Consider the following 446,066-nt stretch of genomic DNA (forward strand, 5'->3'; position numbering starts at 1 on the left):
CTGCTCCGCAACATTTTCAGCGGTCTGCGGCATGGTTTCTACACCATACATTTCCTTTAGTTTAGGGTTAATGAAACGCCAGCCCATGGTGGTGTCTTCAATCTTTTGGCTGCGGCCATATGCGCTGTCAGATTTACCCATTACAAAGGGTGCGCGTGACATGCTTTCTACGCCGCCTGCAATAATTAGTTCAGCTTCACCTGCTTTAATTGCGCGAGCTGCCATAGCAACCGCATCAAGGGATGATCCGCATAAACGGTTCACTGTGGTTGCAGGCACTTGATATGGTAAACCTGCCAACAGCGCAGACATACGTCCGACATTACGGTTGTCTTCACCGGCTTGGTTGGCGCAGCCGTAAATGACGTCATCCACCTGTTCCCAATTCACAGTTGGGTTACGTTCCATTAAAGCTTTAATTGGCAATGCGCCTAAGTCATCTGCACGTACAGGTGCAAGTCCACCTGCATAGCGGCCGAAAGGTGTACGGATGGCATCGATGATGTATGCGTTTTTCATATTGTTTCTTTCCAAATCTTTTAACCTCCCTTAATCCCTCCTAAAAGGAGGGAGACTTTCCAATCTGACTTAAATGTCGAGGGCTTAAAGTCCCCCTTTGAAAAAGGGGGATTTAGGGGGATTAATCATTCATTCTGTATTAACTTGATGTACCGTCCACTAGCTTGGCGCCGGTCATTGACTGTAATTCTTCAAAGCTCAAGCCCTCAACTTTTTCAATCACGGTCATACCATTTTGAGTTACATCAATGACGCATAGATCGGTGTAAATACGGTCTACGCATTTCAAACCAGTTGCGGGGTAAGCCAGTTCAGCGACAATTTTCGGTTCGCCTTTTTTGGTTACATGATCTGTGGTGATAAAAACTTTCTTTGCGCCTACGGCCAAATCCATTGCGCCGCCCACAGCTGGGATTGCATCTGGCGCGCCCGTATGCCAGTTGGCCAAATCACCATTTTCAGCCACTTGGAAAGCGCCTAAAACGGCGATGTCTAGGTGACCGCCGCGCATCATGGCAAAAGAGTCGCCATGGTGGAAGAAAGCTCCGCCAGTCAGCATCGTTACAAATTCTTTGCCGGCATTGATCAGCTCTGGGTCACGGTCTTCTTCTGCAGGCGGCGGGCCAAAAGCCAGCAGACCATTTTCAGAATGCAGAAACACATCTTTATCTGAAGGCAAATAGCTGGCGATTTTAGTCGGCAATCCAATGCCGAGATTGACATAAGCGCCATCTGGAATATCTTGCGCAACGCGTTCTGCAATCTGGTCACGTGTTAATTTGGTATAGCTCATGGTTTCATCCTCACGTGATTAAGCAGATTGCTCAAGTTGTTTATGACCGACAGCCACCACGTGCTGTACAAAGATGCCTGGGGTAATAATATGCTCTGGGTCTAATGCGCCTAATTCAACCACCTCGGCAACTTGCGCAATGGTCACGTCTGCTGCCATGGCCATAATCGGGCCAAAGTTGCGTGCAGATTTGTTGTAGACCAAGTTGCCCCAGCGGTCGCCTTGATGGGCTTTAATCAGGGCAAAATCCGCTTTAATTGGATTTTCTAAGACGAAGTCTTTGCCTTCGTAATTCAATGTGGGTTTGCCTTCAGCCAGCAAGGTGCCAAAACCTGTAGGCGTATAGATTGGTCCTAAACCCATACCTGCAGCCTGAATGCGGCAAGCCAAATTGCCCTGAGGCACCAGTTCGAGTTCAATTTTTCCAGCGCGGTAAAGTTCATCAAACACCCACGAGTCGGATTGGCGCGGGAAAGAGCAGATGATTTTACGCACAGCGCCTGCTTTCAGCAGTTTGGCAAGTCCGTAATCGCCATTGCCTGCGTTATTGTTGACGATGACGAGGTCTTTAATGCCCAGCTCAATCAGTCCGTCAATCAGCTCTGCTGGCTGGCCAGCAGTACCAAAACCGCCAATCATGATGGTTGAGCCATCTTTAATCTGGGAGAGTGCTTCTGTTAAAGAAGCTGTGCTTTTATCAATCATAATCGTTCCTAAGGCCAAATAATGTGGCGATATGCATAACAAAAATTATTTAGAATCTGGTCGCGCAGCAGGGGCCACAACTGCCGAAATGTCCTGCTTAGGTTTAGTCAATAAAAGATGGGCAATAATGCCGATACAAATACCCCAAAATACTGAACTTAGTCCTAAGAAATGCATGCCTGATGCCGTTGCTAAAAACGTGATGAGCGCAGCATCCCGTTCAGCTTCATCTTTCATGGCAACAGAAATATTGGTGGAAATTGCGCCAAGTAAAGCGAGTCCTGCAAGAGCAGCCACCAGTTCTTTCGGTAGCAAACTGAACAGCATGACAATACTGCCTGCAAATAAGCCGCCTAAAATGTAGAACAAGCCATTTGCAATACCCGCGATATAGCGCTTTTCTTTCAACTCATGCGCATCTTTACCCATGCACAGCGCAGCAGTGATCGAAGCTAAAACAATGGTAATACCGCCCACACAAGCTACCGCTAAAGAGGCAATACTGGTTGCGGTAATAATGGGTTTGGCAGGAGTGTCATAACCGCTGAGCTTCATAATGGCCATGCCGGGCAAAAATTGTCCTGTCAGACTGACTAAAATCAGCGGCAGGGCAAGATTCAGCATGCTGTTCATGGTCCATTCAGGGCTGATCCACTGTGGAATAGCTAGACTAAAATCGACAGAAACAGGATTCATTTTTCCAAAAAATAAACTCAGCAGCACGCCTGCCAGCAACACCCAAACCATGCTGTAGCGCGGGTTTAATCGTTTTGAAACTAAAAAGACCAACAGCATGCCAAAGACAATCAGCGGCATGCTGTCGGTTGAGGTAAATAAACCGAGGCCGAACTGAAACAAAATACCTGCCATCATGGCTGCAGCAATTGACTGTGGTATCCATTTCAAAAGCTTGTCGAAGTAGCCGCTGAGTCCAATGAATAAAATCACTAAAGCTGCCGTAATATAGGCAGCAACAGCTTCATTTAATGAAATATTTGGAAACAGTGTAACCAGCAGCGCAGTACCTGGGGCAGACCAAGCTGTAATCACTGGCACTTTATATTTAATGGATAAAAAGATACCTGCTGCAGCTGCGCCAATTGAGATGCCCCAAATCCATGAAATCATCATTTCTGGAGCAACTTGTGCTTTTTGCGCAGCTTGGAAAAAGATGATCAGCGGTCCTGAATATGAAATCAAAACCGCTAAGAATCCTGCCACTGTAGCGGAGAGTGACCAATCCTCTTTCAGCGTGTTTAACAGGGTCGCCATTGTTCGTGCCTCCATGCTGATAAATCAATGATCCTGTACTATGGCAGTTCAGGCTTAACCCTGATCACCGCCGCCAACGGGCACAACCGTGCCTGTCATATATGAAGACTCATCAGAAGCAAGGAATAGAATTGCGTTCACTTGTTCCTGAATAGTGCCGTAACGTCCTAAGAATGTCCGGTCAATGGTTTGGTCTACAACTTCCTGCATCCACTGTTTTTCAGACGCTGTTAATGGGTTGGCATTGCGCGGAATTTTGCGCGGCGGCGCTTCTGTACCGCCAGTGGCCACAGCATTAACACGAATGCCATCTTTCGAATGGCAAAAAGCTAAAGATTTGGTTAAAGCATTTACACCGCCTTTAGAGGCAGAATAAGGAATACGGTTAATGCCGCATGTTGCAATTGACGAAACATTGACAATCACGCCTGCCTGATTTTTTAACATTTCAGGCAACACAGCATGGCAGCACCACATGGTTGGAAACAGTGAACGGCTGACTTCTTTTTCAATTTCTTCAGGGCTAAATTCGGTGAAAGGCTTCATCCAAATTGCACCGCCAACGTTGTTAATCAGTACATCAATGCGGCCGTAGGTTTCTATGGCTTTGGCGACAACTTCAGCTGCACCTGCATAAGTTTCTAAGTTGGCTTTAACGATGATGGCATCACCATTTTGCGCTTCAATTTCAGCAAGTGTCTCTTCTACAAAATCTGAATAATCAGCTAAGATCACTTGTGCGCCTTCACGTGCAGCTTGAAGCGCTACACCGCGGCCGATACCTTGAGCAGCACCAGTCACAATGATGACTTTATTTAAAAATCTTTGACGATCCGACATAGAAAAATTTCCTTTCAATTAGTTTGCAGAGAATTTTTCAAACAGGAAGTTTGCAGGTTTTACGCCTTCAGCGTCTAACCAGCCGCGAACCGCTTCGACCATTGGCACAGGACCGCATAAATAGACATCCACATCGCCGCCATTCAGCCATTCGTTTTCAATATGGCCAGTGACATAACCTTTACGCGCATGTGCAGATTCTGGGTTCGCAATGACAGTGCGGTATTCGAACCAAGGGAATTTGTCTTGCAGTTCATTCAGTTTTTCTATTGCCACCAAGTCAAAGTCATTGGTCACACCAAAAACAAGGCGAACAGGCTGTTCTGAGCCTTTTTCTTCCAGTACTTGCAGCATAGACATAAATGGGGCAATGCCTGTACCGCCAGCCAGCATTACAACTGGACGCACCACATTGCGCAGGTAGAAACTGCCGAATGGACCTTTGAATGTCATTGAAACGCCAGCTTTGGCATCGGCGCTCAGGAATGAACTCATTTTGCCTTCAGGCACATTGCGCACGACAAAGCCTGTTAAGCGGTTGCCTGGTTTTGAGCTGAAAGAGTAAGAACGGGTTTCATCTGTACCAGGAATACTCACATTCACATATTGGCCAGCTAAGAAGTTAATCTCTGGCTGTCCATCATCCAGCTGAATATCAAAGGTGATCGTCGAATCAGATAAATTTTCTACGCGGGCTAATGTGCCTTTAAATTCATGAATTTCTGTTTTGCAGACATCTGATGATGCTTGAATTTGGAATACTGCATCTGAAGTTGGTTTGCATTGGCAAGCTAAAATATAGCCTTCAGCTGCTTCTTCTGGTGTCAGAGCATCTTCAATATACGTTTCTTCAGGCATGTCAAACGAACCTGATTCACAAAATGCGCGGCATGTACCGCAAGCACCGTCTCGGCAGTCCAGAGGAATATTGATCTTTTGGCGATATGCCGCATCCGATAAGGTTTCACCTTGTGCAACAGAAATAAAACGTGTTACGCCATCTTCAAATTGAAGCGCTACATTGTGGTTTGACATGGCTGAATATCCTATATAAATCTTTGAAACTAATCCTTTCAGCCAAATGTCCTTCTGGCTGAAAGGTTTTACCTTGCTGTATAAACAGTCTTAGAGGTGATAAATATCAATTACTTGGTTGATATAATCATTTTTGAGCACAACATACTTGCTTAGAATTTGTGGCTGATCACCTGAAAAATCAATTTCATAGCGCGACATGCCAAAATAGCTGTAGTTGGTTTTGTAGCGGAAGCTCAATGTATTCCAGTTAAAGCGGACAGTCACTTTGTCACCGTCCTGCGCCACAACTTCAATATTGCTGATGTTATGGCTGGTGCGAGTATCTGGCATAGTTGCAGATGAACGCTCTGTTTTAATACGGAATACACGGTCTTCCAAACCTTGACGGTCTGGGTAGTAGATCAATGAAATTTCAGACTGAGGGTCTTCGGTGAGTTTGTCATCATCGTCCCAAGCCGGCATCCAAAATGAGGCAGTAGGGGCATAGCAGCTCAGCCAATCATCCCACTGTTCATCATCCAAAAAACGCGCTTCGCTATATAGAAACTGGGCAATTTTTTCATGCGTTACGGCATTTTGCTGAACGGCTGTATTCATGCGCTTTCTCCCATAGCAGAGGCTTCTAAATCAGCCAATTCTTTTTCTGACTGAATCGCTTGTTTCATCATTTTCAGCCAGTATTGGTGCTGCGCTAAATACAGGCCTTCATCTTCAGTTTTAATACCGCTCAGTACTGGTTTTAAACCAATTTCATCTGCTGCTTCGTCAGGGCCTTGTATCCAGTGTTTTGAACCGCGGCACATGTCATTCCATTCCAGTTCAATGCCTGCATAGCCAGCTTGGCATGCGCGGAATTCTTCAAGGTCATCTGGTGTAGCCATGCCTGAAGCATTGAAAAAGTCTTCATACTGGCGGATACGGCGGGTACGCGCTTCCGGCTCTTCGCCTACAGGTGCAATACAGTAAATCGTCACTTCAGTTTTGTTGACTGACAGAGGGCGCAATACACGAATTTGTGAACCGAACTGATCCATCAAATAGACATTTGGATACAGGCACAGATTGCGTGAACGCTCAATCATCCATTTCGACATTGGCGCGCCAAATTTCTCGGTATATTCATCCGCTTTGACAAAGTTTGGACGGTCTTCCGGGTTTGCCCATTGTGTCCACAGCAGCATATGACCATTTTCAAAGCCGTATGAACCGCCGCCTTGCTTACCCCAAGAACCAGCGCTCATTGCGCGGATGTTGTCAGCAGCTTGAGCTTCTTTACGGTGCTGAGTGGTCGCTGCGTAGTTCCAATGCACTGCAGAAACGTGATAGCCGTCTGCGCCATTTTCAGCAGTCAGTTTCCAGTTGCCTTCATAGGTATAGGTAGACGAGCCGCGAAGCACTTCTAAGCCTTGGTCTGACTGGCCTACAATCATGTCGATGATTTTTGCGGTTTCACCCAAGAAGTCTTCTAAAGACGGTACATCTGGGTTTAAGCTGCCGAATAAGAAGCCTTTATAGCTTTCAAAACGCGCAACTTTCTTCAAGTCATGTGAACCGTCTTGGTTAAAGCAGTCTGAATAGCCCGCTTCTGAAGGATCTTTCACTTTCAGCAGTTTGCCTGAGTTATTGAAAGTCCAGCCGTGAAATGGGCAGGTATATGTTGCTTTGTTGCCTTTTTTATGACGGCACAGCTGTGCGCCGCGGTGTGAACAGGCATTGATCATGGCATTCAGTTCACCTTGGCGGTTACGCGCAATGATGATGGGCTGACGGCCAATATGCGTGGTGTAGAAATCATTGTTATTTGGAATTTGGCTTTCGTGTGCCAAGTAAACCCAGTTGCCTTCAAAGATGTATTTCATCTCTAAATCAAAAAGGGCTTGATCTGTAAATACAGAACGATGAAGCTTAAATTCACCGCTTTCAAAATCGTCAACTAAAAGTTCGTCAATACGATCAAGATGGCTGGTGTTAATAACTGGGATACGAGGCATGTCCGTTCTCCGACTTTCCAATTCTTTTGGGGAAGTCACCCAGATGTCATAAAACTGACATCTGGGTTTCCTATGATGGTCTTAAGCGCTAGCGCGGCGGCGTTCAACTTCAGTTGAAGGCGCTGCAGTTTGGTCTTTAACCAGTTCAACATTAAAAGTAATGTGTTTGAATGCTTCTGTTTGTCCGCGGCGCGCAATTTCAGCAGCATCGGTCACATCAACAGCAGTAGCAACTAAACCGTCACGCGTTGCAAATGCAAAGTCGTCCCAAAGGTATTTATCGCCTTCAATATTAAATTGAGTGGTCAGTTTTCGGTAGCCTGGTGCAGAGATGAAATAATGCACATGAGACGGGCGGTTGCCGTGACGGCCAAGTTTGTTCAGAACAAACTGAGTTGTGCCTTCTGGAGGACAGCCATAACCTACAGGCATAGTGGTTTGAGCAACATATTGACCTTTCGCATCGCTTAAAATTGTACGGCGCAGGTTAAAGTCAGACTGAGATTTATCAAAGAAAGAATAGTTGCCTAAGCTGTTTGCATGCCAGATTTCAACTTTAGCGCCTTCAATGATATTGCCATCGGTATCTGTTACAGTGCCTTCAATGAATAAAGTCGGAATTTTTCCAGCTTCAGAGCCATCGTCCATACGGGCAAAACCTACAGTTTCAGGCGCGCCAGCAACATAAAGCGGACCTTCAATCGTACGCGGCGTACCGCCAGTAATGCCTGCTTTGGCATCTGCTTCATCAGCGCGTAAATCTAAATAGTGCTCCAATCCTAAACCTGCAGCCAAAAGGCCTAATTCGTTGGCTTGGCCTGCATCTGTAAAATACTCTAAACCTTTCCAAAGCTCAGATTGAGTAATATCTAAATCTTCAATCGCTTGGAATAAATCACCTAATAAACGAACAGTAATCTGCTGTACACGAGCGTCTACAGGACCTGTTGCTGTATCAACGTTCATTTGTTTTACGAGTGCATCTATTGCTTGACGGTTCATACTAAATCTCCTTAAGTATGCAATATATTTGGTGGCTGAGGTGATGCTTCATTGCTTCACGTAGCTGCCACAATCCTTGTTTAATTTTCCATTAAATGCCCAAAAGGCATTTGATCTTTCAATCAGCTGTCGTCATTACGAATTGAAGACGGGTGGCGGTTTAGCGCCATGACTTCAATGTTCATGTACGGATAAAGCGGAAGCCCTTGCAAAATGCTATGCAGTTCTTCATTGCTCTCAACATCAAAAATACTGATGTTTGAATATTGACCAGTGATACGCCAAATGTGGCGCCACTTGCCTAGGCTTTGCAATTCTTGTGAATAGGCTTTTTCGACTGCCTTAATCTCATTGGCTGTTTCCGCTGGCATATCCAGTGGAATCTTCACGTCCATACGTACTTGAAAAAGCATGTGAAACTCCTGTCAATTCTTGAGGCTTATTTACGGCGCAAGTTGTCAATTTTGTCTTCGTCCAGTTCAATGCCTAAACCTGCTGTTTTTGGTACAGCCAATTCAAAGTTTTGGTATTGAAGCGGTGTTTTTAGAATTTCTTCAGTCAGCAGCAGCGGGCCAAAAAGCTCGGTGCCGTATGCAAGGCTTTCAAAAGTGGAAAACGCATGCGCAGAAGCGATGGTGCCTACAGAGCCTTCAAGCATAGTGCCGCCATACAGGTCAATGCCCGCCAATTTAGCAATTTTGGCAACTTCACAGCCTTCGCTTAGGCCGCCAGACTGGGCAACTTTAACTGCAAATACAGATGCAGCATTGCGTTTAGCCAAGTGATAAGCACTGTGCGGGCCCATCAGTGATTCATCTGCCATAATGGCAATATCGAATTTGCGGGTTAAACGTTCCATTGCATCTATGTTGTCAATGGCGCACGGCTGTTCAATCAGATCAACTCCGCCGTCTTGCAAGAGCTGAATGCCTTTGATCGCTTCTAATTCGGTCCAAGCGCGGTTGACATCTACACGGATAGAAATACAGTCACCCAAAGCTTTTTTGATGGCGAGCACATGCTCAACATCTGCTTCGACTGGACGTGAGCCAATTTTAAGTTTGAAAATGTTGTGGCGTTTTGCCTCAATCATTTTCTGCGCTTCCGCAATATCTTTTTCGGTATTGCCTGATGCCAGAACCCAAAGTACAGGCACGCTGTCACGCAGACGGCCGCCAAGCAGTTCACTGACTGGCAGGCCTACACGCTGTGCTTGAATGTCCAATAACGCGGTTTGAATAGCGCATTTTGCAAAGCGGTTGCCATTAATATTCCGTTTGATGATTTGCATGGTTTTCGCTACATTCAAACCCTGCAGCGATTTCATCAGTGGCGCAAAATAAGTTTCAATATTGGTTTTTATGCTTTCCGGACTTTCTTCACCGTAGCCCAATCCGCCAATAGTGGTCGCTTCGCCCCAACCGATAAATCCATCTTCTGTTGTGACTTTAATCAAAACGAGGGTTTGTGTTTGCATTGTCGCAACCGCCATCTTATGAGGGCGAATGGTAGGTATCTCGACAAGCAGTGTTTCAATGGATTTATACATCTTTGACTCTTCGCAACCTTGCGTTGTGTACTTGATGTGATATACCTTAAAAGAATAATATTTGACTGTCGAAGATCAAATTTGCATTTTTTTATATTTAAAAGGTATGGATTGAAATGGAACTCAGGCACCTTCGTTATTATGTTGCAGTGGTAGAAGAGCAAAGTTTTACCAAAGCGGCAGAGAAACTCTTTATTGCTCAGCCGCCTTTAAGCCGTCAGATACAGAACTTAGAAGCGGAGCTGGGTATCCAGCTGTTTGAGCGCGGCAGCCGTCCGCTTAAGACTACGGAAGCAGGACAATTTTTTTACCAGCATGCTGTTAAACTTTTGTCTAATGCTGAAGAGATAAAAACCATGACGCAGCGTATCGGCTTAGTTGAAAAAACCATTACCATGGGCTTCGTTGGTTCATTACTGTATGGCTTTTTGCCTAAAATTGTGTATTTATTCCGTCAGCAGCATCCTAATCTCAAGATTGAATTGATCGAAATGAGCACCAAAGATCAAATTTTAGCGCTGAAAGAAGGGCGGATTGATGTCGGATTTGGCCGTTTGCGCATTTCAGATCCTGCCATACGTCGAGTGCTGTTGCGTGAAGAGCCTCTCTTGCTGGCGGCACATGCCAGCCATCCTTTTGCACAGCAAAAAGAAGGCATTTATTTAGCAGATATTGTGGATGAAAACCTGTTTCTATATCCAAGCATGCCTAAACCGAATTTTTCTACTCAAGTTCGGCAGTTATTTTCTGAATACGGGCTAGATCCAAAGCATCTGAAAGAAGTGCGTGAAATTCAGCTGGCATTGGGTTTAGTGGCGGCCGGAGAAGGAATTTGTATCGTGCCGGCCAGCGCGCGCACAATTCAATTTTCACATTTGAACTATATTCCTATATTAGATGACGCTGCTATTAGCCCTATTTTCTTGGCGATACGTTCTATGGATGAAAGCGAACATATCCGTTCACTCTTTGATAGTATTTATCAAGTGTATGATTTAGAAGCTATAAAATATGATCGGGCAGTAATATAGCGGCTTGAGCCCATTAAATTCAGTTCCAGAGACATTCATTATTAAAGTAAAATAAAACTAGAAATATCATGTAAATAGTATTGTTGTGGCGAGTTTAAGCGAAAGTCTTAAATTCGTTTTTTTATGCTTAAAATTAGATCAAAAATAACTAATTTTAGCTGTTTTAGGCATGTTTTAAATACATCTTTTTTCTTTAAGTGTCTGCTCTATATCAATTATTTATGAACTCCGACTAAAAAGGTATAAATTTAGAGCTAATCGGTTTTGGACATGAAAAACCCTTTGCTTCATTGTTTGCGCTAGCAAGGAACATCGCAAGCAGGAGGCGAGCATGAATATACAACCTATAAATATCAACCATGTAATTGATGAAGCTAAATTTACGCCATTTCATTGGGGCGTGCTGATTTGGTGTTTATTGATTATTATTTTTGACGGCTATGATCTGGTCATTTACGGCGTTGCATTGCCGCTTTTAATGCAGGAATGGTCGCTTTCCGCGGTACAGGCTGGTATGCTGGCCAGCACGGCTTTATTTGGCATGATGTTTGGCGCTATGTCATTTGGCACATTGTCAGACAAGTTGGGCCGTAAAAAGACCATTATGATTTGCGTGGCAATTTTCAGCGGATTTACATTCTTAGGCGCTTTTGCCAGCAATCCGATTGAATTTGGCATTTTACGCTTTCTTGCAGGCTTAGGGATTGGCGGCGTGATGCCAAATGTCGTTGCATTAATGACCGAATATGCGCCTAAGCGTATCCGCAGCACTTTGGTTGCGCTGATGTTCAGCGGCTATGCGATTGGCGGTATGACATCCGCATTATTAGGCGCATGGCTGATTACCGATTATGGCTGGAAAATCATGTTTTTTATCGCAGGTATTCCATTTTTAGCATTGCCCATTATTTGGAAGTTTTTACCTGAATCGCTGATGTTTTTAACCAAGAAAGGCGAAACTGAAAAGGTTCGTGCAATTGTGCAAAAAATTGCTCCCGAACAAAATGTTACAGCTCAAACTATATTTACTCAGAATGAAGCTTCAGTCGGTGACGAAGCGCCTTTAAAAGCGCTCTTTCAGCAAGGCCGTACATTTAGTACAGTCATGTTTTGGGTTGCTTTCTTCATGTGCTTGCTGATGGTATATGCTTTAGGCAGCTGGCTGCCAAAACTGATGATCCAAGCAGGCTATTCACTGGGCGCAAGTATGCTGTTCTTATTCGCGCTGAATATTGGCGGTATGATTGGCGCTATTGGCGGCGGAGTATTGGCCGATAAATTCCACTTAAAGCCTGTGCTGAGCATTATGTTTGCGGTGGGCGCTATTGCACTGATTCTGCTTGGCTTTAACAGTCCGCAAGCAGTACTGTATACCTTAATTGCAGTTGCTGGTGCAGCCACTATTGGCTCGCAAATTTTACTCTATACTTTCGTCGCACAGTTTTATCCAGCCGCAGTCCGTTCTACAGGTATGGGATGGGCTTCAGGCATAGGTCGAATTGGCGCAATTGTTGGGCCAGTCCTTACAGGCGCACTGCTCACTTTTGAACTGCCGCACCAAATCAATTTTCTGGCGATTGCCATTCCAGGCGCCATTGCAGCTATTGCAGTATTCTTGGTGAATCTTAACGCTTCAGTAGAAGGCTCTAAAGCTCAGGAATCTCTACAGATCAAAAACACCGCCATTAAAAGTGCTGCAAATACATAACATTTAATTTTTTAAAACAAAAAATCTCAACACCCTTATGCCCATGCATAGGGGCTAGAGGATCGCTGTATCAAAAAAACTGTAAAAAGGAATGGGCTTTGCCCAAAGAGGTCAGGATGAATACTCAATTTTTAAATTTTATGCTTAAACCGATCACATTGGCCTGTGCCATTGCATTGCCAGCTGTAACACAGGCTGCGCCAGCATCAGAGGCAGAAGTAGAACAGATGAGGGCAGAGCTGAAAGCGCTTAAAACCATGATGCAGCAATATGTGCAGCAGCAAAATTCCTTATCTGCGAATTTGGCAGAGGTTAAAGCAAAATCTGAATCTGTTGCTGTGCAAGCTTCCACACCTGCAATGAAAGCAGAAGGACTCAGCCTCAAAACCAAAGGCGGCGCAGAGTTGAATGTTTATGGCAACGTTCGAGCAGATGCGCTTTATCAATCTGAAGGCGGCAGTGCTGCACGTTTATATAACCAAATCAGCTCAGTGCCTTTGGAAGGCAACGGTGAAAGTTCAGACCGTTTAAAAGCCTCTCTTGCGGCTACACGTTTGGGACTGGATTTTAAAACACCAACACAGGCAGGCGATGTAGGCGGTAAAATTGAAGTAGATTTCTTAGGCGCAAATGATACCCTGCGTATTCGTCATGCTTATTTGACTTATGGTGACTGGCTGATCGGACAAACATGGTCAAACTTTGCCGTGCCGGATTATATGCCTGAAACGATTGATGCCTTGGGTTATGTCGGCGGCGCGGTAAAACGCACCCCGCAAGTACGCTATACCTATAAGTTCGATCCTGCGACCAATTTAGTTGTAGCAGCTGAAGATTCGAAAGATGACAGTTCCAATATGCGCTTACCTGCTTTAACAGCACGTTTAAATCATAAATTCAGCGATACTTTCGCAGTCAGCGCACGCGCAATGGGCACAGAAAAGAAAACGGATGCAGATACAGAAACTGCATGGGGTGTGGGGCTAGGCGCTAAATTGGATCTCACAGAGCGCACTGTTGTGAAAGCAGATTACTACCATGTTAAAGGCGACAGCAGTTTTGTATCTTGGGCGAACCTAGGGTTTGTAGTCAATGCCAATAAAGACATTATAGATACCAATGAATTTGATTCCATCAGCTTAGGCATTACTCAGCAGTTTAGCCCGCAATGGCGCGGCACATTAGGCTATGGTTATATGAAAGCAGATGAAAATAATAGCTATATCAATGCTTTTTCGGATAAAACCAAGATTAATAAAGAACTATGGCAAGCTTGGGCCAATGTATTCTATAGCCCAACAAAGCCTATCAGCCTTGGGCTTGAATATGTATACGGTGAACGTGAGGCTTTTGGCGCCGCGCCAAACGGCAGCACCAAAGGTGAAGATAACCGTTTAAATGCGGTAGCGATGTATAATTTCTAAGACAGATTGCTTAGAACTTTATAAAAAGCCTGAGTAAAGCTCAGGCTTTTTTGTTGTATTCGCAGCTACATTAAGATTATGCACTTTAAATGCTATGAGCTTCTATGGTCTTACAGATGAGCCATAAGGCTTGTTCAATTTCATCACTCAAGGCATAGGAGCAGTTCAGCCTTAAAAAGTTTTGTGAACTGTTTTCAGGCATAAACAGTAGGCTGGGTGCAATGCCGATATGAGATTCTAATAATGCTTCATAAATTTTAAAACTATCACAATGCTTAGGGAGTTGAATCCAAAGAAAATAACCGCTGGGGTAATAAAAGGTATCGCAGTCTTTGGGCAGATTCTGTTTCAGAAATTGCCAATACGCCTTTTTAGATTTTTCGAGTTGTTTACGCAGCTGTCTTAAATGCTTCTCATAATGATGGTGTGATAGAAAATCGACCAAAGCATTTTGAATTAATGCGCTGGCGGACAAGGTGCTCATCAGCTGTAAATGCTGAATAGCATCAGAAAATTGGCCTGTGTGCACCCAGCCGATACGAGTGCCCATGCCTAAAGTTTTTGAAAAAGACGAGCAATGCAGTACGCGCTGATAAGGGTCAAAATAGCTCATGGGCAAAGGTTTATGGTGGTCATAATGCAGTTCTGCATAGACATCATCTTCAATCAAATAAACTTGATACTCATGCAAGAGTTCAGCAATACGCTGTTTTATGCTGTCCGATACTGTACAGCCAATGGGGTTTTGCACATTCAGCATGAGCCAGCACACTTTGATGGGGTATTGTTTGAGCGCTTGTTCAAATGCAGCCAAATCGAAACCATGTTTGGGATGTTCTGGAATCGTAATGACATGCAGCCCTAAGCGTTCAGCTGCTTGCCATGCGCCGTAAAATACACTTTGCTGCAGCAGAATATAATCGCCAGCTTTGGTCAGTGCCTGTAAGGATAGATTTAAAGCTTCCAGTGCGCCAGATGTAATGACAATGTCATCAGGAGAGCATGACATCCCTTGTAAAATATAACGTTGAGCAATCAGCTTTCTTAAACTGAGATTGCCTGGCGGCATACTGGCACTGTTTAAATAGCTGCTTTTACGTTTTGCATGCTGTGCCAGCAGCTGCATAAATTTCTGGTTATAGAGCAATTCCGAATTTGGAAAGGCAGAACCGAAAGGCAATATTTCGTCAGATTGAATAGATTTTAAAAAGTGAAAAACCACGGAGTTGATCTGGACATTTTTCTTAAAACTGACTTCATTGCTGTTGATAGGCTGTAACTGCTCATCATGCTGTGGTGCAACATAGAATCCTGATTTATTTTTAGCATAGACCAGCCCTTGAGCCTCTAGGGTCTGATAAGCGTTCAGCACAGTAATGAGGCTTAAGCCAGACAGCTGCGTTTGCTCACGTATAGAGGGCAATTTTTCATGCGCCTGCCAGACACCATTTTCAATCATTTGCCTTAAACGCAGGCTCAGCTGTTCAGATTTATACATTGCGTCTCGGCCATTACCAAAAATTCATCTGTATTGATTATTGTCTAAAAAATTAATCAAAAATCAAAGGTTTTATAACAGTATTTGTGCCTTTCTTTTAATCTGTTATATTTTTTTTATAATTATTTGTGTCTATACAGCAATCTATATCTTTTTCATAATGCAAACAGATCAAAAAAGCATACAGGAGACTGTGATGAAAGATTCGATGAAACACAATGAGCCAGTTCGCAAAGTGCAGCAATATGCAGAAAGTGAGCTTTCAGACAAAGCATTTAAAAATATGCTGATCTGGTTTTCGGTCTACGCAGGGCTGTTCTGTATTGGTGTGATCATTGCCATTAACGCAGATAAAATTAATATGGGTTGAGCATGGCTGAATAACACTCAGTATACATAGCAAATCTCTGGAATCACTCAGCAATACTGGGTGATTTTTTTATTGCTGAAAAGCGGATTTTCAGTTCAAAGAAAACAGTAGTCAAAATTTAGATTCTAGGTTAAAACAAATGTACAGATTTGATGCGTATAAATTTAGCGCATCAGTGAAATAGCACGCGCAGAGGATTGCCGTGTAAAAGCCAGTTTGGCATATAAATGAATAAAAGCATAAGGAGTCCAGGATGCTTGGCAATATGATGTTTCAGCCTTTATTAATCAGCAGTATGATTGAACATGCAGGTCGCTATCACGCTGACACATTGATTATTTCTAAAAACACCGATTTAAGCATTACTGAAACGACTTGGGGCAATATACGCGAAAATTCAAAACGTTTTGCCAATGCATTAGAAGCTTTGGGCGCAAAATTGGGCGACCGCGTAGCGACAATCGCATGGAATAACCACCGCCATTTAGAATCATGGTATGCCATTTCGGGCAGCGGCATGGTCTGCCATACCATCAATCCACGCTTATTCCCAGAACAGCTGGTATTTATTATTAATGATGCTGCTGACAAAGTCATTTTATTTGATAAGACTTTTCTGCCGCTGATTAAAGCTGTAAAGCCAATGCTGAAAAGTGTAGAGCATTTTATTTGTCTAGATGCGCCAGATGCTGCAGTTTCTGAACAGCTGCCTGACATAAAATTTTATGATGATTTAATTGCAGAGCATTCAGAACAATTTGCATGGCCAGAATTTGATGAACTGACAGCCAGTTCGCTTTGCTATACCTCTGGTACAACAGGCAACCCAAAAGGCGTGCTGTATAGCCACCGTTCAACTGTTTTACATAGCTATGGCATTTGTATGCCAGACTCTTTAAATATCTCTGCACGTGACATTATGCTGCCTGTAGTGCCTATGTTTCATGTGAATGCTTGGGGTACGCCATACGCAGCAGCAATGGTGGGCTGTACCTTGGTACTTCCGGGCCCAGGCTTGGATGGCGCTAGCTTAGCCAATATGATTGATACCTATAAAGTCTCTGTAGCGTTGGGTGTGCCGACCATTTGGCAAGGTTTAATTAATGCTGCAGTTCAGTCAGGCTCTACGCTGGACAGCCTGAAACGCAATGTTGTAGGCGGCTCTGCGTGTCCTCCTGCTATGATGAAGGTGTTTAAAGAGCAGTTTAACTGTGAAACTATTCATGCATGGGGCATGACTGAAACCAGTCCGCTGGGCACATCATGTCAGTACAAGGCGAAGCATGCATCGCTCAGTGACGAAGAGAAAATGCAAATCCGCCTGTCACAAGGCCGTCCGCCATTTGGTGTAGATTTACGAATTACCGATGAAGAGAAAGGCACGCATGAACTGGAGCGTGATGGACAGACTTCAGGTAATTTGCAAATTAAAGGCCACTGGATTCTGAATAATTACTTTGGCAAAGCAGAATCTGCACTGACTTCAGATGGCTGGTTTGACACAGGTGATATTGCGACTTTAAATGAAGACGGTTATTTGAAAATCAGTGACCGTTCCAAAGATCTGATTAAATCTGGCGGCGAATGGATTTCTTCAGTTGAGCTGGAAAACTTAGCGATGGGGCATTCTAAAATTGCTATGGCCGCTGTCATTGCAGCAGTTCATCCAAAATGGGATGAGCGTCCAGTTTTAATTGCCATTAAAAAACCTGATGCTGATGTATCTGAAACTGAAATTTTAGATTACTTTGCTGACAAAGTGGCTAAATGGCAAATTCCAGACAAGGTGGTTTTTGTAGACAGCATTCCACTCAGTGGCACAGGTAAAATGCTGAAAAAAGATCTGCGTGAATTGTATGGCAATGTTTTGCTTGCAAGTTAATATGGCTGAGCAATTATTTATTTAATCATAAAAAAGCCTAATCAATGATTGGGCTTTTTTGTTTATATAGAGTGCCGAATGGTATGGCTTAAAGCATTATTTGACCTTTGCAATAATCAGAGAATGATAAAAAATCCTTTAGGGAAATATAACAAAGTTCAATCATTCAAAGCCGCTGTTTGGCTCGTAATACAGCATAAAAGGGAGTACATTGCAGCCTTATCCATTCGTCACAAGCACTGCAATTTAGGCTTTTCATGATTTCCAGCTGGATTCTATTTACTTTGATGGCTGCATTTATGCAGTCGTGGCGCAATGCCTTTCAAAAGCAATTAAGTACGACAGTCGATGTATATGGAGTCACATTGGCGCGCTTTCTGTTTGGGTTTCCTTTTGCCGCAGCATATATTTTCTGGCTGTATCAGTCACATCCAATTAGTCAGCATGTCAGTTTTACGCCTAAGTTTTGGCTGTACATCTTTATTGCAGGCTGCAGTCAAATTTTAGCAACCATTCTTATGGTTCTGCTATTTAAACAAAAGAACTATGCCATAGGTGTTGGGCTTGCAAAAAGCGAAGCCATTCTAGCAGCGTTGATTGCGGTTATGTTTCTGCAAGATCATTTAAGCGCTTTGGGCTGGGTTGGTGTAGCGATTGGCGGCGGTGCGGTGTTTTTACTCAGTAAAGGCAGTCAATTACAGCAGCTTTCGGTCAAAACTTTAGTGATTGGGGTAGGCAGTGGCCTATGTTTTGCCATCACTTCATTGTTAGTGCGTGAAGCGAGCCTAGAACTTCAGAGTCTGCCTTTTCTGCATCGGGCTTCGTGGGTATTGCTTTGTATCATTGGCTTTCAATGCTTGAGCATGCTGCTGTATTTAGTGCTTTTTAGCCGGCATACCCTAAAAGCGATGGGACAGCGCATAGGAATGACTTTTAAAGTCAGTGTCTGCAGCTTTTTGGCTTCATTGGGCTGGTTTACTGCTATGAGCATGCAGTCGGTCGCTATTGTGAAAACGCTTGGACAAATTGAGATCCTGTTCAGTTTGCTGATTTCAGCATATTTCTTTAAAGAAAAGCTCGCGCGAACTGATCATTGGGGCTTAGGGCTGGTAGTTATCGCTGCCATTATGGTCATTTGGGCTTAATGCTATGCTGGCATCCAAGCAAGCGCGTAAGTTCTTGATGCAAGCATTAAATAAATTCATCGCTTACTGGAAGTCTCAGCATCCAGTAAATGGTGCTCTTCATCGGTTCAAATCATAAAGAACACAATATAGATAAATAATTTATCTCCAATTTTGTATCGCCACGTTGTATTATTTCCAGCAGATTATACCTTTATAGAAGAACTGCTGAGTCTCATATGGCAACGAATCCTTATCAAAATTTTTATAGAAAATTCACCAAGAAAATTTTAGATAAAATTGTCAGCCCGCAAGTCTTGGGTGATACACAAGTTCTGGAAAACAAAATCAATATTGATAATCCTGAACAATTTCCAGTGTGTTATGTCATTCAGGATGATTCGACTTCGAATCAGGTCCTGATTGATAATGAAACAGAAAAGCGCCAACTATCTTCAGCTTTCGCGCCTTTAAAATTGGACGAGTATGAAGAAAATGATTCATTTTTAACGCTGGAAGCCAGTAAAAAAAATGCATCTTCGTTTTATCCAGATAAACTGATCCGCATGGTTGAGTACTTGTTAAAGCATCCTGAAAGCGATGTTTTGCTTGTGCCTGTAACGGTTCTTTGGGGGCGTTCGCCCGAAAATGAAGACAGCTGGTATAAAGCGCTTATGGCAGATGCTTGGACTAAGCCAACGGGTATTAAGCAGGCGCTGAATATTACCTTATATGGCCGTGAGAACTATATAGAATTCCATTCTCCTGTATCGCTGCGCGGTTTAATTCAAAAAGGTTTGGAAATTAGTCCAAACTTTTCGCCGGCACATTACGCCGTGACTGAATTAAATACGCTGTTTAATCAATACAAAGAAGCAATCTTAGGACCTGACTTATCAGACCGACGCAATGTTATAAATAAATTGATGATGACAGATGCGGTAAAAGAAGCCATCTTGACCGAAAGCATCCATAAGAAAATCAGTGTGGTGCAAGCAGAAGGCTTAGCAAAAAAATATTTAGATGAAATTGTTTCTGACTATTCATATTCGACCATCCGTTTTGCAGATATTGCACTCACCAAATTGTGGACTCAGCTCTACGACGGTATTGAAGTACATAATTTTGATATGGTGCGTGAGCTGTCTAAAGACTATGAATTAGTCTATGCGCCGTGTCACCGCAGTCATATCGACTATTTGCTGCTGTCTTTTGTGATCCATAAGCGCGGTTTAATGGTACCGCATATTGCTGCAGGCATTAACTTAAACATGCCAGTTGTGGGCCAAATTATGCGCGGTGCTGGCGCTTACTTCATTCGCAGAAGCTTTAGCGGCAACGCACTGTATACCGCCGTATTTAAAGAATATGTACATAGCTTACTCAGCCGTAACACGCCTTTGGAATATTTCATTGAGGGTGGCCGATCTCGTACAGGCTTATTGCTTCCTGCGAAAAAGGGCATGCTGGCCATGACCATTCAAAGCCATTTACGCGGCAACAGTAAACCCATCGTTTTTATTCCAACTTACTTTGGTTATGAAAAATTGCTGGAAGGCTCTACATATATTAAAGAATTAGGCGGACAGAAAAAACAAGCCGAGTCTTTATTTGGGCTACTAAAATCAATTCAGAAAATTGAAAAAGTCTTTGGCAAGGTTCATGTGAATTTTGGCGAACCTGTGTTTTTAAATGACTTGCTGCAGCAAAACAATGCGCCAAAACATGTGGCTTTGGAAGAAGAATTGCCGGATAGCGTAAAAGGCGTAGTCAATGCTGCCGCGGAAGATATTTTGGAAAATATCAATAAAGCCGTGGTAATTAACCCGGTTAGTTTAATTTCGCTAGTTTTACTCAATGCACCAACACATTCATTAGCAGAGCACGATGTACTGCTTCGTTTAGAACAGTTCCGTCATTATTTAAAAGCCAACCGCTATGATGAGCGTATGCAAATCACGGAGCTTTCAAATCACGAAATTATTCAATATGCCATTCAGTTAAAGCAAATTGAATTAATTGAGCATGATAATGAACGCTGGGTAAAAGTATGTGATAAGCAAGATGCTTTATTAAAATACTTCAGCAACAATATTATGCATACCTTTGCACTGGCTGGCTTAACCGCACATATGCTAAAAGCGCTATCTGCAGATCAGCAGTCGGTTGCTGTAGAAGAGTTGCTTAGCCACATTCATGCAGTCTATCCGGACCTTAAAAAGCAGTTCTTCTTAAAATGGGAAGCTGATGCTGTGCCAGCCCAAATTGCGCAAGTTTTGGCGTATTTTGAGACAGAGCGTTTAATTCAACAGTCAGAGAGTCATATTGAAATAAGCGCTTCGGATGAAGCACTGCGCTTCTTGTCTGCTTTTGCGCATTTATATGAAATGAATCTTCCGCAAGAAGAAATTCAAAAAACTTAAGAGCAATGAGCGAGTGAACAGGCTTAAGTAGGCTATTAATTTAATGCTCCATAAAAACCAAACTTTAAGCGTTTGGTTTTTTTTAATCATAGTGTGTTGTGCGGCAATAAAATGTTAAGCCATTGGATTAGGCCGCCATCAAGTAAATACTGCAAAAGCTAAAAATGGGCGAGTGGCCCAACGATTAACATTAAATGTCCAGCAAATGCAGACAAAAGTTATCAATTTAGTCAAATCCATCTATAATAATGCCCATCTTTAAAAATCAGCTTTCTGCAATTGAAAAATAGCCTTAGAAAGTTCAGATTTTTGCCATTTTATATTGTTCTTTAGTCAATTATTGTTCCGTGATCCGGCTAATTGATTCAAATTTTAAATTTTATGCGGTATGCAAACGTATAAAAAACTTAGGTGCCTGCATGGAAATCAAAGTCAATTATCTCGACAATCTTCGTCAAGAAGCGAAGTTTGATGACTTCTCGGTAATCGCCGATCAGCCCATCCGCTATAAGGGTGATGGTTCTGCGCCAGGCCCATTCGATTATTTTTTAGCATCCTCAGCGCTCTGCGCCGCGTACTTTGTAAAGGTGTACTGCTTAGCGCGCGATATTCCAACAGATAATATCCGACTATCTCAAAATAATATTGTAGATCCCGAAAACCGCTATAAGCAGATCTTCAAAATTCAGGTAGAACTGCCAGCTGATATTTCAGAAAAAGACCGTCAAGGTATTTTACGTTCGATTGACCGCTGTACTGTTAAAAAAGTGATTCAAACAGGCCCTGAGTTCATTATTGAAGAAGTTGAAAGCATTGATGCTGATGCACAAGCTTTGCTGATGCCAACGTTGACTTCTGAAAGCAGTACCTTTATTCCGGGTAAAGATCTGCCATTAGAAGAAACCATCGCCAATATGTCAGGCATTTTGGCTAATTTGGGCATGAAAATTGAAATTGCGTCATGGCGCAACATTGTTCCAAATGTTTGGTCATTGCATATCCGCGATGCTCAGTCACCAATGTGTTTTACCAATGGTAAAGGTTCTACCAAAGAAAGCGCTTTAGCTTCTGCCTTAGGTGAATTCATTGAACGTCTAAACTGTAACTTCTTCTACAATGACCAATTTTGGGGTGAAGAAATTGCCAACGCGGCATTTGTACACTATCCAGATGAAAAATGGTTCCAGCCGGGGCCAAATGGCGAGTTGCCAGTCGAGATTTTAGATGAATATACGCGTGAAATTTATGACCCTGAAAATGAACTTTTAGGCACACATTTATACGATACCAACTCAGGCAATACTGCTCGTGGTATTTGCTCATTGCCATTTGTACGTCAATCAGATGGCGAAACGGTTTATTTCCCTTCAAATTTGATTGAAAACCTATACTTAAGCAATGGTATGAGTGCGGGTAATACTTTAGCAGAAGCGCAAGTACAATGCTTATCTGAAATTTTTGAGCGCGCGGTTAAGCGTGAAATTTTGGAAGGTGAAATCGTGCTTCCAGATGTTCCTGCAGAGGTATTAGCGCAGTACCCAAGCATTGTAGAAGGCATTAAGGGCTTAGAGGAACAAGGTTTTCCTGTTCTCGTTAAAGATGCTTCATTGGGCGGACAGTATCCAGTGATGTGTGTAACTTTAATGAACCCGCGTACTGGTGGTGTTTTTGCTTCTTTTGGCGCACATCCAAAATTAGAAGTTGCATTGGAGCGCAGTTTAACTGAGCTATTGCAAGGCCGTAGTTTTGAAGGTTTAAATGATTTGCCTAAACCGACATTCAGCAGCAATGCAGTGACTGAGCCAAATAACTTTGTTGAGCACTTTATTGATTCGAGCGGTTTAGTGTCTTGGAAATTCTTCAGCGCTAAGTCTGAATATGACTTTGTAGAATGGGACTTCACCAGCGAAGGCGAGCATGCCAATGCTGAAGAAGCTCAAACGATGTTTGAAATTCTGGAAGAAATGGGCAAAGAAGTCTATATGGCGGTTTATCAGCATCTTGGTGCTACAGCTTGCCGCATCTTAGTTCCTGATTATTCAGAAATTTATTTAGTTGAAGATTTAATTTTGGATAATACCAATAAAGCATTGGCGTTCCGTGAAGACATATTAAACCTTCATCGCTTAGATGAAGAGCAGCTTGAAGCATTGGCTGAACGCTTAGAAGAAGTGGAATCGGATGATTACACTGAAATTACGACGCTCATTGGTATTGAATTTGATGACAATACCGTATGGGGTCAATTGACTATTCTGGAACTTAAACTTCAGATTTATATTGCTTTACAAGAGTTCGAAGAAGCAAAAGAATTGGTTGAGCAATATCTGCAATTTAATACCAATACGGTTGAACGCGGATTATTCTATCAATGCTTAGATGCAGTTCTAGAGGTAGAATTGGATGATGAGCTTGATTTAGATGATTATGAGTTTAATTTCCGCCGTATGTTTGGTGATGAGCGTATGGATGCGGTCATTGGTTCTATGGAAGGAAGCATACGATTCTATGGTTTAACAGAAACCAGTATGAAGCTTGAAGGTTTAGACCGTCATATACGCCTTATCGACAGCTATAAGAAATTGCATGCAGCGCGTGCACGAGCAGTAAATGTAACGCTTTAATGAATACATTTTGATGGATTCTTAACACGTTTCAAAAAAGGCTTTTCTATTTAGAAAAGCCTTTTTTATTGTTTACGGTTCTGATCAATACTGCGTGCTAGCAAATTAACAGCAGCCGATATTCATTGTTTTCTACAGGTGCTCTGTGTACGCAAGGTAAAACAGACTGTTCAGGATGATCAACCGCTAAACGCCATAAATGACCAACGCCTAAATTCACAGGTTGTGCATTCGCTATAGGTTGATAATGCAGATCAAAATAATATTCTTCTAGAAAACTTTCAAAATCAGCTTCAGTTCCCTCATGCAGTTCTAGAAGCTGTTGTCTAATTTCAGGAATTAAAATTTTTTGCTGAACTTGGTCATTGGGCAAAATATCACTTGCAGCGCCGTAATAGGTGCATAAAAAAGTATCTGTACCAATGGGTGAACGGTCAACATGAAAGGAATAGACATCTGTGGAAATAAAATCCAGTTCGTCATCCCGTTCATAACTTTTAAGCAAATTGAGGGAAGGAGAAGCGCCAAAGTCTGCAAGTAATTGCATATCTCTTATGATGGTCTCTCTGGCTAGAGAGCCATCATCTGATAGCTGAAGCGCTAAAAGATCATCAATTGAAATTTCTGTAATATTTTCTTTTAATTCGAGTTTATTTACGATTTCTTGAAAGTCGCCCAATAAATTTCTATGCCAGCACAGGGCATTCATTTCACCCTGAAAAAGTGAATGGATCAGTTCTGAAAAGCTAGCAACCACACCAATTTGGCTGTTGTTGGAAAAAGCATTGAGCATAGATGAATTAAATAAATCAAAAACTATGAAGCATCATACACGCAGCTTGATAGAAATACAGGTTGTATTGTATGAAGCAACAGAGATTGAATTTTGAATTCAGTGTAACTTGAAAAAATGCTGATCTAAAATTGATTATTCACTTTATGATATCTGTATATAAGTTGTTAAATGCGTATTTTGCAACCATGAATTCAGTTATAAATATAATGAAAATAAAAAATTAAGTATGACGTAATAGAAAGATATGAATCAATCACTTAATGATATTAGGAGTTGATATGAATACTTTTGTAAGCAATGAGGACGGTCATTTAAGAGCTATTGTTAAGAATTTATTGGATCAGGCAGATATCGTGATTAATGGGGATCGGCCGCATGATATCAAAGTCCATCATCCTCAGCTTTATAGCAGAATCATGCAGGAAGGCTCCCTAGGATTAGGCGAAAGCTATATGGACGGCTGGTGGGATTGTGAAAGATTAGATATTTTTTTTTATAAAATACTTCGTGCGCAACTCGATAAAAAATTGCCAAATAATTTAAAAAATATCATTCGGATTGCAATTGCTCGTTTTAGGAATTTTCAATCTAAAAAAAGAGCATGGATGGTTGGTGAAGAGCATTATGATTTGGGAAATGATTTATTTTCTTTAATGCTTGATCCCTATATGCAATATTCCTGTGGGTATTGGAAAGACGCAGATCATTTAGAACAGGCGCAAGAACATAAACTCGATTTGATTTGCCGTAAATTAGATCTGAAACCTAGAATGAAAGTGCTTGATATTGGCTGCGGTTGGGGTGGCCTTGCTGAATATGCCGCCAAAAACTATCAAGTTTCTGTTACAGGCATAACGATTTCAAAAGAACAGCAAAAGCTGGCACAAGAGCGCTGTAAATCATTAGACGTAAAAATACTGCTGACGGATTATCGTGATATTGATGATGAGTTTGACCGTGTAGTTTCTATTGGAATGTTTGAACATGTCGGTCCAAAAAATTATGAAACCTATTTTAAAGTGGTTAGAAGGAATCTCCATTCAGACGGATTATTTTTGCTGCATACAATTGGTTCTAATTCTACGATGCTGAACGCTGACGCTTGGACCAGCAAGTATATTTTTCCTAATGGCTGCTTACCATCCGTAGAGAACATTGCGCATCATAGCAGCGGCAAATTCATCATGGAAGATTGGCATAATTTTGGCGCTGACTATGATTTAACATTATCTGCATGGCATGAGCGGTTTATTCAGATATGGCCTCAAATAGAAGCAAATTATAGTCAGCGTTTTAAACGCATGTTCAGCTATTATCTAAACGCCTGTGCAGGCGCTTTCCGTGCGAGGGATTTGCAATTATGGCAAATTGTACTCACCCCAGAAGGCCGGGATGGCGGCATATCTGTTCCAAGATAGATCATTCAAAGTAAGTAGATAAAGGTTCAGCCTTGACCTGAATCCCGTTGCAAGCCTTAACAGGCATGGCGCAGAAGATTATCAGTGCCAATCTGATGAGTTTAGGTGCACTGGATTTTGGTATCATTGTTGATGGAGCGGTGGTGATTGTTGAAAACGGTATTCGACGTTTAGCACATGCGCATTAAGCTTTAAAACGGCCATTAAATCAAAATGAGCGTTTTAAAGAAGTCTTTTTGGCTTCCCGCCAGGCAAGACGATCGCTTATTGTGGCATCACTAGGTTTGATCCCTATAGCGCTTGCAACAGGAACCGAAGTGCAGCGGCCTTTAGCAACGGTAGTCATTGGCTGCATTATGTCATTTACTTTCCTGACTTTAGTGTTATTGCCTGTGCTGTATAGATGGGTAAATTCACGTTAATTTTACGCAATCCTAGTTCTTAAGAAAAGAACTAGGATTGCCATTTGTCAGGGAAGAGCTCTAAAATTACACTAAGATATGCAGATATGGCTTCCGATACAGCGTGGTTTTGAGAATCCAATTTAAAATGGGCAGGCTGATTTGCTTCGTGTACAGTATTTGATACGAATATTAAATCTTCCATAATTTATGACGCCTTATTGATTACGCCGTGCTGATGCCGTCATACTTTTAGTTTTTTCTAAAGGTGTATAAAAAACTAGCCTACTGGCCTCAGTAGGCTAGATAAACTGTTAAATAATGCCGTCTTCCGCTAATTTTTGAATAGCTTCAGTACTGTAATTTAATTCACCTAAAATGCTCTGTGTATGCTGTCCTAAGCTAGGAACAGCTTGAATTGCATAGTCATCTGCATGAGTTAAACCTACAGGTTTTAAAGTTGGAATTTTTCCAACAGGGGAATCTACTTCAATCCAGCGCTGTCGTGCTTTTAGCTGAGGGTGCTGCCACAAATCTTGAACATCATTCACACGTGCATTGGCAATTTTTGCATTTTCAAGACGTTGGCAAATTTCGGATTGAGTCCATAACTCAAATTTCTGTTCAATTATATTTTGAAGCTTGTTTCTATTTTGAGAACGCATGCTGTTGTTGCTAAAGCAAGGATCTTGATAAAGTTCAGGTTGTTTTAAAACAATTTCACAAAATGCCTGCCATTCACGGTCGTTTTGTACGCCAAGAATCACCTGCTTTTGATCGCCTGTAGGAAATGGCCCATAAGGATAAATGGTAGCATGGGCAGCGCCTGTTCTGGGGGGAGATGATTCACCATTTAGGGTGTAGTAGAGCGGATAACCCATCCATTCCGCCATGCTCTCAAGCATAGATACATCAATGCGTTTGCCTTTGCCCGTTATGCCACGTTCAATGAGTGCCGCTAAAATGTTGCTGTAGGCGTACATACCCGCGGAAATATCTGCAATAGAACAGCCTGCTTTCACACTCTGCTCATCTGTGCCTGTAATAGACAGAAAGCCAGATTCACTCTGAATCAGTAAATCGTAAGCCTTTTTATCACGATAAGGTCCCGGATGCTCTGCATCATCACCATAACCAGAAATATCACAGACAATAATTCGCGGGTTAATTTCAGCAAGTTCTTCGTATGAAAAACCTAAACGTGATGCCGCACCAGGCGCTAAGTTTTGCACGAGTACATCCGCTTTCAGCAAAAGTTCTCTGACGATCGCTTTAGCATGATCAGTTTTTAAATTTAAGGTTAAACTTTCTTTGGAACGGTTGGTCCATACAAAATGCGATGACATGCCATCAACACGTTCATCATAATTCCTTGCAAAATCACCAATTTCTGGACGTTCAATTTTAATAACACGAGCGCCTAAATCGGCCAATTGCCGTGTGCAAAATGGTGCAGCGATAGCATGCTCTAAAGAGATTACCGTAATTCCATCTAATGCTGGCATTTTTAAACCTCAGTAAATTCTACTTTGCCCTTCATCGCAATTTGCCCATCAGATTTTTCAATCCATAATTCAGCTTGGTCAGTTTGAACATCACCGCAGATAAAAAAATCATTGAAATCAAATACAGGATTCACCGCACGAAATTCAAAGCGGGACACTTTTTTATTCGGAGTCTCTTGCTGAAATGAATGTAAAAGCAGTGTTGCCAGTAAAGGGCCATGTACTACAAGCCCTGGATAGCCTTCTGCTTCCATAGCGTATGGTCGGTCATAATGAATTTTATGACCATTAAACGTCAGTGCAGAATAGCGGAATAAGGTCACCGTATTCACTGGAAACGATTTTTTATAGCTGAAGGGCTTTTCATCATGAAGAATAGGTGTTAAAGGTTGACTGATTGAAGGCTGATTTGAGACATCGCGGTAGACAATATCTTGTTCTTCAATAATGGCGGGAGAGTGATCTGCATAAATGCTATGTTTGACGGTCACAAAATACATATTGCCGCTTTTGCCCGCTTTGAATTGAATATTAATGATTTCAGATTCTCTGCGGATGTTCTGGTTCAATAGAACGGGTGCTATAAACTCAATCCGGCTGCCGGCCCACATGCGCTTAGGATAGGGAATAGGCGGCAAAAATGCGCCTTTTTGAGGATGTCCATCTTCTGCAAGATTCTCCCCATTTACGATAGGCAGGAAATAAAACCATTGATACAAATGAGGGAGTTTATTGTTTTTGATGTCCGGCTGATTTAGCAAAGCCTGCATCATCGATACAGATCGCGGATGCGTATAGTCCGTCAAAACTTCTTTTTTACCAATCCAAGCGTCAAAATTTTCCATATTTATAACCTCTAATTTCCCTTACTTATTATTTATGATGCTTGCGATAAGATTTTTTTTGCTTTTAAAATCACAGGTAAATCAATCATCTTACCATTAAAACTCACAGCTTGACCTTGCGCGGCATCAACTGTTTGCATCACTTGATTTGCCCAATCCACTTCCTGCTGAGTTGGTTTGAAGGTTTGATTGACAATATTCACTTGGTTGGGATGGATGCATAATTTTCCAGCAAAACCTAAGTTTTTTGCTTGCTGAGTTTCCAAGCGGACTAAGTCTTCATCTTTAAAATCGACCGTTACACCATCTACAGGCGCCTGAATGCTTGCAAGCTGTGAAGCGAGAACAATCTCATTTCTAAAAGATAGAAGTTCCAAATAACCGCCATTCATGTTCATTTCAAGCTGAAAATCAATAGAACCGAACATCAGCGCGACAACGTGCTTTGCCGCGGCAATATTACGAACATTGGCGAAGCCTAATGGTGTTTCAATTAAAGGGAAGATGTCGATGGCCCGAATTTTCAATACAGCATCAATTTGAACATTTGATTCAGTTTTAGGTAAAACAATGGCGCTGACATTTGGATATTTTGCTAATTCGATATCAGCTTGAAACCATTCAGTCTGACTTGCATTTACTCTGATCATGATCTGACATTCAGGATGATCGTTGAGCCACTGTGCTAATTCGTGTCTCGCACTCACTTTAAGCTCTACAGGTACGGCATCTTCCAAGTCTATGATCACAGCATCGGCATCTGTAGCGAGCGCTTTTTCAAAGCGCTCCGGACGATTGGCTGGAACAAAGAGATAAGAACGTGCAGGCTTATTCACTTTATTCATGTTAATTTCCTATTAAAAAGAACGAGGAAGACCAAGTAAGTGTTCAGCGACAAAGCTGTAAATTAAATTAGTTGAAATTGGCGCAACTTGATATAAGCGCGTTTCACGGAATTTACGTTCAATATCATACTCATTGGCAAAACCAAAACCGCCATGGAATTGCAGGCAGTTATTGGCTGCTTCCCAGCTTGATTTTGCCGCTAAGTATTTAGCCATGTTGGCTTCAGCACCGCATTTTTCGCCGCGGTCAAACATTTCACACGCGCGGAAACGCATGAGATTGGCCGCTTCAATTTCAATGAAATTTTCTGCTAATGGGAATTGTACACCTTGATTTTGACCGATAGGACGGCCAAAAACCACACGGTCTTTGACATATTGGGTAGCGCGGTCCATAAACCAGTAGCCATCCCCAATACATTCAGCAGCGATTAATGTACGCTCTGCATTTAAGCCATCTAAAATATATTTAAAACCTTTGCCTTCTTCACCAATCAGGTTTTCTTCTGGAATTTCAAGATTATCAAAGAAAATTTCATTGGTTTCATGATTCACCATATTGGGAATAGGGCGGACGATCATGCCATTTTTTTCAGCTTCACGCAGATCAACCATAAAGATCGACATACCTTCTGATTTTTTCGTGACTTCGGCAAGCGGAGTAGTGCGCGCTAACAAAATCATCCAGTCGCTGTGCTGTACGCGGGAAATAAATACCTTTTGACCGTTAATCACATAGCGGTCGCCTTTTTTTACTGCAGTGGTCTTAATTTTAGTGGTGTCTGTACCAGTTGTTGGCTCAGTTACCCCCATTGTCTGCAAGCGCCATTCGCCCGTAGCAATTTTAGGTAAATATAATTCTTTTTGCGCTTTAGAACCATGTCGAAGCAAAGTCCCCATATTGTACATTTGACCGTGGCAAGAGCCAGCATTGCCGCCGCTGCGGTTTACTTCTTCCATAATAATAGAAGCTTCTGTTAAACCTAGACCTGAACCGCCGTATTCTTCAGGAATCATGGCCGCCATCCAGCCGGCTTTAGTCAAAGCATCAACGAATTCTTCAGGATATCCACGTTCTTCATCTATTTTACGATGGTATTCAGCAGGAAACTCTGCGCATAGGGCTTTGACTGCTTCACGAATCTCTTGATAATTATTGATTGTGCTTTTCATAAAAAAGATTTCCATATCACATATTGTTTAACTTGTTTTGGATCATATATTGTTATTGTTTGAATAATAAAATAGAATTATTTGATAGTTAGGATGCTAAAAGAATATTGAAATGGATATCAAACAACTCAGATCATTTATCACGATTTCAGAAACTAAAAATATTACTAAAGCCGCTACATTGCTGAATATTGTGCAGCCTGCAGTTTCTAGACAAATCCATCTCTTAGAAGATGAACTGGGTATTGAACTCTTTGAGCGCAGCCGACACGGCATGCATTTGACCAATGAAGGAAAAATACTTGAGGTATATGCTCGACGTGTTCTAAAAGAAATTGAAACTGCTAAAATCGAACTGACATCATCAGATGGAGCACTTCGCGGCACAGTGAATATTGGTATTTTGGCCAGTTTGAGTGAGTTGCTATCTATTGCGCTGATGCGCATTATTAAAGCCAAATATCCGCATGTGAATCTTAAAATTACAGTAGGGTATTCGGGTCATTTAAAAGAGTGGCTAGAAAGCGGTGAAATTGACGTAGCATTAATTTATGGCTCGGTTTCTTCTAAATTTTTAGATTTACAGCCTTTAGTAAAAGAGCAGTTATGGTTAATTGGCGCCTATAGTGAGAGGTTATCAAAGGATGAAAGTGTCGAGTTAAAGCAAATGGCAAACTATGATTTAATTTTGCCTTATTCCCCGCATAGACTTCGCACATTGATTGAGCAGGGATTTCATAAAGCGAAATATGAGTTGAAAATCAGTGCTGAGGTAAATGATTTAAATGTTCAAAAGCAATTGGTTAAGGAAGGGTTAGGGTTTACTATTTTACCTCTGGTATCAATTAAAAATGAACTTGAGCAACAAGCATTTTCGGCTTCGCCAATAGATCATCCAGATTTTACCCGTGAGATAGCCTTAGCATTGCCGAATACCCGCCATATTACAAAACTTGTGCATACTATTGCTCAAGAGATCATTCTATCTTCAAAAAGCGCAGTAAAAAGTAAATCGTGGCTAGGCTGTGAATGGATTGGAAAATAAAAAATGCTCCTAAAGGAGCATTTTAAAATCTTAAATTAACGAGCGTGGTTAAGCAGTTTTAACATTAGCTTTTGAAGCTGTTTTAGGATCAGTGTCAGAGTCAATATTTGATGCATTAGCTTGAGGATCATACATTTTTTCTTTAATAAATAATGTAGGCAATGCACAGATTAAATAGGCGATACCCATTACCATAAAGCCTAGACCGATTGAACCTTCAGTTGCGATAAAGCCAATCGTTGCTGGAGCAATAGTCGAGCCGATACGGCCTATGTTATGTGCAGTACCAATGGCAGTTCCACGAATATGTGTAGGAAAACTCTCAGACATATAAGTTGTATATACACCTAAAGGCATGCCGTATAAGAAACCGAAGATCACTAATAAATACAGAATATTACTTGGGTTATGGAACATTACAATAATGATTAGGAAGACTGCTGTCGAAATAGCTCCAAACATGAATGTGAATTTTCGACCTAACTTATCCCCCATATAACCCGCTAGAATTTTACCGCCGATCATCGCTGTATAACTACCAATTAAATAGTTAGTCATTGATTTGAAATTCATACCTAATTCTTGTTCAAGGTATAAAGGCATCCAGTTATTTACACCGTAGTAACCGAATTGCATAAAGCCTGCGACAATCATCCAAAAAATTAGCGTACGGAAAATGAGTTTATCTTGTACAAGTGCTTTAAATACTGAACGGTCACCTTTAACCATTTTAGCATCATTTTGAGTGCGATTTAATCGTGCTGTTTTCCATGATTCTGATTCTTTTACAAAGAAGGGCATAAGAATACCGATAATTGCTGCTGAACCACTGACCATGAATAACATACGCCACCCATGTTCTGGAATAATAGCACCTGCAAGTAGAGAAGCTACAATATAGCCAAATGTCCATCCTGTAAAAATTGTCGCAATAATAGTTGTGCGATATTTTGTAGGAACCAGTTCTGACATTAAACCTGCACATACCATATATACTGCACCTAATCCTAGAGCAGATAGGAAGCGAATAGCGGCAAATTCATATACGTTTGATACAAAACCTAATATTGCTGTAAGTAATGAAAATTTAATAATACTTAATGAAATAATGCGGACACGTCCGAATTTATCACTCGCCCATCCACCAAAAATACCACCAATTGCCATGCCTGCAAGCGTTACACTACCGAGCATACCTGCTTGAAAAGAAGATAAACCAAATTCCACTTTCAAGCTTGATAAACTATAAGATAGGAGCAACATATCTGCGCCATCGACTAAAAGTACTAAAAAGCAAAAAATAAAGGCAGCAATCCATTTTTGCTTTGGTGGAGAGTTCACCGTGTTTTCAACTTGCATATAATTCATCCTTTAATGCTTATTGTTATATGCTCAATAATGTGTAAATCAATTTAAAATAATAATATTCCAATGAAGGTTTTGGGCTATATCATTAATCTAAATTAAAAACATTAAAGCTGCTTAAACCCATTTATATGTTTATGCACATAAATGAGTTTTAAAAATATATTCCTGAATTTTTTGCAACTATTTTGAGATTAAAATTGATTGATTTTTGTATCTGATTTAAAGCAGATACTTATTCAAAAATAATATGTATTTTTGAATATTAATTAAACCAAACTTTCATTTGGCTATAATGAAAATATAGAGCTGCTTTGTATAAAATAAAAGCATTTTAAGCATGTTATGTTTTGATCTGTTTAATACTTAAAATTGATAATTAATTACTGAGCAATAAATAAAAACCATCAATGTAAGATGGCTTTTATTTATGCTTCCATTAAATAATTGGACTATACTTTTTCAAATAATGCAGCTAGACCTTGACCACCGCCAATGCACATCGTTTCAAGTCCATAGCGAGCGTCTCGCCGCTGCATCTCATGCACTAAACTCGTCATGATCCGCATTCCTGTTGCGCCAATCGGGTGCCCTAGGGAAATACCTGAACCATTAACATTCACATTAGAATAATCTTGAATATTTAAGCCTTTTAAAACGGCAAGTGCTTGTGCTGCAAATGCTTCATTGACTTCAATTAAATTAATATCTCCAATTTTCATATCCAGTTTTGTAAGCAGTTTTTCAACAGCAGGAACTGGCCCAATTCCCATACGGCTAGGTTCACAGCCCACCGCAGCCCAACCAACAATTTTAGCCAGCGGCTTTAAGCCATGTTTTTTTGCATATTCGGCACTAACCACTAAACAACCTGATGCTGCATCATTTTGCTGACTTGAATTACCTGCAGTAGATACGCCATTTTCGCGAATTGAGCGCAATTTAGCTAAGCTTTCTACAGTTGTACCAGCACGAATGCCTTCATCTCGCTCAACTATTGTTGTCGTTTTCTTGGTTGTAATTTCTACTGGAATGACTTCATTGGCAAAGTATCCCTTATTCCAAGCATCTTCTGCTTTTTGGTGGCTTGCTGCTGCAAATGCATCGCATTCTTCACGTGAGATATTATAATCATTCGCTAAGTTATCTGCCGTTTCAGGCATTCCTGAAATATAGCCAAAGCGCTCAACTGGCTGAGATCTTTCACGGCCGCGCTCTAGACGGTCATAAAATGTGACATTGCCTGCACGGCTGCCCCAGCGCATATTGGTAGAGTAATATTCAATATTAGACATACTTTCAACCCCAATCACCATGACTGCTTCTGCTTGTCCTGTTTGCACATTCATGGCAGCATTTAACAATGCTTGTAAGCCCGAGCCACAGCGGCGATCAAGCGTATAGCCAGGCACTTCGATTGGCAATCCTGCAGCAAGGGCCGCATATCGTCCAAGGCACGGGGCTTCGCTTGAGGAATAAGACTGTGAAGCAATCACTTCATCCAGCGTTGCTGGATCAATTTGTGTTTTTTCTAAAATGCTTTGAATGATTTTTACAGATAAATCTACAGCTGTTAGTGATGCTAAACCGCCGCCAAATTTACCGATTGGGGTGCGTAAAGGACTGACAATATAAGCTTCTTTCATGATTAAACTCCATTTTAAATAAGTGAAAGTGATTTGGCTTCAGCAGTGAGTTGTTCACGAAAATCTGGATGGGCAATACTGATCATTTTGTTTGCCCGCGCTGATAGGCTTAAACCGCGTAAATCGGCTATGCCATACTCAGTCACAAAAAATCCTGCATCACTTCTTGGTGTGGACACTGGCCCGCTTAACTGGGATACAATCCGAGTGAAATTTTTGCCTGCAGAGGGCAGCGCAATGATTGAACGGCCATGTGCTGATTGATTGGCGGCTCGAATAAAATCTAAAGCGCCGCCAACAGCTCCTACATAAGTACCATTGGCTATTTCAGCATTTACCTGGCCTGTGAGATCTACTTCAATCGCAGAATTTACAGCAATTAAATTATCCAATTGCGATAGAACTTGCGGATTGTGGGTATATGAACTCGCACGTAATTGAATATTGGAATTTAAATTCACAAAATCATGAAGCTGTTCTGATCCATTGATTAATCCTGTAATTGTGATACCTGAATCAATTGCTTTTTGCGAATTATTAATGACACCTGATTGCATTAACTTTGCGACACCATCACTGATAATTCCACTATGGATGCCAAGATTTTGGTGATGGCTTAAAGCATTCAGCACCGTTTCAGGCAGTGTGCCAATTCCAATTTGCAGCGTAGCGCCATTCGGAATTAATGAAGCTACATGAGCGGCAATTTGCGTATTCATGCTGTTTGGTTCTGCTGCAGTCTCGGCTGTAAATTTTCGATTTGACTCATAGACCAGATCTAAATCTTGCTCTGTTAAATAATCGGAAGCATAGGTCCACGGTAAATTTGCATTTACTTCTGCAATTACAGTCCGCGCATGCCGGATTGCATCTGCGGGGTAATCTTGACCTAAGGCAAAACTGTACTGTCCACGTTCATTTGGTGCAGATAGTTGAATGATAACAACATCTGGCCACAGTATTTTGCAAAATGCAGAGTAATGTGAAGGGATGATTTCCAGCTGTTTAGATTTAGCCAGCAGGCGGTTAGAACCCGCACCGCAATAGCTGCTAAAATCGATATAAGCTGCGTGCTCAGGGGAGCATGTTGCAAAATTACTAATTCCTAGAAATACGCTAAAATTACTGATTTTATGACAGTTTTGCATTAAATTCTGGGTCAGGGTTAAAGGTTCAGCCTGTGCCTGCCCCCAAAGGACTAAATCATCTTCTTGTATATATCGCTCCCAATCCAATTGGGACAGATCATGAATTCTTTGCATCAAAATGTACCAAAGAAAGTGAGCTTAAAGTGCTGATCTGCAAACATCACAGCACACGTTTAATTGATTTATAAGGATGCTTCACGAATCATGTTGCGGGCAATAATGACTTGTTGAATCTGCGTTGTGCCTTCATACAAACGGAATAATCGAACATCTCGGTAAAAGCGTTCGATAGGATATTCGCTGATGTAGCCGGAACCCCCTAAGATTTGTACTCCACGATCTGCAACTCTTCCGCACATTTCTGTAGCAAACATTTTTGCGCAAGAAGATTCTGTATTGACGTTTTGTCCTGCATCGCGTTTTTTAGCGGCATCTAAGACCATGCATTTTGCTGCATAGATTTCAGCCTTTGAATCTGCAAGCATGGCTTGAATCAGCTGAAAATTGGCAATAGGTTGACCAAACTGTTTGCGCTCCATGGCATAACCTAAAGCATCATCTAAAATACGTGTTGCTGCGCCAACGCTTAGCGCAGCAATGTGCAAACGGCCTTTATCCAAAACCTTCATGGCTGTTTTAAATCCGACACCTTCAACACCGCCAATCAGGCTTGAAGCAGGAATTCGGCAGTTTTCAAAAATCACATCGCAGGTATGTGCGCCTTTTTGGCCCATTTTTTTGTCGCGTTTACCCAGTGCTATTCCGGGTAATTGGCTGTCAATAATAAAGGCTGAAATACCGCCAGCGCCTTTAATTTCAGGATTAGTGCGCGCCATAACAGTAAATACACCTGCATGTGGCGCATTGGTAATGAAGCGTTTGGTGCCATTTAAAATATATTCATCGCCATCTTTAACAGCTGTTGTTTTTAAAGACGCTGCATCTGAGCCAGAATCAGGCTCTGTTAAGCAGAAGGAGCCAATAATTTCACCTGAAGCAAACTTAGGTAAAAACTGCTTTTTTTGTTCTTCTGTACCATCAATAATTAGTCCCGCTGCTCCAATGCCATTATTGGTGCCAATGTATGAGCGGAAAGCAGGAGAGGTGCGGCCCAGTTCAAAAGCAACACTCACTTCTTCTTCCATGGTTAGACCTAAACCATCGTATTGATCTGGAATGGTAAGACCAAAGAGTCCGAGTTCTTTCATTTGCTGAACCACATGAGGCGGCATTTCATCCGTTTCAGCCATGAGTTCTTCATTTGGAATTAATACACCATCCACAAATTGGCGCAGCATATCAAGCAACTGGTTGAGTGTTTCTTGATCTCGAATCATCTTTGATACTCCATTTTTTTCTATTGGCAATTGCCGCTAGAACATCCATTTAAAAATAATTATTGCTATATTTGTGTCGTACTAAATATGAGCTTTTAATCAATATAATGTATCGTAATCTTAAATGTGATACTTTTTTATGATGGATTTAATCAAAATATAATATCTGCTTTTGACTGATGGAGGGATATCATTTTTTACACTTCGAAGGTATGTTCGTTATAGCAGAAAGGTGTTTGAGATAATAACGAGTCTAGATATGGATATTCTGAAATTAACCATAATGGAAGATGGCGTTGCCGTTGTTCAACTAAATCGTCCCGAAGCAAAAAATGCTTTGAACATTGAATTACGTCAGAAGTTAGCCAAAACATTTGATGAACTTTCAAGCAACAATCATGTGAAAGCTATCGTCTTAACAGGCGGTGAAAAAATCTTTGCTGCAGGTGCAGATGTGAATGATTTTTTAACTGCTTCCACAAGCCAAATGTACTTAAGACATACCGAAGCCTATTGGCAAAGCATAAGTAATTGCCCTAAACCCATCATTGCAGCTGTGAATGGCTATGCGCTGGGCGGGGGCTGTGAACTTGCTATGCATGCAGACATAATTATTGCTAATCAGACCGCAAAATTTGGGCAGCCAGAGGTGAGATTGGGCTTGATGCCAGGTGCTGGCGGTACTCAGCGTTTATTGCGAGCTATAGGCAAATTTAAAACGATGCTGTTGGTGCTGACTGGAAAAATGTTCAATGCAGATGAAGCATCTCAAATGGGCTTGGTTTCAGAGGTCATTGAAGGTGATGCCACACCGCATGCCATTGAAATCGCAAAAACAATTGCAAGTTTTTCTGCAATATCTGTTCAGCAGATTAAAGAAGTCACCAATCTCGGACAGGACATGTCATTAGACGGTGCATTGGCTTTGGAGCGTAAAGCCTTACAGATTTTATTTGATACGAAAGATCAAAAAGAAGGCGCTAAAGCATTTTTGGAAAAACGCACACCAAATTATCAGGGAGAGTAAACAAATGAAAATCGAGAAAATGACACTTGTCGGTACTGGTGTTATGGGGATGGGAATTGCCCAAATCGCTGCTCAAGCTGGTTTAGAAGTACGTTTATTTGATGTACAGGAAGGCGCTGCACAAGCAGGACTGGATAAATTAAAAATTGTACTGGGAAAGTTGGCGGCTAAGGGCAAAATCACCCCGTCTGAATTAGATGCTACTCTTGCACGCTTTATTGTTATCGATCAGCTTGATCAAGCTGCAGATGCAGATTTAGTGGTTGAAGCCATTATCGAAAATCTTGAAATTAAACAAAAACTGTTTAAGCAATTGGAAGACGTCGTTTCAGAACAAGCCATTTTAGTTTCCAATACCTCGTCATTGGTCGTGACTGAAATCGCGGCAGGCTGTAAGCATAAATCACGCGTTGCAGGCTTCCACTTCTTTAATCCTGTGCCGCTGATGAAAATTGTAGAAGTGGTAAAAGGCCTTTTTACATCAGATGAAGTGGTTGATGCTTTATTGGAATTGGCCGAACGCATGGGGCATTTCGGTGTAAAAACCAAAGATACGCCTGGATTCTTGGTAAACCATGCAGGCCGTGCTTTTGGTACAGAATCACTCAAAATTTTGGGTGAAGGTGTCGCGAGCGTCAGCGAGATGGACCGAATTTTACGGGAGTCCGCAGGCTTTAAAATGGGTCCGTTTGAACTGTATGACTTAACAGGTTTAGATGTATCTCATCGTGTTATGGAATCCATTTTTAATCAGTATTATCAGGAAGATCGTTACCGTCCAAATACTTTAACCCGCTTAATGCTTTCGGCAAATACAGTCGGGAAAAAGGTTGGAGAAGGCTTCTACAAATACGAACAAGATATCCGTTTAAATCAAGAACCGCCACAGACAGTACCGCAAGTATCAGCATTTAAGCCTGTTTGGATTGCTGCTGATTATCAAAATGATGCAGTGATATTGCATCAATACATTGTGTCACGAGGTATTGATATTGATGACTCAGAACAGCCAAATGCAGACAGCCTGATTCTGTTAGCGACTTATGGCGAAGATACAACAACGGCTTCACAGCGTTTTAATGTGGATGCGACTCGGGCTGTAAGTATTGATATGTTGACCGACTTTAGTCAGCGCCGAGTGCTCATGCCATCAATTATCACAGATCAAAATTATATTGATCAGGCGCATGCTTTATTTGCAGCCAATGATCATGCCGTGAGTGTGATTGAAGAAAGTGTCGGTTTTGTCAGCCAGCGTGTTATTTCCATGATTATTAATTTGGCCTGCGATATCGCCCAGCAAGGTATTGCTTCAGCGGCAGATATTGATAAAGCCGTGCGTTTAGGACTGGGCTATCCATATGGTCCAATTACTTGGGGCAATGTGCTAGGCGCTGAGCGAATCTTACTGATTTTAAGCCGAATCTATGCAATTACGGGCGATCAGCGTTATCGTCCAAGCCCTTGGCTGCAGCGCCGCGCCAAACTCAATATTGATTTACTGCATTCGGTACAGAAAGCTGCATCTGCTAAACCAGCAGCATAAGACAATAAATTTAAGTTGTTCTGCTTGTTAAGTTTGGAATTACAAGCAGAAACTCATAAAAGGAATGAAATATGGGTACTTTAGAAGGCATTCGTGTTCTGGATTTAAGCCGGATTTTAGCTGGTCCATGGTGCGGTCAGATTTTAGCGGATCTAGGCGCTGAAGTGATTAAAGTGGAACGGCCTAAAGTCGGTGATGACACACGCATGTGGGGGCCGCCTTGGATGAAAAATAATGATGATGAAGAAACATCTGAAGGCGCATATTTCCAAGCTGCGAACCGCAATAAACATTCTATTTCTGTAGACATTTCAACTGCAGAAGGGCAAGCAATCGTGCGTAAATTAGCACAAGATTCTGATGTACTGATTGAAAATTACAAAGCAGGTTCATTGAAAAACTATGGCTTGGACTATGAAAGCCTGAAGGAAATCAATCCCAAGCTAGTTTACTGTTCTATTACTGGATTTGGCCAGGATGGGCCGCGAGCGGAAGAACCTGGCTATGATTATATCATTCAGGGAATTGGCGGTTTAATGTCTGTCACTGGCGATAAAGAGCCAATGAAAACCAGTGTTGCTTTTGCAGATTTAAATACAGGACTTTATTCTGCTATTGCAATTCAAGCCGCTATTATCAATCGTTTTATGACAGGTCAAGGTCAGCATATTGATATGGCTTTGCTCGATGTGCAAGTCGCATGTTTGGCAAATATTGGGATGAATTACATCAGCTCAGGTGAAATTCCTAAACGCTATGGCAATGCACATGCCAATGTTGTTCCTTATCAAGTTTTTAGGGCATATGATCAAGATTTTATTGTCGCATGCGGTAATGATAAACAATTTGTTGCACTGTGTTCTGCAATTGAATTGCCAGATTTATCGAAAGACTCTCGATTTATCACCAATGCACTTCGATTGAAAAATCGTGACGATATTGTGGAAATTCTCAGCACACATTTTCTGACTCAAACAGCCAAACATTGGGTAGATGTGATTCAATCTGTGAAAGTTCCCGTCGGTGTCATCAATAACCTACAGCAGACTTTTGAAGAGCCTCAGGTTAAGCATCGTAAGATGCTGGTTGAAATGAAGCACCCATTAAAAGATAAGCTGCAGGTGATTGCATCTCCAATGAAGTTTTCCCGTACACCAGTACAGTACCGTAAAGCGCCGCCAATGCTCGGGGAAGACACCAATTCAATTTTATCTCGTTACTTGGGTAAGGATGAAATTGAAAACTTACGGGTTAATGGCATTGTAGGATAACAATCTAATAAGCAAAGATTCTAAGCAGGATCTTTGCTTATTCATATGTGTAATTAATAGAGCGTAGGGACTGTTAACTTTATTAAGAATGAGCACTACAGCGTACTTAATATTATAAGTAATTTTTTAGGAAAACCTGTTACGCTTAAACATTAAATGCATTGCTAAACTGTGATTTAGCATGGTATAGCTAATAGTGACTTAGAAAACTTCAACATCCTAATCTTTGTGCAATAAAGTCTATCCAGTGGATAGATGGCTTTTTTAACTGATGCGCTTGCTACTTGAATTTATCATTTCTACTTTCTTTATTTCAAAATATTTTAAAGATAAAAAATCATTATTACATTGTTTAAATGACATTCCTAAGCTCCCTCGCTGTTTCTTGAAGAAGTGGTAATATTTGTTGAATTAAATATTCTTTAGTTGACTTGGCAGTGGGTGAAACAATATTTAGTGCAGCAACAATATTTCCTTTCGGTCCATATATTGGAACAGCCAATGCGTGGACACCTAGTTCATGCTCCTCACTTGAGTAGCACCAATCCTGTTCTTTAATTTCTTCTAGTAAAGATAAAAATGAAGTGTTATCCGTGATGCTATATTTAGTTAAACGCTTTAAGGGATATTTTTCGAGCCATTTAATTTGTTCTGCAACGTCTAAATGGGCAAGTAGTATTTTACCCGCGGATGTTGCATGGGCCGGTAGACGATTTCCTAGGTGTAAACCATACGGATTGACCCGATCTGTTTGTTGATGTGATGCACTTCGTGCAATAGTGATTGCTTCAAATCCATCCAGTACCATGACTGAAAAAATAAGTGATGTTTGTGTGGTTAATAGATTTAACAATGGCTGACAAATTTTAGGTAATTGTGAACCACTTAAATAAGCCCCTGAAAACTTTAAAACTTTGGGTGTCAAATAATAATAATGACCATCAAAATCTAAATATCCTAAATATTCAAGTGTTAATAAATGACGTCTTGTTGCGGCACGGGTTAAACCAGTTTTTTCAGCAGCCATGGTGACATTTAAGCGTTGTCTTTCTGGACCAAAACATTCAAGTATAGCCATTCCTTTGCTAATTCCTGCGACAAAGTCTTCATGACGAATCTTTTTTTGATTATCCATATTAATTAGGATTTTTTTCCCTTCGTTTAACATGCTTTACTCCTTAAAGAGTTTGATCCAATTCACTACTGAAGGTAGTTTCAGCCTAATATAAAATATGTTTAATATAATCTAAATTTGGAATAACTGTTCGATGATCGAACATAATATTTGCTCATCGAACAAAACTCATATTTTTAGCTAGAACAATAAGAAAAAAACAACAAAAATGAGGAATAGGAATTCTAATGAAATTACTCGGGATTGAGTAAAGCTCTTTTTACTGATTCAGTGTCGTTTTGAGTTCCGTTTTTAAGATGTATGGCTAGACGGAGTTGTCCCCCTAATGATCAATAAAAGTTCGGCTTCACTTACCGAAGCACTTTCACAAATTAAAGATGGTTCAACCATCATGATTGGCGGTTTTGGAACCGCAGGGCAACCCGCAGAATTGATTGATGGTTTAATCGAGCTTGGTATCAAAGACCTTGTCATTGTCAACAATAATGCAGGCAATGGTGACTATGGCTTAGCGAAACTTCTTAAATCAGGTGCTGTCCGTAAAATTATTTGTTCTTTCCCCCGTCAGTCAGATTCTTATATTTTTGATGAACTCTATCGTGCAGGCAAAATTGAGTTAGAACTGGTTCCTCAAGGCAACCTAGCGTGTCGCATTCAAGCAGCAGGTATGGGCTTAGGACCAATCTATACACTAACAGGTTTTGGGACTTTGCTTGCTGAAGGCAAACCGACTATGAGTTACGAAGGTAAAGATTACGTTTTAGAAAATCCAATCAAAGCAGACTTTGCTTTAATTAAAGCATCTCAAGGTGACCGTTGGGGCAACTTGGTCTACCGCAAGTCGGCACGCAACTTCGGCCCGATTATGGCAATGGCCGCCGATGTGACGATTGCACAAGTCTCTGAAGTGGTAGAGCTTGGAGCTTTGGATCCTGAACACGTCATCACCCCAGGTATTTTTGTTCAACACGTTATACAAGTGCAACCAGCACAGTAATCGGATACGGAGAATTAAAAATGAGTTATACCAAATTGAGCCGTGATCAAATTGCTGAACGTGTTGCTCAAGATATTCCTGATGGGGCTTATGTCAACTTGGGTATTGGCTTACCTACCAAGATTTCAAGCTATTTACCAAGCGACAAAGATGTATTTTTACACTCTGAAAATGGTCTTTTGGCTTTCGGTCCGCCGCCTGCTGAAGAAGACCGTGATCCTGAACTGATCAATGCGGGTAAAGAGTTTGTGACTTTACTCGATGGCGGTGCTTTCTTCCATCACGGTGATTCATTTGCCATGATGCGGGGTGGTCACTTAGATATAGCCGTCTTGGGCGCCTTTCAAGTGGCAGCCAATGGTGACTTAGCCAATTGGCATACAGGCGCACCGGATGCGATTCCTGCTGTAGGAGGTGCAATGGATTTGGCGGTGGGTGCTAAAAAAGTATTCATCACTACAGACCATGTGACCAAACAAGGTGAACCGAAGATCGTGGCTGAACTGAGCTACCCAGCGACAGGTTTGAAGTGTGTAGACCGCATTTACACCGATCTTTGTGTAATTGATGTCACCGCAGACGGCTTAAAAGTGATTGAAAAAGTCGACGGCCTAAGCTTTGCAGAATTACAGGCAATGACGGGTGCCACTTTGGTGGATGCGACACAACAGAATTAATGATTTGAATCCCCCTAAGTCCCCCTTTGCTAAAGGGGGGACTTCTCTAGCATCAAGTGCGGTGAGTCTCCCTCCTTTTTAAAGGATGAGAAGCATTGCTTCACAAGGGGGAGGTAGAAAATGGAAAGATTAAAAATGAAAAACGCATATATTATCGATGCCATTCGTACACCATTCGGCCGTTATGCAGGTGGACTCGCTCCAATGCGTGCCGATGATTTGGGTGCCGTACCGATTCAAGCACTGATGCAACGTAATCCAAGCGTGGATTGGAAACAAGTCGATGACGTGATCTACGGCTGTGCCAACCAAGCTGGTGAAGACAACCGTAATGTGGGGCGTATGTCAGCACTCCTTGCAGGTTTACCCGTTGAAGTCCCAGCCACGACTGTAAACCGTTTATGTGGCTCATCACTCGATGCGATTGCTATGGCCGCCCGTGCCATTAAAGCGGGTGAAGCAGATTTAATCATCGCAGGTGGCGTAGAAAGCATGTCTCGTGCACCCTTTGTGATGGGTAAATCAGAAACGGCATATGGCCGTAGCCAAAAGATTGAAGACACCACCATGGGCTGGCGTTTTATCAATCCAAAGCTTAAAGCGATGTATGGTGTCGAGACCATGCCACAAACTGCGGAAAACGTGGCTGAGCAATTCAACATTAATCGCGCTGATCAAGATCAATTTGCTTTTAATAGTCAACAACGTACTGCGGTGGCACAAGCAAAAGGCTTCTTTGAAAAAGAAATCATTGCGGTGACGATTCCACAACGTAAAGGCGATCCGATCATTGTCGACACGGATGAACATCCACGTGCATCGACCACCTTAGAAGGTTTGGCGAAACTCAAGCCTGTGGTGACAGCAGAGGGCAGCGTCACAGCAGGCAATGCTTCAGGAATTAATGACGGTGCCGCTGCTGTATTGATTGCTTCAGAACAAGCAGTTGAACTGTACCAGCTTAAACCGCGTGCCAAAATCATTGCTTCAACAGCAGTGGGTGTAGAACCGCGCATTATGGGCTTTGCACCTGCGCCTGCCATCAAAAAATTATTGAAACAAGCAAATCTCAGTATTGAGCAGATGGATGTGATTGAACTTAATGAAGCTTTTGCAGCACAGGCACTGGCGGTAACGCGTGACCTGGGTTTAGCCGATGACAGCACACAAGTGAATCCAAATGGTGGTGCGATTGCGATTGGTCATCCACTGGGTGCATCGGGTGCACGTTTAGTGACAACGGCTTTAAATCAGTTGGAGCAGACAGGTGGCATCTATGCCTTGTGTTCAATGTGTATTGGTGTCGGTCAAGGCATTGCCCTGATTATTCAGCGCGTTTAAAGCAGATTTAAGGATAGCGATCATGAGCCAGTTATATGCCAGCTTATTTTACCAAAACGAGGTGACTGAAATTTTCAGTGATCGCGCGTTGGTGTCTTACATGATTGAGGCTGAAGTTGCCTTGGCACAAGCGCAGGCTCAGGTCGGCGTGATTCCAGAATCTGCGGCAACAGCAATTTTAAACATTGCAGCAACTGCACTCAATCAGATTGATTTTGATGCTTTGGCTCTTGCTACAGGCTTAGCGGGCAATATCGCGATTCCTTTTGTGAAGCAATTAACTGCGATTGTGAAACAAAGTGATGAAGATGCTGCGCGTTATGTGCATTGGGGCGCAACCAGTCAAGACATTTTAGACACTGCCTGTATTTTGCAATGTCGTGCAGCAATGACACATGTTGAAGCCTTAATTCACCAATGTTACCGCACTGCATTGACCCAAGCTGAACAGTATCGCTCACAAGTGATGATTGGACGCACATGGTTGCAGCAAGGGTTGCCGATTACTTTGGGGCATAAATTCGCGCGTTGGGCTTCGGCCTTTCGTCGTGATTTGGTCCGTATTGAAGCCATGAAATCACGCGTGTTGACTGCTCAGTTGGGCGGTGCTGCGGGCTCATTGGCATCTTTACAGCATCAAGGCACAGCAGTTGTTCAAGCCTTTGCGACGCATTTACAACTTTCTGTTCCAAGCTGTACTTGGCATGGTGAGCGCGACCGTATTGTTGAAGTGGCGAGTGTTCTCGCAATAGTGATGGGCAGTTTGGGCAAAATGGCACGTGACTGGTCGTTGATGATGCAAACCGAAATTGCAGAAATCTTTGAGCCTACTTCAAAAGGTCGTGGTGGTTCATCCACTATGCCGCATAAGCGTAATCCTGTTGCTGCGGCATCCGTTTTGGCAGCAGCCAATCGTGTGCCTGTACTGATGTCGAGTTTGTACCAAAGCATGGTGCAGGAACATGAGCGCAGTCTAGGTGGATGGCATGCGGAATGGTTGGCATTGCCTGAAATTTTCCAACTCTGTGCAGGCGCATTGGAGCGGACTTTGGACGTGTTACAAGGCATGCAAGTCAATGCTGAAAATATGCAACGCAATTTAGATTGCACGCAGGGTTTGATCATGGCGGAAGCGGTGATGATGGCTTTGGCACCCCACATGGGACGTTTACAGGCCCATCATGTGGTTGAAGCAGCATGCAAAATAGCAGTAGAAAAAGGCGTTCATTTAAGAGAGGTCATCACTGAACTTGATCAAGTCAAAGCCTACTTTAACGCAGCTCAGATTTCAGAAATTTTTAAACCCGCGTCATATCTCGGCAATATTCAAGACCAGATTGATGCGGTGTTGCAAGAAGCAAAAGGAGAGGCAAAGTGAATATCACGATGACCAATCGTCAAGGCAAGACTTTATCCGTGGCAATCAGTGGGAAAGACCATGCACCTGTGATTGTATTTTCAAACTCATTGGGTACAGATAAAGGCATGTGGCAGCCGCAAGTTGCTGCTTTTGAACAGCAGTTCAAAGTGGTGACTTATGACACGCGTGGTCATGGGCAAAGTGATGTGATTGAGCAGACCACTGTACAAAATCTTGCAGAAGATGTGATTGATATTCTGAACGGTTTAAATATTGAAAAAGCGCATTTCTGCGGGATTTCGATGGGGGGAATGACGGCTTTGTGGCTCGGTATTCACCATGCGGATCGTTTTCATAGCATTACTGTGGCGAATTCAGCAGCCAAAATTTGGACTGAAGAAGGTTGGAATGCTCGTGCAGATGCTGTGGCAGCCAAAGGCTTAGCAGATTTGGTCGCGACTACGCATACACGCTGGTTTAGTGAGCAGTTTGATTATCAACACGATGCTTTGGCGCAGCGCACCATTCAATCTTTAGCCACTACGCCGGCATTGGGTTATGCAGAATCTTGCCGAGCGCTCGCGCAAGCAGATCTATCTGCTCAAATTCAACAGATTCAGATTCCAACTTTAGTGATTGCAGGCGCGTTTGACCCTGTCACGACCGTGGCAGACGGCGTCTTTATGCAGCAACAGATTCAAAAGAGTGAATTAGAGGTGATTGATGCATCGCATCTTTCCAATATTGAGCAACCAGAGCTGTTTAACCAAACCCTCAGTCAGTTTGTTGGATCGATTCAATAATTTAAGGATTTTTAAAAGGACTTTCAGCCCAAGGAGGCAGATATGGCGTCTCAGGAATACGCTACTCAAAAAACGAGTATAGACGCACAGGCACTGATTAATGATGCACCAATTAGCAAATATCAGTGGTTGATCGCAATTGTATGTTTTCTTATTGTTTTTGTTGACGGTATTGATACTGCGGCAATGGGTTTTATTGCTCCAGCCTTGGCACAAGACTGGGGGATAGACCGCTCGCAACTGGGTCCAGTCATGAGTGCGGCTTTAGGCGGCATGATTATTGGTGCTTTGGTGTCTGGTCCAACCGCTGACCGCTTTGGGCGAAAGATTGTTTTAAGTGTTTCGATGCTGATTTTTGGTGGCTTTACTTTGGCATCGGCATATGCGGCTGACTTAAATACCTTAGTAATACTGCGCTTTTTAACCGGTATTGGTTTGGGTGCAGCGATGCCGAATGCAACCACACTATTTTCTGAATATTGCCCGCAGCGCTCACGCTCGTTACTCGTGACCTGTATGTTCTGCGGCTACAACTTGGGGATGGCGACAGGCGGTTTCATCAGCAGTTGGTTGATCCCAACCTTTGGTTGGCACAGCTTATTTTTACTGGGCGGCTGGTCGCCATTGATCTTGATGATCTTGGTGATTTTCTTCTTACCTGAATCCTATCGTTTCTTGATTGTGAAAGGCCGTGACCCCGAAAAAGTCCGCAAAATTCTAACGCGTATTGCGCCGACGCAAGTACAGGGTGTTACTGAGTTTCATGTGCCTGAAGAAAAAACCGAAGGTGCAGAGAAGAAAGGTGTGTTTGGCATGCTGTTCTCTCAGAAATATGTCAAAGGTACAGTTTTACTGTGGCTGACCTATTTCATGGGTTTGGTGATGATTTATCTGCTTACCAGTTGGTTACCAACCTTAATGCGTGAAACTGGCGCAACGATGGAACGTGCCGCATTTATCGGTGGTCTATTCCAGTTTGGCGGTGTCCTCAGTGCTTTATTTATTGGCTGGGCAATGGACCGTTTCAACCCGAACCGCATTATTGCAGGCTTCTACTTTGTCGCTGGAATCTTTGCCTTTGCCGTAGGTCAGAGCTTAGCAAATCCAACCTTACTTGCCATTTTAGTACTTTGCGCAGGTGTTGCAATTAATGGTGCGCAGTCGGCAATGCCAGCACTGAGTGCTCGTTTTTATCCAACCCAATGCCGTGCAACAGGTGTGGCATGGATGTCTGGGATTGGGCGTTTCGGTGCAGTATTTGGTGCATGGATCGGCGCAGTTTTACTGGGCAATGACTGGTCGTTTACTGCCATTTTAAGTCTGCTGTTAATTCCAGCAACAGCAGCAGCTGTGGCTATTTTTGTTAAATCATTGGTCGCACATACCGATGCGACTTAATTGAGGTTTCTCCCATGAATGATGAACAACGTTATGAACAAGGAATCACCGTACGCACTGAAGTGCTGGGTGAAAAGCATGTCGGTCGTTCACTTGAGAACTTAAATGATTTCAATGCCGACTTCCAAAACTTTATTAGCCGTTTTGCGTGGGGCGAAGTCTGGTCTAGACCGGGCATGCCGCGCCACACCCGCAGTTTAGTCACGATTGCCGTGTTATTGGCATTGGGCCGTGAAGACGAATTGCGTATGCATTTACGTGCTTGTTTTAACAATGGTGTGACCAAGGATGACTTAAAAGAGTTGATTTTGCACTGTTCATTGTATGCCGGTTTGCCTGCAGCCAATGCAGCCATGCACATGGCAGAAGAGGTTTTTGCAGATTTGGGAATTGCTCCGCAAAAGCTGAGCGAACAGCAGCTTAGCCAAGAAGAAACGAATCAAGAGTAATGGAACACGATTAAGAGGGACGTCACATGTCACAACTTATTTTAGGTGCTTATGCACAACGTAATACCGAAGATCACCCGCCAGCATATGCACCCGGCTATAAAACCAGTGTATTGCGCTCGCCAAAAAATGCGTTAATTTCGATTGCCGAAACTTTAACTGAAGTGACTTCACCGCAGTTTAGTGCGGAGCAGTTTGGGCCTAAAGATAACGATTTGATTTTGAACAATGCCAAAGAAGGTTTGCCGATTGGTGAGCGCATTATTGTGCATGGTTATGTCCGTGATCAGTTTGGGCGTCCAGTTAAAAATGCTTTGATCGAAGTGTGGCAAGCCAATGCTTCAGGTCGTTACCGCCATCCAAATGATCAGTTTATTGGTGCGATGGACCCGAACTTTTGCGGCTGTGGCCGCATGATGACGGATGCCAATGGCTATTTTGTGTTCCGTACCATTAAGCCAGGTCCATACCCTTGGCGTAACCGTATTAATGAATGGCGTCCAGCGCATATCCATTTCTCTTTACTTGCAGATGGTTGGGCGCAGCGTCTCATTTCGCAGTTCTATTTTGAAGGCGATACGCTGATTGATTCGTGTCCAATTATTAAAACCATTCCTTCGGAAGAACAACGTCGTGCATTGATTGCCTTGGAAGACAAGAGCAACTTCATTGAAGCAGACAGCCGTTGTTACCGCTTTGACATCACTTTACGCGGTCGTCGTGCGACTTATTTCGAAAATGATTTGACTTAATTCAGGGAGAACAACATGAACAATTGGAACTTTCAAGAATTGCATGAAACGCCATCTCAAACAGGTGGACCATACGTACACATTGGTTTGTTACCACAACAAGCCAACATTGAAGTCTTTAAAAATAACTTTAATAATCAGTTAGTTAAAGAAAATACTTTAGGCGAACGTATTCGCTTAGAAGGTCAAGTATTTGATGGTCTAGGTTTACCACTACGCGATGTATTGATTGAAATTTGGCAAGCCGATGCCAACGGTGTCTATCCAAGTGCAGCTGATATTCAAGGCAAAGCGGTCGATCCAAACTTTCTCGGTTGGGGACGTACAGGCGCAGACTTTGAAACTGGTTTTTGGAGTTTTAATACCATTAAACCGGGTGCGGTTCCAGGACGTAAAGGCACAATTCAAGCACCGCATATTGCACTGATCATCTTTGCTCGCGGAATTAACATTGGCTTGAATACCCGTGTCTATTTTGATGATGAAGCTGAAGCGAATGCGCAAGATCCTGTACTAAGAGGTATTGAGTGGGCGCCTCGTCGTCAAACTCTTATTGCCAAGCGTGAAGAACGTGATGGTGAAGTGGTCTATCGCTTTGACATTCGTGTGCAAGGTGAAGACGAAACGGTCTTTTTAGATATCTAAGTTGATTAAGTTCGGTGCAGAACACTTTGCACTGGCTCGATAGATAAAAGTTTATGCGTGGTGATGGCATGACCCATTTCGTTCATCCCACGTATATTTGCCGTTGATGCTAGAAGTCAGGTAATAGTTTGAAAATACAAGGAAATGTAATGATGGAAATCAAAAAAATTGCGATGCAACTTTGCTTAAGCAGTGCTGTTTTAGCAGCAATGCCAGCATTTGCAGCGGAAGTGGCTCAATCAAGCGCACAACACTATATGGTGAAAAACCTTAATATTGGTGACTTACCTGTCAAAACAATTGTGCCGATTACTGCAAAAACTGCTGAACAAGCGATTGCCCAAGCAAAAGTGATTGCCAGCAATCCAAACGCTGATGTCGCTGAGTTTCGCATCGACTTACTTGAGTTTTCTGCCGACACAAAAAAAGTGATGGTACTGGGTCAGCAGCTGAATCAAATTTTAAAAAACAAACCCTTAATTGCCACCATTCGTACCCACAATGAAGGCGGAAAAATGACGGTGTCTGACCAAGACTATGAAAAGATTTATCGTGAATACCTGAAAAAGCCATTTATGCAATTGCTGGATATCGAAATGTTCCGTGATGCAGGCAGTGTAGGGAAATTAACTAAGTTGGCACATGACAAGAAAGTGTTGGTGATCATGTCAAATCATGATTTTGCCAAAACGCCAGAACAACAAGAAATTGAAAACCGCCTGCTAAAACAAGATCAGATGGGTGCCGATATTCTGAAAATTGCGGTGATGCCAAAGTCAAAACAAGACGTCTTTACCCTCATGAATGCCACATTGGCTGTGAGTCAAAAAAGTCAGAAACCCTTATTGACTATGTCAATGGGGCAGTTTGGCACCATTTCTCGTGTCGCGACTGCCAATATGGGCAGCAGTTTAAGTTTTGGCATGATTGGTGAAGCCTCCGCGCCGGGTCAAATTGATGTGACTAAACTCAAACAGTTGCTCAAAACAGTACAACCGACCCCTTAATGCACTGTGTTATTCATCTTCAAGGATAGAAAAGGATTTAAAAAATGAAACCATCAACCTTACGTTTGACCACATTGGTTTTGAGTTTAGCAGCCTCAGGTTTTGCCAGTGCAGAAACTTATATTGTGGATCGTTATCAGGATGATAGTGCAAAAGGCTCACTGCGTTGGGCAATTGAACAATCCAATGCCAATGCGACGCAAGAAAATGAAATTCAAATCCAAGCTGTAGGCACAGCTCCCTATGTAATTAAACTGAATCAGCCTTTACCGCCAATTAAGTCTTCAGTGAAGATCATTGGGACGCAATGGGATAAAACAGGCGAGTTTATTGCGATTGATGGTTCAAACTATATTAAAGGTGAAGGCGCGAAAGCCTGCCCAGGGGCAAACCCTGAACAGTACGGCACCAATGTCCGTACCACGACTTTACCGGGTCTGGTTCTACAAGATGTGAATGGTGTGACCTTAAAAGGTCTGGATATTCACCGTTTTTGTATTGGCGTTTTGGTGAATCGTTCAAGCAACAACTTGATTCAGCACAACCGTATCAGTAATAACTATGGTGGTTCAGGCGTGATGCTGACAGGTGATGACGGTAAGGGCAATCCGACCTCAACCACCACCAATAACAACAAAGTCTTGAACAACTTGTTTGTTGATAATGGTGACGGTTTAGAGCTTACCCGCGGAGCGGCATTTAACCTTGTGGCCAATAACCTGTTCACTTCAACCAAAGCCAACCCAGAGCCATCTCAGGGCATTGAGATTCTTTGGGGTAATGATAATGCCGTGGTCGGCAACAAATTTGAAAACTACTCTGATGGTTTGCAAATCAACTGGGGTAAGCGCAATTACATCGCTTATAACGAACTGACCAACAACTCGATAGGTTTTAACCTCACGGGTGATGGCAACATTTTTGACAGTAACAAAGTTCATGCTAACCGTCTTGGCATTGCCATTCGTTCAGAAAAAGATGCCAATGCCCGTACAACTTTGACCAAAAACCTAATTTGGGACAATGGCAAAGATATTAAACGCTGTGAAGCGGGTGGTTCGTGTGTACCCAATCAGCGTTTAGGCGCAATTGTTTTTGCTGTGCCTGCGCTTGAACATGCTGGCTTTGTCGGTTCTCGTGGTGGTGGTGTGGTCATTGAAGATGCGAAACTGCAAAAAACCTGTACACAGCCGAATGAACAAGGCTGTAACGCTATTCCCAACCAAAACATTCAAGCACCGCGTTTAAGTTATAGCAAAGGTCAAATCATGGCTGAAGTGCAAGCGCAACCAAATCAACGCTATCAGGTTGAGTTCTTTGCCAATCGCCAAGCGAAGAGTCAAGAAGCTGAACAGTATTTAGGGACGCAAGTTGTGACAACCAATGCACAAGGTCAGGGTCAAGCAACATGGAAAGTGTTAAGTGGTGTGGCCAATGTCACCGCCAATGTTACAGACCGTTTGGGGGCAACTTCTGAACTGAGTCCAGCCGTTCGCATTAAATAATAAAAACCGCATGGAAAGCTCATGTGAGTTGAGCTTTCCTCACAAAAAAGGATGTTTGGGATGCAACAACTATTAAAGCTAGGCGCATTATCTTTGGCGCTTTTAACTTGCCAATTGGCTTCAGCCAATGAATTTTATTCAGCAGACCGTCAATGGTTATTCGGTGATTGGAACAGTGAACGGAAGCAACTGGAAGATCAAGGTTATAAATTTACCGCTGCAATTATGAGTCAAGCAGCGACCAATTTGGCTGGTGGTTATAACGATGACAGAAGTTTTGATAATGCCGCGCAGTTGACCTTAGGTGCCAATTTTGATTTAAACAAAATTGCAGGTTGGGAAAATACCACAGCAGGCTTGATGATTACCAAACGTGATGGTAATGCCTTAACGCTTGAACGTATTAAAGACCCACGTGCCAGCACCTTGGGCAACAGCCAAGAAATTTATGGCCGCGGCAAAATTTGGCGCTTAACCCAAGCATGGATCAAAACAGGATTTGACGACAACCGCCTCCAATTTAAGATTGGTCGTATGGGTATGTCCGATGACTTTAACAGCTCGCAATGTGAATTTCAGAACTTACTTTTGTGTGGTGGACAGTTAGGTAAGTCCATCGGTTCAATTTGGTATAACTGGCCTGTCAGCTTATGGGGAACCAATGTTAAATACCAATTTGCACCAGACTGGTCACTTGGCGTTGGCGTCTATGAAGTCAACCCAGACAATGTCAAAACAGATTCAGACAGTGATGGTTTTAACCTCGATATGGACAATGTCGAAGGGGCGACCATTCCAGTTGAACTGGCATGGAAACCAAAACTTGCCACATTTAATAGTTTACCGGGCGAATATAAACTCGGTGCACTGTACTCCACAGCAGAAGCAAAAGATGTGGGCACATCAGGAGAAATTCACGATGGCAAATATAGTTTTTGGTTGAATGCTCAACAACAACTGACCCAACACGGGGCTGATCCTAAACGCGGTTTATATATCAGTTTTAATGGGGTCATCAATGACCGAGACACGACCGCTGTAGAAAGTACGCAGCAGTTGGCACTTTGGTACAAAGGTCCTTTTGACAGCCGCCCTAATGATTCTATCGGTTTTGGTTTGGCCAACTATGTGGTGAATGACCGTGTGACGGACAAGCAAATCGCCACTAACGAAGGCCGTGGTTATTACAGTTATGACGCGCTCGCCAGCGATTATGTCCCAATTCAACATGACGAACTCAATGTTGAGTTGAACTATACCTATCAGTGGTCACCAGCGGTGATGCTCAGACCCAACCTACAATATATCTATCAACCTTCTGGTGTGAAAGAATTGGATGATGCTTGGGTGGCGGGTCTTAGCGTTAAGGTGAATTTTTAATCGTATTTAAAGTGAAATGGTGTTTAAAATGCAAGCAATACTGTTGCTGAATTTAAATGCTCTTTTTTCATTGTTGAAGCAAGTTAATTGTGGATGCTCAAAGTTTGGATGTGGTGTGAATGATGCTCAAAACAAAGTAGCAGAGATCATTGAAAACACAGCATTTGGAGTAAAAAGTATGTCTGAAGCGCAATCTCAACCCATATTTAAAATATGGTGCTTTATATTAGGCTTAGCTTTATTGCTGACTGGCTTATTTTATTTAATCGGTGGTGGAAAACTGATTAGTTTAGGTGGTTCATCGTACTTCCTCATTGCAGGTTTATTGACCACCATTTCCGCAATATTTATTTTTAGAAGAAAAGCATTGGGTGTCTGGATTTTTGCACTGGTTTTTCTTGGAACCGTGGTCTGGGCACTGTTTGATGCAGGTTGGGATTTTTGGGCACTCCATTCACGGTTAATGTTTCCGGCGGGTTTATTTGCTGCACTGTGTTTTACCTTACCTGCTATTCGTAAGTACCAATTTCAAATTGCGTCTTCATCACCCGCTTATGCCTTAGGTGGTTTAACGGTGTTAGGTATGCTCGGTGGTTTGTATGGCATGTTTATTCCACATCCAACGGTGAAAGCCACTGGTGAAGAGCTGCCACTGGTTCCTGTGAATGCACAAACGCAGCAAGTGAATTGGTCGCACTATGGTAATGATGCCGGCGGGAGTCGTTTTGCTGCGTTGGATCAGATCAACCGAAATAATGTGTCTAAGTTAAAGGAGGCATGGCGCTTTCAAACAGGCGATATGACCACAGGTACGGGTAATGGTGCAGAAGACCAGCTCACGCCTTTACAGGTGGGCGATAAAGTCTTTTTATGTACACCGCATAACAACATCATTGCTTTAGATGCGGACACAGGTAAACAAATCTGGAAGGCCGAAGTGAACTCTAAAGCCGATGCTTGGGAGCGTTGTCGTGGTGTGGGTTACTTTGACTCGACTCAAGCCTTGGTACAACCGACTTTAGCAGGTGCAAGTGCGGTGACAGCGGTGGCAAATAATACCGCATGTCCACGTCGTGTTTATACCGATACACCTGATGGTCGTTTAATTGCAGTCAATGCCGATACAGGCGAACGCTGTAAAGACTTTGGTATCGATGGAACGGTGAACTTACTGGAAGGTCTAGGTGCGGGCACGCAAGCGCCTCGTTTTGAAGTAACCTCGGCGCCAACCATTGCGGGAACCAGCATCATTGTCGGGAGTCGTATTGCTGACAACTTTGCAGCGGATATGCCCGGTGGTGTGATTCGTGCTTATGATGTGATTACTGGGCAGCTACGCTGGGCTTTTGATCCACGTAACCCAAATCCAAATTATGTCCTGAAACCGGGTGAAATCTATAAACGTAGCTCGGCAAACTCTTGGGCGGCAATGTCCTACGACCCACAAATGAACACGGTGTTCTTACCGATGGGAAGTTCGTCGGTCGATGTCTGGGGTGGGAACCGTCAACCTGTCGATCATAAGTATAATTCTTCCGTTTTGGCTTTAGATGCAACCACAGGTCAAGAGAAGTGGGTTTATCAAACTGTTCACAATGACCTCTGGGACTTCGATTTACCCATGCAGCCTAGCTTGGTCGATTTTCCAATGCAAAATGGGCAAACCAAACCTGCTGTTGTCATTGGCACCAAGTCAGGGCAGTTCTTTGTACTCGACCGTGTGACAGGCAAGCCTTTAACCAAAGTCATTGAACAGCCTGTAAAAGCTGCAGATATTCCTGATGAGCAATACAGTGCAACCCAACCACGTTCAGTTGAAATGCCACAAATTGGCAATCAAACTTTGACTGAATCGGACATGTGGGGTGCAACGCCATTTGACCAGTTGATGTGTCGCATTAACTTTAAATCGATGCGTTATGACGGTCTCTTTACAGCACCGGGTTCTGATATATCTTTAAGTTTTCCGGGTTCGCTGGGTGGGATGAACTGGGGCAGTATCGCATTTGACCCAACGCATCGTTATATGTTTGTCAACGACATGCGCCTAGGTCTGTGGATTCAGCTGATTAAACAAACGCCTGAAGACTTAAAACTTGAAGCCAGTGGCGGAGAGAAGGTCAACACAGGTATGGGTGCAGTGCCAATGAAAGGAACGCCGTATAAAGTGAATAAAAACCGCTTTATGTCGGTATTGGGCATTCCATGTCAAAAACCGCCTTTTGGAACTATGACGGCGATTGATATGAAAACCCATCAAGTGGCTTGGCAGGTGCCTTTAGGTACGGTTGAAGACACTGGTCCAATGGGCATTAAAATGGGCTTAAAAGCGCCGATTGGTATGCCAACCATTGGAGGTCCAATGGCGACGCAAGGCGGTTTGGTGTTCTTTGCTGCAACGCAAGATTACTACTTACGTGCCTTCAATTCATCTAATGGTGAAGAGTTATGGAAAGCGCGCTTACCCGTGGGTAGCCAAGGCACACCGATGAGCTACATTTCTCCAAAAACAGGCAAGCAATATGTGGTTATTTCTGCAGGTGGAGCACGTCAGTCGCCTGATCATGGTGATTATGTGATTGCTTATACACTAGAGAAATAGAACAAATAAAAACAGACTGATTTTGTCAGTCTGTTTTTTAAGTGAGTTATAAATTAGAGATGTGCAAGGTGAACAATTTCACCCAATTTTTCAGCAGTTGCAATCAATGCTGGACTCAGTTCTTCAACTCGCTTTTCATTTAGGCGAAAAGATGGTCCAGCAATACTAACAGTACCAAAAGGTTTCTGCGTATGCGGATTGATAATGGTTTTCGCCATGGCTGTCATGCCCAATTCATAAGTATCTGAAATGAGACCATAACCACGTTCGCGTGAAGCCTCAACCATTTGTGACAATTGATCTAAGTTCTTCGGTGAGTTTGGCCCTAATTGATCTGCTTTTTCAAAGCCTTCACGTTCTACAATTCTTGAAAAATCGTCAGCTGAAATATTAGATAAATAGGCAAGACCACAGGCTGAAGCAGGTAAGTAGGCAATACTTCCCGAATCAGGATCATATTTTAAACCTGATTTAGAACCTTGTGCTTTGGCAATCCAAATGATTCTTTCATCTTCAATCATACCTAAACGGACAAGCTCAGCAGATTGGTCTGCAAGTTCGTTGAGTAAGGGCTGAAAGGTTTCGGTTATTGAACGAGAAGACAAATAAGTTAGTCCCATAGAGGCTAACTTCAGGCTGAGTTTATAGTGCTGGGTCATTTCATCTTGATAGATATATCCCATGTCTTTCATTGACTTATGTTTATCTGAAGTTTAGTTCATAGTTATATATAAATATTTTTCTATTTAAAACATATAGATATAACTAAAGTTATAGAATATAAAAAATTTCAGGTCATTAACCTATAAGTTTTGAAGACAATATTCCCTCCTTAACATTTCTCAAATTTTCAATAATGAAATGAAAATTATTAAAACTTTAGTAAAAGTTCTGAAACAACAAAGCTAACTGCAACACTAATGATCAAAATCACTAAAACTTCCTGTTTAAAATTCACGTCCATATCCTTATCCATTTATTTTAAATGCAGTTTTTCAAAATTTTCGCCCATCTGAATTAAAGCATTTTTAAGCCATTCAATCTCTTGATCTGAAAACGAAGCTGTACCTACAGATTCAAACTCTGCGGCAACAGGCATCAACTTTTCAATCATCTCACGGCCATGTTCAGTCAAATCGATATGCACCATGCGGGCATTATCTTCAAGGCGTATACGTGAGACTAAGCCCTTATTTTTCATTGATGTAATTAAGCGCGATAGGGTAGATAGCTCTACCGAAACCATCTGGCTTAAATCCCCCAGACTCTGTTTTCCTTCCTGCTTCAGTACAGCCATTACGCGGTACATGGGCAAGGTCAGTTCATATTCGTGCAAGCGTTCTAAAAAAATTTCCCCCATCCGCACACCAACACGGTTCAGTAAATATGGCAATGACGTGGTGAATCTGTAGCTCATGATTTTCATTCAAATTAGTTTTCTATTTTTTAGCACAGCATACAAGTGTTTCAAATGAAATAATTGCAAATAAAAGTTTTAAAATGCATTTTTTTTATTAGTTACTGATTTTTAACATTATGTCTATTTCGTGAAATTCTGAATTTCATTATAGAAAGTATGTTGCATTGACAATATTTGCAAACGCAAATATTGTCAATGCAACTATATGTCGAAAGAACAGTTCGATGAGCGAGATCACTATGGAAGATATAGGCACAAATTTCCGCGCTGTTATGCGCAGATTTCCAGCTGCAGTGAATGTCATTGTCAGCAATAAAGACGGTGTAGATCACGGCATGACCGCAACTGCAGTCATGTCCGTATCGATGGATCCTCCATCACTTGTGATTTGCATTAACAACAATACTTTTCTGCATGAAATCTTGCTGAATCAGCCAAATTTTTCAGTCAATGTGCTGAGTGCTGAACAACAGCACATATCCAATGCATTTTCAGGGCAAGTATTGCCGCAGGAACGTTTCAAGATTGGTCAATGGGAGCGTCATGCCAGTGGCGTTTTGGCGCTAGAAGGTGCCTTGGCCAAAGTAGTGTGCAAACGCATGGCGGCAATCCCTTACAGCACACATACCTTATTTATTGGCAAAGTCATTGAGGCAGGTGTGGCTGAAGAGCAAAGCCCGCTGCTGTATGAAAACACCCAATACTGCATTACTCAATCACAAGACAATTTGAATAAATAATTCAAGGATGAAGCTATGAACACGGCAAATACACAGTTCAATCTACAGGCTTTAACGCTCAAAGATAAAGTCAAAAGCTTAAAAGACACATTTAAAGAACGCGCACTGCAAACAGAAAAAGACCGCAGAGTACCAAATGACAATATGCAGGCACTATTTGATATTGGCTATTTTGATGCGGTCAAGCCAAAGGTATATGGCGGTGCAGAGCTGCAATTTGCTGAACTCGTTGATGCCAATATTGAACTGGCTGCCAGCTGTGCATCAACAGCGTGGATTTCAGGCTTACTTTCAGCACACCAATGGCTTTTGGCAATGTTTCCAAAACAAGCACAGGACGATGTTTGGCTAGAAAACCCTAAAGCATTGCTTTGCGGTTCGTATGCACCAGTGTCTCGCGCAGAAGAAACGGAAGATGCTTATGTACTCAATGGCAAATGGTCTTTTGCCAGCGGTTGTGACCATACGCAGTGGTCTTTATGTGCAGCGCTTGTACCTGAAGGTGAGGGTTATACACCTGCATTTTTACTTGTTCCAGCAACGCAGTATGAAATTGAAGATACGTGGAATGTTGTAGGCTTGGCGGGTACAGGTTCTAAAACATTGGTACTGAATAATGTTCATGTACCGAAATACCGTATTTTGAAATTTAAAGATGCTGTTAGCGGTCAAACCCCAGGCGCAGAAGTTTACAGCGATAAAGGCTTGTTCAAAATTCCACTATTAATGGGTGTTCCTTCTTGCTTGGCTTCTGTAGGTGTGGGTGCGGCGCAAGGCGCATTGGAAAGCTATTTAGACTCGGTTGCTACCCGTGTAACACGTGGAGCTGTTGCTGGTAATAACAACAAAATGGCGGAATTTCCAACCATTCAACTCCGTGTAGCGGAAGCAGTATCTAGCATTGATGCAGCGCGTGAAATTTTATTACGTGATGTGGCCTTGGCAGAAACCTTAGCAGGTCAAAAGAACGAACTTTCGATTGATGAGCGTCTTCTGAGCCGCCGCGGTCAAGGTTTCTCTGTCAATTTGGCACTACGCGCTGTAGAAGCCTTGAATGCATCTACAGGTGGTTTAGGTCTAAATCTGGATAACCCTGTACAACGTGCATGGCGTGATACCAATGCTGTAGGCCGCCACATCAGCATGAACTGGGATGCAGTCGGCACCATGATTGGCCAGCAAATGTTAGGACTAGAGCCTAAAGGCCAATTCTAATCACAGCTTTAAAAGCCATCAAAATTCACTTTATTCAAACGAAGCGGCGGATCAATCCACCGCTCGAACTGAAAACTTACATTAAACATCACACTGAAATATCACAAGGAAAGTCTATATGAACGGTAAAATTGCGCTTGAAGAACACTTTGCAATTCCAGAAACAGTCATGGATTCGGCAGGTTTTGTACCAGATAATTACTGGATTGAACTCAAAGCGCGTCTATTGGACATTCAAGATACCCGTTTAAAGTTAATGGATGAGCACGGCATTGATCAAATGATCTTGTCTTTAAATGCGCCAGCTGTTCAAGCCATTCCAAACCATGCTAAAGCCATTGAAATTGCTAAAAAAGCCAATGATTATTTGGCAGAAGAATGTGCAAAAAATCCAGAGCGTTTCAAAGCATTTGCTGCTTTGCCAATGCAAGATCCTGAAGCAGCAGCGCAAGAGCTTGAACGTTGTGTGAAAGAACTAGGTTTTGTTGGCGCTTTAGTCAATGGCTTTAGCCAAAGTGAAACCACAGAAGAGCCGCTGTATTACGATTTGCCGCAATACCGTAGCTTCTGGGCAAAAGTTGAAGAATTAGATGTACCATTCTATTTACACCCACGCAATCCACTGCCGCAAGACAGCTGCATTTACCAAGGTCACCCTTGGCTAATGGGCCCAACATGGGCCTTTGCACAAGAAACAGCGGTACATGCACTGCGTTTAATGGGCTCAGGCTTATTTGATGAACATCCAAAGCTTAAAATTATTTTGGGTCATATGGGTGAAGGCCTGCCATATATGATGTGGCGTATTGATAACCGCAACGCATGGGTTGAAGTGGAGCCTAATTATCCTGCGAAAAAGAAAATTTGCGAATACTTCAATGAAAACTTCTACATCACGACTTCTGGAAACTTTAGAACCCAGACTTTGATTGATGCCATGCTGGAAATTGGATCAGATAAGATTCTGTTCTCAACTGACTGGCCATTTGAAAATATTGATCATGCCTCAAACTGGTTTGATCAGGCTTCAATTTCTGAAGCAGACCGTCAGAAAATTGGTCATCTCAACGCAAGAAAATTATTTAACCTGTAATTTTACAACAAGCAGAAAGAATTATCTTTCTGCTTGTTTTAGCTCAGGCAAAAAGGATGATTTGCATGAAAAAAATGAATATAGCTGAAAAATTAGACCAAAGCGCATTTTCTAAAACCCACTTTTTTATTTTACTTATTTGCACTTTGTGCATGATTATTGATGGTTTTGATGTACAGGCCATCAGCTTTGTAGCGCCTACCTTAATTGCAGAATGGGGTGTAGATAAACAGGCTTTTGGCAGTGTATTTGGCGCAGGCCTCTTGGGTATGGCTATTGGTGCATTTACCTTAGCGCCATTGGCTGACAAATATGGCCGTAAACCAATTTTGATTATTTCTATGATCATCTTATCCGCCAGTATGGCGGCAACGGTATTTGCGGACAATATTCAGTATTTACGTATTGTCCGGTTTATTGCGGGCTTCAGTTTGGGCGCAATTGTGCCCAATGCTGTGGCATTGGCTGGTGAATTCAGTCCCGTAAAAATCCGTGTGACGTCTATGATGATTATTTCATCTGGCTTTATCCTCGGCGGGGTATTGGGTGGTGCTTTTGCCTCCTATTTAATTCCACATTTTGGCTGGCACATGGTATTTATCATTGGTGCAATCGCGCCATTGATTATGGTTTTTGTGATGTGGACCGCTTTGCCTGAATCACTGCTGTTTTTAACAGTTAAACAAATCAAACTGAACAACATCAATCATTGGCTAAAGAAATTGAAGATTGAAGGCAGTTCAGAGACCAATGAATTTCCTTACCATACGCACAGTACTAACATCGTAAAAGCAGGCGTTAAACAGCTATTTGGCAATGGTTTAGCTTTTGGCACAGTGCTTTTATGGGTCATTTTGTTCATGAATTTACTGGCAACATTCTTCTTAGCCAATTGGTTGCCTATTTTAATATCTCAGTCTGGCTATGATGCACAGCATGCCGTATGGGCAGGCGCAACTTTTTGGTTTGGCGGGTTAATTGGCAATCTCGTCCTTGGCCGTTATATCGATAAATATGGTTTTGGCATTACTTTAGTGCTCACCTTTTTAGGCGGGATTATATTTATTAGCGCAATTGGATTTTCTATCCAAATCAAATCTTTAGTCTTTTCCTTTATTGCACTTACAGGTTTTTGCATATTGGGTGCTCAGACTGCATTAAATGCTTTAGCAGCAGTGTACTACCCAACAGAATACCGTTCTACGGGTGCAGGATGGGCGCTAGGTGTTGGTCGATTAGGCTCAATTTTTGGCCCAGTCATTGGTGGTGTGCTTATCAGCATGGGGCTGCCCATTACATCATTATTCTTTATCTTTGCTGTTCCAATTTTAATTGCAGCAATGGCTATTTTTATGTTTTGGAAAATTGATAAATTACCAACTAAAGCATCGGATCCCATCATTTCAGATCAATCAGCTTAAGCTTCATTGTCTGTATCAAGGCACGGAAACAACCGTGCCTTGATTATTTCTATACAGAAAAATTGTATTTCAGGCCAGATTTAAAATTTATATTTAAACAGTGAAAGTTATCTGTTTAATTTCTATGCACTTATTCCGGGATTGGAACTAAGCCATTCAATTTTATAGGACGTTATTTCATGAATTTACGCTTAATATTCTCTTTTTTTGCGGTATTTTTCTTTCAAACAGCAAGTCATGGGGCAGATCTTTCAGGCAATTGGAAAATTATTGATGATAAGAGCGGTGCTGTTCTCGCTAAACTCAAAGTCGTGAAACAAGCCAATAACACATATGAGGGCCGAGCTGTAGATGTTACCAATGTAAAAGGGAGCGATAGTCAAGGCTTTAAAAACTTTTTGATGCTGTCCAATTTAAAAGAAGATCCTAATAAACCGGGCTATTTTGTTGACGGTATTGTGATAGATCCTGTAAAAAATGAAGCGCACAAAAATATTAATGGAAAACTCAATTCTAAAGGTAATGTATTGATATTAAGAGGAAAAACAGATAGTTCATCTGTGAGCCGTAGAGTCTCTTGGGTCAAGATAGATTAATAGATTTCAAGATAATATTATTATTTCATATATGGAATAAACAATTTCTTTTTAGATATTTTATTTCAAAATAAACATCTATAGCCTAGGGCTAAATAAGTCAAATAAGCTTTTTGTTATGCAAACTCAAATGATGCAAACCAATGATCAAGACATTCGTCAGCAGATTACTGAATTAGAAAATTTACGCTATCAATATTTGCTGAATGAGCAATATGATCAATTTGAAGCGTTATGCCATCCGCAGCTGATGTATGTGCATACCAGCGGAAAGGTTGATGATTTTGCTGGGTATACAAGCAAATGCAATCAAGGTTTTTATAAGTACAGTAAAGCGGATTTAAGCATTGAGCGTATCAATATTTTTGAATCCGTAGCGACGGTATTCGGAGAGCTGAAATCTGAGTTTTTAGCAGGCACAGATACCAAAAAACTGCATAACAAAATTCTGTCGGTTTGGGTGCTGACCGATGGTGAATGGAAATTTTTTGCTTATCAGCCTACGGCAATTATTTAAAGGACAAACAAAATGAATTTAGAGAGTTTTGTATATCAGTATCAGCCAAATCGAGTGGTTTTTGGCTATGGCGCAATTCAAAAACTCATGGAAGAAATCCAAAAATTGGGCTGCTCAAAAGCACTGATTCTATGTACGCCTGAGCAAGTTGCGCAAGCGCAATTGGTCAATGATATTTTAGGTGACAACGCCGTTGGTGTATTTGATAAAGCCGTGATGCACGTACCAGTAGAAACTGCGCGTGAAGCGTCAAAAGTAGCCAATGAGCTAGGAGCAGACTGTGCTGTTGCGATTGGCGGCGGTTCAACCATTGGTTTAGGCAAAGCCATTGCATTGGAATACTCTTTACCAATTATTGCCATTCCAACCACTTATGCGGGTTCGGAAATGACGCCAATTTATGGCCTGACTGAAAATAACGTGAAAAAAACCGGTAAAGATTTCCGTGTGCTTCCAAAGACCGTAATCTATGACCCAGAACTGACTTTAACCTTGCCGCTAGAAGTTTCATTGACCAGCGGTATGAATGCCATTGCGCATGCGGCTGAAGGCTTATACGCTCAAGATGGCAACCCAATCATGACACTATTGGCTGAAGAAGGTATCCGTGCTTTGGCTGAGGGTTTAAAAGCATTAAAGGCAAATGATCAAGACAAAGATGCACGGAGTCAGTGTCTTTATGGCGCGTGGTTATGCGGTACAGTTTTAGGCAATGTCGGCATGGCGCTTCATCATAAACTTTGCCATACCTTAGGGGGAACATTTAATTTACCGCATGCACCGACGCATACTGTGGTATTGCCGCAAGCGATCGCTTATAACGAAGTCGCACGTCCAGAAGTGACTAAAATTATTACCCGCGCATTAAAGGTAGAAAATGTGACTGCAGGGCAAGCATTGTTTGATTTGGAACTAAGTTTAGGTCTGAGCACTAAACTGAGTGATTTAAACTTCACTGAAGCAGACATTCAGAAGGCGAAGGATATCGCGATGTCTAACCCTTATTGGAACCCGCGCCCATTTGGTCATGAAGATATTCAAGAAATTCTCAAAAAAGCATGTTTAGGCATTCGCCCTTAACGATGTTTAAAAAAATCCCTCTGTTCATTGAGGGATTTTTTTTGATGATTGTTTGATTTTTTGCTTAGAGTAAACGCATATTCCAGTAGCGCTCATATTCTTCTTTTTGAAAATGTTCGATTAAGAAATCTATAAACAGCCGTGTTTTGGTTGGCATATAGCGTCTGTTTTGAAAGGCAATATTAATGGTCAATAAAGGCAAATCCCAGTCCGATAAAATTGGCACTAAGCGACCAGAAACAATATCTTTATAAATGATGTACATGGGTTGAATGAGGATACCTGCACCAGCCAATGCAGCGGCACGGACAATCTGACCATCATTGGTTTCCATTAAAGGATTACATTTAAAAGAAATATCTTTTTCATGCGGTTTTTTGAAATTCAGTTCATTGGGATTATTGGCATGACTGTAAATAAGAATGTCATGATTAGATAAATCTTCAACTTTGGCAGGAGTACCTTTTTTAGCTAAATAAGAAGGAGAAGCGGCTAAGATCCGTTTGGTATTGGCCAATTTACGGATGGTGATATTTGAGTCTGGCTCAAATTCTCGGGTACGAATCGCGATATCGACATTGCTGTTTAAAATGTCGTAATAGCGGTTATCGCCCATTATATTAATTTTGATTTTGGGATAGCGCTGATGAAATTCTGGAATCAGCGGAGCCAGATAAAGTTTAGCAAAAGAAATAGAAGAGGTCAGGTTAATGGTGCCTTCGGGTTCAACTGAAGACGCTGAAATTTTCGCCTCGGCTTCATTTAATTCATTAATAAAGGTTTTACACTGCTGATAATACTCATAACCCGCAGAAGTCAACGCATTACGCCGTGTACTACGCTCAATCAGCTTAACATTTAAATGTGATTCTAAAGATGCCAGCAGGCGTGTTGCTGCTGCAGTTGAGATTTTTAAATCTTCTGAAGCTTCTCTTAAGGTGCCCAGTTCATGAATTTTTGTGAACAGTTCCATAGCCAATAATCTATCCATTACATCCTTTCTCATTATTTCTGTAGTGAAATAAACAATTTCCTATTGAGTGTTTAATAACGTTTTATGAAATATTAGGATAACCCTTAATGAATGGTAATGAAAACAAATTTTGCTGAAAAGACGGAATTAAATATAGGAAATTGCATGAAAAATCTGAATGAAAAAACCATTACTCAGGCGGTCATTGATCGCAACAAAAATACGGACAATCCGCGTCTAAAAACGGTGATGACCAGTTTGGTTCAGCATCTTCATTCTTTTGCCCGTGAAGTTGAATTAACGGAAGAAGAATGGGAATACGGTATTAAATTTTTAACTGATGTCGGTCAAATTTGCAGTGATTCGCGTCAGGAATTTATTTTACTTTCTGACACTTTAGGGCTGTCTACATTGGTGATTGCACAAAATCACCGTAAACCTGAAGGCTGCACGGAAGCGACCGTTTTTGGCCCGTTCTATGTCTCGGATAGTCCTGAGCTAGAACTGGGTGAAAATATGAGTGTTGGGGTCAAAGGTACACCTTGGTTCGTAAAAGGCAATGTCCGTTCAATTTCAGGTGAGGCTGTTGCAAATGCTAAAGTTGAAGTGTGGCAGTCAGATGAAGACGGCTCTTATGACGTGCAAAAAGAACACTTAGACCATTTGGAAGGCCGTGCCATATTTAGAACCAATGCGCAGGGTGAATATCATTTTGAAACGATCGTGCCTGAAGCTTATCCAATTCCACACGATGGCCCAGTCGGCAAAATGCTGCAACAGTTGAATCGTCACCCATGGCGCCCAGCGCATTTGCATTTCATGATTACCGCAGATGGTTACGAACGTTTAGTCACACACGTGTTTAGAGAGGGCGGTGAATACTTAGAGTCAGACGCCGTATTTGGCGTACGTTCATCTTTAATTTCAAATTGGGTAAAGCATGAAAATGGCCTAGATCCATACGGTAAACAGCATGACAAACCATTCTATACTTTGGAATTTGATTTTATTTTAAATAAAACAGGTGCTGCATCATGATCGATAAAAGCACGGCTTCATTAAAAGAGGCACTCTCCCAAATTAAAGATGGTTCGACCATCATGGTTGGCGGTTTTGGTACTGCGGGCCAGCCAGCAGAACTGATTGACGGATTGATTGAACTGGGTATTAAAGACCTCGTTATCGTCAACAATAATGCAGGCAATGGCGATTATGGCCTTGCCAAACTGCTCAAAGCAGGCGCTGTGCGTAAAATCATCTGCTCTTTCCCGCGCCAGTCTGACTCGTGGGTGTTTGATGAACTTTACCGCGTTGGCAAAATTGAACTCGAACTGGTGCCTCAAGGCAATTTGGCTTGCCGCATTCAGGCTGCAGGTATGGGTTTAGGACCAATCTATACGCCTACAGGATTTGGCACATTGCTGGCTGAAGGCAAGCCCACATTGAATTACGAAGGCAAAGACTTTGTCTTAGAAAATCCCATCAAAGCGGACTTTGCCTTAATCAAAGCACATAAGGGCGACCGCTGGGGTAACTTGGTTTATAACAAATCTGCGCGTAACTTTGGCCCGATTATGGCCATGGCTGCAGATGTCACCATTGCACAAGTTACAGAAGTAGTAGACCTTGGCACTTTAGATCCTGAGCATATTATTACCTCAGGCATCTTTGTACAGCATGTTGTACAAGTCCAGCCAGTACAGTAATCGAGGAGATCATGATGAGCTATACCAAATTAAGCCGCGATCAAATCGCTGAACGTGTGGCGCAAGATATTCCAGATGGTGCTTATGTCAATTTAGGTATTGGCCTGCCAACCAAAATTGCCAGCTATTTACCATCAGACAAAGAAGTTTTTTTGCATTCTGAAAATGGCTTGCTTGCTTTCGGTCCACCACCAGAAAAAGGTCAAGAAGACTCTGAACTGATTAATGCCGGCAAAGAATTTGTCACCATGCTGACTGGCGGAGCTTTCTTCCACCATGGCGACTCTTTTGCCATGATGCGCGGCGGTCACTTAGATATTGCAGTCCTCGGCGCTTTCCAAGTGGCTGAAAATGGTGATTTGGCCAACTGGCATACGGGCGCGCCAGATGCAATCCCAGCTGTGGGCGGCGCAATGGATTTGGCCGTAGGCGCAAAGAAAGTTTTTATCACCACAGATCATGTGACCAAAAAAGGCGAACCGAAAATTGTCGCTGAACTGGCTTACCCAGCAACTGGTTTGAAATGTGTAGACCGTATTTACACCGATCTATGCGTCATTGATGTGACAGCTGCAGGCTTGACAGTGATTGAAAAAGTTGAGGGCTTGAGCTTTGAAGAATTGCAGTCAATGACCGGCGCGAAGCTGCTGGATGGGACAATCTAAATAAAATGGAAGTCCCCCTTTATAAAGGGGGATTTAGGGGGATTTTTTAGGAATAAATCATCTTTTTAAAATCCCTCCCAACCTCCCTTTAAAAAGGGAGGAGCTTTCAGATAAGGATTTAAAAATGAAAAACGCATATATCATCGATGCTATACGTACCCCATTCGGCCGCTATGCAGGCGGACTTGCATCTGTGCGTGCTGACGACTTAGGCGCATTGCCAATTAAAGCCCTGATGGAACGCAATCCCTCTGTGAATTGGGAACAGGTGGATGACGTGATTTATGGCTGCGCCAACCAAGCCGGCGAAGACAACCGCAATGTGGGCCGTATGTCAGCGCTACTTGCAGGCTTGCCTTACCAAGTGCCTGCAACGACAGTGAACCGACTATGCGGATCATCTCTTGATGCGGTTGCTATGGCAGCCCGCGCAATTAAAGCAGGTGAAGCTGAACTAATTATTGCAGGCGGCGTAGAAAGCATGTCGCGTGCGCCCTTTGTGATGGGCAAATCTGATAGCGCATATGGCCGCAGTCAAAAGATTGAAGACACCACTATGGGCTGGCGTTTTATCAATCCAAAACTGAAAAAACTGTACGGCGTAGAAACCATGCCGCAAACCGCGGAAAATGTTGCGGAACAGTTCAATATTAACCGTGAAGACCAAGACCGGTTTGCGCTAGTCAGTCAGTTACGCACAGCCGATGCACAGCACCGTGGCTTTTTTTATAAAGAAATTGTTCCCGTAGCTATTCCACAGCGTAAGGGTGAGCCAAAGATCATCAGTCAAGATGAACACCCGCGTGCTGACACTACTATGGAAGCTTTAGTCAAACTGAAGCCAGTGGTAAAAGCAGAAGGTACTGTAACGGCTGGAAATGCATCAGGTATTAATGATGGCGCTGCAGCAGTACTCATTGCATCAGATGAAGCTGTACAAAAGTACGGACTTAAAGCGCGTGCCAAAATTATTGGTGCAACGGTAGTTGGTGTAGAACCGCGCATCATGGGCTTTGGGCCAGCGCCTGCAATTAAAAAATTACTCGCTCAAACAGGTTTAACACTAGATCAGATGGATGTGATTGAACTGAACGAAGCCTTTGCTGCACAGGCTTTGGCGGTGACACGTGATCTTGGCCTAGAAGATGGATTAGCTAAAGTTAATCCTAACGGAGGTGCGATTGCTTTGGGGCATCCACTCGGCGCATCAGGTGCACGTTTAGTGACTACAGCACTCAACCAACTAGAACAAACTGGTGGTCAATTTGCGCTATGTTCAATGTGTATTGGTGTTGGACAAGGGATAGCTTTAATTATTGAGCGTGTCTAAAATTTAAAAATTCACAGTTTTAACCATTCTTAATAAATGCAAACGACAAGCTGGCCATTTATTTTGAATGGTTAATTTATTTCTTATGAAAATCATTTCAAATTCCAGTATCGAATATGAACGTGTCAAAACTGATATTTCATATCTCAATCAAATTCCGCAACAAAGTTATGAGTTGTGTTTGAGTGCAGTTCAGATCAATCCTAAAGCTATTTTATATATGCGGCATCCTTATGAAGATATTTATATTTATGCTGTCTCTAAACACGGAGATTTGCTAAAGCATATCACGCAGCCTACAGAAGCAATTTGCTTAAGCGCAGTGAAAAAAGAAGGCCTAGCTTTAAAATATGTGGAGTATCAAACACCAGAAATTTGCAAGGAAGCAGTACTAAACAATGGCTTTGCTATTAAATATGCACATGAACAAAACGATAATCTTTGCATGCTTGCAATTGCATCCCATCCATTAGCAATTAAGCATATACGGCAACCAACAGATAGAATGTGGCAATACGCTCTGAAAAAAAATGGCTTAGCGCTTCAATATCTAAAACAACAGTCTGAAAATCTAATTCAAATTGCAATTAATAATAATGCCAATGCAATTCAATTTGTTGAAAAGCCATCAGAAGAGTTATGTTTGCGAGTCATTAAACGTAAGCCGCATGCAATTCAATATATTGAGAATCCTTCTGAAGAAGTATGTAAAACGGCTCTGAAAAAGAATCCCAATTTAATACGTCATATAGCAAGCCCTAATATGGAGATGTGTCAATTAGCACTCTCACAGAATCCATTTTTATTAAAATACATGGCTCAGCAGAGTTTTGAAGTTTGCCAATATGCTGTTTCAAAAGATCCTGAAGCGTTGACATTTGTCCGTGACATATCCTTTAAACAAAAAATTAAAGACCTGCTATTAACGGTGTAATAGCAGGTCTTTAACAACAGTTTCATCTTAATATTTCAATCTAAAACGCTGGTTAGATTGAAATATTTGATATTGCCAAAATGCTAATTAAAATGTATGGGTCAGGAAAATATTAAAAAAGTCTCCAGTGACACCTTCTTTCGATGATAAGCCTTTAGTATATTTCATATGGACCATATTAAAGCTTTTTTTGGTCGGGATCATCACGGAAACAACAGGGCCAATTCCAGCAGTTCTTTGTCTTTGGCCTTCAACATCCTCTCCGCTAATTGTGTCTTTGCTTAACTGTTCAATCCAATAGCCTGAAATACCGGCAGATATAAGACCAAAACTTTTACCAACCGCAGTGTTTACCGTCAGCATATCACCATTTTGATATTTACCGTCTGGACCTACAACTTGCGGATGTTTGTTGTGCATATTTTTGAAGTTGTATTGATATGAAATACCAGTAGACCAATCCCATGTCGGGGCAAAATTATAAGTGTTCTGGTAAGCTGCTTCTACAGAAAAGTAATCTCGTGATACATTGGCTGGATTGTCGTCATCATATTTTGCAACAGGCATACCTAGATTGATACGAAAATTTTGATGTAAAGGGTTGGTTTCATTACCGCGCCAAGCAAGCATAATTGGAGAAACAAAAAGCCCGACAACATCTTTATGTTCACCATAAATAGGGATATCCCCATAAGGTGTATTTAATTCATGGTCAATGGTTACATCAAAATAGGGCACAACAAATGAATAGCCATAATCCGCACCAAACAATTGTTTTTCAGTCATATGTAGGTAACCTATAGACATTCCGCGTGATTTAGAACTGACTTTGTTAAATCCTGGACGGTCGTCACCAGAGCCATCTGTAAGTTCATCCCAATCATTGTAAATATAATTGGCCAATAATGTGTCGGAATTAGGTTTAGGTAAATGACCTGCACCCAAGGTGAAAAAAGCAACACGGCTTCGATCTGCAGGCTGTTCTGCTGCCTGTGCCATCCCTGAAAATAATGTTAAGCTGCATAATGCAAGTGTTGATAATTGAAATTTTGTCATGTGATTAATCCTTTAATAAATATCCAAATCATTTGCGAGTTTGAAAGGTCCTTTGTACATTTCCCCCATTTCTTGAATTAAGCTGTCATCGCTATGTGTAATTGCATGATTCAGAATTAGCAATTTAGGCTTAACCTGATTGGCAATGTCAGCGAGTTGAGCAGTTGTGGTGTGGGCATCCAACATGTATGGACGCCACTGTGCAGGCATTTGATCGATTGTTTTGTTGCTGATCACTTCATGAATCAGCACATCGGCATCCTTGAAGTTAGCCAAAATGTCATCCTGCTTTTTAGTATCACCACTAATCACAATCGTTTTATCTGGTGTTTCTACGCGGTAGCCAAAAGTCTTGGCTCGATCCCAAGTACCATGTTGAACTTTGAATGACTTAATGGTGACTTTTGCAGACTGATAGACAATTTGATTGCCGCTAATTTCTTGAACATTGGCTTGATGGCCATATTTTGTTGTAGGTTGTGGGCTATTTAAGCGGTGCTGAATATCATCCTTAAACGCGAGCAAGGTATTGTTGACCAATGAGGCAGTACCTTTGGGCCCAACAATAGAAAGTTTGTCTTCACGGCCTAACACCCATGGACGTAAAAGCAATTCAGGCAGGCCCAGCACATGGTCTGAATCTAAATGGGTGATAAATAATTTATTTAACTTTTTATAAGCCGTGTCTTGATTCAACTGAAAAGGATTAACCGATGGCATGAAATCATAATTCAAGGCATTTATATTTTTGAGTGCACCAGGTCCCGCATCAAATAGAAAAAGTTCCTTATCTACAACGACTAAAATACCTTGACCAGCACGATGTGCATTGACTCCCGGATTTGCTGTGCCCAGCATAATAACTTTAGTCCCAGCAGATGGGTTCGCTAAGATTGCATTACTCGATAGATTTGCTTTCTCAGCAAAAGTAGCTGTTGAGGCGCTGCAAATCATCGCGCACAATAAGGCGATGTGATGTTTTTTTATTGCTTTCATCAATGAAATCCTTTCATTTGAGCAAAAGTGTCCTAAGCCTTTAATAAATCCTTATTAAAGGCGCAATAACATGAAACTTATTGAGCTTTAGGTGGGACAGCCTGCAAAAATGTCTGTCACCCATTCAACAGCTTTAACTTCAGGTTCATCGTCCTTGCGACAGTCATGAAATAAAGCTTCGCTGAACTCGTTGGCTTTGGCTTGCTGTAATGCCGCTTGGAACTTTTTAGCCGCACCGCAGAAGGTATGTACATAACTGCCATCACCAATGCCGCATACAGCAAAATCAATACTAGATAAGTCCAGCTGAGCCTCAGTCAATGCTTTGTAAAATTTCGCACCATTGGATGGCACATCGCCAGCGCCATAGCTCGATGAACAGATAATGACTTTGTCAAAAGCTTTGATCTGTTCAATATCTAAATCGCCCATGTCGAGGAGGGTAGAGCTTAAGCCCATACCCTCCAGCTGATCATGAAGCTCCTCAGATACAAATTCTGCAGTGCCAGTCATGGATGCATATGTAACGAGAATATTCATAAATCACCTTATAGTTCAGGAATTTCTAAACGTGAAATAGGGAAGCCTAGCGTGTTGTAGCCTTGTTTCCAGCCCAATTCAATTGGGTGTGAAATTTCCATGAAAGCCAATGCTAAATTTTTCAGATTTTCCTGTTCTTCAGGTAAAGGTTGATCAAAGGTGAAAGTATCCAAATGCGCCATCATATTTTCAACTTCTGGAAGCAAAGCGTCATAAACCACTTTCAATTCTTCAATCGGAGTAGCAGCGCGTTTTGAGTTGCGCAGAACTTGAGTTGGCAAAGCCCATGCCGCAAAGCGCTGCAATTCGCTGAATTGAGCAGGCAGTGCCGGTAAAGTTTCGATCAAATTGTCTTTTTTAAATGCATTTACAGTTTGGTTCATGGTCTTAACCCTCAATCATTTCACGAGAAACACGGTAGTGATGCGCTAACATAAATTCTTGATCTGATAGCGGAAACTCATCAACAATGCCTGTTTTCAACATTTTGTGCTGTTTTTCTAAAGTACTTAAATCTTCTGCGCCCACTTCACGTACCAGCGTGTGTGCAAACTCTTGCGCAATGCGCTGGCTATGAGATGTTGCTGGATCTAAAAGCAAGCCAATTTCAAAGATTGATTTGTCAGGACTCACTGGCCAAAACCAAATTTCAACCGCCCAATCACGGCCTGTAAGGAACACGAAGTTCGGGAACAGTTCTACAACGTCAAATGCCCAGCCTTCAACTTGATCATAGTTGATACCAGAAGGTAATCCCGTTGTATCTGAAACAAACGTTGGAATTGACGGTGGTATTTTTGAGTAAGCAATCTTTTCTGATGGACGCTGTTCATGGAATGGGTTGTTTGGCGTAGAGTAACGGCCATGACGCTGTAATATTTCCATTGCAGGCAAATGGCGAAGCGGGTTTACAGGACTACCTTGATAGTCAGGCACTGTGCCAGCATGCAGGTAAAGCGTATGGTAGTTTTCAGTGAATGCGTTGATGCCTAAGTTCCAGTTGCAATCTACTTCACTACGAACAAGTGGTGATGCTCCGAAACGGTCGAAGAAACCTGTATATACACCAGCCAATTCACCTAAAGCTTCATGCAAAGTTTCTTTAGGATTTTCATCTAAGTTAATGAAAATAAAAGTTTCCCAAACTTCAGCATTAATTTCTTTTAGGCTATGGCAATCTTTGTCTAAGTTGTCAAAGTTATCTTCATCTGTAACGCCTTTTAGCTTGCCTTGAGCATCGTAAACCCAGCCGTGGAATTCACAGGTAAATGCACGCTTATTGCCTTTCTCAGCGCATTCCACTTGGAAACCGCGGTGACGACAAAGGTTATGGAATACACGAACTTTCTTGTCTTTGCCGCGCACGACCAGCATTGACAAATTCAAGCCTGGGATTTCTTTGGTAAAAAAGTCACCTGGGTTAGGAATTTGTGTGTCATGACCAATTGGGAGCCAAGATTTTTTAAAGATCTGATCAATTTCTTTTTGATAATATTCTTCAGAGAGAATTTCTTTAAAGTTTGCTTTCCAATTTAGCCCGTCTGTACGGCCCTTGATTGAAGAATCCATATTCGCTTACTCCTTTTTAAAAATTCAGAGTAAAAGCTCTTTAAAGAAAACTCAAAGCCTAGAACTGCGTAAATATATAGAAAACTGCTAAAAGCTATATGAACTTGCTACTGATTTAATATTTTAATACATATCAATAACTTAATAAATTTATATAAATATAAACATTCTTGCTGCCTTATATAAAAACCTGCTGTTATTTCAGAATGGCCCGTATTTTTAGTACATATCCTGATTACTCTAAGAGGGAAGTAATACATGGCTGTACTCAGGAAATATAGAATTATGGATGATCTCAAAACCCGTTTTGTTGTGGTTGGTGCAGGGCCAGCAGGCTGTAGCGCAGCAAAAGTTTTAATTGAAATGAATCATGCCGATGACGTTTTGCTGATTGGCCGTGAAGCAACATTAGCTTATGAGCGACCACCGCTGTCTAAAAAATCATTGCTAGAAGAGCAGGAGGCACCGCAGTTTCTGAGCGAAGCGCTATGGTTGGAAGAGCATCAGGCGAAAACTTTGTTGGATACCACGATTATTGAAGTTAATGCAGATGAACAGTTTGTTTTAACAGAAAAAAATCAAAAAATTTATTATGAAAAATTGTTATTAACCGTAGGTGCAGATCCGCGAAAATTAAATATAGCAGGTGAGCATCTAGATTCGGTTATTACTATTCGTGATTTTGCAGATGCGCAAAAACTTAAACCGCAATTGATTTCAGGTAAAAAATTGATTGTAGTCGGAAATGGTTTTATTGGTTTAGAAGTAGCGGCAACAGCAAGTCAATTGGGTCTAGATGTCACAGTAATTGGTCTGACTGAGCGTGTCATGTCGCGCACAATGCCAGTAGAAGTCAGTCAAGCTTTTGAACACAAGTTTGAAGATCATGGCGTTAAATTTCTATTTAACAGTACTTTGCAAAGTATTCAAGGTACAGAACAAGTTGAGTCAGTTGTGTTGCAAAATGGCGAAACTCTGGACGCAGATATTGTGGTCATTGGTATTGGTGCTTATCCAAATTCAGAAGGAATCTCTGGCATTGGTCATTTGCTTAGCAACGGTATAGCTGTAGACCAAAACGGGCAAACATTGGATGCCAATATTTTTGCTGCCGGTGACGTCGCCAACCGTGCAACAGACTTTGCCAATGAGCAATTTAATATGCGTTTGGAAGCATGGGAGCCTGCACGTGATCAAGGGCGCGCAGTTGCAGAATTTATGTCGAATCAGGCCAATGTCGATTTAACAGCACCTTGGATGTGGTCTGATCAATTTGACTGGAATTTACAGGCTATTGGCTACGGTCATTTGGCATCGAAGCAAGTTTTGCTAGGCAGTCAGGCTGATGCCAAATTTACCATTTTACAGCTTAAAGACAATGGTCAACTGGTTGGTGCAATTACTGTAAATAACGGTAAAGACATGACTTTGTGCCGTAGAGCCATAAAAAACGGTTTGAGTTTTGATCTTGCAGAGCTTCAAGAAAATACAGATTTGAACTTAAAACAAGTGCTGGCTTTAGCAAAAGCTTAAGCAGTAACAATCAGTAATGGGCAGTGACTTAATATTGATTTTTGGATAAGAAATTTAGAGATTACATGGAAAAAGGAATTGAAATGAAAACAGCAAAAGCCTTAGAAATTGCAGAACAGGGATATTTTTGGGTTGGTGTAGAAAAAAAAACATTGGGCAGTAATACGTTTGCGCATAATGCGATGGGCGTATTTTATCAAAAACCTGTTAACAGCCTTGGTCAGTCTGTAGTTATGGTACATGGCGGCGGCGGTCAAGGTTTAGATTTTATGACCACGCCAGATGGCCGTCCAGGTTGGGCGCAGTATTTCTTACAGCAAGGTTATGATGTCTATGTCGTTGACCGTCCGGGCATGGGGCGTTCGCCATATAATCCATTGGCAGATGGTGATTTCTTGCCATCTCCAACCTATGAAATGATGCAAAGCATGATGCTAGAGCCCGAAAAGCGCAACGACTATCCGCAAGCAAAATTGCATACACAGTGGCCTGCAGGTCAAGACACCCTGGATCAGTTTATGGCGAGCCAAGGACCAATGCCATCGACATTAGCACGAGCGCAAGAAGATATGGCGCGCTGCGGTGTAGAATTGTTAAAGAAAATTGGCCCTGCATATTTAATTACCCACTCAATGGGCGGACCATTTGGCTGGCTGGTGGCAGACCGTTGTCCTAAACTGGTTAAAGCCATTATGGCGGTGGAACCTTTTGGCCCGCCATTTGCCAAAGGTCCAGCAAATACTGGCGAGCTAGAGTGGGGCGTTACGGCCATTCCAATGACCTATGCACCAGAAGCGAAGTCTGCCAGTGATATTGCAAAAGTGCTGAAAAAATCAGCAGAAAAAGACACCGTTGATTGCTATGTACAGCAAGAACCAGCTCGACAGCTGGTTAATCTGAAAAATATACCTGTGTCGATTATGACGGGTGAAGCATCTTGGATGGCGCAGCACAATCACGGTATGACTGAATATTTACAGCAAGCAGGTGTGACAGCAGAACATTTACGCTTGGAAAACTATGGCATACATGGCAATGGGCACATGCTGCTGATTGAAAAAAATAGCAATGAGATTGCCAACTTTATTCATAATTGGTTTCAAGAAAAGTAGATTGTTAGTTTGTGTTTAAATGGAAGCATGTTATTTTAGTCATTGAAATAATATGCTTTTCCTATATTAAAAAGAGGAAAAGTTTCGCTGAGATAGCGCACAGATCATGAAGATCTGATCAATAAATGTAAGGATATAGCCATGTATATTAGCCAATCCTCAGAAACCGTACCGACGCTGGTTAATGTTTCAAATAGTCTTGCAGGACATATTAAGCCATTTGCTGATCGAGTAGATGTTCAGGCATCTTCAATTCAATCGCCATGGCGGGATATTCTAGATTTGGAATACAGTATTGTGCAGCCTGGCGAATTTAATAATTGCTATTTAACTCGCGCAGCACTAGTTTTTCATTTGGAAAAGCATAGCTGTCCTGTAGAGCGCATTACACAAAGCGGTACTTTTGAACAGCTGCTGATTAACGAAGGTTCAATGCATTTTGATCCTTTAGGTGAAGCTGTGGGTGCACGTTGGGCAGAACCGCGTCAGCTGCTTATTGTTATGCCATCTCAGTTGTGTCTGCAAAAAGCGCTTGGTGATGCACAATCTATTGATCAGATTGAATTTTTACGTAATACCAATACGCAAGATCCACAATTATTCAATCTGAGTATGGCTTTGCTTGAGGAATGCAAAAATGGCTTTGCAACGGGTCAGCTGTATGGTGAATCTATATCTTTAGCGCTTGCGGCTCGCATCATTTCTAAATTTTCCAATAATTCTGCCATTCCAAACCGTTATGACGGAAAAATTCCGCTATGGCGTTTAAATAAGCTAAAAAACTTTATCCATGAAAATTTGCATCAGGATTTATCCATTGCAGATTTGGCCAAAGAAGCAAATTTGAGCGAATTTCATTTTTCACGCATGTTTAAGCAAAGTACGGGCATGACACCGCACGCGTTTATGACCAAAAAGAAAATTGATCGGGCTTGTGAATTGCTTAAAAAAGGGCAACTTTCAGTAAACGATATTAGCGCTGCTTTGGGGTTTAAAAACCAAACACATTTTTCCATGCTGTTTAAACGTGTATTGGGCATGTCGCCAAGAGAATTCAAGAATAAAAGTTAAACTTACTTTGATAACATAGTAGATTGACTGTTGGTCAGGATAAAACTTACTCTATATCAATATTAATGAAGTAAATGACATGTGTTGTTTATTTAACTTATGTTCACCTAAAATCCAGTTCATATTTATTTTATTTAAAACAAATTAAATTTCAAAAGATAACTAACTTTTTAAAAATCTTAAAATTTCACTTCATGAACCTGGTTCTGCTACTGGGTTTTCCAAATTAGAGCTCAATATTATTTTTACGAAGGACGTAATAAACACCTCTCTTCCTATAAATATATTTAGTTTAAAAACAAATATTTAAATTGACTTACAATTTTTAATTTTAAAATTACTTGAACGACCAACTAAGAGTGTGTATATTTTGTAAACAGATGAATGCAGGTTGTTTAATAGCCGAAAAATCATTCGAGAATTTAAAAATGATTTAAAGGAATTAGGTCATTTTAGCTGAATAAAAAATAAGTTTGATTGCAGGCCCTCATAAGGCTTGGAGAAAAATATGGACGATTATTCAAAGATTTTAGAACTCAATGCGCGTTTTTCATGGCTTATTGATCATCATGATGGAAATGGTGTCGCTGAGTTATTTACAGAAGATGGTCTCTATGCCATGGGGCCTATGCAAGCCAAAGGCCAATCGCAAATCCAAGGTTTTTATGACATGCGTAAAGCACGTGGTGTGCGTAAATCACGTCATTTATTTTCAAATCCAGTGATTTTAAAACAAACAGAAAATTCGATTTCTGCTGTTTCTGTGCTTACATTGTTCGCTTTTGATGGTGAAGGACCACATCCAGCTGAAATTCACATGATTGCTGATTATCAGGATGAATATGTACGAGCAGAAGATGGAGTATGGCGCTACCAATCACGTGTGATCACACCTGTATTTGGACATGTGCCTAATTTAACTCAAAAGTAAAAATTAAAACGCTCGTTAATGGATAACGATGTTTAAAGGAATAGAACATGGATAATGTTTCAGATTCATATTTTTTAGTAAAAGTATTGCTTTCAATTTCAGTATTTGGCTGCTCAATCGTACCGCTTTTTGCTGATTTTAATAAAACCCATGCAACTAATCCAACTTGGGTAGGGCATGCCCGTTTTCATGTGGTTTGGCAATGTTTATCTTATGGTGCAATCGGTTTCTTTAGTTACTATTTACTGTGGTTTTATCAAGCAAGCTCAGTAGACCATTTCTATGTGGTTGCTCTCTTGAATGCATTTATTTATGCAGGTTTCTTTGGTGCATATCTTTCAATGCCAGTCTATGGCGGAGAAGCATTTGATGAAAATGGCTATCCTCCAATTAAAACCAAATATCTTACTTTTGAACTCAATGTATGGGCTTTTTCAGTATTTAGTTTGATTCTACTGAGTGCATTTTTACAGTTGCATTTTGGAATTTTTAAATAAGATTCGTTATTAATCCCAAAGTAAACCGATGAAATAGAACAGTAAAAATTAAGCAAAGGAAATGTATATGTCTATGAGCAATGGTATTCGTTCAATACAAGATATAGTTGAAATTGAAAAACGTCACTGGAAAGCAGAATGTGCATTTAATAGCACTTATGAAGTTTTGCAAAACAGTGCACAACTTTATCCAAACAATCATGCGATTGAATATTTAGTCAAAGGCGATGCAGAAGAAGAGCCTGTCATTACAACCTATTCAACATTATTGGAGCGTGTAACGCAGGCAGCAAATTTATTTCATACACTTGGTGTTTCAAGCACTGATGTCGTGACCTATATTTTGCCTAACTTGCCTGAAACACATGAAGTGATTTGGGGAGCTGAAGCGACAGGAATCGTTAATGCGCTGAATCCATTATCAAATGGTGAAACCATTACAAAGCTGATGATCGCAGCCAAAACCAAAGTGATCGTAACTTTAGCACCTAGCCCTACTGCGGACTTACTAACACCTTTGATCGCTGTTGCAGATTTAGTGGATAGTGTTGAAGCAATCGTTGTGGTAGACCCTTTACATTATTATGGTATCGCTGCATCGACTCTGCCACAAGAAACGCCTAAAGCGAAGAAAATTATTGCGTATCAAAAATTACGTGATCAACAGCCTAAAGGTAATTTATTGTCAAAACGTGTGTTCAATGCTTCAGATATTGCATCAATTTTTCATACGGGTGGCACGACAGGTATTCCTAAGCTCGCCCCACATACGCATGAAAATGAAATTTATACGGCATATTGTTTAAGCCTGATTACGAGTACAAATCCAGAAACTAAATTCTTTGTGGGCCTACCGCTATTTCACGTCAATGCCGTGATTGGTACTGGGTTGAGTACTTTTTTTGCAGGTGGAACAGTTTTACAAGTGACGGCTGCAGGTTATCGCACGCCGACAGTGATTCCGAATATTTGGAAAATTGTAGATCGATATAAAGTGACTGCAATCAGCGGTGTACCCACTGTTTATGGCTCTATGATCCAAGTGCCAAAAGATGGCTGTGATATTTCGAGTTTAAAACTCGCCATTTGCGGTGCTGCACCATTGGCTCCTGATCTATTTAAACGTGTATTGGCTTATACAGGTGTTGAATTGTTAGAAGCCTACGGTTTAACAGAAGGCACTGTGGTTTCAACCATGAATCCTGTTGCTGGTGAAAGACGGATTGGCTCTATTGGAATGAGAATTCCATTTCAACAATTAAAGTGTGCTGAAGTGAGAGCCGAAGGTAAATTGATTCGTGAGTGTGAGCCGAATGAAGTCGGTCAATTGTTGATTCACGGACCAAATGTATTCCCAGGCTATCTTGGCGGTTCAGGAGATGAATTTGTTGAGGGTTGGTTGAATACAGGCGATCTTGCAAAAATTGATGCAGATGGTTACGTCTGGTTAACAGGTCGAAGTAAGGATTTGATTATTCGTGGTGGGCATAATATTGATCCATCTATTATCGAAAATGCTTTGGCACAACATCCTGCAGTCAAAAATGTCGCAGCCATTGGGCAACCTGATGCTTATGCAGGTGAGGTTCCGTGTGCTTATGTTGATTTAGTCGAAGGGACATCTATTACAGGTGATGCGCTCAAAGATTGGGTGCGTGATCATATTGCTGAAAAAGGTGCAGCACCGAGCTATGTAGAAGTGATGGATACTCTACCTGTGACGCCAATTGGCAAACTCTTCAAGCCACCACTACGTCAGAAAGCCATTCACCGTGTATTCAAAGAAGCACTTGAAAATGCAGGTTTAGAAGCTGATTTAGAGGTATTGGATAAAGGGAAAGAAGGATTCTTTGTGGAAATACAGAGCCCTACACCTGAATTAATACAACAAATTCTAGGTACATTTACCATTCCATTCCGAATTAATGGAAATGTTTAATTAAATCAGTAGGTTTTAAAAGTCATTTAAGAAATCAAAATGGAAGATTGAAAGTCGCTATTTTTTGATGAATCTCTTACTTAAATGACCAAGTAATAAAATTTAAAGACAAACAAGGAAAGAAAAATGACTCAAATTAGACAACGTATATTTCAAGCAACAGAGGATTTCGTTCCTGAAATTGCAGCACAACGTCAACGTGGCTTAGAAATGCGTGAACGTGTTGCTAAAATTTTACCCATCATTGCTGCCAATGCGGAAAAAACTGAGCAAGAACGTAAAGTTCCTGATGAGAACATTAAACTACTGATTGAATGTGGTTTTACTCGTTCATTGCAACCTGCGGTATATGGCGGTTATGAACTCAGTCCAGAAGAATACTGTCCAATTATTACCGATATTGCAGGTGCATGTGCATCTACGGCATGGGTGAGTGGCTTATTGGCACAGCACAATCACGGCTTAGCATTGATGTCTAAGCAAGTACAAGATGAAGTGTGGGGAGAAGATCCGACGACACTGATTTCGTCTTCCGTAGCGCCGATCCATCAAGCGGAAAATGTCGAAGGTGGTATCAAAATTTCAGGTCGCTTTAGTTTCTCAAGCGGTTGTGATCATGGGCAATGGGCGGTTCTAGGTATTAAAAGATATGATATCCATATAGGGATGGAAGATTCACCTTGCTTCATATTAGTTCCACGTAAAGACTATGAAATTTTTGATGATTGGCATGTTGCAGGCTTATGCGGAACAGGTTCTAAAACCATTGTATTAAAAGATGTTTTTGTACCTGAGTATCGAATTGAATCTATCTTTGCAATGAATTTTGGTCAGTCATCAGGCTATGGACTACATGATGGTGGCATTTTCAAAGCACCATTTATGACTTATTTCTCATTTGGTTTTTCTGCTGTCGCTATTGGCATTGCAATGCGTGCCTTGGATGTTTATCAAGCTCGTTTGGCAGGTCGTGTACGTGCTTATACAGGGACTAAAGTTTCCGATAATGCACCATCATATATGCGACTTGCCGAATCTGCACATCAAGTTCGTGCTGCTTATCAAAGCCTTGCGACAGATTGGAAAGAAATTGCATCACGCAGCCGTTCAGGTGAGATTCCTGAAAGTGATGAATCAGGTTTGTGGCGTACCAATCAGGCGTACGTGACCAAAATGGCAATCGAAGCCGTGAGTCGCTTATTAGAAGCTTCAGGCGGTGGTGCATGGCAAACTTCAAATGAAATGCAACGCTTATGGCGTGATGCCAATGCCGCAGGTTCACATGCCTATTCCGACTATGATGTTGCAGCGCAGCTGTTTGGTCGTCAGTTGTTGGAACTCGATTTAGCCGAAGGCTTGATTTAATTCAAGGGATTTCTTTTTAAGGATAATGAAATGAAATTATGTAGTTATATCTACAAGAATCTTCGATCATACGGCTTGTATCAAGAAGATGGCATGATCTTGGATTTGAAAGCTCAATTAGGTCATCAAGCACCTTATGACCTTTCTGTTTTATTGGAAGAGCTAGAAGAAAAGGGAATAACCGTACAGCAGTTATTGGCTGATCTTGGTGATGCCCAACTGATCTTGAATACGGATGAAATACAGTGGCTACCGCCATTACGTAAACCGGGTAAGGTCGTGGGTGTGGCATTGAACAATACACTGGCGCAAATGATTGCATATCGTCCATCGACAACACCTGCATTTTTCTTAAAGCCGACAACATCATTGCTCGGTCATCATGCTGTAGTCACCGTAAATACAGATTTTGGAGTGACTCATCCTGAGCCTGAACTGGCGATAATTATCGGGAAAAAAGCTCGTCATATTGCTGAAGAAAATGCTTTGGATTATGTCTTTGGATATTCGATTATCAATGACATTACATCCCCAGGGCTTAAAGAGCGTGACAGTTTAGAACTTGTTATGCCTAAAGAGTTTTCTGGTGCTTATGTAGATTTACAGACTTGGCGAGAAAACCGTGATGAGGAGCATAAACGCTCAATTTATCTTACGTATCATGCGCTTTCAAAAGGGGCTGATGGATTTGGACCAATGGGGCCTTGGATCGTGACCAAAGACGAAATTGATGATCCAAATAACTTGACCATTGATTCATACATTGGTGATGAGCTGGTTTTCCAAGATTCCACTGCAAAACTGACCTTTAGTATAGAAAAAGTGCTTGCACATCTTTCTAAATATATGACACTAGAGCTGGGTGATGTGGTGCATATGGGTACGTCAATGAAAGCCATTGATGGCGGTAAATTTCCTTTATTGACCAATTGGGATATTACCAAGCATCCGCAGCCCATGAAAATTGAGATTCAAAAAATAGGAACATTGGTGAATCCCGTCGTTGTGGAGGGGACACTGCATTAATAAAGAAATGAGGAGTATTTAAATGGCTAATCAAGCTAAAGAAAAAACAATCAACAGCGGTACACGTGAGAAAATTTTGCAGGCTGCTTACAGTTGTTTTTCTGAAGAAGGTTACGCTAGCTCCTCTATTTCAAAAATAGCGAAACGTGCCAAGGTCTTATCCGGATCTATTTATTGGGCTTTTGAAACCAAAGAAAAGTTATTTTCGGAAGTGTTGCGAATCGCAGGAGATGAGTTTCTTGCGTCGTTGAAAGTTACAGTACGGTTTGAGCACGGCAAGCTTATTAATGCAGATGAAATCATTGCAAGATTATTAGAAAACTTTGGGACAGGACCTGAATTTCTAAGATTATTTTTAGCAGTCGCTGTAGAACCGAATGCAGGAAGTAATGAGGTTATTGCTGTTGCGAAAGATATTCGAATGCAATGTCGAAACATCATTGAAGAACCTATTTTAGAGGCTTTCTCTGAATATGACCAACAATACATTTCTCAAAATGCCCAGAGAATCAGTACGATGGTGATACAGCTTCTTGATGGTCTATATGTGGCAACAAAAATTGAAGGCAATGAAGTCAACATTCAGAGCTATATTTCGAATATTGTGCGTTTCATTGAGAATGAAATTCAGTTGTTGTCTCAACAAACAAAAAATGCAGTATCAATATAAAAACATATAGTGATATTAAGTTTTTTTAATGAAAATTAAAAACTAACAAAGAGATTTTGTCGGGCATTCGAAATCTCAATCAATTAACAAAAAATATTCTATACGTAGAATGATGGAGTAAGAAAATGTCCAATTTTGATCCACGAGATTTTCGTAATGCTCTCGGCTCATTTGCAACAGGTGTCACGATTGTCACGACCTTAAATGATGAACAATCGCCTATAGGCATTACAGCGAGTAGCTTTAACTCGGTTTCTCTAGACCCACCACTGGTACTGTGGTCATTGGGTAAAAAATCAAATGCTTTAAAATCTTTTCAAGAATCAGGGCACTTTGCTGTCCATGTTCTGTGTAATCGGCAGTCTGATTTATCTAATCAATTCTCACGTTCAGGCAGTGATAAATTTGCTGGCGTGGAGTGGGAAAGTGGTGTGTTAGGTTCACCCATACTGCCTGACTGTATGGCACGTTTCCAATGCAAAACACAGTACCAATATGAAGGTGGTGATCACATCATCTTTGTAGGTGAAGTATTAGAGTTTGAAAATACTCCTAAATCACCATTGCTATTTCATGCTGGCTCTTATGCAGATTCTAGACCTAAACCTAAGATCATTGAGCAAGAAGAAATTATAAATGAGCATACAGGAAGAGTTTCAGATTCATTTTTCTCATTTTTGTTGGCTCGAGCGCATTTCCAATGTGCATATCAAGCTCAGGAAGTGATGCAAGCTAAAGAGATTGACGAAAAAAGTATGTTTATACTCGGTTTGTTAAGTATGAATGGTGCAATGAGTATCGATGAATTAAATGAAAAAATTAAATTTATGAAGCATGAGGTTTTCATTTCTGATTTAGAAAACTTACAACATAAGTCATTCATCGAATTAGAAAATGATAACAATCGATATATTTTGACCCGTTTAGGGCGTCAAACATTTATCGAATTGGCTTCAAATATTGCATCTCTAGAAAGAACGATTTTGGCACAACTGTCAGAAACAGAAGTCATAGATTTTAAGTTGCTTTTGCAACGTGTAATCAATGCAACCTCTGTGAATATTCCACAACTTTGGAACTAAACACTTTTATTTAAAAAAAATCACAAAAGTGATAAAGGAGTTATATATGACAATTAACGGCAAATGGAACATGATCATTAAAACGCCAATGGGTGACCAAAAACCAGTACTCACGATGAAACAAGAAGGTGATGTTCTCATTGGTGGATTTGATGGTGAACATGGGCCAATGGAATTGGTAAATGGCAAAATTGAAGGCAATAAGCTGACATGGACGGGGAAGATGAAAAAGCCAGTCCCGATGTCATTGGTTTTTGAAGCAGAAATGGATGCTGAGGGTAATTTATCTGGTAAATGTAAATTAGGACCGTTTGGTAAATCGAATTTTACTGGTACGCCTGTTTAAATTATTACTTTTACGAATTAGTATTGAATGAAATAATTTGGTACTAATTCTAAAAATCTACAGATAAAATTTGACAGCACTTAAGGTATAAACTACTGTATATCAATATTAATGAACTAAAAAACAGGTTATATCTATTTAACTTATGTTCACCTAAAGCCTAGTTCATAAACGTATTTATGTTTATTTTATAATTAATTTAATGGCTTACAGCAAGAAAATTATAAATTTAGAAATTCTTAGTTCATGAACTTAGCTGAGAATACTTTTTTTCTACTAAAAATATCTTAAATGCGGAATTAATAAGATGGCTTCATTGTTCCTTTAAGTTCTGCTTAGATGAGTTTTCTGAAATTTCATGAATCAGCATCTCTCTATACTTATCAATATTGGTAATTGATTAGTTTTAGGTAGCTAGCGGATGTTTCCAGAAGCAGAAATTGATAGAGAGTCAATGGAGTTTGACGTAGTCATCGTTGGTGCAGGCCCTGCGGGTCTTTCTGCAGCGATTAAAATCCGTCAACTTGCAATTGAAAATAACCTGAACGATTTGTCCGTTTGTGTCGTGGAAAAGGGCTCCGAAGTGGGTGCACACATTCTTTCTGGCGCTGTGCTTGAACCGCGCGCGATGAATGAACTCTTCCCTGACTGGAAAGAACAAGCCGCACCTTTAGATGTACCTGTCACTGAAGACAAAACCTATATCTTATTGTCTGATGAAAAGTCTCAGGAAATGCCGCATTGGATGGTGCCAAAAACTATGCACAATGACGGCAACTATGTCATTTCATTGGGCAACTTGGTTCGCTGGTTAGGTACGAAAGCAGAAGAACTCGAAGTATCAATCTTCCCAGGCTTTGCCGCTTCTGAAATTCTGTATCATGAAGATGGTACGGTTAAAGGCATCCAAACTAGTGACATGGGTATTGGTAAAGATGGCGAACCGACGCACAACTTTACCGCTGGCTATGAGCTTCATGCCAAATACACGATTTTTGCAGAAGGCTGTCGTGGCCACTTAGGCAAACGCCTCATTTCTAGATTTGATTTAGATAAAGATGCTGATCCGCAGCACTACGGTATTGGTATTAAAGAGCTTTGGGAAATCGACCCTGCAAAACATAAAGCAGGTACGGTCATGCACGGTGCTGGCTGGCCTTTAACTGAAACAGGCTCTTCAGGTGGCTGGTGGTTATACCATGCAGAAAATAACCAAGTTACTTTGGGTATAATCGTAGACTTGTCATACACCAATCCACACATGTACCCATTTATGGAAATGCAACGCTGGAAAACACATCCACTCATCAAGCAATTCCTTGAAGGTGGTAAGCGAATTTCTTATGGCGCACGTGCAGTTGTGAAAGGCGGTTTCAACTCGCTGCCTAAGTTCACTTTTCCAGGCGGTAGCTTAATTGGTGATGACGCAGGCTTTTTAAACTTTGCAAAAATAAAAGGCTCTCACACTGCCATGAAATCAGGCATGCTGTGCGGTGAAGCTGTATTTGAAGCAATTGCTGCCGGAGTGAAAAAAGGCGGAGACCTTGCCATTGCACGTGTAACTGAAGGTGAAGACTTCTTCGTTAAAGAAGTTACTGCATACACTGAGAAATTCAACAGCAGCTGGTTAAAAGAAGAGTTATACAACGCGCGTAACTTTGGCCCTGCAATGCATAAGTTCGGCACATTCGGCGGCGGTGCATTCAACTTTATCGATCAAAACATCCTTAAAGTGCCATTTACGCTGCATGACTTACAGCCAGACTACAGCGTGTTAAAATCTATTGAAGCAAACAATGTGAAACCGAACTATCCAAAACCGGATGGCAAGATCACATTTGACCGTTTATCTTCGGTATTCGTGTCGAATACCGTTCACGAAGAGAACCAGCCTGCTCACTTGAAACTGACTGATGCTTCTATTCCTGTAAACGTCAACTTGCCAAAATGGAATGAGCCTGCTCAGCGCTACTGTCCGGCGGGTGTATATGAAATCATGGAAAATGACGACGGTGATAAGCTTTTCCAAATCAACGCGGCGAACTGTGTGCACTGTAAGACGTGTGACATCAAAGATCCATCTCAAAATATCACCTGGGTAACGCCTGAAGGCGGTGGTGGTCCGAATTATCCGAATATGTAATTTAGATAGTTCTTATGAGGATATCCTCATATACCCATACATGTAGGGTTATTACTAACTCTTCATTTTAATTTTTTAGGTAAAAACAGCCCTTTAGAGGGCTGTTTTTTTATAAGTCATTAGCATATGAGTTTTAATCAATTTGGTCATACCATAAAAATGTATGCTGATGTGCAAAACAGCCTATAAGGGTTATGTTCTTTCTAAGACTTATTGTTAACTCAAATTTTTCATCGTGCTTAGCATTTCTTTATATAATGTGCAAAACAGGAGGTTGATGTGCGAGATATACCACCATTAAATGCCTTGAGAACCTTTGAATGTGTTGCAAGACATAAAAGCTTTACCAAAGCTGCTGATGAATTATATGTAAGTCAATCTGCTGTAAGCCGGCAAATTACATTAATAGAAGAATACTTAGGGATAGAATTTTTCAAGCGAGAACGATCTGGTATCAGTTTGACCGATGCTGGCGAGAAATACTTTGCAGAAATTGGCCCCGCATTTAATAAAATTGCTATTGCTACGCGGGGGATGAGCTCTTACCGACGCAATAACGATATCGCATTAAGGGTATATTCAACTTTTGCCGCGAAATGGCTCGTTCGCCGTTTACAGAAATTGCATGCAGAAAATCCAAAATTACGCGTTAATATTAAGACCGCCGTTGCTCCAGTGGATTTTGCTACTGAAACTGTAGATGCCTCAATTCAATTTGGAGATGGCAACTGGTCCGATGTTGATAGCTATTTTTTATGCAGTGATGAAATACGCCCAGTTTGCAGTCCCTCTTTAATCAGCCACCTAACACGTCCACCAGCACCACAGGATGTAAACAAATATAAGCTTATACATTCAAACTATAGAAGGTTAGATTGGACTGATTGGTTAGCTGCTCAAGATTTAGAAAATGCCGAAACTGATCAATTTATATTACCTAATTCACTTCTTGCATATCAGGCCGCAATAGATGGAATCGGTATTGCCATGGCTCAAACAAAATTGATTGAGCAGGAAATCGCTACAGGCAGTCTAGTCTATTTTTCAGATTATGTTTTAAAACGTGAGATGGGATATTACCTAGTAGTTCCTCAAAACTCTCCAAAGCAAGACAAAATAAATGAATTGCGTGATTGGTTGGTCGAAGAACTCAATTAATTTTCATACCCAAAAATAATTAAAAAACCGGAACTGATGTAGTTCCGGTTTTTTTGTTTAACCTAATGTAATTTAAAAAGTTCAGCTTGCGATACGCAATGTCTTAATCTTTAAGAATTCATGAATACCTTCAGCACCGCCTTCTGTACCTAATCCGCTGTCTTTTACTCCGCCAAAAGGTGTTTCAGGCAACGAAGCTTGCCAATCATTGATACTAATTACACCGCTTTCAATTTCGTTGCTAATACGCTCAATATAGCTAAAATTATTAGTAAAAGCATAAGATGCTAGGCCAAACGGTAGGCGGTTGGCTTCCTCTAATGCATCATCTAAATCATTAAAAGATTTTAATATCGCAATTGGACCAAAAGGTTCTATATGATTCACTTGCGCTTCGAATGGAGGCTGAACAATGACAGTAGGCGCGTAATAGCACTCAGACAAATTTTCAAATTTACTGCCGCCTGCTGTAATCTCAGCACCTAAGGCGCGTGCATTTTGTACTAAGCTATCAATGGCATGTAAGCGACGCAGATTTTTAAGCGGCCCCATTTGTGTTGAGCCATCAAACGGCGATCCAACTTTTATCTGGCGAGCATAATTTGTAAATTTTTCACTGAATTTATTAAATATAGATTGCTGAATCAAGAAACGGGTAGGTGATGTACACACTTGCCCTGCATTGCGAAATTTGGCGGCAACCGCAGCTTTAGCAACTTTTTCTACATCAACATCTTCGCAGATAATCACTGGTGCATGACCGCCCAATTCGAGCGTGAGTTTTTTCAAATGCTTTGATGCTTTAGCCGCTAAAGATTGTCCAATTGATGTAGCACCAGTAAAGGTAATCATGGAAATTTCAGGGGACTCACAAAGAATATTGGAAATTTCTTCAGGATTGCCAAACACCATATTGACTAAACCTTGAGGAAAGTCCAGTTCATCAATAATCTGAGCAATTTTTAATGCAATGCCTGCTGTTTCTTCAGAGGGTTTAATCACGATGGAGCAACCTGCTGCCAAAGCTGCGCTGATTTTACGTGCTGGCGTAATGGCAGGAGCATTCCAACCTGAGAAAGCAGCGACTACGCCAACTGGTTCGTAAACAACGGTTTGTTTGATATTCGCAGTGCGCGGGGCAATAGTTTTGCCGTAAATCCGCCGCGCTTCTTCGCTAGCCCATTCAAACATCTCAGCAGCAGTTTGAACTTCTTTTTTTGCTTCGACCAAAGGCTTGCCTAGTTCTAAAGAAATCTGCTGTGCTAAATCGTCAGTCCGTTCATACATGAGCTTGGCAATTTGGCGAATTTTTACAGAACGGTCATATGCTGTTGTTTTACGCCATACTTTAAAGGCTTGATGTGCCGATTGAATCGCATCTGCTATATCTTGTGCAGACGTAAATTGAAGTGTTCCCAAAATTTCGGCTGTAGCAGGATTGATCACTTCATAATTGATTTCAGATGAACCTTGACGGAATTCCCCTGAAATATACTGACTATATTGCATGATTTATGGCTCTATAAAATAAGTATTTCAAAGGATTACAGTCGAATCTTTTCAATGTTATTGGCTTCAGCCCAAAAATCTGTCATTGAAGAAGTGTCTTGGCCATCTTTACCTGCATGGCGAGCCAACTGGAACATATTCCGGACTAAATTTCCGACAGGCAATGAAATACCTGATGATTGCGCCGCTTGGCATGCCAGCGTTAAGTCTTTAAAACCTAAAGCAATATCAAATCCAGGTGTTAAATCATTTTTGAGGACTTTTTGCGGCCATTTTTCTTTTAACTGACCATTAGAAGCAGTCGTACCCGTTAGCACTTCAAAGGTTTTTTTAGCATCAAGTCCTAAGCCTTGAGCAAGTACAAGCGCTTCAGAGTTTAATTGGCAATAGCATAAAACCATCAAGTTATTGATTAATTTCATTCGTGTACCAGCACCTGGCTCACCGCAATGCAGCACCGTGGTACCCATATTCAATAAGAAATCTTGTAAAAAAGCAAAATCTGACTCATTAGCACCTAACATAAACAAAGATTGCCCCAAATCTGCATGCGCAGCTAAACGCCCAACAGGCGCATCAGCGAATTTCACATTCTTCTCTTTTGCATGCTTATAGAGTAAATCGACAGTATCAGTATCAATGGTGCTCAGCTCGATTAAATATTTGCCTTCAGAAAGATGGGCTAAAATACCATTATCTCCAAGAATAACGTCTATGGATTGCTTTGGACCTGGTAGCATAGTAATCACAACATCAGAATCTGCGGCAATTTCTTGAATATTTGATGCATTTCTTCCGCCAAGCTGAATAAACTTTTCAATTTGAGCTGGATTTAAATCAAAAGCCGTCACGTCTAAACCGTTTTTGACTAAATGTGATGCTAGTGGAAAACCCATGCGCCCTAAGCCGATAAATCCAATTTTCATAATTCGTCCTTACATTTGTGAAATATAGCTTTCCTATGCCAGCAAATTTCGCATACAACACCTGAAAAGTGTAATAACTATTTGGAATGCATCGATGAGTTTAGGGAAAGGTAAGTATTCGCAAAAGTGATCTCTATGTGAGTTTTTAGAAATTGAATCTGAGATGAATAGTTTATGTTGAGATTAAATCAATACTAAGGGGATAGGGATGATTCCTGAATATGAAGTCTTTGCAATCAAATATGCAGGGGTCACAAAAAAAGAATCTGATAATTTTATCTATAATGATCAGCACGATGTTGATATGGATTTAGATTTTTATATTTGGGTGATTAAGCATGAAGAGCAAGTTTGGCTAGTCGATTTAGGCTTTGGAGAAGAGGAAGCTCAGCGCAGAAATCGTAAGTTAAATTATAAAATTGATGATGCTTTGAGATTAATTGGTATAGATCATACAACTGTAAAAAATGTCATCATAACCCATATGCACTTTGATCACGTTGGAAACCTAGAATACTTCCCAAATGCAAAATTTTATCTGCAAGATGCAGAAATGAATTTTGCGACGGGCAGAAACATGTGTCATGCCTGTCTGTCACATCCATTTAATGTGAATGATGTGATGAAAATGGTACAGAATGTCTATAAAAATAAGGTGATTTTTGTAAATGGTAGCAAAGAAATTGCTCCCGGTATTAGTTTGCATAAGGTCGGAGGGCATACTGGAGGATTGCAGGTTGTACGTGTACACACGCAGCGTGGATGGGTGGTTTTGGCCTCTGATGCGTCTCATTTTTACCGCAATAAATTAGAAAAAAATCCATATCCAATTGTTTTTAATATTGGAGAAATGATGCAAGGCTTTGATTTACTGGATGAGCTGGCCTCATCCGAACAGCATATTATTCCTGGGCATGATCCAGATGTTTTAAAGCACTACCCGCATTCAAACCCACAACTTGCATCTGATGTGGCTATTCTGCATAAGCCGCCAGTTTTTTAGCATCATTTCATCGTGATTATTAAGCCACCTAAATAGCGTGGCTTTTTTTATTGGCAATAGCTGTTTAACTAAAAGTAATTGAACGATGAGTTTCTCGTCACTTGCCTAATTTAGCTTTCCTCTATATTGCCAAAGAAGTTTTGGCTTAAAGGCCATAAAGCATATTTCAAAAGGATTTTGTATGGAAAAGCAGGCAGCTTTGCGTTCTCATTTGGCTGAAATCAGTGAAATTGAAAAGCAAAAAATATTTAATAAAATTTTGTGGAAAATTATGCCAATTCTATTCTTGGCATATATGTTTTCATTTTTAGACCGCGTCAACATTGGTTATGCCAAATTGCAAATGCAGGACTATCTTGGTTTTACAGATATTCAATACGCATATGCGGCAGGTATATTTTTTATTGGATATGCCTTATTTGAAATTCCAAGCAATTTGCTGATGGATAAAATTGGCGCAAGAAAAACGTTAGCCCGCATTATGATTCTTTGGGGCCTAGCTTCAGCAGCCACAATGTACGTATCAAGCATCAATCAATTTTATATCATCCGATTTTTACTGGGTATATTTGAAGCTGGTTTTTATCCAGGTGTATTTTTATATTTCAGTTATTGGTTTCCAGGCTACTTACGCGGGCGCGTAGCAGCCATTATTCTTGCGGGTTCACTTGTCGCTCCAATTATTGGTGGGCCAATTTCAGGTTTAATCATGACTGAAATGAATGGCTTCATGGGCATGTTTGGATGGCAATGGATGTTTTTGTTAGAAGCTTTGCCTATTATTTTTATTGGTATTTTTTGCTTTTTTTATCTTTCAGATAAGCCTCAGACTGCGAAATGGCTTAATGCACGTGAAAAACAAGTTCATCAACATATTATGAATGGAGATAATGCTAATAAAGCAGATGCAAAAGAAAAACAATCAGCCCATTCAATGGGCGAAGTATTTAAAGCCTTAGGTGATCCGCGTGTATATCTGCTGGCATTTTTAGCGTTTGCAACATATTGCGGCAATTACGGGTTTAGTTTCTGGCTTCCAACCATGATTAAAGATATGGGGGTGACAAACATTGCACATATTTCATACTACAGTGTCATTCCTTTTTCTTTAGGCGCCTTAGGACTTTACTTGATTACAAGAAGTTCTGATAAACGCCGCGAGCGCCGCTGGCATTATGCTTTATCCATGATTTTAGCAAGCTCTATGTTAGTAATCGCTTCTTATGTTGATGTAGGCTTAGTTCCGAGACTAATTCTTTTAGGTTTTGCTAGCTTTGGATTTATGGGCGGTATGGCGCTAGCTTGGACCTTGCCGGCAGGCTATTTGCAAGGTTCGACTGCACCTGTGGGCATTGCTTTAGTAAGTACTTTAGCAACCACAGCAGGCTATTTTTCTCCTTGGCTGATGGGTGTCATGAGGGAAAATTTTGGTACAAATCAAGCTGCCCTAGTCAGTATTGCAGCAGTAATGTTTTTAGCATCATTATTAATGATGTTTGTTGTACCTGCTAAAGCAGTTTATGTCAGCGAAAAATAAAATATTAAATGGCTGATGAATTATTAAAAGAGTCTTAGGACTCTTTTTTTAGATTTGAATATTTGTGAAATATTCATGGGCAGATGATTTATTTGAAAACTTGAACAGAAAATCCTCCTTATTATTTTTAAAGGTTAAAACACATGGAAATAAAGGATGAATTTTAATTTAACGGAAGAACAGAATGCATTTGCAGAATCGGTACGCAAATTTGCCCAAAAGGAATTGTTAGATGGCGCATTAGAACGTGCCCATTCACATGATTATCCTTGGGAAATAGCGGCTAAACTTTCAGAAATGGGTTTGCTGGGTATTACGCTGAAAGAAGAAGACGGTGGTATTGGTGGCACGCTGATGGATGCCGTGATTGCTATTCAAGAATTGGCTCTCATTTGCCCAAAAAGCGCTGACGTCGTTCAGGCGGGTAACTTTGGTGCTATTCGTACCTTTGCAGAATACGCTTCTCCATATCTGAAAGAAAAATATCTTCCAGACCTATTGGCTGGTAAAAAACTACTTTCACTAGGTATGAGTGAGCCGGGTGCTGGTTCATCTGTGACTGAGCTGAAAACCTCTGCAGTAGAAGATGGCGATCATTACATTATCAATGGTTCTAAAGTCTTCTCAACTCACAGCCCACATGCTGATAGCTTCCTAATCTATGTCCGTTTTGGTGAAGGCCTAGATGGTATTGGTTCAGTCATGGTTGATCGTGGTACACCAGGTTTTGAAGTAGGTCAGCCTTCAGCATTTATGAGTGGTGAAGAGTGGTGTCAACTGTACTTTGATAACTGCCGTATCCCTAAAGAAAATGTGCTGCTAGGCCCAGGCGGTTTTAAAAAACAAATCTCAGGCTTTAATGTCGAACGTATTGGTAATGCTTCACGTGCATTGGCTTTGGGCCGGCATGCGTTTAATGTTGCACGTCAGCACTGTTTAGACCGCGAACAGTTTGGAAAGGCGCTATGTGAATTCCAAGGCTTGCAATGGAAGTTCTCGGAAATGGCACTGAAGCTTGAATCTGCACAGTTGCTGCTTTACCGTGCAGCAGTGAATGCAGATGGTGGATTGCCGTCTGCTTATGAAACCAGTGTTGCAAAACTGTCTTGCAACTTAGCTGGTTGGGAAGTTTCTAATGAAGCATTGCAGGCAATGGGTGGTTATGGTTATTCCACAGAGTCTTTGGTTGAGTACTGTGTGAAGCGCACCCGTGGCTGGATGATTGCAGGTGGCTCGATTGAAGTATTGAAAAACCGTATTGCAGAAGATGTATTTGGCCGTCGCTTTAATCAGCGCGCTAAGTGACCGACAACACACATATTTAAAGGATGAAAAATATGTATAGCAAATCAGAACAAATGGTTTCAGAACAAAAACCTAAATGGATTATGGCATTTATTTTTTGTTTTCTAGTGTTGCTGGTAGATGGCGCTGATATGTTGTTGCTGTCTTATAGTCTTTCAAGTATTAAAGCGGAATTTGATCTAACATCATTTCAAGCAGGAATGCTCGGAAGCGTAACGCTTGCAGGTATGGCTGTCGGCGGTGTATTTGGCGGTTGGGCAAGTGATAAAATTGGCCGAGTCAAAGCAATTGCCTATAGCGTTATTATGTTTTCTGTTTTGACTGGGCTATTAGCTTTTGTAAATAATGTCTATGAATTTGCTTTTGTACGTTTTATTTCAGCTCTTGGACTAGGTACTGTTTACATGGTCTGTGCAGGTCTAATTGCTGAATTAGTTCCAACTAAAAGCCGAAATACAATTATTGCTACCTTGATGGCAGGATGGACTTTTGGCTACATTGTGGCTTCAATCCTTGCAGGTATTATTATTCCTAGCTATGGATGGAGAATGCTATTCCTCGTCAGCGGTTCGGCGGCGATCATTGGTATTATTATGCCATTTTGTGTCAAAGAATCAGAATCTTGGTTAAAGGAGCGTCAAGAGCGATTAGCCAATAAGAAAAATATGATAAAAACAGATAACTCTGTTTTTAAAGCAATGATTAAAGACAAAGTAGTATTCAGAACTTTATTATTTTGGATTGCTGCCGCATCATTTCTGAACTTTGGATACTATGGTGTCAACAACTGGATGCCAATGTATTTAGAACAAGAATTAGGAATGAATTTTAAATCGCTCACCAACTTTTTGATTGGCAGTTATGCCGCAATGATTGGCGGGAAAATTATTGCTGGCATGATGAGTGATAAAATTGGACGTAAACCTACGTTTATTATCGGTTCTGTCGCTACATCAATTTTTCTCATTATTATTGTAACACTGCATAACGAAACGAATATTCTTTGGCTCTTGGTTATCTTTGGTTTCGTATACGGCATGCCAATGGGTGTTTATAGCACTTATATGTCAGAAAGTTTTCCGACCCGTTTGCGCGGTACAGCCTTAGGTACTGCCCATAATGTCGGTCGTATAGGTTCCACAATTGCACCTGCTACAATTGGCTATATTGCTACAAATGGATCAATTGGTATGGGGTTCATGGTCATGGGAGCCGCATATCTGATATGCACGATACCTACATTCTTCATTAAAGAGAAAATGTATGATCCTCATTCAAAAGACACTGAGGTCAATGTTGATAACAATGCTATAAAATCTGCTTAAATCAACTAAAAAAGCGCTCTATTCAGGGCGCTTTTTTTATTTTACATTTTCTCAAATAAGTCATAGCGTGATGATTTATTTGAAAACACAAAATATATAAAGTCCGTATTCTAATTCTATGAAATTGATTTGAAATAGAGTTAGAAACATGAATTTTAATTTAACAGAAGAACAGAATGCATTTGCAGAATCGGTACGTAAATTTGCCCAAAAGGAATTGGCAAACGGGGCATTGGAACGTGCACATTCGCATGATTATCCTTGGGAAATAGCAGCTAAGCTTTCAGAAATGGGTTTGCTGGGTATTACGCTGAAAGAAGAAGACGGCGGTATAGGTGGCACACTAATGGATGCCGTAATTGCCATTCAGGAACTAGCTTTGGTTTGTCCGAAAAGCGCTGATGTCGTTCAAGCAGGTAACTTTGGTGCAATCCGTACATTTGCCGAATACGCATCGCCATATTTGAAAGAAAAATTTCTACCCGATCTTTTAGCAGGAAAAACTTTATTAGCATTAGGCATGAGTGAACCGGGTGCTGGTTCGTCAGTAACTGAACTGAAAACTTCAGCAGTTGAAGATGGCGATCACTACATTATCAATGGTTCAAAAGTCTTTTCTACACATAGCCCGCATGCAGACACCTTTTTAATTTATGTACGTTTCGGTGCAGGTTTGGATGGCATTGGATCTGTGATTGTGGAACGCGGTACACCAGGCTTTGATGTGGGTCAGCCGTCTGCATTTATGAGCGGAGAAGAGTGGTGTCAGCTGTATTTTGAAAACTGCCGAATCCCTAAAGAAAATGTGCTGCTAGGCCCAGGCGGTTTTAAAAAGCAAATCTCAGGCTTTAATGTCGAACGTATTGGTAATGCTTCACGTGCCTTGGCTTTGGGCCGTCATGCGTTTAATGTTGCACGTCAGCACTGCTTAGACCGTGAACAATTTGGCAAAGCATTGTGCGAATTCCAAGGCTTGCAATGGAAGTTCTCTGAAATGGCACTGAAGCTTGAATCTGCACAGTTGCTGCTTTACCGTGCAGCAGTGAATGCAGATGGTGGATTGCCGTCTGCTTATGAAACCAGTGTAGCAAAATTGTCTTGCAACTTAGCAGGTTGGGAGGTTTCTAATGAAGCATTGCAGGCAATGGGGGGTTATGGCTATTCCACAGAGTCTTTGGTTGAATACTGTGTGAAGCGTACCCGCGGTTGGATGATTGCAGGTGGCTCGATTGAAGTATTAAAAAACCGTATTGCAGAAGATGTATTTGGCCGTCGCTTTAATCAGCGTGCTAAGTAAACTATCAGGGATTAAAAAGAAATGAATTCAATGCTGAAAGAAGACGTGAAATTATCTGATGCTTTACTGAAGCCTAAAACAGTTGCTTTAGTGGGCATCTCTGATGATCAAAGTAAAACTGCAGGGCGCCCTTTACATTTTTTAAGAAATGCAGGCTATAAAGGTACAATTTATTGTATTAACCCGCGCAGAGAAACTGTACAGGGTGAAAAAGCGTATACCTCACTTACAAATTTGCCTGAAGTTCCAGATCATGTCTACGTGCTGACAGGTGCAGAACTAGCCTTAGAAGCTGTAGAGGAATGCGGAAAATTAGGTGTTCCTGTTGTGACACTCATTGCGAGTGGTTTTAGTGAGGCTGGCCATGAAGGCATTGAACGCGAAAATAAATTGCGCGAATTGAAGGCTAAGTATCAAACACGCATTCTGGGCCCTTCAAGTTTGGGGATTGTAAATCTTTATGAAGATTTATTCCTAACCGCAAATGCTGCATTTGCAGAACCCGGCTTGCCAAAAGGCGATATTTTCTGTGCTTCTCATAGTGGCAGTATGATTGGCTCTTTGACATCACGTGGACGTAATCATCACACGGGCTTTTACGGTTTAGTATCTGTAGGTGGCGAGGTTGATTTAAGTGTTGGTGAAATTTGCTTAGCTACTTTAGACAACCCCGATATTCATGGCTATATGTTGTTTTTAGAGTCCATGCGCCATGCAGATAAATTGCGTGAATTTGCTGTAAAAGCTGCTGAGCTGAATCGTCCAGTTGTGGTGTTCAAACTAGGGCGTTCACAAGTTGCTGCAGATCTGGCTGTTTCTCACACAGGGTCTATGGCTGGTGAGGATGCTGTAGCTGAAGCATTCTTTAAAGATTGCGGTATTGCACGTGTAGAAACTCTAGATGGCTTCTTGAATGCGATTCCGCTGCTCAACAAAGTGCCATCACAAACTGCCAATAAAAAACAAATTAATGTAGGTGTTTTGACGACTACTGGCGGTGGTGCTGCAATGGTCGTTGATCAGCTCGGTATCCGTAATGTTTCAGTTGTATCACCTACTGACGAGACGATTGCCAAACTCAATGCACGCGGGGTAGAGGTTCATGCAGGCGGTATCATCGATTTAACACTAGCTGGTACCAAGTATGAAGTGATGAAAGCTGCGCTAGAAGTGCTTGAAGAAGCACCTGAATTTGATCTGATACTAGTCGCTTCAGGTTCTTCAGCCCGTTATCATCCAGACCTTGCAGTTAAACCGATTGTTGACAGTATTTCGACTTACAAGAAGCCATTGGTAAGTTTCTTGGTTCCTGATGCACCAGAAGCTTTAAAGCAATTAAAACAGGCCGGCGTCCCTGCATTCCAATCCCCAGAAGCTTGCGCTGATGTAATTAATGCAGCATTTTCTCGTCGTCAACCGATGCCAATCCCTGCGCAAGTTTCTCAGCCTACAAAATCGACTACGGTCACTTTAGATGAAGATTCTGCTTATCAATTGCTAAGACCATTAGGCATTCAAAATGCTCCATATCAAGTGTTGAATGTTTCACAACCTAAAGCGTTGGACATCTCGTATCCAGTTGTTGTGAAAGTTTTGCATGATCAAATCAGTCATAAAACTGAAGTTGGGGGAGTTATTTTGCACGTACAAAATGACTCAGAGCTTCAAGCCGCGATTAATCAAATTAAGTCCAACGTTGAGAAACACTGCCCAAATCTGACTGTTGAAAAAGTTTTAGTCCAGTCGATGGTGAAAGGTCTTGGTGAAGTCTTAGTTGGTTTTAAACGTGACAAAGACGTGGGTCCGATTGTTATGCTGGCCGCAGGTGGCGTGCTAACTGAACTTTATAAAGACAGTTCAATGCGTTTAGCACCTGTAACGCTTGATTCAGCTTATGAAATGATTGCTGAAGTAAAAGGCTTAAAAGCTCTCGATGGTTTCCGTGGTAAGCAGAAAGGCGATTTAAAAGCGATTGCCGAAACTGTAGTGGCTTTCTCTCAGCTAGCAGAATCTAAGGAATACTACATTGAAGAAGCTGAAATGAATCCACTTATCGTAAACCCACAAGGACAAGGCGTTACAGCTGTGGATGCACTCGTACATATTGCCAAGGAAGGTTAAGTCATGACAGAAACGATTCATTATGAAATAGACGGTTCAATTGCGGTTATTGTGATCGATAATCCGCCTGTAAATACAGGGTCTTGGTCAGTACGTAAAGGACTGCTTGATGCCGTTGAAAAATTTACTCAAGATGACACACTAACAGCCGCTGTCATTATTGGTAAAGACAAAAACTTTATCTCTGGTTCAGACCTTAAGGAGTTTGGCAAACCAATTACTCCGCCAGAGTTGCCTCAAGTGATCAAGGCAATTGAGGAATGTCCAAAACCGGTGATTGCAGCCATTAGCGGTGCAACTTTGGGTGGTGGATATGAACTGGCCTTGGGCTGTGATGCACGCTTAGCATCAGAAAACACAATTGTTGGCTTGCCTGAAGTGACTTTAGGTATGCTGCCGGGTGCAGGTGGAACACAGCGCTTACCACGTTTAATTGGAATGGCTAAAAGCATCCAAGTCATCTGTTCAGGGAAGCGCTATAAATCACAAGAAGCGTTAAAGCTAGGGATGATAGATGTAATTGCAGAAGGTGAATTACGCCAATTTGCAGTAGAATTTGCGAAAACAGCGCAAAAAAATCCATTATCAAATAAAACTGTTGAAAAAGATGAATCCGCTGAATTTGATGCCATTGTAAAAAAAGCATTGAGGGTTGGAAAACACCGACCGCCTGTTCAAGAATCAATCCGTTTGATTAAGGGAACTGCTGATGTTGAGTTCTATGAAAGTTTGGCTGAAGAACGACGCGTCTTTCAGCAATTGCGTATAGGTGAAGAGGCTTTTGCGCGCAGGCATTTATTCTTTGCTGAAACAAATGCTAAAAAAGTCATTAATTTGAAAGAAGCTCCGCTTAAACCGCTTAAAAATATTGTTGTGGTAGGTGCAGGCACTATGGGAACTGGCATAGCTGTATCGGCTTTAAAAGCAGGGTTTCATGTCACTGTTTATGACCAATCAAAATCCATATTAGTGCAATGCAAATCGCGGATTGATTCCATTTATGAAGCAGATATAACATCCGCACGTATTAAAACCGGACTAAGAGATGTTCAGCTTGCACAGCTTGAACTTAGCGATCATGAATCCGCATTTGAACATGCGGACTTAGTGATTGAAGCCGTTTTTGAAAATTTAGCGGTAAAACAAGATTTAATTCGAAAAGTTGAAAGTATTGCATCTGCAAACACCATTATTGCTAGCAATACTTCATATATTGATTTGGATGAAATTGCAGAAGTCAGCCTTCGACCAGAAAACATTGTGGGGATTCATTTCTTTAACCCAGCGCATATCATGCGTTTAGTTGAAGTGATCCACGGAAATAATACGTCTCAAGAAGTCATCGCTACAGCATTTTCACTGGTTCAAAAATTAGGAAAACTCCCTATTATTTGTAAAAATTCCTTTGGATTTATTGGAAATCGTATATATGCGGCTTATCGATATCAATGTGAATTAATGCTGGAAGAGGGTGCATTACCACACCAAATTGATGAAGCAATTGAGCGTTATGGCTTTAATATAGGGCCGTTTGCGGTAGGTGATTTATCGGGCTTGGATATCGCATGGAATATGCGAAAAGCCAATGCGCATAAACGTAATCCTGAGGCGCGTTATGTTTCAATTCCAGATCAGATATGTGAATTAGGCCGTTTTGGTGTAAAAACTCAAGCAGGTTATTATAGCTACGCTGACGGAAAAAAGCAGATAGATCCCGTTATCACAGAGCTAATTATTCATGCCTCTGAACAGAAAAAAATTGTACGTAAAGAATTTAGTTCTGAGCAGATTGTAGAACGCATATTACTCACTATGGCCAATGAAGCAGCCTTGCTTTTGGCTGAGGGTGTGACAGCAAGAATGAATGATATTGATCTGGTGATGATCAATGGCTTTGGTTTTCCTAAATGGGAAGGTGGACCTGCGTATTGGGCGTCAAGACAGAATCTAGATGAACTCTATGAAAAACAAAAAGCTTTGGCTGAAGTTTCAGGCTCTGGTTTTATTGCTGGAGATATTTCAATTTTTCAAAAACTTGCTAAAACAGCTTAATCGGTTCTGTTTAAGTAAGAGTTGCCTATTCGCCTGACTTCGGTCAGGCTTTTTTTTACTTGAAAGAAAGACATGAGGTCGTGATTTTTTGGAAATTTTTATTAATTTCAATTCAATATAATCCAAATCAACAAATACTGACTTACATATTGAACATGAGTGATCAAAGCAGTTTAACGATGAGTGTATTGATGACACCGGATATGGCTAATTTTTCTGGCAATGTTCATGGGGGAACAATACTGAAGTTACTCGATCAGGTTGCTTATGCATGTGCCAGTCGTTATTCAGGAACCTACGTCGTTACTTTATCGGTCGATCAGGTTTTATTTAAGGAACCTATCAAAGTAGGAGAAATGGTTTCATTTCTGGCAAATGTAAATTATGTCGGGCGAAGTTCTATGGAAATAGGTATTCGTGTTGAAGCTCAAAATATCCAAAGTCGCCAAATACGGCATACCAACAGTTGCTATTTCACAATGGTGGCAGTTGATAATAATGGTAAACCGTCTGCGATCGCTCCATTAAATGTTGATTCAGAACTTAAGAAATGCCGTTATGAAGCAACTTTAAGACGTAAAAAAATACGCCTCCAAAATAATTGAATTTAATCAACGACACATATCTATAAAAAGGATTTATGATGAAAAACGCATACATCATCGATGCCATCCGTACACCTTTCGGCCGCTATGCAGGCGGACTTGCACCTGTACGTGCAGATGACTTAGGCGCATTGCCAATTAAAGCTTTAATGGAACGTAACCCAACTGTGAATTGGGAACAGGTGGATGACGTCATTTACGGCTGCGCCAACCAAGCCGGTGAAGACAACCGCAACGTGGGTCGTATGTCTGCGCTGTTGGCAGGTTTACCATATCAAGTGCCTGCAACCACAGTAAACCGTTTATGCGGATCATCCCTTGATGCGCTTGCTATGGCAGCTCGCGCAATTAAAGCAGGTGAAGCTGAACTAATTATTGCAGGCGGCGTAGAAAGCATGTCACGCGCACCCTTTGTGATGGGTAAATCTGACAGCGCATATGGTCGCAGCCAAAAGATTGAAGACACCACCATGGGCTGGCGTTTCATTAACCCTAAACTAAAGGAAATGTATGGTGTAGAAACCATGCCGCAGACCGCCGAAAATGTTGCGGAGCAGTTCAATATTAACCGTGAAGATCAGGATAAATTTGCTTTAGAAAGCCAACTACGCACGGCAGCTGCACAAGGCAAAGGCTTCTTTAAAAACGAAATTATACCAGTCAGTATTCCACAGCGTAAAGGTGAAGCGATTGTGGTGGATACCGATGAGCATCCACGCGCGTCGACCACAGCGGAAGGCTTAGCCAAGCTTAAACCTGTAGTAAAAGCCGATGGTACTGTGACAGCAGGCAATGCATCAGGTATCAATGACGGTGCAGCAGCAGTTCTGATTGCATCCGATGATGCTGTAGCAAAGTATGRCCTAAAAGCCCGCGCTAAAATTATTGGCGCAACTGTGGTCGGTGTAGAACCACGCATTATGGGTTTTGGGCCAGCGCCTGCAATTAAGAAATTACTTGCTCAAACAGGTTTAACATTAGATCAGATGGATGTGATTGAGCTAAATGAAGCCTTTGCAGCACAGGCTTTAGCCGTAACGCGTGATCTTGGCCTAAAAGATGGCTTAGCCAAAGTGAATCCTAACGGGGGTGCAATTGCTATTGGTCATCCACTGGGAGCATCAGGTGCGCGCTTGGTCACTACTGCACTGAATCAATTGGAACAAACAGGCGGCACATACGCACTTTGCTCAATGTGTATTGGTGTAGGGCAAGGAATTGCATTAATTATCGAACGGGTTATAAATGAAAATTAGAGATATAAAATAAAACTAAGATTAATTAGAAGTGAGTTATATAAAAACTCACTTCAAGAATCACAATTAAACAACGATGAAGAAATTACAAAGTTAAAATTATTGTTTATTAGATTGGATGCGCGTAGATTTCGGCATAACGTATATTATGTTCATTAGGATACTTCACTGGAGAGATTCAGCGCAATGTTAATCTCTCCAGTGAAGTTGCGGCTGCAGGCAGTGTTGTGTAGGCCGCAATCTCAGATATACCATTTAACATAAAATTACGTTATGCGACATCAAGCGCAAAAAGAGAAGGGCCTTAAGTGGCCCTTTTTTAGTATTCAATATCAATGGTCAAAAACAGAAGTTTATTTTTTTGTCTCAACTTTAATAGTGCCGTCTCTAGTTACTTCTATAAAACCTTCCAGTAGCGTTTGCTTAATTATCTCGTGAAATATTTCAGTATCTCTAAGAGGCTTTTTTCCTGCTTTTACAAGGTCTCTATTTAGCTTCAGAGCTGTTTCATTTAGAGCTTGTTCTTCCTGATCTGTAAATCTAAATGTCTTAGCCATCAATTTGAATCCTACAATAAATTGCAAAATTATAAATGAACTTGTGATTTATTCTTGTATTCATATGTGATTTCTGTATTATTGGCTGAAAGTGATTTATGCATTTGTGATTTTACTATGATCGAAAAAGAACAAGCCTTCGAAATCGTCTCAAAAATTATCTTTGACAATGCAGTACAGCTGATTGTTGGGGGCAATCCTGCTTTTGAATCAGAGCGGGTTCTTTTTCATATTGAAATGGTGATGGGTGAGTGGGGTTATCGCTCTGCAAAAGTTGCAGGGTATTGCGATTCCATAAAACAAGAAAACGACATCATGCGTGAAATGGGGATCGAAGAATAATGTTTATTGATGATGATCCGTTTTTCAAGATTGCTTTAATTTTTATTGCCTTAGTTTCGCTTGTTTGGGGTATTTCTGCTTTATTGGGTGGTGGTTTTAAAAATGATAAATAATTCGATCAAAAAACAATCAATAGTCCAGTCTGGGCCGTGGGGATTGGAAGAATTTATAGCCCCCCTTAATAAGATGCCGGTAAAGATTGAGGGACAACAATGATTTTATTAATTATCGCAATAGCAGCTTTTGCAGGATTATTTTTATTGCTTGCATTAGACCTAAGAAAAACTTTATTAGACTGATTTAATGATCAATAGACATATCTATAAAACTACCAGTTACGATAGAAAAAAGGGCTCATTAAACAAAGATGATTATTTGTATATGCGCGATCTACTGGAGACAGTGCTGCAGCAGCTTCAAGAATCAGATTTGGATAACGATAAAGAAATAGATCAGCTCAAACAGTTTTTTATCAAGTTAGATCATCACATAGATCGGATGCGCGCGTAGATTTCGGCATAACGTATATTATGTTCATTAGGATACTCGGCATCGTGAATAACAATTCCTAAGATTCACGATGTCGAGCTGTGGCAACGAATGCGTTGTGCAGGCCACAGTCTTGGATATTCTATTTAACATAATATACATTATACGAAATGTTATAAATTAAGCATTTGATAATTCAAGCTTTTGTTCTGTAATCTGCAACAGCTTGCCATCACCAGTAGTTTTAAAATAGATATTTCGATCCATTGTTGACTGGTCAATTGCCTAATAAATCTTAAAACTTTTGCATGAATTTGATATTTGATGAGCGCGAAACGATTATCTCTTAGTATGAAATTTATACTGTTAATTTCTGCTGGCAATAATATCAAACAACGCCGATATATTATTATTTGCCACTTTGTGGCCTTTTTCTATTAACAACGCGCTGGCTTTAAACATGTCTTTTAAAATCTTTATTTTCTTAGCATTAAAAATGCCTAAAGCTTGCATATCAGCCTATTTCTTTACCATTTTTAAGTTTAATTCTTAAATTAATTATTCAATTTAACTTATCCTTAAATATAACCTTGAGGATTTAAATCAGATGGCTATGGTGGTAATACTGTCGATATTTATATAAATAATGTAAAAACAATCATTTACATCAATCCATAAGACTTAAAAACCAAGTCCGTACGATGCCAGTTGTCACTGACATAAATTTAGAATCAATAGCTAAGCAATATTTCTCTGTTTAAACTTCTGAAGAAACAAAAGCATTCGTCAGATTTAAAAATCTCCCTTGAATCGGGAGATTTGTGCATTTAAAAACTCTGCTAAGCTTTCTGCAGCTCATTGACAATGGACTGTTGATGCTGAGACAACCAAGCAGTTCTGCGTTCAAACAACAAAGGCGCAGCCGTATTAACGCCATCGATTAGCGCCTGTAAGTCTGCATTTTTTAATCTCCCATGCTCCACAACAACTTCCCCATTCACCATGGTCATCATCACATCACTGCCTTGAACTGCATGCACTAGATTTGTATGTAAATTAAATAATGCGCCCTGATCAATCAGTGGAGTCATTCTAGGCGTTGCTGTATTGACCACAATTAAATCCGCCAGTTTTCCTACTTCAATCGAACCGATTTGATTTTGCATACCGAGTGCTTTAGCTCCCAGTTTAGTTGCCATTTGACACACAGACCATGAGTCCAGCGCCGCTGCATCTAAATTTGAGAATTTAGCCAATAATGACGCTGTTTTCATTTCTTCAAACATGTCTAGATTATTGTTTTCTTTCTCACCATCTGTACCTAAACCAACAGCAATCCCTTTTGCCAGCATCTCTGTAATGAGTGCTGCACCGGAAGCCAGCTTCATATTCGAAATTGGGTTATGCGCCACACCAACTTGATATTGTTTTAAAATATCAATTTCTGCTGAATTAGCCCAAACACAATGCGCCAGCAAAGTTTTAGGCACATCAAACATGCCTAAGCGTTCAAGGGTCTGAATCGGCCTTTGCCCATAACGCCGTAAGTTTTCTTCTACATCAAACTTACTTTCATTACTGTGTGTATGAAAACCTGTTTGGTACGTATTGCACATCTGCTGAATGCGAGCTAATGCTTTTTCTTCTGCATAGAATAAATGTTCTAGTCCGACCCAGACATTAATACGACCATTGGCGTGCTGATGCCATTTTTTGATTAAAGCTTCATTACTATTCAGCGTTTCAAAATAATCATGATCAGGATGTTCTGCCACATAAGGAACCAGTACGGCACGTATCCCCAGCTGTTCTGCGGCTTCCGCGCTGCCATCCATATAACGCCACATATCTACGATGGTTGTGGTGCCTGATAATAATGCTTCTGCATAGCAAAGGTACGATGCTAATTTGGCATCATGCGCGGTCAATACCCGATGCATAGGATCAATAAACTGCTGCAGCCAATCCCAAACAGGCAACCCTTCTGCTGTGCCGCGCAGCAAGCCTGAGTGGCAATGTGTGTTGATCAGTCCTGGCATCAGCAAGCCATTTTCATAATGCTGAATGTCATGTGCTGGGTACTGCTTTTGAATTTCTTCACGTGTCGCAACCTGTACAATAGTCGCACCGTCAATCACTACTGTGCCATTATGAATGCAACGCTGCTTATCATCCATGGTCAGTACATAATCTGCTGAAATAATTTTCATCTTAAATTTCCAAGAAAATATTTATTAATTTTGGAATAAAGCTCCCTTAAACACTAAGCCAGTAAAGGCTTAGCGCGTGAGAGCATTCACATATTTAGGAAGGTTTTTTTAAGGCGTAAATGTTTTGCCTAATGATGCTGGCAGATTCATTTTCAGCAGCTTTTTATCACGTGAAATAATCACTAGAACCACAATCGTTGCAACATAAGGCAAAGCCGAAAGCGCTTCATTTGGCACATTAATGCCAAGCGCCTGCGCATGGAATTGCAGAATGGTCACACCGCCAAACAGGTACGCACCCAGCATTAAGCGTGTTGGTTTCCATACAGCAAATACAACTAATGCAATGGCAATCCAGCCACGGCCTGCGACCATATTTTCAATCCACATCGGTGTATAAACTGTAGATAAAAATGCGCCGCCAATGCCTGCCATCAGTCCGCCAAAAAGCACCGCGCCATAGCGAATGGCCAAAACGTTGTAGCCCATAGCATGCGCGCTTTCCGGCGACTCCCCGACCGCTTTAAGCAATAAGCCCAAACGTGTTTTAGCAAGCACCCACCATACAATCAAAAATGCCAAAATAGACAGGTACACCACATAGTTTTGCTGAAACAAAATAGGGCCAATGAATGGAATATCAGCCAGTACTGGAATATCTAAATTTTGCAGTCCTGGCAAAGCTGTACTGACGTAGTTCTGACCAATAAATGCAGAAATGCCAATACCGAAAATGGTCAATGCCAAACCGCAAGCAGACTGATTGGTACTCATGGATAAGGTAAAAAATGCAAAAATCAGCGCCATCAATAACCCCGCTACGCCGCCAACCAGCAAAGCGCTGAATACACTGGCGTCATATGTTGCAGCAAAAGCAAAACCTGCGATGGCCCCCACCAGCATCATACCTTCTACACCTAGGTTAATGACTCCTGTGCGCTCTGCAACCAATTCACCTAGACCTGCAAAAATTAAAGGCGTGGCCGCTGCAATTGTTCCCGCTAGAATCGCTGTAATTTCAATACTCATGTTAATTCTCCTGACTCATCGTTGGCAGCTTTAAGCCAAGTTTTCATGTGGTGCTGCAGGAATCACTTTTATTTTCTTTTTGGCAAAACGGTATCGTTTTTCAATTAAGGCATCAGAAGCCAGTAAAAAGAACAGTAGTAAACCTTGGAAAATACCGGTAATCGCGACTGGCAGCTGCATTTGCATTTGCGCCATTTCACCGCCAAGGTAAATCAGTGCCATTAAAAACCCTGAAAGAACAATACCTAATGGATTTAAACGGCCTAAGTACGCCACAATAATAGCGGCGTAGCCATAACCCGGAGAGATATTTGGATTGAGCTGGCCAATCGGTCCTGCTACTTCACAAATACCTGCAATACCCGCCATTAATCCTGAAATGCCCAGACTCAGCCAAACCGCTTTGGCAGATGAAAAGCCTGCATATTTAGCCGCCAGCGGCGCTTGACCGCTAACTTCCAGCTTAAACGCAGTCATGCTTTTACGGATAAAAAACCAAAATAGCGCCACAGCTGCTATCGTAATAAAAATGGATGCATTAACCCGTGTTCCTTCAATAATTAAAGGCAGAGTTGTACTTTCACTGAACATTACGGATTGCGGAAAATTCATCCCCTCTGGATCACGCCATGGGCCATTAACCAAATACAGTAAAAGAAACACGGCTACATAATTCATCATCAGCGTAGTCAAAGTTTCTTCCGCATTAAAATGTGTCTTCAGTAAAGCTGGAATAAGCCCCCACAATGCTCCGCCAATTGCGCCCATAATGACCATCAGCGGTAAAATCCACCAGCCGATTTGATTGTGAAATAAAATGGCGATACCGCCGCCAAATATAGCGCCCATCGTGAGCTGACCTTCCGCGCCAATATTGAATAATTTGGCACGAAAACCGACTGCAAGACCCAAAGCAATAAGAATTAATGGGCTGGCTTTAATGGCCAGTTCACTTAAGCTATAAGCTGTAGTCAGCGGTTCAATAAAGAAAATATACAAGGCTTGAGCAGGACTCACGCCTAAAGCTAAAAAGAGCAGACTTCCCACAATGAGCATGGCTACCAGCGCAATGACTGGAGAAAGCCACTTCATGAGTTGAGAAGGATGTTCTCTCGGTTCTAATAAATGCATCATGTCACCTTAATTCATTGCTTCTCTATGCATGCGCATGGGAGTGTTGGGTTTCTGAGGTTGCTGCTGCAACACCTTGAATGCCAGACATCAATAAACCAATTTGCTCGGCATTGGTGTCTTTGGTCAGCATGGGTTCGGACAGTTTTCCTGCCGCTAACACACAAATTTTGTCACTAATTTCAAACAGTTCTTCAAGTTCTTCTGAGATCACTAAAATGGCTACACCTTGCCTTGATAAATCGATCAAGGTCTGACGGATAAACATCGATGCGCCGACATCTACCCCCCAAGTAGGCTGTGAAATAATCAAAACTTTGGGTTGCTGTAAAATTTCACGGCCCACAATAAACTTTTGTAAATTTCCGCCAGAAAGTGAGCGTGCTTCTGCATGCGGACCTGCTGCCTTTACGCCAAATTTTTCAATACATTGCGCTGCAAATGCTTTGGTTTTATCAAAATTAATTAGGCCAAATTGAGTTAAGCCCTGACGAAAAGCAGTAAGCAATCCGTTTTGATAGAGCGTCATATTTGGCACAGCACCACGGCCTAAGCGTTCTTCAGGTACAAAACCCAATCCTAAATCTCTGCGTTCACCGGCAGTAATTTTGGAAATATCTTTTCCATTGAGAATAATCTGGCCTTGCTTTGTCTGATTTTCTCCAGATAGAAATGAAAGTAATTCTGCTTGGCCATTCCCTGAGATCCCTGCAATACCCATAATTTCACCCGAATAAATATTCAGATTGATATTGTCTAAATTCACGCCAAAAGGATCGTCAGACACGTAGCTGATGTGGCTAATTTCAAAATTCTTTTCCTCAACGCCTGAGTAAGCTTTATGCAAATAAGTTGGCAATTCACGGCCAATCATTAATCGCGCTAGATCACTGGTGCTGTTTTCACTCGGCAGTACATAACCTGTGACTTTGCCGTTGCGTAAAATAGTCGCCACATCACACAGGGCTTTAATTTCATGCAATTTATGACTGATATACAGAATGGAAACACCTTGCGATGCCAGCAGTTTCAGGGTCTTAAATAATTGTTTAACCGCTTGTGGAGTCAGCACCGAAGTTGGTTCATCTAAAATTAGCAGGCTTGGGTTTTGCAATAAACAGCGGATAATTTCTACACGCTGACGTTCACCGACAGACAGCGAATGCACTTCTCTACGCGGATCGACGGTCAGTCCATATTGTTCTGAAACTTGAATAATTTTTTCATGCAGCGCTTTAATATCTATTTTTTCATCTAACCCAAGCAAAATATTTTCAGCAACAGTCAGTGTTTCAAATAAAGAAAAATGCTGATATACCATGCCTATACCTAATTTACGGGCCGCTGCAGGACTATCGATGACGACTTCTTTGCCATTCCATAGAATTTGGCCTGTATCAGCTTTGGCAGCGCCATAAATGATTTTCATCAAAGTACTCTTGCCTGCGCCATTTTCACCTAAAATGGCGTGAATCTGCCCTGCCTGTACTTTTAAATGGATACTGTCATTGGCTTTAAGCGAATTGTAGCTTTTACTGATATTTAGCAATTCAAGCCGAGAATTCAGATGCAGCCCTTCACTTTGCGAAGCCGCATGATCAAGTTCTGGTGTTGCATGTTGTACATTCATAACATTGGCTCTGTACGCAATTTTGATTATTTTTAAATGATTCCTGCACAGTCGCTACTGTGCAGGAACAGTAAATTGAGATAGAAAATTACTTCGGCAAAGCGCCATCAACACCTTTTACGTAATAATTCATTTTCCCTAATGTCGCGTCATTCAGCACCACACCTTTAGCTGCCGCAACAGAACCGTCTTGTTTGTATATTGGCCCTGTAAATGGATGCATAGTTCCTTTAAGAATTGCACTTTGAACAGCTAAAGCTTTAGCTTTCGCAGGCGCAGGAACGGATGGTCCAAAGTTTTCAATCTCTACAGCACCCTGTTTTACGCCGTACCAAATTGCACTTGGCTTCCATGTTTTATTGGCAGCTTGCTGCAATGCTGGGGTGTAGACTTTTTCCCAATGTAAAACTGAGGCGGCAAGATGCGCTTTAGGACCAAATTTGCTCATGTTTGAGTCCCAGCCAAAGGCATAAACGCCTTTTTGTTCAGCTGCTTGAACCACTGCTGGAGAGTCTGTATTTTGCATAAGAACATCTGCACCTTGAGCAATTAGCGCTAATGCTGCATCACGTTCTTTACCCGGGTTAAACCAAGAATTGACCCAAATCACTTTGGTTTTAATTTTAGGATTTACACTTTGTGCACCTAAGGTATAGGCATTAATGTTGCGAACCACTTCAGGAATTGGGAATGACGCCACTACACCTAATGTGTTGGATTTGGTTTTATGACCAGCCACTACTCCTAATAAATACGCCCCTTCATAAGTACGCACATCATAAACACCTAAGTTTTTACCCTGCTTATAGCCTGTTGCATGCATAAATACTGTGTTTGGAAATTGCTTGGATACTTTTTCTATTTGGTTCATGTAGCCAAATGAGGTCGCAAAAATGACTTTATTGCCCTGCTGCGCTAAATTGCGGATGACACGTTCTGCATCGGCAGTTTCTGGTACATTTTCAATAAAAGTCGTTTTGTATTTTCCAGCAAGAGCCTTTTCCGCTTTAATACGGCCTTGATCATGTGAATAAGTCCAGCCATGGTCACTGGTCGGGCCAATATATACAAATGCAGCCTTATCTTGTGCATGAATTTGACTCATTGCCAAACCACTAAGGGTTAAACCAGTCAAAAGCTGTAAAGTTCGCTTTTTGAGATTAAAACTTTTTTTTGCAGGATTTGATTCAAAGGTTTTTAGCATTTTAATTCCCCATAGGAAGTTGATTTTAAATTTCCACTGATTTTTATTTCGTTTGGAAACTTAGTGATGCAGCACTTAGGCTCTTTCTAATAATTTGCAAGTTCTGTTCCAACTCTTCAAAAAAATTAGAACAATCACGTCATTTTGTTATTCATATTTTTAGAAAGGCTTATTCTTTTTTTTATTCTTTTACAAACAATAAGATAAGATTAACCATCAAAAGCCACACCACATCTTTTACTGTTCAAATTTAGCTATTTAAATATTTGTACTGTGATGAATACACAACCGTTATGAATTAATTTTTTAATTTCTCAAATAGAACCGCATAATTATGTATGCATCTTTTTAATCCAAAAAATATTTTTGTTATGCACTATTTTTACACACTGACATATATGCAGAAAAGATATATCCAAGAGATAAATTATGAAAGAAAATAATGATGATATTAAAATATCTGTATAAACCTAAAAGAATATTGTCGATTTATTTAAAATTAATTATTATTTTTATTCATTAAGCACTAGTGCTTAATGAATATTTTAAACATACTGCAATAGATTAACGCTTTTGCCAAAAATGCTGCTGCATCGCGATGGTTTCAGCATCAATTTCTGCGATCGGGCCAATTAATTCAATCTGCTTTTGACCATGAGAAAATACATACTCTGCAGACACACTCATAGTTGGATTTTCACTATGATTGCCAGTACATTCCAGCAAACGGTTTTCAGTCATACCGTAAACAACACGGCCTATATTGGCCCAATAAATAGTTCCTGCACACATGCAGCAAGGCTCTACTGCCGTATATAGTGTGCACTGCCAAAGGTATTCTTGAGTGTAATTACTGGCTGCATTTCGAGCCAGAGTTGATTCTGCATGATTGACTGTATCTATATTGCATTGGGTCATTAAAATTGTTTCATGATCTGGCCCAACTAATACAGCGCCAAATGGATGATTGCCTAAGGCAACAGCACGTTCAGCCACTGTATTAGAAAGCCTTAAAAATTTTAAAATTTGTTCCGGAGCTGGACTTTTCATTTTCTTTACCAGTTAATTTAAACGCACAGAAATGGAATATATCTAGATAAATGCACCTCAAAACTGAGGTGCTACGTAGGGATAAAGCAATGAATTTAAATAATATAGCGCTTGCTTAAGCCCCACTCTGCCAGTATGCGGCGGTATGTTGTCGATGATCGGTCTGCTTCAAAATGCGCTTCCATCGAAACATCTAAAGGCAACTCTTCAGGCTTTTGACTTTCGACCATCTCCTGATCTTCTGCAAAAATTTGCGCATTAAAATCATAGACCGCCTGTAAATCACCTGTGGTATCAAAGTTTCGAGTTAAAGGTACAAATAAGCGGGTTTTGTTGTGCGATACAGGACAGCACGCATTTAGGATTTTCAGCACGCCATCATTTGGAAATTCAACTTTTAAAATTGCAGAAAATGGCGGATAAACATCAAAAATACGTTTCCACAAAAAACCCTCCGGCGCTAAATGCTGCAGCCCATGCGGATAGTTGCTCACACTGCTCACGTATTCTGTATGCAGGCCGTAATCTGTACGTACTGTAGAATATTTAGGCACGGCTTGATTTTCAGAGTCCGCAAAAGAACTGTTATGCACAAACGCAAAATGCGCGACATCAATAAAGCCTTCCAGCTGACGGCCGCTTGAACCGCCAATATCAACATAAGGCGGTAAGATAGATTGGTGTTCTGGATGATCCCATGTATCGAGATCTGGAAAATTCCCTTCTCTTTCATCACGGCTGAATAAGCTTGTCCAGACTAATCCGTATTTTAAAACCACAGGAAATTTGGTCAATTTAAAGCGGTCTGAAATATTGGTCAGTTCAGGCTGCGCAGGAATTTTGGTGCATTTTCCATCTGTGTTGTAATGCAGGCCATGATATGGGCAGACAATTTCTTCTCCATCCACCCAGCCTTTGGTTAATGGCACCCCGCGATGCGGGCAAATATCCCGCACCAACTGAATTGCGCCGCTTTGCGTTTTATACAGCGCCATTTTTACATCCAAAAGCTGTACTTGCTGCGGCTCAATACTGACATCTTCAATACGGGCAACGGGATACCAGTGCTGTGCAAGTATCTCCCAATCTTTAGGATCAAATCCGCTGCAATGCGGCTGACTAAATAAATTGAGAACAGGAATTGCATTCATACTCGGCTCACAGAACTTATCAATAATTTTAAAATCGGTCGCAGTACGCTCATGCCATGTATTGGCGCTGCGTCACTGCTTTTTTTTAAATTACGAATATCGACAAATTCTGTCTATTAGAATGTTTTGTAAATATCATTCTAAAAATTAGAACAGCAATAACAAAAGACTTCATTTTTATGTCCAGCAGCTGACTATTTCAAGTTCATTTCTATTTCTCGTATTTCCATCTAGGTGTTCAGGACTTTGGCATAGAAATCGCTTATCTAATGTAAATTCACCGCTTAATATGTTTGAATCATGATTTTTATTTCTGAGAAATAAGTCCGTGAAAAACAATAAAATGGACTCCCCGATATCCTATGAATATGACCTTTTCCAGATTTTCTGATTATTTTATTGCAGTCGCCAAAACAGGCAGCCTGCGTAAAGCAGCAGATCAGCTTTATATTTCAGTTTCTGCAGTACATCGCCAGATTGCTTTGGCTGAAGAAGAATTTGGCATAAACCTGTTTGAACGCCTGCCCAATGGCTTAAAGCTGACTTTAGCTGGTGAAATGCTCTATGCAGACCTCATTAAATGGCAGAAAGAATTTCAGCAAACCCGCAACCGTTTTGATGAAATTCAAGGACTTTCACGCGGCACCATTGACTGCGGCATGATCTCAGCCTTGAGTGACGGATTTGTTTTAAATTCAATACAGTACATGTATGACAATTACCCGTGGATTAACTTTAACTTCCACGTTCAAGATAGTGAAACTGTGTCCAATTTAATTATGGATGCTGAAATTGATTTCGGTATTTTACTTAATCCTAAAGGCCATCATCAGCTGGATGTGCTTTCTTTTGTAGAAATTCCAATCGGTTTTGTTTTGCCTCAAGAACACCCTTTGGCTCAGATGGATAAAATATATTTGTCTGATACGCTGAGCTATAAACACCTCATTCCGGGTGCACCATTAATTATCCATGATTATGCGCAAACCTTATATAAGCACCATAAGTTTGCACCGCAGCATCATCTTGGATGTAATGACATTCGAATGATGATGTCACTCATTCAAAAAAATCTTGGAATTGGCCTACTGTCCTATATTGATGCCTATCCATATTTAGCCAAAGAACAAGTGGTGTTTAAACCGATACGTGAAAAAGGCTTGTATCCGCTTACTTTAGCCCTATGTGTTGCACCAAAAAGGCAAATTTCACGGGTGTCTCAAATTATGATTAAGCACATTATTGAACAAATGGAGCAGTTAAAATTGGAAGTTTCCCAGTTTCATCAATAGATTATTTCTAAGCGTTTGCGCATAAATTTTTTGGTGCGCATCTTTCCAAATTTCGTCCTTTTAATGTACATAGCATCAATAGTGCCTCCATCTAAGTTCCATTACCTCGCTTTAAATTTCCTTTTGATTAACTGGATTATTGCTTTAAAAGTATTGTGAATTTTTCTGGTTCAATCATTCAGTATTGATCCACTTTTGGTATGTAACTTGCTAAAACCAGTAGGTATCTCAATAAAATCAATGAATCAGGTTTATTATGTCGACCATTTGGTTAAAAAATCCTTTATCAATTTATACAGCAAATGACTCAGATGCCCGCGGCGGTATTGTTATATCATATGGAAAAATTGTCGAGCTGGTTGCTTTGGGCCAACAGCCTAAAACAGCCTTCGATGATACTTTTGACGCAAAAAACTATGTTGTCTTACCCGGTTTAATTAATAGTCATCATCATTTTTATCAGACATTGACGCGTGCTTGGGCACCTGTAGTCAATGTGCCCTTATTTCCATGGTTAAAAACCCTATATCCTGTTTGGGCAAAGCTGACACCTGAACAGCTGCATGCAGCAACGCAAGTTGCTTTGTCTGAACTGATGCTATCTGGCTGCACATTTGCCGCAGATCATCATTATTTATTTCCGCAGCAGCTAACTGATGCAATTGATATTCAAGTTCAGGCTTCTAAGCAATTAGGCATGCGCGTGATGCTGACGCGCGGCTCTATGAGCTTAGGTGAAGATGCTGGCGGCCTACCGCCACAGCATACTGTGCAAGACATAGACACTATTTTGCAAGATTCAGAGCGCCTGATTCAGACATATCATGATGCTTCTTCCGAGGCTATGGTCAACATTGCCCTTGCACCCTGTTCGCCATTTTCCGTGACACGAGAAATTATGCACGAAAGTGCAAAAATGGCGGAAAAATATAATGTGCGTTTGCATACCCATCTGGCTGAAACCTTAGATGAAGAAGACTTTTGCCTAGAAAAATTTGGCATGCGCACCGTAGACTATTTAGAAAGTGTGGGTTGGCTAAATTCACGTACATGGCTGGCGCATGGCATTCACTTTAATGCTGAAGAAATTCAGCGCTTAGGACAAGCTCAAGTCGGCATTTGCCATTGTCCGCACTCCAATATGCGTCTTGCATCGGGTATTTGCCCAACTATGGATTTACTTGATGCTGGTGCAATCATTGGTTTGGGTGTAGATGGTTCTGCTTCTGGCGACGCTTCCAATTTAATTTTAGAAGCACGTCAAGCCATGTACTTACAGCGCCTCAAATACGGAGCAGAAAAAATCACGCCAGAATTGGCATTGAACTGGACAACGCATGGCTCTGCAAAAATTTTAGGCCGCGGCACCAATCTTGGTCAAATTGCAGAAGATTACCAAGCAGATTTAGCACTGTATAAACTGGATGATATTCGTTTCTCTGGCAGCCATGATCCGCTAGCGGCGCTTTTACTCTGCGGTGCAGACCGAGCTGAACACGTCATGGTGGGCGGTAAATGGACTGTTAAACATGGGGAAGTTCAAACACTAGATTTAGACAAGCTGCAGGCAGACCACCGTCAGGCAGCCAAACGCTTGCTGCAAGCTTAATACTTATTTCATTAAAAAAAATCCCGCTTCTTATTAAGCGGGATTTTTTTCTTTGATATTTTAAATCACTTGAAATCCAACGTAATATTCAAGAATTAAGCGGCGATACATCCTCATCGCTTTAAACTCATTAATCTAAAGGGTTGCCAACAATATTGCTGATAATTCCACGCATAATGTGCGGGCCTTGTTCCTTACGCAAATCTTCATACCATTCTTTGGTCACGGCTTCATCTTTCATATGGGTAACATCACAGCGCTTACGCGCGCGCAGTACCAATTCATTGGCGCGTTCATTACGTTTATTTTGATAGCGCTTTAATGAATCTTCTAGGCCTAAGGTATTAATTTGCAAAGCGCGGGCTAAATAGATCGCATCTTCCATAGCCTGACAGCCACCTTGACCAATATCAGGAGTTGTGCTATGCGCAGCATCGCCCATAATCACGACACGGCTTTTGTAGAACTGGGTAAAAGGTTCAATATCATGAATTTCTACACGGTTGGTTGTTTGCGCATCAATGGCATCAATCAAGTTTTGGACAGGCTTACACCAGCCTTTAAAGTACTCTTTAAACAATGCTTTGTACTGCGCACGATCGTTTTCCAAACCCACAGGCAGCGGCACATCAAAGAAAAAGTAGAAACGGTGATCTGCAACTGGCATGAGTGACACGCGCTTGCCTTCCCCCACAAAAGTTGTCCATTGGTCTGCCTGAGCAAGATCTTCCGAAATATCGACTAAACCGTTCCAATTCACATAACCTGCATAGCGCCGTTCGACCTGTTCACCCAAAACGTATTGGCGTGTTAAGGAGTGCGTACCGTCCGCGCCAATCAACAAATCTGCTTTAATTTCTGTGCCATCTGCGCATTTTGCATAAACATGCTCATCATGTTCTTCCAGCGCAATCATTTTTTTGCCTAAATGAATATTTTCACGGCCAAATTCATCCATCAGCATATTTTGCAAATCTGCACGTGAAACTGGATATGGTCGCTGCCCCACTTCTTCAATTAAAGGCAGCAGACTGAACTGCGTCATTTTATCGCCAGTCAAGCCATCTATATACGCAAGGTTGTCCATTTGGCCGCCAAGCTTAGCCACTTGATCCGTTAATCCTAGATAATTTAAGCATTTAACGCCATTTGACCATAAAGAAATTGCCGCACCGACAGGTAATATTTTTTCAGTTTGCTCATAGATGGTGACGGTATGTCCGAATTTTTTGAGTGCAATCCCTGTGGTCAAACCGCCCATACCTGCACCAATAATTGCAATTTCCATCTATTCCTCCGTTGTATATTACTTAATGCTTTCTCCTAAAATGCTAAAAACGTGCCATTTATTTAACGAACGATACATTTTTTATAAAAGTTGGCACACGGTGTGCATAAACAGGTAGCTAAGATATTGTTTTTACGAACGCTGTTAAAAAAATAAGCGTAGATATCTGCACATACAATGATGTAAACAGAAATATGAATGGTAAATAATTATGGCAACATTACTTGCACCAGATTTTGAAATTCCTGCACATTTACAGCAATATACCAATTTGGCAGATACCCGAATTGGTGCAAAAGTACTTGAATGTTCAGATGATTTTTTTGCTGAAGCCAGCCGTATGCTGCAATTTGATGCGCCAATTTTTGTAGAAGATAAATTTGATGATCATGGTAAATGGATGGACGGCTGGGAAACTCGCCGTAAGCGCCATACTGGACATGATTGGGCCATTTTAAAGCTAGGCGTTGCTGGAAAAATTAAAGCATTTGATATTGATACCACATTCTTTACAGGCAATTACCCTGCTTCTGCCTCAGTAGAAGCATGCTATGCACCAAATGGTGACACCGACAATGCACTATGGCTAAGCATTCTAGACAATTCCGTTTTAGGGCCAAGCCAACATCACATTTTTAATGTTAAAAGTGACGAGGTATATACTCATATCCGCCTTAATATTTTCCCAGATGGCGGCGTGGCTCGATTTAAAGTCTATGGCGAAGTCCAAATTCAGATTCAAGACAGTCGGCAGACCATAGATTTACTTGCACTTGAAAATGGCGGTCGTGTCATTGCTTATAGTGACGCTCATTTTGGTCATCCTCGCAACTTAATTAACCCTGGCCGCGGCATTAATATGGGGGATGGCTGGGAAACCAAACGTCGTCGTGCACCTGGTTTTGACTGGTGTATTTTGGCGCTTGGGCAAAGCGGTTCTATTGAAAAAATTGAAATAGACACAGCACATTTTAAAGGCAACTATCCTGCGCAAGTCTCTATCCAAGCAACATATATTGAAAATGCAACTGATCCCCAGCTAATTCCGCAAAGTATGTTCTGGCCTTTCCTGCTAGAAGCGCAAGATATGCAGATGGATCACATTCATGACTATGTCAGCGAAATTTTAAAGCATCAAAAAATCTCTCATATTCGCGTGAACATGATTCCAGATGGCGGAATTAGCCGTGTTCGTCTCTGGGGTAAAATTTCAGGATAAGTCATGACTCAAGACATTCAGCAGATACGCATTCAGCCACTGACTGTAGAAGCTTTTGCACCTTTTGGTGAGGTTATCGTATGTGAAGGCAACGATTTCTTTCACATTAATGATGCGCATACGGAACGTTACCATGCTTTAAGTATTGCAGAAGCTCTGGATGCTACTATTGGGATCAGTATTTTCCGCAATATTAAAAAAACTGATGTTCCTTGCAGCATTCAAATGCTGGAGCGCCATCCCATAGGTTCACAAGCGTTCATTCCTATGCAGGGACAGTCTTTTTTGGTGGTGGTTGCGCCAAATTTAAATGCCGATCAGCCTGATCTGGATCAGATTCATGCATTTATCAGCAATGGTCAACAAGGTGTCAATTACCGAGCTGGCACTTGGCATCATCCCTTACTTACATTAGAAGCGCCGAGTGATTTTGCCGTGATTGATCGAATTGGCACAGGTCATAACTGTGATGTTTACAGTTTTACTGAAAAAATCAGTATTCAGCCTTAATTTTTCAGTACAGCATAAGGCTTGATTCATCAGGCCCTATGTGCGTTTCAAGAAAAATAAGTAGAAGCAATGCTTAGCTCACACGAACGCATGAGGTTGCATCTAATCGCTTTAAATAGAATATTATGTAAATTACCTACTCACATGCTGTTTATGATGTGCAATAACTACCTAATGATTAGAACGAACTCAGGTTATAATGATGACCTCCCAAAATATGATTGATCTATTATGAACCCCTCCAACGACCCTCTACACGGTAAAAAACTTGCTGACATTTTGGATGAATTATTGGATTACTACGGTGGCTTTGAGGGATTAAGTCGTAAAATTGAAATTAGATGTTTTTGTATAGATCCAAGTATTAAATCATCATTGCGATTCTTGCGTACTACTCCATGGGCACGTGAAAAAGTAGAAAGCTTGTATTTGTATGTCTTACGCCAAAAAGCCAAACAGAAATCGTAGATGCTATAAAAAATGAAAAATCATATAAAAAAACCAGCCATCTTGGCTGGTTTTTTACTGTACTGCTTAAATTCTAATAATAAGTTAATGCGGCTGTTTGAGCGTTTGCACAGCCGGCGTTTTTACGCGTGAAAAGCTTAAATGATTAAATACGATGTTCAATAAGATGGCCATCACACATGTAGAGCTGATGCCTGAGTGAAACAAGGTCTGCACCCATTTCGGGAAATTGGCATAGAATGAATGGTCAATGATTGGAATCATGCCTGCTGCGATTGCAGTCGCCACAATGATCAGATTTTTTTGCTCGTTATAATCAATTTTAGCCAAAGTACGAATGCCGCTGGCAGCCACTGTACCAAATAGCACCAATCCAGCACCGCCCAATACAGGCACTGGAATTGCCGCGACTAAACGTCCCATAATTGGCAATAAGCCGAGTACAACAAGAATCATGCCACCTGCGGCAACGACAAAGCGGCTTTTGACGCCGGTAATCGCAACAAGACCTACATTTTGCGCAAATGCGCTTTGCATGAACGATCCAAAAATTGGCGCAACAGCACTTGAAAGCATATCTGCGCGCAGCCCATCAGTGATGCGGTCTGAATCAACTTTAGTACCGACAATCTCGCCAATCGCAATCACATCTGCCGTTGTTTCAGTCATAATCACCAAAGTAACAATCAACATGGCCAAGATTGCACTGACTTCAAACGTCGGCATGCCAAAGGCAAAGAAGCTTGGAAATTGGATCCATTGTCCACTAGCAACTTTAGAGAAATCTCCAAAACCCAATAAATAAGCCATGACCGTTCCAAGCACAATCGCCAAAAGAATAGAGAGTCGGCGAACTGTCGCATTTCTGCTTAGATTCAAAGCAATCACAATGGCTAAGGTCGCTAGCGCTAAACAGATATTTTCCGCACTGCCCCAGTCAGGTGCTTTACTGTTACCGCCCATCATCCAGCGTACAGCTACAGGCAACAGCGACAAACCAATGACTGTAATAACACAGCCCGTCACAATAGGTGGAAAGAAACGGATGATTTTAGAAAAATATGGCGCCAAGAAAAAACCAATTAAAGATGCAACAATCACCGCACCATAAACCGCCTGCAAACCGCCGCCTGATGTAACAATGGCAATCATTGTCGCGACGCCGGCAAAAGATACACCTTGTACTAAAGGCAGCTTTGCGCCGACATATTTAACGCCAATCGTTTGCAAAATTGTCGCGAGACCACCAACAAATAATGCCGCAGCAATCAATAAACCAATTTCTGCTGGAGATAAGCCAGCAGCCGTTCCGACAATGAGCGGCGGCGCGATAATACCGCCATACATGGTTAAAACATGCTGCAAACCATATGCTAAGCTTTTGCCTGCGCCTAAATATTCATGTTCTGGTGATACTGCATTTTTTGGATCAGTCATTTTTCAATTTCCCCCTAGATTTTTAAAATTAATTTATTAACTGCCGCGATACGTTGAATACGCGTACGGGCTAATTAACAGCGGGATGTGGTAATGCTGATCAGGCTGACTGACCGAAAAATAAATCACCGCTTTAGGGAAAAAAGTCTCTGTATTTAATTTTGCAAAATAAGGCTGAATGGCAAATTCAATTGAATATGAACCAGCAGCTAATGCGCCAATGTTAAAATCTGAAACGCGACCATCTGAGTTGGTCACTGCATCTGCCAATAATATTCCATCTTCAGAAAATAATTTTACACATACATCTTGCGCAGGTTTTCCAAGAGCTGTATCGAGAATGTGGGTACTGATCATGCTTGAATCTCCTGAGATAATCTTAATAATGCAATTTCGCCTAACTGCTGTTTAACAATACGCTGTTCCGTTTCTTTATCATTTAATAAGCGGTATTTGAGCGCTTGCAGCACATCTTGGCTATTTAGGCCTGCTGCTTTAATTAAGAAGATATAACCAAATTTTTTTTCATAATCGTTATTGCCTTTAAGCAAAGCATCTTGAGTTTCTTGATTTACGGTTATTGTTGCCTGCTCACGGTCTGAAAAAGCTTGTTCAGTTTTGTTTAATTCTGCTTGCGCTTTTTTTTCGCCAATGCGCGGATGGTTGGCTAAAGCATCTGCCACTTCTGGCCATGTCCAAGTTCCGACTTGCTGTTTTGCCGCAGCCATTAAAGCTTCTGCACTATCAAAGGGCCGCTGCGCTAAAAGCTCCTCTGCCCAGCTCTCAATTTGCACACAGTTCTTAAGAAATTTTTGAGCGTCATCCTTGCTGGATAAGTTAAATTCATTCAATTGCATGGTTTTAAATCACAAATTTATTTATCGTTCATTCAAAATGTAAATTGCAATAACAGTGCCAATCTCACTATGTATATATAATTTATAAAATCAAAAATAAAAAAAAGAGAAGCTAAACTTCTCTTTTATATGATATTAATTTTATTCAGGAAGATGATTTTTATACCAATATTCGGCTATATCATTGCGCTTACAAATCCAAACCTGCTCATGTGACTGTACATAATCAAGGAACCTTTGCAGTGCTTTGAACCGCCCTGGGCGCCCTAAAATACGGCAATGCATACCAATAGACAGCATTTTTGGTTCAGTCTCGCCTTCTGCATATAAAACATTAAAGCTGTCTTTTAAGTATTGGAAGTATTGTTCCCCGCTATTAAAGCCTGCAGGCGCACAAAATTTCATATCGTTGCTTTCAAGTGTATAGGGAATGATTAAATGAGGGCGTTTTTGACCCTCTGCATTGGTCAATGTGCTCCAAAATGGCAAGTCATCACCATAGTAATCACAGTCATATTTAATTTGCGGAAATTCTGCCAAAAGCTTTCGCGTATTTGGGCTGTCACGGCCTGTGTACCAACCGATTGGCGTTTGATCAAACAATGTTTCTAATACACTTATTGCTTGATCCATATATTGACGTTCAAGCTCTATAGGCATGTCTTGATAATGAATCCAGCGCTGACCATGTGACACGACATCGTAATTTGCGTCTTTAATCGCTTGAACGATATAGGGATTTCGTGCCAATGCCATGCCTACACCAAATATAGTCATGGGTAAATTACGCTTTTGGAACTCTTTATGTATACGCCAAAACCCTGCACGTGAGCCATATTCATACATAGAGTCCATAGACATATGCAGGTTTGGATAGCGGGCTGCCCCGACAATATCGGATAGAAATTGTTCCGAACCTGCATCACCATGTTCGATGTGGTTTTCGCCGCCTTCCTCATAATTCAGTACAAACTGAACGGCAACACGTGCTTTGTTTGGCCATTCTACTTTGGGTGGCTGACCATGGTAGCCAATCAAATCTCTAGAATAGTCTTGCTGCTGTATTTGGTTGATGAGGTCTTGCCCACGTAAATAGCTAGTCGTCACTTCTACTCCCTAAATTTGTTATATCAAACAGTAAAATTAGGAAGGATTAAGCAATTAATGCGCCAAAGTATGGCGCATAATTAATTAAAATGCTTATTTATAGTTCAAAACTTATTTTCTAAATTCACTAACAAGTTTTGCAAGCTGTTCCATGCCATAAAATGTCGTTGGAATTTTATCATCAGATGATACCAACGGTGAGAAGATAATATTTTCAAACTTTTCAAAACCTGCTGAATTCTTTTTATGTAATTTTTCAGAATCATCTGCATAGTTATGTATAAATTGACAAAGCGCTATACGCAGTTCGAGCTGCATCATTTGGGATTGAATTGAGCGCTTGTCTTGTAATGAAATTTTTACAAGGTACAAAGTAATTAAAATCAAAGTTAAAAATGGAATTAAAATAAGCCACATAGCTGAAGGTATGTTTCCATTAAAATAAAAAAATCCAAATACAAGGAATGCAAACTCTATAAATGGGATAAAAAACATAGTCGCAGCGACAATGGAATACGTATCCTTTACTTTTTCCAATTCTTCTCGTTTTTGTTCATAAAGTTGCTGAAAACCTTTGTTTAGTAATACGAAATCGTAAGTAATTTTATACTTATCCAACTTCTGCTCTAATTCAATAATAGTTTCTTTTTTTTGTTCAAATGCAACTTCGTACTGTTGAATTTTAGAATCCATTTCTTTTAGTTGATCAGTTAAATCATTCTTAAAACTAATTAATTCATTTAGGTTGCGAATGTCATTCGAATAAAATATTTTTTTAAGAATATTGAATGGAAGATCACGATCTCCAAAATCAATTAAACGCCAATATTCACTATTTTTTAGCTCTAACCCAATCGTTACTAAAAAATCTCCTACTTCAAAAGCACTATTATTATTAAATCCACCAACATTAAACTCATATTCTCTAAGATAGATATAAATTAAGGCTGACGATTGAAAAACTACAGCGATATAATCATTAAGACTTTTAGTTTCTTGATAGTTGTCTAATTTTTCTTTTATAAAATTAATAAAGTTAAATCTATCTTGTGTTCTTGAATAATTTATATGTTCATCGAGCAAAGATAAATCTGTTTCAATTCTAAAAAAGCATTCAACACTATGAAATGCACTTGCTATTTTAACTACTTGCTCAGGCAGTTCGAGCTTTGGATCTTCCCGTTTATTTGTAAGCTCAAGAACTTGTGCAAATGTATTCTTAAATTCGGCGCTCTCAAACTTAAATTGCATCTTATACTCAAATATTATTCTAAATTATCAATATATTCTTATAAATCAAATATTAAATCAATATTTGATTCCTTTAATCTGCCGAAATGCAAAAGAAATGTACTGAACATTAATTTAGTTAGAAATTCCCTCTCCTTTAAGGAGAGGGCTAGAGAGGTAAATTAAAAAAGGAAATACCGCTGCGCCATTGGCAACACTTCCGCTGGCTCACACGTTAAATGAACACCATCTGCACGGACTTCATAAATCTCAGGATCAACCTCCATTACAGGACAATAAGTATTTAACTTCATATCTGCTTTAGAAATATTACGCGTATTCTTGCAAGGTGAAATTAACTTATTCAATTTCAGTTTTTCTGCAACGCCATCATCAATAGCGGCTTGCGACAAAAAGGTAATGCAGGTGTTATGTACACCTCTAGGATGCGCGCCAAACATAGGACGATAATGCACTGGCTGCGGCGTTGGAATTGAAGCATTAATATCCCCCATAGGCGCAGCAGCAATCATTCCACCCTTAATAATCATAGATGGCTTAACGCCAAAAAATGCTGGCTTCCAGAGCACTAAATCTGCCAATTTACCTTCTTCAATAGAACCAATTTCATGACTTAAACCATGCGTAATGGCTGGGTTAATCGTATATTTTGCAATATAGCGCTTTACTCGATTATTGTCAGAATGCGGCGTATCGCCTTCTAAAGGTCCACGCTGAACTTTCATCTTATGCGCTGTTTGCCATGTGCGCAAAATCACTTCCCCTACACGCCCCATCGCTTGTGAGTCAGATGACATCATGGCAATAGCACCCATATCCTGCAAAATGTCTTCCGCTGCAATGGTTTCGCGGCGAATGCGGCTTTCTGCAAATGCTACATCTTCAGAAATTGCTGGGTCCAAATGGTGACAGACCATCAGCATATCTAAATGTTCATCAATGGTGTTGATGGTATAAGGGCGCGTCGGGTTGGTCGACGATGGAAGTACGTTTGGCTGCCCAATTGCTTTTAAAATATCGGGAGCATGTCCACCACCTGCACCTTCTGTATGATAGGTATGGATGGTACGGTTTTTAAAAGCTCCTAAAGTTTCTTCTAGAAAGCCACTTTCATTTAGTGTGTCTGTATGAATAGCAACTTGTACATCAAACTGATCTGCAACCGTTAAACAATTGTCGATGGCAGCTGGTGTTGATCCCCAATCCTCATGCAGTTTTAAACCCACTACACCTGCTTTAATTTGCTCGGCAATGGGTTCAGGCTGACTTAAATTGCCTTTACCCAATAAACCAATATTCATAGGCAAGTCATCTATAGCTTGCAGCATGGTCGCAATATGCCAAGGGCCTGGGGTCACGGTGGTAGCAGATGTACCTGCTGCTGGCCCCGTACCGCCGCCCACCATGGTCGTTGTACCAGACATAAGTGCAGTTTCAACTTGCTGCGGGCAAATCCAGTGAATATGCGTATCAATACCGCCTGCTGTTAAAATCTGTCCTTCACCCGCAATGACTTCCGTGGCTGCACCTAAAGGAATGGTAATGTTGGGTTGAATATCAGGATTTCCAGCTTTACCTATTTTCCAAATACGGCCATTTTTCAAGCCTACATCTGCTTTAACAATGCCCCACCAATCTACAATTAAAGCGTTGGTAATGACGGTATCTGCAACATCTGCCGCCAAAAGCTGTGATTGGCCCATGCCATCACGTATCACTTTTCCGCCGCCAAATTTTACTTCTTCGCCGTAGGTGGTCAGGTCTTGCTCGACTTGAATAAATAACTCTGTATCCGCTAGTCGGACACGGTCACCCGTAGTCGGGCCAAACATTTCCGCATAGGCGCGTCGAGACATTTTCATTTTATATATCCTTTAATCCAGCTTGCCCATCACACGGCCTGAAAAGCCATATACTTCACGCTTACCAGACAATGCGACCAGTTCCACATCACGGCTTTGTCCTGGTTCAAAACGTACAGCTGTTCCTGCGGCAATATTTAATCGGTAACCTTTTGATGCTTCACGATCAAACTGCAAAGCATCATTGGCTTCATAAAAGTGAAAGTGTGAGCCAATTTGAATCGGTCTGTCGCCGATATTTGCCACCGTCATTTTTAAAAACTGGCGGCCTACATTCATTTCTATATCGCCATCTGGCGTAATAATTTCACCGGGTATCATCTATATTCCCCAATTATTTATGTTTAACTTTATTCATGTTTTAAATAATAGGCTGATGCACGGTGACCAGCTTCGATCCATCAGGAAAAGTCGCTTCCACTTGAACTTCTGCAATCATTTCCGCTACGCCATCCATAACATCTGCACGGCTTAACAGCGTCGTTCCATAGTGCATAAGTTCGCTGACGGTCATGCCATCACGTGCACCTTCAAGCAAAGCCGCAGAAATGAATGCAATAGATTCTGGATAATTCAATTTTAAGCCACGCGCTTTACGTCGTTCTGCAACTAAACCCGCAGTGAAAATCAGGAGTTTGTCTTTTTCTGTGGGATTAAGTTCCATATCTTTGTCCTAAAATTCTGTTATTTGTAATGCAAAAATTGTGCTTAAAATCCTCCCTTTTTAAAGGGAGGTTTGGAGGGATTGATCATCTTTCAAATAAGCGCTTTCACTCACTTTTTGGAAAAAAACTGTTGAATAATCAAGTCCGCCAAATTCGTGGAAACTCTTCATCTAAATCAAACCAATAGCGTCTTAATCTGGCACGGATTGCAGCAAAAGCATCATGGCAATGCCTTACATCGTTTCCTAAATAACGTGCGCAGATGACATCTCCTAAAAGCGTCAGCGTTACAGGTACATTCATTCGCATCATTAATTCACGAATTAAATCAATGTGTTCTTCTAATACGCTGCTCGTTCTAAAATGTTCTGGCGGCACAGCCCAAAAGCTGCCCATAACTGCCCTGCCATGCATGCCTAAACATGAACTCAGCCAGCGGTCATTGCCATTAAAACTCAATGTATCTGCAACCAAAAGCTGCTGATCGCGACAAAGCTTAAATTGGTTTTTATAAGCGCCTGTACTAAAGGTTTCTTGTCTGGCTTGACGGCCAATGACCAGCATGTCCCAGCCAATAAAACTTGCGCTTTGATCCAAATGAATTTGGGTTTCTGAACTTGCATTCGCACCATCAAACAGCATGGTTTCTTGCGGCAGCCATTCAAAAACTGCTTTCTGTTTCACCTGAATATAAATGTGCTGATACGCCTGCTTGCCATTGGTTCTGTACCATTTTCCAGCACCGGGCGTGGTGACCAAGGCATGAGCATTATCTTCAGCCCACATATCAAATGTCAGGTGATCCCCACCTGCAATTCCTGCAGGCGGATGGACAATAATGGCATGACAAATAGCTGTTTTTTCAGGCCAAAGCATTTTCTGCACACGCACTGGTCCAGAGTGTTTTCGGTGCTGCAGCACTGTACGGCTGTCGTGTTTGGCAAATCCAAGCTCAAGCTTGGCATACCATAGCTGCGGTAGAATCTGAGATTCTGATGGTTTAGGTACGGCTAAATTTGTCATCGCTGTCTTTGATTAATATGCATGAATAAGCAATTAAAATTGAGCTTTAAGCCAGACCAATCACAGCAACTACAGCGGCCAAAGCACCAATAATTTTCTTGCCATAAGGCACATTTTTTTGAACAAAAGCACCGATGCCTAAACCTGCAGCATAAATCAGCGCCATAGCAGAGACCATACCTAAAATAAGCAAAGCAGCAGAACCTGAATGTCCTAATTCGGTGCCATGAGCAATGCCGTGGAAGCTCGCAAGAAGCACAGCGGCTACTGGCAATACACGGTTAGATTTACTCCAAAGCGCAACAGCCAATAAGGCTAAAGATGCAATAATGCCGTATTCAGCAGCAGCTGTAGGCAATATTGCTTGAGTACCAAGTGTGAAACCCGCAGCAAGTGCGGCAGCTAATCCCACTAGTCCTGCCAATTTCCAGCGCTGATTCGCCGTCCACATTAAAACGCCAAAGGCGATGGCCATTATTAAATGATCTAAGCCAGTAAAGGGATGAACGAAGCCTGACCAAAAACCGCTGTGATGATCATGACCTGCATGCGCAAAAGCCAAAACAGGTAAACTTGCGGCAGCAGCGATAAAAGCTTGATATAGTAAGCGCATAATAATTTCCAGATTTCTTCAATTTTTTTGATAAAAATTAAGCTTTGAATAGCCCTTGTTTTTCAATGAATTCGATAATTTGATTAAGTCCATCTTGCGTTTTCATATTTGAAAATAAAAACGGCTTTTCACCGCGCATGCGTTTTGCATCCTGATCCATCACATCCAAATTTGCACCAACCATAGGCGCTAAGTCAGTTTTGTTAATAATCAGCAAATCTGACTTGGTAATCCCTGGTCCACCTTTGCGCGGAATCTTTTCACCGCCGGCTACATCAATGACGTACAGTGTTAAATCGGACAATTCAGGACTGAAAGTCGCGGCTAAATTATCCCCGCCGCTTTCAATAATAATCAGCTCAAGGCCATCAAATTTTTCACATAAATCATCAATGGCCGCCAAGTTAATAGACGCATCTTCGCGGATAGCCGTATGCGGGCAGCCGCCTGTTTCTACTCCGACAATGCGGTCTGGCGACATGGCTTCATTGCGGGTTAAGAAGTTGGAATCTTCTTTGGTGTAAATGTCGTTGGTCACTACAGCCATATTGTATTTATTGCGCAGCGCATGGCATAAATTTAAAGTTAGGGCTGTTTTACCCGAGCCAACTGGCCCGCCTATTCCAACACGTAAAGGACTGCGTTCTGACATGATTCTTTCCTTCAATGCTTCATTCTTCGTTTTCTACGTGAATAAAGTCAGTAGTGATTTATGTTTAAAATTTTAAGACGCTCAACTCAAAATGCTTTTCTTTTAAGATCTGAACAATCTGGAATATAAAGTTTCATGCGACATGCTGAGCATTGCGTATTGCGGCAATGCACTGCTCAGTTCATCGTCTTGCAGCGTTAAAGCGCTTTCTACTGCTTGCGGAATTAAGCCATGCAAATGCCAAACAATCCGCTGACCGCTCATTTGCCCTAACGGCACGGTTTTTACGGCAGCCAATACTTGGTTTTCCAACACAGTAAAGCTATATGCCGTTAAAACATCCGTTGGGTTAAGCGCCAAAGTGCCGCACAAATGCGCATATACAGGAACAAAGCCAAACTGCTTCTTCACTTCGACTTTTTGTTTCAGCACATCTCTAATCCAAGCATTCAAAGAAAATGCCAACTGCTGCGATTCTGCGAGTAATTCTTTCGATTCACGGCTGGCTTTGTAAAAATTTGCCCAATATAAAAATTGCTGTTCATCTGCATGGTGCTGCATTAGGCGCTGTAAAATAGGCAATTCAAAACGCACTAAAAGCATCTCCAATACTTCTTCAAAGTAGGCAATGCTGGAGGCTTCATCATGAATAAGCCCTTGATCTATGGCGCTTTCAACACCTTGTGAATAACAGTACGCGCCTATCGGCAACGCCGTAGAAGATAAGGTCAGCAGGCTTAATAGCTGTGAAGCATTAGTGACTGACATGATGCAAAGCTTTAATTGGGCTTAGACGGTGATCATGCTGGTGCTGTGCATATGCACCGCTTTCAGGTTCAAAAGGATGTTCAACTTCATTTACGGCTAAACCCAACCCTACAATCATTTCTGCAAGTACATGATCGGGTTCAAAATATAATGCCTCTGGCGTTAGCATTAATGGTACATGGCGGTTGCCTAAATGGTAGGCAGCTTTTAGTAAATCGAAACTGTTATGAGAAGATACTTGCATTAATTTTTCTGCTTTGGCATCTACACGTAGAATTTCACCCGCATCAGTCGCTATATATGAACCGCTGCGTAAAATTCCTGTGCGCGGCAAATCTGCACCAATATCGTGCCCATTTTTTAAAGTTGCACGAAAACGGCTCTTTTGGCGGGTATCAAAACTAAGTTCTATCGATTCTGCTTCAATGTCTTTAGTTGTAAGCTCTAATCGCTGAGTATAAATTTTCATGCTCTTCCATTTTTTAAAGCATTACAGGAAAAGTGTTCCATTTTGATGCTTGAATTTCATTTATAAACAAATGTTTGCTTTAAAATATTGCATTTATCGTGCCAATTTTTAGAATAAAAGTTAGATTGGGTGTACTAATTATTAGAATAGATTGTTAAATAGACTGATTAGATTTATGCATAATCTTAAGGATAAACGCTGTTTTAACCGCGATCAGGCCTTCTGCTGAAATTTAAAAAATGCCCCCATGAGCAAGCTGCGGGAATGTCTCAGCTTTGCATATTCTTATTAATTTTTTTTTGAGATTTTGCTGAAAGAAATCAACTGCAGCAAAGCAGTTGATTGGTTTAGAAAACAATTTACATCTCAAATAAAGCAGTCAGCTCTATCAATAGGATGCTCAAGACAGCCGATTTCTAAACAGCCAAGCCGCCAGCGGCAAAGTCAATACTACTAAAACAGCCATAGGAACAAAATTCCATTTCACTTGTGAAATAGTTGCGCCTTCCAGATACACGCGCTGAATCAGATCTAAGCCAAATCTTAAAGGATTGGCATAGGTCAATATTTCTAAAAGATGCGGAATGTTCTGTACTGGGGTCAGCAAACCCGACAGCAGCATCATAGGCATAATCAAGAAAAAGGTATACAGCATTGCCTGCTGCATATTTAAAGACACTGCAGATATCGACAGTCCAACGCCGACAACTGCAATATTGAAACACAATAAGCCAAAATACAGTAAAGCCAATGAACCGTTCATTGGGATCTGGAACCAAAACATGATGATCAGCAGAATGATGGTCGACTGCATCAATCCAACAAAAATTGGCGGCAATGCCTTGCCAATCATAATGTGCAATGGCGTATACGGTGTAACCAAAAGCTGGTCAAATGTGCCCTGTTCCCGCTCACGGGCCACGGATAAGGCAGACAGCAGCAAGGTTTGCATCATGCTTAAGGCAGCAATTAATGATGGCATTAAGCCCCAGCGTGATTCTGCATTGGGGTTATACCAAACACGTGTTTGAATATTGACACTGGAAACAGCGCCAGTTCGCTCTTGATTGACTTGCGCCACCACATTATTGATATAGGAACCCGCCATACTGGCCGTTGACGAGTTTCGTCCATCTAAAATAACCTGTATGGCCGAGCTTTGCCCCTGATTCAGCTTATTTTCAAAATCGCTAGGAATAGTGATAACAGCCAAAGCCTGCCGGTCATCAATGACTTGCTGAATCTGACTGTTATTTTGCAAGGTTGCTGTACGCTTGAAGATGCCGGAACCATCCAAATGCTGCAACAATTGCGCTGATGCCTGACCATGGCTCTGATCTAATACCGCATATTCCACATGATTCACGTCATAGCTGGCAGCATAGCCAAACAGTAATGCCTGAATCAGTGCTGGCGCAATTAAAATCGTTCGATTGGCTGGATCACTGAAAATTGTTAAAAATTCTTTTTTAACCAAAACCATCAAGTAATTCAGCCATGCAAAAATAGATGTCATTTTGAATCACCTCAAGCGCTTTTTCAGTGAAATGCAGGATGCAGCCGTCAGAACAACAATATAAATCATCAAAATACTGCATTCTTTAAACCACAGCTGCCAGTCATCCCCGCCTAAAAACAGTGTTTTAATTAGAGTCATAAAATGTGTAGCCGGCAGTATTTGACTGATGATTTGTACAGCAAGCGGCAGATTTCGAGTATCAAAGACAAAACCAGAAAGCATCATTGCAGGCATAAAACTGGCCAATAAAGCCATTTGGCTGGCCTGAAACTGGCTTTGCGAAAGACCTGAAATAGTTAAACCCAGCAGTAAAGACACCAGTAAATATAAAAAAGAAGCGCTGACGATGGACAGCAAAGAACCGCGGATAGGCACATCAAAAATCAGCGATGCAGCCAAAAGGCACACTGCAATATCAATAACACCGATAACGATATAGGGTGTAAGTTTGGCTAAGACCATTTCTAAAGGCCGAACTGGGGTAACAAATAATGCTTCCAGCGTACCTCGCTCACGTTCCCGCGCGATTAAAAGCCCTGTCAGAAATGCGCCAACTAAAGTCAAAATCAGTACAATTAAGCCTGGTACTAAAAACCAAGTACTGTTCGCAGACTCATTAAACCAAATGCGCTGTTCAACATTGATGGTTCCCACTGTGCTGACAGCATTGCTGCGGTCTGTCTGAATAGCTTGCGCCGAGGCGAACGCGCCAGAAATATAGCCCTGTAAAGCGGAAGCGATGCTGGTAGAGCGCCCATTGGTAATAATTTGGATATCTGCTGAGCCATTTTCACGCTGTGCTGCAAAATCTGATGGCACATTAACAATGGCATCAATCTCAGCGCGTCCCATAGCGTCTTGTGCATCATGAAAATTGCTGAAAGGCGTTACGGATAAATAACTGCTGCCATTTAAACCTGAAATCAGCTGATCACTTTGCGGCGTACTATTTTGCACCACCACACCCATGCGGCCATTGCTTAAATCGAAAGACAAGCCGTATCCAAACAGTAAAATCAGAATCATCGGCAAAATGAGGCCAATCGCCATACTGCTTTTATCACGCAGCAGCTGATTGCTTTCTTTACCGATTAAAGCTTTTAAACGTCGGAAAAAAGCGTTAACACTCATGCTTAAGCCCTCCGCGCCTGTTCAACAATCGCAATAAAGGCGCTATTCATATCCTGCGCCTGCGCCAATCCAGCCTGTAATCGAACTTGCTTTGGCGTGCCTAAAGCCAATAGCTTTCCTGCATCCTGAATTGCGATTCGGTCGCAGTATTCCGCTTCTTCCATAAAGTGAGTGGTGATGATAATCGTGATGCCTTGATTGGCCAGTTCTCCAATGGTGTACCAAAATGATCGGCGCGCTAAAGGATCAATCCCGCTGGTGGGTTCATCTAAAAATACAATTTCAGGCTGATGCAGCAAAGCGGCCGCCATAGACAGCCGCTGTTTAAAACCGTTTGGTAAGTCACCACTTTTGACATGGGGCTTCAGTTCAAACTGATGCAATGCCTGATCTATTTGCTGCGTTAATTTTTTTCCGGACAAGCCGTAGGCGCCGCCAAAAAACTTCAGGTTATCCAGCATGGTCAGATTGCTGTATAAAGCAAATTTTTGCGACACATAGCCAATCTTTTTTCTTGCTTCTGCTCGGGCGTAACGCAGGTTCATGCCCGCAACTTCCAAAGTGCCGCCACTGGCTGGCAGCAGTCCGCACAGCATTCGAAAAGTGGTGGTTTTCCCTGCGCCATTTGGCCCTAATAAGCCAAAAATTTCTCCACGCTGCACATCAAAAGTCGTATTAGCAACTGCTGTAAAATCGCCAAATTTACGCACTAAATCTTTAACCTTAATGACTGGCGCTTGATCTGCATTCGACGCAATTGTCTGAGTTTGTATGGATTGCTCAAGTTGCATTGGCTGCTGATCTTTAGGGCTGGCAGCTTTGCCTGATAAAGAAGCTTTGCTTTGCTGCTGCGCCTGATGCAAAAAAAGCATAAATGCATCTTCAAGTTCAGGTTCACGCGCAGTTACTTGTGCAAGTGCGGGCAGATATTCTGCTGGCAATTGCGGATGCTGCACCGTGCTGATAAAACGCACCATGTCGCCTTTGGGTACAGCATCGGTAATATATTCAGGCAGATCCAAAAGGTGCGATTGTAAAATACGGGCTTTCATCCCATCAGGCGGTTGAGCCTGCCACGTCAGCCCGCGCACTTGTTCACTCAGTTCATTCGGCTTGCCTTGTTTCAGCACTTTGCCTTCATACATGACATACACTTCGGCACAGCGTTCTGCTTCGTCCATATAGGCTGTGCTGATCATCACACTCAGATTTTCTTCGGCAACCAGCTGCTGAATAATTTCCCATAGATCACGCCGTGATAAAGGATCTACCCCGACACTGGGTTCATCTAGCAGCAATAATTCTGGCGAACGCACTAAGGTGCAGGCTAAACCTAACTTTTGCTTCATGCCCCCTGATAGTTTGCCCGCTGGACGCTGTGTAAATTGGGTTAAATCGGTAATCGCCAATAGTCGCGCAAAACGTTCTTTGCGCACATCGGGCGGCACGCCATGCAAGTCTGCGTAGAGATTTAAATTTTCTTGAATACTGAGATCTTCATACAGTCCAAACCGCTGCGGCATATAGCTGATGCGGTCTTGAATTTTCTGAGGATGCTTGGCTGCATCAATACCCAATACTTCCAATGATCCTGCACTGGGTTTATATAGACCTGCTATCAAACGCATTAAAGTGGTTTTGCCTGCACCATCTGGGCCAACCAAAGCGGTTAATTGGCCAGATGGAATGGCAATATTCAAATCCTGAATGGCGCAAATATCGGGATTATTTTTGGCGGGTGCAGGAAAGACTTGGCGTAAATTCCTTGCTGTGACCACATGCGAAATTGATGCATCATTCATGAGTTTTACTCTCGGCCTGCTAGACTGAATAATCCTATGTCAATGTACTGAAGCAGGCTGCGCAGAAGCGCGCTGACTTTTAGCAATTTTGACAGTGACAGGCTGCCCCATTTTCAGCATATCTTTAGGGTCTTGCACATAAACTCGCACCTCATATACCAAAGTGGTCCGAATATCTTCTGTTTGCACGGTTTTGGGCGTGAATTCTGCAACCGAAGAGATATAGCCTATTTTTCCTTGAATCGGCTGGTCTGGCTGAGCATCACGGATCACTTGCGCTGCAGCGCCCATATGAATTTCACTCAAGTCTTTTTCATTCGCATATACGCGCACCCATTTCGGATCGCTCAGCGCCAGTGTATATACTGGTTTTTGTGCAGTCGTCATGTCGCCAGCTTCCTGCAAGCGTGCCCGCACGACTGCATTCACAGGTGCAGTTAATACGCTTTGCTGAATTTGATAATGAATTAAATCTAAATTCGCTTTAGAAACATCCACCTGCGCTTTAGCTGCTTCACGGTCTTCTTTCCGGGCGCCATTTTTCAGTAAGTTTAAATTGGCGGCTGCTTCATTGACTGAGGCGGAAGCTGTTGCTTGGCTGCTTTTTGCTGAATCCAGCTCCTGTTTGCTAATCGCTTGTCCTGCGGTATCTTGAAATAAAACCTGCATGCGTTTTAAATCTTTATCCGCTTTGTCCAACTTTACCTGCGCTGATACCAGCTGCGCTTCTGCTTGGGTAATTTGTTCCGGGCGCGTGCCAGCATCTTGCTCAATGACGGCCTGCTCCTGCACTTTAAGCTGCGCTTCCGCCTGCTTTTGCTGAATATTCAGCGCATCGGTATTCAATTGCGCCAGCACATCGCCTTTTTTGACATGGTCGCCTTCCTGCACATTCAGTTGCTGGATTCTGCCGCTTTGTTCAAATGCCAAAGACACCTGACGGATATCAACATTTCCGTACAGGGTTAAATCGTCAGAAGCTTCTTGATCTTTATTGAAATACCACACTGCTGCAGCAACGACGATCAGCGCTAACGCTGCTATGGCAACAAGTACACCCTTTTTCATAAGCCACCCGAACTGTCCGTCGTGATTATTAGTTTAAATTAGATTTAAACTATCATAAAAAATCTAAAAAAAGATATACTTCTGCATATTAAATATCGTTTAGTTTGATGAAAATATGCATCGTTTAGGACGCAGTGACGGTGATGTCACCAAACAGAAAATTTTGCAAAGCGCCTCAGAGCTCATTGCACAGCATGGTTTTGCCAAAACCAGCAATAAGGCCATAGCTCAAGCTGCCGAAGTTGATCTCGCTTCAATTAACTATCATTTTAAAGGCCGTGACGGTTTATATCATGCAGTTTTAGTAGAAGCTCATCGTCAATATGTGGATGAACAGGAACTGATGCAGCTGGCTGAATCCAGCCTCAGTGCTGAAGATAAGCTGGGTATATTTTTTGAAGCGCTGGTGTCTAAATTATTGTCAGGAAATACCTGTTATAGCCAAGTGCTGATGCGTGAACTGCTCAGCTCTTCTGCACATTTAAACCAATTTATTGAACAGGATGGAACACGCAAATTTGTTTTGGTCAGAAAAATTATCAGTGAAGCTTCGGGTTTACCTATAGATCATCCGCAGCTTTTACCTTGCGTACTAAGTGTATTAGCGCCGTGTTTTATGCTGATTTTGGCGGGTTCAAATGCTGCCAGCCCTTTGCATGATGTATCGACAATGAATGCACATGCTTTAGCCATGCATTTAAAGACTTTTTCTCTTGCTGGTTTAAAAGCCATTGCAGAACAAACGCAACTCTAACACCTACTTTATTTTACGCGGTAAATATCAAAAAACCTGCAGTCAAATCGCTAAGATGGCTGCAGGTTTTTTTAATTAAGATGGATATTAATTGATAGCCATTCTTCTGCTTTTAGTACTGCGCTTGCGTGTAACCACTAGGCTGCAAGCGACTACTGCTAAAGTCACCCCTAAAGAAAGCGTGGTTTCATAACTATAAGCTGGCGATAGGAACATATAGCCCAATACACTCATAATTACGATGATGACAAACCAAGTCAGCCAAGGAAATAGCCACATTTTAAAGGGTACGGCAGCGCCTTCTTTTTCAAGTTTTGAGCGCAAGCGCAACTGTGAAAATGCAATCACAAGGTACACCAGCAGCGCAATTGCGCCAGTTGTCGATAATAAAAAGCCAAAGACTTGCCCTGGAAACATATAGTTAACAGCACAGCAAATCAAACCAATCACAGTAGATGCAAAAACGGCAATTGCTGGAACGCCGGAACGGTTGATTTTAGTCACAGATTTTGGCGCTTCTTGGCGTGAACCCAACGAAAATAGCATGCGGGATGATGTATAAACCGCCGCATTCATACAGCTGGCAACGGCAATAAACACCACACAATCAACAATCAATTTTGTTTGCGGGATATTTAAACTCGCCAAAACATATTGGAATGTGCCTAATTTTTGTAAATCTGGAGAACGCCAATCGACCAGCGCAACTGCAAGAAAAATAGAAACTACAAAGAACAAGATGATGCGGTATAAAACTAAATTGGTTGCGCGTTTAATTTTTTCTTCAGGATTTTTAGATTCAGCGGCGGCGATGGATAAAATTTCAATACCAAAAAATGAAAATGCAGAAATTAAGATGGCCGAGAGCACCCCGCCCATGCCATTTGGCATAAAGCCGCCATTAGAAAATAAATTGCCGACACCGCTGACATCTTTAGCCAAAGGCCATAAGCCAAAGACCGCCATTGCGCCAATACCGATAAAAGCCACAATTGCGAGGACTTTGATTAAAGAAAACCAAAACTCAAATTCACCAAAACTTTTGGTACTGAAAAAATTGGCAAAGCTTAATAAGATAATAAAGGCAACAGCAAAAACTGCACTGGAAACGTCTGGGAACCATGCATGTAAAATTTCTGCGCCCGCAATTGCTTCAATCGGTATCACTAGCACCCAAAACCACCAATACAGCCAGCCAATGGTAAATCCAGCCCATGGACCAATCGCTTTACGCGCATAAGTTGAAAATGAGCCCGTATCTGGCTGTGCAACCGCCATTTCCCCGAGCATGCGCATCACTAAAAAAACAATGACACTGGTAATTATATAAGCCAATACAGCGGCTGGTCCCGCTTTTGCAATCGCTGCCGATGACCCTACAAATAGACCTGCGCCAATCACACCGCCAATACTGATCATGGTGATATGCCGATTTGAAAGTCCTTCACCTAATTTTGCTGTTTTCTCAATATTCATCTCATTCATTCCTTTTTATGACTCTAAATCTAAAAAATAAACATCTCCAACACCACCAAAATAAAAAGGGAAAACGTCGTGTTTTCCCTTTGAGCACATCAATTTAATGTAGGCATAGCAAATTGTTTTGCTTCACGGACTTCCGCAGACGGCCAGCGCTGCGTAATTGTTTTGCGGCGTGTGTAAAAACGCGCGCCGTCTGGGCCATAAGCATATAGATCACCAAACAGCGAGCGTTTCCATCCGCCAAAGCTATGATACGCCACTGGAACAGGAAGCGGTACATTTACCCCCACCATTCCAACTTGAATATTATGGGTAAAATAGCGCGCCGCCTCGCCATCGCGGGTATAAATGCAGGTGCCATTGCCATATTCATGGTCATTAATCAGCTGCATGGCTTCTTGCATTGTTTCTACACGAAGCACTTGCAATACAGGTCCAAAAATTTCCTGCTGATAGCTGGTCATGTCTGGCTTTACTTGATCAATCAATGTTGGACCAACAAAAAATCCTGTTTCATAACCGAGAGGTTTTGCATCTCGTCCATCGACCACAATTTTTGCGCCTTGCTGTTCAGCGCTTTGAATATATCCCTGCACTTTGTCTTTGTGCGCTTGACTGATCAACGGGCCAAAATCGTTGCTGTTATCTGCATAATGGCCAAATTTCAGCTTCTGCATTTCAATTTTAAGCTTTTCAATCACGGTATCTGCAATGTCATCGCCAATAGCGATTGCAACCGAAAGCGCCATGCAGCGCTCGCCAGATGAGCCAAAAGCTGCGCCCAGCAAGGATGTAACTACATTATCAATATCGGCATCAGGTAAAATAATGGCGTGATTTTTTGCACCGCCTAGTGCCTGACAGCGTTTGCCTTTAGATGTTGCTGTACTGTAGATATATTCTGCAATGGGCGTAGAGCCGACAAAGCTGACGGCCTGAATTTTAGGATGATGAAGCAAGGCATCTACCGCTTGTTTATCGCCATTGACGACGTTAAATACGCCGTCAGGCAAACCTGCCTGTTTTAAAAGTTCTGCCAAATATAAAGCTGCTGATGGCGCTTTTTCTGATGGTTTTAAAATAAAGCAGTTGCCGCAAACAATCGCCATCGGGAACATCCAAAGCGGTACCATGGCTGGAAAGTTGAATGGCGTAATGCCTGCGACTACGCCCAGCGGCTGGAACTCACTCCAAGAATCAATATCCGGTCCCGCATTTTTAGAATATTCGCCTTTTAAAAATTCAGGCGCACCGCAGGCATACTCAACATTTTCTATGCCGCGCTGCAGTTCACCTTTGGCATCATGTCCAATTTTTCCGTGTTCCTGCCCAATCAAACTGCAAATATGATCTGCATGATCTTCCAACAGCTGTTTAAACTTAAACATAACCCGTGCCCGCTTAATCACTGGCGTATCTCGCCAAGCAGGAAAAGCATCATGCGCAATTTGGATTGCATCATTTACAGTTTGCGCATCTGCAAGTAAAACCGCTTTGGACTGCTCCCCTGTAGCAGGATTATATACAGGCTGTGTCCGTGTGCCTTGTAGCACTAAATTGCCTTGAATAAAATGGCCTAAAACAGGCATTGACGGTTCAGCCGATTTCGCATTTTCGCCTTGACTGAAATTTTCTAAATTATTCATGTGTCTATCCTTTTAAGATGTCATCAAATCAATTTGAATTAAAATTACGCTTTATTGCACTTGGTAGAGCGCATCGCCCACAGCATTCATCAAACGCTCTAAATCGGCTTCAGTGCTGTTGAACATTGGGCCAAACTGCAAGGTATCGCCGCCAAACCGTGTGTAAAATCCAGCTTTCCAGAGCTTCATGCCTGCCTCAAAACCGCGTATAGAGGCATCACTATCTCTTGGGTCCAGCTGAATTGCGCCAATAAGCCCGCAATTGCGGATATCTAAAATATGCGGTGCGCCTTTAAGGCCATGCAGCAATTTTTCAAAGCTCGGCGCCAGTGCTGCAGACTGCTCAATCAGCTGATTGTTTTCCAATACATCTAAGGTTGCTAAGGCCGCAGCGCATGCCACAGGATGCGCAGAATAGGTATAGCCATGGGTGAACTCAACAGCATGCTCAGGTAAATCTTGATGCATAAAGGCTTGATAAATTTCACTGCTGGCAACAACGCCACCAAGCGGAATTGCGCCATTGGTAATTTGTTTGGCAAAGTTCAAAATATCAGGAGTTACATCAAAATATTCAGCGGCCGTCCATTTCCCCATGCGGCCAAAGCCTGTAATGACTTCATCAAAAATCAGCAAAATATCATGCTGGTCGCAAATTTCACGTAAGCGCTTTAAATAGCCTGCTGGCGGAACAATACAGCCTGCCGAACCTGATACCGGCTCGACAATGACGGCCGCAATATTGGATGCATCATGCAGTTCAATCAGTTTCAGCATTTCATTGGCCAGCTCTACACCGCCTGTTTCTGCAATACCTTGTGTAAAGCGAAGACTGGGCTGCAAAGTATGCGGCAGATGATCAACATCCATCAATTGACCAAACATTTTACGGTTGCCGCCAATACCGCCTAAGCTGGTTCCCGCAACGTTTACGCCGTGATAGCCGCGGGCACGGCCAATTAATTTGGTCTTGCTGGGTTTGCCTTTTAACCGCCAGTAAGCGCGCGCCATCTTAATTGCCGTATCTGCAGACTCCGAACCAGAATCTGTAAAAAATACGTGCTGTAGCTTTTCAGGCATATGCTGCACAATTTTTTCAGCCAGCTGAAATGAAAGCGGGTGCCCAAACTGGAAGGCAGGCGCATAGTCCAATTTTGACAATTGCTGACTCACAGCTTGCTGAATTTCTGACAAGGTATGACCTGCACCACACGTCCATAAGCCAGAAAGTGAGTCATATATTTCACGCCCTGCACTGTCAATTAAGTATGAGCCTTTGGCCCCAACGATGATGCGCGGATCTTTCTGAAAGTTGCGGTTTGAAGAAAATGGCATCCAATGCGCTTGATAATTCAGATTTAAATCTGCATTTGATGATTCTGTTTCTGATGCATATTCAGCATCATTTATAGTGTCTGTATCAAACATAATTAGCCTTCTTGTTTTGAGCTTATAATTCGAGTGTACAGAGCAGTATAGTTTTGATAAATTCAAATTAACTTTATTTTAGTTTTAAAAAATCAAATCTAATGAAACCTAGTAAATTAAATCAAGTCACTGATTTTGATATAAAACTTTTAAAAATATTTAAGACAGTATGTGACTGTCACAGCTTTAGTTCTGCAGAAAGTATTTTAGGTATTAGCCGTTCTGCCATTAGCCTGCACATGAGTGATTTAGAAAATCGGCTCGGAATTCGGCTGTGCCAGCGCGGGCGTGCTGGGTTCGCATTGACTAATGAGGGACGCGAAGTCTTAGAATATATTGAAGTGCTCACCGCATCGATTGAAGATTTCAAATCTAAAATAAATCAAATGCATAATCATTTAAAAGGTGAGTTCAATATTGGCATTATTAATAACTTAGTGACCATGCCCAGCGGTTATATCACTAACACTTTGGGACAACTGGCTGAAGAAAATGCAGAAGTGGTGATTAATATCAGTATGAGTACATTGTCAGATATTGAATGCCGTGTGCTGGATAACCGCTTGCATGCGGGTGCTATTCCGCAGGTTACGCCTTTGTCTGGCTTAGACTATTATCATCTTTATAATGAAAATTCTTTTTTATATTGCGGTCAGAACCATCCCCTGTTTGAACAGCTCAGTGATATTCATTTAAAAGATTTAAAAAAGTGGAATGCCGTACAGCCCAATTATGCCATGACTTCAAAAGCGGTAAAATTGCATCAGCTGCTGAATTGTACTGCCACAGCCAGCGACCGCGAAGGCATTGCGTTCTTAATTTTGACAGGAAAGTATCTTGGTTTCCTGCCCGACCACTATGCAAAAAAATGGGTGAGTGAAGGCATTATGCGCTCTATTTTTCAAGAAAATTTGCAATACAGCACGCCTATTTGCCTAATTACCCGCAAAGGCAAAAACACAAACAGTATCTTAAAGGCCTTTATTCACATGCTGGATCAGCGAGTGAGTGATGCTTAAGATTAAGTTAATTTAAATGATTTTTCCATTTTCAATGTGCAAGACGTTGCCCTCTAAATACGCCAGCTCATCTGCATGATGTGTGACATAAATCATGGGCAAAGCCGTCTGCTCTTTAACAGTCTTTAAAAACGGTAAGATTTGATCTTTCAGCCTGCGGTCCAATCCTGTCAGAGGTTCATCTAAAAGCAGCAAATCCGGCGAAGACAATAATGCACGGCCAATGGACACCCGCTGCGCTTCACCACCTGACAGCTGATGCGCTTTGCGCTGCAATAAGGGCTTTAATTCCAGCAGATCAGCAATCTGCTGAAATTTAAACTTCTGACTTTTTCTATCACAGAGCTTTTCTGCATAGCGCAAATTTTGCTCAATATTCATATGTGGAAACAGCCATGCTTTTTGAAAAATCAGGGCAATACGCCGCTGATGCATCGGTATATTTATGTTCTGAGCCGCATCAAATAAACTGTGTTGATTGAGGACAATCGAGCCGTATTCAGGTTGCAGCAGCCCAGCAATATTCTTCAGCAAAGTCGATTTTCCGCTGCCAGATGCGCCCATAATACCCAGCAGCTGTTCTTGCATTTGCAGTTCAGCGCTTAAATGAAAATCATCGTATTGAAATTGGAAATTACATTGCAGCATCTTTGCCTCCCAATTTGCGCTGATATTTCTGCAAAATATATGAATTGGCAATCAATGCGCCAAAAGCGAGAATGAGTGAAAGTATCACCAGCCGCATGGCTGCATGTTCCCCATCTGGCTGCTGGATCAGTGAATAAATCGCTATAGGTATGGTGCGGGTTTCATCTGGGATGTTGCCAACAAAGGTAATCGTAGCGCCAAATTCACCTAGGCTACGGCTAAAACATAAAATACTGCCAATGAGTATGCCAGGTAATGCTAATGGCAAGCTGATGCTGTAAAACACCCGCTGCGGACTTGCCCCCAAAGAACCTGCGACTTGTTCTAGCTGGCGGTTAATCATTTGAAAAGATAAGCGAATGGGCTGAACCATCAAAGGAAATGCCACAATCATGGAAGCCAAAACGGCCCCTTTCCAATTAAAAGCCAGTTGAATGCCAAACTGATTCAACATCTGCCCAATCCAGCCATTGGCGCCAAATAAAATCAACAATAGATAGCCCAATACGACTGGCGGCAGCACCATTGGCATTTGCAGCAAGGCCTCTGCGACGAACTTTCCTTTAAATTCATAACGCGCCAGCAGCCATGCCAAAGCAATGGCAAAAGGCAGGCAAAACAGCGTCGCGCAAACAGCGACTTTGGCTGATAGATACAAGGCGCTCCATTCTTCAGGGCTGAGCACTGTATGTAATCCTATAAACCAAAACCATATTGGCTAAAGACTTTTTTAGCCTGCGGGCTTTGTTTTAAATATAGATTAAATTTTACCGCAGAAGGATTTTTTTCCCCTTGAATGGTCAGCGCAATTGGATAGCTAATCGGGCTGTGGCTATTGCTGGGGAATGTGCCAGAAATTTTAACTTTTTTGCTAATCAACGCATCCGTTTTATACACGATACCGACCTGACATTCACCACGCTCCACAAACGCCAGCGCTGATCGCACATCATCCGTTCCGACAATTCGACCATTCAGGCTATTGAGCCAATTTAACTTAATCAGGCTTTGCTTGGCGTATTTTCCTGCTGGTACAGATTCCATTTGGCCCGTGCATAAATGCCCTTGAAAGGATTGCGCAAAATTAAACTGCGGCAGCATTTTAAACTGCTGCTTGCTGGCACTAGACGTAATTAAAACCAGCTCATTGTGCAGTAAAGTTTTCACTTGATTGCTTTGAATTTTCTGCTTTTGCACCAAATAATTCATCCAATCCTGATCTGCAGAAAAATAAATATCGCTGGGTGCACCCGCTTCTACTTGTTTAGCCAAAGCACTAGATGCACCAAATACTGGGACAATCTCAGTACTTGGATTTTGCTTTTTGTATTGCTTGGCAATGTCAGTGATGGCATTGGTTAAACTAGCTGCGGCATAAATTTTTACCGTTTCAGCATGCAATATAGGAGAACACAAACCAGCAGCAAGCAAAAATTTTAAAGAAAAGTGCATTGGGTGTCCTCCTAGTGCTGAATGAATAAAACTTGCAGAATATCACCCGCTTGTATGTTCTCAGCAGCAGGCACTCTCACAATACAATTGGCGTGCATTAGATTACTGAGCATATGCGATTGCTGTTTGGCTAAACTGTTTAGTTTTAAAATGCCTTGTTCAAATACTGCATGCATTCTTAAAAAGCGTTCACGAGCATCTGCTTTTAAATCGTGCTGCAAGATGCCATTTGCCCATTGCTCAGGCTGTATCTGGCTTTGTAATGCTTGCAGCAGCGCTTTTACATAAATTTGCAGGCCGATATACACCGCAGCAGGATTGCCCGGAAGGCCCAATAAAGCACAATTGCTTTGATCGTCACGCGGATATTGCGCAAACAGCATCGGTTTTCCAGGCTTTTGCTTGACCTTCCAAAAAATCTGTTCAAAGCCATGCTGCAAAGCTACAGGACGAACAAAGTCATAATCGCCAACCGAAACTCCGCCTGTGCTGATGATCAAATCATAGTTTTTCTTAAGGCTTTCAAAACATTTAGAAACATCTTCTGCAGTATCTGCAACATGCACAATTTCTACGGTTTGATTTTGTGATTGAAACCAAGCCTCGATCATGGGCGCATTGGCATCAAAAATTTTTCCTGAGTTTAGATCTTCAACCGTATCCGCAACTTCATCCCCTGTAATGACCACGGCTATTTTAGGGAACTGCTGCACTTTGATATGTTTAATACCCGCCATGCTAAGCGATGCCATTGCGCCAACATTCAGCTTTTGACCTGCCGATGCCAACAATTGCCCAACCGCAAGTTCTTCACCGATGTCACGAATATCGGCATGCAGAGCTAAGTCTTCAGTGACGCAAATGTATGTATCTTCAAGCTTTACGATTTCCTGACGCGCAACAATTGTAGTGCCGGCTGGAATTTTTGCACCGGTAAAAATCCGTAAAGCCTGTCCTTCAGATAATTCAGTCTCTGTGTTTTGACCTGCGCGAATTTCCCCGACCAATTCAAAACGGCATTGTGCTGAAAGGTTGGTCTGAGTGCACAGTGCATAACCATCTACAGCACTTTGAGAAAATAACGGCAAATTGATGGCTGAATAAATATCTTCTGAAAGGTAGCGATTGAGCGCTAAGCTCAAAGCTAAAGTTTCAACGGCTAAGGGACGAGTCTTTTCAACAATCAGCGCTAAAGCCTGATCTACAGTAATCAAGCCTTTTTCTGCACCACAGCCGCCATGTTGACTATTTATATGTTTAGCATCTAAGACTTGATTCATTGATAGCCTCCCGCATGCGGAATATTTTTCTTCACATCAAATAAATGCACCAAAGCTGGCAGCACAGCGATTAAAGATTCTTTCGCGCCTTGGCGGCTGCCTGGTAAAGTCATTACTAAACTGGTGTCAATATAGCCTGCAACACCGCGGCTGAGCGCGGCATATGGGGTGCGTTTTTGACCAAAACTGCGAGAGGCCTCCATCAAGCCAGGAATTTCACGTTTTAATAAAGGCTGAATGGTTTCTACAGTTAAATCTTTCGGGCCAAGGCCTGTGCCGCCTACGGTTAAAATTAACGGATATTGATTTTTTTGCTGCTCAATCAAGGCCAAAAGCTGCTCAGGACTGTCTGGAATGACTTGGTAATTAATATTGCTAAAATTGGCTTCCTGTAAAATCTCCAGCACATTTTGCCCCGCCGTATCAGGCTTTTTGCCTGCCGCGACTGTGTCTGACAGTACAATAACAGATGCCACCAAAGGCTCTTTTAATACGCGGGTAAAATGTGATTTTCCACCTTTTTTCTTTTGCAATTTTACTTGATCCAGACACAAATCTTCCGGTTCACAGTGCGGTTTAAGCATATCGTACAACGTCAATCCAGCTAGGCTCACTGCTGTGAGCGCTTCCATCTCCACCCCAGTCGGGCCAATGGTTTCAACTACTGCTGTAATGACAACGTGTGCATCAAATAATTGATATTCCACATCTGCGCGGTAAATTGGCAGTGGATGGCATAATGGAATCAGTTCATCAGTACGTTTTGCGCCTAAAATCCCAGCAATACGTGCAGTCTTTAGTGCATCACCTTTTTCAGTATTTCCATTTCGCAGCAATTCAATGCAATGAGGCGGTGCATGCAATATGCCATCTGCAATTGCAGTACGGTAGCTTTCCGCTTTCATTCCTACATTTTTCATTCCATTGTTCCTGCATAATTTGATGATGGATTAAGAATCATTTTGAGCTGTGTCATTTAAAGATGCCATTGATAGATATTGGCATTCTGCTGAATTGTCTTTTGAACAAGATGATCGTCGGCTGCATGTTCATGACGGCACTGCTGATCGTGATGATGCGTGTGGCTATGACCATGTGAATGCGCATCAATGTCTTTACGAATGCAGCAGCCCTCAACATATTGGCTGGAACCATCCATATAGAATTCTTCTTTCCAGACAGGCACTTCATGCTTTACACGTTCTACTGCTTCTTCACAGGCGGCAAATGCTTCGCGGCGGTGCGGCGCATAGGCCATGGCAATGATGGCCGTATCACCAATATCTAAAGCGCCAATCCGATGCACAACCCGTACATAGGAAACACCGTGTTTGTGCTGAATTTCCTGTTCAATCTGCCGAATCATTTTTTCAGCGACGGGTGCGTATGAGGTATATTTAAGCGCCTTTACTGCTCTCCCTTCATGATGATTGCGTATTGTACCCACAAAAATGCCTATGCCGCCACACTCCGGAAAGCTGTGAATATCATCAAAAATATCTGGTCCAAAAGCATTGTTTTGAATACGTGAAAATGTCTTGAGCTCCATTTCAGCCTCCTGCGACTGGAGATAGCAGCACCAATTGCGTATCCTGAAACAGTCTTTTATTGCGTAAAACAATATCTTCGCCTATGGCACAGGCACAGCGCTCAATTGCCTGCTCAGCCTCTGGATAATCTTGCTGCACTTGTGCCAGTACATCCGCTATTGGACTGCTAACTTCGCAAAATATGCTTAAATCTTGCGGCAAAGTCCGCTCTACAGCACCAAAACCTTGAACTTTGATTTCAATTTGCGGCATCTTAACCTCCAATCATATACATGCTGATTTTTCGCGTTTTATTGCTCGAATTCAGACTGCTGTTTTGTTTTGCTTGAATGGCATGAAAGCCTGGTTCTTTATGCCAAATATAAGTGTTTAATGCAGTTTCTAGTTCTAAATTGGCAACACAGTCATTGCTCATATACGCTTGAATGTATGGTTTTAATTGAAGACCTTGAGTTGAGAAAAGACAGTTAAAAAACTCACCTTGCGCATTCAAACGCAAACGGTCACAGCTGCTGCAAAAAGAATTGCTAATGGTTGAAATAATACCGAATGGCATACCATCTGCTGTATAGCTTCGTGCGGGATTTGCACCTTGCCCCTGCTGTATTTGCACAGAAAATGCGGTCTTTAATACGTCTAAAATTTCTTGCTCAGTCACGACGGAAGATGCTGACCAATTTTGATCACCATCCAGCGGCATAAACTCAATAAAGCGCAGTTCTGCACCGACTTTGCTGGCCCAGCGGGTCAAAGGTAAAATTTGATTATCATTGCATCCCTTAATCAGTACGGCATTGATTTTTATTTGAAAACCAGCTTGCTGAGCAGCATGGATACCCTCTAAGACAGGCTGCAGCGGCTTTTGGGTCAAGGTATAAAATTGTTCTGGATCTAAACTGTCTAAACTGATATTTAAATCATCAAGCCCTGATTTTTTCAAATCGGTCGCGTACAGCTTTAAATAATGACCATTGGTTGTCATAGAAATACGCTTTAAACCATATTGACGTAAGTCCTGTAATTGCGCGATAAAATGTACTACGCCTTGACGCATAAGCGGTTCGCCGCCGGTAATACGGATTTGCTCAATGCCATGTTTAACCATCAATTTGCAAAAACTGTATAAGGCTTCAAAACTCAGCAAATCATGCTTTTTCATCCATTCAGGATGCTCAGGCATACAGTAGGCACATTTAAAATTGCATCGGTCTGTTACTGAAATACGCAGCTTACGCTTTACCCGTCCAAATTGATCTTGAAAAACGGGGAACAGATTTTCTCGCTCTAAATGTGCCATGCTGTTCATAGTTAGTGTTCCATTCACGTTGAATACGCCGTCTTTGTTAGACAAAGTCTTAATCGAAATTCACGCCCTATTTGTTTGCAGATTATTTATAGATAAAATTGCAATAAGTGTTCCAACTTTGCGCATTCACATTTATTTTTTAGATTTTTTGGGCTATTTAGGTCTGTAAATTCAAAATTTAGCTTATAAAAAGTGCAAACTCAGTTACAGCTATAATAAAAGCGCCAAACATTACCAAATCTAAAGATAGTGCAATTGTTGATGCTGCTGCAGTTCAGCAAATGAATTAATACTGTGAAAAAATAGTGCGTTATTTTTAAAATTTGCCACTTGCATGTGCATTTGTGAAAAACAGTCTTTTAAACTGCGCTTATTTTGTTCAAGCTGTTCAATCAGTACGGGGAAACTGCTCCTTTTGAGCAAACAAAATGGATACAACGCTTTGCCATTGATCTCCACCACAGCCACTTCGCAACGTGGATGGCGCTGCATTGCCTGATGCAGCCGCGAAATGACTTTTTGAGGAATGTAAGTCACGTCACAGGGCACAAAAAGTACATAATCGGATTGCACATGTGACCAAGCGCTTTTCATCCCCATTAAAGGGCCATGAAACCCAGACTCATCATCTTGATAAAACTGAATTGATGGAATAAGCCTTTGATAAATTGAATGATCCCGATGGCTGTTGATCCAGACTTGATCTACACGCGGTTTTAATTGCTGATGAATTTTCAATAATTGAATTTCATCATCAAATTTTTGCAGCAGTTTATTGATTCCATTCATACGCCTTGCTTGACCGCCAGCAAGGATCACCAAGTCAGTTTTAGGATACGTTACAGTTTTACGATTTGTTCTCACTCTGTACACTCCGTTTGACACGCTTTAATTAAACCTCGAATTTCAGGTAAGCATGAACCGCAGTTTCCGCCCGCTTTTAGGCAAGCTGTGACTTGCTTTTCATGGCTAATATTTTTTTCTTTAATCGTTGCTATAATTCGGTTTTTTCCAACTTTAAAACAGCTGCAGACCAATGGGCCATCGCTATTACTCATCGACATTGCTTGTCCTGCAAGCAAAGCTTTACGGTGCATGGCGCTGAGCCGTTCGCGCTTAAATAAGCTTGCCACCCAATCTCGATCTGGCAATAAAGCCTTTGGCGCAATATATAAGCTTGCAATTAACACGCCATTTTTCAGTACGACAGTGTGAGATATTTGTGCTGACTGATCTTCCAAATTCAGCCATTCAAAACTTTCATCATTAAAAGGCAATAGGCTTTTTAACTGCTGCGTAGTGGTGCTGAATTTTTGGCGCTCGGCCAGCTCATAACGCACCGCTTTGGCTTGCATGACTTTGGTCCACCACACCGTCTGTTGAATGGATGGCTGAATAAGGTGTTCAAATTCTTGACGTACATACAGCACGCCCTGCCATTGGGTATAAAATGGCTGAATCATCACGGGTGTATGCTTAAACTCAGGTTCTCCTGAAATGGCATCTACGACAGGATTGGCTACCTTGCCAATACGCGCATCAGACGCAACTTGATCATTCCAATGAATTGGCGCGAAGATTTGACCGCGGCGGATATTGTCACTGACTTGCGCACGCAGCACACATAATCCCCACTTCGAGCGTACTTCAATAAGCTCGCCATCTTTAATACCATATTTTAGCGCATCATTTGGGTGCAGCTCACAATAAGGCTCTGCACGGTGCGTGGCTAAATTTACAGATAATCCTGTGCGGCTCATTGTATGCCATTGATCCCGAATACGGCCTGTATTTAATATCAGCGGATATTCACTGTCCGTTTGATTGACTGGATCAATCGCAGTGGTGGCGATAAATTTTGCTTTGCCATTGGCATGACTGAATTCACCTGATTGAAATAGCCTCGCAGCTTCGCCCTCTTGTTGTTTTTTCTGCAGCATTGGCCATTGAACAGGTTTTAGCTCATCATATTCTTGTGCAGATAAATTGCTTAAACCCTGTATATTAAAAAAGCGGAAACTGCTGACTTCGCTACGCTGATCTAAAGATGTATTTTGGTAAGCTGAAAGCTGAGCATGTTCAGTAAAAATCTCATGACTATTTTGATAATCAAAACCTGTAAAACCCATCTTTTTTGCGACTTGTGCAATGGCCCACCAGTCTGCTTTCGTTTCATTGGGCGCATCTAAAAAAGCATTTTGCCGTGAAATTCTGCGCTCAGAATTGGTTACTGTGCCGTCTTTTTCGCCCCAGCCTAATGCTGGCAACAAAACATCTGCATACGCTGTGGTGTCTGTATCTAGACAAATATCAGATACTACGACTAGTTCACATTTTTCTAATGCACGTTTGACTTGATCAGCATCGGGCAAACTCACCACTGGATTGGTTGCCATAATCCAAATGGCTTTAATCTTGCCACTTTCCACAGCGTGAAATAGATCAACTGCTTTTAGGCCAGCTGTATCGGCAATGCGTGGACTTTGCCAAAACTGCTGTACCAACTCGCGATGGTATGGATTATCCAAATCCATATGGCTCGCCAGCATATTTGCCAGACCGCCCACTTCGCGTCCCCCCATGGCATTTGGCTGACCGGTCATTGAAAATGGTGCTGCGCCTAATTTTCCTATTTTGCCTGTGAGCAAATGACAATTGATAATACTGTTGGCTTTATCAACACCGCGTGAAGACTGATTCACACCCATTGAAAATAGCGTCATCACTTTTTCATTTTGCGCAAATTTTTGAAAAAACAGCTGTAATTTTTCGATAGAAATGCCTGTTCGCAATGCAACAGATTCAAGATCCGATTCTGATGCGCTGCTTGCCAAAGCCTGCGCCAAACCATCAGTACGTTTTTCAATAAATGCCTCATCGGCATAGTTATTTTTAGACAGATATTGCAGCAGTCCATTAAATAGCGCCACGTCTTGCCCCGGTAAAATGGGTAGATGCAAATCTGCCGCTTCACACGTACTGGTAAAACGCGGGTCAATAACCACAACAAATAAGTCACGCTGTTCTTTGGCTTTCATGATGCGCTGATAAAGCACGGGATGGCACCATGCCGTATTAGACCCAACCAGCACGACCATATCTGTATGTTCAAAATCTTCATAGCTGGCTGGCACCAAATCTTCACCAAATGCACGCTTATGCGCTGCAACCGCAGAAGACATGCAAAGACGTGAATTGGTATCAATATTGGCTGTGCCCAAATAGCCTTTGACGAATTTATTCACAGCATAATAGTCTTCGGTCAGCAGCTGTCCCGACACATAAAACCCGATGCTGTCACGGCCATAATCTTGTATGCATTGCTGAAATTTGTCAGCAATGGTTGTTATTGCGGTATCCCAATCACTGATTTGACGCTTAGCTTTACGTCCCAGCATCGGATGCAGCACACGTGTTTCCAAACCCAATGTGTCTGCTAAATTGCTGCCTTTAATACAAAGCTTTCCGTAATTAGAAGGATGATTCACATCTCCTTCAACTGTCACTTTTTGCCCCAAAGCAGTCTCGGTCACTTTTGCCGTTACACCGCAACCTACGCCGCAATAAGGGCAAGTGGTTTGCGTCACTTTTACATGATGTTCTGTGGAGCTATGCAGTTCCATTACAGGGATACTATTCATTTCCGCTGTGCTCCTTATTTCCAAATCTAACGAGGTATTGCAATAATTTTTAATAATAGACTTCTTGCATAAGTCGATTTTTAATCAACACTTAATTCAACAAGAAAGTTCCCTCTCCTTTTTAAGGATGAGGAACGCAGTTCCGCAAGTGGGAGAGGATTTATATGAAAATCCCCCTCATCCTCTTGCGGAGCATGCTCCTCATCCCACTGGGAGAAGGGACTTTCAAAAATAAAGACGCGTCACCCTGCTTTTTTTAATGCAAAATCTTTACCAAAGAGCAGTTTATTTCGAATCGAAGAAATCGGAGTTTGATCTGCAATCAGTTCTGCATACCAAGCGCCATCTTCTGTGTCCCCAAACAGCACTGCTCCAATGACCTTATCTTTTTGAATAATGATGCGTTTATAGATCTGACGTTTTTCATCATTCAAAACAATATCTTCAAAATCATCTTTGGGTTCAAAGTCACCTGCGGAAAACACATCACAGCCGCTGACTTTTAACTGAGTAGGCACTGTGGGTGCTTTAAAGGTCAAACTGCCATGTTCTGCCAAATGTGATGCACAAATGAAAGCTTGCCCCCATAGCGGCTCAACCAAACCAAAAGTCTGATTACGGTGCTCAATGCATTCGCCTACGGCATAAATACTTGGGTCATAAGTCTGCATGGTGTCATTCACCAGCACACCTCGGTTGCAGCGCAATCCGGCACTTTGCGCCAATGCCATATTCGGACGAATCCCCACAGCGAAGACCACTAAATCTGCATCCAGCACAGTGCCATCTTTTAAATGAACATACTTCACATGGCCATCTTCGCCCATTAAGCTTGCTGTATTGGCTTCTGTAATGATGCGTATACCCTTTTGCTCAATGGATTTTTTCAGCATATGACTGGCTTTGGCATCCAATTGTCGGTCCATGATGCGGTCCATTAAATGCAGAACGGTCACATTCATCCCGCGCTGTTTTAGACCATATGCGGCTTCTAAACCTAAAAGCCCACCGCCAATCACCACCGCATTTTTTTGGGTTTTAGCCAGATTCAGCATGGCATTCACATCGTAAATATCACGGAAACTCAACACGCTTTTTAAATCAGAACCAGAGATTGGCGGGACAAAAGGCTTTGAACCTGTCGCCAATATCAAGCGGTCATAATCAACAACTAAACCATTTTCTGTGTAAACCTGTTTACGTGGACGGTCGATTCGCACTGCAGCATCACCTGCAATAAAGCGAATGCCTTTTTCTGTATACCAAGCATGCGAATGCAGCATAATGTCTTCAAAGGTTTTATCACCTGATAACACTGGCGACAGCATAATCCGGTTATAGTTTCCCCATGGCTCTTCACCAATGACCGTTACTTCATAACGCTCTGGCGCCATATCCAGTAAATCTTCTAGACAGCGCATGCTTGCTAGACCATTGCCCACCAGTACCAGTTTCATTTTTTCCTGTGCTATGCCATTGTTGGTGATATACGTTTTTTGCGCGACCGGACTCACAAAGACTTTGCCATTTTCAATTTTGCTTGGGAATACCAACAGCTTTTGATCTTTATCTTCTAAACAACGCCCAGTCGCCAGACTAAAATGCTGTTTATAAATTGGAGATGCTACGACGCGCTCACCTTGCAAATCGCCTAAAATTCCACGTGACATCACAAAAGCTTTGCTGAAAGGATCTTGATTGCTGAGCGCATAGACGCGTTTTTCAGCACCCACACGGAAAATGGCAATTTGCTGATCTTCAATGAGTGCGCCAACACCCGTATTTGGCGTAATGCTTTCTAATGCGCAAACTTCAGTCCAATTCAAATCATTCATTTCTTTTAAAATTGTCATCATTATTCTCCCTAACTCAATTTAAGCTTCAACCACAGGAATACGCGTAACATCACGTTCTGCATCTGTTTTTGGGCGAATCTGGCCGCGTACAGATGCAAACTGAATATGCGGATCTTTTTGCTGTTCAGCTTTGGCATTGATAAAGGTTACAAAACGTTTGCGCACTTCCGGATCGTCCACTGCAGTGCGCCATTCATCTTGATATGTTCCCACTACATGGCTCATGCGACACTCAAGTTCTTCTGCCACACCAAGCGAATCATTGACCACGACGTCTTTTAGATAATCTAAACCGCCTTCCATGTTGTCGCGCCATACGGAAGTACGCTGTAATCGGTCCGCAGTTTGAATGTAGAACATAAAGAAACGGTCAATATATTTGATCAATGTTTGCGTATCTAAATCCGAAGCCAATAGCTCTGCATGACGCGGTTTCATCCCGCCATTGCCGCAGACATACAAGTTCCATCCTTTTTCAGTCGCAATCACACCGACGTCTTTGCTCTGTGCTTCTGCACATTCGCGGGTACAGCCCGAAACTGCCATTTTGAGTTTGTGCGGTGAGCGCAAACCTTTGTAGCGGTTTTCAAGGAAAATGGCTAAGCCGACAGAATCATCTACGCCATAACGGCACCATGTACTTCCGACACAAGATTTCACTGTCCGCAGTGATTTTCCGTAGGCATGCCCTGACTCAAAACCTGCAGCAATCAATTTTTCCCAAATTTCAGGCAATTGATGCACTTGCGCGCCAAACATGTCTACACGCTGACCGCCAGTCAGTTTGGTATATAGACCATATTCTTTTGCAATTTGACCCACAGCAATCAGACCATCGGGGGTTACTTCACCGCCTGCCATACGCGGCACAACCGAATATGAACCATCTTTTTGAATGTTGCCTAAGTAGTAGTCATTACTGTCCTGCAGTCCTGCATGGCTAGGTTTCAGGACAAAGTCATTCCAGCAAGACGCTAAGATATTGGCTGCGGTTGGTTTACAAATATCACAGCCCAAGCCATGGCCATGATGCTGAATCAAATCATCAAAAGTTTTAATTTCATTAACGCGTACTAAGTGATACAGCTCTTGGCGCGAGTAAGCAAAATGTTCACAAATGTGGTTATTGACCGTTACGCCCTGACGCTGCAACTCAGATTTCAATACTTGAGTCACCAGTGGCGCACAGCCGCCGCAAGCAGTCGCTGCTTTGGTGCATTTTTTCAGTGCGCCTAGAGAGGTCGAACCATATGCAATTGCACTGCAGATATCGGCTTTAGAGACGTTATTGCATGAGCAGATTGTTGCGCTGTCAGGCAGCAAATCTACACCGCTGCCGCCAGATTGACTTGCAGATTGCTCAAAGCCTGGCATGATCAAGCTTTCCGGATTTTCTGGAATATCCAATCCATTCAGCATCATTTGCAGCAAGTCGTTATATTCTTTGGCACAGCCCACTAAAACTGCGCCCAAAAGCTTCGTTTTCTCGCCATTCACCACAATTTTTTTATACACTTGCGCGGCTTCATCTGCATAAAAATAGCTGAGGGAATTGGGCGTCATTGCATGTGCATCACCCACGGATGCAACATCTACACCCATCAATTTCAGCTTGGTGCTCATATCCGCACCCGCAAATTCAGTGCAGCTTTGCTCCATGACATGTTTGGCCGCAATGCGCGCCATGTCATAGCCCGGCGCAACTAAACCATAAATTTTGTTTTGCCACAGTGCGCATTCACCAATCGCGTAAATATCTGGGTTAGACGTTTGGCAGTAATCATTGATGCTGATGCCGCCGCGCTCGCCAATTGCTAAGCCGCTTTGACGCGCCAATTCATCACGCGGGCGGATGCCTGCTGAAAATAAAATGATGTCTGTTTCAAGTTCAGAGCCATCACCAAACTTCATGACATGTTTTGCATTTGAACCATCTTCAATGCAAGAGGTCGCTTTTTGTGTATGAACTTTAACGCCAAGGTTTTCAATTTTTGAACGCAATACCTTACCGCCCAAATCATCAATTTGAACCGCCATCAAGCGCGGCGCAAATTCTACAACATGGGTTTCCAAGTCAAGATCACGCAAGGCTTTGGCCGCTTCCAAACCCAATAAACCGCCGCCAATCACCACGCCTGTTTTTGAATTGAGGCTAGCTGCACGAATGGCATCTAAATCGTCAATGGTTCTATAAACAAAGCAATTTTCACGATCATTGCCTGAAATAGGCGGAACAAAGGCATAAGAGCCTGTCGCAAGAATAAGCTTGTCAAAACCAAGTACATCACCATGATTGGTCGTTACTGTTTTATTCAGCTGATCAATTTCAACGGCTTTGGTGCTGAGGCGCAGATCAATGCCATAAGCATCGGCAAAATCGCCGCGGCACAAGGTTAAATCTTTTGCTGATTTACCGCTGAAATATTCGGTCAAATGCACACGGTCATAGGCCAATCGAGGCTCTTCCGCCAAAATTGTGATTTCAACGTCGTCGCCAGCGTGTTCCAGTACCGACTCGATAAACTTGTGGCCTACCATGCCATGACCAATCATGATAATTTTCATATTCTTACTCCAATGCTTTGCGTATTTCGGCTGATTCTGATGTTTTAGTTTTGCGCTTCGGCCAAATTTCGGGCTTGAACAGCTTGTTCAAATAGAAGCTGTTCTTTTTCTTTATGTTCGACTGAGAAACGGATCATCAATACACAGCTGGCAGCAATTACAACCAGGCCGCCTAGCACCATTAATGTGGTTTGAATATCCAGCATGCCTTTCAGCAAGAACCCTGCCGCCACAGCCCCCACGTTGCCGCCTGCACCAATAATGCCTGCCACTCCGCCTAAGGCGTCACGGTCAATGAATGGTACTAAGGCATAAGTTGCACCGCAGGCCATATGTGTGAATAAGGCAAATACAGTCATTGCGAGGATGGCTAAAATTGGGGTACTCATTTGCGAGAATACGATCAGAAATAAGCCTTCAAGCAGGATCATGGCAAATAGAACTTTGGTGCGGCCATCTAAGCCTTTTTTAGTGGCAATTTTGTCTGAAACAATGCCGCCGAGTGCACGGGCAAATAATGCCAGCAAACCGAAAATGCCTGCTGCCATGCCTGCTTCTTTTAAACCGAATTGGAAATTATCGACGTAGTACAGGGCAATAATATTGTGAATAAAAATTTCGATACCAAAACATGCCGCATATGCACCAAATAAAATCCAGACACGGTAATTGCGTGCCGCGTGCATTAAAATAGCCATGCCGCCTTTTTTGTCCGAGCCTATACTGATGCCTTGCGCACGCAGTTCTTTAAAATCGCCTTGCGGACAGTCTTGGGTAAATTTCCAATATAAAGCGCCTACTATCAGCATCATCAAACCGGGTACGATCAGTGCAATTCTCCAGCCCATCGCTTGCTCTACGCCAAACATGACTAAAGCACCTAGCATTAACGGCATTAAAGCTTGTGTAGCGCCGCCGCCTGCATTGCCCCAGCCAGCAGTAGCAGCATTCGCTGTACCTACGACATTTGGCGCAAACATGATGCTGGTATGGTATTGAGTAATGACAAAGCTTGCGCCAATTGCGCCAATCAGCAAACGGAAGAATAAGAAAGATTCATAGCTATTTGCTGATGCAACACCAAAGACTGGAATACTACCAATAATTAATAATGCGGTATAAGTTTTGCGCGGACCATATTTATCACATAGAGGGCCAACAATAAGGCGGACTAAAATAGTGATGGCGACAGCGGCAATGTTGATATTTGCAATTTGATCTTTCGTGAGATTAAATTCACCGGCAATGACTGGCATTAAAGGCGCACAGGCAAACCAAGCAAAGAAACACACAAAAAATGCGAGCCAACTCATATGGAAGGCCCGCATAGCTGCGCTAGAAAAATTAAATAGATTTATTTTTGTCGCTTTATTAGCATTTAAATTTGAAGACATAACCTTCTCCTGACTGAACTGAGCGCATGAAGTACCCTGCTATGCTGTAAATGCATATCAGAGCCGATCAGAACGGACGTCGTTGGCCGTCTTACAAATTTTGAAAGTCTTCTTTGACTTGCTCGTAATAAAGCATAGTTCATGCCAACTTTAAAAAATTAGGCATTATTTTGTTATCAATAGATACTTCAACCCTTGTTTAAAAGCGTGCTGCGATCTTTAGCCCCCTTAAGCGCTGTCTATTAGCTTTTCTGCAGCATATTTTCTGACATGAATACGCAAAATCGCATAGCAACGAAGCATCACGCATCAAAAAAGTGCACTCATTTAAAACATATACATGATGCAGATCAGAAAAAAGGGCAATGAAGCATTGTAACTTGGCACTTAAATTGCTTTGATGCGCTTAGTACATTTCAGGACATGCCTGAGTTTATCAATGCCAAAATTGAAAATCGCCCTTATAGATGACGATCTGGAGCGGGCATCTTTTATAAAAACTTCACTGATCGAGCATGGTTTCGAAGTCGTTGCCTGCTTGCTGATTGACCATTTAAACAGTACAGATCTGCAGCAGCTGCATGCCGATGTCATTCTGCTCGATATGGATCACCCGCACCGCGACATTATTGAAAATTGCGTCAGCCAATTCGATTTGCCAACGGTCTTATTCACAAAAAATACGCACAAGGACACCATTAAGAATGCCATTGAAGCAGGAGTCACTGCCTATATTGTAGATGGCATTGATCCTGAAAAATTAGAAAGCATTTTGGAAATCTCAATTGAACAATTTAAAAAACATAAAAAATTGCTGAAGGATTTAAACGAAACTAAATGCAAACTGGCAGACCGCAAAGATATTGAAAAAGCCAAAGTCATGCTGATGCAAATGCACAAAATTGAAGAAGAACAAGCGTTTGCTTTGCTTCGTAAAAATGCCATGAGCCACCGCATGACCATGGGTGAAATGGCCCGACGTCTCATTGATGCGCAAGCTCTGCTGCAGTCACAATTTAAGGAATAAAGCATGCATACACTTGAAAAAACAGACATTCAATTGGGCTATATTCCTCTGCTGGACTGCGTGGCTATTTTATGGGCGCAGCATCAAGGCTATTTTAAAGCGCAAGGTTTAAATGTCACCTTGGTTAAAGAAGCGTCGTGGGCCAGCCTGCGTGACCGTTTAGCTTTCGGCATTTTAGATGCAGCACACTGCCTATCAGCCATGCTGCCTGCGGCTGCAACGGGCAATGATCACTTAGGTATACCGCTTCAAACGTCTTTAGTACTGAGTACGAATCGAGCTTTTATCAGTCTCAGCCAGAAGCTCTGTTACGAACTCAGCATTTCTGCACAAGACTCTCCTGCAGAATCGGCAAAAAAAGCAGTCTATGCAATAAAAAACGGTACTAAAATACAGCTAGCGCATGTTTTTAAGCAATCGATTCATCATTATTGCTTAAGGGAATGGTTAGCTCTGGCTGATGAAGATATAGCAACAAACTATTCCTTATCTACCTTGCCGCCGCCGTATATGGTCGATGCTATTTCAGCACAATTGATTGATGGCTTCTGTGTGGGTGAACCTTGGAATATTCAAGCGCAGATTCAGGGCTATAGCCGAGTTATTGCGGACAGTAAGCAGATTATTCCAGAAGTTGCCGATAAAGTATTGGCAACAACACAGGAATGGGCAAAACAGCATCCAAACACCTTAAAAGCGATAAAAGCGGCCATTCAGCTGGCTCAACATGATTTAAAATCACTGGATTGCTTGGATCAAGTTTGGCAAATGCTGGAATGCAGTGACATTATCCGCTTCAAATGCTCCCCGCTGGTTCATGTAGATCAATTTTATACAATTCAAAATATTATCCGTTCATTTGGTACGCAGAATGCCGTTAAAGCCAGCGATTTTGAATGGATCATTCAGCAAATGTGTAAATGGGATGGATTAGAGCTGGATCAGACTCAGATGAAACACATTATTGCTCAATGCGCTGGCGGCTAAAAAATCCTTATTTTATAAGCAGAACAAAGGTTAATTCACTTATTGAATCTTTGTTCTGCTTAAGATTTCAGACACTGTCTCCCTCAAATTACTCCGCCCTGCAATCTTCATCAATTTTATATTGCTCTGAATTAGCATTTTATTTTGCATGAAAAGGCTTATACCTTAAAACAACCGTTCAAAAAACGGACAATCCTTACTTCACATATCCGTCTAAGTCATGATCCCAATCGGCATTTTGCATCAAATATTAAGATAATAAGCACACTTTTTCAAACATTATAATAACTTTAAGTATTTAATTAATAATGGTTTTTTATAAATCAAAACTATAGAATTCATTCTTTTTTATATTATTTTGGCTGATCTTCCCAATGAACTTTAAAGGAATATTTTTTATCTTGTTATCTTCCCTGATATGCCAGACGGTATTGGCAAAATCAGTCACAGATTTGTCTGGAGAATGGAAAGCAATTGACGACCGCAGCGGATATACTATGGTCCGCGTTAAAATCGTGAAGAAAAGTAAAAATCAATATGACGGTTATGTTGTAGAAGCATTTGCAATTCCCAATACGCCCAAAACCTATAATTTAAAAAAGGCAAAGGGTTACCATGTTTTGCGTAATTTGGTACAAGATACCAATGATCCCTATATTTTGAAATCTGCGCAAATTGTAGACCCTGTTACCCGTCAGCGCTTTTATGTGCAGGGTAAACTGAATAAAGGCGGCAATCATATGTTTTTACGCCATCCTTCAGATGAAAAAAAATTAGGACGAAAAATCGCTTGGGTACGAATTAAATAATCCTAAATCAAGCCTATATTCATATAGGCTTTTTTATTCAAAAATTATTATTGAAGATTGAATTCTGTTTTTTATTTATTTGACAACATTTATTGTCAAAATATATCTTATGACTTTCACATTAAAATAAAAAGGAATGAACAGCTTATGGATATGCCCTATAACACCCGCATACATAGTTTTAGCAATGATGTGTTAGAGGATTTTGATGCTGTCAAAATAGCACAGCTCATTCAAAATAAAGACATATCCGCCAAAGAAGCGGTTCAAGCATCGATAACACGGGCAAATGCGGTTAATCCTCGGTTAAATGCAATCCAATCTGAACAATTTGAACAAGCGCTTAAAGCCAGCACACACACCTCTGAAGGCATTTTTTCCGGCATACCTTTTTTTATGAAGGACAATACCGATCTAGCAGGCTTCACAACGCATCATGGCTCTGCGGCAATTCATAATGCCCCAGTGCAAAAAAATCCGCCGCTCAGCCAACAGCTGGCTGATCAAGGCTTTATCTTTTTAGGAAAAAGTACACTGCCTGAATTTGGACTGAATGCCACAACTGAATATAAAAACGGCACAGCAACAAAAAACCCGTGGCATACGGAATTTTCTTGCGGCGCATCTTCAGGCGGTTCTGCCGCACTCGTTGCTGCTGGTGTAGTACCTATTGCACATGCTAATGATGGTGGCGGATCAATTCGCATACCAGCTGCGTGCTGTGGCTTAGTCGGTTTAAAACCAACCCGCGGGCGAACATTGGACAGCGAAGCTGCCAGCAAACTGCCTATCAATATTATTTCTGAAGGAGCTTTGACACGCAGTGTAAGAGACACTGCACATTTCATGGCGGGTATGGAGCAAAGTTTTTACAATGTCAGACTTCCCAAAATCGGTTTAATTGAACATGCAGCCAAAAGGCGTTTACGTATTGGCGTCGTTCAGCAATCCATTACAGGGTCTGTAGATCAAGACACTGCTATTGCGCTTGAACAGACCGCACAGCAGCTGGCAAAGCTCGGACATCATATTGAATATTATCAATTACCTTTTGCAAAAAATTTTGTAGATGATTTTAGCCATTATTGGGGTTTTTTATCATTTTTACTGCAAAGCTTTGGCAAACAATTATTTGGTGCAAATTTCCAGCCCAATGAACTCGATAATCTAACGATTGGCCTATCTAAACTGTATAAAAGCAATTTCTATAAAACACCGATTTTTCTGCATCGTTTAAAGAAAATTCAGCATCAATACCAGCAAGTATTTACACAATTTGACGTGCTTCTTTCCCCTGTACTTGCGCATACTACACCACGCTTAGGTTACATATCACCGCAACTGCCATTTGATGAATTATTCGCTCGCATACAAAATTATGTGACATTTACTCCTATTCAAAATATTGCAGGAGCTCCCGCGATTTCACTGCCGCTTGCAGCCACAAAAGAATATGGTTTGCCTATTGGCATGCAATTCTCTGCAAATTTAGGCGATGAGCGAACCCTGCTAGAGCTTGCATTTGAATTAGAAGAGGCACACCCGTGGAAAAAAATTAATGCTGAAGCCTTAAACTAGGCGTTGCATGACAGCCCTATCCTTACTTTGTAAGTATCTTGCAATTACAAATTTTACATTAGTAAATAAAAACCGCACCGGCGGTTTTTATATTGCTTATAGTACGTCAAATTCAATTCTGCGGTTTTTCTTTCGTCCATCTGGCGTAGCATTATCCGCAACAGGTTTACTGGAACCTAAGCCCTCTGTGTTCATACTTTCAGCTGCTATACTTTTACTGACTAAATAATTTTTTACAGCAGCAGCCCGCTCCTGACTTAAAACTAGATTTTTAGTCCCATCACCTGAACTATCTGTATGACCCGTAATTTTGACTTTTTTCCCGCCAACTTTATGTAAAGCTACGGCCATTTCATTCAGAATTTGCATCCCTGAAGGTGCTAAAACTGCACTGCCAGATTCAAATTCAATAATCCTGTTTTTTAAAGCTGAATCAATAATATGCTGTTCCGCAGTATTTATACTCAATTGAGTATTCACTTTATAATTTGCAGGAACAAGGCTTTGCATTTTAGCAGCAGTAAACTGCACTTCATTTGGTTTACTGATTTTCCCGGTCAAATTAATCTGTGTGCCACGCACAGACAGTTGCCCCTGCTGAATTTTTTTTAAATCTTCTGTAATGACATTACTGACTTGACTGCTCCAGCCAGCTGGCGCAGACACCATACGTACCTGTATTTTATCAATAATGTTTTCTCGGCCATAAGTTGCATAGGCTTTTTTCAAAATTTCCTGCTTTGCAACCTCATTGGGCACCGCACCTTCAATCACAATTGCCTGCTGCGCATAGCTCAAACTGCACAGCAACATTAAATTAAGAAATAATGCGTGCTTCATGCAACACTTATTGTTGTATTGATTCATTTTTATTCATCTATAAATGTTTGTTTAAAAAGCTTCATCGCTTGTGCAAGACTCATTTGCCGCTCACTTAAAGCTTGCTCTAATGCTGCCAATCCAGCATTGTGCTTTAAATAAGGGTCGATCCATTGCGCATCGATAAGAGATACCCAGTGTTCATTATTTATATCTTGGGTAAAAATACTGCTGAGCGCACGAATATCCGCCCCTTGAAAGCCGAACAGCAACATCGGAGATTCACTGTGTAAAATACCGATAAGCAGCTCCGCATTTTGCTGCTCGATAAACCGGCTAATTAAATTGACCCAAAATGCAGCAATTTCATAGCAGTAGCTGATCTTTCCAATGGGCAGAATCAGTATTTTATTTAATCGAGATGTGCCATGCTGAATAATCGGCTGCAGCAGCAGCCCCAAACCAATCATACATTGCGCCAATTGGGCAGGTGTAAAATTCAACATTTGAGCAAATGAATGCACTGTATGATGCTCATAAAATGAGGCCGTTTCTTGAGTGCCAAAAACCTGAATTTCATCAGGTAATTTAGTTAATTTATCTAGCAAAATATCTGGATCGCGTATTGAACGCATAATCCTATTTCGCTGATATAAATCAATTAAAGTGGGTTTATAGCGGTAAGGTGCAAATTGAAGGTTGTCTAAAGGATCATCCAGTTCCAATAAATGACACAGCACCATTGGAAACGGCCGCCCTGAACTGTCTTCACTGCTGATTAAATTTGCAGCCAAAAATCGCTTATCGTGCGTACTGGCAACAAAGAAATCCAAAGATGGTAGTTTTGCATAGGCTTCTGTAAACGTCTCTGAACACATTGCCAGTTCTAAGGCTTCAGTCACCCACTGATCAATTAATTGAATCAGTGCATATTGCCCGCGGGACTTTAAAAAGTCTCCGCGTGCAGGACATTTTCCATAATATAACGGTGCAGTTTTGACGTCATGCATTTATACATCTCCTGCACTGAATAAAACCCTGTAAACCGCTCATGGAGTTACCGCTCCAGTATTGGGTTGCAATGATGCTGTTAAATTCGCAGCAGGCATAGCCTGTGCGGCGACAATCCGTACAACTTTATTCATCACAACTTGATTGCTTAACGCCATTCCGTTGTAGCTAGGGTTTGAACCAATATTGCCTGCATTATTGCCGCTGACTAACCGGAAATTCACTTTGACCAAAATGTTGGCATCTTGCTTAGCACGCCATACCAGCTCAAACGTATTGCCTTTTTGTGTGCGTTCAGCGCCTTCTATTAATCGGTTAATGCCATACTCGCCTGGTTCATCAAAAATTGTATGGGTTTTACCTTCCAAATCTATTGCAGTGATTCGCGCTCCAGGTATAGAGCCTTTGTTTGGCCATACAAAATTTACCCATTGCTGAACCCCGTTTTCAAAGACCATGCGCTGTCCATCAATATCAATGATATAAGACAGCAGCTGTGGGTTTTCCATTGGATAAAACTGGAAATTGGACTGATTGGATGGTGCAGTTACTGGCTGATTTATTTCCCCTGTTGCCATGCCATTGCTTGGCGACACATAATTTTGAAAATTGGCTGAAAATTGCTGATTGATGCCAATACCCAGGTCCTGCCATGTTTTAGTGGTCAGTGTATAGCCGCGGCGAATAACAAATGGATCTAAAAATTCTTTTACAAATCGCGCAATACTGCCATTTTCACCAAAGATCTGATTAATTTCATTGCTGGTCGCTTGCAAAGATGCATTGGCATTAAATGGATATTTGCTGGCTAAATTTTCCGTAAAGGGCTGGTATGCCTGCATCATCCACAGCTTATTCATCTCATCCTGCGCCGGTGTAAGCAAGGCTTCAAAGGTCTGTGTCAAAGGCGTCAGCAAGAGTTTATGTAGCAAAGCTTGATCTGACTCTTTTAAACCCACAGCCATTTTTTCGTCAACATACTTTTGCGTGCTGTTAAATACCGAGTTCTGATCATTAATCGTTTGCTTTGCCAACGTCATACTGGATGGACCAAAGTCGCCAGAATTTCTTAAATCATTCAGCTTGCTGCGGACTTGCCCCATAGACAGCATATATTCATCCAACAATGACTTATTTTGCTGGTCATCGCGTTTGCGAACAATTTGATAAAACATTTGAAATTCTTTAGCAATCACACCTTGAACTGCTGTAGGTACATTCTGCTGTGCCACCAATTCCGTTTCATTTTGACTCAGCACTTTACGTTTAAACCAAGCAACAAAACCAGTTTGGGGCGCGGCAAGTTCTGCTTGTACAGCGGGATTATCCCAGCTGGTTTCTTTGGCTGCACGACCCAAAACAGCAAGAATTGGAGAGTTTTCAGGTTCTCCCCAAATATCCATATACTTCGCCTGCAATTTGAAATCTGCATTTTTAGCATAATGAACACCATTTAAAAATTTACGCCATTCTGCAATATATTCCTGCTTATACAATTCAGTCAGCTGCTTGCGAATTTGTTCAGGGCTGCCGCTAAATGTAAGGTCATCTGACTGAGTCATATTCAATACCCAGTCTTTACTGTCTGTAGGACTGTTGGCTGCCTTTTCAATCGCATCTTGTACATATTCATTCCACGCTTGATAGCTGAATATTCCAGGCAAAGCATAGCTGCCCAGAATACTGTTTTGACTGCTTTCACCTACAATTTGCTTGATCGTTAATGCATGGAATCTGACTGAGCCGCGCATTTTTATTTCATTATATACACGGTCACGCGCAGGAATTCCTGTACTAATTGAAGTCAAAATCTGACGGGTTTGATCGACCAAATTCGCATCTGAATCTAAACGCGGAAACATCGGATCATTCGCTAAAGTCATGGCATAGGACAGCACCTGCTCGGCTCGAATGATCATTTCGTTCCGAGGCAATGGTCCACGGTTGTGCTCAAGCCATGAACGCCAAAAGCGCGACACTTGATCACTTAGGTGTGCTGACTCACGATATTGCGGATTGCTCAGCATCAAATAAGCTTTCAATGCATTGTATGCATCCTGTGGATTGGTATCGGCAGGCTCAGAAAAAGGCTGATTAGTTTTAATGTTATGATTTAAATGAATATTTACTTTGTTCTCTTTCAGCATCACTTCATTGTTTTTTACCCGCTGTAAATACTGCGCCATATTTTGCTGAGCTGGCAGCAGTACAATCTGCTGAATGCCTTTCAAATATTCGGTTTTCAGTTTGTCCCTAATTTCATTGCCTTGATATAAGCCTAAACTGTATTTGAACGGACGCTCTTGATCAAAATGATCCAATTGCTGCAAACGCCCCTGCAAGATGAGCAAGGCTTCAAGCTGAGTCGATAATTCTCCTCCAGATTGCGCCTCCATTTGCACCACTTTACTTAAATCAGCATTGGCTTCAGCAATTAATTGCTGATTATTTCGATAGGACCATACCCATAAGCTTAACAGCAATGCCACTGTGCATAGCGCTGCAATAAATAGAAGAAACCGTTTCCGCTTACGCGTTGGATTGATATGCTGCTTAACTAAATTTTTGTCTTTAAGAATGACACTCGAAAATAGCCCTTTTAAAAAATAACCATGATCTTGAGAAATTGAATTGGTCGGCACGCCAAACTCTGAATCATTACTCTTAATTAAATGAAAATCCTCAGCAATTTGTTCGGTCATTCGGCTTTCAATTGCCCCTTCCTGTAAAGCGCTGGTAAAATAGAAACCGCGAAAAACAGGTTTGAACTGATAAGGATTTTCTTGGAATAAAGTCCCAATAAAAGTTTTTAAAGCAGGCTTTAGGCTTTTAAATTCCAAAGGAAAGGTCATCACACTTGGAGAAATATTCTGTGAATGCCTGCGGCTTAAATGTGTTGTACTGACACTTTTCAGCCCGTCATACAAAATCCCGTAATGCTTTTCAAATAATTCAACTGAGTTTTCCAGAGAATCGGCCCGATAAGGCAAGGTCGCCCCCCATACCTGATCAAACTCATCATGATCATAGCAATCAAAAAACTCGGTAAACCCCGCGATTAAATCCATCTTTGAAAAGACTAAATATACGGGCGGGAAGATTTCTAGACGCTCGGTTAAATCCTGAATTCGCGCGCGTAAGTTTTTAGCTAATTTAATTGATTTTTCAGGGCTTTGACTGACTAACTCTGCAATACTTACGATAACTATCAAGCCATTGATTGGCGCTTTGCTGCGGCTTCTTTTTAAAATATTCAAAAAACCCAGCCATTCCGAATGATCTTCTGCATAGGCTGAATATCGACCAGCCGTATCTAAAAGCACCCCTTCGGTCGAAAAAAACCAGTCACAATTGCGTGTACCGCTTAAACCTGACGACACCATTTTTTGATGGCTGGCTTCAAATGGAAAGCGCAGTCCTGAATTATAAATGGCTGAACTTTTACCTGCTGCAGGATTGCCAATGACCATATACCACGGCAACTCATACAGCGCGGCATTGCCTTTTCTATCCCCTAATTTAGATCTTCTGATCAGCTGAATAGAGTCTTTAACTTGCTGATTGATCAGCTGCAGCTCTTCTTTATTATTTACTTTGCCATATTCTGATTCAGTATCTTTGGAAATTGCATCCGCTAAAATTTCTCCCTGCTTGCCATTTCGGTAATATTGCACAAGCTCATAAACACCCCAAATCATCAGCCCAGTAATATAAACAGCAGCAATGATCCAAAAAACTTTATCAGGCACTGTATTGTGCATCGCCAATATAGCGACAAAAAACGATAAAGCCATAATGGCTTTCGGATTTGTCAGATACTGCCAGACATAACCCAGCAAGGTATAAAATAATGTATTCACTTTCTTCTCTTAAATGTTTTTATTGCTCTAAATAAGCGCGTTCGCCATTCTGCTGTACGTCTAAATCTGCTGCTGCCTGATAATCATCAAAAACAGCATAAACATCTTCGCGGTCTGCGCTAAAAATCAAACCTTTTAATTCTTCAGATAAATGCATCCCCACCATAAAGTGAAAAACCTTGGCCAGCTGCTGTGTATGACCCGTATTGTGATACGTATATAAAAAATGCTGTGTCTCAATGAACGTTTCTGAAAATTTCTGATGCAGCTTTTTTGAACTTTTAATATTTTGCATATCATCTAAAAATAAAACACATGGCTCATCTTGCTGAAATTGTTCATATTCATTTAGCTTATTTTGCTCAATAAAATGGCCTGCACAGGATTCATTTACACTGATTTTTAATGTTCTTTTCGGGTTTAAATCTTCTATTAAGGTGTCTATAGGCGCTACGCACCAGCTGGCTGCATATTCAGCGGCAATGTACTGTTCACTTTGCCAAAACTTCTCATCAAGGCATTCCTGATCAATTTCGGAATCAACAGCAATAATTAAATTAAAACAATATTTCTGCTGTGCAACCTGTTCTAAAAGCTTTAACCACTCTGTATAGGCGCTGTGCTGGCTTATAAAGTGATATTCCATTTCAATTTGAGCTTCTAAAATTGAATATTGTGCGGCTAATGAAGATAACAGTTCTGCCCGTGCTTGATCATTATGCTGATGTATCAAATCTTCAGGTAATAATAGATACACAAAAAGCTGGTTTAAACGGGCAATAACTCGAGAGTTTACTTCTTGCAGTGTATCAGGCTCCTCATAGGACTCACCTCGCCATGCAGGATGCATACGGTATTGATAAGCCATTTCACTATCGTAAAACATGGCTGAGTCTTTTAAATGTTGCGCTGCAGCAAAGAGCGCTTCCGCATGTGGTTCTAATTGATGCTGAATCAGCTGTAATATTCTTTGCTCACGGATAGATCGCAGACTGGAATTTTCGTCATCGCTATCCGCTAATAATTGATCCAAAGCGCGAATGCGAAATGACAATAATGGTAAGCCGTAAGCATTGCATAAATCTGAATCCAATTCAGGACTTCTAAACTTCTTATATTCTTCAAGAATTTCTGAATTTTCTCCAAAACTATGCACGGCTGCAGCAGAAAATATATTCAATGAAAATTGCCGAATAGAAACATCAGGCGCTTTGAATAAATTTTCCGACAGTATATTTTGCTGTGCGATCTCAGCGCTTTGCTGCTGCTTTAAATCTTTCTTTTTTCTGAAGTACTTTATTATTGTCAAAATTAGATAGGGTGAAAATACAATGGCTGTGACCAACACAGGCAATAAAAGTAAATAATTCAATAGATCCCAGCCTGTAGGCTGATAAGACGTATCCCGCCAGAAATAAATAATGCAGCTGCAAAGCAGTGCAAAAATGGTCAAAAAGGCCGATATTATTATTTTAATCATTGTAATTTTCCTATTAATGCATAACAGGTTTCATTATTGTCTATGGATAATTTAGGGCTTAACAATGCACCTTGTGATAATCCGACACTCATACCAGTATTTAAGTACATAGGCTGAATATCTTCTTTTTTGAGTATTAAACGGACATCAACCATTAGTGATGGACTGCACCAGATACTGATCAATTTTTTTAATTTTTCACTCAAAGGCTGCCGCGGCAAAAATTCCTGATAGTCCTGCTGATTGAGCGGCCCAATGCTGATTTCAATCCTGTCATCTATCTGACGAACAGTTTCGCCGCAAAATGTATTCATGCCTAATTGGCTATTAAGTTCTCCGCCCAATTGTGTTTTCTGTGAATCATCCAGCTTAAATTGAGTCGCTAGAAATTCACTCACTTGAAAATCAGCTTTAAAAATACAGTTTAATATGGTTTTTAAAGCATAAACAGTATTGGTTTGCCCCTGCATCAACCCTGAGAATTCTGCAAAATAATCTTCTAGATCAGAAGCTTCATGCTGCGAATTAATATAGCCATTTAAAGCATGAATAATATTCAAATAATTATTTTCATGCTCCATTTCATAGCGGATAGGCAAATTATAATTAATGCTGGCATCAATATATTGTGCCGTCAGATTATGGTTAAACAGGTTTAAAAAATGCAATGCTTCTTCGCGCTGCTGACGGCTGCTGTGTTTAATTTTATTGGTATAGCTATATGGCAATGCGCCTTGGATACCTGTCAGCCCAACCAACAAGTTTGTCATTTGAATTTGGCTGCCATCAATATGTAAAGACTCAATTTCTGTTTGCGGAAAATTGAGTTTTAGCGAACTGTTGAATTGAAAATCTTTAGACCAGTGCCCATCTTTATTGAATACCGTACCATGCCGGAATAAACGTGCCGCCTGAATAAATTCAAATGAAGCTGGATTCTCCAGCAAATCTTCAATTACAGAAGCTTTCTGCCACCAACGTTCTGAACGCATTGGTATAGCTCCTGCTGAGACTGGATATCGTATACAACCAAATCAACATAACTGTTCATTTGAACTTTCAAATTAAAAAGATGCGCCAATAACTGACTAAATATATATAGGCTTTGACCGCAGAAAACTTCAGACTGTATACCGAGTTTAATTTTTATACCGCGTACAAATAATGGATATGGCCTGCTTTCTATCAATTTATTCGTAAGCTCAAAGTCTAGTTTTTGAATCGATTGAATGATGATTTCATTCTCTTTTGATTGCGGCAGGTTATATAGTTCGAGCAATTCCTTTAAATGCTCAACTGCATTTTCTTTCATCAAAGACATGGTATTCAGTGACAAATGCGAAATAATGCGCCACTGTTCTTTTTTATTCTGCTTAAAATAATAAGGCAAGTTTGGACGTTTGAGCATTATTGCTTTACGCGCCAGACTGCTGTCATTCAGTGTCAGTACATTTTGATCTTTATTATAGCTTTCATGCGGTAAATCACAGTTTGAGCACATTAATTCAATACTAATAAAATCTGAACTGGTGCTTTGCGGTTCCAGATGCTTTGAAACTAAACTATAGCTCAATTCTTGACAATTGTTCCTAAACCTAGAGGTACTTAAGCTATAAAAAAAATTAACTTTCTCGTGATGATAATGGCTCATTGCAAAAAAAGGTAAAATAGGTAGAAATACTTGATCTTGACTGCTTTTTTCTCGAACCATACTCATATTCAAAATAGAATATGCCTGATAATACTCAGGATGATGCGCATCCGTAATTAATGGGTATTCCATTTTTTTGTGATTGATTTTTTGCGGTTCAGCCTGTTTATTAAACAGATTAACTACAGGCGTACAAAACAGTTTAAAATTCGCAGTATTAAGCTCACTATAATTTCTTAAAATCACCTGATCATTTAAATCCAACTTAAAGTGAATAAGCAGTTCAAAGGTATTATTAAATGTATTGAATAGATGTAAGAAGTTCAAATCCAAATTTAAGAAATGAAATTTTTCTGGACAGCTAAAATATTCCATTAATAAGCGGTAAGCCTGATGCGTGTGCTGATCACTCGGCAAAATGCTTTCTTTTTCATTAAATCCAATGAGCTGAAAAGGATTTTTGATCTCAAAAACGTGGCTGTCTGACCGAATACTGAAACTGGTTTCAGTCTGAAAAATCCGATCCAGCAGCTGAAGCGGAAAGTTAGAAATCGCATCTAAATATATGGGCAATTTTGCTTGTGCAAGCTGAATATTTTTCTGATTAAAAATCTCGAAATCTAAACTCAGCGCAGCATTATGATTGTTCTGCATATGCGCTGAGGGATGTGTTTTAAATCTAACTTGTTTGAGTACAATCGGCAGTAAATCAACATTGTTAACAGTTGAATATTCACATTGTATGCCTCGGATACTTTTGGACTTAAGCGCTGTATTTCGAGGTATTGTATGCACATTGGTCAGCTGCTTGATTTTATTGCTATCATCAAAAGATACAATTGAACAAGCTGGAAAAGGCTTTAAATACTGCGGGAACATGACTTCAAAAAGCGAATGCGTAAATAGCTCATAGCTGTCTGACAGCTTTTTGTCTATCCGCGCAGCAATTAATGAAAAAGATTGTATTAAGCGTTCAATATGCGGGTCATCGATCTGCTCTTGATTTAATGATAAGCGCTGGGCGATTTTAGGATATTTATGCGAAAATTCACGAGATTGCTGAGAAAACTCCTGCAATTGCTTTTCATAATACGGTAGCAGCTCTTCAATCACAGATAACCCACTTAAGCTCTAGGTGAAATAACATATTGTTGTGTTGTTGGTTTTAATAAGGCATCAAAAACGACTGGCTCATATAAAGGATGTATATTGAGATAGGCCTGAATACTGAGACAGAGTGCCCCCATATTGTGCCCTTCCATCAGCATTTCGACTTTAATTTGCTTCAGCCTAGGCTCGTGCGCTGTAATCGACTGTTCAATGGATTGACATATTTTGTCCCGGTCCATCGGGTTTGCAGTCGACAAACCGACAAAATCAATGATTCCAAATTGTAAAATTGACCGCTTAGCCAATGGAAAATCGTCTATATCAACACTGACCTTTGCGACACGGCTATTGAGCAAATCCTCCAAATCTAAGGCAACAGACTCGCGCAATTCCTGTAATGATAAGCCTTGATAGTGCTGCTGTTCATTGGGCAGCATCCGGTCAAAAAGCGTTGTTTTAAAGCCATAAGGGTAAATCTGATCTAAGTTCATTTTTGTTCTTATTCATATCAGCCATAGACATAGAGGCCAATATCACATTAACCTCTATATTTATTTTATTATTAAATTATGCTGCGTAAGATGCTGTATTATTTGATAAAGACCATTTTTTAGTTACAGCGCCTTTTTGCGTACCGTTAATATCTTGCTGATTATACGTCCACTCTACAGCAGCATATTTCAAGCCAAACGCTTCATGCGGAACACCTTCTTCATTTACATTCGGTGTAACGCTTGAAACTAAAACATGTTTCAGTTTGATTTGAAGATATTTAATGCGTTTATCGCCATTTGCGCGGTAAAAATCAATTTGCACTTCATCAAATGTATAGCCAGCAGAACATGCTTCCCAAAGTTTTGGACTAGTTGCATCCAGATCTTTGATAAAAATCATGTCAGAATGTTCTACGCGTTCAGCAGTATGCCCGCCCACACTTGATGATGTCGCCGATTTCGGCTGACGGATATTGTGCGACCATGAATTTACTTCCAGCCAGCTTTTATGCTCTGAATCGCGTGATTCACCATCGACTTTGTATTTCCCGCGGAATTGTACGTATATATCTTTCATTTTTATAATTTTCCTAATTTTAATCTAACGTTATTATTATGTTGCCTCAAATTAATTTGAGGGCTGAGGAAGCTCAGTAACAAGTCTCAAAGATACTGATAACTCATCCAACTGAAAATGCGGCCTCAAAAAGACCACAGATTTGTAGTGTCCAGGCTGTGCTGGATTTTCTACAACTTTTACAGAAGCTTCACGCAGCGGATATTGTGCTTTCGCTTCTTGTGAAGCGCCATCATCCAGCAATACATATTGAGATAGCCAGTCATTTAAAAAGGCTTCAACATTGCCTGCAGATGCAAAGCTGCCGACTTTATCGCGCATCATGGCTTTTAAATAGTGCGCAATGCGTGAAACTGCCATAATATATTGGATCTGGCTGGACAATGCCGAGTTTGCATTTGCAGTATCGTTATCATATTTTTTCGGTTTTTGAGCCGATTGCGCCCCAAAAAATGCAGCATAATCTGTATTTTTACAATGCACAAGCGGTACAAAACCTAAGTCACTCAACTCTTTTTCACGACGATCTGTGATTGCAATCTCAGTCGGACATTTAAAAACCACTTCACCATCGTTGGTTTTAAACGTATGCACTGGCAAACCTTCAACTAAGCCGCCGCCTTCAACACCGCGAATTGCAGCGCACCAGCCATGCATATCAAAAGCATTGGTCAATCGAGTTGAAAAGGCATAAGCTGCATTCATCCACAAATATTCATTGTGGTTTTCGCCCGAAACTTCTTCAAGAAAATTAAAACCTTCCGTTGCCGTTCCTTCCATCGGGTGATAAGGCAGACGGCCAAGCACGCGCGGCATCGTTAAAGCTACATAACGCGCATCATCACTTTCACGGAACGAACGCCACTGTACGTATTCTGCAGTCTCGAAAATTTTTGAAACATCGCGTGGACGGTCAATATCTGTAAATGACTCCAAACCAAACATTTCAGGGTTCGCCGCAGAGATGAACGGTGCATGCGCAGCCGCAGCTACGTGTGATATCTGCTCAAGCAGATACATATCTGATGGTGTGCGGTCAAATTCAAAATCGCCAATCAACGTTGCATAAGGCGCTCCGCCAAATGACCCATATTCTTCTTCATAGATTTTTTTAAATAAAGTACTTTGATCAAAATCAGCTGCGCTTTGAAAATCTTTAATCAGTTCCTTCTTTGTCGTATTTAGCATACGAATTTTGATTAAAGCGTGAGCAGGTGTTTCTTGGCAAAAATAATATAATCCGCGCCATGTCGATTCCACTCTTTGAAAATCAGAGTGATGCATGATTTTGCTGAGTTGGGCAGAAATTAGAGCATCAATTTCTGCAATACGCTTATCTATGGATAAAGTCATATTTTCAGAAACAATAATTGTGCCTGCCATCACTTCTTTTGCCAGTTCGCCAATCAAACTTTTGGCACGGTCATGCTCGTCTTCACTGCGTGCAATTCGGCTTTGTTCGACAATAGAATCCAATAAGCTATATTCTTCTTTTAATGCCAGATTTGATGCTGCAGCTGTTGAATTATTCATTTTCCGCCTCTAAGCTTAATTTACGCACTTGATCTGTATTTTGTAAAACATCATCCAGCAAGTCTTCTAAACGTTCATTATTTGAAATTTTATTGCGTAAATCAGTTAGCCGTTCACGTGCAGCCAGCAGCTTTTTCAGCGGATCGACCTGCTGTACAATTTGTTCTGGACGGAAATCATCCATTGCTTTAAAAGTCAGATCTACAGACATAAAACCGCCTTCTGCAGTCAATGTATTTTCGACCTGAAAATTTGCGCGCGGTGCTAAAGACTCCATCACTTCATCTATATTGTCCAAATCAACATTAATGAATTTCTTGTCTTTTAATTTTGTTTTTTCCATTTCAGATGCTGCTGAAAAATCCCCCAGCACACCCACAACAAAAGGCAGTTCTTTCACTTCACGCCCATCGCCCACTTCTACGTCATAAGTGAGCTGCACACGCGGCGGCCTAATGCGCTGCAATTTTTTTTGCGCGCTTTCACGTTTTGCCATTTTTGTTTTCCTTTTTATTTTTTATTAAATGCATCGAATGGTGATGCGCTAGACGCTGCCGAAGCTTTAAGTATTTGCTCCTTCGCTGGCGCTGCTGTGCTACTAGTTTTTAAAAGCTTCGAAGCAGAAATTTTTCCCGTCTCAGCTTTCTTTTTATTAGAGCTGCCCTTACTGCTGCTTACTGAAGTTTTTTTAGCAGACTTCTTCTTTGATGTAGGCTCAGAATACGCTTTGTCTTTTTGGCTTAATATTACAGGCTGTGCATAACGGATCGTTTCAGCTAATTCTTTGGCTGGCTGATAGTTATTTTCTGAAATAGAACGCAGTTCCACAGTACGCATATGATTTAGTGCATTTTGAGAAATAGAAGTCCCCGCAAGAAACTCTATATCCGTCATTTTAGGCGTATTAATATTTAAACTGCGTAATTGATTCAGCGCTTGCAGTGCTTTTAAATTATTGCCATTTTCTTGATAATTCTGCGCGATCGAAATTTTAAAATCGGTAAGCTGTTCTAAATTTTGTTTATTTTTTTTATCACATAATTGCGTATATAGATCAATTAATTCAGCACTAGTATCTCCTGCCGCCAAGGGATTTGCTTTTATACAGGATTTACTGATTTCTGCTGATGCATCAGTCTTCGCATAACTGGCTTGCATAACAAAAATAATAGCAATTAATGGCATAAAACTCATGCCTTTTGGAAAAATAAACATCGAATATTCTCTAAATTTGGTCATTATTTAATGAGGATTTATCACTTATTTTTTGTGATTTTTCCTATTTATAATCATTTTTTGATTTTTAATGTTGCAGATTTAACAAAATATAATCACCTCAAGTCAAGAAAAAACTGATTGAATTGGCAAAAAAATATTAATTTCTGATTTTTTTTTGAAAAAATGAAGATTTAATTTTGTATTTTGAAAAAAATATGTAGAATATGCCGACTTCTTTATCATAAAAACAATATAAAGCATTGTTTTAAAATATAATATTTATTAATTTAAAAATTACACTGAAATAGACTTATTAAAAATAAGCTCATTGCAATTAGAAATATATTGAGATAGCCATGAATAATTTAAAAATTTTAATAACAAAACTATCTGAACAATCACGTATATCGCTTGAAAAATCTGTAAATACTTGCATTTCTAATCAGAACTATGAAATTGAAATAGAACATTTTTTAGTTGAAATTCTGCAACAGAAATCTTTAAATGATTTTCAAGCCTTGCTGAAAAAATACCATATTTCTAAAGAAGATCTGATTCATGATCTGAATGACAGTATTGCTCAACTCCCCAAAGGCAATGTCCGCACACCTATTTTTGCAAATTCCATTGTCCGCTTACTGGAGCAAGCTTGGCTTCTAGCCTCCGCCCAACAGAATCCAATTATACGCAGTGGGCACTTGATTACTGCTTTGTTAACAGCCCAAGACCTTTATCAAATTGCTGCACGTGCATCATCAATATTTGATTTATTTCCTATTGATACGATGAAGCATAAATTTATCGACCTTTGTCAAAACAGTTCTGAAAACGTCACAAAATATGATGGCAAAGCTGCCAGTTTTGAAAAGTTTTCAAGCGAAAATACAGTTCATAAAACACCAGCGCTTGATTTATATACTATCAATCTTACTGAGAAAGCCCGTAAAGGTGCTATTGATCCGGTGATTGGACGCGAATTTGAAATCCGTCAAATGCTGAACATTTTAATGCGCCGCCGTCAAAACAATCCTATTTTAACGGGTGAACCTGGCGTTGGAAAAACAGCTGTAGTTGAAGGCTTAGCCTTGAAAATAGTACAAAATCAGGTGCCCGATGCACTAAAAAATGTCCAGCTGCATACCTTAGATATGGGACTGCTGCAAGCTGGAGCAAGCGTCAAAGGTGAATTTGAAAATAGACTAAAGCAGATTATTCAAGAGGTGCAATCTTCTACCTACCCCATCATTTTATTTATTGATGAAGCACACACACTTATTGGGGCCGGCGGACAAGCTGGACAGAATGACGCTGCAAATTTACTGAAACCCGCATTGGCACGCGGTGAATTACGCACAATTGCAGCAACAACATGGGCTGAATACAAACAATATTTTGAAAAAGATGCAGCTTTAAGCCGCCGTTTTCAGGTAGTCCAAGTTCAGGAACCGACTGAAGAAGTAACGATTGATATGCTGCGCGCTATGATTCCTGTGATGTCAGAACACTTTAAACTGCAAATTGATGACGAAGCAATTATTACAGCTGTACATGCATCACATCGCTACATTACTGGCCGTCAGCTTCCAGATAAGGCAATTAGTGTTCTCGATACGGCAGCGGCACGTGTTGCATTGACTCAAAATTCCAATCCTGTACAGCTGGATCAGCTGAATGCCCAGCTGCATAATCTAAAGCTACAATATGACATTTTATTGCAAGAAAACCAGTCGATGCCTATTCATCATCAACGTTTGACCGAATTGGAAACATCCATTTCAATTTTAAAAGATGATATTAGGCAGCTTAATCTGCAATGGGAAAATGAATTAGATATAGTTCGCCAAATTCAGCTTTTAAAACAGCAATCAATTGAAAACCAAAATAATAAGATTCAAAACTTAAGACAGCAACTCGCGATTGTACAAAATCATACCCCTTTGGTTTTTGAACGTGTAAATGCACAGATTATCCATGAAATTATTTCCGACTGGACTGGTATCCCAACGGGGAAAATGCTTCATGATGAAATTCATCAGGTGCTTGGCTTAGAACAAAAACTGGGGCAACGCATTTTTGGACAAGATTATGCGCTGCATCAATTGGTCCAAGGTATAAAAACTGCAAAAGCAAAATTAGAAGATCCTAACAAACCGCAAGGTGTTTTCTTGCTTGTCGGACCAAGCGGCGTAGGCAAAACCGAAACTGCATTAGCCCTTGCGAATGAACTGTATGGCGGCGAATCGCATCTCATCACGATCAACATGTCTGAATATCAAGAAGCGCATACTGTTTCATCCTTAAAAGGGGCGCCTCCTGGTTATGTTGGCTATGGACAAGGCGGAGTATTAACTGAGGCAGTGCGCCGAAATCCCTATAGTGTTGTGCTTTTAGATGAAATTGAGAAAGCCCATAGTGATGTTCATGAACTGTTTTACCAAGTTTTTGATAAAGGTATGCTTGAAGATGGTGAAGGACGCTTAATCGATTTTAAAAACACCACTATTCTTCTCACCTCAAATACTGGCTCTGGCGCCATTATGCAGGCTTGCCTTAATCATGCTGTTGAAGCATGGCCATCTGCCGAAGAACTGGTTAAACAATTAAAACCGAGTTTATACAAACAATTTAAAGCTGCCTTTTTAGGCCGTATGCGGATTGTCCCTTATGTGCCATTGCATGACGATTTGCTGCTACAAATTATTCAGCAAAAATTAGAAAAAATTTCTGCACGAATCGAAAATCAATATCAAACTAAAGTGATTTATCAGAATAACTTAATCGATCTTCTTTTAAATCGATGTACGGAAATAGACAGCGGCGCCCGTAATATCGACAACATTTTAAATGCATCTATTTTGCCTGCTCTCGCAACTGAAATTTTAACGGCAATGAGCGAGCAAAAGTTGCCAAAGGTTATTGAAATTGCGGTTCAAGATGATGTCATTCTTTATGTTTGCGATCCTGAATCTCCAATAGCTAAAAAAACGAAAAAGAAAAACCAAAAAAAATTAGAAGCATAAAATTAAATAAAGGCATCCTATGAGTTTAGAACTCGATTTTCTATTACAGCCTATTTCCGCAGAAACGCCTTGCGGTACAGACTGTTCGTTTTCAAATGAGTTTCATGCAATCAAAAAAGCAAAAACTCAAGATGATCCAGCACTTGCACAAGGTGATTGGGTATTGGAACCTAAACAGGCTGATTGGGCTTTTATCCATACAAAATCAATCACACTGCTGACAGAAAAAACCAAAGATATTCGAATTTTTAGTTGGCTTCTGGAGTCATGGACGCATTTGCATGGCTTTGAAGGAGTTTCCAAGGCACTTGAGCTGCTTCAACGCAGTTTGGCAGACTACTGGATGCAATTGCATCCACAAATAGAAGAAGATGATTTAGATCAACGTATTGGATTGCTTCAAGGCTATATTCACTTGCTGCCTAATTTATTAAAAAGCATTCCGATTGTCAGCATGCAGCATGCTTTTACACTGACTCATTATGAGAGCATGCTTCATCAGCAAAATCTTAAACTGAAAAGTGGTACTGAGTCTGAAGAGTCTTATGCCACTCCATTTGCATATGACCTTGAGCAGTTTGAACAGGCATTATTCAATACCTCTAAATCGATTCAATATCAAAATTACCAGAAATTTTGTGATGCTTTAAATCAGTGGCAATTATTAAAAAATATTTTAGACAGTCTCATGGGACTAGATGCACCGAGTTTTGCATCCATAGATTCACAATTAGAAACCATTCACCTCTCATTGAAAAAAATTTATAAGGCCGATGCATTTACGAACTCGGCCTCTATGCTCTCAGCAACATCTGAAGAACACTCACCTCAGCCTCATGAACTGCTGGTCACGCCTTCTCTTCCGTCGATATATAATCAGCAGCCTTTCCAGCCCCAGCCGCAAAATCATTTGGAAAACCGGGAACAAGCTATGCGCCTGATGCAGGAGGTTTCTGATTATTTTCAAATCAATGAACCACATAGTCCGGTGAGCTACATGCTGCAGAAAACGATCAAATGGAGCCAAATGCCGCTGCATGAATGGTTGACAGAAGTGTTGAAAAACGAACGCCCTATTGAAAATATGCAAGAGCTTTTAGGCGTTCAGTCGCGTGCCCATGGATCAAATAATGAAACAAATAGTGATTGGTAATAGAAATGTTTAGAGCAGAAAAAATTTTATGGGGCGAAGGCCTGTTTTTGCGTCCACAGCATTTTCAACTTCAGGATGCCTATCATGAACAGCGCTTAAATCAAACAGTAAGAGCGACTATTCCTTTCGCTTATGGATTCCAGTCTTTTAAATTTGATGAAGCCCAACTCAGCAATAATATTTTAGCTTTGAGTAAAGTTGAAATGATTTGGCAGGATGGCGATATTTATCAAGCCCCTGCTCTCGATCTTTTGCCAGAACCTATTTTGCTTGACGCACTGCATTTAAAAGGTGAGATGGATATTTTCCTCGCCCTGCCTATTTTGCAGCCAAACAAAAAGAATGTCAGCTTTGATAAGCAGCAAAGTCAAACTGGCCGCTTTCACACACATTTAATGGAAACCCATGATTTATTTACTGATGCCAGCAGTGCTGAAATCACACTATTGCGGCGCCGTGCTGAATTTAAGCTTTTAGAACGTGATTATGAACCGTCTCAACTCGATGGCTTTATCTATATGCCTTTAGGCCGAATTAAACGGCAAAGTTCAGGTCACTTTGTATTGGATGAAAACTTTATTCCCCCCATTCTACATATTGATTCCAGTGAAACGTTAATTTCGAATTTAAAACGTACTTTAAATGTTATTAAAGCTAAAATTAAAGCGATACAAGCCAATAATCGGGAAAATGAACAAAAACTGATTGAATTCCGCTCTGGAGATATTGTCTCTTTCTGGCTGGTTAATGCGCTAAATACCGCGCATGCAGGGCTCAATCATTTATTGCAATACCCGCACATTCATCCTGAACGGCTATTTTTTGAATTGCTGCGATTAAGCGGGTCTTTGCTGACCTTTTCAACAGCTTATGACGTAGATCATTTGCCGCAGTATCAGCATCATAATTTAGAAGAAAGTTTCAGTAGCTTAGACAAAATTTTACGTGATCTGCTGGATACCATTATTTCAAATCGATACATCAGTATTTCCTTAAAAGAATCACGCCCATCCTATTGGATTGGTAGTTTAGAGTCAGATAAAATCAGCCGAGATACCCGCTTATACTTAGCTGTTTCCAGCGGTGTTATGCCTGCACATGACCTGATTTCCTATGTGCCTTTACGCTTTAAAACGGGAAATACCATCGATGTTGAGCAGCGGGTCGTTGCGGCGCTGCCAGCAATTCCGCTGCAGCATTTAATCCAAGTGCCTACCGCTATTCCTGTGCGCTCAGGCGTGAGCTATTTTGAAATTGAACCGAATAATGAACTGTATCAGCGCATGCTGGATTCAGAGACGATCTGCGTCTATATCCCCAGCGGGTTCCAAGATATTTCTATCGAGCTCATTGCAGTAATAAATGGATGATTTGCCATGAATATGCACCAGAATGCCCCATCTCTGTTTGATGATGGACAAATTGGTTTTGGCATGATGCCAACAGCCGCTGAAGCGAAAATTGCAGCTACTGCAAATATGGTCGACTTAATGCACGATGGATTTTATATTGTTTTTTTACTTAAAAATCAGTATGTCCCATCTGATACAGAGACTTTCCGAGAAAAGATTTTAAATCTGCTCACCCATTTTGAAACGCAGGCGCGGAAATTGCAATTTCATCAAGATGATATTCAGGATGCTAAATATGCCTATTGCGCACTGCTTGATGAAACGATTATCACACAGCAAGATGAGCGTTTTTTTGAACTGCAGAATAATTGGATGATGTGCCCTTTGCAATTGAGTTTATTCGGTTCACAGCTTGCCGGTTATCGTTTCTTTGAAAAGATGGATGAAATTCGCGGCAAAGCGAAAGACCGTCTGCCGGCATTGGAAGTTTATCATTATTGCATGCTCTTAGGATTTCATGGCAAATATCGTCTTGAATCCATTGAAAATTTAAATCTGCTGGCATCAAGAGTAGGTGATGAAATTGATTATTTAAAGGGTAAAAAAGCGGCTTTTTCTCCTTTTTCAGCCTTGCCTGATCAAATTAAACATATTATTCACCGTGAATTGCCATTTTTCTGGATCTTCATTTTTTGGCTGGTATTTTCAATCACGGCCTTTACTGCATTGCATTTCATGCTTTCACAGCAAACCGATGCATCTTTTGCAACGTTCCAGAATGTGATTACTGCTCCGTCTGAACAAGCGTATATCATCATTCATTTACCTTAAGTACAATTTATAAAATTACATTGAACTATGGCAAACCATAAACAAAATAACGTACGTATATTGCAATCAACCCAAAAGAAAAACCTTCATCCCGCTGTGTATGCTGTTTGGGGCTTTTTTTCCGGCGCTGCTTTTATTAGCGCTGCCGTTTTGCTGTATATAAATTTAAATCATCAAACTGTATCGACTACAGCGCTGCAGCAGGATTTTAATTCAGATGAAACTGTTGCTTTAACTCACTCTCAAACTGCTTCATCAAATCAAATAATCCCCCCGCCGGCACTTGTAACGCCGCAAGCGGCAAACACCGAAGAATTTACATCAACTTCTGCTCAGCAATTTGACGGAGATTTGCTTAATGCTTTTAAACATGAAAAAGTTGAAAAGCCAAATGCGCAGCAGCTTGCGCCGTTTGAAAGTATCCAGCCCCAAATAAGGCCAGCCGCCGCAGTACAGAGCGAACCTGCTGCCGAAAAAAAGAAAATTACCGCCTCAGATGAGGCGATAGAAAATCTGCTAAAACAGAATGCTGCAAAAAACACCTCAGCCCTTCAAGCCGCAGTCATCGAACCAGAAATTCCTAGCCCGCGTGGATCAGTACAAGTAACCGTCACTAAAAGACTCCAAGCCATGAAAGATCCTACCGCAGCGCCATGATCAGCTTCTTAGCTTGCAGTTTTATATTGCTGACTTTCAGCATGGCCTTACTGATCTCGTATGAATTTAGAGAAAAGCTAAGACTATATTTCCACGATGGAATTTCGCAGTTTAAAAGCAAATTATTTTCTGCAAAGCAATTTGCGCATCAAATGAATGAGGCTGCATCTCCTGACCAAATTCAATCACATTGGCATTTGCAGCAATGGTGGATTTTAATTGCGGGCTTTTTTTTATTCAGCAGTATTTTACTGTATGCATTTACCCGGCCCATTACTGCTTCCAGTATAGAAGCTGACTATTTAAAAAAAACTGATCCGCAAATTTATGCCATGCTGGAAGGCCAAATATTGGATGTTCCGCAAGAGCTGGATGAATCTCTAGTTCAAGAAGCAGTCAATGATGCAATTGCTTTAGAAAATAATACAGCCTCTATTGCAGCGGCTCACATTTCCCCTGTATTGCATATCAATACCGATGATGAAGATTTGGTCGAACATCAGCATAGTGATATTGCTTCTGCTGATCGAAAATGGAATAAAATTAACCCGCGATATAAGCAGCGATTGCTTATGGTGTTCAAAATCATGCGCGAACAGCATGGCTATGAAATGGTGCTTTTAGAAGGTTATCGCAGCCCTGACCGCCAAAACACGCTGGCGCAAAATGTGAATACGACTCGGGCTCGCGGTTATCAAAGTTATCATCAATTTGGTCTAGCAGCTGATGTTGCATTTAAACGAAATGACAAAGTCGTGATTTCAGAGCGTGATCCGTGGGCAATGCGAGGTTATGAACTCTATGGACAAACGGCCGAAACGGTGGGCCTCACTTGGGGCGGCCGCTGGAAATCTCTTCAGGATTATGGTCATACGGAATACCGTATGCCAGGTTTAAAGAAAACGCGTGAAATGGCTGAACAGCTCACCTCAGAAGGTCAGCTGCAAGCCCGTCAAATGTCTATAAAAGCAGCTGCTCATATGCCGTAAATAGATATCTCAAATCATCTTATTAAATTTTAGGCTGAAAAATATTGCTGCAGCAGCTCAAGAACTTCAGCCCTTTTTTCGGCATGCAGCCAATGGCCAGCGCCTTCTACAGCTTTAAGCTCGGCATCTGGAAATTGACGAGTAATCGCATCTAAATACTCAGGCTTAGCAAGATATGGGGAGGCAGTGCCGCGTAAAAATAAAGCCGCTTGAGGGCTTGCTGGCTGTTCTGCCCAGCCTAAAATATCTGGATAATGTGCATTTAATGCATGAACATTAAACAGCCATTTTCCTTTTGAAAAGGATTTCAGCAAAAACTGTATCACCATCTCTTCGGAGACATATTGCTTCATTATATCAATAGCTTGCTGGCGTGTTTCGATTTGAGCCTGATCTACAGCCAGCAATGCTTTAAAGATTTGATCATGATGGTTCTGCTGATATGCCACTGGCGCCATATCGAGAATAGCCAATTGCTCTATACGCTCAGGCGCTAAGCCCGCCATGCGCATAGCAATTTTCCCGCCCATGGAATGCCCTGCTAAACTCACTTTTTCAAGACCAATTTCATTCAATGTATCAAGTACATCCTGCGCCATTAAGTCATAATTCATATCATTAGAATGTGCTGATTTTCCATGATTTCGCACGTCAAACTGTATAACTGTATGCGTTTGCATAAACGCCCGCGCCAGCATGCCTAAATTGCTTAAACTTCCAAATAAACCGTGAATAAATACAATAGGCGTTTGCTGTGAAGTAGAATTCCGATGCAGTTCATAATTTAGGATCATGCTGAATTTATGGTGACTTATTTAGATAATTTATGATGATTGTTCAATGAAATTTAATCAATTGTTTTTCGTGTTTAATCTATAAATTTGCTTAGGCTATTTTGGTTCGTCTTTTAGGATTTCATCCTTGTTTCACCACGCACCTCTTTTTCGAGGATAAATCTCGATGCAAACTAAACTTAAAAATAATTCAGCGGCAATTTTAAATATCGCTGGCCATTGGACTCTGGTTCTGGCATCCGTCCGGCATTCATATTAATTTGAATCGCTGGCAAGATCAGTTTTGGCATGCTCAAGGACGCATCACGGCGTGTTCGCATTTCAACAAATTCGGCTTTAGTCACGCCTTGGTGAATATGCACATTCCCCTGCTTTTGCTCCTGTATAGTTGTCTCACATTGATACCGATCACGATTTTCTGGCAAATAATCGTGACACAAAAAAACCCGCATGTGCTCTGGCAAGTGAAATAATTGCTGTACAGAATCAAATAACATAGATGCACTGCCCTTAGGAAAATCACAGCGTGCTGTTCCATAATCAGGCATAAATAAGGTATCACCCACAAATACGGCGTCTTCAACAACATAACTCAAACATGCAGGTGTATGCCCTGGCGTTGGAATGCAATATGCGTTTAAGTCACCAATTTTAAAAGATTCATGATCTTGAAATAGATAATCAAAAACTTGATGGGCATTAAAATACTTCACATCAAAATTATAAATAGCGCTAAAAACCTGCTGCACTTGCTTAATATGATGCCCAATTGCAATTTTCCCGCCAGTTTTCTCTTTGATGTACTGAGCTGCTGTTAAATGATCGGCATGAACATGGGTTTCTAAAATCCATTCTACGCTTAGGCTATTTTGCTGAATGAATGCTAATATACAATCTACATGTGCTGTAGAAATTGATGCAGATGCTGCGTCATAATCTAAAACACTGTCAATTACGGCGCATTTCTGTGTTTTGGGATCTGTCACGACATAACTGAATGTGTTGCTATTTTCATCAAAAAATTCTTGTACCCAAGCTGTTAGCATCACTTTCCTCCTTCTGACCACATGCGATGCAGCCAAACACCAGCGAACATGGCTGCAATAAAATACAGCGCTTGATAATGGCCCAAGCCAATTAAAGTAAAACTCGGCGCTGGACAAATACCCGCCATGCCCCAACCGATGCCAAATATACAGCTTCCCGCAATTAATTTTCGGTCTAAAACTGTATTTTTCGGCAACTCAATTGGCTCACCATACGCTGTTTTAAATTCAGGATGTTTCACTGCGCGCTGAAACGGAATAAACGCTACTGCGATTGCCCCTGCCATAACAAAGGCTAAGCTCGGATCCCATGCACCTGCAATATCTAAAAAATTCAATACTTTTTCTGGATTTGACATGCCAGAAACCATGAGCCCAACTGAAAAAAGACCGCCGAAAACAAAGGCAAAGAAATTTTTCATAGCACGCCCCCTAAAATATGACGCATAACGAAAACAGTAATCATACCAGCTCCCATAAATATAGCGGTTGCTACGAATGAGCGTTTTGAAAGCCGACTAATACCGCATATCCCATGACCGCTGGTACATCCTGAACCAAGCCGTGTTCCAAAACCAACCAGCACGCCAGCAATGGCCATCATCCATGGACTCGCTTGAATCGTGATCTCGGGCTGTATGAATAATCCATAAAGGAAAGGAACGCAGATTAAGCCCAGTAAAAACCAAAATGCTGGCCGTTTCAGCAATTGATTCCCATCAAAGAGCTGACCGATTAAACCGCTGATTCCTGCAATTTTTCCATGCACATACAGATATCCTACAGCAGAAGCGCCTAGCATTGCGCCGCCAATAAATGCCATTGCGAAATCATTCACAGCCCATACTCATTAAAACAATATATATTTTTATAATATGTTATTGGGTTTTTATTTCAAGCTTTTTTAGATCTAATCTTTATTTTTATTCTTCATACACTCTTTTTCATTAGAGATATTCTAGATGTACTTAAGATAGCTTGATCATATAAATGAAGCATTGTTAAAGAGTAAAATCAAAGCTTAAATAAGCATCACTTTTTAAATTATTGTTTATGTGAAGTTAATAGTTTTAAAAAACCTTTGAATATATCCCCGAGGATTTTTTAACTCTGAGCTTTTTTATTAAGATAATTTTAAATATCATTTCGGTGCGAAGAATACTGCATCAGCATGATTATTCTTCAAAATCTTTTAAGACTTTTTCCGCAAACCATTTTGGAAGCACCTTCAAACTTTGGTTCATTTTTAAAATTTCAGCCGATTCAATCTCTGCAATAAATGACGCAATTTGCCCATCAGCAGAATTATCAAAAATATAAGTTCTGTCAGCCGCTTCTATGGCCTGCATCAGCAAATCCATGCTGCGCTGATAGCGTTCTATAATTTTTTGCTCAGGCACGCCATGACCGCCAGTCTGTACACGGTACTTCACCCGTGCAATATTAATCATCGGATCTACGGTAGATACATAATACAAATACGTTCGGTAGCCTTTGCGTTTGGCTTCCTGTAAAAATTCGACTTTAGAGATGTGCGACATGACCGTTTCAAAAGTAAAGCTGATCTTTAAATCCAAAAATGTCAGCCGGATATAATCTATAATTCTGGCGCATAAATACGAGTCTATTTCACTGGCATCAAATAAGATTTTTGAATGATCCAGCAGAATCGGCTCTTTGGCGAGTAAAGCGGTATACTCACCTGCTTTCGGACGTTTTTTCTTCTTGAGAAAGTCAATGAGATCCTGCGCTTGCAAGGCAGAATGGTAATGATTTAAATCAACAGTATGGGTTTGATTGAGCTGCTGCTCCAGTTCATCTGCATTTAAATAAGCCCCAATATGATGGGGCAAGAGATATTCTTTAACAGTGCTTTTTCCGGAACCATTTGGACCCGCAAACATCCTGATGCGAGGCTGTCGAGGCATGTATTATGCAGTTCCCTCTAATTTCTTTTTACGTTTAAGCACTTTAGGCAGATGATCAGCTGCAACATAGGCTTGAGATAAGTCCTTCACAGCTGTTTCCTGTCCGTTTTGCATACGGCGCATCAGCTGCTGATTCTTTGCATACACAACATCAGAAGATGCACATGCGCGCTCAAAAGCATTGCGAAATGCATGAATTGCAAGCTTAGGAATCATGTCATCCTCATACTTGCCTGCTTTGATCACTGCTGTAAAAGCTGTCATTCAACAACTCCTGAACGTAAAACACATGGTGTTAAGGCTATCTTAGCATACTGGCTTAATTTGTCTATTTCTTCGGCGATATAGACCTGAATCAATAGCACGGACTAGAAATTGAATTTTACAGATCTCTGCATAAGTACAGACATCTAATCAGCAGCCTCTATTTTAATATATAGAGGGACAATACAAAATGTAAGTGCTAAATCCTGACATAAAAAAAGCCACTTTTCAGTGGCTATTAAACAACGACATCAACATGATGTATCAAAGAAGAAAGCCTCAGTCAGGGATACCAGGCTTTACCTCTTTAATATCTTTATTATAGTGTGATGCATTTATCAATAAAAACCAATTCTTTATCATTTCCTGACAATATCTATTGCCAAATTTACTGAACAGGCTTTTTTCCTGCGCAGAAGCCTGATGCCGTCATGCCAGAATCTCCCAAACTCGATTTTTGCCGATCTAGAAAATTTTGAGAAGCCATAAGCATGACTGATGCCATCTCTAAACTTAGATTTTCTTTAGACAAAGAGGCAATTTGCTCATAAGCATTTAAACGCTCACACAGCGCTTGGCTTTGCTGTTTTGCATCGGCCTGACGGTCTGGCTGGTCTAAAATAGCTTTAGTCTGCTGAATGATCTGCATATGCTGCTGAATCTTCTGATCGTAGGCTTGCTGTGTCAAAACTTCCGCATGACTCAAGCTAGCAGTACACAGCAGACATCCGGCAAGCTTAAGCTTCATCGCCTTCTTTCCATACGTCTTCATAATCATCTGCATCAATCATAAAGCGGTAACCCGTATCTAAAGCTAAATATGGGAGCGCATCTGGAAATTCTTTTTCCAGTTCTTTGACACTGATAATTTCAAAGAACTCTTCGCCATCACCCAGTTCCCCGCCATAAATGAACCATGACACTTTATTTTCGTCTGGAAGCTTACGCAAACCTACAATCGGTTCTTTCTTCAAAGTATGCAATGCAATAGCAACAACATCGGTTTCTTTTACAGGCAGATATGCAGAGCCAAATTCTTCACATACCAATTTCTGTTCTTCAATCAGCTCTTTGTCCATAATTCTCAGGCATTCATCAGTTTTTGATGCTCTCATTGTATCCGATCAATCTCATAGATGGTTATTTTCGCTATGCAAATCGGATTTTTTCTTTAACGCCGTTCATCATTATCTAAAACAGTAGCGGCTAAAACACTTTATTCAACACTCAGATTCTGTTAAATTTTGAAATAGTAACATTTTCAAAATTCACACCAACATCGCAGAGCAGTGAATGAACGAGCAAGTACAGGAAAACCGCGGCGGCAAGCGCATCAATGCAGGACGCAAAGCGAAATATCAGGAGAAAACGGTTGTCATGCGCGTACCAGAATCTAAAGTCATTGCAATTAAAGAATGGCTGAAGCCTATACCTGCCGATGACCGCAGCCATGATGTTGAATTGACACCCATTGAATTCCGTAAGGCGCTGCAGATCCCATCCCCTTTGGAATCTGTTGCCGCAGGCTTTCCATCTCCTGCACAAGATTATGCTGAAGAATCCATTGATCTAAACGAATATCTGGTTCATAACCCTGCGACGACTTTTGTGCTGCGGGTCAATTCGTTTTCGATGAAAAATGCAGGAATTGATGCCGAAGACAAAATCTTAATTGATCGCAGCTTAGCGGCAGAACATGGCGATATTGTCCTGGCCTTAATTAATAATGAATTTACTGTTAAACGACTAATCAAAGAAAAACGAGAAGATGGCACAGAAGACATTTGGCTAAAAGCAGAAAACCCTGAATACCCAGATATCCATTTTCAAAGTGAGGAGCAGTTTCTGGTCTGGGGCGTTGTCACTTGTGTGTTAAAGAAACTGCGCTAACGCGCTATTTAAGTTTTACCCATAAAAAAGCGCCAGAAATCTAGCGCTTTTTGATCATTGCATTAGGCCATCATGCCCAATCAACTCATTTATAGACTTCTTTAAATTGCTGATACAGCGATGATTCTTTACCATCTTTCACCACATAACGGGTAATCACGCCTTTATTGGTTTCTAGGCTCATGGTAATGCCTAAGTTCTCTTTGCTACCAGACGACAGCTCCGCCATCAATTTAACTGGCACAGCCACCATTGCTCGTGAGCGATACATTCCCAATATCACTTCTTGCTGTGTTGCTGCTGAAGGATTAAAGCTCAGTGTTTTCTGACCATTGCTAAAGTTAACTCGGTTAATCTCATAATAAGTATTTACGCTGTTTAAGCTAATTTTCATATCCAAAAGATCTTTCTTCTGCTCATTCCAGCTGACTAAAACCGTTGGGCATACTTCATTGGCTTCACATAGCAATAAACCGCGCGTTCCAATACTGTCACCCTCTGGAAGCGCCGCACAGCCAGAAATCAACAAGGTGCCAAGCATCAAACCCATAATTTTTTTCATATTACCCTCATTATAATTGAAGCGTATAAAACCATTTTGTTCCAAGAACTGCTCCTAACAAGAAAGTACTACAGCTTGATCAAAAGACAAATGATTAATTCATTCAAAAAAATCGTTCAAGGCTGGATTGATCATAAGCAGGTTTACATTTTTAAGTTCTAAATACCTTTTATCTGAATGTCTCAGACTCTATTTGATCTGCATTAAAATTCAATTTATGCTTATTTTGATTATGTAACTTATTCAAAAAAAGCTTTGCCATGCCCGAAGAAATTTTTGCCCTGATTGATATCAACAATTGCTATGTGAGCTGCGAACGTGTGTTTAACCCATCTCTCAACGGCAAACCCGTCGTAGTCTTATCCAATAACGATGGCTGTGTCGTTTCACGCAGCAATGAAGCCAAAGCGCTTAAAATCGGCATGGCTGTGCCTTGGCATGAAGTTAAAAAAGAAGCTTTACGAGCCGGCGTGCAAGTATTTTCCAGTAATTATGCTTTGTATGCGGATATGTCCCGCCGTTTCTTTATGATTTTAGAGCAGCACTTCAACCCTGATGATCTGGAACCCTATTCTATTGATGAATGCTTTATTCGCTTAAGCAGTTATAACGGCTTATTTAATTTAGAAGATTACTGCCGTGACTTGATCAAAACCATTCAGCAAGGTTTAGGCCTTCCATGCTGTTTAGGCATAGGCCACAGTAAGACCCAAGCCAAACTGGCCAATCATTTTGCAAAGTCGCACCATGGCTTTAAAGGCCTATGCAACCTCACAGCTATGGATTTTTGCAGTATTGAAAGCTTAATGATGGAAACACCCGTTTCAGAAGTTTGGGGAATTGGCCGTAAAATCAGCAAAAAGTTAGATAGTTACAACATCCGCAGCAGCTATGATTTAACTTTTGCCAATGAACACCATCTTGCAAAGCAGTTCTCGGTTCTCATTGCCCGCACCATTCGTGAGCTAAAAGGTCAATCCTGCATAGCCTTAGATGATCCGGATATACCCTCTAAGCAAATCCTATCTTCCCGCAGTTTCGCTCAGCCCTTAACTGACAAGGAGATCATAAAACAAGCTGTCATCTTTCATGTAAACCGCGCGCATGGCCGCTTATCCAAACAGCAGCAGCTTTGCGCAGCGCTGCATGTCTCCCTCTATGAGAAGATTCCTTATCCACCCTATAAAAAGAGTATTTCACATGCGGTAGGCCTCGAATATGCAACAGATGACCTGCTTAGCCTTAACCATGCATGCTTGCACCAAATTGATGTTTTATTTAAAGAAAATATACAATACGTCAAAGTTTCCGTGATGTTCAGCGCACTGCATGAAAAGAAAACACATACTTATGACTTATGGCAGCCTTTAGCCAAAATTCAGCAGCGTGACCAGCTGATGCACACCCTAAGCAAAATGAAAATCAGATATGGCGCAGACTGTATTCAGACAGGTTATTCATCTGCAGAGCAGACATGGAAAATGAAGCAGGAACACCGCTCCCCGCGCTATACCACCTGCTGGAAAGAGCTTCTCAGCGTAGGCTGAAGCACGTCAGTTACATAAATGATATGAATAGTTTTCGCCAATTCAGTTTAAAATCTTAACGCTTAAATCATTCTAAAAAATGTAATCTTTTAACATTGCCAATTCTTTGCAAAGTTCGCATTATACTGTTCAATTCTGGCACATGCTTTTCACGTCAATTCAAAGAAATTATAAAATAAATGTGGAATTTCATGCCATAATAGGCAAACTTTGCAGACATCTTGCAAAGATTTTTTGCAACTTTTAATTGGAGCAAGCTGAATGAGTTCGACCATCTTGGTCATTCATGGACCGAATCTAAATTTGCTGGGACAGCGAGAACCGGAAGTTTATGGCTACCTCACCCTTGAGGATATAAATCAGCAGCTCATTACACAAGCGCAAAATGCATCAATTTCACTAGACGCTTTCCAAAGCAACTGGGAAGGTGCCATTGTCGACCGTATTCATCAAGCGCAGCAAGAAGGCGTACAGTTCATCATTATTAACCCTGCAGCACTGACACATACCTCTGTTGCAGTACGTGATGCCCTTCTTGGCGTTGCCATTCCGTTTATTGAAGTTCATTTATCAAATGTGCATGCGCGTGAAGCATTCCGCCATCATTCATATTTATCGGATAAAGCCGTTGGCGTAATTTGCGGTTTAGGTGCAAAAGGCTACTCCGCCGCACTTGACTACGCTATCGAAAAAATCCAGCCCTCTTTACAATCTTAAAACTAGGAATACTGTCTCATGGATATCCGTAAAATCAAGAAACTCATCGACCTGATGATTGAATCTGACTTACAGGCGATAGAAGTTAAAGAAGGCGATCAATCGATTGCATTAACTCGTCGCAGTCCAGTAGTTGCAGCAGCTGTTCCAGCAATGCCTGCACCATCAGCAGCTCCAGCGGCGGCTGCAAAATCACCGCGCGGCGCAGTAGAAACTTCACCAATGGTTGGTGTGTTCTATGCAGCTCCAAGCCCAGGTGAAGCGCCATTCCTTAAAGTAGGTCAAACTGTTTCTGCAGGTGAAACACTAGGCATTATCGAAGCAATGAAAATCATGAACCCAATTGAAGCAACTCAAAGCGGTGTGATTGAAGAAATTTTAGTGAAAAATGGTGAAGTAATCCAATTCGGTCAACCATTGTTCCGCTACCGCGCCTAAGACCTCGGGGAAAAATAATGTTGCAGAAAGTTTTAATTGCAAACCGTGGTGAAATTGCATTGCGCATCACACGGGCGTGCAAAACTTTAGGAATTAAAACCGTAGGGATTTATTCCGATGCAGATAAAGATCTAATGCATTTACGCTTCTGTGATGAAGCGGTATGTATCGGTCCGGGCGCAAGCAGCGAAAGCTACCTGAATATTCCTGCAATTATTACTGCAGCGGAAATTACAGGCGCAGACGCAATTCACCCTGGCTATGGCTTTTTATCTGAAAACGCAGAATTTGCTGAAATTGTAGAAAATTCAGGCTTTATCTTTATTGGCCCGCGTCCAGAACATATCCGCCTAATGGGGAACAAAGTTTCCGCCATTATTGCCATGAAAAAATCAGGTGTACCAACCGTTCCCGGCTGTGACCATGCTGTAACCATTCACAATGCCTTAGCTGAAGCAAAAGAAATCGGCTTCCCGCTCATTGTAAAAGCAGCATCTGGCGGCGGCGGACGCGGCATGCGTATTGTTGAACGTGTAGATACACTGCTTGAATCAGTACAGGCTGCGCAGCGTGACGCTGAGATGTGGTTTGGCGATGATACAGTCTATATGGAACGTTTCCTGCAAAAGCCTCGCCACGTAGAAGTACAAGTGCTTGGTGATGGCAACGGCCACGCAATTCATCTTTATGACCGCGATTGTTCTTTACAGCGCCGCCATCAAAAAGTATTGGAAGAAGCGCCAGCGCCAGACTTACCAGAACAAGCGCGTGCTGATATTTTGGAAGCCTGTGTAAATGCATGTAAATTAATGCAATACCGCGGTGCGGGTACATTTGAATTTCTATTTGAGGAAGGCGAATTCTTCTTTATTGAAATGAATACCCGTGTTCAAGTTGAACATCCTGTAACCGAAATGGTGACAGGTATCGATATTATTGAACAGCAGCTTCTTATTGCAGGCGGTTTGGGCTTAAATATTCAGCAAGAAGATGTAGTCTGTAAAGGCCATGCGATTGAATGCCGTATTAACGCAGAAGATCCAACAACCTTTATGCCATCTCCAGGCAAAATTGAGCACTTTTATGCACCAGGCGGTGCAGGCATCCGCTTAGACTCTCATATTTATCAAGGCTACAGCATTCCGCCGTACTACGATTCTATGATTGCAAAATTGATCGCTCACGGTAAAGACCGCGACACCTCAATTGCGCGTATGAAGCAAGCATTGGAAGAAATGATCCTGACAGGCATTAAAACCAATATTCCGTTGCATAAAGATTTAATTTTAGAAGACAAAAAATTCACCAAGCATGCAATGGACATCCATTATCTGGAAAAACATTTGCTGAAGCAGCTTGAAGCTCAAGCAGACAAAGCTTAAGTCTGAATGAATAAAAAAACCGCTCAATGAGCGGTTTTTTTATTACAGAATTTAAAAATCTTAAGGTAAAACACGGCGCAGCGTTGCAAAGCACTGTTCGCCTTTTTCATTGGCGCAGAAATTAATCGTGCTGGCATTTTTCCATTGCACAAAATACTGAGAAATCTCACCTGCCTGATCTGATTTATTGCCAGAACAGTCCACTTCGTTATTATCGTATTTTACCTGCAGAATGAGCGCTGGAATTTGGCTGTCCAAGTCTTGCGCAGGCTGATAATCATACATACCGGAAGACCATTCGGAACCGCTTTTGATTACAACATCATTGTTGCTCTTAAAATTATAATATTCGACGCACTTACGGTTGTTTGGAATTTCCATCCCCCACAATCCTACAATCTCAGGACGCGTAATTACGCGGAAACTATTTACAGCACTCGCTTGGCTCTGTTCTTCAGCGTTTTGAGCCTGCACTAATTTATTATTGTCTGCCGCAATTGCATTTGAAGCAAATAACATAATTAAAACAGTAAGATATGTTTTTTTCATACGTTTATTCAGTCATATAAACCATGGACTATAAATTACCACATTTTTTTATAAAACATCCATTTATCACCATTTTATAACAATCATTTTGGTGCAAAATTGAATGCAGAACCTTATTATAAACAATCACACATTAATGTGAATCAAGTCACACTATTTATGAATTAACAGCATAAAAATGCATTATATCGAGTAAAATACTCACCACATTAAACTTTAGTCTATAATTTAAACAAAAATTAACCCGTTAATTTAAAAGTCAGGACTTATTTTGCTGCGAACTTCAGAATATTCATCAGTACCTATGATTCAGCACTGTAAAGCTTTGCTCATCATTGGAGGCATTGTTTTCCTCTGCTGCCTACTGGGGATATTAACGCGCCCACTTTCATTCCTCGCCTTTTTTTGGCCTGCAAATGCAGCATTATTGGCAATATTTTTACGCTATCCGAAACTCAATAATTTGGGCGGCTGGATGGGTGCGTTTAGCGCTTTTATTGCAGCAGATTTGCTTACAGGCAATTATGTAGAACTGACATTTTTTCTGACCCTAGCAAACTGCATAACCGTTTTTACTTCTTTATTTTTTATTCAATACTTCAACATCAATTACCGTAATTACAATAAAGGTTTTACATTCCTTCATTTATTTGCAATTTTTGCATTTGCTGGCTGTTTAGCAGGCGCTGCCTTTGCGGTATTTACTATCCCGCATGTACCCAATACCTTTATGTCAGCAGACCGCCTCTGGGTGGATTTTGGCATGTGGTGGACTGGTGATTTACTCAATTCTATTTTGGTCATCCCCTTAATTTTATCGATGCCGACATGGGATAAATTGAAATATGCCATCACTGACCGTAGGCACAAACAGTATCCGATCAGCCATATCTATCCATTGATTGCGATTTTTTTGTGTGTCCTCATGACATACTTTCTTTCAGGGCCTGGCGCGCTGCTTTATCCGCTCGCGGCATTAATATGGGCAGCGCTAACTTACAGCCTATTTTCCGTTGCGCTAATCAATTTTGCAGTGCTTCTGGCAACCTATCACAGCTTGAACCAGTTCTATCTGGCTGAATCGTCTAATGCATATCTATCAACGGCTATTTCGGTACGTATTGGCCTCTGTATGCTGAGCTTAGCACCGCTCATTCTGTGCATTATCAGTCAAAACCGCCAAGCCCTTTATAAGCAAGTTTTATATTTGGCCAACCATGACAGCCTCACCCGTGCAATGACACGGCGTTATTTCTTTCAGCAAAGTGAGTTGCTTCTGCAGCATGCCAAACAGCAACCGTTTTCTATCATCATGCTGGATATAGACCATTTCAAAAAACTGAATGACCAGTATGGACATTATGCAGGCGATTTAGTTTTGCAGCATTTTGCGCGAACCGTACAGCATAATTTGCGCAATCAGGATTTATTTGCCCGGATTGGCGGCGAAGAGTTTGTTATTTTTTTAAAAGATGTTATCCCAGAGGAAGCTTTTAATATTGCTGAGCGTATCCGTAAGATTACTGAACATTCACCAGTAAGCATTTACAGCAAAGAACCGCTGAATATTACGGTCAGCATTGGCATTACACATCACAACATGACTGAGCAGAATACAACCTTGCAAAACCTAATTAACTTTGCAGACTTTGCGCTTTACAAAGCCAAAGAGCAAGGCCGAAACCAAGTTGCGTCATACAATTAATTCAGCAGCTCTGTATTACTTTTCAGCAGAACTTTGCACACTCTTTGGCAGGCCGGCAATAAAACACAGTCCCACCAATGTAGATGCGCCTGCCAGCATAAAGATCACTTGTCCTGAAAGCTGCTCCCAATAGTGCCCCGCAAACAAACTCCCCGCTGCCACTCCCAGCCCCCACATGGTGCTATACAGAGCTTGTCCGCGGCCTTGCTGTCCTGCAGAGAAATTATCAAATACAATCCGCATAGCAATCATATGAAATAATCCAAAACTGAAAGCATGAATGGTTTGAGCAAAGAGTTGCAAAACAAACTCATGAGGATATAAACCGACAATCACCCAGCGCAGACCAGTCAAAAGCAGGCAACTGCACACTAAAATACGCCAAGAAAAACGTGTAAGTAACCAGCCCGCCCATGCAAACATAACAATTTCAGCAATCACGCCTACAGACCACAACAAGCCGATTTGCCCTGTAGAATAGCCAATTTGATGTAAATAATTGCTGTAGAAACTATAAAAAGGCGCATGTGAAAACAGCAAGACAAATTCAATCAAAAAAAAGCACGCCACTGCTGGGCGTTTTAAAATAGGCCATAAAGGCTGCATTTTCTTTTGTGATTGAGGTGCCGAACTCGGTTCTTTTATGGTAAATGACCAAATAAAAGCTAAGGCGGCAATACAGAGAAGCAGTAAAGGCAACATAGAGATCGAAATCACCTCCAGCAAAGCCCCAATACAAAATACGCCTGAGATGAACCCGATAGAACCCCATTTTCGAACTTTACCGTACAGCTGCTGACGTTTCTCTCCTAGCCAAAATAAAGTTACGCCTTCAAATTGCGCAAGAATCGCATTTTGGAAGAAGCTGAAAATCAGCATCAATAAAGCAATGGACTGGAAGTTATTGGGTACAATGAAAATTAATAGCCAAATACAGCATTCCATCCATGTTGCTATACGCACCAGCAACATGCGTTTGCCAGATTTGTCTGCAATCCAGCCCCAAATAAATGGCGCAAAAAAACGCGTGATAATGGCAATAGAAGACAGCACACCAATTTCTTGATAATGGAAGCCTTGATCTTCTAAATACAGATTCCAAAACGGCATGAATGTGCCAACTATGGCATAGTAGAAAAAGTAGAATCCACCGAGTTTGTGCTGGACTGGAATGCCTTTCATATAGCCATATTGCCTTTTAATAACAACACCTTATGAACTTTTTAAAGTTATATAGGAATGCGGTAAATTGGATTAGTTAGTAGTGATAAAGTATACAAATTTATTTTAATTAAATTATTTCAAGATTTGTATCCTTTCATCAAAATATTAAAGATATTTATTATTTCGTTTATTAAACAATATTTTATTTTTAACTAAAAAACTCTCATATTTTAATAAAAAACCGCCCGAAGGCGGTCTTTTTCTAATCTCTATTGACTCTTGGTACGAACCAAGTTTAAGAAGTGCAAATGTCGTTCATACTGATCAATTACATCTTGCAATATATCTTCTTGCGTCCATTCGATGATGTCATAATTTTGACCACCTTCCCTCAAAAATACTTCAGCTTGATAGTCTTGCGTGATTACTTCTGAATCCATCATAAAGCTTGGTGTATTTTTTTCTTGGACAACCACTTGGTAGATAAAGTTAATCTCATCTTGATGGTTCACACGTAGCTGTAGGCCATCATCAATCGAGTTTACCGTTACATCCAAATGACGACGTTTAAACTCTTTCTGCAGATTTGAAAAAGCCTGGCTTACCGTCAGCTCAATATACCGTTCTACTTCTTCACGAGTATGCGGGTAATGCATAATCAATCCTAAACGCTGCTGCCAACTTCTTGGATTGTGAATTGCTCTAGGCGTAATACGTGCATCCTGTAATGCTTGCATTTTGGTTGCATCTAAATGCAGGGCCTTTAACAAGCCCCAGCAAATTAGTAACATCACGAAGGTAAAAGGCAACGCGCTCAGCATTGTTGCAGATTGCAATGCACTTAATCCGCCTGCAAATAACAATACTATCGCGAGTACAGCCATTAGAATTGTCCAAAATAGTCTTTGCCATGTTGGAGAGTTCTCAGATTTTGCTGTTAGGTAATCTGTTACTAAGGCACCAGAGTCTGCAGATGTCACAAAAAACAGCATGACCAGTATTGTCGCAATGAAACTCATAACACCTGAAAACGGCAAGGTGCTTAAATATTCAAATAGCGCAACTGATGAGTCTCGTTGCACTGCAGAAATTAACGAGGTATTTGCTTCGTTTAAAATGCTATACAGTGCAGCGTTACCCATAACTCCCATCCAGATCAGAGTAAAGCCTGTTGGAATAAGTAAAACGCCCACAATAAATTCACGAATAGTACGGCCTTCAGAAACACGCGCAATAAACATGCCTACAAATGGCGACCAGGAAATCCACCATGCCCAATACATAATTGTCCAGCCGCCAATCCAGCCATCAGATTGATAGGCATATAAATTAAAGGTCATATTGAACAAATTTGAAATGTATTGCCCTGTGTTTTGTATGGTCGTTTGTAGTATAAAAATGGTTGAACTAGCAAAAAATACAAATAATAGCAGCACTAAAGCTAAGCCCAGATTAATCTCTGATAAGCGTTTAATGCCTTTGTCTAAACCCATAAATACAGACAAGGAAGCCATGCTTGTCACAATGACAATGAGTATGAGCTGAGTGGTTGTTGAATACTCAATACCAAACAGATAGTTCAGACCTGAGTTAATCTGGGTGACGCCAAAACCTAATGTCGTCGCAACACCAAATACCGTTCCGATAGTAGCAAACGTATCGACACCATCACCGATTGGCCCATAGATTTTCTTTCCAATTAATGGATATAAAGCTGAGCGAATTTTTAGAGGTAAATTATGTCTATAGGCAAAGTAAGCCAACGCTAGGCCAACAATTGTATAGATCGCCCAAGCATGCAGCCCCCAGTGGAAAAATGTCACCCGCATGGCTTGTTGTGCAGATTGGATTGTTTCAGGTTCACCCGTTGGTGGTGAAACGTAGTGCATTACTGGCTCTGCAACGCCAAAGAACATCAAACCAATACCCATGCCTGCAGTAAATAGCATAGCGAACCAGGAACTATTACTATATTTAGGCTGGCTATGGTCTAAGCCGAGCTTAATTTTACCCATACTAGAACAGGCAATATAAATAAGTACAATCAAAAAGATTGCCACTGACAGGACATAGAACCAACTAAATGAGTCTGTAACCCATTGATTCAGCTGTTTGGTTACTAGGTCAAAAGCATTTGGAGCTAAAAATACTATGGCGATAAAAATACCAATAATAACAACAGTGCTAATAAATACATTTGGATTCACATTGGAATACCATGACGGTTTCAATGAAGACATACCTTCCCTATTCCGTTTTATTTGTAAGACAGATCTAAATTGATCAAAGAGATATCCGCAAGATGCGGAAAGAAACAGGCTTGTTAAGATGAGTGTTGGCGCTTTAGTTTTGCTTGATGCAATAAATATTCATGTGCATAAATTGGAAAATTAAAGGCTAACTCGATCAAAGCCACTGTTTAGAATACGCACATGTTATCATATTTTTAGATACTCAACTTAAGATTAAGCAGTAAAACAAATTAAGCCTATTTTTTCATTATTACAATTTTCAATTATTTTACTAATTATTAAGCACTTATCGGCTTAAGGTGATTTTCATTTTTTATAAAATTCAAAGAAAATTTCTGCTTTTACCCTAAGTATCAATAAAAAACCGCCCCATGGCGGTGTTGTTCGTTAAAATCCTTATATCATTTTCTCACGGCAAGGTATGGGAACAGGTATTCCGTTATTCGCTGCGTACTCCAAAGCCCAATCTCTTCATGATGAGTATGCGGCGCTAGATAGGGTATAAGCTTTCCTATTTTATAGGCGAGATTACTTGAATCGTGAACCTGCTTTTGCAATGCGTGCAATTCATTATCTATGATGTAACTGAATTTGTTCATTTCCATATAATTATCAATCAACTCTGAATTTACTGAACTTTTATGCCCATTAAAGTTACTGCCTGAGATCCAATCGTAGATAAATGTTTTTTCCGCGGCAGAAAATACACCAAACATTTTTCCATCTTCATGATCAATCAATTTCCAGAAACGACTATTTTCAGGATCTTCGTTTAATTTAATCCACCCGACTCTAATTAACTCAAATATAAATTCTTCGACCAGCTCATCTTCAGATAGCCACTCATTTATTGGTCTTTTATTGAATAGGCAATTGTTTGCATGCATATGTTTACCTACAACTGCTTTTTTTCTAAAAATCTCCATCACCACATGTTCAGTACTTAAACTTTTAATTATCTGAACTGAGCTTTTGCCTCTGTTATTTAACAAAAAGCCATTCCTGAGCTTATGCATGAAATTTATTTTGTCTTTAAATCTACTGGAAAGTTTCTTGACTGCATTAGTCGCCACTTGAGCGTGACCACTATCAAAATTATCTATCGTAATATGAAGATTAAAATATTTAGAATCAATGCCGAGCTCTTTCAATTCATAGTTCGTAATGAGCAGATGAAGAGGCAGCTGCTCATATCCTAAATTAAACCCTGCAATTTCAGGAATAAATTCTGAAGGTGCATATGCAAGAGCCAATTGAATAGCTGCCTGATGGTAATATTCATCATCCAAATTTAACGAAAACTCATGTAAACCAAGCGAAAAAAGTAGATTATCAAATACACGCACATGATTGCTCTGCTCTAAACCTAAGCCTAGTTCTTCCAAATAGATTTGGATGAAATCTTTAAATGCAGGGTCATTCCAATATTGAGTAAAGCTAAACAGCCAAGCTCCATCTACCCGTTTAGTTGGAGCAACTTTGTACAAAAATTCGTAAGCTTTACTCGTAGAATTAAAGAGCTCGCGATTCCCACCAGCCATGCGACGCTCTATATAACCCTTATAATGCGTACACTGTAATTTATTTTGCCTATCAAGCCATTCTTCTAATTTATCCAACTCTGATGGAATTTCTAAAAATTCATTATCTAGCTGCTCAATCTCTCTTTCTAAAAAATTAAAAGACTTTAACTCTTTGGAAGATTTAGATATAGATGGATCTAAGAAGAATTGAGTTATCTCAAAATATTTCTGATGATCTTTGGTGATTAAATTTAAGATTCTTTCTTTTACTGCAGTCGGCATTATAATTTTCTCGCGGTAAAATGTTTAATACACATTAATCCATCAACATAAAAAGCACATAACCTTCTTGAAACAGAAAGTTAATATATGTAAATAAATAAATTTAAATCAAACTATTTCAATAACTTAATTTAAAAAACAAACAAATAAAGATTAAGTAACAATTTGTTATTTAGCCAAATCCGTCACACAAATAATATATTAACCTTTATAATATTTTTTAATATTTAAATAATAAAATTAAAATCAATTAAATCAGATTTTAAAAATAAAATTAACACAATTATTATAAAAATGTATTTTATTAGAAATATTTTATATATTAAATTCAAACATTAATAATCAATTTAAACATGATGTAACCCAATTAAATAAATGTAACACATCAAAAGTTCAAATCTATAATTTCCATGCTAATAATATCTAATCCACTCCATATTGGTTTGGATTCTTTTGAATTAATTGAGGCACATCGAAATGGCTAATATATCTGAAAAGAATCAAGAAAACCGTGAAAATAATCAACAAGGCCAGCAGCAACAGCAGCCTAACCAGCAAAATGACCAACAGGGTCAGCAACAGCAACAACCGCAAAATGACCAACAACGTCAACAAGGCCAGCAACAACGGCAACCCAATCAACAAAACGACCAACAACGTCAGCAACAGCAACAGCCGCAAAATGACAAACAGCAAAACCATCAACAGCAGAATGATCAGCAACGTCAGCAGCACAAATAGATCTTTATGTTGCTAGCTTTTAACGCCTAAATTCCCTTTTAAATTTCATCAAGCAAAAAAATTCAGATTTCAATCATTTGAATTCTTTAGTTTGATGCAAATGGAGATCATTATGACTTTGAACGACCATCAAAATGAAAATCCAATCAAACATGATTGGCAAAAAGAATACTCAAATCGCCCCTATTATGAGGAAATCCATCGGGAAATTCCTGATGTTAACTACGATAGGGATTTCCGTTCCGCTTACGAACTTGGTTTAAATGCCAGGAATGAAAGCGGTGAAAATGCCCTTTTTGAAGATTCAGAAAGCGATTTGAAAACAAAGTGGGAAGGTTTAAAAGCTGAATCTCGACTCAAATGGGAACAAGCAAAGCATGCAGTCAAAGATGCTTGGGACAAAATTTAGTTTTGCGTCCCTAATACTGCAAAGACCTTTAATAAATCTAGATTATAAAAATTAAATAGAGTTAAAAATGGACTTTATAAGAGTTTTGTTGCATGACACCACGCTGAGCTTTGCTTTGGAGATAGTTCTTCGTTGCATTGTGATGTATGTCTTGATTATTTTAGTTTTTAAGATTTTCAGGCAAGCGTGGTGTCAGGCAACTTTCTATTTTTGAAATAGCGATTATTTTAAGTTTAGGTTCAGCTGCTGGCGACCCTATGTTTTATGATGATGTTCCGCTTATTCATGCGGTTATTGTTTTTGCTGTCATCCTGTCTTTATATCGATTAACAACATATCTAATGATGAAATCGGATGCCATTGAAAATATATTGGAAGGCAAGCCAATGTATATTGTAAAAAATGGATTGCTGATCGTTGAGGATATCAAACAAGAAAAATATTCATACGATGAATTCTTTGCTGAAATGAGACAGAAAAAAATTGAACATCTCGGGCAAGTCAAAGTAGCCCTCTTGGAAACTGATGGAAATTTAAGTGTCATCCCCTTCAGTAAAGAAAATATTAAATGGGGGTTGCCAATTTTTCCCGACAATTATAAGCAAGCTGAAGAGCACATTATTAATCACAACTATTCATGCATGTTGTGCGGCCACACAAAGCTTCTCAATCATTTGGCTGATACTTGTCCCCGCTGTGATTGTACACACTGGGCCAAATCATCTTTGAAATGCGAAAATAATTAACTCTATAAATTTTTAGCCATTGCACCGAACAAAATACAAACACTTTTTTACTCTAATTTTTTATACCAGCTTTAATGTTTTAAAGAGTTTTCAACTATTGCAAAACCTTGCTTTGATCATTGTTCTAGAACAACACACTAAGGGACGTAGCTCATGAAAATATCCAAAACCTCCAAAATTGATCAATTTGATAAAGAGGCATATGTAGACCCAAAAGGGAAAATGCTTACTTCCTCTCTGGGCGTGCCAGTTGCAGATAATCAAAATAGCCTGAAAATTAATGAAAAAGGCCCAACGTTATTAGAGGACTTTCTTTTAAGGGATAAACTGATTCATTTTGATCGAGAACGTATTCCTGAACGTGTTGTTCATGCGCGTGGCCTTGGTGCCCATGGATATTTCGAAGCCTATGAAGGTAATGAAAAGTGGACTAAAGCAAAGTTCTTAACCGATACCCAAAACCCAACTCCAATTTTTGTCCGGATATCCACTGTTCAAGGTGGACGAGGCTCAGCTGATGTCGTGCGTGATGTACGTGGATTTTCAATTAAATTCTACACAGAAGATGGCAACTACGATTTAGTTGGTAATAATATTCCAGTCTTTTTCATTCAGGACGCAATCAAGTTCCCTGACTTTGTGCATGCCGTAAAGCCAGAAGATCCGAATGAAGTACCAACTGGCCAATCTGCGCATGATACGTTCTGGGATTTTATTTCACTGAATACAGAAGCGTCACATATGACTACCTGGATCATGTCTGATAGAGCAATTCCAAGAAATTTACGCTCTATACAAGGTTTTGGTGTACATACATTCAGATTAATAAATAAAAATAATGAAGCTTTCTTGGTTAAATTCCATTGGACCCCTAAACAAGGTGTAGCTCAAGTCGTCTGGGATGAAGCCTTGAAACTCAATGGTAAAGATCCCGACTTCCATCGCCGCGACCTATGGGATGCAATTGAACGCGGCAATTATCCAGAGTGGGAATTAGGTGCGCAAATTTTTACCGAAGAAGATGCCGCACAATGGGATTTTGATGTGCTTGATGCCACAAAACTGGTGCCTGAAGAACTCGTGCCGATTACTCCCTTGGGCAAATTCACCCTAAATCGTAATACAGATGATTTCTTTGCTGAAACTGAGCAAGTTGCTTTCAGTCCAGCAAATATTGTTTCTGGTATCGATTTTAGTAACGACCCATTACTTCAGGGCCGATTGTTCAGTTATACAGACACTCATCTGCATCGGCTAGGTACAGCAAACTTTAATCAAATTCCAATCAATAAGCCTGTCTGCCCTTTCCATACCAATCGACGCGGCGGATACGCGAACCATGAGGTCTATAAAGGCAAAGCCAATTATGAGCCTAATTCTGTAGATGACAACTGGCCAAGAGAAGCCAGCGATGATCCTCATGCATTCAAAACACATCCTGAAGAAGTGCAAGGCATCAAACTTAGAATTCGTCCCGAGAGTTTTGCGGACCACTTTTCTCAGGCAACGATGCATTATCAAAGTCTGGCTAAACACGAACAGCAGCATATAAAGGATGCATACTCTTTTGAGCTTTCAAAAGTCAAAGCCGTTGAAATTCGCAAAAGAGTCGTAAATGAAGTACTCGCTAATATTGATTTAGATCTAGCCAATTATGTTGCTAATGAATTAGGACTGGCTGCCCCTACGCGTCAAATTGACGGCTTAAAAAAAGCAGCAGTTTCATCTTCTAAATATCTAAGTACACTTGCTTACCCTGCTTCTGATATCAAACAGCGTAAGATTGCTTTGTTGGTTCATGATGGGGCAAATGCAATGTCTATTGATGCAATCAAGACTTGGGGTGAATCAGAAGACGCGGTCGTTGAAGTTTTAGCTCCGAGTGCTGCACCTGTAAAGTCGAATGATGGCAAAGAGATTGCAGTTGATGGTCGTCAAAATGGTGAGCCTTCAGTTACCTACGATGCTGTTGTGGTTGTTGATGGAGATAATTTAGACGCTTTTCTAAAAGATGGTGTTGCAAAGCATTATGTTCTGGAAGCATATAAGCACCTGAAACCAATTGTACTGCTAGGCGATAAAGAATCATTAATTAAAAACCTTAATCTTATTCAAGATGCTGCGCTTATCACTTCACAAAGTTTTAATGATGTCAGTGATCAATTTAAGAAAGCGATTCAGAATCACCGCTATTGGGATCGGGAAGATAAGGTTGCATCTATACCGGCCTAGTTTAACTATGAATAAAAAACCGCCCAAATGGGCGTTTTTTTATTACTTCAACAATCTGTATCGCTCATGTGGCAGTTTTTTGAGATCAAACATATGGTCGTAATCATAGTTTGGCGCCGAGCATGCACGCAGAGCATTTCTAGGGATTGTTTTTCATCTATACAGACATTCCCTTTTGACTTGATCTGCATTGTTTCGAGGTAGTTCATAGTACTTTTAAAGTGAATAGCTTTAAGGTTGTGGTAACTAGGTGGATATTTAAAATGATTTTTTAAACGACTCTACATTTGAATGATAATGCTCTTATGACCTTCTGCACTTGTATGGATAATATGGTAGAGAATCTCAGCCTGTTCAGGTGATGTGATATAGCCCGCTAACCGTTAATTTTCCATTGCATCACTATTGAATCGTATGCACGTATTACCATTAGATGGAATTTTGCAAAAATCCACATTGCATATGAGTAGACCAATTCATTTACAACGTATATGCCTTGATTTTTTCCACTCTAAAAAGTCTATACATTTGACTATCTTCACCAAGTCTAATATCTGAGACTTGCTCTATTTCAGTAATTAGTTCCTCAGTTTGCTGGTTTCTAATAAAACAAGTTGGCTTATATTTCTCTATACCGCCACTCTCTTTTAACAATAAAAACGTGATTCTATTTTGCTGGTGATACTCGCCAAATAATATTTCCTACATCATCAGCGACCAAAATAGCTCCTACGGAATCAATAGCAACCCCTACAGGCCGCCCTAAAGCATTGCCTTCAGCACTCAAAAAGCCTGTCAACACATCCTTCGGCTTACCATCGGGTCGACCATTTTGAAATGGAACAAAAATTACTTTGTAACCACTACGCGGTTTACGATTCCATGAGCCATGCTGGCCAATTAACGCACCACCGCGGTATTGCGGCATTAATTCAGCAGTATAAAAGGCTAAACCTAACGAAGCCGTATGATTACCCAGTGCATAATCAGGCTTAATTGCACGCGCGACCATTTCAGGATTTTGCGGTTTTACCCGCTTATCCACATGTTGACCATAATAACTATACGGCCAGCCATAAAAAGCACCATCTTTGACTGAAGTCATGTAATCGGGCACCAAGTCATTCCCCAATTCGTCACGTTCATTTACCACGGTCCATAACGCACTACTCTGTGGTTGCCAGCCCATACCATTGGGGTTGCGCAGTCCTGTCGCGAATGGCCGTGCAGTACCGCTAGTGATATCAAACTCCAGAATTAATGCACGACCAATTTCCTTGTCAAACCCGTTTTCAGCTACGTTACTATTTGACCCCACAGTAATATAAAGTTTAGTCCCCGCAGGGTTGGCAATGACGTTCTTGGTCCAATGATGGTTTAATGCGCCATTCGGTAAATCTAATACCTTTGTACCTTTTGCTGTAATTTGAGTTGCCCCTTCTTGATAAGGAAAGCGCATGAGCGAGTCTGTATTAACCACATACAGCATATTTCCTACCAGGGCCATACCGAAAGGAGAATTTAAATTCTGTAAAAACAAGGTCTTTCGGTCAGCTATGCCGTCGTTATTGGTATCACGCAGTAAACTAATACGATTAGCACTCAAATGGGATGACCCAGCACGCCTCATCACCAGCTTCATTATCACCCCCTTCACACCTCTACTATCATCAGGTTTAGGGGGTGCATCTGTTTCAGCTACCAATACATCGCCATTAGGCAATACTTGCAACCAACGCGGATGTTCTAGTTCTCTTGCAAATGCTTCTACTTTTAAACCTGTTGCCGGTATCGGCATTGCATCAATAGGCCAGCCTTTAGCTGGAGCGATATTAACTGTAGGGATTAAGCTTGATTTGGGTTCAGGAAGTTGAATTTCTGGGCCGTAGCTCTCTATGATTGGACTTCTAGATGGTGAGGCACATCTTAGTGCGAGCAATGCAATAGCAGAACCCGCGATGGGCAATAAAAAACGAGAGTTCATCTTTATCTCCATTTTATTTTTGTTGTATTTACCTCATTTAACTCCTCAACGCTTGGATAAATTTTGAAAGCAGCTCAAAAAATATTAATTAAACCTAAATACCAAAAACTCTCAGGCCAAAGTCCGAGAGTTTAGCTATTTAAGTCTACTTCTGTTGTTTCTGTGGATTTTCAGGCTGTTCATTTGGTTGTTTTTTAGGATCAGCTTGTTGCTGCTGTTTTTGATCGTCCTGTTGGTTTGGCTGTTGCTGGGGATCAGATTGCTGATTTTGTTGGTTCGGTTGTTGATTAGCCATTTTGATTTCCATCCTTTAATTTTAATACATGCTATAAAATATAGCAGGCTTATCAATCTACGCCTTTAAATTCGGTTTTTTTCAATTCAGGTGTATCTGATTGCATCTATGTAAGTTGAAAAAATATAAGCACTTGATCCTTATCAACACTGTTTATCTTAAGTTAACACTTATTACTTAAAGCCCTCATTTGAAGGCTTTTTTCTTTAAAGCATAATGTCCAAATTAAAAATATACGCATGCATATCAGTCTTTGTCTAATGTATGGGGTGTTGTTGTCTCTTCCTTTCCTTCATCATTACGATCACTTTGTTGGCAACCTGCCAACCCCAATACGAGTACCACACTTATAATTGCTAAAGCTTTCATACATTGGCCTACGTTAATTAATCAAAACTATAAGCTAACAAAGCATCCCTTTTTTTGTGTTTAGTTTATGCAAAGCTATTAACTGACTTAATCCATTACATCAATCTGACTAAGTTGTTTTAAGTTCACTTATGTTTTCAGAATGATTCGTAAATGGGTAAAAGAATAAAAATATGGCCAGCACACAAGTTTGTCACTATTGCTTTCTTGAAATAAAAAACCGCCCGAAGGCGGCTTATTTTTTACTTCAGCAATTTCTATCATTCATGTGGCAGTGTTTTAGTTCAGAAATGTGGTCATCGTCATAGCTCGGCATTTTGCTACCATACTTTTTGCATACGACCGATATGGCATAGTTCATAGAAAATAAATTGTCATGCAACATATAGACAAGCAGTGGATTCAGCTTGGCAAATGCTGGGCTATAGTCAGATGTTGATTTGCTGATGCAGGACTTCTTTGTCCAGCACACAGAGTACTTAACTTTTCAAACACTGAAATGCTTAGTAAAGATCATCATTAAAATCTTTTGCCGTAAAAAAAAGCCATCCAAAGATGGCTTTCAGATGCTCAAGCTCAAGCGATCAACCACAACTTGCTTGAATAATCATTTTAGTTTGAGGATTCGTCACCACGGTAACCCGATCTTCACGGTAATCCATAGTGACAGGCTGGCCTGGCGCAACCATACGTACAATTCCAGCTTTTGTTTTCGCTTTAATTAATACTTCAGATAAGCCAGATTGACCAACCAATTTCGCAGCTTCATCAGCGACACATATTGCCGCTGCGTTTGGCTCTGGAGCAATCGTATTTTCAGGGTTATGTGCACACGCAGTTAAAGCAACAGCAGCCAAGGTTAAAGATAAATTTTGGATAATATTCATAAACGTTGTCTTATTATGATAAAAACAATCCTAAGCAATAAAGCAGTTACAACCTTAAGTCAACCAAAACCTATATACAGCTCATAGATAAAAATTAAATTTAAAAAATTCTGAAGAGATATAAGCCGTCATCATTCGCTATCTACTTTCACCTAATGTTTTTTGCTTAGGTCGACTTCGTTTACGCGTCAATGGTGCTCATCAAAGATTCCCTAGAGAATAAAGACATTGAATTCAATGTCTCATCAAATTAATTTCAAACCATCAAACTATGCCCTCTTAACAAGATTTGCTGAAATATAAAATGATTTGAAAGTGTATTAAATATGCTTGCTTCGTCCAAAACATTACTAATCACATAATTGCTTTACTATGAATCACACACCAAAAAAAGCAAAAGTGATGCACACCTCAAATATTGTGTTATTTTTCACCTATTTTTATTACATAAAACTTACATATGTTAACACTTTGAACATGAATTCTTCATTAAAGTCTTGCACTTCCTTCAATGTATTGAGAATCATTTTCATGAATTTTGCTGAAAAAATCTTCCTTGCCGCCCTAATCTCAGCTCCATGCACAATGGCTATCGCGGCTGAAGCAAATGTTGCAAACTTGCCAGCTTCAGAAGCTGTAGCTCAAGAAGCGCCAGCATCTGAGTCTGCTGCTTCAGAAGCAACTGCTGAACAAACAGCGAAATAAATTGTTTACATGGTTCGCACAAGCCGGAAAACCCACAGGATGTGGGTTTTTTAAATGTGGTATTGCTCAACGATTTCATCTTAAACGAAATGTGGGTTTGCGCTAAAAACACACCTGATTTCGGCCCTTGTTTTTAGCATCATACAAAAACTGATCTGCCAGCTCTAAAGCATGAATCAAGCGTTCTTCATCATGAATATGCGCTATACCAAAACTCGCTGTGACGCGAATTCCTTCATCAAATATTTTACTTTCAATTTTACTTCGCAGACGTTCCACTAGATGATAAGACGTTGATTCGTCTGTACTGCGCAATAAAATAATAAATTCTTCACCGCCAAATCTGGCAATAATGTCATTTTGACGAATGTTGGCTTTTAATACGTCTGCAACAGCAATCAAAATGCTATCACCCGCCGCATGCCCCCATGTGTCATTAATCTTCTTAAAAAAGTCGATGTCACACATGACAACATAGACTTTCCCGCGAGCGGAATCGTGAAAAAGCGCTTTAGATTTTTCAAAAAAACCATTGCGGTTATAGAGCTTGGTTAAAGGATCTCTAATTCGCTCATCATTTAAAACGGTGAACAATTCTTTGATTGTTGTTGCAGAAACAATAATGGCGAACCAAATACTCAAAATCACATTTACAGCAAGCATCAGCATCCACCACGGCGAAGTGGATAAAGTGATTCTGTCTACATTCTGCAAAAAAAGCACAATGGCAATAGTTCTTAATGATGCGTATGAAAACAGAAGTAAATAGCTGATGCACAGCAGCTTAACCAAATTTGAAGATTGCTTTAATAAGCCAATTACAGGAGGAATCGCAATCGCTTCAAGACATAGAATTGCGATATTAATGATGATCATTCGAACCCATAACTGCTCATCAATAAATGCGAAATAGAATAGCGCTAAAATAGCCAATACCATCACACAAGCAGAATATAGCGGTTTGGGGCGAGATTTCGCTTTAATAATCATGCCATGCGATACGGCCCATGCACCGCCCAAATATAAAATACCCAGCCATGGCGCTGTTAAACTCAGCTGAGCATTGCTCATTAAACTTTGCAGGCCTAAAGCAATTGAAGGTAAAATGCAGGCAAAGCCCATCCAAAATAAATATTTAGGCGCTTTAAAAAACCAGTGTGCAGAAATAAATACACCGCCCACTAAAATTAGGCAGAAAGGCACGACAAGTAAAAAATACTGGGTATCAGGCAAATTCACGAATTGACTACAACTATTTGTTGCATATGTCTCATATTAAATCTTTTATTTGAATAAATTCAATAAATATTTATTTATAAAAGAAAATTTAAATCATTTACGCAGAACAAATTGCAAAAATAATGAGCACTTTCACTTGAATAGTGCTTAAAATAGAATCATCTATTCATCCCAGACAAAGTGGTCGTTCATCCTTTGCTATAGATAATATTTAATTGCTTATTCGCGAATGATTAAGTGCATTTACAACTCTTACCATTATGCTTGACACTAATTCTGATTAAAAAAGTTTGGATTTTATTGAATGAATTACCAAATACTTATGAATTATGTGATTTAATTAACGCGTTATTCATCACCTTAATTTTGAATGACATTCCTGAATGCACAATGCACCTGTAAAATCTGAATTGAGAGAGTTGGTCACTTGAAACAGCTTGCTTTATTACTGAAATTAGATCTGCAAAGACTCATATTAATATTAATTATACTTTGCGTATCTTGTCTTTTCATTGTTTCCGTATTTATTCTGAATTATGTGATTAAAGCGCAATTAATTGAAAACTCTCTTTCTATAAATGATAAGTACGCATCAAAGGTTGCATTAAGTACGGACCAATATTTCCGCAATATGCTGCAGGAACTGAAATACAGCTCAGATATTCTTGGAAAAGATTTTTCAAATCAGGCTTTGGTTAAAAATGAACTGCACCGCTTGAAATTCCAGTCCAATAACTTCAATTCTGTCAGTGTAGTCGATCAGTCTGCTCATATCCGCCATGTAGAACCGCAAATTTTAAAGTTTGATGCAAATGCCACATATAAAACGATGGGTATTGTTGAATCGCTAAAGTCTAAACAGACGTATATATCTGCACCCTACCAGTCAATGGCGAACAATCTGATTGTACTGATGTCACAGCCCATTTTTGCTCCTGATCACCAGTATCAGGGAATGGTTACCGGCTCGCTGTATTTACAAAAGAAAAACTTAATCAGCCAAATTTTGGCAACATCATATTCATATAAAAACAGCTATATGTATGTGGTCGACAGCAACAATAAAATTATTTTTCACCCAGAAGCCAAACGAATTGGTGAAACGATTCAAGGCAATTCTGGCTTGGATTATATGAAACAGCATAAAAGCGGTCATATTCGATTGCAGAACAGTAAAGGCGTCGACAACTTGGCTGGCTTCGCGCATATACCAAGTGTCAATTGGCTCGTTGTTTCACAACAGCCCACTGAGGTGTTATTTGCCGAGGCCAATACCATTATTCATAAAGTAGCTCTTGGCTTCTTTATTTTTTACATGGTGCTATTTTTCTTTATTTGGAAGATCGCGCAGTACATTTCATCGCCATTGCACGGCTTAGCGCAAATGGCAGGTACATTGAATAAACCTGAAACAGAAAACGAAATTCAGAAAGTTGATCCTTGGTATTTCGAGGTGATGCGTTTCCGAACTGCCCTGCTGTTCAGTTCAAAAAAATTCAGAGATAAAATTTCTGAGTTGAATCTACATGTAAATACCGACCCGCTGACTGGGCTGCACAACCGCCGCGGCATGCAACTGTTTTTAGACGAACTGCAAAATATGGGCACTGAGTTTTCGGTGCTGATTGTCGATATTGATTATTTTAAATTAGTGAATGATCAGTTTGGACATGATCAGGGCGATCAAATGCTAAAAGTTCTAGCAGAACAAATGAAAAAGAACTTCCGTGAAAATGACGTGTGCTGCCGTATGGGCGGTGAAGAATTTGCAGTACTCATGACTACTGCAGACCGAGAAGTCGTCTATAAAGCCGCTGAACGGCTGCGTCAGAGCATTGAAGGCATTACGGCGCATATGGCAACACCAATAACGATCTCAATTGGTATCGCTTCCTGGCCAGTTGATGCCCAAGATGTTAAAGACGTTTTTAAATTGGCGGATAACCGTTTATACCAAGCCAAAAATGAAGGCCGCAACCGCGTGTGTTGCTAGGCTATCACCAATAAAAGACCGCTTATTTAAAGCGGTCTTTTTTTAACTTTAAGCTTTGCTGTAGAGCACACCTGAAAACTTAAAATGGCACACGGTGATATTGGCGATACTCTGGTTTCCAGAAGTTATCATCAATTTTTTGCTGCAGATCGTTTAAACTCATGACTGGAGCAACACCGTCATCCATCGCCGCTTGCGCAACTTTAACTGCAATGACTTTAGATATTTGCTGGATTTGACTTAAATCAGGCAAGAGATCGGCATTTGGATCTTGCAGCTTTGGAGAACAATCTGCCAAGGCATTACTTGAGGCCATCAGCATATTGTCCGTAACCCGTTTAGCGCCTGAGGCAATCACGCCAAGGCCAATGCCAGGAAAAATATACGAGTTATTGCATTGTGAAATATTATATATGCGGTCTTGGTAATTCACTGGCGCAAATGGGCTGCCTGTTGCAATCAATGCCTTGCCCTTGGTCCATTCAATAATATCTGCCGGAACAGCTTCTACACGGGAAGTAGGATTAGACAAAGGCAATACGATTGGGTTGTCACAATTTTCAGCCAATGTTTCAATAATTTCTTTGGTAAATAAACCGGGTTGACCAGACACGCCTATTAATACTGTTGGCTTCGCATTTTGCACGACGTCTAGCAAAGAGATAATTTCATCTGCGTTGCCCCATTGCGCAACATCTTCAGGCTGCTGCGCCAGTTTTCTTTGGAAATCCAATAAATTGGGCTGATTTTCAGTGATCAATCCAAAACGGTCAACCATAAAGACTCGCTTACGCGCTTCTGCATCAGTTAAGCCTTCCGCAATCATTTGCGCAATAATTTGCTCTGCAATACCGCATCCCGCAGAACCTGCGCCAAGAAAAGCAATCGTTTGATCTTTCAACTGTTTATTTGCAGCACGAGACGCTGCAATCAAACTTCCGACCGAAACTGCTGCTGTACCTTGAATATCGTCGTTGAAGCAGCAAATTTTGTTGCGGTATTTTTCCAGCAGAGGCATGGCATTCTTTTGCGCAAAATCTTCAAACTGAATTAAAGCATCAGTCCATCTGCGCTGAATTGCATCAATGACAGTATCAACAAAATTGTAATATTCTTCACCAGAGATACGCGGCTGCGCGCAGCCCATATAAATAGGATCATTCAGCAGCTGCTGGTTGTTTGTGCCGACGTCTAAAGTAATGGGCAAAGTATAAGCTGGGCTGATCCCGCCGCACGCTGTATAGAGTGAAAGCTTGCCAATTGGAATCCCCATACCGCCAATGCCTTGGTCACCTAAACCTAAAATACGTTCTCCGTCAGTAATCACAATGACTTTCACATTGCGTCTGTTCACGTTATGCAGAATGTCATCAATTTGATCACGGTCAGGATATGAAATAAAAATCCCGCGGTGACGGCGGTAAATATCCGAGAAGCGCTGGCAGGCTTCGCCGACCGTTGGCGTATAGATGATCGGCATCATCTCCGTTAAATGATTTTCAATTAAATGATAGAACAGCGTTTCATTGGTATCTTGAATATTGCGCAGATAAATATGTTTGTTAATCGCATCGTTGAACGCGCAATACTGCTGATATGAGCGCTGGCTTTGCTCTTCGATGGTTTCTGTCACATGCGGAATCAGACCGTGTAAATTAAAATTTTTACGCTCATCTGCTGTAAACGCTGAACCTTTGTTTAGCAGCGGCAATTCCAGCAGCGTATTTCCAGCATAAGGGATATACAGCGGGCGTTTAGATTTCAAATTATCTGCAGGCATTGTACTGTCTCTATTCCTTTTCTAAATAATCTAGGGTTTAAATTGGTTTTTCATTACTGTTTTAATAGCTTAGACCTATTTATTGAAAAGTGGTTATTTATAATATTAATATTGATATAACCAACATTTTTCAGCCTTATGATGCAAAGCCTTACGCGGCCATAGCATTTACTCAAGATATGCTTTAGGCAAATTATTTAAAAAATAAAATAGATTTAGATTTTTTTAGTATCAATTTCAGTATACTGATGAAATGTTGTAATCAGTTGAATTTTCAACTAATCAATAATACCCAAGCAGTCACCCATCGAATGCAAAATGACGAAGAATCTAGCAACTCTTATTGGCTTTAGCGCAATTCTGCAATGGTCCGCCATTGTCGGACTGCTTAAACGCATAAGTTCCAATATAGGTCCAGATTATGCTGTTACCTTCATGTACAGCTTCAGCGCCGTCATTTTGCTCATTGTGTTCCGCATACCTAATTTGCGCGCGATGCCTAAGGCATATTTGATTTTTGCGACATTGCTCTTCGTCATCTACGAATTGTGTTTTTCCTATGCCATTGCTTTAGCTCAAACACCTCAGCAAGCGATTGAAATCAGTCTGGTTAATTATTTGTGGCCAAGCATGACCATTGCCGCGCTTATTCTTTTTAAAGAACTGAAATTCAATCTCTTTGTTTTGCTTGGTTTGGCAGTCAGCTTAAGCGGTATTGTTATTATCCAAACAGGAAATGGTTCTTTCAGCTGGTCGACTGTTTTCCAAAACATTATGGTCAATCCTGTCAGCTATCTCTTGGCTTTTGTTGGGGCAGCACTTTGGGCTCTGTATTGCGTCATCACCAAAAAATACAGCCAAGGCCATAATCCTATTGCGCTATTTTTTGTGGTCATCACAATTGTGCTGTGGCTCAAAATGTATTTTCTGCATGGTTTGCCAACGCTACCGCCAATACAAACCGATACCATGGCTTATATGTTCGCCCTATCACTGGTGACAGCTTTGGGCTATGCAGCATGGAATATCGGCATTATTAAAGGCAATATCACCTTTTTAGTGACGCTTTCTTATTTCAGTCCTTTGATTTCTTCTGTATTTTCTATGCTGATTTTACAGACCAGTTTGGCTGCCGCATTTTGGCACGGCGCAATCTTGGTGACTTTAGGGTCTTTCATTTGCTGGATTTCAACCAATTGGGATCAGTTTAAAAACAAATTTAAGCGTGCATAAAGTATTCAAATTGTCGATTTATAAGTAAGGCCTGCCTTATGCGATACAACCCATAGCTGAATTCACGTTCTGATACCCAAATATTCAATTCGCTAGACATGATGAAGAATGGAAAACTTCCGCTTAATCTTTGTTCACACAAGTACATGACAAATTCATATTAAAGCCTACTTTAATTTGCATTATGACGGTGAACTTAGCGTTAAACTGCAAAACTGAAATTAAATCTGTAGTTAAGGCGTGCAACCATTCAATTAAAGGATTGAGGACAGATGATGATAAAAACAACACTCAGTGTCATTGGGCTTTCACTAATTTCTACTTTGGCGCTTGCTGCCGATCCGCTCCATGGCACCAAATGGAAAACGATTGATGACAAGACGAAGAAACCGCTTTCGGTTGTGCAATTTACCGAAACATCAAAAGGCGTACTCTCTGCCAAAATTGTTGATGTTTTAGAAGCATCAGAACAAGCCAAATGTAGTAAATGAGAAGGTAAGTTTCATAACAAATCTCTGAAAGGCCTCCAAATTGTGTCCGGCTTAAAAAATACCGATGCAAATATTTATGATCACGGTAAAATTACTGATCCCAAAAACGGCAAAACTTACAGCTTTAATGCCAAACTTTCACCGGATGGCAAAACGCTCAGCGGCCGCGGCTATATTGGTATTTCTGCACTGGGCCGAAGCCAAACCTGGGTTCGTGCAAATTAATTAAATTTCAGCACACATCAATATTTAAAAAGAAGCAGCTTCAGCTGCTTCTTTTTCTTCGCAGTGGGTTTATTTTTTATAAATTGGTTAAATCAAGTTCATCCATAAAGCCTGTTTAAAAGACAGACCACTGTATTCATATGCTAAGAAATTGAAAAAAGAAAAACTATCTTTCAGATCTTTTCAGTATATGCTCTATGTTTTCCACTGCTTTCAGGCCTCAAGCAATGCAGCTCATATGGTTTAGACAAGACTTACGCACAACTGACCATTCAGCCTTATGGCATGCCGCTCAAGCTGGCCCATGCATTGCTATTGCGATAATCTCACCTGAACAAGAAAAACTGCATGATGATGCATCTGTAAAAATTCAATTTTATTTACGCCAACTACACTGTCTGAAGCAACAGCTGAATGAGCTGAATATTCCGCTGATTATTCAGCAAGTTCCGCTTTGGCAAGATATTCCCCAACATTTAACACAGCTGTGCAAACTGCTGAGTATTGAATGCTTGCATGCCAATATTGAAACAGGTGCAAATGAGGAACTCAGAGATCATCAACTGCAGCAGCTTTTAGCCCAGCATCATATTTCATTTAAACAATACACAGACCGCAGTATTTTCCCTTTGGGTTCGGTCCTGAATAAAACCCAACAACCCTACCAAGTTTTTGGCGCTTTTAAAAAACAATGTTATGAACGCCTAAGCATTCAATTGCCGGCATGCTTCCCAATACTCGAAAAACAGGCAAAGATAGATTCACCTTTATTCATTAGTCTTGCACAAGTGGATTTATCACAACTGATTCAGAATGATCACATCCAGCAGCTTTGGCCCATAAATGAAAAATCTGCAGTGGAACAGCTCAATCAGTTTATAAGACAAGACTTAAACACCTATAAAGAACAGCGCGATTTTCCAAATATTGACGGCACCAGTACACTTTCGCCCTATTTAAATATAGGCATGATTTCTATCAGGCAATGTTTAGATGCACTGTTTCCGCATGGATTTTTTAAGATCGAACATTCTGGCCAGCAAACTTGGCTCGATGAATTGCTTTGGCGCGAATTTTATCAGCACATTTTGCATCTATTCCCAAAAGTTTCAAAACATCTGCCATTTAAAAGCAGTACAGAACAGCTGCAATGGCGCTCTAGTTCAACTGATTTAACAGCCTGGCAACAGGGACTCACAGGAATACCCATTGTAGATGCTGGGATGCGTCAGCTGATGCAAACAGGCTGGATGCATAATAGGGTGAGAATGATCTGCGCAATGTTCCTAAGTAAAAACTTGCTGATCGATTGGCGCTTAGGTGAGAAATGGTTTATGCAGCATCTAATAGACGGAGATTTAGCTGCCAATAACGGCGGATGGCAATGGTGCGCTTCTACTGGCACGGATGCTGTGCCCTATTTCCGTATTTTCAATCCAATCAGCCAATCGTTAAAATTTGATCCGAATGGTGAATATATCCGTACGTGGCTGCCTGAACTGTCTCATTTAGAGACAAAACGTATTCATGACCCTTACGCTAAATATCCTGATGATATGCAGCTTGATTATCCAAGACCCATCGTTGACTTAAAAGCCTCTAGAACACGTGCAATACAAGCCTTTAAAGCGCTAAATGAATAAGCGCTAAGAGTGGCTAAATGCATAGACATTTAGCTCTGTTTTATTCAATAGCTGACAAAATCACTTCAATTCAAAATAGTTTTTCTCGGTTACAATTTTAACTTTAAGCCCTTTGTAGTAGCGAATCATGGGGTCTTTCTGATCTTTTGTAATTTTGTCAGCAAACTTCTCTTCACTCATTAAACGCGCATAGGTCTTATAGCCAACAAGCAGTGACTTGGCTTCATGCCCCTGCTTCTTTAAATCATCAATTTTCTTATTTACATCTTTAATGCTGTAATTCATGACTCTTCAATACTGAACTCTAAAATTCACTTTTATCAGTTTTATATGACAATACGCTTACAAATGATTTTTTTAATCATTAAATTAAAATGCAATGTCAAAACATGCAGCATAAATGCGGTTTATAATTCAAATAAAGCCAATACATCTTATTATCATATAATGTCTATTTTTAAATCACATTAATTGAATACAATTAACGTTATTTATATTTTTTTAAAAAAATGCAACAAATAAATTTACAGTAGTTTTTAAATATTATTTTTTAAATGATAAATAAAATAAAAGCCCGGAACGGGCTTTTATTTTAACAATTATTTTGCTGTAGCTTCACTTGCTGACGAGCCTTCTTGCTCTAGTGGCGCCGCATCAATCATATCTTCACTCACTTCAATGGATGTAACTGCAGATGACTCTGCCACTGTTGGAGCAGATGCTTCAGTTGCCGCAGGTGTTTGTTCTTCTTGTTTTTTACCGCACGCCGTTAAGCCTAGTGATACTGCTGTAACTAAAAGAATAAGTCCTAATTTTAGGTTTTTCATAACTACGTCCATCTAAGGTTTTTAAAATTTACCCATTGTAGACAATTTTTCCCAAATCTGGGAGTACTGATTGTATGTGTTTGTAATTTTTTTATTTGAATGCTTTTATTATAATAAATTCAAAAAATCATTATAATAAAAAAATTGTTATATGAATTTAATTTTAAATATAGAAACAACACACAATATCAAATTATATATATTCAAATAAACCACCAAACACAATATAATAATATTATATTCAATAATAAAAAAAGCGTAAATAAAATATATTTTTAAATTTCATTCAAACCTTTTTTTCACAATAAAACACCCTAATCAAGATTAAACAAAATCTGATCACCATTATCAGAACAGTGTAGACTCAGCAACCAAATCTTATAATAAAAAAAAGAGCAATATCAATGAAATATTGCTCTTTTTCTCTGGCTACTGTCGCTAAGTCCCACAACTAAATTTTATGCAGGATTGATTACATAAAAATATGTAAGCAAAAACACTAATAACACTATTGAAAGCGCTAAATATGTACCAACAGTATTAAAACTCTTAATAAATTTTAAAATATCCATGATCACGCACCACCAAATAACGCGAAAATTATAAATCAATTTTTTTTTAACTTCTTACTTAAGATCACATTCTAAAAACTAATTATACAAAATGATCACAAAACAAATACAAAAAGATTTTTTAATGATCAAATCGTATCAATTTCAAAACATGACACATTTTTAAGCATCTTGAGTTATTTCAGACATTAATTTAATAATTTTATATTCTAGATACTGTATCAATTTATTAAGAATTCTTAATAAAGTGTAGCAAGCACACATAAATTATTGTTTTTATGAGTAATATTTCACACACATTAAAAAAGCCTTCAAAATGAAGGCTTTTTTGCTGATTTTCGGCTTATTGGGCAGCGACAACTTTAACAATAATTGTTTGCGAATCTTCCTGCTCTTCAGCCAAATACAGGCGTTTTAATTCTTTACTTTTAACTTTAAATTTATGGTTCTGGTAGCTAATTTCTGCTGGAATATGATCAAAATACTGACCATCAGCATCCAACTCTTCTTGGAACAAAGGCGTTCCCAACTGGTAGTCCAAACTTTTTAATACGACGTATTTTACCGTTGTTTTCATTTTGATCTCCTATATCTCTAAAGCACTTTATTTTTAGTTTTACCACTGATTAGCATGGGATAAAACCTTTATTTTCTCATTTTAGTGCACTAAACAGCCAACTAGATAGAGCTCCAGACAGCTATCATTATTCAAGGTAAAACATCTTCGAACATGATATAAAAACTCTATACATCCACTGCCTCCCGATACATAAGCTGCACTTTGACACTCTAGAATTAACAATATTAGGCATATTATGATTTTAAAACACTGCTGTGATGCCCTTGAAAAAAATGCTCTCAAAATAGCTTTTATTGAAAGCGCGAGTTCCGGCTATCTTTCAAGTCAGTTTTCAATTTATAAGAACAGCGGCGCAGACATTTTGCTTGGCGGGCTTGTCAGCTATGATCCAAGTATTAAGGTTTCAATTTTAAAAGTGCCTGCAAGTCTAATTGAACTTTACACTGCCGAATCAGCTGAAATCACTCAAGCCATGGCTGAGCATGGAAAAAAGCTATTTCCTGAAGCGGACTTTATCGTTTCCTGCACAGGCCTGCTCAAGCCTGGCGGCAGTGCTACGGCTGAAAAACCTGAAGGTACTTTCTATATTTGCATTTTATATAAAAATCAATACAGTAATTTTCGCTACTTTTTAGAAGGCAGCCCTGTAGAACGTCTGGATCAACTTACGACTTTAACAGCCAAAGAAGTGTTAGCCTTGATACAAACATAGTATTAGTCATGCGGCTTAACGCACATTAATAATAATTTTTAACAAGCCACACGCCCTATATCCTTTATATTATAGATAACAAAGCAATATTGGACTTTTGCTATGCTGTTTTCCAAAAGACTAATGTTTACTGTCACGCTTCTTTGCTCTTCACTGAGTGCTTATGCAACGGTGGGCGGACCCCAGCATATTGAAGTACTGGGTTTAGATAAAAAAGACCAAAAGATATACCTATTACGCCATTTTGAAGATGGCCGCGGACGCTTGCCTCAACTTTATTATTATCAATTAAACAGCAAGCAGCCCATGCAGCTGATTATTGTTCGTTCACTCTATATCAATCCCTCAACCAAAAGAATTGATTATGATCAAGAGCCTACCCGATTCAACAAGGATATTGCTCAAATTAAGCAAAGGTTAGTTAAGCTCCAACCGATTCATACCAGCAATGCCTCTATTCAATTAATCACAACTTTAAATGGAAATGCGCCTTCTTGGTACGACCCAAAAGAAAGTATAGATAAGTGGTCTTATCAATATCGGATTAAAAGCAGCAGATATACCAGTCAAATTCAGTCAGCTGTAAGCTATAAAGAAGGTTTGAAAATTTCAGCTGTGTATCAAGTGCCTCAGTTGCCTTATCGGCTTGTAAATATCAAATATCTTGGCATCCCATTTGAAAATGGCTATACCCTAGAAGACCCAGTTTTACTCAAGAATGCACCTAAGAAATAGCCTCATATTAAAAAGCCTCCGAAGAGGCTTTTTATTTAATTCTATTTGATAGAGCCGAGATATTAAGCAGCAGTACGTTCTGCAATGGGTACAACTTTGCGAAGTTCTGGACCCGTATAATCTGCACTTGGACGGATAATGCGGTTGTCTGCACGCTGCTCCATTACATGCGCAGCCCAGCCAGTAACACGCGACATCACAAAGATTGGCGTGAATAATTTGGTTGCAATGTCCATGAAGTGATAAGCCGATGCATGGAAGAAGTCTGCGTTGCAGAAAAGTTTCTTCTCACGCCACATCACTTCTTCACAGCGCACAGATACTGGGTAAAGCACTGTATCACCCACATCTTTCGCTAAACGCTCAGACCAAATTTTAATAATGCCGTTTCGCGGATCATTATCTTTATAAATCGCATGGCCAAAGCCCATGATTTTTTCTTTACGCTCAAGCTTGCCTAGCATTTCACGCTCGGCTTCTTCTTGAGACGTCCAATTTTCTATCATTTCCATGGCTGCTTCATTTGCACCGCCATGCAATGGGCCGCGCAGGGAGCCAATCGCGCCAGTAATGCACGAATGCATATCTGAAAGTGTTGAAGCACATACTCGCGCTGTAAATGTCGAAGCATTAAATTCATGCTCTGCATAAAGGATCAACGAAACATTCATCACTTGTTCATGCAGTTCATTTGGCTTTTCACCGCGTAATAAATGCAGGAATTGCGCACCGATTGAATCGTCATCAGTATTTTCTTCAACACGCACACCATCATGGCTGAAACGGTACCAATAGCAAATGATCGCAGGAAGTGTTGCCAAGATTCGATCTGCAACATCTTGCTGTTCAGCAAAAGTTTTTTCTGTTTCAAGGTTACCTAACATTGAAACACCTGTGCGCATCACATCCATAGGATGCGAATCTGCAGGAATGCGTTCTAAAACTTCTTTTAAGGCCTGCGGCAATTGGCGAAGTGATTTGAGTTTCGCTTTATATCCAGCCAATTGCTCAGCTGTTGGCAATTCGCCAAAAAAAATTAAATAAGCGACTTCTTCAAACTGGCAATTTTCTGCCAAATCCTGAACGTCATAGCCACGGTAGGTTAATCCTGCGCCGCTTTTGCCAACTGTAGAAAGTGCAGTTTTACCCGCAACTTGTCCGCGCAATCCTGCGCCTGTGAGTACTTTTCCTTCAGCCATTTTTTATTTTCCTTCAGTGAAGAGTTTGTCTAATGTATTTTCAAAGGTGTGATAATCAAGAAATTCATATAATTCTTTACGCTGCTGCATTTTATCCAGCACATTCACTTGTGTGCCATCTTTACGGATAGAATGCATCACTTCTAAAGCTGCTTTTTGCATTGCGCGTGTCGCAGAAAGCGGATACAGCACCATGCTGATTCCCTGTTCGCCCAATTCATCCACCGTGTAATAAGGCGTGTCGCCAAATTCTGTAATATTTGCCAATACAGGCACACCTACCGCATCACACACGGTGCGGTACATCGTAATATCCGTCATGGCTTCAGCAAAAATGGCATCTGCACCTGCTTCTACGCACGCGCAAGCACGGTCAATTACAGCTTGTAAGCCTTCTTTTTGCAAAGCATCTGTACGCGCCATCACCACAAAATTTGAATCCGTCTTAGCATCAACCGCAGATTTAATGCGGTCTACCATTTCCTGCTGAGACACAATTTCTTTGTTTGGACGATGGCCGCAGCGCTTTTGCGCAACCTGATCTTCAATATGAACAGCTGCAGCACCTGCAGCAATCATTTGCTTAACGCTGCGCGCGATGTTAAATGCACCGCCCCAGCCTGTATCAATATCCACTAACAGCGGTGTGTCTACTCGTTCTGTAATACGGCGGACATCTTCTAAAACGTTATCCAGACTGGTCATACCCAAATCAGGTAAGCCATAAGAATAGTTTGCGACACCGGCACCCGAAACATAAATGGCTTTGTAACCCACCTGTTTGGCCATCATTGCTGCATAAGCATTGACTGTACCGATGATTTGTAATGGTTTTTCCACTTCCAGTGCTTGTCTAAATCTTAAACCTGCAGACGTTTGTTCTGTCATATTCCTTTCCACAGCGGTTCTTTATTTGTTGAGGCTTGAGTATAACCATAAATATTTTGCCTGCTATGACCCTTTAGATTTTTTACTCTAAAACTTTAGTCAAACATTTATTAAATATATAATATTATTTCGTTACAGCATAATCTTCCCCGCCTGCAGCAGACTGAACAAAGTTGCGCGAAGCTTTGCTATAATTAAGAAAGTTTAAAAGATTGGATAATGTCATTTCCTATATGCAAGATTTAGCTCAGTTAGAACCCATTGCACGTGATTTACCGCAAACCAAACGCGGTCATGAACGATGCGTAGCGCTTTTAGAAAGTGCGGCTGAACTGTTTCTGGAACATGGCTATGATGCGGTATCCTTAGACGATATCGTCAATCATGCAGGCGGCTCTAAAGCCTCTATTTATAAATATTTCGGCAATAAAGAAGGCTTGTTTAAGGCAATTTGCGACTATCGCCGTGATCAATTCTTTAAAGACATCTGCATGCCGTTTAATCCCGATCTTTTAGATTTCCGCAACTACTTAATTCAAACGCTGATCAATTTTCAACAACATTTAAATCAGCCCGAAAAAGCCGCTTTTATGCGCTTAGTTTTGGAGCAGAGTCAGCGCAATCCTGAAATTGCACGCCATATTCATGAACATGGGCCAAAAGAAATTCAAATGGCCATTGCAAAAGCTTTAGAGACTGCACATAACAAAGGTCTTCTGATTTGTGCCAACCCAATTTTTTCGGCCCAATTCTATTTTGGCATCCTGCGCAATATTGAATGGAAAGTTTTAATGGGCTTGCCAGTTGAAGATTCCGATCAAGAAAACATCAATTACATAAGTTATTGCGTAGATCGCTTCTTAGATGGCCATCAAAAGCCATAGAATTTTTGCAATTTTGCGTAAATTTGGTATAGAGTATTCGATTCCCTTTTTCACTTAACCAACCAACAACTAATTGTTGTTTATTTTTCATTCAGCAATTATTGTGGAGTAATCATGGCTCTGCGTCATTTTCTAACTTTACGCGATTTATCGACTTTAGAACTTAACCAAATTGTGCAGCGCGGTATCGAGCTGAAGCGCAAACAGCACAGCAACGAAGTATTCCAGCCTTTCGTTGGTAAAGTGATGGGCATGATTTTTGAAAAATCGAGCACCCGAACACGCGTATCGTTTGAAGCAGGCATGAGCCAGTTTGGCGGCAGCGCAATTTTCCTTTCTTCGCGCGACACTCAGTTAGGCCGCGGCGAACCAATTGAAGATTCAGCACGTGTGATTTCAAGCATGCTTGATATTGTGATGATCCGTACTTTTGGCCACGACATCGTAGAACGCTTTGCCTCTTACTCTAAAGTTCCAGTGATTAATGCACTGACTGATGACCACCACCCTTGCCAATTGTTAGCTGACGTTCAAACTTTTGTTGAACATCGCGGTTCAATCGAAGGTAAAACTGTCGCTTGGATTGGTGATGGTAACAATATGTGCAACTCATATATTGAAGCTGCACACATGTGGGGTTTTAAACTTAAAATTGCGTCGCCTAAAGGCTATGAACCTAAAGCACAATTTCTTTCAGAATTCGCGCACTGTGTTGAGCTGGTAAACTCAGCTGAAGATGCAGCTGTAAATGCAGACCTCATCGTTACTGACGTTTGGGCAAGCATGGGCCAAGAAGAAGAACAAAAAATCCGTGAAAAAGCATTTGCTGATTATCAAGTTAATGAACGCCTTATGGATCTTGCGCACCCAGATTGCTTATTTATGCACTGCTTGCCAGCGCACCGCGGTGAAGAAATTTCAGAAAACATGCTAGATCATAAAAATGCTGTGGTTTGGGATGAAGCAGAAAACCGCCTGCATGCTCAAAAAGCTTTAGTCGAATTCTTGATCAATGAAAACCTTAAATAAGACTAAGTAATTAGTACTAAAAAAGCACCAGAAGGTGCTTTTTTTTTGCCAGTATGGATATAATCAAAACCATAATTTTAATAAGTGATTGGTTTTATGCTTTTAAGACATCTTGGTTTTGGCTTTATCCTGCTTTGTACTGCTATACAGGTTCAGGCAACAGAGTTTGATCAATATCTTCAATCAAAGAACATTATTGATGAACGATATAAAATTCAGCAGGCAGAAACCTTAAATGAAATACTTTCGGTATTAAGCGCGGAAGACTCTAGAACACTGCCACTTGAAATTGATCACAATACCATTATTGAACAATTGAACTTATATGCAGACCACACAGATCTAAAAGGCATCATCACAACGCCAGACTTTGCGCAATTTGAACAGGATTTAGGTCACAAACAAGTCGAGAAATTAATTAAAAAAAATTTGGTGCAAAACTGCAATATTTTCTTTGAGCATGAATATCAGCGCAGTAATCCTTATAGCATCAAACTGCAGCTGAGTTCTGAAAGCAAAAATTATGTTATTGAATTAAAGCAAAAGAACTGCAAAGTAAAATAATTCATCATAAATAATCAAATATTGCTGCAGCTGGGAAAATCACTGCAGCAAGATCTAAATAAATTGGTTTAAACAGCGCTTAACGCAGCAGTCCTTGCGGCTGCACAATAATAATCGCAGCGCCAATCAAGACAACTGCACCGCCCAATACATCCCAGCGGCTTAAACTGATTTGATCAACAAAACGCAGCCACATCAGTGCAGTAACTATATAAATCCCCCCATATGCCGCATAAATACGGCCAGATGCAGCAGGATGCAAAGTAAGTAGCCAAACAAATGCCGCCAAAGCAAAAACTGTTGGAACCCACAACCACTGCGACTTCGCCTGATTTAAAATCAAATATGGGAAATAACAGCCTAAAATTTCCATCACAGCCGTGAGGAAAAATAATAAAAAAGTGCTTAAAACTTTTGTAATCTGAATATCCATCATCTACTACATATACCTAAGCATTTAAAACCATTTATAAAACTTGTTAGCAAAAAATAACCCGTGAATACACGGGTTATTTTTTATAATCGAAAATCTTTAAGCTGGTTCAGCTGTTTGATCTTCAAAAACTTCCAATTTCAAACCTACAGCTTTGCCATTTTCCTTTTTCACAGAAACAGCAACATTGCCGCCATGTTCTGCCAGCTCACCAAACAGAATCATTTCAGCAAGCGGTTTCTTCAAGTGTTCTTGAATCAAACGCTGCATAGGACGTGCACCCATTAAGCGGTCATAGCCATTTTCTGCCATCCATTCACGTGCAGATTGATCCACTTCAAGAATGACTTTTTTATCATCGAGTTGCGCTTGAAGTTCTGTTAAGAACTTATCAACCACATTTTCAATGACTGTCGTAGGCAATGCTTTGAACTGAATTACGCTATCTAAGCGGTTACGGAATTCAGGCGAGAATGCTTTTTTCATTGCATCCTGATTGTCTTTACTGTTGTCCTGCTCCATAAAACCAATACTGATGCGTGAAATACTTTCTGCGCCAATATTTGTGGTTAGTACTAAAACAACATTACGGAAATCAGATTTACGGCCATTATTATCCGTTAAAGAGCCATGATCCATAATTTGCAGCAACAGATTAAACACATCTGGATGCGCTTTTTCAATTTCATCTAGAAGCAAGACACAATGCGGGTTTTTATGAATCGCATCTGTCAATAAACCGCCTTGATCAAACCCGACATAGCCTGGAGGCGCACCGATTAAACGTGATACGGCGTGGCGCTCCATGTATTCCGACATGTCGAAACGGACCAATTCTACACCCAGCAATTTTGCCAGCTGTTTAGTCACTTCTGTTTTACCCACACCTGTAGGACCTGCAAATACAAAGCTGCCGACAGGCTTATCTGGCGATTTAAGACCTGCACGAGACAGTTTAATCGCAGAACCTAGGGCTTCAATAGCCTCGTCTTGTCCAAAGACAACACGTTTTAAATCACGTTCTAGATTTTCCAGTACTGTTTTATCATCTTTAGATACTGTTTTTGGCGGAATGCGTGCAATCTTAGAAACAATATCTTCAATATTTTCAACAGTAATAGCTGTATCATCCTGCTCTGCTTTTAAGCGGCGCTGAGCACCTGCTTCATCAATCACATCAATGGCTTTATCTGGCAAAAAACGGTCATTAATGAATTTTGCAGAAAGCTCTACAGCTGAAACCAAAGCTTGATCGTCATATTTAACATGATGGAAGTCTTCAAACTTCGATTTCAAACCGCGTAGAATATCAATTGTTTCAGAAATTGAAGGCTCATTCACATCAACCTTTTGGAAGCGGCGTGAAAGTGCATGATCTTTTTCAAAAACCTGACGATATTCTTGGAATGTGGTTGAGCCGATGCAACGCAAACTGCCGTTGGCCAAAGCTGGCTTAATCAGATTCGAAGCATCCATTGTGCTGCCCATGCTTGAGCCAGCACCAATGATCATGTGAATTTCATCAATAAATAACACTGCTTCAGGTTTTTTCTTCAGCGCGTTCAACAATTGTTTTAAACGCTTTTCAAAATCACCACGGTATTTTGTACCTGCAACCAATGCACCAATATCAAGGCTATATACTTCAGCATTTTCTAATGGTTTTGGTGCTTTGCCGTTCACAATCAGCCAAGCCAAACCTTCAGCAATTGATGTTTTACCTACACCTGGATCACCCACAAGCAATGGGTTATTTTTACGGCGTCGGCAAAGAATCTGTGCGGCACGTTCAATTTCTTTTTCACGGCCAATTAAAGGATCCGTTTTACCCTTTTGAGCTTCGGCATTTAAGTTGGTCGTATACAGCTCCAGAGGACCTGCATTGGCAGATGATGCAGTTTCACCATCCAGCTCTTCTATTTCTTCTTCCTGCGGCGCTTCGTCTTTGCGTGTGCCGTGTGAAAGGTATTGAGTTAAAGTCAGTCGGTTAATTTGATGACGTTTCAACAGATACACTGCAAATGAATCGCGCTCTGAGTACATTGCGACCAAGATATCTGCGCCTTCTACGGTGCGGTCGCTACCGCTAGACTGCACATGGAAAATTGCGCGCTGCAAAATACGGTCAAAGCTTTCAGTTGGATGCGGCGCTTGGTCGCTGTTTTCACCAAGCTTCGGTGTATGCTGTTCTACGTATTCTTCTAGTTCTTTGCGAAGTACGATAATGTCTGCCCCGCATGCTTTTAACGCATTCACAGCAGAGTCGTTATCGAGTAAAGCCAATAATAAATGTTCTACCGTCAGAAACTCATGTCTCTTTTGACGAGCCATGCTGACAGCCAAACGTAATGATACTTCTAATTGACGACTGAGCATGCAACCCCCTTAATCTTTTGGCTCAATCTGGCAAAGCAATGGATGACCTTGAGACCGAGCATAATTATTGACTTGGTTCGCTTTAGTCTCCGCAATGTCCCGCGGATAGACGCCTGCTACACCTTTTCCTTCATAATGTACAGTTAGCATTACTTGAGTGGCTTGGTCAAGATTCAAAGCAAAGTATTGTTGTAAAATTTCTATTACAAAGTCCATTGGGGTGTAATCATCGTTCATTAAAACGACAGCATACATAGGCGGACGTTTCAATTCTGGACGCGCAGTCATTACAGTAGTGTCAGCATCCCCATCCTCATGCGTTTCACTGGCTAAGCGCGGACTCACGTGCCAATCCACGATTCCAGTTTGATAAAATGAGTCTTTAATGTCTGATAGACAAGTTTGGCGCTTATTGCTTCGCATATGATTTTTGTTTCACACTTCAGTTTGAGTTTGCTTCAGTTTGTGGAATTTCTGAGAGAAACGAGGATTGACTATCAACTGCTGGCCCTTTTGCCCAGCTGAAACGGCGTACAACCTGCTTGCCGGCGCTGTTTAAACGCACTTCAATAAAGTTTGGACTAAAACCTTTAGGCATAGTCCAGCGGCCTGTTAAGCGCTCTGTATTTTCAAAATTGAAGTTTTTATCATCCATAGGAACAGTCATAACTTCTGTTCCTTGGATTAAACGAATTTCAACACTGCCCGCTGCTTGGCTTTTGCTCGGACTCACTTGCATTAAATCCAGCTGATATTCAAAAGCATTATCAGGCAAAGGTTTGATCGCAATATGCTGCACTGCCAAGGCTATACCGCCGCGCTGACGCAGCACTTCACGGTACAAAATACCGACATTTTCTGCTTGAGCCTGTGCATTTCGGGCATTATTTACTTCAGTAAATAAATCATTTGAATTGCTGACGGCAATATCTCGCTCCTGAACAGCCGTATTCAGGCTTTTGTTCAGCACCGCCAACTCAGACTTTTGCTTCTGCACCACTTCGACCAGCTGTTCTGCATCTGCATCATAACCCACTACTGTCAGACCTTGGCGGTGACCTACCGTGTATCCCAGCAATCCACTGCTTAGGATTAAAACCGCAGCGCCAATGGCCAGCGGCATATTGGTCTGCATAAACGGTTTCTTATCGCCGCCGTCTTGCTGTGAAGTGATTTCTGAATCTGAATTTTGCATCATCATCTCTTATTTTTGATTTATTCAAAGCACACATTTAAATCGAAATCTAAATGTGTGTGAAGCATTTAAACGTTTCTTATGGTAATAAACCAATGCCTTGCAGGCCAGCATCTTCTGCAAAACCGAACATCAAGTTCATATTTTGTACGGCTTGACCGGCAGCGCCTTTCACCAAGTTATCTTGCGCTGCAAGAATGACCAACTTTTTCGGCTGTGGTTTATAAAGTGCAATACGTAATTGATTAGCACCACGTACAGAACGAGTTTCTGGAGAGCTGCCCGCTGGCATCACATCTACAAAAGCTTCATTTGCATAGAATTCTTCATACAGGCTTTGCAAGTCAGCTGCAGCGCCTGCTTCAGTCAAATCAATATAAATTGTACTGAGCATGCCGCGGATCATCGGAACCAAATGCGGTACGAATAAAATCTCGTTAAATACACCTTTTTGACCTGAAATATTTTCCAAAGCTTCAACAATTTCAGGATGATGACGGTGACCCGCTACACCATAAGCTTTGAAGTTATCTGCATTTTCTGAATAGATCATGCCAAGGCTGGCTTTGCGACCTGCACCAGAAACTCCTGATTTTGCATCAATGATAATGCTTTCAGGTTTTACTAATCCTTCAGCTTTTAAAACTGGCGCTAAACCAAGCTGCACAGTTGTTGGATAGCAGCCTGGGTTACCAATCACGTTGGCTTGTTTGATTTTGTCACGGTTTAATTCTGATAAACCATAAACTGAATTTTTTAATAGCTCTGGACATGCATGGTCTTGGCCATACCATTTTTCAAACTGTTCTAAATCTTGCAAGCGGAAGTCTGCAGCTAGGTCAATTACTTTGGTATTTGCAGCGACCAATTCTTCTGCATGCTTCATTGCTACACCGTGCGGAGTCGCAAAAAATACAACGTCGCATTTTTTTAGTTCATCAATGTTCAGGTCTGAATATTGAAGATCGGTATGGCCGCGCAGGCTTGGGAACATGTCATCGACACGGCGCCCATTTTCAGTACGTGATGTCAGAACTTTTACTTCTGCATTTGGGTGTCGCAGTAAAATACGCAGTAATTCAACACCTGTGTAACCTGTACCGCCGACAATACCTACTGAAATCACGCTCTTTACCTCTATTCAAAGTATCCATTTGATGACTGCGTAGTATGACAGGAAGTTACGGTTTTCTGAACTGTTTTGCTTGGGTTTATTTCTTCATAAACGGTAAATTTATAAAAAAACAACAGTGCTTCATAAACTGCTTCAAGCTAGGATTACAGAAACTAAGTAGCGATTAGTAAATATAAGTTATCTAGTCAAAATAAAGTTTAATACGATCTACCTTTAAACTAATTATTTTATTGTCTAAATACCCGTATTCACTTAATAGAATTTCATCTTTAAAAAAGATATCTCCTACTGATAAAGTTTCGTTATTTAACATCCCAATAATTTCATAAGCAAAAGACTGATCAATTTTTCTAAATTGAGGTGAGTTATCTGTTATCTCGGGCACATACTCATCAAATATTTCATATTCTAATTCAACATGATAAACACTATTAACGTTGAAAACAAAATTATAATCACTACAAAAAACGTTTAATATTTTTCCATCAACTTCAATCCAAAGTGATTCTTCCACATGCTCATCTTGAGACAGTATTTTAATTTTATAACTCATTTGTATACCTCTATTTTTCCAGCCACCACCAAGGCATTGGCGTCATTTTTAGTATTTTCCGATGTTGCTGAAAATTAACATCATGTTTTTGAACCTCCGCCCAAAAGTTTGAACTGTGGTCAAAGTGCTTGGTATGCGCCAACTCATGTACGGCCACATATCGTGCAATTTCCAATGGAAACAACACCAATCCACTGTTCAGCATAATGTCATGTTTAGCAGAGCAGCTACCCCAACGGGTTTTGGGCTGACGTACTGCACATTGATTAAATCTTAGACCTGTCTCACTGCTCAGCTTTTTTAAATACGATGGTAAATATGCCTTTGCATAAGCAATGACAAAAGACTTTAAATAGCTTTCAGGCTGACGGTCACTAATAAAAAGTTGATGATTTTCCTCATCAAAGATGAATGAATGTTTTTGAACTTTATAAACAATGCTTAAAGGCTGTTCTAAATTAAATAGTTTTAATTTTTCAGGCAAACTTCGATCCTGCAACCCTGCTTTTTCCTGCTGCTTCTGCCATGTTTCAATCATCCATTGTTCGGATTGCTTCAAAAAATCTTGTACTTGGCGCTGAGTACAAAACTGCGGCACAGTTAATTTAATTTGCGTCGGCTCTACACGCAGTCTTAGGCGTGTTGCACGTAATTTTCGGGTGATTTGAATTTCAGGAAGGTTTGGGGTCATTTATTCTATAATCGTATTATGAAGCTTATTGTTCCCTCTCCTTTCAGGAGAGGGTTAGGGAGAGGTTGATTAATCCCCTCATCCTAACCTTCTCCCAGAGGGAGAAGGAACTTTCAATATAAATTCAATTAAACTTTTGATAGAACTATATTGAATCAACAAATTAAACCGCAGTACGCTCTTCAATACCGTTATCGGTTGCAACAATAGCAATATCCGCTTTATTCAAAGCAAAGATACCGTTACACACCACACCCGGAATATTATTTAAAGTTTTTTCAAGTTCTAGTGCATTCAAGATATTCAAGTTATAAACATCTAAAATCACGTTACCGTTATCCGTTACCACGCCTTCACGGTACACAGGGTCACCGCCTAAAGAGACAATTTTACGCGCCACAGCAGAACGCGCCATTGGAATCACTTCTACAGGCAGCGGAAATTCACGCGCTAACTGATCGACCCATTTAGAATCATCGACGATACAAACGAATTTTTTCGCAATAGATGCAACAATTTTTTCACGAGTCAGCGCCGCACCGCCACCCTTGATCATATGCATGTGACGGTCAATTTCGTCAGCGCCGTCTACATAAGCATCTAAGCCGCCAACATGGTTCATATCGACCACTTCAATGCCTAATTTTTTTAAACGCTGCGCAGTTGCTTCAGAACTGGCAACAGCTGCTTCCAATTGAAGCTCTGGCAATAATTCAATGAGGAAGTTTACTGTACTTCCTGTACCTACACCCAAAATACCGCCCTTCGGCAAATGTTTCAAAGCAGCTTTAGCAGCAGCTTGTTTTTTTTCATCTTGGGTAGCATACAGACTCATATCTTGGCTCAACTATTTTTTGACATTTGCCGCTGATTTAACAGCCCAAATGTACTGGTGTTTGTTACAATGAATGCCTATTTTAAACTGTTAGATGGAAAATTAACATGCTGTCTCGTTTGGTTCGACAAATATTACAGGCAACAGTCTACGACGTTGCAATCGAAACCCCACTCGAAGCAGCGCCACGAATTAGTGAAAAACTAAACAATAACATTCGCTTCAAACGCGAAGATTTGCAACCTGTCTTTTCCTTCAAGCTGCGCGGCGCATATAACCGCATCAGCCAATTACCGAAATCTCAGTTGGAACGTGGCGTTATTACAGCTTCTGCAGGTAACCATGCTCAGGGTGTGGCTCTATCTGGCAAAAAGTTGGGTATTCGCGCCATTATTGTTATGCCAAAAACTACTCCTGATATTAAAGTTCAAGCAGTTAAACGCTTAGGCGGAGAAGTTGTTCTGCATGGCGATTCTTTTGACGTAGCCAATAAATATGCGATCGCGCGCGCTCAAGAAGAAGGCATGTCATTTATTCCGCCGTATGATGATGAATTGGTCATGGCTGGACAAGGCACTATTGCCAATGAGATTTTGCGTCAATGGCGTGATGTGGAATATGTTTTTGTTGCAGTCGGCGGCGGCGGCTTAATTGCTGGTGTTGCAGCTTATTTAGGCGATGTTGCACCGCATGTTAAAGTTATTCCAGTTGAATATGACGAATCTGCATGTTTAAAAGCAGCCTTTGAAGCCGGTGAGCGTGTGATCTTGCCTTCTGTCGGCCTATTTGCCGATGGTACGGCGGTTGCGCAAATTGGTGAAAAACCATTTGAAGTGATTCAGCTGCAAAAATCAGATAACTCTGGCCCAATTGTTGAGCGTGAAGTTGTACTGGTAAATACCGATGAAATCTGCGCAGCCATTAAAGATACTTTTGACGAATGCCGCAGTATTGTAGAACCGTCTGGTGCAATGGCATTGGCTGGCATTAAAAAATATGCTGCTGAACATGGCTTAGAAGACAAAAACATGGTGTCGATTGTATGCGGCGCCAATATGAACTTTGACCGCCTGCGCTACATTGCAGAACGTACTGAATTGGGCGAACGCAAAGAAGCCATTTTTGCAGTGACAATTCCAGAAGAAAAAGGTTCATTCTTAAAATTCTGCCGTGCATTGCAAGGCCGCAACATCACCGAGTTTAACTACCGCGCCAGCGATGCTTCTGCAGCGCAAGTCTTTGTCGGCATTAGCTTAAAAGGCGGGGAAAAAGAACGTCATGAAATTTTTGAGACCCTAAAATTCCAATATGATGTAGACGATCTTTCTGATGATGAAGTGGCTAAACTGCATATCCGCTATTTAATCGGCGGCCACGCAGACATTGAAAATGAACGCTTATTCCGCGTGGAATTCCCAGAACGTCCGGGCGCACTGCTGACTTTCTTAGAACGTCTAGGCCCTACGCATAACATTACCCTGTTCCATTACCGTAATCACGGCGCAGCCGAAGGCCGCGTATTGGTGGGTATGGAAGCAACTGATGCTAAGCAAAACCCGGACGGTTTAATCGAAACATTGGAAAGCATTACTTATCCATATGCGGAAATTACCAACAACTTGGGTTATCAGCGTTTCTTAAAATAAGCACTGAATCCTAAATTTTTTTAAAATAGCCTGTTACCTTAACAGGCTATTTTTTTTGCAACACTCAAAGCATAATCAATAAAATTCAAAAATAAGATCTTTAACAATGAAATCTTGGCTTAAATTTATTTTTATTCCGCTTATCAGCTACTTATTAATCAATACATTATTGTATTTAACTGGCGAGACAGCTCTCTACATACAAGCAAAAGAATCTTTAATCGCACGCTCTTTACTCCTTACAGGATTGCTATTTTTAAACGCTATTCCTATTTATCTCATGCTGAAGCTCGCACCTAAAGCGCCTTATATTTCCACGTTTATTTATATGGGTATATTATTGTGCGCCATGACTGCAATACGCAATCAAAGTGCAGATTCTTTAATGCTAGTTGAAGCTAAGACTGCTTATTTTGTGTCTTTTATTACAGCCGTGACTATGCTGTTCTATTTCTTTTTTAAAGATGAGCGATTTAAGCCCAAATACGGCATTAAAAATATACAGGGCACACCCTCGTCTAAAAGTTAAAATTGTATAAATCAAAAAACTGAACACCGCTCTTAAATCATTTTAGAACACTGCGAAAATGTATAGTGATGTATTGCGATATCCTCCGCTTTAAACTGCTTTTCAAACCTTTTTAAAAATTTATGCAGTTTTTCTGCATCCTGATGCACGGCAAGCCAATAGTATTGCTCTGCGCAGATCAGCAGCAGCTCATATTTATATGTGCTCAGTTCTTGATAAATGGCATTCAGTATAATTTCAGCAAGCTGCTCCTGCACATTGTAATATTTGCCTAAGAGCTGTTTTGATTTTTCATAATGGGTATAAATCGGCTGAGTCTGCTTAACAATATCATGATGCATTTGCACCGTATCTATCTGCAGATCCTGCAATACAGCACTTCTTGCAAGATCAGCTTCAGTAAACTCCAGCGGATCAAAAGTCATTATAAATGAGCGTTCATCCTGTTCTTTCTTCTCGGACAATAGCCACAAACTCAACTGTTCAAAGCTGCGGCGATTTTTTGACTTTGGAATTTTGCGTGTTTGCAGCTCCGGATACCATGACTGCAGCCATTGATAGATCTTTTTATCATCCATGCGATTGTCTTCTATTCAATTATTTTTCTATTGCTGCACTTCAAGCAGAGCGCTGCGAATGCATCTCATACATTCTAAAAAAATAATTTGAATAAAATATGACAGCTCACAAAAATCAACTGCCTAATCTATTAAAACCATGGGCTCTTCATTGCCAAAAATCGCATTAAAATTAGTGATAATACAATCGATCAGCTCTTCGTTATTGGGCACCAATAACCAATAGGGATTTTCCTGCTCAATCACTAAAAGGGCTAGATCATATGGCTCTATAAATAATTTAATATTGTTGAAAATTACGTTATAGGTAAACTCAAAATCATATGCATGCGCAGGTTCGGGGTCCATCTCTTGATCGCTTTCTTCATACATCTCAAAAAAAGTGCTCATTTCTGCATCAATTTGATTGTTCAATTCATCTAAATCAATTTGCAGCTGCTGCAGCCGATGACATTCACGAATGCCATTTTGCCGATAATCCATCATATTTAACTGCTGCAAATTGGCATAAAACTGATTGAGCCACTGTGTTAAACCCTCAAAATTATCTTGCTCTTCAGGCAGTTCTGCATCCTTAAGCTCTGGAAAAGCCACTTGCAGCGCCTGATATAATGTTTTGTGCATATCAATACTCCGATTGGATTTTTTTATTCCAATAAGCTTTTGTTATATATAATTTTGTAAGCTTAATAGCTGGAATTTCTATTAACCGATAAACTATCTCAATTACAGCATAGATGAACAATTGTTCATTTTATAGCCAATATTCGTTAATAAATACAACATTCGCAGGAATTTAATATGGCGCAGTTTGCAGTCATTGGTCTAGGCAGTTTTGGCGCGACCGTTGCCACTGAATTAGTTGGCCTTAAACATGATGTGATAGGCATAGACAGCAATAAAAAATTTGTAGAAAACATTTCTGACCAGCTAACGCATGCCGTCATAGCAGATGCAACCGATGAGCATGTATTAAGCGAATTGAACATTCAAAAATGTGAAGCGGTTGTGGTCGCCATTGGCGAAGATATTGAAGCCAGTATTTTATGTGTGCTGCATCTTAAAAATTTAGGCATGAATAAGATTTGGGTTAAAGCCAAGTCTAAAGCGCATCATATGATTTTGACCCATTTAGGTGTCGATAAAATTATCCACCCTGAAGAAGATATGGGTGTGCGCATAGCGCAATCGCTGAGCTACCCTATGGTTAGCCGCTATATGGTGCTGGAAGATGACCACTATATTGTTAAAGTACAGTTGAAGGAAGCACAGCAAGGTTTGCGTTTTCATCAGCTGGTGGAGCATGTGCCGGAAATCAAAACACTGCTGCATAAACGTGGGAAAGAAATTTTATTCAGCATAGACCCGAATATGATCCTGCAAAAAGATGATATTTTAGTGGTTGAGGGATTGCTTGAACCATTACGCCGCTTATCCAAACAGTTTAAAACCGTATGAAAAGACTGCAAAACAAACTTCATAATAAAAAACATGGAACCATTAACCTAAGCCCTCCCAGCCTATTGGCTTTGGGTTTTTTAGGCTTGATCCTGATAGGCTCACTGCTGCTCAAGCTGCCTTTTGCGCATCATGGTGAGCTGTCTTGGCTAAATGCTGTCTTTACTTCAACCTCAGCCGTTACCATTACAGGACTTTCTGTTGTCAATGTCGGCGAAGCTTACACCGTATTTGGCAAGCTCGTCATCATGTTTTTACTGCAATGCGGCGGTTTGGGCTTTATGAGTTTTGCCATATTGGCCGTGATGAGCCTCTCCCCACAGCTGGGTTTAAAACAGCAAATTATGGCGCAGGAAACCATTGGTCAAACCAGCTTAAAAAAAGTCACATTTACCATCAAAAGTGTTTTTCTGTATTCGCTATTTTTTGAAGCCCTTGGCACAGTCATTTTAACCATTGCATGGCTGGAAGATTACAACTTTGCGCAAGCCTTTTTCTATGCTGCTTTTTACAGTGTATCGGCATTCAATAACGGCGGATTTTCACTGTTCCCCAATAGTTTAATGAGCTTTGCAGATCAATACGTGATTACCGTCACTATCAGCGCCCTTTATATTATTGGCGGTGTTGGCTTCTTGGTCTTAATGGATATTAAGCGCAATAAGAGCTGGAAAAGGCTTAGTCCCAACAGCAAATTAATTTTATCCGCCATCACTGGACTCAATCTGATTGCTTTTGTGATCATCTGGTGTTTGGAAGCCAACAACCCTATGACTCTTGCACCAATGAGCATTGGCGATCAAGCGATTAATGCATGGTTCCATGCAACAGTGCCCCGCTCATCTGGATTTAATAGCCTGCCTATGGATCAGCTCACAGACGCCAGTTCACTGATTACCATGATGCTGATGATTATTGGCGGCGGATCACTGAGTACTGCAGGCGGCATTAAAGTCGGAACTTTCATTATTGTGGTTTTAAGCGTCATTAGTTTCTTGCGCCGTGAAGATGAAGTCCGCGTGTTTAATCATTCTGTTCCTGAAAAAACCACATTTAAAGCGCTGGCTGTTATTTTTATTACCGTCACTCTTATTTTTGTCGGCTTTTTGAGCTTGCTGATTATAGAGCCGAATAAGGGCTTTCTAGACTTACTGTTTGAAGCAGTTTCCGCAGCCTGTACTGTTGGCTTGTCACGCGGCATAACTGGAGAGTTGCAGCCAGCCAGCTTAGTCATCTTAATGATGCTGATGTTTGCAGGAAGATTAGGTCCGCTGACCTTAGCCTACTTAATTGCCACACCTAAGAAAAGCCGCTTGAAGCATCCTCCTTCAGAAATCCAAATCGGTTAAAAACACTTCTCCATTCTAAAATGCTATAGAGAAATATCCGTCCATAAAAAACCGCGCAAATGCGCGGTTTTTTATTTACTGGTTTTAGAACCAATTTAACAGTGATACACCTAGACCGACATACGTCGCACGGTGGTTATAGTCAATCAAGCTTTCGCCATAACCATCAAACAGCTGGAACTGACCGCGCAGCTTGCCGCTGATTGGGAAAGTCCAGTCAAACTGCACAGCGCCGTGAGAATCTTCACCGCCTTTTAAAGAATGACGCAGCATTAAGCTGAAATCGTGTTCTTTATAGCGGTAAAAAGCCGTTAAATCACCGCGGCCCACATAATCTGTAATATCAGGGTTATTATCATCCGGTAAATCTTCTTCCAAACGATACCAAGGGCGCAGCATCAGAGCAAAATTGTCTTTTTCAAAGCCTAAATTCAAAATCACGCGGTTCCAGCTGCGCGACAGCGGGTCTGAACGTCCGTTAGACTGATGGTTAAACGTCAGTCCCAGCATACGCCAATTTAAGCCCAGCAATTCATAATTGGTGCGGAAAACCAAACTAGCTTCAGGTTCGTAATTGGTTTCACGGAAAGGACGTGACTCCTCTTCGTTATACACTTGCCAGCGAGAAGATTGCGTGTAGCCAACCCAAATGTCCCCATTGTCACCAAACAAGTTTTCGACTGCTTTAGTTTTTAAAGACAGCTGGAATTTAGCTTCCATAGACTTTAAATTTTGAGCTTCATCAGCTTGTACAACATTTACAGGATTTGGACTAGATGGCCGTTCGTTTTTATCCGAAGTCCAAAAACCAGGCAATAAATAAACCGGCTTGTAGGTGCGGACATTCCACGTGCCCAGTTTACTTTCTGGCGATAGCTCCCAGCGGCTGTCCAATAAAGATAAGTTTGGATTTAAGTTTGGCGCTTCTACTGCGAACAAATGCTCTGAAAAAGCATTGCTGACCTTTTCTTTCAGCGTTGGCTTTTCTATTGTCTCAGGTTTAATTTCCTGAGCAGCCTGACGTTCTGAAACCAGCTGCGGTTTAACTTCTTCTGGAATCTTAAATACTGCGTCATAACATGCTAGACGATCCGCATTCGAAGTTAAAGCCACACAAGCTTCAGCTGTCGCAGGCTGAGCTGTTAATTCTGAAGTTTGTGCATACGCCCCAGCAGCAGTCATTGAGCCAAGCAAAATGCTCAGCTGCAATGTTGTACGCTCAAAAGAATTGAACGCCATACTCACCTCTATTCTTAATCTATTATTTATATTTGAGCTGCAGTTTAGTTGACTTGTTTAATGTCAAAACCAAGTTCAACCAGTGCATCACGCTTAGAAATTGGCGCAACAACCGCCTTAACTGGCTGCTGATCCAATAAATACGTTTTTGCAACACGCTGCAAATCTGCCAATGAAACAGCCAATAAACGCTCACGCAACTGCTTACGGAAAGCTGGTGTACGCTTATGCAGCAGTGAATAACATGCTGTAATCGCTTCACCCGCCGGTGAACCTGGCTTATCCATACCAGCGATCAGGCCTAAGATTGCTTCTTCCAACTGATGCGGCTGCTGTTCCGCATTGAACAGCCACTGCACGCTAGCGTCAAAATCTTTAAAGGTTTCTGCTAAGCGCGGATCACGGTAGCTGTAGAAGCGGAATGAACATGCATTGCCGTCATAGCTTGCACCGCCGCCATAAGCGCCGCCTTTTTCACGAATAGCGCTGTGCAGGAAGCCATTGCGCAGATAAGAAGCCAACACCATTAATGGCGCAGCATCTGGATGAGCCACTTCTACGGCAGGATAAGCAGATGCGCAGAATTGAACATTGGCTTGAATCAGCCATGCTTCGTCATTTACGCTATGTTCTGGCTGAACTTGGGTTAATGCGCGTTCAATATTCTCAATTTGAACTTTGTCCCAAACAGTTTGCACCTCTTCTACCAAACGGTCAGACTGATGCTCTTCACATACCACCAAGAACTGTTTTGGCGCTTTTAACAAGCGATTATGAATCAACTTCAGCTCATTAATCAGCGCATCATAAGCAGCTTCGTCTTTTTCAATTTTAGCAGTCAATTCAACCAGCCAGTTCAGCGCGCCCAAACCGGTATTGTCATAATCACGCAAAGCCAATGCGCTGTGATTACGGCTGGCGATTTGCATCGCATAGCTATGGCCTGAACCTGACAAACGAGACTGCCAGCGTGTTTTACGCTGCTGCAGCAACTCAATAATGCGGTCTTTTTCATCAAAACGCAGCTGTTCAAATGCCAGTTTAAGCAGATTAATCGCTTCAAAATTATTCACCAAAGACTTCGTGGTCAAAGTCATCCATGCGCTGATTTGGTTTTTGTCATCCGCTTTAGAACGTAAAGATGCACCCATGCCCAACCCGCCGCTTACTGCTGTTTGCAGCTGCTGCAGTTCTAGATAGCCATATTGACCAGCGCCGACTTCACCCATCAAAATTGACAGTAAATTAAAGTACGGCGATTTGACAATATCGTCTGGCACCTGAATCAGCACTTGCTGGTAATAAATACCATTGGTGCCTGCATGGTACAAATTCAGCGGCATATCCATATTATTGGAAATCACTTCACGCAGCTGACCTTGCACAATTTGCAATTCAGCAGGAACGTCTTCCAAACCCACTTTTGGCAACAGGTTCAAATCATCTGGCGTATCTTGACGAATATTCAACGCTTCTGTCTGCGCGATAATTTCAGCTTTATCCGCTTCAGTCAATTTAGCGCCAATTTCTGCAAGACGCGTTTTTTCAGCTTCAGCTTCTTTGGCAGATTTTTGCGCGTCTGGAATCAACGTCATTTGCACACGGTGCGTATTGTCCAGCAAATGTGTTTTGATCAGGTTAGACAGCCACATTGGGTCTTTGAGCTCTTCTTTCACTTGCTCAATTGCAGTGTCCACATCCCACGCATGTACAGGATCTGAATGATGAATAGCGCTGCCTAAACCGTTCAAAATCAGGCTCAAGCCGTAAGGCATGCCGTCACCGTTAATTTCACGCTGATGCAGCTCAATTTGATGCAGAATCGCATCGACCATCGCGCTGTCTACTGGCTTAGATGCAACTTCTTCTAAAATGCCAAATACGCCATTTTTAAATTCTTCGGCATGTTCTGGATTAGAGCCTTGCACGCCGCAGTAGAAGGTCATTTCATAGTTAGAATCGTCCACACCCATAATTGGGCCAGTCGACTGCGCATAATCGCAAGTTTCGAGGTAATGACGCAGCGGAGAAGCCGAATCTTCAAGCAGCACACCTTCGACCAAACGCATGCCTAAACGCAATTTAATATCGCTGGCCTGCGGCAAGAGCCAAGAAATTATGTGATAAGTTTTATCTTTTAAATCTTCTGCATCAACCGCATAGGTCTCAGTCACTTCTACTGGCGCAGTCAAACGGCGCTCAGGTTTTGAGTGCAGGGTTTCGCCTTGCTTAAACTTCGCCAACGCCAGTGTTTCAAACTGCTCTTGCAATTTATATGCAGGCTCATTGCCAAAAGTCATGAACACAGCATTGCTTGGATGATAATGTGACTTATAGAAATTAACTAACTCTTGGTAAGTTAAATCAGGAATGTCTTTCGGGTCGCCGCCAGAGTTGTAGTGATAAGTTGTTTCTGGGAACAAATGATGCGCCAGCTGATGATACAGCTGATCTGAAGGCGAACTCATCGCGCCTTTCATTTCATTGAATACAACACCCTTATAAACAGGCTCGCCATTTTCTAATTCAATGCGGATGCCTTCCTGAGCAAAATCCAGCGGATTTAAATTGGCAGAAAAAGCAGCATCTAAATACACTTCCAACAGGTTTTGGAAGTCTTTTTTGTTTTGTGTCGCAAATGGATAAGCCGTCCAGTCCGCAGCCGTAAACGCATTCATGAAGGTGTTCAATGAACGGCGGATCATCAGGAAGAATGGGTCGCGTACAGGGAATTTTTCAGAGCCGCATAGCGCGGTATGCTCTAAAATATGCGCCTCGCCTTTTGAATCCATCGGCTGAGTGCGAAATGCGACTAAAAACACATTTTCATCATTACTTGACGCCAAGTGATAATGCACAGCGCCTGTGACTTTATGTTTATATTCAGATACTAAAATATCTAAGGCTTCAACATGGTGTTGACGTACCAACTGAAACGCTGGATGAACAGTTTGAGAAATAGTTTCAGTGACATCTACAGTCATGTGATCTCCTAATTAATACATTTTTTAAGACACACGAGTATACCTTAAAAACGGCTTGAGGATTCAATCTGAGCTAATTTTCCGAGTATTATAGTCAGCTTTATACAAGGCTTATAAAACTTGAATGAATAGCGCCATATTACACCGCGCTATTCAGCAATTTTGTATTATGCCGTACCAATTTTATGATCGCTATTTTGCAGTTCTTTTCGATGTGACCAGTGCACACAAATATAGATAGCCGCCAAGAGTACTGCCGATGCTGCAAAACGGCTTAGATCCAATCCGCCCGAGCTGATAGGCTTATCTAGAAAATCACCAACCACAGCACCCAATGGTCGGGTTAATACAAATGCAGACCAAAACAATAATGTCCGCGATACTTTAGTGAATTTATACAATAAAAAGATCAATACGATTAAGGCGCTAAACAAGACAATCCCGCCCGTATAGCCCAAGCCCGCCGTATCTGCAGACCAATCGCCCAGGGCCGTACCCAGTGTTTGAGAAAAAGTAATGGTCAGCCAGTAGAACAACTCGACCCGCGGCTGATGAACGACATGCGGAGTAATAGAGCCTTCTGATTTATGCCAAACCCATAAAGAGATGCACACGAGAGACAGTAAAATTGTGCTGCCGCCGATATAGCCTATCCCTAAGGAGCGGTCAACGAAATCTGCCAGTGTTGTCCCTACAGTGGTACTGGCAATAATCGTAAACCAGTACAAAAAAGGATGATATTGTTTAGACCTTATTTGAAAAAAAACCGCGCCGATAAAAATTGCGGCAAAAATAAATGTACTGACCAAATACCCCAGATTCAGCGACATTGATAGAGCATCACCGGCTGTTTCGCCAAAAGTAGTCGCTAAAATTTTAGTGACCCAGAACAAGGCCGTAATTTGCGGCACTTTTACCAGCAACTCATGAAAATCATTTTGTGGAGCAGATGCAACTGACATAACGGCAGCCCTTGAATAAGGTAATCTCAAGGCTATTGTTGGCACTCAGACTTAAACGAAGATTAAAAAAATATATATTATGAATAAAGATACAGCATGGATTCTGAAGAATGCTTCAGCTAAACAATCTGAAAAAGTGAACCCTTGGTAAAATAAAATGCGCTGCAACAATGTTTGCTGCAGCGCATTGATATAAATAACATCAACTTAAAAGCTTATGTTTAAGCGATTAAGTATTTAAAATAGTTATAATTAGGATGGTTTTCCACAAAAACATAATTATGTTTCTGATAGAACTTAGCTGCATCCTTCTGGTCTGTATTTAAACAGAGTGCGGAGTAAAAAGGCTTTGCTAGCTTTTCCAATTCCAGCAACAATGATTTGCCTACGCCATACTGGCGGTACTTAGGATGCACATAAAAACGGCGCAAGCGGCCAATGCGATCTTCAATGCCATCATCGCCCCATTGCTGATTTAAACCGCCGCAACCTACCAGAGTTTCTCCCTCAAATGCGAGCAGCAGACTTTCTCCTTTTTGATCAAAACGGTTTTTGCCGCTTTGAAACTCTTCAATTAAGCGCTGAATAAATACATAGCCTTCTTGATTTGCCAATGATGCAAGAACTTCAATTTGTTTTGGCAATTGTTCGGCTTTACGAATACTTATTTCCATATACCCACGCTTTTTAATTTAATACTGAAATTATCTTTTTCAACAGCCGCAACAGCAAAACTGCAGAAGAACCGTAGCGCTCTATGTAAATAAAAAAATGACGGATGATCAATAGCAAAGAGATACAAATGTACAAATAATGCAAAAAAAGCAGAAATTGCCTGTATCTAGCGCCCCAAAAACCCGTCAGATGCGCTCATGAATTTTATTCAACAATCTACAGCAATCCTGAGCATTGGTGTAAACTTAGCACTTTCATTTTTTAGATGTGACTGAAACACATGGCAACTGTTGACCTTTTTGCAATTGGCAATGCATTAATTGACCAGGAATTTAAAGTTTCTGATGATTTTCTTACTCAGCAAAATTTGCAAAAAGGCACCATGCAGCTGGCAGACAGCGATGCGCAAGCCGCACTGTACAACAATCTGCAAGCCAGCCAAGTCTATAAAGGCCAAGCGTCTGGCGGTTCAGCAGCCAATACTACCGTTGCTTTCAGTGCATTAGGCAGTTCAGCATTCTATGCTTGCCGCGTAGGTAATGATGATCTTGGTGAAATCTATTTAGACGGCTTAAACGAAGCCGGCATTCAAACAGCAGCGCAATCCATCAGTGAAGGCGTGACTGGCACTTGCATGGTTTTGGTCAGCGAAGATTCTGAGCGCACTATGCACACCTATTTAGGCATTACAGCTGAACTGTCTGACAGTGAAATAGATTTTGCCCCATTAGCTTCTGCAAAATGGCTCTATATTGAAGGCTATCTATCGACCAGTGATTCAGCACGCGCCGCAGTGAAACAAGCGCGCGCTATTGCCAAAGATAATAATGTAAAAATCGCATTGACCTTGTCTGATCCAGCTATGGTTCAGTATGCACGTCAAGGTTTAGATGAATTATTAGATGACGGTGTCGACTTATTATTCTGCAATCAACAAGAAGCTCTAATGTACACAGAAACCAGTACAGTTGAAGCCGCGCTTGCGAAATTGCAATCACTAAGCACACACATTGTCATTACATTAAGTGAAAAAGGTGCCTTGATTCACAATCAGGAACAAACTTTCACTGTACCTGGCCGTAAAGTAAATGCTGTAGATGCCAATGGTGCGGGTGATGCTTTTGCTGGCGCATTCTTATATGCACTAAATTCAGGTTTGGACTATAAAGCAGCAGCACAGCTTGCTATTTTAATTTCAAGCGAAGTGGTTGCTCAATTTGGACCGCGTTTAGAGACTCAGGAATACGCGCAATTATTGCAAAACTTTTTAAAGGAATGCGCATAATGCATAAGATTTGCATGACTGAAGAAGTGCCTGAACGCGAGGCGCGCTCTTTTGAAACACCAAATGGTGATATCATTTTTGTCACGCAGCGTGACGGTGCTTTTTTTGCCTATCAAAACCTTTGCCCGCATTTGCAAGTTGAATTGGAGTTCCTTGAGAACCAATTCTTAGACCGCGACCAAGAGTTTATCGAATGCTCAACGCATGGTGCATTATTTGTCGTTGAAACGGGCGAATGCATCTCAGGCCCATGCCAAGGTCAATCTCTTGAAAAAGTAGAGATTAACGTGCATTCTGATGGCGGTATCTATCTTTTAGACGAATAATAATGCAAGGTCCTGCTATGCCAGAGTTTTTCACAGACTACAGCTTAATGCCTTTTCATTTAAGCCTGATCGCTGTTGTGTTGCTCGGCTTAGCAGAAACCGTTGGCTATTATTTCAATCTGCGCCCATCAAAAGTCTTTCGCGGCTTTTCATCTAAACACTTGGATGAACTGCCGATGCTCAGCGTAAAGTTTTCAAAAACTTTAATTATTTTTTTCCTGCTGATGAATTTCAGCTTTGCCGGCTACTTCCTGCAATTCTGTATTTATGCACGTGAAATGACTTTTTTTCCGGCTTATTACTTGATCCTGCCCGCATTGATTATTGCCATTTTCTTTACGGTATTTATGATTCACTGTCTAGATCAAGTCATTCCGGCAAAACGGCTCAAACAAGAAGTCAACTTACTAGGCCGCCTAGCCACTATTTCCAGCGGCAATGCACGGCCGGGTTTTTCAGCGCAAGCTCGGGTACGAGATGAGTTTGGCCAATTACATTATGTACAAGTCGAGCCTGAATTTGGAGAACTGGAGTTTCAGTCTCAAGTTATTTTAATTCGTACCAAAAAATCACACTACATTGCTAAGCGTATTAGCCCATCCAATAGACTTTTCAGTCTAGATTTAGGCCATTAACCCCAAATACACAGGCACAAAAAAACTGCATTCACAAACAGCTATAGGCTTTATGATTAAGCCATAGCAGAGCAAAATACAGCTTTATGTAGTAATCTTAGCGTTTTAAAAACCCAGACACTAGGTTCATTACTTGCTGAATATCGGCATTGGCTTCCGTATTGCTGGTTTGCGCGCCTTGCGGTGTCAAAGAATCAATAATTTGAGGCAATACCGAAGAAATTGCGCTGTACACATCTTGTTTAGGTGCTTGCGCTTCTTGAGCCACTTGCTCAATGTCTGCATCATCAAATAAATTTTCAACCTGTTGCGGGTTGACGGCTGCATTTTCACCAGGACCGGTTGAAACCCAATCATCTACCTGACTGCTAATGCCCTGACCGCGCAGTTTATCTAAAGCGCCTTGCAAGCCGCCCTGTTTCTGAATCCAGGCCAAAACCAGCGGCAGCACCGCAATGAGCAAAGCAGATGCTTTTGAACCGCCTGCCGCATTGGTATTTGGCTGAGACTGCTGCTGACCCGCACCGCCCAACTGCCCCAATACCGACCCTAAAATACCACCTAAACCGCCTTGAGCATTTGCAGACGAGGTATTATTGCCTAGCTGCCCCAATACTGAACCAAGAATGCCGCCTAAACCGCCTTGCTGGCTTTGCTGAGAAGAATTTCCTAAGGCCTGCTTCGCTAAAATTTCTACAATATTGCTTAAATTTGTCATTGTTATCTTCCGACTTAAACCCAATTAACAGCATACGTGGAAATTTTTAATCAGCTTCACTCTGATTGTTAAATTTTGCATCCGCAATTCAGCCGAATTACACCATTACCAGCGGAATTTGTTCCAATTTTCTGGATTCGCCCAAAACTTGGAATTAAACCAGTCTGGCACATGCTTATAGGTCAAAATATTAAATTGCCACAACGCAAAATCACTTTCATGCGCAGTTTTGTCAATCAATTGAGTAAAACCCAAAGCACGTAATAGCTGTTCATCCTGCAACCTGCTGACCACCACAATGCGTTTCGCCATCAAGTCACGCAATTTAACCAAAAGCTGAGATTTTTGCTGATTTGGAATATCCGCCATTTCCTGTGTATCAAACAGCACAAAACCCAAATCATAACGCTTACTAAAAGGCAGATTTAAAAACTCAGATACGTTAAAATATTCCCACAGAATTGATTGATTATTGTTGTATTGCGTAAGATTTTGCCCAATACATAATGCAGTAGAAATAGGCTGTTCTTGCGATAAATCGTCTAGCATTGAAGTGATGACATTTTGCTCAGCCATAACTGCATCCTTATTATTGAAGAGAATATTTCATGGAACTACAGGGCATTTGCCATAAAATGCGTGCAGGTCTTACTGACCTTAGTTTAACTGATCAACAGACTCACAAGGCAAATGTTGAATATAAATTCATTCTAGACCGTTCAGAAATTGAGCTCCCATTCAGCTTAGGCCAAGAAATTGAGATTGAATGGACTGGCAACATTAACTGCGTATCCTGCGGCAGCAAAACACCAAAATCCTATTCTCAAGGCCACTGTTTTAAGTGCTTTAAAACCAAAGCCGCTTGCGACATGTGCATCATGAAGCCGGAAACCTGCCATTACCACCTCGGGACTTGCCGTGAAGACGATTTTGCACATGAAGTTTGCTTCCAGCCGCATATTGTTTATTTGGCCAATTCCAGCGCTTTAAAAGTCGGCATTACCCGTATTGGTCAAATGCCTACCCGCTGGCTAGATCAAGGCGCAACACAAGCCCTGCCGATTATGAAAGTAGGTTCACGCCGCCTTTCTGGGCAGCTTGAAATTATGTTCGGCACTCAAGTGGCGGACAAAACTGATTGGCGCAAGCTTTTAAAAGGCGAAGCTGAACCGTTAAACCTACTTGAAACCCGTGAACAGCTGATCGAGGAGTTTGCGCCCAAAATTCAAAGCATTCGCGAAGAATTCAGTCAAAATCTAGAATTCAACGAAACTGTAGAATTGCTTGAAGATGAATTGCCGCGTGAATTTGTCTACCCTGTCGATCAGTATCCTGAAAAGATTAAGTCGCATAATTTGGATAAAACCCCTGTGATCCGCGGCAAACTGCAAGGAATTAAAGGCCAATATCTGATTTTAGATACAGGTGTGATCAATATTCGAAAATATACAGGCTACGAAATTAAAATCCGTACCGAATAATTAAGTAAAGCTAGCGGAACTCAGCACCCGCTAGCTTTTTTTGACCCTAAATTAACCATTTTTAGAATAATGATTATTTATGGATTTTCTTTAAAAAATTTAAATACGGCCGTACTGTTAGTTGCTCCGCCTCTAATATAGGCATATGCCCTACACCATCCAAAATTACCGGCTGCTCAGCATTTTTCAGCAACCCCTTCAACTCTTGCGCCGCTTCAACATTAATAATTTGATCTTGCTTCCCCCATATAATCAGCGCAGGTGCATCAATTGATCTAGCCATCAAAGCAAAAAAATTGTGTATAAAGCTTAGACATTTCCACCAATTTAAACACCATTTGTTCGGTGTTTTTAGATTGCGCAATCGTGAGTTTTTCCTGTGAAGCCTTCAGTTCTAGCGGAATAAATGGCGATGACTGCAAGGCAATCTTCATCAACTGATCAAAATCCCCTTGTTTTGCAACAATCAGCCGCTTTAATTGCTCTGGATCTCTTAAATACACCGTATTTGCGCTTTTAAACACTCCTGCAGGATCGACCAGCAGCACAGATTGCACTTCTAATGGATATTGAGCGCTGTACAGCATTGCAATGGCGCCACCCATTGAATGCCCTGCAATATGAAGATTCGGATCGATTTTAGCCGCATCTGCAAAGCGTCTAAGTTTCTCAGCCAGATTTGCTATTGATAAATCAAATCCAGCGGGAACTTTAGTTTCACCATGTGCAGGCAATTCTGGAATAATCACATGATAATTTGGCGTCAAATAACGCGCTACAAGGTTCCAATTGTCGCGCGAACCCGACAACCCATGCAGCAGCATAATCGTCGGATTTTGGGGATTACCGCCTTCACTATAGACCCATTCAATATCTTCGGACTTTATTTTCTTGGTATTTAGCCCCGCCCATGTCCGCTCCTGCTGCAATACACTCTGTAAATTAATTTCAGCAGCACTTACCCACACTGGCATGAGCAAAAAAATACAGAATATAAAGGACCTAATATTTCTAAACCGCTGCGCATTCATCCTGATATGCATTCCATTTTTTTGTTTTGATTATTTTTAGCGCAGCATTTTACAAAACACATTCGCCTAAATATGCCAGATTGACAAAATACAGCCATAAAAAAACCAGCCCGAAGGCTGGTTCATCATGACATGCTGTCAGTTCAGCTTTTTTTATGCAACCCATTGAGTCGCTGGCTGAACTGTATCCAACTCAATCACAGGATAATTAAAGCTGTTGGATAAATCCTGCATCGACTGCTGAAACATCAACGTATCTGCGTCCTGAGCTGCATTTGGATCAAGCCATACATTTTGTGCATCATTCAATGAATTAGCACTGAGTAATGAATCAACATCTATCGGTAACTGCGCATCTCCCGCTAGACTAGGATGATCTGGCATAGCTTGCACATCTGCATAAGCAGTCAAAACATCAGATAGATCATTGTCTGTCGCAAGCGGCATAACTGCAATTTTAGCGATAGAAATTTCATCAGAATGTTTACCAGCGCTATTTTCTGCATAAATCACAGCAAAACCACCATTTTTAATCGGATTGTCTATTTGCCAATGACCATCCGCATTTGAAGTCGTCTCATACACCTGATCATTCGCCTTAATCACAATCTTTAAATTAGGCGATGACTGCCCTTCAAGCATTTCATCATTCACTAGAATAATAGGTGGCGAAATCGCATATTCTGGCGCTTCAGGCTCTACTGGAACAAGTGGAATAGCCAGCATAATTTCAAGCGATTGCTGACCCGTTTGGTTTTGAGCAACAATTGAAAGTACGCCACCATTGGCAATTGGGTTATCTATGCTCCAATGTCCAGCATCATTTGCAATCACCCTATATTCAAGATCATTAGCTTTAATAATAATGATAGAGTGTGGATCTGCTGTGCCCGCCAATACTGCGTCACTTTCTGTAACTATCGGCGTGCTTGGCAGAGGCAATTGCACTAATTTAGCAATTGCAATCGTTTCTGATGTGCTTCCTTGCTGATTCAACGCATATAGTTCGGCTGTACCACCCTTGGCAATTGGATTATCTATGCTCCAATGTCCAGTCTCATCTGCAATGACGCGATATTCAAGATTATTGGCTTTGATGACGATGATGGAATACGGATCGGCTGTGCCAGCTAATACCGCATCGCTTTCTGTAATCTCTGGCACACTTGGCGGGATAGGCTGTTCCACCATCTTAGCAATTCCGATGGTACCTGATTTACTGCCATATTGATCCATTGCATACAGTTCAGCTGTACCGCCATTAGCGATTGGATTATCAATACTCCAATGTCCCGCTTCATCTGCAATTACGCGATATTCAAGATCATTGGCTTTGATAACAATGATAGAGTGCGGGTCTGCAGTACCCGACAACACTTCATCATTTTCTTGAATAACAGGTGCTTGCAGCATAATAATTTTAGCGATCACAAGCTCATCCGAACGCACACCGGCCTCATTTACTGCAACAATTGCCATAGAGCCCGTTGAAATTAATGGATTTAACATACTCCAGTAACCGTTCTCATCCGCAATCGCCGTATACTCCTGGCCATTATGCGTTGCAATCACCGTATTGCCAGGATCCGCTGTACCAGACAAGTACTCATTCCGCTCTATAATTTCTGGCGTATTTGGAGCTAAAACCACTTTAGCAATTTGAATATCTTCAGAACGAACTCCATGCGAATTAATCGAATAGATCGTCGCAACCCCACCGGTTTGAATTGGATTATCTATACTCCAATGACCTTGAGCATCTACTTTTACTCGAAAGCTCTCTTCATCAGTGCTAATAATCACCCAGCTGCGCGCATCGGCTGTACCCGATAAAACTGTAGAAAATTCAGTTACATTAGGAACTGATGGCACAGCATGATGATCATGCGTATAACTCTGATGCTGATGATTTTGACCTAAAAAGTGTTTAATGTACCCAATACTATTATGCTGTTTCATAACGCCTCAATTTTGTTATTTATATGATTTTAAATAATTAAAAAGCACCCAAATCAAAATTTAAACGATTTAAGCACATCCAGCCAATATTATTTTCATCATAAAATTGCGCTGCTTCACAACTCCGCCATTAAATGTATATTCACATGAAAAATAACCATAAAAAAACCAGCCCAAAGGCTGGTTTCCATTTTACTTATCAGTAAAATGGAGTTTATTTAATTTTCGCATGCTCTTTTAAATAGCGAGTGTAGTCATCCATCTCTTGCTGACCGCGCAATTGCTGATAAAGCTGAGTTAACTCACCCAATTGCTCATCAGTCAAAGCATTCGATGACGTTTTATTCACGTTAGTCACTGCAACAACAACTAATTCATTCGGCAATTTTGCAGTAGATACTGACCAGAAACCAGCTTTTTGTGCAGGCAAGCTAAATGCAGCACGCTGAATATCGCGCTTAAGCATACCGTCAGCACGTGTGAATGTACCGGCGCTTACAAAATTAATGCCTGCTTTGTTTACTTCAGCTGCAGGTTTAGTCTTAAACTCGGTTAAAGCAGCTTGAATTTTAGCTTTAGCAGCTTCATAAGCTTTTTGCTCAATCAATTTCGCTCTTACATTCTCTTTTGCTTCAGCAAAAGTCTGAACACCAGCGGTATGATAGTTGCGGACTTTCACCCAAACTGCATCGCCATTGGCCAATTGAATGCTGCTCGAAACGTTGCGGTCGCCATTTTTCACATCATCATTAAATAATTTAACTTTAACATTGGCATCACTTAATACAGGATGTGAAGAAGAAAGCATGAAACCTTTTACAGTTTGAACCTGAGCACCCTTAACTTCTTGGGTAACTACATCCAAAGCATCATTACTCACAACCATATCATTCAGGCTGTTTACCGTATCGGAGAATAAGTTTGCATTTTTGGTTTTTAATACCTCTGCACGCAAACGTTCTTTTTCAGCTTCGAATGAAGGCACTTGCACTGCTGGCGCATCTGTTTCAATCAGATGGTAACCGTAATCCGTTTTTACCGGTGCAGAAACTTGACCTGCTTTTAAAGAATCCACGGTTTGGTCAAATGCATCGCCAAACACACCTTTTTGGTAAACGGCAAGCGTACCGCCATTCCCTTTAGATGATGGGTCCTCTGAATATTGCGCAGCAGCCGCAGCAAAAGATGTACCTGCTTTAATTTTTGCAGCAACATCATCAGCTAACTTTTTCGCTTCAGCATCGGTACGGCCATCAGCAGTAATTAAAATATGTTTGACAGCTGGCGCAGCAGATTGCTTTTGCTTTTCTACAAACGCACTGTAAGCCTGCTGTAAATCTGCATCAGTAACTTCCGTTGATGCGCCTTGCAGATTTGCAGGTGAAATAACAACGAAATCAACATCAACGCTTGTTGGCTGTTTAAATGAAGATTCGTGCTTTTTATAATAAGCGTTCAATTCAGCATCAGTGACTTTAACGGCTTTTTTGTAGTCGTCTAATTTTACACTTGCCAATTCAAGCGTACGCTGCTCAGTCTGCAAATTAGCAATTTGCATGATGTCAACTTTACTGACCAAAGCATAATCCATAAATGTAGAGGTCAGCATTTTCAGAGCATGATCTTTACGCAAACTTTCAATGAATGTCACATTGGTCATGCCAATTGACTTCAAATAGTTTGCAAATAATTCTTCTGAAAATTGACCATCTTTTTGGAAGCTTGGCTGCTGCTGAATCATATGCACCAACTGCGAATCACTGAGGCTGATACCCAGCTTATCGGCCTGCTGAAGCAAAAGCTGGCGCGCAATTAATGTCTCTAATGCTTTATTACTAATGAAATTCTGATTCAGTAAAGTTTCATCGCCCTTCGCATAGGTTAAATATTGTTCTTTTAACGAATTTGTCAGCTGTTCTAGATCTTTTTGAGAAATGTCGGTGCCATTAACCGACTTTACTGAATCCTTAGAACCGCTGCTAAAATATCCTTCAATACCTACAAGCGCTAAAGGCGTTAAAAACAAAACGAGCAGTACTTTGCCCAACCAGCCCTTAATGACTTTACGAAAAGAATCCATAAGTAATCCAATATTTTATTTGCGGAGCATTTTAACTGAAAACCAGCAATGAATGAATGCGCTAAAGCGCTAAATCATATTTATCAATAAAAAACGCGCCATGTCGGCGCGTTTATAAGCTTAACTTGATTAAGCTACAGAATCTTTCAAGCCTTTACCAGCTTTAAAGCTTGGAACTTTGCTTGCTTTGATTTCTAAAGTTGCACCAGTTTGCGGGTTGCGGCCAGTACGTGCAGCACGCTCTTTAACGCTGAAAGTACCGAAACCAACTAAAGTTACTGTATCACCCGCTTTAAGCGCTTCAGTTACAGCTGCAATAGTTGCATCTAAAGCTTTACCTGCGTCAGCCTTAGATAATCCCCCATTCTCTGCAATAGCATCAATTAATTCTGATTTATTCATGAAAATTACGTCCTCTTAATATCGTTTATTTAAGGTTCAGAAGTTGTTTAAATTGCCCTAGCGCTTTTATAGCAATGCTTTAGGGGGAAACGCAATACTCCCCAAGCTCTTTTTTTGCAAAAATTTGACGAAAAAAACCTTGAATAATGAATAATCACTCACAAATTCCTATTTTTTAGCCAATTGCTCTAGAATTTTGCGTTGATCTTCCGCCAAGTGGTCAATTTTTTCGTTAAGCTGCAGAATTAATTTTTCCAAACGCTGGATATCTTTAGGGCCTGACAATCCAATCCTATTTAAGGACTGATTTACGCCGTGATCTAAAATTTTCTCGACCTTGTCTTTAGTTTCTACAACTGATTCTTTTGCCTTTTCCGAAACTTTTTCTACTGTCTGATCTGCGATATCTATCGTTTTAGATTCCAGCTCTTCTCCGACCTTGACTAAAGAATCAAAAAGTTTATTGCCTTCTTCTTCAGCACGGGAAAAAGCGCCTAGACCAGCCAGCCAAATTTGTTTGGTATATTTACGAAAATCCAACACTGATTTTCGATTGTGGGAATCGCGGAGTTTGGCTTTATTATGTTTTTCCGCAACATTTTGATCTATTGATTCAGAATCATTTGTATTTGTTTTATCCATACAAAGCACCGCTCCTAGTGTTTTTGTGTGCAAATTTATATGTCAATCTGCAAATTAGACCTATAATAACAAACTTAAGGCTTGATAGATTTGCAAAACTGTTCTACAAAGCAATTTAATTGATGTGTTTTTTGTTTTTAACCTGAAATCACCACGAAGCAGGATGCTTATTCATTTCAGGTAAGGATTATATTTTTATGAGTGGCACGCAGCAAAGTCAAAATCAGCCGCATATGTTGCTTACAATGACATTGATTGTTTTAGAAACCATTTTCACGTTTATTTTAAAACATGACCGTGTTGTCGCTTTACAGGCCAAAAAATTTATCGATGAAAAAATAGCCATAAAAATAAACAGCTATATTCCCTATTTTGACATATATGTTCAGTTTACAGACAAAGGCATTTTATTTGATGATAAGGCGCCGGAAAAAGCTGTAGATCTAGATATCCGCACTACACTTGCTGATTTAATTAAAATCTTTGTGTTTGGCAACCGCCGCAGCATCAAAACCATGCGAATTGATGGCGACATTGTATTGAAAGATGAATTCCGTGATTTGCTTTCATTATTTAGCGTACCGAAAGTTTTAGGTGACTGGAAACAATGGCTAACCGAACCAGCAAGTGAACATGAAATTACTGCTTCTAAAAACCGCATTGCGCCGCTTTTAGATAAAATTGACCAGCAGCGCTCTAAAATCAATACATTACAAGTTGAAGCGAAGCAGTATAAAAACCGCATTAAACGGATTGAACGCCGCCAAAAGCGCATAAATATTATATTTACAATTATTACCGTGCTTTTGAGCGCGCTGTTAGTGTATAATTTATGGCTCTAATAAATATATAATTTTTATAAATTTTGCATTTCACATAAACAATCTTAAAAATACTTGACTATTTTAGTCAGGATTCATAAAATCTGCACATCTAGTCTAATCATGTGTATCGAATCATGCGCTTAACAACTCGCGGTCGTTACGCAGTGACTGCTCTACTCGATTTAGCTTTGCAGCCTACTGAACAAACGATCACTCTTGCAGAAATTGCGACACGTCAGACAATTTCAGTAGCTTATCTAGAGCAGCTCTTTGCGAAATTAAAACGCCACGGCTTAGTTTCAAGTATTCGCGGTGCGAACGGCGGCTATCATTTAGCACGCAGCGCTGAAGAGATCACAGTTTTAGAAATCATTGAAGCTGTAAATGAAACTGTTGACGCCACCCGCTGCGACCATAAAGGCAACTGCCAAAATGGCGCAATGTGCTTGACTCACGATTTATGGCACGAACTCTCCAATCATATTGCCGATTATCTCGGAAAAATCACGCTTGCTGACCTTGTAGCCCGTGACAACGTTCAAACCGTTGCCATCCGCCAAAACACATCAGCTTTTGATGATTCAACCCTTCTATCGGTTACAGGTATTTGACATGAAACGTCCTATTTATCTTGATTATGCAGCAACTACTCCCGTAGATCCTCAAGTTGCAGAACGTATGATGGAGTGCCTAACATTTGACGGTACTTTCGGCAATGCAGCATCGCGCTCTCACGCATATGGCTGGCAGGCTGAAGAAAAAGTTGAATATGCGCGTGAACAAGTTGCAAACCTGATTAAAGCAGATCCACGTGAAATTGTATGGACTTCAGGCGCAACAGAATCTGACAACCTTGCATTAAAAGGTGTAGCTCAATTCTACGGTTCAAAAGGCAAACACATCATTACGTCTAAAATTGAACATAAAGCAATTTTAGATACTTGCCGTGAATTAGAAGAGGAAGGCTTTGAGATCACTTATCTTGAGCCTGAAGCAAAAACAGGTTTAATTACACCTGAAATGGTTGAAGCTGCTATTCGTCCAGATACCATTCTTGTATCGCTGATGATGGTAAACAACGAAATCGGTTCTGTAACTGATGTTGCTGCGATTGGTGAAATCACCCGCGCAAAGAAAATCTACTTCCACGTAGATGCAGCACAGGCAGCCGGTAAAGTTGAAATCGATCTTTCAACCATGAAAGTCGACTTAATGAGCTTCTCTGCTCACAAAATTTATGGCCCTAAAGGCATTGGCGCATTATTTGTACGCCGCTCTCCTCGTGTACGCGTTAAAGCGCAAATGCATGGCGGCGGTCATGAACGCGGCATGCGTTCAGGTACATTAGCGACTCACCAAATTGTTGGCATGGGCGAGGCATTTGAACTTGCAGGTAAAAACCTCGAGTCTGAACAAACCCGCATCCGCGTACTGCGTGACAAACTATGGAATGGCCTGCAAGGTTTAGAACAAGTTTTCCTTAATGGTCACCCTGTATTTAACGTTGCAAACTACCTCAATGTAAGCTTCAACTTTGTTGAAGGCGAATCATTAATGATGGCTCTTAAAGATGCTGCAGTTTCTTCTGGTTCTGCATGTACCTCTGCAACACTAGAACCATCTTATGTTCTTCGCGCATTAGGTCTTTCTGACGAACTTGCACACAGCTCTATCCGCTTCAGTTTTGGTAAATACACAACAGAAGCAGATATCGACCACGTTCTTGAAATAACTAAAGCTGCCGTAGAGAAATTGCGTGACCTTTCTCCGCTTTGGGATATGTACAAAGAAGGTATCGACCTTTCTACTGTTGAATGGGCTGAACACTAATTCATCCCGCTGAGATAGCATTAAAATTAGTGCTATCTCATTGAAAATTGTAATTTCACCCCCATATTTTATATTAGGCTGACCCCGAGGTTTGGAGAAGCATCATGGCTTATAGCGAAAAAGTAATCGACCATTACGAAAACCCTCGTAATGTTGGTGTTTTAGACAAAAATGCAGAAAACGTTGGTACAGGTATGGTCGGCGCACCAGCTTGTGGCGATGTAATGCGCCTTCAAATCCAAGTGGATGATAACGGCGTAATTGAAGAAGCACGTTTCAAAACTTACGGTTGCGGCTCTGCAATTGCATCTAGCTCACTTGTAACTGAATGGCTTAAAGGTAAAACTTTAGACCAAGCTCAAGCAATCAAAAACATTGATATTGCGACTGAACTTGCTTTACCACCAGTAAAAGTACACTGCTCTGTTCTTGCTGAAGATGCCATTAAAGCAGCTGTAGAAGACTACCGTAGCAAGAAAGTTAAAGCTTAATTGTTCCACGTTTTTGAAATTTTAACGGAGTTTTCATGATCCATTTAACTGAAAATGCTGCAACTCATATCAGCAATTATTTAAAAAATCGCGGTAAGGGTGAAGGCATTCGCGTTGGTGTGAAAACTTCAGGCTGTTCTGGTTTAGCGTATGTGCTCGAGTTCGTAGACGAAGTCGATGCGCACGACGAAACATTTGTACAGTTTGGTGTAAAAGTTTTCGTAGACCCGAAAAGCTTGGTTTATCTTGAAGGTATGGAGATGGACTATGTTAAAAACGGCTTAAATGAAGGCTTCGAATTCAACAACCCAAATAAAAAGGGTGAATGCGGTTGCGGTGAATCTTTCACTGTATAATGCTGCCCACCTAGAAATTCATTAAAACAGTGTACATTGCACTGTTTTAATTGTATTTAAAGCATACATTTTGCATATTAACCGCGGACCACTTCTCCCATGAATCATTTTGAGCTATTCAACCTTCCTGAAGCCCTCGATATTGATTTAGCAGCGCTAAAAGATTCCTTTCTTAAGCTGCAGCAGCAATATCACCCAGATAAAGCCGAAGATAAAGATCAAGCGCTGATTAAATCAAGCGAGATCAATCAAGCGTATAAGGCTCTATCAAATGTGGATAGCCGCGCTGCATATTTGCTTAGCTTGAAAAAGCAAGACTATCATCTTGATCAATCCATCAGTGATTTTGAGTTTCTTCAGGATGCGCTAGACATTCGTGAGCAGCTAGATGATGCGCGTGCAGCTGAAGACCTTCAATCCCTTAAAGTTGAAGTTCAGCAATGGATTGACGGCTTGGTGCGCGAATTCAAAATAGATTACACAGATGAAGATTGGCCCGAAGCGCGTGACACTGTGCGCAAATTACGCTTCTTTGTAAAAGTCATGGCTGACATCAATAAAGCAGAAGATCGTTTCTTGGATGACGACAGCTTTGATCTAGATGATGATTTTTAATTTTCCCGTATACAGATATTTAAGTTCTAAGGATGTAACATAATGGCTCTCTTGCAGATTGCAGAACCAGGTCAATCTAGTGCACCGCATGAACACCGCATTGCGATTGGTATTGATTTAGGCACCACCCATTCTTTGGTTGCCACTGTTCTTTCAGGTAAAGCCAAAGTGCTTAATGACCAGCAAGGCCGTGTGTTACTTCCATCAATCGTACATTACGCTGCAGACAAGACAGTTTATGGCGATGATGCAAAAACATTGATTACTGCAGATCCTAAAAATACGATTGTTTCTGTAAAACGCTTTATGGGCCGATCAAAAGCCGATATTAAATTCCAGCACCCCTATGATTTGTCTGGCGAAGACAATCAAATGCCTGCTTTTGAAACTGCGCAAGGCCGTAAAACACCTGTCGAAATTTCAGCGGAAATTTTAAAGCAATTAAAAGAACGTGCTGAAGACAGTTTAAAAAATCCAATCAATGGCGCTGTCATTACTGTACCCGCGTATTTTGATGAAGCGCAGCGCCAAGCAACACGCGATGCAGCTCAATTAGCGGGCTTAAACGTGCTTCGCTTACTAAATGAACCGACTGCAGCCGCAGTAGCCTACGGCTTAGATCAAGACAGCAATTTGGCGCAAGATCATAACTATGTCATTTATGACTTGGGCGGCGGTACGTTTGACGTTTCAATTCTGCGTTTCTCTCAAGGCGTGTTTGAAGTCCTCGCAACTGGCGGACATACAGCGCTTGGCGGTGACGACCTAGACCGCCTCATTGTAAAATGGGCCAAAAAACAGCTGCAAATTGATACCTTAGATGACACTGAATACGCGCACTTTATTGTTGCTGCGCGTAAAGCAAAAGAAAAACTTTCAGATGCCGAAAGTGCAGATATTAAAGTTTTAGACTACGCGTTAACGCTGGACCGCCCAACGTTTGAAGAAATCATCAAAGTTGCGCTGGATAAAACGATTAGCGTGTGCAAACGCGTCATGCGCGATGCAAAACTTGAGCTATCTGATATTCAAAATGTAGTCTTGGTTGGCGGCTCTACCCGCTCTTATGCTGTACAGAAAGCGGTACGTGAAGTTTTCAATCAAGAACCGCTGTGCACCATCAACCCAGATGAAGTGGTTGCAATTGGCGCATCAATCACCGCCAATCAGCTGATTGGCAACTCTACAGACGGCTCTTTATTATTAGACGTAACACCGCTGTCTCTAGGCATTGAGACTATGGGCGGCTTGGTTGAGCGTTTAATTTCACGCAATACCGCTATTCCTGTTGCACGCCGTCAAGAGTTTACAACCTATCAAGATGGTCAGACTGCGATGCTGATCCATGTGATCCAAGGTGAGCGTGATTTGGTTGAGCATTGCCGCAGCCTTGGCCGTTTTGTACTTCGCGGCATTCCGCCAATGACTGCCGGTCAAGCACGCATTGAAGTGACCTATCAAGTCGATGCTGACGGCCTGCTCACGGTTTCTGCCAAAGAAACAACATCTGGCGTACACGCGCATATTGATATTAAACCGTCTTACGGCCTATCAGATTCGGATACAGAACGTCTATTGCTGGATGGCTTTAAATTTGCAGAAGAAGATAAAGCATTACGCCATCTTCAAGAAACTAAAGTTGAAGCTAAGCGTGAGCTTGAAGCCTTAGAGCAAGCATTGATTGCAGATGCGGCTTTACTTGCTGCAGATGAGCTCTCCGCTTTAAATCATGCAAAAACACAGCTTGAAGCTACATTTGCAAATGATGATATCAAAGCTATTGAACAAGCAGTAGAACAGCTTAAAATTCACAGTGATGCTTTTGCCGCTGCACGAATGAATCAGCACATTGATGCTGCGCTGAAAGGCACTAAGCTCGACGACTGGTCAAACTCAAACTAATTTATAGGTAAACACCATGCCACGTATTAAAGTATTGCCTCACGCAACAATTTGCCCAAATGGCGCTGAGTTTGAAGTTGAGCAAAATGCAAACCTTTGTCAAAGTCTTTTAGACAATGGCATTAAAATTGAACACGCTTGCGATATGTCAAAAGCATGCACCACTTGCCATGTTATTGTACGCAAAGGCTTTGATGCTTTAGACGAAATGGATGATGTAGAAGCTGACCTTTTAGACCGCGCTTGGGGTCTAGAACCCGACTCTCGCCTATCTTGCCAAGTTAAAATTGAAAATGATGACTTGGAAGTTGAGATTCCAAAATACACCATCAACCACGCTTCTGAAAATCACTAAGATTTTTAAAATAAAAAACCGCTGACAATTAGCGGTTTTTTTGACTTTAATTTATGATCGAAACAACAAATCAGATTAAAACTTAGGAACATCAGTTTAGAACTTCATACTTTAAATATGATTATTCTGTTCAACGATCACTTCGTCTTCCAAATTAAGCTTCACAAAACCTTCTGAGTTGGTCATTTTTTGCTGTGTTTGCAGGCGCTTAATCATTTTTTCCAGCACCACAATCAATTCTGGATATTCAAAGTTTTGAACCTCATCCAGATTCAGCAATAAATGAAAGCCCTTGTATTCATAATCAAACCAGCGCTGATATTCAGTTTTCTTAGAAGAGTATTTTTCCATGACCTGCCATGTACGCACAGGCCCTTTAATCCCTTTTAAGTAAATTGGCGCTTTAGGGGCACACAAATAATCATTCTTAACCAGCTGGTGTGTATCATCTGAAATTAAAATTTCATCGACTTCTGCCGCACTCTGCAAACGCGCAGCGAGGTTGGCATCACGGCCAACAATGGTATATGCCATACGGTGCGCAGCACCATAATTACCAACGTGGCAATAACCTGTAGAAATACCCATACGAATATGCAGTGGCGGGTAACCCATCTTAATCCAGCGCTCACGCAGCAGTTTCATTTGCTGGCGCATCACCATGGCCATCTCTAAACAGACTTTCGCATCCTGCTCTACGCCCTGGCTGTGCGGATCGCCAAAGAAAATCAGAATCGCATCGCCCATGAACTTATCTACTGTCGCTTCATACTGCTTGGCAATTTCAGTCATATGACTTAAATAATCATTGAGCAGGAAGGCTAAGTCATCAGGAATCAATGTTTCAGAAAGCTCCGTAAAACCTTGAATATCTGAAAAGAAAATGGTGAGTTTTTTACGCTTGTATTCAATCTTCGCTTCTGACTCGCCTTTCATAATGGACTGCCATAACTGCACAGGCGCATAACGGCTCAACTGGTTGGCAAATTCCATATAGCGGTTCATCTGGTCAAAATAATGATCTTTTTTCTTTGAAAGATAATAGGTTTGACCGCGCTGATAGAAGCTTCCGACACCAAAATAAGTGATCAAGCATAGAAATCCTATGACTGTTAATTCACTATTGGTAGGCGCAAAATACTCATGGAAACCAAAAATGAAAATCGTGCAGATATAAAAGACAACAATGCCAATAAGGCTGGCCATTGCCACCATCAAAAAAGAAATTTTATTACTGATTGCTGTGTAAAGTAAGGCAAAGAAGCCTAAAAAAGTCAGCACTAAATTCAGGTGCACAGCCGACAGCATGACCGAAATTACAACAATATCGAGAATAAACAATACTGTGCGTTTTACTTTATTATTGTATTTATAGATTAGCCAATGTGAAAGTTTAGGAACAATCAACAAAATAAAGAGCAAAAAGAAAGGGATATAGATTTGATATTCAGTATCTGGCTGAGTGTAGTAGTACACGACGACGACCAAAGACAGCATGATATACCCCATCAATCGATGAAAGTACTCAAACTGTTTCGGTTCTTTATTGATCCAATCGTCTAGCGACACTCGCTCACTCCTAACCGACAAACACAGCCATATCCCTTAGACCGCTTTTCAGATCAATCCATACGCCAATCGAATGGCATATCACCTTGACCGCGAAGCGCGAGCATTAGGGTTTGACGCATATGCGCCAGCACGTCATTACTGTAAGGAACAGCCGGTGTGCCCCAAACTGGTTTAGGCCAAGCCACGTCATTTTGGTAGCGTACCACATGATGAAAATGCAACTGCGGCACCACATTGCCTAAAGCGGCAACATTCATTTTGTCTGCACGGAAAACACGCGACAATTGGCTAGACAACCAGCTCGATTCACGTAAAAACTGCTCTTGATCTGCTTGGCTCAATTCATATAGTTCTGTAATGCCAGGTACGCGAGGAATCAAAATAAGCCACGGAAATTGCATATCATTCATCAAACGACATGTTGACAGTGGAAAGTCGCCTACATAAAACGTATCTTGGGCAAGTTGTGGATGTAAACTAAACATATCTTTATAAATGATGCAAAATTAGAATGATGGCTAATACTATCACATCCTTATGGACGTGAATATTCTCTGCTTTGTGTTTCAGTATAAATAAAAAATCATTTAAATGAATTATATCACGCAGAAAAGTTGAATAAATTTATGCAAAAAATCAAAGATTTCATCAAAAAAACCGCAACTGAATGAATTCTCAGCAACAGAAGCGTTTTTTTGATGATAAATCGTTACAATCAGTTCAATTCTTTTAGCAGACTGTCCAGCAGATCGTTTAAAAATTGGATACGTTTTTCATACTCTTCCAGCATGACCATAACCTTTAAACGCTGTCCGCCGTCCATTCTGAAAAAAGTTGGATGCTTTTGCATCATTTGAATAATACTGATGGCCTGCACAGGTGTATCCGGTGAAAACTCAATGTTGCCCCCATGACTGCTAATATCAATTTTAGTAATACCAAGCTGCTCTGCTTTTAAACGGATTTGATGAACAGCAAACAGCTGTTTGACAGGCTGTGGCGGAACACCAAAACGGTCTATCAGCTCCATGCGGATATTGTCGAGTTTTTCCCGACTGTCTGTGTTACTGATGCGTTTATAGAACAGTAAACGCTGATGCACATCGCCCAGATAGTCATCCGGTATCAAGGCAGGCATATGCAAGGTAATTTCTGCAGTCAGGGAAAGCGGTGCATCAAAGTTTGGCGTTTTACCCTTTTGAATGGCTTTCGTCGCTTTTTCCAGCATTTCCATATACAGACTATAACCGATGGCCTGCATAGAACCGCTCTGCTGCTCACCTAAAAGCTCTCCAGCACCGCGAATTTCCAAGTCTTCTGTTGCCAGCATAAAGCCTGCGCCTAAAGTAGAAGCGCGGCTAATGGCATCAAGACGTTTTTCAGCATCACCTTTTAAGCCTTTGATCGATGGCACCAAAAGATAGGCATAAGCCTGATGGTGCGAACGTCCTACACGGCCACGAAGCTGATGCAGCTGAGCCAAGCCCAGCTTGTCTGCACGCTCAATCAAAATCGTGTTGGCATTCGGCACATCAATACCCGTTTCAATAATGGTAGAACACACCAGCACATTGTATTCTTTGTGATAGAACTGCTGCATCACCTGTTCCAGCTCCCGCTCCCGCATTTGACCATGCGCAACAGCCACACGTGCTTCAGGCACCAGATTACGAAGATTTTCAGCTGCGCGTTCGATCGTATCGACTTCATTATGCAGAAAATAAACCTGTCCTCCGCGCAACAGCTCGCGCAAAATCGCTTCTTTGACTGAATCGCCGGTATTTTCCTGAACAAAAGTCTTCACCGCTAAGCGTCGGGCTGGCGGCGTAGCAATAATGGATAGATCGCGCATGCCGCTAAAGGCCATATTCAGTGTTCGAGGAATTGGCGTTGCTGTTAATGTGAGCATATCGACATCAGCTCGCAATGCCTTAATACGCTCTTTGTCACGAACACCAAAACGGTGCTCTTCATCGACAATCATTAATCCGAGATTTTTAAACTGAATATTTTCCTGCAGGATTTTATGGGTGCCAATCACAATATCGACTTTGCCATCGGCCAAATCTTCAATCGTTTTGGTATGCGCTTTTGATGTGCCAAATCGAGAGAGAACCTCAATACGTACCGGCCAATCTGCAAAACGGTCTTTAAATGACTCATAATGCTGCTGTGCAAGCAAGGTCGTTGGTACGAGTACGGCGACCTGCTTATTATTTTGCACCGCTACAAATGCTGCACGCATGGCTACTTCAGTTTTGCCAAAGCCTACATCACCGCACACTAAACGGTCCATCGGTTTAGCCTGCTGCATATCATATAAAGCAGCTTCAATGGCATTGGCTTGATCCAGCGTTTCTTCATAAGCAAAGCCGCTGGCAAACTGCATATATAAGCTATGATCCAGCTCAAAACCAAATCCTGGTTTTGATTGACGGCGCGCCTGAATATGCAGCAGCTCGGCTGCAACATCATGGATTTGCTCAAGCGCTTTGCGTTTGGCTTTGTTCCATGCATCTGTACCCAATTTATGCAGAGGCGCTAAATCTGGATCACCGCCGCTATAGCGGCTAATTAAATGCAAATTAGTGACGGGTACATAGACTTTGGCTGCATCTGCATAATCCAGCTGCAGAAATTCATGATCCTGATTATCAATACTCAGTGTAAGCAAGCCTGCATAGCGTCCCACGCCATAATCGATATGCACCACTGGAGCGCCCATATTCAATTCAGTTAAGCTGCGGATTAAGAATTCTTCCGAAACTTCCTGCTGGCGCTTACGGCGGCGCTGTACAACACGGTGTTCATACAGCTGGTTTTCTGAAATGACTGTAATTTTATTGGTCAGCAGCAAGCCGCGCTCTAAAGGCGCATTGGTAATGGCAACCGCTTGCATAGATGCAATGAAATCATTGAAATTCGCTACATAAGGAATATCACCCAACGTTGGCCGCAACGCATCTTTTAAGGTTTCACGGCGTCCTGCGCTTTCAGCAACCAGCAATACAGGATGATTGGCCTGATCGATATATTTTTTGACTTCTGCGAAGGGTTTTTCCTGCTTTGGATCTACAGGCAAGCGCGGCGGAATTTCAGACTGAAGATTCAGCACACCTGATTTGTCTTCAAATGGTTCATTTGAGGCAACAATTCGGCCAAAAAGATTCAGCTGTTCCAATACTTCATTGGGTTGGCTAAATAACTGGTCTGGCGCCAATATCGGCTGATCAATGTTGTGACGGCGGTCTTCATAACGGCGGAAAGCTTCTTTCCAAAACTGCATCAAATCGTCATCAATGTATTTATCTGTAATGACAATGCCATTCTTCGGCAGATAAGCCATCAGGCTACTTTGTGTTTTCATCGCTTCTGCGCTAAAAAATAGCGGGAAGTAAAACTCTAGGCCTGGTGATGCAATACCTTCCAGCACATCCTGATAAATTGGATTTTTCTTTGGATTTGCTGAAGGAAACAGGTCTGCATAACGGTCACGAAAAACAGTACGGCCTTCTTTGAGAGGAAACTCTTTGGCTGGCAGCACCGTAAAATTTTGCAGTGTTTCTGTGGTCCGCTGCGTTTCAGGATCAAAAAACTTCAGTGTCTCAATTTCATCATCAAACAAATCTATACGGATTGGTGAAGACTGGCCTGAAGCATAGATATCCATAATACTGCCGCGCACAGCAAATTCGCCATGATCATAGACGGTATCGACTAAATGATAGCCTGCTTGGATTAATTTTAATTTCTGCTGTTCTAAGTCAAATTTTTGACCGACTTTAATATCAAAATGCTCACCCAAAACCCAAGACGAAGGCGCAATTCGCTGTGCCAAAGTTGCAGCTGAAATCAGCAGCACACCGGTTTTTGGCATATTGGATAAAATCGCCAAGCGTTCTGAAACAATATCTTGATGCGGTGAAAGGCGGTCGTAAGGCAGAATTTCCCAATCAGGGAAAATGACCGGCTTAATGCCATAAAAGTCCAGTTCGCTTTCCAACTGCCCCAGATGCTGGCTATTGCGGGCAACAATAATAAAGAGCTGCTGGATTTGCGCCGTAATTTCTTTAAACAGCAATCCCGTTGCAGAACCCTGCAAATTGCCAATCCAGCGCTTTTCGCCTGCTTTGAGCTGACTGAGTTTCAGTTGGGTTATTTCTTCTTGGAACATGTATATAGCTTTAAAGTCTAAACAACATGCGTATTATCTTAGCACGATGTTTTTCATCCTTATGCCAATTTTATTATTCGAAGCAGTGTTTTAAACTGCTTCATAAAGATAAATTCCCTACGGTCTTTATTTTTTATCGCGTAAAAAGCCGCGGTAATATTCATTTAAAACTTTGATCAGTTTTTTAAGCTCAGTTAGATTTTCTGCGGTGTTGCCTAAGTGCGCTGCGAATCGCCCATTTACAATTTCTAAGTCTATCTTTTCATTCATAATCATGGAAGCGTTATACAAAGCCTTCAAATCATCAAAATTCTTTATACGGCGGTTAGACAAATGTTCAAGCCGCGGACCATGAACTTCATTCAATATGATTCCTGCGACAATATAGCCTTTACCTTCTTCAAAACTGATTTGATGCTCTGCCATATACAGCTGTTCTGGCGTTGGCTTATGACTTTTAAAGAGTGACGAAATTTTATCGAACATGGCAATTTTTCAAAACATAGATAGCTCTGCCTATTCTAAATCTAAACCGCACAACATGCTTTCTTAAAGATTTACCTTAAGCAAAAAATGGTTTGAATGGCCCCTTTTTTGTTTTATGCCATGCTTCATCAATCAGATCCAAACCCTGCATCGAGGCAATTATTGTAATTTTATGTAAACACCAGCCTAAATAGACCCGTTATTTCTGAATAAATTCAGCTACTTTAGTTAAAAATTTCATCTATATCATTTATTACTCACCTTTATAAATGATCAAAAGTTACACAAAACACCTAAAGGCTAAAAATCAATATAATTCTTTTCTTTGTAACCAAATTTACAATTAGTTTCACAAAACGATAATAATTAGCACCCAAATGTAACAGAGCGTAATTTTCAAATCGTGTTTGAATCTGCACCTCGGACACATCGAACAATAATTCATCTTTGGATAGAGATGGTCATTTGAACAGACAATGGATGGCATAGTTATGAGCCAACTGAATCCCACGCTAATCACGTTTATTTTTTATATCGTGGCCATGATTGGCATTGGACTATACGCCTATAAGGCAACAACGAATTTTGATGACTATATTCTCGGCGGACGCAGCCTTGGCAGTGTAGTAACCGCCCTTTCTGCAGGCGCATCGGATATGAGCGGCTGGCTGCTCATGGGCCTGCCTGGCGCAATTTACTTATCTGGCTTATCAGAAGCATGGATTGCAATTGGTTTAATTATTGGCGCTTGGCTCAACTGGCTTCTGGTTGCTGGACGTTTACGCGTACACACCGAAGTACAGAACAATGCCTTAACCTTGCCGGATTATTTCACCAACCGTTTTGGCGACAGCAAAAAAGTTCTACGCATTATTTCTGCTTTCGTGATCTTAATCTTCTTCGCAATTTATTGTGCATCAGGCATGGTTGCAGGCGCTCGCCTATTTGAAAGCCTTTTTGGCTGGAACTACACGACTGCATTGTGGATTGGCGCAATCGCGACGATTAGCTACGTATGTATTGGCGGTTTCCTTGCCATCAGCTGGACAGATACCTTCCAAGCTGGTCTGATGATTTTTGCTTTGCTGCTAGCGCCAATTATGACTTATATGGCACTGGGTGATCATGCACAGCAAGTCACCACGGTTATTGAAAGTGTTCGTCCATTGGCAAACAACCTGATTTCAGACCTCAGTATTGTTGCCATTTTATCGTCAATGGCATGGGGCTTAGGCTATTTTGGCCAGCCGCATATTCTTGTGCGCTTTATGGCGGCAGATTCAGTGAAATCAATTCCAGCTGCACGCCGTATTGGTATGACATGGATGATTTTGTGCCTTGGCGGTGCGGTTGCTGTAGGTTATCTAGGCATTGCATACTTTAGCATTCACCCAGAACATGCAGCTGCGGTAACTGCAAACCCTGAAACTGTGTTTATGGAATTAACCAAAATTCTATTTAACCCATGGATTGCAGGTATTGTTTTAGCGGCTATTCTAGCCGCGGTTATGAGTACACTCAGTTGCCAGCTTTTGGTTTGCTCAAGTACTTTAACGGAAGATTTATACAAAGCCTTTATCCGTAAAAATGCATCGCAAAAAGAATTGGTATGGATTGGCCGCCTGATGGTGCTTGCCATTGCTGTACTCGCAATTATCTTAGCCATGAATCCTGAAAGCAAAGTATTAGGTCTTGTCGCTTATGCATGGGCTGGTTTTGGTGCGGCATTTGGCCCGCTGATCATTCTATCTCTGTTCTGGAAACGCATGACTTTAAATGGTGCGATTGCAGGGATGATCGTAGGCGCTGTTACCGTTATTCTTTGGAAAAACACCATGGCGGATACCGGCATCTATGAAATCATTCCAGGCTTTATTTTCTCTCTCATCAGCATCGTTGTTTTCAGCTTAATGGGCAAAGCACCATCGAAAGATGTCACTGACCGCTTTGATAAAGCTAAATCGATTTATGAAATTGAAATGGAAGAGCTAAAAAACTCTAAATAATCGATTATTCGTAGACATAAAAAAGGGGCTAAATGCCCCTTTTTTTTATTTTTTCGCAGGCTGTTTGATGTCAATCTGCGATGATTCTTTAATCACCTCCATGACAGGGTAACTTCGGGTTTCCTTTACACCTGGCAGCTGCCAGAGCACCTGTCCAGAAATTTTCCGAAACTCTTCCATATTGGCGCAGCGGATTTTCACTACAAAATCAAAGCCGCCGCTGATCATATGGCATTCCACAATCTCCGAATACTGAAGCACTGCGTCTGTAAAAGCTTCAAGCACATTGGGCGTGGTTTTATCCAGTAAAATTTCCACAAAAACCACGAAGCTTTTGTTCAGCATGTCTGGATTAAGCTTAGCTTCATAGCCTAAAATAAAGCCATCTTTTGCGAGTTTTTGCACGCGGGCCAGCGCCGCTGTCGGTGATAAATTCACCATTTCCGCCAGCTTAATATTTGAAAGCCGTCCATCTTTTTGCAGGATATCCAATATCCTAATATCGGTACGGTCCAACGTCATGATTGGGCTCGCCATCTGAATTTTTCCCTAAATATTGATCAAATTATAGTGAGTTATGCAGCAAAATTTCTGTGATCATAAATTATATAAACCCAAATACACAATTTATATTTTCACTGTCACAGGATGTTGGCGTAAAAATGATGGAAGCAAAATCTCAACTTAGCGAATCTTCAATTCAGCCTGGTTACATCACTCCTTTTGATGCCAAAACAGATTTCGAGATTGAAATAAACCGCGCATGGCGCCGCGATGAAAGCGAAAGTGTGGAAAACCTGCTTGAGCACAGTCAAATTGACCAAGAACTCTCAGACCGCATTTATAAACTGGCTTTTGATCTCGCGCACAGCCTGCGTGAACGCAAAGGCGACTCTGGCAAAGCGGGTATTGTACAAGGCTTGCTGCAGGAGTTCTCATTGTCTTCACAGGAAGGCATTGCCCTCATGTGCTTAGCAGAAGCGCTGCTGCGCATTCCAGACAAAGCAACACGCGATTTATTGATCAAAGATAAAATTAACCAGGGCAACTGGAAAGACCATTTAGGCCAAAGCAGCCTGATGTTTGTCAATGCTGCCGCTTGGGGCTTAATGCTTACGGGCAAGCTGATGGAAACGCCGCAAAGCAAAAGCCTGTCAGGCTTGCTGACGGGCCTATTGGCACGCAGCGGCCGCGGAGTTATCCGTAAAGCCGTTGACGTCGCTATGCGTATGATGGGCGAACAGTTTGTCACTGGCGAAACCATCGGTGAAGCGTTAAAAAATGCTGAAACACTCGAAGACAAAGGCTTCCGCTATTCTTATGACATGCTGGGTGAAGCAGCATTAACAGATCATGATGCAGAACGCTATTATGATGATTATACCAATGCAATTCATGCGATCGGTCAAGCGTCTGCAGATAAAGATGTCTACGACGGCCCTGGCATTTCAATTAAGCTCTCTGCCCTGCACCCGCGCTATCAGCGCTCTCAAATTGCACGTGTGCAAGATGAGCTGTATGAAAAAGTACTGAAACTTGCCGTATTGGCTAAGCAGTACAATATTGGCTTAAACATTGATGCTGAAGAATCTGAACGTTTAGAAATTTCACTGCAGCTTTTAGAGCGCCTATGCTTTGAACCGCAGCTCAATGAATGGAAAGGCATTGGCTTTGTCATTCAAGCCTATCAAAAACGTTGTTTCTATGTGGTCGATTACGTTGTAGATTTGGCTAAACGCAGCAATAAGCGCCTAATGATTCGTCTGGTTAAAGGCGCATACTGGGACAGCGAAATTAAAAAAGCGCAAATTGACGGTATGACCGACTATCCAGTCTTTACCCGTAAAGTGCATACCGATTTATCGTATATTGCCTGTGCGAAGAAATTGTTAGCAGCGCCTGAATTTATTTACCCGCAATTTGCAACCCATAACGCGCAAACACTCGCAACCATTTACCATTTAGCTGATCCCGCTCATTACTATGCTGGCCAGTACGAGTTCCAATGTCTGCACGGTATGGGCGAGCCGCTGTATCAGCAAGTCGTGGGCGATAAAAAAGACCATAAACTGGGCGTACCTTGCCGTATTTATGCGCCTGTAGGCAATCATGAAACTTTGCTGGCGTATTTGGTTCGCCGTTTACTTGAAAATGGTGCAAATACATCTTTTGTAAACCGTATTGCCGATAAAACTTTAAAAATTGAAGATTTAATCGAAAATCCGCACCAAACCATTGCACATACTGCTGTTACAGAAGGCAAAGTAGGCTTAAAGCATCCTGCTATTCCCTATCCTGTAAATTTATACGGCGATGAGCGTCTTAATTCTGCTGGCTTTGATTTAGCCAATGATTATGACCTTTTAGCCTTAGATCAAACCGCATATGAACAGCGCCAAAAGCAATGGTCTGCTGTTCCTATGGGGCAAAATCTGACAGATGCACCATCTGACTCTAGCGCATTGGCGATCATTAACCCAGCCGATCATGCAGATATTGTTGGCCAAGTCACAGAAGCATCATTAGATCAAGTTGATTTAGCTTTGGCGAATGCAACAGCGGCTCAAGCATCTTGGAAAAATCTGCCCAAAAATGACCGTGCAGCGTGTTTGCAGCGCGCAGCCGATGCTATGGAAAAAAATCTACAGTCTTTACTGGTGCTGTTGTGCCGTGAAAGCGGTAAAACGTATGGCAATGCCATTGCAGAAGTCCGTGAAGCGGTAGATTTCCTTCGTTACTATGCTGCACAAATGATTGATTTGGATGATACTGTGCAGATCGAACCTTTAGGTACGGTACTGTGTATTAGCCCTTGGAACTTCCCATTGGCAATTTTCTCAGGTCAAATTGCTGCAGCATTGGCAGCAGGCAACACGGTTATTGCAAAACCTGCGGAGCAAACGCCATTAATTGCTGCGCAAGCTGTGCAAATGCTTTGGGATGCTGGCATTCCGCAATCCGTGTTACAGCTCCTGCCGGGTCGCGGTGAAACGGTTGGCGCGAAACTGACTGCCGATGAACGTGTACAAGGCATTATGTTTACAGGCTCAACTGAAGTTGCCCGTATTCTGCAAAAAACCTTAGCTAATCGCCTCAGTCATTCTGGCCAGTCTATTCCACTGATTGCTGAAACTGGCGGACAGAATGCCATGATCGTCGATTCATCTGCTCTCACAGAACAAGTGATTCTAGATGTGGTGAATTCAGCCTATGACAGTGCTGGCCAGCGCTGCTCTGCCCTGCGTATTTTATGTGTGCAGGAAGATAATGCTCAAAGCGTAATTACCATGCTTAAAGGCGCTATGCAGCAGCTGAATGTCGGCAAACCATATATGCTGAATACCGATATTGGCCCTGTAATTGATCAGGATGCTAAAAACATCATCGACAAGCATATTCAGAAAATGCGCAGTAAGGACTATAGCGTTTACCAATTAATGCGTAATGGTGATTCCTCTGCTTTGATACAAGGAACTTTTGTACCTCCTACATTGATTGAACTGCCAAACCTGAATGATTTGGAACGTGAAGTATTTGGTCCAGTACTGCATGTCATGACCTATAAATACGGCGAATTGGATCAGTTGATTGATCAGATTAATGCCAAAGGCTATGGACTAACTATGGGTCTGCACACTCGTATTGATGAAACCATTCAAACCGTGATTGCAAAAGCAGAAGTTGGCAATTTATATATTAACCGCAACATTGTTGGTGCTGTGGTTGGTGTACAGCCCTTTGGCGGCGAAGGCTTATCGGGCACTGGTCCAAAAGCTGGCGGTCCAATCTATACCTATCGATTAATGCAGCGCTGCAGTCAGAAAAAATTGGCACAGCCATTTGCAACAGGCAAAGCTGAAACACTGTCTGATACGCAAGCACTGTATGAACAGTTCAAGCAATGGGCACAGCAGAACTTCCCGCAGCATAAACTGCAGGAACCGCAAGACTTCTGCTCAGGCTATAGCTATGAACTGCTAGGCCCTACAGGTGAAAGCAATCAGTACGCTGTTTTACCGCGCCACCGTGTGTTACTGCAGGCAGATCAAGATGCAGACCATCTTCAGCAACTGCTTGCGATCTTTAAAGTCGGCGCGCAGCCTGCAGTCCTGCCTGAAAACACATTCATTTTGAAATATCTGCAAAAAATGCCGAAGGCCATTTCAGACCGCATTGCAGTTATTCCAAACATAGAAACAGGTCATTTTGACGCTGTGCTGCTGCACGGTACAAAAACGCAATTGCTTCAATTGCAAAAACAAATTGCTTCACGTGAAGGCGCAATTATCGGTATTACCCGCTTAGAGCCGGGTCAATACGATATCCCGCTGGAACGCTTTATCATTGAGCGTGCAGTCAGCATCAATACTGCTGCTGCAGGCGGAAACGCCAGCCTCATGACAATGAGCTAACCAGTCCTCTATCCCTCAGAGGAACCACACCTGTATTCGTACGGGTGTGGTTATTTATAAGTACTGTATTTCCCTGCTATTTCTGCTCTATTTTTCACAATTTAAAAGAATAATTTGACCTTTGAAGTACAAACTTTGCTACCATTCTTCTTTTGAACATGTTTGTGATTTTTTCTGTATATGACTTCATCTTATCAGCAACAACTTGATGCAAAAGTTGAGCGTATTTCAGCGCAATTTGCCGAATTTAATCCTCCCTCATTAGAAGTATTTAACTCACCTGAGCAAAACTTCCGCATGCGTGCAGAATTCCGTATTTGGCATACTGAAGATGATATGTTCTATGCCATGTTCGAACGTGATGCAGATGAGCAAAAGCAAGTGGTTGAGATCAAAGATTTCCCTATTGCAGATAAAAGCATTAATACCTTAATGCCGGTCTTGCTCAATGAATTAAAATCTCAAAAAATTCTGTCTCACCGCTTATTTGAAGTTCACTTTTTAGCAACGCTCAAAGGCGAAATGCTGGTGTCTTTAGTTTACCGCTGCCCACTCGATGCAGAATGGGAAACAGCAGCAAAAGCATTATCTGCAAAACTGAATATTAAAATTTTCGGACGCAGCCGCGGTCAAAAAGTGATTTTGACTGATGATTATGTGGTTGAAGAACTCAAAGTATTTGACCGCAGTTATCAATACAAGCAAATTGAAAGCAGCTTTACCCAGCCCAATGCTCAAGTCTGCCAAAAAATGCTGGAATGGGCTTGCAACGCTGCACAGCAATCAGACAAAGATTTGCTTGAACTATATTGCGGCAACGGCAACTTTACCCTACCGCTGTCTACGCGTTTTAACCGCGTTCTCGCAACTGAACTGGCAAAGTCTTCTGTTTATGCCGCGCAGTGGAATATCGAAAAGAACGCCATTGAAAATATTCAGGTTGCTCGCTTGTCTGCAGAAGAATTTACGCAAGCCTACAACGGCGAACGTGAATTCCGCCGCCTAGAAGAAGCTGGCATCGACATGAGCAGCTATGATTTTGATACAGTCTTTGTTGATCCGCCGCGCGCTGGCATTGATGATGAAACGCTTAAATTGCTGCAGCGTTTTGAACGCATCATCTATATTTCATGTAATCCAGATACCCTGCATGATAATTTAAAAACATTGCTGCAAAGCCACAAAATAGTGAAATTTGCATTGTTTGATCAATTTCCTTATACCCATCATGTCGAATCAGGTATTTTGCTGGAAAAGATTTAAACAAATTATTTCTAGTCATCTGGCTGTCATAAAAAGGGGTTCTCATGAGTCCCTTTTTTATTACATTAAATTTGAACAACTTATAACTTCGTACTTTTTTGCAAACTATTTTTTTCACTCATCTAAACTTACATTATCGGAAAAATCCGAGTCTGATTGATGCATTTATCACTTTTGTCGGCTTGCTTTATTTACATGTTTGGTTATATTTCATCCTATGTTTATCTGCATATGAAGGCTCTATGAGTTTTTGGCAAAAATTGTTCTCCAATGAACAAGAAAACGGGCATAAAAATCAAATTGCCTGTGTTGAAAATGACTGCTCTTGCAAAACCAATGAACAGCTGCTGCAAGCGCTGGCAAAAGCAACCGATGAAGATGTCATTGTTGGCATTAAGAAAGTTCTACTTTCCCGCGGTTACAGCCGTAAAGAGTTAAATGAGCTGCAGCACTTACCGCTTCAATAGTCGCGCAAAGTGATTCATAGCAATTATGCTGCGAATATCATGCACATATTACAAAAGGCATTTAGCTCACTAAATGCCTTTTTTATTTTCAGTATCAAATTTACTTTTAGGATTCATTTGCGCTGAGCTGTTTTTGCGATATATTAATTTCGCATTGCAAATCAGCACTGCTGAACGATTCTAAACCATGAACGAAAAAAACAGCGCCCAACGCTTAGAATATTATGCCGCTGTCTGCCAGTAACGAACCAAATTAATGGGGACACTATGAAATATCTTTTATCAGCCGTCGCGTTGTTCAGCATGCTCAGTCTTGCCGCATGCAGCCAAGTGCCGAAAGAATGCAATGATGCTTGGGAGCAAATGGAAAAGCTGTCTAAGCAAATGGGAATGCCTGAAGATCAAATCAAGGCGCATCAAAAAGAATTTCAAGATAATATTAAAGGCCTGAGCAAAGAAGACGCGATTAAAGCCTGCACCATACAAAGTTCGATGCTCAACTTGGCTTCAAAACAACCATAGCCTCCACACAAACCAATACTCTAACGTGCGATCTAGTTGATGCCGCATGCCGGCGCTGTGCTATATGCAAGCATTGGCCCCAGTGGACGAAAAGCATCATGCACTTTCAGCTGTGCATCATAAATGCTGGAGAGCGATCCATCTAAGTACAGCGCGTGATCAATGTTTAAAGTATTTTTAAAATATGCAGCGAACTGATAAAAAGTCACAGGCTCCCTGCTAATGACAAAATATAAAGCCTGACCTTTTAATCCAACGCCGTTGCGGATTTTACGCGAACTGGCATCCCTTAAAAAATTTGGATTGATTTTGCCGTCTATCACCAGCATGGGGCCAGACTGGGTTGCAAACTGAGGCTTAAAGCGGCTCTGGGCAAATTGATCTGTGGTCTGTATAACCGCTTTGCGATCACTCCACGCCAGCACCCCATTAGGCTGAATCAAAAAATTGCCAAAACCCTGCTTTACACGATTTAAAGCATGCAGCTGTTTAGCATCTTCAACATATAAACCAACTGGAGAAAAATCTGCATGAAACATTCCTGCATTCATTGCGAACTGCATCCTTTGGCATTGATGGTCCAAAGCGCTGCTCAGCCGCTCAAAAGAAAGATAAGGCTGTTTTTTCTCATCATATAAATATAGCTGTAAATGCTGCAGGCTGCTCACTTTAACCGTCAGCGCAGCCATTGGCTTTTCGGTACGCCAACTCTGCGTTTGCGCGTGTATTGACCAAGAAAACAGCAGCACGAATGCGCCAAGTCCAGCGCTTCTAGAAAATCCCTTTGCATTGCCTAATTTCACAGCTTAAAACCCTCTTGCATTCACAGCAAATTAGTCGATTAATTCACAGAAAAGCAGTACACTTTCTATAGATACATTTGCAGCTTTATAGGTACGCGTCTATATGCAGCATCAGACAACACGGATTCCTTTAGGGGCGCATTTAATCATTAAGCATTTTGGTTATAGCCACCATGGAATCTATGCAGGACGAGGCAGAGTAATTCATTATTCAGGTTTCGCCCACCTCTTCAAAAAACACCCCATTGAAATCACTTCTTTGGAGGTGTTTTGCCGTGGTAAAAAAATTAAAATTCAATCCTACAGCCTGCCGAAGTATACAGGCCGTAAAGTTGTACGCCGCATGCGCTCACGCATGCACGAAAACAATTATCACCTGATCATCAATAATTGCGAACATCTTTGCACATGGGCGATCACAGGCGTAGAGAGCAGCCCGCAAGTGGTCCGTATGATGAATCGCCTTACCACGATTGGCTATGTCAGCTCTGCGATGAGTTTTATGAACAGTATGATATTGACTGTGACCACCACCTGCTTTGCGCTCGTCTTTTATATTAAAAAGAAATTGCGTGAAAAAGCAAAAATGCAAATGTCCGTTTATACTGACTTAAAGCAGCAGGAACAAAAAAAGCACTGACTCAAGCCAAGTGTAAACGTCTCCTAGCTTTTCAGTTTTTTACTAATTATATGAATAGAGCCTTCGGCTTACTTAAAGGGCGGAAACTTATCCCAAATCAAATTAGATTGTATCCCATGCTCTAAATGTATTTTTGCAGCATCTAACACCGTTGTGAATCCTCCAGTACTATCGATCACGAAATCCATCAGCGCTTGGCCTTCCAATGGAATGTCATAATTTTTAATCCTAAGGTAGGTTTCCATAGCAGAGATTTTTTCAAATATAAAATCGACTTTGCTTTTAGGTTCGCCCCATTCAATCCGGATCAATGCATTTTCCTGAATATCCAGCACCTGCACATCTGCCTTAGCATTATATTTTTGCCACGACCATTGTACCGACTTCCCTTTTTCCAAATAGCCAGTTGAATGGCTGAACCAGAACTGCGAAGTGATAAGCGGATCCACAAAGGCGTTAAAGACAATATTGACTGATTTTCGTATCAGCATTTGAGTTTCAATCACTGTATTCATCAGCCACTCCATCCATGTGCTGTTCAGACCATTTAGTGATAGCACAGCTTTTAAGTCTCTGCATATCGCTGAATTGTTATCTGCACAAATGCATGATCATGTCAGCTTAGATTACTTTTATGTGAAGCAATCACTGGCGGCAGCTCTTCACCTATTGATGCCAGCATTTCCCGCTCTACATTGCGCACGATCGAATCCAACGGCAAATCGTTTTCCTGCTCTCCAAATGGCTCTTCCAGTTCTGCACTTAGCGCATCTAGACCTAAAAATAGATAAGCAATCAGTGCGACAATCACTGGCGTCCAAATGCCTAGGCTGGACTCCAAACTAAATGGCAGAATAAAACAAAAAGAATATACGGCGCGATGCAGCAGTACAGAATAGGAAAATGGCAGCGGTGTGGATGAAATACGGTCACAGCCTGCATGAATATCTCCCAAGGCAATGGTGTGCTTGGTCAAACCCGTATAGATAATGTCGGAAATGTGCCCTTGCTTATACAGTGTCGCTAAATCTTTCTGCATAATTTCCATCACATATTGCGGCGGGTTCAAATGATTCATCAGCGTCTGCCACTGATCATCACTGAATTTCACCTGTGTACGGTAATGGTCAAAGCTGTTGGCTTTGCTTCGCAGGCGGTCTCGCAGCAAATGGGTAAATAGCATCACACGGTATATAATGACTTGCCGCGCCTGATCTTCAAGCACATAGCTATCACGAATAATATGCCGAGTATTTGCGATTAATGAACCCCACAGCTTGCGCCCCTCCCACCAGCGGTCATAGCAGGCGGTATTGCGGAAGCTGAGAAAGATCGAAAGAATAACCCCAAAAATAGTAAAGCCAATTGCAGGCACTTCGGGCACAGTGACAAAATGCCGCGCTGCCAAATAAACCAATACAGCGGAAATCAGCACGACCACCAGCAATGCAGCAAAAACTTTAGGTAAAATTGTGCCGTGCCAAGCAAACAGTAATTTAAAACTATTGGTTTTATCGCGGATAATCACAGCTATTCCTTATTGTTTTACAGATGAAGCGGCATGAAAAAGCCCAACCGAAGTTGAGCTTGATCTTAACCTATTTAGAATTCGAAGGTGAATCCCATTGAAAACACGAGGTTTTATTTACCTGGTTTAAAGCTGTCTTTTAAGTCTAAAATACGGTTAAACACAGGCTTTTGGCTGCTGTGATCAAATTGATCTGCTACAAAATAACCTTCACGTTCAAATTGGAAACGGTCTTCCGGTTTCGCTTCCGCCAATGCAGGCTCAATCACCGCTTGAACCACTTTCAAAGATTCAGGATTCAAGTTTGCAAGGAAGTCATCGCCCACTTCAGGGTCAGACTCAGTGAATAAACGGTCGTAAATGCGCACTTCAGCTGGAATACCTTTTTCTGCAGACACCCAATGCACAACACCTTTCACTTTACGGCCTTCAGGATTTTTACCCAGAGTTTCAGGGTCGATTGAACATTTCAGTTCAACCACTTCACCATTTTCATCTTTGATCACTTCATCGCATTTAATGACATAGGCATGACGCAAACGAACTTCACCATCAGTGGTTAAACGTTTGAAGCCTTTAGGCGGCACTTCTTCAAAATCTTTGCGGTCAATGTAAATTTCAGAAGTTAAAGGAATGATGCGCTCGCCCATATCCACATTAGGATGGCGCGAATGCACCAAGTCCATTGCTTCAGGTAAATTGGTTAACGTGACTTTGAGTGGATTTAACACAGCCATACCGCGTGCAGCAGTGTTTTCCAGTGATTGGCGGATGCAGTATTCAAGCATTGCCACATCAACAATACTGCCATCGACTTTGGTTACACCCACACGCTTACAGAAGTCACGCAGACCTTCTGGTGTGAAACCGCGACGGCGCATCCCCACAACGGTAGGCATACGAGGGTCATCCCAGCCATTCACAAATCCACCTTCAACCAATTTACGCAGTTTACGCTTAGAGGTAATGGTGTAATCCACATTTAGACGGCTTGATTCGTACTGACGCGGTACAGCTTGAGACTGAACTTTTTCTACAACCCAATCGTAAAATGGACGATGATCTACAAACTCTAATGTACAAAGTGAATGCGTCACACCTTCAATGGCATCTGATAATGGATGCGCATAGTCGTACATTGGATACATTTTCCACTTATCACCGGTTTGATGATGCTCCGAATGCAAAATACGATACAAAATAGGATCACGCATGTGGATGTTTGGTGATGTCATGTCAATTTTGGCACGAAGTACAGCCTGGCCTTCACCTAACTCACCGTTACGCATTTGCTCAAAACGCGCAAGGTTTTCTTCAACAGTCGCATCACGCTGCGGTGAGTTTTTACCCGGCTCAATAAAGTTACCGCGGTTTAAACGGATTTCTTCAGGCGATTGCAAATCGACATATGCATCACCTTGATTAATCAACTGCAAAGCCCAAGTGTAAAGCTGATCAAAATAGCTTGATGCATAACGCGGCTCGCCGTTCCACTCGAAACCAAGCCATTTTACGTCATTGGCAATACCATCGACATATTCTTGTTCTTCAGCATCTGGATTTGTATCATCAAAACGAAGGTTACATAAACCATCAAACTCATCTGCAATACCGAAGTTCAAGCAGATTGCTTTAACATGGCCAATATGCAAATAGCCATTCGGTTCAGGCGGGAAACGTGTTACGACTTGCTGTGTACGGCCTGCAGATAAATCATCTGTAATCACTTGACGTACAAAGTCTAAGCCCGGCTGTTGTTCCTGCTGCACAGCGTCGACGGCATTACTATTTGGTGTCGGGGTGTTTGGCAGTGTTGAAACAACATCATTTGGCTTCATAACAGTAAAATCACTTCTAAAATAAAAATTATGAGAATTAAAACGTCTTTTTGCTTTTTTAACAAAGAAAATAACGTTTTTACTTGCCTTGTAGTTTACAGTTTGCTTATGCTTCTCACAACCAAAAAACCCATGGCTTTATGAGCCATGTTCAGGAGATTACACAATGAGTTTTCCTCAAGTCGAATTAAACACCAATAAAGGCCGTATTGTTCTTGAGCTTAACAGTGAGAAAGCGCCAATAACTGTTGCGAACTTTATAGAATACGTGCGTGACGGTTTCTATGACGGCGTAATTTTCCACCGCGTGATCGACGGCTTCATGATCCAAGGTGGCGGCATGGACGAAAACTTCAAAGAAAAAGCAACTCGTGATGCAATTGAAAACGAAGCTGATAATGGCTTAACCAATGACCTTGGTACAATTGCGATGGCGCGTACTCAGGCACCTCATTCTGCATCAGCTCAGTTCTTTATTAACGTTGGCAACAATGCCTTCCTTAACCACTCTGGCAAAAATGCTCAAGGCTGGGGTTATGCAGTGTTCGGTAAAGTAACTGAAGGCCTAGATGTAGTAAATGCAATTAAAGGCGTTCGTACTGGCAACCGCGGCTACCACGCTGACGTTCCACTAGAAAACGTTGTAATCGAATCTGCTAAAATCATTTCTGAGTAATATTTAAATCTTCCCCAGCCCGCCTTTAATAAAGGAGGGAGCTTCTAAATTAGATGCATAAACTCCTCCCTTTGAAAAAGGGAGGCTGGGAGGGATTCTAAAACAAGGAAAATGATCCGTGACCTATCTGTTTATCGCTGATTTACATTTGTCACCCAATCACCCTCGACTCGTTCGGGGGTTTTTAGCATTGCTGGATGCCTATAAAGACAAAAATACGCAGCTGTATATTTTAGGTGACTGGTTTAATGCGTGGATTGGCGATGATTACCGCGCGTCTTGGCTCGATGAGATTGTTGCCGCTTTAAAACAATTTTCTGAGGCAGGAAACCAGATCTATTTTTTATCAGGCAACCGTGATTTTGCTTTGGGTAAAAAATTTCTCAATCAGTTCAATGCAGTTTTATTAAAAGATATTGAAACGCTAAACATTGGCCAGAAAAGCATTCGAATAGAGCACGGCGATTTACTCTGTACTGATGATGTGTCCTATCAAAAATTCCGTAAAATCATCCGCAATCCGCTGCTTTTAGGCTTTTTAAAGCAAATGCCTTTAAGCTTCCGGCAAAAATTGGCCAATGGTTTCCGTAAAAAAAGCCAGCAAGCCAACTTAGTCAAAAGCTATGAAGTTATGGATGTCAATCAGCAGGCCGTAAAACAGGCTCTGACCGAGGTCAATATATTGATTCATGGCCATACTCACCGCCCGCAAATTCATGATGTAGATGGCAAACCGCGGATTGTTTTAGGCGACTGGCGTGAACACGAAGCGCAGATTTTAGAGTTGAACCCGCAAAATTCTGAGCTAAATCTAGAGCTAAAAAAATGGCAATATTAATGCCATTTTTTATGAACTGTGTCGGATTGCTTACTTCAAGCGATACAGCAGATTTTGCCCAATATAAAAGCTTGAACCATCAAGATTCATTTCAACTGTTTCGCCAGACTCAAGCTGCACCATCTGTCCAACTTCAACCCAAATAAAACCGTCATTTGTGCTTTGCTGACGCTTTAAAGGGATTAATTTAACCTTGATCAGGTCGCCATTTACGGCTATGGCTGTACGCCACTGATTTAAAACTTCCAAAATATAGACTCAACTTGTGAGCTTTTTGTGATAGAACAAAGAGATTAATAAAACGGGTTTTGAATAGTAATTCTGTAGTTACAAAAATAATGTTCAAGGCAGAATGCTTGAAACAAGATGGATCACAATCAGCTAAAATAAGAAAAGCAGGCAACTCACCTGCTCATAAATATACCCACCATTATACATTGTCATTACACATATAGCAAAATATACAAATACCCGATATGTATCAAATTCTTACATATATATTGCATGCTATATTGTATAAACTGCTATCCAGCTCAGTAACCGCCGTCCATATCAATACGCTCTGCATCAGGCTTATATTTGCCCAGTAAATCCCGCAGCGAATTCATTAAAACACTGGTATCTACACCAACCGCAACGAACTCTGTGCCCAGCGCAATATATTGTTGTGTCGCTTCATGCTGTGTAGATAAGATGCCCGCAGCCTTGCCGGCTGCACGTATGCGCTTAATTGCATCCACAACTGCTTTTTGAACTTCAGGGTGATTTGGATTGCCTTCATAGCCCATAGTTGCTGAAAGATCAACTGCGCCTATAAATACACCATCAATACCGTCCACTTTTAAAATCTCTTCTAAATTTGCTAAGCCTGCAACTGATTCAATTTGAATCAGCAGACAAATATTTTCATGCGCCTGCGCATAATAATTCGGGATACTGTTCCAGCGGGTTGCACGCGCTAAGGCAGCTCCCACGCCGCGAACCCCCAAAGGTGGATAATGCACCGCTTTGACCATCTGCACTGCCTGCTCTACTGTTTCCACCATAGGAATCAGCAAAGTCTGCGCCCCAATATCTAAAAGCTGTTTAATCAGCTGAACACTGCCGATCGGCGGACGCACCACAGCTTGAGATGGATAAGCCGCAATGCTTTGCAGCTGCGCCAATGTTGTTCTCAAATCGCTTGGAGCATGCTCACCATCAATCAGCAGCCAGTCATAGCCTGCATTGGCAGCAATCTCTGTACCATAGGCATCCGCAAGTCCAACCCATAAGCCAATTTGCTGCTGGGTTTTTAATTTGCGCTTGAAGTGGTTGGTGTAATCAATCATGTGCTTGCTCAGTGCAGAACGAGGTATAACTTTGATTAAACCCCTTTTTATAAAAAGTACCAATAGTGAAAACTTATTTCTTAATTGAAATGAACTATCAATAGCAGCAAAAGCTGTGACGCCACTGTTTTCATGCATCGTATGTAAAAACGCAGATTGCTATTTCAAACTCAAAACTAAGTTATATGAAAATTCTTATAATCAATTTTGACAATGAATCAGGTAAGATAAAGCAAACAGATTAACAGAGACCGCATTCATGGATTTGCTGAACGTTTCTAAAACCCGCTATACCACTAAAGCCTATGATTCATCTAAAAAAATCCCACAGGATCAATTTGAACGTTTATTAGAAATCCTGCGCTTAGCGCCGTCTTCAATAAATATTCAGCCGTGGCATTACTTTATTGCAGAAAATGCATCGGCCAAAGAGCGCATCGCAAAGGCACTGGTCGGCAAATATGCGTATAACGCCCCTAAAGTATTAGATTCATCGCATACGATATTATTTTGTACCAAAGCAGACATCAGCGAAACACATCTTGAAAACCTTTTGAACCGCGATGAACTCAGCGGCCGTTTTAATGATGAAAAAGCCAAACAAGGCCAAAAAGACAGCCGCACTGGCTATGTCGATTATTACCGCAATGAAAAAGGCGACATTCAGCGCTGGGCAGAAAACCAAACCTTTATTGCCCTAGGTCAAATTCTTTTAGCCGCAGGCATTGAAGGTATAGATGCCACCCCGATTGGCGGTTTTGATGAAGCAATCATTTCAGAAGAACTCAGTCTTGCTGAGCAAGGCCTCATCCCTTCTGTGCTGCTGACTTTAGGCTACCGCAGTGAAAATGACTTCAATGCCAAACTGCCCAAATCCCGTTTAGTCAAAGAAGATATTTTTACCAAGCTCTAATCTTTATAAAAAAGCGATGAAAGGGGGGGATTCTCCCTTTTTTGTCATTTCGGGACTTATTATTTAAACAATAATCGAGTATATTTTGCGCAAATACAAAATAGGTCACTGATTATGCCTGTTGCACCAAAATTACCCATGAAATTTAAATGTACAGCATGCAAAACTGTCTATATGCATAAATATAATTCTAATACCATTTTAAACTACCCAACTTGCCCAAACTGCCAGCATGCTGGTCAGCTGCAAGGCACGATCGAAACACCTGATTTATTTAAATATCCCGTCGCCATAGCCAAAAGCTATATACAGGCGTCTATCTTTCATTTTACTCGCTAATCGCAATTTAAATGCTCAGAATATCAAAGCAGGCTGTGCTGAGCATTCTAGCTTGCCACAGCCAATTCTGGCGTAAAATTTGCTTGGTATTTATACACATATAATGCTAAATGATGAGGTGCGCCATGGGTCTTAGTATTTCAAAGCTCGGCTTTAACGTCACGATATTCAGCCTGCCAATAAAGTTTGAATGTACAGTTTGCAATCAAAGCTATCTGCATCCTTATTCTTTAGAAGATCATCATTATCCCGACTGTCCTGATTGCCAGCAAGCAGGTCTACTCATGGGAATTGTAGAATCTGAAGATATGCTGCATCATCCCCTTCAATTTATGCACAGCTATATGCGGATGCTAAAAGCTGCCAAGCTACATCTAGATTGAAAATTCGAAATAAACCGCTATAATTTTTTGATCAAAAAAGCCTGCAAACAATTCATTTCGCAGGCTTAAATTTACGCTATAGCAATCCATATATAACAACTAAAAGTGATCTTCAAACCATGGCATAGGCCAAGCAGAGCACACTTGCCACACCTAAAACTAAGCCAACAGATGTCATCGATTTTAATTTCTCTTTAAAAATAAATATCCCACTCAGCACACCAAACATCACCACAAGAATATTCATACCCGCAAACACAATTGCAGGACTGTCTTTGAGCAGCATATGCGCTTTGATATACAAAGCAATATTGGCAAAATTTAAAATACCCAAACCCAAACCCGCAACTATAGCGCGCAAACTGCCAAAGCTTTTAAAGCGTACCGTGGTATAGACAATGGATAAAACAAAGGCATAAATAAAAATCAGGTTTAATGCGACAGAAAATTGCAGGCCTAAACCAGTTGTGTATTTTAGCAGCACATCAATCAAGGCATAACCGCCCCACACCGCAGCTAAAAAGACTCCCCCTGAACTTGATGTTTGCTCTAAACTATCCTGCCCTAGCCGTCCAGACAGTAAAATACATAGTACAGCAGCAACACCTAGGATAATGCCTAAAATTTTAAGACTGCTGAATTGCTCTTGAAAGATAAAATAAGCTGCACTTAGCGACAATACGACTGAAAGCCTTTGTGCAATTTCCGTCTTTAAAATACCAGCCGTTTGCAATGATTTTGCTAAGCACAGGAAAATGGCGGGCAATAACATGCCTAGAATTAAGATGAGCCACCATGGCGTATGTTCTACAGAAATATGCTGTAAATCTGGTTTAAACCATAAGAAACATAACACACTTGCTGCTGCATAATTCCATGCAATCATATGAAAGGTATTTAGGCCCTTTTCTTTGCAAAATTTAAGCAAAACTGAGACAGCAACACTGCAGATTGCAGCAGCAAAAATCAATTCCATGACAATACTCTTTTTTTTCAATCTGCGTTTAAGGGCAATTTATATTCCATTATAACAACGCAAAAAAAAGAAAAGCCCACATTAAGTGGGCTTTTCTCAAAAAATAATCTATAGCAGATTATTTATAACGATCTACCATTTTCTCTAAAGAGATTGGGCGGATTTTGTCTGCGTTGCCTGCAGTACCGAAAGCTTCGTAACGGTCTACACAGATTTGTTTCATTGCTTCAACAGTTTCAGCAAAGAACTTACGCGGGTCAAATTCACTTGGTTTTTCCGCCATCATACGGCGCATTGCACCTGTAGATGCTAGACGTAAATCTGTATCGATATTGATTTTACGAACACCGTGTTTGATTGCATCAACCAATTGTTCAACTGGCACACCATACGTTTCTTTGATGTCGCCGCCGTATTGGTTAATTACAGCCAACCATTCTTGTGGCACAGAACTAGAACCGTGCATTACAAGATGCGTATTTGGAAGCGCCGCATGAATTTCTTTAATACGGTCAATTGCCAAAATATCGCCTGTAGGTGGACGCGTAAATTTGTATGCGCCATGAGAAGTACCTACAGCAATCGCCAAAGCATCTACATTCGTGTCTGCAACAAACTGACGCGCTTCCTCAACAGAAGTCAGCAGTTGAGAATGGTCTAGTACGCCTTCTGCGCCTACACCATCTTCTTCACCCGCCATACCAGTTTCAAGACTACCTAGACAGCCAATTTCACCTTCAACAGAAACACCGCAAGCATGCGCCATAGCTACTGTACGGCGAGTTACGTCTACATTATATTCATAAGTCGTCGGTGTTTTACCGTCTGCACCCAAAGAGCCGTCCATCATGACAGATGAGAAGCCCAATTGAATTGAACGTTGGCATACATCAGGGTCTGTACCATGGTCTTGGTGCATTACCACTGGGATATGCGGCCACTCTTCAATAGCAGCTAAAATAAGATGACGCAAGAATGGTGCGCCTGCGTACTTGCGGGCGCCTGCAGAGGCTTGCACAATCACAGGTGAATTCGTTGCATCTGCTGCAAGCATAATTGCGCGCATTTGTTCTAAATTGTTTACGTTAAACGCTGGTACGCCGTAAGCATGTTCGCCGGCGTGATCCAAGAGCTGGCGCAATGAAATAAGAGCCATAATGTCCTCCCAGGTAATGCGACATATTCTACATGCACAGCGCCCGTAAATCAGCAGAAAAAAGCCGTTTTCCAAAAAAAATCCCTGCTTATGCAGGGACTTTTAAAATAAAAACAACAATCTTAGTGAGCCTTTTGCTCTGCAGCTGCAGTTTCTGTATCTGCAGTGGCTTCATCTGCCGGCGCATCAGCAACTTCAGCAGGCACATCCTGATTTTTTTCATCCAGTACAGGCTTATCTAGAGCATCAATTGCAGCTTGCTGTTCTGCAGTTGTCGCATCTCCTGCAGTTGCTGGCGCAGAAGCTTCAGCTTGCGCTTTAGGTGCTTCTTCTTGTTTAGAACATGCTGTTAATGCAAGTGGCGCAATAATCAATGCAGCAAGTACCAGTTTAAGCTTCATTAGTTTTTCCTACAGGGGTTAGAAGTAACTGCTGAAAATTTTATTGCAGTTATATTTCATTTTGATGACTAAAAAATGAATAGCTTATAAACCGTATCTTTCACCATAAAAAAAGCTGAACAACGTTCAGCTTTTTTTAACTTGCTTTATGCATTAAGCACGTTCAAGCAATACCGCTACAGCAGGTAAAGTTTTGCCTTCTACAAACTCAAGGAAAGCGCCGCCGCCAGTAGAAATATAGCCAATTTTGTCGGCAACTTCGTATTTATCAATCGCTGCCAAAGTATCGCCGCCGCCTGCAATAGAGAAGCCTTCAGATTCTGCAATCGCTAGAGACAAAGTCTTCGTGCCTTCGCCAAATTGATCCACTTCAAACACACCTACTGGGCCGTTCCAAAGAATTGTTTTTGAAGTCTTTAAGATTTCTGCAAACGCTTTTGCTGTTTCTGGGCCAACGTCCAGAATCATGTCATTGTCCGCTACATCTTCAACTTTTTTCACAACTGCTTTCGCTGCAGCCAATGAACCTAAGAAATCATCAAAGTTGATTTCTGAAGCATCCGCAACCACAACATCTGTTGGAAGCGGTACAGCAACTTTAGCCGCAATCGCTTTTGCTGTATCAATCAAATCGTGTTCGCACAAAGATTTACCAACGTTGAAACCAGCAGCAGCCAAGAATGTATTGGCAATACCTCCACCTACAATCAATTGGTCACAGATATCAGACAATGAAGTCAGAACATCTAATTTAGTTGAAACTTTTGAACCTGCAACGATGGCAACCATTGGTTTTTCAGGTGTTTGAAGCGCACGGCCCAAAGCATCTAATTCTGCAGCCAGCAAAGGGCCAGCAGCAGCCACTTTCGCTAAACGCGCTACGCCTTCAGTCGACGCCTCTGCACGGTGCGCAGTACCAAATGCATCCATCACGAATACGTCGCAAAGCGCAGCATATTTAGCAGCAAGCTCTGGGTTGTTTTTCTTTTCGCCTGCGTTGAAACGGCAGTTTTCAAGCAATACCACTTGACCTGGCTGAACGTCTACGCCATCTAAATAGTCAGTGAATAATTTCACGTCTTGGCCCAAAGCTTCAGTTAAATACGCGGCAACTGGCGCTAAAGACTGTTCAGCTTTCGGTTCACCTTCAACAGGACGGCCTAGGTGAGAATAAACCATTACAGCTGCGCCTTTTGCTAAAGCAGCTTTAATTGTTGGCAATGCAGCACGTAAACGCGCATCGCTGGTAATCACACCGTTTTTAACAGGAACGTTTAAGTCTTCACGAATAAGAACACGCTTGCCTGCTAAATCAAGGTCAGTCATACGCTGAAAGTTCATGTATAGCTCTCTTTATTGATATCAAAACGCGAAGATTTTAAATGATTATGCAGAAAAAGGTTAGCTTCTTTTGCAGAAAAGGCCTCGAAAGCCAAACTTTTGCTATCATAGTCAAAAGCCCCTTAAAGATTCAGAGCTTATGTCTATTCATCCTGATCCAAATATTAACCGTTTAAATGTTTTAGGCGAGCCTTTGGCCAGCTGCTGTTTTGACCCGATTACTGGGTATTTCCGCAACGGTTTTTGCCATACAGCCACTACAGATTTGGGCCAGCACACGATGTGCGCGGAAATGACTTCTGAATTTTTAAACTTTTCTCAAAAAACAGGCAATGATTTAATCACACCGCTGCCAAAAGCCGGTTTTCCAGGCTTGCAGCCGGGCGACTTCTGGTGCATCTGTGTGACCCGTTGGGTGGACGCATACCAAGCCGGCATTGCTCCGCCTATTAAAATACAAGCCTGTCATCAAGCCGTACTATCTTATGTGCCGCTTAATGTACTTATGGAATATGCAGTGTAATGAATACTCAAAAGATCATTTTGGCGTCCAGCAGCCAAACCCGTAAAGATTTAATGGATCGCTTACGGATTGATTACCTGTCTATAGTGCCTGATATTGATGAATCGCCGCGCGGTGAAAGCCACGCCGATGATTTAGCCATGCGTTTAGCTTTAGAAAAAGCCAAATGCATTGCCGAACAGCATCCTGAAGCAATTGTCATTGGTTCAGACCAAGTCGCTTGGCGTGAAGGCGCGCCGGATATTTTTATCGGCAAGCCTTTAAGTCCAGAAAAAGCGGTGAAACAGCTGCAAGCCAACTCCGACAAGATTGTGTATTTCAGTACCGCCCTCAGCGTTCAACAGCATTCAACCGGCTTTGAACAGACGGTGGTGGAACACTATAAAGTCAAATTTCGCAAACTGAGTCTGCCTGAAATCGAACGCTATGTTGAAATTGAACAGCCATTGCATTGTGCCGGCAGTTTCAAATGCGAAAGTTTAGGCATCAGCTTATTTGAAGAAATGATCGGACATGACCAGACGACACTCATGGGCATGCCGATGATCAAGCTGTGCAGTATTTTGCGTCAGCTGAATGTATTGGTGCCTTAAACGAGCATTTAAAAAATTTAAGATTTAACTTTAAAGCATTCATCACAGCATGGGTGCTTTTTTACAGATAAAGATACTTAGTGCTTTGCATAAAAAAACTTTATATAACAATGCGAAAATCTTAATTTTTAAAATCCAGATCTATTCTTTAGCCATTAAATGAATCAGCAAATCACCACTTGTTTTAGCACTCATTGTTAACAAAAATAAATTAGGCATGCTTAATGCTTTATTAATCATGTATTTTCTCAATATTAAAATTAATTTTTACTCAATAAAACAGCAATATAATTCGCAAAAAACTTAAAACCATTACTTATATCAACTTAGAGGGAAACATCAGTGAACTCATCTAATTCAAGCCTTTGCTATACAGGCTACAACTTGCTTTTCGATTTTTTTGCACAGCATCAAATTCAATCATTTTTTGGTGTCACTGGCGGCGGTGTTATCCATTTCCTTAAACACATTCCACCTTACCCTCATGGTGAAACCAGTTTTTATAATTTAGCTGAGTACAGTGCTGGTTTTGCTCCACTTGGCTATTATCTTGCGACTGGAAAAATTGCCGCTGCTGTTGCCACACTCGGCGCTGCCACCAAATTGCTAACATGCGGTCTAAGCGATGCAAAATTACATTACATCCCTGCTGTATATATTGTTCCCGCCTATTCTGAAGATTTAGCCCATAAAGCTGCGCTTCAAGATTCATCCCAATATGGTTCCAATGCAATCGCCCAGCTAAAAGCTGAATGCCCTGAAGCTGTATTTGTGCTTCATGACATTTCACAGCTTAGGACTTCGCTTGAATTTGCAAGCATGCAATTACAGCGCTCTAAACCTGTTGTTTTTGTTTTAATTCATGCGTCTTTAGCGGAACCGATAAATAACAGCACTGCTTTTGCTTTACCGCAATTAAACCCTTTGGCCCAAACTGCACCATCTCCGCTCAAAGATTTCAGTTCAGCATTAGCAAAAGCTTCTAAAAATAAGCGCTTAACTGTTCTCATTGGTGAGGAAATGGCGAGATATCCAAATGCTAAAAAACTTAGCACTCAGCTCAGTGAAAAATTAAATCCCTATATTATTTGCAGTATGAACGGCGCAAATGCAGTAGATCGGGACAACCCTTGTAACTACGGTCATATCGGCTTTGGCGGCAATGACATTGCCAATAAACATATGCGGTCATTAGATGAAGATGATGTATTGCTCGTCTTGGGCGCATGTCCAGATGAATACACCATGAATCTGCATAATTTTAGTTCAGGCGATACTTTTTTCTGCACCGGCATTCCAGATACTTATGGACAATTCAAGGCATCATTCCAGCATCGTGCAGAACATCGATATTTTCATTTAAATGCTCCTATAGATACACTAATTTTAAAGCTTTGCAGCCATGATTATGATTTTCAAAATTTAAAAGCCCCTTGCTCTCCTCCCTCCTTAAATACACGTGAAATATCTGCGCCGCAAGCAGACTATGCAGACATGAAATTGCTGTATGAGCGGCTCGACCAATGGTGGCCCGAACATTCCATTGCCTTCAGTGATGTCTGCCTCGCCTATAAAGACCGCCACTACATCACTCAGCGTCCAAACAACCATATTGATTTTTATGCCCTTTATAGGGGCTCCGCTATGGGCAATGCGCTGGGGCTTTCTATCGGCGCAAAGCTGGCCGATCAATCAAGAAGCGTCTTTGCCTTTACAGGAGATGGCTGCTTTAAGCTGTTTTCAGGTTCATTGGCCGAAGCTGCAGACTTAGGGTTGGTGCTATTTGTGCTCAATAATCAAAAATTCTCGATCGTTGAACAAGGGCTGTATACCATCTTAAACGATGTTCCACCTAAGTACTGGCATGCTGAAGTTAAGAGTTTGGACTACTGTATGATTGCCCGCGCTTCTAACTGGAACGGGGTAAAGTTAAATACAGATCTCTCAAATCTTGAAAGCATCCTTAATGAAAGCCTTGTTCAAACAAAATCTTTGCTCATTGAAGTCCCTGTAGATCCGCATCAAATTCTTGGCATCAACCCACGAGTCCACAACCTATGAATGCAGCCATTATTCAGCATATCCTGCGCAGTTTTTATCAACATACTGGACAAAATCTGCCTATTGCGGAGCATCTATCTAATCCTCTTGAATGGCTGCATGAATTTGCGCCATATAGCTTATTAGCACATAACACAGATGCTGATCCTCATTTTATCTATGCCAATAAGCAGGCGCTGAAAAGCTTTGAATATACTGAAGATGAAATGTTAAAGCTGCTGTCAAAATACAGTGCATCTGAAATAGATAGGCAGGCAAGAGCTGAACTTTTGAATCAAGTGAAAAAAAACGGTATCGCTTTTAACTATACAGGACCGCGTGTTAAGAAAAATGGGCAGGTCTTTACCATCTATAACGGCATGGTCTGGAACATTTACGATGAATGTGGCAAGGAGTTAGGCCAAGCCGCTTTATTTTGGCTCGACAACAGCACTCCAGATTGGTTCGTTCTTCACACACATTCTGATTAACCCACAACGAATGGCTTAGCAAATACTCAAAATCGTATTGCTAAGCCTAAATTTTTAAAAACAGGCACATGTCCAGCTTGCAGCAATAGCGGAGACAGGTAAAAATACCCGCTAAGCTTTTACCACATTTGAAGAAATTTTATGTCCCAGCCTTTAGACGTTCTTGGCGGAATTACCGCTGAACAATTCCTTGCCGAATATTGGCAAAAAAAACCGCTCCTAGTACGCAATGCACTGCCTGAAATTGCAGATATGCTAGAACCCAATGACGTAATGGAATTGGCGCTGGATGAAAATATCACTGCCCGTCTGATTAAGCAAAAAGACCGCGATCCGAATCAATGGTCTGTCAAGTCTTCTCCATTATTGAAAGCAGATTTCCAAAAAATGCCAAAATTATGGACGCTGCTGGTGCAAGCTGTGGACCATTATTCTTTTGATCTAGCTGAGCTATGGAAGAAGTTTCCTTTCATCCCGCAATGGCGCCGCGATGACATTATGGTTTCTTATGCACCTCAAGGCGGTTCTGTAGGTAAACATTTTGATTTTTATGACGTATTTCTTGTACAAGGCTATGGCCACCGCCGCTGGCAGCTAGGTCAAATGTGCGATGCAGATACAGACTTTGTTGCGGGTCAGCCTTTAAAATTACTGCCAGAAATCGATGTAAATTTTGATGAAGTGCTCGCGCCTGGTGACTTGCTGTATGTTCCGCCTGGCCTCTCGCATTACGGCGTTGCAGAAGACGAATGCCTGACTTTCTCATTTGGCTTCCGCATGCCAAATGTGACAGATATGATGGACCGTGTTTGCGATAAATTCTCACAAAATGAGCTGCTGAAAAATCCGCTGTTAGACATCATCCGTGATCACCAAAGCTCAATTGGTCAGATTACGCAAAATGAACTGGAATATTTAAAAGCGAAAATTTTTGAACAATTGCAAAATTCGACGATAATTGAAGATGCCATTGTGAGCCTAATGTCTGAGCCTAAATACCCTGAAAATATTCCTGAAGCGGAAGAAATCGGCACAGGTGATTTAGAAGAAGCACTGGAACAAGGCTATTCACTTATTCTTGAGCCTGCTTCACGCCTGCTGTATACAGATCAGGAAAATGAACTGCTGTTTTGGGCTAATGGTGAAAGCATCTGCATTTCAGAACAATTTGCGCCGCATTTGAAAAACATTGCCGACGGCCAAGCAGTCGCTTTAGATGAAAGCCTGTTCGACCAAGACATTTTAGAAGATATTGCGATGCTAATGAATGAATCGGTGCTGATGCTGCTTCCTTCAGAAGATCAAGAATAATTCTAATTCTGTGAAAAAAGAGGGCTTTATGCTCTCTTTTTTTACTTGATTGTTTTCACAAGTAATCAATACAACTGCTGTAAATCCATTTAGGATAAATGAATAACCACGTGTATTTCGGTCAAGCCTTTTTCTGATTGTATGCAGATCGTTCCGCCCATCCGCTCTATACGGCTTTGCATACTGCGCATACCTATACTCATGCCATTCTGCTTCACGCACTCCACGTCAAAGCCAACACCATTATCTTGAATCTTCAGTTCTAAATGCGCAGGATCTGCATATTGCATGCTGACTCTAACCTGCGTCGCTTGACTATGTTTCAATACATTCGTCAGGCTTTCTTCTACAACTCGAATGAGATTTAAACACTGTAAAGCCGTTGGCTTAAATTGCCATTCTGAGGCAATGGCCCATTCTGCATGAATATCGATTTCATCCATCAGCTGGCTGAAACGGTGACGTACAGGCGCAATCCAATGCTGCGGTGTTTCCGGCACTTCACTTGCAGCAGTTGACCCACTATCAATAATTTGACGCAAGTCATCACGCATCAGTTTGAGCATGGATAAAAATTGCTGATTGGGAATTTCTTTGTCGCACTGATCCACTAGAATCATCGATCTAACAATGGAAGATCCTAATCCATCGTGCAAATCATGCGACAGCTTCATTCTTTCCTGCAGCCTTACATTGGTCAATTCAAGACTATGCTTATCCGTTAAACTTGCGCTTAAATCGTGGCTCACTTGCTTTATTTTGCCCGACAATTCTTCATTAAATTTCTCTATTTTTTTAAAATTTTTGCTGAGCCGCGAACTCAAAATAACCACAATGAACAATGTAAATAATGGCGACGTATAAGGAGATAATGGCCGTATATCATCTCCCTTCCATAAAAAAGCCATTCTGATGTCATACACGGAACAAAAAACAATGGCAGTCATACAAATTGCCAGCAGGATATAATCACCCCGCTTTACTCGTATTGCTGTTATGCACAAATAGAGATAAACCAAAAGATATGTAAAGCAATACAGCAGAAATATGGAATCAAAAAATAGCTTTATTTGCTCCATGGAAACAGCCATGACAGCCATCATCAATACTGCAGTCATAATCCAAAAAAAACGCTCTACCTTTGGCTTTTTTATCTGAATAAACCGTAATAAATACGTGCAAAAGCACATCATATACAGCATAAATGCGCATAAATTTACTCTAGCCGCCATCACAGAAGTTGGAAGGATTGTCGTTTCTGTCGCTAGAATATTTGAGATAAAAATAATCCACAGCAATGAGCTGATTGCAAACCAGCCAAAACTTGATTCAGCACGCCGATAGACCCAAATCACAAAGCAAAAGACACACAGTGTCGCAGATAGAATCAAATTGATTTGAAAGAGCGTACGCGAACTCCAAATTCTTTTTTCATTTAAGCTATATGTATCAACGACGTTATCGAATTTAATACTGCCAATTCCAGCAGACATTGCAGAATAGCCAGTAACATAAATAAGAATCTCATTATCATCATGTTTAAGGCCTGAGATTGGAATCGCCCAAAACCGCGGCATATTCCAGCTTTTCGATAAAGGCTCCTGTAAATGCTTATCTTTCCAAAGCAGGTCACCGTTTAAAAAAATTGCGCCGGCAGTATTAATGTAATCAATAGAAAACGCGATGGGTTCTGCCATCCGCGCCTCATCTTTACAAGACCAGTCCCATTTCAGCTTGTACCATGCCCCTCCTGTATAATTGGGCCATGTGTAAGCCCAATTATCAGGCAGTTCAGCTACAGGCTCCCAACCCGATCTCGGTATTTCTAAGCTGGAGGGTGTTTTAGCTTTTACTATGCTTTTAAGCAAAACATTGCATTGACTGTTAATTTGAAAGGAGGTAGATGCGCTGCTTAAAGTGCTGATAAAACAGACGAGACAGAGGCAGCAGATATATCTCCATAGGAACATTTAGAGAATCCCTAAAGACCGTGCAGCGCTGACAGCTTTGGTCCGCTTAGTGACGGCAAGTTTGCGATAAATGTGCTTGATGTGACTTTCGACTGTATAGCGTGAAACAAACAGCTTTTCAGCAATTTCACGATTACTTAAACCTTGAGCGACCAAACCGAGTATTTCTTTTTCACGGCTGGTTAAAATACTTTGATCCGCATCATTAACAGGACTACCCACTTCAACTGGCTGTTCTGTCTCTGAAATTGCGATCTGCTTCAAAATTTCGCGGGCAATAAAAGGATCGATCGGTGCGCCGCCACGTAAAATACTGCGAATTGAAATTAAAACTTCCGCATCATCCCGTTCTTTGAGTACGTAACCCGTAGCGCCGGCTTTAATTGCCCCAAACAAACTTTCCTGTGTACTCCATGCAGAAATCACCAAAATCAAAGTATTGCTGTCCAGCAAGCGAATTTTTTCAATGATTTCTGTGCCATGCCCATCTGGCAAGCCAAGATCAATCAGTGCCAGTGAAATTGGCTGCTGCTGGATAATATTCAAAGCTTCTTTTACATTTTTGGCAAAGAGTAAAACGTCATTGGCATAACCAAGGTCAAGTAAAATTTTCCGAAGCCGCAGCTGGATGATTTCTTCATCTTCCACAACCAAAACTGGTACTGGTAACACCACATCCATCGCCATAACTCCGCCCCTATACTTAAACCCTAAATTTTAATCAATAGCTGCTTAGTAAAACATCACCATTATTAAGTATATTTAATGTAAATAGTCAATAATTTGGAATTTTATTTATTCAATCACTAAAAATGCCTGAACAAGCTATCTCATTCAAGCACACGATAAAAGATTAACCGTTATATTGTTTTTTTAGATATTTCACAATTTCAGCTGATTCAAAAAGCTCAACGCCAGTATTTGGATCAATTAAGTAGGGAACTTGAATATTATCCCCCATCAGTTTCAAAACTTGTTCACGCTTACCGCCTGCTAATGGCACATATTTTCCTGGCTTTAAACGCAATACAGCCAAACCCTGATCTTGCCAGCGCTCTTTGGCCGTATTGTGAAATTTAAATGGCAACTCCAATTCTGTTAATTCGGAGCGGACAATTCGTGTATATGGGCTGGCTTCAAAACCCCACAGTTCTAAAAGCTGCTGCGGCGCTTCACGCTTTAAAGTCTGCTTATTGACCCACACACCGCGAGCGCCATTCACAATGGTTCCCGCAAAGGCAGCTACAGGTATTTTAGGATAACTGGCATATTTTTTCGGTGTTTTACCGGAACGTCCATAATGCTTAAACAAGTGGTGAATAATATCTTGTGATTCATACAGCTGATCGCCAGTATTTTCATCGACCAAAAACGGGAACTGCCGTTTACCGCCAAGCTTTTTCATCTCCTGACGGTAGCGCTCCCCGCCCTTTGGACAAGGATAAACTTCATAATCTAAATTTAATGTGGTCAGAACTTCCCGCACACGGCGGCAAAAAGGTGAGCCCTCGAATTCATATAGCTTTAAAGGCTTTTCTGGCTGTAGCGGATATGGTGTTCCGCCCGTACCGCGGCCACCTTCTGTAATGCTGGATAATATAGATTGCACAACTTTAACTTGATGCTTCAGCATAATGTTTCCTTCTTAATTTCTTTTTCTATTTTTATTCTGCGGCATATTTTCAGGCTTTAGTCCTATTTTTTTGCAAAATTATAAGACATTTGCCTTGAATGGACACCAGCCGATTTTCGGCTGGTGTCGGTTGTATCTTATTGATTTAAATACCTGCTTCAAAGCAGGCAGAATAAATGTGGCTTATAAATCTACAAGTTTCTCTTTTGAAATCACAATACCATTATTGTCGGCATAGACATAATCGCCCGGATGAACCGCAACTCCGCCAAAATTCAGTTGAAGATCTGTTTCCCCAGCACCTTTGCGGTTGCTCTTTTGCGGAATAGATGCCAATGCATGCACCCCTAAATCCAGCTCAGCAATCGCATCCACATCACGGACACAGCCATAAATAATCACACCATTCCAGTGATTCTTCACTGCTGACTCAGCAATCATATCACCCATCAATGCAAAGCGCATCGATGCGCCGCCATCTACAACCAGAACCTTACCCGTGCCGTCTGTTGCCAACAATTCTTTAACACGCGAATTATCTTCAAAACATTTTACCGTCACTGCCTGACCGCCAAAACTTTTACGCGCGCCATAACTTTTGAAATATTTGCCATCCATAGATGGTGTAACCACTTGAATCTCTTTCTCTGGATGGTCATCGAGCAAATCGCATGTTACAAAATGTACTGTAGACACGGTTATATCCCTCATTTGGTTTTTTGTATGCGTAAATTATCATAAATCTGAAATTTTTCAGTTTGAGTTTGCGCTGCATCGACCATAGTATGAGCCACTTGCGCCGCTGTCACTGGCTTGAATCTAAAAGTATTCGGCACCAAATGCGAAAAGCGCTGGTAAAGCTTCTGAACACCCTCTTCCAGCACGCGATGCTCCCTACGCTGACCTAGCAGCAATGAAGGCTGGATAATGGACGTACAAGCCAAATCTAAGCTTTTAATGTAGACCTCCAACTCGCCTTTTACTCGATTATAAAAAAAAGCGGATTTTGCATCTGCACCCAAGGCGCTCAATAAAATATAGTGAGCATCCATATTTTCCAGCAGTTCAGCAAAATGAGCATTGATGACAAAATCAGTGCCATAGAATTTATCTTTTGTCCCCGCTTGTTTCATGGTTGTGCCCAAACAGCTGAACGCATGCGTATAACCGCTGACGTCCTGTTCATTCAACATCAGAAAATCCTGAATCTCGAATTGCTGAACTTTTGCCAAATGGTTAAATTCTTCATCACGCTGACGCACGACAGCTGTAATATTGGCGCATTGTGCATTTTGGCTCAGCTGCCGAATCAGCTCACGGCCAACCAAACCTGTTGCCCCAATAACAATTGCATTTTCAATAGTTTTAGTCATTTTTTGAACAATCCCTATGTCTTAGCAATAATCTAACGTTTTCTTTGAAATTTTTCTTCATCTAAAATGTTGTCAAAGCATGTCAAGACTTGACTTACCTGCATAATCTAATCACAATATGGCACTTGTTTACGGGCTGGTGATAGTTCTTCTGATGTTGGTTTTCAGTTGAGTTTCAGCCCGCCCAGACCAATCTATTTCAAGGAGTGCACGAGTGGCAAACTCTGCTCAAGCTAAAAAACGTGCTCGTCAAAACGTTAAAGCACGCAAACACAACGCTAGCTTACGTTCTATGGTTCGTACTTATCTTAAACGTACAGTAGCGGCTATTGCTGCTGGTGATTATGCTGCTGCTTCAGAAGCATACAAAACTGCGGTACCTGTAATTGACCGTATGGCTGATAAAGGCATCATCCATAAAAACAAAGCTGCTCGCCATAAGAGCCGTTTAAATGCACAAGTTAAAGCATTAGCTAACTAATTTGCTGCAAAATAAAAAAAGCCCTCATCGGGCTTTTTTTATTGCCTTTTTTCAGCACAGCACCCGTTTTATCTCCCATCACTCACTGATTCTCCAAAATAAAAGCACAGTCAAACACAACAATCTCTTACCCAATATCCCTTAGATTCTTATCCCAGCAAAATATTGACAGCTTTACAGCCAAAGCAGCTCCAAATAAAAATTTTAAATGCTCCCATAGCCCCATTATTCAGGAATGTGCAGACAAACCTTAGAAATATCAACTCCGAATCTGCTCACCATAACTAGATTTAAATCAACTGCGCATTTTCACTGACTTAACTCAAAGCCATCAAACAGACCTTCTCTTTTCAATCATGCCTTGATCAATACAATTCTACTCACACCTACACTACACATTAAAAAAAAGCCCAATGCTGTGCATTGGGCTTTTTTTTAAAGCATTCTACCTATGACTAGGCTGAATGCCTCATTGCAAATTATGTGATTACTTTAAAAGCAACTTAACATTCTGCGGCTTCAAATACGCCAACTGTAGACTTGGATTCACAGTTAAGTTTGTCCATTTTTGGTTGCCGCCATTTGAACAGCCGTAACGAATTAAGTTAGCACGGTTATTTTTCAAGAAACCGCCTTCCAGATCCATACACTGACCGCCTTGACGGATAGTCGTAGTTGCTGGATTCATTTCCCAAATTTGAGTACTCAGGTTAACCGTACACTTACTTAAAATCATCTTAGAACCTGAACCGCCAGTGCTGGTAATACATTGATCCAACGATGCTTTATTATGAATACGACCTAGACCATCCAGCACCCATTGCTCAGTATTATCCCCTTTACAGCCGCTAGAACCGCTGATAAACAGATTATATTGACCATTGCCCAATGGTTCAGATTTCAAGCAGTTTGAACCGTTTTTCATCAGAGAAACATTTTTCAGCACGTTATCTTCCGCTAAGCCCAGTTTCTCTTTGAACTTATCATATGATTGCCATGCATCTTCTACGTTCGCTTCTAGCACGCTGTAATAAACGTTCATCCAGCGATTCAGACGATAGACCTTAGACTGCTGCTCTTCATAGCGCTGCAATTCAGTTTGCGCAACTGAGCTCAATTCACTTGCATAATCTTTATAAGAATCATACAGCGTGTAATTTGCAGGTGATAATGCAATCACTTGGTTGCTGGCTTGCGCAACAAATGCCTGATCTAAAGCAGGAAGCTCAATTTTACGCAAAGCACTGTAACCTGCTTCACGGCCAATCTTAACGGCTGGCTTAATTGCCGTGTCATAGACTGGAATATCAATTGCAGATAGATGCTTAGCTTCTTCGTTCGCTTTCTTACAGTACAAATCTACTTTTTGCGGATTTTCTGCTACAGATAAATTCACATGCAATTTATTCGCATTGCCAGCTAAACGTGAAGGCGCTAGCGCGATATTCGTTGATTTATTCGCGTACTGTACATTCAGCCAGCAAGCAGCTTGTTCTGCAGATGCTGTTACGCTCGGAAGATCATATACATTACCCCAGTTAGAGCGGGCTGCTGGGTACAACAGACCCACTTGATTCACAGGGTCATAGCCACCAAGGATGGTAATAACCGGCTGGCCGAAGATACGCGGACGCGGATAGTTTTGACCCGCTTGATACCACACTGGCGATGTCGAGTTCGGCATCGCTGGCTGAGCAACTTCCATTGCCTGTCGATCTTTATTCCATTTTTTATACCCAGTAGGCGATGTTTCATCCCATACATAGCGATCAAAATGCGGCTGAATCTTCAGAAAGGTGCTGTAACCTGTGTAATGGGTATAACGCGAAATGTTACTGTCAGGATACCCCCCAGCCATCGCATCTTTACCAAATGGGAACATATCCTTAAAGTTAGGAATGCCATTCGCGCCATCCCACTTCCACGTCGCTGTCCATGACACGTTTCCGCGCATTTTATTGCGATAGCCAATATAGCCCCATCCGCTGTCGGCATGGTGACCAGACCAGAATAAGCTGCTGCCCACTTGACCTGGGTAGTGCCCTAAGCCGTAATGGTGACCAATTTCATGGCTAAACTCATTGCCTACAGAATCATACAAGGTCAGCATACCGTTACCGCCACTTAGACCATGGTTATGAACACCGTTTGTATAGTTGCCCTTGGTATGGTGCGCAACCACAGTTTGGGTCAATTGCGGCTGGTTCTGATTCGCCATGGATGCGCTGGTAACACCCCAGTTTGCAAGGTTAATACCCACGCTAAATGTAGATTTACCCACATCACCGCGCATATCACCTGAATACACATCACCGCTTGTTGCACTTTTCGTATCATAAATCACGCCCGATGAAACCATTACACGGTTCAACATAACGTCATCATATTTTGCGACAGTCATTTGCGCAGCTGGAATCGTCTGGAAATAATCAGAACCCGCTTTTTCCGGCTCTAACAGCATATAGTGCCCTGTAGATGATGGCGTAGTAGCCAACATACCTACACGGATATTATTAAGAACCAGTTCCCCCGGCGCGGCAAAATCAATGCGGTTATCTGTCAATTCACCAACATTGCCTTCAGAATCCCTAAACTTAATATTTAAACCAGGTTTAACTTCATCCCATAACAGCTTCGTAGACCATGCGCGTTTACTGTAAACAACAGAAGGACGGTTTTGAATAATATTCTGATCAGATCCAGGAATACCATCAGGGCCTGTTAATTCAACGGTTCTTTTCAAGGTGTTGTAGTGATAAATTTCTACTTTAACCGACTTTGCTTTTTGCAAACTTTCAACAGGAGTCACCAACAGCAATGCTTCACGCTCAGCTGTCAAACGCGGCATCTTCTTCTCTTCATTGCCGTTAGGGTCAACAACATGCCCCTGACCGAATTGAATCATTGCTTGGAAATCACCTTCTAGATCCGAAGTAATTTCACGCGTTTCATCTTCTGCATTAAAATCATAGAATCCAATTACAGAAGTGTCCGCCACATCACTATCCGGCTCAGGATAAACCTCATGCGGCTCTTCTTCCTTCTCCTCATCACCTCCAAGGCCTATGCCATCTTTAATGGTGTCAATGATCTCATCAATAATTGAAGGTTCCTTAGGCGGCTCTACCACAACAGGAGCAGAAGGCTCTGAAGCTGGACCACCGGTTTGAGGCTCTGAAGCTGGGCCACCCGTTTGAGGTTCTGACGCGCCTACCTCCCCAGGGGCTGATGGCTCTTCTTTATCGTCATCACCAAGGCCTATGCCATCTTTGATGGTGTCGATGACTTCATCCACAATCGACGGCGCTTCAGGTTCAGCCGTATTATTATCAGTATTCCCATCGGTTGGATTTGAAGAACCGCTTTCTGCTGGCGCAGTTTGATCAGCTGGAGATGATATATTTTTACCGCCTGTTGTGCCGTAATATCCATCCTCGCCGCCACACGCAGCAAGCATCAGCGTCAACACACAGACACTAAGTTTGCTATATGTAAAACCATTCACATTTTTCATGATTTCCCCTAATACATATACACTTCGAGTTAAAAAAGTGATTTTAAATTAACAAATACAATCAATAACTTAATGGTATAAAGTTTATTTTTTAATTGCAATTAACGTGATTTGTCACAATTAGACTTTTTTCATCACTTATTCATAAAAACTATTAAAATAAGCATTTTTTACGTGACATGTAATTCATTTTTCAATCTAAATATTACTTTTCACATGGTTTATTGACCAATCATTGCGTCAAAAAACGTCAGTTTATTTTTCTGGTTCATTAAATTATTTTTTGTAAAAATATATGATCTCTTAAATCAATTGTGCACCGCATATTTTCCAAAATTCAGCGTATAGAATAATCATCAAACAGCACATCATTACGGATTTAAAAAATACCCTTAAAAAAATTATGGTATTCTAGTATCAAAACCATTCAACATTAAAATGGATCTGCATAATGATTAACAAATTCCTTCCAACGCTCGAAAAATTCCAGCCCACAGAACAGCAATACCTGCAGTATTTTAATGAACGCGGTGAAAAAGATGTTTTAGGCAGGGTCATCTCCAATATGAAAGGCACTGCTGAAATTCAAGCCTCACAAGGTGTCGATACATGGCTGAGTTATGGCGTGTATTTGCCTGCCGTGGAGCGTATTTTTGCTTTGCATAGCGGTGAAAATGAAAAAGACTTTTATAACCGTACCCAATATCCACCCGATGTCGTGGAAGCCTATACGATACCTCAGCATGATATTGCAACTTTAATTGCGGCAGATAAATACAGCCGCATCCATCAGCAAAATATTGCGGTAAACACATCCATTTGGCCGCTCAATGACCTTGGCTTAACCATTGATTTACAAGACTTTCCACAGCGCTTAAAAGCGAATATTTAATAACTCAAGGCATAAAAAAGCACTGCGCAATCAGTTCGTTGGGCAGTGCCTTAAGAAAGCATGAATTACAATTCCTGCTGCTGAAATTCTGCAATACTCAGTTCATTCAGCTCACCGCGCCAAATCCATTTCAATTTTGATTCTAAAAAAATCTCACCCTCAAACCAGACAAATAAGCCTTCCATCATCTTAGGCCAGTCTTCTTTAGTGACTATATTTTTTCCAGATATCACTGCCAAGATTGCAGCTAAAATAGTGTCATGGCTAACAGCTAAACTTAGGCCATACGGCTTATTTGGGTGTGTGTTATAGATCAGCTCCAACACATCTACCACCCCATGAATAGGATGCTTCATGCCCGGCAAAGCATTATTCACAAAACTATTAATAAACCCGAGCGCGCCTTGCTTTTGAAAATATGGCCCCGCCTGCTTAATATCCAGTACAAAACTGCCTGGCTCAACCAGTAAGCCTTGTTCTATAATTTCGATATGATGGGTATTCAATTCTTCAGTTTGCCCATCAGCGCCTTGAATCATCAGCGCCGCAGTATCTACACAGCGCTGAATCGGACTTGAAATACAGTGCTGAATCACCCGATCTGTATTTTCAATCAGATATGACCCCCAAGACTCCGCCAAATCACGGCCCTGATGCGTTAGTTGCAAATCATAGCCAGCAAGGCCCTGCCCAACCACTACTTCACGAATGGAATGCCTTGTAAATAGTGTCACAGGGGTCTTTGCATCCGGCAATAAGTCTATTGCTTTGAACATACTGGGCGGGAGCAAATCTAAGGGCATAATGGTTTAACTCAAGAATTCCCAAACACTATAACATGTTCAGTTTTCAGCTCAATGGCGTTTCTGCATCATTGCCAGCGCCTGCATGGCAATTTCTTTCATTTCTTGATTTTTGAATGCCATAAAGCCACCATTCAGCAGTGTGTCGCGCTGATTGTACAAAAAGGGCCGCCCCTTCAAATCAACTAATCCGCCACCAATCCGCTCTAGCAAGCATTGCCCTGCACTCGTATCCCATTCACAGGTCGGATGAAAGCGCGGATAAATATCAACACGGTCTTCCAGCATCATACAAAACTTATAGGCGCTGCCCGCTTTAAACACATTGAATTCAGTCAGTGTTGATAGATCGTCCAAATACTCCGCATATTGCGGCTTATTTTGACTGCTTTGACTCAGCCCCACTTGCACAGCGCCTTGCTCAGCCAAATCCTGATAACTAGACCACTGATCTTCTAAATAATTATACTTCAGCGGCATACCCCGTTCTGGACAGAAATAAATCGTCTGCTGACCTGGAATAGCCAAGACTGCAAAAACCGTTTGCGCCCCATCCACCAAACTGAGGTTAATGGTAAATTCAGGCCGTTTATGCAAAAACTCTTTCGTTCCATCCAAAGGGTCCAACAGCCAAAATTTTTGCCATTTCTGACGATTGGCAGACTCACCCTCTTCAGACAATAGCGGTAAAACTGAAATATCTGCCAGAGCTTGCGTTAAATACGTATTTACACGGTAATCCGCTTGAGTTACCGGAGAATTGTCAGATTTCTTCTCTATATCAAAGACATCACCAGAACAATATCGCTGATATTCTTCTCGCAAAATTTCGCATGCCTGTGTCACAATGGGCGTTAGCTGTAAAATCATTATATCTTGCGGCGACGTTGCTGTTTTAAACATAGAAAGCCTTTTTATATGCCAAATTACTCAGACAAACCTATCATCATTTTCGATATGGATGGGACGCTGCTTGATCTTGCCTATGATGATTTCATTTGGAATCATTTACTGCCAATACGCTATGCAGAAACACATCATTGTTCACTAGAACACAGCAAACAGACCTTGTCTGAATTTTATCAAGAACACAATCATACCTTAAATTGGTATTCATCACGCTTCTGGACAGATAAAGTGGGTGTAGATGTTCTGGCAATGCAGATTGAACATAAACAGCGTGTTGCGCTTCGAAGCGGATGCCTAGAACTTCTTGCTTACTTAAAAAATAATGGCTACCCGCTTTGGCTTGCAACCAATGCAGATGCAGCTGGCCTCAAATTTAAACTCAAAAAAACTAATATAGATTCTTATTTTGATGTGATTGTCAGCAGCGAAACTCTCGGCCATGCCAAAGAATTTCAACCGTTCTGGGAAAAACTGCAGCATCACCATCCCTTTGATGTAAATAATTGCTATTTTATTGATGACACTGAAAAAGTACTGAATGGCGCAAAAGCATTCGGTATTGAAAACCTCTACAGCATCGCCCAGCCATCATCGGCAAATGCGCCGCGCAGCACTTGCAATTACCCAATGCTGGACGCATTAATAGACTTAATCCCTATTTTAGAAAGCGCTGAGGAACAAAAGAAATATGCGTAAATCAAATCTAGCCGAAGATGCGGTTGGAATGCGTATAGATAAATGGCTCTGGGCCGCGCGTTTTTTTAAAACCCGCTCCATCGCTAAAAATGCCATTGAAGGCGGCAAAGTTCATCACAATGGTGAACGGGTCAAAGTATCACGTGAAGTTCGTGTTGGTATGGAATTAACCATTGCACAGGGTCTTGAGAAAAAAACCGTTGTCCTCAAAGCCCTCTCTGATGTGCGAGGACCTGCACCCACTGCTCAGCTTTTGTATGATGAAACTGAGGTCAGTATTGCCAAAAGAGAGTTGCTTGCATCACAAAGAAAACTGCATAATCTTGCACGCCCAGATCATCGGCCCAGCAAAAAAGACCGCCGAGATATTGGTAAGTTTAAAAGAGAAAATGATCAGCAGTTTGGCCAAAATTGGTCTTATAATGATGATGAATAGAGAGCGTCACAATATGTCGCACGTATTGTGATTTTTACTGTACATAAGGATAATTTCTGTCACTATACACCTCGTGGAATTCGTTTTAAGCATACACATCCACTTGAGTATATAGTTTGTGACATCGTATTGAGGTTGTAAGATGGATGATAATAAAAGCAAGGCGCTCAACGCAGCCCTAAGCCAGATTGAAAAGCAATTTGGTAAAAACACCGTAATGCGTCTTGGTGACAACACCGTTCAAGCTGTTGAAGCCGTATCGACTGGTTCTTTAACTTTAGATATTGCACTAGGCATTGGCGGTTTGCCAAAAGGCCGTATTGTAGAAATCTACGGTCCTGAATCTTCAGGTAAAACCACCATGACATTGCAAGCCATTGCAGAATGTCAAAAATCTGGCGGCACTTGCGCATTTATTGATGCGGAACACGCGCTTGATCCTCAATATGCCCGCAAATTGGGTGTAGATATTGATAACCTTCTGGTTTCTCAGCCTGATAACGGTGAGCAAGCTTTAGAAATTGCGGACATGCTGGTTCGTTCAGGCGCAATTGATATGATCGTTGTCGACTCTGTCGCCGCTTTAACACCGCGTGCAGAAATTGAAGGCGAAATGGGCGACTCACATATGGGCCTGCAAGCCCGCCTAATGAGCCAAGCATTACGTAAAATTACCGGTAATGCAAAACGCTCGAACTGCATGGTCATCTTCATTAACCAAATCCGTATGAAGATTGGCGTAATGTTCGGCAGTCCTGAAACCACAACTGGCGGTAACGCGCTAAAATTCTACGCATCTGTTCGCTTGGACATCCGCCGTATTGGTCAAGTGAAAGAAGGCGACGAAATTATTGGTTCTGAAACTAAAGTTAAAGTTGTGAAGAACAAAATGGCGCCTCCATTCCGTGAAGCCATCTTCCAGATTCTTTATGGTAAAGGCGTGAACCATTTAGGCGAATTGATTGACCTCGCTGTACAGCAAGAAATCGTGCAAAAAGCGGGTGCATGGTATTCATACCAAGGCGACAAAATTGGTCAAGGTAAAAACAACACCATTCGCCACCTAGAAGAACACACTGAACTGGCGCAAACCATCGAGAAATTGTTGCGTGAACAGTTGCTGACAACGGGTACAGTACCAGTCGAAGAGAAAGATGAAGCTGAACCAGATTTCCTTGATGCTTAAGTGTTTTGCTTAATGCATAAAGACTTAAACTCAAAAAGCTGACCGCATAGCTTTTTCAAGTTAAACTAAAACGCCCTACGGGGCGTTTTTTCCATATAAGCAACAGCAGTATGAATGATTCAAAATTCCCAAAACTCATAGACTATCAAGCGCTCAAAGAACAAGTAGGCGATGAAGAAGCATCGTCTGCAGATAATTACGCAGCTCAATACAAGCCAGAAGATAATGCTTTAAATTTTGAAGCGGCAGTAGCAGATAAAAAGCCTGGTCTGCATGGCTCTCGCTTGCGCTCGTATGCCTTTGCCGTACTCACTCGAAAAGAGTATTCCAAAGCAGAGCTCATAGAAAAATTAGCTTTATACGCAGAATCACGCAATGAAGTCATTGCACTGGTCGATGAACTAGCAGCTCAGCATTATCAAAGTGACCAGCGCGTTGCTGAAATTATGCTGTCGAGCCAAAAGCGTAAAGGCAAAGGCCCAAATCAAATTAAAATGAAGCTAAAGAGTAAGAAAATTGATACTGCACTCATTGCAGAAGAATTAAAAGAAACAGACTGGGTAGATCAAGCCTATCAACTCAAAGTTAAAAAATATGGATTTGAAGTGAGCAAAGATCCAAAAATGAAAGCCAAGCAAATACGATTTTTGATGTATCGCGGATTTGAAATGGATGCAATTATCAAAGCAATTTCAAGAAAAGAAAGTGACGATGAATGAGTGTGATATGCAATTAAATTTGAGTAAAATTAGATAGATAAAATAGAAGATGAATAGAGATTATTATTAGTATAGAAACTGGTGGCAACCCTGCCAGCAAGCCTTCGGCACATCATAGGTCTACTACCGTTGCTACCTTCCGGTCCTGGCGGGGTTCGTAGATTATAATTGCGAAGTAACCAGCAGGGCTACCATTGCAAGAACAGAGTATAGAGATTTTTTATGAACTTGCAAGGCAAAAAGCCCAATTTAACTAAGTCGCTCATTCATTTGATTATTTATACAGCAGATTCAACATGAAGCGGTCATTTTAGCTTAAAAATAAACACTTAGCCTTTACCTTAAAACACAACAAGTTTGCAAAAGCTTATTGCATTTCAGATCTTTGACGTTTTTAATGTGACTATCTCATTTAGACAAAGATATGCATTTCAAAAATTGAATGATATATCTGCAAGCGATACGGAAATTTTATGATGCTAAATAAGCATGCCTTCGGCGCAATCGCCCTATTATGCTCTGCTCCAGTTCTAGCAAACGTACCCATCGAAGCACGCGGATTAAGCCAAGGCAGCGCAAGCACTCCTGCAGCTTATTCAGCAAGCAATAATGCCGATACTCCTGTATCAACAAATTTAAACTGGCAGCTGATGCAGAAAAATCAGCAGCTGGAAAATGACATTCGCTCACTGCGCGGCAAAATGGAAGAACAAGACAACATCATTGAACAGCTCAAGAGCGAACTTAGCAACCGCTATGCCGATTTAGATCAGCGCTTAGAAATGCTCCAACAAAAAGTCGATCCTACAGAAGATGACAGCGCTGCGGAGGATAATCAACAAGGTACTGCACCCAGCGGAACCAGCAGCCAACCTGCCGCAGTAAAAGGCGCAGTTACTGCCCCACCTGCTCCTGTAAAGCCAGCCGTTGCAGTTCAGCCAGCACCAGCAACCAAACCTGCTGCAGCTGTTCAAACAAATGCTGCAAGCGCACAGCCTGCATCTACAGCCGAGTTGGATAAGGCGGCTTATACTGTTGCCCTCGATGCATATAAGCAAGGCGGCGCCAAAAAAGCCATTGCGCCAATGCAGAATTTTATTAAAAACAACCCTCATAGTGTTTACATTAGCAATGCACACTTTTGGCTAGCAGAGTTCAATTTAGCCATTGAGCCGACCAATTATGCGGAAGCCAAACGCAATTACGGTATCGTCGCAAACAACTACCCCAATTCATCACGCGCTTCCCGCGCCCTGTACCAGCTTTACAGCATGGCAAAGGATGTGAACCGCAACACTGCGCAAGCCACTCAATACAAGCAGCAGCTTTTAAAAAAATACCCTCAGTCCGAAGAAGCTAAATATTTTAAATAGCAAAAACTGATCATTTTTTCTCACCACAAAAAAACCGCCGAAAGGCGGTTTTTTTAAACTGTATTGCAACGATAAAATTAACGCACAATACCGCGTTTAGACTGCTCAACTGAATCAATCAGCAATTGCGCCTCAGCAACTTCAGGCAAAATTTCTGAACGAATACGCTGTAAAGCCTCTTCTGTCGTTAAACCCGATTTATAGATGAGTTTAAACGAATCTCTAAGACCTTGAATCACACTCTTAGACCAGCCTTTACGACGCATACCTTCCACATTCATTGCAAATGCATGCGCTGGATTGCCAGACACCATGACATAAGCAGGAACATCCTTCAAAATCAATGAAGCGCCGCCAATCATGCTGTATGAATCAATTTTACAAAATTGGTGAATACCAGAGTTACCGCCAACAATGACGTAATCGCCAATGTGAACATGACCTGCAACACCAACATTGTTTGCAAAAATATTGTGATCACCGACCATACAGTCGTGTGCAATATGCGTATTCACCATAAGCAGGTTATGACTGCCCACTTTGGTTAAGCCTTGGTCTTGTACTGTACCGCGGTGCAGGCTGCAATGTTCACGAATCGAATTATGATCACCAATTTCCAGCCAAGTTTCTTCACCTGCATATTTCAAGTCCTGACAGACTTCACCTACGCTGGCAAACTGAAAAATTTCGTTATTTTGACCAATTTTAGTAAATCCGCCAACCACCACATGTGAGTGAAGTTTGGTACCAGCGCCAATAGTCACATTTGGGCCAATGATTGAATATGGGCCAATCTGTACATCTGGCGCAATTACTGCAGATGAGTCAATAATAGCGGTTGGGTGAATAAATTCGTTATTACTCATGCTTGCTCTGTTTTCTGTTGCGTAATCATAATTTCCGCAGTAGCAGCAACAATTCCATCAACTGTAGCAATACAGCTGTATTTATAAATGCCGCGCTTTTGCATCACGAGCTCAGATTTTAAAACAAGCTGGTCACCAGGCACAACCTGCTTTTTAAAACGAACGCGTTCTGCGCCTGCGAATAAGAATATTTTATCACTCGACGGCTTCTGATTGTTCATTACAAAGCCAAGAATGCCTGAAATTTGCGCCATCGCTTCAACAATCAGCACACCTGGCATAATTGGAAAACCCGGGAAATGCCCTTGCAAAAATTCCTCATTCATTGAGACATTTTTGTAGCCCACAATTCCTGAATCCGTAATATCTGTTACACGGTCTACAAGCAAAAACGGGTAGCGGTGCGGCAAATATTCACGAATAGTTTGAATTTGCATTGGCAGTTCAGGCTTTGTGAATGCAGGAGTATTAGACTCAGTCATCATAATCATTTACGCAATTTAAAAGTTGATTCAAGGGACTCTACTTGAGACTGCATATGATCAAGTTTTTTCATCAATTGGGTCAATGGCACATCTGCTAATTGTTTAAAGCGGATTGCCGCGCGTTTCCACTGATGCGTTTCCAGCATGGGCGTACCTGACGAATAGCTACCCGCTTCAGAAATACTTTTTGTGACCATTGACATACCGGTAATTTGCACATTATCTGCAATTTTAATATGTCCAACGACGCCTACCGCGCCTGCAAGGATACAGTTTTTGCCAATAGTCGTACTGCCTGCAATGCCGCACTTTGCAGCCATGGCTGTATTTGCGCCAACCTTAACATTGTGAGCAATTTGCACAAGGTTATCAAGAATAACACCATCTTCTAAAATTGTGTCGTCTAAAGCGCCTCGGTCTATGCTGCAATTTGACCCGATGCGCACATCATTGCCAATCTGCACTGAACCCAGTTGAGCAATCCGGTGCCATTTGCCTTGATAGGGCGCAAAGCCAAAGCCCTCTCCGCCTACAACAGTATTCGCGTGTATGCGAACTCTGTCACCTAATTTAGATTGCCCTGTGATTACTACATGCGAATCAATAAAGCATTGCTTGCCAATTTCTACATCATCATCAATTTTGCAGTGCGATTGAATAATCGTTTCATCACCTACCACGCAGTGCGCGCCAATGACCGCATAATGGCCAATATAAGCAGAATCAGAAATAATAGCGGAAGGATCAATTTGAGCCGTAATTTCTATACCTGTTTGAGTCTGTTTACGCTCAAATACATGGGTCAGAATAGCGAAGGCTAAATACGGATTTGCTACAACAATGAAATTTTGTTTCGTTTGAATTTTATCTTTTAAAGCTGGCGTAACAATTAAGGCACTGGCTTTTGTTTGCTCCGCCAAATCAATATATTTTTCAGCATTTACAAAAGCTAAATGCTGCGGTGCAGCATTTTCAAGACTGGCCAAACCAGACAGCAGAAGATCCTGCTGACCAACACACTCACCTTGGACAAGATGAGCGAGTTTTTCTAAGCTGAAATTTTGATGATTCATTGATTATTTGATTGCATTAACCTTTTGAATCATTTTATCAGTTAAATCATATTTAGGGTCATAGGCAAGCGCTGAATTTTTATTCAAAACAACATCAAGACCATTTTCTTTACGCAATTGCTCAGCAGCTTGCTTAATTCTTGAGTCCATCGTCTTATTCAAGGCCTGAATATTGCTTTCGACTGTACCCTGCACTTTTTGTTGCAACGCATTCAATTCCTGCAATTTCGTTTGATATTGCTGCGTCATTTTAGCTTTTTCAGCATCAGCAAGTTTTGCACCCTGCTGCGCACGCTGCTGCAATGCTTCGAGCTCTTTAGTCAAACTTTCAATTTTTGCAGTTTGAGGCTGAATTTGCTGCTGCATACTGTTGTTTTGCTGCTTAATATAGGCACTTTGCTCAACAATTTTTTCTAAATCTACAACGCCATAGCCAGCTGCATGAGCAGCAGAAATACTCATAAGAGCCAATAAGGCTGTACCGCCAAAAATCTTTTTCATATTATTCCTTCATTGTATGAATATTGATTTTTAAAGATCAACTAGGCAAAAGCCGTACTTAGAAAGTACGGCCAATTTCAAACTGGATTTCTTTAGTTTCATCACCAGCTTTATCATTCAACGGGAATGCATAGCTTAAAGATAATGGACCAATCATCGTAATCCAAGTGAAGCCTGCGCCAACACTATAGCGCATATTATTCATATCGAAGCCAAAGTTGTCTTTACAGTATTTCTTGGCATCAACAGCAGTACTAGCCGAATTCAAATACAATGTGCCTTTAGGAATATCACATTGAGTGTCAAATACTTGAGCACCCTCAGCAAATAATACTGGACGAACTTGTCGTGTCCAATCACCCTTAAATGGCAATGGCAACGCAATTTCCGCACCAAATTGAATTAGCGCATTACCGCCCACTTCTTCAGGATCATAATCTCTAGTATTCGTTTCACTATACGTTACGCCAGGATATCTTGGACCTAAAGTACTATTGTCATAACCGCGCACAGAACCAAAACCGCCTGCATAGAAGTTTTTATAGAATGGCAAATCATTACCATATCCTAACTTACCATATCCGCGAAGTACGAAGTCTTTACCCAATGGGAAATATGCCTGAGCATCATAAGTGAGTTTTTGATACTCAACATCACTGCCCGGTAAAGCAATCTCACCATTAATTCGATGAGACATACCACTTGTAGGGAAAACTGGGCGGTTTAGGGTGTTATACGACCAACCCAAGTTCAAATTATACGTTAAGAAATCACCTTCAAAGGCATTGTCATAAGTTACTTCAGGAACTGCACAGCTATAAGATACGATCGTTGTGCCATCAGCACCATACACAGGAACTGTATTTTGCGCATTACCAGCAGAATCAGCAGGACAATAAGAACCTTTACCTGTTGCTTTACCACTGTTTGCAAGCAAATAATCGCGTACGTAAGTAGATACATACGGGCCAGTCGTTACCTTGGTTTGATCAATGTTTAAACCGGCACTAATGCTTTGGTTTTCATCAATTGGATAACCAAAGTTAATCCCGCCGCCCAAACTGTCAGTGACATAGTTATTAACGTTATAGTCGTTATCTAGCTTAGTTTTACGGTAGTACATGTTATAACCGCGGCGTACACCATCAATCGTAAAGTACGGATCCGTTACGCTCAGGTTATAGTAATCTTGTGTCTCAGAACGAGATAAATCGACTGATACTGAGTTGCCTGTACCCAAAAAGTTGGTTTGACTTAAACCAGCCTGGAATGTCACACCGCCGCTTTGAGAGAAGCCAACAGCCAAAGTACTGGTGCCCGAATGCTGCTCTTCAACATTTACATTCAAGTCAATTTGGTCTGGTGAACTCGGAATACGCGCAGGCTTAATATCTACAGTTTTGAAGAAACCTGTACGCTCTAAACGCACCTTAGACAAATCAATTTTTTCATTGCTTGCTAAAGAGCCTTCCATTTGACGCATTTCGCGGCGTAAAACTTCATCGGCCGTTTTAGAGTTGCCGGTAAAGTTAATGCGGCGCACAGTCACTTGCTGACCTGGATTAATGTAGTAATTTAAATCAACAATTTTAGTTTCATTGTTAATTTCAGGCACTACGTTTACTTCTGCGAAGTAGTAACCTGCATTACCATATTTACGAAGCATCAGCTGTTTTACGGCATTCACTTTTTCTTGTGAATATAGATCATTGTCTTTATAAATCTGTAAAGGCTTCAACTCATCAGTGCTATAAAGTGCATCGCCTAAGAATTTAGTTTGACCAAACTTAAACTGTTCGCCTTCATCTACAGACACTTCAATAAAGACATGTTTTTTATCTTCACTTAAGTTCAGGCTAGAATTAACGATATTGAAATTAATATAACCTTTGTTCAGATACATAGCGCGAAGTGCTTCTAAACTTGCTGCCATCTTTTCGCGAGCATAGCGGTCATTGCGCGAAATAACCGAACTCCAGCCGCTTTCTTTTACCGCAAAGGCCTGCTTAATTTCACTGTCTTTAAAAACAGTATTACCAATAACATTAATATCAAAAACTTTAGCAGATTTACCTTCTGCAAATTCAATGAGCAAATCTACACGGTTATTTGGTTTTGGTGTCGTTGTTACCGTTACATCCGCATCGTAACGGCCTTGCTGCATGTACTGCTGCTCAAGCTCAGTTTCAACAACCTGCAATGCAGACTGTTTTAAAACCTCACCTTCAGCCAATCCCATTTTTTTCAGGCCTTCTTCAAGCGCCTCTTTTGGAATGAGCTTATTGCCTTTCATTTCAATTTTAGAAATAACTGGACGTTCTACAACTTTAAAAATTAAAGTGTTGCCGTCTTGTGCTGTTTTAATATCATCAAACAAGCCCGTAGCATATAAAGTACGAATAGCATTGGCAATGACTGGGTCATTAACACGGTCACCACTAGTAATCGGCAGCATACCGTATACATTTTCTGGCGCTAGACGGACTAAACCCTCTATTTTTACATCTTGTACGATAAAATCATCTGCCGCGTATACTTGTTGTGCCGCTGCCATAGCACTAACCAGTGCCAAAGGCATAAATAAATGTGTGTGCTGCATGCCAGTCTGTTCCGCTGTTAATTTATTCCATCTTCTACGCAGTTTTATAAACGCATAAAATCATTAAAAAGTGCCAGCAGCATCATGCTGCCAAGCAGTACCATACCAATTTTTAGCCCAACCAATTGTATTTGTTCAGAAACAGGTTTACCACGAATTAGTTCGACGAAATAGTACACCAAATGTCCACCATCAAGCATTGGAATTGGCAATAAATTTAATATCCCTAAGCTTACGCTCATTAGCGCCATAAAAGATATAAATGTTTGCCAGCCCATTTCTGCGCTTTGGCCTGCAACTTTTGCAATCGTAATTGGACCAGATAAGTTATCCAAACCAATTAAACCGCGGACCATTTTTACAATAGAGTTGAGAATCATACTGGAAAGCTGACCAGTTTTATCTACAGCCATTGTAAAGGCTTCTACAGATGTATATTGAATCGTCTGTCTATATTCAGCAGGAATCGTAACTTTGCCAGGATCACTTTGTACACCCAGCACGCCCGTTACTTTACCTATGTTATCTTGTTTGCCTTGCGGCATCACTTCAAGCTGAACAACTTGGTTATTTCTTAAAACATCAATCTTTAGCAGTTTTTCCGGCGATGCTTGCACAACTTGCACAACATCAAACCACTCGTTCATTTTAACGCCATTAATCGCAACAATTTTATCACCCGCCTTCATGCCCTGACGAATCGCCGCGCCATCTTCACTTAGCTTGGTGATAACAGCAGGCAAACGCGGACGATATGGAATAAATCCTAAAGCTTCTAATGGTGATTGAGATTGATCTTTTAAGAAATTTTGTATTGGTAAATTAAAATTTTGGACTTGGCCTGCGCGGTCCGCAGCAACTGCAATTGTTCCAGTTTCACCAGCACGGTCAACTAAAGCGTAATTCAGCTTCTCCCATGTAGACACCTGCATGCCGTTAATTGCGGTAATTTTATCACCCGCCTGCATGTGCACCGTTGCGGCTGGTGTATCTGGAAGCACCTTACCCACACGCGTATTCAGCTGCTCTTGTGCTGGAAGCATTAAAATCCAGAACAGCACCACAGCAAATGCCAAATTAATCAGCGGTCCAGCAGCCACAATTGCAATACGCTTCCATGGGTTTTGCCGGTTAAACGCATAAGGTAGATCCTTTTCAGGCACATCACCTTCACGCTCATCCAGCATTTTCACGTAGCCGCCTAAAGGCAGTGCAGACAATTGATATTGAATACCCGACTTTTTGGACGTCCATTTCAGCAGGGTTGGCCCAAAACCGATGGAATACACCAGAACCTTAACGCCAAGTTTACGCGCAACAATATAGTGTCCAAACTCATGTATCGCAATAAGCGGACCCAATAAGAATATTGCCGCAAGTATAATAAACAAGGCATTCATGATTTTAGCTTCCTTTATTCATTACAAACTGCTCTGCGATTGTTCGCGCCTGCTGATCTGCCTGCATAATAACGTCAATACTGCCCGCCGAGGCATTTTCTATTCGATTCAGCGTCTGCTCTACAATTTGCGGAATCTGAGTAAATCCTAGCTGATTACTCAAGAAAGCCGCAACTGCTATTTCATTCGCTGCATTTAAAATTGCTGGCGCCAATCCGCCTGCCTGCATTGCTTGACGTGCAAGTTTTAATGCAGGGAAACGAGCCGTATCCGGCTCTTGAAAATTCAGGCTAGAATGTGTAAACAAATCCAATGGCGGAACATGCGTTGCAATACGCTTTGGCCATGCCAAAGCGTGCGCGATTGGCGTACACATGTCAGGATTTCCCATTTGCGCCAAAGTTGAACCATCCACATATTGAACCATGGAATGAATGATACTCTGCGGATGAACTACAACTGTTACAAAATGTTCTGAAATTGCAAAGAGATGGCACGCTTCAATCAATTCCAGCCCTTTATTCATCAAAGTAGCCGAATCAACTGAAATTTTTTGCCCCATAGACCAGTTAGGATGTTTGCAAGCTTGCACTGGTGTAACACGCTGCAGCTGTTCCAGCGTATGATTCAGGAACGGTCCGCCAGATGCTGTCAGCAAAATACCGGACACACCCATTTTAGGCTGACCATTGCGCTCTGCTTGAAAATAGCCTTCTGGAAGACACTGAAATATTGCATTGTGCTCTGAATCTACAGGCAATAGCGCAGCATGGTGATCTTTCGCTGCCTGCATCATGATGTCACCAGACATCACTAACGCTTCTTTATTCGCAAGCAATACCCGTTTGCCAGCTTTTACTGCAGCCAAAGTAGGCATTAAGCCAGCCGCACCAACAATTGCAGCCATCACCACATCCACCTGCGGATGCTCAGCCACAGCAATTAAACCTGCTTCACCGTGCAGAATTTCAATCTGTGTTAATTTTTCTTGAATCAATAGCTGATGCAGCTCATCAACTTTATGTGATGGCACAACAGCGATTTTCGGTCGGTATTGCTTGCAAATTTCTACCAATTCTACAATTCTGCTATGCGCTGTAACTGCAAAAACGGAATACTCTTCTGGGTGGTTATCTAATATTTTTAAGGTACTTTGACCAATAGAACCCGTAACACCCAATATGCAAACAGACTGTGACATCTATAAATCTACACCTATTAATTTTAAAACATACATGCCCGCTGCAAAGATTGGCGCTGCAGCCAGTAATGAATCGATACGGTCTAATACACCGCCATGACCCGGTAAAATACGACCTGAATCTTTAATTCCTGCGCGACGTTTAATCATAGATTCAAACAGATCGCCCAGCACTGAACTAAACACAGTAACAACAGAAAGAATCAGAAATAAAATATGTTCTGCAAGGCTTAAGTTCAAATATAGAACTTCAACCACAATAACAATGATCATTGCAGTTGCAATACCGCCATATAAGCCTTCGACAGATTTGTTTGGACTAACATCAGGCGCGAGCTTTTTCTTGCCGAATTTACGCCCTACAAAGTAAGCACCGCTGTCTGCACCCCATACCAAGAGGAACAAATACATGAGCCACCAAGGCGAGCTTTGCCATACAGAGAAAATAGCGGTAACAGTGGCAGAAACAAGTATTAAACCAATAAATTTTAGAGAGTTGTTATACCAAGCATCATAATCAGGATAAGACTTCACCCAATACACACTCAAAATCCAAGTGAATATTGATGCCGTCCAAAGCAAAAGTGCAAAATCGCTGTAACGCAATGCCAGTGCTGAAAGACCAGCAGTAATTAAGCCAAAGCCCCAAGCTATTGGTTTGATTACATTAGATGTCTGTTTAGGCATGAGTTTATACCACTCATACCCAGCTACCCCAGCAGCAACCATCATCAGCGTATACATTGGATAATGTGAATGTGTAGCAAACATACAACTCAGTACGACTGCAACCAAAACCAATGCGGTAATAATCCGCTCTAACATTTATTAATTCTCAAGTTGATCTTGTTGAATTTGTTCTGATGTTTTACCAAAACGGCGTTCGCGTCCAGCAAAAACCGCAAAAGCATCATCTAATTCTTCAATGCTAAACTCAGGCCACAATGTTTCTGTAAAATACAGTTCAGCATAAGCCGCCTGCCATAACAGAAAATTGGAAAGCCGAAAATCTCCGCCTGTACGGATTAACAAATCCACAGCCGGCAGATCACTTAAGCTGACATATTGACCAAATAAGTCAATATCTACCGCATCAAGCTGTATTTTTTTATTTTGCACATCAGCAGCAATTTTCTTTGCAGCCTGCGCCATATCCCACATTCCGCCATAACTGATTGCTATCGTCAGGGTCATGCTGGTGAATTGAGCGGTATTATCTTCTGCCTGCTGCATTAAATCACGCAGTTCAGGAGATAAACGCGAGCGGTCACCAATAAAACGCAAAGCAATATTGAATTTTTCCATACGCGGTAATTGCTCACGAATGGTTTCTTCAAGCAGTTTCATCAGCAAATCGACTTCAAATTGAGGACGATTCCAGTTTTCACTTGAAAAGGCAAATACAGTTAATGCTTGAATATGATGAAAACGGCAATGCTCTACAATTGGGTCTAGGACATTTTTCCCTTCACGGTGCCCATCACCCTTTTGCATTTGATTCTTTTTTGCAAAACGATTGTTGCCATCCATGATGATGGCAACATGTTTTGGAAGACAGGAAGTTTCTTCAGCAGAGGTCATTCAAACTTAGACCTTCAGCAATTCAGCTTCTTTCACAGCTAAACGCTTCTCAACTTCTGCAACAAACTTATCTGTGATCTTTTGAATGTCATCACCTGCACGGCGTTCATCATCTTCAGAAATTTCTTTCTCTTTCAACAATGCTTTGATATCACCCAATACATCACGGCGAATGTTACGGATCGCAACTTTTGCGTTTTCAGCTTCGTTACGTGCAACTTTTTGCATGTCTTTACGTGTTTCTTCAGTTAATGCTGCCATTGGAACACGGATAGCATCAGCAGTGATTGGGTTTAAGCCCAAATCAGATTCACGAATGGCTTTGTCAATTGCAGCAACCATTGTACGCTCAAACGGCTGAACCAATAAAGTGCGTGAATCTTCAACACCTACGTTAGCCACTTGGTTTAAAGGAACGTCAGAACCATAGTAAGGAACCATAACACCGTTAAGGATTGATGGATGCGCACGGCCTGTACGAACCTTTGCAAACCCATGTTCCAAAGACTCTAATGATTTATTCATACGGTCTTCAGCGTCTTTTTTAAGATCGTTAATCATGTGATCTTCCTTACTTAATTTGAAAAGATGTAATTGAAAATTATTTGCAGTATAAAGCGCTTTGAGGCTCACGTCATTAATTGGTGACGTGAGTTCCCTCTTTTTCACCCATAATAACTGAAAGCAATGAACCGTTTTTATTCATATCGAATACTTGAAGCGGTACATTGTGGTCACGGCATAAGCAAATCGCCGTTAAATCCATTACACCTAATTTTTCATCAAGCACTTGATCGAAGGTCAAAGTATCGTATTTAACAGCATCTTCGTATTTGCTTGGATCTTTGTTATATACGCCATCAACTTTAGTCGCTTTTAAGATCAGGTTCGCTTCGATCTCAATACCGCGCAAGCATGCAGCTGTATCTGTAGTAAAGAATGGATTACCTGTACCTGCTACAAATACGCAAACTTCACCTTGAGTCAAATGACGGATTGCATCGCGGCTAGAATAAGACTCTACAACAGCGCCAATCGGCAATGCAGACATCAAACGTGTTTTGATGTTGCGGCGAACCAAAGCATCACGCAAAGCCAAACCGTTCATTACAGTTGCCAGCATACCCATTTGGTCACCAGTTACACGGCCAACTAGACCATCTTTCTGCAATTGACTGCCGCGGTATAAGTTACCGCCGCCAACCACGATACCAACTTGAACACCTAAACCAACCAAGTGAGCAATAGCCAAAGACATTTGATCGAGTACTTGCGCATCGATACCCATTTCTTTGTTGCCTGCAAGCGCTTCACCTGAAAGTTTCAGCAAAATGCGTTCATAACGCGGTTTTCTAGAATCTAGCATTGTCATCACTCCAATTCATCTATTTAATTTTTATACATTTTGACTTTAAAAAATCTGCCCTTAAGCAGATTTAATTTGAATCAACTTGGCAAACAAGTCGTATTCATCAGCATCTGTAATTTCAACCTCTAATAAATCACCTGCCTTAATCAGCGATTTATCAATATCTTCTACAAAGACGTTGCCATCAATTTCTGGCGCATCCGCATAAGAGCGGGCGACTGCAACTAGGAATTCGTCTTCAAGACCATCCACCAGCACCGTCATGGTTTGACCAATCCGCTTTTGCAGTTTCGCTGCAGAAATCGCTTGCTGCACTTCCATGAAGCGCTCATAACGTTCTTGCTTGATCTCTTCTGGCACATGATTCGGAAGATCATTTGCTGTAGCGCCTTCTACAGGTGAATAGGTAAAGCAGCCAACGCGATCCAAATCAGCTTCTTTCAGCCAGTCTAAAAGCATTTGGAAGTCTTCGTCCGTTTCGCCTGGGAAACCAACCACAAATGTAGAGCGAATAACCAATTCAGGGCATTTTTCGCGCCATAATTTTAGACGTTCAAGCGTATTTTCGCTGTGAGCTGGTCGCTTCATCAATTTTAAGATGCGCGGACTGGCGTGCTGAAAAGGAATGTCTAAATATGGAAGTACTTTGCCTTGCGCCATTAAATCAATAACAGCATCCACATGCGGATATGGATAAACATAATGCAGGCGCACCCAGATACCCAATTGACCTAAAGCCTCACACATGTCAAAGAATTTAGTTTTGACAGGCTGTCCATTCCAGAAATCAAGCTTGTATTTGGTATCTACACCATATGCAGAAGTATCTTGAGAAATAACCAATACTTCTTTTACACCCGCATTTTTCAATGCTTGCGCTTCACTCAGTACAGAACCAACAGGACGAGACACCAAGTCACCGCGCATGCTTGGAATAATGCAGAATGTGCAACGATGGTTGCAGCCTTCCGAAATTTTCAAGTACGCATAGTGCTTCGGTGTCAGACGGATACCCTGTTCTGGCACTAAATCAATAAAAGGATTGTGTTTTGGCGGTTCTGGAACGTACTCGTGTACAGCTTCCATCACTTCTTGATAAGCCGCAGCACCCGTTACTTTTAAAACATTTGGATGCATTTGACGGATTTTGTCTTCGTCTTTACCTAGACAGCCGGTGACAATCACGCGGCCATTGGCGCTCATTGCTTCGCCAATTGCGTCTAATGACTCTTGTACTGCAGATTCAATAAAACCACAGGTATTTACAACAACTAAATCAGCACCGTCATAATCTGATGCGACATCATAACCTTCAGTCTTTAACTGAGTTAAAATTCGTTCGGAATCTACCAATGCCTTAGGACAACCTAAAGAAACAAAACCGACTTTGGGGGATTTCATGAATCTGCGCTCCACTATAATCCGCGTATTGTATGTCTTTTCGTACCATAAAAACAGGTGGAATCACCACTCTTTGCATCACGCACTAAAATAAAGCCATAAATTTATACGCATAGACTATATCGCACCATTTTGGTTCATTATTTATTTACAGCTCATTCAGAATCCGCTATATCTCTAGGTATAAGTCCAATTTCAGCGCATTAACTCAAAAAAGCACCAAAATTTAATCACATCCACAATAGTTGGCGTGTATTTTGCTTCATATCTGTCCGAATACATCCATATAGACCGATTATGAAGATGCCATTGCGCTATTTTAATACAGGAAACCACCGCTAATGGATCATCCAATAACTATCGATTACCGCCTGCTGGTCGACAATATGACCACAGCTATTTTACTGGTAGATAGTGATCTGAATATTTTTTATTTGAATTCTGCCTGCGAGGCATTGTTTGACATTAGTTTGCTGCGCGCATCGGGAATGCCTGTATTAAATCTGCTGCATATACATAGCGATGAATTCAACACCGAAGAAGCGCTGAAAAACACCCTGTACTCAGGTCAGCACTATACCCGCCGTGAAGCCACAATTAATGTTAACTTTAAAGACATCCATGTGGACTATACAGCGTCTCAGCTGAATTCAGGCAAGCCTTATCACCCGCTGCTGCTGATTGAGCTGAACCAAATTGACCGTATGCTGAAAATTTCCAAAGAAGAAAATCTCATTCAGCAGCACCAAGTTGCCCGTCAATTGATCCGCGGTGTAGCGCATGAAATTAAAAATCCGCTTGGCGGCATCCGCGGCGCAACACAGCTTTTAGCCCGCAGCCTCAATGATCCGAAATACAGCGAATTCACCGACATTATTATCAGTGAAGTTGACCGCCTTCGAAACCTTGCAGATACCATGCTCGGCTCACGCCAGCTGCCAAGCTACGAACCTGTCAATGTTCATGACCCTTTAGAGCGCGTGCGCTCTCTGATTGTCAATCAAACCAAAAAGAAAATTAAGATTACCCGTGATTATGACTTGTCATTGCCAGATGTCCTTGCAGACCGTGATCAGCTGATTCAAGTCATGCTCAACATCAGCGTCAATGCAGTTCAGGCCATGACCGAAAATAAAGAGTTTTTTACCGAGCATCAGCCTGAGTTAACGTTAAGAACCCGTATTCAGCGCCTCGTGACCATTAATGGCGTGCTGAAGCGTTCAGCTGTTCGCATTGACATTGAAGACAATGGCCCAGGTGTGCCGGAAGAAATTTTAGAATCTGTATTCTATCCGCTTGTGACAGGCCGCGCTAAAGGAACAGGACTCGGCTTGAGCATTGCGCAAAATATTATGCATCAACACAATGGAATGATTGAATGCCAATCTGTTCCAGGAAAAACAGTATTTAGCTTATATTTACCTTGGGAGTGAGACCATGTCGCGAAATAAAATATGGGTAATTGATGATGACCGCGCCATGAGATGGGTGCTGGAAAAAACATTCAAAGAAGAAGGTTTTGATGTCACCAGTTTTGAGGAAGCCCAATCTGCGCTTGATCAGCTGAGTACAGATGCTCCTGATGTAATTTTGACAGACATCCGTATGCCGGGTATAGATGGCTTAACCTTTTTAGCTAAAGTGAAAGCCAATTATCCAGATTTGCCTGTGATTATTATGACTGCGCATTCAGATTTAGAGTCTGCAGTTTCCAGCTACCAAACTGGCGCATTTGAATACCTGCCTAAACCTTTTGATATTGATGAAGCACTGGCACTGGTGAACCGTGCCATTCTGCACATTGCTAAACTGCAGCAGCAGGAATCAGCAAAAAGCGCTCCGCCAATTCAATCTACAGAAATTATCGGCGAATCTCCTGCCATGCAGGAAGTATTCCGCGCCATTGGCCGTCTTTCACAATCGCATATTACTGTTTTAATTAACGGTGAATCTGGCACAGGTAAAGAACTGGTGGCGCATGCTCTGCACCGCCACTCTCCGCGCAGCAGCAAGCCATTTATTGCCCTCAACATGGCAGCCATTCCTAAAGACTTAATTGAAACCGAGCTTTTTGGTCACGAGAAAGGCGCATTTACAGGCGCCAATACTCAGCGCCAAGGCCGTTTTGAACAAGCCAATGGCGGCACACTGTTTTTGGATGAAATTGGCGACATGCCATTTGAAACTCAAACACGCTTACTGCGCGTTTTGGCCGATGGCGAGTTCTACCGTGTAGGCGGACATATTCCCGTTAAGGTCGATGTACGTATTGTGGCAGCAACGCATCAGGATTTAGAAAAGCTGGTACATGAAGGCCGCTTCCGTGAAGACTTATATCACCGTCTAAACGTAATCCGCATTCACATTCCTAAACTTGCGCACCGCAGTGAAGACATTCCAATGCTTGCACAGCATTTCTTGGCACGCGCCGGTAAAGAATTAGGCGTCAGCCCTAAAATCTTACGCCCAGAAACGCAGGAATATATGCAAAAACTGCCTTGGCAAGGCAACGTGCGTCAGCTGGAAAATACCTGCCGCTGGCTGACTGTCATGATTACTGGCCGCGAAGTGTATCCTGAAGATTTGCCATCTGAATTAAAACAGATTCCAATTCATCAAAGTGGTGAAGCATCTCTTTCACCAAATAGCATAGACCGCATTTCTATCCACCATTGGGATGAAATGCTGGGCCAATGGGCTGTGCAAAAGCTGAAAAATGGTGAAATGAAGATTTTGGACATTGCCACGCCAATGTTTGAACGCACTTTAATTAATGCCGCTTTACAGCAAACTCGCGGCCGTAAACGCCATGCAGCAGAACTTTTAGGCTGGGGACGCAACACATTAACCCGCAAACTTAAAGAACTGGGGCTAGATAGCGCCGAAGATGATGTAGAAGAAGAAATAGAAGGATAATTGAGCCGCAATAAAAAAGCCCCTTCATGGGGCTTTTTTATTGGCATGAAACTGATAGCAACAATACACACACCTACTAACGAGCAGTTAAGCCGTAAAACCGATATAGCGCGAATAGCCTTCAATTCCCAGATCAGACTGATAAATCATAAACTCTGGATAAGTCGCAGCTGCCAGCTCGGCAAATACATTCACTTGATCATCATTGGCATGCAAATCATCTACAGTACGGCGCATGCTTTGTTCAAACTCATCTGTGATGTATTCAAATCCAATATCCATCGCAATAAATAGCGTATGCTCACAAGGCTGCACATACTGCTCTTCAGCCCAATCAATGACCTGCTGCTGGCAGTGCGGGCACTGAATATTATCCGTTGCTTGTATCTCTAGCTGAACCAATTGATAAGACATAACTTCACAATCATAAAAAGACAGTTCAGTTTAACAAAATCAGCTGAACACACCCTACTGTCTAAACACGTTTTAGTACAATTTCTAAATAAAAAAGGAAGCCCAAGCTTCCTTTTTTAATCCATAAATATTGCTATATTTATTTTTTGCTGGCCTTATAAGCGGATAGCGCTGCTACAGCAATAGCTGACAATACAATCCCTGGCGCACTTGCAATCAAAATACCGGTTGTTCCCAAGCCTAGCGCCAAAATTTTACCTGTCAGCAATGGACCTGTCATTGCGCCTAAACGGCCCAGTGAAATTGCACTGCCTACACCCGTTACTTTACCCGCTGGGCTATAGAAAATTGGTGAGATGCCGTAAAGAATAGATTGACCGCCTGTAGAGAAAATACCGCCAATCAAGCCTGCAAAGATCAATAGTGGAATCGATTTTGTCGTAAATAGAATGAGTACGGCAATAAATAGACCTGTATAGATAATCACAGCCATTTGCCACAGCTTCAATCGATCCAGCAAGTAACCCAAACCAAGTGTACCAATCACCGCGCCTACTTGGAAAATCAGCATAATCATAAATGCTTGAGGTTTTTCCAAGCCTTGCTCCATAAGCAAGTTTGGCAACCAGCTGATCAGGATGTAGTTCACCATCAGCGTAAAGAAGAAGCTTACCCATAATGGCAATGTATATTTGTAGCGATTTTCCGCAAACAATATTTGCGCCATTGGCGGAACAGCTTCCGCTGGTGCCGATTCTACTTTTTCCTTGCGCTTATCTTTTAAGATTACCGCCATGAAAGGTATTAATACTAAAGGCGTTAAACCGCCGATTAAAAATAAGGTATGCCAAGAAATATCTTTAAAGATGATTGCCAGGCCCGCAACAAAGATTGCGCCTACCGGCAAACCGCAGTACATCAAACTATTAAGCTTACCTCGGTTTGCTTCTGTTGCTTCATCACCGACTACTGAAATCATGGTTGGCATTGCAGCGCCTAAACCCAGACCAGTAAAGAATCGTGCAATGTAAAGCACTTCAACACTTGGCGCCAAAGCCGTTAAAGACATAAACACGCCAAAAATAGCAATCGAAAGCATGAGGACTTTCTTTTGCCCTAAATAATCTGCCACACGGCCGCCAAAAAATGCGCCGAACAGCATGCCAAATACACCTAGGCTGAATACATAGCCCATTTGAACTTGATCTAATGAAAATGTCGCTGCGATTCCTTTTGCCGCGATTCCAGGCGCTTGAAGATCAAAACCTTCAAAGAATGCGACCCAGAAACACAAAAATACCGTTAAAAATTTTTGCATTTTCCCAGTTTGTACTTGTGCCATGATCTAACTCCATCCGTAGTACAGCAGACTGCCACATGCTGTCTGATCGTTTATTTTCATTGTAATTGTTTGTAATAAACACCACTACAATGGTCGGATTAAGCCAACTGCTTCACCTTAAAAGCGCATTCACTTATACATATAAGTTAGCATATCAATACATTTTAAATCTTAATTTTATATTTAATTTATATTTTACAATAGTTTAAGTTTATAAAAGTTTACAGCTATATAATCATAGCCAAAAGCAATCGTTTCAATATTTTCCGATCATTTGAGCCAAAATTTCCATTTACTCACTTTAGATCTTTGTGTCTCAATTCGAATCAAGCCTTCTAAAGCCTCACGTTCATTTTCATATAAATCCCGAAGTTCAATACTTCCCGTGGTATAGGCAAGCCAAATATCACTTAACGGCCTACGAAACGAACGTTCATACCATTTTTTCGCGATATTTAAATCTTTATTAAAATATAATCCCTTCTCATACATATAACCAATTTTAGCTTCTGCATACTCATCTTTTTGGTCTACGGCCTTTTGAATCCAATAGGCGGCCTCTTCATAATTAATGTCTGTATAGAAGCCCTTTAAATGCCAATAGCCCAGTTGGTACTGTGCACTTCGGCTCCCCTTATTTGCTTGCAGCTGGTACAGATTAAAAAACAAATTTTGCGCTTCTGGCATGTCTTTATTTTGCAAATATTGGCTAATTTTATGCGCCTGCTCGCCAATTTGCTCAATAGTATAGTTCTTCGGATTTTTCAAAACTTCCTTAGCTTTTTGAAATGGATTATCAATATCAAAAGCGGCCAACAAACTCATCGCCTCTGCCTGCATTTCAGCAATACCGTCAATACGAGAATTAATAACGATATTTAAATGTGCTTTTGCTTTTTCAAAATCTTGCTCTAAGCCTCGACCTTCAACATACATCCGCCCCAAACTCAAATCTGCCGCAATAATTTGACCTGAAACTTCTTGATACAGAGCAATTGCCATATCCAGATCCTGAGGCACACCCAAGCCATGTTCATACTTATCCGCTAAATTGTTTGTGGCAACTGGATTGCCTAAATCTGCTGACTTTTGGTACCAAAAAACACTTTTTTCATAATCTTGAGCAGTACCAATACCATCCTGATACATCCAAGCCAAATGATAATATGTATTTGCCAATACTGCTTTTTCAGTTTCAGGTGCTTGACTGGCAATTCGATGATAAAGATATAATGCTTTAGCTGGATGAATGACATGCTCTTTAACTACGTCATAATTAGGATAAGAAGGATGCACCAAAAAACATTTTAAAGCACCAAATCGGTAATATCCCGCCAACCCTAAAGTAGCAGCCCAACAGCCTTGAGATGAAGATTGCTCAAGCAGTTGCAAACTTTGCTCTAAATCTTGCTCAACGCCATGACCGCGCGCATAACAGCCGGCTAACTGGTACAGAGCAATACTGTCTTTTTTAGCAACAGCTTCTCGATACCACTTAAAACTGCCCTCCAAACTTTTATTTAATATACCGCCAATAAACAGCTGCTGTCCCAATTGGCACATTGCTGGGGTATAGCCTGACTGCGCAGACTTACGCAATAAATCAATATAAGTTTGAAATTCTCGCTGTTGATATGCTTTATCAGCCAAGCAGTATTGATAAATTCCACGATATTGATCTGCTTTTTGTTGAATCCTCCGCGCAATCAATTCCCCATGCCCTGATTGCCATCCCTCAAAAGCCTCAATTCTTTCAACAAGACCTAAGTTCTTAGATACATTACACAAAGGCAAGAACCATCGAGTTATCGAATATAAACCCGGTACATCTTTCATTGGTACAGGTTCAGAAGTTACTTCTGGTTCATTTGGCCGTTTCAACGCTCTGAGCATCAACATCGGCGATTCTGCAGAAAGCGGCATTAAATTAACCCCGACTACTTCGCCATCATTGGTTTTAGCAACTTCCCAAACTTTCAATATAGGCTGGTCAAATTGATAGAACTCTCCACTTTGATTCAAGCAAATTACGACATCATTCGCACGAATCTCTTCCCCAGTTGCATAATGCAAAATCATCTTTTTCTCGATATTTATTCTAATCCCCTAATAATAGGCAAAAAAAATCCCGCATCAAGCGGGATTTCTCTATAAAACTTTAAATATTAAGCAGATTTTTTCGCTTGGTTATTCTTACGAATCGTAATCATCACTAATTGAACTGCCGCTGGTGTTACACCCGGAATACGGCTTGCCTGAGCAAGCGTTTCTGGACGCACATTATTCAGCTTTAAGGTAATTTCACGAGACAGACCTGAAACCACATCATAATTAAAGTCTTCTGGAATACGTGTATCTTCCAAACGCTTCATTTGCGCAACGTCTTCTTGCTGACGGTTAATATAACCCGCATATTTCACAGCAATCTCAATTTGCTCACCAACAAAAGCTGAAACTTCTGAACCAGTCAATTCAGCAATTTGCGAGAAATTGATATTTGGACGTTTAAGCAAATCAATCGCATTGGTTTCTTTAGACAAGTCATCACCTGTCATTTCAACGAATTTTTTGCCTAATGGGTTGTTTGGAGCAGCCCACAAATGCTGTAAACGGCCTTTTTCAGTTTCTACCGCTTCCATTTTTTGGCAGAATGAATCCCAACGCGCATCATCTACCAGACCCATTTCACGGCCAATTGCAGTTAAACGCTGATCCGCATTGTCTTCACGCAGCATCAAACGGTATTCCGCACGTGAGGTAAACATACGGTACGGTTCTTTAGTACCTAATGTAATTAAGTCGTCAACCAATACACCCATGTACGCTTCATCACGCTTAGGTGTCCATTGCTCTTGATCCCATGCACGGCGGGCAGCATTTAGACCAGCAAGCAAGCCTTGCGCACCCGCCTCTTCATAACCAGTCGTACCGTTAATTTGACCTGCAAAATACAGGTTATTAATCGATTTGGTTTCTAAAGAGAATTTCAACGATTGCGGGTTGAAGTAGTCGTACTCAATTGCATAGCCTGGACGCAAAATATGCGCATTTTCCATACCGCGGATTGAGCGAACCAATTCAAACTGAACATCAAATGGTAATGAAGTAGAAATACCATTTGGATAAAGCTCATGTGTATCCAAACCTTCTGGCTCTAGGAATACTTGATGCGAATCTTTATCTGCAAATTTATGAATCTTATCTTCAATGGATGGGCAGTAACGCGGACCAACACCCTCAATCACACCTGTATACATTGGTGAACGGTCTAAGCCGCCGCGAATAATATCATGTGTGCGTTCATTGGTATGCGTGATATAGCAATTCACCTGCTCTGGATGCATAGATGCATCACCCATAAACGACATGGTCGGAGATGGGAAATCACCCGGCTGTGGTGTCATTACAGAGAAATCTACTGAACGCGCATCAATACGCGGCGGTGTACCCGTTTTTAAACGGCCCACAGGCAAGTTCAATTCACGCAGGCGCGCAGCCAATGAAATTGAAGGAGGATCACCAGCACGGCCGCCAGAAGCATTATTTAGGCCAATGTGAATCACGCCGCCCAAAAACGTACCCGTTGTCAAAACAACAGTTTTTGCATCAAAGCGCACACCCATTTGCGTAACCACGCCTTTAACGGTATCGCCTTCAACAATCAGGTCGTCTGCTGCTTGCTGAAAAATATCCAAGTTCGCTTGGTTTTCCAAGGTTTCACGAATAGCTGCTTTAAAGCGCACACGGTCAGCTTGCGCGCGCGTAGCACGCACTGCAGCGCCTTTACGTGAGTTCAAAATACGGAATTGAATACCGCCTTTATCTGCAGCCAACGCCATAGCGCCGCCCAAGGCATCAATTTCACGCACCAAATGAGATTTACCAATACCGCCAATCGCCGGGTTGCAGCTCATTTGGCCCAAAGTCTCAATATTATGAGTAAGAAGCAATGTCTGTCGCCCCATGCGCGCCGCTGCAAGAGCCGCTTCGGTACCAGCGTGACCGCCGCCGATAACAATGACATCGTAAACTTTAGGATAATGCATAGTGGTATTGGAAGAATTAAAAAATTGATGACCAAGGATTATAGCAAAATTTCGCACATAAGTTGAGTGAATCGGTCAATTATATTGTGATTTACTGGCACTGACGCCCTATTCAGATCAATACCTTGAAAAGGCTTTGTTATCTAATGCTGCAGAACACATCAAATTGAAACATTTTTAAGGTAAAAATTACCTGATCCATGTTGTTTTATTCTGTCTATTTTTTATGCTGTAACTTGATTCTGCGTAAAACCATAAGGATGGTCATTATGAATAAGAATATTATTTTATCATCAATTCTATGCGGTTTATGTTTAGCGCCATTTGCAGCTTCTGCAAATGATAAAGTCGAAACAGTGTATAGCGCGCAAAAGTATCAGCAAGTCTGTAAAGGCAAAACTCAAGGCGATCAAATCAGTTTCGCCTACAGAGGAATTATCTGGAATGGGACTTGTGAACCTCAATTCTTTGCTTCTGGAAAAAATGCTGCAGTAAAAGGCGATGAGGCAGAATTATATACTGCCTGTTCAGGCAATTCAGGCGCGGCTACAGCAACCATCAACGGAACAGAAGTTAAAGGAAAATGTGCACTGGGCTTTACCCCTCCACGGCCTAAATAACCGTTTATCTATTATTCACCATCAAATGATAACCACTTCAAATAGCGGATGAAAAACTTTAATTTTCACCCGCTTTTATTTATTGCCAATTCAGCAAACTCCGTTACACTCCAATGAAAACCAAGGACAAAAACAAAAAAGGGATATTCCATGGATTCGGGGTTATTTGCTTTATTCTTGCCTATAACTTTAGCCCTCATGATGATGGGCCTAGGCTTAGAACTTTCAATCAATGATTTCTTACGTGTAGGCCGCCACCCCAAGGCAATTTTCTTAGCCCTGTTTACACAGCTGGTCGTACTGGTCGGTATTGCCTTTCTAATCTGCAAGATCCTGAATCTGCCGCCCTTACTTGCAGTCGGCATGATGCTTTTGGCCGCATCCCCCGGTGGACCCACTGCAAATTTATTCAGCTATATTTATAAAGGCGATGTGGCTCTAAACATTACACTCACCGCTCTAAACTCTATTATCTGCAGTTTTACCCTGCCTTTTATTGTGAATCTATCCATCCTCTACTTTTTAGGAGACACCAAAACCATTGGCATGCCTGTTGATAAAATTGCGCAAGTTTTTCTCATTATTTTCATCCCCGTCTGTGTAGGCATGCTGCTGCGCCACATAGCGCCATCTTTGGCTTACCAGCTCACGCGCCCAATGCGCTTGATCTCGATTTTTTTCATCTTCTTTATATTTATCTATGCGCTGTTCAGAGAAAAAAGCAATGTCGTGCTTTATTTTGCAGATGTCGGTCTAGCCACAGGTATCTTTTGTTTCAGCAGTTTATTACTGGGTTACATCATTACCCAAATGGCCAATATTCCAGAACGACAAGCACGGGCCTGTACCTTTGAAATTGGCATTCATAACACGGCGATCTCGATTACCATCGCCTTATCTGTGCTGTCCAATCCAACCATTGCCATTCCTGCAGGCGTATACACCATTTTTATGTATGTTTTTGTTGTCTTGTTTGGTTTTTTATTGACACGCAAAAGCAATCATTTAATTTCAAATACACAGGTCACTAAAACTTAACTTTATAAATTAAGGACCTTGCAAAACAAAACGATTGGATGAAAAAAATTAAAAAGGAGTGTACAGATGGATTCTGGAATTATCACAATTATGCTGCCTTTGGCCTTAGCCATCATTATGATTGGGCTGGGCTTAGAACTTACCCCTAAAGACTTTGCCCGAGTCAGCAAACACCCCAAAGCAGTCTTAATAGCGCTTTTCTGCCAGCTCGTCCTTTTGGTGGGCATTGCATTCCTGCTCTGCAAAATTTTTGCCTTACCGCCATTATTGGCAGTTGGTTTAATGTTGCTCGCAGCATCACCTGGCGGCAGTACAGCAAATTTATTCAGCTACTTATTTAAAGGTGATTTGGCTTTAAATATTACTTTAACCGCGATTAACTCCGTCATAGCAGCCCTGACCCTGCCATTAATTGTGAATTTCTCCATCATGCACTTTATGCAGGACGGTCAGCAAATCACTATGCAGTTTTCCAAAATACTGCAAGTGTTCAGCATTATTATCATTCCTGTATGTATAGGCATGTTGATTCGCCATTACGCGCCAAAATTTTCAGAGAAACTGAATAGACCACTGCGTATTTTTGCAGTCATCTTTTTACTGTTAATTATTGCAGGCGCTATTTTCAGTGAACGTGAAAACATAGCTGCTTATCTTGGTCAAGTGGGCGCAGCTACCGCAATCTTTTGCATATGCAGTTTATCTATTGGCTACTTTGTACCACGCTTTCTTGGCATTAACAGCGCGCAAGCCCGCGCCTGCGCGTTTGAGATTGGCATTCACAACAGTACATTAGCCATGACAATCGCGCTAACTGTGATTGCAAACTCAGCAGTTGCAATGCCTGCAGCGGTATATTCTATTTTTATGTACATCTTCGCTGCCGTGTTCGGCATGCTGATCAGTAAATTTGCTCCGCTCAGCACCGCCAAGCAAGATGCTGTTTCCACCTAAATAAACAGCTGCTACCGTATTTATGCACATAACTGCATATATAAGGTCATTGTCATAAAGGATGCTTTTAGCATCCTTTATTTTTAGGTGTGCAAAATAAGTTATAGGCGTCGCATCTCAAGTTCCGCTACAATAGCTTTTTTACATAACAAATTTAGGTTCATCCCGTGAAGTGGTTACAAATTCATATTACTGTTGATCAAGCTCAAGTCGATTACACCGAAACCCTGCTCAGCTCTTTAGGCGCAGTAAGTGTAACTTTAGACGATGCTGAGAATCAGGAACTGCTCGAACCGCTTCCAGGTGAAACACCGCTTTGGAATAAAGTCATCGTAACAGGGATCTATGCCCAAGAAGAAGATGAAGAAATAGACGTTGCTGCTTTAGAGACATTTATTAAAGCGCAAATGCCTGGAGCCCCATTGCGCAGTGAATTTATTGAAGATCAAGAGTGGGAACGTACATGGATGGACGCCTACGAACCCATCCAAATTGGCGAGAAATACTGGATTGTTCCAGAATGGATGGAAGCGCCAGAAGCTGATGCAGTAAATATCAAACTTGATCCAGGTCTTGCATTTGGTACAGGCAACCATGCTTCTACTTTCCTTTGCCTGCAATGGCTGGGGAAAACCGACCTTAAAGACAAAATTGTGATCGATTATGGATGCGGTTCAGGCATTTTAGGTGTAGCAGCTTTACTGCTGGGCGCCAAAAAAGTCTATGCAACAGATATTGACCCGCAAGCTGTGCTGGCGACTAAGCAAAATGCAGAATTGAATGGCGTACTGGATAAACTCTATGTTGGCCTTCCAGAAGAGTTCAATTCAGAATTTAAAGATCAGCAAGCAGACGTTCTTCTGGCGAATATTCTGGCTGGCCCGCTGATGTCGCTTGCGCCTGAATTCTCAACTTTAATTAAATCTGCGGGTGAGTTCGCATTAGCTGGTGTAATTAAAGAGCAAGTTGATGATGTTTCTAGTGTTTATTCTGAATTTTTTGATATATTAGAAATTGAAGAACGTGAAGAACACTGGTGCCGAATTTCAGGTAAGCGCCAATAGCATTTAAACGGTTTACATGAACACATATGAGCAATAAACAGACCTACTGCCCGACTTGCGCTACTACTTATAGAGTGACTGTTGCCCAGCTGACTATGGCTCAAGGCATGGTCTGCTGCCCAAAGTGTTCAACCTCTTTTAATGCCTTAAGCCATATTGTTGCGCCAAAGGCTGTTCAGCCGTTGGCTGCAGCAGCTGGCGCAATTTCAGGTTCTGGCTTGGCATTTGAATCTCAAGCCATCGATATCAGCAAACTTGATTATCAGGATGAGCCAGCGATACAGCCTGATGCAGATCAGCCTCGCAAGCTTTTAGATATTTTTGAAGACAAAGTCGAAAATTCAAATATTGACCTAAAGACTTATCTAAATAATCTAAATTATTTCAGCACGGACCCAATAGGCAACTTCCCTGCACTCAATTGGTCTGAAAAAACTGACAACGAATCTAAACGCGGTGTCTTTTACTATTTGGCTTGGACCTGCGTTAACATCTCACTATTCTGTGTGCTGCTGTTTCAATTTTTCTGGTTCAATCCTCAATATCTAAAAAACAGCCCTGTCATGGCTGTTGCTTTTAATGCTGCCTGCGAAGTCTTCAACTGTTCCAAACTGGAAGAGCATTACAATCTCATCGCCACCAAAAAAATTAAAGTCCGTTCAATTTCAAAACAGGAAGTTGAATTCTCAGGTCAGCTGATCAACTATCATGACCGCAGCTTAGTTTTGCCTACTATTAAAGTTAAACTTAAAGACAATGGCACAGTATTTGCCACTTATTCTTTAAAGCCTCAAGAATATTTAGCAGAAAACCTGACAGGTATTCAGCGCATTCCTTCAAACAGCCCGTTCAAATTCAATTTCAAGCTCCAAGTTGACCGTAAAAGCTTCGACAGCTACGATTTAGAAATCATTCGTCCGTAAAATTGAAAAAAACTATAAAAAATTGCAAAAAAACTAAAAAAAAATGCAGTTTTCTTGCTCACTTTTTCTTAGACAATGGTATGATACGCGCCACGAAAGCTTTGCACTGCAAACTCCTCACTGATTTTTCAAAACAAATATGATCCAGCCCAATGCGCTTTAACTCTTATAGCGTATAGAGCAGATTTTTTTGTTTGATTTTTAGCCGTAACAAATATTAATCTATTGTTACGCTTAAATTTCGATCAACTCAGCGAGTTGTGGCAAGCTAAAGCTAAATTGCAATGTATATGTTTTAGAGCTGCTGTTTTAAGACCTAAAACAGAGTTCATTGAATTTATAGACCACTTTTTTATATCACTTTACCCAAGTGATACCTGATTTTTTCGGATTAATTCGCATGAATAGCAAATCTCCTATTTTTACTGCACAATCTGATGTCGCTCTTCGTATTCACGTAGATCGCGCAGTTCGCCACTATTTCGCACAGCTGCAAGGCGAACAGCCTTCTCAAGTGTACGACATGGTGCTTGCAGAAATGGAGAAACCTCTTCTATCTGTAGTTCTAGAATATACCCGCGGCAACCAGACACGTGCTGCAGAGATTCTAGGATTGAACCGTGGTACTTTACGTAAAAAGTTGAAAGCTCACGGTTTAATGAGTGAATAAATGATAAAATGCTTGCGGCTTCCGCGGGCATTTTTTTTAACCCGAATTTAGCTATTTCTGTTTTATTTGTACTTGAAATCTGTGACGAAGATCATGACTATCAAACGCGCTTTAATCTCTGTTTCTGACAAGACTGGTATTGTTGAGTTTGCACAAAACCTTGCTGCTCTTGGGGTAGAAATTTTATCTACTGGCGGTACTTACAAGTTGCTTAAAGACAGCAACATCGCTGTAGTTGAAGTTTCAGAACACACTGGTTTTCCAGAGATGATGGACGGCCGTGTAAAAACACTGCATCCAAAAATCCATGGAGGCATCTTAGCTCGCCGCGGTCTAGACGAAGCTGTGATGGCTGAACACTACATCGATGCAATCGATTTAGTTGTTGTTAACCTTTATCCATTTGCTGCAACAGTTGCTAAGCCAAATTGTTCACTTGCAGATGCAATTGAAAATATCGACATCGGCGGTCCTACAATGGTTCGCGCCGCTGCGAAAAACCATGCTTCTGTGGGGATCGTTGTTAATGCTTCTGACTATGTAACTGTTGTTGAAGAGTTAAAAGCTGAAGGCGCGTTATCGCATGCAACCCGCTTTGACTTAGCAGTAAAAGCATTTGAACATACAGCTCAGTATGACGGCATGATCGCGTCTTACCTTGGTGCGCGTGTAGGCAAAGAAGAAGGTCAAGCAGACAAGTTTGCCCGCACTTTCAATACACAGCTCAACAAAGTTCAAGACCTTCGTTACGGTGAAAACCCGCATCAATCTGCGGCTTTCTATGTAGAAGACACAGCAACTGAGGCTTCTGTTTCAACTGCAAAACAGTTACAAGGTAAAGAATTATCTTATAACAACATTGCAGATACAGATGCAGCGCTTGAATGCGTGAAATCATTTGCTAAGCCTGCATGCGTGATCGTGAAACACGCTAACCCGTGCGGCGTTGCAGTTTCTCTAGACGGCATTCAAGCAGCTTATGATCTTGCTTATGCAACTGACCCTGAATCTGCATTTGGCGGCATCATTGCATTCAACCGTGAATTAGACGTTGCAACTGCGCAAGCGATTGTAGATCGTCAATTTGTTGAAGTGATTATTGCGCCAAGCATCGCTGAAGGCGTACTTGAAGTGACTGGCGCGAAGAAAAACGTCCGTGTACTTGTATGCGGCGAACTTCCAGCGATCACCGAGCGTAAAACACAGCTTGACTACAAACGCGTAAACGGCGGCTTACTGGTTCAAGATCAAGACTTAGGTATGATCACTAAAGATGACCTTAAAGTTGTGACTAAACGTGCACCGACTGAAGCAGAAATTGATGATTTAATCTTTGCTTGGAAAGTTGCGAAATACGTGAAGTCTAATGCGATTGTTTATGCAAAAGGCCGTCAAACAATTGGTGTCGGCGCGGGTCAAATGAGCCGTGTAAACTCTGCGCGTATTGCGGCAATCAAAGCTGAACATGCTGGTCTAGTTGTTGAAGGTGCTGTAATGGCGTCTGATGCATTTTTCCCATTCCGCGACGGTATTGATAACGCAGCGAAAGCGGGTATTAAATGCATTATCCAGCCGGGTGGTTCTATGCGTGATGAAGAAACAATTGCTGCAGCTGACGAAGCTGGCATCGCAATGGTCTTCACTGGCATGCGTCACTTCCGTCATTAATCGATGGTAAATTATATTTATTAATCCCCCTAAATCCCCCTTTGTAAAAAGGGGGACTTTTCACGTTAGAAACCTTGGTTTTAATACGTGATCCCCTCCCTTTTCAAAGGGAGGCCGGGAGGGATTTTATTCTTTTGAGGGATTTTTAGATGAATATTTTAGTTTTGGGTAATGGCGGACGTGAACATGCGCTAGCATGGAAAATCGCGCAAGATGACAAAGTCGCAAAAGTATTTGTAGCACCGGGTAATGCCGGCTCTGCAACTGAAAATAAATGCGAAAACGTTGCCTTAAATATTTTAGACAATGCTGCGATTATCGACTTTGCGAAAAACAATGCAGTTGATTTAGTTCTTGTAGGTCCTGAAGCGCCGCTAGTCAACGGTGTAGTCGATGCCTGCCATGAAGCGGGTGTAAAAGTTTGGGGTCCGACTCAATTTGCAGCACAGCTTGAAGGTTCAAAAGCTTTTGCCAAGCACTTCTTAAAACGCCACAACATTCCAACTGCTTTCTATGACGTGTTCACAGAAGTTGATGCAGCCAAAGCTTTTGTAGAAAAAAATGGCGCGCCTATCGTGATCAAGGCTGATGGCCTTGCTGCAGGTAAAGGCGTGATTGTTGCCATGACCAATCAAGAAGCATTTGATGCAATTGATGACATGCTTGCAGGCAACAAATTTGGTGATGCTGGCTCACGTGTTGTGATCGAAGAATTCTTAGCAGGTGAAGAAGCATCTTTCATTTGCATGATTGATGGCGACAACATCCTGCCTATGGCAACTTCACAAGATCACAAGCGTATCTTTGAAGGCGACCAAGGTCCAAACACTGGCGGTATGGGAGCTTACTCTCCTGCGCCTGTTGTGACGGCTGACGTTTTTGAAAAAGCCATGAAAGAAGTGATGCGCCCTACCGTTGAAGGTATGAAAAAAGACGGCCATGTTTATACAGGTTTCTTATACGCAGGTTTGATGATTGATGAACAAGGTCAACCAAAAGTGATCGAGTTCAACTGCCGTTTTGGCGATCCTGAAACTCAGCCAATTATGATGCGTTTAAAATCATCTTTAGTTGATTTAGTTGAAGCTGGTATTGCAGGCAACCTTCCTGCGGAAGCTGAATGGGATGAGCGTAAGACTGTAGGTATCGTACTTGCATCCAAAGGCTACCCTGAAACGTCTAGCAATGGCGACGTAATTTCTGGTTTAGACACAGAAATGGCAGATGCGAAAGTATTCCACGCAGGTACAAAAGCACTTGAGAATGGTGACATTGTGACTGCTGGCGGTCGTGTACTTTGCGTGACTGCACTTGGCAATACAATTGGTGAAGCACAAGCGAAAGCGTTAGAACTTTGCCAAAAAGTAACGTTTGATGGTGTTCAATACCGTAAAGATATTGGTTACCGCGCAATTACACGTGAAAATGCTTAATACAGTTTAAGCATTAAAAAACCCCGCTCAGTGCGGGGTTTTTTATATCTCAACTAAATTTTTTCAAATAATTCAGTAGCAATTTTTCGTGCTAAATGATCTCGCTCATCCGATAATTCATCTAAATCTACAGCATACTGAATTGCTTCACGACCTGCTATTTCCATAGGCCCATAATCATCGTACACTTCCCCTGTATAAGCATTGTAAGCTCGGAAATTATCTTGTGTGAAGTCAACTTCACACATTTGAGCTAAATAAATATAGATCCAAGCTTCCTCTCTATCTTTAAACATTTCTTCATAAAGAAAATACTCCATAGCATTTAGATCACCTTGATTACACAAATAGCGAACTTGGTTATAAATTGTCTCAGAATCTGCATCAAAATTGATTTCATTAAGGTTTAATGGACTATCTTTGATATAAGATTCAAACTGTTCAGCTTGTTTTAAATATTCCTCATACTGTTCTTTATTCTTTTTCGTTTGATCAGACTTAATATATTTTTGCTTATCATTATCCCAACTACTACCAAAATTTGAACCACTTCTACCATAAGGGCCAATTTGATTTGCTAAATAGCGATAATAACCACCTAACAGAGCATAAGCATCAGGATTATTACGATCTTTTGCGTAAGAAATTATTTTGTCTAAATGTTTACCTATAATTTCAAAATCTAATTCATCTGAATCGAAATAGCCATCATCTAACTCAGAGAGTACTTCAAGAGATTGAACTAAACCATTATTGAAATCGATATGACTTAAAGAATATCTAATATCCTTAAAATTTATTACTTCTACGTTCAACCACTGCAACTCCCTATAAACAGTTTTAGCAATTGCTACGTAAGTTTCTTCTGAAAGCTGCAATTTCAATAAACTTTGCAGTTTACTCATAATGTTCTTAATAAACTCTAGAAAATGGCGGCCTTCATAATCATCCCAATGCAATTCATCTTCATCATAGTCTGAATAATTACTTTCAGGTGGGTTTAACAATATTTCTAAAGTTAAAGCATCAACTAATTCATGCTGATAGCATTTTTCGGAATCATCGTATACAGCATCAATTAAAAGATTCTGAGCAACAAAAGAGTTATAAGTTTTATAACCTAGATTCAAAGCAATTAGTTCATAAATATGTGAACGACTAATTTTTACAGGATGTTTATCTTGAATTTTTTTAGATAATTGAAATGCGAATTCTTGAATAGACATAATTTTCTCTACTGCCAACTCTAAACTCTTTATACAAAGAATCTTTGGTGTCATAAGACTTTTAGCAACGCATGTTTAAATGCTAAGAACCAAACGAGTTGATACTTAAGAAAATTAAATTTCGGTATGACTTAAAACTAAGACATTAAATTTTTGAATCCCTTTTCTACTCATGCGTAAGTACGGTAGGCGACCTTAATCCAATATTATCCAATCTCATATTTCTTTGCAATGATATTTCTCAGGAATCAAAAAACTTAATATCACCTAAAATAAAACATGCTAAATTTTTCTATAATTAAAATTTAACTCTAATTATGACAAATTTAATCCAAACCCCTCGCCTCATTCTCCGCCAATGGCAAGACTCCGACACTGCCCCATTTATCCAAATGTGCGCAGATGACGACGCCATGCGTTATTTCTCTAAAAAATTCGATGCTGATGTAGCCACCTCATTTATGCAGTGCATACGCGATGCCATAGATACACGCGGTTGGGGTTTATATGCCGTTGAGTTGAAAACCACAGGCGAATTTATTGGCTTTATCGGATTACATATTCATCCACCTGAGTTTGAAATAGCAGACGCACCCGAAATTGGTTGGCGATTACTACCGCAATATTGGCATCAAGGTTATGCCACCGAAGGTGCAAAAGCCGTACTGAAACATGCTTTTAGAAACCTAAGATTAGATAAAGTCATTTCCTTTACAGCAAGTTTAAACACACCGTCAGAACGTGTGATGCAACGCATTGGTATGCAAAAAGTCCGTGAATTTAATCATCCACGTGTACCAGCGGATCATCCATTAAACCGTCATGTATTGTACGAAATACATCGTAGTGATTATTTGCACATTCCATTTTGCTAATTCAATTATTTTTTAAAGCAGTACAAAAACACTTTAACTTTGCCAGATAGTCACTTTTGACGGCGTTCAATACCGTAAAGATATTGGCTACCGTGCGATTGCTCGTGAAAATACTTAATCATTCATTTGATTAAGAAAAACCCCGCTGCGTGCGGGGTTTTTCATGCTTAGGAATGCATACAAGATATACAGCCAACATCAATCAAAATGGCAAATATAATCAACAACTTCTTTCACTAGTATTTTAAATTGGCTGTTCATAGGAACTACAAATGACTGACCTGTGGCATATAACACGTATTCTGTTTCCTCTCCAATTTGGACTAAACACTGACCCGAAGTGATTTCCACACGCTCATTGACATGAGTCTTGAAAATTAAAGCCTGCTCAGAAGGTAGAAACACACCGATTGTCTTTTTTGAACCATCCTGCATTTGCAGTAAATGACTCACAGAACGTCCACCATAATGAATGGTTGGCTTTTTTTTCACTGAGACAAAATCAAATTGATCAGACATCACAAGCCTCTATATTAGAATTTTCACAAAATTTATAATCTGTTTATTGAACCAATATATTTGAATTGATGAAGTTCCGCAATTTTTTAACCATGCAAAAACATCGTAAAAAAAGAAATTTCCAATTCAAACCAAATCGAAATTTACCACATAAATTTAGGGTATAAAGATACAACAGCAACCTAATATTATGGCTTCTGCACTGAAGTAAATATCTTTAAGATAGAACAGCATATATGCCAGCACACCACATATTCCAAAAACAGATAAGCAATCCAATAAATTTTACAAATTTAAGATATGCATAACTACATCTTTTCTGAAGGATTCATTTAACCAAAGCAACTGTTTTAATTGTTAAAATCTCAGAAATGCTAAAAAACCTCAGATTTCATTCATTATATCCAACACTTAGCCCCTCTATGTATAATTTTAATTTATTGGTATGATAAACAAATCTTTAGAATCTGTTTTAAAAATTACAATTCATTTGAAACAGGTTTTAATTCCAGAATGTAATGAACATCGTTATTACTGTTAGTCCAATGCGCTGCAGCGATAATGATGTACAGCAAAGTTAAAAATTCGACTTTAAGCGTCGAGAATGCAATGGACTCCATTCTCTTGCATTTCCTAATTGGGAATTATTCATGAAAAAGCTGTTTAGCGTATTACTCAGCGCATCTGTGCTGACCCTTTCTGCATGCGGAAAACAAGAAGCGCCAAAAACTGATGCTGCTCAAGCTGATGCTGGCAAAGAACAAGTTGTGACTATGGCTTCTACTGGTTCAGATGCTGATGTTTGGCGTTATATTGCTTCTTTGCCTGAAACTAAACAAGCTGGCATCAAGCTTGAAGTGAAAAACTTCACTGACTACGTGTCTATGAACACTGCAGTAGCAAACAAAGAAATTGATGTAAATGCATTCCAATCTTATGCATACATGGTTGCTTTCAATGACAGTAATAAAGAAAAAATTGCACCGCTTTCTACAACTTACTTAGAGCCTATGGGTATCTACTCAAGCAAAATCAAAAAACTTGATGAGCTTAAAACAGGCGCAACAATTGCTATTCCTAATGATGGCGCAAACGAATCACGTGCTTTATTGCTGCTTCAATCTGCGGGCCTTGTAAAATTAAAAGCTGACTTTAACAATGTTAAAGGTACAACTGCAGACGTGACTGAAAACGCGAAAAAAATCACCATTAAGCCAATTCAAATGGCGACAGCTGTTCGTGTTAAAGACGAAGTTGATGCGATTGTTCTAGGCAATACTTTGGCAATGGAAGGCGGCTTAAACGTATTGAAAGATGCTGTTTACTACGAGCCAATTGATCAAAGCACAAAAATGAACGTAAACGTTCTAGCTGTTGCTGCGGGCCGTGAAAATGACGAAACGTTGAAGAAAGTGGGCGAGCTTTACCACACTCCAGCAGTTGCAAAATATGTTCAAGATCACTTTGGCGGTACAAAAGTTGATGTTAACAAGCCAACTAGCTACCTAACTGACGCAAAATAGTTCTATACTTAGTGCATCTAAACAGGCAAATTCATTTTGCCTGTTTTTCTTTTATCTATAGCTTCTGACGATATGATTCAATTTAAAAATATTTCAAAGCATTTTGAGCTGAAAGGCCAAACCGTAAAAGCGCTGGATCAAATCAATCTAGACATTCCTGACGGCTGCATCTTTGGCATCATCGGCTACAGCGGTGCTGGCAAAAGTACACTCATCCGCCTGATTAATTTGCTGGAGCGGCCAAGCCAAGGGCAAATCATTATCAATGATAGAGATTTTACAGCCTTAAATGCGTCTGAATTACGTCAGGAGCGCACCAACATTGGCATGATTTTCCAGCACTTCAACTTACTGCAAACTAAAACAGTTGCGGAAAATATTGAAATGCCGTTAAAACTGCTGGGCGTATCTAAGGCTGAACGGCAGAAACGCCTCGCTGAACTGCTGGAATTTATTGATCTGAAGCATAAAAAAGACGCTTTTCCGGATGAATTGTCTGGCGGTCAAAAGCAGCGTGTCGGCATTGCGCGCGCATTGGCGAATCATCCTAAAATTTTGCTGTGCGATGAAGCGACTTCAGCTTTAGACCCGCAAACCACACAGTCTGTTTTAGCATTGCTAAAAAAAATCAATCAGGAACAAGGTATTACCATTGTCATGGTTACTCATGAAATGGATGTCATTGAATCTGTGTGTGATTATGTGACTGTGATGGAACAAGGCAAAGTGATTGAAACGGGTTCTACATTGGAAATTTTCAGTCAGCCTCAACATTCTACGACCAAAACTTTTATTCAAACTGTATTGCAGCAGCAGCTGCCTGTTAATATTTTAAATAATCTTGAAAATCAAAATCATAACAGTATTTATAATTTACAGTTCTTAGGTACTTCTGCACAGGAAACTGTAGTTCAAGCTGTTATTAAACAGTTTGATATTAGCCTAAACATTTTATTTGCCAATATGACTGAAATTAATGGTTCAGTCATTGGGCAGATGTTTGTACAGCTCTTAGGCGACCCTGAAATTATTCAGCAAGCTGTCGCTTATTTTGAAGCGCAAGGCGTGAAAGTTTCACAATCCGGAGTAGCCGCATGAGAGATTTAATCGTTCAATGGCTGACTGATGTCACTGCGCCTTTCTGGAAAAGCTCACTGTCTATCGATCAGTTCGTGACTGCGCTGCAAGAAACTTTCCACATGGTGTTTTTCGCCATGCTGTTTGGCTGTATTTGGGGTTTTATTCAAGCCATCATTTTATTTATCAGCCGTCCAGCGGGGATTTTACCTAACCGCCTGGTCTATCATGGTCTAAACCCAATTGTGAACGCATTGCGCTCCCTGCCCTTTATCATCCTGCTGATTGCAGTGATTCCGCTAACTAAAGTGTTAGTCGGCACTTCTATTGGTACTTGGGCGGCAATTGTGCCTTTAACCATTTATGTAGGACCATATATCGGCCGTCTTATTGAGACTTCTTTACTCGAGGTCAACGATGGCATTATTGAGTCTGCCCAAGCTATGGGGGCATCTCCTTGGCAAATTATTTTTAAATTTGTATTGCCTGAATCCCGCAGCTCACTCATTTTAAATTTAACCACAGCAACCATCAGCCTGATTGGCGCAACGGCAATGGCGGGTGCGGTCGGTGCAGGCGGTATTGGTGACTTAGCAATTTCTTATGGCTATCAGCGTTTTGACACCAGTGTGGTTATTTTAACCGTCATTGTATTGCTGATTTTAGTGCAGCTGGTACAAAGCCTTGGTGATTGGCTGTCTAAAATGCGTTAAGCCTTTAATACTGTATTTATTTTAGAACCCTCTTCGGAGGGTTTTTTATCGCTCGAACTTTAAGGTCCTTGAAATCTGTCAGTCCATATAAATAAAGTGATTGATCTAGCTCCCTCAGCAAGCATGAACTTAAAGTGAATCGAATGAGTATTTTTTTGTCCTGCAAGCCCTTTCTTAATAATAGCCTTAGACAATACAATCTACAGTCATAGACCCATTGATGGGCATTTATAATTTCAGCAATTCATAAATAACAACAGGTTCAAGTAATGAAATATCCTTTGGTTTTAATCCCTTTTATTTTGATCTGCAATAATGCTCAAGCAACCATCGCGCCATATGACTACATCAGCAGCATAAAAGTAAATGGCATTGAACTGGGATCGCCTGTCCCCGCTTCTCAAGCAAATGCCCTGCTGAATAAAAGCCCAGCTCATTTAAAATATGACTATTCAGAATGTACAGGCAATACTGAATTTTCAACCCAAACAAATGAAAAATATTTAAAATTTGAAATTTTTTCTGAGGATAATCCTCAAGTCAAAAATTACCAATTCTATAAAAATAAAAACTCATTTTCCCAGCTCGGACAGACCAAAGGATATGTTTGGCTGGAATGGGGGCAGGCAAATAAAATTACAGACAAAATTCAAATCGGTCAAAAAACCATAACGGCACAATATAGCTTTCAGCAATTTAAAAAGGATTTCCCGAAGAGTGCAAAATTGGCAGAAAACAATCTGCCCGCTTATGTGATTCTACTCCCGCCTTCAGTTCTTAAATCCGCTTTAAAAACACCTCAAGACTATGATTTACCCTACATTGGAAACTTAGCATTCACATTCAAAAATGGAAAACTGGTGAAATTCCTGATTAATCAAGGCATTGCTTGCTAAATACTGACCAGTCCAGCGCGTTTATTGAACTTGCAGCGAACAGACAAAACTTCGCCAATCCCGTTCAATAAACGCAAGTTTAAGCCCAGAGCATGCTAAAATAGTCAGCTGTTTTCGCAGGGACTCATTTATGCACTTTGTTCATCTTGGTATTTATACAGAATTTTCGATCACTGAATCTATTGTACGCATACCTGAACTTGTAAAAGCTGCGGCGGCAGATGAAATGCCTGCTTTGGCGCTTACAGATTTGTCCAATTTGCACGCAGCTGTAAAATTTTATAAAAAATGCTTAGATAAAGGCATCAAGCCTATTTTTGGCTCAACCATCCGCCTGAATGATGCAGAGCATAGAATTACCCTGCTTTCCATGACCAAAAAAGGCTGGCGCAGCCTAACTGAGTTGGTCTCTGAGGGCTTTATCAGCGGGCAGCAGTTGGACATCCCCTGTGTCCAAAAAGACTGGATTTTAAACCAGCATGAAGACCTGATTGTTCTACTTGGCCAGCACAGTGATGTCGGCAAAATGCTTCTGACTTCAAATCCACAAAAAGCTGAACCGCTGCTGCAAGATTGGATTGAAAAGTTTGGCAATCGTGTTTATCTTGCTTTAACGCGAACCAACCGCCCCGGCGAAGAAGACTTTATTCAAGAAGCCGTAAAGCTGGCAAAAAAATACGGCATTGGCGTTGTTGCGCATAATGATGTTCACTTCGTAACACCTGAAGATTACGAAGCACATGAAGCCCGCGTCTGTATTGCCGATGGATATGTTTTAGGCGATGACCGCCGCCCTAAAAACTACAGTCCAGAGCAGTATTTTAAAACTGGCGCTGAAATGGCTGAATTATTTTCAGACATCCCCACCGCAATTGAAAATACTTACTACATTGCACAGCGCTGCAACGTTTCACTGCGCCTCGGTTTTAACGATTTACCGGATTATCCAATTCCTGATGGCCACACCATCGACACCTACTTTGAACATTTGTGTCAAGTCGGTCTGGAAGAACGCCTCGATTTTCTATATCCAATCAATAAGCGCGGTGAAGATTGGCCAGACATCCGCAAGCCTTATGACGAACGCCTTGATTTCGAAATCAAAATTATTTTGCAAATGGGCTTCCCTGGCTACTTCCTCATCGTTATGGACTTCATTCAATGGTCTAAGGGCAATGGCGTACCCGTTGGTCCCGGCCGTGGTTCAGGCGCAGGCTCACTGGTTGCATACAGTTTAAAAATTACCGATTTGGATCCGCTGCGTTACGATCTGCTCTTCGAACGTTTCTTGAACCCAGAACGTGTCTCGATGCCCGACTTTGACGTCGATTTCTGTATTGCTGGACGTGACCGCGTGATTGACTATGTGGCCCGTACCTATGGCCGTGAAGCTGTGTCGCAGATTGCGACTTTTGGTACCATGGCTGCCAAAGGCGCAATTCGCGACGTCGCGCGGGTATTAGGCAAATCCTATGGTCTTGCAGACCGTGTTTCAAAACTGATTCCAACCAAACCATTAGGTTTGACGCTGGAAGAATCAATTGAAGCCGAACCGCAGCTCAAAGATGTTGTGACTAATCCCTCTAATCCAGACTACGACGACGCATCTGAAATCTGGGAAATGGCGCTAAAACTCGAAGGCATTACCCGAAACACAGGTAAACATGCCGGCGGTGTAGTGATTGCGCCGACAAAACTGACTGACTATTCGGCAGTTATGTGTGATGCCGATGGTACTGCCCGCGTTGCCCAGTTCGATAAAGATGACGTAGAAGCGGCGGGACTGGTGAAGTTCGACTTCTTGGGCCTACGTAACTTAACCGTTATTGAAGATGCGATTAAGCATATTAATGCGCGTCCAGATGTTACAGAACCTGTCGATATTTCCTATATTCCACTGGATGATCCAATTGCTTATGATGTATTTGCGAAAGCAAATACGACTGCAGTATTCCAGTTTGAATCCGTCGGCATGAAAAAAATGCTGAAAGAGGCGCGCCCAAGTAAATTCGAAGAAATTATCGCCTTCGTATCCTTGTACCGCCCAGGCCCTATGGATCTAATTCCAGACTTTATCTTCCGAATGCACGGCGGAGAATTTGAATACCTGCATCCATTGCTTGAAAAAGTACTTGAGCCGACCTACGGCATTATGGTGTACCAAGAACAGGTAATGCAGGCTGCGCAGTTCTGTGCGGGCTATACGCTGGGCGGTGCGGACTTACTGCGCCGTGCCATGGGTAAAAAGAAAGTCGAGGAAATGGTCAAGCAGCGCCAAACCTTTATTGAAGGTGCCGCTAAAAAAGATATTGATGCCGACACAGCTAACCATATCTTTGACTATATGGAAAAATTTGCTGGCTACGGTTTTAACAAATCGCATGCTGCTGCCTATGCCCTCGTTGCTTATCAGACTGCATGGCTGAAAGCGCATTACCCAGCAGAGTTCATGTCTGCAGTCATGACATCGGAAATGCAGAACACCGATAACGTCGTCTTTATTATTGATGACTGCCGCACCAATGGCTTAGAAGTCCTGCCTCCTTCAGTAAATATGTCACTGTATAATTTCCATGCCAGCGACCCTAAAACCATTGTATATGGTTTAGGCGCGATTAAAGGCGTAGGTGAAGCGGCTATGCAATCCGTGATTGATTCACGTATTCATGAAGGCCCTTTCCGTGATTTATTCGATTTCTGCCACCGTATTGATTTAAAGAAAATCAATAAGCGTACTTTGGAAGCTTTAATCCGTGCAGGCGCATTGGACTGTTTAGGCATTGAACGCTCAAGCCTTATGACACAGCTGCCTGAAGCTGTTCAGGCCGCAGATCAGGCGCGCAGCAACCGTGAAACAGGCATTATGGACTTGTTTGGCGAAGTCGCTGAAGTACAGCGCAAACCAGCAAAACCCGTTAAGCCTTGGTCAGATGAAGTACGCCTTAAAGGTGAGAAAGACACTCTTGGGCTCTATCTTACGGGTCACCCGATTGATGTATACCGCCCTGAATTAAAATCATTTATTTCACAGCGTATCAATGAATTAACCCCTACACGCCGCGGTGTAACGACTGTATTTGCTGGACTAGTGGTCGATGTCGCCAACTTCCCGAACCGGATGATGATTACATTGGATGACGGTACAGCACGTATTGAAGTTTCTGCCAATCATGAACGCTTCCAGCGCTTCAAAGACATTATTCAAGCTGATAAAGTCGTGGTGATTGAAGGTGAAATATACGAGCGTGAAGGATTTGACCGCCCGATGGGCCGCTTAAGCAAGGCATTCAGCTTGAACGAAATCCGTCAAAAACGCGCAAACTGCATTCGAATTACATTAAATGCAGAACATATCAGTAAAACGCTGACCCAAGACATTCAGAAGATGATTACACCTTACTGCAATGTCGATATGTGCAGCCATATTCCATTGCAGTTCAAACTTGACTTTGATTACGCCAAAGCAGAACTGCATTGCGGTGTCAGCTGGAATATTGCACCGTTGGATGAAGCCCTCAGCAAACTGCGCGACTACTTTGGCAAAGAATCTTTGTATATTGAATATCAAGTGAAATCTAAAGCAGCCAAAGCGGTCAGTTATGAGCAGGCTCAGCCTGCAAATATCCCGCCTCCGCCTGCAGATATGAGTATGGATGACGCGATGGATTTATATCAGGCAGACACAGTAAATCAATATTCTTGATTTGCCTCTGTTCTGCAGCAAAGTTAAACATTTAAAAATTCAAATTTGGAACAAAGATGAGTCAAATTGACAATGCGGCTGTTTCAGCGCATCTCTCTCACGTGCGTATTGTAATGGTGAATACCACTTTGCCCGCCAATATCGGCAGTGCATTAAGAGCCATGAAAACCATGGGGCTGTGCAAATTGGTGCTGGTTGCGCCTAAAACCTATCCGCATCCAGATATTGATGCGCTTGCAGCTGGCGCAACAGGTTTAATCGAACAAATTGAAATTGTCGAAAGCTTAGAAGAAGCGATTAAAGACTGTCATATTGTATTTGGCACCAGCGCACGTACCCGTACGATTCCATGGCCTTTACTGGACGCGCGCCCCGCTGCAGAATTGTCACTCAAAGCCGTCTCAGAAAAGCAGCAGGAAGTTGCAGTGATCTTTGGCCGTGAAGACCGCGGACTCACCAATGAAGAATTGGCAATGGCCAATTACCACGTGACTATTCCAGTCAATAGTGATTACGGCGTATTAAACGTTGCGCAAGCCATTCAAGTGATTTGCTATGAAATGCGTATGGCGGCGATGGCCCATGTAGAACAAGGCGCAAACCCCGATGCGCAGATGCATGTTACAGATGACATTGATATGCAATGGGATGAACCATTAGTCACGCATGAGCAAATGGAACAATTCTACCCGCACATCGAAAAAATGCTGGCTGATATTGAATTTATGGACCCAAAAAATCCAAGATTATTGCCTTTGCGCTTGCGTCGCCTATTTGGACGTATACAATTAGATCGTATGGAATATCATTTACTTCGCGGTATATTTACCCGAGTACAGGCCCTGAATAACGGCACATGGAAAAAATCGAAGGATAAAGAGGATCAATCTAATGCTTAAACAGCTCAAAGAAGATATCCAAGCTGTCTTCGCGCGCGATCCTGCAGCACGAAACACACTTGAAGTCTTAACCACCTATCCGGGCATTCATGCTCTGATCATGCACCGTGTCGCGCATGAACTATGGGTTAAAGACTGTAAAGGCTCTGCTCGCCTGCTATCTTCTTTCAGCCGTTTTGCCACTGGCATTGAAATTCATCCCGGTGCAAAAATTGGCCGCCGCTTTTTCATTGATCACGGCATGGGTGTTGTGATTGGCGAAACAGCGGAAATTGGCGATGACGTCACTCTCTATCACGGTGTAACCCTTGGCGGAACAACGTGGAATAAAGGCAAGCGTCACCCGACATTAGAAGACGGTGTAGTGGTTGGTGCCGGTGCAAAAATACTTGGCCCTTTTACTGTAGGTAAAAATGCAAAGGTGGGTTCAAATGCAGTTGTGACGAAGGAAGTTCCTGCAGATACGACTGCTGTGGGCAACCCTGCACGCTTCATTACCAAAAACAAACCAAAAGATGATGAAGAAAATCACCGTCGGGATTATGCAGAAAGCATCGGCTTCCAAGCTTATGCTGCTACACAAGATCAGTCTGACCCGATTTTGGAAGGAATGCGTGTTTTGCTTGACCGTATCCAGATGAATGAAAAGCGTATGAACACCTTGTGCCAGCGCCTATCACTGCTTGATCCGACCTTTAAAAAGCAGCAGCTGAACGAACGGCCTTTCAGTGATGAAGAGTTAAAAATCATCGAAGAAGCCCGCCGTGAATGTGAAGCGCAAAGCGGTCAATCTAAAGCCTGAATTATCAGTTGAATAGTGCACAAGTGCTGAGCAACTGGCTTGCATGTTGATCAGAGTTTTTTTAGACTGACCAACATGCTTGAAAGTTTTTAAAATAAATTATATGGAAGATCATTATGACGCTTAAGCCCTTGGCCGTTGCCTTAGTCGCTTTAACTCTTGCTGCATGCGGAAGCGCTCCAACCAAGAATAAAAATCCAGAAGGCGCAATGATCTTTGCGGAGCCTGAACTTACTCCACCATTCTATGCATTAAACCCATTTAATTATGATGCGCCGCCTCCATTTGAAATTAACTTGCAAAAAGCTGCGGCTCAGCCTGTGACCAAAATGGAAGCAAATCTTGCAAGCGACCCTTCTAAAAAAGTTACTTTGGATGTGAACCGCCTCATCATTCCAACAGTAGACAGCAAAGTACGCACCATGAAATACGCAGTACTGGCTGGCGACAATGAAATTGACATCACTGAAATTGATGATTTCCTGCAGCTGGTTGAAGGCAAAGCGCGCCACTACCCGCCGCGTTTTGTTCAGCGCAACGAACGTAAAGGTTTTGAAGCTAAACTCAAAGAAGTTACTCAGCAATTAGATACTTTGGCATCTAAAGACAATGCTTCTTTTGATATTCTGGTTCGCGCATTCAAAGCCAGCGTTATGGCGCGCAACCTAGATTTAGGTTCTGTTTACACCACTAAATCTTTAACTTACGCACAGCGTATTCTGAAGATTAACCAAGATGATGCAGAAGCAAACTTCTGGTTTGGTTTTGGCTTGTCTGAAGGCGGCGGTCAGCGTGAAGCGATCCCTTATCTAGATAAAGCCATGAAAGCTGGCGTGCAAGAAGCATATCTTTCTGCAGCGAACAACTACATCGCAATGGAACAAAAGAAAAGCGCAGTAAATGTCCTGAAAAACTATAAAGTTAAATATCCTCAAGAAGGTGAAATCGCTGACCGCTTAATTCAAGAAATTGAAAAGCAAGGCCGCTGGAATGTTTGGCAAGTATTGAATCCGCCAAAAGCATCTTAAGTGCTTGCAGTGTAAAAATAGGCCTTAATTGGCCTATTTTTTTAAAACGAATTGAAAATCCTGAGGATTATCGTATGATTTAAAAAATTGAACATATAAATTTAGTGAACTCTGTATGCAGCATAAAATTAATAAATTCCTGCTTACCGGACTAGTCAGCACACTGCTGCTGAGCGGTTGCCAAGTCGTCAGTGTAAAAAATCAGGCGCTCAATGTTTCTATTGCGAACGAACGTGAAAGCATTATTTCACGAAACAAACTCAGCGAAGCAAGCCTGAACGTTCTCTCCATGACTGGGCGTGAAGCAAAAATCTGCTCAGAAAACCCAGAAAGCTGTGTTGACGAAATAAAAAAAATCCCGCAGATTCAAGACGAACAATTGCTCTCCACGGCCAGCGAACTATACTTAGCCAAAGCAATAGAACTGGATAAATCTTCGGACTGTAAAACCAGCATCATAACCAAGCATACGTCACAGGAAAATCAACAGGCACAGCAAACTGCGTACAATAACTGTCTAGATCAGCAATTAGACCTGCTTGATAAAAGCGTTCGCCATAGCTATGCCTATATGTTTTTGACCAAACGCGGGCCTCAAGACCGTATTTTTGACAACCGCCAAGTGCAGATCCGCGATTTTTATAATCAGGCCATCGCAAAATTGGTGCATGCCTATACCTTACGCTACAAGCCAACTGAAGTTGTAAGTCTAATTAAAGTCGGTCAAAGCATCTATAAAATTAATTTTGACAATTACCCTGAACTTAAACAGCGTAAGATTGAAAACTTGATGTCTACCTATAACCTGAACTTTTCAGGTTTGCGTTCAATTACTCGCCGTGACGGTTTTGGTTCAGAATTCTTAGCTGTTTTACCTGATGAAACGCCAAAGCCAATAGGCAAAAGTAAATATATTGTTGACCCTTTAACTTATAAATACCCCAATGGCATTAATCCCAATATTCACCAAGCACGCTATCTGGCAGCCACATTAACTGCGGAACCGGCCAATGCAGCATCTGTAAATGAGATTCTAAATAATTCAACTTTTCAAATTAAAGCCTATGACCCTTATAAATTTGAAAAGCTGAAGATCGCCAACAAAGAATATCCTTTGGCTGCCAATTTCTCTGCACCCTATGGTTTATGGCTGGCAGAAAACAATTTAGGTAAATCAGCATATCTGTCATTGATTGACCGAGATGAACAGCTGACCATGCCGCATTTGTATATGCTGGAACCCTACAATCCAAATAAGAAAGTGATTGTCCTGGTTCATGGTTTAGCCAGCAGCCCAGAAGCTTGGATTCGCCTCACCAACGATATTATGGGTGACCCAGTGCTTCGTGAGCATTATCAAGTGTGGCAAGTCTTCTACTCAACCAATATGCCAATTCTGGAAAGCCGCTTTCAGATTTATGCGCTCTTAACCCAGTCTTTTGCCCAAGTTAACAAGCAAGCCTCAGCAAAAAATGACGCAGTTTTGGTGGGTCATAGTATGGGCGGCATTATTACCCGCTTATTGGTAAGTAATGCAGACACAACTCAAGAAGCGCTGAAAATGATGAGTTCACATCAACTGAATCAATACCGTAATACGGCTGTAGTCAAAGACCGTATGATTATGAAAGACATTCCAAATTTCAGCCGTGCCATTTTTCTTGCAGCACCGCACCGCGGAACAGCTTTTGCAGACCGCTGGTTTACCAAAGCAGCACGTAAAATCATCAAACTGCCTGGCGCATTTTTATCTGCAATCGGTGATGTCATCACGCAAGAAGAAGACCTCAAAGATCTGTTTAAAGAGTTAAGCAATGGACTGATTCAAAACGGCCCTAGCAACTTAAGCCACACCTCTAAATTTGTCTCCTTGACTGAAGATATCATGCCAATCAAAAGCATGAAGTATCATTCAATTATTGGCAATGCAACCAACAGTGACGATCCAAATGTCATTTCTGACGGGGTTGTTCCCTACAAAAGCGCTCATTTAGACGGCGCCATTTCAGAAAAAATTATTAAAGGCGGACATTCAATTCAGGAAACTCCTGAAGCTGTATTAGAACTTCGCCGCATTCTTAGACAGCATCTGGTTGAACTCGGTTTGTACAAGCCCTAATCCAGCTCGTAAAAAAGCCGATGTCATCATCGGCTTTTTACATCTGCAAAATTGCAAAATGTAATTAATTCATTTGGTCCATGTGCACTTTGTGGCATGCATCCAATGCCAATTCATAATATGCCAAACCTTCTTTTGCTGCATTAAAAGCACGTTCCTGCAATTCAGGTTTACCTTCACATAAACGCTTGATCAGCTCCATAGCCTCATAGGGATGAATATCGTCATAATGCGCATGTGCTCTTAACCACGCAATGGTCCGCTTATTGATCGCAACTTCTGGATGCACAGTATAAGCATTAATGCCTTCATAGACCTTAGTGCTCCAGTCACCAGTCGCCCATTCAATGGCTAAATTTGTTGCTGCGAGGCTTTCACATAAACTGCCACGGATGTTGATATTCCATAAAAAATGATTAACAGCATTCATAGCCGCTGGCGGCTTCACGCTATCCAGCTCTTGTACAGAAATACCAAAACCGCCTGCCCAGTCTCTATACCAATTCAGATGACGCTCTTCCACCTTAATATTTTGAATCAGCCAATCCCGTGTTTCTGTTACACCCGACTCAGAAAATTGTGTCGCCTTTCCTAAAGCAAGCCCCATAAACGAAGGAAAATGTGCAACCAAAGGATAAAAATGCAGCAATGCAAAACGAAAACTTTTTACACTTAAACGCCCGCTTGCCATATTCATAAAAAAAGGATGCGCGCTGATTCTATCCTTGAATGGGGTTAAATCATCCCAAAATTTTTGTGACCAGACATTATGAGGGCTGATGATTAGATTAGCATCATCCTGCTTTTTAGAAATAGCGGTCATTTACAGCTCCATGTACATGTAATATTTTTTATATAGTTGCTATTCGATCATAATTTAATTAAACCCCAAAACAAGCAATTTTTTTTAATGATGACTATATAATTAATCAATATTACCTATGAATGATTAAGGGTATATGCCCTGAATAAGGAAAAATTCACATAATTAATATTTTCATTCGAAAAATTGTAATTTTTCCCTCTTGCCGAGCATAATTTCTTTTGTTAAAACTAGTAACTAAGCACTATAAAACCAATGTTTTAAACAGTTCAAACACTGAAATTGAACAATTAAAAAATAAAATATAATTTGGCCAACGCATATGAAGTTAGAAGGTTCAAAACTTTTGAGTCGGAATGAAATTCAAGCCTTGATTTCTAGAGGTCTGAATTATGTGTATTTTTCTAAAACTCTTGAACCCGTCTATAAACGGCAGTATCAGCATGAGGCAGCTTTAGAGTTCCGTTTCCGCGCTCCGATTATTTTAATTCTTTATTTATTTTTAAGTTACGGTATTTATCAAAATATTTCTTCTGGAACACAATTTGTACAGTGGTTCGCACTCTACGCCTGGGTAGGCGTGATTATTTTTGCCGCATGGCTGATTTCTTTTATTCGCAAATTTGATCAATATTTTGAATTGTATGCCGGTGCAGGATGTTCTGCCGCCGTGGCCATTTCTTTTATTATTATTCCTGTTGTCAACAATAATAATGATGCCTTACTGCATGCAGCAATGATGTATGCCGTGGTTATTATTTATGGATTTGTCGGTTTACGTTTTTATACAGCATTATCAGCTGGCTGGCTTGGCGGATTAATTGCCATATTTATCACAAATATTTTAAATTACCCCATCGACTGGACATTTTTAAACCGCACTTACACGTTCAGCAGTTTTTTGGGTATGGCTTTGGCATATGCCATTGACCGTCAGCACCGCGAAAATTATTTGCAAAACTGTATTATCGAATTAAATAAATTAGAAATGGCAAAACAGTCTGAACAGCTTGAATTGCTCACACAATTAGATGCACTGACTGGTCTCGCCAATCGCCGCCATTTGACTGCTGTATTAGATAAACATTGGAACATGGCGCTGCGATATCAAATGCCGATCAGCATCCTTATGATTGATATTGACTGCTTTAAAGAATATAACGACCATTTGGGCCATATCGCTGGAGACTTCTGCCTGCAAAAAATTGCTAATGAACTGCAGGCTGTAACTTCCCGCAGCACAGACTTGGCCGCCCGCTACGGCGGCGAAGAGTTCCTGCTGTTATTTCCGCTGCAGGAAGAAAAGCAAATTGAAAAAATCGCGTCAAAGTTATTAGAACGTATTACAGATCTGGCTTTGCCGCACCCTTCAAGTAAAATATCGCCTTATGTCACCATCAGTATTGGGGCTGCAACCATCATCCCGCAAGAGCATGATGAATTATCGGAGTTTATTCAAAGTGCAGACCAAGCGCTGTATTTAGCCAAAACCAATGGCCGCAATCAGTACTATGTGGCAAAGAAAGACGTAGCCTAACTTTCCAACACGTCCCCATCTATAGGCAGCATATTGGTGTTGCCTAATCTTATGTAATCGTACTTTTTACATTCATCTAATCTTACAATGCTTTTTGTCTGCATTAATTTTGCTAAAATCTGCTGTCATTATTGGCTGAGCCTGTATTGCCTCAAGCCAATGCAGCGATTTTACGCCGTGCTGCTGTCAGGATTTTCTATTCATTGCATCAAATGCAAAAAAATCGCAGCAGCAGCTTATGACATATAGATGCATACAATTAATTTAAAAGGTATTTTTATCACATGACTGCAGACAACCCGAACATTGATCTAAGTTCACTTACCCCAATGATGCAGCAGTACATGACAGTAAAAATGCAGCACCCGCATTCATTAATGTTTTACCGCATGGGTGACTTTTATGAATTGTTTTTTGAAGATGCGCATAAAGCAGCCAAACTCCTAGGGATTACCTTAACCCACCGCGGCAAGGCAAATGGTGATCCAATTCCTATGGCGGGTGTGCCTTATCATGCAGCAGAAGGATATTTAGCGCGCCTGGTCAAAAAGGGCGAAACTGTCGTTATCTGTGAACAGCTGGGCGAAGTCACTGGTAAAGGCCCTGTAGAACGCGGTGTAGTCCGTATTATTACTCCGGGCACTTTAACAGATGATGCCCTGCTGACAGCGCATCAAACTTCAAATTTGGTTGCACTAAGCGTGCAGCAAAATCAAATCGGTATCGCCCTTTTAGATTTAAGCGCCGGCCTTTTTAAAGTACAGCAGCAGGAATTTAAAATTGAGCAGCTGGCTATTGAGCTCTCGCGCTTAATGCCTAGTGAAATTATTATTGATGAAGATATTATTGATCCAAATATTATTGAGCACATTAAGCAGCAATTAGACTGCCCGATTACAAAACGCCCCAATGTCGATTTTAATTTAAATAACGCACAAAAAACCCTATGTGACCAATTTGCAGTTTCCACTTTGTCTGGTTTCGGCATTGATCATTTACCGCTGGCGAAAGCAGCTGCAGCGGCATTGATTCATTATGCAAAAGAAACACAAAAAACAGCATTGCCGCATATACGCACTATTCAGCTTGAACAGAGCTCGGACTTTATTGCGCTCGACCCAGTTACACGCCGCAATTTAGAACTGGTCGATCCGCTTTTTGAACATGGCACATCACTCTTTCAGCTGATTAATGATTGTCAAACTGCCATGGGCGGGCGCTTACTCCGCAGAACCCTCATGCAGCCCATGCGTGATACAGCAGTGCTGGATGAGCGTCTTGACGCCACTCAGGCCCTGCTTAAAGGCTACCATGAAGCCCCTGTCCGATTAGTGCTCAAAGAAATTAGCGATATTGAACGCGTACTGAGCCGAATAGCGCTTGGCAGTGCCCGCCCTCGCGATTTAGTGCAGCTGCGTCAAGCCTGCGCACAAATTCCTTATTTACGGCATGCATTAACACCGATCATTGAAGCACAGCAATCTAAGCTCATCAGCAGCTTAAATCAGGAATTAGGCGACTTTAATGGCCTGCATAAACGCCTAATGTCCGCAATTGTAGAACATCCGCCTGTATTGCTACGCGACGGCAATGTGATTGCCGAAGGTTTTGATGCAGAACTGGATGAACTGCGTAAAATCCGTGACCATGCAGGCCAATTCCTCATTGATCTGGAAATCCAAGAACGTGAAGCGACAGGCATCAATACGCTGAAAATCGGCTATAACCGTGTCAGCGGCTACTACATTGAATTGACACGGGGCCAAGCTGAACAAGCGCCTGAACGCTTTATTCGCCGTCAAACGCTTAAAAATGCGGAACGCTATATCACCCCAGAGCTGAAAGCATTTGAAGATAAAGTCTTATCCAGCGAATCCCGTGCCTTAGCCCGTGAGAAAATGCTGTTTGACATGCTGTTAGATGAATTGCGTCAAGACATCGGCAATTTGCAAATGATGAGCAGTGCTGTAGCTCAAGTCGATATGGTGGCAAATTTTGCCCATCAAGCCCGTTTAAAAAATTGGAACCGTCCAGAATTCAGCCCTGAAATTGGTGTGAAAATTAAAGCAGGCCGCCACCCTGTGGTGGAATCCCTCAGTAAAACTGCATTTACGCCAAATGACACACAGCTCGATTACAATCGCCGTATGGCCATTATTACTGGTCCCAATATGGGCGGTAAATCTACCTTCATGCGTCAAACAGCGCTTATTTCACTGCTGGCATACTGCGGCAGCTTCGTGCCCGCAGAGGCCGCAGTCTTAGGCCCAATTGACCGTATCTTTACCCGTATTGGTTCTGCTGATGATTTATCTACAGGTAAATCGACCTTTATGGTGGAAATGACAGAAACCTCGCAAATTTTGCACCATGCCAGCAGCCAGTCTTTAGTCTTAATGGATGAAGTTGGCCGCGGAACCAGTACATATGATGGATTGTCACTGGCTTGGGCTTGCGTACTGGACTTAACGAAGCGGATTAAATGCCTGTGCTTATTTGCCACACATTATTTTGAATTAACCGACTTGGGCAAAGAGTCTGGCATTGATAACTATCATGTGACAGCCAAAGAGTTAAATGGCCATTTAATCCTGCTGCATAAAGTTCAGCATGGCCCTGCCAGCCAAAGTCACGGCTTACAGGTGGCAAAATTGGCGGGCATTCCAGCCAATGTCATTAAAGAAGCCCAAAATCGATTAAGAATTTTAGAAAAACAGCAGCAACATCATTTAAATCATGCGGTTCAAAATGATCTGTTTTCAGAAAACCAAACGCCTGAAGTGATCGAGCGCATTGTCGAAATTGAAAAAACCTCACCTGCGCTGGAACTGCTCAAGGATTTGGATGTTGATAATTTAAGCCCGCGTGAAGCGTTGCAGCAGTTATATATGCTGAAAGATCAGCTCTGATCTTTACCTTAAAAAAGACTCTCAATTGAGAGTCTTTTTCATTTATAAGTATTTTTGATGATAATGTGTGTGTTTTATCAAATTTAACAGCACTATCTATATCAAATATCAATAAAAGGAATTGTTAGTTGTATCGGTTTTTGCCTAAAATACAGCATTAGTTATTAGAACCATATTTTTTAGGTAGCTGTCGCCATGACCTTTGTTGTCACTGAAAACTGTATTAAATGTAAATATCAAGACTGCGTTGAAGTTTGCCCTGTAGACTGTTTCTATGAAGGCCCGAACTTTCTTGTTATTAATCCTGACGAATGTATCGACTGCGCGCTTTGCGAACCTGAATGCCCAGCAAATGCTATTTTCTCTGAAGACGAACTGCCAGAAGGTCAGGAAGTATTCATTGAACTGAATACTGAACTTTCTCAAAAATGGCCGAACATCACTCAAATTGGTGATCAGCCTGCAGACCGTGAAGAATGGAACGGTAAAGCAGATAAGCTTCAATATTTAGAAAAATAATTTCTAAATTGAAAAATAAAAAAGATCAGCACACGCTGATCTTTTTTATACCGAAAGCACACATTTCATTGCAAATTTTTCAAATTTTCGCTGCGATTTTAGATTAAAATAGAACGATTGTATAAATAATTGATTTTTATAATGAAGCATTTTATGAAGGCTCTGCTTGCGGTTGCTGCAGTCCCTCTAATCTTTTTGGCTGGTTGTACAACCTCTCCCCAAAAAGGGAAAACAATTACTACACTAGACGGCAAACGCATCTTTATCCCTCAGGAAAGCATCAGCTTCGATCGCCAAGTTCCGCCTAAAGTTGTGCCTTATGTATATAACTCTTGGATTGCCGCGTCTGATAATTTACGCCGGGTACGGGAGTATGAAGTATTTTTAGAAAAAAATGGCGTAGGCAACATCATTCCAAGTTTTGAACTGATGCGCACTGCACGAGATTGGCAAAAATGCGGACGCTCACAATATATGGTTCCTAACCGTGAACTGTGGGCCAATCAAATTCCTACGCTGCGAGTATTCAAATATCTGGTTGCAGCCAATGTTTTAAGCGATTTTGAAGTCACCTCTGTATACCGTGATTTGCCGCTTAATCAATGTGCTGGCGGTGCCAATTCGTCGCGCCATCTCTATAACTCTGCCATCGATTTCCGTATTGGGCCTGAATATCCTCAGCCACAAGATTATTCATATATTGAAAATACCAAATTTAGATTATGCCAATTCTGGTCTCAGCATGGCCAAAGCCTGAATATGGGGCTTGGTCTCTACGCCAGCGGTCAAATACATATTGATACGCAAGGCTACCGGACTTGGGGACCAGATCTATCCCGCAACTCATCAATGTGTAATTACTAAAGCATTACATTCAACATAAAAGGCTTCATTTGAGGCCTTTTTTGCGGATAAATTCTGCAAATATCTTCTAAAAAATTGCGCTTCATGCGGAAAGGTTTAAAATGCATGCATCAAAAATGAGGCGCAACACTATGCAGCAGATGTGGACGGAAATTGATGCTTATATCGATTCACATTTAATTCCAGAAGACCCAATCTTAGTGCAGACATTGAAACATACTGAGGAGCGCGGCTTTCCAGATCATCTGGCTGTTGCGCCAAACCAAGGTATGCTGCTACAAATGCTGATTCAGATGAATCAATGTAAGCGCGTATTGGAACTTGGCACGTTTGCAGCTTATAGCACCATGTGGCTTGCGCGCGCGCTGCCTGAAGATGGCTATATTCTTACAATTGAAGGCCGCGATACCCATGCCGCACTGGGACAGGAAAATATTGACAATGCGCGATTGCCGCAAACCATTGAATTGAAATGCGGCCGCGCTGCAGACGTATTAAAAGCATTGCCAGCAGATACGGAAGCTTTTGACTTTATTTTTATTGATGCAGATAAGCAAAGCTACCCTGAATATTTAGAGCTCAGCCTCAATTTATCTCACTCCGGCACCATTATAGTGCTTGATAATGTGATCCGTGCAGGTGATATTTTAGACCCTGAAAATCACAAGCCGAGCATTGAAGGTATCCGCGATATGTTTAAGGCTATGCAGAATCATCCGCGTATTTTGTCCTGTACCGCTTTACAAACTGTGGGCAGTAAAGGCCACGATGGCTTTGCTATTGCCCTAGTGAAATAAACCTATAGCACAAAAATCACTCATCACAATATTTACAAATAAAAACATATACTTGCAATCACTTACCACAGAGTTATCCACACATTATGAGGATAACTCTTTTTTTTACTCTTCTCTTTCATCTTTCAAATCAAATCATTAAAAAGACTACTTCACGACCAATAAAGGCACCGTTGAATTTCGGAAAATCGTAGTCGCTATGCTGCCCAAGAAAAATTGATGAATTTTACTGTGGCTAAATGCACCAAGAACGATCAATTGAATTTCCTGTTCTTGCTGATATAAAAGAATATTTTCTGCAACATCGCCGTAGCGGTATTCTGTAACGACGTCTAAACCTTCATTTTTTAAATATTGCATAGGCTCATTTAAAATTTCTGGATGGTCGCCCACATAAAGCAAATGGCATTGTAAAAGTTTCAGCAAGTCACTCTGCGCAACACGTTTCATCAAATTAACGCAGGTAGGAGAATATTCATAAGCAAAAATAAACCGTGTAGGCGGTTTAAAGGTTGAACCTACTGTCATCACGGTGCATTTAGCGCCGCGGATGAAGTTTTCTACATTTCCGCCAATTGGTTTATTGCGTTCCGCTGAGCGCTCACCCACACGGCCAATCACCGCAATATCGTCTGACTGCAGCACATTAAAGCTCTGCTCGAGAAAGTCGCCTTTTTCCTGAATATGAGAGGCAGTGACCCCGTATTTCTCCTGAATCATATCAGAGATGTGTTTTAATAAATTATTGCTGTAATCAAGGGCAAGCTCACTTTGCTTCTGCTCTAGTTCAGCAAGCTCTTTGAGCAGCATGGCATTGCTTTCAAAACCAATTACGCCGCTGATTTCGCCTAAATGATAACTGGCTGGGTAATAATCCAAAACTTGAAGCAAAACCAGTTCACGCTGAGTTTCTTTCGCAACCCAGACAGCTGCTTCTGCCAATGCATTAATGCATGGTGAAGAATCAATACATGCGATTACACGTTTCATAATTAGCCTCTCTTTCTGTAATAGCTGGGCTATAAGTTGTCCTTATTTTTAACTTAGCATAACTTTTCACTGCATGGCAGGCTTTTATGTAAGTACTTTTATAGAAAGATATTTTGGCTTCGTCATTCTAAAAATTGCCGCATGCAGCTTGGGGCTTTAATCTCTATAGCGTATAAATTTTGCTGGATTGCCACCTATCACCGCTTTTTTTTCAACATTTTTAGTCACCATGCTGTTCATACCAATAACAGCCTGATCAGCAATATGAATACCATCCTTTACCCCAACATGCGCCCCTAACCAAACATCACGGCCAATCTCAATACCGCGTGAACGCACTGGCTGCTGATAGATTGGCGTTTCAATATCCATGCCATGATCAAAAGCATATAAATGGCAATAGGCGGCCATACGCACCTGATCGTGCAGTTTAATACCCGCACGTCCGCCATCCAATATACAGTGATGATTAATCGCAACTTCAGCGCCAATGTCCAAAGGGCCATGCAGCGTACAGTCCGCAGCAATAAATGTATTATCACCTATGACAATTTTACGTCCCGGCTCTGCAAAAATATGCGCCAAAGGTGAAATAAAACAATTTTGACCAATCTCAACCGTTTCCATCTCCATCAGATAGGCTTGATATTCCTGCTGCCATGCTTCAGCCCAGCCCCTATTTTTCGGCTTGAGGCTCCAATACAGCCAAGGCATATAATTCAAACGATGCTTATGCTGCTCTCTATACTTTAATAATGGATCAGCTGCGGGATTTGTATCAGTCATGGTTTGGCTCTTCAATTATTTTCAGCTGCTCTCTGCCGCGAGTGACATCTTGCAGTTTTGATGCGAGTGGAGCAATTTGATGCACTTGCAATAGCGCTAAGATCTTCACACCTTCCGCTGTATATTCTTCAGTATATTCAATTTGCTGTGTATTCAGTTCATACTGAAAAATTGCCCATTCATTAAATTGACACTGAAAAGCAACTTTTTTCTTTTCAATCAGTTCAATTTTTTCCGCTAAAAGCAAACACTGCCCTGCTGTGCCGCCATAAGCGCGTACTAAACCGCCCGTGCCTAATTTAATGCCGCCATACCAGCGGTTTACCAGAACCAGCACATTGGTTAATTCATTGCCTTCAATGGTCGCTAAAATGGGCCGTCCCGCTGTACCTGACGGCTCCCCATCATCATTAAAACGAACATTATGCCCAAGCTTCCAAGCCCAGCATTGATGAGTCGTGCTCAAGTCTGTATTGGCTTCTAAAAAATCTTTGACGGCCTGTTCATTATCGACAGGAACAGCAATTGCCTGAAAACGGCTTTTTTTGATGTCTTCTTCAAAACTGACGGGGCTGGCAATCGTAAACGGCATTGGCTTTCAAATATGCAAAAATCTTGAAGATTATAGCGTTTAATTGGCTTATTTTTAGATTTGATATAAAAAAGCCTCCAGTACGTGGAGGCTTTGAATTACAAACATGAATTAACGTTCGCGCAATGCTTCTTTGGCTTTGTTAAACGGCTTAATCAGATAATCCAAGACTGTTTTTTCACCTGTACGGATATCAACCGTAGCCATCATACCGGGGGTAATTGCAAAATGCTTTCCAGACTTGTTAACCAGCTGATCACTATCTGTACGGATGTACACACGGTAATAGAACTGATCCTGTTTCACTTCATCCCGTAATGTATCGGGTGAAATTACCGTAACTTTGCCTTTTAATCCGCCATAAATAGAATAATCATAGGCCGTAATTTTTACCAAGGCTTCTTGACCTGGGTGAATAAACGCAATATCTCGCGGTGAAATTCGAGCTTCAACCAGCAACTGCTCATCTAAAGGCACAATGGTCATAATTTTGCCATTCTGCGGCACGACACCGCCCAATGTCATCACATCAATTTGCTTGACGACACCGCGCACTGGAGACTTAAACACCGTACGGCTTAATGTGTCTGTTTTTCCGCGAACGACTTGCTGCTGTGTTTCAATGTCGGTATTGGCCTTCGCCAGCTCTTCACGCGCTTTTACATAATATTGGTTGCGTATGTCATTCATTTGATTACGCAATTCATTGGCTTGGCGCTTTAATCTCAGCACTTCAACTTCACTGGCGGCACCTTTTGCCACCAGCGGCTGCGTCATAGAAAGCTCTTGCTCTACCAAGACCAAAGCCTGTCTTAAACCCGCCAAAGATTCCTCCAAATTTGCTATGCGCGATTGATACAAAGCCGTCTCTTCAGTTACCAGTTTTGAATCTGCTGACAGTTCTGAGGGAAAATTCAGCGCAGTTCCATTCACTTCTGCATGTAAGCGTGCCGCGGAGGCCTTCGTAGCAGCCAAAAGTGATTGAGTTTCCCCCACATTGGACTCAAAGCGTGTCGGATCAAGCTGTGCTAAAACTTGTCCCTGCTCAACAATTTGACCTTCTTTTACATTCAACTTGGTCAGAATCCCGCCATCTAAGGACTGAATCACCTGTTCCTTAGAGGATGGAACGACCTTACCGGTTCCTGTAGAAACTTCTTCCAGTTTAAACAGCCATGCCCAAGCTAAAAGCATCAGCAAACCAATACAAATCACCCAGATCACCAAACTGGCTCTAGGCAATGGCGGTTCCTGAAATGTAGTTTTTGCTGAGCGCTGAATATCTTGATTAAGTTCACTCATGCCTGCGCTCCGTTTACTTGTTTTTGCGCGCCGCCAGATTGATTCAGAATCTGATCTCTCGGGCCATCCATGACAATCTTGCCATCATTCATCACAATAATGCGGTCAACCAGCTCCAATACTGCACGGCGATGCGTCGCCACCACCAAAGTACGGTGCTTTAAGTAAAAATGCAGATGGCCAATTAACTGCTTTTCAGACACATCATCAATTGAAGCTGTAGGCTCATCTAAAAGCAGAATATTAGGCTCACGAATCAGAACACGCGCTAATAATAGAGCTTGTCGCTGACCGCCTGAAAAGCCGACGCCACCTTCTAAAATAATATGATCCAAACCTTCTTTCTTTTCTTGCACAAAACCTAAAGCGCCAGTGATATTCAGTACATGCAGAATTTTCTCGTCTGTTGCTAAGGGCGCACCCAGTTTTAAGTTTTCGCGGATTGAACCGTAAAACAGCTGTGAAGTCTGATTCAGCTGTCCAATGTCTCGGCGTACATCTGAAGGGTCAATCAGGCTTAAATCAATGCCATCCAGCTTTACCTTGCCCTGAGAAGGAGACTGCATGCCTGACAGCAGCTGCAGCAAACTTGATTTACCGGCACCGTTCCGGCCTAAAATCGCAATTTTCTCACCAGGCTTAATATCAAATTTTGGAATCACTAGTGAGGGTTTCGGATCATCATCACCGTATTTAAATACCACGCCACTTAGCTCATATGCACCATGAATCACAGGACGATGAATTAAATGTGAATAGTCTGGCTGATCTACAGGTTTCTTCATCAAATCGTCCAAACCTGCTTTCGCAACTTTCGCTTGCTGCCAGCGGCCTAATACACCTGTCAACTGTGCAATTGGCCCTAACATTCGTGATGATAATATCGAACAAGCAACTAAAGCACCTGTGGTCATTTCACCCTTCATGACTGCAAAACAGCCCACCAGCACCACAATAGCAAAGGTCAAGCCCTGAATTTTTTGCGTCCACGCATTCATGAAGCCAACAATTTTGCGCTGTTGCATACTGACAGTGGCTGAAACTTCATTCATGTGATTCCACTGATTTTGAAAACGGGATTCTGCGCGCAGCAGTTTGATATCTTCAATTCCCTGTACCGCTTCCACCAGCATGGCATTGCGGATGGCCGATTCACGCATCCCCAATTGCGCAAGCTTCGCCAATTTTTTCTGCAGCAGAATACCCGGCAAAATCATAATCGGCACAACGATCAGCATCACCCAAAATAAGTTTCCGCCAATAATCCAGAAAATTCCCAAAAACAGCAGGAAAAATGGCAAATCAGAGATCGCAGTAATGGTCGTAGAGGTGACTAACTCACGCACCCCTTCCAACTCACGAATTTGTGAAATAAATGTGCCTGTAGATTTTGAGCGCTGATTATTTTTAATGCGCAAAGCATGTCCAAACACTCGGTCAGAAATACTTAAATCTGCACGCTTTCCAATAATATCTGACAAATGAATACGGGTAATACGCAGCACAAATTCAAAAATTGCCGCCAAAAGCACACCGCTGGCCAACACCCAAAGTGTAGACACCGACTGTGAGGGAATCACACGGTCATACACATTCATAGAAAACACCACAGTCGCCAGTGCTAAAATATTGGCCATCATTGAGGCAAACATAATATCGATATAGCGTTTCCAGTCCTTAAGCGCGATGCTCCAGAACCAGTTTTTCTCAAAGGGTTTGATGTATTCATCTACCCGAATATCCGGCACTGAAGACTCTGGACGCAAAATATAAATATTGCGCACTCCATGCCGCAGACGCTCAAGTGAGAAGACCTGTGACAGGCCTTCATCACCGCTGAGCTGCACACTGACGTTGCCGTCTGCATCCATGCGTTCCACAATACCGACTTCGCCGCTGATAAACTCTATCAGTACAGGCAAGCGCCAAGGATTAAGTAAATTCACATCATATTTGTTTTTACGAACGCTGAGGCCCAATTGCTTAGCCATCACCTGAACCAGTTCATCTGTATTGTTATGCTGATTCCAATCCAGCTGCAGCCGTATTCTTTCTTCTGAGGCTTCTATGCGGTAATGCTTGGCAATATTCAATACTGCTTGAAGCCAAGGTTTATAGTTGATTGTACTTGTCATGGGTTTACTTCAACTCCCTGAATCTTCATATTATTTAGCTCGTAAACATCCCTGCTTCGACCTGTTACTTGTATGTATTGCACCAAACCAGCATAAATATCGTATTGTGAATTTACGATTTCCATCGCCGCGCTGTGAATAGACTGCTCAGCATTTAATAGATCCACAACAGTTCTTGTTCCTAATTTATATTGTTCTTGATACAGCTCTTTGGTGCGCGCAGTGGTTTCTCTGCGCTGAACCAGCACGGCCATTTGCCTTTTCTTGCTTTCAATCTGCTCTCGAATCAAACGTACTTGATCCAATACATCTAAATATGCGGTATTCACCTGAGCCTGCGCTGCTTGTTCAGCATAACTGGCTGCCCGTGTTTGCGCCGACACGCCGCCGCCTTGATAAAAATTGCTGCTCGCTTCAAGCATTATTGAATTATAAAATCCATCATCTTCGTTATTATTTGGATTACGGCCATTCACTGCTTGGCTTAGACTTCCTTTAATATTAATTGAAGGATAGACACTCAATTTAACCTGCTGTTTCTGAGACTTCGCAACCTCTACTGCCGCCTGAGCCTGCATAATACTTGGGATATAGCTGTAGTTTGGATCGGCATATAGATCTGAGCGCTGTAACACAGCATCGGGAATCAGCCACTGATTCCCGGATAAATCATAGCCTAGCAAAGTACGCAAACGCTGCTGATACTGGCGCAGCTGAGTCTCTTGAACAATTAAATTGGCTTCTGCTGCCTCTAAATTTGACTGCGCTTGAATTGGGTCAGCCTGACTGCTGATACCCGCTTTTGCACGCAAATTCGCGATTTCAGCAATTTTTCCAATGCCTTTAATCTGCTGCTGAGCAATTTTAGTGACTTCCTGATAGCGCTTTATATTAATAATGGCATTTGCTACATCATAAGAGACTTGATCCAAACTGACGAGGAAACCTGCTTGCTCTTCCAGCGTTTTAGCTTCAGCGCTGAGCACACTGCTTTTGATCTTGCCAAAGTCATACAGTACTTGCGTCGCATCGATAGTAAATACCTGTCCGCCACGCTCACCTTTGGTCAAATCAGCAGTATTGATTCCTCCTGAAAGCTGCGGATAGTACTTGGATTTTGCATAATCAATATTGGCATGCTGCTCAGAAACCCGAGCAATACTCTGACTGATTTCAGGCCGCCTTTGCACAGCCCGATGAATGGCTTCGAGAAAACTCAAATTCCCTGCCGGCGGCTTATTTAAGTTGCCATACAGAACCTGTGCGCCTTGAGCAGGCACGGCATATTCCCCCATTTTTGATGGGTCAAAAGGGAATTTGCTCAGTTCGGTAATATCAATTTTTTCAGCGGATCGCTTAGGTGTCTGTGAAAAAATAGAGCCAATGCCACCCTTAAAAAGATGAAATTGATTTTTTTCTGCACGCTCAGCATACGCATAGGAAAATTGAAAAGGAATAATCAGCAGAATAACGGCCGCTTTTTTATTTTTCTCAAAATTTCCCCATAGTTTTAAATACTTATCATTTATTATTCGCATGTTTTCTACGCAATAATTTTTATTTGGGGTTCTTTTACTTAATTCGAATATAAAATTACATTTATCGAATATTATTTTTATTTTATTGCTATTTAACCCTCACAACAATGACCTATTTCTCATTTTGTGAGGGTTTTATGCCATTTAGACTGTGAAGTCATCGCCTAAATAGACTTTACGTACAATTTCATTCTCTAAAATTTCCTGAGGAGCACCCTCAGCAATGACTGAGCCTTCGCTCACAATATAAGCATGTTCGCAAATCGCTAATGTTTCACGTACATTATGATCTGTGATCAATACGCCAATACCGCGATCTTTCAGGGTACGGATAATGTCTTTAATATCGCCAACTGAAATCGGATCGACACCTGCAAATGGTTCATCTAAAAGCATAAACTTCGGATCTGCTGCCAGAGCGCGGGCAATTTCAGCACGTCGGCGCTCACCGCCAGACACACTCATACCTAAAGAGTCTTTAATATGGGTAATTTTAAAGTCTGCCAACAACTCGGCTAAACGCTGCTGACGCTGCTGTTTATTCATGTCTTTGCGTGTTTCTAAAATTGACATGATATTTTCAGAAATCGTCAGTTTTCTAAAAATTGACGCTTCTTGCGGCAAATAGCCAATGCCCTTACGCGCGCGCTCGTGCATTGCAAGATCGGACATGTCCAGATCATCCAAGTGGATTTCACCTTTGTCCATGCGCACCAAGCCGACCACCATGTAGAAGCTGGTCGTTTTACCTGCGCCATTTGGCCCAAGCAAACCGACAATTTGACCGCTTTGCATACTGAAAGATACGTCTTTTACCACCCAGCGCTTGCTGTAGTTTTTTGCTAAATGCTTAATGCATAAAGTTTGGGGCTGATTTGATGATTGCTCCATTAATCACGCGCTCCTGGGAATGACTTCGAGCTTGAAGGCGGGATTACAATTTGCACACGGCCAGAAGATGAACCCGTACTGTTTGGCGTACCTTCCGCAACAATGTCACCTTTATTCATACTGTATTTTAAAATATTGCCTTTAATGCTGGCGCCATCCTGTTCTAACAATGCGCTGCCAGTCATAGTAATGATGCCAGTTTCTGCATTGTAAATAATTTTCTGTGCTTGACCTTTGGCTAAGCCTTTCGCTGGATCAACTTTTTGCTGAAAACGTGCTGGGCCGCCTGTCGCAGTAATTGTACTGATTTCTTTGCGGCTATTTAGGTTTGCAACAATAGAATTTGCCTGCAGTTTCATTGTGCCCTGTTCAATGATAACGTTGCCGGTATAGGTGGTAATGCCGGTTTTTTCATTAAAAGTTGCGCGGTCCGCCACCAAAGAAATTGGCTGGTTACGGTCAGAAGGCACTGCCCAAGCGCCTGCTGTGCACAGTGCAAGTGAACCCATCAGCACTGCCTGTTTTAGGAAAGTTTTAGACAATAGTGGTTTATGATTTAGGTTCATACTTTCCTCGAATATTAAAAAATTCGTACTGACCGTTATTTAAATTAGCTTTCAGTCCATTACTGACAAATTCAGCCTGCGGCGATTCCACCGTGACTTGTTTGTCGGTTTCAATTTCGCGTGTTTTAGGCAGTGCAGTCAATTCATCAGTGCGAAAGACCATCTGCCCAGTTTCCATTATTTTAGTGGCCTGAACATCGTGCCGCAAAACAACTTTTTCATTGTCATTATAGCCGTTGGCAACTTTTGCAAAGAATGTTGCGTCTAAGCGCCCATCTTTATACACAGATGCATTTAGATTATTCAGCTGCGAAGTCTTTTGCTGCAAATCCTGCTCTAAACGATCCACCTTCGCACGAATATAAAGCTTCCCATGCTCATCTGTTTGAGTCAGATTAATATTGGAAGCCGAATAATTCATGCTGCGCGCAGAGTCTGCTTGAAGCTTATTGCTCTTGCCACTGTAATAGTAATAACCGCCGCTTACAGCCGCAATTGCGATTGCAGTAACGTATAAAACTTTTGTATCCATAAGCGGTTTTTTAATCCAAATTTACTGAATTATTAAGTTATTAATGCGGTGCGCTGGCAAATTTTTCAAGCATCTCTTGGTAAACACCTTTGGACATCAGCAGCATATCGCAAATTTCTCGCACAGCGCCTCGGCCGCCATAGGCTTGAGTCACTAAGTCTGCGCGGCGGCGTACTTCTACGTGGCCATTAGGTACCGTAATTTTCATACCAGCAATGGCGAATGCAGATAAATCCGGCCAGTCATCACCCATATACAGGCAATCTTCTGGATCTATATTCAGCTGAGCACAGGCTTCACGCAGTGCAGTCCCTTTATCTTCACGGCCTTGATAAACCAAATCTACTCCAAGGTCAGACATGCGCTTTTCAACAATATTACTCTTACGTCCAGTAATAATAATGACTTTAATACCCGCTTTTTGTACGAGTTTCATACCTAAACCGTCACGGATATCGAAAGATTTAATTTCATCTCCAGTATTGGTTAAAGTCACAAAACCGTCACTGAGGATACCGTCTACATCCAGAACCAAAGCTTGGATATGACGCGCCTGTTCTAATAACACGTATGATGCCATTTATTAATTTACCCCAGCTTGAATCAAGTCATGCATACTGATGACACCAATCACTTTATTTTCATCATCAACCACAATGAATTGATTGATTTTTTTCGCATTCATTTTTTCCAGCGCTTCAACTGCGCGGGCTTCTTGTGAAATCGTTGATGGATTTTGAATCATAACTTCTGACACAGGCAGATTCACATCAAAACCTTGCTGCTTATCAATCAGACGACGCAAATCACCATCGGTAAAAATACCCAGCAATTTATCTTCAGCATCAACAATCGTGGTTAAGCCTAGGCGCTTGTTCGAAATTTCATACAGCACTTTATTCATTGGCGTATCTGGCGATACTTTTGGTAAGTCCTGACCAGTATGCATTAAATGTTTTACATGCAGTAATAAGCGCTTACCTAACGCGCCAGCTGGATGCGAACGCGCAAAATCATCAGAAGTAAAACCGCGTGCATCCAGCAATGCAACAGCAAGCGCATCGCCTAAGGCCAAGGTTGCAGTTGTACTTGATGTTGGCGCTAAACCAAGCGGGCAAGCTTCTTGAATATCACCTAAAGTTAGCGCAACATCCGCATTTTGCGGCATTGGGCCTTTGTCATGTCCAGAAATTGTAATGAGCGGCACGCCAACATGCTTAATCAGCGGCATCAGCATCATGATTTCGTCGCTTTTACCCGAATAAGAAATAGCAATGAGCACATCGCCTTTCACCAGCATACCAAGGTCGCCATGACCCGCTTCACCGGGATGCATAAAGAATGATGGCGTACCCGTAGAAGCAAAAGTCGCTGCCATTTTACGGCCGATATGGCCTGACTTACCCATACCGGTAATCACTAAACGGCCTTTGCATTGCAAAATAATTTCGCAAGCTTGGGTAAAACGTTCATCTATTTCTGCCGCCAGCACATCTAAGGCATTGCGTTCAATGCTTAATGTTTCGAGTGCGACTTTCTGAAAATCAATTTGATTGGGCATATTTGGTGGATTCAAAACCGTTTTACCTTTATTTGTGCCGCGCATGCCGCGCTTCAATCACGAAAAATATTTCTGCGTATTTTAGCATATCTCTATAATTTCAATGTTTATAAATGTTCAATTTATAATGCCTTACAGCGGTTTTTAACAATTTTAAGCAAAAAAAAACCTTAGTCCGAAAACTAAGGTTTTTTCATATTCTGGAGCGGGAAAGGAGACTCGAACTCCCGACCCCAACCTTGGCAAGGTTATGCTCTACCAACTGAGCTATTCCCGCAATATGGGAATGCATTATAGAGAGTTTCTAAAAACTGTCAACTCTCTGCGCATTCAACTGACTAATTAATCAGCGCGTCGCCAAATTGTACCTTGACGCGTATCTTCCAGTACAACACCTTGATCCAGCAATGACTGACGGATTTCGTCCGCTTTGGCAAATTCTTTGGCTTTTTTGGCATCTTGACGCTGCTGAATTAAATCTTCAATTTGCGCTTCAGTCAAGCTAAGCGCTTCTTGACCAATATCAGATTCTAAAAAGTTTTTTATTTTTCTAGGATTTTTTGAGCATATATTTAAAGTCTTAGTAATATTTTGGAATACTGATGAAAATGCTTTAAATTCCATAAGTATTTCCTTACTGTTTGATAGTTGATCATGAGTAATTCTATTTCTAAGCAGTTTGATAGTCTTACTAAGCTCAAATAAGATTGCTAAAGCTTTAGGCGTATTAAAATCATCATTCATCGACTCTTTGAAATTTAATAGCAGAGTTTTTGGTTTGCCTGAATAAACCTGTTTATATTCTCGCGATCTACTATCAATTGAAATAAAGTCCCATAAAAATTGATTATGAATCTCAAGAATACATTTTTGAGTATGATATAAACGTGTTAATGCATTTTTGGCTTCTTTCAATGCAAAATCAGAGAAGTTCACTGGGCTCCGATAATGTGAAGACACAATAAAGTAACGGATAACTTCAGGGTGGAATTTTTCCATTACATCACGGATGGTGAAGAAGTTGCCGAGTGATTTCGACATTTTTTCACCATCTACGTTGATAAAACCAACATGCATCCAATAATTTACATATTGTTCGCCTGTAGATGCTTCTGATTGCGCGATTTCATTTTCATGATGCGGGAAGGTCAAATCTGAACCGCCGCCATGAATATCAAAATGGTTGCCTAGGCAGCACGTCGACATTGCTGAACATTCGATATGCCAACCCGGACGGCCATTACCCCATGGAGATGCCCAAGATGGTTCATTTTCTTTGGCATGTTTCCACAGTACAAAGTCAAATGGATGTTTCTTTTCAACTTCTACATCGACACGCTCAGATGCGCCAGCCTGCATATCTTCCAGTTTACGGCCTGACAAACGGCCATATTTGGCAAATTTTTCTACTTCAAAATACACATCACCGTTATTTGATGGATAAGCAGTGCCTTTATTCACCAAAGTGCCGATCATATTTTGCATTTGATCGATATAGTCAGTCGCGCGCGGCGCTTCATCAGGCGCAACACAACCTAAGTTTGCTGCATCGTCATTCATGGCCTGAATAAAACGATCTGTTAATGCTGTAATGCTTTCGCCATTTTCATTTGCGCGTTTAATAATTTTGTCGTCAATATCGGTAATATTGCGCACATATTTTACATTCCAGCCCTGACTGCGCAGAAAGCGGATAATGTAGTCAAATGCAACCATGACTCGAGCATGACCAATATGACAGTAGTCATAGACTGTCATACCGCACACATACATGTCGATATGTCCTTCTTTACGCGGTACAAATTCTACTTTTTTACGCTGCTCTGAGTTATATAGAACAAAAGGTTGCATAGGTCTTTAAATTGTTTCTACCAAAAGATGGGTCATCTTAACCTAAGCATTATTTTTCATAAAGTTTTCATAGAAAATTTTGTAATAAATCTTTCTTAAATTGAAATTTCGCTGTTATAGAGATCAGCCTTTCAGGCTCAACGCTCAATTTGACATTGTATTATCAGCCCGCCTCATTACACTAAGCCATTTCCCTATTTTATGTATGGATTTCAATTTATTAGTTCGTTAAAATCTTTAAAAAATATTTTTATGATTCGCCAGATTTAAGCCGTTTTCCTCAATATTTCTCCACACTTTTATTCTAAGCTTACGCAAAATTACATTTGGTACGTCCAATAATGAAACGCATGCCATTCACATTTAAACTCAGCGCCTTATCCATTTCACTACTTGGCCTCTCTGTTAGCGCTTTTGCAGAAGATCTTGCAAAAACGACTCCTGCTCCAGAAGCAGCTGTACAAACCTTGCCAACCATGACCTTTGAAGTTGAGCAAGCACCCGCTGTTGAAAAAGATCCAGATATCAGTGCAGTTGCCAAAACCATCATTAGCCGTGAAGAAATGGAAAAGTTTGGCGACCAAAGTGTGAATGATGCTTTACGACGTGCAGCAGGTTTTCAAATGCCAAGTCCAGGGCAAGGCCCACGCGGCGGCAATGGCAGCATGCGTTTTCGTGGTGGCGGCGCACCCGTATTTCTAATTAATGGTGAACCTGTTCAAGGTGGGCCACGCGGCGGCATGTCAGTCGTAGACAGTATTACACCTGACATGATTGAGCGCATTGAAATTGTGAAACAGCCTAGCGTAGCTCAAGCATCTGTAGCGACATCTGCGGTCATTAATATTATTTTAAAAGAACCTTTAGATGGCACACGTGTAAGCGGTACAGTCCGTGCCGGTTATGGCATGGCTAAATCTAGCCAAAAAGAAGAAGAACGCAAAAATATTTCTCTGCAAGTCGACGGTAAGACTCAACCATGGATGTATAGCGTATCTGCCAATCAGATGTGGAGCGATACAGATTCGATTACCCTAACTGAAGATGCATCAGGGCAAGTCACCTCACAAAAGCGCGTGACCAATCGAACATCGCAAATGCTGAACCCTCGCGCTGAATATGCCATTGATGATCAGCAAAAATTAGTTGCAGAACTGTTTTACCGCAACAATGAAAGCGAAGGCAGCATGCGTGATCAAATTCAGGAAGATAAAAATGACAGTCTTCGTCTGAATACACGCTATGAACGTAAAGACCGCAGTGGCAATTCGGACAAAGTCCGCTTATCAGTTGAACAGCAAAAAGAATCGCAGTTAACTCAATCGAGCCGCAGCCAAAGCTATACCGACGAACAGATTAATGAATATGGTCTGGCTTATGACGGAGTACGTAAATTTGATCAGACCAAGCAAATTAAATTTGGTACAGATCTGCGTTCCAACGAATTAGAAAGCAATATAACCGATACCTTAGATGAACAGCGCTATGCCTTATATTTAGAAGGCAGCTGGCGTTTTACCCCGCGCCAAACTTTAACGCTTGGCGCACGTCAAGAATGGATCAACCGTTCGGGCTTAGTGGAGTATAATGACCAGAACTTAAGCCCTGTATTGGCGCACCGTTTTGATATGACAGAAAACTGGTCACTGCAAACCAATGTTAGCCAAGCTTACCGCAGCCCAAGATCCGAACAGCTGCTGCCGACGGTCAGCGTATCTACAGACAGTGATGCTGGCACATTAAACAACCCTGACCGTGGTGGTAATCCTTATCTGCGCCCAGAAACCATCAATGCGTTTGAATCGACTTTGGGCTATAACACTCCCGCAGGCGGTGTAAACATCACAGCTTATTACCGTGAAATTGAAGATTATATTGAGCGTGCTATACGCAGTGAAGATACGTTAGGACAAGGTTGCAGCAATTCCAACGATCCAAGCTGCCGATTTGTGGAACGCCCTGTTAATCAAGATAACGCCACAACTTACGGCGTTGAAGTCGCTGGCCGCTATGCATTGAAGCAGACTGACACAGGCCATTCATTCATGCTGAATGCACAGCTGTCTACGGTTCGTGCAAAAATTAAGGAAGACAACGGCACCGAGCGCTTAGCCAGTGATGTTGCGCCTTATACCGCCAGTACAGGCTTATCTTATAATTATCAGCCTTGGCATATTTCCAGCAGCTTAAATCTGAATTACACGCCTGAATATTCACGCCAGCTCAATAGCCAGCAATACAACGGCGAACTCTATGAACGTACCAGCAATGAACGTGTGAATGTAGATTTAAGCATAACTAAACGTTTTGATCGCGACTGGGCGGCTTCAATTAATGCGCGTAATATTTTTAGTACCGATTATAAGGAACGCTTAACCAAAGTAAGCGACGGCAGCCTATACCAAGCCCGCAGTAATGAATCTATTCCAAGCTTACTATTTAGCGTCGAAAAGAAATTCTAGAATGAATGCAAAAAAGCCGATATATCTATATCGGCTTTTTTATACTTAGTCTTTCCAACAACTACTTCTTTTGCAAACTTTTCAACAAAGCTGCAATGCGTAAGGTATGATCTTTCTTGCCGACCTTTTCCAGCACCTTATGCTCTACCCACCATAAATAATCAAAGATTTCAGTTTCACTTGATTTATCCTGAATCAATTTAAAAATATTGGGCAGATAATCATCATATTCATCACGCATTGTTGGAATATGCCGAATTCTTAATGGATCCCACTCCTTGAGCAAAATTTTATGTATTGCATGCAGCAGCGTTGCGTCACGGGTATGTTCTGCATCCATAACCCCCCATCCCCCTGTATATTTTATTTTTTGAAATCATATTCTTATCATCATCAAAATCCTTATTTACAGCGCATTTTTTAGCTCAAATATTTAAGCGCATGCTGATGACTTATTTATATAATTTCCATTTTTTAAATCACATTTATAGACTGCTGCAATATAAATAAATTTTCAATTTATATTTTCCTGCATTTTCACCTGCTGCCGCATAAAATCTCAAAACAGTGTGCTTATAATTATATTTAATAAAATTAGTGTGATTTGTATCAATATTATCCAAACAAATTTCAACCCATCAGTCACACATTTCAGCGACAAATCCAACTTTTATGATTTTCCCAGCATTTAATTGAATAGCGTCTTTATATTTCATCTTATTCAGCGTAAATTTCTAGCTATCTATCGATAAAAAAATTGCAATGAATACCAACTTCCCAGACACCATTTATGCTGTTCAGCACTTAGCTTTTGAAGATCTTGGCGCTTTAGAAGATCTGTTTTATCAACTGGGTTTTCGTGTCCGTTATTTTGAGGCGGGTGTGGATGATCTGACCAAAGCTTTTGAACACACAGGCCTCACCATTATTTTGGGCGGTCCTATCGGTGTGTATGAGACAGAAGATTACCCATTCCTTCAAAAAGAAATAGACTTACTTAAAGTACGTTTAAATAAAAAACTGCCAACGATAGGCATATGCTTAGGCGCACAATTAATTGCTCATGCTCTGAGCGCTAAAGTCTATGCGGGTCATACCAAAGAAATTGGCTGGAGCACCTTGCAGCTTCCTCATCTTTCAAACAGTATATTAGCGCCGCTGCAGGACACCCCTGTTCTGCATTGGCATGGCGATACCTTTGATCTGCCCAAAAATGCTGAACTGCTGGCCAGCTCTAATTTATATCCACATCAAGCGTTCAGTGTTGGTGACCATATATTAGCACTGCAATTTCATATTGAAGTCGCTGCAGACAGTTTAGAGAAATGGCTGATTGGCCATACCTGTGAATTACGCAAAGCCAATATAGATATTCCATCCCTGCGCAAAGACAATGAACAGTTTGCGGCTAATCTTGAAGCCCAATCTGCTCAAATATTTACAGCATGGATGGCAAAGCTCACTCAGGCTTAATGAGAAATGGAAAACTGTCAGCATGTATCACCCTTTATTACATCAACAGTTTTCCAACGCTTTTCTGATTTTTAATACTCTCAAGATTTATAAAATCTTTATATACACGTTGGCTTGATTCAAATGACTCCATTAATCAGTATCGCCCTTATTCATTTTTTTGCCTTAATCAGTCCAGGCCCTGATTTTTTCTTTGTTACGCAAAGCGCAATCCGACAATCCCGTTCGCATGCCTTATTTGCAGCTTTAGGCATTTCGTTGAGTATCTTAGTTTGGTCTATCTGCGCCATCAGCGGATTGCATTTTTTATTTCAGAAAATGGCTTGGCTGCAGCAGGTTTTAATGATTTTAGGCGGCCTGTATTTGCTTTATTTGGGTTATCAATTGCTCAAATCTGCTTTGAATAAACAGCCCGTGCTTTCAGTACAAGAAGCGCTTCATACCCCTTCGCAAAAGTCACACAGTAAAATTTTACTGCAAGGTTTTTTCACTAATATGGCCAATCCTAAAGCCTTGGTCTATTTCAGCAGTGTTTTCTCGATTGGCATCAGCGCAGAGGCTAGCATCTTTGAACAAAGTTCACTATTGGCCTTGGTCTTTGTTGAAAGCCTGCTGTGGTTTGCTGCAGTTGCTTTAGTTTTTTCTGCGCCTAAAATGAGTGCGTATTATCAAAAATTCAGTAAAAAAATTGACGGCATTACCGGCGGTATTTTTATCAGTTTTGGCTGTCTGCTGATTTTAAACCGTGACTGATACCGCTCATAAAGTTTAGCCAATAAAAAAGCACCAATAAAGGTGCTTTTTTATTTTAGTCTCAGGGGGAAACTATAACTTATTTTGCTGCGGCTTTCGGCGCTGGAACAGATGCTTCAGTCGTAATGTTTACAGTAATTTTATCGCCAACATTTGGCACATAAGCGCCTACGCCAAATGCTGAACGATCAAATGAAGTCGTCGCATTGAAGCCAATAGACTCTACTTTAGTCATTGGATGTACACCTTGTTTATTCAATACAGCATCTAAAACAACAGGTTTTGTCACATCTTTAATGGTCAAATTACCTGTAATTTTGTATTTAGTCTTGCTGATTGCCTGAACTTTTGTACTTTTGAATGTGATATTTGGATATTTTGCCGCATCAAAGAAATCAGGTGTTTTTAAATGCTCATCCAGCGCTTTTACATTGGTATTCAAGCTAGATAATGGAATCGTTACATTCACTGATGAATTTGCAGGTTTCGCATTATCTACATTGATAACGCCTTGAATATCACTGAAATTCGCAGATGGTGTAGAAAAACCAAAATGGTTCCAAGAAAATACAGTTGCTGTATGCGTTGGATCAATCTGATAAGCCACAGGCTTCGCCATAGTGAATGTTGCTGCAGAAGCAACTGCTAAACCGATTGTTAATGCTTTAAAGTTCATGTTTTTATCTCACTTATGAATACCAACAACTCTATAGATTTCTACAAAAAAAACATCGTTAAAGATAAAACGTTTTGTTGCATCTTTAGAACGATATCCGCTTCAGCGCCATCAAACAGATAGCGCTTTGCTCGTTTTGCAATGAATTTAGTAAAATCAATATTTAAAACTTCATCTTTAAAAATAACGCGGCCTTAGATTCGGTATTGTATAAATCCTGTCTTTTTCGCTACACGGTCATACAATTTTTGTGCTGTTTCATTATTGTGATGCGTCAGCCAGTACACTCTGTCGCACTGACGCGCCATTGCCGTATCGTAGACCTGCTGAATCAGTTTCCTTGCAACCCCCTGTCCGCGATATTCATCTAGTGTAAATAAGTCCTGCAAATAGGCATAAGGCTGAATTGTCCAGCAGCTGTCATGCTCAATCACATGCACGATCCCTACAACTTCATATTCAATCACTGCGGCAAAGCCATACATATGCGGCACATCCGCACTGCTGAGTTTAGTCCATGTATTTTGGCTAATATCTTCTAAAATATTTGCGCCATAAAATGTTTGATAGCCCTGCCATAAAGGCATCCATTGCTCTTTACGAATACTCTGCAATGGTTTGATTTCAATCGATTGATTCATACTTTTCCTTAACTGATTCCAATTTACAACCCATCTAATCTGTATTTTTGACTTAGATTTCAACTACTGCATACTTTGCTTTCCCAGTGTCTATAATTTTAAAATTTTTGATTTTTAAATGCTCAATTGCATCATCTTGTTGTTTCTGTGAATATTCCCAATATTAGGAAACTGTTTACTGCACTGGCAAGGTTTTTTTATTTCATTTTTTGTTTATGATTTTTTGTATCAGATTCATTTAACAAATGAAATTATAGCCATGGAGAACCACATGTCAGAACAAAATTCAGCGCAAAATGCCATAGAGAAAGCGCTTCAAACTAAACTCCCAAAAGATGTCGTACTGGCTTTTTTATATAATTCAGGCAAAGAAACTGTGGCCGATGCCGCTGAAAAATTAGTCGCGGCAGATGCCGAATATGTTTCTCTCAACTTCCGCAACCCAGAACTAAAACAGATTGAACCATGGGCTGGCTCAACCCAAGGCCGTGATATTTATGTTTATACGTTTGAAAATGTAGGAACTTATTGGAATGTCGATGATTTCCAAATTACAGATATTCTTGCAGAAAATGAATTGGTTGCGGTCTTTGGACAATTCACATATACATCTGTTTATGCAAAAAACACATTCACGTCTCCATTCTCAATCAAAGCGACTGTTAAAGACGGTTTGATTACCTTTTTTCAGTTCATGGAAGATACTTATGCATCTGCTTCATCCTTCCGTGTAGGCGGAGAATGGATTATTCAGCAGGATGCAGATTCAAGTAAAAACTTTAAAGTTTCAGCTGCAACTGTTTAATCATAGATATAAAAAAATCCCCAGATGGGGATTTTTTTATTATAGCTTCTCAACCAAAATTCGATCAATTTGCTTTGTACCACTTTGCTTTTCATGATTCTTGCGGCGAACTTTAATCACCTTTTCTTCTGCAAGATTTTGAAGCATTAATTCCACGGCAACCATGGCCTCAAGCGGTAAATCCTGCCCAATCCATTTCTGCTCGCCAGCGTCCATCAAGATTACTTCATCATTGATTTGGTCATATAGGCTCATATTTTCCTCACTTATGCTGAAATGCATTTCATTTCAAATGAATACTCAATGAATGGCGACACTATATACCTATTGATAAAAACATCAAACACAAAGTTGCTAAATTACATTTATAGGCTTTTTATCCACTTCTGTATGTTTAGAATACTTTTACCAATATCTTTCACATAATGAATAGCAATAAATATTTTTAATACTTCTATTTTTTCTTTGGGTTGCATACTAACAAGCTCAATTATTAGTCCAAATTTATCTGCAAAAGCTACTCAAATTTACAAACCATACAAAAATACCGAAACCGTCGAAAATATCCAGCCGAGGCTTTATAAATTGAAGTCGCTCAATGTGAGTTTTTCAAGCCGAATTCAGCGTCCAGAATATTTAACGCAAGATTCCATTACCGAACTTTATAAAGAAAAAATAGAAAATACACTCAAAGAAAAAAATATGCTTGCTGATGCCTCTACAGCTCAGCCCATTTAGATTGATCTCGCTATTAATCAAAAACGTATTTTTGCAGGTGAAGCCTTAGGGCAAAAATTAGCTGGAAATTATGCGCACAGTGAACTGCAATATACTTCTACGATTACATACCAAAACTCACCGCTTGCATCTTATAAATCAGAAAAATATATTGGTATTGGAGAAAGCGGGAGCTTCGGGAAAATATTTAGAGATTTATCAGGCGAAGGAAAACCTGAACACGAAATTAAAGACGTTGAAGCTTTTGCAGAAAAAATTGCAGATCAATTGCCTAAATAAATAAGAATAAAAAACGCCCCAATAATGGGGCGTCTTTTTTACAGTAAATCCTTAAAGATTAAGCTGTAATTTCTTTCACTGCTGCAACAACCGCATCAGCTGTAATACCGAAGTGCTGGTATAAGTCTTTTGCAGGAGCAGATTCGCCGTAAGTCGTCATACCGATCACACGGCCGTCTAAACCTACAAATTTCCACCAGTAGTCTACATGCGCAGCTTCAACAGCTACACGTGCACGCATTGCAGCTGGAAGCACTGCTTCACGGTAAGCCGCATCCTGTTTCACGAATTCTTCAGCACATGGCATAGATACAACACGTACACCGTCAAGCTGAGCATAAGCATCCATCGCCAAAGAAACTTCTGAACCAGTTGCAATGATGATTGCTTTCAATTCGCCTTTTTCTTCTGCCAATACATAACCACCCTTCGCAACGTCAGCAATTTGCTGTGCTGTACGTGTTTGGAATGGCAAGTTTTGACGAGAGAAAATTAACGCTGTAGGACCTTCAGAACGAAGTAACGCAGATTTCCAAGAAATTGATGCTTCTACAGTGTCACACGGACGCCAAGTGTTTAAATTAGGCGTACCGCGTAAAGACGCGATTTGTTCTACAGGCTGATGTGTAGGACCGTCTTCACCAAGACCGATTGAGTCGTGTGTATAAACATGGATCACGCGCTGTTTCATCAACGCAGACATACGCACAGCATTACGCGCATATTCCATGAACATTAAGAATGTTGCTACATAAGGAACGAAACCGCCGTGAAGCGCTACACCGTTCGCAATAGCCGTCATACCAAATTCACGTACGCCGTAATGTACATAGTTGCCTGCTGGGTTTGACTCAACGCTTGTCGCGCCTTTCCAAAGAGTCAGGTTAGAACCTGCAAGGTCAGCAGAACCGCCTAAAATTTCTGGAAGCTGCGGCGCAAATGCTTGAATCGCATTTTGGCTTGCTTTACGTGTTGCAATTGTTTCCGCTTTTGCATTTACTTCTGCAATATAAGCATCTGCTTTAGCTGCGAAGTCAGCAGGAAGATCACCTGAAAGACGGCGTTTTAATTCAGCCGCTTCAGTTGGATATTTCGCTGCATACGCTGCAAATACATCATTCCAAGCAGATTCCGAAGTTGAACCTTTTGCTTTTGCATCCCAAGCTGCATAAATATCAGCAGGAATTTCGAATGAACCTTCTGTCCAGCCTAAAGCTTCGCGCGTTAACGCGATTTCGTCATTGCCTAAAGGCGCACCATGGCAATCTTCTTTACCTTGTTTATTTGGTGAACCTAAGCCAATAATCGTTTTACAGATAATTAAAGTCGGTTTAGCTGTTTCAGCTTTAGCTTCTACAGTCGCAGCGCGAATTGCATCTGCATCATGACCGTCAACTTTAAGCACTTGCCAGCCATAAGCAAGGAAACGCTGTTCTGTATCGTCAGAGAACCAGCCTTCTACTTCGCCGTCAATTGAGATGCCGTTGTCGTCATAGTAAGCAATCAGTTTACCTAGACCTAAAGTACCTGCCAAAGAACATGCTTCATGAGAAACACCTTCCATTAAACAGCCATCACCCAAGAAGCAGTAAGTGTTGTGATCAACAACTTTGATGTCTTCTTTGTTAAATTGAGCCGCTAAAGTTTTTTCAGCAAGCGCAAAACCTACAGCATTTGCAATGCCTTGGCCCAATGGACCAGTCGTTGTTTCAATGCCTGGCGCATAGCCTAATTCTGGGTGACCCGGAGTTTTAGAATGCAATTGACGGAACGATTTCAAATCTTCAATTGAAAGGTCATAACCAGTTAAGTGCAATAACGCATATTGCAGCATAGAACCATGGCCGTTCGATAATACAAAACGGTCGCGGTTTGCCCATTGCGGGTTTGTTGGATTGTGATTTAAAAATTCACGCCAAACGACGTCAGCGATATCCGCCATCCCCATTGGCGCGCCTGGATGGCCTGAGTTAGCCTTTTGCACAGCATCCATTGCCAATACACGTATTGCATTAGCAACACGGCGTTCATTAAGTGGGGTCGTCATAGGTTAGCGTCCAAATAAATCGTTTAAAAGAATAAAATGAATAACAATTCAAAACTGCCGTACATTGTCTTAAAAAAAGCGTACAGGGTAAAGACTAAGGTCGATTTTTTCACGAATAATTCGTAAGCAAAAACGGTTTTCGTACAGTTGTTGAACAACTTTAGGTGTATATAAATTTGAATGCCTAATTATTGCGCCGACCTGTCGACTTATACTTAAAATGATTTCGAATACAGTCACTTAAATTTGACTCGGGTTTTTATATGACTGTGATTGGCCAATATTGAAGATTTCAGCTTTATTATTTTATTACAGTCACTTACAAACACAATGAATATAATTCATCTTAAATAAAATATAATGAGAAATATCATTAATAAAAAATAAAGCCTGAACTGCTCAAAAAAATAAAAAACATCGATAAAAATATAATATTAAATAAAATACAACAACTTAAAGCAATACACCTTCAGATTATGCTTGCAATGCATCTTTAAGCAGGCCGCCTAATAAAAGATGACTTATCTTGTTTCAGAACATCCATTTTGCAGCCTTTATCAATTTTTTAGATGGTCATATCAATTAAAAAGTCCATAAATTGAAATAAATTCACCCATTTTGATCGCCATGCGCTAGTCCTTTAAAGCAACTCGATGTAACATATTGCGTCTTTTGAATTTAACTGTGATAGGACTTATGCGCGAGTACGCTGTATTTACCTCGGAATCTGTAAGCGAAGGCCATCCAGATAAAATGGCTGACCAAATCAGTGATGCTATTCTGGATGCAATCTTAAAAGAAGACCCATATGCACGGGTTGCTTGTGAAACGCTTGTAAAAACAGGTGCTGTAGTACTTGCTGGTGAAATCACAACAACTGCAAACGTTGACTTTGAAGCAATCGTTCGCCATACCGTAAATGGCATTGGCTATCATCATACCGACTTAGGTTTTGATGGTTCAACTTGTGCGGTTATTAACATGATCGGCAAGCAGTCTCCTGAAATCGCTCAAGGTGTTGACCGTCAAAAACCTGAAGATCAAGGTGCTGGCGACCAAGGCCTAATGTTCGGTTACGCAAGCCGTGAAACTGATGTTTTAATGCCTGCTCCTATTTCATATGCTCATCGTTTAATGGAAAAGCAAGCTGAGTTGCGCCGCGACGGCACTTTGCCTTGGCTGCGTCCAGATGCGAAAAGCCAAGTGACTTTTGCATATGAAAATGGCAAGCCTGTTCGTTTAGATGCTGTTGTGCTTTCTACTCAGCACGATCCAGATATCTCTCAAGCCAACTTGAAAGAAGCTGTGATTGAAGAAATTGTGAAAAAAATTATCCCTGCGGACATGTTCCATGCTGGGACTAAATTTCACATTAACCCAACTGGCCTGTTCGTGATTGGCGGACCTGTGGGTGACTGCGGTTTAACTGGCCGTAAAATCATTGTAGATACTTACGGCGGCATGGCGCGTCATGGCGGCGGTGCTTTCTCTGGTAAAGATCCATCGAAAGTTGACCGTTCTGCTGCGTATGCTGGCCGTTACGTTGCGAAAAACATTGTGGCAGCTGGTCTTGCAGAGAAATGTGAAATCCAAGTGTCTTATGCAATTGGTGTTGCTGAGCCAACTTCGATTTCAATCAACACATTTAACACAGGCAAAGTATCAGACGAATTAATCATTCAATTGGTTCGTGAACACTTCGATCTGCGTCCGTACGGCATTACCCGTATGCTTGATCTGATTCAGCCAATGTATAAGCAAACTGCTGCTTATGGTCACTTTGGCCGTGAAGGTTCAGATACTGCATTTACATGGGAAAAAACTGACAAAGTTGAAGCGCTTAAAGCATCTGCTGGCCTTTAATTTTAAAATTTTTCATAAAAAAGCCTGCATTTTTGCAGGCTTTTTTATTGTCCAAATATTGCTCAAAATTATATTGACTTAAATTAAACCTCAACTTATTAATATAAATACAAGAAGATATGAAGAATGAGATTATGCCCTTTCCATTAGAATATAAATTTATTACTGCGACTGAAGAACAATTAGGATTCAATTTTCCAGAAAAATATAAAGCCAAAATGCAAATTGATAATGGCGGTGAATTCGGCATTAGCCTTTCAGATGAAGATGAAGATGAAGATGAAGATGAAGATGAAGATGAAGATGAAGATGAAGATGAAGATGAAGATGATTACATTGAATCATGGTTTCTTTTTCCCTTCCAAGACACCACCGATATAAAACGAATTAAACGTACAATGGGCCACCTTGTAGAAGAGCACAAATCGACTCGTGAAATTGAGGATTTCCCCGCAAACAGCGTCGCCATTGCACATAATGGCGCAGGTGATTATTTATTGATGCGGGCTGCTGATGATTCGCAATTGGGTGAAGAAATTTACTTATGGCGCCATGATGACGTTGAGTTTATCTATCTCATCGCATCCTCAATTGCAGAACTCATTCAATATGAATGATAAAGATCAAACTAATCATAGCTTTCCACGCTCAAAATCAGGTTGACATGAATTACACTAAATAAACAATTTTTGATCGATTGTTGAATATTTTTTCAGCTAATATATTTTCAGCCCATGCTACAGGGCATAACAAAAAAGAGGAAAACACAATGAATAAATTACTTGTTGCTTTAGGTTTGGCTGCTACTGTTGCATTGGTTGGCTGCAGCAAAGAAAAAGCGCCTGAAACTGGCGCAACGACTGGCGAACACCTAGAAAATGCTGCTAGCCAAGCGACTCAAGATATCCAAAATGCGACGGATAATGCGGCATCTGAAACTCAAGCTGCTGCAGATAATGCCGCTGCTAAAATTGATGCTGCTACAGATGAAGCTGCTGCTAAAACTGAAGCCGCTGCGCATGACGTAAAAGAAGCAACGAAAGACGCAACTGCCCATGCTGCCGCGGCAGTTGAACAAGGCGCTGCTGATGTAAAAGAAAAAGCTCAGCAATAAGCTGCAATTTATAAAAAAGCCTTCTAAATGAAGGCTTTTTTTGTGTTAATAAATAGGCCTAGGCTTGCATCCATTGGGCAAAGCCCTTCATCATGTAGAAAATTAAAGTAAAGAGCATGCAATATGTCTTTTTCACATCATAGCGAAAAACATTATATTCAGCGTACTGGCTGGCTGCGCGCCTCAGTGCTAGGCGCAAATGACGGTATTATCTCTGTTACCAGCCTCATCGTCGGCATGGCGGCAAGCGGCGCCTCAACGCATACCTTGCTCATCACCTGTGTCGCAGGTTTAATTTCAGGTGCAACCTCTATGGCTGCAGGCGAATATATTTCAGTTAAATCACAGGTCGATATCGAAAAAGCTGACTTGCACATGGAAGCGCGTGAACTGGAAAAAAATCCGCATCATGAATTAAAAGAACTGACTCAGATCTATATACACCGCGGTTTAAGCCCAGAACTTGCACATGAAGTTGCAGTTCAGCTCACAGAAAGAGATGCTTTGGAAGCGCATGCCCGTGATGAAATCGGCATTCATGAAAACACCTCAGCCAATCCACTGCAGGCTGCGGGCTCCTCTGCCGTCGCTTTCTCTCTTGGCGCGCTTTTCCCGATGCTGTCCATTCTGCTTAGCCCAGATCAATATGTATCGCAAACAGTGATGGTCGTTGGAGTCTTATCGCTGGCTTTTTTAGGCGCGTTATCCAGTTATTTTGCTGGCACCTCAATGCTGCGCGGCAGCTTACGCGTAACGCTCTGGGGGATTATCGCTATGGCTTTTGCCGCATGGATTGGCTCAATGTTTGATGTATCACCCATCTAATAATATAAGTTTTACCAATATAAAAAATCAGATATACACATTATGTATTTATACATAATGTGTCTTTAACAGATATAGATTGCGTACAATATCCCGACTTATTTAGTTTGAATTATCTCCTGTCCTTATGTCTGTTATTGCAGCACCTGCAAATCGATCTAATATATCGGTTTGGGTGTCTTTTTTACTTTTAATTTTAGGTACACTTGGCGCATACCAAGTGGTTGGCATCAATCAAGCCCTGCTGTTTCTTGTTGGCGGTGCGCTGGGTATGACGCTTTATCATGCTTCTTTTGGCTTCACCTCAAGCTGGCGCGTCTTTATTAAAGAACGCCGCGGCCGCGGTTTGCGTGCACAAATGATCATGCTGGCCTTAGCAGTTTTGCTGTTCTTCCCTGCTTTAGGCGCAGGAGAACTGTTTGGCAACCCAGTCAAAGGCAATGTTAACCCTGTATCTGTGTCTGTCATGATTGGCGCATTTATTTTCGGCATTGGCATGCAGCTGGGCGGCGGCTGTGCTTCGGGCACGCTCTATACTGTCGGTGCTGGCAGCATGCGTATGATTGTTACGCTCATCTTCTTCTGTACAGGTTCTTTGATTGCCACTACGCATCTAGACTGGTGGTTTAATTTACCGCATTTAGCGCCCATTTCCGTGGTCCAAAGTCTTGGAGTTATTCCTGCCCTGCTGCTGAATTTTGTGCTTTTCGCCTTAATTGCTGCTGTGACGGTTTATTTTGAGAAAAAGCGCCACGGCAGTTTAGAAGCTGAACCTCAAAGCCAGAACCAAGGGTTTAAACGCTTTTTACGCGGCCCATGGCCATTGGTGTGGGGCGGCATTATCCTAACCCTATTGAACTTTGCAACCTTAGCTTTGGCAGGCCGTCCATGGGGAGTCACTTCAGCTCTTGCGGTTTGGGCAGCTAAAACCGCCAGCTTTGCTGGCTTTGATGTTGCCTCTTGGAATTATTGGCAACAGCCTGCAAATGCAAAAGCATTAACTGAATCATTATGGTTTGATGTTACGTCGATGATGAACTTCGGCATTATGCTTGGCGCTTTACTTGCAGCAAGTCTTGCAGGCAAATTTGCACCAAACTTTAATATTCCTAAGCGTTCACTCTTAGCCGCTATCATTGGCGGTCTATTACTTGGCTACGGCGCACGTTTGGCTTATGGCTGCAATATTGGCGCATATTTCAGCGGTATTGCTTCAGGCAGTGTTCATGGCTGGTTATGGCTGATCTTTGCCTTTATAGGCAATAGCATTGGCGTAAAACTCCGTCCGGTTTTCTTCCCAGGTGAACGCCCTCAGCCAGAAAAACTGACTGGCTGTTAATCACTTGAGTCAAAAAGAAAAACCCATCTACGGATGGGTTTTTTATGTGATCAATCTAAATAGAATAAAAAGACTTTTACTTAGGCGTTAAAGCTTCACGCAAGTTACAGCCAAAACCCATAATTTGCTGGGCCTGCTTATAGCTGCTGTAATCGCTCAATGCAAATGCATAAAATGCATCTGCTGTTGCAAATTTCTGCTTTAAACCTTTTTGCGCCGCACCATCTAAAACCACGCCATCCAGCAGATTCAAATTGAAGTGACCTAAACGGTACAGTTCATTAAAGTAAGAATTCATCATCTTGCAGTAGGCTTCTTTGGTTGGCTTTAAAGATGTAGAGCTGACTGCATGCAAATGCAGTGTTTTTAAATTATTCACATCTAAAACGGCTTGGTCCGAAAAGGCTAAACTTTCTGTTTTTTTGAAATTCTGGAAATCCATTGTGAGTTGTACATTCAGCCGATCAATTTTATGCTGCAAGTCTTGGGTATTTTGAACACGGTATGCAGCTGTATCTATTTCCGCCTGCGGTTTATCGTCTTGGGTACAAGCAGTCAATACTGTACATAAAAGCACAGATGCATAAATAGGTTTCATTTCACACTCAATTCAACGTCCAATCTCCTGCGCCATTATGCCCGAAATTTTCTGTTAAAGAAGTCCGATACACCTATGCATGCTCAGTTCAAAGTGTTTTTTCATTCATATAGCGCCAGTAACGCTTTGGCACATATTGAATGTGAAGTTTCATATTTTTTCGCGCTTCAATATTTACACTTCTGAAATAGTCTTTCCATAACTGATCATACAGAGCCTCATCATCATCCAGTTCAATACTAAAGTCTTGGCTATGCCCTATCGTGATCTGACTATCTATCGCCAATGCATCCATTTGCACCTGATGCACTTCATTTAAATCGTAATATAGACCATATTTGCGCTTTTCATCGTAAATCAGCCAGCGTTGATCCTGATAACGGCGTTTGAAATGACCCTCTATAATAGGCAGTACGTTAAAATCTGGGGCTATCAGACTGAGGAATAAGCCGTCCTTACTTTTTTTAAACCGTACAAAAGCTTCCATCCGATGCTTTTCCCGTCCAACCTGCTTCGCCCATTGCGACACACCCAGTACATCAGCATGACCATAGTCTTGATCGACTGACCGCTGCGACTGAAAGATATACACTGCAAAATTAAAGCAATGCTGAAATGCCTGATCCTGCTCAGACAAAAAGCTGTAATAAAACCTTTTTAATGCACCAGCAGAGGCTTTTTGCTTTAAACCTTGCCAGACGCGCTGCGCCTGCTCATCATTGGATGGCACATCTACAGAATCATCAAATAAACCTGACTGTGCATGCGGATCAGAGCTCACCGAGACATTAAATTCTTTAAATTGAAATGCTCTAAATATGCAGCTTAGTAAGCCAGTCATGGTGCCATCAAATATATAGCGCGCCATTTTTAAAAACCGAAACCCAATTGCGGTGACAGCTGCTGCGTATATTTTGAATTTCCTTCTTGTAAAATTTGATTACGGATTTGGCTCTCGCTCTGATCACGCAGAAATTTAGGCGTATCTGCACAGCGGATAAAATGCTGTGCACGGTTATAGGCCACCCCCATCCGTTTGAGCTGATCAATATGGATTTGACCAAAACGGCGCGCTTTGACAATTTTTTTAGCAGAAGTCACGCCTATACCGGGTACACGCAAAATCATACGGTAGTCTGCACGATTAATATCGACAGGAAAGGCTTCAGGATGTCGCAGCGCCCAGCTGAGTTTAGGATCAACCTCTAAATCCAGATTAGGATGTGCATCATCGACAATTTCGGATGCTTCAAAACCGTAGAAACGCATCAGCCAGTCACTTTGATATAAACGGTTTTCGCGCAGTAGTGGCGGCGCAGAACCAATGGCTGGCAGTGCTCTGTCTTCTTCGTTAATTGGAATATAGCCCGAGAAATACACGCGCTTCAGCTTAAATTCTTTATAGTGCCGATCCGCCATCATAATGACATCTTGATCTGTTTCCTGCGCAGCGCCCACGACCATTTGCGTGGTTTGCCCTGCAGGTACAAATTTCGGAACGTGCCGAATCACTTGATGTTCTTCTTTGAGCTGAATCAGTCTGTCGCGCACAATCCCTAAATCTTTTTGCACTTCGGCATGGCTTTTTTCAGGTGCAAACTGTTGCAAACCCGCTTCAGTAGGCATTTCCAAATTAATGCTCATCCGGTCTACATAAAGACCCGCTTCAGTAATAATTTCTTGTGATGCACCCGGTATGGTTTTTAAATGAATATAGCCATGAAAGTTTTCTTCCAGACGCAATTTTTTCACCACTTGCAGCATACGCTCCATGGTGTAATCCGCAGATTTAAAAATCCCAGAACTGAGAAATAAACCTTCAATATAATTACGGCGATAAAAATTCATGGTCAAATCGACCACTTCCTGAACGGTAAATGCAGCGCGTTTGACATCATTAGAACGGCGCGACACGCAATAGGCGCAGTCGTAAATACAGACGTTAGAAAAAAGAATTTTCAGCAGCGATACACAGCGCCCATCTTCGGTGTAACTATGGCAAATACCATTTCCTGTATTGCCAATCCCCTTATCTTTATTTTGGCGCTTGCTGCCGCTGGAAGAACAGGACACATCATATTTAGCCGCATCTGCCAATATTTGCAGCTTTTCACGGATACGTTCAGACATGAGAGAAACTTCATAACATTTTTACTTCGACATTTAAATTATATCCTGCACAGTTAAGCCAAAAGGCTCTGACAAGCTTTTCCACGACACAGCATGTCGTTTTAATGACCTCACCCGTTTCTGCCTAAATGCACTATTTTGGCAATAAATAACGAATATTATTTGCCAAACTGGGTCTCCTTGGGCAAAGTGAAGAGATACAAGGAGATGCAAATATGACTTTATTAGAACAATTAGGCATTAAACACCCATTTCTTTTAGCGCCTATGGCAGGTGTGTCTACACCTGAATTGGCCGCAGAGGTTTCTAACCAAGGCGGATTAGGTTCTTTGGGTTTAGGCGCCAGCACAGCATCTTCTGCCCGCGAACAAATTTTAAAAACTCAGGAACTGACAGATCAGCCCTTTCAAGTGAATTTTTTCTGCCATCAGCCAGCAGTTTTAGATGCACAAATTGCACAGCAATGGATTGACTATTTAAGCCCGCAATTCCAAAAATACGGCGCTACACCGCCTGAACAGCTCAACTGCATTTATCCCAGCTTCTTAGATAATGATGATTTCTTGAATGTTGTGTTGGAAACCCAGCCTAAAGCGGTCAGTTTTCATTTTGGCATACCGCATGCGCACCAAATTCAAGCGCTCAAAGCAGCAGGTATCCTTACACTGGTTTCTGCAACAAATTTAGCTGAGGCCTTAGCAATTGAAGCTGCTGGCATTGATGTCATTATTGCGCAAGGCATTGAAGCTGGAGGACACCGCGGTATTTTCAATGAAACTTTTGACAGCAGTGTTAGAACAGCCGATTTAGTTCAATTGATCAAAAAACATTGCCAGCTGCCAATTGTCGCCGCGGGCGGAATTATGACTGGCCAGCAAGCGAAGGTATTACTCAATTTAGGTGCAGATGCGCTGCAGCTGGGAACTGCTTTTGTACAATGCAAAAGCTCGAATGCCAACATTGCTTACCGTAAAGCGCTATTTGACCAGCCTATAACTCAAATTACGGCCAGTATTTCGGGCCGCCCAGCGCGCGGCTTAATTAATCATTGGCATATGCAAATTGATACGCCTGAACGTCCTCAAGTTCCCGCCTATCCATATACCTATGACTTAGGCAAGCAGCTTCATGCCGCTGCTGTACAGCATAATGATCACGGTTTTGGCGCGTTTTGGGCAGGCAGCAATGTTGCACAAATTCGTGAATTGGAAGCAGCAGATCTAATCAATCAGCTGGTTTTGGAAATGAATTTTGCATAATGCTTAAATCTGCACGGCTTGAGTTTTGTATAATTCAAGCTGTGCATTTCAGAAATTGAAAATTGCCCAATGTCATAGGGGCTACAGCATTCGCACATAATTTAATTTATAAATTAATTCTATGTGATTTAATGCTTTATATTTAATCAAATCTACTTATTTCCAATCAAAAATACCCAAAACTAGGGATAAATCCATTTGTGGTATTTATGTTAATTTAGCCACATTATTTCAAATAAAAGTTAAACAGCATGGCTATTGCCTTACTTGCATTGGTAATTCTTGGTTTTTCTGCCGACAGCGTGATGCACATCAAAAAAGAACCGGATCAGGCTAGTATCGTCATACAAGAGCAGAGCCAAAGTAAAACTGCAGCAGACAATAAAATACCTAGCAGTGACATAAAAACTGATGTCGCTCCGACACAAAACATTAAATAAAAAATCAGCTCAAAGCATAAGTGCTTATCCTTAAAGCCTTATGCGCTGAGAAGCATGCTTTTAAATTATTGATCCAATAAATTTACATGCTCTATTTGCACATCACTCATTAAATTGCCATGCGCCAGCAAATGATCGAAGTAAGCCTCTACCACTTTATACTGGTCTGCTGTCGATTCCACTTTATACATATTTTGACGGAACTCGTTGCTTGAGTGCAGGCCTTTGGTGTACCAAGCAATATGCTTACGCGAAATGCGGCAGCCCGAATATTCCCCATAAAACTCATACAGCTCGCTCAAATGTCCAAGCAATACTGTTTTGACTTCTTCAATGCTGGGCGCGGCCATATGCTCACCTGTTTCGATAAAATGCGCGATTTCACGAAAAATCCACGGACGGCCTTGCGCTGCGCGGCCAATCATCACCGCATCTGCGCCAGTATAATCCAGTACATATTTGGCTTTTTCTGGCGTGTCGATGTCGCCATTGGCAATGACTGGAATATTCAGCATACTTTTCACTTCTTTAATCAGTGAATAGCGTGCTGTATTTAAATACATATCTTCACGGGTACGCCCATGCAATGCCAACGCAGCAATCCCTGCTTCTTCTGCACGCTTGGCCACCCGCATGATATTTTCGTGGCCATTCAAAAAGCCTAATCTGGTTTTCAGCGTTACAGGCTCATCAACCGCTGCCACCACAGTATCTAAAATTCGGGCAACCAGTTCTTCGTCTTGCAGCAAGGCTGATCCTGCAAGCTTATTGCAGACTTTTTTTGCAGGACATCCCATATTGATGTCCACAATCTGTGCGCCATTCGCTACTTGATAGCGGGCTGCTTCAGCCAAATCCTGCGGATCTGAACCTGCAATTTGAGCCGAGATAGGTGCAATTTCCCCATCAAAATTGGCACGGTATAAACTCTTTTTGCTCATGCGTAATGTTTTATCAGAGGTCATCATTTCACTGACAGCATGACCTGCGCCAAAATATTTGCATAAGGTACGGAACGGCCGATCTGTTACTCCCGCCATTGGCGCGACCCAGAGCTTTTGACCAATAGGCTTATCAAATAATTCTTTGATTACAGTATGCTGAGTCATGCAATTTTTCCGCGCGCGATGGGTTGCACGCTATTCAGTGGTATGACCAGACCAACGGCTACGTATGCAGCGCATTATACCAAGGCTAGAGCTTTAGCCGTGCATTGAACCGCATATACTTTGTGATCAGAGCAACTACACTGAAATAGCGTGAAAGAGAATTTTAATGGGATGCAAGTCTAAAACTTTCTTCACTAAAACTCTAGCCAAGCCGCCATTTAATGATTAAGTAAAAGTAATTTTATTGGTTTTATAGGATAAAACATCCAAATCGCCTGAAAATAATAGCCCCCTGTTAAACAAAATAATTTCTTTGAAACCAAATAATAAAGCCCTATTCATTAAGGGCTTTTATACATCTAAACAATTTCAACACAGCATAGGGCTTATGATTCAATCCGTACAATTTTGCCATGTTCATCGTGATGCACAATGCTGATTTTTTTCTGACGCCCCTGCTCGACTTCCTTTACAGGCACATTAAAATGATGCACATAGTCTGTCATGGTCTTGACTTGAGTCTTTTCCACAGTTTTAGCAGGCATGTAGTTTGACCACAAAAGCAATGCTGCTACGCAGGCAAACAAAGCGGTAATGCCATGCTCAAGACCTAAGCCAAAAGAGCCAAACAAATGCTGCAGCACATGATGTTTCTGCAGACTCATTAGCCCTGCAACAATTAACACTGGACGCCACAGCAGCAGCCAAACCGCCCACATCATGGCGGTACTGGTGTTTGAAGCATAGCGTTTATGCCATGGCAGCTGGCGCCTTAAATCGATAATTAAACTATTACTTTTCATTGATTTTATTCTCTAAAAAATTATTTAAGCGTATACCGCGGTCTGGACTGACCCAGCGCGCCCGTTGCCCTGTACCTAATTTCAAAACTTTTGGAAATGCGACAATACTGGCTGTAATGGTGATTAGCCAAAACACAAAGGGATACCAGATCATCCAGAAATAGTTCTTGCCCAGTGAAGGCTCGTAGCGGCTATCCATCCATTTACTGATTGCAAACTGCAGCAGACAGGTTGCGCCAAGCAACATGCCCGTACCATATGGCAAGAAAGGAGAACTGACTTCGCCTATACCGCTAATCGGCATAATAAAATGCAGCAGCCAAACCACAGCCAAAATCAGCATGAGATAGGACCAGACCAGAGTCAGAATCAATTCCATCATCAGCGGCCATAAAAAATTCAGCTGCGGCTTCAGCAAAACATCAATATTTTTCAGCAGTACTTGCGCGCCGCCCATAGCCCAGCGCAAACGCTGCATCCACAAGCCCTTAAATGTTTCAGGCATTAAAATCCAAACCAGTGCATTTGGCTCAAAGTGGATATTCCAGCCAGCGCGCTGCAGCTTCCAAGTAATATCAATATCTTCCGTCAGCATATTCGGCGACCAGTAACCCACGGAATGCACCGCGCTCTTACGAAAAGCTGTAATGACACCTGATACCGTAAACAAACGCCCGAAACTTTGCTGCGCCCGTTTAATCATGCCAACAATGGAAGAGAACTCACCCACTTGAATCCGGCCAATTAAAGTAGAACGTGTGCGAATGCGTGGGTTACCTGTAACTGCAGCAACCGTTTCATCTTTTAAAAAATGGCGCACCATCCACGAAGCGGCATGCGGATCGAGCAGCGCATCTCCATCAATGCCAATTAAAAATTCCGCATCAGTCAATAAGCTTCCCGCTTGCAGCGCCATAGCTTTGCCTTGGTTTTTTGCCAGATGCACCACGCGCAATTTTTCATATTGCCCAGCCAAGCGGTCCAGCACCTCAGCTGTATTGTCTGAACTGCCGTCATTAATCGCGATCACCTCAAAATTTGGATAGTGTAATGACAATGCATGACCAATGGTTTCTTCAGCATTATCCCCCTCATTAAAGCAAGGCACCAAAACAGCAACCTTTGGTGATTCGGCCAAAGCCGGAGGCTGCTGATACTGCGGGTCTTTACGCTCTTTCCAGTAAAAGATCAGGGCGCCAATCATCCATAAATAAGACATGAACAGCGGATAATAAAAGACAAAGTGCAAAGCAGAATGCCAAAATTGCTGTAGAGCTGACATATTGAATTCCTCTAAGGAATAAGTTTGCTTGATTTCAAATCAAACGCTTTGCGCATCACTGCTGTATCAGGGTGATCTTTAATCGGATCATCGGGATAGTAAGCTACATGAATTGCTCCCTGCTCATACAAAGACTGAATGGTTTTCGCCATTTCGTCCGATGGGACTTTTTGGTTGTTGCGCCAATCCACCGCCTGCAGTTCAAATACCGCTTTTTTCATGCAATCTGGATATTTTTTGACTCGATTGATAATGTCTTTATAAAACTGATCGCTATTTGGCGCCTGCTCCATATACGGCATGGCCATAATGGCTGTGAAATCGTAGCGCTTTAGCGACTCTTCCAAAGACTGCGAATACCAATTTTCTGCATAAGGCTTTAACGCGACTTGTGCATAGAGATTGCGCGCAGTGAGTAAAAATGGCTGGTACAAACGTACATCTGCAGCCAGTGACAAGGCAAAATCATCAATCGCTTTGGTTTTAAATGCCGTCCATTTCTGCAGGTCTGCATCATTATTGCGGATCTCAGACAAATCATTTGGCAAGCCTATCGCCGCATAAGCTTTCATTGCATCTGCGCTGGCATCTTCATAGTCTGAAAGCGTGGTATCGTCATGGAATAACACACCATTAAATGGAACTGATTTCGCCAAGTCCATATAAATGCCCGCAATGGTTTTACGCGCTTCTGGGGAAAATGGACTCAGGCGCTTATACCCCATATTCAGATGCTGACTGTTGCTGCTCTGCTGTGTGACCACGACATCATTGGATACAGGGTTGCTTTTTGGCAGCTCCCAAGCGAGTAATGGCATCCATGCGTAGACCCGGCTCACATGTGTGCGTGTCTGAATCTGCCATGCTACGCGGTTAAACAAATCTGCGCGCATTGGCAAATAATGATTGGGGAAATACACCATATCTGCAGAGCCATTGGCATCCGGGTCAGAAAATGCCTGTAGATAAACCGTATTCACTTTCATGGCTTCAATACGGTCCAGCAGATTGCTCAGATTGCGTTCCTGCTGGACAGGATTTGGGTCGTAAATATAATCCAAATCGATATGCATGATTTTTTGCGGACGGTTATTATCCCCCAAGTATTTTTGGCGGTTTTCAATTTCCTGCGCCAAATCGGCCGTGCTCATATTGCCTTCGACTAAAATGCGGTTCAGCTGCCCCAATGAGCTTTGCACTGAATCCGCACCGTCATCCAGACTAATGGCAATAGGCATACCTAAGTGCTTAGCGATAGACACCGTTTGCATATTGTAGCGGCCATAAGGCCAAACCATAACCCGCGGCGACTGTATGCCGTGCGCAGTCAACAGTTTATTGTTATGTCTTAAATCCTCAGTAATCCGCTGCTGATAATGCAGGTCATCTTCATAAGCGGCCGTTTTAGGGTCATACAACCGCGTTACTGCCGCCGGCTCTGAATTGCCCTGCGGATTGCCTAAAATACCGCGGTGCAGGTTATAGCTGTGGCTGGCTATTTCAACTAAACCGCTGTTTTGCATTTTTTTTAACTGGTCCCAGGACAGCATGGCATTGCGCGGAATCATCTCATCAGAGAAATCAACTTTTTGATTGGCTGAAGGTTCCAGCCATGAGCCGACTAAAGCTAAGACTGCTGGAATTTTATTGGCTTTTAGAATGGGGTATGCATTTTGATAAAAAGATTCATAGCCATCATCTACCGTCAGCAGCACAGGTTTTGACGGCAGACGTTTTTGGCCTTGATGCGCTTTCAGCAGCTGATCGACATTAATGAAGTGATAGCCATTTTTTTTCAGCCAGGCTATATGCTTTTCAAATTGAGCTGTACTGACTGCATATTCTGGAATAAGCGATTTATTATCGGTAATTTCATGATAGCCAATAACAGTCAAAATTTGGTCACTTTGTACATCTTTGCTCCATGCGAGTGGAGAGCAAAATAATGCTGCAGAAAGTGATGCCGCAAAAAAATTTAAAAGAAAACGAGTTTTCATGAGAAGCTGCTCAAAATTAAAAGCAGAAACTGAAGCTTAAATCCGTTCATCATCCTGATGAAGCTGTTTCCCTTAAGCAAATTTAAACACAGTTTCCGTTATGACTTTTTAACAAAACAACATGAAATGAATCTTAAAATTATTAAATACAAGAACAATTTAACCGCTCATGCCGTCTCAGAATTGATCTACATTCAACTATGAAAATGAATTGCGGAAAGTCAGACTGGCACTGGATTTTTTTTGCGGTCAATTACATAAATGAAGCTACGCTAAAGCATCAGCCATATTTTTAATGCATATTTAAGAAATGCTTTCTATGCTATTAATTCGAGCTGGTCCAAAGTATTTTACAGCCCAAAACATAAAACTGATTCCAAAAAAATTGGACGCCGGCATAGACAAGCAGCAAAAACCTGCTGTATTTTCAATACGGAATAGAAGATTAATTCATCTTTTATTTTACAGCCATAGTATACTGCTTCTGCCAATTGTCTCACCTTTTCGGAACATATCTTCTACGCTATGAACAAAAAATTAGTATCCTCTGCCAGCCTTAAAACTTTGTCTGTTTTGGCCATTTCAATCAGCTTAGCTGCTTGCGGCAATGGGTCTTGGTGGTCTAAAGATGATGAGCCAACCTTAAATACAGAGCAAATTCGCAAAGCGATCCCGGCGCGCGTGAATGACCGCAGCTCATGGGCAAAAGACATTTTCGACATTACAGAGCAATTGGGTATTCCACAAACCAAGCAAAATATTTGTACAATTGTTGCGGTTGTAGATCAGGAATCTAACTTTGTCGCAGACCCGCAAGTTCCGGGATTAGGTGAAAAGGCAGTAAAAGAGATTCAAACCCGCTTAGATGAAAAGTTTAAAGATAAATTAGGCGACGGCATTGGCGGAACTGTGGCGGGCTACTTTGAAGAAGTGCTGAAAACTCAGCCAAGTCCTGACAACAACTATTTAAGCCAAATGCGTAAAGTCAAAACCGAACGCGAATTAGATGAACTCTACCGTGAAATTTTCGACTATATGTCAAAGCATTATCACGTCAGCGCACTGACTGGCGCAGCCAAATTGGTCGGGCAAGATTTTGGTGAAAAATTAAACCCAATTACCACATTGGGCTCTATGCAAGTACATATTGGCTATGCCAAAGATCATAAGCGTCAAGGCGGAAATATTGCTGAGTTACGAACAGATATGTATAGCCAATTCGGCGGCATGTATTACGGCATCCATCGTTTAATGATGTATCCTGCGGATTATGATAAGCCGATATACCGTTTCGCAGACTATAACTCTGGACGTTATTCCAGCCGTAATGCTGCCTTTCAAAGCATGCTGAATGATTTGACCGATGCAGAACTCAGCTTAGATGGTGACTTGCTGCTTTACAATAAAGACGGTGATGTCCGTTCCGCTAAAAGTGAATCTGAACGTGAATTGCTAAATGTATTTTCTGCGAACAGCATTATCTTAACACCGCGTCAAATTCGCTCAGATCTGAAAAAAGAGAAAGATCTAGATTTTGAAGATACAGCGACTTACCGTGCTGTGACTAAGCTGTATAAAGAAAAAACAGGCAAAGAGGCTTTTTATGCCATGATGCCTGAAGTGGTGATTTCTGGGCCGAAACTGAGCAGAGACTACAATACCAACTGGTTCGCGAGCAGAGTGAATGGACGTTATCAAACATGCATGAACAGAATAAAAAATCTAAAAATTTAGCATTATTTGATTTTGATGGAACCCTGTGCAGCAAAGACAGTTTTACGGGGTTTATCTTTTACGCCTTGCGCAAACGCCATATTGTCCGCAAGGGGCTGAAAATTCTTCCTTGGATCCAAGCCTATTATTTAAATTTGTACCCAGCGCACGCCATGCGCCAAACGCTTTTCCGCGCCATGTTCAGTGAATCAAATGCACAAGATGTACAGCGCATTGCAGATGAATATGCACAAAAGCTGATGCATTCACTCGACCCTGCTCTTTTTAAACAGCTGAAAAGCCATCAGCAGCTAGGACATGAAGTGGCCTTAGTTTCTGCTTCAGTCGATTTATACCTGCAGCCCATTTGCAAGTTGCTTGGGATTGAATTGATTTGTACTGAGGTTGATATTCAAGATCAAATACTGACAGGCTCATATCAAACCTTAGATTGCAGCTGTGAGCAAAAAAAGCTCCGCATTCTAGAAAAATATCACCTCCCAGCTTTCGATAAAATTTACGCTTACGGCAATAGCAGTGAAGATCAAGATATGCTTGAACTCGCCGATTACCGCTATATGGTAGGCACTGATGCAGAGCTGCCAAGGTTATTCAGCCCAAATCTGCATCAATATGAAAGCTCACTTGAATCATCATAATGATTCAATAAAAAAGGCCATGCAATTGCATGGCCTTTTTTATTTGCGCTCTTATTTTGTAAATGGGAACGCATATTTCACAATACGCTTAATCACACTGCCGTATTGTTTTACAAGGCTGGCATTGTTGTAGTTCAAGCCATATTTTTCACACACTGCCTGCACTTTTGGCGCCATTTTACGGTAACGGCGTGCTGGAACATCTGGATATAAATGGTGTTCAATCTGATGGCTTAAATGACCAGTCAAAATATGAAACGCTTCAGAACCAGTCAGGTTTGAAGAACCGCGGATTTGACGCATATACCAGTGACCGCGGCTTTCATCCTGCAAAACAGATTTCGGGAACACTTCCACATCTTTGGTAAAGTGACCACAAAAAATAATACTGAACGTCCAAACGTTACGAATGCCATTCGCCACTAAATTACCGGTAAACACAGGCAGTGCTGCTGGGCCGGCAATCAGCGGGAAGAAGAAATAATCTTTAAAGAACTGTTTGCCAATTTTGCTCTGCGTTGGCTTCCACTCTTGTACAAATTGTTTCCATGTTTTGCGCTTATAAATCACTCGGCCAATTTCAAGGTTTTGAATGGCAACGCCCCACTGGAACAGCAAGCAAAATGGAATGCTATACAGCGGCTGAAGCAGGTAGCCTGGCTTCCAGCGCTGCTCAGGGAATAAACGCAGCAAGCCGTAACCAATGTCATCATCCATGCCTTTAATATTGGTATAGGTATGATGCTTGTAATTATGCGTTTGACGCCAGTTATCCGCCGTACCCACAATATCCCACTCATAGCTTGGACCATGGAACTTTGGATCATTCATCCAGTCATACTGACCATGCATGACATTGTGTCCTAATTCCATGTTTTCCATAATCTTGGCAAAACCAAGCAAACCTGTGCCTAAAAGCCATGCAGGCGGGAACCAGCCAGCAAACAACAACGCGCGGCCAGCCAAAGAAGAATAACGGATCGTAGAATACACGCGGCGGATATATTTGGCATCTTTCTCGCCAATATCATCCAGCACTTCTTGTTTAATTGCATCTAGTTCACGGGCAAGATTGTCTAAATCCGACTGAGTCAGCTCACGATTTTTTGGGTTTTTAAAATATTCAATTTTTACAGGCATGTTCATGTTTTTTGTCCTACCTTATAAATCAATTACGAGATCAGTTTGAGCTGAATTCACACAAATTTTTAATGCATGGCTTGGCTCTGAGTCTTGCGCGCCGTTCACGAGGTTTTTTGTTGACCCTTCAGATTTAACGCATACACATTTATTGCAAATTCCCATGCGGCAGCCATGTGTAGGCTTAATATTCTGCTGTTCCAAGCTGGCCAAAATAGATTGACCTTTAGGAATGCTGATTATTTTATTTGACTGCGTCAGAGTCACATTGACAAAACCTACGTCGTCATTTACAGCAACACTCATGCTGAATGCTTCACTTTGGAAATGATTCGCCATAGGTGCAAACAACTCTTCCGCTTTGGCTGTAAACCCAGAAGGTCCGCATGCAAATACCGTACTTTCTGTAAGATGCGCAATAGCTGATGCATGTGTTGTATTTAAACGCTCATCGGCTGCATCTTCTTGCGTATAGAAAATTTGAAATTTGAAATTTGAATTAGCTTTTGCCAACTGCTCAAAATAACCTTTAAAAGCAGCATCTTCGTGACGTTTTACCCAATACAGCAATTCTATTTGCTGATTTTTCAGTTGGTTCTTTTTCTGCAAAGACATCAGCATGCTGTACATTGGTGTAATGCCACTGCCTGCCGCCAGCAAAACCAAAGGCTGGCCTAAAGAAACTGTCATGTCGCCAAAGGGCAATCCAAACTCAATAATATCGCCTTCTTTTGCCTGCTCAACCAGCCATGAACTTACTTTTCCGCCTTCAGCTTTTTTAACGCTCAATAAAACATGATGCGCATCCAGCTGAGTCAGACTGTAACTGCGTTCATAGCGCACGCCGTTTACGCTTACAAAAACCGGATGATGCTGCCCTGCTGCACCAAATTTGAAATGACGGTTCACCAGCAATGTAAAGCTGGCTAAATCTGCAGCAGCCATTTCTTTATGCACAACTTTTGCTAAAGCTTGATTGCTCGACCAAAGCGGGTTGAATTTCTGCAGCCAAAAATTGACAGCATTCAAGTCAACAACGCTCTCTGTAAAGAATCCCAAAGGCTGTTTCGTTTTTTGAATTGCATGCATAGTCACGGACATCTCATTGCGGTTTTTAATTATTATACACATGTATATATATTTGTATATATATTCATGTATTTTATCGATACCCTACAAAAACTGTAAGCTTTTGCGTTAATATGTTATGGTTTCTAATCCATTGAAAAATATGGTTCCGTCTGCATTGAAAGTGAAATTAGGTATTATGCTCGAAGATCAAGCAATCACTGAAACAGTGGCTGTCCGTACAGTTGGACGTAAGGCAACAATTACTAAAGAAGAACTGTTTCAAGCAGCATTAAATTTAATTGGACCGCAAAAAAGCATTGCATCACTCAGTTTACGTGAAGTGGCTCGTGAAGCAGGCATTGCCCCAAATAGTTTTTATCGCCATTTTAAAGATATTGATGAACTCGCCATTGAGCTGATTGACCGTTCAGGTTTAGTTTTACGTCAAATCCTGCATGAAGCGCGTCTTAAAGCCTCTAGACAGCAAAGCATTATTCGAAGTTCAGTAGAAGTATTTATTGAGCAATTGAATGTGGATGAAGGCAATTTAAGCCTTTTGCTGCGCGAAGGCTACACAGGCTCTACATCTTATAAACAAGCGGTTGAACGGCAATTAAATTTTTTTCAGCAAGAGCTGAAAGAAGATCTGATTACTTTAGAGCGTTTGAACCACAGCAAATTATCTCATCCCGAAATTGTGGCCAAAGGCATCACCCAGCTGGTGTTCAATATGGGCGCCAAAGTGATTGATTTACCTGCAGGCGACCGTAAAGAAGTGGCTGAACAGACCATGATTATGATTAGAATGATTTTAGAAGGCGCCCGTCATATTGACGAAGCAAAGATTCGGTAAAGCATAATTAAATCACGCAGTTTTAGTGAATTAAGCCAATTTTCTTCGCTGCGTGTACCGCTTTTGTTCTCGAATTTACGGCTAATTTTTGGTAAATATTTTTGACATGCACATCTACAGTAAATTTTGAAATATTAAGTTCCACCCCTATTTCACGGTTACTTAATCCATTTGCCACACATGCCAAAATTTCTTTTTCTCGCATTGATAAATTAGTATCAACATTCTCATTTACATCAAAGCTTAGCTCTGAAGCGGAATTTATATTCTTGAGTATTTTTTTTGCTATAGCAGGATCAATAATTGCACCGCCTTTCAACATAGTCCGTATTGAAAACATGAGTTCAAAATCATCTTTTTCTTTCAGAACATAACCAGTTGCCCCTACATGCAAAGCTTTATAAATAACATCGAATGTATTCCATGAAGAAAGCACCATAATAGGAACAGTGCTTGCGATTTTATCCCGAATGCCTTCAATAAAATCAATACCGCTGCCATCTGGCAAATTCAAATCAACCAGCATAAATTTTACTGAATTTGAACGACAGATATTTTTAGCAAAATCTATGGTTTGAGAGAATAAAATATCCTGCTTTTCATAACCAAAACTTTCTAGAATTTTATAGATTCTAAGTTGATGCGCTGGGTCATCTTCGAGAACGAGCATTGGCTTGAGTAAAGGAAATTCGAAGTTCATTTTATTATACCTTTCATTTAACTCCTGAAGTATTTATTGTTAAAATCTAAAGTACTATCCCTAGAATTAGGGATATTGAATATATTAAATTGAGGAATTCAACCCATTATGATTTTTATGTGAAATAGGTTGTATTATAAATTCTAAATCATACGCAATCTTGTAATGAATTATTCGCCAATAGGCAAACACCTTAAATTTCAAATGACTCATTCCTGATTAGGGTCTGTTGACATTTCATAATGGTAACCAAATAAAATACAGGCTAAAGCAACTGAGTTTGCATAATTCTGCTTTAGCTTATCGTAACGTGTTGCTATACCTCTGAAATGCTTCAATCTTGCAAATGCGTTTTCAATTAAGTCTCTGATTTTATATAAATACCAATCCATATGTTTATTGCTGGATTTAGAATTACACTTCTTTGGAATATTTGCTTTTGTTTGAGTTTTTTCGATTTTCTCTCTAAGCAATTCTGAATCGTAACCCTTATCAGCACACAACATTTCTGTTTCTTCTAAACTCAAATAATCAATTAAATCAGATGCAACTTTCACATCATGCGTTGTGACATCACCAATGGTAAATTCGAACGGGTTTCCATTTGCATCTACAGCTAAGTGGATTTTAGAACTGTTTCCGCCGATGCTTTTAGTAATAGATTGGTCTTTGATACCAGCAGCATGTTGATGTGCTCTCACATGACTCGTATAGGCTCATGCTTTCAGTGCCTGCAGTGTGAGCCTATACGAATCATATTTACTGATGGAACAGCTTGAAAATGAGCTTCTGCTTACAGGTATTGCAACAGAAACCCATGCTGAAAGTGCTTATATGAAATGTAATTGTGAGTGAAGTTAAACCATCTGGCTGGAGCTGAATGCTCCAGCCATCATCTTTTGAACTTTTATGCTGATTTAAATTTCAAATACTTAAAAATAGGTATGTACTCAAAATTCAGAATGAATACATTGAAGCAAAGAATTCTGGACTTTTATCAATGAAAAAAACCAAAGCTCTAATTGGCAGCATTTGCCTGTTCAGTATGCTCAACCCTGCCTATTCCGCAACTCCGTGTACTACTTCTCAGGACGCTGGCATTGTTCATCTGAATTCAAGTAATCCGGCACGGATCAAAACAAAAGTATATTTCAAAAATTGTAGCCAGCGGGTTCGTCCAGCTTTTGAATGGATATATAAAAAAGATAATACGGGTGTTTTCTATTTAGATCACCAGCCAAATCATGTCATTCCTGTAGGATTCAATAGCCGATACGGTGCAGACTGGGATGGAACTGGAGGTCTTGTAGGTGGAAGTCAAAGTGCATACGAAGCATCCGCAAATTTCGATAGAATGGTGTCGTACGGCGATACAAGAAATATAACTTCATATACTGAAATTGCACCACCTGATTTTGGTGATCTAAGTAAATACCCTGTAGGTACATACCATTCATCCATGATATTTAGTGTGAATACTTTCTGACTTATATATCGTTCCTACAGTTTATTAAAACTGATCTTTATTCATTGAAAAAATAGTTTCTTCATTTTTTAAAATACCTACTTTGGGTTATTTATAAAAAACTATTCAATTTTAAACTAAACCCTGTATTTCTTTTCTTTTCAATATAATTTTCACTTACATCAGGATACTCAAAACCTATGCATTCTTTATTCAAACTGTCTGGCGTTTTATTGTTAAGCGGTTTCGCATTCAGTGCTTATGCTGCTAGTCAAAGTATAACCGTAAACTACACCCTGACTGTTCCAGCTGCATGTAACCTGACGGGTACCGCACCCTCAATCAATAAAGTCCTTCCTGTGGATGGAAGTGCTATCGATGAAAAATTCAGTATTAAATGCAATGTGCCTTATACACTGGAGGTAAAATCTGCCAACAAAACAGGACAAAGCGCATCTGAGGTAATACACAAAAACAATGCAAGCGCTAAAATTCCGTACAATCTTGAAGTCACAGGCGGCTCTCTTGCTGTTGCTGTCAATGGCCCTGCGACAAACGTACCGCCTTCTATTTCAACCACAGCAACCGATTATACACTGAGTGCAAAACTTCCTGTCGCTCTGGTATCTAGCAACTACATGGCCGGCGAATATACAGACACAGTAACTATTAACATGACCTACTGAAAGTTTTATGCGCTGAATATTTCAATGCATATTTAACGCACTTCACGAAGTAAAATATTTGTTCTGTTGTTATCTGCAGCAAAAAATCAATTCAAATACCATTTAACTCAAGACTTTGGTTAAAACGATTTTTGCAATATCCATTCAATATTTTACTTCATATTTTATTACAGCAACTGTTGCAACTCTCTGCTTTATAAACATGCTTAATACAAACACAGTTCAGTAAAAATGAATGGTTCTTATTATTCACTATATTGTTTTAAATAGACGATTTTCAACATGTGAAATGCCGTCTGGGGAAATATATGTTTGCAAAAACAGCCAAACAATTCAGCTTATTTTTAACTTCAGCAACCCTGTTCTGTATGCCTGTTCATGCAAATGTAACCATTTTTCCAGTCCAGCTGAACATCGGTGGGGAAAAAGGACAGCGCAGCACCGCAACCAATCTTGTCGCCAGCAGTGATGAAAAAGCTCAAAGCTATGAAGTCAGTGTATTTCGCTGGTCTCAGGATGCTTCAGGTCAAGACATTTTAACACCAGATACTGAGCTGATGGTCAATCCACTATCTTTTGTACTGGAACCTGGCACAAAGCGCATGATTCGCATGGGATTCAGACAACCCGTTGCAGATATGCAATTAAAGCAGGAAGCCGCATGGAGAGTGGTCTTCACGCCTCTGCCAGATGCTGAAAAATCTCAGGGTATCAAATTTAATTACGGTTTTAATATTCCGCTGTTTGCAGGCAAAGGCTTTCAGGCAGACATGTCTTTCGTGCTTGCAAAAAATGCAAATAACCAGCCTGTCATACTGGCAAAAAATGCAGGAACTGCGCACTTCCAGATGTCTGAATTTACATTGCAAAATCCCACAGGTAAAACACTGTACAACAGCAGCGAACTCAAATATGTACTCCCTCATCAACAAGTTCAGCTGAATCTGAAAAATTTTACAGTAGCTGCCGGCACACCGCTAAAACTGGTTACAAAAACACCAGACTCAAAAACACTGAGTTTTGACGTCGTGGAGCAGCAATAATGGTTATTAGAAAACTAAAACAAAGTATTCCACAACCCGCTGTACTTTTGCTTGTTGTTTGCTGTCTGCATACCGAAATTGCAGTTGCTCAGAATGTCTTAACCGAAACGCCACAGGCTGACGCAGCAGATACACCCACAGTAAAGCACAGTATTGCAGGTATCTGGGTCAATGGCATTGACCTGCAAAAGGAAGCCCTTGTCATCAGACAGAATAATCAGCTTTTTATTGAATGTGCCCCGCTTAAAACAGGCTTTGTCAATATTTCCAGATTTTCTTTTCTGAACAACAACAATGCTCAGTACTGCTTAATTGACCGCCCTGATATTGGTATTGAAGTCGATGAAAAATCACAACTGCTGAAACTCAGCATACCTGTTCAATACTTGCAAAATCAGAAGCTGCACGCACAGCAGGCTGCAAAACTGGAATTCCCAGGTCTGGGCGGTTTTATTAACTACAACACCTATTTTCAGGATGGGGATTACAACAAACAGCTGAGTGCATCTACAGACCTGAACATTTTCTGGAAGAACATGCTGTTCAACAGTGGACATCTATTCCAAAAAGACTATGAAAACAATCAGGACTCAGACTTTAAGAGCAGCCGCTTAAACACATCCTTAAGTTTTGAATTTCCAGAACAGATGACCACCCTGAAACTGGGTGACAACATCAGTACCTATACAGGGTTGAATCAGTCCTTTTACTTTGGTGGTTTAAGTTTTGGCACCAACTTCACCAGCCGCTCTGGTTTTACGTACTGGAACACACCTTCCATTCAGGGCAGCGCCCTGACTCAGTCCAGTGTTGACTTAATCATTAATGGTGCACAGGCATACAGTGGTAGGGTTAACCCTGGGCAGTTCAGTATAGACAGTAATATTGGCTTTAACGGACTTGGCAGTGCTGACATTATTGTTAAGGACGTATTGGGCAACACCAAAGTTCAGAGCATGGATATTTTTGTGAATCAGCGCCTACTCCGTCCAGGCTTAACAGACTATAACCTTTCTGTAGGTAAATTGCGTTATAACTATGCTTTTGATGATGAAGACTACCGCGACTGGTTTGGCAGCACCTATGTCCGGCACGGTATAAGCGAATACACCACGCTAGGCGCCGTTGCTGACTACAGCAAATCACTAGAAAGCGCTGGGCTACTGTGGAGTCAGTATCTGTATAAAATGGGTTTACTGGAAATCAATTCTGCATACAGCCGTGTAGATGACTGGGGACTGGATGGCTATACCGTCAATGCAGAATTCAAACGCGATTTACAGGATTACAGCATAGGTCTGCGTTCACAATATTATAGCGAAGACTTCCGCATGCTAGGTCTAGATGACTATAAAACAGGTTATTTACCTAAACAGGAACATCAGGTCTATTTGTCCAAATACAACATCCCTGTACTGAACAATCTGTCTTTAAGTTACGTTGAAAGAAATTACAGACCAGTTTCTCAAACCGATCAGAAAATTTTCAACTTAAGAAGCAGCAGACATCTGGCACGCGGGCTGTTTGGCAGCCTTGGTGTATCTTATGACGCTGTAAGTAAGGACAATGCAAGTTTTGACCTCATGCTGAGCTATACATTTAACGACAGCAGAAAATCAGCAAGCTTTTCTCAGCGTGATGAACATGAAACCAGCCTGCAATTCAGTCACAGTACCTCTGAAAATACAGGCTTTGACTACAGTATAGGCGCAAGCCGTTCGCATGATGTGTACTCTGGAAATCTGTCTACACGCATAAAAACCAATGCAGGCGATCTTGGACTGCAGTATCTGCAAACAGACAACCGTCAGTACTATTCAGCAAACTATATGGGTTCAGTGGTCTGGTTGGGGAAAAATTTTGACCTGAGCAAATACATAAACAACAGTTTCTCACTGATTCGCCTTGAAGGTTCACCAGATGTAGATATTTACAGTAATGGTTCCCATATCGGCAAGACAGATAAAAACGGGGAAATCTTTAGCTACAATCTGTATGGATATACGCAGAACAATATTGGATTCGATGAAACCCAGCTATCTGTAGAGCGCAATATTGATGAAACTTACCGTGCCATTACGCCCCTGCATCAGCGTGGATATGTCATTGAGTTTAAAATACCGGAACAGCAAGAAACCCGCGATGCTAAGTTCAGATTTGTTGACTCAAATCAAAAAACCATTGAAAAAGGCAGTATTGTGAACTTTGTTTCTGAAGAGAATGCCAAATATCCTGTTGGCAGCAATGAAATGATCACGGTTTATGGTTTAACGAATAAACACTACCGCATTGAAGTTCAAACTGACACGGCTGTCTGTAAAAGTGAATTTGACCTGAATACTGAAACACAGACTGACCAGCCAATCACACTGATCTGTAAGTAATTTGAGCCTGGTAAGGCTAACATGAATTAGTCATTTTAACCTGCCGCTAAAGTACAAAAAAGAGCTATCAATCAGCTCTTTTTTTTGCGTCATATGAAGTGACCTGAATGCTAAAATACAAACTGATCAGCCTGTGGTACTGGTCTGACTTAATCAAAGAAAAAGAATGAGAAATATATTCTGCAACATTGTGAGCTGGATTTTATTCAAAATTCACTTGTCCCAAAACCCAGTATCTCCTGTTTAATTTGCGCTTTGCATTTCTATTATTTTTTTTACTGTTCGTGCAGTCAGATCAGGACTTTCCAATGGAAACATATGCCCACCATCAACTATACTAAAATCAATGCCGTAATTTTTTTTCATTCCGTCAGGCAAGCCTTGCTTATAAAAAGGACTCTGCGCTGCAGTAATTAAATGCACAGGCACATTTGGCGCTTTACGCGGAGTACGCCACCACCATGCTGGCACAGTTCGAAAAATATGCGCTTCCACTTGTTTAGGAATACTCAGCGTTACCCCGCCGCGCTGTTCATCAGTCTGAAGACCATGCGAAAAATAATCATTAAAGCACTGTTCATCAAAACTTTTAAATAAGCGGTTATTGCGCAGTGCCGCATAGGCTTCTTCAAAACTTTGCCAATGATCATTCCGCTTTAAGGTCATGCCTGCTGGCGTAATCTTATCTACCGCTTTCAGCTTTAATTTCTGAATGCCTTCAAATATAAAAGATTTACCGCCAATCACAAAAGGCGGGTCCAATATAATTAATTGCGAAAACAAATCTGGGCGCTGGTATGCTGCCATTAAGCTAACCAAAGAGCCGAAAGAATGCCCCAAACCAATGACCTTCTGCTGCCCAAATTGTTTTTCAATATCATCAATGACTTGATTAACCAAATGCTTCCACGTGTAGGTCACAGGATATTCAGCACTCATACCAATCAATGGAATCGCTTTAATGCAAAAATCGGCACCAAAAGCATTAAAAAACTTTTGATAGCTTGCAGCAGGAATGCCATTGGCATGCGTAAAATGAATAGCTTGTGTCATATGGCAGGGCCTAATAATAGAATAGCTCCAGCCTAGCGTTTAATTTTGATCTGAGTAATTGCAGAACTGCACATTAATTTGAATCTACAGTCACTCAAAACATGAAATCAAAACCCTGTACAGAAATATTAAACGTACTTATCTGCTTCACTTATTTTGCGGATACAACCAAATTTTGATTTGGCATAAAGGATGCGCCACATGTCGTTTTGTCCCCTACGATCACCACTGCCCGCCCTTTGACTGTTGTTGTTTGATCAGATGCAATTGATGCCACAGTCGCTTTGCACTTTGGGCAAAAATGCTTCATGCCATTTAAATGCACAGCAATCCCATTGATGGTAAATGTGTTTTCACACTCCGTGACTACGCCGCCATGAGAAGTTTGCGAGCCAAGTGTTACCAGTGCTTTTGCCATACGGCTTTCCTTCTTATTATTCTAAGAGATTTTTATTTTGCGGCTATTCTAAAGCAATTGAACCGGCAGCTCGAGTTTACTCAACTTTTCCAGTGCTTATTTAAAGCAGTTGAGTACTGCAGCTTGGCAATCGTACAGATTTATGCTGTATCCGAGCTATACTAGCTTTTAAGAATAATTCATCTATTTTGAGGTTTCCATGAGTTCTGAAGATCGTTCAGATATTTTTATTCAGCAGATTCAAAAGGTACTTCTGCAAGATTGGGACCCGCTGAATATCCGTAAAAATACGTCTATGAAAGATGAATATGATGCTTATATTGCGGATGTGCTTGATGTACTTGAAAATGAAAGCGCAACCGCAGCAAACATAGCAGGCTGTCTGCAAGAGATAGAACATGAGTTTTTAGGTATCAAAAAAACTTCAGACCGTGCTGAAAAAGCTGCAGCCAAAATTTGGCAGCATTTTGAGGAATTTTTGGCTTAAATTTTTGTTCCGCACATTTTGCAGCAGATATTAAAAATTCATTTTTATATCTGTAATAAAAAAGCGCCACTTTAGGCGCTTTTTTATTGGAAGGTTGAACCCGTTTAAGGCTTCACCACCACCATCACTTGAATTGCTTCAGGGCTTACAGATAAACCATCCAGCAAACCTAAACCTTCCTTTTGCAATTTTTGCAGACGTGAAATTTCATCTTCACGAATACTTGGGTTAAATTGCTTTAAGTAAGTCAAACGGTCAATTTCATATTGCCACTTGCTGCCATACACTTCTTTGGCCTGCTGCTTGAAGTTTGGCAATGCCGCTTTGGCAATGTCCAACGCTTGATTGTAACGCTCTTCAATCACATCACGGCGTGCTTTCACTACTTGACGGCAGCTGTTGCCATCTAAGTGATGCAAGTATGGCTTCAAAATTTCAGGCGCGATTTTTAACGATAAATCTTGGCCTTTTTCGCTGAGCAATACACGAATCAGCTGCTGCGGCAAGCTAGACGGTAGGTTCAACGCCTTCGGCGCAATCACATCTACTTTAAACCAAACTTCAATCAGCACAGAGCCTTGCGGCAACGCTGCCGATTTCAACACAGCCACGTTGGTGCTGCCGAAGCCCTGTGTATTAATCATTTCCATCACACTTTCTGTGAATGGATGTTCCAAAGTCAGGTACTGCGCATCTTCACGCAGTTGCGCCTGATCGCGGTAGAAAGTGGCCGTCATGCCGTCTTCGTCTAATGTCAGGCCTTGCACCTGCATTTGATCGGTTGGCTTAATGATCACTGTACCGTTGCTTTGCTCATCAAAATCAATATTTGTAGCCGCCATAAAGCGTTTCATAAACATTGGCAAAGTGGTGTTGTCGTCGTAATCTTCCAGCGCGGTCACAATTTCCTGCGCCACAATTGGACGGCAAGAGTTGTATTCCAGCAAGCGGTCACGGCCTGCCTGCAGTTCTGCTTCAAGCGCTTCACGCTGAACAGACACTTCTTCCAGCAAATCTTCAAACTGCTGACCTAAGTCTGCCAATAGGCAGTCTTTTAAGTTCACAATGAAGTTTTCCTGCAAAGTTTGCGCAGTTGGAGAAATATTGCTGAAAATGTTTAAGCCTTCGTTGTACCAGCGGAACATGCGCTCTTGCGCAGTGCCTGACAAATACGGCACATGAATTTGAATCCGGTTTTGCTGCCCAATACGGTCTAAACGGCCAATACGCTGTTCCAATACGTCTGGGTTGGCTGGCAAATCAAACAGCACCAAGTCAGAAGCAAACTGGAAGTTACGCCCTTCAGAACCAATTTCAGAGCACAGTAAAATTTGCGCGCCATACGATTCTTCGGCAAAGTAAGCAGCCGCTTGGTCACGTTCCAATAGGCTCATGCCTTCATGGAACATTGCGGTACGAATGCCCGCATGCAAGCGCAGTACATTTTCCAGCGCCTCAACCACAGGACCGCTGCGCGCAATCAATAACACTTTGTTGTGTTTTAAATCTGTACGCAGTTTTTCCATCAGCCACATAACACGCGGATCATGTTCCATCCAAGCGCCATCTAACTGTGCTTCTTCAGGCCACATTTGCTCACGCAGCTTACCGTCTTTAGACCAGTTTGCAGGTGCAGGCAACGCTGCAGGCTGACAATCACGGCCAGGGAAACCTTGAATTGCTTCACGCGTGTTGCGGAATAAAATACGGCCTGTACCATGACGGTCTAGAATTTCGTGAATCGCACGGAAACGCTGTTCTGGCGTATCATCAATGCGCTGACCTAACAATGTTTCAACTGCATCTAAATGAACTGCTTCCAGCGGGAAATCTGACATTAACACTTCAGCAATTTTTGCAGTTTGCTGATATTGCTCTTCTTCATCCAAGAAACGATCCAGTGAATTAAAACGAGATGGATCTAGCAAACGCAAGCGCGCAAAATGGCTTTCTACGCCCAATTGTTCAGGAGTCGCAGTTAAAAGCAATACGCCAGCAGTTTGCTGTGCTAATTCTTCAACCAAATCGTAACGGTCGTTGCCGCCCTCTTCTTCATTCCACATCAAGTGATGCGCTTCATCGACCACCAACAGGTCAAAACCAGCTTCTAATGCTTGCTCACGCAAATCATCGTGGTCAATCATTAAGTCGACGCTAGCAATGATGCGCTGTTCAGTTAAGAATGGGTTTTGATCTGGATCATGTTCTTTAATTGATGCTGTACGCGTCAAATCAAATAAAGAGAATTCAAGATTGAAACGGCGGCGCATTTCAATCATCCACTGATATTGCAGTGAATCTGGCACCAAAATCAGAATACGATCAGAACGGCCTGTTTTGAGTTGCTGATGGATAATTAAACCCGCTTCGATGGTTTTACCCAGACCAACCTCATCTGCCAATAAAACACGCGGTGCAAAACGCTTGCCGACTTCATGCGCAATATACAGCTGATGCGGAATGAGGCCGACACGTGAACCGACTAGACCACGCAATGGGCTAGACTTCATATTGGCTTGCATAAGCAGAGATTCAATACGCAGGTCGTACCATTCTTTATAATCAATTTGGCTTGCCAATAAGCGGTCTAATGGTTTAGACAGCTGAATATTTGCACCGATACGGGTTTCATTCAGCGCTTTACGCTCTTCTGTACCGTCTTCCAGCTTGCGAATCACGTTATAGCGCAGTACGCCATGACGGTCTTCTACCGACTCAACTTTCCAAGTTGCACCTTCCTGATCCTGCAGCTCATCGCCTGCATTGAAAATAATACGCGATAAAGGCGCATTATGGCGCGCATAGACACGAGTCTCATCGCTTTTTGGAAAAAGTATGCTGACCGATCGCTCATCTACATCGATGAGTACCCCTAATCCCAGTTCTGTTTCTGTGTCTGATAACCAACGTTGACCAATAGCGAACTGCTGCAATTTTTCCACCTTTTTCTCAAGTCAGGACTGCAAATTTATGATTCAAACTGTGTTTGATATTTGATCAAAAATCCGCACCGAATAGCAATATATTTTGACATAAAGCCCACTAAAAAGTGAGCATCATTTTAAATGTTTAACAGGTATTTTCTAGAATGGCGCTGCACAGAAAAAATCAATCATTTGCTCTGTCGCCGGATGCTGAAAACTCAAGCGCTCCGCATGCAGGCAAAGTCTCGGCATTAAGGCCTGATGCTGCTCATCTGCATACAAGGTATCCCCCACAATTGGGTGTCCTAAGTACTGCATATGCACGCGCAGCTGATGTGAGCGGCCAGTAATCGGCGTGAGTTTTACACGCGTCACAGGCACGCCATTGATCTGGAAGTTTTCGATAGCTTCCCAATGAGTAAGCGCTGGCTTGTTATGTGCAGGATCTGCAATATGCAAAGGCGGACGGCTTGGGTCATAAACCACGGGAACATCAACAGTGCCTTCACCTTCCAAAGTACCAGCCACAACAGCATGGTAGGTTTTAGACGTTTGGCGCTCTTGAAATTGACGGGAGATGCGGTTTTGACCTAAGCGGGATAAACCAAAAACCAGAATGCCGGATGTATCACGGTCTAAGCGGTGAATCAGCAAGGTTTTGGGTTCTTCTTGAAGCAGGCGGCTGATTAAGCAATCCTGTAAATCTGGCGTTTTTCCTGGAACAGTGAGCAAGCCTGCTGGCTTATGGATCACCATAAAATCTTCATCACGATGAATCAGATGTTCTGTCAGAAAACTATTCAATGTTTAATCCAGGCCAATCGCGAAAATAAGGGCGCAATGATAAAAAGCTTAGCCAATAAATACAATGCAAAATGGCCAATTTGATAATGATTTTTACGATTTAGGAGAAATATTTTTCCAATTATGTGTATTTTAATTTTGAACCGTCAAAATTTGCAGTAAATCCTGCAACGTTGGATGATTTAAGAAATCTTCGTAACGAATATTTGCACCATTGGCACGCCATAAGCCAATCAAACTGACTATAGCGACAGAGTCTAATCCGTACTGCCGCAAATCTACGGAAAGATCAATTTCTAAGGCCTCCATATGCAACTGCTCTGCCACAGCCAGCAAGATGCCTTTAGATGACAATACATATTCTGTAGGCGCGCTTAAGCTCCATAATCGTGTAATGCTATAGCTGTTCATGTGATGGATGCTTTGCTCGGCTATGCTTTCAATCCATTGAATGTGCTGTTCTGTATTGGACAATAAAATTGCATCGTCAATAATGCAAATTTGCGATGTAACCGTCATTAAATGCGGCAGGATCTGTTTCAGCAGCGGGGTAATCAGCCCTGCGATCATCAATTGCTGATAATTGGACATCAGCTCACCTAAGCGCTGCATGCCCTGCATTGCATCTGCACCCGATAAATCAACAATAGGAATATTCAGCGCTTTGGCTTTGGCAATGACGCTGTTTAAATTTTGCATCAGTTCACTGTTTGAAAGATCATTATTTGCTAATAATTCGCTTAATCCAGCCACCACCAGTACAGATTGTGTTGAGACTACTGACCATATTGCTGTAGATGGTGCAAGTTGAATTTTTTTAGGCATGGAATACAGCATATGACCTCAAAGTACATAATCGAATTTTAAAACGTATAATCTGATGCTAACGCAGAATAACTCATCGTGAATGTTTTAGTGATGTGATTGTTTAATCTTTCAGCTTAGCTGAGCTTTGATAGAAAGAGATAATTTATAAGGTACTTATTGCTTAACATTTCGTATAATGACCATTATGTTAAATGGCTTTAATTTTGCTTAGCCCTATATTCATTAAATGCTAGAAGCATTCCCTCTTTTTGTTCTGCGGAGGCATCTGGAAATGAATAAAATCTTTCATAATCTTTTCTAAATTGGCTGCTTTCAATTCTTTTAGCTAAGTCATCAATAAAACCTTTTCCTTGAGTCTGATATTGCTGAATCGTTTGTTTATCTAGGCAGATAGTTTTCGCCCAAGAAACTGCACTCATATTTATACAAACATTGAGGTATATATTTTCGCTATCCTCATATAGTTCCCAAAAATAAGGCTCTATTTCTATAAGTTGCATTTTAGTAGTATTTCCAAACTTTTAATTATTTCTAAAATTAACATAATACACGTTATACGAAACGCTTTAAATTTTCTATTTAGCGTCAATACTTTAGTAAAATCCGTTTCAAGCTTTAGCGCAATGAAACGGTTTTTTATTGATTATTCACGTTCCACACATCATTAAAGGTGAAACTGAGATAGCTTTTAAAGATTAACTAACGAATTTCTGATTTAAATATTAGGCCTGCGCCAAAAACTTCTCAATCGCCTGCTGTGCAATTTCAGCATCCTGAAAAGACTTCACGCCAGACACGCCCATTGCGCCAACCAACTGCCCTTCATACAAAATCGGCTCACCACCTTCCAGCATGCCGCTAAAGGTTTCCATAGTTAGAAAGCCCATCTGCCCGCCTTTGATCAAATCTTCAAATAATTTTGAAGGGCGCTTACTAATGGCTGAACACTTGGCTTTCTCTAAACACAAATTAGCTGTCATTGGCGATGCGCCATCCATACGCTTCATTGCCAGCAAATTGCCCGTTTCATCCGTTACCGCAATGCTGACATTAAAGCCATTTTCGATGGCATAGGCATGTGCTGTATTCAGTAAAAATTCTGCATCAGCCAATGTTAAATAATGTTTGGTTTTCATTAAAAAAATCCCTTTCTCAATACATGCTAAATCATGTGACAACAAAAAGCCCGCAGCAGGCTGCGGGCTTTATTCTAAATCAGAATCTGCTGATTTAAATGAAAATTACTTCATTTCAGCAAATACTTCTTTTGCCGCTTGAATTGTAAATTCAATATCTTCATCTGAGTGCGCAGCAGATATAAAGCCTGCTTCAAATGCTGATGGCGCAAGGTTTACACCACGCGTTAGCATGCCGTGGAAGAATTTACGGAATGCATCAACATCACATTTCAACATTGAATCGAAGCTGGTAATGTCTTCTTGGTCTGTAAAGTAAAGACCAAACATACCTCCAACTTGCTGTGTTTTAAATGCAATACCGGCTTCCGCTGCAGCTGCTTCTAAGCCTACAAGGAGTTTCGTCAATTGAGCTGTTAGATTTTCATAAAAACCTTCAGTACGCAGGTGCTTAAACATTTCAATACCAGCGCGCATCGCAAGCGGGTTGCCTGACAGTGTACCTGCTTGGTAAACCTTGCCCAGTGGCGCAATGCATTCCATCACTTCGCGTTTACCGCCAAATGCACCTACTGGCAATCCTGCGCCAATGATTTTACCCAATGTGGTCAAATCTGGAGTTACGCCATAATGTGCCTGTGCACCGCCTAGGCCAACACGGAAACCTGTCATGACTTCGTCAATAATAAACACAGAACCGTGCTCATCACATACGTCACGAATAGCTTGTAAGAACCCGTCAATCGGTTTCACCAAGTTCATGTTGCCTGCTACAGGTTCTACAATCACACCTGCAATTTCAGAACCAAATTTTGCAAAGCATTCTTTTAAAGTCGCAATATCATTGTACGGAAGCGTTAAAGTGTGCTTTGCAAAATCTGCAGGAACACCTGCTGAAGTTGCCTCACCTTCACCGCTTGTTAAAAGGCCTGAACCTGCTTTAACCAACAATGAGTCAGAGTGCCCGTGGTAGCAGCCTTCAAATTTTACAATCTTGTCTCGGCCAGTGTAGCCGCGTGCAAGACGAATTGCTGTCATGGTCGCTTCTGTACCTGAGTTGGTCATACGAACCAATTCAATTGAAGGCATAATTTCGCAAATAATGTCTGCCAAAGTCGTTTCATGAACGGTTGGCGCACCAAAACTTAAACCATCTACTGCAGCATCTTGCACGGCTTTAATAATGGCAGGATGCGCATGACCTAAAATCATTGGTCCCCATGAACCCACGTAATCAACATAGCGTTTACCATCTACATCATACAAATATGCGCCTTGCGCTTTTTCAATAAATACTGGTGTACCGCCTACACCATTAAATGCGCGTACAGGAGAGTTTACGCCGCCAGGAATATGCTTGCTGGCTTGTTTAAATAATTGTTCTTGCTTAGCAGATAAAGTCATTAAAATACTCAACTCAAAAAAATTAAAATGCGATTCAATACTCAAGCTTTTTCAGCAAAAAGCTCAGACCAGTCAAATACGCGCTGCCCAACAGCAGACATAGAACGGCCCAATACATCGCTAATCACCGCGCAAAGATCGGCACCCGCTTCAATCACTTCGGCAGAGTTTTCTACGGTTAAACCGCCAATTGCACAAATCGGCACATTCAATTTTGCTTTGGCTTGTTTTAAGGTTTCTAAGCCGATATTGCCTGCTTCTGGCTTAGTTTCTGTGGCAAAAATTGCGCCAAAAGCCACATAATTTGCACCGTCTGCAATCGCTTGTTCAGCCAGTTCTAAAGAGTTATTGCAGCTGCGTCCAATCAGCACGCCTTTAGGCAAACGTTCAACAGCTTCTTGAATTGAACCGTCGTCCTGACCTAAATGCACGCCCACGCCGTACTGTACAGCCGCTTCCAAATCATCATTAATCACAAATGGCACTTTGTACTGTGCGCATAAATGTTTCATATAACCAATTTCATAGTCCTGATTTTCTTTTGCCACATTTTTACGGCGATATTGCAAAACAGCTACTTCATAAGTCGCCATTGCGCCTTCCAGTTTCGCCAAAAGCAGTTCAATAGGGTCATCATTGGTAATTAGATATAAACCGCGCATACAACATTCACAACTTTTAAGTTGCCCCTATTATAGGCAGAACTCTAATAAGATTAAGCATTTCTTGCTATAAAAATACAATGTCCAAGAATTTTCAGCCGCATTTCCCGCTTAAGCCTTATAAATGCGATGAGCTGCTTATTTTTAAAGCAAAATACCCAATTCTAGGGATATGCGGAATTATTAAGCTTTGTACAATAAAACACATAAGAACAAGTAAAAAATAAACCTTATAAGAACGAACTAGCGCAAGATTAGGCCTTTTGATGATTTAGTAAAACGTTTGGGGAAACGTGAATCATCAAAAGGCCTACCCTATTTGCATAAATTCATTCCTGTCTGTACATCATTCAGCAACAGCTTTTCAAACTTGAGCGCATATCTCCAGCCATAAAAAAAGCCTAGAGAAAGGTCGCTCTAGGCTTGGAAAACATTGTATTTTTCAATGCTATTTTTGAATGTCTTATCTGGCTATCAAATTCATTTCATTTATTTTTAAAGCAATTATTCTAAAAAAGTAATCTTAAAAATTTCACTAAATTTTAACCATTTGATTAAAAAACAAATTAAATTTTAAATTTGCACTTAAATCAGATTTATTTGGAACTTTCATTTAATACTTACAATAAATATGCAATAAAACTATCCATTCAGCTTTCGATTTTGTCTAAGCTTCGGTCTCTCAGACTTAAATTGCCGCGCAGCACATCTGAAAACATGCGCCAATCAGAAATAAAACTATACAGAGGCTGCTTAAAGCTAGCGGGTTTATTTTTTTCAAAAACAAAATGACCCACCCATGCACAGGCATATCCCGACAGCAGCCCCAGTGCAAAATATTTTGCCTTGCGCTGACGAATACCTTGAGTAAAAAAGTATAGGCCAATTGTGCTGCCGGCTACATGCAGGCGCCGGCTCATAATATTACGGTGTTCCGTGAGGTAAAAACGGTAAAACTCTGAATAATTGCGAATCGGCATTTCAAAATGCTGTTCTGAGGGCTGTTCCTGCGGAACCGGGGCTTGCGCATTCATGGACATCTTCCTGTTGATTTTTTATCACCATAGCGCAATTTTCAGTCGCTGAAAAGCCAGAGGCAATACCAATACATAGATTGTAGATTCACAAAACTTCCCGCTAAAGCTTGCTCACTCAAATTGGGCAAGCTAATCTCTGTGCAATTAAAAACTTTAATACGGCGTCAAGTCTTACATGTCATTTGTTTTTGGTTAGAATTAGTTGCTAAAAATGAATGATCTGTATTGTTATATCGCTTGCGTAGACAATTGCAGTTCATGATACCGCTTTGCTGCTGGATTACGATTTATAAATTAGGACATAAACATGGTTGAAGTTGAGTTGAAATTTCAAATTCCGGAAGGCCGCCGCACGGCGCTGCTCAAGGCGCTTGATCCAAAAAAATCACAGCAAATTCAACTAAAAGCCAAATATTATGATACACCCGACCGCCTTATGGCTCAAAAACATGCGGCTTTGCGTCAGCGCTTGGAAGGCTCCCGCTGGATTCAGACGCTCAAAGCTGCAGGTAAAAGCCACATCGAACGCTTTGAGCATAATGTTGATTTAGGTGAACTAGAACAAGCGCCCGAACTTAACCTCGATATTTATGCAGATCATGCCGAAGCGAAAAACATCCTGCAAAATGCACTGGGCACACAGCAAGATCAGCTGACCCTGCAATTTGAAACTGATATTGCCCGCACCTTCCGTATCATTGAATATCAGGATGCTCAAATTGAAGTATGTCTAGATATTGGCTGCATCCGCACGGCAACTGCAGAACAAGAAGTGCATGAAGTTGAATTTGAACTGAAAAGCGGTTCTATTCAATCTTTATTGGCTTTTAGTTTTGAGTGGGTCAAAAAATACCAGCTTTGGCTCGATGTGCGCAGTAAAGCAGAGCTTGGCAATTTACTTGCTATGCAGCAAACCGTCAGTCCTGCGACAAAGGCCAAAGAATTTCTACTGAGTAAAAAAGATCCCGCCAATAAAAACCTGCGCCAGCTGGTCGCTCAGCAGCTGCAGCATTTACTGCCAAACATTGCCGCGATGTCTGCACAGACTGCCCAGCAAGAACATATTGATGAAGCGCAATTGGCACTGCAGCATTTACAGCTGACCATTTCTTTACTGAAAGATTGGAATGCCAACATCTCCGATAAATGGGGCTATCAGCTGCAAGCTTTTGAACATCAGTTTGCGCAGCTGCAGCATTTCGAACACATGCAAAGCACTTTGGGCGCTTTTTTACAGAATAGAACAACATCTGAAAATTTAGCTAAAGATATTTTATATGCACAAGAGAAACTGCATAACTTAGTCAAATCTACGCTGAACGTTCATCACTATTTAGAGCTGATGATGTTCAGCCTAAATGCAGAAGACCAGCCGCAGCAGCATGATCTAAAATGGTATGCGCAAAATACCCTGCAAAACCAATACAAGGCGCTGCAGGAATGCTTGAATGATGCCGATATTGCAAACTTTGAGAGCCTTGATGCATTAGCAGCCAGAATTCAGGAACTTAAATTCAGCTTCCCTATTTTAACGTCGATCTATGATGTTAAAAATTTGCAGAAATACAGCAAAGCGCTCAACGATGCGCAGCTTGCAGCAAAAGAGTATCAAGTGCTTGCCTCTTCTGCGGTCTACATTCAACAGACTGAATTGGAAGCCAGCGACTGGTTTGTATTGGGCTGGCTGACAGCAAAACAGGAAGTTTATGCACAGAAGCTGCTCGAGGCGACTGAGCAATTCATGGTTAGCCGTAAATTCATGAAATAAATACATATTTGAGCTATTCAAATCATAGATTAGATTTGAATAGCTTAATTTGTATATTTTTTAATCAATCTAATTTATAGTCAAATCTCTATAGGTGTATTGCTGTATCCGAACCCTTAACAAAGGTGCATTGCAATGTCTGAGATCGAGCTTAAATTTCAAATTCCAGCGTCAAAACGTACTGCTTTAGCTCGCGCTGTACAAAAGTTGAAACCAGAGCCCCTGCAGCTGCATGCCAAATATTTTGATACAGACGAATTCCATCTCTACAAGTGTCAAATGTCTCTGCGGCTTCGTTTAGAAAATGAAGAATGGCGCCAAACATTAAAACTGCCTAAAAACAATATTGAGCGCTTAGAAATAGAAACTGAGGCTCAGAACGGCGATAGCATCAACCTACAGCCCTATTTAAAAGATAAAAAACTGCGCAATGTATTGCCGCCTATATCTGAATCATCATTAAGACTCCAGTTTGAAACACAAGTGCATCGCAGTCGCATCATCCAGCAGATCAATAACAGTCAGATTGAAATTGCTTATGACATAGGCAATATCACAGCACTTCATCAAAAGGATTCAGGCCTTGCCATAGACGAAATTGAATTTGAACTCAAAAGCGGCTGTGTTGAAGATTTAATTCAATCTATTCGGCCTTGGGTGAACAAGTACCAGCTTTGGCTTGACCGCAGCAGTAAAGCGCTAAAAGGCTATTCGCTCACTCAGCAGAGTTTCACTCTTCCCGTGCAAACTCAAACAGCTGTAAATCTGAACAAGCATGCAGATTGCAATAGCGCCTTACAGGATATCATCGCCAATTGCCTTGAGCATTTACTGCCAAATTCCAGCGCTATTGCCTTGAACCAATATACAGTTGAACATGTGCATCAAGCGCGCGTCGCAGTACGGCGGCTGCGCAGCGCTTTAAAAATATTTAATTTCGATCCCAATCTTCAGCAGCAAACCCGCATTTGGCAAAAACTGCTGGCAGACATTTTCAAAGGTCTTGGCGGCACTCGCGACCGAGATGCGCTAGCAGAAACTTTAATTCCCGAACTTAAAGCTGTAGGCTCGCCAATTGTTGAACTACCTGCTTCAGTTCAACCTGCTGAAAAAATTGACCTCATTTTCCAAGCGAAAGAAACAACGTTTCTGTTGCTTGAACTGATTGAATTTGCATATACACCGCAGCCGCGCCATCAAAAACTAAAAGTACAGCTGAACAAAAAACTGAATAAAATGCACAAGCAAATATGCGCTGCACAGATTGCTTTTGAACAAATGCACGATGAAGAAAAACACCGCCTGCGCAAACAAGTCAAAACTTTGCGTTACTGCATAGAGTTTTCAGCTGCGCTATATGCTCCGTCAGCGGTAAAAGCCTATTTAAAAGCCCTTAAACCTCTGCAGGAGGATTTAGGGCGTTTTAATGATCTAACGGTTGCACATGCACTATTCAATCAAAACTTGGACAATCAGCCCGAAATATGGTTCGTCTTGGGCTGGATTGCCGCAGAAAAAAGTTTTGTTCAACAAAAGATTCAAGCCAATTTAAAGTCTTTTAGCCAAGTGCAAACTTTTTGGACTCAGTAAAACATCGCCGTTAAAAAATACGATCAATCAGCGGTATTTCCCATATATTTTCCAGGTTTTGTTGTCCGCCAATGGGTCACTATAACTGTCATTACGCTGTTTTCGCGGCTTATCGCGCGCATCAACCAATTCAAAGCCATCTTCTACGCTCAAGACAATGCCATTCACATAAAACCGTGTTCTCGTATATTCACTTTGCCCATACTGGAATACATAAGTACGTAAATCGATAAATTCACGGTGCGCAACCAAAGCCGCTGTATCATCCGAATCCAGCCAGCGGTGCATAGCAGAAACTTCATGCGGTTCGAATTGACCGCATTTTTCGACAAGACTGGCAATGCCGCGAAAGGTTTTAGACTCTTTGGCTCGCGTTTTGTTAATGCGGATTCTGTCTACATGAAAATAAAACAGCGGTAAATTTAAATGACTAGGTAAATGCACGGCGTCCAGCGCTTCATCTTCCATAAAAGGCTGAAACAATTCCTGAGCACGCGCAATCAGGCCGTCCCATTGCTGATAATAGGCATCCACCGCCTCTTTGCTTCCATAGTAGATCGGCAGCCCCTCTACATTGGCCAAATTGGCTGGTGGCCAAATGTTTTGACGCAATAAAGCAATGTCACTTTTTAAACTTTGTACTGCAATTGCATTTTGCATGAGGGCTATCCATTTTGCTTAGGCTATTTTTAGATTAAGTCAATGGTTTTGTTTCTGCAAGGCTTTGCCTATAATTAGCCTTTAAGATTTTAGATGTCAGGAAAAATTCATGGTTCAAAAGATTGAAGCAACCGATGTAACTGAAGAAGAAGCGTTAAATGCAGCTTTCTTTGAACGTGCTGATGAATTTATCACACTCGCAAACAAATTCAGCCGTGTAGAAAAAGGCAGCCAAGAACAGCCTGCCGAAAAACGCGGCCAAATCAGCGCAGCAATGCTGTTTGGTACAGCCCGCTTCAATACATGGGTTGCAGCCAACAACTTCAAAGACGGCAACGAAATGCGCGATGCCAAAGATCAAGTGATGTCTTATATTTTGCAACAGTTCCAAATGATGCTGGAAGACAACTATGACGAGTACTGTGAACAGTTCGAAAACTATCTACGCTTCCGTCACAATGAAGAGTTTCATGCGACTAAGCATAATCATGATGACCATAAGCACTAAAGCTTCAGTTTAAATTTAAAAGCCCTTCGGGGCTTTTATTTTGCCTTAGACAAAGTGAGCAACTATGATTTTGCAATCAATTGAGCATACGTTTGGTCATAATTTTACAGACCCGCTTCTTTTTTATGATAAAAAGTTCTAATACTTAAGATTCACTGCAATTTAAGGAAAGCCATGCAGCAGCTCGATTTTGGCATTATTGATGCGCACATACACCAATGGGACCCTTACCATACACCGCATGCAGCTTCTACGGCTGTTAAATTACTCGGCAAGCACCCCAAACTGCTGGATAAAATGCTGCGCATGCTCAAACCCGATGATCTGATTGAGACGCTTGGTTTGACTCAACATGTCACTACCCCTTATTTGCCGCAAAATTATAAGGCGGATATCGGTTCCTTCCCTGTTGAGCAAGTCGTACATGTAGAAGCCAGCTGGCATGAGAGCAAAGGCAAAGGTGTGATTGGCGAAACTGAATTTATCGCTAATCTGCCCTTTGAACAGGAAGGCCTAAACTTAGGGGCTATTGTTGGTACTGCAGATCCGCGCGACAGCAGCTTTAAAAAGATTCTGAAGCTGCATCAAAAAGCGTCGAGTAAATTCCGCGGTATCCGTAAAATGGCCGCCGTACATGAAGACCGTAAAATTCATGCATGGTCAGATGATCCGCATCTGTATACCAATAAAAAATTTATGAAAGGTTTTGAAGTGCTGGCGTCTATGGATTTAAGTTTTGATGCTTGGGTGTATTCTACTCAGCTGCCTGATTTGATCAAACTGGCGAAAACTTTTCCAGAAACTTCCATTGTATTGGACCACTTTGGCACACCCGCAGGGTTATTCGGCTCTATAGGTGCATATACAGGCGTGACAAAAACAGCACGTGAAAACATTCTGTTCCGCTGGAAGGAAGATATCGCCGAACTTGCACAGTGCCCAAATGTCTATACCAAAATGTCTGGCCTATTTATGCCTGTATTAGGGCATGGCTTTCATAAGGAACGGCGTCTAGCCAGCAAAGAAGAAGTGTTTGATTTAGCGCATCCGCTGATCAGCCATGCACTCAGCTGTTTTGGCAAATACCGTGTTATGTTTGCTTCCAACTCCCCCATGGACAGTGTCAGCACATCTTTGGTCAATATTATTGATGCTTTTAGTGATGCCGTAGCAGCTTGCGACCCTGACGCACTACCACTGGTCTTTCGATCGAATGCCAAACAGTTTTACCGCTTTTAAAATTAGATTCTAAAACAAAAAAACTCCCCAATACTTGGGGAGTTTTTTTTATTGCTTAAAAAGCTTAAAGCATTCAAATTTACTTTTGAGCAGAACTTTGAGCTGCTGCTTGTACAGGCGCATCTTTCTGCGCTGTACCGTATTGATCTGCCATCACTTCAACCAGTTGATCGAGACGAACATATTTTTTAATCACGGCATCAACATCTGCCTTGGTTAATTTTGCAATACTTTCATCACGCTTTTCACGGTAAAGCAAGTCACGGCCTTTTTCTAATTGCGGAATCAGCATGCTGTGAATACGGCGCTCATCTTCAAGTGCTGTTACACGCTTTTTCAGCATGCTGGCTTTAGCCGCTTCAACTTCTTGTTCTGTTACCCCTTTCGTCAGCATTTCAGTCAGTACTTTATGTACAGCTTGAGACACCTGCGCCGACTTGCCGGCTGTGTAGTTTGCACTGATTCCCAAAGCTCCAGATTCCACCCAATTATCAAAATTCATGCTGGCGCCAAAACCGTAAACCAGTGCATTTTTCTCACGCAGCTCTTGAGCTAAACGTGAGGATAATTGCGAATCACCTAGAATATGACGGAAAACTTGTAGAGCAGGCATATCTGGATTTTCAGTACCCACAGGCATAGTCATAACCGCTTGATAGCTGCCAAACTCACGCTGCTCAGACAAAGCATGAACTTTTTGCGCTTTGTAAACGGTATATTTATCGTCAATGCGTGCATAAGGCTCGGTTGTTTTCCAATGACCAAATTCTTTACTCAAAAACTTCTGAATCTTTTTCGCATCAAAATCGCCTGTTACTGCAATATTCACATGCTGTGTCTTAAAGAACTGCTTATACAGCTGCTGAACCTGATCACGTGTAGCGGCTTGGTACTGTTTCTTGGCAAGTTCAGGTTCAAAATGGTAATCCAAATCTCCCGGTTGGCTGGTTTCCAAAATTCGAGAAATAGTCAAACCAGAAACGGTTTCAGGCTCTGTATAAGAACGGTCTAAGCTCGATAAACTTTGTGATTTAATTAAGTCAAATTGAGACTGTTCAAATGCAGGCGCATTCACAACAGCCATTACATATTTAAAATAATCTTCAAATTTGTCTTTCTTTGCCGAAACTTGAATGCTTAAACCGTTGCCGCTAGCGCTGACAGACGCGCCGCCGCCGCTTTCAATGGTTTTATCCGTAATCTCCTGCAAGCTTTGCTGATCTGAACCGCGCATCATCAAATATGCGGTCAAACCTAAAATTTCGCCTTTATTGAACAATGACTTTTCTGTACCAAAATCTAAAGAGATCGTTGCATATGTCTTATCATCACGCGTTGAAGTTGGATACAGCGCATATTGCACGCCATTTTTCAGCTTGCCGCGCTGAATCATTTTTTCTTTTTGCTCTAAATAAGCTTTAGACTGCTGCACATACTGCTTTACTTCTTCACGGTAAGTGCTGGCATCTTTTAATGGCTCTTCCGCCACGGCTTGCTGATCTAAGGTTTTAGCAGGCTCTTCTTTTTTCTGCTCCAAAGCCTTTTTCTGATCTTCCGGTGTTGGCAGAATGTCGCCACTAATACGGTATTCAGGTTTGAAATAAGCCTTATATGCGTTATTCACTTGCGCAGGTGTCAGTTTTTGCAAGGCATCTAAATCTTTAAAATAACGTGACCAGTCACCATCAAAAGCCACATAATATTCACTCAGTGTCGAACCCAATGCAGTGGCGCTGTTCTTCACATTATCTGCCTGATTGCGGGTAATGTTTTTAACACGGTTCAATTCAGCTTCATTAAAATCTTTGCTACTTTCTACGCCTTGATTCAATTCAGTTTGAACTTTCTTGGCATCATGATTCGGCGCATACACGGCACCCATCAGCATTAAGTTAAAATCTTTTTCCAACCATGGCGATGATAAAACCCCCATAGCCGTTCCTGTTTCTACAATGCTCTTATACAAATGGCCGCTTGGCTGCATCATATATAGCGCAGGCGCAACAGAAAGCGGTAAAACAGCCGATTGATCTGCGCCATTTAAATAAATATTAAATTTGGCATAATCACTGCCCTTTTGCACACTAAATTGACGCTGCAGAATTTTACTGCCATCCAGCTTAGGCACAGCAGCTTGCGCAGGCACAGTACGTGATGCAATCGGACTGAATTTCGCATCAATCTGCTTTAGTACCGCAGCTTTATCAAATTTGCCTGAAATCACCATCGCCGCATTGTTTGGCGCATACCAAGCACGGTAAAACTGATTCAGTTCCTGCATATTGATCGACTGCAATTCGTTTAAATCGCCAATAGGCAAACGGCCTAAATATTGATTGCCATAAGCGCTTTTAAAGACTTGATCCATAAGCACAGCAGAAGGCTGATCCAAGCGGATTTCACGTTCACGTTTCACAATAGAAATTTCAGTCGGCACATGCTTCTCTTGCAGCACCAGCTTATCCATACGCTCCGCTTCTAAATGAATCACTTCATTGACAGCAGTCTGCTCTGGACGAATTGTATTGGTATATTTTGTCGAATAATAATCTGTACTAGCATTGGTTGATAGCGTGTACTGATCTAAACGACGCTGGAATTCATCATCTTTAATATTTTGCGTCCCTTTAAACGCCAAATGCTCCAGTAAATGCGCCAAACCGCCTTTACCCTTTGGATCATTTAACGAACCGGTTTGATATACCGTATTCATAAAGACTTTATTTTCTTTGTCATTCGGCGCCAGAATAATTCTAAAGCCATTATCTAATTTATATTCTTCAATATTTTGTGCTGATTTAACCAAAACAGGCTGTGCAAAAAGTGCAGCGCTGCAGCCCAATAGGAAAAGTGAGAGAGTAAGCTGTTTAAAACGCATGAATGGTGTCTTTCCGATCTAAATCTATAAAATATTTATACTGTTTATTATAGAGAATGATTCTCATTTTAGACAGCAATTTCCATGTGCATTCCACTCTTTTTTTGCAGGAATGCACACATTTAAAGTGAATAATTAGAACTGAATAAAAGTTTATTTTTCAACAATTATTCTACAAAAATTTCTGCCTGCATATACAGCTTGCCATAGCCTGAAATTTCAATACGTTCATTGTCTAAAATACGGCAATACAGTTCACCGCCGCGTGAAGATGCCTGATAAGCGAGTAAATTCTGCTTAGAAAGTTTGTCTGCCCAAATAGGCACAATACCGGTATGAACAGAGCCAGTAACAGGGTCTTCATTAATACCGTTTGCAGGTGCAAAATAACGTGACACACAGTCATATTTTTGATCATGCGCAGTAATCGCAACATCTACATCTGAATTGCTATCTGCTGCGGTAATTGCTGTGCGGATGCGGCCTAACTGCTTGAGCAGCTCTAAATTTGGCTGTTCATCGAGTACATCCTGCACAGTGTTATAAACCACAATATAAGCCTGCGCATTTAAATAGACCTCTTTAAACGGCTTGGTTAACGCTTGTCTGAGCACGTCTGGATATTCCGTTACAAGCTGTGCGCAGCGTATGGGAAAATTCATTTGAATTCTGCCGTCTTCAACTTGAGAGACGGTAAAAATGCCTAAATCTTTAACATGAAACTGAATGGTTTTAGACTGGCTAAAGTCTTTAAATACAACAAAGCTGCTGGCCAATGTCGCATGGCCGCAAAAATCAACTTCTGTTGTGGGCGTAAACCAGCGGATTTCATAGTTTTCATCATCGATGATTTTAACAAAAGCAGTTTCAGACAAATTATTTTCTAAAGCAATATTCTGCATCAGCGCATCATCCAGCCAATAATCTAAAACGATTACAGCAGCGGGATTGCCTTTAAACTGTTGCGCGGTGAAGGCATCAACCTGATACATTTTCATCTAAATCTGTCCAAATAACTAAAGGTTTATGAGCTTGTTTTTATGCATAAATAAAAGCCAACACCCTTTGCATGTATTGGCTTTTACTCATGAATCATCTGATCTCGATTGTGGCCTTAAATGTGCGTCAAATCCACATCATCACGATTAAATATTGTTTTATTTGTTTGTCCCATCAGCTGACTGGTTACTGTGCCTGCAGTCATTGACCCGCTCACATTTAATGCGGTACGCCCCATGTCAATTAAAGGCTCAATTGAAATCAATAATGCAACCAATGTGACAGGCAGCCCCATGATCGGCAATACAATTAAAGCTGCAAAGGTTGCTCCGCCGCCCACACCCGCAACGCCTATAGAGCTTAAAGTCACCACACAAACCAAAGTCAGTATCCATATAGGGTCCAGCGGATTAATTCCAACTGTAGGTGCAACCATCACTGCCAGCATGGCAGGATAAAGCCCCGCACAGCCATTTTGCCCAATGGTTGTACCAAAAGATGCTGAGAAGCTGGCAATAGATTCAGGCACACCAATACGCTGGGTCTGCGCTTCAATATTTAAGGGAATACTGGCGGCGCTGGAGCGGCTGGTAAATGCAAAAGTCAGTACAGGCAGTACCTTTTTGAAAAACTTTAACGGATTGATGCCTGTCAGAGCCAAAATAACCGCATGTACAGCAAACATGATGGCTAAGCCCAGGTATGAGGCGATCAAGAACCCGCCGAGATTTAAAATATCGCCAAGCTGAGAACTCGCTACCACTTTGGTGATTAATGCAAAGACCCCATAAGGTGTCAGCAGCATTACAATACGGACCAGCTTCATCACCCAGCCTTGTAAAGTTTCTATCGAGCTTAACAGTCTCTGCCCTTTTAGCTCATCGTCCTGAATTAGCTTTATTCCTGCGATGCCCAACAGCACTGCAAATATGACCACACTGATAATTGACGTTGGATGAGCGCCCGTCAGTTCTGCAAAAGGGTTGCTCGGTATAAACGAGAGCACCAAATCTGGCACACTCAAATCTGTCAGCTTGGTCATGTACTCCGTATTGAGCTGATTTAAACGGGCTGTTTCTTCTGTGCCTTGAACCAAGCCAGCAGCGCTTAAACCAAATAAATTTGTCACCATTACCCCAACTAAAGCGGCAATAAAGGTGGTAATAAGTAAAGTGCCTATACTGAATATACTAATTTTACCTAGTGCGCTGGCATCATGCAGCTTAATGACTGCTCCCAATATAGAGATTAAGACCAGCGGCATAACCACCATTTGCAGCAGCTTCACATAGCCGCTGCCTACAATATTGAACCATTGAATTGACTCTTTTAGCACATCAGGCGAATTGCCATAAAGCGCATGTAAAACCAAGCCAAAAACAATACCAAGGCCTAGTGCAGTAAAAACTTTCTTAGACAGGCTCCATTGGGTTTTACGCATTTGCGCAAGCAAAACCAAAAGCACGATAAATACAGCGACATTCAGTATCACAATTAGACTCATTAGCTAAACTCTTATCCTTTTTTTCTATTATAAACCTGCATAAGCCAATCATTTCAGGCAGATTTTGTAATGGTTTTTTATTTCATCTTGAGTATATTGCTTATCAAGAAAAGCTTATGGTGAACTTAAAAATGACGCATTCAAGCCTTCAGCCTGTAGAACTGGAAAAATCATACCGACTGCTGAATCACGGTCCGACCGTTTTAGTCTCTGCTCAAGATCAGCAGCATACGGATGTGATGACTGCTGCATGGGCCTGCGCGCTAGAGTTTAGTCCGGCCAAAGTAACGGTAGTTTTAGATAAAAGTACTAAAACGCGTGAAATTATCGAAAATTCAGGACTTTTTGCGCTGCAAGTACCCAACTTAAAACAGCTGAAAATGGTGTACTCACTGGGCATGATTAGCCTGAAAGATGCGCCAGAAAAGCTACGTCAATCTGGTGCAGAATTGTTTAATTTTCCAGAATCAAACATTCCTGTTGTTGCAGGCTGCTCTGCATGGCTTTTATGCGAACTGATTTCTGAACCGCATAATCAGCAAATGCATGATTTATTTATCGGCAAAGTCATGGCTGCTTATGCAGATGAACGGGTGTTTAGCGATGGGCATTGGCACTACGAAACCGCGGGTGAAGAATGGAAAAGCCTGCATCATGTTGCTGGCGGCCATTTCTATACCATCGGCGATCCTGTTGCGGTTCATAAAGATCAGCATTGATCATATTGTAAAATTGAACAATCGTTTCAGCTCTTTAAACGGATGAAGATTCAACTTTGTCCACGAAGGTGCTAAATTAAATTTAATGTTTAAAACCGCCGAGAAGTGTGTACCTATGACTTTTAAAATTCACTGCATAGACGTCAAAAATCCGCTTCAAAATTATATTTGGCTGTTAGAACACGAAGCGACAAAGGACGTCATCTCTGTAGATCCAACAGAAGCGCATTTGGTCGAAGCATACTGCCAAAAACACCAACTCAATCTTGCTCAGATTTGGCTGACACATTGGCATAAAGACCATGTTGGCGGTGTACCTGAGTTAATCAGTCAGCGGAATATTCCTGTTTATGGCCCGCGGGATGAATTGACGAAAATCCCTTTTATTAGCCACCCGCTGGAAAATGGCAATCAATTTGAATTTCATGGCTTGAATATCGATATTCTAGCCGTTCCAGGACACACCTTAGGCCATATCGTATATTTCATCGATGCCATTGATGTGCTGTTCTGCGGAGACACTTTATTTGCCATGGGCTGCGGACGAGTTTTTGAAGGCACTTTTCAGCAAATGTACAGTTCACTCGCGCGCTTAGCAGCCCTGCCTGCACAAACCAAGGTGTACTGCACGCATGAATATACATTGTCCAATGCCAAGTTTGCCTTGCATGCAGAACCGCATAATATGGCTATACAGGAACGCTATGAACATGTCGAAGCGCAACGCCTATTAGGGCACTGCACCCTGCCCAGCACGATTGAACTCGAGCTGGAAACCAATCCCTTTATCCGTGCTGAAAGTGTTGAGGAGTTTCAGCGCTTAAGAGAGATGAAAGACAGCTTCTAATGCGGGATTCGAGTAAATCCCGCGCATTTCAAATGATGCACTATTTATAAAATTTGATTTGTTTGGGCAAATGCATCCAGTTCTGATTGCGTAACAACGCGCACTGCATGCATTTCATCAATACGAACCAAAAGCAAGCCGCCTAATGCAGGCTGATAGCGACGCGCACTGCCAAATGGCGTATATGCAACCTTAGACTGTTCTGAAAAAATCAGCCAGTCTTCATGCCCCAGCATAACAGCTGCCGGAACTTCTGAATTTTGTTTCATAGTTTCAATACGGTGTGCGACAAATTGCTCAACTGTTTCAATGCGCTTGGTCATTTTCTTACCCTTATTTGGCTTAATTCAAACATTTAATTAAGTCGATAAACTTCATGATCATGGCGAAGGTTCATCAATGATCTGAAGCGTTATTTTAGCGTGGTCTATGGTTTTAATTCTTATATTCACATTCTTATGATGCTTAGCTGTACAATTTACAGTCAAATCATTCAATACAAAAAGCTTTCTTTATGTATTTTTTGTTTCTTTGCGTGAAGTCATAATTCGTTACACTCTCAACATCTCATTTATATTCAAATATTTACTTTATTATTCATCTGATCAAATCTGGTTTGTCGTATATTTTTTATTCAAATAAATGTATTTTGATAAAAAGTTCAGTTTTGCCCTTTAAAAAATATTTAAACATCCCTATTAATTATTTATAGATGAATATGGAGTTCTCTCGTGAAAAAAGTGGTTAAAGCAAAAAATCTTATCGCATTCCGTCTTTGGCTTGAAAAATTAGGCTATAACGTTCGCACTTTGGCAGATAACAAAGGTTTCTCATTCAGTTTTAAAAAGGAATACGGTTTAGTCACATGTGACTTATCTGGCAACGCTTTGGCCATGCAGCTGGGCGAAGAATTCGAAGATCACTTAAAGGCCTAAAATATTCAGCCAATTTTGATCGAGAAAAATGGATTTTTCGAAATATAGCCCTCTTTGTGAGGGCTTTTTAGTGCACACCATAAAGTGCATCCAATGCTATTGTAAAATGTGCTTAAATTTATGAAGTAAAATTCTGCCCTAAAATAATCATAGCACTTAAACCCTTAGCGCCTGCTTAATATAAAAACTCATCAGATCCGTTCTATCACCAACAGATTTTTGATAATAAGTTGAACTTAAAAGTAACGAAGCGCCATATGTAATGGTCCACACATAAGACAAATAATCACGTACCGATATATGGCTTTCATAAGCGCTGAGGTGCTCTGAAACCAGCTCTTTCAGCTCCATAATGCGCTGCTCACGAATGCCATACAGCTCTTCAAATAATTTTTGCAGTTTGGTTTCGGTATTCGTAATACGCTCTTCTATTGCATGAAATAACACTGTCCGATTGGACTCACGCATATGATAAAGCATATAAGTCGTTACGCTTTGCTCAATATCTTTTTTATAGTTTATGGCAAAATCCAGTAAGCGCTTTTCATTTAAGATCAGCAGCTCAAGATATAGATGATTCTTACTGCTGAATGATTTATAAATTGTCCCTTTTGCCATATCTAATGCAGCTGCCAGTTCATGTATAGCAACTTCTTGATTGTTTTCAAGCACCAGCTTTTCTACGGTTTCAAGAATTTCCATTTTCTTTAAAAAACTCTTTTGTTGGCGCAATAAACCCATATTCTTTCCATGAACTAGAAAATTTTAATTTTTTCTGTATTGAACGCCCGACCACAATATTTCAAAAACTTAAAACAATGATGAGTCATATGAATACGAAAAAATAATTTAAGTGCAGCAAGCACAGCTGTCAAGCTAACTTGACTTATTTAAACACCCTCATCAGCCATGTCTACCCTAAATACGGCTTGAAGCAGCCAGATGATTACTTAATGTACAAATCCATTAAGGCTGTTCATTAATGACTAATTTTTTTCCGCATTGACCACTTTGCATAATAAGAATACTTATTTAAGTACCAATTCCTTTCTTTTTACAGTTGTGCAAAATCAATAACGACTTGAACAACTATTGTTATTTCATCCAGATATTTTTCTATTTTGGGATTAAAAGAGACTACATAAACCATGAGAAATTGGTTCTCAAATAAGCATGGAGCGTGACAAATCATTAAAAAGCCCAAATCGATTGGTCTGGTTTTTTATTAGCAGGACAAAACAATGATTTATATAAAATAAAAGAGAACATATCGTACAGGTAAGCTAGGAGTTTCATTTCTCTGCGGAATTTAGTGTCCAGTAAAATATAAAATCGTTTTAATCACGGATCATTACATAAAAATTCATGCATTCCGTCTCAGCTAAACGAGATGATAGAAAATATGTTCGAAGCTCAATACAGTTTGTATTAAAAAATAACGGCAATAAAAAAGCCTTAATTATTTTGAATTAAGGCTTTAGACTTCAAATGAAGTTTATAAGTATAAAATATGGTGGGGATAGAGAGACTCGAACTCTCACGCCCAGAAGGCGCTGCGACCTGAACACAGTGCGTCTACCAATTCCGCCATATCCCCGTAGGTCGCCAGTTATATATCTATAATTGGACTTGTAAATCGAAAGCTTTACCCTGCAATAAAAAGCAAGGCCTAATGCCCTGCTTTAATATTTGATGGTGGGGACGGAGAGACTCGAACTCTCACACCTTGCGGCGCTGGAACCTAAATCCAGTGCGTCTACCAATTTCGCCACGTCCCCATCAGGGTTGCTAACACTAGGTCAGTCTTTTAAAGCTTGGCAGAGGATCAAGGACTCGAACCTTGACGAACGGTTTTGGAGACCGTCATGCTACCATTACACCAATCCTCTATTTTCTTAACTCTTAAGCATACGCTTAAGCTTTAAGTGGTGGGGACGGAGAGACTCGAACTCTCACACCTCGCGGCGCTGGAACCTAAATCCAGTGCGTCTACCAATTTCGCCACGTCCCCATAGGGTGCCAGTTATCATAAAATAAATGGACTTTCTTTACATTGTTGCTTCAAAATCCCGCAATAAAAAAGCAAGGTAAATTGACCTTGCTTTAATACTTGATGGTGGGGACGGAGAGACTCGAACTCTCACACCTTGCGGCGCTGGAACCTAAATCCAGTGCGTCTACCAATTTCGCCACGTCCCCATCAGGGTTGCTAACACTAGGTCAGTCTTTTAAAGCTTGGCAGAGGATCAAGGACTCGAACCTTGACGAACGGTTTTGGAGACCGTCATGCTACCATTACACCAATCCTCTATTTTCTTAACTCTTAAGCATACGCTTAAGCTTTAAGTGGTGGGGACGGAGAGACTCGAACTCTCACACCTCGCGGCGCTGGAACCTAAATCCAGTGCGTCTACCAATTTCGCCACGTCCCCAATGGCTGTGTATATTATAGAGAGAACCTGCACATGACAAGCCTTTTTTCTAAAAAAGGTTTTTGATTGCTTAAATAAAAATCAAAAACCTTTTTTTGGTTTTTTCTTAAACAATTTCAGTCATTAAGCACATTTTAATTTGAGAAAAATCACTTAATCTCAGCGTTTTTTGCCTTGCAAGCATGCGCTTCAATAAGGGCTCAAATGTTTTAAATTGTTGTGGAAGATCAATAATTAACCGCTGACAATGCAAATATGCCCAATCTTCATAGGTTTTAGCCTGAAGCCTCTGCGCTGTCAGCCATTCTAAAAGCACAATCCCCAGTGCATAAATATCACTTTGCAGACTTTTTATCTCACCATGAAACAGTTCAGGCGCCATATAGCGCGGTGTTGCATTCATTGCTGCTGCATGTGTGCTCCTGATTGGCATTGCCTGTTCAAAATCAATCAGTTTAATTTGGCTGTCATACTGAACAAAATGTTCGGCTTTTAAATCCGCATGCATCCATCCCAGCTGCGCCAGCTCATCCAAAACATTGACTGCCTGCATCATCAAAAATGAAATTTGGCTGACCGTCATTAAATTTGGATTTTGCTCAAACACAGACTGCGCATGCGGCAGCAGCAATGCTTGAGGATGTAATTGAACTGAAACCAACTCTAGCGGAAGTTGAGCAATAAAAAGAACCTGATACGGAAGTAAGAAATTGAGCTGCTGCTCTGACCATTGCTGATACAGCAGCAGCTCATGCTTAAATCCATCTTGAGCATGTATAAAGCCATCGGGCTGCATGTTCTGCGCTTTGAGCCAAAAAAATACAGGATCAATCAAAACCTGATGAGGAAGTGACATCTGATATAAATAGCGCCCAAAGTCCAAACTTCGGGCTTTACTTTTTAGATAATAGTCAGCCTTTAACAGTAAATTTGCATCAAACTGCAATAAATTCTGCATTCTGCGGGTTCGTCTGATTTTGATAATTCAGCAATTCCAGGCAATGCTGAATGGTTTTCCCTACCCGTGCATGCGTTTCAATTAATGAAATTTTCGGCCACGTTGCCCGCTCGCCTTCACGCTGTAAAATTTTAAATAAATACGGACGCGGGTTTTGCAGCATATAGCTGTAATGACGCAGGCTATGTTTGCCAACAATATTCACATCACCATAATAGCGCTGATCCACCACACCATAGCCATGATCCAGCAAACGGCGGATTGGCGGCACGCTGCCTACACGCTCACGGGCAAAATCCATCACCCCTTTGGTTATAACCTTGCCTTGACGGCGGATAATCCGTTTAGGCCAGCTGAGCATATCCTTTCGGAACCGATCAATGTCATTTTGCATAAAAGGCACAATATGCGGATTCACCTGACTGGCAATGGTGTAATTAATATTGTACAGCCGTGCCATTTTTTCTTGCGGGAAGTCGCTGCGCACGCTGCCGTCTACCCAGCGTGTAGATGCCATATAAGGCGTATAATGACCGTCATAACGTTTGCTGGTCAGTTTAACGGGCGGGAATAAAATAGGCACAGCACATGATGCCAGTACCGCACTCCACACCAGCAAGTCTGGCGAAGTATAGGCATTCATAATGCGTGCATCTTGCGAAGCATCATAAGGCGCAACGGCAATATTAATATTCAAGCCTGAATTCTTCTGCGCCTCTGCAAAAGTCACATCACCTAAATTTTCTCTCAGGAACGTTTTTAAATATTGAACATCCGCTAAACCGCCATTGCCGCGCAGCAAGTCGCTTAATTTCCGAAAATGGAAAGCCTCACTATAAAAGTTATGTCCTTTTAAGATTTCCATAAATTCAGATGGTTTAGATACCCCAAGCATGCCTGTCATAATGGCGCCAGCACTGGAGCCAGAAAGCACTTTAGGCATTAGATCCTGTTCCATCAGCGCCTTGCATACGCCTGTATGAAACAGTCCAAGGGTTGAACCGCCAGAAAACATCAATGCGGGCTGCCCAAAGGCTTTTTGGCAATGCTCAAAAAATGTAATTTTTTCTGCAGAAGTTAAGCATTCACATTGTTCAGAAGCAATAAAAGCAAGGCTTTCACTGACTTCAGAGACATAGTCTTCAATAATTTTTTTTGTGCCAAAAAAAGTCACCGTAAATAAAAGCGGATGCGCAATATTGGCAATATCGTAAGTTAAGCCTTCACTTAAAATATACATTAAGTCTCGGGTGCGCTTCTGCTGCCGGTAGCGCTTTAGCATAGACAATCGATGAGCAATAATTTCAGCGTCAAAATACGGGGAACAATTGTCCAGTTTCCACTCTTGTGCACCTGATTCTTCATCGATTTTTAGCGCAATTGTTTTCCATTCTTCATAGCTGTCCGCTGTTTCCAGCTGCCGGTGCAATTTTTTTATACGATACGCTTGATGCGGGTTAATTTCCCGAGCAAAATCTTTTAATAGCATATCTATTCCTCAGCGCTGACTCTTATTGGCTGCATCTCAGTGCAAACTCAACTGTTGCAAAATTTTACCACTAATTCAATAGAGAATAATTTTCTTTAATTGTCTCTTCAAGCATAAATACTATACATTATTATAATCAAGCCAATTTACTTCTCTGATTAATTACAAGCTGAAAATCTCATGCCAACCATTGATTTACCAGATAATATTTTAGATTCTCTTTCAACTGTACTTTTACAATTACAGCAAAGCCTGCCAAAAGTTAAAGAAGCGCCAGATTTTTCTGCAATAGCCTATATATGGCAGGATCAGCAGCTCAAAGCTATCGATCAGCCTAAAAAAATGTATTTGGAAGATTTGAAAGGAATTGAACGCCAAAAAGATAAAGTCATTCAAAATACGTTGCAATTTTTAAAAGGCTTTCCAGCCAATGATGTTTTGCTGACAGGATCACGCGGTACAGGTAAATCATCCATTGTCCGCGCTCTGCTGACAGAATATGAATCTGCCGGTTTGCGTCTAATAGAAATTGAACGCGATGATTTATCTGACTTGCCTGAAATTCAAAAACTGATTGCCAATCGCCCAGAAAAATTTATCGTGTATTGTGACGATCTAGCATTCAATGCAGAAGATGAAAATTACCGCAGTTTAAAAAGTGTTTTAGATGGCTCATTACAGTCAGGTTCCAGCAATTTCATTATTTATGCAACCAGTAACCGACGCCACCTTTTACCTGAGTTTATGCATGAAAATACGCCAGTGACCAAAGTGGATGTTCCTCAATACACAGAACTGCATCCACAAGAAGCGATTGAAGAAAAAATTTCATTGTCTGACCGTTTTGGTTTATGGCTTTCTTTCTACCCAATGGACCAAAATCTGTATTTAGAGATTGTTGAACACTATTTAGCAAAAGCAGCAATGCCTTATACAGAAGAAACCCGTGCTGAGGCTCTAAGATGGTGCCAAAGCCGCGGGCAACGCTCAGGCCGTGCAGCTTATCAATTTTCAAAACATTGGATTGGTTCGCAGCAGTTGAAAGCGGTTTAAGTCAACAAACACAAAGCATTTCATTTCCGTTATTCCCCCTTGTAATTTATCGTTACGTAGCCCAGCTCATACAATATAGGCTGGGCGATACGATTGATCTGTCTATAAATAAATCACACCCTAGCCTGCCTCTAAATTCAATTATTGAATTAAGCGAATAAAAAACAGATATAAGAATTTCATTAAAACCAGATTCACTTTCATTTTACTTAATA

405 protein-coding genes, 8 tRNA genes, 1 other RNA gene and 7 pseudogenes are annotated in these 446,066 nt (G+C 41.3%); 191 read left to right on the forward strand and 230 right to left on the reverse strand.

The annotated features are described in order from the left end of the window. The 11 genes from B9T34_RS02835 to B9T34_RS02885 all read right to left on the reverse strand — a co-directional run. The coding region (locus tag B9T34_RS02835; RefSeq protein ID WP_265733471.1) for a beta-ketoacyl synthase N-terminal-like domain-containing protein at window positions 1-519 on the reverse strand (519 nt) is incomplete at its 3' end. A 139-nt stretch (window positions 520-658) separates the two neighbouring features. Beyond that, window positions 659-1,312, reverse strand: a complete 654-nt coding sequence (locus B9T34_RS02840) for a 3-oxoacid CoA-transferase subunit B (protein WP_086211666.1) — start codon at window positions 1,310-1,312, stop codon at window positions 659-661. 18 nt (window positions 1,313-1,330) lie between these two features. Continuing rightward, window positions 1,331-2,017: a 3-oxoacid CoA-transferase subunit A gene (locus B9T34_RS02845; protein WP_086211667.1), complete on the reverse strand. Its 687-nt coding sequence runs from the start codon at window positions 2,015-2,017 to the stop codon at window positions 1,331-1,333. A gap of 45 nt (window positions 2,018-2,062) precedes the next feature. Further along, complete coding sequence (benE, locus tag B9T34_RS02850) at window positions 2,063-3,289, reverse strand: benzoate/H(+) symporter BenE (protein ID WP_086211668.1); 1,227 nt, start codon at window positions 3,287-3,289, stop codon at window positions 2,063-2,065. 54 nt (window positions 3,290-3,343) lie between these two features. Next, the gene (benD, locus tag B9T34_RS02855; protein WP_086211669.1) at window positions 3,344-4,129 is read right to left on the reverse strand and encodes a benzoate diol dehydrogenase BenD; all 786 of its coding nucleotides are present in this window, start codon (window positions 4,127-4,129) and stop codon (window positions 3,344-3,346) included. A gap of 18 nt (window positions 4,130-4,147) precedes the next feature. After that, on the reverse strand, window positions 4,148-5,164 hold the full coding sequence (gene benC / locus B9T34_RS02860; protein WP_086211670.1) for a benzoate 1,2-dioxygenase electron transfer component BenC: 1,017 nt from the start codon (window positions 5,162-5,164) through the stop codon (window positions 4,148-4,150). A gap of 90 nt (window positions 5,165-5,254) precedes the next feature. After that, window positions 5,255-5,764, reverse strand: a complete 510-nt coding sequence (gene benB / locus B9T34_RS02865) for a benzoate 1,2-dioxygenase small subunit (protein ID WP_086211671.1) — start codon at window positions 5,762-5,764, stop codon at window positions 5,255-5,257. Further along, window positions 5,761-7,158 (reverse strand): benzoate 1,2-dioxygenase large subunit, encoded by a 1,398-nt coding sequence (gene benA / locus B9T34_RS02870; RefSeq protein ID WP_086211672.1) that lies wholly within the window; start codon window positions 7,156-7,158, stop codon window positions 5,761-5,763. Before benA ends, benB begins: the two co-directional genes overlap by 4 nt. An 81-nt stretch (window positions 7,159-7,239) precedes the next feature. Continuing rightward, window positions 7,240-8,160: a catechol 1,2-dioxygenase gene (gene catA / locus B9T34_RS02875; protein WP_086211673.1), complete on the reverse strand. Its 921-nt coding sequence runs from the start codon at window positions 8,158-8,160 to the stop codon at window positions 7,240-7,242. Window positions 8,161-8,282: 122 nt separating this feature from the next. Further along, window positions 8,283-8,573, reverse strand: coding sequence for a muconolactone Delta-isomerase (catC, locus tag B9T34_RS02880; RefSeq protein WP_086211674.1), 291 nt, complete (start codon window positions 8,571-8,573; stop codon window positions 8,283-8,285). Window positions 8,574-8,599: 26 nt separating this feature from the next. Then, complete coding sequence (locus tag B9T34_RS02885; protein ID WP_086211675.1) at window positions 8,600-9,709, reverse strand: muconate/chloromuconate family cycloisomerase; 1,110 nt, start codon at window positions 9,707-9,709, stop codon at window positions 8,600-8,602. Between the two features lie 116 nt (window positions 9,710-9,825). Here B9T34_RS02885 and B9T34_RS02890 point away from each other — a divergent pair, with 116 nt between their 5' ends. The 3 genes from B9T34_RS02890 to B9T34_RS02900 all read left to right on the forward strand — a co-directional run bounded on the left by B9T34_RS02890 (window position 9,826) and on the right by B9T34_RS02900 (window position 13,872). After that, complete coding sequence (locus B9T34_RS02890) at window positions 9,826-10,740, forward strand: LysR family transcriptional regulator (RefSeq protein ID WP_086211676.1); 915 nt, start codon at window positions 9,826-9,828, stop codon at window positions 10,738-10,740. Between the two features lie 331 nt (window positions 10,741-11,071). After that, window positions 11,072-12,448: an MFS transporter gene (locus tag B9T34_RS02895; protein ID WP_086211677.1), complete on the forward strand. Its 1,377-nt coding sequence runs from the start codon at window positions 11,072-11,074 to the stop codon at window positions 12,446-12,448. 116 nt (window positions 12,449-12,564) lie between these two features. After that, window positions 12,565-13,872, forward strand: a complete 1,308-nt coding sequence (locus B9T34_RS02900) for a DcaP family trimeric outer membrane transporter (RefSeq protein WP_086211678.1) — start codon at window positions 12,565-12,567, stop codon at window positions 13,870-13,872. A gap of 85 nt (window positions 13,873-13,957) precedes the next feature. Here B9T34_RS02900 and B9T34_RS02905 read toward each other — a convergent pair whose 3' ends face one another. Then, window positions 13,958-15,370, reverse strand: coding sequence for a PLP-dependent aminotransferase family protein (locus tag B9T34_RS02905; protein WP_086211679.1), 1,413 nt, complete (start codon window positions 15,368-15,370; stop codon window positions 13,958-13,960). A 196-nt stretch (window positions 15,371-15,566) separates the two neighbouring features. Between B9T34_RS02905 and B9T34_RS18825 the strand changes: the two genes are divergently transcribed. The 5 genes from B9T34_RS18825 (at window position 15,567) to B9T34_RS02930 (ending at window position 23,793) form a co-directional block, all read left to right on the forward strand. Then, a complete protein-coding gene (locus tag B9T34_RS18825) occupies window positions 15,567-15,740 on the forward strand; it encodes a hypothetical protein (RefSeq protein WP_171265108.1) in 174 nt (57 codons plus the stop codon). A 253-nt stretch (window positions 15,741-15,993) separates the two neighbouring features. Further along, on the forward strand, window positions 15,994-17,622 hold the full coding sequence (locus B9T34_RS02915; RefSeq protein ID WP_086211681.1) for a long-chain fatty acid--CoA ligase: 1,629 nt from the start codon (window positions 15,994-15,996) through the stop codon (window positions 17,620-17,622). 257 nt (window positions 17,623-17,879) lie between these two features. Continuing rightward, window positions 17,880-18,767, forward strand: coding sequence for a DMT family transporter (locus B9T34_RS02920; protein WP_086211682.1), 888 nt, complete (start codon window positions 17,880-17,882; stop codon window positions 18,765-18,767). 218 nt (window positions 18,768-18,985) lie between these two features. Then, on the forward strand, window positions 18,986-21,169 hold the full coding sequence (gene plsB, locus B9T34_RS02925; RefSeq protein ID WP_086211683.1) for a glycerol-3-phosphate 1-O-acyltransferase PlsB: 2,184 nt from the start codon (window positions 18,986-18,988) through the stop codon (window positions 21,167-21,169). A gap of 419 nt (window positions 21,170-21,588) precedes the next feature. Then, a complete protein-coding gene (locus B9T34_RS02930) occupies window positions 21,589-23,793 on the forward strand; it encodes an OsmC domain/YcaO domain-containing protein (RefSeq protein WP_086211684.1) in 2,205 nt (734 codons plus the stop codon). Between the two features lie 97 nt (window positions 23,794-23,890). Here the strand turns inward: B9T34_RS02930 and B9T34_RS02935 are convergent, their stop codons facing one another. Further along, on the reverse strand, window positions 23,891-24,586 hold the full coding sequence (locus tag B9T34_RS02935) for a DUF1826 domain-containing protein (protein ID WP_086211685.1): 696 nt from the start codon (window positions 24,584-24,586) through the stop codon (window positions 23,891-23,893). Window positions 24,587-24,867: 281 nt separating this feature from the next. On the opposite strand from B9T34_RS02935, the gene cfa reads away from it, so the two are divergent. Together cfa and B9T34_RS19195 are read left to right on the forward strand one after the other, a co-directional pair. Next, window positions 24,868-26,007 (forward strand): cyclopropane fatty acyl phospholipid synthase, encoded by a 1,140-nt coding sequence (gene cfa, locus B9T34_RS02940; protein ID WP_086211686.1) that lies wholly within the window; start codon window positions 24,868-24,870, stop codon window positions 26,005-26,007. A 47-nt stretch (window positions 26,008-26,054) separates the two neighbouring features. After that, window positions 26,055-26,399: pseudogene (locus B9T34_RS19195) on the forward strand (efflux RND transporter permease subunit); the annotation flags it as partial. A 323-nt stretch (window positions 26,400-26,722) separates the two neighbouring features. On the opposite strand, the gene B9T34_RS02950 reads toward B9T34_RS19195, so the two are convergent. The 4 genes from B9T34_RS02950 to B9T34_RS02965 are packed head-to-tail and all read right to left on the reverse strand — an operon-like array spanning window position 26,723 to window position 30,776. Then, complete coding sequence (locus B9T34_RS02950) at window positions 26,723-27,913, reverse strand: CaiB/BaiF CoA transferase family protein (protein ID WP_086211687.1); 1,191 nt, start codon at window positions 27,911-27,913, stop codon at window positions 26,723-26,725. A gap of 2 nt (window positions 27,914-27,915) precedes the next feature. Then, window positions 27,916-28,758, reverse strand: a complete 843-nt coding sequence (locus B9T34_RS02955) for a hypothetical protein (RefSeq protein WP_086211688.1) — start codon at window positions 28,756-28,758, stop codon at window positions 27,916-27,918. Between the two features lie 32 nt (window positions 28,759-28,790). Then, window positions 28,791-29,603: an HpcH/HpaI aldolase/citrate lyase family protein gene (locus B9T34_RS02960; RefSeq protein ID WP_086211689.1), complete on the reverse strand. Its 813-nt coding sequence runs from the start codon at window positions 29,601-29,603 to the stop codon at window positions 28,791-28,793. Between the two features lie 12 nt (window positions 29,604-29,615). Then, window positions 29,616-30,776 (reverse strand): acyl-CoA dehydrogenase family protein, encoded by a 1,161-nt coding sequence (locus tag B9T34_RS02965; protein WP_086211690.1) that lies wholly within the window; start codon window positions 30,774-30,776, stop codon window positions 29,616-29,618. A 112-nt stretch (window positions 30,777-30,888) separates the two neighbouring features. Here B9T34_RS02965 and B9T34_RS02970 point away from each other — a divergent pair, with 112 nt between their 5' ends. Beyond that, window positions 30,889-31,821 (forward strand): LysR family transcriptional regulator, encoded by a 933-nt coding sequence (locus tag B9T34_RS02970; protein WP_086211691.1) that lies wholly within the window; start codon window positions 30,889-30,891, stop codon window positions 31,819-31,821. Window positions 31,822-31,941: 120 nt separating this feature from the next. Here the strand turns inward: B9T34_RS02970 and B9T34_RS02975 are convergent. The 4 genes and pseudogenes from B9T34_RS02975 to B9T34_RS02990 form a co-directional block, all read right to left on the reverse strand. After that, window positions 31,942-33,180: pseudogene (locus tag B9T34_RS02975) on the reverse strand (MFS transporter); the annotation flags it as partial. Window positions 33,181-33,638: 458 nt separating this feature from the next. Next, window positions 33,639-34,832 carry an acetyl-CoA C-acetyltransferase gene (locus tag B9T34_RS02980; RefSeq protein ID WP_086211692.1) on the reverse strand — a complete coding sequence of 398 codons (1,194 nt, stop codon included), beginning with the start codon at window positions 34,830-34,832 and terminating at the stop codon, window positions 33,639-33,641. Window positions 34,833-34,846: 14 nt separating this feature from the next. Continuing rightward, complete coding sequence (locus B9T34_RS02985) at window positions 34,847-36,094, reverse strand: acetyl-CoA hydrolase/transferase family protein (RefSeq protein WP_086211693.1); 1,248 nt, start codon at window positions 36,092-36,094, stop codon at window positions 34,847-34,849. Between the two features lie 68 nt (window positions 36,095-36,162). Continuing rightward, window positions 36,163-37,317 (reverse strand): acyl-CoA dehydrogenase family protein, encoded by a 1,155-nt coding sequence (locus tag B9T34_RS02990; RefSeq protein ID WP_086211694.1) that lies wholly within the window; start codon window positions 37,315-37,317, stop codon window positions 36,163-36,165. A gap of 259 nt (window positions 37,318-37,576) precedes the next feature. On the opposite strand from B9T34_RS02990, the gene B9T34_RS02995 reads away from it, so the two are divergent. The 3 genes from B9T34_RS02995 to B9T34_RS03005 all read left to right on the forward strand — a co-directional run bounded on the left by B9T34_RS02995 (window position 37,577) and on the right by B9T34_RS03005 (window position 41,161). Then, entirely contained in the window at window positions 37,577-38,344 is a 768-nt protein-coding gene (locus B9T34_RS02995) for an enoyl-CoA hydratase (protein ID WP_086211695.1), read from the forward strand. A gap of 4 nt (window positions 38,345-38,348) precedes the next feature. Further along, the gene (locus B9T34_RS03000) at window positions 38,349-39,890 is read left to right on the forward strand and encodes a 3-hydroxyacyl-CoA dehydrogenase (protein WP_086211696.1); all 1,542 of its coding nucleotides are present in this window, start codon (window positions 38,349-38,351) and stop codon (window positions 39,888-39,890) included. Between the two features lie 71 nt (window positions 39,891-39,961). After that, complete coding sequence (locus tag B9T34_RS03005; protein WP_086211697.1) at window positions 39,962-41,161, forward strand: CaiB/BaiF CoA transferase family protein; 1,200 nt, start codon at window positions 39,962-39,964, stop codon at window positions 41,159-41,161. A 352-nt stretch (window positions 41,162-41,513) separates the two neighbouring features. On the opposite strand, the gene pcaU is transcribed toward B9T34_RS03005, so the two are convergent. Continuing rightward, window positions 41,514-42,329 carry an IclR family transcriptional regulator PcaU gene (gene pcaU, locus B9T34_RS03010; protein ID WP_086211698.1) on the reverse strand — a complete coding sequence of 272 codons (816 nt, stop codon included), beginning with the start codon at window positions 42,327-42,329 and terminating at the stop codon, window positions 41,514-41,516. A 292-nt stretch (window positions 42,330-42,621) separates the two neighbouring features. On the opposite strand from pcaU, the gene B9T34_RS03015 reads away from it, so the two are divergent. The 13 genes from B9T34_RS03015 to B9T34_RS03075 all read left to right on the forward strand — a co-directional run bounded on the left by B9T34_RS03015 (window position 42,622) and on the right by B9T34_RS03075 (window position 57,212). Then, window positions 42,622-43,293: a 3-oxoacid CoA-transferase subunit A gene (locus B9T34_RS03015; protein WP_086211699.1), complete on the forward strand. Its 672-nt coding sequence runs from the start codon at window positions 42,622-42,624 to the stop codon at window positions 43,291-43,293. A gap of 20 nt (window positions 43,294-43,313) precedes the next feature. Beyond that, window positions 43,314-43,970, forward strand: a complete 657-nt coding sequence (locus B9T34_RS03020) for a 3-oxoacid CoA-transferase subunit B (protein WP_086211700.1) — start codon at window positions 43,314-43,316, stop codon at window positions 43,968-43,970. A 135-nt stretch (window positions 43,971-44,105) separates the two neighbouring features. After that, window positions 44,106-45,311, forward strand: coding sequence for a 3-oxoadipyl-CoA thiolase (gene pcaF, locus B9T34_RS03025; protein WP_086212041.1), 1,206 nt, complete (start codon window positions 44,106-44,108; stop codon window positions 45,309-45,311). Window positions 45,312-45,333: 22 nt separating this feature from the next. Then, on the forward strand, window positions 45,334-46,689 hold the full coding sequence (pcaB, locus tag B9T34_RS03030; RefSeq protein ID WP_086211701.1) for a 3-carboxy-cis,cis-muconate cycloisomerase: 1,356 nt from the start codon (window positions 45,334-45,336) through the stop codon (window positions 46,687-46,689). 8 nt (window positions 46,690-46,697) lie between these two features. Further along, entirely contained in the window at window positions 46,698-47,474 is a 777-nt protein-coding gene (pcaD, locus tag B9T34_RS03035) for a 3-oxoadipate enol-lactonase (protein ID WP_171265121.1), read from the forward strand. Between the two features lie 42 nt (window positions 47,475-47,516). Next, window positions 47,517-48,872: an MFS transporter gene (locus B9T34_RS03040; protein ID WP_086211703.1), complete on the forward strand. Its 1,356-nt coding sequence runs from the start codon at window positions 47,517-47,519 to the stop codon at window positions 48,870-48,872. Window positions 48,873-48,886: 14 nt separating this feature from the next. Then, window positions 48,887-49,321, forward strand: a complete 435-nt coding sequence (gene pcaC, locus B9T34_RS03045) for a 4-carboxymuconolactone decarboxylase (RefSeq protein ID WP_086211704.1) — start codon at window positions 48,887-48,889, stop codon at window positions 49,319-49,321. 26 nt (window positions 49,322-49,347) lie between these two features. Then, window positions 49,348-50,073 carry a protocatechuate 3,4-dioxygenase subunit beta gene (gene pcaH, locus B9T34_RS03050; RefSeq protein WP_086211705.1) on the forward strand — a complete coding sequence of 242 codons (726 nt, stop codon included), beginning with the start codon at window positions 49,348-49,350 and terminating at the stop codon, window positions 50,071-50,073. A 15-nt stretch (window positions 50,074-50,088) separates the two neighbouring features. After that, entirely contained in the window at window positions 50,089-50,718 is a 630-nt protein-coding gene (gene pcaG, locus B9T34_RS03055; RefSeq protein WP_086211706.1) for a protocatechuate 3,4-dioxygenase subunit alpha, read from the forward strand. Window positions 50,719-50,867: 149 nt separating this feature from the next. After that, window positions 50,868-51,725 (forward strand): type I 3-dehydroquinate dehydratase, encoded by an 858-nt coding sequence (aroD, locus tag B9T34_RS03060; RefSeq protein WP_086211707.1) that lies wholly within the window; start codon window positions 50,868-50,870, stop codon window positions 51,723-51,725. A 44-nt stretch (window positions 51,726-51,769) separates the two neighbouring features. Then, complete coding sequence (locus B9T34_RS03065; RefSeq protein ID WP_086211708.1) at window positions 51,770-53,230, forward strand: NosD domain-containing protein; 1,461 nt, start codon at window positions 51,770-51,772, stop codon at window positions 53,228-53,230. Window positions 53,231-53,290: 60 nt separating this feature from the next. Further along, window positions 53,291-54,610, forward strand: a complete 1,320-nt coding sequence (locus B9T34_RS03070) for a carbohydrate porin (protein WP_086211709.1) — start codon at window positions 53,291-53,293, stop codon at window positions 54,608-54,610. A 178-nt stretch (window positions 54,611-54,788) separates the two neighbouring features. Further along, the gene (locus B9T34_RS03075) at window positions 54,789-57,212 is read left to right on the forward strand and encodes a glucose/quinate/shikimate family membrane-bound PQQ-dependent dehydrogenase (protein ID WP_086212042.1); all 2,424 of its coding nucleotides are present in this window, start codon (window positions 54,789-54,791) and stop codon (window positions 57,210-57,212) included. Between the two features lie 53 nt (window positions 57,213-57,265). On the opposite strand, the gene B9T34_RS03080 is transcribed toward B9T34_RS03075, so the two are convergent. Further along, on the reverse strand, window positions 57,266-57,895 hold the full coding sequence (locus B9T34_RS03080) for an IclR family transcriptional regulator (RefSeq protein ID WP_228147397.1): 630 nt from the start codon (window positions 57,893-57,895) through the stop codon (window positions 57,266-57,268). A 293-nt stretch (window positions 57,896-58,188) separates the two neighbouring features. Continuing rightward, entirely contained in the window at window positions 58,189-58,629 is a 441-nt protein-coding gene (locus B9T34_RS03085; RefSeq protein ID WP_086212044.1) for a MarR family winged helix-turn-helix transcriptional regulator, read from the reverse strand. Window positions 58,630-58,856: 227 nt separating this feature from the next. Here B9T34_RS03085 and B9T34_RS03090 point away from each other — a divergent pair, with 227 nt between their 5' ends. From B9T34_RS03090 to B9T34_RS03120, 7 genes are all read left to right on the forward strand, one after another. Then, complete coding sequence (locus tag B9T34_RS03090; protein WP_086211710.1) at window positions 58,857-59,372, forward strand: flavin reductase family protein; 516 nt, start codon at window positions 58,857-58,859, stop codon at window positions 59,370-59,372. 15 nt (window positions 59,373-59,387) lie between these two features. Next, the gene (locus B9T34_RS03095) at window positions 59,388-60,587 is read left to right on the forward strand and encodes a flavin-dependent monooxygenase (protein WP_086211711.1); all 1,200 of its coding nucleotides are present in this window, start codon (window positions 59,388-59,390) and stop codon (window positions 60,585-60,587) included. A 118-nt stretch (window positions 60,588-60,705) separates the two neighbouring features. Further along, the gene (locus B9T34_RS03100) at window positions 60,706-61,680 is read left to right on the forward strand and encodes an amidohydrolase family protein (RefSeq protein WP_086211712.1); all 975 of its coding nucleotides are present in this window, start codon (window positions 60,706-60,708) and stop codon (window positions 61,678-61,680) included. A gap of 65 nt (window positions 61,681-61,745) precedes the next feature. Then, a complete protein-coding gene (locus tag B9T34_RS03105) occupies window positions 61,746-63,101 on the forward strand; it encodes an MFS transporter (RefSeq protein WP_086211713.1) in 1,356 nt (451 codons plus the stop codon). A gap of 179 nt (window positions 63,102-63,280) precedes the next feature. After that, the gene (locus B9T34_RS03110) at window positions 63,281-63,697 is read left to right on the forward strand and encodes a DUF2147 domain-containing protein (RefSeq protein WP_086211714.1); all 417 of its coding nucleotides are present in this window, start codon (window positions 63,281-63,283) and stop codon (window positions 63,695-63,697) included. A gap of 118 nt (window positions 63,698-63,815) precedes the next feature. Then, the gene (locus B9T34_RS03115; RefSeq protein WP_086211715.1) at window positions 63,816-64,214 is read left to right on the forward strand and encodes a nuclear transport factor 2 family protein; all 399 of its coding nucleotides are present in this window, start codon (window positions 63,816-63,818) and stop codon (window positions 64,212-64,214) included. A gap of 12 nt (window positions 64,215-64,226) precedes the next feature. Then, window positions 64,227-65,294: a maleylacetate reductase gene (locus B9T34_RS03120; RefSeq protein WP_086211716.1), complete on the forward strand. Its 1,068-nt coding sequence runs from the start codon at window positions 64,227-64,229 to the stop codon at window positions 65,292-65,294. 64 nt (window positions 65,295-65,358) lie between these two features. Here B9T34_RS03120 and B9T34_RS03125 read toward each other — a convergent pair whose 3' ends face one another. Then, on the reverse strand, window positions 65,359-66,285 hold the full coding sequence (locus B9T34_RS03125; protein WP_086211717.1) for a LysR family transcriptional regulator: 927 nt from the start codon (window positions 66,283-66,285) through the stop codon (window positions 65,359-65,361). Between the two features lie 147 nt (window positions 66,286-66,432). Between B9T34_RS03125 and B9T34_RS03130 the strand changes: the two genes are divergently transcribed. The 5 genes from B9T34_RS03130 (at window position 66,433) to B9T34_RS03150 (ending at window position 70,902) form a co-directional block, all read left to right on the forward strand. Further along, window positions 66,433-67,305: an intradiol ring-cleavage dioxygenase gene (locus B9T34_RS03130; protein WP_086212045.1), complete on the forward strand. Its 873-nt coding sequence runs from the start codon at window positions 66,433-66,435 to the stop codon at window positions 67,303-67,305. Next, a complete protein-coding gene (locus B9T34_RS03135; RefSeq protein ID WP_086211718.1) occupies window positions 67,302-67,973 on the forward strand; it encodes a 3-oxoacid CoA-transferase subunit A in 672 nt (223 codons plus the stop codon). Before B9T34_RS03130 ends, B9T34_RS03135 begins: the two co-directional genes overlap by 4 nt. A gap of 14 nt (window positions 67,974-67,987) precedes the next feature. Then, window positions 67,988-68,638 (forward strand): 3-oxoacid CoA-transferase subunit B, encoded by a 651-nt coding sequence (locus tag B9T34_RS03140; protein WP_086211719.1) that lies wholly within the window; start codon window positions 67,988-67,990, stop codon window positions 68,636-68,638. Between the two features lie 124 nt (window positions 68,639-68,762). Continuing rightward, complete coding sequence (gene pcaF / locus B9T34_RS03145; RefSeq protein WP_086211720.1) at window positions 68,763-69,968, forward strand: 3-oxoadipyl-CoA thiolase; 1,206 nt, start codon at window positions 68,763-68,765, stop codon at window positions 69,966-69,968. 85 nt (window positions 69,969-70,053) lie between these two features. Further along, a complete protein-coding gene (locus tag B9T34_RS03150; protein ID WP_139841246.1) occupies window positions 70,054-70,902 on the forward strand; it encodes a DUF4116 domain-containing protein in 849 nt (282 codons plus the stop codon). A gap of 87 nt (window positions 70,903-70,989) precedes the next feature. Here B9T34_RS03150 and B9T34_RS03155 read toward each other — a convergent pair whose 3' ends face one another. From B9T34_RS03155 to B9T34_RS03175, 5 genes are all read right to left on the reverse strand, one after another. Next, the gene (locus tag B9T34_RS03155; RefSeq protein ID WP_086211722.1) at window positions 70,990-71,958 is read right to left on the reverse strand and encodes a SphA family protein; all 969 of its coding nucleotides are present in this window, start codon (window positions 71,956-71,958) and stop codon (window positions 70,990-70,992) included. 12 nt (window positions 71,959-71,970) lie between these two features. Beyond that, window positions 71,971-72,954 carry an MBL fold metallo-hydrolase gene (locus B9T34_RS03160; protein ID WP_086211723.1) on the reverse strand — a complete coding sequence of 328 codons (984 nt, stop codon included), beginning with the start codon at window positions 72,952-72,954 and terminating at the stop codon, window positions 71,971-71,973. Window positions 72,955-73,041: 87 nt separating this feature from the next. After that, a complete protein-coding gene (locus B9T34_RS03165; protein WP_086211724.1) occupies window positions 73,042-73,494 on the reverse strand; it encodes a flavodoxin domain-containing protein in 453 nt (150 codons plus the stop codon). An 8-nt stretch (window positions 73,495-73,502) separates the two neighbouring features. Then, window positions 73,503-73,877, reverse strand: a complete 375-nt coding sequence (locus B9T34_RS03170; RefSeq protein ID WP_086211725.1) for a hypothetical protein — start codon at window positions 73,875-73,877, stop codon at window positions 73,503-73,505. A gap of 4 nt (window positions 73,878-73,881) precedes the next feature. Then, window positions 73,882-75,063 (reverse strand): aromatic ring-hydroxylating oxygenase subunit alpha, encoded by a 1,182-nt coding sequence (locus tag B9T34_RS03175; RefSeq protein WP_086211726.1) that lies wholly within the window; start codon window positions 75,061-75,063, stop codon window positions 73,882-73,884. Window positions 75,064-75,348: 285 nt separating this feature from the next. Here B9T34_RS03175 and B9T34_RS03180 point away from each other — a divergent pair, with 285 nt between their 5' ends. The 13 genes from B9T34_RS03180 to B9T34_RS03240 all read left to right on the forward strand — a co-directional run bounded on the left by B9T34_RS03180 (window position 75,349) and on the right by B9T34_RS03240 (window position 89,936). Beyond that, window positions 75,349-76,596, forward strand: coding sequence for an NAD(P)/FAD-dependent oxidoreductase (locus tag B9T34_RS03180; RefSeq protein ID WP_171265111.1), 1,248 nt, complete (start codon window positions 75,349-75,351; stop codon window positions 76,594-76,596). Window positions 76,597-76,679: 83 nt separating this feature from the next. After that, window positions 76,680-77,708, forward strand: a complete 1,029-nt coding sequence (locus tag B9T34_RS03185; RefSeq protein WP_171265112.1) for an alpha/beta hydrolase — start codon at window positions 76,680-76,682, stop codon at window positions 77,706-77,708. 141 nt (window positions 77,709-77,849) lie between these two features. Then, window positions 77,850-78,779: an AraC family transcriptional regulator gene (locus B9T34_RS03190; protein ID WP_086211729.1), complete on the forward strand. Its 930-nt coding sequence runs from the start codon at window positions 77,850-77,852 to the stop codon at window positions 78,777-78,779. Between the two features lie 508 nt (window positions 78,780-79,287). Continuing rightward, a complete protein-coding gene (locus B9T34_RS03195; RefSeq protein ID WP_086211730.1) occupies window positions 79,288-79,710 on the forward strand; it encodes a nuclear transport factor 2 family protein in 423 nt (140 codons plus the stop codon). Between the two features lie 47 nt (window positions 79,711-79,757). Next, window positions 79,758-80,207: a hypothetical protein gene (locus tag B9T34_RS03200; RefSeq protein ID WP_086211731.1), complete on the forward strand. Its 450-nt coding sequence runs from the start codon at window positions 79,758-79,760 to the stop codon at window positions 80,205-80,207. Between the two features lie 67 nt (window positions 80,208-80,274). Further along, window positions 80,275-82,146 (forward strand): acyl-CoA synthetase, encoded by a 1,872-nt coding sequence (locus B9T34_RS03205; protein WP_171265113.1) that lies wholly within the window; start codon window positions 80,275-80,277, stop codon window positions 82,144-82,146. Between the two features lie 126 nt (window positions 82,147-82,272). Then, complete coding sequence (locus tag B9T34_RS03210; RefSeq protein WP_228147398.1) at window positions 82,273-83,511, forward strand: acyl-CoA dehydrogenase family protein; 1,239 nt, start codon at window positions 82,273-82,275, stop codon at window positions 83,509-83,511. Between the two features lie 30 nt (window positions 83,512-83,541). Then, the gene (locus B9T34_RS03215; RefSeq protein WP_086211733.1) at window positions 83,542-84,537 is read left to right on the forward strand and encodes a fumarylacetoacetate hydrolase family protein; all 996 of its coding nucleotides are present in this window, start codon (window positions 83,542-83,544) and stop codon (window positions 84,535-84,537) included. A 22-nt stretch (window positions 84,538-84,559) separates the two neighbouring features. Then, window positions 84,560-85,207 (forward strand): TetR/AcrR family transcriptional regulator, encoded by a 648-nt coding sequence (locus B9T34_RS03220; RefSeq protein ID WP_086211734.1) that lies wholly within the window; start codon window positions 84,560-84,562, stop codon window positions 85,205-85,207. A gap of 125 nt (window positions 85,208-85,332) precedes the next feature. Continuing rightward, window positions 85,333-86,289, forward strand: a complete 957-nt coding sequence (locus B9T34_RS03225) for a flavin reductase (protein ID WP_086211735.1) — start codon at window positions 85,333-85,335, stop codon at window positions 86,287-86,289. A 46-nt stretch (window positions 86,290-86,335) separates the two neighbouring features. Further along, window positions 86,336-86,635, forward strand: a complete 300-nt coding sequence (locus tag B9T34_RS03230; RefSeq protein ID WP_086211736.1) for a hypothetical protein — start codon at window positions 86,336-86,338, stop codon at window positions 86,633-86,635. 421 nt (window positions 86,636-87,056) lie between these two features. After that, the gene (locus B9T34_RS03235; protein WP_086211737.1) at window positions 87,057-88,778 is read left to right on the forward strand and encodes an electron transfer flavoprotein-ubiquinone oxidoreductase; all 1,722 of its coding nucleotides are present in this window, start codon (window positions 87,057-87,059) and stop codon (window positions 88,776-88,778) included. A gap of 279 nt (window positions 88,779-89,057) precedes the next feature. Then, a complete protein-coding gene (locus tag B9T34_RS03240; protein ID WP_086211738.1) occupies window positions 89,058-89,936 on the forward strand; it encodes a LysR substrate-binding domain-containing protein in 879 nt (292 codons plus the stop codon). An 81-nt stretch (window positions 89,937-90,017) separates the two neighbouring features. Here the strand turns inward: B9T34_RS03240 and B9T34_RS03245 are convergent, their stop codons facing one another. Together B9T34_RS03245 and B9T34_RS03250 are read right to left on the reverse strand one after the other, a co-directional pair. Next, the gene (locus B9T34_RS03245) at window positions 90,018-91,445 is read right to left on the reverse strand and encodes an NAD-dependent succinate-semialdehyde dehydrogenase (RefSeq protein WP_086211739.1); all 1,428 of its coding nucleotides are present in this window, start codon (window positions 91,443-91,445) and stop codon (window positions 90,018-90,020) included. Between the two features lie 35 nt (window positions 91,446-91,480). Next, window positions 91,481-92,371: an NAD(P)-dependent oxidoreductase gene (locus B9T34_RS03250; RefSeq protein ID WP_086211740.1), complete on the reverse strand. Its 891-nt coding sequence runs from the start codon at window positions 92,369-92,371 to the stop codon at window positions 91,481-91,483. Window positions 92,372-92,579: 208 nt separating this feature from the next. On the opposite strand from B9T34_RS03250, the gene B9T34_RS03255 reads away from it, so the two are divergent. From B9T34_RS03255 to pcaF (B9T34_RS03295), 9 genes are all read left to right on the forward strand, one after another. Then, on the forward strand, window positions 92,580-93,374 hold the full coding sequence (locus tag B9T34_RS03255) for an N-acyl homoserine lactonase family protein (RefSeq protein WP_086211741.1): 795 nt from the start codon (window positions 92,580-92,582) through the stop codon (window positions 93,372-93,374). A gap of 181 nt (window positions 93,375-93,555) precedes the next feature. Further along, window positions 93,556-94,911 (forward strand): MFS transporter, encoded by a 1,356-nt coding sequence (locus B9T34_RS03260; protein WP_086211742.1) that lies wholly within the window; start codon window positions 93,556-93,558, stop codon window positions 94,909-94,911. 156 nt (window positions 94,912-95,067) lie between these two features. After that, the gene (locus B9T34_RS03265) at window positions 95,068-96,216 is read left to right on the forward strand and encodes an acyl-CoA dehydrogenase family protein (RefSeq protein ID WP_086211743.1); all 1,149 of its coding nucleotides are present in this window, start codon (window positions 95,068-95,070) and stop codon (window positions 96,214-96,216) included. A gap of 23 nt (window positions 96,217-96,239) precedes the next feature. Then, window positions 96,240-97,541, forward strand: a complete 1,302-nt coding sequence (locus B9T34_RS03270; RefSeq protein WP_416202697.1) for an MFS transporter — start codon at window positions 96,240-96,242, stop codon at window positions 97,539-97,541. Between the two features lie 148 nt (window positions 97,542-97,689). Continuing rightward, the gene (locus B9T34_RS03275) at window positions 97,690-98,838 is read left to right on the forward strand and encodes an acyl-CoA dehydrogenase family protein (protein WP_086211745.1); all 1,149 of its coding nucleotides are present in this window, start codon (window positions 97,690-97,692) and stop codon (window positions 98,836-98,838) included. A 21-nt stretch (window positions 98,839-98,859) separates the two neighbouring features. Continuing rightward, window positions 98,860-100,959, forward strand: coding sequence for an acetate--CoA ligase family protein (locus B9T34_RS03280; RefSeq protein WP_086211746.1), 2,100 nt, complete (start codon window positions 98,860-98,862; stop codon window positions 100,957-100,959). Window positions 100,960-100,962: 3 nt separating this feature from the next. Continuing rightward, entirely contained in the window at window positions 100,963-103,011 is a 2,049-nt protein-coding gene (locus B9T34_RS03285; protein ID WP_086211747.1) for a 3-hydroxyacyl-CoA dehydrogenase NAD-binding domain-containing protein, read from the forward strand. 155 nt (window positions 103,012-103,166) lie between these two features. Next, window positions 103,167-103,616, forward strand: coding sequence for an acyl-CoA thioesterase (locus B9T34_RS03290; RefSeq protein ID WP_086212047.1), 450 nt, complete (start codon window positions 103,167-103,169; stop codon window positions 103,614-103,616). A gap of 38 nt (window positions 103,617-103,654) precedes the next feature. Beyond that, window positions 103,655-104,872 (forward strand): 3-oxoadipyl-CoA thiolase, encoded by a 1,218-nt coding sequence (pcaF, locus tag B9T34_RS03295; protein WP_086211748.1) that lies wholly within the window; start codon window positions 103,655-103,657, stop codon window positions 104,870-104,872. Between the two features lie 353 nt (window positions 104,873-105,225). Here the strand turns inward: pcaF (B9T34_RS03295) and B9T34_RS03300 are convergent, their stop codons facing one another. Beyond that, the gene (locus B9T34_RS03300) at window positions 105,226-105,429 is read right to left on the reverse strand and encodes a hypothetical protein (RefSeq protein ID WP_086211749.1); all 204 of its coding nucleotides are present in this window, start codon (window positions 105,427-105,429) and stop codon (window positions 105,226-105,228) included. Window positions 105,430-105,549: 120 nt separating this feature from the next. On the opposite strand from B9T34_RS03300, the gene B9T34_RS03305 reads away from it, so the two are divergent. Further along, window positions 105,550-105,771, forward strand: a complete 222-nt coding sequence (locus tag B9T34_RS03305) for a hypothetical protein (RefSeq protein ID WP_086212048.1) — start codon at window positions 105,550-105,552, stop codon at window positions 105,769-105,771. 855 nt (window positions 105,772-106,626) lie between these two features. On the opposite strand, the gene B9T34_RS18840 is transcribed toward B9T34_RS03305, so the two are convergent. The 8 genes from B9T34_RS18840 to B9T34_RS03345 form a co-directional block, all read right to left on the reverse strand. Continuing rightward, entirely contained in the window at window positions 106,627-106,773 is a 147-nt protein-coding gene (locus B9T34_RS18840; RefSeq protein ID WP_171265114.1) for a hypothetical protein, read from the reverse strand. Between the two features lie 326 nt (window positions 106,774-107,099). Then, window positions 107,100-108,470, reverse strand: coding sequence for an amidohydrolase family protein (locus B9T34_RS03315; RefSeq protein WP_086211751.1), 1,371 nt, complete (start codon window positions 108,468-108,470; stop codon window positions 107,100-107,102). 108 nt (window positions 108,471-108,578) lie between these two features. After that, window positions 108,579-109,499: an ABC transporter permease gene (locus tag B9T34_RS03320; protein ID WP_086211752.1), complete on the reverse strand. Its 921-nt coding sequence runs from the start codon at window positions 109,497-109,499 to the stop codon at window positions 108,579-108,581. A 30-nt stretch (window positions 109,500-109,529) separates the two neighbouring features. After that, window positions 109,530-110,630 (reverse strand): ABC transporter permease, encoded by a 1,101-nt coding sequence (locus B9T34_RS03325; protein WP_086212049.1) that lies wholly within the window; start codon window positions 110,628-110,630, stop codon window positions 109,530-109,532. Between the two features lie 25 nt (window positions 110,631-110,655). Further along, window positions 110,656-112,260 (reverse strand): ABC transporter ATP-binding protein, encoded by a 1,605-nt coding sequence (locus B9T34_RS03330; RefSeq protein WP_086211753.1) that lies wholly within the window; start codon window positions 112,258-112,260, stop codon window positions 110,656-110,658. Window positions 112,261-112,348: 88 nt separating this feature from the next. Beyond that, window positions 112,349-113,464: a BMP family ABC transporter substrate-binding protein gene (locus tag B9T34_RS03335; protein WP_086211754.1), complete on the reverse strand. Its 1,116-nt coding sequence runs from the start codon at window positions 113,462-113,464 to the stop codon at window positions 112,349-112,351. Window positions 113,465-114,028: 564 nt separating this feature from the next. Continuing rightward, on the reverse strand, window positions 114,029-114,514 hold the full coding sequence (locus B9T34_RS03340) for a nucleoside deaminase (RefSeq protein ID WP_086211755.1): 486 nt from the start codon (window positions 114,512-114,514) through the stop codon (window positions 114,029-114,031). Window positions 114,515-114,609: 95 nt separating this feature from the next. Beyond that, entirely contained in the window at window positions 114,610-115,665 is a 1,056-nt protein-coding gene (locus tag B9T34_RS03345; RefSeq protein WP_086211756.1) for an aromatic ring-hydroxylating oxygenase subunit alpha, read from the reverse strand. A 362-nt stretch (window positions 115,666-116,027) separates the two neighbouring features. Between B9T34_RS03345 and B9T34_RS03350 the strand changes: the two genes are divergently transcribed. After that, window positions 116,028-116,957 carry a LysR family transcriptional regulator gene (locus tag B9T34_RS03350; protein ID WP_086211757.1) on the forward strand — a complete coding sequence of 310 codons (930 nt, stop codon included), beginning with the start codon at window positions 116,028-116,030 and terminating at the stop codon, window positions 116,955-116,957. Between the two features lie 256 nt (window positions 116,958-117,213). Next, the gene (locus B9T34_RS03355) at window positions 117,214-118,566 is read left to right on the forward strand and encodes an 8-oxoguanine deaminase (RefSeq protein WP_086211758.1); all 1,353 of its coding nucleotides are present in this window, start codon (window positions 117,214-117,216) and stop codon (window positions 118,564-118,566) included. A gap of 130 nt (window positions 118,567-118,696) precedes the next feature. On the opposite strand, the gene hpxO is transcribed toward B9T34_RS03355, so the two are convergent. Continuing rightward, window positions 118,697-119,854 (reverse strand): FAD-dependent urate hydroxylase HpxO, encoded by a 1,158-nt coding sequence (gene hpxO, locus B9T34_RS03360; RefSeq protein ID WP_086211759.1) that lies wholly within the window; start codon window positions 119,852-119,854, stop codon window positions 118,697-118,699. A 211-nt stretch (window positions 119,855-120,065) separates the two neighbouring features. Between hpxO and alc the strand changes: the two genes are divergently transcribed. From alc to B9T34_RS03375, 3 genes are all read left to right on the forward strand, one after another. After that, window positions 120,066-121,073 (forward strand): allantoicase, encoded by a 1,008-nt coding sequence (alc, locus tag B9T34_RS03365; RefSeq protein ID WP_086211760.1) that lies wholly within the window; start codon window positions 120,066-120,068, stop codon window positions 121,071-121,073. Between the two features lie 3 nt (window positions 121,074-121,076). Continuing rightward, entirely contained in the window at window positions 121,077-121,583 is a 507-nt protein-coding gene (locus B9T34_RS03370) for an ureidoglycolate lyase (RefSeq protein ID WP_086211761.1), read from the forward strand. Window positions 121,584-121,814: 231 nt separating this feature from the next. Further along, window positions 121,815-122,051 (forward strand): VF530 family DNA-binding protein, encoded by a 237-nt coding sequence (locus B9T34_RS03375; protein WP_086211762.1) that lies wholly within the window; start codon window positions 121,815-121,817, stop codon window positions 122,049-122,051. 84 nt (window positions 122,052-122,135) lie between these two features. Here B9T34_RS03375 and B9T34_RS03380 read toward each other — a convergent pair whose 3' ends face one another. The 17 genes from B9T34_RS03380 to B9T34_RS03460 form a co-directional block, all read right to left on the reverse strand. After that, window positions 122,136-123,488 (reverse strand): nucleobase:cation symporter-2 family protein, encoded by a 1,353-nt coding sequence (locus B9T34_RS03380; protein WP_086211763.1) that lies wholly within the window; start codon window positions 123,486-123,488, stop codon window positions 122,136-122,138. Between the two features lie 36 nt (window positions 123,489-123,524). Continuing rightward, a complete protein-coding gene (gene uraH / locus B9T34_RS03385) occupies window positions 123,525-123,845 on the reverse strand; it encodes a hydroxyisourate hydrolase (protein WP_086211764.1) in 321 nt (106 codons plus the stop codon). Further along, window positions 123,842-124,345 (reverse strand): 2-oxo-4-hydroxy-4-carboxy-5-ureidoimidazoline decarboxylase, encoded by a 504-nt coding sequence (uraD, locus tag B9T34_RS03390; RefSeq protein WP_086211765.1) that lies wholly within the window; start codon window positions 124,343-124,345, stop codon window positions 123,842-123,844. Before uraD ends, uraH begins: the two co-directional genes overlap by 4 nt. Before the next feature lie 141 nt (window positions 124,346-124,486). Beyond that, window positions 124,487-125,452, reverse strand: a complete 966-nt coding sequence (gene puuE, locus B9T34_RS03395) for an allantoinase PuuE (RefSeq protein ID WP_086211766.1) — start codon at window positions 125,450-125,452, stop codon at window positions 124,487-124,489. 111 nt (window positions 125,453-125,563) lie between these two features. Continuing rightward, entirely contained in the window at window positions 125,564-126,703 is a 1,140-nt protein-coding gene (locus B9T34_RS18980) for a hypothetical protein (protein ID WP_086211767.1), read from the reverse strand. A 161-nt stretch (window positions 126,704-126,864) separates the two neighbouring features. Then, the gene (gene ureC / locus B9T34_RS03405; RefSeq protein WP_086211768.1) at window positions 126,865-128,565 is read right to left on the reverse strand and encodes an urease subunit alpha; all 1,701 of its coding nucleotides are present in this window, start codon (window positions 128,563-128,565) and stop codon (window positions 126,865-126,867) included. A gap of 12 nt (window positions 128,566-128,577) precedes the next feature. Beyond that, window positions 128,578-128,886, reverse strand: coding sequence for an urease subunit beta (locus B9T34_RS03410; protein WP_086211769.1), 309 nt, complete (start codon window positions 128,884-128,886; stop codon window positions 128,578-128,580). A 40-nt stretch (window positions 128,887-128,926) separates the two neighbouring features. Then, window positions 128,927-129,229 (reverse strand): urease subunit gamma, encoded by a 303-nt coding sequence (ureA, locus tag B9T34_RS03415; protein ID WP_086211770.1) that lies wholly within the window; start codon window positions 129,227-129,229, stop codon window positions 128,927-128,929. A gap of 139 nt (window positions 129,230-129,368) precedes the next feature. Then, complete coding sequence (locus B9T34_RS03420) at window positions 129,369-130,253, reverse strand: urease accessory protein UreD (RefSeq protein WP_086211771.1); 885 nt, start codon at window positions 130,251-130,253, stop codon at window positions 129,369-129,371. A 46-nt stretch (window positions 130,254-130,299) separates the two neighbouring features. Continuing rightward, window positions 130,300-130,866: a HupE/UreJ family protein gene (locus B9T34_RS03425; protein WP_086211772.1), complete on the reverse strand. Its 567-nt coding sequence runs from the start codon at window positions 130,864-130,866 to the stop codon at window positions 130,300-130,302. Between the two features lie 37 nt (window positions 130,867-130,903). Beyond that, a complete protein-coding gene (ureG, locus tag B9T34_RS03430) occupies window positions 130,904-131,518 on the reverse strand; it encodes an urease accessory protein UreG (RefSeq protein WP_086211773.1) in 615 nt (204 codons plus the stop codon). 102 nt (window positions 131,519-131,620) lie between these two features. After that, a complete protein-coding gene (locus B9T34_RS03435) occupies window positions 131,621-132,286 on the reverse strand; it encodes an urease accessory protein UreF (RefSeq protein WP_086211774.1) in 666 nt (221 codons plus the stop codon). Continuing rightward, window positions 132,273-132,755: an urease accessory protein UreE gene (gene ureE, locus B9T34_RS03440; protein ID WP_086211775.1), complete on the reverse strand. Its 483-nt coding sequence runs from the start codon at window positions 132,753-132,755 to the stop codon at window positions 132,273-132,275. Before ureE ends, B9T34_RS03435 begins: the two co-directional genes overlap by 14 nt. A gap of 400 nt (window positions 132,756-133,155) precedes the next feature. Then, the gene (locus B9T34_RS03445; RefSeq protein WP_086211776.1) at window positions 133,156-134,271 is read right to left on the reverse strand and encodes an ABC transporter permease; all 1,116 of its coding nucleotides are present in this window, start codon (window positions 134,269-134,271) and stop codon (window positions 133,156-133,158) included. Window positions 134,272-134,277: 6 nt separating this feature from the next. Beyond that, window positions 134,278-135,405 (reverse strand): ABC transporter permease, encoded by a 1,128-nt coding sequence (locus B9T34_RS03450; protein ID WP_086211777.1) that lies wholly within the window; start codon window positions 135,403-135,405, stop codon window positions 134,278-134,280. A 2-nt stretch (window positions 135,406-135,407) separates the two neighbouring features. Next, window positions 135,408-137,207, reverse strand: coding sequence for an ATP-binding cassette domain-containing protein (locus tag B9T34_RS03455; protein WP_086211778.1), 1,800 nt, complete (start codon window positions 137,205-137,207; stop codon window positions 135,408-135,410). A 39-nt stretch (window positions 137,208-137,246) separates the two neighbouring features. After that, window positions 137,247-138,275: an HlyD family efflux transporter periplasmic adaptor subunit gene (locus tag B9T34_RS03460; protein WP_086211779.1), complete on the reverse strand. Its 1,029-nt coding sequence runs from the start codon at window positions 138,273-138,275 to the stop codon at window positions 137,247-137,249. A 115-nt stretch (window positions 138,276-138,390) separates the two neighbouring features. On the opposite strand from B9T34_RS03460, the gene B9T34_RS03465 reads away from it, so the two are divergent. Continuing rightward, window positions 138,391-139,029, forward strand: a complete 639-nt coding sequence (locus tag B9T34_RS03465; protein ID WP_086211780.1) for a TetR/AcrR family transcriptional regulator — start codon at window positions 138,391-138,393, stop codon at window positions 139,027-139,029. Between the two features lie 87 nt (window positions 139,030-139,116). Here B9T34_RS03465 and B9T34_RS03470 read toward each other — a convergent pair whose 3' ends face one another. The 3 genes from B9T34_RS03470 to B9T34_RS03480 all read right to left on the reverse strand — a co-directional run bounded on the left by B9T34_RS03470 (window position 139,117) and on the right by B9T34_RS03480 (window position 143,585). Beyond that, window positions 139,117-140,505: an amino acid permease gene (locus B9T34_RS03470; RefSeq protein ID WP_086211781.1), complete on the reverse strand. Its 1,389-nt coding sequence runs from the start codon at window positions 140,503-140,505 to the stop codon at window positions 139,117-139,119. Window positions 140,506-140,603: 98 nt separating this feature from the next. Next, window positions 140,604-142,157, reverse strand: coding sequence for a CoA-acylating methylmalonate-semialdehyde dehydrogenase (locus B9T34_RS03475; protein ID WP_086211782.1), 1,554 nt, complete (start codon window positions 142,155-142,157; stop codon window positions 140,604-140,606). A 51-nt stretch (window positions 142,158-142,208) separates the two neighbouring features. Beyond that, window positions 142,209-143,585, reverse strand: a complete 1,377-nt coding sequence (locus tag B9T34_RS03480; RefSeq protein WP_086211783.1) for an aspartate aminotransferase family protein — start codon at window positions 143,583-143,585, stop codon at window positions 142,209-142,211. A gap of 101 nt (window positions 143,586-143,686) precedes the next feature. Between B9T34_RS03480 and B9T34_RS03485 the strand changes: the two genes are divergently transcribed. After that, window positions 143,687-144,604 carry a LysR family transcriptional regulator gene (locus B9T34_RS03485; protein ID WP_086211784.1) on the forward strand — a complete coding sequence of 306 codons (918 nt, stop codon included), beginning with the start codon at window positions 143,687-143,689 and terminating at the stop codon, window positions 144,602-144,604. 12 nt (window positions 144,605-144,616) lie between these two features. Here B9T34_RS03485 and B9T34_RS03490 read toward each other — a convergent pair whose 3' ends face one another. From B9T34_RS03490 to B9T34_RS03550, 13 genes are all read right to left on the reverse strand, one after another. After that, a complete protein-coding gene (locus B9T34_RS03490; protein ID WP_086211785.1) occupies window positions 144,617-145,252 on the reverse strand; it encodes an ATP-binding cassette domain-containing protein in 636 nt (211 codons plus the stop codon). Continuing rightward, window positions 145,239-145,937 (reverse strand): molybdate ABC transporter permease subunit, encoded by a 699-nt coding sequence (gene modB / locus B9T34_RS03495; protein WP_086211786.1) that lies wholly within the window; start codon window positions 145,935-145,937, stop codon window positions 145,239-145,241. Before modB ends, B9T34_RS03490 begins: the two co-directional genes overlap by 14 nt. An 11-nt stretch (window positions 145,938-145,948) precedes the next feature. Beyond that, a complete protein-coding gene (modA, locus tag B9T34_RS03500; protein ID WP_086211787.1) occupies window positions 145,949-146,704 on the reverse strand; it encodes a molybdate ABC transporter substrate-binding protein in 756 nt (251 codons plus the stop codon). 11 nt (window positions 146,705-146,715) lie between these two features. Beyond that, window positions 146,716-147,984 carry a molybdopterin molybdotransferase MoeA gene (locus B9T34_RS03505; RefSeq protein ID WP_086211788.1) on the reverse strand — a complete coding sequence of 423 codons (1,269 nt, stop codon included), beginning with the start codon at window positions 147,982-147,984 and terminating at the stop codon, window positions 146,716-146,718. Further along, window positions 147,981-148,904: a bifunctional molybdenum cofactor biosynthesis protein MoaC/MoaB gene (gene moaCB / locus B9T34_RS03510; protein ID WP_086211789.1), complete on the reverse strand. Its 924-nt coding sequence runs from the start codon at window positions 148,902-148,904 to the stop codon at window positions 147,981-147,983. Before moaCB ends, B9T34_RS03505 begins: the two co-directional genes overlap by 4 nt. A gap of 56 nt (window positions 148,905-148,960) precedes the next feature. Beyond that, a complete protein-coding gene (locus B9T34_RS03515) occupies window positions 148,961-149,533 on the reverse strand; it encodes a molybdenum cofactor biosynthesis protein MoaE (RefSeq protein WP_086211790.1) in 573 nt (190 codons plus the stop codon). A 1-nt stretch (window position 149,534) separates the two neighbouring features. Beyond that, a complete protein-coding gene (locus B9T34_RS03520; RefSeq protein ID WP_086211791.1) occupies window positions 149,535-149,786 on the reverse strand; it encodes a MoaD/ThiS family protein in 252 nt (83 codons plus the stop codon). A gap of 1 nt (window position 149,787) precedes the next feature. Next, a complete protein-coding gene (gene moaA, locus B9T34_RS03525; RefSeq protein WP_086211792.1) occupies window positions 149,788-150,840 on the reverse strand; it encodes a GTP 3',8-cyclase MoaA in 1,053 nt (350 codons plus the stop codon). Window positions 150,841-151,080: 240 nt separating this feature from the next. Then, entirely contained in the window at window positions 151,081-151,704 is a 624-nt protein-coding gene (locus B9T34_RS03530; protein ID WP_228147400.1) for an NTP transferase domain-containing protein, read from the reverse strand. Continuing rightward, a complete protein-coding gene (locus tag B9T34_RS03535) occupies window positions 151,701-154,481 on the reverse strand; it encodes a nitrate reductase (RefSeq protein ID WP_086211794.1) in 2,781 nt (926 codons plus the stop codon). The genes B9T34_RS03530 and B9T34_RS03535 overlap by 4 nt, the downstream gene beginning before the upstream one ends. Window positions 154,482-154,723: 242 nt before the next feature. Then, window positions 154,724-156,334, reverse strand: coding sequence for a nitrite reductase small subunit NirD (nirD, locus tag B9T34_RS03540; RefSeq protein ID WP_086212050.1), 1,611 nt, complete (start codon window positions 156,332-156,334; stop codon window positions 154,724-154,726). Between the two features lie 21 nt (window positions 156,335-156,355). Continuing rightward, on the reverse strand, window positions 156,356-158,902 hold the full coding sequence (gene nirB, locus B9T34_RS03545) for a nitrite reductase large subunit NirB (RefSeq protein ID WP_086211795.1): 2,547 nt from the start codon (window positions 158,900-158,902) through the stop codon (window positions 156,356-156,358). A 44-nt stretch (window positions 158,903-158,946) separates the two neighbouring features. Further along, on the reverse strand, window positions 158,947-160,296 hold the full coding sequence (locus B9T34_RS03550; RefSeq protein WP_086211796.1) for an MFS transporter: 1,350 nt from the start codon (window positions 160,294-160,296) through the stop codon (window positions 158,947-158,949). A 439-nt stretch (window positions 160,297-160,735) separates the two neighbouring features. Between B9T34_RS03550 and B9T34_RS03555 the strand changes: the two genes are divergently transcribed. The 4 genes from B9T34_RS03555 to B9T34_RS03570 all read left to right on the forward strand — a co-directional run bounded on the left by B9T34_RS03555 (window position 160,736) and on the right by B9T34_RS03570 (window position 164,697). Further along, window positions 160,736-161,323 carry an ANTAR domain-containing response regulator gene (locus tag B9T34_RS03555; protein WP_086211797.1) on the forward strand — a complete coding sequence of 196 codons (588 nt, stop codon included), beginning with the start codon at window positions 160,736-160,738 and terminating at the stop codon, window positions 161,321-161,323. A 3-nt stretch (window positions 161,324-161,326) separates the two neighbouring features. After that, window positions 161,327-162,310 carry an ABC transporter substrate-binding protein gene (locus B9T34_RS03560; protein WP_086211798.1) on the forward strand — a complete coding sequence of 328 codons (984 nt, stop codon included), beginning with the start codon at window positions 161,327-161,329 and terminating at the stop codon, window positions 162,308-162,310. 401 nt (window positions 162,311-162,711) lie between these two features. After that, entirely contained in the window at window positions 162,712-163,119 is a 408-nt protein-coding gene (locus B9T34_RS03565; protein WP_139841247.1) for a DUF2147 domain-containing protein, read from the forward strand. 147 nt (window positions 163,120-163,266) lie between these two features. Next, window positions 163,267-164,697, forward strand: a complete 1,431-nt coding sequence (locus B9T34_RS03570; RefSeq protein ID WP_086211800.1) for an amidase — start codon at window positions 163,267-163,269, stop codon at window positions 164,695-164,697. A 96-nt stretch (window positions 164,698-164,793) separates the two neighbouring features. On the opposite strand, the gene B9T34_RS03575 is transcribed toward B9T34_RS03570, so the two are convergent. The 11 genes from B9T34_RS03575 to B9T34_RS03625 form a co-directional block, all read right to left on the reverse strand. Beyond that, on the reverse strand, window positions 164,794-165,564 hold the full coding sequence (locus B9T34_RS03575) for an OmpA family protein (RefSeq protein WP_416202698.1): 771 nt from the start codon (window positions 165,562-165,564) through the stop codon (window positions 164,794-164,796). Window positions 165,565-165,566: 2 nt separating this feature from the next. Beyond that, window positions 165,567-166,526 carry a type VI secretion system-associated protein TagF gene (gene tagF, locus B9T34_RS03580; RefSeq protein ID WP_086211802.1) on the reverse strand — a complete coding sequence of 320 codons (960 nt, stop codon included), beginning with the start codon at window positions 166,524-166,526 and terminating at the stop codon, window positions 165,567-165,569. A 39-nt stretch (window positions 166,527-166,565) separates the two neighbouring features. Next, the gene (gene tssM, locus B9T34_RS03585; protein WP_086211803.1) at window positions 166,566-170,387 is read right to left on the reverse strand and encodes a type VI secretion system membrane subunit TssM; all 3,822 of its coding nucleotides are present in this window, start codon (window positions 170,385-170,387) and stop codon (window positions 166,566-166,568) included. A 19-nt stretch (window positions 170,388-170,406) separates the two neighbouring features. Further along, complete coding sequence (locus tag B9T34_RS03590; RefSeq protein WP_086211804.1) at window positions 170,407-171,867, reverse strand: hypothetical protein; 1,461 nt, start codon at window positions 171,865-171,867, stop codon at window positions 170,407-170,409. Then, entirely contained in the window at window positions 171,864-172,859 is a 996-nt protein-coding gene (tssG, locus tag B9T34_RS03595) for a type VI secretion system baseplate subunit TssG (RefSeq protein WP_086211805.1), read from the reverse strand. The genes B9T34_RS03590 and tssG overlap by 4 nt, the downstream gene beginning before the upstream one ends. Next, complete coding sequence (tssF, locus tag B9T34_RS03600) at window positions 172,823-174,631, reverse strand: type VI secretion system baseplate subunit TssF (protein ID WP_086211806.1); 1,809 nt, start codon at window positions 174,629-174,631, stop codon at window positions 172,823-172,825. Before tssF ends, tssG begins: the two co-directional genes overlap by 37 nt. A gap of 11 nt (window positions 174,632-174,642) precedes the next feature. Beyond that, entirely contained in the window at window positions 174,643-175,119 is a 477-nt protein-coding gene (gene tssE / locus B9T34_RS03605) for a type VI secretion system baseplate subunit TssE (protein WP_086211807.1), read from the reverse strand. Window positions 175,120-175,195: 76 nt separating this feature from the next. Continuing rightward, the gene (locus B9T34_RS03610) at window positions 175,196-175,699 is read right to left on the reverse strand and encodes an Hcp family type VI secretion system effector (protein WP_086211808.1); all 504 of its coding nucleotides are present in this window, start codon (window positions 175,697-175,699) and stop codon (window positions 175,196-175,198) included. A 51-nt stretch (window positions 175,700-175,750) separates the two neighbouring features. Then, the gene (tssC, locus tag B9T34_RS03615) at window positions 175,751-177,232 is read right to left on the reverse strand and encodes a type VI secretion system contractile sheath large subunit (protein ID WP_086211809.1); all 1,482 of its coding nucleotides are present in this window, start codon (window positions 177,230-177,232) and stop codon (window positions 175,751-175,753) included. Then, entirely contained in the window at window positions 177,225-177,728 is a 504-nt protein-coding gene (gene tssB, locus B9T34_RS03620) for a type VI secretion system contractile sheath small subunit (RefSeq protein ID WP_086211810.1), read from the reverse strand. Before tssB ends, tssC begins: the two co-directional genes overlap by 8 nt. 14 nt (window positions 177,729-177,742) lie before the next feature. Then, a complete protein-coding gene (locus B9T34_RS03625; RefSeq protein ID WP_086211811.1) occupies window positions 177,743-178,447 on the reverse strand; it encodes a hypothetical protein in 705 nt (234 codons plus the stop codon). Between the two features lie 359 nt (window positions 178,448-178,806). On the opposite strand from B9T34_RS03625, the gene tssH reads away from it, so the two are divergent. The 6 genes from tssH to B9T34_RS03655 are packed head-to-tail and all read left to right on the forward strand — an operon-like array spanning window position 178,807 to window position 186,452. Next, on the forward strand, window positions 178,807-181,470 hold the full coding sequence (gene tssH, locus B9T34_RS03630; RefSeq protein ID WP_086211812.1) for a type VI secretion system ATPase TssH: 2,664 nt from the start codon (window positions 178,807-178,809) through the stop codon (window positions 181,468-181,470). Window positions 181,471-181,489: 19 nt separating this feature from the next. Further along, the gene (tssA, locus tag B9T34_RS03635) at window positions 181,490-182,623 is read left to right on the forward strand and encodes a type VI secretion system protein TssA (RefSeq protein WP_086211813.1); all 1,134 of its coding nucleotides are present in this window, start codon (window positions 181,490-181,492) and stop codon (window positions 182,621-182,623) included. Window positions 182,624-182,628: 5 nt separating this feature from the next. Continuing rightward, complete coding sequence (gene tssK, locus B9T34_RS03640) at window positions 182,629-183,993, forward strand: type VI secretion system baseplate subunit TssK (RefSeq protein WP_086211814.1); 1,365 nt, start codon at window positions 182,629-182,631, stop codon at window positions 183,991-183,993. 6 nt (window positions 183,994-183,999) lie between these two features. Next, on the forward strand, window positions 184,000-184,806 hold the full coding sequence (gene icmH / locus B9T34_RS03645) for a type IVB secretion system protein IcmH/DotU (protein ID WP_086211815.1): 807 nt from the start codon (window positions 184,000-184,002) through the stop codon (window positions 184,804-184,806). Window positions 184,807-184,833: 27 nt separating this feature from the next. Next, window positions 184,834-185,463 (forward strand): hypothetical protein, encoded by a 630-nt coding sequence (locus tag B9T34_RS03650; protein WP_139841248.1) that lies wholly within the window; start codon window positions 184,834-184,836, stop codon window positions 185,461-185,463. Continuing rightward, a complete protein-coding gene (locus B9T34_RS03655) occupies window positions 185,460-186,452 on the forward strand; it encodes a M15 family metallopeptidase (protein WP_086211817.1) in 993 nt (330 codons plus the stop codon). The genes B9T34_RS03650 and B9T34_RS03655 overlap by 4 nt, the downstream gene beginning before the upstream one ends. Before the next feature lie 29 nt (window positions 186,453-186,481). Here the strand turns inward: B9T34_RS03655 and B9T34_RS03660 are convergent, their stop codons facing one another. From B9T34_RS03660 to B9T34_RS03695, 8 genes are all read right to left on the reverse strand, one after another. Then, window positions 186,482-187,246: an alpha/beta fold hydrolase gene (locus B9T34_RS03660; RefSeq protein WP_086211818.1), complete on the reverse strand. Its 765-nt coding sequence runs from the start codon at window positions 187,244-187,246 to the stop codon at window positions 186,482-186,484. Between the two features lie 179 nt (window positions 187,247-187,425). Next, the gene (locus B9T34_RS03665) at window positions 187,426-188,292 is read right to left on the reverse strand and encodes an MBL fold metallo-hydrolase (RefSeq protein WP_086211819.1); all 867 of its coding nucleotides are present in this window, start codon (window positions 188,290-188,292) and stop codon (window positions 187,426-187,428) included. Further along, window positions 188,292-188,714: a DUF6691 family protein gene (locus tag B9T34_RS03670; protein WP_086211820.1), complete on the reverse strand. Its 423-nt coding sequence runs from the start codon at window positions 188,712-188,714 to the stop codon at window positions 188,292-188,294. Before B9T34_RS03670 ends, B9T34_RS03665 begins: the two co-directional genes overlap by 1 nt. Then, window positions 188,711-189,130: a YeeE/YedE family protein gene (locus B9T34_RS03675; RefSeq protein ID WP_086211821.1), complete on the reverse strand. Its 420-nt coding sequence runs from the start codon at window positions 189,128-189,130 to the stop codon at window positions 188,711-188,713. Before B9T34_RS03675 ends, B9T34_RS03670 begins: the two co-directional genes overlap by 4 nt. A 337-nt stretch (window positions 189,131-189,467) precedes the next feature. After that, entirely contained in the window at window positions 189,468-190,220 is a 753-nt protein-coding gene (locus tag B9T34_RS03680) for a zeta toxin family protein (RefSeq protein WP_086211822.1), read from the reverse strand. A 3-nt stretch (window positions 190,221-190,223) separates the two neighbouring features. Continuing rightward, on the reverse strand, window positions 190,224-190,484 hold the full coding sequence (locus B9T34_RS03685) for a hypothetical protein (RefSeq protein ID WP_086211823.1): 261 nt from the start codon (window positions 190,482-190,484) through the stop codon (window positions 190,224-190,226). 388 nt (window positions 190,485-190,872) lie between these two features. Beyond that, on the reverse strand, window positions 190,873-191,232 hold the full coding sequence (locus B9T34_RS03690; protein WP_086211824.1) for a hypothetical protein: 360 nt from the start codon (window positions 191,230-191,232) through the stop codon (window positions 190,873-190,875). Then, window positions 191,222-191,563 (reverse strand): hypothetical protein, encoded by a 342-nt coding sequence (locus tag B9T34_RS03695; RefSeq protein ID WP_086211825.1) that lies wholly within the window; start codon window positions 191,561-191,563, stop codon window positions 191,222-191,224. Before B9T34_RS03695 ends, B9T34_RS03690 begins: the two co-directional genes overlap by 11 nt. 214 nt (window positions 191,564-191,777) lie before the next feature. Between B9T34_RS03695 and B9T34_RS03700 the strand changes: the two genes are divergently transcribed. Then, window positions 191,778-192,374, forward strand: coding sequence for a LexA family protein (locus B9T34_RS03700; protein ID WP_086211826.1), 597 nt, complete (start codon window positions 191,778-191,780; stop codon window positions 192,372-192,374). Window positions 192,375-192,459: 85 nt separating this feature from the next. Here the strand turns inward: B9T34_RS03700 and B9T34_RS03705 are convergent, their stop codons facing one another. Beyond that, window positions 192,460-192,936, reverse strand: a complete 477-nt coding sequence (locus B9T34_RS03705) for a hypothetical protein (protein ID WP_086212051.1) — start codon at window positions 192,934-192,936, stop codon at window positions 192,460-192,462. 260 nt (window positions 192,937-193,196) lie between these two features. Here B9T34_RS03705 and B9T34_RS03710 point away from each other — a divergent pair, with 260 nt between their 5' ends. The 4 genes from B9T34_RS03710 (at window position 193,197) to accC (ending at window position 197,020) form a co-directional block, all read left to right on the forward strand. Further along, window positions 193,197-194,483, forward strand: a complete 1,287-nt coding sequence (locus B9T34_RS03710; RefSeq protein WP_086211827.1) for a Y-family DNA polymerase — start codon at window positions 193,197-193,199, stop codon at window positions 194,481-194,483. 261 nt (window positions 194,484-194,744) lie between these two features. Beyond that, window positions 194,745-195,200: a type II 3-dehydroquinate dehydratase gene (gene aroQ, locus B9T34_RS03715; protein WP_086211828.1), complete on the forward strand. Its 456-nt coding sequence runs from the start codon at window positions 194,745-194,747 to the stop codon at window positions 195,198-195,200. Between the two features lie 18 nt (window positions 195,201-195,218). Further along, a complete protein-coding gene (accB, locus tag B9T34_RS03720) occupies window positions 195,219-195,638 on the forward strand; it encodes an acetyl-CoA carboxylase biotin carboxyl carrier protein (RefSeq protein WP_086211829.1) in 420 nt (139 codons plus the stop codon). A 17-nt stretch (window positions 195,639-195,655) separates the two neighbouring features. Then, window positions 195,656-197,020 carry an acetyl-CoA carboxylase biotin carboxylase subunit gene (accC, locus tag B9T34_RS03725; RefSeq protein ID WP_086211830.1) on the forward strand — a complete coding sequence of 455 codons (1,365 nt, stop codon included), beginning with the start codon at window positions 195,656-195,658 and terminating at the stop codon, window positions 197,018-197,020. 60 nt (window positions 197,021-197,080) lie between these two features. Here accC and B9T34_RS03730 read toward each other — a convergent pair whose 3' ends face one another. Beyond that, window positions 197,081-197,569, reverse strand: coding sequence for a hypothetical protein (locus B9T34_RS03730; RefSeq protein ID WP_086211831.1), 489 nt, complete (start codon window positions 197,567-197,569; stop codon window positions 197,081-197,083). Window positions 197,570-197,873: 304 nt separating this feature from the next. Here B9T34_RS03730 and B9T34_RS03735 point away from each other — a divergent pair, with 304 nt between their 5' ends. Beyond that, complete coding sequence (locus tag B9T34_RS03735) at window positions 197,874-199,274, forward strand: GGDEF domain-containing protein (protein ID WP_086211832.1); 1,401 nt, start codon at window positions 197,874-197,876, stop codon at window positions 199,272-199,274. A 15-nt stretch (window positions 199,275-199,289) separates the two neighbouring features. Here B9T34_RS03735 and B9T34_RS03740 read toward each other — a convergent pair whose 3' ends face one another. The 3 genes from B9T34_RS03740 to B9T34_RS03750 form a co-directional block, all read right to left on the reverse strand. Next, the gene (locus B9T34_RS03740) at window positions 199,290-200,456 is read right to left on the reverse strand and encodes an MFS transporter (protein ID WP_086211833.1); all 1,167 of its coding nucleotides are present in this window, start codon (window positions 200,454-200,456) and stop codon (window positions 199,290-199,292) included. Between the two features lie 251 nt (window positions 200,457-200,707). Then, window positions 200,708-202,678: a BCCT family transporter gene (locus B9T34_RS03745; protein ID WP_086211834.1), complete on the reverse strand. Its 1,971-nt coding sequence runs from the start codon at window positions 202,676-202,678 to the stop codon at window positions 200,708-200,710. Between the two features lie 413 nt (window positions 202,679-203,091). Continuing rightward, the gene (locus B9T34_RS03750) at window positions 203,092-204,495 is read right to left on the reverse strand and encodes an iron-containing redox enzyme family protein (protein ID WP_086211835.1); all 1,404 of its coding nucleotides are present in this window, start codon (window positions 204,493-204,495) and stop codon (window positions 203,092-203,094) included. Between the two features lie 477 nt (window positions 204,496-204,972). On the opposite strand from B9T34_RS03750, the gene B9T34_RS03755 reads away from it, so the two are divergent. From B9T34_RS03755 to B9T34_RS03770, 4 genes and pseudogenes are all read left to right on the forward strand, one after another. Beyond that, window positions 204,973-205,236, forward strand: coding sequence for a hypothetical protein (locus tag B9T34_RS03755; RefSeq protein ID WP_086211836.1), 264 nt, complete (start codon window positions 204,973-204,975; stop codon window positions 205,234-205,236). A gap of 112 nt (window positions 205,237-205,348) precedes the next feature. Then, on the forward strand, window positions 205,349-205,645 hold the full coding sequence (locus tag B9T34_RS03760; protein WP_086211837.1) for a hypothetical protein: 297 nt from the start codon (window positions 205,349-205,351) through the stop codon (window positions 205,643-205,645). A gap of 67 nt (window positions 205,646-205,712) precedes the next feature. Then, window positions 205,713-206,391: pseudogene (locus tag B9T34_RS03765) on the forward strand (DUF421 domain-containing protein). Window positions 206,392-206,544: 153 nt separating this feature from the next. Continuing rightward, on the forward strand, window positions 206,545-208,623 hold the full coding sequence (locus B9T34_RS03770; RefSeq protein ID WP_086211838.1) for a catalase: 2,079 nt from the start codon (window positions 206,545-206,547) through the stop codon (window positions 208,621-208,623). Between the two features lie 376 nt (window positions 208,624-208,999). Here B9T34_RS03770 and B9T34_RS03775 read toward each other — a convergent pair whose 3' ends face one another. The 4 genes and pseudogenes from B9T34_RS03775 to B9T34_RS19200 all read right to left on the reverse strand — a co-directional run. Next, window positions 209,000-209,098 (reverse strand): hypothetical protein, encoded by a 99-nt coding sequence (locus tag B9T34_RS03775; protein WP_416202699.1) that lies wholly within the window; start codon window positions 209,096-209,098, stop codon window positions 209,000-209,002. A 192-nt stretch (window positions 209,099-209,290) separates the two neighbouring features. After that, window positions 209,291-210,607: a PQQ-dependent sugar dehydrogenase gene (locus B9T34_RS03780; protein ID WP_086211840.1), complete on the reverse strand. Its 1,317-nt coding sequence runs from the start codon at window positions 210,605-210,607 to the stop codon at window positions 209,291-209,293. A 145-nt stretch (window positions 210,608-210,752) separates the two neighbouring features. Then, window positions 210,753-210,902, reverse strand: coding sequence for a hypothetical protein (locus B9T34_RS18845; protein ID WP_171265115.1), 150 nt, complete (start codon window positions 210,900-210,902; stop codon window positions 210,753-210,755). A 953-nt stretch (window positions 210,903-211,855) separates the two neighbouring features. Then, a pseudogene (locus B9T34_RS19200) lies at window positions 211,856-212,050 on the reverse strand (I78 family peptidase inhibitor); the annotation flags it as partial. A 480-nt stretch (window positions 212,051-212,530) separates the two neighbouring features. On the opposite strand from B9T34_RS19200, the gene B9T34_RS18710 reads away from it, so the two are divergent. Next, the gene (locus B9T34_RS18710; RefSeq protein WP_213034147.1) at window positions 212,531-212,863 is read left to right on the forward strand and encodes a hypothetical protein; all 333 of its coding nucleotides are present in this window, start codon (window positions 212,531-212,533) and stop codon (window positions 212,861-212,863) included. A 102-nt stretch (window positions 212,864-212,965) separates the two neighbouring features. On the opposite strand, the gene B9T34_RS03790 is transcribed toward B9T34_RS18710, so the two are convergent. Beyond that, entirely contained in the window at window positions 212,966-214,102 is a 1,137-nt protein-coding gene (locus B9T34_RS03790; RefSeq protein ID WP_086211842.1) for a GGDEF domain-containing protein, read from the reverse strand. Window positions 214,103-214,529: 427 nt separating this feature from the next. Here B9T34_RS03790 and B9T34_RS03795 point away from each other — a divergent pair, with 427 nt between their 5' ends. Next, the gene (locus B9T34_RS03795; protein WP_086211843.1) at window positions 214,530-216,095 is read left to right on the forward strand and encodes a sensor domain-containing diguanylate cyclase; all 1,566 of its coding nucleotides are present in this window, start codon (window positions 214,530-214,532) and stop codon (window positions 216,093-216,095) included. A 79-nt stretch (window positions 216,096-216,174) separates the two neighbouring features. Here B9T34_RS03795 and B9T34_RS03800 read toward each other — a convergent pair whose 3' ends face one another. Then, window positions 216,175-217,875, reverse strand: a complete 1,701-nt coding sequence (locus B9T34_RS03800) for an NAD-dependent malic enzyme (protein ID WP_086211844.1) — start codon at window positions 217,873-217,875, stop codon at window positions 216,175-216,177. Window positions 217,876-218,193: 318 nt separating this feature from the next. Between B9T34_RS03800 and yddG the strand changes: the two genes are divergently transcribed. The 3 genes and pseudogenes from yddG (at window position 218,194) to B9T34_RS03815 (ending at window position 221,467) form a co-directional block, all read left to right on the forward strand. Continuing rightward, window positions 218,194-219,108 (forward strand): aromatic amino acid DMT transporter YddG, encoded by a 915-nt coding sequence (yddG, locus tag B9T34_RS03805; RefSeq protein ID WP_086211845.1) that lies wholly within the window; start codon window positions 218,194-218,196, stop codon window positions 219,106-219,108. A gap of 278 nt (window positions 219,109-219,386) precedes the next feature. Beyond that, a pseudogene (locus tag B9T34_RS03810) lies at window positions 219,387-219,824 on the forward strand (DUF2147 domain-containing protein). Between the two features lie 227 nt (window positions 219,825-220,051). Beyond that, entirely contained in the window at window positions 220,052-221,467 is a 1,416-nt protein-coding gene (locus B9T34_RS03815) for a cryptochrome/photolyase family protein (RefSeq protein WP_086211846.1), read from the forward strand. A 60-nt stretch (window positions 221,468-221,527) separates the two neighbouring features. On the opposite strand, the gene B9T34_RS03820 is transcribed toward B9T34_RS03815, so the two are convergent. From B9T34_RS03820 to B9T34_RS03835, 4 genes are all read right to left on the reverse strand, one after another. After that, window positions 221,528-221,752, reverse strand: a complete 225-nt coding sequence (locus B9T34_RS03820; RefSeq protein ID WP_086211847.1) for a hypothetical protein — start codon at window positions 221,750-221,752, stop codon at window positions 221,528-221,530. A gap of 314 nt (window positions 221,753-222,066) precedes the next feature. Beyond that, window positions 222,067-222,294, reverse strand: coding sequence for a hypothetical protein (locus B9T34_RS03825; protein ID WP_086211848.1), 228 nt, complete (start codon window positions 222,292-222,294; stop codon window positions 222,067-222,069). Window positions 222,295-222,752: 458 nt separating this feature from the next. After that, the gene (locus tag B9T34_RS18985; protein WP_086211849.1) at window positions 222,753-222,866 is read right to left on the reverse strand and encodes a hypothetical protein; all 114 of its coding nucleotides are present in this window, start codon (window positions 222,864-222,866) and stop codon (window positions 222,753-222,755) included. A 343-nt stretch (window positions 222,867-223,209) separates the two neighbouring features. Then, window positions 223,210-223,443: a hypothetical protein gene (locus B9T34_RS03835; RefSeq protein WP_086211850.1), complete on the reverse strand. Its 234-nt coding sequence runs from the start codon at window positions 223,441-223,443 to the stop codon at window positions 223,210-223,212. Between the two features lie 238 nt (window positions 223,444-223,681). On the opposite strand from B9T34_RS03835, the gene B9T34_RS03840 reads away from it, so the two are divergent. Both B9T34_RS03840 and B9T34_RS03845 read left to right on the forward strand, forming a co-directional pair. Then, window positions 223,682-224,158, forward strand: a complete 477-nt coding sequence (locus B9T34_RS03840; RefSeq protein WP_086211851.1) for a CinA family protein — start codon at window positions 223,682-223,684, stop codon at window positions 224,156-224,158. Window positions 224,159-224,260: 102 nt separating this feature from the next. Beyond that, complete coding sequence (locus tag B9T34_RS03845) at window positions 224,261-224,893, forward strand: aminotransferase (RefSeq protein ID WP_086211852.1); 633 nt, start codon at window positions 224,261-224,263, stop codon at window positions 224,891-224,893. 62 nt (window positions 224,894-224,955) lie between these two features. On the opposite strand, the gene prpC is transcribed toward B9T34_RS03845, so the two are convergent. Both prpC and prpB read right to left on the reverse strand, forming a co-directional pair. Next, a complete protein-coding gene (gene prpC / locus B9T34_RS03850) occupies window positions 224,956-226,092 on the reverse strand; it encodes a 2-methylcitrate synthase (protein ID WP_086211853.1) in 1,137 nt (378 codons plus the stop codon). Between the two features lie 3 nt (window positions 226,093-226,095). Beyond that, a complete protein-coding gene (gene prpB, locus B9T34_RS03855; protein ID WP_086211854.1) occupies window positions 226,096-226,980 on the reverse strand; it encodes a methylisocitrate lyase in 885 nt (294 codons plus the stop codon). Window positions 226,981-227,213: 233 nt separating this feature from the next. Between prpB and B9T34_RS03860 the strand changes: the two genes are divergently transcribed. From B9T34_RS03860 to B9T34_RS03870, 3 genes are all read left to right on the forward strand, one after another. Beyond that, window positions 227,214-227,864: a TetR/AcrR family transcriptional regulator gene (locus B9T34_RS03860; RefSeq protein ID WP_086211855.1), complete on the forward strand. Its 651-nt coding sequence runs from the start codon at window positions 227,214-227,216 to the stop codon at window positions 227,862-227,864. Between the two features lie 114 nt (window positions 227,865-227,978). Then, entirely contained in the window at window positions 227,979-228,893 is a 915-nt protein-coding gene (argF, locus tag B9T34_RS03865) for an ornithine carbamoyltransferase (protein WP_086211856.1), read from the forward strand. A gap of 96 nt (window positions 228,894-228,989) precedes the next feature. Next, on the forward strand, window positions 228,990-229,457 hold the full coding sequence (locus B9T34_RS03870; RefSeq protein WP_086212052.1) for a hypothetical protein: 468 nt from the start codon (window positions 228,990-228,992) through the stop codon (window positions 229,455-229,457). Between the two features lie 79 nt (window positions 229,458-229,536). Here B9T34_RS03870 and B9T34_RS03875 read toward each other — a convergent pair whose 3' ends face one another. The 8 genes from B9T34_RS03875 to rpiA form a co-directional block, all read right to left on the reverse strand. After that, entirely contained in the window at window positions 229,537-229,890 is a 354-nt protein-coding gene (locus B9T34_RS03875) for a YnfA family protein (protein WP_086212053.1), read from the reverse strand. 99 nt (window positions 229,891-229,989) lie between these two features. Beyond that, on the reverse strand, window positions 229,990-232,266 hold the full coding sequence (gene clpA, locus B9T34_RS03880; protein WP_086211857.1) for an ATP-dependent Clp protease ATP-binding subunit ClpA: 2,277 nt from the start codon (window positions 232,264-232,266) through the stop codon (window positions 229,990-229,992). 9 nt (window positions 232,267-232,275) lie between these two features. After that, entirely contained in the window at window positions 232,276-232,689 is a 414-nt protein-coding gene (gene clpS, locus B9T34_RS03885) for an ATP-dependent Clp protease adapter ClpS (RefSeq protein ID WP_086211858.1), read from the reverse strand. Between the two features lie 19 nt (window positions 232,690-232,708). After that, window positions 232,709-233,461, reverse strand: a complete 753-nt coding sequence (locus B9T34_RS03890; protein ID WP_086212054.1) for a DUF6776 family protein — start codon at window positions 233,459-233,461, stop codon at window positions 232,709-232,711. A 79-nt stretch (window positions 233,462-233,540) separates the two neighbouring features. Continuing rightward, a complete protein-coding gene (gene argC, locus B9T34_RS03895) occupies window positions 233,541-234,587 on the reverse strand; it encodes an N-acetyl-gamma-glutamyl-phosphate reductase (RefSeq protein WP_086211859.1) in 1,047 nt (348 codons plus the stop codon). A 190-nt stretch (window positions 234,588-234,777) separates the two neighbouring features. Next, complete coding sequence (locus B9T34_RS03900) at window positions 234,778-235,149, reverse strand: hypothetical protein (protein ID WP_086211860.1); 372 nt, start codon at window positions 235,147-235,149, stop codon at window positions 234,778-234,780. A gap of 10 nt (window positions 235,150-235,159) precedes the next feature. Further along, complete coding sequence (locus tag B9T34_RS03905; protein ID WP_086211861.1) at window positions 235,160-235,840, reverse strand: SprT family zinc-dependent metalloprotease; 681 nt, start codon at window positions 235,838-235,840, stop codon at window positions 235,160-235,162. A gap of 163 nt (window positions 235,841-236,003) precedes the next feature. Beyond that, window positions 236,004-236,675: a ribose-5-phosphate isomerase RpiA gene (gene rpiA, locus B9T34_RS03910; RefSeq protein WP_086211862.1), complete on the reverse strand. Its 672-nt coding sequence runs from the start codon at window positions 236,673-236,675 to the stop codon at window positions 236,004-236,006. 107 nt (window positions 236,676-236,782) lie between these two features. On the opposite strand from rpiA, the gene ilvA reads away from it, so the two are divergent. Both ilvA and B9T34_RS03920 read left to right on the forward strand, forming a co-directional pair. Further along, window positions 236,783-238,321, forward strand: a complete 1,539-nt coding sequence (ilvA, locus tag B9T34_RS03915) for a threonine ammonia-lyase, biosynthetic (protein WP_086211863.1) — start codon at window positions 236,783-236,785, stop codon at window positions 238,319-238,321. Between the two features lie 106 nt (window positions 238,322-238,427). Then, complete coding sequence (locus B9T34_RS03920; protein ID WP_086211864.1) at window positions 238,428-238,850, forward strand: hypothetical protein; 423 nt, start codon at window positions 238,428-238,430, stop codon at window positions 238,848-238,850. A gap of 32 nt (window positions 238,851-238,882) precedes the next feature. On the opposite strand, the gene B9T34_RS03925 is transcribed toward B9T34_RS03920, so the two are convergent. Next, window positions 238,883-239,428: a hypothetical protein gene (locus B9T34_RS03925; protein ID WP_086211865.1), complete on the reverse strand. Its 546-nt coding sequence runs from the start codon at window positions 239,426-239,428 to the stop codon at window positions 238,883-238,885. A 123-nt stretch (window positions 239,429-239,551) separates the two neighbouring features. Then, window positions 239,552-240,052 carry a hypothetical protein gene (locus B9T34_RS03930; protein WP_086211866.1) on the reverse strand — a complete coding sequence of 167 codons (501 nt, stop codon included), beginning with the start codon at window positions 240,050-240,052 and terminating at the stop codon, window positions 239,552-239,554. 177 nt (window positions 240,053-240,229) lie between these two features. Here B9T34_RS03930 and B9T34_RS03935 point away from each other — a divergent pair, with 177 nt between their 5' ends. Beyond that, a complete protein-coding gene (locus B9T34_RS03935) occupies window positions 240,230-240,886 on the forward strand; it encodes a potassium channel family protein (protein ID WP_086211867.1) in 657 nt (218 codons plus the stop codon). Beyond that, window positions 240,883-242,235: a TrkH family potassium uptake protein gene (locus B9T34_RS03940; protein ID WP_086211868.1), complete on the forward strand. Its 1,353-nt coding sequence runs from the start codon at window positions 240,883-240,885 to the stop codon at window positions 242,233-242,235. Before B9T34_RS03935 ends, B9T34_RS03940 begins: the two co-directional genes overlap by 4 nt. An 84-nt stretch (window positions 242,236-242,319) precedes the next feature. Here B9T34_RS03940 and B9T34_RS03945 read toward each other — a convergent pair whose 3' ends face one another. The 4 genes from B9T34_RS03945 to B9T34_RS03960 all read right to left on the reverse strand — a co-directional run bounded on the left by B9T34_RS03945 (window position 242,320) and on the right by B9T34_RS03960 (window position 248,094). Further along, window positions 242,320-243,474: a phospholipase A gene (locus tag B9T34_RS03945; protein WP_086211869.1), complete on the reverse strand. Its 1,155-nt coding sequence runs from the start codon at window positions 243,472-243,474 to the stop codon at window positions 242,320-242,322. A gap of 44 nt (window positions 243,475-243,518) precedes the next feature. Further along, window positions 243,519-246,458: an insulinase family protein gene (locus B9T34_RS03950; protein WP_086211870.1), complete on the reverse strand. Its 2,940-nt coding sequence runs from the start codon at window positions 246,456-246,458 to the stop codon at window positions 243,519-243,521. A gap of 167 nt (window positions 246,459-246,625) precedes the next feature. Then, window positions 246,626-247,420, reverse strand: a complete 795-nt coding sequence (locus B9T34_RS03955) for a hypothetical protein (RefSeq protein ID WP_086211871.1) — start codon at window positions 247,418-247,420, stop codon at window positions 246,626-246,628. 221 nt (window positions 247,421-247,641) lie between these two features. Next, the gene (locus B9T34_RS03960) at window positions 247,642-248,094 is read right to left on the reverse strand and encodes a GNAT family N-acetyltransferase (protein WP_086211872.1); all 453 of its coding nucleotides are present in this window, start codon (window positions 248,092-248,094) and stop codon (window positions 247,642-247,644) included. A 281-nt stretch (window positions 248,095-248,375) separates the two neighbouring features. Here B9T34_RS03960 and B9T34_RS03965 point away from each other — a divergent pair, with 281 nt between their 5' ends. From B9T34_RS03965 to B9T34_RS03975, 3 genes are read left to right on the forward strand one after another with little or no spacing between them, the layout of a single operon-like run. Next, window positions 248,376-249,380, forward strand: coding sequence for an adenosine kinase (locus B9T34_RS03965; protein ID WP_086211873.1), 1,005 nt, complete (start codon window positions 248,376-248,378; stop codon window positions 249,378-249,380). 14 nt (window positions 249,381-249,394) lie between these two features. Next, window positions 249,395-249,706 (forward strand): Rieske (2Fe-2S) protein, encoded by a 312-nt coding sequence (locus tag B9T34_RS03970; protein ID WP_171265124.1) that lies wholly within the window; start codon window positions 249,395-249,397, stop codon window positions 249,704-249,706. Window positions 249,707-249,723: 17 nt separating this feature from the next. After that, window positions 249,724-250,341 (forward strand): OB-fold-containig protein, encoded by a 618-nt coding sequence (locus tag B9T34_RS03975; protein ID WP_086212055.1) that lies wholly within the window; start codon window positions 249,724-249,726, stop codon window positions 250,339-250,341. A 97-nt stretch (window positions 250,342-250,438) separates the two neighbouring features. On the opposite strand, the gene B9T34_RS03980 is transcribed toward B9T34_RS03975, so the two are convergent. Both B9T34_RS03980 and B9T34_RS03985 read right to left on the reverse strand, forming a co-directional pair. Continuing rightward, window positions 250,439-251,059, reverse strand: coding sequence for a YidB family protein (locus tag B9T34_RS03980; RefSeq protein ID WP_086211875.1), 621 nt, complete (start codon window positions 251,057-251,059; stop codon window positions 250,439-250,441). A gap of 105 nt (window positions 251,060-251,164) precedes the next feature. Then, window positions 251,165-251,635, reverse strand: a complete 471-nt coding sequence (locus tag B9T34_RS03985) for a DUF6231 family protein (RefSeq protein ID WP_086211876.1) — start codon at window positions 251,633-251,635, stop codon at window positions 251,165-251,167. Between the two features lie 32 nt (window positions 251,636-251,667). Between B9T34_RS03985 and B9T34_RS03990 the strand changes: the two genes are divergently transcribed. Further along, entirely contained in the window at window positions 251,668-252,540 is an 873-nt protein-coding gene (locus B9T34_RS03990) for a DUF2797 domain-containing protein (protein ID WP_086211877.1), read from the forward strand. Between the two features lie 73 nt (window positions 252,541-252,613). Here B9T34_RS03990 and B9T34_RS03995 read toward each other — a convergent pair. The 5 genes and pseudogenes from B9T34_RS03995 to B9T34_RS04015 all read right to left on the reverse strand — a co-directional run bounded on the left by B9T34_RS03995 (window position 252,614) and on the right by B9T34_RS04015 (window position 258,654). Then, a pseudogene (locus tag B9T34_RS03995) lies at window positions 252,614-253,583 on the reverse strand (alpha/beta fold hydrolase). Between the two features lie 141 nt (window positions 253,584-253,724). Continuing rightward, complete coding sequence (locus B9T34_RS04000) at window positions 253,725-255,530, reverse strand: hypothetical protein (protein ID WP_086211878.1); 1,806 nt, start codon at window positions 255,528-255,530, stop codon at window positions 253,725-253,727. Window positions 255,531-255,744: 214 nt separating this feature from the next. Next, window positions 255,745-257,610, reverse strand: coding sequence for a SurA N-terminal domain-containing protein (locus B9T34_RS04005; RefSeq protein ID WP_086211879.1), 1,866 nt, complete (start codon window positions 257,608-257,610; stop codon window positions 255,745-255,747). A 129-nt stretch (window positions 257,611-257,739) separates the two neighbouring features. Continuing rightward, window positions 257,740-258,012 (reverse strand): HU family DNA-binding protein, encoded by a 273-nt coding sequence (locus B9T34_RS04010; protein WP_086211880.1) that lies wholly within the window; start codon window positions 258,010-258,012, stop codon window positions 257,740-257,742. A 168-nt stretch (window positions 258,013-258,180) separates the two neighbouring features. Beyond that, window positions 258,181-258,654, reverse strand: a complete 474-nt coding sequence (locus B9T34_RS04015; protein WP_086211881.1) for a phasin family protein — start codon at window positions 258,652-258,654, stop codon at window positions 258,181-258,183. Window positions 258,655-258,851: 197 nt separating this feature from the next. Here B9T34_RS04015 and B9T34_RS04020 point away from each other — a divergent pair, with 197 nt between their 5' ends. The 8 genes from B9T34_RS04020 to fdx all read left to right on the forward strand — a co-directional run bounded on the left by B9T34_RS04020 (window position 258,852) and on the right by fdx (window position 265,027). After that, window positions 258,852-259,496, forward strand: a complete 645-nt coding sequence (locus B9T34_RS04020; RefSeq protein ID WP_086211882.1) for a hypothetical protein — start codon at window positions 258,852-258,854, stop codon at window positions 259,494-259,496. A 116-nt stretch (window positions 259,497-259,612) separates the two neighbouring features. After that, the gene (locus B9T34_RS04025) at window positions 259,613-260,089 is read left to right on the forward strand and encodes an Rrf2 family transcriptional regulator (protein WP_086211883.1); all 477 of its coding nucleotides are present in this window, start codon (window positions 259,613-259,615) and stop codon (window positions 260,087-260,089) included. Window position 260,090: 1 nt separating this feature from the next. Continuing rightward, window positions 260,091-261,308: an IscS subfamily cysteine desulfurase gene (locus B9T34_RS04030; protein WP_086211884.1), complete on the forward strand. Its 1,218-nt coding sequence runs from the start codon at window positions 260,091-260,093 to the stop codon at window positions 261,306-261,308. Between the two features lie 104 nt (window positions 261,309-261,412). After that, entirely contained in the window at window positions 261,413-261,799 is a 387-nt protein-coding gene (iscU, locus tag B9T34_RS04035) for a Fe-S cluster assembly scaffold IscU (protein WP_086211885.1), read from the forward strand. Window positions 261,800-261,834: 35 nt separating this feature from the next. Further along, window positions 261,835-262,155, forward strand: coding sequence for an iron-sulfur cluster assembly protein IscA (gene iscA, locus B9T34_RS04040; RefSeq protein WP_086211886.1), 321 nt, complete (start codon window positions 261,835-261,837; stop codon window positions 262,153-262,155). Window positions 262,156-262,254: 99 nt separating this feature from the next. Then, window positions 262,255-262,770, forward strand: a complete 516-nt coding sequence (hscB, locus tag B9T34_RS04045; protein ID WP_086211887.1) for a Fe-S protein assembly co-chaperone HscB — start codon at window positions 262,255-262,257, stop codon at window positions 262,768-262,770. Between the two features lie 42 nt (window positions 262,771-262,812). Beyond that, window positions 262,813-264,672, forward strand: coding sequence for a Fe-S protein assembly chaperone HscA (gene hscA, locus B9T34_RS04050; protein WP_086211888.1), 1,860 nt, complete (start codon window positions 262,813-262,815; stop codon window positions 264,670-264,672). A 16-nt stretch (window positions 264,673-264,688) separates the two neighbouring features. Then, a complete protein-coding gene (fdx, locus tag B9T34_RS04055) occupies window positions 264,689-265,027 on the forward strand; it encodes an ISC system 2Fe-2S type ferredoxin (RefSeq protein ID WP_086211889.1) in 339 nt (112 codons plus the stop codon). Window positions 265,028-265,138: 111 nt separating this feature from the next. On the opposite strand, the gene B9T34_RS04060 is transcribed toward fdx, so the two are convergent. From B9T34_RS04060 to B9T34_RS04075, 4 genes are all read right to left on the reverse strand, one after another. After that, window positions 265,139-266,596 (reverse strand): adenylate/guanylate cyclase domain-containing protein, encoded by a 1,458-nt coding sequence (locus tag B9T34_RS04060; RefSeq protein WP_086211890.1) that lies wholly within the window; start codon window positions 266,594-266,596, stop codon window positions 265,139-265,141. 53 nt (window positions 266,597-266,649) lie between these two features. Further along, window positions 266,650-267,084, reverse strand: a complete 435-nt coding sequence (locus B9T34_RS04065) for an HIT domain-containing protein (RefSeq protein WP_086211891.1) — start codon at window positions 267,082-267,084, stop codon at window positions 266,650-266,652. 230 nt (window positions 267,085-267,314) lie between these two features. Then, window positions 267,315-270,773: a transcription-repair coupling factor gene (gene mfd, locus B9T34_RS04070; protein WP_086211892.1), complete on the reverse strand. Its 3,459-nt coding sequence runs from the start codon at window positions 270,771-270,773 to the stop codon at window positions 267,315-267,317. 126 nt (window positions 270,774-270,899) lie between these two features. Then, window positions 270,900-271,259 (reverse strand): hypothetical protein, encoded by a 360-nt coding sequence (locus tag B9T34_RS04075; protein ID WP_086211893.1) that lies wholly within the window; start codon window positions 271,257-271,259, stop codon window positions 270,900-270,902. 491 nt (window positions 271,260-271,750) lie between these two features. Here B9T34_RS04075 and putP point away from each other — a divergent pair, with 491 nt between their 5' ends. After that, the gene (gene putP, locus B9T34_RS04080) at window positions 271,751-273,265 is read left to right on the forward strand and encodes a sodium/proline symporter PutP (protein WP_086211894.1); all 1,515 of its coding nucleotides are present in this window, start codon (window positions 271,751-271,753) and stop codon (window positions 273,263-273,265) included. Window positions 273,266-273,310: 45 nt separating this feature from the next. Here the strand turns inward: putP and B9T34_RS04085 are convergent, their stop codons facing one another. Further along, window positions 273,311-273,802, reverse strand: coding sequence for an Lrp/AsnC ligand binding domain-containing protein (locus B9T34_RS04085; protein WP_086211895.1), 492 nt, complete (start codon window positions 273,800-273,802; stop codon window positions 273,311-273,313). Between the two features lie 125 nt (window positions 273,803-273,927). Here B9T34_RS04085 and putA point away from each other — a divergent pair, with 125 nt between their 5' ends. From putA to B9T34_RS04105, 4 genes are all read left to right on the forward strand, one after another. Then, entirely contained in the window at window positions 273,928-277,677 is a 3,750-nt protein-coding gene (gene putA, locus B9T34_RS04090) for a trifunctional transcriptional regulator/proline dehydrogenase/L-glutamate gamma-semialdehyde dehydrogenase (RefSeq protein ID WP_086211896.1), read from the forward strand. Between the two features lie 180 nt (window positions 277,678-277,857). Then, window positions 277,858-278,940, forward strand: coding sequence for a tRNA (uridine(54)-C5)-methyltransferase TrmA (trmA, locus tag B9T34_RS04095; RefSeq protein ID WP_086211897.1), 1,083 nt, complete (start codon window positions 277,858-277,860; stop codon window positions 278,938-278,940). Between the two features lie 242 nt (window positions 278,941-279,182). Beyond that, window positions 279,183-279,407: a hypothetical protein gene (locus B9T34_RS04100; protein ID WP_086211898.1), complete on the forward strand. Its 225-nt coding sequence runs from the start codon at window positions 279,183-279,185 to the stop codon at window positions 279,405-279,407. Window positions 279,408-279,674: 267 nt separating this feature from the next. Further along, a complete protein-coding gene (locus tag B9T34_RS04105; RefSeq protein WP_086211899.1) occupies window positions 279,675-279,929 on the forward strand; it encodes a hypothetical protein in 255 nt (84 codons plus the stop codon). A 32-nt stretch (window positions 279,930-279,961) separates the two neighbouring features. On the opposite strand, the gene B9T34_RS04110 is transcribed toward B9T34_RS04105, so the two are convergent. Then, entirely contained in the window at window positions 279,962-280,732 is a 771-nt protein-coding gene (locus B9T34_RS04110) for a phosphodiester glycosidase family protein (RefSeq protein WP_322853512.1), read from the reverse strand. A gap of 103 nt (window positions 280,733-280,835) precedes the next feature. Here B9T34_RS04110 and B9T34_RS04115 point away from each other — a divergent pair, with 103 nt between their 5' ends. Next, a complete protein-coding gene (locus B9T34_RS04115) occupies window positions 280,836-281,372 on the forward strand; it encodes a lecithin retinol acyltransferase family protein (RefSeq protein WP_086211900.1) in 537 nt (178 codons plus the stop codon). A gap of 68 nt (window positions 281,373-281,440) precedes the next feature. Here B9T34_RS04115 and B9T34_RS04120 read toward each other — a convergent pair whose 3' ends face one another. From B9T34_RS04120 to B9T34_RS04130, 3 genes are all read right to left on the reverse strand, one after another. Next, complete coding sequence (locus B9T34_RS04120; protein ID WP_086211901.1) at window positions 281,441-281,887, reverse strand: SRPBCC domain-containing protein; 447 nt, start codon at window positions 281,885-281,887, stop codon at window positions 281,441-281,443. A 101-nt stretch (window positions 281,888-281,988) separates the two neighbouring features. After that, window positions 281,989-282,900 carry a bestrophin family protein gene (locus B9T34_RS04125; RefSeq protein WP_086211902.1) on the reverse strand — a complete coding sequence of 304 codons (912 nt, stop codon included), beginning with the start codon at window positions 282,898-282,900 and terminating at the stop codon, window positions 281,989-281,991. Window positions 282,901-283,013: 113 nt separating this feature from the next. Next, a complete protein-coding gene (locus tag B9T34_RS04130; protein ID WP_086211903.1) occupies window positions 283,014-284,738 on the reverse strand; it encodes a glutamine--tRNA ligase/YqeY domain fusion protein in 1,725 nt (574 codons plus the stop codon). Window positions 284,739-284,904: 166 nt separating this feature from the next. Between B9T34_RS04130 and B9T34_RS04135 the strand changes: the two genes are divergently transcribed. Both B9T34_RS04135 and B9T34_RS04140 read left to right on the forward strand, forming a co-directional pair. Beyond that, entirely contained in the window at window positions 284,905-285,414 is a 510-nt protein-coding gene (locus B9T34_RS04135) for a peptidylprolyl isomerase (RefSeq protein WP_086211904.1), read from the forward strand. A 118-nt stretch (window positions 285,415-285,532) separates the two neighbouring features. Then, window positions 285,533-286,252, forward strand: a complete 720-nt coding sequence (locus B9T34_RS04140; protein ID WP_086211905.1) for a UDP-2,3-diacylglucosamine diphosphatase — start codon at window positions 285,533-285,535, stop codon at window positions 286,250-286,252. 30 nt (window positions 286,253-286,282) lie between these two features. Here the strand turns inward: B9T34_RS04140 and B9T34_RS04145 are convergent, their stop codons facing one another. Further along, entirely contained in the window at window positions 286,283-286,501 is a 219-nt protein-coding gene (locus tag B9T34_RS04145) for a transposase (protein WP_086211906.1), read from the reverse strand. Between the two features lie 284 nt (window positions 286,502-286,785). Then, window positions 286,786-287,583 carry a 4-hydroxy-2-oxoheptanedioate aldolase gene (gene hpaI, locus B9T34_RS04150; RefSeq protein ID WP_086211907.1) on the reverse strand — a complete coding sequence of 266 codons (798 nt, stop codon included), beginning with the start codon at window positions 287,581-287,583 and terminating at the stop codon, window positions 286,786-286,788. Between the two features lie 259 nt (window positions 287,584-287,842). Here hpaI and nfsB point away from each other — a divergent pair, with 259 nt between their 5' ends. From nfsB to B9T34_RS04165, 3 genes are all read left to right on the forward strand, one after another. Then, window positions 287,843-288,496, forward strand: a complete 654-nt coding sequence (gene nfsB / locus B9T34_RS04155; protein ID WP_086211908.1) for an oxygen-insensitive NAD(P)H nitroreductase — start codon at window positions 287,843-287,845, stop codon at window positions 288,494-288,496. Between the two features lie 174 nt (window positions 288,497-288,670). Beyond that, on the forward strand, window positions 288,671-288,835 hold the full coding sequence (locus B9T34_RS04160; protein WP_228147401.1) for a hypothetical protein: 165 nt from the start codon (window positions 288,671-288,673) through the stop codon (window positions 288,833-288,835). A 125-nt stretch (window positions 288,836-288,960) separates the two neighbouring features. Continuing rightward, a complete protein-coding gene (locus B9T34_RS04165; protein ID WP_086211910.1) occupies window positions 288,961-289,218 on the forward strand; it encodes a hypothetical protein in 258 nt (85 codons plus the stop codon). Between the two features lie 112 nt (window positions 289,219-289,330). Here B9T34_RS04165 and B9T34_RS04170 read toward each other — a convergent pair whose 3' ends face one another. From B9T34_RS04170 to B9T34_RS04185, 4 genes are all read right to left on the reverse strand, one after another. Beyond that, window positions 289,331-290,194, reverse strand: a complete 864-nt coding sequence (locus B9T34_RS04170; RefSeq protein ID WP_086211911.1) for a DMT family transporter — start codon at window positions 290,192-290,194, stop codon at window positions 289,331-289,333. Window positions 290,195-290,312: 118 nt separating this feature from the next. Then, complete coding sequence (gene fba / locus B9T34_RS04175) at window positions 290,313-291,350, reverse strand: class II fructose-bisphosphate aldolase (RefSeq protein WP_086211912.1); 1,038 nt, start codon at window positions 291,348-291,350, stop codon at window positions 290,313-290,315. Window positions 291,351-291,472: 122 nt separating this feature from the next. Next, the gene (locus B9T34_RS04180; RefSeq protein ID WP_086211913.1) at window positions 291,473-291,751 is read right to left on the reverse strand and encodes a hypothetical protein; all 279 of its coding nucleotides are present in this window, start codon (window positions 291,749-291,751) and stop codon (window positions 291,473-291,475) included. Window positions 291,752-291,904: 153 nt separating this feature from the next. Continuing rightward, window positions 291,905-293,092 (reverse strand): phosphoglycerate kinase, encoded by a 1,188-nt coding sequence (locus tag B9T34_RS04185; protein WP_086211914.1) that lies wholly within the window; start codon window positions 293,090-293,092, stop codon window positions 291,905-291,907. Window positions 293,093-293,231: 139 nt separating this feature from the next. Here B9T34_RS04185 and B9T34_RS04190 point away from each other — a divergent pair, with 139 nt between their 5' ends. The 5 genes from B9T34_RS04190 to B9T34_RS04210 all read left to right on the forward strand — a co-directional run bounded on the left by B9T34_RS04190 (window position 293,232) and on the right by B9T34_RS04210 (window position 298,050). Beyond that, entirely contained in the window at window positions 293,232-293,615 is a 384-nt protein-coding gene (locus tag B9T34_RS04190; protein WP_086211915.1) for a DUF2237 family protein, read from the forward strand. Continuing rightward, a complete protein-coding gene (locus B9T34_RS04195) occupies window positions 293,615-294,208 on the forward strand; it encodes a Maf family protein (protein ID WP_086211916.1) in 594 nt (197 codons plus the stop codon). The genes B9T34_RS04190 and B9T34_RS04195 overlap by 1 nt, the downstream gene beginning before the upstream one ends. Before the next feature lie 342 nt (window positions 294,209-294,550). Then, the gene (locus B9T34_RS04200) at window positions 294,551-296,269 is read left to right on the forward strand and encodes a thiamine pyrophosphate-dependent enzyme (protein WP_086211917.1); all 1,719 of its coding nucleotides are present in this window, start codon (window positions 294,551-294,553) and stop codon (window positions 296,267-296,269) included. Next, window positions 296,266-296,739, forward strand: coding sequence for an MEKHLA domain-containing protein (locus tag B9T34_RS04205; RefSeq protein WP_086211918.1), 474 nt, complete (start codon window positions 296,266-296,268; stop codon window positions 296,737-296,739). The genes B9T34_RS04200 and B9T34_RS04205 overlap by 4 nt, the downstream gene beginning before the upstream one ends. A 141-nt stretch (window positions 296,740-296,880) precedes the next feature. After that, entirely contained in the window at window positions 296,881-298,050 is a 1,170-nt protein-coding gene (locus tag B9T34_RS04210) for a cupin domain-containing protein (protein WP_086211919.1), read from the forward strand. Window positions 298,051-298,139: 89 nt separating this feature from the next. Here the strand turns inward: B9T34_RS04210 and B9T34_RS04215 are convergent, their stop codons facing one another. From B9T34_RS04215 to B9T34_RS04235, 5 genes are all read right to left on the reverse strand, one after another. After that, complete coding sequence (locus B9T34_RS04215; RefSeq protein ID WP_322853513.1) at window positions 298,140-299,747, reverse strand: ATP-binding protein; 1,608 nt, start codon at window positions 299,745-299,747, stop codon at window positions 298,140-298,142. 273 nt (window positions 299,748-300,020) lie between these two features. Next, complete coding sequence (locus B9T34_RS04220) at window positions 300,021-300,701, reverse strand: LuxR C-terminal-related transcriptional regulator (protein ID WP_086212057.1); 681 nt, start codon at window positions 300,699-300,701, stop codon at window positions 300,021-300,023. A gap of 172 nt (window positions 300,702-300,873) precedes the next feature. Then, entirely contained in the window at window positions 300,874-301,653 is a 780-nt protein-coding gene (locus B9T34_RS04225; protein ID WP_086211921.1) for a glutathione S-transferase N-terminal domain-containing protein, read from the reverse strand. A 183-nt stretch (window positions 301,654-301,836) separates the two neighbouring features. Further along, window positions 301,837-302,349, reverse strand: coding sequence for a ribonuclease E activity regulator RraA (gene rraA / locus B9T34_RS04230; RefSeq protein ID WP_086211922.1), 513 nt, complete (start codon window positions 302,347-302,349; stop codon window positions 301,837-301,839). Window positions 302,350-302,360: 11 nt separating this feature from the next. Continuing rightward, complete coding sequence (locus B9T34_RS04235) at window positions 302,361-303,026, reverse strand: NAD(P)H-binding protein (protein WP_086211923.1); 666 nt, start codon at window positions 303,024-303,026, stop codon at window positions 302,361-302,363. A gap of 214 nt (window positions 303,027-303,240) precedes the next feature. Here B9T34_RS04235 and rpsT point away from each other — a divergent pair, with 214 nt between their 5' ends. Then, window positions 303,241-303,507, forward strand: coding sequence for a 30S ribosomal protein S20 (gene rpsT / locus B9T34_RS04240; RefSeq protein ID WP_005010321.1), 267 nt, complete (start codon window positions 303,241-303,243; stop codon window positions 303,505-303,507). 487 nt (window positions 303,508-303,994) lie between these two features. Here the strand turns inward: rpsT and B9T34_RS04245 are convergent, their stop codons facing one another. Continuing rightward, window positions 303,995-307,021, reverse strand: a complete 3,027-nt coding sequence (locus tag B9T34_RS04245; protein WP_171265116.1) for a M66 family metalloprotease — start codon at window positions 307,019-307,021, stop codon at window positions 303,995-303,997. A gap of 451 nt (window positions 307,022-307,472) precedes the next feature. Between B9T34_RS04245 and B9T34_RS04250 the strand changes: the two genes are divergently transcribed. Beyond that, window positions 307,473-307,913, forward strand: coding sequence for a hypothetical protein (locus tag B9T34_RS04250; RefSeq protein ID WP_086211924.1), 441 nt, complete (start codon window positions 307,473-307,475; stop codon window positions 307,911-307,913). 65 nt (window positions 307,914-307,978) lie between these two features. Here B9T34_RS04250 and B9T34_RS04255 read toward each other — a convergent pair whose 3' ends face one another. After that, complete coding sequence (locus B9T34_RS04255; RefSeq protein WP_086211925.1) at window positions 307,979-308,716, reverse strand: histidine phosphatase family protein; 738 nt, start codon at window positions 308,714-308,716, stop codon at window positions 307,979-307,981. Window positions 308,717-308,767: 51 nt separating this feature from the next. After that, complete coding sequence (locus B9T34_RS04260; protein ID WP_086211926.1) at window positions 308,768-309,619, reverse strand: 3'(2'),5'-bisphosphate nucleotidase CysQ family protein; 852 nt, start codon at window positions 309,617-309,619, stop codon at window positions 308,768-308,770. 15 nt (window positions 309,620-309,634) lie between these two features. Between B9T34_RS04260 and B9T34_RS04265 the strand changes: the two genes are divergently transcribed. The 4 genes from B9T34_RS04265 (at window position 309,635) to B9T34_RS04280 (ending at window position 312,662) form a co-directional block, all read left to right on the forward strand. Then, the gene (locus B9T34_RS04265) at window positions 309,635-310,321 is read left to right on the forward strand and encodes an HAD-IA family hydrolase (protein WP_086211927.1); all 687 of its coding nucleotides are present in this window, start codon (window positions 309,635-309,637) and stop codon (window positions 310,319-310,321) included. Continuing rightward, window positions 310,314-310,757 (forward strand): RNA-binding S4 domain-containing protein, encoded by a 444-nt coding sequence (locus tag B9T34_RS04270; protein WP_086211928.1) that lies wholly within the window; start codon window positions 310,314-310,316, stop codon window positions 310,755-310,757. Before B9T34_RS04265 ends, B9T34_RS04270 begins: the two co-directional genes overlap by 8 nt. Before the next feature lie 142 nt (window positions 310,758-310,899). Next, a complete protein-coding gene (gene recA, locus B9T34_RS04275) occupies window positions 310,900-311,943 on the forward strand; it encodes a recombinase RecA (RefSeq protein ID WP_086211929.1) in 1,044 nt (347 codons plus the stop codon). Between the two features lie 110 nt (window positions 311,944-312,053). After that, complete coding sequence (locus tag B9T34_RS04280; protein WP_086211930.1) at window positions 312,054-312,662, forward strand: regulatory protein RecX; 609 nt, start codon at window positions 312,054-312,056, stop codon at window positions 312,660-312,662. A gap of 88 nt (window positions 312,663-312,750) precedes the next feature. Here the strand turns inward: B9T34_RS04280 and ffs are convergent. After that, an RNA gene (gene ffs, locus B9T34_RS04285) (signal recognition particle sRNA small type) lies at window positions 312,751-312,847 on the reverse strand. Between the two features lie 288 nt (window positions 312,848-313,135). Between ffs and B9T34_RS04290 the strand changes: the two genes are divergently transcribed. Next, the gene (locus tag B9T34_RS04290; protein WP_086211931.1) at window positions 313,136-314,035 is read left to right on the forward strand and encodes a YbgF trimerization domain-containing protein; all 900 of its coding nucleotides are present in this window, start codon (window positions 313,136-313,138) and stop codon (window positions 314,033-314,035) included. Between the two features lie 77 nt (window positions 314,036-314,112). Here B9T34_RS04290 and lpxA read toward each other — a convergent pair whose 3' ends face one another. The 12 genes from lpxA to rimO all read right to left on the reverse strand — a co-directional run bounded on the left by lpxA (window position 314,113) and on the right by rimO (window position 326,511). Next, window positions 314,113-314,901 carry an acyl-ACP--UDP-N-acetylglucosamine O-acyltransferase gene (lpxA, locus tag B9T34_RS04295; RefSeq protein WP_086211932.1) on the reverse strand — a complete coding sequence of 263 codons (789 nt, stop codon included), beginning with the start codon at window positions 314,899-314,901 and terminating at the stop codon, window positions 314,113-314,115. Further along, entirely contained in the window at window positions 314,898-315,383 is a 486-nt protein-coding gene (gene fabZ, locus B9T34_RS04300; protein ID WP_086212059.1) for a 3-hydroxyacyl-ACP dehydratase FabZ, read from the reverse strand. The genes lpxA and fabZ overlap by 4 nt, the downstream gene beginning before the upstream one ends. Before the next feature lie 5 nt (window positions 315,384-315,388). Continuing rightward, window positions 315,389-316,459 (reverse strand): UDP-3-O-(3-hydroxymyristoyl)glucosamine N-acyltransferase, encoded by a 1,071-nt coding sequence (lpxD, locus tag B9T34_RS04305; protein ID WP_086211933.1) that lies wholly within the window; start codon window positions 316,457-316,459, stop codon window positions 315,389-315,391. Window positions 316,460-316,462: 3 nt separating this feature from the next. Continuing rightward, window positions 316,463-316,960 carry an OmpH family outer membrane protein gene (locus B9T34_RS04310; protein WP_086211934.1) on the reverse strand — a complete coding sequence of 166 codons (498 nt, stop codon included), beginning with the start codon at window positions 316,958-316,960 and terminating at the stop codon, window positions 316,463-316,465. A gap of 58 nt (window positions 316,961-317,018) precedes the next feature. Further along, window positions 317,019-319,559: an outer membrane protein assembly factor BamA gene (gene bamA / locus B9T34_RS04315; RefSeq protein ID WP_086211935.1), complete on the reverse strand. Its 2,541-nt coding sequence runs from the start codon at window positions 319,557-319,559 to the stop codon at window positions 317,019-317,021. A gap of 44 nt (window positions 319,560-319,603) precedes the next feature. Then, window positions 319,604-320,959, reverse strand: coding sequence for an RIP metalloprotease RseP (gene rseP / locus B9T34_RS04320; protein WP_086211936.1), 1,356 nt, complete (start codon window positions 320,957-320,959; stop codon window positions 319,604-319,606). Window positions 320,960-320,963: 4 nt separating this feature from the next. Further along, window positions 320,964-322,160, reverse strand: a complete 1,197-nt coding sequence (ispC, locus tag B9T34_RS04325; protein WP_086211937.1) for a 1-deoxy-D-xylulose-5-phosphate reductoisomerase — start codon at window positions 322,158-322,160, stop codon at window positions 320,964-320,966. After that, complete coding sequence (locus B9T34_RS04330) at window positions 322,161-322,985, reverse strand: phosphatidate cytidylyltransferase (RefSeq protein WP_086211938.1); 825 nt, start codon at window positions 322,983-322,985, stop codon at window positions 322,161-322,163. 3 nt (window positions 322,986-322,988) lie between these two features. Beyond that, a complete protein-coding gene (uppS, locus tag B9T34_RS04335) occupies window positions 322,989-323,741 on the reverse strand; it encodes a polyprenyl diphosphate synthase (protein WP_086211939.1) in 753 nt (250 codons plus the stop codon). 6 nt (window positions 323,742-323,747) lie between these two features. Continuing rightward, window positions 323,748-324,302, reverse strand: a complete 555-nt coding sequence (frr, locus tag B9T34_RS04340) for a ribosome recycling factor (RefSeq protein ID WP_086211940.1) — start codon at window positions 324,300-324,302, stop codon at window positions 323,748-323,750. A 76-nt stretch (window positions 324,303-324,378) separates the two neighbouring features. Beyond that, window positions 324,379-325,107 (reverse strand): UMP kinase, encoded by a 729-nt coding sequence (gene pyrH / locus B9T34_RS04345; protein WP_086211941.1) that lies wholly within the window; start codon window positions 325,105-325,107, stop codon window positions 324,379-324,381. Window positions 325,108-325,167: 60 nt separating this feature from the next. Beyond that, entirely contained in the window at window positions 325,168-326,511 is a 1,344-nt protein-coding gene (rimO, locus tag B9T34_RS04350) for a 30S ribosomal protein S12 methylthiotransferase RimO (RefSeq protein ID WP_086211942.1), read from the reverse strand. Between the two features lie 341 nt (window positions 326,512-326,852). Between rimO and glnL the strand changes: the two genes are divergently transcribed. After that, window positions 326,853-327,944, forward strand: coding sequence for a nitrogen regulation protein NR(II) (glnL, locus tag B9T34_RS04355; RefSeq protein WP_086211943.1), 1,092 nt, complete (start codon window positions 326,853-326,855; stop codon window positions 327,942-327,944). 4 nt (window positions 327,945-327,948) lie between these two features. Further along, on the forward strand, window positions 327,949-329,427 hold the full coding sequence (gene glnG, locus B9T34_RS04360; protein ID WP_086211944.1) for a nitrogen regulation protein NR(I): 1,479 nt from the start codon (window positions 327,949-327,951) through the stop codon (window positions 329,425-329,427). An 87-nt stretch (window positions 329,428-329,514) separates the two neighbouring features. Here glnG and B9T34_RS04365 read toward each other — a convergent pair whose 3' ends face one another. From B9T34_RS04365 to mnmG, 4 genes are all read right to left on the reverse strand, one after another. Further along, the gene (locus B9T34_RS04365; RefSeq protein ID WP_086211945.1) at window positions 329,515-329,841 is read right to left on the reverse strand and encodes a hypothetical protein; all 327 of its coding nucleotides are present in this window, start codon (window positions 329,839-329,841) and stop codon (window positions 329,515-329,517) included. Window positions 329,842-329,980: 139 nt separating this feature from the next. Further along, on the reverse strand, window positions 329,981-331,183 hold the full coding sequence (mhpT, locus tag B9T34_RS04370; RefSeq protein ID WP_086211946.1) for a 3-(3-hydroxy-phenyl)propionate transporter MhpT: 1,203 nt from the start codon (window positions 331,181-331,183) through the stop codon (window positions 329,981-329,983). Window positions 331,184-331,453: 270 nt separating this feature from the next. Beyond that, window positions 331,454-333,262 carry a tetratricopeptide repeat protein gene (locus B9T34_RS04375; protein WP_086211947.1) on the reverse strand — a complete coding sequence of 603 codons (1,809 nt, stop codon included), beginning with the start codon at window positions 333,260-333,262 and terminating at the stop codon, window positions 331,454-331,456. Between the two features lie 86 nt (window positions 333,263-333,348). After that, on the reverse strand, window positions 333,349-335,229 hold the full coding sequence (mnmG, locus tag B9T34_RS04380; protein WP_086211948.1) for a tRNA uridine-5-carboxymethylaminomethyl(34) synthesis enzyme MnmG: 1,881 nt from the start codon (window positions 335,227-335,229) through the stop codon (window positions 333,349-333,351). A 269-nt stretch (window positions 335,230-335,498) separates the two neighbouring features. On the opposite strand from mnmG, the gene B9T34_RS04385 reads away from it, so the two are divergent. From B9T34_RS04385 to purD, 8 genes are all read left to right on the forward strand, one after another. Beyond that, a complete protein-coding gene (locus B9T34_RS04385; RefSeq protein ID WP_086211949.1) occupies window positions 335,499-335,849 on the forward strand; it encodes a hypothetical protein in 351 nt (116 codons plus the stop codon). 150 nt (window positions 335,850-335,999) lie between these two features. Beyond that, window positions 336,000-336,887, forward strand: coding sequence for a bile acid:sodium symporter family protein (locus B9T34_RS04390; RefSeq protein ID WP_086211950.1), 888 nt, complete (start codon window positions 336,000-336,002; stop codon window positions 336,885-336,887). Between the two features lie 66 nt (window positions 336,888-336,953). Then, complete coding sequence (locus B9T34_RS04395) at window positions 336,954-337,841, forward strand: bile acid:sodium symporter family protein (RefSeq protein ID WP_086211951.1); 888 nt, start codon at window positions 336,954-336,956, stop codon at window positions 337,839-337,841. A gap of 167 nt (window positions 337,842-338,008) precedes the next feature. Beyond that, entirely contained in the window at window positions 338,009-338,905 is an 897-nt protein-coding gene (prmA, locus tag B9T34_RS04400; RefSeq protein WP_086211952.1) for a 50S ribosomal protein L11 methyltransferase, read from the forward strand. A gap of 26 nt (window positions 338,906-338,931) precedes the next feature. Continuing rightward, window positions 338,932-339,828: a DUF3426 domain-containing protein gene (locus B9T34_RS04405; protein WP_086211953.1), complete on the forward strand. Its 897-nt coding sequence runs from the start codon at window positions 338,932-338,934 to the stop codon at window positions 339,826-339,828. Between the two features lie 400 nt (window positions 339,829-340,228). Beyond that, the gene (fis, locus tag B9T34_RS04410; RefSeq protein ID WP_001086304.1) at window positions 340,229-340,498 is read left to right on the forward strand and encodes a DNA-binding transcriptional regulator Fis; all 270 of its coding nucleotides are present in this window, start codon (window positions 340,229-340,231) and stop codon (window positions 340,496-340,498) included. Window positions 340,499-340,591: 93 nt separating this feature from the next. Beyond that, complete coding sequence (gene purH / locus B9T34_RS04415; RefSeq protein WP_086211954.1) at window positions 340,592-342,166, forward strand: bifunctional phosphoribosylaminoimidazolecarboxamide formyltransferase/IMP cyclohydrolase; 1,575 nt, start codon at window positions 340,592-340,594, stop codon at window positions 342,164-342,166. A 149-nt stretch (window positions 342,167-342,315) separates the two neighbouring features. Then, complete coding sequence (purD, locus tag B9T34_RS04420) at window positions 342,316-343,599, forward strand: phosphoribosylamine--glycine ligase (protein ID WP_086211955.1); 1,284 nt, start codon at window positions 342,316-342,318, stop codon at window positions 343,597-343,599. A 53-nt stretch (window positions 343,600-343,652) separates the two neighbouring features. Here the strand turns inward: purD and B9T34_RS04425 are convergent, their stop codons facing one another. Further along, window positions 343,653-344,879 carry a hypothetical protein gene (locus B9T34_RS04425; protein WP_086211956.1) on the reverse strand — a complete coding sequence of 409 codons (1,227 nt, stop codon included), beginning with the start codon at window positions 344,877-344,879 and terminating at the stop codon, window positions 343,653-343,655. A 263-nt stretch (window positions 344,880-345,142) separates the two neighbouring features. On the opposite strand from B9T34_RS04425, the gene B9T34_RS04430 reads away from it, so the two are divergent. Then, complete coding sequence (locus tag B9T34_RS04430; protein ID WP_086211957.1) at window positions 345,143-345,700, forward strand: GNAT family N-acetyltransferase; 558 nt, start codon at window positions 345,143-345,145, stop codon at window positions 345,698-345,700. Between the two features lie 198 nt (window positions 345,701-345,898). Here the strand turns inward: B9T34_RS04430 and B9T34_RS04435 are convergent, their stop codons facing one another. Further along, window positions 345,899-346,219: a pyrimidine/purine nucleoside phosphorylase gene (locus B9T34_RS04435; RefSeq protein WP_086211958.1), complete on the reverse strand. Its 321-nt coding sequence runs from the start codon at window positions 346,217-346,219 to the stop codon at window positions 345,899-345,901. 479 nt (window positions 346,220-346,698) lie between these two features. Then, complete coding sequence (locus tag B9T34_RS18850; RefSeq protein ID WP_171265117.1) at window positions 346,699-346,839, reverse strand: hypothetical protein; 141 nt, start codon at window positions 346,837-346,839, stop codon at window positions 346,699-346,701. Window positions 346,840-346,869: 30 nt separating this feature from the next. On the opposite strand from B9T34_RS18850, the gene B9T34_RS04440 reads away from it, so the two are divergent. The 9 genes from B9T34_RS04440 to B9T34_RS04480 all read left to right on the forward strand — a co-directional run bounded on the left by B9T34_RS04440 (window position 346,870) and on the right by B9T34_RS04480 (window position 358,979). Further along, window positions 346,870-347,742 (forward strand): MetQ/NlpA family ABC transporter substrate-binding protein, encoded by an 873-nt coding sequence (locus B9T34_RS04440; RefSeq protein WP_086211959.1) that lies wholly within the window; start codon window positions 346,870-346,872, stop codon window positions 347,740-347,742. Window positions 347,743-347,814: 72 nt separating this feature from the next. Next, entirely contained in the window at window positions 347,815-348,840 is a 1,026-nt protein-coding gene (locus tag B9T34_RS04445; RefSeq protein ID WP_086211960.1) for a methionine ABC transporter ATP-binding protein, read from the forward strand. After that, the gene (locus B9T34_RS04450) at window positions 348,837-349,532 is read left to right on the forward strand and encodes a methionine ABC transporter permease (RefSeq protein WP_086211961.1); all 696 of its coding nucleotides are present in this window, start codon (window positions 348,837-348,839) and stop codon (window positions 349,530-349,532) included. Before B9T34_RS04445 ends, B9T34_RS04450 begins: the two co-directional genes overlap by 4 nt. 269 nt (window positions 349,533-349,801) lie before the next feature. Further along, window positions 349,802-350,428 carry a hypothetical protein gene (locus tag B9T34_RS04455; protein WP_086211962.1) on the forward strand — a complete coding sequence of 209 codons (627 nt, stop codon included), beginning with the start codon at window positions 349,802-349,804 and terminating at the stop codon, window positions 350,426-350,428. Window positions 350,429-350,558: 130 nt separating this feature from the next. Beyond that, entirely contained in the window at window positions 350,559-354,131 is a 3,573-nt protein-coding gene (gene dnaE / locus B9T34_RS04460; RefSeq protein ID WP_086211963.1) for a DNA polymerase III subunit alpha, read from the forward strand. Between the two features lie 56 nt (window positions 354,132-354,187). Next, window positions 354,188-355,030, forward strand: coding sequence for an RNA methyltransferase (locus B9T34_RS04465; RefSeq protein WP_086211964.1), 843 nt, complete (start codon window positions 354,188-354,190; stop codon window positions 355,028-355,030). Then, window positions 355,023-355,832: a serine O-acetyltransferase gene (cysE, locus tag B9T34_RS04470; RefSeq protein WP_086211965.1), complete on the forward strand. Its 810-nt coding sequence runs from the start codon at window positions 355,023-355,025 to the stop codon at window positions 355,830-355,832. The genes B9T34_RS04465 and cysE overlap by 8 nt, the downstream gene beginning before the upstream one ends. A gap of 116 nt (window positions 355,833-355,948) precedes the next feature. Then, entirely contained in the window at window positions 355,949-356,860 is a 912-nt protein-coding gene (locus tag B9T34_RS04475) for an ABUW_2363 family tetratricopeptide repeat lipoprotein (RefSeq protein ID WP_086211966.1), read from the forward strand. A gap of 115 nt (window positions 356,861-356,975) precedes the next feature. Next, window positions 356,976-358,979: an esterase/lipase family protein gene (locus tag B9T34_RS04480; protein WP_086211967.1), complete on the forward strand. Its 2,004-nt coding sequence runs from the start codon at window positions 356,976-356,978 to the stop codon at window positions 358,977-358,979. Window positions 358,980-359,043: 64 nt separating this feature from the next. Here the strand turns inward: B9T34_RS04480 and B9T34_RS04485 are convergent, their stop codons facing one another. After that, window positions 359,044-359,802, reverse strand: coding sequence for a TenA family transcriptional regulator (locus B9T34_RS04485; protein WP_086211968.1), 759 nt, complete (start codon window positions 359,800-359,802; stop codon window positions 359,044-359,046). Between the two features lie 322 nt (window positions 359,803-360,124). Here B9T34_RS04485 and B9T34_RS04490 point away from each other — a divergent pair, with 322 nt between their 5' ends. The 5 genes from B9T34_RS04490 (at window position 360,125) to B9T34_RS04510 (ending at window position 366,428) form a co-directional block, all read left to right on the forward strand. After that, entirely contained in the window at window positions 360,125-361,339 is a 1,215-nt protein-coding gene (locus tag B9T34_RS04490) for a GGDEF domain-containing protein (RefSeq protein ID WP_086211969.1), read from the forward strand. Between the two features lie 284 nt (window positions 361,340-361,623). Further along, a complete protein-coding gene (gene mutS, locus B9T34_RS04495; protein WP_086211970.1) occupies window positions 361,624-364,248 on the forward strand; it encodes a DNA mismatch repair protein MutS in 2,625 nt (874 codons plus the stop codon). A 195-nt stretch (window positions 364,249-364,443) separates the two neighbouring features. Continuing rightward, the gene (gene fdxA / locus B9T34_RS04500) at window positions 364,444-364,767 is read left to right on the forward strand and encodes a ferredoxin FdxA (RefSeq protein ID WP_004651686.1); all 324 of its coding nucleotides are present in this window, start codon (window positions 364,444-364,446) and stop codon (window positions 364,765-364,767) included. Window positions 364,768-364,908: 141 nt separating this feature from the next. Further along, window positions 364,909-365,631 carry a D-Ala-D-Ala carboxypeptidase family metallohydrolase gene (locus B9T34_RS04505; RefSeq protein WP_086211971.1) on the forward strand — a complete coding sequence of 241 codons (723 nt, stop codon included), beginning with the start codon at window positions 364,909-364,911 and terminating at the stop codon, window positions 365,629-365,631. 131 nt (window positions 365,632-365,762) lie between these two features. Then, window positions 365,763-366,428: an O-methyltransferase gene (locus tag B9T34_RS04510; protein ID WP_086211972.1), complete on the forward strand. Its 666-nt coding sequence runs from the start codon at window positions 365,763-365,765 to the stop codon at window positions 366,426-366,428. 147 nt (window positions 366,429-366,575) lie between these two features. Here B9T34_RS04510 and B9T34_RS04515 read toward each other — a convergent pair whose 3' ends face one another. The 13 genes from B9T34_RS04515 to cysS form a co-directional block, all read right to left on the reverse strand. Beyond that, window positions 366,576-367,418, reverse strand: a complete 843-nt coding sequence (locus tag B9T34_RS04515) for a universal stress protein (RefSeq protein ID WP_086211973.1) — start codon at window positions 367,416-367,418, stop codon at window positions 366,576-366,578. Window positions 367,419-367,574: 156 nt separating this feature from the next. After that, a complete protein-coding gene (locus B9T34_RS04520) occupies window positions 367,575-368,204 on the reverse strand; it encodes an acyltransferase (protein ID WP_086211974.1) in 630 nt (209 codons plus the stop codon). Further along, window positions 368,197-368,796, reverse strand: coding sequence for an IMPACT family protein (locus tag B9T34_RS04525; RefSeq protein WP_086211975.1), 600 nt, complete (start codon window positions 368,794-368,796; stop codon window positions 368,197-368,199). Before B9T34_RS04525 ends, B9T34_RS04520 begins: the two co-directional genes overlap by 8 nt. Window positions 368,797-368,907: 111 nt before the next feature. Further along, window positions 368,908-370,098 carry an HlyD family type I secretion periplasmic adaptor subunit gene (locus tag B9T34_RS04530; protein WP_086211976.1) on the reverse strand — a complete coding sequence of 397 codons (1,191 nt, stop codon included), beginning with the start codon at window positions 370,096-370,098 and terminating at the stop codon, window positions 368,908-368,910. Next, window positions 370,095-372,233: a type I secretion system permease/ATPase gene (locus B9T34_RS04535; protein WP_086211977.1), complete on the reverse strand. Its 2,139-nt coding sequence runs from the start codon at window positions 372,231-372,233 to the stop codon at window positions 370,095-370,097. Before B9T34_RS04535 ends, B9T34_RS04530 begins: the two co-directional genes overlap by 4 nt. Then, complete coding sequence (locus tag B9T34_RS04540) at window positions 372,230-373,771, reverse strand: TolC family protein (RefSeq protein WP_086211978.1); 1,542 nt, start codon at window positions 373,769-373,771, stop codon at window positions 372,230-372,232. The genes B9T34_RS04535 and B9T34_RS04540 overlap by 4 nt, the downstream gene beginning before the upstream one ends. 144 nt (window positions 373,772-373,915) lie before the next feature. After that, entirely contained in the window at window positions 373,916-374,662 is a 747-nt protein-coding gene (gene lptB, locus B9T34_RS04545) for an LPS export ABC transporter ATP-binding protein (RefSeq protein ID WP_086211979.1), read from the reverse strand. Continuing rightward, entirely contained in the window at window positions 374,662-375,228 is a 567-nt protein-coding gene (lptA, locus tag B9T34_RS04550) for a lipopolysaccharide transport periplasmic protein LptA (RefSeq protein WP_086211980.1), read from the reverse strand. The genes lptB and lptA overlap by 1 nt, the downstream gene beginning before the upstream one ends. Then, complete coding sequence (gene lptC / locus B9T34_RS04555) at window positions 375,212-375,760, reverse strand: LPS export ABC transporter periplasmic protein LptC (protein WP_086211981.1); 549 nt, start codon at window positions 375,758-375,760, stop codon at window positions 375,212-375,214. The genes lptA and lptC overlap by 17 nt, the downstream gene beginning before the upstream one ends. Before the next feature lie 40 nt (window positions 375,761-375,800). Next, complete coding sequence (locus B9T34_RS04560) at window positions 375,801-376,340, reverse strand: KdsC family phosphatase (protein ID WP_086211982.1); 540 nt, start codon at window positions 376,338-376,340, stop codon at window positions 375,801-375,803. Between the two features lie 3 nt (window positions 376,341-376,343). Then, a complete protein-coding gene (locus B9T34_RS04565; protein WP_086212060.1) occupies window positions 376,344-377,321 on the reverse strand; it encodes a KpsF/GutQ family sugar-phosphate isomerase in 978 nt (325 codons plus the stop codon). 201 nt (window positions 377,322-377,522) lie between these two features. Beyond that, window positions 377,523-377,598, reverse strand: a tRNA-Gly gene (locus B9T34_RS04570). A 65-nt stretch (window positions 377,599-377,663) separates the two neighbouring features. Further along, window positions 377,664-379,172, reverse strand: a complete 1,509-nt coding sequence (gene cysS / locus B9T34_RS04575) for a cysteine--tRNA ligase (protein ID WP_086211983.1) — start codon at window positions 379,170-379,172, stop codon at window positions 377,664-377,666. A 341-nt stretch (window positions 379,173-379,513) separates the two neighbouring features. On the opposite strand from cysS, the gene B9T34_RS04580 reads away from it, so the two are divergent. Continuing rightward, entirely contained in the window at window positions 379,514-381,634 is a 2,121-nt protein-coding gene (locus tag B9T34_RS04580) for a TonB-dependent receptor plug domain-containing protein (protein ID WP_086211984.1), read from the forward strand. 61 nt (window positions 381,635-381,695) lie between these two features. On the opposite strand, the gene B9T34_RS04585 is transcribed toward B9T34_RS04580, so the two are convergent. Then, a complete protein-coding gene (locus B9T34_RS04585; protein ID WP_086211985.1) occupies window positions 381,696-381,974 on the reverse strand; it encodes a hypothetical protein in 279 nt (92 codons plus the stop codon). 422 nt (window positions 381,975-382,396) lie between these two features. Here B9T34_RS04585 and B9T34_RS04590 point away from each other — a divergent pair, with 422 nt between their 5' ends. After that, window positions 382,397-383,107: a glutamine amidotransferase gene (locus B9T34_RS04590; protein WP_086211986.1), complete on the forward strand. Its 711-nt coding sequence runs from the start codon at window positions 382,397-382,399 to the stop codon at window positions 383,105-383,107. A gap of 123 nt (window positions 383,108-383,230) precedes the next feature. Beyond that, window positions 383,231-383,860, forward strand: coding sequence for a LysE family transporter (locus tag B9T34_RS04595; protein ID WP_086211987.1), 630 nt, complete (start codon window positions 383,231-383,233; stop codon window positions 383,858-383,860). Between the two features lie 79 nt (window positions 383,861-383,939). Here the strand turns inward: B9T34_RS04595 and B9T34_RS04600 are convergent, their stop codons facing one another. After that, window positions 383,940-384,536: a YceI family protein gene (locus B9T34_RS04600; RefSeq protein WP_086211988.1), complete on the reverse strand. Its 597-nt coding sequence runs from the start codon at window positions 384,534-384,536 to the stop codon at window positions 383,940-383,942. Window positions 384,537-384,730: 194 nt separating this feature from the next. Beyond that, the gene (locus B9T34_RS04605; RefSeq protein WP_086211989.1) at window positions 384,731-385,177 is read right to left on the reverse strand and encodes a GNAT family N-acetyltransferase; all 447 of its coding nucleotides are present in this window, start codon (window positions 385,175-385,177) and stop codon (window positions 384,731-384,733) included. A 271-nt stretch (window positions 385,178-385,448) separates the two neighbouring features. Here B9T34_RS04605 and B9T34_RS18990 point away from each other — a divergent pair, with 271 nt between their 5' ends. Further along, the gene (locus B9T34_RS18990) at window positions 385,449-385,982 is read left to right on the forward strand and encodes a nuclear transport factor 2 family protein (RefSeq protein ID WP_171265118.1); all 534 of its coding nucleotides are present in this window, start codon (window positions 385,449-385,451) and stop codon (window positions 385,980-385,982) included. Between the two features lie 39 nt (window positions 385,983-386,021). On the opposite strand, the gene B9T34_RS04620 is transcribed toward B9T34_RS18990, so the two are convergent. Continuing rightward, complete coding sequence (locus tag B9T34_RS04620) at window positions 386,022-386,237, reverse strand: hypothetical protein (RefSeq protein WP_086211990.1); 216 nt, start codon at window positions 386,235-386,237, stop codon at window positions 386,022-386,024. 330 nt (window positions 386,238-386,567) lie between these two features. Here B9T34_RS04620 and B9T34_RS18860 point away from each other — a divergent pair, with 330 nt between their 5' ends. Further along, entirely contained in the window at window positions 386,568-386,720 is a 153-nt protein-coding gene (locus tag B9T34_RS18860; protein ID WP_171265119.1) for a hypothetical protein, read from the forward strand. Window positions 386,721-387,057: 337 nt separating this feature from the next. On the opposite strand, the gene tkt is transcribed toward B9T34_RS18860, so the two are convergent. Then, entirely contained in the window at window positions 387,058-389,046 is a 1,989-nt protein-coding gene (tkt, locus tag B9T34_RS04630; RefSeq protein WP_086211992.1) for a transketolase, read from the reverse strand. 696 nt (window positions 389,047-389,742) lie between these two features. Between tkt and metK the strand changes: the two genes are divergently transcribed. The 5 genes from metK to B9T34_RS04655 all read left to right on the forward strand — a co-directional run bounded on the left by metK (window position 389,743) and on the right by B9T34_RS04655 (window position 394,187). After that, window positions 389,743-390,909: a methionine adenosyltransferase gene (metK, locus tag B9T34_RS04635; protein ID WP_086211993.1), complete on the forward strand. Its 1,167-nt coding sequence runs from the start codon at window positions 389,743-389,745 to the stop codon at window positions 390,907-390,909. 134 nt (window positions 390,910-391,043) lie between these two features. Continuing rightward, the gene (locus B9T34_RS04640) at window positions 391,044-391,526 is read left to right on the forward strand and encodes an SMI1/KNR4 family protein (RefSeq protein ID WP_171265120.1); all 483 of its coding nucleotides are present in this window, start codon (window positions 391,044-391,046) and stop codon (window positions 391,524-391,526) included. 152 nt (window positions 391,527-391,678) lie between these two features. Continuing rightward, complete coding sequence (locus B9T34_RS04645) at window positions 391,679-392,023, forward strand: hypothetical protein (protein WP_086211995.1); 345 nt, start codon at window positions 391,679-391,681, stop codon at window positions 392,021-392,023. 123 nt (window positions 392,024-392,146) lie between these two features. Then, the gene (locus B9T34_RS04650; protein ID WP_086211996.1) at window positions 392,147-392,848 is read left to right on the forward strand and encodes a VIT1/CCC1 transporter family protein; all 702 of its coding nucleotides are present in this window, start codon (window positions 392,147-392,149) and stop codon (window positions 392,846-392,848) included. Between the two features lie 127 nt (window positions 392,849-392,975). Next, on the forward strand, window positions 392,976-394,187 hold the full coding sequence (locus B9T34_RS04655) for a YeeE/YedE family protein (RefSeq protein ID WP_086211997.1): 1,212 nt from the start codon (window positions 392,976-392,978) through the stop codon (window positions 394,185-394,187). Between the two features lie 76 nt (window positions 394,188-394,263). Here B9T34_RS04655 and B9T34_RS04660 read toward each other — a convergent pair whose 3' ends face one another. The 3 genes from B9T34_RS04660 to B9T34_RS04670 all read right to left on the reverse strand — a co-directional run bounded on the left by B9T34_RS04660 (window position 394,264) and on the right by B9T34_RS04670 (window position 396,915). After that, window positions 394,264-394,785, reverse strand: coding sequence for a hypothetical protein (locus B9T34_RS04660; protein ID WP_086211998.1), 522 nt, complete (start codon window positions 394,783-394,785; stop codon window positions 394,264-394,266). A gap of 88 nt (window positions 394,786-394,873) precedes the next feature. Then, window positions 394,874-395,653, reverse strand: coding sequence for a TIGR03915 family putative DNA repair protein (locus tag B9T34_RS04665; RefSeq protein ID WP_086211999.1), 780 nt, complete (start codon window positions 395,651-395,653; stop codon window positions 394,874-394,876). Window positions 395,654-395,655: 2 nt separating this feature from the next. Beyond that, on the reverse strand, window positions 395,656-396,915 hold the full coding sequence (locus B9T34_RS04670) for a putative DNA modification/repair radical SAM protein (RefSeq protein WP_086212000.1): 1,260 nt from the start codon (window positions 396,913-396,915) through the stop codon (window positions 395,656-395,658). A 215-nt stretch (window positions 396,916-397,130) separates the two neighbouring features. Here B9T34_RS04670 and B9T34_RS04675 point away from each other — a divergent pair, with 215 nt between their 5' ends. Continuing rightward, window positions 397,131-398,174, forward strand: coding sequence for an NAD(P)H-dependent flavin oxidoreductase (locus B9T34_RS04675; protein WP_086212001.1), 1,044 nt, complete (start codon window positions 397,131-397,133; stop codon window positions 398,172-398,174). A 251-nt stretch (window positions 398,175-398,425) separates the two neighbouring features. Then, the gene (locus tag B9T34_RS04680) at window positions 398,426-398,614 is read left to right on the forward strand and encodes a hypothetical protein (RefSeq protein WP_086212002.1); all 189 of its coding nucleotides are present in this window, start codon (window positions 398,426-398,428) and stop codon (window positions 398,612-398,614) included. A 65-nt stretch (window positions 398,615-398,679) separates the two neighbouring features. Here B9T34_RS04680 and dusB read toward each other — a convergent pair whose 3' ends face one another. The 4 genes from dusB to pgaB form a co-directional block, all read right to left on the reverse strand. Then, window positions 398,680-399,723 (reverse strand): tRNA dihydrouridine synthase DusB, encoded by a 1,044-nt coding sequence (gene dusB, locus B9T34_RS04685; protein WP_086212003.1) that lies wholly within the window; start codon window positions 399,721-399,723, stop codon window positions 398,680-398,682. A 386-nt stretch (window positions 399,724-400,109) separates the two neighbouring features. After that, complete coding sequence (pgaD, locus tag B9T34_RS04690; protein ID WP_086212004.1) at window positions 400,110-400,526, reverse strand: poly-beta-1,6-N-acetyl-D-glucosamine biosynthesis protein PgaD; 417 nt, start codon at window positions 400,524-400,526, stop codon at window positions 400,110-400,112. Beyond that, a complete protein-coding gene (pgaC, locus tag B9T34_RS04695) occupies window positions 400,516-401,808 on the reverse strand; it encodes a poly-beta-1,6-N-acetyl-D-glucosamine synthase (protein WP_086212005.1) in 1,293 nt (430 codons plus the stop codon). Before pgaC ends, pgaD begins: the two co-directional genes overlap by 11 nt. A gap of 11 nt (window positions 401,809-401,819) precedes the next feature. Continuing rightward, window positions 401,820-403,805, reverse strand: coding sequence for a poly-beta-1,6-N-acetyl-D-glucosamine N-deacetylase PgaB (gene pgaB / locus B9T34_RS04700; RefSeq protein WP_086212006.1), 1,986 nt, complete (start codon window positions 403,803-403,805; stop codon window positions 401,820-401,822). Between the two features lie 525 nt (window positions 403,806-404,330). Here pgaB and B9T34_RS04705 point away from each other — a divergent pair. Further along, complete coding sequence (locus B9T34_RS04705; RefSeq protein ID WP_086212007.1) at window positions 404,331-405,539, forward strand: DUF1615 domain-containing protein; 1,209 nt, start codon at window positions 404,331-404,333, stop codon at window positions 405,537-405,539. Next, the gene (locus B9T34_RS04710) at window positions 405,506-406,177 is read left to right on the forward strand and encodes an HAD-IB family hydrolase (RefSeq protein ID WP_086212008.1); all 672 of its coding nucleotides are present in this window, start codon (window positions 405,506-405,508) and stop codon (window positions 406,175-406,177) included. The genes B9T34_RS04705 and B9T34_RS04710 overlap by 34 nt, the downstream gene beginning before the upstream one ends. A gap of 51 nt (window positions 406,178-406,228) precedes the next feature. Here B9T34_RS04710 and B9T34_RS04715 read toward each other — a convergent pair whose 3' ends face one another. Beyond that, window positions 406,229-407,323 carry a fatty acid desaturase family protein gene (locus B9T34_RS04715; protein ID WP_086212009.1) on the reverse strand — a complete coding sequence of 365 codons (1,095 nt, stop codon included), beginning with the start codon at window positions 407,321-407,323 and terminating at the stop codon, window positions 406,229-406,231. Window positions 407,324-407,338: 15 nt separating this feature from the next. Then, a complete protein-coding gene (locus tag B9T34_RS04720) occupies window positions 407,339-408,406 on the reverse strand; it encodes a ferredoxin reductase (RefSeq protein WP_171265127.1) in 1,068 nt (355 codons plus the stop codon). Window positions 408,407-408,584: 178 nt separating this feature from the next. Between B9T34_RS04720 and fabR the strand changes: the two genes are divergently transcribed. Beyond that, window positions 408,585-409,241, forward strand: coding sequence for an HTH-type transcriptional repressor FabR (gene fabR, locus B9T34_RS04725; RefSeq protein ID WP_086212062.1), 657 nt, complete (start codon window positions 408,585-408,587; stop codon window positions 409,239-409,241). Window positions 409,242-409,263: 22 nt separating this feature from the next. On the opposite strand, the gene B9T34_RS04730 is transcribed toward fabR, so the two are convergent. Both B9T34_RS04730 and B9T34_RS04735 read right to left on the reverse strand, forming a co-directional pair. Next, window positions 409,264-409,941, reverse strand: coding sequence for a response regulator transcription factor (locus tag B9T34_RS04730; protein WP_086212011.1), 678 nt, complete (start codon window positions 409,939-409,941; stop codon window positions 409,264-409,266). Window positions 409,942-410,178: 237 nt separating this feature from the next. Next, a pseudogene (locus B9T34_RS04735) lies at window positions 410,179-410,648 on the reverse strand (IS5 family transposase); the annotation flags it as partial. 293 nt (window positions 410,649-410,941) lie between these two features. On the opposite strand from B9T34_RS04735, the gene B9T34_RS04740 reads away from it, so the two are divergent. The 4 genes from B9T34_RS04740 to B9T34_RS04755 all read left to right on the forward strand — a co-directional run bounded on the left by B9T34_RS04740 (window position 410,942) and on the right by B9T34_RS04755 (window position 415,519). After that, window positions 410,942-411,427, forward strand: a complete 486-nt coding sequence (locus tag B9T34_RS04740; protein WP_086212012.1) for a hypothetical protein — start codon at window positions 410,942-410,944, stop codon at window positions 411,425-411,427. A gap of 179 nt (window positions 411,428-411,606) precedes the next feature. Then, the gene (locus B9T34_RS04745) at window positions 411,607-412,092 is read left to right on the forward strand and encodes a spore coat protein U domain-containing protein (RefSeq protein WP_086212013.1); all 486 of its coding nucleotides are present in this window, start codon (window positions 411,607-411,609) and stop codon (window positions 412,090-412,092) included. 308 nt (window positions 412,093-412,400) lie between these two features. Then, the gene (locus B9T34_RS04750; RefSeq protein WP_086212014.1) at window positions 412,401-413,135 is read left to right on the forward strand and encodes a molecular chaperone; all 735 of its coding nucleotides are present in this window, start codon (window positions 412,401-412,403) and stop codon (window positions 413,133-413,135) included. Next, window positions 413,135-415,519 (forward strand): fimbria/pilus outer membrane usher protein, encoded by a 2,385-nt coding sequence (locus B9T34_RS04755; protein WP_086212015.1) that lies wholly within the window; start codon window positions 413,135-413,137, stop codon window positions 415,517-415,519. Before B9T34_RS04750 ends, B9T34_RS04755 begins: the two co-directional genes overlap by 1 nt. A gap of 243 nt (window positions 415,520-415,762) precedes the next feature. Here the strand turns inward: B9T34_RS04755 and B9T34_RS04760 are convergent, their stop codons facing one another. Together B9T34_RS04760 and B9T34_RS04765 are read right to left on the reverse strand one after the other, a co-directional pair. Continuing rightward, complete coding sequence (locus B9T34_RS04760; RefSeq protein ID WP_086212016.1) at window positions 415,763-416,572, reverse strand: alpha/beta fold hydrolase; 810 nt, start codon at window positions 416,570-416,572, stop codon at window positions 415,763-415,765. A 151-nt stretch (window positions 416,573-416,723) separates the two neighbouring features. Further along, window positions 416,724-416,990 (reverse strand): PAAR domain-containing protein, encoded by a 267-nt coding sequence (locus tag B9T34_RS04765; RefSeq protein ID WP_086212017.1) that lies wholly within the window; start codon window positions 416,988-416,990, stop codon window positions 416,724-416,726. 199 nt (window positions 416,991-417,189) lie between these two features. Here B9T34_RS04765 and B9T34_RS04770 point away from each other — a divergent pair, with 199 nt between their 5' ends. After that, window positions 417,190-417,477, forward strand: a complete 288-nt coding sequence (locus tag B9T34_RS04770) for a hypothetical protein (protein WP_086212018.1) — start codon at window positions 417,190-417,192, stop codon at window positions 417,475-417,477. A 104-nt stretch (window positions 417,478-417,581) separates the two neighbouring features. Here B9T34_RS04770 and rapA read toward each other — a convergent pair whose 3' ends face one another. The 8 genes from rapA to B9T34_RS04810 form a co-directional block, all read right to left on the reverse strand. Further along, a complete protein-coding gene (rapA, locus tag B9T34_RS04775) occupies window positions 417,582-420,419 on the reverse strand; it encodes an RNA polymerase-associated protein RapA (protein ID WP_086212019.1) in 2,838 nt (945 codons plus the stop codon). A 141-nt stretch (window positions 420,420-420,560) separates the two neighbouring features. After that, window positions 420,561-421,205: an RluA family pseudouridine synthase gene (locus tag B9T34_RS04780; RefSeq protein ID WP_086212020.1), complete on the reverse strand. Its 645-nt coding sequence runs from the start codon at window positions 421,203-421,205 to the stop codon at window positions 420,561-420,563. A gap of 132 nt (window positions 421,206-421,337) precedes the next feature. Next, a complete protein-coding gene (locus B9T34_RS04785; protein ID WP_086212021.1) occupies window positions 421,338-422,042 on the reverse strand; it encodes a phosphopantetheine-binding protein in 705 nt (234 codons plus the stop codon). A gap of 188 nt (window positions 422,043-422,230) precedes the next feature. Then, entirely contained in the window at window positions 422,231-422,533 is a 303-nt protein-coding gene (locus B9T34_RS04790; RefSeq protein ID WP_004280001.1) for a hypothetical protein, read from the reverse strand. 222 nt (window positions 422,534-422,755) lie between these two features. Further along, window positions 422,756-423,169: a GlcG/HbpS family heme-binding protein gene (locus B9T34_RS04795; RefSeq protein ID WP_086212022.1), complete on the reverse strand. Its 414-nt coding sequence runs from the start codon at window positions 423,167-423,169 to the stop codon at window positions 422,756-422,758. 105 nt (window positions 423,170-423,274) lie between these two features. Further along, on the reverse strand, window positions 423,275-424,573 hold the full coding sequence (gene hemL / locus B9T34_RS04800) for a glutamate-1-semialdehyde 2,1-aminomutase (protein ID WP_086212063.1): 1,299 nt from the start codon (window positions 424,571-424,573) through the stop codon (window positions 423,275-423,277). 41 nt (window positions 424,574-424,614) lie between these two features. Next, window positions 424,615-425,235, reverse strand: a complete 621-nt coding sequence (gene thiE / locus B9T34_RS04805; RefSeq protein ID WP_086212023.1) for a thiamine phosphate synthase — start codon at window positions 425,233-425,235, stop codon at window positions 424,615-424,617. Between the two features lie 650 nt (window positions 425,236-425,885). Then, entirely contained in the window at window positions 425,886-426,269 is a 384-nt protein-coding gene (locus B9T34_RS04810; RefSeq protein WP_086212024.1) for a DUF962 domain-containing protein, read from the reverse strand. Window positions 426,270-426,579: 310 nt separating this feature from the next. Between B9T34_RS04810 and B9T34_RS04815 the strand changes: the two genes are divergently transcribed. Together B9T34_RS04815 and B9T34_RS04820 are read left to right on the forward strand one after the other, a co-directional pair. Next, window positions 426,580-428,040 carry a CYTH domain-containing protein gene (locus B9T34_RS04815; protein ID WP_086212025.1) on the forward strand — a complete coding sequence of 487 codons (1,461 nt, stop codon included), beginning with the start codon at window positions 426,580-426,582 and terminating at the stop codon, window positions 428,038-428,040. Window positions 428,041-428,175: 135 nt separating this feature from the next. Then, window positions 428,176-429,630 (forward strand): CHAD domain-containing protein, encoded by a 1,455-nt coding sequence (locus B9T34_RS04820; RefSeq protein ID WP_086212026.1) that lies wholly within the window; start codon window positions 428,176-428,178, stop codon window positions 429,628-429,630. Between the two features lie 27 nt (window positions 429,631-429,657). On the opposite strand, the gene B9T34_RS04825 is transcribed toward B9T34_RS04820, so the two are convergent. Further along, window positions 429,658-430,290 (reverse strand): hypothetical protein, encoded by a 633-nt coding sequence (locus B9T34_RS04825; protein WP_086212027.1) that lies wholly within the window; start codon window positions 430,288-430,290, stop codon window positions 429,658-429,660. Window positions 430,291-430,399: 109 nt separating this feature from the next. Between B9T34_RS04825 and B9T34_RS04830 the strand changes: the two genes are divergently transcribed. Both B9T34_RS04830 and B9T34_RS04835 read left to right on the forward strand, forming a co-directional pair. Next, window positions 430,400-430,798 (forward strand): DUF3144 domain-containing protein, encoded by a 399-nt coding sequence (locus B9T34_RS04830; RefSeq protein ID WP_086212028.1) that lies wholly within the window; start codon window positions 430,400-430,402, stop codon window positions 430,796-430,798. 174 nt (window positions 430,799-430,972) lie between these two features. Further along, window positions 430,973-432,037 carry an amidohydrolase family protein gene (locus B9T34_RS04835; RefSeq protein WP_086212029.1) on the forward strand — a complete coding sequence of 355 codons (1,065 nt, stop codon included), beginning with the start codon at window positions 430,973-430,975 and terminating at the stop codon, window positions 432,035-432,037. A gap of 79 nt (window positions 432,038-432,116) precedes the next feature. On the opposite strand, the gene B9T34_RS04840 is transcribed toward B9T34_RS04835, so the two are convergent. The 3 genes from B9T34_RS04840 to B9T34_RS04850 form a co-directional block, all read right to left on the reverse strand. Then, complete coding sequence (locus tag B9T34_RS04840; RefSeq protein WP_086212030.1) at window positions 432,117-434,915, reverse strand: M16 family metallopeptidase; 2,799 nt, start codon at window positions 434,913-434,915, stop codon at window positions 432,117-432,119. A 167-nt stretch (window positions 434,916-435,082) separates the two neighbouring features. After that, window positions 435,083-435,913, reverse strand: coding sequence for a PhzF family phenazine biosynthesis protein (locus B9T34_RS04845; RefSeq protein WP_086212031.1), 831 nt, complete (start codon window positions 435,911-435,913; stop codon window positions 435,083-435,085). Between the two features lie 116 nt (window positions 435,914-436,029). Next, window positions 436,030-437,418 (reverse strand): L-cystine transporter, encoded by a 1,389-nt coding sequence (locus tag B9T34_RS04850; protein ID WP_086212032.1) that lies wholly within the window; start codon window positions 437,416-437,418, stop codon window positions 436,030-436,032. Between the two features lie 131 nt (window positions 437,419-437,549). Between B9T34_RS04850 and B9T34_RS04855 the strand changes: the two genes are divergently transcribed. Then, complete coding sequence (locus tag B9T34_RS04855; protein ID WP_086212064.1) at window positions 437,550-438,137, forward strand: flavin reductase family protein; 588 nt, start codon at window positions 437,550-437,552, stop codon at window positions 438,135-438,137. 115 nt (window positions 438,138-438,252) lie between these two features. Then, a complete protein-coding gene (gene gloB / locus B9T34_RS04860) occupies window positions 438,253-438,984 on the forward strand; it encodes a hydroxyacylglutathione hydrolase (RefSeq protein ID WP_086212033.1) in 732 nt (243 codons plus the stop codon). Between the two features lie 44 nt (window positions 438,985-439,028). Here the strand turns inward: gloB and B9T34_RS04865 are convergent, their stop codons facing one another. Continuing rightward, window positions 439,029-439,253: a hypothetical protein gene (locus B9T34_RS04865; RefSeq protein WP_416202700.1), complete on the reverse strand. Its 225-nt coding sequence runs from the start codon at window positions 439,251-439,253 to the stop codon at window positions 439,029-439,031. A 462-nt stretch (window positions 439,254-439,715) separates the two neighbouring features. Here B9T34_RS04865 and B9T34_RS04870 point away from each other — a divergent pair, with 462 nt between their 5' ends. Then, window positions 439,716-439,919 (forward strand): hypothetical protein, encoded by a 204-nt coding sequence (locus B9T34_RS04870; protein ID WP_086212035.1) that lies wholly within the window; start codon window positions 439,716-439,718, stop codon window positions 439,917-439,919. A gap of 156 nt (window positions 439,920-440,075) precedes the next feature. Here B9T34_RS04870 and B9T34_RS04875 read toward each other — a convergent pair whose 3' ends face one another. The 10 genes from B9T34_RS04875 to B9T34_RS04920 form a co-directional block, all read right to left on the reverse strand. Next, window positions 440,076-440,660 (reverse strand): TetR/AcrR family transcriptional regulator, encoded by a 585-nt coding sequence (locus B9T34_RS04875; RefSeq protein ID WP_086212036.1) that lies wholly within the window; start codon window positions 440,658-440,660, stop codon window positions 440,076-440,078. A 770-nt stretch (window positions 440,661-441,430) separates the two neighbouring features. Continuing rightward, window positions 441,431-441,516: transfer RNA gene (locus B9T34_RS04880), tRNA-Leu, on the reverse strand. A 96-nt stretch (window positions 441,517-441,612) separates the two neighbouring features. After that, window positions 441,613-441,697 (reverse strand) — tRNA-Leu (locus B9T34_RS04885). 37 nt (window positions 441,698-441,734) lie between these two features. Further along, a tRNA-Trp gene (locus tag B9T34_RS04890) sits at window positions 441,735-441,808 on the reverse strand. Window positions 441,809-441,845: 37 nt separating this feature from the next. After that, window positions 441,846-441,930: transfer RNA gene (locus B9T34_RS04895), tRNA-Leu, on the reverse strand. A 103-nt stretch (window positions 441,931-442,033) separates the two neighbouring features. Continuing rightward, a tRNA-Leu gene (locus tag B9T34_RS04900) sits at window positions 442,034-442,118 on the reverse strand. Window positions 442,119-442,155: 37 nt separating this feature from the next. Next, window positions 442,156-442,229, reverse strand: a tRNA-Trp gene (locus B9T34_RS04905). Window positions 442,230-442,266: 37 nt separating this feature from the next. Beyond that, window positions 442,267-442,351 (reverse strand) — tRNA-Leu (locus tag B9T34_RS04910). A gap of 106 nt (window positions 442,352-442,457) precedes the next feature. After that, window positions 442,458-443,309 (reverse strand): protein kinase domain-containing protein, encoded by an 852-nt coding sequence (locus B9T34_RS04915; protein WP_086212037.1) that lies wholly within the window; start codon window positions 443,307-443,309, stop codon window positions 442,458-442,460. Beyond that, the gene (locus tag B9T34_RS04920) at window positions 443,287-444,798 is read right to left on the reverse strand and encodes a DUF3336 domain-containing protein (RefSeq protein ID WP_086212038.1); all 1,512 of its coding nucleotides are present in this window, start codon (window positions 444,796-444,798) and stop codon (window positions 443,287-443,289) included. Before B9T34_RS04920 ends, B9T34_RS04915 begins: the two co-directional genes overlap by 23 nt. 180 nt (window positions 444,799-444,978) lie before the next feature. Between B9T34_RS04920 and B9T34_RS04925 the strand changes: the two genes are divergently transcribed. After that, the gene (locus B9T34_RS04925; protein WP_086212039.1) at window positions 444,979-445,851 is read left to right on the forward strand and encodes an ATP-binding protein; all 873 of its coding nucleotides are present in this window, start codon (window positions 444,979-444,981) and stop codon (window positions 445,849-445,851) included. Window positions 445,852-446,066 lie beyond the last annotated feature (215 nt).

The organism is Acinetobacter sp. ANC 3813 (genome assembly GCF_002135435.1).
GTDB lineage: Bacteria > Pseudomonadota > Gammaproteobacteria > Pseudomonadales > Moraxellaceae > Acinetobacter.

Excerpts from the sequence above, each read along its gene's own strand:
- B9T34_RS02840 (WP_086211666.1), bottom strand. The coding sequence starts at position 1,312 with ATGAGCTATACCAAATTAACACGTGACCAGATTGCAGAACGCGTTGCG.
- B9T34_RS02845 (WP_086211667.1), bottom strand. The coding sequence starts at position 2,017 with ATGATTGATAAAAGCACAGCTTCTTTAACAGAAGCACTCTCCCAGATT.
- benE (WP_086211668.1), bottom strand. The coding sequence starts at position 3,289 with ATGGCGACCCTGTTAAACACGCTGAAAGAGGATTGGTCACTCTCCGCT.
- benD (WP_086211669.1), bottom strand. The coding sequence starts at position 4,129 with ATGTCGGATCGTCAAAGATTTTTAAATAAAGTCATCATTGTGACTGGT.
- benC (WP_086211670.1), bottom strand. The coding sequence starts at position 5,164 with ATGTCAAACCACAATGTAGCGCTTCAATTTGAAGATGGCGTAACACGT.
- benB (WP_086211671.1), bottom strand. The coding sequence starts at position 5,764 with ATGAATACAGCCGTTCAGCAAAATGCCGTAACGCATGAAAAAATTGCC.
- benA (WP_086211672.1), bottom strand. The coding sequence starts at position 7,158 with ATGCCTCGTATCCCAGTTATTAACACCAGCCATCTTGATCGTATTGAC.
- catA (WP_086211673.1), bottom strand. The coding sequence starts at position 8,160 with ATGAACCGTCAAGCAATAGATGCACTCGTAAAACAAATGAACGTTGAT.
- catC (WP_086211674.1), bottom strand. The coding sequence starts at position 8,573 with ATGCTTTTTCAAGTACGTATGGACGTGAAGATTCCACTGGATATGCCA.
- B9T34_RS02885 (WP_086211675.1), bottom strand. The coding sequence starts at position 9,709 with ATGTATAAATCCATTGAAACACTGCTTGTCGAGATACCTACCATTCGC.
- B9T34_RS02890 (WP_086211676.1), top strand. The coding sequence starts at position 9,826 with ATGGAACTCAGGCACCTTCGTTATTATGTTGCAGTGGTAGAAGAGCAA.
- B9T34_RS02895 (WP_086211677.1), top strand. The coding sequence starts at position 11,072 with ATGAATATACAACCTATAAATATCAACCATGTAATTGATGAAGCTAAA.
- B9T34_RS02900 (WP_086211678.1), top strand. The coding sequence starts at position 12,565 with ATGAATACTCAATTTTTAAATTTTATGCTTAAACCGATCACATTGGCC.
- B9T34_RS02905 (WP_086211679.1), bottom strand. The coding sequence starts at position 15,370 with ATGTATAAATCTGAACAGCTGAGCCTGCGTTTAAGGCAAATGATTGAA.
- B9T34_RS18825 (WP_171265108.1), top strand. The coding sequence starts at position 15,567 with ATGAAAGATTCGATGAAACACAATGAGCCAGTTCGCAAAGTGCAGCAA.
- B9T34_RS02915 (WP_086211681.1), top strand. The coding sequence starts at position 15,994 with ATGCTTGGCAATATGATGTTTCAGCCTTTATTAATCAGCAGTATGATT.
- B9T34_RS02920 (WP_086211682.1), top strand. The coding sequence starts at position 17,880 with ATGATTTCCAGCTGGATTCTATTTACTTTGATGGCTGCATTTATGCAG.
- plsB (WP_086211683.1), top strand. The coding sequence starts at position 18,986 with ATGGCAACGAATCCTTATCAAAATTTTTATAGAAAATTCACCAAGAAA.
- B9T34_RS02930 (WP_086211684.1), top strand. The coding sequence starts at position 21,589 with ATGGAAATCAAAGTCAATTATCTCGACAATCTTCGTCAAGAAGCGAAG.
- B9T34_RS02935 (WP_086211685.1), bottom strand. The coding sequence starts at position 24,586 with ATGCTCAATGCTTTTTCCAACAACAGCCAAATTGGTGTGGTTGCTAGC.
- cfa (WP_086211686.1), top strand. The coding sequence starts at position 24,868 with ATGAATACTTTTGTAAGCAATGAGGACGGTCATTTAAGAGCTATTGTT.
- B9T34_RS02950 (WP_086211687.1), bottom strand. The coding sequence starts at position 27,913 with ATGCCAGCATTAGATGGAATTACGGTAATCTCTTTAGAGCATGCTATC.
- B9T34_RS02955 (WP_086211688.1), bottom strand. The coding sequence starts at position 28,758 with ATGGAAAATTTTGACGCTTGGATTGGTAAAAAAGAAGTTTTGACGGAC.
- B9T34_RS02960 (WP_086211689.1), bottom strand. The coding sequence starts at position 29,603 with ATGAATAAAGTGAATAAGCCTGCACGTTCTTATCTCTTTGTTCCAGCC.
- B9T34_RS02965 (WP_086211690.1), bottom strand. The coding sequence starts at position 30,776 with ATGAAAAGCACAATCAATAATTATCAAGAGATTCGTGAAGCAGTCAAA.
- B9T34_RS02970 (WP_086211691.1), top strand. The coding sequence starts at position 30,889 with ATGGATATCAAACAACTCAGATCATTTATCACGATTTCAGAAACTAAA.
- B9T34_RS02980 (WP_086211692.1), bottom strand. The coding sequence starts at position 34,832 with ATGAAAGAAGCTTATATTGTCAGTCCTTTACGCACCCCAATCGGTAAA.
- B9T34_RS02985 (WP_086211693.1), bottom strand. The coding sequence starts at position 36,094 with ATGCAAAGAATTCATGATCTGTCCCAATTGGATTGGGAGCGATATATA.
- B9T34_RS02990 (WP_086211694.1), bottom strand. The coding sequence starts at position 37,317 with ATGATTCGAGATCAAGAAACACTCAACCAGTTGCTTGATATGCTGCGC.
- B9T34_RS02995 (WP_086211695.1), top strand. The coding sequence starts at position 37,577 with ATGGATATTCTGAAATTAACCATAATGGAAGATGGCGTTGCCGTTGTT.
- B9T34_RS03000 (WP_086211696.1), top strand. The coding sequence starts at position 38,349 with ATGAAAATCGAGAAAATGACACTTGTCGGTACTGGTGTTATGGGGATG.
- B9T34_RS03005 (WP_086211697.1), top strand. The coding sequence starts at position 39,962 with ATGGGTACTTTAGAAGGCATTCGTGTTCTGGATTTAAGCCGGATTTTA.
- pcaU (WP_086211698.1), bottom strand. The coding sequence starts at position 42,329 with ATGTTAAACGAAGGGAAAAAAATCCTAATTAATATGGATAATCAAAAA.
- B9T34_RS03015 (WP_086211699.1), top strand. The coding sequence starts at position 42,622 with ATGATCAATAAAAGTTCGGCTTCACTTACCGAAGCACTTTCACAAATT.
- B9T34_RS03020 (WP_086211700.1), top strand. The coding sequence starts at position 43,314 with ATGAGTTATACCAAATTGAGCCGTGATCAAATTGCTGAACGTGTTGCT.
- pcaF (WP_086212041.1), top strand. The coding sequence starts at position 44,106 with ATGAAAAACGCATATATTATCGATGCCATTCGTACACCATTCGGCCGT.
- pcaB (WP_086211701.1), top strand. The coding sequence starts at position 45,334 with ATGAGCCAGTTATATGCCAGCTTATTTTACCAAAACGAGGTGACTGAA.
- pcaD (WP_171265121.1), top strand. The coding sequence starts at position 46,698 with ATGACCAATCGTCAAGGCAAGACTTTATCCGTGGCAATCAGTGGGAAA.
- B9T34_RS03040 (WP_086211703.1), top strand. The coding sequence starts at position 47,517 with ATGGCGTCTCAGGAATACGCTACTCAAAAAACGAGTATAGACGCACAG.
- pcaC (WP_086211704.1), top strand. The coding sequence starts at position 48,887 with ATGAATGATGAACAACGTTATGAACAAGGAATCACCGTACGCACTGAA.
- pcaH (WP_086211705.1), top strand. The coding sequence starts at position 49,348 with ATGTCACAACTTATTTTAGGTGCTTATGCACAACGTAATACCGAAGAT.
- pcaG (WP_086211706.1), top strand. The coding sequence starts at position 50,089 with ATGAACAATTGGAACTTTCAAGAATTGCATGAAACGCCATCTCAAACA.
- aroD (WP_086211707.1), top strand. The coding sequence starts at position 50,868 with ATGATGGAAATCAAAAAAATTGCGATGCAACTTTGCTTAAGCAGTGCT.
- B9T34_RS03065 (WP_086211708.1), top strand. The coding sequence starts at position 51,770 with ATGAAACCATCAACCTTACGTTTGACCACATTGGTTTTGAGTTTAGCA.
- B9T34_RS03070 (WP_086211709.1), top strand. The coding sequence starts at position 53,291 with ATGCAACAACTATTAAAGCTAGGCGCATTATCTTTGGCGCTTTTAACT.
- B9T34_RS03075 (WP_086212042.1), top strand. The coding sequence starts at position 54,789 with ATGTCTGAAGCGCAATCTCAACCCATATTTAAAATATGGTGCTTTATA.
- B9T34_RS03080 (WP_228147397.1), bottom strand. The coding sequence starts at position 57,895 with ATGGGATATATCTATCAAGATGAAATGACCCAGCACTATAAACTCAGC.
- B9T34_RS03085 (WP_086212044.1), bottom strand. The coding sequence starts at position 58,629 with ATGAGCTACAGATTCACCACGTCATTGCCATATTTACTGAACCGTGTT.
- B9T34_RS03090 (WP_086211710.1), top strand. The coding sequence starts at position 58,857 with ATGAGCGAGATCACTATGGAAGATATAGGCACAAATTTCCGCGCTGTT.
- B9T34_RS03095 (WP_086211711.1), top strand. The coding sequence starts at position 59,388 with ATGAACACGGCAAATACACAGTTCAATCTACAGGCTTTAACGCTCAAA.
- B9T34_RS03100 (WP_086211712.1), top strand. The coding sequence starts at position 60,706 with ATGAACGGTAAAATTGCGCTTGAAGAACACTTTGCAATTCCAGAAACA.
- B9T34_RS03105 (WP_086211713.1), top strand. The coding sequence starts at position 61,746 with ATGAAAAAAATGAATATAGCTGAAAAATTAGACCAAAGCGCATTTTCT.
- B9T34_RS03110 (WP_086211714.1), top strand. The coding sequence starts at position 63,281 with ATGAATTTACGCTTAATATTCTCTTTTTTTGCGGTATTTTTCTTTCAA.
- B9T34_RS03115 (WP_086211715.1), top strand. The coding sequence starts at position 63,816 with ATGCAAACTCAAATGATGCAAACCAATGATCAAGACATTCGTCAGCAG.
- B9T34_RS03120 (WP_086211716.1), top strand. The coding sequence starts at position 64,227 with ATGAATTTAGAGAGTTTTGTATATCAGTATCAGCCAAATCGAGTGGTT.
- B9T34_RS03125 (WP_086211717.1), bottom strand. The coding sequence starts at position 66,285 with ATGGATAGATTATTGGCTATGGAACTGTTCACAAAAATTCATGAACTG.
- B9T34_RS03130 (WP_086212045.1), top strand. The coding sequence starts at position 66,433 with ATGAAAAATCTGAATGAAAAAACCATTACTCAGGCGGTCATTGATCGC.
- B9T34_RS03135 (WP_086211718.1), top strand. The coding sequence starts at position 67,302 with ATGATCGATAAAAGCACGGCTTCATTAAAAGAGGCACTCTCCCAAATT.
- B9T34_RS03140 (WP_086211719.1), top strand. The coding sequence starts at position 67,988 with ATGAGCTATACCAAATTAAGCCGCGATCAAATCGCTGAACGTGTGGCG.
- pcaF (WP_086211720.1), top strand. The coding sequence starts at position 68,763 with ATGAAAAACGCATATATCATCGATGCTATACGTACCCCATTCGGCCGC.
- B9T34_RS03150 (WP_139841246.1), top strand. The coding sequence starts at position 70,054 with ATGAAAATCATTTCAAATTCCAGTATCGAATATGAACGTGTCAAAACT.
- B9T34_RS03155 (WP_086211722.1), bottom strand. The coding sequence starts at position 71,958 with ATGACAAAATTTCAATTATCAACACTTGCATTATGCAGCTTAACATTA.
- B9T34_RS03160 (WP_086211723.1), bottom strand. The coding sequence starts at position 72,954 with ATGAAAGCAATAAAAAAACATCACATCGCCTTATTGTGCGCGATGATT.
- B9T34_RS03165 (WP_086211724.1), bottom strand. The coding sequence starts at position 73,494 with ATGAATATTCTCGTTACATATGCATCCATGACTGGCACTGCAGAATTT.
- B9T34_RS03170 (WP_086211725.1), bottom strand. The coding sequence starts at position 73,877 with ATGAACCAAACTGTAAATGCATTTAAAAAAGACAATTTGATCGAAACT.
- B9T34_RS03175 (WP_086211726.1), bottom strand. The coding sequence starts at position 75,063 with ATGGATTCTTCAATCAAGGGCCGTACAGACGGGCTAAATTGGAAAGCA.
- B9T34_RS03180 (WP_171265111.1), top strand. The coding sequence starts at position 75,349 with ATGGATGATCTCAAAACCCGTTTTGTTGTGGTTGGTGCAGGGCCAGCA.
- B9T34_RS03185 (WP_171265112.1), top strand. The coding sequence starts at position 76,680 with ATGAAAACAGCAAAAGCCTTAGAAATTGCAGAACAGGGATATTTTTGG.
- B9T34_RS03190 (WP_086211729.1), top strand. The coding sequence starts at position 77,850 with ATGTATATTAGCCAATCCTCAGAAACCGTACCGACGCTGGTTAATGTT.
- B9T34_RS03195 (WP_086211730.1), top strand. The coding sequence starts at position 79,288 with ATGGACGATTATTCAAAGATTTTAGAACTCAATGCGCGTTTTTCATGG.
- B9T34_RS03200 (WP_086211731.1), top strand. The coding sequence starts at position 79,758 with ATGGATAATGTTTCAGATTCATATTTTTTAGTAAAAGTATTGCTTTCA.
- B9T34_RS03205 (WP_171265113.1), top strand. The coding sequence starts at position 80,275 with ATGTCTATGAGCAATGGTATTCGTTCAATACAAGATATAGTTGAAATT.
- B9T34_RS03210 (WP_228147398.1), top strand. The coding sequence starts at position 82,273 with ATGACTCAAATTAGACAACGTATATTTCAAGCAACAGAGGATTTCGTT.
- B9T34_RS03215 (WP_086211733.1), top strand. The coding sequence starts at position 83,542 with ATGAAATTATGTAGTTATATCTACAAGAATCTTCGATCATACGGCTTG.
- B9T34_RS03220 (WP_086211734.1), top strand. The coding sequence starts at position 84,560 with ATGGCTAATCAAGCTAAAGAAAAAACAATCAACAGCGGTACACGTGAG.
- B9T34_RS03225 (WP_086211735.1), top strand. The coding sequence starts at position 85,333 with ATGTCCAATTTTGATCCACGAGATTTTCGTAATGCTCTCGGCTCATTT.
- B9T34_RS03230 (WP_086211736.1), top strand. The coding sequence starts at position 86,336 with ATGACAATTAACGGCAAATGGAACATGATCATTAAAACGCCAATGGGT.
- B9T34_RS03235 (WP_086211737.1), top strand. The coding sequence starts at position 87,057 with ATGTTTCCAGAAGCAGAAATTGATAGAGAGTCAATGGAGTTTGACGTA.
- B9T34_RS03245 (WP_086211739.1), bottom strand. The coding sequence starts at position 91,445 with ATGCAATATAGTCAGTATATTTCAGGGGAATTCCGTCAAGGTTCATCT.
- B9T34_RS03250 (WP_086211740.1), bottom strand. The coding sequence starts at position 92,371 with ATGAAAATTGGATTTATCGGCTTAGGGCGCATGGGTTTTCCACTAGCA.
- B9T34_RS03255 (WP_086211741.1), top strand. The coding sequence starts at position 92,580 with ATGATTCCTGAATATGAAGTCTTTGCAATCAAATATGCAGGGGTCACA.
- B9T34_RS03260 (WP_086211742.1), top strand. The coding sequence starts at position 93,556 with ATGGAAAAGCAGGCAGCTTTGCGTTCTCATTTGGCTGAAATCAGTGAA.
- B9T34_RS03265 (WP_086211743.1), top strand. The coding sequence starts at position 95,068 with ATGAATTTTAATTTAACGGAAGAACAGAATGCATTTGCAGAATCGGTA.
- B9T34_RS03270 (WP_416202697.1), top strand. The coding sequence starts at position 96,240 with ATGAAAAATATGTATAGCAAATCAGAACAAATGGTTTCAGAACAAAAA.
- B9T34_RS03275 (WP_086211745.1), top strand. The coding sequence starts at position 97,690 with ATGAATTTTAATTTAACAGAAGAACAGAATGCATTTGCAGAATCGGTA.
- B9T34_RS03280 (WP_086211746.1), top strand. The coding sequence starts at position 98,860 with ATGAATTCAATGCTGAAAGAAGACGTGAAATTATCTGATGCTTTACTG.
- B9T34_RS03285 (WP_086211747.1), top strand. The coding sequence starts at position 100,963 with ATGACAGAAACGATTCATTATGAAATAGACGGTTCAATTGCGGTTATT.
- B9T34_RS03290 (WP_086212047.1), top strand. The coding sequence starts at position 103,167 with ATGAGTGATCAAAGCAGTTTAACGATGAGTGTATTGATGACACCGGAT.
- B9T34_RS03300 (WP_086211749.1), bottom strand. The coding sequence starts at position 105,429 with ATGGCTAAGACATTTAGATTTACAGATCAGGAAGAACAAGCTCTAAAT.
- B9T34_RS18840 (WP_171265114.1), bottom strand. The coding sequence starts at position 106,773 with ATGCAAGCTTTAGGCATTTTTAATGCTAAGAAAATAAAGATTTTAAAA.
- B9T34_RS03315 (WP_086211751.1), bottom strand. The coding sequence starts at position 108,470 with ATGAAAATTATTTCAGCAGATTATGTACTGACCATGGATGATAAGCAG.
- B9T34_RS03320 (WP_086211752.1), bottom strand. The coding sequence starts at position 109,499 with ATGAGTATTGAAATTACAGCGATTCTAGCGGGAACAATTGCAGCGGCC.
- B9T34_RS03325 (WP_086212049.1), bottom strand. The coding sequence starts at position 110,630 with ATGCATTTATTAGAACCGAGAGAACATCCTTCTCAACTCATGAAGTGG.
- B9T34_RS03330 (WP_086211753.1), bottom strand. The coding sequence starts at position 112,260 with ATGAATGTACAACATGCAACACCAGAACTTGATCATGCGGCTTCGCAA.
- B9T34_RS03335 (WP_086211754.1), bottom strand. The coding sequence starts at position 113,464 with ATGCTAAAAACCTTTGAATCAAATCCTGCAAAAAAAAGTTTTAATCTC.
- B9T34_RS03340 (WP_086211755.1), bottom strand. The coding sequence starts at position 114,514 with ATGAAAAGTCCAGCTCCGGAACAAATTTTAAAATTTTTAAGGCTTTCT.
- B9T34_RS03345 (WP_086211756.1), bottom strand. The coding sequence starts at position 115,665 with ATGAATGCAATTCCTGTTCTCAATTTATTTAGTCAGCCGCATTGCAGC.
- B9T34_RS03350 (WP_086211757.1), top strand. The coding sequence starts at position 116,028 with ATGAATATGACCTTTTCCAGATTTTCTGATTATTTTATTGCAGTCGCC.
- B9T34_RS03355 (WP_086211758.1), top strand. The coding sequence starts at position 117,214 with ATGTCGACCATTTGGTTAAAAAATCCTTTATCAATTTATACAGCAAAT.
- hpxO (WP_086211759.1), bottom strand. The coding sequence starts at position 119,854 with ATGGAAATTGCAATTATTGGTGCAGGTATGGGCGGTTTGACCACAGGG.
- alc (WP_086211760.1), top strand. The coding sequence starts at position 120,066 with ATGGCAACATTACTTGCACCAGATTTTGAAATTCCTGCACATTTACAG.
- B9T34_RS03370 (WP_086211761.1), top strand. The coding sequence starts at position 121,077 with ATGACTCAAGACATTCAGCAGATACGCATTCAGCCACTGACTGTAGAA.
- B9T34_RS03375 (WP_086211762.1), top strand. The coding sequence starts at position 121,815 with ATGAACCCCTCCAACGACCCTCTACACGGTAAAAAACTTGCTGACATT.
- B9T34_RS03380 (WP_086211763.1), bottom strand. The coding sequence starts at position 123,488 with ATGACTGATCCAAAAAATGCAGTATCACCAGAACATGAATATTTAGGC.
- uraH (WP_086211764.1), bottom strand. The coding sequence starts at position 123,845 with ATGATCAGTACCCACATTCTCGATACAGCTCTTGGAAAACCTGCGCAA.
- uraD (WP_086211765.1), bottom strand. The coding sequence starts at position 124,345 with ATGCAATTGAATGAATTTAACTTATCCAGCAAGGATGACGCTCAAAAA.
- B9T34_RS18980 (WP_086211767.1), bottom strand. The coding sequence starts at position 126,703 with ATGCAATTTAAGTTTGAGAGCGCCGAATTTAAGAATACATTTGCACAA.
- ureC (WP_086211768.1), bottom strand. The coding sequence starts at position 128,565 with ATGAAAATGTCTCGACGCGCCTATGCGGAAATGTTTGGCCCGACTACG.
- B9T34_RS03410 (WP_086211769.1), bottom strand. The coding sequence starts at position 128,886 with ATGATACCCGGTGAAATTATTACGCCAGATGGCGATATAGAAATGAAT.
- ureA (WP_086211770.1), bottom strand. The coding sequence starts at position 129,229 with ATGGAACTTAATCCCACAGAAAAAGACAAACTCCTGATTTTCACTGCG.
- B9T34_RS03420 (WP_086211771.1), bottom strand. The coding sequence starts at position 130,253 with ATGACAAATTTAGCCGTACCTAAACCATCAGAATCTCAGATTCTACCG.
- B9T34_RS03425 (WP_086211772.1), bottom strand. The coding sequence starts at position 130,866 with ATGCGCTTACTATATCAAGCTTTTATCGCTGCTGCCGCAAGTTTACCT.
- ureG (WP_086211773.1), bottom strand. The coding sequence starts at position 131,518 with ATGTCAGAACGCAGTCCTTTACGTGTTGGAATAGGCGGGCCAGTTGGC.
- B9T34_RS03435 (WP_086211774.1), bottom strand. The coding sequence starts at position 132,286 with ATGTCAGTCACTAATGCTTCACAGCTATTAAGCCTGCTGACCTTATCT.
- ureE (WP_086211775.1), bottom strand. The coding sequence starts at position 132,755 with ATGAAAATTTATACTCAGCGATTAGAGCTTACAACTAAAGACATTGAA.
- B9T34_RS03445 (WP_086211776.1), bottom strand. The coding sequence starts at position 134,271 with ATGACATCTATTTTTGCATGGCTGAATTACTTGATGGTTTTGGTTAAA.
- B9T34_RS03450 (WP_086211777.1), bottom strand. The coding sequence starts at position 135,405 with ATGAGTGTTAACGCTTTTTTCCGACGTTTAAAAGCTTTAATCGGTAAA.
- B9T34_RS03455 (WP_086211778.1), bottom strand. The coding sequence starts at position 137,207 with ATGAATGATGCATCAATTTCGCATGTGGTCACAGCAAGGAATTTACGC.
- B9T34_RS03460 (WP_086211779.1), bottom strand. The coding sequence starts at position 138,275 with ATGAAAAAGGGTGTACTTGTTGCCATAGCAGCGTTAGCGCTGATCGTC.
- B9T34_RS03465 (WP_086211780.1), top strand. The coding sequence starts at position 138,391 with ATGCATCGTTTAGGACGCAGTGACGGTGATGTCACCAAACAGAAAATT.
- B9T34_RS03470 (WP_086211781.1), bottom strand. The coding sequence starts at position 140,505 with ATGAATATTGAGAAAACAGCAAAATTAGGTGAAGGACTTTCAAATCGG.
- B9T34_RS03475 (WP_086211782.1), bottom strand. The coding sequence starts at position 142,157 with ATGAATAATTTAGAAAATTTCAGTCAAGGCGAAAATGCGAAATCGGCT.
- B9T34_RS03480 (WP_086211783.1), bottom strand. The coding sequence starts at position 143,585 with ATGTTTGATACAGACACTATAAATGATGCTGAATATGCATCAGAAACA.
- B9T34_RS03485 (WP_086211784.1), top strand. The coding sequence starts at position 143,687 with ATGAAACCTAGTAAATTAAATCAAGTCACTGATTTTGATATAAAACTT.
- B9T34_RS03490 (WP_086211785.1), bottom strand. The coding sequence starts at position 145,252 with ATGCTGCAATGTAATTTCCAATTTCAATACGATGATTTTCATTTAAGC.
- modA (WP_086211787.1), bottom strand. The coding sequence starts at position 146,704 with ATGCACTTTTCTTTAAAATTTTTGCTTGCTGCTGGTTTGTGTTCTCCT.
- B9T34_RS03505 (WP_086211788.1), bottom strand. The coding sequence starts at position 147,984 with ATGAATCAAGTCTTAGATGCTAAACATATAAATAGTCAACATGGCGGC.
- moaCB (WP_086211789.1), bottom strand. The coding sequence starts at position 148,904 with ATGAAAAATGTAGGAATGAAAGCGGAAAGCTACCGTACTGCAATTGCA.
- B9T34_RS03515 (WP_086211790.1), bottom strand. The coding sequence starts at position 149,533 with ATGGAGCTCAAGACATTTTCACGTATTCAAAACAATGCTTTTGGACCA.
- B9T34_RS03520 (WP_086211791.1), bottom strand. The coding sequence starts at position 149,786 with ATGCCGCAAATTGAAATCAAAGTTCAAGGTTTTGGTGCTGTAGAGCGG.
- moaA (WP_086211792.1), bottom strand. The coding sequence starts at position 150,840 with ATGAACAGCATGGCACATTTAGAGCGAGAAAATCTGTTCCCCGTTTTT.
- B9T34_RS03535 (WP_086211794.1), bottom strand. The coding sequence starts at position 154,481 with ATGAATAGTATCCCTGTAATGGAACTGCATAGCTCCACAGAACATCAT.
- nirD (WP_086212050.1), bottom strand. The coding sequence starts at position 156,334 with ATGACAATTTTAAAAGAAATGAATGATTTGAATTGGACTGAAGTTTGC.
- nirB (WP_086211795.1), bottom strand. The coding sequence starts at position 158,902 with ATGAAAATTATCATGATTGGTCATGGCATGGTAGGCCACAAGTTTATC.
- B9T34_RS03550 (WP_086211796.1), bottom strand. The coding sequence starts at position 160,296 with ATGTCTTCAAATTTAAATGCTAATAAAGCGACAAAAATAAATCTATTT.
- B9T34_RS03555 (WP_086211797.1), top strand. The coding sequence starts at position 160,736 with ATGCCAAAATTGAAAATCGCCCTTATAGATGACGATCTGGAGCGGGCA.
- B9T34_RS03560 (WP_086211798.1), top strand. The coding sequence starts at position 161,327 with ATGCATACACTTGAAAAAACAGACATTCAATTGGGCTATATTCCTCTG.
- B9T34_RS03570 (WP_086211800.1), top strand. The coding sequence starts at position 163,267 with ATGGATATGCCCTATAACACCCGCATACATAGTTTTAGCAATGATGTG.
- B9T34_RS03575 (WP_416202698.1), bottom strand. The coding sequence starts at position 165,564 with ATGAATCAATACAACAATAAGTGTTGCATGAAGCACGCATTATTTCTT.
- tagF (WP_086211802.1), bottom strand. The coding sequence starts at position 166,526 with ATGCATGACGTCAAAACTGCACCGTTATATTATGGAAAATGTCCTGCA.
- B9T34_RS03590 (WP_086211804.1), bottom strand. The coding sequence starts at position 171,867 with ATGATTAAAATAATAATATCGGCCTTTTTGACCATTTTTGCACTGCTT.
- tssG (WP_086211805.1), bottom strand. The coding sequence starts at position 172,859 with ATGCGTTCAGAACGTTGGTGGCAGAAAGCTTCTGTAATTGAAGATTTG.
- tssE (WP_086211807.1), bottom strand. The coding sequence starts at position 175,119 with ATGAACTTAGATCAGATTTACCCTTATGGCTTTAAAACAACGCTTTTT.
- B9T34_RS03610 (WP_086211808.1), bottom strand. The coding sequence starts at position 175,699 with ATGAAAGATATATACGTACAATTCCGCGGGAAATACAAAGTCGATGGT.
- tssC (WP_086211809.1), bottom strand. The coding sequence starts at position 177,232 with ATGAATAATTCAACAGCTGCAGCATCAAATCTGGCATTAAAAGAAGAA.
- tssB (WP_086211810.1), bottom strand. The coding sequence starts at position 177,728 with ATGGCAAAACGTGAAAGCGCGCAAAAAAAATTGCAGCGCATTAGGCCG.
- B9T34_RS03625 (WP_086211811.1), bottom strand. The coding sequence starts at position 178,447 with ATGTTTATTTTTCCAAAAGGCATGAGTTTTATGCCATTAATTGCTATT.
- tssH (WP_086211812.1), top strand. The coding sequence starts at position 178,807 with ATGAATAATTTAAAAATTTTAATAACAAAACTATCTGAACAATCACGT.
- tssA (WP_086211813.1), top strand. The coding sequence starts at position 181,490 with ATGAGTTTAGAACTCGATTTTCTATTACAGCCTATTTCCGCAGAAACG.
- tssK (WP_086211814.1), top strand. The coding sequence starts at position 182,629 with ATGTTTAGAGCAGAAAAAATTTTATGGGGCGAAGGCCTGTTTTTGCGT.
- icmH (WP_086211815.1), top strand. The coding sequence starts at position 184,000 with ATGAATATGCACCAGAATGCCCCATCTCTGTTTGATGATGGACAAATT.
- B9T34_RS03650 (WP_139841248.1), top strand. The coding sequence starts at position 184,834 with ATGGCAAACCATAAACAAAATAACGTACGTATATTGCAATCAACCCAA.
- B9T34_RS03655 (WP_086211817.1), top strand. The coding sequence starts at position 185,460 with ATGATCAGCTTCTTAGCTTGCAGTTTTATATTGCTGACTTTCAGCATG.
- B9T34_RS03660 (WP_086211818.1), bottom strand. The coding sequence starts at position 187,246 with ATGATCCTAAATTATGAACTGCATCGGAATTCTACTTCACAGCAAACG.
- B9T34_RS03665 (WP_086211819.1), bottom strand. The coding sequence starts at position 188,292 with ATGCTAACAGCTTGGGTACAAGAATTTTTTGATGAAAATAGCAACACA.
- B9T34_RS03670 (WP_086211820.1), bottom strand. The coding sequence starts at position 188,714 with ATGAAAAATTTCTTTGCCTTTGTTTTCGGCGGTCTTTTTTCAGTTGGG.
- B9T34_RS03680 (WP_086211822.1), bottom strand. The coding sequence starts at position 190,220 with ATGCCTCGACAGCCTCGCATCAGGATGTTTGCGGGTCCAAATGGTTCC.
- B9T34_RS03685 (WP_086211823.1), bottom strand. The coding sequence starts at position 190,484 with ATGACAGCTTTTACAGCAGTGATCAAAGCAGGCAAGTATGAGGATGAC.
- B9T34_RS03690 (WP_086211824.1), bottom strand. The coding sequence starts at position 191,232 with ATGAAGCTTAAGCTTGCCGGATGTCTGCTGTGTACTGCTAGCTTGAGT.
- B9T34_RS03695 (WP_086211825.1), bottom strand. The coding sequence starts at position 191,563 with ATGGACAAAGAGCTGATTGAAGAACAGAAATTGGTATGTGAAGAATTT.
- B9T34_RS03700 (WP_086211826.1), top strand. The coding sequence starts at position 191,778 with ATGAACGAGCAAGTACAGGAAAACCGCGGCGGCAAGCGCATCAATGCA.
- B9T34_RS03705 (WP_086212051.1), bottom strand. The coding sequence starts at position 192,936 with ATGAAAAAAATTATGGGTTTGATGCTTGGCACCTTGTTGATTTCTGGC.
- B9T34_RS03710 (WP_086211827.1), top strand. The coding sequence starts at position 193,197 with ATGCCCGAAGAAATTTTTGCCCTGATTGATATCAACAATTGCTATGTG.
- aroQ (WP_086211828.1), top strand. The coding sequence starts at position 194,745 with ATGAGTTCGACCATCTTGGTCATTCATGGACCGAATCTAAATTTGCTG.
- accB (WP_086211829.1), top strand. The coding sequence starts at position 195,219 with ATGGATATCCGTAAAATCAAGAAACTCATCGACCTGATGATTGAATCT.
- accC (WP_086211830.1), top strand. The coding sequence starts at position 195,656 with ATGTTGCAGAAAGTTTTAATTGCAAACCGTGGTGAAATTGCATTGCGC.
- B9T34_RS03730 (WP_086211831.1), bottom strand. The coding sequence starts at position 197,569 with ATGAAAAAAACATATCTTACTGTTTTAATTATGTTATTTGCTTCAAAT.
- B9T34_RS03735 (WP_086211832.1), top strand. The coding sequence starts at position 197,874 with ATGATTCAGCACTGTAAAGCTTTGCTCATCATTGGAGGCATTGTTTTC.
- B9T34_RS03740 (WP_086211833.1), bottom strand. The coding sequence starts at position 200,456 with ATGAAAGGCATTCCAGTCCAGCACAAACTCGGTGGATTCTACTTTTTC.
- B9T34_RS03745 (WP_086211834.1), bottom strand. The coding sequence starts at position 202,678 with ATGTCTTCATTGAAACCGTCATGGTATTCCAATGTGAATCCAAATGTA.
- B9T34_RS03750 (WP_086211835.1), bottom strand. The coding sequence starts at position 204,495 with ATGCCGACTGCAGTAAAAGAAAGAATCTTAAATTTAATCACCAAAGAT.
- B9T34_RS03755 (WP_086211836.1), top strand. The coding sequence starts at position 204,973 with ATGGCTAATATATCTGAAAAGAATCAAGAAAACCGTGAAAATAATCAA.
- B9T34_RS03760 (WP_086211837.1), top strand. The coding sequence starts at position 205,349 with ATGACTTTGAACGACCATCAAAATGAAAATCCAATCAAACATGATTGG.
- B9T34_RS03770 (WP_086211838.1), top strand. The coding sequence starts at position 206,545 with ATGAAAATATCCAAAACCTCCAAAATTGATCAATTTGATAAAGAGGCA.
- B9T34_RS03780 (WP_086211840.1), bottom strand. The coding sequence starts at position 210,607 with ATGAACTCTCGTTTTTTATTGCCCATCGCGGGTTCTGCTATTGCATTG.
- B9T34_RS18845 (WP_171265115.1), bottom strand. The coding sequence starts at position 210,902 with ATGGCTAATCAACAACCGAACCAACAAAATCAGCAATCTGATCCCCAG.
- B9T34_RS18710 (WP_213034147.1), top strand. The coding sequence starts at position 212,531 with ATGAATCACACACCAAAAAAAGCAAAAGTGATGCACACCTCAAATATT.
- B9T34_RS03800 (WP_086211844.1), bottom strand. The coding sequence starts at position 217,875 with ATGCCTGCAGATAATTTGAAATCTAAACGCCCGCTGTATATCCCTTAT.
- yddG (WP_086211845.1), top strand. The coding sequence starts at position 218,194 with ATGACGAAGAATCTAGCAACTCTTATTGGCTTTAGCGCAATTCTGCAA.
- B9T34_RS03815 (WP_086211846.1), top strand. The coding sequence starts at position 220,052 with ATGCAGCTCATATGGTTTAGACAAGACTTACGCACAACTGACCATTCA.
- B9T34_RS03820 (WP_086211847.1), bottom strand. The coding sequence starts at position 221,752 with ATGAATTACAGCATTAAAGATGTAAATAAGAAAATTGATGATTTAAAG.
- B9T34_RS03825 (WP_086211848.1), bottom strand. The coding sequence starts at position 222,294 with ATGAAAAACCTAAAATTAGGACTTATTCTTTTAGTTACAGCAGTATCA.
- B9T34_RS18985 (WP_086211849.1), bottom strand. The coding sequence starts at position 222,866 with ATGGATATTTTAAAATTTATTAAGAGTTTTAATACTGTTGGTACATAT.
- B9T34_RS03835 (WP_086211850.1), bottom strand. The coding sequence starts at position 223,443 with ATGAAAACAACGGTAAAATACGTCGTATTAAAAAGTTTGGACTACCAG.
- B9T34_RS03840 (WP_086211851.1), top strand. The coding sequence starts at position 223,682 with ATGATTTTAAAACACTGCTGTGATGCCCTTGAAAAAAATGCTCTCAAA.
- B9T34_RS03845 (WP_086211852.1), top strand. The coding sequence starts at position 224,261 with ATGCTGTTTTCCAAAAGACTAATGTTTACTGTCACGCTTCTTTGCTCT.
- prpC (WP_086211853.1), bottom strand. The coding sequence starts at position 226,092 with ATGGCTGAAGGAAAAGTACTCACAGGCGCAGGATTGCGCGGACAAGTT.
- prpB (WP_086211854.1), bottom strand. The coding sequence starts at position 226,980 with ATGACAGAACAAACGTCTGCAGGTTTAAGATTTAGACAAGCACTGGAA.
- B9T34_RS03860 (WP_086211855.1), top strand. The coding sequence starts at position 227,214 with ATGCAAGATTTAGCTCAGTTAGAACCCATTGCACGTGATTTACCGCAA.
- argF (WP_086211856.1), top strand. The coding sequence starts at position 227,979 with ATGGCTCTGCGTCATTTTCTAACTTTACGCGATTTATCGACTTTAGAA.
- B9T34_RS03870 (WP_086212052.1), top strand. The coding sequence starts at position 228,990 with ATGCTTTTAAGACATCTTGGTTTTGGCTTTATCCTGCTTTGTACTGCT.
- B9T34_RS03875 (WP_086212053.1), bottom strand. The coding sequence starts at position 229,890 with ATGGATATTCAGATTACAAAAGTTTTAAGCACTTTTTTATTATTTTTC.
- clpA (WP_086211857.1), bottom strand. The coding sequence starts at position 232,266 with ATGCTCAGTCGTCAATTAGAAGTATCATTACGTTTGGCTGTCAGCATG.
- clpS (WP_086211858.1), bottom strand. The coding sequence starts at position 232,689 with ATGCGAAGCAATAAGCGCCAAACTTGTCTATCAGACATTAAAGACTCA.
- B9T34_RS03890 (WP_086212054.1), bottom strand. The coding sequence starts at position 233,461 with ATGCAAAATTCAGATTCAGAAATCACTTCACAGCAAGACGGCGGCGAT.
- B9T34_RS03900 (WP_086211860.1), bottom strand. The coding sequence starts at position 235,149 with ATGAGTTATAAAATTAAAATACTGTCTCAAGATGAGCATGTGGAAGAA.
- B9T34_RS03905 (WP_086211861.1), bottom strand. The coding sequence starts at position 235,840 with ATGACCCCAAACCTTCCTGAAATTCAAATCACCCGAAAATTACGTGCA.
- rpiA (WP_086211862.1), bottom strand. The coding sequence starts at position 236,675 with ATGAGTCTGTATGCTACCCAAGATGAAAAAAAACAAGCTGCTGCTAAA.
- ilvA (WP_086211863.1), top strand. The coding sequence starts at position 236,783 with ATGCTGTCTCGTTTGGTTCGACAAATATTACAGGCAACAGTCTACGAC.
- B9T34_RS03920 (WP_086211864.1), top strand. The coding sequence starts at position 238,428 with ATGAAATCTTGGCTTAAATTTATTTTTATTCCGCTTATCAGCTACTTA.
- B9T34_RS03925 (WP_086211865.1), bottom strand. The coding sequence starts at position 239,428 with ATGGATGATAAAAAGATCTATCAATGGCTGCAGTCATGGTATCCGGAG.
- B9T34_RS03930 (WP_086211866.1), bottom strand. The coding sequence starts at position 240,052 with ATGCACAAAACATTATATCAGGCGCTGCAAGTGGCTTTTCCAGAGCTT.
- B9T34_RS03935 (WP_086211867.1), top strand. The coding sequence starts at position 240,230 with ATGGCGCAGTTTGCAGTCATTGGTCTAGGCAGTTTTGGCGCGACCGTT.
- B9T34_RS03940 (WP_086211868.1), top strand. The coding sequence starts at position 240,883 with ATGAAAAGACTGCAAAACAAACTTCATAATAAAAAACATGGAACCATT.
- B9T34_RS03945 (WP_086211869.1), bottom strand. The coding sequence starts at position 243,474 with ATGGCGTTCAATTCTTTTGAGCGTACAACATTGCAGCTGAGCATTTTG.
- B9T34_RS03950 (WP_086211870.1), bottom strand. The coding sequence starts at position 246,458 with ATGACTGTAGATGTCACTGAAACTATTTCTCAAACTGTTCATCCAGCG.
- B9T34_RS03955 (WP_086211871.1), bottom strand. The coding sequence starts at position 247,420 with ATGTCAGTTGCATCTGCTCCACAAAATGATTTTCATGAGTTGCTGGTA.
- B9T34_RS03960 (WP_086211872.1), bottom strand. The coding sequence starts at position 248,094 with ATGGAAATAAGTATTCGTAAAGCCGAACAATTGCCAAAACAAATTGAA.
- B9T34_RS03965 (WP_086211873.1), top strand. The coding sequence starts at position 248,376 with ATGGCAACTGTTGACCTTTTTGCAATTGGCAATGCATTAATTGACCAG.
- B9T34_RS03970 (WP_171265124.1), top strand. The coding sequence starts at position 249,395 with ATGACTGAAGAAGTGCCTGAACGCGAGGCGCGCTCTTTTGAAACACCA.
- B9T34_RS03975 (WP_086212055.1), top strand. The coding sequence starts at position 249,724 with ATGCCAGAGTTTTTCACAGACTACAGCTTAATGCCTTTTCATTTAAGC.
- B9T34_RS03980 (WP_086211875.1), bottom strand. The coding sequence starts at position 251,059 with ATGACAAATTTAAGCAATATTGTAGAAATTTTAGCGAAGCAGGCCTTA.
- B9T34_RS03985 (WP_086211876.1), bottom strand. The coding sequence starts at position 251,635 with ATGGCTGAGCAAAATGTCATCACTTCAATGCTAGACGATTTATCGCAA.
- B9T34_RS03990 (WP_086211877.1), top strand. The coding sequence starts at position 251,668 with ATGGAACTACAGGGCATTTGCCATAAAATGCGTGCAGGTCTTACTGAC.
- B9T34_RS04000 (WP_086211878.1), bottom strand. The coding sequence starts at position 255,530 with ATGAAACAGCATAATAGTATTGGGTACATTAAACACTTTTTAGGTCAA.
- B9T34_RS04005 (WP_086211879.1), bottom strand. The coding sequence starts at position 257,610 with ATGGATTCTTTTCGTAAAGTCATTAAGGGCTGGTTGGGCAAAGTACTG.
- B9T34_RS04010 (WP_086211880.1), bottom strand. The coding sequence starts at position 258,012 with ATGAATAAATCAGAATTAATTGATGCTATTGCAGAGAATGGGGGATTA.
- B9T34_RS04015 (WP_086211881.1), bottom strand. The coding sequence starts at position 258,654 with ATGGATAAAACAAATACAAATGATTCTGAATCAATAGATCAAAATGTT.
- B9T34_RS04020 (WP_086211882.1), top strand. The coding sequence starts at position 258,852 with ATGAGTGGCACGCAGCAAAGTCAAAATCAGCCGCATATGTTGCTTACA.
- B9T34_RS04025 (WP_086211883.1), top strand. The coding sequence starts at position 259,613 with ATGCGCTTAACAACTCGCGGTCGTTACGCAGTGACTGCTCTACTCGAT.
- B9T34_RS04030 (WP_086211884.1), top strand. The coding sequence starts at position 260,091 with ATGAAACGTCCTATTTATCTTGATTATGCAGCAACTACTCCCGTAGAT.
- iscU (WP_086211885.1), top strand. The coding sequence starts at position 261,413 with ATGGCTTATAGCGAAAAAGTAATCGACCATTACGAAAACCCTCGTAAT.
- iscA (WP_086211886.1), top strand. The coding sequence starts at position 261,835 with ATGATCCATTTAACTGAAAATGCTGCAACTCATATCAGCAATTATTTA.
- hscB (WP_086211887.1), top strand. The coding sequence starts at position 262,255 with ATGAATCATTTTGAGCTATTCAACCTTCCTGAAGCCCTCGATATTGAT.
- hscA (WP_086211888.1), top strand. The coding sequence starts at position 262,813 with ATGGCTCTCTTGCAGATTGCAGAACCAGGTCAATCTAGTGCACCGCAT.
- fdx (WP_086211889.1), top strand. The coding sequence starts at position 264,689 with ATGCCACGTATTAAAGTATTGCCTCACGCAACAATTTGCCCAAATGGC.
- B9T34_RS04065 (WP_086211891.1), bottom strand. The coding sequence starts at position 267,084 with ATGTTTAGTTTACATCCACAACTTGCCCAAGATACGTTTTATGTAGGC.
- mfd (WP_086211892.1), bottom strand. The coding sequence starts at position 270,773 with ATGTTCCAAGAAGAAATAACCCAACTGAAACTCAGTCAGCTCAAAGCA.
- B9T34_RS04075 (WP_086211893.1), bottom strand. The coding sequence starts at position 271,259 with ATGTTCGATAAAATTTCGTCACTCTTTAAAAGTCATAAGCCAACGCCA.
- putP (WP_086211894.1), top strand. The coding sequence starts at position 271,751 with ATGAGCCAACTGAATCCCACGCTAATCACGTTTATTTTTTATATCGTG.
- B9T34_RS04085 (WP_086211895.1), bottom strand. The coding sequence starts at position 273,802 with ATGGCGAGCCCAATCATGACGTTGGACCGTACCGATATTAGGATATTG.
- putA (WP_086211896.1), top strand. The coding sequence starts at position 273,928 with ATGATGGAAGCAAAATCTCAACTTAGCGAATCTTCAATTCAGCCTGGT.
- trmA (WP_086211897.1), top strand. The coding sequence starts at position 277,858 with ATGACTTCATCTTATCAGCAACAACTTGATGCAAAAGTTGAGCGTATT.
- B9T34_RS04100 (WP_086211898.1), top strand. The coding sequence starts at position 279,183 with ATGAGTTTTTGGCAAAAATTGTTCTCCAATGAACAAGAAAACGGGCAT.
- B9T34_RS04105 (WP_086211899.1), top strand. The coding sequence starts at position 279,675 with ATGAAATATCTTTTATCAGCCGTCGCGTTGTTCAGCATGCTCAGTCTT.
- B9T34_RS04115 (WP_086211900.1), top strand. The coding sequence starts at position 280,836 with ATGCAGCATCAGACAACACGGATTCCTTTAGGGGCGCATTTAATCATT.
- B9T34_RS04120 (WP_086211901.1), bottom strand. The coding sequence starts at position 281,887 with ATGAATACAGTGATTGAAACTCAAATGCTGATACGAAAATCAGTCAAT.
- B9T34_RS04130 (WP_086211903.1), bottom strand. The coding sequence starts at position 284,738 with ATGAAGCCAAATGATGTTGTTTCAACACTGCCAAACACCCCGACACCA.
- B9T34_RS04135 (WP_086211904.1), top strand. The coding sequence starts at position 284,905 with ATGAGTTTTCCTCAAGTCGAATTAAACACCAATAAAGGCCGTATTGTT.
- hpaI (WP_086211907.1), bottom strand. The coding sequence starts at position 287,583 with ATGATTGATTACACCAACCACTTCAAGCGCAAATTAAAAACCCAGCAG.
- nfsB (WP_086211908.1), top strand. The coding sequence starts at position 287,843 with ATGGATTTGCTGAACGTTTCTAAAACCCGCTATACCACTAAAGCCTAT.
- B9T34_RS04160 (WP_228147401.1), top strand. The coding sequence starts at position 288,671 with ATGCATAAATATAATTCTAATACCATTTTAAACTACCCAACTTGCCCA.
- B9T34_RS04165 (WP_086211910.1), top strand. The coding sequence starts at position 288,961 with ATGGGTCTTAGTATTTCAAAGCTCGGCTTTAACGTCACGATATTCAGC.
- B9T34_RS04170 (WP_086211911.1), bottom strand. The coding sequence starts at position 290,194 with ATGGAATTGATTTTTGCTGCTGCAATCTGCAGTGTTGCTGTCTCAGTT.
- fba (WP_086211912.1), bottom strand. The coding sequence starts at position 291,350 with ATGGCTCTTATTTCATTGCGCCAGCTCTTGGATCACGCCGGCGAACAT.
- B9T34_RS04180 (WP_086211913.1), bottom strand. The coding sequence starts at position 291,751 with ATGAAGCTTAAACTGGTACTTGCTGCATTGATTATTGCGCCACTTGCA.
- B9T34_RS04185 (WP_086211914.1), bottom strand. The coding sequence starts at position 293,092 with ATGAACTTTCAGCGTATGACTGACCTTGATTTAGCAGGCAAGCGTGTT.
- B9T34_RS04190 (WP_086211915.1), top strand. The coding sequence starts at position 293,232 with ATGTCTATTCATCCTGATCCAAATATTAACCGTTTAAATGTTTTAGGC.
- B9T34_RS04195 (WP_086211916.1), top strand. The coding sequence starts at position 293,615 with ATGAATACTCAAAAGATCATTTTGGCGTCCAGCAGCCAAACCCGTAAA.
- B9T34_RS04205 (WP_086211918.1), top strand. The coding sequence starts at position 296,266 with ATGAATGCAGCCATTATTCAGCATATCCTGCGCAGTTTTTATCAACAT.
- B9T34_RS04210 (WP_086211919.1), top strand. The coding sequence starts at position 296,881 with ATGTCCCAGCCTTTAGACGTTCTTGGCGGAATTACCGCTGAACAATTC.
- B9T34_RS04215 (WP_322853513.1), bottom strand. The coding sequence starts at position 299,747 with ATGGCAGAACCCATCGCGTTTTCTATTGATTACATTAATACTGCCGGC.
- B9T34_RS04220 (WP_086212057.1), bottom strand. The coding sequence starts at position 300,701 with ATGGATGTGGTGTTACCAGTACCAGTTTTGGTTGTGGAAGATGAAGAA.
- B9T34_RS04225 (WP_086211921.1), bottom strand. The coding sequence starts at position 301,653 with ATGCTGAAGCATCAAGTTAAAGTTGTGCAATCTATATTATCCAGCATT.
- B9T34_RS04235 (WP_086211923.1), bottom strand. The coding sequence starts at position 303,026 with ATGACTAAAACTATTGAAAATGCAATTGTTATTGGGGCAACAGGTTTG.
- B9T34_RS04245 (WP_171265116.1), bottom strand. The coding sequence starts at position 307,021 with ATGAAAAATGTGAATGGTTTTACATATAGCAAACTTAGTGTCTGTGTG.
- B9T34_RS04250 (WP_086211924.1), top strand. The coding sequence starts at position 307,473 with ATGATTAACAAATTCCTTCCAACGCTCGAAAAATTCCAGCCCACAGAA.
- B9T34_RS04255 (WP_086211925.1), bottom strand. The coding sequence starts at position 308,716 with ATGCCCTTAGATTTGCTCCCGCCCAGTATGTTCAAAGCAATAGACTTA.
- B9T34_RS04260 (WP_086211926.1), bottom strand. The coding sequence starts at position 309,619 with ATGTTTAAAACAGCAACGTCGCCGCAAGATATAATGATTTTACAGCTA.
- B9T34_RS04265 (WP_086211927.1), top strand. The coding sequence starts at position 309,635 with ATGCCAAATTACTCAGACAAACCTATCATCATTTTCGATATGGATGGG.
- B9T34_RS04270 (WP_086211928.1), top strand. The coding sequence starts at position 310,314 with ATGCGTAAATCAAATCTAGCCGAAGATGCGGTTGGAATGCGTATAGAT.
- recA (WP_086211929.1), top strand. The coding sequence starts at position 310,900 with ATGGATGATAATAAAAGCAAGGCGCTCAACGCAGCCCTAAGCCAGATT.
- B9T34_RS04280 (WP_086211930.1), top strand. The coding sequence starts at position 312,054 with ATGAATGATTCAAAATTCCCAAAACTCATAGACTATCAAGCGCTCAAA.
- B9T34_RS04290 (WP_086211931.1), top strand. The coding sequence starts at position 313,136 with ATGATGCTAAATAAGCATGCCTTCGGCGCAATCGCCCTATTATGCTCT.
- lpxA (WP_086211932.1), bottom strand. The coding sequence starts at position 314,901 with ATGAGTAATAACGAATTTATTCACCCAACCGCTATTATTGACTCATCT.
- fabZ (WP_086212059.1), bottom strand. The coding sequence starts at position 315,383 with ATGACTGAGTCTAATACTCCTGCATTCACAAAGCCTGAACTGCCAATG.
- lpxD (WP_086211933.1), bottom strand. The coding sequence starts at position 316,459 with ATGAATCATCAAAATTTCAGCTTAGAAAAACTCGCTCATCTTGTCCAA.
- B9T34_RS04310 (WP_086211934.1), bottom strand. The coding sequence starts at position 316,960 with ATGAAAAAGATTTTTGGCGGTACAGCCTTATTGGCTCTTATGAGTATT.
- bamA (WP_086211935.1), bottom strand. The coding sequence starts at position 319,559 with ATGCAGCACACACATTTATTTATGCCTTTGGCACTGGTTAGTGCTATG.
- rseP (WP_086211936.1), bottom strand. The coding sequence starts at position 320,959 with ATGAATGCCTTGTTTATTATACTTGCGGCAATATTCTTATTGGGTCCG.
- ispC (WP_086211937.1), bottom strand. The coding sequence starts at position 322,160 with ATGTCACAGTCTGTTTGCATATTGGGTGTTACGGGTTCTATTGGTCAA.
- B9T34_RS04330 (WP_086211938.1), bottom strand. The coding sequence starts at position 322,985 with ATGTTAGAGCGGATTATTACCGCATTGGTTTTGGTTGCAGTCGTACTG.
- uppS (WP_086211939.1), bottom strand. The coding sequence starts at position 323,741 with ATGACCTCTGCTGAAGAAACTTCCTGTCTTCCAAAACATGTTGCCATC.
- frr (WP_086211940.1), bottom strand. The coding sequence starts at position 324,302 with ATGATTAACGATCTTAAAAAAGACGCTGAAGACCGTATGAATAAATCA.
- pyrH (WP_086211941.1), bottom strand. The coding sequence starts at position 325,107 with ATGCTAGATTCTAGAAAACCGCGTTATGAACGCATTTTGCTGAAACTT.
- rimO (WP_086211942.1), bottom strand. The coding sequence starts at position 326,511 with ATGAAATCCCCCAAAGTCGGTTTTGTTTCTTTAGGTTGTCCTAAGGCA.
- glnL (WP_086211943.1), top strand. The coding sequence starts at position 326,853 with ATGGATCATCCAATAACTATCGATTACCGCCTGCTGGTCGACAATATG.
- glnG (WP_086211944.1), top strand. The coding sequence starts at position 327,949 with ATGTCGCGAAATAAAATATGGGTAATTGATGATGACCGCGCCATGAGA.
- B9T34_RS04365 (WP_086211945.1), bottom strand. The coding sequence starts at position 329,841 with ATGTCTTATCAATTGGTTCAGCTAGAGATACAAGCAACGGATAATATT.
- mhpT (WP_086211946.1), bottom strand. The coding sequence starts at position 331,183 with ATGGCACAAGTACAAACTGGGAAAATGCAAAAATTTTTAACGGTATTT.
- B9T34_RS04375 (WP_086211947.1), bottom strand. The coding sequence starts at position 333,262 with ATGATTTTGCATTATGCAACTGGGGAAGAGATTCGTGCGAATGATGTC.
- mnmG (WP_086211948.1), bottom strand. The coding sequence starts at position 335,229 with ATGCATTATCCTAAAGTTTACGATGTCATTGTTATCGGCGGCGGTCAC.
- B9T34_RS04385 (WP_086211949.1), top strand. The coding sequence starts at position 335,499 with ATGAATAAGAATATTATTTTATCATCAATTCTATGCGGTTTATGTTTA.
- B9T34_RS04390 (WP_086211950.1), top strand. The coding sequence starts at position 336,000 with ATGGATTCGGGGTTATTTGCTTTATTCTTGCCTATAACTTTAGCCCTC.
- B9T34_RS04395 (WP_086211951.1), top strand. The coding sequence starts at position 336,954 with ATGGATTCTGGAATTATCACAATTATGCTGCCTTTGGCCTTAGCCATC.
- B9T34_RS04405 (WP_086211953.1), top strand. The coding sequence starts at position 338,932 with ATGAGCAATAAACAGACCTACTGCCCGACTTGCGCTACTACTTATAGA.
- fis (WP_001086304.1), top strand. The coding sequence starts at position 340,229 with ATGAATAGCAAATCTCCTATTTTTACTGCACAATCTGATGTCGCTCTT.
- purH (WP_086211954.1), top strand. The coding sequence starts at position 340,592 with ATGACTATCAAACGCGCTTTAATCTCTGTTTCTGACAAGACTGGTATT.
- purD (WP_086211955.1), top strand. The coding sequence starts at position 342,316 with ATGAATATTTTAGTTTTGGGTAATGGCGGACGTGAACATGCGCTAGCA.
- B9T34_RS04425 (WP_086211956.1), bottom strand. The coding sequence starts at position 344,879 with ATGACACCAAAGATTCTTTGTATAAAGAGTTTAGAGTTGGCAGTAGAG.
- B9T34_RS04430 (WP_086211957.1), top strand. The coding sequence starts at position 345,143 with ATGACAAATTTAATCCAAACCCCTCGCCTCATTCTCCGCCAATGGCAA.
- B9T34_RS04435 (WP_086211958.1), bottom strand. The coding sequence starts at position 346,219 with ATGTCTGATCAATTTGATTTTGTCTCAGTGAAAAAAAAGCCAACCATT.
- B9T34_RS18850 (WP_171265117.1), bottom strand. The coding sequence starts at position 346,839 with ATGGAGTCCATTGCATTCTCGACGCTTAAAGTCGAATTTTTAACTTTG.
- B9T34_RS04440 (WP_086211959.1), top strand. The coding sequence starts at position 346,870 with ATGAAAAAGCTGTTTAGCGTATTACTCAGCGCATCTGTGCTGACCCTT.
- B9T34_RS04445 (WP_086211960.1), top strand. The coding sequence starts at position 347,815 with ATGATTCAATTTAAAAATATTTCAAAGCATTTTGAGCTGAAAGGCCAA.
- B9T34_RS04450 (WP_086211961.1), top strand. The coding sequence starts at position 348,837 with ATGAGAGATTTAATCGTTCAATGGCTGACTGATGTCACTGCGCCTTTC.
- B9T34_RS04455 (WP_086211962.1), top strand. The coding sequence starts at position 349,802 with ATGAAATATCCTTTGGTTTTAATCCCTTTTATTTTGATCTGCAATAAT.
- dnaE (WP_086211963.1), top strand. The coding sequence starts at position 350,559 with ATGCACTTTGTTCATCTTGGTATTTATACAGAATTTTCGATCACTGAA.
- B9T34_RS04465 (WP_086211964.1), top strand. The coding sequence starts at position 354,188 with ATGAGTCAAATTGACAATGCGGCTGTTTCAGCGCATCTCTCTCACGTG.
- cysE (WP_086211965.1), top strand. The coding sequence starts at position 355,023 with ATGCTTAAACAGCTCAAAGAAGATATCCAAGCTGTCTTCGCGCGCGAT.
- B9T34_RS04475 (WP_086211966.1), top strand. The coding sequence starts at position 355,949 with ATGACGCTTAAGCCCTTGGCCGTTGCCTTAGTCGCTTTAACTCTTGCT.
- B9T34_RS04480 (WP_086211967.1), top strand. The coding sequence starts at position 356,976 with ATGCAGCATAAAATTAATAAATTCCTGCTTACCGGACTAGTCAGCACA.
- B9T34_RS04485 (WP_086211968.1), bottom strand. The coding sequence starts at position 359,802 with ATGACCGCTATTTCTAAAAAGCAGGATGATGCTAATCTAATCATCAGC.
- B9T34_RS04490 (WP_086211969.1), top strand. The coding sequence starts at position 360,125 with ATGAAGTTAGAAGGTTCAAAACTTTTGAGTCGGAATGAAATTCAAGCC.
- mutS (WP_086211970.1), top strand. The coding sequence starts at position 361,624 with ATGACTGCAGACAACCCGAACATTGATCTAAGTTCACTTACCCCAATG.
- fdxA (WP_004651686.1), top strand. The coding sequence starts at position 364,444 with ATGACCTTTGTTGTCACTGAAAACTGTATTAAATGTAAATATCAAGAC.
- B9T34_RS04505 (WP_086211971.1), top strand. The coding sequence starts at position 364,909 with ATGAAGCATTTTATGAAGGCTCTGCTTGCGGTTGCTGCAGTCCCTCTA.
- B9T34_RS04510 (WP_086211972.1), top strand. The coding sequence starts at position 365,763 with ATGCAGCAGATGTGGACGGAAATTGATGCTTATATCGATTCACATTTA.
- B9T34_RS04515 (WP_086211973.1), bottom strand. The coding sequence starts at position 367,418 with ATGAAACGTGTAATCGCATGTATTGATTCTTCACCATGCATTAATGCA.
- B9T34_RS04520 (WP_086211974.1), bottom strand. The coding sequence starts at position 368,204 with ATGACTGATACAAATCCCGCAGCTGATCCATTATTAAAGTATAGAGAG.
- B9T34_RS04525 (WP_086211975.1), bottom strand. The coding sequence starts at position 368,796 with ATGCCGTTTACGATTGCCAGCCCCGTCAGTTTTGAAGAAGACATCAAA.
- B9T34_RS04530 (WP_086211976.1), bottom strand. The coding sequence starts at position 370,098 with ATGAGTGAACTTAATCAAGATATTCAGCGCTCAGCAAAAACTACATTT.
- B9T34_RS04535 (WP_086211977.1), bottom strand. The coding sequence starts at position 372,233 with ATGACAAGTACAATCAACTATAAACCTTGGCTTCAAGCAGTATTGAAT.
- B9T34_RS04540 (WP_086211978.1), bottom strand. The coding sequence starts at position 373,771 with ATGCGAATAATAAATGATAAGTATTTAAAACTATGGGGAAATTTTGAG.
- lptB (WP_086211979.1), bottom strand. The coding sequence starts at position 374,662 with ATGGAGCAATCATCAAATCAGCCCCAAACTTTATGCATTAAGCATTTA.
- lptA (WP_086211980.1), bottom strand. The coding sequence starts at position 375,228 with ATGAACCTAAATCATAAACCACTATTGTCTAAAACTTTCCTAAAACAG.
- lptC (WP_086211981.1), bottom strand. The coding sequence starts at position 375,760 with ATGGATACAAAAGTTTTATACGTTACTGCAATCGCAATTGCGGCTGTA.
- B9T34_RS04560 (WP_086211982.1), bottom strand. The coding sequence starts at position 376,340 with ATGGCATCATACGTGTTATTAGAACAGGCGCGTCATATCCAAGCTTTG.
- B9T34_RS04565 (WP_086212060.1), bottom strand. The coding sequence starts at position 377,321 with ATGCCCAATCAAATTGATTTTCAGAAAGTCGCACTCGAAACATTAAGC.
- cysS (WP_086211983.1), bottom strand. The coding sequence starts at position 379,172 with ATGCAACCTTTTGTTCTATATAACTCAGAGCAGCGTAAAAAAGTAGAA.
- B9T34_RS04580 (WP_086211984.1), top strand. The coding sequence starts at position 379,514 with ATGAAACGCATGCCATTCACATTTAAACTCAGCGCCTTATCCATTTCA.
- B9T34_RS04585 (WP_086211985.1), bottom strand. The coding sequence starts at position 381,974 with ATGGATGCAGAACATACCCGTGACGCAACGCTGCTGCATGCAATACAT.
- B9T34_RS04590 (WP_086211986.1), top strand. The coding sequence starts at position 382,397 with ATGAATACCAACTTCCCAGACACCATTTATGCTGTTCAGCACTTAGCT.
- B9T34_RS04595 (WP_086211987.1), top strand. The coding sequence starts at position 383,231 with ATGACTCCATTAATCAGTATCGCCCTTATTCATTTTTTTGCCTTAATC.
- B9T34_RS04600 (WP_086211988.1), bottom strand. The coding sequence starts at position 384,536 with ATGAACTTTAAAGCATTAACAATCGGTTTAGCAGTTGCTTCTGCAGCA.
- B9T34_RS04605 (WP_086211989.1), bottom strand. The coding sequence starts at position 385,177 with ATGAATCAATCGATTGAAATCAAACCATTGCAGAGTATTCGTAAAGAG.
- B9T34_RS18990 (WP_171265118.1), top strand. The coding sequence starts at position 385,449 with ATGTCAGAACAAAATTCAGCGCAAAATGCCATAGAGAAAGCGCTTCAA.
- B9T34_RS04620 (WP_086211990.1), bottom strand. The coding sequence starts at position 386,237 with ATGAGCCTATATGACCAAATCAATGATGAAGTAATCTTGATGGACGCT.
- tkt (WP_086211992.1), bottom strand. The coding sequence starts at position 389,046 with ATGACGACCCCACTTAATGAACGCCGTGTTGCTAATGCAATACGTGTA.
- metK (WP_086211993.1), top strand. The coding sequence starts at position 389,743 with ATGCGCGAGTACGCTGTATTTACCTCGGAATCTGTAAGCGAAGGCCAT.
- B9T34_RS04640 (WP_171265120.1), top strand. The coding sequence starts at position 391,044 with ATGCCCTTTCCATTAGAATATAAATTTATTACTGCGACTGAAGAACAA.
- B9T34_RS04645 (WP_086211995.1), top strand. The coding sequence starts at position 391,679 with ATGAATAAATTACTTGTTGCTTTAGGTTTGGCTGCTACTGTTGCATTG.
- B9T34_RS04650 (WP_086211996.1), top strand. The coding sequence starts at position 392,147 with ATGTCTTTTTCACATCATAGCGAAAAACATTATATTCAGCGTACTGGC.
- B9T34_RS04655 (WP_086211997.1), top strand. The coding sequence starts at position 392,976 with ATGTCTGTTATTGCAGCACCTGCAAATCGATCTAATATATCGGTTTGG.
- B9T34_RS04660 (WP_086211998.1), bottom strand. The coding sequence starts at position 394,785 with ATGAAACCTATTTATGCATCTGTGCTTTTATGTACAGTATTGACTGCT.
- B9T34_RS04665 (WP_086211999.1), bottom strand. The coding sequence starts at position 395,653 with ATGGCGCGCTATATATTTGATGGCACCATGACTGGCTTACTAAGCTGC.
- B9T34_RS04670 (WP_086212000.1), bottom strand. The coding sequence starts at position 396,915 with ATGTCTGAACGTATCCGTGAAAAGCTGCAAATATTGGCAGATGCGGCT.
- B9T34_RS04675 (WP_086212001.1), top strand. The coding sequence starts at position 397,131 with ATGACTTTATTAGAACAATTAGGCATTAAACACCCATTTCTTTTAGCG.
- B9T34_RS04680 (WP_086212002.1), top strand. The coding sequence starts at position 398,426 with ATGGCTATTGCCTTACTTGCATTGGTAATTCTTGGTTTTTCTGCCGAC.
- dusB (WP_086212003.1), bottom strand. The coding sequence starts at position 399,723 with ATGACTCAGCATACTGTAATCAAAGAATTATTTGATAAGCCTATTGGT.
- pgaD (WP_086212004.1), bottom strand. The coding sequence starts at position 400,526 with ATGAAAAGTAATAGTTTAATTATCGATTTAAGGCGCCAGCTGCCATGG.
- pgaC (WP_086212005.1), bottom strand. The coding sequence starts at position 401,808 with ATGTCAGCTCTACAGCAATTTTGGCATTCTGCTTTGCACTTTGTCTTT.
- pgaB (WP_086212006.1), bottom strand. The coding sequence starts at position 403,805 with ATGAAAACTCGTTTTCTTTTAAATTTTTTTGCGGCATCACTTTCTGCA.
- B9T34_RS04705 (WP_086212007.1), top strand. The coding sequence starts at position 404,331 with ATGAACAAAAAATTAGTATCCTCTGCCAGCCTTAAAACTTTGTCTGTT.
- B9T34_RS04710 (WP_086212008.1), top strand. The coding sequence starts at position 405,506 with ATGCATGAACAGAATAAAAAATCTAAAAATTTAGCATTATTTGATTTT.
- B9T34_RS04715 (WP_086212009.1), bottom strand. The coding sequence starts at position 407,323 with ATGAACATGCCTGTAAAAATTGAATATTTTAAAAACCCAAAAAATCGT.
- B9T34_RS04720 (WP_171265127.1), bottom strand. The coding sequence starts at position 408,406 with ATGCATGCAATTCAAAAAACGAAACAGCCTTTGGGATTCTTTACAGAG.
- fabR (WP_086212062.1), top strand. The coding sequence starts at position 408,585 with ATGCTCGAAGATCAAGCAATCACTGAAACAGTGGCTGTCCGTACAGTT.
- B9T34_RS04730 (WP_086212011.1), bottom strand. The coding sequence starts at position 409,941 with ATGAACTTCGAATTTCCTTTACTCAAGCCAATGCTCGTTCTCGAAGAT.
- B9T34_RS04740 (WP_086212012.1), top strand. The coding sequence starts at position 410,942 with ATGAAAAAAACCAAAGCTCTAATTGGCAGCATTTGCCTGTTCAGTATG.
- B9T34_RS04745 (WP_086212013.1), top strand. The coding sequence starts at position 411,607 with ATGCATTCTTTATTCAAACTGTCTGGCGTTTTATTGTTAAGCGGTTTC.
- B9T34_RS04750 (WP_086212014.1), top strand. The coding sequence starts at position 412,401 with ATGTTTGCAAAAACAGCCAAACAATTCAGCTTATTTTTAACTTCAGCA.
- B9T34_RS04755 (WP_086212015.1), top strand. The coding sequence starts at position 413,135 with ATGGTTATTAGAAAACTAAAACAAAGTATTCCACAACCCGCTGTACTT.
- B9T34_RS04760 (WP_086212016.1), bottom strand. The coding sequence starts at position 416,572 with ATGACACAAGCTATTCATTTTACGCATGCCAATGGCATTCCTGCTGCA.
- B9T34_RS04765 (WP_086212017.1), bottom strand. The coding sequence starts at position 416,990 with ATGGCAAAAGCACTGGTAACACTTGGCTCGCAAACTTCTCATGGCGGC.
- B9T34_RS04770 (WP_086212018.1), top strand. The coding sequence starts at position 417,190 with ATGAGTTCTGAAGATCGTTCAGATATTTTTATTCAGCAGATTCAAAAG.
- B9T34_RS04785 (WP_086212021.1), bottom strand. The coding sequence starts at position 422,042 with ATGCTGTATTCCATGCCTAAAAAAATTCAACTTGCACCATCTACAGCA.
- B9T34_RS04790 (WP_004280001.1), bottom strand. The coding sequence starts at position 422,533 with ATGCAACTTATAGAAATAGAGCCTTATTTTTGGGAACTATATGAGGAT.
- B9T34_RS04795 (WP_086212022.1), bottom strand. The coding sequence starts at position 423,169 with ATGAAAACCAAACATTATTTAACATTGGCTGATGCAGAATTTTTACTG.
- hemL (WP_086212063.1), bottom strand. The coding sequence starts at position 424,573 with ATGACTTTATCTGCTAAGCAAGAACAATTATTTAAACAAGCCAGCAAG.
- thiE (WP_086212023.1), bottom strand. The coding sequence starts at position 425,235 with ATGCGCGGTTTATATCTAATTACCAATGATGACCCTATTGAACTGCTT.
- B9T34_RS04810 (WP_086212024.1), bottom strand. The coding sequence starts at position 426,269 with ATGAATGCGCAAGCCCCGGTTCCGCAGGAACAGCCCTCAGAACAGCAT.
- B9T34_RS04815 (WP_086212025.1), top strand. The coding sequence starts at position 426,580 with ATGGTTGAAGTTGAGTTGAAATTTCAAATTCCGGAAGGCCGCCGCACG.
- B9T34_RS04820 (WP_086212026.1), top strand. The coding sequence starts at position 428,176 with ATGTCTGAGATCGAGCTTAAATTTCAAATTCCAGCGTCAAAACGTACT.
- B9T34_RS04825 (WP_086212027.1), bottom strand. The coding sequence starts at position 430,290 with ATGCAAAATGCAATTGCAGTACAAAGTTTAAAAAGTGACATTGCTTTA.
- B9T34_RS04830 (WP_086212028.1), top strand. The coding sequence starts at position 430,400 with ATGGTTCAAAAGATTGAAGCAACCGATGTAACTGAAGAAGAAGCGTTA.
- B9T34_RS04835 (WP_086212029.1), top strand. The coding sequence starts at position 430,973 with ATGCAGCAGCTCGATTTTGGCATTATTGATGCGCACATACACCAATGG.
- B9T34_RS04840 (WP_086212030.1), bottom strand. The coding sequence starts at position 434,915 with ATGCGTTTTAAACAGCTTACTCTCTCACTTTTCCTATTGGGCTGCAGC.
- B9T34_RS04845 (WP_086212031.1), bottom strand. The coding sequence starts at position 435,913 with ATGAAAATGTATCAGGTTGATGCCTTCACCGCGCAACAGTTTAAAGGC.
- B9T34_RS04850 (WP_086212032.1), bottom strand. The coding sequence starts at position 437,418 with ATGAGTCTAATTGTGATACTGAATGTCGCTGTATTTATCGTGCTTTTG.
- B9T34_RS04855 (WP_086212064.1), top strand. The coding sequence starts at position 437,550 with ATGACGCATTCAAGCCTTCAGCCTGTAGAACTGGAAAAATCATACCGA.
- gloB (WP_086212033.1), top strand. The coding sequence starts at position 438,253 with ATGACTTTTAAAATTCACTGCATAGACGTCAAAAATCCGCTTCAAAAT.
- B9T34_RS04865 (WP_416202700.1), bottom strand. The coding sequence starts at position 439,253 with ATGAAACAAAATTCAGAAGTTCCGGCAGCTGTTATGCTGGGGCATGAA.
- B9T34_RS04875 (WP_086212036.1), bottom strand. The coding sequence starts at position 440,660 with ATGGGTTTATTGCGCCAACAAAAGAGTTTTTTAAAGAAAATGGAAATT.
- B9T34_RS04915 (WP_086212037.1), bottom strand. The coding sequence starts at position 443,309 with ATGCAGAATTTATTGCAGTTTGATGCAAATTTACTGTTAAAGGCTGAC.
- B9T34_RS04920 (WP_086212038.1), bottom strand. The coding sequence starts at position 444,798 with ATGCTATTAAAAGATTTTGCTCGGGAAATTAACCCGCATCAAGCGTAT.
- B9T34_RS04925 (WP_086212039.1), top strand. The coding sequence starts at position 444,979 with ATGCCAACCATTGATTTACCAGATAATATTTTAGATTCTCTTTCAACT.